Consider the following 461,373-nt stretch of genomic DNA (forward strand, 5'->3'; position numbering starts at 1 on the left):
GTTATTAATAAAAATGTTAGTTATTATTTATCAATTCTTCCTAAAAACATTGTTAAAACTATTACTTTTGATCGTGGCAAAGAATTTTCAAATTGACAACAACTTGAAAAAAATTTAGATATAAAAATTTATTTTGCCAATCCATATTCACCTTGACAAAGAGGTACTAATGAAAATACTAATGGTTTAATTAGAGAAAAATTTCCTAAAAAATTTATTTTTTCAAAAACTAATAAAAATGAAGTTCATAAATTTATATTGTCTTTAAACCAAAGACCAAGAAAAATACTAAATTATCTTTCACCAATCGAATATTTGGATAGAAAAATAATTTAGTTGCACTTACCTTTACAATTTAGCTTTAATTAAAAAATCTTTTAAACATATTTTTTCTCATATATAAAATTCTATTTGTTTAAAATATTTAACATTAGATATTTCATTTGTAAGTCATGTTATTCGTTCTTCTAAATCTTTAATTAATTTTTCTTTATTAATACAATTTTTATGTCTTGATTTATTAATTTCATCAACTTTAATTCTATGTTCTTTACAATATGCTCTTCCATATTCATCAAATTGCTCATCTGTCATATTTTCACATTGTCTTTGTCTTTGTTCATTTTTAATTTCATCATAATATGGTTCATGAATAAATTTTTCAAATGTTATTGTTTCAGTTCATGTACATCTATTCATTATTTATTCTCCTTATTTGATTATTTTTTTTCTAATTTTTTTGCAATTGAATTTAATAATTTTAAAACTTTATATTCATTTTTTAATTCTTTAATAATAAATATTAAAAATATTATTAGTGTTATACTTGTTATTAATATTGGTACTATTAATAAAATTTTTCATAATATCATTTTTTACTCTTTTCATTTTTTAAATCATTTAACATTAATTGAACAAAATGCACGATTTTTAGGAATATTTAAAGTATTAAAAATTTGACCAGTTACTAAAATTTCATCATTTTTGTTTAATAAAATACAGCGTCTATAAAATTTTGGGTTGTTAAAAATTAAAGTAACATAGTTTAAACCATTTCATTGACCACGAACACTATAATATAATTCTTTATTACCTTTTTCGTAATATTTTGCTTCAATAGTGTTACTCAGTTTTACTTTTAATTTGACATAATTTTCTTTATCTTTCATTTTTAGAATTCCTTAAATAGTATTGAATATGTTTATATGCATCTTGTTCATGTTTTGTTAATTTTATATTTCCTTTATAATTTTCTATTTTTGTTTTATTTTTTGGTTCACTTTCTAAATAATCTCAATTCATAACATCTTCTACTAATACCATTAATGCACCAATAATTTTAGGTGTTGCTAATGGATTAGTTAATAATTGTTTTGAACTTAAAAAGAAATTTTCTACAATAATTAATATTTTTTGATTAATAAATTGTTTTTGAATTAATTGAAAATATTCTTTATACATATTTTTACTTTCTAAAACTGTTTTAGTTTTAAATGTTTCATTAAAAATAATATTATTAGTTTCATTTGAATATATAACAATTCCATTATTACCAATACCAGCGGGGTCAATCCCAATAATTAATTCATATTGCATATTAATCAAATTCTCTGCATTGTATTTTATTAATTAAAATTTTAATAATATCAATTGAACCTTTTAATTTATTTAAATAATATATGTCTTTTTCTTTATTATATTGTTCTATATCACTATCTAAAATTAAATTTAATCAACTAATTAATTTTTCTTTATCCATATTTATACCTCCTACTTAACCTAATATTTAAAATACAGTCATAACAAATTGCTTTACCATTTTTATCTCTTAAAAAATATTTTCTTGTTTTTATATCATTAGTATTAAAGAATAAATAATCTAATTTATTTTGTTTACATGTTCAACAAAAATACTTTTTCATTATGAGTTGAAATTTCCTTATAAGAAGTAACTATATAATTAATTGGTAAATCATCATGTTTATATGGATTATTTATTTTAAAACCTTTTCTGTTTTCTTCTCACGTAATGTTATATTTAAAACAAGGATTAGTAATTTTAGTTTTGTTATCTGTTATTTCACCGATAAATCAACTATTATGCTGTTCATAAAATTTTAATGGTTCAAGTTTTATATCATTAAGATAATATTGTTTTGGAGCAGTTGGTTTATTAACAGTTATTTTTTGGTCTTTAATATATGGTTCTAATAATTTTATTAATTCATTACCACTTAATTCTCTTTTAATATTTTCTAAATTAAAAACTCAATATGTATATTTATCATCAGCAATAAAACTATTATTTTTAACCATTCATTTTGGACATTGTAATTTATATTCACCATAATCAATAAGAATAGATTGTGGTCTATCTTTAACAATTTGTTCTTTTTTAAATTATATTTGCATAATAATCCTTTCCTAATATGTTCTGTTGCTTCTAGCATAAAGAACATATATTTTGATTTTTAGATTATTAATAATACTACTATTCGTTTTATTCATTCCATGAAAACTGGGCTCAAAAATAAATTATGAAATTTTAAAAAACATTGAGGCATTCGATTCAATATTTATTTAATTTGTGTTGAACAAATTAATATTTTAATTGAACCGGCACCGCTTAATTTTTTTTACAAGTTTTAAATTTATTTTCTCGCCCAAAAAAATTTTTCAAAAAAAATAAAAAATAAAACCAACACTTGCTCACTGGGGAGTGGCAAGGTTGGTTAAATAAAGAATAGAATTAATACAATAGGTCCCTACAACAGGTCTATATATACTAGTTTCCAATTCGCTCCCACCCCAAGAATTACCATTAATGGTTAGTATATTTTATTAGGTATCACTCCACTTTTTATTTATCCATGCAAGTCCACATACTAGCTACTATTTTTAACAACTGTGTTGTAGTTCACTTTTTTAGTTCCCTAACACGTGTTGATAATAGCGTTAAAGACGGTTATTAATTATTAACTTCTCCTACTTGGTCACTGCGTGTAGTAGATATTTAAAGGATGTTAATAATAAAAATTTTAAAATTTTACAATTACAAAAAAAGACAAGATTATTTCTTGTCTTTTTCCTTGTTAATAATTTTTATTTTATCTTTTAAATGTATATTTTTTAAAATACGTCGAATATAAATTTAAATTTAAGGGTAAAAGAGAATTTAATTTGTCTATCATCATTTTTAAATGGTAATATTGGAAATAAGTTACTAATATGATAATTAATTATTTCGTAAATTTGACAACCGCCCTTTTTTTATGAAAAATACTATATTTTATATTGGTATATATTCTATTTCATTATTAATATTGTCAATATTAATATTTTCAATTGTAGTTTGTGATTCTTCAACAGTTAATTCAATTGGTATAGTTAAAGTTTGAATACGTTCTAATAAGCGTTTAACTTTAATTTCTTCTGATTTACTATTTTTTAAATAATAATGTTGATATAGTTCACTAATGCTATAGTTAGAATTAATAAATGTAGTTTTTAATGGTAAAATTCGTGCATTAAGAATACTAAATAATAATTCATCACGCTCTCAAGCGCTAACGGTTTCACCGCCTAAATCATCAATAAATAATAAGTCACATGATTTTAATTGTTCAATTTGCTGATTAGTATCAGTATCATTTTTAAAACTTTTTTTAATGTCCATAACAAATTCAGGTCATACAATAAAACAAACAGTTTGATTTTTTTGAATTAATTTATTTGCAAATAAGATAAAAATAAAAGTTTTGCCACTACCTGTGTCACCATATAAGTATAAACCTTGATAACTTTTGTGTTTTAAAGATTGATGTAAATACTGGATGATTTCTTTTCTTGCATTAGTTGAGACATTAAAATTTTTACTTCATGAAAGTGATAAAAGTTTATCATCATAGTATTTAATTAAAAAATTATTATGTACTTGTTGTTGGACAGATCTATTAATAGAATGAAGACAATCGGTTAGTACTAAACTTATTTTTTGATTAGGTAACATTACTAGTTTATAACGATATCCTTTAACATTTTGTAGACATTTGCTAAGATTTTCTCGTTTTTTACATAAATTGTAGCTATCAATATAAGTTTTTAATAATTCAACATATGGTTCTAGTTTGCTGTTAGTTAAGTTGTTTTTTTTAATAAAGTCATGAAGTTCAGCATTGTTAATGTTTTCTTTTAAGATAGTTGTCGCTTTAAGTTTCATGATAATCATTTCCTTACTTAATAATAGTGTCTTTTAATAATTAAATTAATGGGCATCAAATTCCTTTAAAATATTCTTTATTTCTTCTTGAGTTAATGTTATATCTTTTTTATTAATATTATCAACCTTATATTTTTTAATTAATTTTTTATTGAAATTATTTGTTGTTGATTGTTCTGTAGTAGATCATAATGATTCTTGTTGAAATTGTTGCTGTGGATTTTTTTTGCTACGAGCATAAGCAAGTTTTAAATGAGATAAAGCATCATCAATAGTATTAATTTGATTTTCTTGAAAGGTTTCAGCAATTTTAATAATATAGTTTGGTTCTAAACGTTTATTATTTTTAAATCAAACATATTCAATTAAGCAGTTAATTACAGCATTATTTAATTGAAAGTTATTAGTTAATATTTCTAATGTTGTTTTTAATTTATCAGTTGGTATTTTACCAGTTAAATTTTTTAAATATTCTTCAGGTAATTTTTGTTGCATTAAATTTAATGTGGTATTAATAACATTAGAATTATCTCTAGATATAATTGTATTACCATTAGAATTTAAATTGACTTTCATAGTGTTAATTTGATTTTTATTTTGAAATGAATAAATTGGTCTAGAGATTGATGTTTGTTCTTGTTTAGCATAAATATTATTAAGTGCTGTTTTTAATTTTAAAGATTGAGGGATAGTATTTTCCTGTTGAGTAATATTAACATAATTTTCTGTAATTTCAATATCATTTTTCAAAAAATAAAATTTTTGTCTTTCATAATTTAAAGTTCCTAATTGTTTAAGTAGTTCTGAGTTTAAATGGGTATTAGCAAAAAAATCATCAGCAGATAAGGGAGAACACAATTGATAAATGTAAGTAGATTTTAAAGAATAGTAGTAAGTATTAATAAGGTTAACAGATTCAAGTTGTTGGAAAGCAACAAGTAATTGAGTGGAAGTTATTTTTAATAAAGATTTAATTCGTCCGTGATTGAAATCAAGATTAATACGTTTTGTTAATAACTTTTCTTGAACTAAAGTTAAATATAAATTTATTGCTTCAATACCAATTATTGGTTGATATAACATAAATAAAATTTGGTAATCTTCGTTACTAATATATTCTGATTGGTTCAACTTAAAAATATCAATATCATTTATTGTTCTGTTCATATTCATTTCCTAACTTTCTTTTTACTATCCATTTCTTTCATGGTATGATAATTATATGCACATAAAGAATATAAATAAAGTGAAATGATTAAAACACATACTTATCCACATTTATTCCACTTTTTTTTATTAAAAATATTCTTTATTAATATATACTTTTGAGTTTTCCACAGTTAATATTTAATTTGACAGTGATTACAAAAGTAAGTTCCGCGAAGGTTTATTTTTATTTTTTTGATAATAGTATGGCATTTAAAACAAGGCATTTTTGCTCTAGTATGAACTTGTAATTCTTGTTGATAGTAACCTGTTACACCAAGGCTTGAAGTATAACTACTAATTGTTGATCCACCAAGTTTTATTGATTTATTAAGCACAAATTTTGCTTTATTAATGATTTCTTGTAATTGTTTAAGTGTTAAGTTTTTAGTAATACTTTGCGGATGGATACTAGCATAAAATAATACTTCATCTGCATAAATATTTCCTAAACCACTCATAACATTTTGTTCTAATAATGTTGCTTTAATACTTTGACTTTTATTTTTTCATTTATTTTTTAAATATTCAGCAGTAACATTTTTATTAAAAGGTTCTGGACCAATATTAATATAAGGTTTTATTTTTTGATATTCATTTTTAGTTTGTAAATGAAAGGTTCCAAACTGTCTTGTGTCATGATATCTTAATTCGTATTTATTGTCTAATTCTAATATTAATAAGACATGTTTTCAATTTATTGATTGATTATTTTGTTGAAAATAATATTTTCCTTCCATTCGTAAATGACTTAATAATACATAATCATCTAATATAAATATTAATAATTTACCAACTCTTTGAACATCATTTATTGTTTGTCCAATAATTTGTTTTGTGAATTGTTCAATACTTGGTGTTTTGATAATTTTATTTAAAAGAATTCTAACACCAATAATTTTATGATTAGTTAAAAGTGGTTGTAAAGTTTTGCGAACAGTTTCAACTTCGGGTAATTCTGGCATTTTTATTTTCCTTCCAATAAAATATAATAAACTAATTTATTTTAAATATTAATAAATTTTTAAAAATTTATTTTAATTCAAATCAGTTATCACCAATACTAGTATTAATTAATAAGGGAACTTTTAATTTAGTAACATTAGACATAATTTTAGTAATTTTAGTAATAACATCATTAACTTTATTATCTTCAACTTCAAAAATTAATTCATCATGAATTTGTGCAATTAATATTGCATCAATATTTTGTTTTTTTATTTCTTCATAAATTTTATTCATTGCTAATTTTAAAATATCAGCAGCACTACCTTGAATTGGCATGTTCATTGCTATTCGTTTACCAAAATTTTGAATCACCTTATTTTTATTTGTAATTTCCATTACTTCTCTTCTACGATTAAAAATTGTTTGAACGTATCGATTTTTTTCACAAAAATCAATTATATTATTAATATAACTTTTAATTTTTGGAAAAACCGAAAAATATTTATTAATAAATATTTTAGCATCTTCAACTTTAATTCCTATTTGTTGTGATAAACCAAAACTAGAAATGCCATAAACAATGCCAAAATTAATAGCTTTTGCATTTTGTCTTTGTTCGTTAGTAACTTCTGCTAAAGGTATATTTAATATTTTACTTGCAGTTTCGCGATGAATATCATGCTTTTGCTGAAAAGCTTTAATTAAATTTTCATCTTCACTAATATGAGCTAATATTCTTAATTCAATTTGCGAATAATCACAGGATAGTATTTTAGTATGTGGTTTGCTTGGAATAAAGATTTTGCGAACTTCTCTTTGCTTTTTATCGCGAATACTAATATTTTGCATATTAGGATCTAATGAAGATAACCTGCCAGTACTGGTTTGCACTTGATTATAAATGCTATGAATTTTACCATCATCAAAAATATATTTTTGTAAACCAAGTAAGTAAGTGGAATATAATTTTTGTAATTTACGATATTCTAAAAGAATATCGATGATTGGATGTTGATTTTTTAAACTAATTAAAACTTCAAAAGCAGTACTACCTTTTTTATAATTAGGTAATTTTAATTCTTTAAATAAGTATTCACTAATTTGTTTTGGTGAATTTGGATTTAAATTACTATTACTTTCTTTTTTAATTTGTAATTCTAAATCTTGGATTTTTAGTAAAGTTTTATCAGTTAGTAGTTTTAATTTTTTTTGATCAATGTTAACACCATTACACTCCATATTTACTAATACAAAAGCAGCAGGTAGTTCAATCTCTTGATATAAATTTCAGTTATTAGTATCTTTTAATTTTTTTATAAGAATGAGATGAGAATCTGTTAAAAAATTTAATTTTTTTTCTAAAAAAATAGCTATTTCTTTTTCATCATTGGGAATATTTTTTTTAATACCTTTGCCATAGAAATCATCAGCGCTTAAATTATCTTTAACATTGACATTAAGCATAACAGCAATGTTTTCTGGTAATATTTTTTCATTAGCATAAAGAAGGTAAGCAGCTAACATATGGTCAAAAATAATATTATTTATTATTAATTTTAAACGTAGTCCTGCGATAATAACCTTTTTTAAATCTCAAGTTATTTTTTGTAGTTTTTTATTTTGTAAGAAATGTTGAAAATTAGAACAATTAATTGCATTGATTTTATTAATATAAAATGTTCCTTTTTTATTTTTAATACCAAAACCAATAATATTATCACAATTATAATTATCACCAAAAATTTCTAATCATAAGTAATTTGAATCACAATTTCATTCTTGACTTCACTTATTTATAATTTGAACGTGAGATGTACTATTTTTATTAGTTTTAGGATTAGTGTCTTGTGTTAATAAAGAGTTCATATTATATTGTTTGTAAAAGTCTTGTAACTTTTCATTATTTAAATTTTCAACATTATAATTAAACGTTTCTAAATTACCAGTAATTGGTGTATTTAAATTAAGTTGTGCTAGTTGTTTACAAATAATACCATTATTAAAGTTAAGTTTAATTAGTTTACTAACATTTGGTTTTAATTGTTCTACATTTTCAATAATGTTTTCTAATGTGTCATATTCTTTTAATAAACTAATAGCAGTTTTTTGACCAATTCCTTTAATGCCAGGTAAATTATCAGAACTATCACCCATTAATCCCTTTAAATCGGTAACTTGATAAGGTAATAATTCATATTCTGATTGAAATGTAGAAATAGTAATAACCTTTAAATCACTCATCCCTTTTTGTGGATTAAGAATTTTAATATTGTTATCTAATAGTTGTAATAAATCTTTATCACTACTCATAATATCAATTTGATAATTACTAGCAACTTTATTTTTAACAATGCTGCCAATAATATCATCAGCTTCATAATTATTTATTTGTCCCCAAGGAATTTGTGCTAAGTCTAAAAATATTTTAACTAAATTAAATTGTTCAATTAACTCAACCGGAGTTTCACTTCTTTTTCCTTTATATGTTGCTAAAGTTTCATGACGAAATGTTTTACGACCAGCATCAAATGCAACAAAAACACTAGCATAGTTGTTAGATTTTAAGTACTTAGTCAGCATTCTAATAAAAGCATAGACGGCATTAGTTGGAATACCCTGTAGCGAATGTAGATTAACTCCTTGGTATGCAGTAGCATAATATGCTTTAAATAATAAATTATTACCATCAATAATTAATGCTTTTTTCATTTATTCACCTAATTTCATAAAATTATTATAACAATAAGTAAGTATAACTTCATATAAAATTAAAAAATTAGCATATAAAAAAAACAAGATTTTTTTCTTGCTATCGAACAATAATTAAGTTACAGATTTAATTGTGTAGAAAACATTATAAATATAAGGTTTTAGGGTTAATTTTAAGAGAATTATTATATTTATAGTGATTAGAGTTCTGTAACTTAATTATTTAAATATTAAGGATATTTATAAATAGATCCTTAAGTTTTATTATAACATTCAATTTTTAATTTTTAAATTCATTTTTTCTTTTTTATATATAAAAAACAAGAGCTTTTCAGCTCTTGTCTACACAAGAATTATTGCTAAGATAATATGTCATTTATAAAAAAAAAGGGGGGGTTATTTATAAATAAAATTTAAGGTTATTGGGGTTATAGAGTTTAAATTAGGGGTTTTAGATTAATTTTAAATTTTTATATTTAAAAATATTATAATTGAATAATGTTTTGACATATTACCTTAATTTTAAAGGACCTAGGCTATCTAAATCCTTATAAGAATAATAACAAATAATATTTAAATTGCAAGGAAATTTGTTATTATTTTTAGAAATAATTTATATTTTCAGTTTTTTTTCAAAAATATATTCATACTCTATATAAGTTTTTGATTTTTTTGATAAATATTTTTGGAAAAATTGCAATAATTTTACCTTACTTATCTTAATTTTATAAAAAATCTTAGTACATTAATGGAGTGTTTATTTTTAGTAAAAATTTTTACATATTATGAAATTTTTAAACACTAATAAAAGTAATAAAATAAAAAAGATATATAATGATGTCGGATATTTAATATTTAAAATGGAGAAAAAATATTCAAGTTTAAAGTAAGGAGAAAATTAAAAAATGTCAAACCCATGAAAAACAGAACCTAATGGCCCAACAGATTTAAGCAAAGTTGCTAAATGGGAAATTAATGATGTGAATGAAACTAGAGAAAGATGAAAAAGAGAAAAAGAAGAAGAAAAAAAACAACAAAAACAAAACAAAGCGGGATCTAGTTTGAAAAAATAAATTTGTTTTAAAAATTATATAAAATATAACAAGATGTTTGGTGTGTATATGAGTTTTTATTTAAACCTATTACTTTATTATTTTAAAGTAAATGGGTTTTTTATTTTTTAATCAAATAAGGAGAAAAAAATGAAACAGATATTAGCAAAAGCCATAAGTGATATTGTAAAAAAAGTCGATGAATTACTAGAGATGAACCTTTACATCAAAATAAAGAGAAAATACAGAGAGAATTAATAACATATAAAATAAAATCAGAAAATGATTTTGTATATAAAACAGAAATTAATAAGGATATTATAATTTATGAATATTTTTTTGAGAAAATAAAAGATAAAGATAATGGTCCTTGCATTGTGACGAGAATTTATTTTAGTAATGATGAGATATGAGAAAAGATAGTATATATTAATAATAAAGAAACTGATGTTGAATAAAAAATAATAGAACAATATAGAGTTTATTTTTGTAAAAAAGAACTTTTAGAAGAAAGTCAATTCATAAAAAATGAAAATGATAATCAAGTAGTTATTAGAAAAAAATCTATTTTGGATTTTAAAAATAAAGAAAATATTAATGGTGTCATTAATAATGATGAAAAGATTAAAGAAAGTAAAAATATTTTAGGTAAATTAGGTAGGTGAGTTGGAAAATTTTCTATTTTTACCCTTGAAACTTATCTTTTTGGGTTTGTTTCGGGAATTATTTCTGTTCTTGCTCTTAAAATTCCCTTTGCAATGGCTCTTTGTTGATGAACTCCTGCAGCTTTGGGAATAGCAACATTTACTGCTCTGCCTATAGGTTGATGTATAGTTTTAGCAATTGTAGCAGTATTAGGCGTTCAGTTACTAAAAGAATATGGAATTAAACCTTTATTAAAAAAAATGTGAAACTTGGTAGAATTAAAAAAAGCAAAAAAACTAGAAATGGAAGACTTAAAAGAAATAGATTTTCATAATATCAATTCTAGAGTTTTAAAAAACTATTTAAGTTCTCAAAAAAACATACCTTTTGATGAAATTAGACCAAGTTTTGAACAAAATATTAATATAATTAAAAATAGAAAATTGTCTCATCAAACTCAAGAAAAATTTGATGCAAAGAGTATTAATAATATTCCAATTTCAACTAATACTTGAAATAAAGTAAAATGTTTATTTCAATATAATTAATAAGTTAACAATTTTGTTGAAAATAATAAAATTTTAATCTATAAAATTAATACTATTTTCTCTTTTCTCTTATTTTATGGTTAATATTCATGTTATTATTACTAAGTAATTAAAAAATATTAATGAGGTATAAGATGAGTATTGTCACAATTGAGAATTTAACACATGCTAATGGTGGAAAAGTTTTATATAAAAACGCCACTTTACAAATTAATAAAGGTGAACATGTGGCATTAATTGGTATGAATGGTGTTGGTAAAACAACATTATTAAATATTATTAATGGAACAGTATCTGCAGATCATATTAATTTAAATATTCATCCTAAAATTAAAATTGGGTATTTGGATCAACATCAAGAGGTTAATTTAGAATTAACAGTTTTACAATATTTGCGTGAAAGTTATCAAAAACTTTTTGAACGCGAACAACAAATGGAAAACTTATATACAGAAATGGCTAATAATTATAGTGAAGAGTTATTAACGAAAGCAATGAAAATTCAAGATGAATTGACACACCAAGGATTTGATACTATTAGTAAAAAAATTGGTCGTTTAGTTGATGGATTGGGTATTAATTTACAACTTTTAGAACAAACTTTAGGTAGTTTAAGTGGTGGTCAAAGAGCAAAAGTGTTATTAGCAAAATTATTATTAAATGAAGATGATTTTTTATTACTTGATGAACCAACTAATTTTTTGGATATTGAACAAATTAATTGATTAACTAAGTTTTTACAAAATTACCCTAGTGCATTTTTATTGGTGTCACATGATCGTAATTTTATTAATACAACATGTAATATTATTTTTGATATTGATAATTATATGATTACTCGTTATGTTGGTAATTTTGAAAGTTTTTTAGAACAAAAAAGTTTACATCATCGTCAATATGAATCAGCATATTCAAATCAAAAGAAATTAATTGAAAAATTAGAAACTTATATTAGTAAAAATGCAGCACGTGCTTCGACTGCTAAAAGTGCTGAATCAAGAAGAAAACAATTATCCAAAATTAATGTTTTAGAAAAACAGCAAATCCAGTCTCCTCCAAAGTTTTATTTTAAGTATTATAAAACAACAAGTTCAATTGCTGTCCAAGCTAAAAACCTTGAAATAGGTTATCATAAACCATTAATTAAGCCGCTTACTTTTGTTATTAAGACTGGTAGTAAGTGAGTTGTTAAAGGGTATAATGGAATTGGTAAAACTACTTTCTTGCAAACGTTAGCTGGTAATATTCCAGCACTTGCTGGAAATATTAATTTAGATGATCGAATGCAAGTAGCGTATTTTCATCAAACTGAAGTAATGACTAGTACTACTCCATTTAATTATTTAAAAGAGTTAGATATTAAATTAAATGATGTTGAGATTAGAAGAATTTTAGCAAGTTTTGGTTTGCGTAGTAATTTAGTAATGAAACCAATGAACTTACTTTCTGGTGGTGAACAAACTAAGGTTAGATTAGCAGCATTGGCATTAAAACCTTATAACTTATTAATTTTAGATGAGCCAACTAATCATATTGATGTTTTAGCTAAAGAGTCTTTATTAAAAGCATTGCAAGAATTTGAAGGCACTGTATTATTGACAACTCATGATACTAATTTTAATAATAGTTGAGTTGATGGGGTTTTAGATTTTGAAAAATTAACAAATTAGTGAAATTAAAATAGTTATTTTTAATATTTAATTTATACATTTAAACAAATAAAAAAAACTTATAACTAAATCTTAGTTATAAGTTTTTTTTATTTGTTTAAATTATCCTTTACGATTACGGTCGTCACGGTCTCGTCTGCTAAATCCACCACTGTTTCCTCAACTAGAATCACCACGGTCAGAACGTGGTCTAAAGTTTCCACGATCAGAAGAATTTCTATCCCCTTGTGTTCTTGCTCCACGTTCAACAAAACGTTTTTCACGTTCTTCTGTGATTTTTACAAGTGTTGTTAAACTTGCATTAATAGTAATTACTGTTTCTTTTAAAACTTTAATTTCTTCTAATAATGCTTCTATTGTTTGATTGTTTTCCATTAACAATGCCTCTTCTTTCTGGCGCCTAATTGATAAATCTGATAATAATATCTGATATAATGAGATTAATAAGCACTTAATTAAGTATAGCATTAAAATTAAAATTGTATAGTATATAGTCATATATTTTATAGTTAAAAATAATTATTATTATGATAACTATTATTTTTTTATTAAATATCTAGTAAATAATACATTAAAATTAGTTTTTTATTTTACTAAAGTAATACTTTTAAATTTAAAAGTACGTATACCTTGAAAATCAATTAAATTTTCAATATCAATAGCAGTGATAATAAAATGATATGTAGTGTTTTTAATTTTATATGTAAAATCATATTTTAAATTAATTGTTTCGATATTATTGATGGTAGTTTTAGTCATAGTAATATTAGAAGTATTACCTATTTTTTTATTAATGCCGGTTGTGTTATCAGCATCAAAATAAACTTCATAGTTATCTTTAATTCATTGATTATTATTAGCAGTAATAATATTTTTAATTCCTAATTTATGACTTTCATCAGTAGTACCAAGTAATAAATTTAAGATATTATTTAGTTGACTGTTTGGTTCAAGCATAGTTTTTTGTAAAATATCAAGTATTGAACCCTGAGTAAAAGTTGGATATTCTGGATCATCTTTATTAATGTGTCCACCTAATGATTTATATAATTCTTCGACATCGGTTGCTGTTACATCACTTTTATTAATTATGTTTTTTAGAGTAACAATAGTATCATTTTTAAGAATTATTAAGAGACCAGTAGTATTATTAAATAAAAAATTCTCTAAATCTTGTAGATCAATATTAATACCTTCATTACCTGGGTATTGTTCTGAAATTTTGGTAATTAGATCAGTAATACTAGTAATAATGTTTTTAACACTATCTGTATTAATTGCTTTGATAATGGTATCAATTAATGGACTAGGATCATATGCACTATCACCAATAAGCCCGCCTAAGGTTAAATTTGCTGATATAGGTAAAGGACCAATTTTAACTTTTAAATTAAGTTTAACATCATAAAGAAATGTATCGAAACCACGAGTTTCTGCTGTAGTTTTACCAAATACGGTTAGAAGTATTTGTTTTAATTTTTCTGGTTGGTTAATTAAAGATTTTATAGTATTGATAATGTCAAGTAAATTATAGCTACCAGCACTTGGCTTTGATGGATAATCATTACCAATTGTTAAGTTTTTAACACCTTCAGTAATATCGGGCATATCTAATATTCATTTTTTAATAACCGGAATAATTGCTTCAATAATTGTTAAGATATAAAGTGGGTTAGTTAAAAGATAGGGAAAGTATTTTTCAATATCAGCAAAAAATCCTTTATCATCAGATTGAACATCCGGTGGATTTATACCATTAACAGTTATATATTCTGAAAGAATATTACCTAAATACCTTGGAGTTTTACCATCTTTACCAAAAATTTTATTGTCTTCACTCATTTTTCAAAACAAGTAATTAATTAAAGTGCCACCATGATATAAATCATAATCTTGTTTTGATTTTCAATTTTCAACTTTATGACCAGGAAATTGACCAAAACTTGGACTTATTTTTCATTTTCCATCATCATTTCAAGCGCTATAAGGTTGACCACTATCATCTTTTCAATTATTCATAAACTTAGTTAATGTTTCTTCATCAGTGGGTGTAGAAGTTTGTTGATCAGATCAACTGCCATTGACTAAATTACCAAATATTCTAGTTAGCGGATTTAAAAAATTAGAACCATAGTTATTAATTAAATTAGCAACTAATTGTAATCCAGCTGGTAAACTGCTTAAGTCACCTTGTAATGATTTTAAAAAACTAGAAATGGGGTTCATACCAGCACCTACAACTATATTTTCTAATTGCGGGTTAGCCATAATTGATATAGTTCTAATATAATCAAGTGATGAAAAAACATCATTAACTTGCTTTTTACTATTGATGGTTTTAGTTAATTCACCTGTTCCAGAAGCTTTAAAAAAATTATCAGGATCAAAGTTATTTACATCAATTTTTCCATTTTTCCCTCAACGTGTTTGTAAATCACCTCAATTATTTAAACTAGTATTTTTAGTTAAATTATTAATACTATTAATTTTAATTTTTCCCATAATATCATCATTAGTACTACTAGTATCAGCACCTAACTCTTTTGACATAACCATACTTTTAATTAAAGCAGAAGTTTGGTCAGCAAAACTTTTAGCGATACTATTAGTTACACGGTTAACATAAAAATTAAAGGTACAAGCCGATAGAGGTAAAATAGTGGCACTTGCTATTAAGATAATTCCTAACTTGGTAAATACTTTTTTCATAGCAGTTCTCCTTAAATAAAGTGTTATTTTTGTCAATTTTATTTTACTAAAATTTAATATATTTAACTCTGAAAATAATTAAATTCATTTCTTACAAATTGTATCATTAGTTATTTTAATTTTAAAATTTATTTAAATAAACAATTTAAATATGGTAATATATCAAACAGAGAAAAATTAAACATTATAAAAACTATCTATTATTTATTTTAAAATTATCCTATATATTAATTTTGTATAAGTGTGATATTATTAATCCATATGTGAACTTAATAATTAAAATTAAATGCAAAATTTTAATTTCAGGAATTAGGGAGAACTGTAATGGCAAGGTTAAATAAACGCGAAAAAGCGAATAATAAAAAAATGGTATCTACTAATAAGAAATCAAAAAAAAGTTTATTTAAGAATGCGTTACTATTAAAGCAGACTTTAGTTGCTACATGAAAAAGTAAATTACAATTAGTTATTTTACTATTACTTACTGCTTTTGCAACTTCGTTGGTTACTGGAAGTTGAATATCATACGTTAGAATGATTGAAGGAAGTAATCAATTAGGATTAAATGATCTTAAGTTTGATGCTGTTTTACCTTATTCACCAGTGTCACAAGGTATTAAACAAATTGCTAATCAAGCTTTTAGTTTAAAGTTAGGTCGATTTTATGTTCAAGATGGAACTAATAGTAAAAGTACTAAAGCGCTTTATTTTGATGATACAAAAATAGGTACAGATCAAGAAATACTACCAATCACTAAAGATAACTTAACTATTGATTATACTCGTGATAATACAGGCAATATTACTGGGTTTAATGATATAAGATGAACAAATCCGGATAATCCTTTAGTTTTTAATTTGAATAATAATAATGTTAAAGCAAGCATCTATGGTCAATTATTATTAAAATCAAAAAATGCTGCTAATGAAAATTTAAAAAACCATTTTAAAACAGCAACAGATGATTTATATCGTGATGTTTTTTTAAAAAAAACAGCACCCAATATTCTTCAATCTATTAATACTTTTATTAAGGAATGGATTACAAAACATTCAACAGATCCGATATTAAAGGAAACTGATAATGATAAAGTTACCACTTGAATTTTAGAAAATAAAATAAATTTTAGATCTTCTTCTAATGATGCTACTATTCCTGATAGTGTTAATTTGCAAGATCCAACAGAAAGAAATGAACTTTTTATTAAAGTAGTTAAGGAAACTGAACCTGATCCAAGATTAGATAATGATTATGGTATGAATGGTCAATGAATGAGAATTTATCGTAATTTTTCTGTAACAGAATCAGATAGTAATATTTATACTAATTTTACTAATACTTCTATTGGTTATCATTCACCTTTTAACTATAATGTGATTAGTGATGGCACTGAAAGAGATGCATTTTCTACATATTTAATTCGTGCGGTTGCAGCATTACAAATGCGTGATTTATATGTTCGTAATCAATTTACTGCCAGTGCTGGAGTAATTAATAATACTCAAATTAATACTAAAATTATTGATATTGGTTTACCTAATGCTTTAAATCATACTAATCTAAAAGTATTTGAAGGTGTTGCACCAACAAGTAAAAATGAAATAGTTATTACGCCACAATATGCAAGAAAAAATAAAAGTAATAAAGCGTATAAACCAGGCGATCATATTAATATTAATGGTACTGACTTTATTGTTAGTGGTATTGGTGGTGATGCTTATGATATTTATCCAACGATTAGTGACTTAGATCCAATTCCTAATACAAGAACTGAATTTATTGCTTATGTTACACCTTCAGCATGAAATGATGGAAATTGATATAAGACAGCAGATAAAACCGATAATACTTTAATGTATTTTACAAAATGAAATAATATTCCTAAAAATAGTATTCATGAATTTGATGTTGATTTATTTAATGATTTTTTTCAAAAAACAATATTTAGTGATAATGGTGTTAGTGATTTAAATCAATATGATTATAATAAGTATTTAGTTGAGAAATATGGTAATACAGATTCAACACCACAATCATCTTCTACATACCTTATTAATCCAAATCCTGTAGTTACAAGTAGTAATAGTCAGTTTTCGCTTTATAATAGTAAAGAAAAGATATTTAATTCAGCAATAATTGGATTTTTATTTGCAGCAATAGCAGGAGTATTATTTTTACTAGCGGTTGTTATTTTTATCACCACTTTAATTGTTAAAAAGGCAATCCAACATGGACAAGTTTCAATGGGTATTTTAAAATCAATAGGTTATAAAACATGACAAATTACGATTTCTTATTTGGCATATCCATTATTAACGCTATTAATTGCAATTCCAATTGGCTGAATTGTTGGTCTTGTAATTCAGGTATATTTAACTGAGATTTTTAATACTTTATTTGTTTTACCATATAATGTTTTTAACTTTGATGTTGTTCCATTATTTATTTCAATTGTTTTAATTATTGGTTTTATTACAATTGTTACTTTATTAACTGCCTTTCGTCTTTTAAAACGTGATCCTTTATTTTTAATTAAAAAAGATAGTGATTTAGCTTTAGGTGTTCCTAAAAATAGAACTAGCAAGTTTTTACAAAATAATTTTCGTCTTCGTTTTTTATTATCATTGTCAAAAACTAGTTGAAAAAAGATTTTAGTTACTTCGGGAGTTATTACTTTAGCTTCACTTTCAATTGTAGCAACAACACTAGTTCCTGCCACTATTAATAGCTTAAAAGTTAATTATTTCAAAACTCAAAAATATAAAAATTATTATGAGTATCAAACACCAATGCCGAATATGCCGATGAGTAAATATGGATTATATTCATGAGATTTTTTTAATCGACCAAGTGGTGAGAAGTATTATCCAACTTATGGTGCTATGCCTTGACCTGAAGATAAAATTGTTTATGATGAGAAAAAGGCACGTGTTGGATGATATAATCCATTATTGTTTAAAAAAGAAAAATTAACTAATAATTTTGCTGATATTTTTACTTTTGATTCATCTTTTCCTGAATCTGAAAGAGCAGAGTTTATAAAAAAAATGTCCTCTTATTATCAAGAACAATCAACAGGGACATTAGATCTTAATGATTTAGTTTGATCATATAGTTGATTAGGTGGCAAAGCTTTTAGTAATCAGTTAATAACTGATTTAAGTAAAGAAGATAATACACCATCAAAAATATTTTCATATAATATTGTTAATTTTGCAAGTGGTCAATTACCTAATATTTTGCAAGTTTCCAATCCTGGAGTGCCACCTGGTCCAGAGGCAATTAAAGAAATTTTAAAGCAAGTATTACCGGGCTTTGTTCGTCAGAGTATTGATAGTTTGCCAAGACCTAATATTAAAGAAGATCCTTATGATTATTTTAGTATTGGTCATAATTCTATTGCTTTTAATCCAAAAACTACTAATAATGGCGATATTAATGGACCAGATGAAGAATTAGTAACACAGTTTAAAGTTGGTGTTGATGAAAGTACAAAAATTGCTAAAAAAGAACTAATGGATGTTATTGGGATTAATCCCAATACTGCAATGTTAGTATTAAAAAATGATGAAGTTAAAGCTTTAAAATATAATGCTAATGCTAATGCTATTCCAATGGTTATCAATCGTGCTTTTCAATCTAAATTTGGATTAGATGTTGGTTCACAATTTAGTGGTGTACCACAAGTTAATACTTTATGTTATAAAAATATTGATGGTAAAAGTATTCCTTTACCAAAAGAAAATTGATATTACGGTGAAACACCACCAACAGATTCTTATACTACAAATGGTGGCATCTGATCAAAAAGTGGAACAAAATGAAATTATCGTGGTGATCAAAAAATAAAATTATCTGATAATAGTAAAGAATATAGGGATATCCATGGTACTAGGTATAATGGTATGTATAATGAAAAAGGACAACCAATTATAAATAATGAACCTAGTACTTGAAATAATGTTAATGATATTTGATTAAAATTGCCTTCTGATATTAGTGGTAGTGCTAAAACTGGTAAAATTCCAATAGCTGATAATGCTAAAACTATTGATTTTGATTTATCACGTATTTCCGATTCAACAGGTAAATGAATTAGACCTTTTTCATATGATTTGGTAAAGCCATATAATGGATTTGATCCTAAAGATCCATTAAGTATTTTATTAAACCGCCCAGCAGAATGATTTATGGGAATGGTTAATAATAATATTTTAACTAAAGAAAATAATATTAATGCTGATAGTTTACAAGCAGATATTAAAAATAACATGCCAACATGATGAAAAAATATTACGGGTAATGATAATCCACTTCATACATATCAAGTTGTGGGAATTCAAGATTCTTATGATACTCCTAAAGCCTATGTTGATCAAAAATGAGCTAATGAAATTATGGGTTATAGTTATATTGATGATAATCCTTATTATTCAGGAACGGATGTATTTCAATGATTTAATGGTAAGTTAAGTGCTAATGCTAATGTTTTTGATTTAATTGGAAGAATGAGTTTTAAATCAAATTTAGATGATTATACTATTTATGCAACCACTAGTTTAAGTGGTAATCAAAATATACCAATGGTTAAAAAAAATTATTTATTATCAAGACAACAAGCAATGCTTACTAAAATATCAGATATTGCTTTCAGTGCTAGTGCTTTATTTATTGTGACAACGATTATTTGTTCAATATTAATTGTTATTATGATTACTGATTTATTTACCGATCAATTTCGTCGTTTTATGGCTCATATGAAAGCAGAAGGATATACTAATTTAGAAATTAATTCTTTTACTTTAGGTATTTTTACACCTTGAGCATTACTTGGTTATATTGTAGGGTTTGCCCTAGGTTACCTTGCTATTTATGGTTTAATTAATATTCTTATTAGTTTTGTTGGTGTGGCTTTACCATTTACAATAACATGATGAATATTACCAGTAAGTTTTATCATAATTGGTGGTATATATATATCAACATTTATTATTAATAATCATGAATTAAATAAAATGAATTTAATTGAATTATTAAAATCTGATGAATAAAATAAAGTTCACTAAAGAATGTTTGGTAAATTTAAATATTTAAATTTACCAAATTAATAGTCAAATATGTATACTTTATTTGAAAACTAAATATTGTTTTTAACTCATTACTTTATTTTTAAAGTAAATGGGTTTTTTAATTTGAAAGGAGAAAAAAAGAATTTTGAAAGATGAATCATTAATTTTTAATTATTATGATATATTAAATGTATTACCAACAGCATCAGTAGCAGAAATTAAAAAAAATTCAAACAGACTGCTCTAAAAACTCATCCAGATAAAAATAATAATCCTCAATCAAAACTTAAAATGCAAGAATTGAATGAAGCAAAAAGAATATTAACAGATGAAAACTTAAGAAAAGTTTTTGATCAAAAACTTTTTATTTACTTGCTAAATTGTAAAGGTAAGTGCAACTAAATTATTTTTCTATCCAAATATTCGATTGGTGAAAGATAATTTAGTATTTTTCTTGGTCTTTGGTTTAAAGACAATATAAATTTATGAACTTCATTTTTATTAGTTTTTGAAAAAATAAATTTTTTAGGAAATTTTTCTCTAATTAAACCATTAGTATTTTCATTAGTACCTCTTTGTCAAGGTGAATATGGATTGGCAAAATAAATTTTTATATCTAAATTTTTTTCAAGTTGTTGTCAATTTGAAAATTCTTTGCCACGATCAAAAGTAATAGTTTTAACAATGTTTTTAGGAAGAATTGATAAATAATAACTAACATTTTTATTAATAACTTTAGTAGTTCTGTTTTTAACTAATATTGCTAAAGTAAATCGTGATACTCTTTCAACTAAAGTTATTAAACATGATTTGCTTTTACCTCGTGATGATACTATAGTATCTCCTTCTCAATGACCAAGTGTTATACGATCATTAACATTTATATCTCGTTCTTTAATTGATTTACCATTAAACTTGCCACGATTTTCTTTAGATTTTCGTTTTTTACCTTTTCTTCTTAAATTTTTACTAGTAACTTTATCAAGCATTCCAAAATAAATTCAAGTATAAATTGTTTTAAAACTAATAACTCACTCTTTATGAAAATTTTTAATTCTGCCATAAATTTGTTCAGGTGATCAACCTAATAGTAATTTTTGTTGTACATATTTTACTAAATTCTTATTTTTAAACTTATGAAAACTAATATGTGATTGTTTTCGATTTTCAGCTTTATTTTGTGCAATTAATGAAAAATAATGATTATTATCTTTATTTCTATTAATTTCTCGAATAATAGTACTAATACTTCGATTAAGATTTTTAGCTATTTCACTAATTTTAAATTTAAATTTCAATTGATTCTCAATATAAATCCTTTCATCTATGCCAAGATGTTTATAACTCATATAAAAACTCCTTACTTTTTTCTAAACTAAATTTAGCATTATGAAATTTTTATATGAGAATTTTTTGCAATTTTATTTACTTGCACTTACAAGTATAACTCAGCACTTTTTAAAAAATGGTAATAATAAGGTAGTTATTTATTTTCTTACTAATAAAGTAAATAATTTAAATATAAATGAAAAAGATAATTCTGGTAATACTCCTTTACATTATGCATGTTTTCATAATTTTTTAGAAACTGCAGATCTATTAATTAAATATGGTGCTAATATAAATGCCAAAAATAATAGAGATAATACTCCTTTACATTATGCTATAATGGGTAATGCTGATTTAAAATTTATTAATTTATTAGTTGAAAAAGGTGCTAATTTTATTGAGAAAGATAAAATGGGTAATGATAGTTTATCTTTTGCCAAAGATTTTTCAAAAGATAAGAAAGTTTCTGAATTTTTTTTAAAAAAATGAAAAAATTAAAAATAAAACAAAATCAAAAAAATTTATTAAATATAACTAAAAAAATTACCAATATTGAAAGAGATATTGCACGTTTTGAACAGAAAAAAATAAATTCAGTGTTAAATTATATTATTATTATTTTTACTTTTGGTTGTGTTAATAAGAACAAAGATATAAATAAGGATATTTTAATTAAAACTGATCAACTTTAAAATTTATTATTAGAAAAAGAAATTGCTAATAATGAGAAACATGTATTTGAAGAAAAAATCAACCGATTAAGTTTTAATAAAACTAAAAAAATAAATGCAATGGATTTACAAAATCAACCTTCAACAAGTGGATATAAACCATCAAATTCATCATGTATTTAATAAAACAAGTTAAAAAGATTGCAAAAGCAATCTTTTATTTTTAGTTAAAATCAAGAAAAATTGATTGATATTTTTTGGATTTATTATTAAATTAAAATATAATAAATTACTTATTAAATAAAACTTTTAAATCGTACTATTAATATTTTAATAAAATTAAAGTATTAATGTCATAAATAACTAGTTATTTATTGGTATAATAAACAATGTAGGTGAAAATATGGCATTTTTTAAAAATTTAAAGACAAAATTATTTGGTCAAAAGACAACTAAATATGATCAGGGCCTTAAAAAGTCAAGAACATTATTTGCATCTAAAATTAAAGCATTAGCAGCGCGTTATCATCAACTTGATGAACAATATTTTGAAGAATTAACTGAAGTATTAATTTTAGCAGATGTTGGATACAAAATGGCAGAAACTATTACTGATGAAATTCGTCATGAAGCCAAAATCCAAAAATTAACAAAACCAAAAGATATTAATGATATTATTATTGATAAAATGTTTGTTATTTATACTGATGGTCAGTTGGTTTCTACAAGATTAAATTTTAGTAGTAATAATATTTCGTTATTTTTAGTTGTTGGTGTTAATGGTAATGGTAAGACAACATCAGCAGCTAAATTAGCAGCTAAATTAAAGACACAAGGTAAAAAACCAATTCTAGTTGCTGCTGATACTTTTCGTGCTGGTGCAGTTGAACAATTACAAATTTGAGCAGAAAGAATTGGCATTCCTTGTTATTTAGGAACACCAAAGCAAGATCCAGCTAGTGTTGTTTATGCTGGAGTTGAAGCAGCTAAATCTGAAGGTTGTGATGTTATTATTGTTGATACGGCAGGAAGATTAGAAAATAAAGTTAATTTGATGCAGGAGTTAAAAAAGATTAATAAAATTATTACTCAGAAATTAGGACATGAAGCTAATGAAACATTGTTAGTAATTGATGGTACAACTGGACAAAACGGTATTAATCAAGCGCAAGAATTTATGAAAATTGTTTCTTTGACTGGCATTATTTTAACAAAAATGGATGGCACTGCTAAAGGTGGTATTATTCTTGCTATTAAGGAAGAATTAGATATTCCTGTTAAATTAATGGGTTTTGGTGAAGGTATTAATGACTTGGAAGAGTTTGATTTAGATAAGTATATTTTTAGTTTAACAAGTGATTTGTTTGTGGAGTATGAAAATGAATAGTTTAGAAAAACAAGTTTTATATTATAGTTTATTTGCTTTTTATAATACATTATTAACAGCAAAACAAAAACAATATTTTACAAATTACTTTATTGAGAATTTATCTTTACAAGAAATCGCTGATTTACAAAAAGTATCACGAACGGCTGTTCATGATAGTCTACAAAAAGTTATTATTTTATTAAATAAATATGAAAGTAAGTTGCATCTTTATGAAAAATATAAACAACGACAAGTAATATATGAAAAATATACGGAAAAGTATAATTTTATTAAAGTTTTACAAGAAATTGATAAAATAGAATAAAGCAGGTGGAAATTAATGAAAATTTTAATAATTGGTGATATTTACAGTATTGTTGGTAGACAAATGGTTAAATATTGAATTCCTAAAATAAAAAAGGAATATGAAAATCAATTTAAGATTGATTTAGTAGTTGCGAATGGTGAAAATACTACGCATGGTAAATCATTATGTAAAAAACACTATGATGAATTAAAAAATGCTGGTATTGATATTATTACTACCGGTAATCATATTTTTGGTCATCCTGATGTTGCTAAGTATATTAATACAACTCCCGATTTATTGCGTCCTTTAAATTATAATCCTTATCATCCAGGTAATGGTACAATTTTAGTTAAAGTTGGTAATAAAAAAGTGCGTGTAACAAACTTAATTGGTCGTACTTTCATGGATAAATCTGATAATCCTTATTTTGCTCTTGAACAACTTATTACGATTGATAAACAAAATAGTGAAGAAAAAAGTGACATTCATATTATTGATTTTCATGCTGAAGCAACAGCGGAAAAGTTATCTTTTGCTTGAAATTTTGATGGTCAAGTTACTTGTGTGGTAGGAACTCATACTCATGTTCAAACAGCAGATAATCGTTTATTACCAAAAGGTACCGCTTTTATTAGTGATGTTGGAATGACAGGTCCGTTTTATTCTATTATTGGTGCTAAAGCTGAAGAAGTTATTATTCGTGATAAAAAAAGTATGCCGGCAAAATTTAGTCCAGCAGATGGTGAAGGTCAATTTTCAGCTGTTTTATTAACTATTAATGATGAAACAAATAAAGCACAAAAAATTGAACGTATTTTTATTCATCCACAAGCACCTAATTTTAAAATTTACGAATAATTACAAATATAGGAAGGGACTAACTTTAACATGATATGAAACAATGCTAATTTTTTTACTGAACAAAATGGTTTATATTCGATTTTAATTGGGATTAGTATATTAGTAATTTTAAGAATTTTATTAATGGCAAAAATTAAAGACAATGTTCATGTACAACAAGCTGCTGAAATACGAGAAAAGGTAATTATTTTACGTGATGGTTATGAAGTAAAATTATTTAAGCAAATGGTTGATAAAAGTACAGTCATTATTATTGGTGCTCATGGCTTGCAAGGTCAAAAAGATGATTTTAAATTACTAAGTTCTTTTTGTAAAAAATCACAACTATCTTTGATTACTTATGATCGAAGAGGTAATGGTAAAAATGGACAAGATTGAAAATTTAAATCATTAGGTACTGATATTAATGATTTAAAAGATATAATAAGTGCAGTAAAATCTAAATATCCCAATCAAAAAATTATTGTTTTTGGTGAATCATTAGGCGCAGCTATTGCTAGTCATGCTGTTAAAAATAATTCACAAGTATCAGCATTAATTACTAGTAATTTAGTGACTAAAAAAAATCTTTATCAATTTTCATTAAGTTTTATTATTTGTTTTTGTTTTGCTTTTATTTTTAATTCTAATATTCAAATGCCAATCTATGTTGAAAATCAAGATATTTCTAGTAATAATGCTCATATTACTAATATAAATCAAAGATATAGTAATCGTCAAAATTGATCATTACGTTTTTTACTACAATTTAAAAAAATTAATAAAAAAAGTATAATGGAAATTAGTAATTCAAAACTTCCAACGTTAATCTTGCAAAGCGCTGATGATGTATTTAGTGATTTTCATCAACTTAAAATTAATAAAAAATATTGGAAGAAACATCATAGTTATGTTTTTATTTTTGATGGTAAACATGCTTTAATTAATGAACCTAATATTAAAGATATATTTGATAATGAAATTATGCCATGAATTACAAAAAATATTTTACTTGAGAAAGGTTAAAAAATATGAAATTAATACCTAATATTACCCATCCTCTTTTTACTAGTGAGTCTGTTGCTCCTGGTCATCCTGATAAGATTTGCGATCAAATTGCTGATGCAATTTTGGATGCTTTTTTAAAACAAGATCCACATGCCAAAGTAGCATGTGAGGTTTTTATTACTACAAATTTTGTTTTAATTGGCGGTGAAGTTCATAGTCACGCTCAAGTTGATTATCAAGCAATTGCGCGAAAAGTTATTACTGAAATTGGTTATATAAATGATGAAATTGGATTCAATGGTTTTACTTGTGAAATTAAAGTGTTAATTCATGAACAATCACCTGATATTTTACAAGGTGTTGAATTAAAAAATCATCAAATTGGTGCTGGTGATCAAGGAATAATGTTTGGTTATGCATGTCAGCAAACATCAGAATATATGCCATTAGCAATTGTTTTAGCACATGAATTAATTAAACGAGCTACAAAATTACGAAAGGAAAAAAAATTTAAGTATGCACTTCTTGATATGAAAGCGCAAGTTACTATTGATCAAGAAGACCCTAAAAATTTAAAAATACATACTATTTTAATGAGCATTCAACATCAAGCAAATTATGATGAAAAACAATTTAAAACGTTTATTCATACAGAAATTATGCAATATATTGCTAATAAATATCATTTAAATCTTGATTTTAAATATTTAATTAATCCAACCGGTAAATTTGTAATTGGTGGACCTGCCGGTGATACTGGTTTAACAGGAAGAAAATTAATGGTTGATACTTATGGTGGAGCTGCTTGTCATGGTGGGGGAGCTTTTTCAGGAAAAGATCCCACTAAAGTTGATAGAACGGGTGCTTATTATGCTAGGTATATTGCTAAAAATATTGTTGCTGCTAACTTAGCAAAGATTTGTGAAGTACAATTAGCTTATGCAATTGGAACTCCTGAACCAATTGCAATATTTGTTAATACTCATCAAACTATTATTTCCGGTTTAACAGAGGCAAAATTAACAGAAATAATTTATCAAGTCTTTGATTGTTCTGCTAGTGCTATGATTGATAAATTAGAGTTATTGAAACAAAATTATCAACAATTATCAACTTATGGTCATTTTGGTAGAAATGATTTACAATTACCTTGAGAGAAATTAGATAAAGTTAGTTTATTGAAAACTTATTTACCAAAAAAATAAGATGGGGAGAAATATTTTATGTTTTTAGAAGTAATAGCTACATCTTTAAAAGATATAGAAAAAATTAATAATTCTTTAGCTGATCAAGTTGAACTTTGTACTGCTATGGAATTTGGTGGTTATACTCCAAGTTATGAATTGATTGCTGAAGCATGTAAAATTTCATTGAAACCAGTAATGGTTATGGTTAGAAATAATAATAATAATGGTTTTAATGTTACTGATAATGATTTTAAAATCTTTAAAAGAGATATTGAATTTATTAAAACAACTCATGCATCAGGTATTGTTTGTGGTATTTTAACTAAAGATAATAATATTGATGTTGAAAGAATGAGTGAAATTATTAAATTAGCAAAGCCTTTAAAAATAACTTTTCATCGTGCTTTTGATGAAATTTTTAATAAAAAACAAGCTTTAGAACAATTAGTAAAATTAGGTGTTACTACAGTTTTAACGTCTGGTGGTCAAGATAATATTGTGAATAATATTAATAAATTTAAAGAATTAAAGAAATTAAATTTACCAATAAAAATTCTTGCTGGTGGTGGAGTTAATTTAGAAAATGTTAATGTTTTATTAAAAAACAGTATTAATGATATTCATGTTGGAAAATGTGTGCACGAAGATAATAATTTTAATAATCCTATTAATTATAAATTAATTAATAATATTAAAAATATTGCATAAATAATAAAAAGTTTTATAATAGATAAGCTTAAACATTTAATAAAGGTTACTGTTCTTTTAGTACAAAAAAACAGTAACCTTTATTGATGGTTTATTATTATAATTAGTTGCATTGATTTCATTTTTATTAGATTCTAAAGAACATTGTTTTGTTAAAATTTTTTCTACTTTTGTATGTTTTTGTTTTTGTGCTCTTATTAAAGCAGTTTCACCACGTAAATTTATTTGATTAATGTCAGCATCATTGGCTATTAATAAATCAACTACATTTAAATGGCCATTTTTGGCGGCCTTTGTTAAAGCAGTATTGCCAAATTTTGTTTTATGATTAACGTTAGCGCCGTTTGTTATTAAAAGATTAACTATTTCTGTGTGACCTTGTTCAGCAGCTAGTGTTAAAGCAGTATCTTTTGTACTATTTATATGATTAACGTTAGCGCCGTTTGTTATTAAAAGATTAACTATTTCTGTGTGACCTTGTTCAGCAGCTAGTGTTAAAGCAGTATCTTTTGTACTATTTATATGATTGATATCAGTATTATTTTGGATTAAAAATCTAACTATTTCAATGTGACCATAATCAGCAGCTGTTATTAAGTCACCCTCCATATCGAACTTATTGTTATCAGAATCAAATAGTAAAGTTTTAACTGTTTGTAAGTCACCTTCTTCAATAGCTGTTAAAAATTTATTTTTAGGAATTTCTTTATCTTCCTTTTCTAAATTAAAACAAAAAACCTATTTATTTTGAAATAAAGTAAATAGGTTAAAAACTTATATTAAATTTTAATAATATAATATCATATTTTCTTTACTAGTAATAGAAAATTATCATTTTTAATTAAAAAATAATTTTAAAATATATAAAAAAAGAAAAGAAATTTTTTAAAAAATTTCTTAATTTACAAGTATTTTTGCATATTAAAGTTATATTGTAAAATATTTGGTTTTCATATATTATTAATTCAAAATCTTTATTGGTTTTTAAATTAACTTATTATTTTTAAGCGAGGTAAAAAATGAAAAACTTAGTAAAATTATTATCGATCTTAACAATGTCAACACCAATATCATTATCAGTTGTTGCTTGTAATAATAACACAACACAAAAAACAGAATTAAAAGATAAAATTACTAAATTAACAACAAATATTACTATAGATGTTAATAAAAGTAATAAAAAATTAGATACATTAATAAATAATACAACAGAAGTTAAAAACTTAAATCCAAAGTTAGTTAACCCTGTAATTAAATATTTTAGTGATAAAGAAGCTAAAAATGATATAACTACTAAATTAGAAAAAGTTGGTGATTTATATATAGTTATTACTAGCAATAGTAATGATTTGAATTATCAAGGTTCAACAGCACCAATTAAAATAAATATAAAAGAACAATCTGATAAAACTGATTTAAGTACTATTACTCAATTAACTGGTTTAGACATTATTGCTAATCCAAGTAAAAGTTATAAAGAATTAATTAGTAATATAAATAGTTTTGATGAATTTAAGTCAACACCATTAGCTGCTGGTTATCAACTTCAATTTTATAACGAAAATAATCAAGAAATAACAAACAATAAACAAGAACTTGAAAAAGTATCTAAAATAGTTGTCAAAATAAGTAGTAATTCAAATGATCCAAATTATCAAGGTTCAACAATGATTGATATAACTAAACAAACAATTATTTCAGATATTGATATGCAAAATTATTTTGCAGAGAAAACTAAACCAGTAGCCAAATTTGCACCAGAAAATCCTTCAACTCCTGCTACATCAGATAAACAGCAGGCAATTGCAAATGTTACAGATAGTTTAAAAAAAATCCAAAAAAAATTTGAATATCTTACTAAGTCAATATTAGAAGGTATGTATAAGGAAAAAATTGATTTTAATAAACTTACAAATAAAAATGAAATTTATGATCTAAATGAAAAGCCGGTTTCTAATAATTGATTTGAAAATAAAGAAACAAAGAAACCAGCATTAATAATAATTTTTTATGGTAGTGTAAAAGAAGAAGATGGTTATTTCTTTCCTATTTGAATAAATATAACTTAATTTTATTCAATGGAAACTTAACTAAAATTAATTGAAAAATTACTTTAAAATACAAATTCCCTTTTAAATTAAAAAGGGAATTTGTATTTTAAATCTGAAAAAAATTCAAGTAACATTTTTATTTTTTTTCTTTTAAATTTTGATGTTTATAAAACATTCTATTTTCAATACTTGCAATACGAGCAGTTGATTCACCAACATTAATATTAACCAATGCTTCATCAATTGCATAGATTTTTGCATCTAAGTTATCTAAATGATGTAAAATTTCAGCTTCTATTGTTTTTGGTAAGACAGGTGAGCCATATTCATATTTACCATGACTAGATAATATTAGATGCTGTAATAAAACTACGATTTCTTCCTCTAAGTTAATATTTAATTCCTTACAAGCAAGTGTAACTTGCATTGCACCTAATGAAATATGACCAATCATTTTACCTGATAGTGTATATGAACTAATAGGATTATTATTTAATTCAACCATTTTTCCATAATCATGCATAATGATTCCTGCATATAATAGTTCACTATTAATATTACGATCATTATAAAGTGCTACTACTTGTTTTGCCATTCTTAGCATTGTTACTGAGTGTCATAATAAACCGCTTTGAACAGCATGATGCATTTTAACTGCTGCTGGTCATTTTTTATAATCATCAATATTTTTTTTATTAAAACATTGGATTAATACTTTTTTTAAAATTGGATTTTTAAATTCCTTTATTGTTTGACTAATTTCAGTTCATGCTTCAATAATATTAATTGGTGCTTGTGTAAGTAATAAATCATAATATTCACTAGGATTAGTAATAATAGTTCAATTATTAATTTTTAGTTGTATTTCATTATTATAATTAATGCTATTTGCTTCAATTTTAATTACTTGTCCTATTGTTAATTGTTCAATAGTTTCTTTGCTTACGTCTCAAATTCTTGCTGAAATTGTCCCAGTTTTATCTTGTAATTGTAAGTTTAAATAATTAGTATTGTTAGAAGCAACACCTTGAATTACTCGATTAATAATTACTACTAAACTTAAAACATTATTAGGTTTAATATCTTTAATTACAGTCATTTTTTAGTTCCTTTCTATCATTTTATATCTTTGATATTTAGATGTTTGATAGCTAATTCTTCATACATTTTTCTCATTTTTAATTGTGCATCATTAATGGTTTTATCAACACAAACAAAATAGAATTTAATTTTTGGCTCAGTTCCACTAGGTCTAACAGCAAATCATGAACCATCACTGAAGTAAAATTTTAGTAAATTTTGCGATGGCATTCCATGTAAACCAGTTTGATAATCTTCAACTTTAATTGTTTTAATATTATTAAGCGTTGGTATTTTACTAGTTCTTAATGTTTCTAACATATTATTAATAGTATTTTGTCCTGTTTTTCCTTTTAAAATAAGATTAACAGTATAACAGTAATAATATCCAAATTTTTGATAAATATTTTCTAAAACATCAACTAATGTTTTTTGTGAATTTTGATAATATCAAGCCGCTTCTGCTGCTACTATTGCTGATTGAATACCATCTTTGTCACGATTAATATCTTTAATAACATAACCATATGCTTCTTCAAAACCAAAAACAAAGTTAATGTTACGTGCTTTTTCTTTTAGCATTTCTGCACCAATTCATTTAAAGCCAGTTAACGTTTTAATGACTTGACATCCGTATGATTTAGCAATCATGTCAGATAAATTGGAAGTAACAAATGTATTGTACATAACGGGATTTTTTGGCATTGTTTTATTAAGTTGATAATGGCTTAATAAATATTCTAATAAAATTGGTGCTGTTTCATTACCTGTTAATAATACATAATCATTATTATGTTTTACAGCAATACCAATGCGATCAGCATCAGGATCATTTAAAATAATTAATGGTGCATCATGTTTTTTAGCGTGTTTAATTGCTAAATCAAATGTTGGTTTTACTTCGGGATTGGGTGACACCACACCTTTAAAATCAGGATCATAGTTAGCTTGCTCTGTTACTAAAATAATTTCATAACCGCATTGTTCTAAAATTGGTTTAACTCATTCACGACTAGTACCGTGTAGATTAGAAAATACAATTTTAAAGTTACGATTTTTAACTTGTGGATAAAACTGTAAATTTTTAATATCATCACGATAATTATCTTCTACTGTTGAAGGCACTTCTTTAATTAGGTTAGTATCATAATCGAATGTTAATTGAAAATCATCAGGCAATTGTTCCATTTTATTGCTAATTATATTGGTAACATTAGGAAGAAATTGACAGCCATATTGATCATAAATTTTATAACCATTATATTCAGGAGGATTATGACTGGCCGTAATAACAATTCCAGCAAGAGCATTAACTTTTCTAATACTATATGAAAGTACTGGTGTTGGTCTTAAATCATTATTTTTAAATAAAAAAACAGGAATTTTATGTTTGGCTAAAGTTTTTGCTGTTAACATTGTAAATTCTGCTGAAAAGTGACGATTATCATGAGCAATAATAACACCACGAAGTAAGTCTTTTTCAGAAAAAGCAGATTTTAAATATTGAATAAATGCGACAGTTGCTTTCATAATAATAATTTCATTAATTCTGCCGGTACCAACTCCAGTAATACCACGCATGCCAGCTGTACCAAATTCTAAAGTTGTAGTAAAAGCATCTTCAATTTCACTTTTAGACATTGTAGTTAATTGTTTTTTTAAGTGTTGTGGTAAGTTTTGCTTTTTTCAAATCTCATATGTTTTTAGTACATTCATTATTATTTCTCCTTTATAATAAAAAATTAAGTTTATAGGTAAATCATACTATAAAATAAGAAGAAAATAAATTTTAGTAGTTAATCTAAACATAAACTTTTAATTAAATAATAAAAAATAAAATTATTAAAAATTTCAATTTTAATCTTTAATAATTTTATTTTATTTTTATATTGATTGTGAATTGGTTTTATTTAGAATTGTTATTGGTTGTTTGTCGTTTTTAATAGAATTTATTGCTTTAATGTTTATTTTTTTATTTGGTTCTGAAGTTTTAATTACTTTATATAATGGTACTTGTTTGTTATCTTTATTAAGATACTGATCACTAGTAATAGTACCAACAAGCTTTTCATTATTATTTAGTAATATTTCAGCAAGAGATGTTGTTATTGGTAATTGTGGTTTAATTTTTCTTGAATTTGTTGTTGTTTTTTCTTTAAAAACTTGTTTTTCTTTTTCTGTTATAAGATTTTCTGTTTTTTTACTATATAGCACTTTTAAATATCTCCTTTTTTAAATGCTAAATTGTAAAGGTAAGTGCAACTAAATTATTTTTCTATCCAAATATTCGATTGGTGAAAGATAATTTAGTATTTTTCTTGGTCTTTGGTTTAAAGACAATATAAATTTATGAACTTCATTTTTATTAGTTTTTGAAAAAATAAATTTTTTAGGAAATTTTTCTCTAATTAAACCATTAGTATTTTCATTAGTACCTCTTTGTCAAGGTGAATATGGATTGGCAAAATAAATTTTTATATCTAAATTTTTTTCAAGTTGTTGTCAATTTGAAAATTCTTTGCCACGATCAAAAGTAATAGTTTTAACAATGTTTTTAGGAAGAATTGATAAATAATAACTAACATTTTTATTAATAACTTTAGTAGTTCTGTTTTTAACTAATATTGCTAAAGTAAATCGTGATACTCTTTCAACTAAAGTTATTAAACATGATTTGCTTTTACCTCGTGATGATACTATAGTATCTCCTTCTCAATGACCAAGTGTTATACGATCATTAACATTTATATCTCGTTCTTTAATTGATTTACCATTAAACTTGCCACGATTTTCTTTAGATTTTCGTTTTTTACCTTTTCTTCTTAAATTTTTACTAGTAACTTTATCAAGCATTCCAAAATAAATTCAAGTATAAATTGTTTTAAAACTAATAACTCACTCTTTATGAAAATTTTTAATTCTGCCATAAATTTGTTCAGGTGATCAACCTAATAGTAATTTTTGTTGTACATATTTTACTAAATTCTTATTTTTAAACTTATGAAAACTAATATGTGATTGTTTTCGATTTTCAGCTTTATTTTGTGCAATTAATGAAAAATAATGATTATTATCTTTATTTCTATTAATTTCTCGAATAATAGTACTAATACTTCGATTAAGATTTTTAGCTATTTCACTAATTTTAAATTTAAATTTCAATTGATTCTCAATATAAATCCTTTCATCTATGCCAAGATGTTTATAACTCATATAAAAACTCCTTACTTTTTTCTAAACTAAATTTAGCATTATGAAATTTTTATATGAGAATTTTTTGCAATTTTATTTACTTGCACTTACAAGTATAACTCAGCAAATTAAAAACCTATTTACTTTAAAATAAAAGTAAATAGGTAAAAACTTATATTAATTTTAGAAAAATTATATCATAGTATCTATATTTAATATAGATATTTTTTATTTATTCTTGTATTAGATAACTATTGTTTAATTAGAAATAGTTATTTCCTTAGAAGTTTTATAATTTAATTATTTATAAAAAATACATGTATAGGAAATTAAATATTAATACTTATATAAGTGTTAATTATAATTTTCATCAAAAGTATTATTTTTTATGTTATTATATATTCATAATTTAATAATTGTTCAGTCCTAATATAGATATATTTCTATGTTAGGATTTTTATTAAATTAAAGTTTTAAAGAAAAGGAAAAAAAGATTAAAAGAAATTCCTAAAGATAAAACTAAAACAAATTAATTAAAGTAGCAGTAAGCAATAGAACAGTTCTTGCTTATGCTTGAGACGCCAGATTAGTCAATAAGAAACATTGTGAGGCTGAGTTACAAATTATGAAACAAATAATTATTTTTGTTTCTATTGTTACACCTGACTATGTAGAGATGAAAAACTTAGTTAAAAAATGACAAAAACAAGTGAGTGATTTAATAAATAAAACTGAAGTTTCAATCAGTGAATATAAAAAATTTTGTTTTAAAAACAATTTCAGGACAATTATAAATAAAGATTGCAAATGCAATCTTTATTTATCTCTTTATATTAATTTTAAGTTATTAATTTTTTTATTGATTTTACTTGGAATTTCTTGTAAATGAGTTACAATTGTATTAAAGTTTTAAAGGAACTTTGGAACAAAATATTTTGGTTTTTTTATAGACCTCGTTTAAATTTTTGTATTTAAATTAGGTTTTTTGTTTTATTATATCGTTTAAAGGAGTGAGAAATATGAAATCACAATTTTATAGAGATGGAATAATTTATTATGCAATGAATTTGGAAAAGTGAGCAAATGTTGAAAATAAAACTTATTTTATAAAATATCATGATGTGATTTTAAAATTAACTGATATCATTAATTGTTATGATTTAAAAAATATTTCTGAAGTAAAAGTTTATAAGTTCTTAGCAGATGCTTTTAATAGTCGAATTTTAAAAGAAGTAGGGGATAACTAATGAAAATTAATTTAGAAGAATGCACAAATAATAAAATAAAATATTTAGAATCATTACCAGAAAGAACTAATGGAATGTATTTAGTTATGTATCCAGTAAATTCATGAGCAGAAATAGTTAATAAATGTGCTTGCAGTAATTCTAGTGATGAAGAAACAGCAGTAGTACTACAAACTAAAAAAGGTCCTAAAATATAAACCATTATAAAATAAAAAAAGGCGTATTAATTACGGCTTTTATTTTTTTATAATGGAGCGGGTGATGGGAATCGAACCCACGTCTTCAGCTTGGAAGGCTGTAATAATACCATTATACGACACCCGCAGTTATGTTAACCACCATGTATTTATATCATATTACTAAAATTAAAGTCAACTACTTTTGATAAACAAGTTAAAAAAAATTATTTTTTAATCTTTTTTTCAATATGTTTATTTTTTTTCTTTTTAAATAAAAGAAGTTTTTCTTTAAAGAAAAAAATACAAAAATAATTGAAGCTATAGCAAAAAAATGAGCAATTAATCATATAATTCAGAATTTATTAATATTTAAACTGAAAAGAAAAGTTGAACACAATATTGTGATAATTAGTGACAATATTAAAAATACTAATAAAATTTGTTTTTTATTAGTAACTCATATTGGCATAATAAAAATAAATAGAATTATACTAGTAATTGGTCAAATCATAATTTGAATTGAAGTATTCATAATTTTGGCAACAAATGAGTTTTGAGATTTAGGAAAAAAATTATTAGTCATAAACATTAGTCAAACTAAAAATAAAAATAAAGAAGCAATTGTTAAAGTTATTTTGCTAATTAATAAAATTTGTTTTAATTTATTTTTTTCCATTTCACTCACCATTTAATAATAAGTTTTGTAATCTGGCATTTTGATGCCAGATTACAAAAAAACCTAATTATAATACTTTATCATAAGTATACTAAAATATTTTAAAAAATATTATTCTTTGTTATTTTCTTTTCTTTTTTGTTTTTTATGACTTTTAAAATCCATTATGACAAAGAAAATAAAAAGACCAATAATACTTACTAAAGAAATTACCATTAAAATAATTGCTCCAACATCCATGTTTTTTAACCTCTTTCAGTTTTTGTTTTTATTTTAAATAATTTATTAAAACCATTATGAATATTTTTATGATAAGTTAAGATAAAAGTTAAAAGTAAAACTAATCCAACACCAAGTGTTAGACCAACTGTACCATAGACAAAATTAGCATTGAGAATATTAATAATAAAATCATAGATACCAGTAGCAATATTAATTAAAATTAAAATTGGTGCGATAATTAAAATTACTATTTTATATCCTTTTGTTCATTTCATTCATGAATTTTCATTATTATATAATTTTAATGTATCATATAGTTTTCAGCCATATGGACTAATACCAATTAATAAAATAAACCCAATTATTAGTAATCAAATTTGTGCTACTCAGATTGCTAGCCCATTAAACAGCGCTGGTGAATTACTAAAGGTAAATAATACTGATACTGCCATTGCTCCTAATAATGATATTGCTAATGCTTGTTTGCGCTTTAAATGAATTTCATATTCTAGACCATTTACCATTGATTCAACTTGACCAATTAGTGAGGACATACCCGCAAAGAAAAGTGTAACAAAAAATAATATTGCTAAAATATTTCCTAAAATAGGAACTTGATTATTAATAATAGCAAATAATTGTGGTATTACTTGGAAAATCAAAGCAGGACCTGCTTGAAATACATCTTTAATATCAGTTTTACCTTGATTTTGAGCAATTGCACCTATTGAATTAAAAACAATAATTGTTGTTAATATACCAATAACGCTAGTACCAAAGGCTACTACAAAAGCTTGATTAGTACTATCTTGTTTTTTGGGAGCATGAGCTGCATAAATATAAATGGTTCCTGTACATGTTGATAACATAAAGAATGATTGACCAAAAGCATCTTTTCATAATCCAGGATTTAATAATTCTTTAGCATCTAAATCAAACATTACATTTAATCCAAGTTTAGCACCCGATAATGTACTAGTATAAATTGCTAAAATAATAATCATTAAAAATAAAAATGGAATCATAATTTTATTGGCTTTTTCAATTCCTTTTTCAACACCACCTAATAGAATAATACCCAAAATAATTCATACACCAATTGTTGCAAGTAAAATCATTCAATTTAAGTTACCTAGGCTATTTAAATTGCTAATATCTTGATCATTTGTTTGTTGTAAAATATTATGATAAAAATAAGAACCTTTATTTAAATTAGAAGTAAAACTAATAATAATATTAATTAAAGTTCATCCTATTAAAACACTATAATAAGTACTTAGTAAAATAACGGTTGTTGAATGCAATCAAGAAAAAAAAGCACCCTTTTTACCTCCAACCTCACTAAAAAATTCAATATGATTTTTGCGATATTTATTACCAATTGTCATTTCAATAAATAAAACTGGTATTGCACAAATTACCATACATATTAAAAAAGGTATTAGAAAAGCACCATGATGGTTATAGATTTGAGTTGGAAATCCTCAAATACCACCTAATCCTACTGCCGAACCCATTACTGAAAGTAAGAATCCTAATTTTGAGATATTTAAGCGTTGTTTTTTCATATTAATAAATGACCTCCTTTATAATAGTTAATTATACAAAAAAAATATTTTATTAAAACCAATTTCAGTAAATAAAATTTTGCGATGTTATTTATTAATAATGTGTATTGAAAAATATATAGAAAATCAAAATTTTATTTTATTAAATAAAATGATATTATTAAAAATAAATAATAAGAAAAAAATAAGGGTTTTGAGTAAATTTTAAAAAAGATTAATAAAAAATAAAACTTTTCCTTATATAAGGAAATAATAAAAATTTATTTTTTAGTGTTATTAATTTAATTATTTAAGTTTTTAAAATTATTTTTCATAATTTTAATATTAATGATTATATTACTTTCATTTATTTAATATAGGGTTATAATACAAGAAGTAATAAATAAAGACTAGAGTTTAGCTCATATTTAAGGATTGTAATTCTTAATATGGGTGTTTTTATATTAATTTTATTACTTTAAATTATTTTTTAGAAAGGATGAAAAATATGGATTCATCACCAGCAAGAAGTTATTCTTCTACAGAACAATTATTACCAAATGATTTAATATCAACTAATAACTACTATAAGAGATGTATTACTTACTATTGGTAATTCAATGGTAACGGGGGTAACTATTTATTATATCAAGATGGAGTATTATCACTAGTACCAGCATTATGTTTTATGGTGGAAGGCACAGTTAATTCAAAAATTTCGTTAACTAATTTAATATTAAGATATCGAAATATTAATAATGTAAGGATTAATAATTTATTAACAGGAGTAAATTTTGCAACAGCACCATTATTACCACTAGTAGTAGCTTGACTTAACTGACCAACACCCAATCCAGATATATTACCTGTTACATATGCTTTTATTACAGCAGCAGCAGCTTCAAGTTTAAATCACATAGTGACAATCGCTAAAAAAATATCAGAATGTTGTGCACCTAATAATGAAGAAAATGTAATAAATCAACAACGTAATATATGACAAAAAATAGGTAATACAGCAGCAAGTTTATTAGCACCAATAACTATTGCTAGTGCAATTACTGGTGTTAGTCTTTTTGCATATCATGAATTAAGTAATCCAAATAATAATGATGATGATCAACCATTTTATAAAAAAAGATCAATTGCTTTTTGAGAAACAATAGCTGGTCTTGCAACAGTTGGTACTGGTTTATTAATAAATACTGGAATGGAATTATATGAAAATTGATGTGCGGATGTTAATAATTTTGATGAAGAAGATACTTATGAAAATGTTTCTAGCAGTACATCTTCGCCATCATCATCAAGTTCTGAAGATAGTGATGATAATACTTCATTATTAAATAAATCTTTTAATCCAGAAAAAATTAATAATGGAGAAGAAACACAATCAGTCATGTCAACTTCTCATGTTGTTGAAATACCTGATCCTAAACCACTTAATATAGCAACATTAAATTCTGAAGAACGTTTGCCAATTAAACAACCATCTTCAGAACGTCGATTATCAGTTTAATAATATTTAATGTTATAAAAATAAAAAGGTATTCTTTTAAGAATACCTTTTTATACTAATAATTTAATATTGGTGGTGCCCAGAGCGGGACTCGAACCCGCATGATTTCTCGGTAGATTTTGAGTCTACTGCGTCTGCCATTTCGCCATCTGGGCAAAATATAGTTTACTTATTTATAAAAAATGAGGAATACTTCCTCGTCATTAATAAATATATAAAATGGTGCCCAGAGCGAGACTCGAACTCGCACAACCTGTAAAAGTCATCGGATCTTAAGCCCGACGTGTCTGCCATTTCACCACCTGGGCATCAAATGGTGTCCCCGGCAAGGATCGAACTTGCGACACCTCGGTTAAAAGCCGAGTGCTCTACCGCTGAGCTACGAGGACAAATTAATAAAATATATGGCTGAGGTGGTTGGATTTGAACCAACGCATGACGGCGTCAAAGGCCGTTGCCTTACCGCTTGGCTACACCCCAATAAGTAATATGGTGGAGGGGGAGGGAGTCGAACCCCCGAACTCGAAGAGATCTGGTTTACAGCCAGGTGCAGTTGGCCACTTTGCTACCCCTCCATAAATAATAATGGTGCTGATGACAGGAATCGAACCTGCAACCTACGGTTTACAAAACCGTTGCTCTGCCGGATTGAGCCACATCAGCAGGTAAATGGTGGAGTATGACGGACTTGAACCGCCGACCTATTGCTTGTAAGGCAATTGCTCTCCCAGCTGAGCTAATACTCCTTATTTTTTGTTTTATTAGAATTATTTATTCTTAAAAAACCTTAATCATTATAATAGATATTTTTCACATTTACAATTATTTTTTAAAGATAATGTAAAATTATTTTATTTTTAATTATTTTTTAAAACAAAACTTAAGAGAAAAAACCAAAAAAAGTAATTTTATGTTAAATATTACTATTTTATACCTATTTTCAGTTTTTATATATTTTAAATATAATATTTTTTTAGAGTTTGCTATAATTTTTTTGAGCCATATTTATATTAAAAAAAAGGGAAAATTTATGCAAAAAATTTGAAAAAAATTATCAAAGTTAGATAAAATTAGTTTTTACGTATTTATAACTATGTTAATAGTAATGATTTTAGGATTAATTTTAATTGGAACAGTATCTTGAACAGTTAAACCTCTAGGAGCTAAAGTGGCCGAAAGTCATGATGGGTTTTGAATTTTAAGAAATTCTCATCCTTGAACTATTGGAGATTTTATTAAGGGTAGTATAACTAATTTTGGTGTTACTATGTCATTAACTGATTATTTTGATAAATTAAAAATTGTAGTTGCTGCATTAGGTGGAACTGCAACTTTAACAGGTACAGCAGCACAGTTACAAATAGGATTAATCTTATCGGTTATTGCTACTCCAATCTTATTGTTTACAAGTATTATTATTTTTGGATACAGTTGTTATTTAAAAGTAGTAAAAAAGTAAAAATAGCAATTTATTAATTTTAAAAAATTCTTATTTTTCACATTAAAGTAAGAATTTTTTTATTTATTTTATAGCATTAATATAACAATGATATAATTAAAAAAAATAGGTGATAATAATGATAACTAAAAATTGATGAAAAAAATTACCTCTTGATGAAAAAATAATTACTATTTTATTTTTTTCTGGTTTTATATTTTTATTATTAGGGTTAATTATGTTATTAAGTATTAAAATAGATATTTTTAATGGATTTAATTTTATTTATATAAATGGTGTAATTGATAGTTTAACCTATCAAAGTAGTCAAGGAATAACAGTAGATATTTTCTTTTTAAAAGTAGGAATTATTTTTACTATTTTCTTAATGCCAATTTGTTCTGGCTGTAGTATAATTTGATTTATTATTAAACGATTAATTTTTAAAAAATAGAGGTGAATAATGAAAAATAATGATTCATTTATTGAAATGATAAATAAAACTTTGGATAAAACAGTTAATTTAGATTTTAAAACTTTAAAAGGTCATAATATTATATTTATTGTTGATATGGTTAATGGCTTTGCTAAAAAAGGAAATTTATTTTCACCTAATATTAATTCAATTATTAAACCAATTAAAAATTTATTAGCAAAAGTAAATACTAATGAAACCAAAGTTATTGCTTTTAATGATGCTCATAATGAACATAGTCCCGAATTCCATACTTTTCCTAGTCATTGTTTGGAAAATACTATTGAATCAGAGTTAGTAGAAGAATTAAAATTTGACAATATTAAGATTATTAAAAAAAATAGTACTAATGGTTTTTTTGCTTTTGATTTTAAGCCAAATTTACAATGGGATAACATTATTATTGTTGGTTGTTGTACTGATATTTGTATTTATCAATTTGCTATTAGTTGTAAAACTTGATTTAATCAGCACAATAAAGAAGTAAATGTTATTGTTCCAATGACAATGACAAATACTTATGATCAACCAGAGCATCCAGCTCATATTTTAAATCAATATGCATGATATTCAATGCTTAAAAATGGCATTACTATTGTTAAGGATGTTATTTAATTAAAGTAGAGTTTTAAATAAAATAAATTTATATAAATAATAAATTTTATCCATATTATTTAATAATTTTTATATTTAGAATAGAAATTATTCTATATTAGGTTTTATTAAATTAAAATATTAGAAAAGGAAGATTAAAAGATGGCTAGTAAAGTAATCCAATCAGAAAGTGAGTATCAAGAACTTGAAAATCAACAATTAATAATAAATATTTTTGAAAAATTTGAATTTAATTTAAATTTTATAAATATGAGTTATGAAGATTTATCAATATTAAATATAAAATTATTAAATAATGAATTTAATGATGTTATCAAGAGATTATTAAGAATAATGAAATAAATGAAAAATTATCTTTCATTTTTATTGAATGTATTAATCAAGGTTTTTCTGAAGAAAAAGCACAATATTCTATTCAAGAACAAATAACTAAGCATATAGTAGAAAGTTTTTTAATTAAAGAACAAGAACAAAAAATGGTAAATGAAATAAATCAATTTGATTTTATAAATGCACCATCAACTAGTACTGGTATATATCATTTACCATCATTTAAAATACAACTTAACTTATAATTACATTTATTTAGATTATTATTTGCAAAAAAATGTCATAATATAATATTGTAAATTAATAAGTGAAAAACAACTAAGTAAATTATATAAAAACCATTCTTTTCAGAATGGTTTTTATATAACTATATTTTAATGTTTTATTAAATTTATTATTAGGAAATTATTTTTTACCTAATAATGTAAACATTTTCTTTTTGTATACTTCAACACCAGGTTGGTTAAATGGGTCAACACCTAATAATTTTGCACTAACAGCACAAGCCTTCATAAAGAAATAACTAGCATAACCAAACATTTTGCTATCCATTGTATCCCATTCTAATAAAATATTTGGAGTTTTTCCTACTATTTCATCACTATGAGCTTCAATAGTTCCTTGTAAGGCAATATTATTAATTTTATGTAAAGAATGTTTTGTTAAATAGTTTAATTGATCATTGTTTTCTTTATCAAGTGGAATTTTGATATCTTCATTAGGTTTTTTGATTTTTATTACTGTTTCAAAAAACATTTTTGAACCTTCTTGAATAAATTGGCCCATTGAATGTAAATCAGTTGAAAAAATAACACTAGCTGGTAATAATCCTTTGCCATCCTTACCTTCTGATTCACCAAATAATTGTTTTCATCATTCACATAACATTTGCATTTGTAATTCATAGCTTACTAAAATTTCAACTGCTTTATTATTAGTTTTATGTAAATGATAGCGAGAAACTGCATATAAATAAGCATTATTAACATCAATTTTATCACTTTTACATTCTTTTGCTGCTAATTGTGCACCAGCAATAATTTCTTCACAGTTAATTCCTGCTACCATCATCGGAAAAATACCAACAGGAGTTAAAACAGAGTATCTACCACCGATATTATCGGGGATAACAAAGCTTTCATATCCTTCTTCTTTTGCCAAATCATGGAGTACTCCTCTTGTTTTATCAGTAGTAGCGATAATTCTGTTATTAACAATATTCTTATTTTTCTTTTGTTTAATTAATAGTTCTTTTAACAAACGAAAGGCAATTGCTGGTTCAGTAGTAGTTCCTGATTTAGAAATAACATTAATGGCAAATTCTTTATCTTTTAAATATAATAAAACTTGGTGAACATAAGTTGAACTCATAGTATTACCCATATAAATTACTTTAACAGGAGCAGTATTATTAAATAAACCTTGCACCATATCAATTCCTGCTCTAGCACCTAAATATGATCCACCAATACCAATTACTACTAAAACTTGTATTTCTTTTTGTAGTTTCAATGCTAGAGTTTTCATTCGCTTTCAAGACTCTTGAAAAGTAATATCTTTTTGGTATGCAAATGGAAAATCAATTCATCCTAATCACCCATCTTCATTTTTAGCATTACTTTCCAGTTCGGCGTTAATCGCCGTTACTTTTTCTTGATATAAAGTTGATAATTCTTTCATATCTAAATTAGTAAACTTTAAATTAGTTTTTATCACTATTCTATAATCTCCTTATAGTATTTAAAATTAAAATATTAATTCGTAATAATACTATTTAATATTTATAATAAAAATATAGTTGTAAAAATTTTAGATTGCAAGAAAAAAATAAAAAATATTGCTATTTAATGGCAATATTTTTTATTATTTGGAAGAAAAATAGTATTTTAATTATTTTCTTCTTTTTTAAATCAATTATCAACAGTTTCTCTTATTGGTGCAAATCCTTTACCATTTTCTTCAATTGAAGAATTATTCTTTGCCACTAATCCTTGTTCTTTTGTACTTAAACTTAATTGTTGTTTAGTATGATCAATACCTGTTATTTCTGCTTTAACTGATGTACCAATTGTAAAATAATCACTAACATTTTTAACAAATTTAGGGGTAATACGACTAATGTGAATTAAACCAGAAAATCCATTTGGACACTTACAAAAAACTCCAAATTCCTTTATTCCAGTTGGAGTTACGGTAATAATATCACCAACTTGAAATTGTTGAACATTTGATTCATTTTCTTCATTTTTAATAATTGTACTCATAATAAGTTAATTCCTCTTTCTTTTGTATAATTTAATAATACATAAAAATATTATAACATTATATTTAATCTTGAAGTTAAAATTAATAATATTAATTTTATGAATTTCTAAACATTAGAATGAGAAATTATTAATTGATTTTAAATTTAAAGATTATTAGAATATTAAATTTGTTAGCAACTTGTTTGTTTTTAAAGAAATGAATGTTATTTGTAATAATATCACTAATTTTTTTTAATATTTTTCTTTATTTTATACTTAAAACGGTAATTTAAAATAAATATTTTTATTTTATAAATATTATTAAAAATATTGGAATTTATTATAGTAATCCAGATTTTTCAAGTAATTCTTCTAGAAAAGTTCCCTTGATTTTTTTTAATGCACCTCTACGGAAAATTTTTAAGATGAGAGGAACTTGTATATCATTAATTTTTTTATCTCATAAAATATAAGTTGAATTCAATAGTACTCTAATATCATATGCTGAAGCAAAAACTTCTGGTATTCCTCTATCAACGTTTAATAATTTATAGACGGCTTCCATAGCAGTTCTCACTGAATATTCGGTTGTAAAAACTGTATCATCTTCAGTTTCACTAAAATTACCAATAAATGCTAAATTTTTTGAACCTTCTGGAACTACTAAAGGACGATCACCAATTTCTCTTGGCATAAAATATGAGGTAATAAATGGCATATAAACTGGTACCACATTACATGAGTTTTTAGCAAGTTCAAAGATTTCTTCTTCAGGAACACCAATATGATATAATCACTCTTGAGCTATTTCCATGCCAGAACATTCAGTAATACTTTTTTTAATATAATCTCCTTCCTTATTTGAAAGTAATCCATAGATTCAAACAACTAATTGATCATCTGATTGGCTTTTAAAGTGTGGTTGACGATTTAAGGTATAACTTAAAATTCAACTGGAATCTATAGCTGTAACAATTCCACCAGTTACAACTTTTTTAGCATATGGATCTCTTTTACTAATTTTTTCAATATAAGGTGCCATTTTTTTATCTAGAGTTGTTAATGTTGCTGAGATAAATCAACTTTCTTTTGGTAAATTTGCATAAAATTTTTCTGGTTTTCCAAAATCTTCACTTTGCTTTGCCAAATTTTCTCATAATTCTCAACTTCCACTTAATTGGAGTTGTTCACTAATTGGTGCTGGAGTATTATGATCGCCGTATGTTGTACTTTCAGTAATACTGCCATTAGTTACAAAAACGAAATCATTTTCTTTTAATATTATTTGTTGTTTTTTATTCTTTTTTTGAAAAATGATTTTTTTTGCAATTTTTTCATTATGTTCATTTTCTAAAATTATAATATTTTTTACTGTTGTTTCATAGTGAAAAACAACACCTTGTTCTTCTAAGTGAGAAATTAATGGTAAAACAAGTGATTCGTATTGATTGTATTTGGTAAATTTAAGTGCTGATAAATCTGGTAATCCACCAAGATGATGAATGAATCTCATAATATATCTTCTCATTTCCATAGCACTATGTCATTTTTCAAAAGCAAATTTTTGATGATCAATATCATCAAAAATTTGATTTAAAAAAATCTTCTGGAAATATTTCTTCGATTGTTTTATTACTTAGATTTACTTCTTTTGTTAAAAATAATTCAATTATTTTTTTACAAGCCTCTTCATTTAAAGTAAACTTACCATCATCTTCTGTTCTTTTCCCTTGTTGATGAATAAGTCGACACTTAGAATAATTTGGATCTTCTTTATTTAATCAGTAAAATTCATCTAAAACTGAAGCCCCTTCAATTTCTAAAGATGGAATAGAACGAAATAAATCTCATAGACATTCAAAATGGTTTTCCATTTCTCGTCCACCACGAATAATGAAACCCTTATCTGGATTTAAAATCCCATCTAAACTACCACCAGCAATACTTAATTCTTCAAAAATATGGATATTTTCTGAATTCATTTTTGCATCTCTGATTAAAAATGTAGCAGCGGCTAAAGAAGCTAATCCTGCTCCTACTAAAAATGCTTTTTTATCTTCTATTTCTTGTGCTGGTTTAGTTTGTGCAAATGCTTCATAATTTCCATTGCTTTTATAAATATAATTTGTACCTCCTATTTGTTATTTTTTATTTTTTTGTTAATCATTTAAATTTTGTTTAATTTTATTAGTAATAAAATGAGCTAACTGCATACCAATTACTTTTGATGGTATTTCAGTTGGATGAACAGTATCGACAAAAAAGTAGTTATTAACTGTTTCTAAAGTTACACCCGGATTTAATTTGGGTTGTAAAATCCCATCTTTTAAAAATGATTCATAAAAACTAATATCACTAGCTCCTTCTTTAATATTCATTCCCCTTTTACCTAAATCATTTAATGTTTGTTTAACAACTGATGAAAGTTCAAAATCATTAATTTGTTTTGGGTAATCTTCTTTTAAAGTTTTTATCATTGCTTTTCATTGTGAATGAAAATATTTAAAAGCTGCTGTTGCTTTTGTTTCTAGGATAGGATCATTATTATAAGCAGGAGTTTCACTAATATCTGGAACATCAGTAACAACAATATTCGCTACATGATGTTTAAGTAGTCGCATTAGTGATATTTTTTCATTAAGGATTGCAGAATCTAAATAAAGTTTTCATGTTAAGAAAGGAGAAGTTGTATCTTGCATTACTGCTAAAAGATCATTAGCGCCCATTACATATAGTACTCAATCATGATCATTAATATTTTTATGTTGTGAAAGTAGAGAAGTAACTTGTGCTTGTGCTGAAAATTTACTAACAAAAAATCCACCTGGATAAATACTATATCCTAATCTAGCAGCACCAATAGCATAATTTTCGCCAATTTGTTGATAAGTTTTGCCAACAAATGGTATTTTTTGAAATTTCCATGCTGGTGTTAAAGGTTTATGAAAATAATTTGCTACAATACTAACTGCATTTGGACCATTACAAAACTGATTATTATGATAAGGTTCCTCAATTTTAATTTCTTGAATTTTTGGAAGGATTTTATTACCTTTAAAAAATTGTGTTCCAGCTCCAACAAGTGCACCATTATCTGATAAACTATCACCAATAACGTATAAATTATCAACTTGTTCTATAGCTCGTTCTTCTTTATTTAAATAACAATGCTTTGAATTAATAGTTAATAAAGATAATGAGCTTAAAAGTGTAGCACACGTTAAGTTATATAAACGCATGTTTATTTGCCTCCTATGTATTTTTTCATTATTTTTTTAGAAATATTTATTTTTTAGTATTAAGATTTACTAAAAATATTATTTGTTGTTTTTTAAATTTTGAATTCATTTTGATAAAAAATATAAAATAATTTTAATTAATTCAGTTTTTATAAAATTCAAGTGTGTATAAACTAAACTAATGAGTAGTTTTAGTCTTTTTAAAATAATTATTATAAGTAAATCTTAATTTAAGTCTATAATTGAAAAAATGAATATACAATAAAAATAAAAAAAGATAATTTGATTAATTAAACTATCTTTTATTTATTGATTAGTGTATTTAATTTTAGATTAAAATATTAATTAGTAAAAATATAATCTAATGGTATATCTCAATTATCGTGATTAATTATATAAGGAATTTTTTGAATAGCAAAACCAAGTCCTATTTTACTAAAGTTAAATTTATTTTTAGATAAATAACGGTCGTAAAAACCTTTACCATAACCAATACGGTAATAATCTTTATCAAAGGCAATCAATGGTACTAATATACAATCAATTTGACTTCCTATAACTTTTTGGCAATTTAAACTTGGTTGTCCAATTTTAAAATCATTATCAAATACGATATCGTTTCAACTATTAATAAAGTAAAATTTCAAATGTTCACCATTCATTCTTGGTAAACAAACTTGTTTTAGATTTTTTCATAATAATTCAATAATTTCTTTAGTTTCTACTTCATATGGTAAGGAATTATAAAGAGCAAATACATTATTTTGTTTAAAATAATGTGATTCATTAAATTTATTGAAAATAATTTTATTTCACTTTTGATAATTATTTTTAGAAACATTTTTTAATTTTTTTAAATAAATGGTTCTTAAACTAATTTTATCCTTAATTTCCATTTCCATTTTTTTCACATTCTTTCTCAATTATTTTATTAATACCATTAATACCAATAAGGGCACATTTAATTCGATTACGCTGTCTTGGTACATTTTTAAAAGCAATCATATTTTCAATTATTTTATCATTAAATTGCTTTTCTGATAACATTGCTTGATAATTAATAATAATTTCTTTTATTTGTGATATTCTTTTACCTTCAATTAAAATACAAAAAAGATCGGTTGCTGCAGTTGAAATAGCACACCCAATTCCAGTAAAGCGTGCGCTATTAATAACTTTATTTTTAATAGAAATTTCAACATGAAAATTATCAACACATGATTCATTGTTTTGATGATATGTCAAACTATTTGGTAAATTTTTAAAACCTTTATTTTTTGGATTACTATAGTGTTCAACAATTAGTTTGCGATAATAGTCTTGATTGTTATTAAAAGAATTCATTTAAAAAATCTCCTCCTTCATTAATCCCTTTTTTTAAAGCTATTACTAATAAGTCAATATCTTTTTTACAATTATATATGTAAAAACTAAGACGAATTGTTACTTCGGTGTTAATTATATTAGGTAATAATTTAGCACAATAAGTTCCACTGCGTATGCATATATTTTGTGTTCCTAAAAAATTAGCAACATCTTGTGCAAATACTTTTTTAATATTAAATATTATGTTACTACTATTGCCATCAATATTATAAATTTCAATATTATTTCCTAAATGTGCTGTTAATTGTTCAATTGCGTATTTTTTTAGTAAAATTTCATGATTTCTAATATTTTCAATACCAATGTTTAATAAATACTTAATAGCTGCACCCAGTCCAAATACACCTGCAATATTTTGTGTTCCACCTTCAAAACGATAAGGACTATCTAATAAGTTAAATTTACCATTTTCATAAATATCACCATTCATGCCCCCGCCCAATATTAGTGGATCTAGTATATTTAATCATTTGTTTTTTCCTCAAAAGACACCGATTCCAGTTGGACCAAAAACTTTATGACCAGAAAATCCAAAAAAATCAATATTTCAATTTTTAACATCAGTTTTTATATGTCCTATTGATTGTGCACCATCTATTATTACTAAAATATTTTTAAAAATTCAATTATCACTTTTAACATTTTTTTTACCATATTCTTTAATAAAATTAGTTAATGTTTCAGTATCATTTTCTATTGCTAAAGAATTATTAATATTTGCAAAAGCAACTATTCTGGTTTTAGGTGTTAAAACTTTTTTTAAACTTTCAACAGTAATGACTCCTTGTTTATTTGTTTCAATAAATTTTATTTTAATTTTTTTAGTTTGTATCAAACGATAAAATGGTAAGAGTAATGAGCTATGTTCTAAAGTGGTTAATAAAATTTCATCATTTTCTTGTAAATATTTTTCTAAGCCAAAAGCAATTTGATTATAAGCAAAAGTTGCTGAAGGACAAAAAACTATTTCGTTTTCGTTACTATTAATAAATTTACTAATTGTTTTTCTAGTATCTTCAAATATATCATTTCCCTTAACAGCAAGTTGATAATCTTGACTATGTGGATTAATACAATATTTTTCATAATAATCGCTAACAGCATCAATAACTATTTGTGGTTTTAGTGAAGAAGCGGCTGTATCTAAATAAACTAAATCAGGATTATTTTTAAAAAAGGGAAAATCAGTTTTAAAGGTATTATCATTAATGTTTATTTTTTTATTCATATTTACTCCTATATCATTACACCAAATATAATATACTTATACTAATGATTATACACTTAATTTTGTGCTAATTTTCTTAAAATTAAAAAATGAATAAAATATTATTTGTGCACTATAAAGTAATAATATTTAAAAAAAATAATATTTTAAATTTTTTAAAATAAATAATTGGTAATTAATTATTTCATTTTAAAATTAATTAGAAAAAACTATCCCTTAAATATAAATTTTATGTTAAAATATCTTAGTAAAATAAATTAAAAAATCTTTTTTTGCTATAGATTTAATTAAAAGGAGTGAATAAAGTGCGCAATATTCTTGCCTTAGTTGCAGCTTTCACGTTATCATCAACATCAACTATGTCTATTATAGCTTGTAATAATTCAAATGAAAGAGGCACAACTAATGTTTTCGACTGAAATAGTGCTTTTATAGATACAAGTACTACGACTGACACCTTTTTTAATTACTTATTAAATAATCCCAATAGTGGATGAGGTAAAACATTATATACTGATATTAATCAATATATTAATCTTTCAATTTTAAAAAATACTCCAGAATATAAAGATGATTATCTTGCTGCTTTGACAGCAGCTCAATCTGAAATGGAAAATAAAATAAAATCATTACAAGCAAAATATGGTCGTTCATGAGAAAAACAATGAAAGAAAGTATTGGGCGATGATGATGTTAATACTTACATTGATAATATTTTAAAAAAGAGTGCTTTAGGTATTATTCAACGTAGTTATGTTACTAGTAATTATAAGGATTATAAATACTACAATCAAAATGAAATTAATATTTGATTAAAGGATTTATGAGAACAAGTAAACAATCCAAATGGTACTTATGATAGTGTACAAGAATACATTAATGGTAAAGCAGGTAGTATCGCTCCTGGTAAATATTCTAGCAAAGTTTGAATTGTTGCTAATGCTAATAATTCAGAATCAGATGTTATTACAAAATTAAACGATAATGTCAAAATTGCTAAAACATGAACTGGTGTTAATATTAGTCTTCCTGTCGTAAAAACTAGTGATGATAAGAATGATAGTAATTATGAAACAGATTCATACAATACTATTGATGACTTATTAAGTGATAATCAATCTAAAATAGCTAAAGTAATGTTAAGAAATCAAGAATTAATTTGAACTCGTCAAATTGTTATTCCTTTTGATTCTACTGCTAAACCTTTACAAGAAAAGATTAGTGCCTCTCAGTTTTCTCAAAATAAAACTAAAATTAATGAAATTTTAAACAATATTAGAACCAATGGTTTCGATCAAACATTCACCGAAGAAAAAGGGGCCGCTACTACTGATGTTAGTAAAACTGGTGATTTAGGATTAATGGATATTACTAAATCTTCACAAGAGAATAGTCCTTTTTATTATTACTTATATCGTTATGTAACTAGTGCTGAAGGTGTTGGTAAAAATGTTGATGGTATTCAACCATATAAATTAACACAATTTATTTCACCAACTGACAAGGAAAAGGGTTTAGATGACTTAATTCCTTATATAGACCGCGATAGTATTAAAGATAAAGGTAAAGATGGTACTAGTCAATATAATGATTTAGTTTATATGAAAGATATAAAAGGACCACAACTTCCTGATGCTGCAGTTAATAATGGACCTGGAGTTGGTATTTTTATTGATACTGGTGGTATTCATTTTATTCAAACGCCAGGTATCACATATCAACAGCAAGACAAACCTAAAAGCGATGAATCAACTTATAATATAATTAAAACATTTAAAAATCATAGAAAAGATACTTATCAGTGAAAAGACTTAGCACCGTTATCTGAGCGTCCAGGTGGATTATCTGATTCTCCTTATCTTGATTATTTACAAACTGGTTTTTTACTACAAAAATATACTCCAAATACAACTCCTACTTTTAATTTAAATGATGCATTAACAGCCTTTACTGGAGGTACTGGTAGCCTTGGTGATGCAACTTGATGAGATTATAATTTATACTTTAATAATAACTCAAGTTTAATTCATTGAAATTTACAGGATATATTTGGTTCAAGTCCTCTTGATCCAACTGATAAGAAAATTAATGACTTTGTTGAAAAAATGAAAAGTTGATTTGATAAAACTAAAGAAAATCGTTGAAACAATAGACAAGGTATTAATATTAATGCAACATTTAAGGATAATATTATAAAAACTAATAATACATGAGATGGCTTTACACAAGATGCACCAGTTGCTCGTATGGATACTAATATTGCTAATTATCTAGATGTTGTTGGGAAACGAACATTATGATGATATGATCCAAGTATCATTAGTTCTTAGATGGGAGGTATAAAAAATGAAAAAGATAAAAAAGATTTTACCATTATTAACTTCAGTTACTCTTTTATCTGGCCCTGTATTATTATTAGTTGCTTGTGATAATGAACGTGATATGAGTAATTTACCTAGTGGTAAAATTCCTGATGATTATAAAAATCGTGTATTATTTAATTTTTTAGGAGTAAACTTTAATGAAACGATTTCTGCTCAGTTTAAGAATACTTATTCACAAGGTCTTGATTTTATTTTAAAAGATGTTGAAGGAACAATTGCTCAGCAAAAATTTTATGAATTTTTTCATAAGAAACTTCATTATAGTGAAGACACAAAAAATGCAGATGGTACTACTACAATGGGAGAAGCCAATAAAGCTTTTATAAAACTTAAAGATGATTTAGGATTAAATTTATTAACTCAAAAGTACTTAAGTGGTATTAATACAGCTAATTCATTAGATAAAGTATCAGCAGCAGATAATAATGAGTTATTATTTCAAAATCAAAGTTGACATCAGGATGGTACAAGTAAATTTAATTATCAAAATGTAGAATTTTATAAAGAAAAAAATAAAGATACTGATAAAGTTAATGATCCTGATCAAATATTTACTCCTGATAGTTTATATAAAGATTATGGTGATAAAGATGCTGCTTTTGATGAACAATTAGCTGCCATTGCTAAACATCCAGATGACAATTATAGTAATGAAATTGGTAAATTATTACCAAATGATGCTAAAAAATGAAATAGTAGTGCTGGTATTAATAAAACACAAAAAGGTCTTTCTGGTACTGATATTCCAACTTATTCAAAATATTTAAAACGTTTCCAATGATGATTACGTTTTCGTTATCAACAATATTATCAATATCAAATTTTACCAGAATTAAATCAAACTTTATTTACAATGTCTTATATTTTAGACAATATTGTTGATATTAAAGATAATGAAGCAGGTAAACCTATAATTTCAACCCAAACAAATAACCTTTACATAAGTCAATTACAAGATACTACTGGTTGACATAAAAGTAATTATAATGCAACTTGAAATTTTACTACTGATTTAGCAAATGCGCAAAAAATTGATAGAGATTGAAATAATACTCCTTCTAAACTTCCGACATGAGAATCAATTGTTAAAGATAATGGTTCAGGAAAAGAAACTTTAAATTCTGCTTTTTTTAATCAATTAACAAGTGGTAATGCATCAACCATTAGTGAAATTGATCCTAACTTTGGTGTTAATGGTTTCTTAAGTACTGCTACTACTACCCAAGAAGCTGCAAGTTGAGTAACTAATGGTGGATTACACTATACTACAAATAATAATATTGCTACATTTACTTACTCTGCTCCTATTTATTTCCTAAATCTTTTACAAAATTTAGATTTTAGTTTTTTAAATAATAAAAATCAAGGCTGAATTCCAGAAATTAGTAATTTAATTCATTCATGAAATATGAGTCCTAATGCTAGTCTTAAGACAGGTTTTTCTAAGTATATAAGGGGTGATAGTAACGAAAGCACTATTACCCAAGAAACAAAATGAAATATATTTTGACAAATGTTATATTCTATATCTGCTAGTGACTCTGCAAGTAAAGATTCACCAGCAACTGAAAACTTTAAAATCGCTGCTCAAAATTTATTTCCAACATATATTCCAAAAAATAATATATATGAAGAAGGATTTTGAAATAAGGTAAAAGAGTTTTATCCATAATAATACTTAATATTTTAAGTTATACTTATAAAGTAAGTTGAGGTGAAATATATGACAAATAAAGTATGCATTTTTTGTACAATTATTAAAGATACAAATAACTTAATTTTTGAAGATACAAATACAGCAGCATTCATGGATATCAATCCCGTAACTAAAGGACACATTCTAGTAATTCCAAAGCAACATTTTGAAACTTTTATTGATACTACACCCAAAATAGTGAGTGATGTTAGTATCACAACTCATAAAATTGTTAATTTGCTAATAAAAACTATTCCCGAAATTAAAGGATTTAATATTTTAACTAATAATGGTAGCGAAGCATTTCAAGAAGTGTTTCATTATCATGTTCATATTATTCCAAAATATATTCGTGAAAAAGGGTTTTTAATTAATAGGACAAAAGAAAATGTTACAATTGATGATATTAATAATATTAAAAAAATACTAAAATCACAATTAATGTAAAAAATATTTAAGGAGGAAAAAAATGAAAAGTCTTAAGTTATTAACTTTACCTAAAATATTAATGCTAATTGGTGCTGTATGAATTATTGTTTTTAGTTTATTGTATGCAGCGGGAGTTATAACTTATAGTTTCTATGGTTGAAATGAAAATGGAGCTACATTAGTTATAATAGGTATTATTTATATTCTAATACCATTTTCAGTTAAACCTGGATTATGATCAAGACTATGAGCACTATTTATATCATTTCTTTCAGTTATAATAGTTATTGGTTTATTTGTTGGCAAAGATGTAGATTATAAGTCAACATGAACTTATATTAATGCTTTACCACATATTATCATGGCGTTTGGCTCTATTTTATGAATATTTAATAGTAAATAAGTCATAAAATAATTATTAATAACTTAAAATATTGGTTGAAAATAGTATTAAACCAATTTTTAATAAATAATTAATAATATTTTTAGAGTTTATTTTCAACATAAATAATAAGAAAAAAATATTATAATAGTTATTAATTATCAAATTTTATAAAAATTATTAATTGATGAGTGGCATAACTACCTTTTTGTTTTCATCAAAAAAGCATTTTTTATTAATGATGCTATAATTTTAAGCATTAATAAAAAAAGATAAAGGAGATTGAGATATGAAAAAAAGAAAAGTATTACATTGTTCAAGTTGTAATAAAGAAATTAATGGTAATGATTTAGCTTCAAACTCAAAAACAGCAAGAAAAATTATGAAATGCCCAGAGTGTGCTAATCAATAATTTTTTGATTATTAATAAAATTTATATTATTATCAATAGCCCTTATCAACTAATTTTAAAAATTTTTACTGATTGTTTTAGATTTCTAAAACAATTTTCATCTTAATTGTTAATAAAACAAATTATAAATAAAAACAATACTAGTCTATATCTATTGATATCAAAGGCAAGAATATAAAGAACTTATTTCTGAAATCAAAATATGGAGGAGTATTATATGTCTAAAAAAAATAAAAATTCAAAAATTATTGCCGGAATAATTAGTTCTGCGGTTTTAATTAGTGGTGCAACTACTGGTATTTTATATAATTCTGAAATGGAAGAAAATATTGAAGAAGAAATTGAAATTGAAAAGAAAAAAAACTTAGAAATAATTTTTCCTAAAGGAAAAAGAAATTTAGGTAAAATTTATATTGGATAAAACATAACTGCTATAAATGATGATGAAAAAGTAAAAAAAGAAATTATAGATATTTTTAGTAATAAATATAATATAGATGTAATTAGTTTGGAAATTAAAATTGTTAATAACCAAAATCAAGCAATAATTACTTCAATAAATGAAGATATTTATATTGGAACAGTAAAGCTTAAGTATAGTCCTAATAGATTTTTTGTAACGTTAGATTATATTGTTCCTGATTTGAATATAAGAGATAAACAAGTTCCTACTTATTCTTATCAACATCATCAAGAAATTTTATTTGGAAAAAATGATATTTTAAATGATAATGAATTTAAAAATTTACCTGCTGTAAATGATTTTATTAATATTTTAAATGAACAAGTTAAATTTAAAGCAAATGAAGAATCAAATAATGCTTTTAAAAAGTTGGAAAATAATAATGATAATTTAGAAGATTTTGAAGATTTAAAAAAACAATTTAATGATCATCATCTTTTATTTGATGGCAAAATTGATTTTGAATCATTTATTAAAACAATTAGTAATTATCATATAAATGCAAACATTGATGAATTAAAAACAGCAATATGTCGTTTTTATAATATTTTAGCTCAATTATATGGAAAAAATAATATTTTTAAAATGTTAGAAAAAATTGAATTAGATCAAAAATTGTGAGAACAGTCTAAAAATAAATATGTCAGGAGAAGCATATTTTGGTTCTTGTAATAATAATATGTGTAATACTAAAATAATACTTGATACAGATATTTTTAGAGATATAAAGTATGGAATGGAAGTTATGGTACATGAATATGGTCATATTTTGGATTCTTTAATTCGTAATAAACAAAATAATAATTTTGATGCAAGAAAATATATGATTTCATCATTAGCAAAAGGAACTAAGATTAATAATAAATCTTATCAAAAACTTTTAAGTTATGGTATTGTTAGAAGTTGATATGGAAGAACATCATATATTGACTTATTTCCAGAAGCTTTTGGTCGTTGAATAATGACTCCTGAACAAAATCGTGATCTTGGATGAGAAAAATTAGATAAATTTTTTCGAATAGATTTACTTAAATTATTATAATGCTAAATTGTAAAGGTAAGTGCAACTAAATTATTTTTCTATCCAAATATTCGATTGGTGAAAGATAATTTAGTATTTTTCTTGGTCTTTGGTTTAAAGACAATATAAATTTATGAACTTCATTTTTATTAGTTTTTGAAAAAATAAATTTTTTAGGAAATTTTTCTCTAATTAAACCATTAGTATTTTCATTAGTACCTCTTTGTCAAGGTGAATATGGATTGGCAAAATAAATTTTTATATCTAAATTTTTTTCAAGTTGTTGTCAATTTGAAAATTCTTTGCCACGATCAAAAGTAATAGTTTTAACAATGTTTTTAGGAAGAATTGATAAATAATAACTAACATTTTTATTAATAACTTTAGTAGTTCTGTTTTTAACTAATATTGCTAAAGTAAATCGTGATACTCTTTCAACTAAAGTTATTAAACATGATTTGCTTTTACCTCGTGATGATACTATAGTATCTCCTTCTCAATGACCAAGTGTTATACGATCATTAACATTTATATCTCGTTCTTTAATTGATTTACCATTAAACTTGCCACGATTTTCTTTAGATTTTCGTTTTTTACCTTTTCTTCTTAAATTTTTACTAGTAACTTTATCAAGCATTCCAAAATAAATTCAAGTATAAATTGTTTTAAAACTAATAACTCACTCTTTATGAAAATTTTTAATTCTGCCATAAATTTGTTCAGGTGATCAACCTAATAGTAATTTTTGTTGTACATATTTTACTAAATTCTTATTTTTAAACTTATGAAAACTAATATGTGATTGTTTTCGATTTTCAGCTTTATTTTGTGCAATTAATGAAAAATAATGATTATTATCTTTATTTCTATTAATTTCTCGAATAATAGTACTAATACTTCGATTAAGATTTTTAGCTATTTCACTAATTTTAAATTTAAATTTCAATTGATTCTCAATATAAATCCTTTCATCTATGCCAAGATGTTTATAACTCATATAAAAACTCCTTACTTTTTTCTAAACTAAATTTAGCATTATGAAATTTTTATATGAGAATTTTTTGCAATTTTATTTACTTGCACTTACAAGTATAACTCAGCTAATAATAAAAAATATATCTTTATAATCATAATAAGGACAAAATAAACTTTGTCCTTATTATTAATTTTGTTTATTAATTAAAAATTGTAAATAAAGGTCATTAATTGTTCATTATGTTATCAAAATTTATGTTGTTTAATGCAATGTTAACATATGTCATACGACCAAATGAAGAAGTTAAAAAACAATACCATTGAAAGTAAATATTATCATTATCATGTCAAAGATCTAAGTTAAGAGCAATTTCTGTTCCTCATCCTCCACCATCTTTAGTATTAATATAAGCAATAAAAAGAACATTAGCATTACCAGGGTTTTTATATTGTTCAATTTTTGCAGTATTAGTTGATAGTGTTGGACTACTTTCAATTCCTGTTGAAGTTGATACTTTGAAATATGAATTAATAAAACAAAAAGTTGGATACATATTACTGAAGGTATTTCAGTCTCTCGCATAATTGCTTCACTTAAGAATATTATAAACATTAGAATTATCAGTAGCGATTGATGTTCCATTATGTCAATCTGAAAAAGAATAATTTATTTTATCATTAATAATATTATTAGTGTTTTTTCAATTATTATAATAAATAGCAACTAGATTATTACTTTTATCAAAAATTCAATTTAATGAATAGTTTTTAGTAGTTAATGTTAGTGGTGATTTATTCAAAAAATTATAAACATTTTGATTATCAATAATTAAATTAACAATGTTACTAGTTAATTGATTATTAATTTGCCCTTTTAAACTAGTTTGATTAATAAAATACATTGCTAAGTTATTAGCTATTGTCTTACTAATTTTATTATCATGTGTTGCTTTAGCAATATAATATAAACCTAGTGTTTCATTTAGATTATTGCTATGTTCAACTTTATCAGCACCTGCTTGATTAGAAATATCAATATGTTTTTCAATATCACCTTGTTGAATATATTTTCAATTATTATAACCAGTAAAGTATGAATCAGAATATTCACTTTTACTATATGGATTATAATTATCTTTAATAATAGTTACTTTTTTGTGGCTGTTCATTTCTTGTTTTGTATTTTCAATATTTACTTTATCTTTATCTGGAATATTTATATTAGGGTTATAAACTAGGTTACCATAGTTATCTACTAAAAAAGTATTCCTTGCTTTAGGAAAAGTGTATTTTGCTAAAGATAATGTATCATAACTATAAAATTTATGATCTGTTATTGATTGATTAGTAATTCACTCACTATTGCTTAAATAGTTAAATTGGTTATTGAATGAAGCATTATTTTCTTCTAATTGATTTATTAGTACAGTATTTTCAATATTTATATTATTAATATTGTTTCCTAAAAAAGTTAAAGGTGGTATCATACTTAAAAAAATTAAATATTTATTCATAATGTTATACCTCTATTTTTTAAATAATTATTTAAAAAATTAATAAATATATATTTTATAACACTTTAGTCATTAAAAAGTGTTGATTTAATTATAAACATTTTATTTGAAATTAGCAAAAACTAAAAAACTTAAATAAATAATGTGTATTAAACGTACTTTACAATATGTTTCAATATTAATAATTTGCATATTAAATAAGTCCTTTTTTAAGTTATAATATTTATTTATAACTCAATGAAAAAAATAATACGAATTTATTGGAAAAATATTATTATTATGATAATATTCTACAAAAGAATATAAAGTTTTTTAATCCGCTTATTTTAATTTTAAAATAAATGGGTTTTTTTATTTTTAGAAAGGAAGAAAAAATAATGGCAGCTGAAACTTATATTAGAAAATTAAAATTATCGCCAACATTTGCATTCACAACACAACAAATTCGTTCATTGACAAAAGAGCAAAGAGAAGCGATTGATAAAAAATAAACACCAGTATTTACAATGGAACAAATGAGAACATTCACACTTGAACAAATGGAACAACTTGCAATTGAACCAGGTCTTATTGATGAAATCATGAGATTATCAGAAGAAGAAGAACAAGTGGAACTGGCAAAAAAATTATCGTTAGAAAAAGAAAAACAATCTGACATAATAATAAAAGAATTTAAAGAAACATCAATGCCCTCATCACAAACATTTAAAGTAGAGACAGAAGTAAAATTAGTTACTGAAGAGGAAATACTAAAACAAGGAGTAAGACCCAAAGGAAGTAAGATTGTTCAACGTCAAATTCAACATACAAATAATAATCATCAAGAAAAGGCAATAATTTCCGAACCAACCATTTCACCATCTCTTTATGAAAGTAGTTTAGATTTACAAGTAACCAATGAAGATGATGAATTTGGTTTTGTAGTTGTTGATGAACCTTATAAAACATTACAATCAGAAGAAGTATCTGAGAAAGAAAGAGAAAATATTGATAGAGCGATTGCATTAGAGGCTTTATCATTAAAAAGACAATCAAATTTAATGCAAGTAATCAAAAAATCTGAAATAGAAGAAATTAAAGTTTTAGAACAACAAAAAATAAATAAATTTTTAAATTTATTTATTAAATTAGTAACTTTTGGAAAAATTAATAAAAATAAGAAAATTGAATTAGAAATTAGTAAAAAATGAAAAAAATATCAGAATCATGTAGTAAAAAGCCAAAAACAAATCCGACATTATTTTCAAAATCATCTGGAAAAGCTTTTAATAAACAACAAGTAAACAATGACTCAACAAACGCACCATTAACAAATTTAAATAAACCAAGAACATCACAAATGTAAAATATTAAGAAAAGAGTTATCTTATTTAAGATGAAATATTATTTTTTTATCTTGGGGTGATCTTTTCTTTTTTAATTTGTTCAAAGATTCAAATTAGTTAAAATAAAATTATATTTTTGTCATTATTATTTATACTTTTTTAATTATTTTTAAAAAATTACCTATTTTATTAAGAATATTGTTAATATTATATTAAATAATAACTATTAAAAATTTAAGGAGAAATTATGGAAAATAAAATTAATTTAGATAAATTAACTATTAATTCAATTCGTATGTTAGGAGTACAAGCAGTTAATGCTGCTAAAAGTGGCCATCCTGGTATTGTTTTAGGTGCTTCACCAATGACTTTTTCTTTATTCAAAAATCATTTATCTTTTAATCCAAAAAATCCAAAATGATTTAATCGTGATCGATTTGTTTTATCAGCAGGTCATGGTAGTGCTTTATTATATTCAATATTACATCATGCTGGTTATAAATATACAATCAATGATATAAAACAATTCCGTCAATTAAATAGTAATACACCTGGTCATCCCGAATATCATTTAGACTATGGAGTAGAGACGGCTACTGGACCATTAGGTCAGGGTATCGCTAATGCTGTTGGAATGGCGCTTACTGAGAGTTTTCTTGGTGCTAAATATAATCAAAAAGATCTTAATATTATTGATCATTATACATATGCAATTTGTGGTGATGGTGATTTACAAGAAGGTATTGCGCAAGAAGCACTTAGTTTTGCTGGACATTTTAAATTAAATAAACTAATTATTTTATATGATTCAAATGATGTTCAATTAAATTCATCTGTTAAATTAGTATATTCAGAAAATTTAAAAATGCGTCTTCAAGCATTAGAGTGAAATTATTTAAAAGTTGAAGATGGTGAAGATGATAAACTTATTTCTGAAGCTATTAAAAAAGCAAAACTTAGTGATAAACCAACTTTAATTGAAATTAAAACTATAATTGGTTATGGGGCTAGTAAACAAGGAACACCCAGTGTTCATGGCTCTCCTTTAATGGAAGATATTAAAACAGTTGCTAAAAATTTAAACTGAGAATATCCTGAATTTACTGTTCCAAAAGAAGTAAGTACTTACTTCACACAAACAGCACTTAATCATGGTTCTAAAATAGAATTAGTTTGAAATCAAAAAGTTGAAAAATATGCAAAATTATATCCAAAATTGTATAATGAAATTAAATCAGCATTGAAAAATGAAATTTTTAATGAAGATTATCAATTAAATAAAATTGATTGAACTTCAATTATTGGAATAAATCCACAAGCAACAAGAGTAGACTCTGGTAATATTTTAAAACTTTTATCAGCTCATTGTCCAACATTAATTGGTGGTAGTGCTGATTTAGCTGGCTCAACTAAAGCATTAGTAACAGATAAAGACTTTTTACCTCTTGATCATTCAGGAAGACATATTCATTATGGAGTAAGAGAATTTGCAATGGGCGCTATTGTTAACGGTATGACGTTACATCAAGGCACAATTCCTTTTGGTTCTACTTTTCTTGTGTTTAGTGATTATCTAAAGCCTGCATTACGATTAGCAGCTTTAATGTCAATTCCATCTTTGTTTATTTTTAGTCATGATAGTATCGCAGTTGGCGAAGATGGTCCTACCCATGAACCAGTTGAACAACTAACAATGTTAAGAACTATTCCTAATTTTAATGTAATTCGCCCCGCTGATACAAAAGAAACAATTGGTGCATATTTAATGGTATTATCTAGCAAAACTAACCCTAGTGCTATTATTATTACTAGACAAAATTTACCACAACTTGCAAATAGTAATATTGAGGCAGTTCAAAAAGGTGCTTATATTATTAGTAAAGAGAAGAGTAGTAAAGCTTTAGATTTAATTATTATTGCTACCGGTAGTGAAGTTTCGTTGGCTATTGCTAGTCAAGAACAACTATGAAACGATCAAAAACTTAATGTTCGTGTAGTTTCAATGCCTTCTACTTTTATTTTTGATAAACAAGATAAAACATATCAAAATAAAATTTTACCTAATGATATTATAAAAGTTGCTATTGAAATGGGTTCTAAAGATAGTTGATATAAATATGTTGCAGGTAATGGCTTTGTTATTGGCGTAAGTACTTTTGGTATTTCTGCTCCTGATAAGGTAGTACTAGAAAAATATGGCTTTACATCAAATCAAGTGTGTGATAAAATTAATAAGTTTTTAAACAGTAAGTAAGGAGAAATTAATAATGATGGTTTGGTGAGCAGTATTAATCATTGGCATTGCTAGTGCGTTAATTGGTGGATTAGTTGGTTTTATTGTTACTAAGAAGATTTTCGAAAAACAATTACAGAAAAATCCTCCTATTAATGAAAATATGATTCGTGCAATGTATTTACAAATGGGACGTAAACCTACTGAATCTCAAATTAAATCAGTAATGCAAGCAATGAAACGTCAACAAAGTACTACTAAAAAACGATAATTTTATTAAATATAAATTGTAAAATAGTTACCATAATGGTAACTATTTTTATTCATTATATTTGTGATAAATTTAATGTTTTATATATCCGCTTGTTGATGGCTTATTTTGTGGATAATTTTCTTCTTTTAATTCTTGTTTAATTTTTTTCTGTCATTTTTTTCTTTTTCTTGATTAGTATTTAATTTATTAATGTTACATTTAAATATTTTCTTTATTCTTTGTTCAATTTTTAAAAAATTTTTTTCTTATCGATTTTTAATCCAATTAATATTAAATTTTCTTTTATATTTTTTACTGAATTATTTGTATTTAAATGTATTAATATATTATCTTTAATATCATGAAATAACTCATTATTTGAAAATTCTGGCCTGTATTTAATAATTTCTACTTTCGCCTTATTTGTAATATATTCTTCATATTCTTGATAAAATATGTTTTCTAATATATTTTTTATGTTTTTATCATAAAATAAACTATCATTAATAATGATTGTCAAAGCCGTATCACCATTTTGATTTATGAAATGAATATTTGCATTATTTATTAGTAAAGTATTAACTATTTGTGCTAGTCCATTTTTAGCAGCTAAATGCAAGGCTTGGTTTGCGTGGTTGATATTAGCGCCATTTTCTATTAAAATTTTAATGGAATCTATAAGTTGATAATAGTGACTTGCTACTATTAAAGGACTATCACCATTTTCGTTTGTATAATTTAGATTAGCATTTTTTCTATTAAATTATTGATCTCTTTTTTTATTTCAGAACTAATTTTTTCTTTTTTAATTATATAATCCCAATAATTAAAATATGTAATATTTTGATATGAAGTGACAGAATTTAAAATAACTGATATTATTTTTTCACCATTAATATCTTTATCATTCATTATTTTGTTCCTCCTTTTTGAAATCAAAAACCCATTTATTTTAGTGAAAAATAAATGGGTTAGAAACATATATTAAATTATAATTATATTATAACACTTTTAGTATTAATTTTATTATCGTTTAAATCATTTGTAAATCTATTTCTATGTTTAATATTATTTAGATGTATATAAAAAAGTCAGTATTAATAAGTAAATACTGATTTAATATTAGTTATCTTTTAGTGATAGTGCTGTTAATAATTTATTGTATGTAGCAACATCTTGTTTTTTAAAGTATTTTAAGAAGCGTTTTCTGCTTGCTACCATTTTTAACAAACTTCGTTTTGCAGTAATATCTTTTTTTTGTACTTGTAGATGGGCTGTTAATTCTAAAATTCTTTTTGTTAAATTAATAATTTGAACTGCAGAAGAACCAGTATCTTTGGCATTTAAGCGAAATTTTTTAATCAATTCATCTTGTTTAATTTGTTCCATATTTGACAACTCTCCTTTAAATATAATTCGGCTTAAGCAAAGCTAATATCGGAGAGAATATTAACAATGTTAAGTCAACACGATTATAATAATACATTAATTTTAAACATAAAACAAGCATTTTTTAAAAAAATATTTTTATTAATTTTGTATAAAGAGATGATTTTTTATTTTTTTTCTTCATTTGCTTTTTTATTTTTTTTATCAAAAATAGTCACTTTACGTTCAGTATGATTAAGAATTCTTTTACAATTATCTCAATGACGAATAATAATTAATATTCAAATTAGAGCCATAATTATATTAACAATATAGTATTGAGTGTCTTGTTGGGAAAGAAAAGCATGCAGTCGCATATTCGGTATTCATGATAAGATAAAAGCAAGTATCATCATTAACATTGAAGATAAAGATGACATTCTACTTAAATATAAAATAAATCATCAACTAGCAATTGTGATAACGCAATAAATAGGATTAATCATTAATAGTACTCCTAATGAAGATGCAGCTCCTTTACCACCACGAAAACCATAAAATAGTGGTCAACAGTGACCAATAATTGCAGCAAGACCAGTTGGATAAATATATGCTTGTTTAAACATTGTTTCATAATTAGGATTAGTAATATTGATAAAGGTTAAACCGTATGCAATTAAAATAGGAATAGCGGGCTTAAAACCATCAATAATTAAAATAATAGCTCCTCATTTACCACCCATAACTCGTGTTGAATTAGTAGCACCAGCATTTTTAGAGTAATAATCTCTAACATCGGTTTTAAATTTTATTTTACTAATAATAATTGAAGGTGAGATTGAGCCAATTAAATAACCAATGATAATAAAAATAAAAGTTCCTAATAGATTAATATGTTCCATTTTTTTCTCCATTCTTGTGCAAGTATTATGTTAATAAAAATTTTATTTTTTGGAAGTTAAATTGTTCTTTTTATCTTTATTATTATAGTATAAATTATAAATTATTAATGTTAATAATATGATATTAATAACTGTGCCAAAGGCATTTGCTGCTAGTAAGGGAATGTTTTTAATTAAACTAGCATAAATTATGAATGAAGTTAATCCTATTTGATATATGCTATAAGAAATTAACGATAAACCTTTTGTGTTTTTAGTTTTAATTAGTTTAATAGTTTGTGGTAAAAAGGCAACCGAAATAAAAAAGGCACCTATATATCCAATAATATCAATTGAATATTAGACATTTTTTTCCTCCTTATTTTTTTGTTTAATTAAATTGTTAACAATAATCCCAATTATTATGAAATTTAGTATAGCAGTAATAGTTTGACAAGTAATCATGGGAATATCATTACGAAGTATGCCAAATATTAAAAAAATAAGACCTCCCAGTTGATAGATATTATATGAAAAAATAGAAAGACCTGAAGTATTTCTTGTTTTAATTAGTTTAATAGTTTGTGGTAAGAATGGCAAAGGAATACAAATGGCTACAAGATACCCCAATATTTCTATAAAAATGTTCATTTTTTCTCCTTTTAATTAATTTAATTTATCATAGTAATTATAATAAAATATTGTGAAAATAGTTATTTATTTTATTTTAAATAATAAAAAATGTGTTTTGCTAAACACATCATTAATTTATTTTTCTTCTTCTTTAATGAAACATTTTTTACATAAAGATTTCCCTTCTTTTGTATCAAGAATGTCAAAAGGTTCAAACATCATTTCGCAATTAAAACATTTTACGGTTTTTGTTAAAGGTTCATCATCAGTTTTTTTGTTTTTTTTATTGAATCATTTCATTATATCCTTCCTTTCTAAATATATTAAATAAGTGTGTTAATGACACACTTATTTAATATATTTATTTAGCACAATCTTTACACAAACATTTACCATCTGCTGCTTTAGTACATTCAGATGAACTTTTCATTTTCCCACAACCATCACATTTTTTTTGATCTTTTGCTTCTCCGGTTTTATCCCTTTTTTTAAATGGTCACATGTATATAACTTCCTTTCCTCATATCATAATTACTCTACTCAATTATAACAAATTTTATTATTTTCTATGGTATTAACTATTTTTAAAACTTTTTTGTTAAATTTTGATAAATTATTTTTTTCTATTTTAAGAATATTATTTTTGATTTCTTCAATTTCTTCAATATCAGTTATTCTATTAAATAAGTGAAAAAGCATATAGTTTAATTCTTTTGGTTTATGAAAGTGTTTTTTAAAAAATATTATTGTTTCATCAATAGTTGCCATTAGCATTACTGCTTGTTTGGTGTTAATGCTATTATTTTGTAATGGTATACGAACAAGTGTTGGCAACTGACTAACAAACATGTAGTCTTCTAAAGATTTTTCTTTTTGTGTATAATAGAAAATTTGAAAAGCACTAATTTTAGCACCAATTGTTTTAATAGCATTTTTTACTGCTGTAACTTGTGAATTAAGCATATTTTTGATTAATAAGGTAATAAAGATGGTAATTGTTCCAATTGGTAAAATAATTGATAAAATTAAGTCTAAGTTAACATTAAACTTTTGAGCAAATATTGATTTTAATAAAGTATAACCATTTTGGAATAAAATAACAGATAAAAATAAAGCAAAGTTTGGTGTTTTTCATCATTTATGCATAATTAATATTTTTGTTTTAATTTTTAAAATATATCAAAAGAAATAAGAAGTTAATACCATAAATTAATACAATGATAGTTGTTAGAAAATTGAAAAAACTAAAAACAATAGCTAAATTAACTGTAAAACCTAGATACATTTTAATATCATAAATTGGATAATCATTTGCAAATTGAGTTGTTAAACCATATTTTCTTTGAAATGCTCGACGACGATAAAGTTTAATGATTATAATAATGCTAAATTGTAAAGGTAAGTGCAACTAAATTATTTTTCTATCCAAATATTCGATTGGTGAAAGATAATTTAGTATTTTTCTTGGTCTTTGGTTTAAAGACAATATAAATTTATGAACTTCATTTTTATTAGTTTTTGAAAAAATAAATTTTTTAGGAAATTTTTCTCTAATTAAACCATTAGTATTTTCATTAGTACCTCTTTGTCAAGGTGAATATGGATTGGCAAAATAAATTTTTATATCTAAATTTTTTTCAAGTTGTTGTCAATTTGAAAATTCTTTGCCACGATCAAAAGTAATAGTTTTAACAATGTTTTTAGGAAGAATTGATAAATAATAACTAACATTTTTATTAATAACTTTAGTAGTTCTGTTTTTAACTAATATTGCTAAAGTAAATCGTGATACTCTTTCAACTAAAGTTATTAAACATGATTTGCTTTTACCTCGTGATGATACTATAGTATCTCCTTCTCAATGACCAAGTGTTATACGATCATTAACATTTATATCTCGTTCTTTAATTGATTTACCATTAAACTTGCCACGATTTTCTTTAGATTTTCGTTTTTTACCTTTTCTTCTTAAATTTTTACTAGTAACTTTATCAAGCATTCCAAAATAAATTCAAGTATAAATTGTTTTAAAACTAATAACTCACTCTTTATGAAAATTTTTAATTCTGCCATAAATTTGTTCAGGTGATCAACCTAATAGTAATTTTTGTTGTACATATTTTACTAAATTCTTATTTTTAAACTTATGAAAACTAATATGTGATTGTTTTCGATTTTCAGCTTTATTTTGTGCAATTAATGAAAAATAATGATTATTATCTTTATTTCTATTAATTTCTCGAATAATAGTACTAATACTTCGATTAAGATTTTTAGCTATTTCACTAATTTTAAATTTAAATTTCAATTGATTCTCAATATAAATCCTTTCATCTATGCCAAGATGTTTATAACTCATATAAAAACTCCTTACTTTTTTCTAAACTAAATTTAGCATTATGAAATTTTTATATGAGAATTTTTTGCAATTTTATTTACTTGCACTTACAAGTATAACTCAGCTAATATAAAAAAGTAAAGCAATTAAAGCGATTAAAATTGTAATAAAGATATATGAATAAGCAGTATTAATACTATTTAAACGTTGTGTTCATGCACTTCCTCAGTCACTTATTGGTGCATCATCATGTTGAGTAAAAATAAATGACATTAATGAAAAATCAATTAATGGATAATAAATAGTCATTAATTTTTATAGAAAGGAGTTTTGTCACTTTCTTGTTTTGCGTTAGCAATTTGTTCTAGTAGTTCTTTAACATTATTTTCTTTATCAATTCTTGTTCTTTCATTTAAAAATAAGACTAATGCAGTAATTAGTAATGTAATAAATATTATTCAAAAAAATAATAAAACAAAATATTGCCCTCCCAAAAAATTATGCGGTCGTAATTTTTTAAATTGAATTTTTTGTACTTCCAAAATTTATTCCCTCCCCCAAAAAAAATATTTTTTAAAATCGCTTACTTAAATTATAGCACTAATTAAAAATTCACTTATTAATTGGTAAAATTTACTAATTGTTAAATTAAATTTAAAAATTAATTATATAATTAATTTAAAATATTATTTATATTTAAGGAGAAAACATGAAAATTGAAATAGTTAATAATATTGAAATATTAGAACAAGCATTTTTGATTAGAAAAAAAGTTTTTGTTAATGAGCAAAAGGTTCCTTTTGAAGAAGAAATTGATCAATTTGAAGATGTATCGATTCACTTTTTAGTTTTTGATGATAATGATAAACCAATAGCTACTAGTAGAATGCGAAAAGTTGAAGATATTGTAAAGATTGAAAGAATGTGTATATTGCAAGAATATCGTAGATTGGGTATTGGTAAAAAATTAATGGAATTTATGGAAAAAGTTGCAATTAAAAATCAATTTAAAGTTATATCTCTTTATGCCCAAATTCAAGCACTAAATTTTTATAAAAATTTGGGTTATAAAGTTTGGTCTGAAATATTTTTGGACGCTGGTATTAAACATTGTAAAATGGAGAAAAAAATATATAATGAAGGTAAATTTTAAAGAATAATATTTTAAATACATTGTTTTTAAAAAAACAATGAAAGGAAAAGAATATGTTTGAGTGAGTTAGAGAAATATTTGGAATAAATATAAATATTAATAACAAAGAAGCAAAAATGATAGAAGCTATTAAAAATAAAAAGTTAGATGTAGTTAATAAAATATTAAAATATGATATTAATATTGATTATATTGATAGAACTGGTTATACGTCTTTAATGTGGGCCGCTGAAAAAGGTTATCTAGAAATAGTTAATGTTTTATTAGAACATAATGCTAATATTAATTACATATCTGTAAATGGTAATACTGCTTTAATCTTAGCTGCTAAAAAAAATTATACAAAAATAGTTAATCTGTTATTAGAACATAATGCTAATGTTAGTTGTGAGGATCAATTTGGTAATACTGCTTTAATTTTAAGTACTGAAAATGGAAATTTGGAAATAGTTAAAACTTTATTAACACTTAATGTTAATGTTAATCATGAAAATCGATATGGCGAAACTGCTTTGTTAGTGGCTGCTAAAAATGGATATACAGAAATAGTTAATGATTTACTAGTAAATGGCGCTAATATTAATCATGTCTCTATAAATGGTAATACTGCTTTAATATTAGCAATTAAATCTAATTATTTAGAAATAGCTAATGCCTTATTAACAAATTATCCTAATGTTAATAGAAAAAATATGTTTGGTTATACGCCTTTAATGTGAGCTGCTGAAAAAGGTCATTTAGAAGTAGTTAATACTTTAATCAAAAATGGCGCTAATGTTAATCATGTAACTATTGATGGTTTGAGTGCTTTAATGTGAGCTGCTGAAAAAGGTCATTTAGAAGTAGTTAATACTTTAATCAAAAATGGCGCTAATGTTAATCATGAAAATATAATTGAAGAAACCGCTTTAATTGTTGCTACTAAAAATGGATATTTGGATATAGTTAAAACTTTATTAGCACATAATGCTAATATTGATGATGTAGATGTAAATGGCAATACTGCTTTATTATTTGCAACCAAATATAATCATTGACAGATAAAAAAATATATCAAAAAAATAAAAAATAGTTTTTAAAACTATTTTTTATTTAATATAACAGGAATAATTAAAGGGTTTCTTCTTTTCTTTTTAAATATATAAGGTGCTAATGTTGATTTGATAGCATTTTTTATTGTGGCAAAAGTAGGTCTTTCGCTTTTTAATACTTCATTAATAGATTTTGTTAATAATGATATTGCTTCAGATACTAAAGGTGCTGCATCGCGAACATAGAAAGAACCGCGAGAAATAAACGTTGGTGGTGCTAATAATTTATTATTTTGTGAATCAATAGAAACAACAATTGCAATTAAACCATCTTTAGAAAGAATTTGTCTATCACGGATTACTGCAGCAGTTGTTACTCCTGACATATCTTTACCACCATCAACATAAATAGGATCAGCAGCAATGCGTTTATCACTTAAAGAACATTTACCATTATCCATAATAATTGGATCACCGTTAGCACAAATAAATATATTTTCTTCAGGGATTCCAATTGATACAGCTGTTTCTTTATGAACTTTTAACATTCTATAATCACCATGCATTGGCATAAAGTATGATGGTTTAATTAAATTTAACATTAGTTTTTGTTCTTCTTGTGAAGCATGACCAGAAGTATGTAATCAATTTAATGGTGAATTTTCTTCAACAATCGCACTAAGTCGTGTTAGTTTATTAACTACTCTTTCAACGTCAGCACGGTTACCGGGAATTGCCGATGAAGAGAATATTACTGTATCACCGGGTATAATTTTTATTTGACGATGTTCGCGATTAGCAATTCTTGATAATGCTGCCATTGGTTCACCTTGGGAACCCGTACAAATAATAACAATTTGATTATTATCATATTTTTTAGCTTCTTCTGCTTTAATAAATGAACTATCGCGAACTTTTAAATGTCCCATTTGACGAATAACATTAACTATTCTTTCTAAACTTCTTCCAACAACAATAACTTTTCTATTATGTTTTGTTGCAACTTCAATAATTTGTTGTAAACGGTGTACATTAGAAGCAAAAGTAGAAATTAAAATTCTGCCCTTCGCTTTAGCAAATATTTCACTAATTCTTTTAACAACAAGCATTTCTGTCATTGTATAACCGGGTACTTCAGCATTGGTTGAATCTGCTAAAAATAATGTTACTCCTTTTTGACCCATTTGTGCCATTTTATCAATGTCTGCTTTATGACCTAAAGGTGTTCAATCGAATTTATAATCACCTGTTGTTACAACAGTTCCATTTGAATTTTCTACACAAATTCCATATGCATCAGGAATTGAATGATTAACAGCAAAGAAACTAATAATAAATCTGTTAGTTTTAATTTTACTATTACCATCAACAATATTTATTTTTATTTTTGATTTTATCCCTTTGTCTTTAATTTTATGACGAATTAAAGCTACTGCTAAATTAGGAGCGTAGATAGCCGGAATATCACTAATGTCTTTTAATAAGTATGGTATACCACCAATATGATCTTCATGACCATGAGTAATAAATATTCCTTTAATTTTATGTTTATTTTCTTTTAGATAGCTATAATCAGGAATTACTGCTTCAATTCCTGGCATAGAAGCATCAGCAAATTTTACTCCAGCATCAATAATAATAATTTCATTATCTTGTTCAATTACATAAGTATTTTTTCCAACTTCTTCTAGCCCACCAAGCGCAAAGATTTTCGTGACGAACTTTTTAACTGGTATAGTATTTTTTGTCGATGTATCACTCATATTTTTTCTCCTTCATTCATTTTAAAATTATAAGAAAATAACATAAAACATAACATAAAAAAATGTAATGAATTTAATCATGTTTTTACTTATTACTTATTTGGTATATTATATTTAACTATAATAAAACAATTTAAAAACTTAAGTTTATCATTCTACTTTATATCATAATCCATTTATCATCATTAAGTCAAGGATTATCCTTATTAATGTGATGATAAAAGAGTTTTCCTTCTAAATGGTCTTGCTCATGTTGAAAAACAATTGCTTCATAACCTCTAACAGTTAAAGTTACTTTCTTCTTTTTTAAATAGTCATAACCTGTAACATTGATTTTATAATTACGTGGAACTAAACCTTCATGAGGGTGATTAGTTACACTTAAACAACCTTCACCTTTTTTTAAATAAGCTATTTGTTCGCTTTTACCAATGATTTTTGGATTTATTAATGCATGTTCATAGTAAATAATCTTTTCATTTTTATCAGGAATTGGTAATAAAATATAATACATTTTTATATTTTCTCCAATTTGTGGTGCAGCAATACCAATAGCTTCGGTTAAAATGTTGTTAGCATTAAATTCTTTATCTTGTGATGCTTTTACTCAATCAATCATACGTTTCATAATATTTTCATCTTTAGGTGTTAAGGGTAAAATAACATCAGCACAAGGTTTTAATAAACTAGGTTTTGTATCTTCAGTAATTCAAGATGCTGATGGTACTTCGTTTTGTAATTTGTTTAACATTGCAGATCCTTTCATCAGTTTGTAATAAATAATAAATTAAACTAATTTGCTTTTATCAAATTTAATGATAAAATTATTATAAACTAAATTTTGGAGAAAACATGAAAATTATTGCTGGAAAATTAAAAGGAAAAAAAATAATTACTTTAGATGGTTTATCAACACGGCCAACATTAAATCGAATTAAAGAAAATATTTTTAATATTATGTTAAATTATTGTAGTTTTGAAGATAAAATTGTTGTTGATTTATTTGCTGGAAGTGGTAATTTAATTCTTGAAAGTTTATCACGAGGGGCAAAATTTGCTTTTGCAAATGATATTAACAAAGCTGCTTGTAATATTATTAATCAAAATTGTTTTGCTTGTAATTTACAAGAACAAGTTAAATTAAGTAATTTGGATTATCAAGTTTTTAGTAAAACACTAGTACAACAGTGTGATATTGTTTTTATTGATCCACCGTTTGTAAATATTACTTGTCAACAGTGAATTATTGATTTCTTTTATAAAAATAATTTACTTGCTAATAATGCTTTAATTGTTTTAGAAACAAATGTACCACTTGAAAATTTACAATTAAATTTCCATTTTAAAGTAGTATCTAATAAAAAATACGGTAAAATATATATTAAAATAATTCAATTTTATGAAAAGTAGAAAGTAGAATCTAAATGGCACAAAAAAAAGGAAAATTAATTATTCTTTCTGGACCAAGTGGTGTTGGTAAGGGTGCAATTATTGCTAAATTATTTGCTGATAAATCATTAAATTTAGCATATTCAGTTTCGATGACAACAAGAAAACCACGTAATAAAGAACAAGATGGCATTAATTATTTTTTTGTTGATGTATCAACTTTTTTAAATCATGTTAAAGGTAATGATTTTTTAGAATATACAAATTTTATTGGTAATTACTATGGTACTAGTAAGAGTTATGTTTTAAATTTGCAAAATCAAGGTTATAATGTTATTTTAGAAATTGAGGTTGATGGTGCTAGTCAAGTTTTAAAAAATTATGAACATCGCAATGATATTATGAGTATTTTTATTATGCCTCCTTCTTATCAAGAATTAGAACAAAGAATTCGTATGCGTGCTAGTGAGTCAGAAGCAATTATTGAGAAAAGGTTAAATAAAGCAAAAGAAGAATTTAAAGTTCAACATGAATATGATTATATTGTTATTAATGATGACTTAGATATTGCTGTTAAAGAAATAACAGATATTATTAAAAATAATATTAATTAGTTTTTGATTTGATAGTTTAGAATTAAATATTAAAAACATTTAACGATGTTAATTTGTATAAAAATATAATATTATAAAAAACTATATTACAATAATTTTATAAACTTAATATAAGTTTTTAAACCTATTATTTTAATTTTAAAGTAGTAGATTTTTTATTTAATTAGAAAAAGGTGAATAAAATATGGACGCTAAATCAATTGCAATCTTACTGAAAACACTAGTTAGGTTAGGGAAAGTAATATATGAAGGAATAGAATCAATCAAAACCAGTAAAACAAAAAATAAAGCAAAAGAAAAATTAAAAGATGAGACAGAAAATATTAAACTACAAGATATAAAAACATTAGAAACAAAAGTATTAACAGCATTAAAAGTATTACAAACATTAAAAGAAAAACTATGAGAAGATGAAATATTAAAAGAATTAGTAGAATCTTTAAAAAAATTAGAAGAACAATTATCAAATGCATCAGAAAAATTAGAAAAATTAAAAACAGAATCCGCAACAGTAACAATCACAGATATATCAGTAGCATCAGTATGATTACAGGAAAAACTATCAAATTCACTAAAATTAATTGAAAAATTACAAAATAAATTATCTTCAAGAGAAAATAGTAAAGATAGTGATAACGATTTTTCAATAAAAGCAGAAGTAAATGAGAATTTACCAATATTATCGGTAGTAAATAAAAATAATGTTCATAAAACTGTACCAAATTTATAGTAAATAAAGATAATTAACAAATAATAATTTTATAAACTTATATAAGGTAAAATCTAAAATTATTAGTAATATTAATACTCCTTTTAAAAATAAATTTAAAAGGAGTATTTTGTAAATTATGATAAGTTGTTATACTAATAATATCAAAAATAATTTTTTTACTTTATAATTAAAGTAGTGGAATCAAAAAATAAAGGAATGGTGGTATTTAATATGAGTGTATTACCGTTAAATATTATTTCGACTGTAATTTCAGCAGATATTGGAACAGTTATTGCTGAAATAGCGGTTTTATTTGGAATAACCATTTCTTTATTAATGACAATTCTTATTTTAATAGTTATGAATACTTTTATTCGTGGTAAAAAAGTTTGATGAACAACAAGAAATAAATCTCATATGAAACTACTAGCAACTTCAGAAAAAAGAATGTTAGCAAGTGTTTTAGCAGAAGCAGTGATTAAATTAGCAGAAGAAAAAATTGGAGCACTAATTACTATTGAAAGGAATGTTTCATTAAATGAATATACTGATTTGGGAGTAAAAATTGATGGTGAAGTTACTTCACAACTATTACAGTCTATTTTTATTAAAGGTTCACCATTGCATGATGGTGCAGTTATTATTCGTTTAGGTCGTATTGAATGTGCCTCTACTTATTTTCCACTAACTAATAAAAAAATATCTAGTCAATTTGGTTCACGTCATCGTGCTGCTATTGGAATATCAGAGCAAACCGATGCAGTATCAGTTATTGTCAGTGAAACTAATGGTTCTGTTTCAATAGCTCGTAGTGGTAAGTTTTTACAAGTTGAAAACTTAAATAATCTTGTTCGTACACTATATGATGAATTAGCTTCAACTAAAGAAATGGTTCAACAAGTATAATAATGAAAAGTTTGTTATTAGTAGATATTGGTAATACATTAATTAAGATTGCTATGATTAATGATAGTGAAATTATTGAACAATGAGCAGTAATAGAAACCAAAAGTAAAACTGCAATTGATCAATTGAAAAAAGCATTTAAATTAAATAAACAATTACATTTTGAAGAAGCTGTTATTAGTTGTGTTGTTCCAAATTTTTTAATAATAATAGAAAAATTAATTGTTTTTACATATAATTTAAAACCGTTAATTGTTGATTTTAATTTGCTAAGTTTTTTACCTTTAAAACTTAATTTAGAAAATCGCCAATTAGGTAGTGATTTGATAGCATTATCATATGCTGCTTATACTAAGTATCACAATGCGATAGTTGTTAGTTTGGGAACTGCTACTACCTATAGTATTGTTGTTAATGATGTTTTGGTTGGCGTTATTATTGGACCTGGATTTAGTACAAGTAAAGATGCATTGATTGATAATGCTGCTTTACTTGTCGATTTTGAAATGCAACATTATCAATCAATGTTAGGTAAAAATACTAATCATGCTTTATCAATTGGTTATGGTTATGGTTTTAGTGCAATGATTAATAGTATTGTTGTTAGGATTCAAAATGAAACAAATATTAGTTTACCTGTAATTTTAACAGGAGGTAGTGTACCAATTTTAAAATCTTATTTTGATTTTTCTTATATTTATGAACCACAAATGTTATTTTTAGGTTTAGTTGATATTATTAAATATTTTAGAAGTAATAATAAAATAAAAGATTAATATCTTTTAATATATTTAAAATATAAGGAAAGGAGAAAAAACTATGTTAATGTTAATAAAAATTTATAAATTAACTAGTGCACAAATTATTATAATAACTATTATTAGTTTATTAATTTTTACTGTTATTGTTTTAACAAGTTTATTAGTAATTTTTAGTTCGTATAAAAATAAACAATTTATGGTTTATAAAAATTTGCAATATATTCAAAATATTAATATTAAAGAAAGATTAAATCGTATTAATCAAATGGTACAAGCAAATGAACAATATAGTTCTATTTTAGGAATTTGAATTAGTCGTTATAATCTTTTTTTAAAAAAAGATTTAAATAAGGTTTTTAAAAATTATATTCAAATTTTAAAATTACAAAATAATAAAGAATTATGAAAAAGATATAAATTAATGTATAGAATGCATAATAAGAGTAATAATTTAAAAAATCAGTTGCAGTTATTAACAATTGAAATAGATTATTTTATTAGTATTGATCAATTATTACGAGAATATCAATTATTTTTTAAACAAAATTTTAATTATTTACAAGATCAAATGATCAAGATTAATTTACAAAACGATCTTAATCGAGAACAATTAGATGAAGTTATTAAGATAATTAATGATATGTTTAAAGAATTAGAAACAAATATTAATGCTATTAATGTTAGTCAAATTATTACTATTTTAAGTGAGATTGCGATTGCTGTTGTAACATTGGCAGAAATTTTAGATAATTTACCAACACTTCGTTATATTATAACATATGAAATTAAACAGAAAATGGCTGCCTTAAAAAATAAATATCAAATGATAAAAATAAATAATACTTTACTTTTACAATATGAACAATTAGTAGCAAACGTTGATGAAAAGTTAAGTTTTATTAATAAACAAATTAATAATTTACAATACAAAAAAGTTAAGGTTAACACTCAAGAAATATTAAAATTAATTGCCACTTTTAGTAATAAAATTGATAAAGAACAAATATTTTATAATATTTTTAAACAAAATTATGAAAAATTTTTAGTTATGAGTTTTAATTTTAATGAAATATTTGAAGCTATTAAAAATGAAATTGCTCTTTCAAATAAAATTAATTCTAAAATGATAGAAAATAGCAAAATAACTAACTTAGAAACTATTATTAATAAACAACTTGCTACTGTTAATCATTTTGATAATTTATTAATCATAGAACATCAAAAATCAATAAAAAATACTAGTTATCAAACATTAGTGATGTTATTAGCGGCGTTATTTGAAAATAGTATTGTTGTTTTTAATAGTTTAAAAGAGTATAATAAATTGTTGAATGAACAAAATAAAGCAAAAATTAAATTTAAAACTTATGTTGATAAAATCAATTCAATGATGTTACAAATTGATAATATTTTAAATAATATTAATTTTTATTATTTAAATGAAATTTATAAAGAAAAGTTTAGTGATTTACAATATTTAATAAATGATACTATTTTAAATTTTAAAAATGGAAATTATGATAATTCTTCTTTTAGTAAATTTAATGATTTACAAAATAAAATTTTTCATCTTTATACTGAATTAAAAATGGAAATTACTATTCATAAATTATCACATTTAACTCTTGTTTATGCTAATCGTCATCGTTCAATTAATCAGCAACTTAATAGTAAATTTAATGAAATTGAAAATAATATCACTAATAATCATAATCAAAAAGCATTAACATTATTATTGGAATTAATGGAATAAATTTTAAAAAAGAGGAAAATTAAATGGTACCAATTATTATTATTATTATTCGTTATGGTGAATTAACAACTAAAAGTAAAAATCGGATTGATTTTATTAAACAATTAAAAATAAATATTAAGTATGCTCTTAGTGATTATAAACAAATAAATATTATTCATTTTCATGATCGGATGGAACTAACCAATTTATCTCTTGATGTAATGAATGATGTTATTAATATTTTGGTGATAATATTTGGTATTAGTTCATTATCACCTGCTTTTAGAATTGCTAAAAATATGGAAATATTATCAGAAAAAGTAATATCATTAATTTTAAGTCAAGATCTAACAAATTTTAAAACATTTAAACTTTTTGTTAGTCGTAGTGATAAGAGTTTTTGATTAAATTCAGAACAAATAGTTAAAATTATAGCTTCTATAATTTTAAAGAAAACAGATTTAAAAGTTAATGTTACTAATCCTGATTTAAAAATAAATATCAAAGTTAATAACGATGATATTTATTTATTTGCAAATAAAATTATTGGTGCTGGTGGATTTCCAGTAGGTAGTTCAGGGAAAGTGTTATTATTATTGAGCGGTGGTATTGATTCCCCTGTAGCAGCATATAAATTAATGAAACGAGGATTACAAGTTCAATATTTACATTTTGCTACTCCACCTTTTACTTTACCAACAGCATTAAAAAAAGTAGAAACTTTAGTTCAAATTTTAGCACCTTATAATGCTGGTAGTAAAAATTTATATATTTGCAATTTTACTAACTTGCAAAATGAATTAAGTCATATTAAGAAAGAAAGTTATCGTATTACTTTAATGCGTAGAATGTTTATTAGAATTGCTAGTTTATTTGCAGAAAAATATAAAATTCAAGCATTAGCAACTGGTGAAGCAATTGGTCAGGTTGCTTCACAAACATTAGCAAGTATTAATGTTATTAATATTGTTAGCAATTTACCAATTTTGCGTAGTTTAATTGCCGAAGATAAAGTTGATATTATTAATCTTGCTAAAAAAATTGGTACTTATGAAACATCAATTTTACCATTCGCTGATTGTTGTTCATTATTTGTTCCCAAAAACCCTGTTACACAACCAAAGATTAAAGAATGTGAACTTTTAGAAAATGATTTAAAGCAAATAATTGATTGAGAACAAATTTTAATAAATAGTTTTAAAGATATTGAAAAAATATAAATAAAATTATTAATAATTTAATAGTTTTAATAAATTGCAGTTTATTTACTTTAAATATAAAAAAAGAGTGAAGTTTCACTCTTTTTGTTATTTTTTAATAGTAAACTATAAAATATTACAATAAGTATTTTGATTACTTGTTGAAGGTTGATTTTGTAAATCGATTGCATTTATTTCATTTACTAATAATTTTGTTTTTTCAATTCTTTTATTGATTTCATTTATTTTTTTCTTATCAATTTCTAATTGAGCAAGTTTTAAATTTATTTGTAATTTTTGATATGGATTTGGTTCTCTAAAATCAATATTGGTTGTTATTTTTTGTACTTCATTTGCTAATTCTTGAAGAGATTTAACTTCAAAATTATTTTTATTGGTTGTAACATTAAGAATAGTAGGTAATCCAAATTTATATCGTTGTTTTATTTCTTGTTCATAAATTTCATAGGCTAATCTTTCAACTATTTTTGGGTGTTTGTTTTTAGCAGCTATTGTTAAAGCTGTATCACCATTTTCAATAGTATCTAGTAAAAGATTAGCATAGTTATAATAACCATTTGTTTTTAAATATTTGGCTATAATTATTTGTCCATTAATATTATTTAATATTCAAGGATCAGGTCTATTTTTAACTACATGATAAATATTAACATCATTATCTATTAAGATATTAACTACATCTAAATGACCATTTTGCGCTGCTCATATTAAAGCGGTTATATCATCGCATATATAATTAACATTGCCACCCTTTTTAATTTTTTTTTAATTACTTGTAGATCACCATTTTTAGCAGCTTTTATTAAATTAATATTTTGAATGTCCATTTTTTTCTCCTTATTTGATTAAAAATAACAAACTCACTTACTTTAAAATGAAGTAATAAGTTGAAAACTTATATTAAGTTTATGCAGATTTTATCATATTATTGGTTTTAATATGCAAAAAATATATTATAATTTTTCCAAGTTATTTATTATTAATTATTGAAAAAAATAATGTTTATTTTTTCTTTTTTAATATAAATTTTATTTCTAAAAAAGTTTATTTTAAGTGTTTTAAATAGTTTTGTATTGAAAACAATAACTTAAGAATAACCTAGCAAGATAAAATGATGTTAAAATTAACTTGTAATATAAGTCATTCAAGAATTGTAGGGGATAGTATGAAATATATAGTTAATTTAAATGTTCGTTCTAATTATTCATTTCTTTCATCAACTATTAAAATAAGTGATTATATTGAATTTGCTAAAAAAAATAATTTAAAAGTTCTATCTTTAGTAGATAAAAATATAATGTATGGTGCTTATGAATTTTGTAATTTATGTATAGAGAATGAAATTAAACCATTAATTGGTTTAAATTGCGTTTGAGAAAGTACTACTGATAAAGTTGAATTAACTATTATGGCAACTTCATATGCTGGTTATCAAAGATTAATAGAGCTTTCTACTATTATTAGTACTAATAATAATATTGTTACTACTAATGATGTAAAAAAATATCTTAATCAAACACGTGAAGTTTTAGTTATTATTCATGCTAATAACAAAAATATTAGATATATTAAAAATAATTATGATATTTTAAATTCAACAGGTCATGAACTAGTTTATTTTGGTTTAGTACCTAGTGATATGGATAATATTACTTTATTAAAATCGATTACATCTAATATTATTCCAATTGATTTGGTTTTATATTTAGATGAAAAACAACATCGTATTTATCAAATTTTACAAGCTATTAAAGAACAAAAAACATTAAAATCAGAAGATTTATCAAAAAGTAATGAGTTTTTATATAAAACTAAACAAGATTTAATGCAACATTATCCAAATGAAATTATTGAAAACATTGAAAAGGTTATTTGATTATGTAATTTAAAATTTCCTAAAAATAAGCCAAATAGTGCAGAATTAAGTTTACCAAAATTTACTTGCCCTAATAATCTTACTAGTAATTTATATTTGCAAGAATTATGTAAGCAGGGATTAGAAGCGCATTTTCAAAGTCGTGAAATTCCTGAAACATACGTTAAAAGAGTTTTATATGAATTACAAGTAATTAATGAAATGGGTTTTGCTGATTATTTTTTAATTGTTAATGATTATGTTAAATTTGCAAAAAGCAAGAATATAATGGTTGGACCAGGTAGAGGAAGTGTTGCTGGTAGTTTAGTGGCATATGTTTTAGGAATTACTGGTGTTGATCCTATTGCTTATAATTTAATTTTTGAAAGATTTTTAAATCCAGAACGAATATCATTACCAGACATTGATATCGATTTTGAAGATACAAGAAGAGATGAAGTTATTAAATATATTCATCAAAAATATGGCAAAGAACATGTTGCATATATTGTTACTTTTCAAACAATTGCTAGTAAAATGGCAATTCGTGATTTGGGAAGAGTTTTTCAAGTTAATATTGAAGATATTAATGAAATGACAAAATTAATACCAATTCAATATAATTTTGAAATAGATATGGCTATTAAACAATCACCAAAATTAGCATGATATGCAAATAAGTATCCTTTATTGTTTACTTTAACCAAAGAAATTCTTGGTTTTCCACGACAAACTAGTACTCATGCAGCAGGAATCGTTATTACAAGTGCACCATTAGTTACTGCTATTCCATTACAATTAGGATTTCAAGGTATTTATCAAACGCAATTTCCAATGCAAACCCTAGAAGCTCTTGGTTTGATAAAAATGGATATTTTAGGATTACGTAATTTAACTATTTTGCAAAATATTTTACAACAAGTAAGTAAACATTATTTTTTAAATTTAAAATTATCTCAAATTCCTTTAAATGATGAAAAAAGTTTTAGCATTATTAAAAATGGTGATACAACCGGTATTTTTCAATTGGAATCTTCAGGAATGCGTCAAATTTTAATTAAAATGAAAGTTGATAGCTTAGAAGATATTATTGCTAGTTCTTCTTTATTTCGTCCTGGACCACAAGAGTACATTCAAGATTATATTAATCGTAAATTAGGAAAACAAAAAGTTACGTATATTCATGAAGATTTAAAACCTTATTTAGCATCAACTTATGGCATTATTATTTATCAAGAACAAATATTATTAATTTTACAGAAAGTTGCTGGTTATTCATTAGGAAAAGCTGATTTAATTCGTCGTGCAATTAGTAAAAAAGATACTACAGTTATGAAAGAACAAGCAAACTTATTTATTAAAAGTGCTGTTAATAGAGGTTATTCATCAAGAGTTGTTAAGAAAATATGAGAAGATATTGAAAAATTTGCTAGTTATGGATTTAATCGATCTCATGCTGTTGCTTATTCATTAATTAGTTATTATTTAGTTTATTTAAAAGCAAATTATCCATTGGCATTTATGGTATCGTTATTAAGTAGTGTTATTGGTAATGATCAAAAAATGTTACAATATTTGAATGAATGTCAAAAATATCAAATTAAAGTTTTACCACCATCAATTCAATTTTCTGGCATTGATTTTTTAATTGATGATGCTAAAAAAGCTATTCGTTATAGTTTACAAGCAATTAAGCAAATGAGTCAAGGTAGTTGTAGTAATCTTATTAAAGAACGTACTAGTAATGGATTTTTTCAAGATTTTTTTAATTTTTGTGCTCGAGCAATATTTATTGGTTTGAATCGTAAAAACATTGAACATTTAATTGCCGCTGGTGCTTTAGATGATATTCAATCAAATCGAACAATGTTATTATTAAACTTGGATGCTGCATTAGAATATGCCAATATGGTGCAGGTAAAAGATGAAACTAGTGACGAATTATCATTAAATTTTAATTTAATTGCTAAACCAATTATGTTACAAAGAGAAGATGATTGAAATAATAATAGTATTAATGAACATCGTGCATTAGGACTTTATTTAAAATATAATCCTAAATTACTATGAAAAGAACAATTAGATCCTCATAATAAAGCTATTGATTTAGCATATATTAATAATTATGTTGATCAACATGTTAGAGTATATGGAGTTATCAATAATATTAGAGTAATTAAAACTAAAACTAAAAAATTAATGGCTTTCTTTGAAATGCAAAATGATAGTAATGTTATTGAAGTAACGGTTTTTGAAAAGTTATATCAAATATACCAAGAATATTTACAAGTTAATAAAGTAATTTTAATGGAAGGAAAGGTAGAAATTTATAATGATAATATTCAGTTAATTTTATCAAGAGTAATTAAAAATTTATAGTAAGCATATAATTTTATCTATGCTTACTATATTAAATAATAAATATAATCAATAGTTTTTAAATTTCTTACTTTAATTTCTAATAATAAATAAAAAATTAATGAACATAATAATTATTAATAATTTCACAATTTTCAATAGCATCTCAAAAGTTATTATCTACTTTTTTTATTTTTAAATAAATATTTAAAAAGATTAGTAATATAGTTATAAATAATAAAATTGGACTTAAAATTATAGCAAAAACAATTCCAATTTTTAGTTGTACTAATGATTTAAGATTATAGTTTTCAACAATATTTTGGAAGAGCTAATGTTTACAAAAATATAATTTATTATTAGTTAACATATAAATTAAACCATGTTCTTTTATTAAATTAAAACTATTTTCTTTTGTTATTATTTCTTGCTTTCGACAATAATTATAGAAAGAAGGAATATATTTTATATCATTTTTTATGTTAAAAAAATCTATTAAGGTTAAAGATGTAAATATAACCAAAATAGTTAAAATCAATAGTGATAGTATTATTAAATTTATTTTTTTAAGTTTCTGAATTTTCATTTCTAAAAATCTCCTTATATTTTATTTATAGGTTAATTTTATTTGTTAGGAAAGTATTATAATATATTTTTTATTAAATAAAATTAAATTATAAAATATTTATATATAATATTTTAATAATGATTTGCTATTATTTTTTTGTTTTTTTGTTATATTATAAGTAGTAATATTTATTACCAATTTTGCGATGAATTGCAAAGCAACGAGCACTAAAATCCCAATATATTTATTTAAAATTTTAGTTTATTATTTTATTTTAAAGTAACTATTTTTCTTTTAAAGGAGCACACATTACCATGGCAATTAAAGATGTACAAAGAGATGGCAATTGTTTATTATGAGCAGTAATTGTTTCATATTTAGAACAAGTTAAAACTAATAAAAACCAATTTAAAAAAAGATATAAATCACTTTTTGGTATAGAAATCGGTTGAGAACGAATTTTTAATTTTGTTGATTTTAATTTTACTGATAAAGAAAATGAAAAATTAGTTAAAGTCTTTCGTAATCGTATTTGTGATTATATTGAAATAAATTTAGATACAAAACGGCCAGATAATAAAGCTAACTTTAGATCAATGTTATTAGATAGTGAAATCAATAAAAAAAATAAAGAATTGTATCCTAATAATAGTGAAGATACACAAATAAGAAAAACTTTAGAACAAATGAGAAAAAATGGTGAAATAACAGGTTCTGTTGAAATTGAAGCGATTTGTAATATTTTAAATTGTGATATTATTAGAATTAATGAAGATTTTGATGTTGCAAGTAGGGAAAGATTTGAACCAGATAATGTAATTGCTAATAATGAGGTGAAGTTATACTATCAAGCTCGACATTATCAATATTTTTCAAATGTTACTAATCAAACACCAGCAAAAAGGAATGAGGAAGAAACTACAAAAGTAGTGACGCCTTCATTTGAAGTTAATTCAAGTAATAATAGTTCTCAAGAAAGTATTTTATTTCCAAGAGAGGAAAGTGCTGATTTTTTAATTAATGCTAGATTGAAACTTAAAAATCAGTTGTCTGATAAAGAAATTAATGAAGAAACACAAAATGCTATAATTGATATTTTTATTGAAGATATAATTAAACTACCAGCACATCAAAAAAATGAAATATTAGAAAAATCTATTTTTGAATTAAATAATCAAGATCAATTATTTACAAATCCTAATCTTGTTTTTGAATCATTTATTAAACCAATAATTAATAGTTCAAAAACAGGAGATCAACAATTATTAAAAGAAAGTACTAATGCAAATACTAATTAATTAGTATTATCAATTTTATATTTATTGATTTGTTATATTAATAAAAAATAACCAAATATTTGGTTACTTTTAGTATATTTTAAATTTATTTTACTTGGTATTTAATAGTTGTATTTATATTAAAAAAAGAATTTGGTAAATGTTTGTTTTCATCATAATTATGTAAAAATACTCACAAATTATGAAGTTTTAATTCTTGATTATCAGTAATTATCATTTGTTCTGGTTTAAAATGAAAATAAATTCCTTGTTCCATTAATCCAATTTTATAATGTGATATTCTAATTTGTCTAATATAATTTTCCAATTTTGTAAAAATTTCTTTTTTATTTGTTTCTGTAGGTTTTACATCTATAATTCAAGGATCTATTTTAAATTTTGCTTCGATAGATTTTTGAAGAAATGCAAAATATTCCTTATATGCCTCAACATATTCCTTGCCATATCTTTCTTTATCAGCAGCTACTTTTATTTTTTTAATAATTTTTTCTAATTTTTCTTCTTCAGTATCAATTTTTGTAATTGTAATGTTAACTTTTCCTGTATATTTACTGTCGGCTTTAGCATGTAGTTCTGCTGAACCAGCAGTTCCTTCTGATGCTGCTTTGAAGTTTTTAATTTCAACATCATTAGCAGTTACATCTTTGTTTTGTTTAATGATTTTATCAAGAACTGTTTTTTCGGTATTAAATTTGTTACCGTCAACTTCTTTGTTAGTAATTTTACTGTCTAAAGCGATTTTGTCTTTTGCAGTAATTGTAATGTTAACTTTTCCTGTATATTTACTGTCGGCTTTAACATGTAGTTCTGCTGAACCAGCAGTTCCTTCTGATGCTGCTTTGAAGTTTTTAATTTCAACATCATTAGCAGTTACATCTTTGTTTTGTTTAATGATTTCATCAAGAACTGTTTTTTCGGTATTAAATTTGTTACCGTCAACTTCTAACTTAGTAATGATAGAACTTAATTCTTTTTTTGGTTCTGATTTTGTGCTTTTTGTAGCAACGACAGCTAATACACCAGTTGTAATTAATATTTTTTTATAATTTAGTTTTCTTTTCATATTTCACCACTCCAACGTGTTATTTTATCATTTTTGCTACATTAATATCAAATTGCAACAATTGATTGAAGAAATATTGATGACTATTATTGATTATTTATATTTGTATTTTTATTAAAATTTGACTTATAGAAAATAAATAAATATAATTATTTTTATAAAATTTATAGAATTTTTTGACCGATACTTTAATTTTTAAAGTAAACAAGGTTTAACCTAGATAATGTGAAATATAAAAATATAATGGATAATAAAAAATACTACTAATTATTTTTCTTTTATAGTAAGTTCTAGTAAGCATATGATATCGTTTGTTCATTTTAGTTACTAGAATTATTGATATGTACTTAAAAGAAGAAATAATAAAAATAACTATTTTAAAAAAAGAATGAAGGGGATAATATAATGAAAAAAATATATGATAATTATCAAGATACTAACTTCAATTATAAAAATATAATATCAACAAAAAATGTAAAACAAACACAGGATGACAATGGTAATTTGTATTATACAACTTTTGATAGTTCTGATCTTCATACACCTGGACAAAAAATTTGAAAATATAATATCAGTACCAGAGATAATGAAATTTATTGAGAAAATAAAGAATTCAAAGTAGGTTCTTTTCACATGATAATTGATATTAAAGGTAATATTTATTTAACTTCTGCTGGTGGAGCACTAATTCTTAATAATAAAAATCAATCTAAAACTATGCCATTAGTTTCAGGTATGGTAACTGATATTATTTATTTGAAAAATAATATTTATGTATCAACTTTTGATGGCTTTTATAAATATAATATTAATACTGAAATTACTGAAAAAATAAATTTACCAAACAATCTAATAGTTAATTCTATATTTATTGATAAAAATGAAAATATTTATCTTGCTATTTATAGATTTATAAATAAACCTATAAGTTATAGTGTGTTAATTATAAAAAAAGGTCAATCTGAAGCCAAACCAATAATTGGAGATGATTTTTTTAACATTAACGATACAATGTGAATAACAGAAATAAATAGTAAAATATATTTTTATAGTTTAAATTTAGCAAGTAAAAAAGCAAAATTATATTATAGTGATTTAGATAGTAATAAAGTAAATTATGTATTAGATTTATCAATTAATGTTCAAACATTATTTAAATTAAATAATGAACTTGGTTTAGTAACACATGAAAATGGAAATACAGTAATTGAAGTTTTAAATATTGATAGTATAGAAAAAAATATGAAATAAAAAATAGTGTTTATGAGCAAGTAATGCAAATACAAAAATTTAATATTTTATCTCTTCTAAATGAAGACAAAATTGATTATTTAAGTTGATAATCTTCTTTGTTATTCTAAAAATTAAAGCTTAAAGCAATTATTTAATAATTGCTTTAATTTTAGTAGCAATAATATCAATAGCTACAGTATTATGAAAATCAAAAGGAATAATAATATCAGCATAACGTTTAGTTGGCTCAACAAAAGCATCATGCATAGGTTTAACAGTTAATGCATATTGTTGTAAAACACTGTCAAGAGTACGATTTCTAAAACTAACATCTCGTTTAATTCTTCTTAGTAGTCTAGTATCACTATCAGTATCAACAAAAATTTTGATAGTAGATAATTCACGAATAATAGGATTTTCTAAAGCAAAAATACCATCCAGAATGATAACATCACCCGGACCAATAATCTCAGTGTTTTTACTGCGACTATTGATTTTAAAATCATAAATAGGCTCTTCAATAGCATTGCCGAGTAATAATTGTTCTAAATCATGAATTAATAATTTCATATCAATAGCATTAGGGTGATCAAAATTAGTTTTTTTTCTTTCTTCAACTTTTAAATTACTAAGGTCATGATAATAATTATCCATTTGTACAAAAATGACATTTTTTTTATTACAAGCTTCAGCAATTTTTTCTGCTACTGTTGTTTTTCCTGAAGCACTGCCGCCAGCGATAGCGATTAAATTAATTTTTTTATATTTCACATTTATCTCCTAAAATTTAAGATTGAGTTATTTTATCAAAGTATGATTGTAAAATAATAGCAGCAGCCAATTGATCTTTAACTTGTTTTCTTTTATTTGAAGAAACATTAGATTTAATTAATATTTGCTGCGAAGAATAGGTAGTTCTTCTTTCATCTTGTAAAACAATATTTAGTTTATCATTATTTTGTGTTAATTTAAATTTATCAATAAAATTTAAAACAATTTTTGCGCTGGGGCCGACTGTGCTATCCATGTTTAAAGGATAACCAAAAACAAGAATATCAGCATCATATTCTTTAATAACATTTTGGAGTTGGATAATAGCATTATTAAAATCATGCTCTGGGAAACGAATAGTTTTTCAAGAAAAAGCAATTTTTCCTTCACCACGAGCAAGTCCTAATGTTTTACTACCTAAATCAATGCCTAAATATTTCATAAATTTATTATACTTAATATTTTTTTTAATTTTAATAATGCTGAGTTATACTTGTAAGTGCAAGTAAATAAAATTGCAAAAAATTCTCATATAAAAATTTCATAATGCTAAATTTAGTTTAGAAAAAAGTAAGGAGTTTTTATATGAGTTATAAACATCTTGGCATAGATGAAAGGATTTATATTGAGAATCAATTGAAATTTAAATTTAAAATTAGTGAAATAGCTAAAAATCTTAATCGAAGTATTAGTACTATTATTCGAGAAATTAATAGAAATAAAGATAATAATCATTATTTTTCATTAATTGCACAAAATAAAGCTGAAAATCGAAAACAATCACATATTAGTTTTCATAAGTTTAAAAATAAGAATTTAGTAAAATATGTACAACAAAAATTACTATTAGGTTGATCACCTGAACAAATTTATGGCAGAATTAAAAATTTTCATAAAGAGTGAGTTATTAGTTTTAAAACAATTTATACTTGAATTTATTTTGGAATGCTTGATAAAGTTACTAGTAAAAATTTAAGAAGAAAAGGTAAAAAACGAAAATCTAAAGAAAATCGTGGCAAGTTTAATGGTAAATCAATTAAAGAACGAGATATAAATGTTAATGATCGTATAACACTTGGTCATTGAGAAGGAGATACTATAGTATCATCACGAGGTAAAAGCAAATCATGTTTAATAACTTTAGTTGAAAGAGTATCACGATTTACTTTAGCAATATTAGTTAAAAACAGAACTACTAAAGTTATTAATAAAAATGTTAGTTATTATTTATCAATTCTTCCTAAAAACATTGTTAAAACTATTACTTTTGATCGTGGCAAAGAATTTTCAAATTGACAACAACTTGAAAAAAATTTAGATATAAAAATTTATTTTGCCAATCCATATTCACCTTGACAAAGAGGTACTAATGAAAATACTAATGGTTTAATTAGAGAAAAATTTCCTAAAAAATTTATTTTTTCAAAAACTAATAAAAATGAAGTTCATAAATTTATATTGTCTTTAAACCAAAGACCAAGAAAAATACTAAATTATCTTTCACCAATCGAATATTTGGATAGAAAAATAATTTAGTTGCACTTACCTTTACAATTTAGCTAATATATTAATTTTATAAAAAAATATTTTTTATATTGTAAGTATAATAAAAATGTATTATGTCTATAAATTTTTATCTTTTTTATATTGTTTTTTTCTTCTGCAATTCTTTTTCTTTCTTTTTCAGCTTCTTCAATTCTTTTTTTAATCTTTCTTCTTCAAATTGTTTTTTATTTTCTGAATCTTGTTTTCTTAACTTTTCAATTTCCTTATCTTTATCCATAATAAAAAGATCCTCTTTTCTAATGTTAAATTTTGGATTATTTTTTTCTTTTTTTTAAAAATATCCATAAATTAGTATAAATATTTTTTAAAAAAAAATATATTTTTAAGTTATATTATGAATTAAACAAATAAAGTCATTTTTTTGTTTGATAATGGAAATTGATCTGAATCATAATCAGTGCTATTTATTATCTTTTGTCTTGAATTTTTTTATATTTGAATATATTACTTTATAAGCCTTATTTACTTCATTTATACTATCTTGCATTTTTATTACTTCTGATTTATTAAAAATTGGAATATTACTATTATTTTCTAATTCTATTAATTTTTCTTCTAGTAAACTTATGTTTGTTTTATGAAAATATCTAATTTTTTTTATTAAAGTTTCAAAACTAAAGATTTTATAAAAATTTGAAATAGAAAGAGAAATCATTTGAGAACCTGTTGCTAAGAAAAAAAATAATCATGTTTCTCATTTTTTTAATTTTAATTCAAGTAGATCATGAGATTTTGTAACTTCATATTTAGTAAGTAGTGTTGTTGTTTTAGTAATATTAGTAAAAACAGCATTGAAAAAAAATAACAAAATTGCCATTGAAAATTTTCCACAATTTGATTGTTTTGTAATTCAGTTTGAAATTATTTGAGGACAAATATTAGTTTTAATTTTTAATGTTTCTAATCCTCATTTAAATATATAATTAACTGGTCGTATAGAAAAATAAGTGATTGTATTTGCTAATATAATATTTGGTTTAGTAAAATATTTAATTCAATCACTTATTTTAAAGTTTTCTTGTATAGCATTTGCTATTGCACCTGTCATTATAGAATGTGCCATTAGTCATGTTACTGATTCTAAAAATAAATCAAATAATGAATAATTTATTCTTTCTTTTCATTCTAAAGTATCTAAATTTGTTTTTTTTAATTTATTTAAATTATCAATCACTTTGTTTGCCGAAGATGTTAATTCTTTTATTATACTATTATCAATAGGCTTCTTTAAACAATTAAAGTCACTAATTTTTTCAATTTCTTTTTTAAAATTTGGATGATATTCAAAATCTGTAGATTTTGGAATATTATTAAATTTTTTGGGAGCGTACCGATGTTGTCAATAATATTCAAATTTGTCTTAAAATTATAAAGTTAGACGAGAATAATTTTGACTTCAATATGCAATTGTATGTTAATCTTAACACTTGAAAAATATTAGTCAATAATAATACTTAATTTTATAACTCAAAAATTCTTATTAAAATTAATTTTAATAAGTTTTTAATATGTTATAATGTAATAAAGTCCTTTAAGATAAACCGTATACCGTTATGATTACTAAGCGTATGTAAAGTACGTGGTCTCTTAGGCAAATCCCTAATTTAGGAATTTTTAATTATAATAATTGTATTACTGTATTTATTTGATAGCATTTAAAATTAACCATTTTTGTATACATATCAATGTTATAGGTTCTATCACCAATCATATGCTTTAAAATTTGTTTAATATTTGTTTCAGTAAAGCAACCAATATTTTCAACTAGTGCTTGGTTTAATACACCATCTTTTGCATTAATAAAATAACCAACTTTTAATTTTTTATATTGCAAAGTTAATGATTGTAAAAAATCAATTAATTCATAATATTGACCTTTTTCAAATAAATTTATTGCATTTTGATAGTGTAATTTAGCAATTTTATTTTTTCTTCTTCCAGCCATTATACCAAGAAATAAAACATGAAAAGCATGGAATTTATCTAAAATAAATTTAGCATTTAAAATTGTAGCAGTTTTTCTAATTCATTTTGCGCTATCTCCACAAACTACTAAATTTGCTTGTTCAAAATTTTCAAAAAATAAATTACCATATTTTTCAATTAATTTTGCAGTTTTTTCAGCACCAATTTCTGTTTTTGATACTCTTATTTTACATGCCGCTCTTTTATTAATTAATTTTCCATTTTTCTTTTTACCAGTACAAAATACTATTAATCTCATAGAACATTTTTTACAATTTTTAGTATTGTGTTTTTCATTAAACTTAAATTTTCTATGACCATCATCAATATTTATATATAAAGTTTGATTTGGTTGTAATACTATTTTAGGAATATTAACTTTTGGTAATTCAAATTTTTGATATGTTCTGCAAACTGTACTATTACTTATTAAATCTTCAATAAAAGTATCACAAACATCACGATACTTTTTATCATCAGCAAAATATTTTAAAATTTGTTTAATAACATCTGGTGCTAATTTACTATACTTTTTAACACCAAGATAGTTATCTAGCAATGAAACAAATTCCTTTTTTTGTGTTTTTGGGTTATAATGTATACAAATACGTCGTTTATAATTTAATAAACCTTTTTTTGTTTTTAATTTTCTTTTTCTAAATCTATATGATTTATATTCAGATTTATTACATGTACTTCATAAATAATCATCTATTTCTTTAAATAATTCTTCTGTTTGTTGTAAATTTAATTCATCTTGATTAAAATAGTGTTTGTCTCAATCAAAATGATTTACGAATGGTAGTTTTAACATTTTTAATGTTCCTTTCAAAATTTTGTTTGTTAATAATTTAATTGTATTGTTTATAAAAATTAGGGAGTAAAATATGGCTTTTATTAGTAGTTATGCACAACTGAATAAAAAATATAATCTTAATTTTAGTGATAATAATTATGGTTTTAGTTGAGATATTTTTAAAGCATTTGTTGGTGATGAATGAGCAGAATATTTTACTACTAATTGTTTTTATCGTTTTATACCAACAGCACGTGGAACAAGAAAAACATGAAACTGCTTAGCATTTGATTTATTTATATGTTGTAATTTTAGTGATAGTAGTGTTCAAGAAGTAAGACGCTATGAAAATACTCATAGTGAAACTACAATTGGCGCTTTAATGAATGTTTGTCAAGTTTTATTAGATGAATATAATATTAATTTATTACCTAATAATCCACATGGTATTAAATGAAAAATAACTAAGGATGGTGGTTGTATTATTTTTCCTAATAATCAACAAATTGACTTTATTGGTTATACTAATGGTAATAAGATTTTTGGAAAAGAAGCAGGTGGTTCAAGTTTTTTAGGTTCAAGAACAGATGAAATTATTATGGCAGAAGAAAAAGAAACATTAACTGAAAAGCAATTAACATATCGATATGAACGTTTACAAAACTCTATGTTTAGAAGTAATCGTATTAAAGTATCAAAAGAACCTATTAAAGAATGAAGTTGAACGTTTATTGATAAAAATATATATAGTCCTAATTTTGGAAAAAAGATTACTCGCTTTTTTTATAAAAGTTTCTTTATTACTTTTACATGTAATCCTTATGATAAATATCATCCATTTTATTTAAAATACTGTACGCCATTTTTACCATTAAATGATAAAGTGATGGAAAATCTTAAAAAAAATGGCAAAATTTATTATGAAAATCAAGATATGTTTAGTGGTTTAGGTTTATTTGTTTTAAGATTTACTATTCAACCATTTTGAAATAAATTACCAGATATTCAAAAAAGAACATTATTAGAAATGAAAAAAAGTAATCCTGATGAATTTAATACTGTTTTTTATGGTTTTGAATTTTTAGATAGTGATGCAACAATTTTCCCATTTCAAAAAACTGTAAAGTGCTGACAACCATATGATTTAAAAGAATTTTATAATTCAAAAAAAGATATGTATAAATTTGATTTTTATTCAGTTGGTGTGGATTGAGCAACTGGTCATAAAGACCATACTGTATTTATAGTAGTGGGTTTTAAAGAATATAATAATACTGGTTATTATGATGCTTATATTATTTGTGAATTAGTAGTTACTCCAAATCATTTTATAAATGAAAATGAAAAAATTAATGCTTATGTTAATGAAATTTTAGGATTAATTGATAATTTTGAAAATTTTGAACAAGCAATTTATTTTTATGATGATAAAGCACGAACTGCCATTGATTGATTAAATCAAAAATTAATAGATGAACATAATACTATTTTAATCACACAAACTGCTATTAAACATGCTTCAAATTTAAATCAAGAAGCAGGATTAACTAATAGAGTAGTTTGAATGAGAAACATTATGAGTTATGGAAACTTTTATGCAAATAAAAATGATTTACCAAAGACTACTCAATGTTTAGAAGAATTACGTTATGACCAAACCAAAACTAACATTCCAGACAAAAATATGTACCAAGACCCATATGATGCTTTATTTTATGCACTGTATCCATATAAAAATGTAATTAGGGGTAAAAATAATGCTACTGTGAAAAAAAGCATCTTCACATTTGCCATATAATAAACAATTTAAATATAGTTAATAGTATAGGTATCACAAAATAAACGACTTTAATTTAGGCGTTATTTTGCATTTAAAAGCATACTTGTAAAAATAATCAAAAATAGTACAATTTATAAATAAAATCAAGGAAAAAAGGAGTAATTTAATATGAAAACATGAATAAAAACAAATTTAAGTAAAATAACATTAGCATTAGCACTAACTGGTGCAGTAAGTGGAGTAACTGGTTTAATAATTGGTTCAATATCACATCATAAAACTAATGATTTACAATATTATTTAGGACATCAGTATAATGTTTACTGGGGGGGCTGGAACAACTATATGGTCACATAAAACAAATGATAAACATAAAATAGAATTACATTTTGACATTAGACCAGAAAATAGTGATGACATAAAATGGGATGGTGTTTATCCTGAAGGATATTTTGATAATTAAATTTCTAAATTTATATAAGAAATATTTTCATTATATTTATCAAATAAATTAATATTTTGTAAGTTTATTTCTTGTTTATCAGTAATTAAAATAAAATCATAATTACCAGCACCAAATATACCGCTAATTTCAATCCGATTTAAATTATTAATCGGATTTTCTATTTGTAATTCAAATTCACTAGTATTATCAATTTGTGCAATTTCTTTATAAAATTCTAATTTAGAAAATAATTGAGATTTATTTGAACCGTATAAATTTAAAGCATTTTTAATTTTACTTTTATCAATAATTGCTCTTGTAAAGTATTTTCCATATTCACCATTACCTAATGTTCAGTCAGCAGGAATTAATGAAGGTATATTATTACTTTCTAATTCGTTTGTAATAGATAATCAATTAAATTGATTATCATCAAGTTTAAATAATTCATTTTGACTAATATCATTATTTTTTAATTTAATATTATTTATATCTATAAAATCAAAATATGCAGATTTTAATATAACTTTTACGTCTTTAAATTGTCAAGTATCATTTTCACTAGGATGTATTGGACTTGATTTTAATTCAAAATAGTATGGTAACAAAATTTTATTATCATCATTTAAACCTTTATTAATAGACATACTAGAATAAATATTATTTGATAACATAATAAATATTTGTTTAAAAATGTTAACTTGTTCTAAATTAATATAATCTGGATAATCTAATTTTCATTGTTTAAATAAATTAGTAATAACATCATCAGGTTTTTGTCCTTCAAATTTTTCTTTTAACTTTGCAATTTTATTATCCGGTTTACCATTATCTTTATAGGTAGCACCATCAAAATTTCTATTGTAGTTATATGTGTAACTTAGCATATCTAATAATAATTGTTGTAAACTATCATTAGTTGGTGCATCTTTAATTTCAATTTCAATGTCATCAAATCTATTATTAGTTGCAACATATTGATAAAATTGACTTTCACCCACAAAATCTCAAACTTCTTTATCCTTTAATTCTTTTTGACTTTTTAATGGTCATTTACCACCTAAAACATTACTAAACTCATATCCTAATCAAGCATGAGTTACTCTTGCATTTTTAATAACTTCTCTTCTTGTTACAGAACCACTACTAATTTTAATTAAATCTAAAACTGATTTTTCTTGTCCAATAAATTGTTTTGCTAAATTTCAAGGTAAGATTTGTTCACTAAATCATTGTTGTAATATTCTAACTTTTGGTTGAGTTTCAATAGGCATTGATAATAGCGGAAATGCTATCTTATCTTTAACAAATAACTTTGGGTATACTTCCATATTATCAACTTCACCAAGTACCTTTATATTGCCAAAAATCATGCTTCTAGGGGCTTTAATTTTTAAACCAATAACTTTTGTATCTTTATCTAATGGTTTTTGTAATTTAATAATGATTGGATAACCATCTCTTGTTTTAAAATCTTTAATTTTAATAATAGTAATACTTTTAGTACTTCTTGTTTTTGGGTTTTGATAAGGTTGTGAATAATTATTAATAATATATAAATTATCAATATTATTTTCAGTTAATGGTTCATTAATAGACACAGCATACAATTTAAATTGATTTAATAAATTTATTTCTTGAAATATTAAATTTTTAATATCAGTCATACTATATTCAATAGTATTATCATTAATATTAGTACTTGCTCTTTGATTTAATTGCATAGTAAAGTCTGATGTTTCAACAGCAGTAGTTTTTAATACTTTTTCAATATCAATAAAACCTATTTTAATAGTATTTGCTGAAAATCTTAAACTATTATTTTCATTATTTTTAAATAAACGTTCAATTTCATAAATATATAAAGTTCTTAGTTTAAATTCATCATATGCTCTATTAATATCTGGGTCACTAGTAGCGCGCATCATATTAGTAAAGTCATAAGGAATATTATCAATTAAATAATCATTTTCTACTTCTGCTTGATTAAGTTTAGTTTGTTTCTGTGGAAACTTCGTTTGTGGTTTGTTGTTGTTTTCCATTGTTCTCTCCTATTAATTGGTTATTTTCTGGATTAAATAATTTTAACTTAACTGTTAAATTATTAATTTCTTGTTCATCATTAATATTAAATGTTTTACTATTTAATAAGTCTTTATCTAAACGTACTAATATTTGAATAAATTTAAGAATATCAATATTAAATTGTCATAATTTTTGTTCAATATAATTAATAGTTGAAATATTTACTGCTGTACTTTCGGGAACTGATTGTTGTGCTGATTTCTTTTGACTTGGTATATGAATACCACAACGTTTAAATATTTCATTAACATTTCAATCATATATATCAGTTAAATTTTTACCTTTAAAATTACTATTTGTCATATTGATATTTTCGTTTTGTTCATTATTATCTCCACCACTTTTAAATATGTAGTTTTTAGTAACTAATGTTCTTACTGCTTCTTCTAATCTTGATTGAACATTACCATAAGTTTGACTAAAAATAAACTTTGGTGAGTTTAAAATAGTATCTAAAACAATTTGTTCATAAATAACATCTAATGCTTTAATTTTATCCATTACTTTATCACAATCTGCTAATTCATTTGCTTTATTTCGCATAATTGCTATTGGTATATACTTAATATTTAGTGTTTGTTCTTGTGCTAAATTAGGGTTATTAATGAATGATTTAAAATCTAATGGAAATTGTTTTTTATTATCATTAATACTATAAATTGCACGATTAATTGTTACTTGTTCATTGTTTAACGTATAAACTTCAAATAATCTTACAGTTTGCGCATTTTGTTGATAACTATCATAAAAAATAGTACATTGAATTAATTTACCAGTAATATCATAAACTCTTTGTTGAATATCTACTACTTGAAAATATAAGTCATCATTAGCAATATAAATTAAATAACCACTAATTCCTAATTTACTTAATTTAAAAATAGAATTTCAATTTTTTCTGTAAAATTCTTGTTGAATTAAGTATTGTTTAATAGTTTCATTATTTATTTCTAATGGAGCATTATATAAATTAGCATTATTTTCTGCCACAAAATCAGTAAAATATGTCTCATGATTAAAATCATTAAAACCAAAATAATTTAAAATTGAAGCATGCGTACTTTTGTGTTTATTAGTTAAAAATTTTACTTTTTCATTTTGATTATCACTAGTATTTGTTTTATCTCTTCTAAAAAATCTACCTAACATAATATTTACCACCTTTCTTTAAAATATTTGATTAATTTTTAATATAATTTTGACAATAATAAATATAATTAAGCCAGCAGTTGCAGATGATAGAATTACTCCAATTAAACCTAAAATAATTTTTATAATTTTAAAAAACATAATATTATTCCTGTAATTCTTCTAATTTTTTAAAAATATAATCTCTACCCATACCCCACATTATTCTATTATTATAAATATTAATTTCAGTATCCGCATTAACATTATTATTTGATATTCATAAACTACTTTTTAAAACATTTGTATCTAATTGATAATAAAAATTAATTATTTGTCAGCTAAATTGTAAAGGTAAGTGCAACTAAATTATTTTTCTATCCAAATATTCGATTGGTGAAAGATAATTTAGTATTTTTCTTGGTCTTTGGTTTAAAGACAATATAAATTTATGAACTTCATTTTTATTAGTTTTTGAAAAAATAAATTTTTTAGGAAATTTTTCTCTAATTAAACCATTAGTATTTTCATTAGTACCTCTTTGTCAAGGTGAATATGGATTGGCAAAATAAATTTTTATATCTAAATTTTTTTCAAGTTGTTGTCAATTTGAAAATTCTTTGCCACGATCAAAAGTAATAGTTTTAACAATGTTTTTAGGAAGAATTGATAAATAATAACTAACATTTTTATTAATAACTTTAGTAGTTCTGTTTTTAACTAATATTGCTAAAGTAAATCGTGATACTCTTTCAACTAAAGTTATTAAACATGATTTGCTTTTACCTCGTGATGATACTATAGTATCTCCTTCTCAATGACCAAGTGTTATACGATCATTAACATTTATATCTCGTTCTTTAATTGATTTACCATTAAACTTGCCACGATTTTCTTTAGATTTTCGTTTTTTACCTTTTCTTCTTAAATTTTTACTAGTAACTTTATCAAGCATTCCAAAATAAATTCAAGTATAAATTGTTTTAAAACTAATAACTCACTCTTTATGAAAATTTTTAATTCTGCCATAAATTTGTTCAGGTGATCAACCTAATAGTAATTTTTGTTGTACATATTTTACTAAATTCTTATTTTTAAACTTATGAAAACTAATATGTGATTGTTTTCGATTTTCAGCTTTATTTTGTGCAATTAATGAAAAATAATGATTATTATCTTTATTTCTATTAATTTCTCGAATAATAGTACTAATACTTCGATTAAGATTTTTAGCTATTTCACTAATTTTAAATTTAAATTTCAATTGATTCTCAATATAAATCCTTTCATCTATGCCAAGATGTTTATAACTCATATAAAAACTCCTTACTTTTTTCTAAACTAAATTTAGCATTATGAAATTTTTATATGAGAATTTTTTGCAATTTTATTTACTTGCACTTACAAGTATAACTCAGCGTCAACTATAATTTTTATTATTTTCTTTACTAGTATAATCACCAAAACTATAATATATTCTATAATGTGTTTTATCTTTAAATATATATTCTATATGTGTAATATTATTTTTATCTACTACGACTTTACCTACTTCTTTTCAATTTGAACCACTTGGACTGGGTTGTGGTTGTTTTTCTAATATTTCATTAATGGCTTGTAATAATTTTTTATTTTGAGTTTTTAATAATTTATATTCATTATTTTCTAATAAATCTTTACAAAGTAATGAATTTTCTTCATCATTTAATGCAATTTCATTTGTTTCAGTATTATATTTAAAATAATCATTTGAAAATTTTTTATCTTTTATTTTTTCTTTTAATTTATTAATAGCACCAGCAACAGTTTTATCAGTAGTTTCTAAATTAGGAATTTCAGTACCAATAGTATTTATAGAAAAAGCATATTTGAATTGGTCTTTATCCATTTTATTGTCTAATTTTTTATCTACTTCTTCTTTTTTATAATAATCAGATAAATTAGGAATTTTATTATTGATTTCATTAATTGCAGGAACGATTTGTTTAGAAACTGTTTGTAAAGCATCATCATTGATATTTTGCTTTTTATCTAATAAATTATTAGTTTCTAGTTTTGTGTAATAATCATGTTCAGTACTTTCTTCTGTTATAAATTCAGTTGGTGTATCTATTCCTTGATATTGATATATTTCTTCTATATCACCAATTAAATTAATTTTTCCATGTTCAGGATAGGAATTACCACCACCCCTAAATTTTTTATTTCTATTGTCATAGTAAATCGTTCCGGTATTTAAAATTCTTTTATTTTGGATTTGTTCACTATACGTCATGGAATCAACATTTAGCAATTCAAATTCATTAAAAACATTATTTGCTGAGTTATACTTGTAAGTGCAAGTAAATAAAATTGCAAAAAATTCTCATATAAAAATTTCATAATGCTAAATTTAGTTTAGAAAAAAGTAAGGAGTTTTTATATGAGTTATAAACATCTTGGCATAGATGAAAGGATTTATATTGAGAATCAATTGAAATTTAAATTTAAAATTAGTGAAATAGCTAAAAATCTTAATCGAAGTATTAGTACTATTATTCGAGAAATTAATAGAAATAAAGATAATAATCATTATTTTTCATTAATTGCACAAAATAAAGCTGAAAATCGAAAACAATCACATATTAGTTTTCATAAGTTTAAAAATAAGAATTTAGTAAAATATGTACAACAAAAATTACTATTAGGTTGATCACCTGAACAAATTTATGGCAGAATTAAAAATTTTCATAAAGAGTGAGTTATTAGTTTTAAAACAATTTATACTTGAATTTATTTTGGAATGCTTGATAAAGTTACTAGTAAAAATTTAAGAAGAAAAGGTAAAAAACGAAAATCTAAAGAAAATCGTGGCAAGTTTAATGGTAAATCAATTAAAGAACGAGATATAAATGTTAATGATCGTATAACACTTGGTCATTGAGAAGGAGATACTATAGTATCATCACGAGGTAAAAGCAAATCATGTTTAATAACTTTAGTTGAAAGAGTATCACGATTTACTTTAGCAATATTAGTTAAAAACAGAACTACTAAAGTTATTAATAAAAATGTTAGTTATTATTTATCAATTCTTCCTAAAAACATTGTTAAAACTATTACTTTTGATCGTGGCAAAGAATTTTCAAATTGACAACAACTTGAAAAAAATTTAGATATAAAAATTTATTTTGCCAATCCATATTCACCTTGACAAAGAGGTACTAATGAAAATACTAATGGTTTAATTAGAGAAAAATTTCCTAAAAAATTTATTTTTTCAAAAACTAATAAAAATGAAGTTCATAAATTTATATTGTCTTTAAACCAAAGACCAAGAAAAATACTAAATTATCTTTCACCAATCGAATATTTGGATAGAAAAATAATTTAGTTGCACTTACCTTTACAATTTAGCAAAATAAAATACAATAAAAATTATTTTTATGTCAATATCGAGTGAAAATTTCCCAAAAATATTTATAAAAAAATAAATTATTTTGGAAAGTTACAGTGTTAAATAAATATAAACACGAATTCCAAATAAACGTTAAAAATTTAGCTTTAAATTTTGATTTGCGAACTTTTTTTTGTATAATTTAATTAAGTTTAATATAAGTTTTTAACTCATTGCTTTAATTTCAAAGTAAATGAGTTTTTATTTTGAAAGGATGAAAAAATGAATAAAAATTTACAAGAAGAATATGAATGAATTAATAGAGAATTGAAAAAAATAATTATTGATAAAAATCAATTTACTCCAGAAATTATTAGTAATAGAGTTAATTTAGCTCAAACTACTATTGTTGATATTAATGAAAATTTAAAAAAACAAAAGATTAGCAAATTTAAAAAAATTAGTTATTCAATATTGAAAATATTTACTTTTGGAAAAATTGATAAAAATAAAATAATTAAAGAAAAAAATGATTTTTTTATAAAAATATCAAAAGAACTTTTTGGAAATATTAAAAAAGTAAAAGAATTATATATAAGAAAATCAAATAGTGAAATAAATATAGATGTTAATAAAATTAATAATGTAACTTTAAATAATTTATTAATAAATCCGACTAAATCAAACTTACCACAAATGTAAAAACGAGAGATTGCAATTACAATTTCTTTTATATTTAAAATCAATTTTAGAACACCAAATTTGCTCATACGCAAACGTTTTAAAATTTTATATGGTTTAGTATTTATAAAATTAAATATCTTATAAAATAGATTTTTAATTTTAATTCAGAATTATTGATATCCATATCTTCAAGGATGATTTTTATTGGGTATATAAACTTTTTTAGTTTTTATTAAATTTTCTTTTATAATTGGTTTTTGTGCTATTTCTTTTAGTTCATACATTTGATTATTGTAACTAAGATATAATTCATTAATAAATGATTTAAGTACAATTACATCAGTTCTAGGTTGTATGTATTGAACTTTGTTATTTTTATAAGGAAAATACTTTTTACCATAATATGTTATGGTTGAACCACTATCTGTTTTTCTTTTAGAAAATCTTGAAAGATAAATATTGATTTCTTCCTGTGTAGGAGCTTTAACCATAGCAGATTTAGTATCATCAATAGGAAAGGCAAATTGTTTATTAAAAGTACTTATGTATGTTTTAAGAAATTTGTTAGCTTCTTCTAAATTTCTAATTTTATTAAGTCGTAATTCACTAATTAAACGACTTTGAAGTGTTCCAAATAAGCGTTCAACGCGACCTTTAGCTTGCGGAATTGAAGTTCTGATTATTTCAACACCTAAATCATTATAGGACTTTTGAAATTGAGTATAAGTGTCATTTTCTGTATTTATTTTTCCTGCATCAACTTTTTTCTTATATCCAAAAACTGTTCTATTATCGGTATAAAATGTTTTTGGTATTCCATAATTAGTTAAAATTTGATAAAAAATATTATAATAACCATCTAATGTTTCTTGATGATCAAATCATAGTCCAACAATATTTCCTGTAGCATCATCAATTGCAGCATGTAAAAATGATTTTGGTTTATCGTTACCAAATCAATGATGATTACTGGCGTCCATTTGAATTAATTCACCAAAATTTGTTCTTCGATTTCTTGTTGGATGTAAGTTATTTTTTTTATTTTTATGTCTTTTTGGTGAAGTAATTTTTTCTTTAATTAATATAGTATAAAGTGTGCTATATGAAATCTTAATTTTTTCTTCATTAATTAATTTCTCATGAAAATGTTGAAAATTAAAATTATAATATTTTGTTTTATACAAGTTTATAATCTTAATTTTGATTTCAAAATTTGTTGCCTTATTAGAAATTTTATTACGAGATTTATGAATAAAATCAACTTTACCTTCTCTATTAAAAATTTGAATTAATTGGTTAATTCTTCTAATAGTTAGATTAAGTTTATTCTTGGCTTGATGTTTAGATAATTTATTAATAATAATATCATTTATAATTTTGTATTTATATTTTTCTTTCATAGTCATACTTCTTTCCATATTTATCACCAAGTATATTTAACTTCACTTTTGGAAAATTTTTACTCGATAACTAATAGGAAATTATCACTAAATAATGACATAAATTATTTTTAATTAACTTTATTTTTATTTTTTATGAATAATAATCAATTTAATAGTGTTTATTTTATAAATAAAAATAAACACTATTAAATGTTTTAATATTTTTTTAATTCTTTGATTATTTTTGATTTTAGTAAAATTATGATAAGATATTTTTATATTTATATTAGTTTTTTGCTTTTAAAGTTTTTTTTATTAATAAAATAAATAAAAGGGTTTTGGTCTTTAAAAAAAACTGGTGTAAATAAAAACAATTATTTAGAAAATTAATATCAAAATAATTAGAGATAAATTGTTTTTTAACTTTTTACTAGCAAATAATGAAATATTCATATTTAAAATAAATAAATGCAGTATTAGTTGGATTGTTAATCTTAAGGAATTAAAAAAATTAACGTATAATTAAATTATCAATAATATAATATAATATTATTTAAGGTTTCTTAAATTATTTTTTGTTTTTAGGAGGAACTATGAAAATTGCTTTTGATGTAATGGGTTCAGACCATGGTAGTTTGCCCGCTATTGCTGCAGCGTTAGAAGTTATTAAAGAATTCAAAAACGTTGAAATTTGTTTAGTTGGTGATGAAAAACAAATTAATGGAAACTTGCAGATTTTATTAAAAAATAAGCCATTATCATCAAGAATAACAATACTAGCAACAACCCAAGTAATAACTATGAATGATGGTCCACTCGCTGGTATTAGAATGACTGATTCTTCTATGAATCAAGCCATTCAGTTAGTTAAAAATAAAAAAGCAGATGGGATTCTAACTTCGGGTTCAACTGCTGCCTATCTTGGTGCTTGTCATTTTTTATTAGGCGAAATCAAAGGCATTAAACGTCCGGCATTCATGCCAATTATGCCTACTTTAATAAAAGATCGACAAGTAGTATTATTGGATGTTGGAGCAAATATTGAAAACACTGTTGATGAATTAATTAATTTTGCATTAATGGCTCATATTTATTGTCAAACTATTCAAAATATTTCACGTCCTAAAATTGGTTTATTAAATATTGGCATTGAAGAAAGCAAAGGTCCAGAAGTAACTAAAGCAACATATGCTAAACTAAAACAATTAACACAAAAAAATGAAAAGTTAAGTTTTTTAAATTTTCACGGTAATATTGAACCACGAAATGTTTTAAGTGGTGATGTTGATATTATTATTTGTGATGGTTATTCAGGTAATATTGTTTTAAAATCAGTTGAAGGCATGGCATCATTATTATTTACATTAATTAAAAATGGTTATAAAAAAAATTTATGAACTAAATTTTTAGGTTTAATGTCAATTGGTATTTTTAAAAATATTAAAAAGACTTTTGATTATAAGAATACAGGTGGTGCTCAATTAATAGGTATTAATGGCATTGCTTTTAAAGCACATGGATCTAGTGATAAAAAATCTTATTATAGTACTTTAAAACTTTTAATTCGTGCTATTGAGCAAGATGTTACTAATAAAATAGCTAAACAAATTCAAGAATTATAATTTATAAATAAGTATTAAGGAGAAAAATATGATTAATATTGAACATATTTTAAAATCGAGTATTTTAGAAAAAATTAAATCTAATCGTAATTATCGTGAAGCGTTTACTCATCGTTCTTTTTCAAACGAACATAATTTAGATTATTCATATGAGCGATTAGAATTTTTGGGTGATTCGATTTTAGGGGAAAATATTTCAACTTACATTTGGCACTTATTTCCAAATAAAGATGAGGGACAATTAACAAGTTTACGTAGTAAAGCAGTTAGACAAGAAACATTGGCAGGAGTGGCAATTGCTCTAGGATTACAAGATTATTTATTTTTGGGAAATGGTGAAAAAAATACAGGTGGGCAACAACGCGAAAGTATTTTATCAGATGTTTTTGAATCATTTCTTGCTGCAGTATATCTTGATTTAGGAAATAGTGCCGTTAAAAAAATCTTAGATTTAACTTTATTTGAATTAATTAAAACTAATCAGTTAGAAACAATTATTGATTATAAAACTAAATTACAAGAATTAGTACAGGCAGAAAAAAGAGATCCTATTAATTATAAAACTATGGAACAAATTAAAAAAGATAATATTACTTATTTTATTGTTCATGTGTATTTAGATAATAAAATACTAATGGGGAAAGGAGTAGGAACAAATAAAAAGAAAGCTGAGCAAGAAGCAGCAAAGTCAGCTTTAGCAAAACTGTCAAAATCTAATTTATTAATAAGTGATCATAAGAAGGGATAATCATGTTTAAATTATTACGTAATTATATTCGTGAACAAAAAAACAATTTATTACAAATGTTTGGTTTAGGTTTTTTAGTAATGATTATGATTATTGCCTTTTTATCATTAAATTTTTCTAATAATTATTTATTTGAACAATATGTTAACGATATTGCTCATAATGAATTTAACCAATATACATTTTTTTCACCAGTGGAATATGTTAATTTTGATGGAAAATATAATGAAAAAGATAAAAATGGTTCTTATTTAAATAATATTAATTATTATCAAAAAGATAATACTATTGATAAAGAAAAGATGGCAAAAGCTACTTTTCAGTTAACAATACCAGATGCTACTAGACCTGATATATATCGTTTTACTTTTTATGGAGGACTCGCTAATAGTAAAGAATATTTTGCTATTGGTGATAGTTTTTTTAATGATACTAGCCATAAATATATTGATTTTAAAATTAATATTCCTATTAATTATCCATCTTATGATACTCATAAAGCAACGATAGAACAATATGCTAATATTCTAAATCAATATCTATATGATCCATTACATCCAGAAAATGCAACAAATTTTATGATTACTAGTGAAGCTGCTTTACAGTTTTATAATGATAATTTTAAAGGAAAAACTGAGTATCCATATGCTAATCGAAACTATAGTGAAATAGATATTAAAAATGAAGCTAAGTTATATGAAATAATGTCAATGGGAATGTTATATAAAGATATTGAATGACAACATGCTGTTATGGTCCGTGATTTATTAATTACTAGTAAAAATTTTGCTTTTATTGAAACAGGACCTGAATATATTGTTAATAAAGCAATTATTGTCAAAGATGGTGGCCCAAGTTTAACAGAAAAACCATTACAAGATAATGAAATTTTAATTTACAAACATTTTGCTGAACTAAATAATTTACATATTGGTCAAAATTATGTAATTGCTGGACAAACGTTTATTATTCGTGGTTATGCTACAAGCTCATTAGCAGCATTTGTTGGTCGTTATTTTGGTAATTCACTTGATTTAAAAAATAATACTGTTGCTTTTACTAATGGTAATACGATGCACAAAGTTGAATCTGATTTAAAGGCATTTAGCAGTAATATTGATGATTTTTTTTTAGGTATTAATCCTGACTTGGCTAAAAATATTGATTCACAAATAAATAATGAATGAATTTATAATTATCTTCATGCAACTTATAAAACACCTACTGATATAGCAAGTACAAAATATTATAATAATGGTATTGAATATAATAAAATAGTTTCACCTTTAAATATCAATAATCCTAGATTTTATACTAGTATGCAAGAATGATCTTTTAGTTCCATTAATAATAGAATTAATGTTATTGAAGAGATTTCTAGTTTATTTTTAATTTTAATTTTTATTGTGACTACTATTATTATTTTTATTATTACTTTTAAAATGATTGATCGTAATAAAAAATTAATTGGAATTTTAAAAGCAACAGGATATAAAAGTTGACAATTAAGTATATCATTAGTAATTTCAATTATTGCTCCTTTATTTATTTTTGCTATTATTGGTGTTTTAATTTCGATTCCAGTTGCGCATTATTTAATTTATATTACTAATATTAGTACTGTTGCCTTAATTAGTTATGGTTGGTATTTTAATATTGTTACTGCTATTTTATTACTTGTTATTCCAATCATTAGTTTAACTTTCATTAGTTTTTTAATGGTATTATTCTTATTAAGAAATAAACCCTTAGATTTAATTACTAATAATATTTCAAAACAAAAATATAAAATAAATATTAGTTCAACTTTTACTTTTATTGCAAGATATGTGATTGGTAGATTTAGTTATCGTAATAAGTTGGCCGTTACTACTTCACTACGTAGTTTTGGTAAAACATTAATTATGTGTTTTACTAGTATTTTTGCTGCAACATTAGTATTCTTTGCGCTTGCTGCTAGTGGTTTAGTTAATAATATGTTAGGTTCACAATTTGCGGGAACTAATTTTAATTATCAAAATGGTTATCAATTTGATGATAATATTAAAACTAACTTTATTAATAACGAAAATAAATTAATGTATCAATTTAATAGTGTTGATAATATTAAAAGTAAAATTTCATTATATCCAGAATTATTAGCGGCAATTAAACAATTTGATCCTCTTAATCCTAATAAATCAATTGTAATTAATGTTCAAAATCGTTATATTATGGGTAGTGAATTATTAAAAATAAAACAATGAATTGATGCTAATCCATCAAAGATTCCATCAATAATTAAGAATTTTTTAGAAAAAAATAAAATATTATTTAATTATTTAACCAATAATAATGGTAAAAACAATACTGATTTATTGATAAGTTTTGGTTTAATTCCTTATGATGAACAGTATGAAGTACCATACACACAATTAGAACTTGATAAGGCTAATCTGTTACTTCCTAATCAGCGTGGTGCTGTTTTTGATAATGATACACAAACCTTATCAAAAGAATCTTTTAAAAATTGAAGTGCACCAAGAACTGCTTATGGTATTGATGATAGTTTAAGTGATTTTTTATCTCTAAATTTTAGTATAAGTGATTTCTCTACTTTTAGTAAATTAAATTTAACTGATATGGAAGTTTCTAATAATTGGCAAGATAAACAATTTATTAATATTCGTAATCATTTAATTCAAAAATTAGGAATTAAAAATCCAGATAGTAGTGCTGTTCAATTTATTCCAATGGCTACTTCTGCTTTACCTTCGGTTGTTAATGTTTATAATGGTGGAGAACAACTTAATAATAGTGTTATTTATAGGTATAAAGGATTAGATAATCAAACAAAATATATAATTGGTGTTGCTTATGATTATATTAATAAATTAGATCCAAAAATAATAGTAATGCCCAAACTTTGACTTAATGAGATTTTATTTGGTAGTAAAAGTGATTTATTAGAAAATAATTTTGCTAATAGTAAATTAAGCAAATTTACTGATAATGAGTTTAAACATTACTTACCAATTATTAGTAATAAAAATGATTATAATATTGATTTAGCACAAATTTCACACTCAGGATATTTGGAAAGTAAAGGTATTAGTACTTCATTATCATTGGTGTATGATATTAGTAATTTACGTAGTATTATGAAGAATAATCAATATAGTTTACAAATAATAATTTCATTTTTTGGTATTTTTAGTGTTACATTATCACTAATGATTATTGTTATTGTTACTAATATTAGTGTTCGTGATAATTTAATATTAATTAATATTTTACGAAGTTTAGGTTATACTGCATTAGAAGTTTCTTATAATTTCTTTCTGGTAATAATACCTGCATTGGTAATGAGTAGTTTGGTTGCTGTTTTTATTGTTCCTTCTTTAGTAATGGTACTTTCTAATTTATTAGCAACTTTTGCAAAAATCGCATTTCCTATTGTTTTTCGTTGATGATATTTTGCATTGATGATTAGTATAAATATTTTAATTTATTTAGTCTCATACATTATTACTTGAAAGTTAAACGTTAATAATAAACAATTAATGACATTAACTAAATAATATATAATCTGGTTTACTGCTTAAAATAAAAAATTACACATTAAAATGTTTTAATTTTAAAAATATTTTTAAATTGATAAAATTAACTTGAAGTATCAACTGGGGTTAGTGGAATATGGTAAAAATATTTTTCAATTATTTGCGTGAACAAAGAAAAAATATTATTCAAGTTTTAGGGTTAGGCTTTTTAGTTATGATTATGATTATAACTTTTTTAAGCATTCAATTTTCTGATCAATATGTAAAAAATCAATATTTAAATGATATTAGTCAAAATACTAATTTTCAAGAATTAAATGAATTACCAATTGAAAAAAATAGTTTTGAAAAAGAATATAATTATTATAAAACACATTTAGGATTATGATTGGAAAATATGTCATATTATAAACAAGATGATAGTATTGATACTTTTAAATTAAATCATGCAACTTTTCAAATTGTTTTAGTTAATGCTAATAGCGATACTTATCGTTTTATTTTTAATGGTAGTAGTGATTTAAGTGATTCTCATGCTAATAATTATTTACAAATCGGAAATAACATATCTACTAAATATCATCATCATTATGTTGATTTTAAACTATTAGTTCCTAATGATTATCATCAAGGTTATAATTCTTCTGAAGAATATAAAAATGCAATGCGTAATTTAATTAATAGTTATGTTTATGATGGAAAGACAAATATTAATCAAGTAAACTATTTTATTTTAAATGATAAAGCATTAAAAATTTATCAAGATGAAATTTATCATAAAATATCATACGCTAATCATGAATATAATACAATTGATATTTCTTTGCAATCACAACTATATTTTTTAATTATTAATGGCATGTTATTTCAAAATATTGAATGAAATCAATATACTTTAGTTAATGATTTATTAATGACCGGTAAATCTTTTCTATTTACACAAACAGTTCCTAAAAATATTATTGATCCACCAATTTTAGTAGGTAATTATAAACAAAGTTTAGAAGAGTTACCATTACAAGATAATGAAATTTTAATTTATGAACAATTTGCTAATAATAATAATTTAAAAATTGGTGATAAGTATAATATTGTTAATCGTACTTTTACTGTTAGAGGATTTGTTACTAGTCGTAATAGTGCTTTTATTGCTAATAATATTAGTGGATTGATGGATCCAAAAAATAAAACAGTTGCTTTTGTTAATAGTAATACAATGACTAATATCAATAATGATTTTAAGGGTTTTATTGATAAAAATAAACAAAAAAATAGTTTTAATCCAGTTTATCCTGAACGTAGTTTAAATCCATGATTATATAATATATTACATAATCAATTAGCATATGGTCACCATTATCAAAATCTTACTAATGGTATAAATTTTGCTAATGTTGCTAGTATTTTAACAAATGATGATTATTTATGAAGACCTTATAATGAAAATGCTATTTTTTTCTTAAATGAGCGAATTAATTTGACACAAAATGTCGGTATAATATTTTTAACATTAATTTTTACTGTCACTAGTGTTATTATTTTAATGGTAGTATGAAAGATGATTCATCATAATCATAAATTAATTGGAATTTTAAAAACATTGGGTTATAAAAATTGACAATTAACAATTTCTTTGGTTTTAGCTATTATTTGACTTTTATTTATTTTTGCTATTATTGGTGTTTTTATATCAGTATTTATTAGTCATATTCTTATTAATAGTCATAACTTGTATTTAGCGTTAATTAACTATGGATGATATATAAATGTGCATATGACAATTATTGTGGTAACTGTTCCTTTATTGTTATTAGTAATTATTAGTTTTTTTATAGTTTATTTATTTTTACAAAAAAACCACTTGACTTAATTAGTAGTAAAAATTTTAAAAAATATCATCATTTAAATATTAGCAAAATTTTTAATTTTATTAGTGTTAAAGTTATTGGTGATATTAGTTATCATAATAAATTGGCAATAACTATTAGCATGCGTAGTTTTGGTAAATTAGTTATCATTAGTATAGTTAGTATTTTTGCTGCCACATTAATGCTATTTTCAATTGCAGCTAGTCGTTTAGTTAATGATATGTTATCATTACAATTTGAAGGAATTAATTTTAATTATTTAAATAGTTATCATTATGAAGATATTGAAAATAATTGGGAGATTGTCAAAAATCCGGAATAAATTAAATCTATATAGTCTTATTATATTTTAGACAAGAAATAATTTGGATTTTTATGAAATTGTACATTTATCTTACTATTTTTTAAAACATATTTCAACTAAAATACTTAATTTTAAACATTATTAAAAAATTAAAAAATAAATTTAATATTTATACACAACAAAAATTCTTATTAAGGTATCCTTAATAAGTTTTATTCTATTTTGATTTTTTAAAAAAAAGTTAAATTTTAATTTATAATAATTGTATCTCTGTATTTATTTTATTACATTTAGAAATAACCATTTTAATGTAAATACTAATATTATATGTTCTATTACCAAGCATTTCTTTTAAAACATGTCAAATATTAGTTTCTGTAAAGCAACCAATATTTCATTTTTTACCTTGATTTTCAATACCTTGTTTATTATTTTTAAAATATTTTTTCTTTAATTTTTTATGATTATCTAATTGGTTATATAAATAATCAATTAATTTTTCATATTGACCATTATTAATTAAATTTTTACAATTATTATATTCTTTTACATACTTTCCTTTATTTCCGGCCATTATTCCAAGATATAATGTTCTAATTAAATGAAATTTATCTAAAACAAACTGTGCACCTAAATAATCAGCAACTTCTTTAATTCATCCTGCACTATCACCACAAATAATAATTTTAGCTTGCTCAATATTTTCATAAAATTTTTGACAATGCTCTTTAACAAATTCAGCAGTCTTTTTAACTCCAATTGCTGTTTTTGTTGGTCTAATAATTGCTTTTACTCTTTTATTTTGTACTTTATGATTAATATTATCTGTATATGTTACTATTAATCGTATAGAGTGTTTTATACCTTTACGTTTAAAATTTCAAAACTTTTGATGTCCATCATCAATCGCTACAAAAATAGGTTGATTTTTTTCTAATTTTACTTTTACTGGATTTGCTTCAATTACTTCTAAATTTTTAAAAACTCTATGAACAGTACTAACACTAATACCTGCTTTTTTACAAATTGCACAAATATCATGATATCTTTTTCCATCAGCAAAATATTCAATAATAGTTTGTTCAATATCTTCACCAATTCTTTTATATTTAGGTAATTCTAGTCATTCATCAACTAAACAAACTCTTACTCATTTTTTTAATTGTTCATCAAAATATTCATAAATTCTTCTTTTATAAGTTACTAATCCATACATTATTTTTCTTGTTCGATATTGATAATCAACAATTTTATATTTCTTTTTGTCTCTTGTATTTTTTATTCTTCAATCTCATTTTTCTCATTTCTTTGTTATATGTTCTAAAACTAATTTATCAATTTTTTCACTTTGTTCTCTAAAATTTCATTTATAATTAAAACTCATATTTTTTACTCTCCTAATCTGTTTCTGCATCAATTATTAATTTTAATTTACATAAATTTAAAGTGTTAAAATATGGTAAATTAAAATAATAATCTATTTTTCTTTATTTTATTCACAATAATCCACATAAGAACGTAATTATTACTAAAATAATGCTACTGTGAAAAAAAGTACTTTCATATTTACAATATAATAAACAAGTTACATATAATTAATAGTATATGTATCACAAAATAAACACCTTTAATTTAGGCGTTATTTTGCGTTTAAAAGCATACTTGTAAAAATAATCAAAAATAGTACAATTTATAAGTAAAATCAAGGAAAAAAGGAGTAAAAAAATGAAAGATACGGAAGATATAAACATTTGTATAACAAATGAAAACGAAAATGAAATTGAAGATAAAGATTTAGTAATTTTAAATTGTGAGTTTTGTACTAAAAATGTAAAAATTAATAAAAATAATTTTAAAACAGAAAAAAATCGTTGAGCAATGTGTTCAAAAATTTGCTTTGATAAATTTTTTAAACTTTCAAATGCTTTGGAATATTGTCAAAAAAATGAACATAAAGTTTTTACAAGAGAATTTACTAAAAATTATAATTTAGTACAAAAATTACAAAAAGAATTTAAAAGTTATAGAAAAAATAAAAAACTAACAAATTAAAAAAAGGAGTTATTTAACATGAAAACATGAATCAAAACAAATTTAAGTAAAATAACATTAGCATTAGCACTAACTGGTGCTACAACTGGAACAATAGGATTAATCATGGGGGGAGTGCTTACCCATAATGTAGGTACTAATGTTAAGCATTATTTAGACCACAATAAACAAATTATTTTTGGTACTTCAACAATATGAGAAAGAAAAAATCATAGTAAAGATATAATGGATTTATATTTTGCAATTAATAAATTTACAGATGATGCCATAGAATGAGATGGTACATATCCTGATGGATATTTTAATAAATAATCTAAATTTCTAAATTAATATAGGAAATATTTTCATTATATTTTTCAAATAAACTAATATTGTTTAAAGTGATATCAATACTTTTATCAGTTATTAAAATTAAATCATAATTTCCGGCACCAAATATTCCACTGATTTCAATCCGATTTAAGTTATTAATCGGATTTTTAATTTGCAATTCAAATTCATTATCATTGTCAATTTGTGAAATTTCTTCATAAAAGTCTAATTTAGAAAATAATTGAGATTTATTTGAACCATATAAATTCAAAGCATTTTTAATTTTATTTTTATTAATAAGTGCCCTTGTAAAGTATTTTCCATATTCACCATTACCTAATGTTCAATCTGCTGGAATTAATGAAGGTATGTTATTACTTTCTAATTCGTTTGTAATAGATAATCAGTTGAATTGATTATCATCAAGTTTAAATAATTCATTTTGACTAATGTCATTATTTTTTAATTTAATGTTATTAATATCTGTAAATTCAAAATATTCAGATTTTAATATCACTTTTACATCTTTAAATTCTCAAACTTTATCAGATGTAGAATGAATAGGATTTGACTTTAATTCAAAATAATAAGGCAATAATAATTTATAATCATCGTTTAGGCCATTATTAATTGACATTGTTGAATAAATATTTTTTGGGTAGCGATTTATTAAAGATGCGTAAAAATTTTGAAAAATCGACAACATGAAATTTATTACCACAAACATTTAAAAAACAGTGAACAAAACAAATAAATATTATTAATTATTTAACAAATGAAAGTGGTAATAATAATGATTTATTAATTAGCTTTGGTATTATTCCTTATCAAGAACAAAATGAGTTACCTTTTATTAAATTGAATATTGAAGATTCTTATGATTTGGATTTTAGTCATAATAATGCTATTGGTAATACTTATGATAGTGTAACTCAAACTTTTAATGATTCATGCTTTAGTAATGAAGTTACAATAAGACAAACTATCTATGGTATTAATGCAAATAGTAATAATTTTATTAAACCTAATTTAATTAATAGTAAATTTAAAAATTTTATTAATATGAACAGTGATACAATGAACACTTCTGATTTTTGATTAGATAAAGAATTTACTAAAAATGTTAACAATATAAAAAAACAATTGCATATTACTAGTATTAATGCCCCAAATGTTACCTTTTTACCGATTGTAGCATCTAATGCCCAGCATCCAATACTAGTACTGGTAATGGTAACAATATTGGTAAAGCTATTTTATATCCATATTTTGATTTTAATGGTAATAAAAAATATTTAATTGGTATTATTTATGATGGCTTTAGGAATTTAGGAATATCAACATTATTAGTATCACAATCACTTTTAAATAGTGCTATTAATGAAAATACAGGATTATTAATTAATAATGCCAAAATGAGTAAATTTAATGATAATGAGTTACGACATTACTTAACTTTTATTAATACTGAAAATAATTATAATCTTGATTTAACTAAAATTTTGAATACTAACTACATTAATTCTAGTGGTTTTGTTAGTTCTTTGAGTGGTATTGTTCCAATTGGTAATGAAAAAGCAGCATTAGAAAATAATGAAATAAGTATTCAATTACTTATTGGTTTTTTTGCAATTTGTAGTATTATATTATCAATTAAGTAACGTTTTTCTTTTATTTTGTTTATAGTTATATTTTATATAATTATGTGCTATTATATTTTTGTATTAATTAATAATTAACTATTTAAGCATTTATGCTTCATCTGAAAGGTAGTTTTTTTTGTTATGCAACAAGATTTTTATATTAAAAAGGTTTTTTATGCTTGTTATGTGAAAAATATAGTGTTACCAATTTCATTTTTGAGTAATATTGGAAATAAAAAAGGTAAATCTTATGTTGGTAGTAAACAAAAATTGAGAAATAGTACTGTTCGTGCAAAAAATAATTTAATTCAAAAAGCATTGCATAATTTTTATGATAGTAAAATAATGAGTTTTGTTACTTTAACCTATAAAGATAATATGCAAGATATTAAAAAGGCTAAAAAAGATATTGGCTTATTTTTTATTAAATGCTGAGTTATACTTGTAAGTGCAAGTAAATAAAATTGCAAAAAATTCTCATATAAAAATTTCATAATGCTAAATTTAGTTTAGAAAAAAGTAAGGAGTTTTTATATGAGTTATAAACATCTTGGCATAGATGAAAGGATTTATATTGAGAATCAATTGAAATTTAAATTTAAAATTAGTGAAATAGCTAAAAATCTTAATCGAAGTATTAGTACTATTATTCGAGAAATTAATAGAAATAAAGATAATAATCATTATTTTTCATTAATTGCACAAAATAAAGCTGAAAATCGAAAACAATCACATATTAGTTTTCATAAGTTTAAAAATAAGAATTTAGTAAAATATGTACAACAAAAATTACTATTAGGTTGATCACCTGAACAAATTTATGGCAGAATTAAAAATTTTCATAAAGAGTGAGTTATTAGTTTTAAAACAATTTATACTTGAATTTATTTTGGAATGCTTGATAAAGTTACTAGTAAAAATTTAAGAAGAAAAGGTAAAAAACGAAAATCTAAAGAAAATCGTGGCAAGTTTAATGGTAAATCAATTAAAGAACGAGATATAAATGTTAATGATCGTATAACACTTGGTCATTGAGAAGGAGATACTATAGTATCATCACGAGGTAAAAGCAAATCATGTTTAATAACTTTAGTTGAAAGAGTATCACGATTTACTTTAGCAATATTAGTTAAAAACAGAACTACTAAAGTTATTAATAAAAATGTTAGTTATTATTTATCAATTCTTCCTAAAAACATTGTTAAAACTATTACTTTTGATCGTGGCAAAGAATTTTCAAATTGACAACAACTTGAAAAAAATTTAGATATAAAAATTTATTTTGCCAATCCATATTCACCTTGACAAAGAGGTACTAATGAAAATACTAATGGTTTAATTAGAGAAAAATTTCCTAAAAAATTTATTTTTTCAAAAACTAATAAAAATGAAGTTCATAAATTTATATTGTCTTTAAACCAAAGACCAAGAAAAATACTAAATTATCTTTCACCAATCGAATATTTGGATAGAAAAATAATTTAGTTGCACTTACCTTTACAATTTAGCAAATTAAAAAAATGATGAAATGATCCTAAACGTTTAAAATATTTAGGTGAATTAAAGTATTTTTATGTTTATGAATATCAATCTCGTGGAGCAGTTCATTTTCATATAGTTTTTAATAGAAAAGTACATAAAAGTATGTTATTAGAATGATGAACTCATGGTTTTAGTGATTTAAAAGTAGTTAAAAAAGGAACTAATGAATTTGTTATTAAATATTTAGGAAAATATGTTACAAAAGCATTTGATGATGTTAAGTCTTTAAATCAAGCGGATGTAGGTGTAAAGGCTTATGCTTTTAGTCGTAATTGTAAAAATCCTATTGTAATTCGTGGTATTAAGAAAATAACAATTCAAGATATAATTAAAGCAAGTTTTAATGCTACAAATGTGTTTTATTTTAAAACTCCAAAAGATAGTGATGGTAATACTATTTTAACTGGTGGTATTATTGAAAGTACTGTTGTAAATGATTATTTTAAAGAATATGAAGATTATGAACGGTATGTATATTTAAGTGCTTTATCACATAAGCATTATTTACGGACTAGTGAAATTGGCTATTTAATTCATAAAGATAAAGATGTTTCAACTTGGTTAGATAAAGTATTTGGTGATAAGGTTGAAAAAATAATTTTTGGTAATAAAAAGTTAAATTAAATTTTAATTATAATACTTGTATATATATATATATATATATATAATGTTATTTGTAATTATGTTTTTTTTCAGATGAAAGCATAGTTACATTTTTTTCTTTTTTATGTTATTATGTATGTAGGTATTTATTTGCTTAATAATTGCGTTAATGTAACGAGTTAATAGTAGTAAAGGGTTATTAAGAGTAAATATTTAACTATTACAATTGTTTAAACAATTTCATCTGAAGGATAATTAAATATTTACTTTTTTGTTTTTTTAATTATTACAATTGTTTAAACATAATAGTTTTATTAAAGACAATTTAATATTTTTACGTAATGTATTTATATATTTATATGATTTTATTAAAAGAAAGAGAGGCATACCTCTGTTCGATTAAATTAAAATTCAGGTTAAGTATGTAGGGTAATTTATTCTTTTCCTATTCAGATGGGAATTTTTTTATTTTTAAATAAATATGAATATAAAATGTAGTAAAGCAATATTAATGGTTGGTTCCAACCAGAACCTTGGTTGGTGGAACCGTGGGGTTTATCCCACTGGGGTAGGTTGCGAAGCAACTAGGGGCAACGCCCCTAGGAACTTGATGATTATGACTTTGATGATTATGACTTTGGTTACTAATATTTTAGTTCGTGATAATTGAATATTGATTAATATTTTAAAAGTATTGGGATATAATACTATGGAAGTATCTTACAATTTTATTATAATCGTTGTCCCTTTAATTTTAATTTTTTCAGTTTTTAGTATTTTTATTACCCCAATATTGATTAATATTTTAGCACAGCAGTTAATTACTTTTAGTCATGTTATTTATCCAATTATTTTTCGTTGATGATATTTTTTATTAGCTTTTGGTATTAATATTATTGTTTATATTAGTGCTTATATTATTACTTGATTATTAAATTTTAGAAAATATAAGTTATGAGCATTTATGGAGTAAAGATATTAGTTAATAAAAATTTTATTCTAGTAAAAATTTAAAAAAGGAAGTTTATTATGTTTTTAATTGATTTTCACTTAGAAAGGCATATAATGATTTATAATGTTTTTAAACCCATTGTTTTAATTTTAAAGCAAATGGGTTTTTATGTTAAAAAGGAGATCAACTTATGGAACAGCAAGAAAGTAAAACACAAACATCTAGTAATGAGTTAAAATCAAAAATAGAAATTGGACAAGAAAAATTACAAAAAGAAAAAGATAAATTAATAAAATTACAAAATGAAGCAGAAACAGTTTCTGTTTCTAAGGAAACTAAAAAAGGAATTGCAGAACAAATAGAAGCAATTAATCAATTAGAAAAAATGATTAATGAAGTTAAAATACAACTTAACAAAAATGTTTATTAAATAAGGAGTAAAATATGCCATTAGATAAGGATAAGGATAAACAAGATTTACAAATTAAAATATTTACAGATGAGCAAATTCAATTACTTACCGAAGATGATATTAAATCATTATCAATTGAACAAATTCAAGTATTTAATGAAAAAATTAAAGTATTAGATAAAGAAGTTGAAAAAAGAACCATAATATTATCAAATTATATTGATGTAATTACTGATGCTACTTTTAAAATAACTAGTTTATTAGAAGAAAATGTTTCTTTGGAAAAGCAAAAAATCGGCAATTTTAAAAATTTTATTTTTTGAATGCTTAGTTGTGGTTCTGTTAATACAAATAAAAGAATAGAAAAAAAACTAAATAAAAATAAAAAGGAAATACAAGAAAAAACTAATGAACGAACAGATTTAAAAATAATATTTGAAAATATTAGTTTAGAAAGAAAAAAAATAAATGATGAGTTAAATAATTTAATTAAATTAACTGAATTATGAAAAAATATTAATGATAAAAAAAATAGTATAAAAAACACTTCACCAGATAAAGAATTTTCTTGTTCTAAATTTGTTCAAGAAATTAATGCTTTAGAATTAACTAGTCAAACAGCAGTAAATGATCGTGTACAAACTTACCATAAATATAATCATTATTTATGAATATAGTAATGCTTATTAAAAAGGAAAAAAAACTAAAAATGGAACAATATTATGAATTATTAGGTTTATCTATTGGTGCAACAATTCCCGAAATTAATGCATCTTTTAGACGTTTATCTTTAAAATTACATCCAGATAAAAATACTAATAATCCAGAAGCAACTATTAATTTTCAAAAATTAAGTGAAGCGCGTAATGTTTTAGTTAAACATAAAAAATATGATTAAAAATTACTCTAGAGAAATTGAGTGTCACGCAATAATTAAAAATAATTTAGAAAATAATCAGTCAAAAACTCAAGAAAATTTAAAAAAACAACAACCAGAACAAGAAACATTTCAAAGTAAACAAAAAGAGAAATTTTAGCTAAGCAAAAATTTAAGATATTTGAAAAAGAAATTGATCAAAAAATAAAAAAATATTATATTGAGTTATTACCAAAAATACTTGATTTTAAAATAGAATTAAAGAAATTAGAAAAAGAACTTTTAACTTTACAGTCAAAAAGTTTTAAATTAAGAAAATCTATTATTAATTTAAATACAAAGAAAATAAATCCAAGAATTAATTTTTATATTAAATGTATTACTTTAGATTTTTATGATTGAAATAAAATAACAGAAAAAGAACTATGTGAAAATAAAAATGAATTTATAAAAACCAATAGGGAAAAAGAAAATTTAAAAGAAAAATATGATATAGTAAAAACTAATATGCAAATATTAATTAATGAGCAAAACTTATTACAAGAAGATCTTAAAGAATTATTTGCAAAAGAAGATGATTTGAAAAAATATATAAATTCATTTAATTTAGAAGAAAAAGATTCAATAAGAGATTGAAATAAACACTTTTCATTATCAGTTTAATGATATAAATAATATTATATGAATAGTTAATGATTTAAATATAAATTTAGTTTTATGGTTCAACTAATATTTCATTATTTGATGTTTGTTCATCATTGCGTTCTTCAATAATATTATTATCAATAATAATATAATATTGTAAATATTTATTTCAAATACTGATAATTGGTTTATACAGAAAACTACTAAACATAAAGTTACCAATGCCATGAATAGCATCAAAACTTAATCCAGATAATCAGTAAAGATAAAAACTGGATTTACCAAATAATATTAAATGAATTAGAGCATCAAATGTACCAAAAGTAAAACCTCATAAACTTGTAATAATTACAAAAATTCATCAATGCTTTTTAATTAAATGATGAAATATTCAAATTATTATTACCAATATTGGTCATATACTAAAATATAAAAATATTCAACTATTACCACCGTAAAGTAGAATTTCTAATGAAGCAAAAATTAAAGGAATAGTAATTGACATATATAATGGAAAAACTAATGCTGAAAATGCTAATAGGAAAGTTACAACTTCAATATTTGGTAATATTGCTAGTACTTCTTTTAAAGCAAAGACCAGTGCTGCATATGAAGGAATAATCAAGATACGAATTAATTTTTGGACATGGTTACTCATATTTGTTCTCGGCTTTCTTTATTTTTTAAATTTAAAACCACCTCATAAAGGTGGTTTAGTTATACTAATCGGAGATAAAACATCAATTAAAATTATATAACTGTTATCTGCACCCAGAGATTAGTTTAGTAGTATTAAATAGATAGGTCTACTGGCTTAACTTCATTTTACTTGTTACCCTTCTCAAAATCTTTGATTTCAATGGATTATGTAACTTTTATCAGTATCACAGTTGCTGGGGCAGCTTAAGATTACTTAATTCCCTTTTATGAACAGTTGTTCATCTATTTAATTTTATTTAGTTGTATTTAATGATAAATGATTTAATATATTTTTAATATATTAAATTTTTTCTTTATTTTTTGTTTAATAATGACACTAATTGTGCTTTTGGTAAATTATTCATTTCATTTTGATATTGTTTAAACATATTTTTACATGTTGTAAGTTCAGTTAATGTTTCTTTTAAGTTACCTCAACCTTCAATTATGACTTTCTTTTTTTGTAATTCTTTATATTGTAGAAAGAAATTAACAATTTCATCACGTAAATGTTGTGGTACATCTTTTAGATCTTGATACTCATTAAAGCGTGGATCAGAATTAACAACACCAAATAATTTAGTATCAACTTCACCACCGTCAATCATTTTAATCATTCCTAAAATTCTAACTTCTACTAAGCAACCAGGGAAAGTTGGATAAGTAATTAAACTAATAATATCTAAAGGATCACCATCGTAATCTAAAGTTTCAGGAATATATCCATATTCACCGGGATAAAAATTAGCACCATAAAGAACACGATCTAATATCATAGTTTTAGATTTTCAATCATATTCATATTTATTACTTGATCCTTTGGGAATTTCAACTACCATTTGCACAATGTTATTTTCGCTTTTATTCATTAATACTTCATCTCCTTTTAAAAATTAATTTTATTATATAATAAATAAACGTTTTTTTATATATAATTAAAATAATAAATGTATTTTAAGGAGTAAAAGATGAGTTTAAAATATGAGAAAAAGTGACAACAATTTAAAAGTAATATGAATAATTCTTTAAAACTAACTACTCATAGAATAGCATTAGTTAGTAGTTTATTAGCAGTTACGACATTAATGACCTTATTAGAAACACCACCTATTTTTTTACCTTTTTTAAAAATTGATTTTGGTAATACTATTAATTTAATTGCATTGTTAATTATTAAACTTCCTTATAGTTTGTTAATTGCCATTATTGTTCCTTGACTAAGTTTAATCTTACCTCATTTTCCTTCTGGTAATGCTGAACCAATTGGTGAATTTGCTTATATGTTAAATACTATTACTTTATTGTTATTATATAGTAGTTTTAAATTATTATTTAAGCAATTACCATTTTGAAAAACGCAATCTAATAATTCTTGAAAACGATTAATGATTATTGAAATACCAACAATTGTTATTACTTGTATTTTAGTATCATTAATTAGTGCTTTTTATAATTGAGCTTTTATTTTAGACATGTATGGTGCTGGTGATCTTAAAGATAAGATTTGAATTGTATTTGTACCATTTAATTTAATTAAATTTACTTCAGTTTTGTTTTTATATTTATTATTAGTTAGGCCAGTACAAATTTTAGTACAACATTTTAATATTTAAATAATATATTTTAATTGATCTTTTTTTATTTCTATTACTAAAGATTCTTCATTATTTTGTTTTATTTCTGATTCTTCTCAAGGTCTTCAAATATTTACTTCTTCTTTATAATCTTCATCAATTACTAATCGTTCTGAATCACTATCTTCTTCTGAATTATCAAAATAGTTGTTTTCTATTTGTTTGTTAATATTTACTGATAATAAATTTATTGCTTGTTGTTGATTTAAAAATTCTTCTTTATAATTTTGATTCTCATTATTATCACAATTTATTTCCGCAATATTGATAGCTTCTTCTAATATATCTTTTGGAGTTGAGTTGACTGAATGTTTTGTTTTAAGTTCATTCTTTCTTGCTTTTTGTTTTCAAATTCTAATTGTTGTTTTTGAAATGCCAGTTTCTTTTTTGATTTCATCATAACTTTTACCATCTTGTAAATATTGTAATACTTTTTCTTTTATTTCGAGTGTATATTTTTTTGCCATCTTTTAATCTTCCTTTTCTTTTTCAATATTAATTTAATAAAAATCCTAATACAGAAAAAATATCTATATAAGGATTTAACACTATTTAAATTAATGATTAATATTATAATTTATTTTTTTAGTTTTTGTTATTTTTATTGTAATAAAAATTATTTATCAAATTATTATTATGATATTTTCATTGTTAATTAATTTTCTAAATTAGAGTAGTATTAATAGTTTTTATAAAAATTTAATAAATGTCTTGTTTTTTAATTAAAAGTAATTTATAATTTTTATAAATAAGTATTTATTTAATTAAATACCTATTTTAAAAAGGAGAAGTTATAATGAGAGTTAAAAGTGTTGACCAAGAAAAAGAAAAAGTAGATATAAAAACAAAGAAAAAAATAAAGATTAATTCAAAACAACAAATTTTTAATATTACTTTGACAGGAATTTTATTGGGATTAGCTGTTGCTTCTTCATTAATTGAAATACCTATTCAGTTTATGGGAGTAATTTTACCATTAAGAATTTTTGATTCATTAATTATTGCTTTTGCTTTACCAATTATTGGTTTATATTATACATTAGCAATTGGTATTATCGAACCTTGATTACATTTATTAGCAGATAGTGATCATCCACCAATTCAAATTTTCTTTGATAATATTGCTAATATTTTATTTATTGTTTCTTTTTATTTTATTTACTACTATCTTTTTAAATTGTGCAATAAAAGTAAAAATTTAAAAGTAGATACTATCAAAAAAATAAGTGCTGGTCTAGTAATAGTACCCTTAAATGCGATTATTGCTACTTTATCTTTTGCTTTAACTTTAGTAGTACTTTATTTTAGTCCTAACCTACCAAGACCTGATGAATATGATAATAATATTCTTAATTTTAATAATCATTCAGTAATTATATTATTTATTTTACTTGGTATTGAAATTTTAAGATTTATTTTTATCTTTATCTTATTTAGTTTAGTTGAAAGAAAGATAGGTTCTGCTAAACGTTATTATTTTTAATAAAAAGTATTTTATTTTATAAAATAAAATGTTAAATTAATACTTATTAATTAAAAATAAAATTAGGGAGCAATATATGAAGTTAATAGTTATTTTAATTATTATCATGAGTATTATTTTTTTAATTGGTTTTATAATAATATTTTTTCTGAAATTAAGAAAAAAGAAAATAAAATCATCAAGGAAAATAAAATATTGTTTATGTGTTCCAAATTCTTATCATAGCATTATCAAGAATAGAAAGTTTAAAAGTAATAATGATTTAGTAAATAATAAAAAAGTTTTGGAAATGTTAACATATTTACAGGAAAGAGATATCGCTAATTATAATAATATTATTCCTACCTTTTATAGCATTTTAGAAAAACCTATCCAATATAATTTGGAAGCTAATAAAAATGTTAATTATTTATTAACTAATATTGTTGATATTTTATGTCATCATCATCACTGTATAGTAAATCCCTTACATTTGATTAAACATTTGTTTAATAAATGTAATAATAAATTACATCAACACAAAAAACATTCTCATTTTACTCAAGAGAATAATCATTCAGTTAAACCAACACATGTTTTTAATAAAACACAAACTAATGCTTCTACACCAAAAACTAATGTTTCTATACCAAAAAAACATAATAAACATACTTTCTCATAAATTTATAAATATTCCTTTACTAGTTATTAGTCCTAACTTAACAAAAACGGAATATCTAATTAAATTCATAATTAAAATGTATTAAGTATCTACTAATTTAACTTATTAGTAGATATTTTTTTAAAAATAAAATTTACTGTACATTATTTTGTAATAGTTTATAATAATAAGAAAATCATTATAAATGGAGTGTAAAATATGAGACGAAAATTAAATTTATTTTTTACTACCAGCCTTTTATTAAGTTCTAGTATGTCGCTTTTAGCATTCACAATTGATACAAACAATATTAGTATTAATAATTTTGCTAACAACAATGTTGATACTAAAACAGCAACTAAGTATGCTAATGAAACCTCTATTGTTGGTAAATCGTTATTAATTGGTAAAAATAAAGGTTTTAATACTAATAATTTATTAAATAATATGTATAATCAAGCCCCTTCTATTCAAATTGATAATCTTACAGGTAAGAATAATGGAAATGATTTTATTAATGATTGAACTAGCAACTTAGATGGTAATAGTATTAATACTATTCAGTCTTTATTTCAACGTAATGGTATTAATCAATCTAAAGTTGACACTATCGCCAATAATATTAATAGCTATAGTAGTTATCGTGACATATTGCAAATGGTTAAAAATTATTTAAATAATTCTATTTTATCTAATGATGATACTGTTAATATGATTGATGGAATGTTAAAAAATATTAAAAATTTAATACCAAATATTAATGATTACTTATCTTATACTAATTATATTCTAATTATAACTAATACTATTGATGAATTATTAGCAGATTGAGATCAAGAAGATAATTTTAGTGGTAATACTACTTTTGAAAAAATGCAAGATTATATGTCAAAGAAAGCGACATTTGCTCAAGCTTGAAATATTCCAAGTCATGAAAAGTGATACTATGTTAAAGATGAAGCAAAAAATTGAAATTGAAATCAATTTTATGAATATATAGCTGGTGTTAATTTTAATTATATGTTTAAGTCAATATCAGGAAAATATATTGGTGAAATGATTAGCGATAATATTAAATATGCTTTATGAGGTGCTGGACCTATTGGTTTTAATTCTGATAATTTTAATGCTACATTTAGTGAAACTCTTAATAAGATTTTAACAAATCCAGTGGCATGACCTTATTTAATAAAAACAATAATACCAATGGTTAAAAGCGAAGTATTAAAATTAACTAATCCAACTTTTGGCATTGATAGTATTACTTGAGATGATAAAACACTACTTAAAAATAATACAGTTCAACTAAAAAAAGTATTAACTATTTTTCAAGAATTAATATCTTCAAAAGATAATATGCTTAAATTAGTTACCAATTTAATGACCGGACCTTTTGGTGAAGATATTATTGCGAAAGCTACCTTTGCATGAACTGATTCATATTGAACATTACCTGAGATTCAAAAGAAATTTTCTTTTATTTCAGCTATTAATGATATTCCTCAACAAGTTGTTAATAGTTTAGAATCAGCAATTAAAAATGTTCTAATTAGTGACACAATTAATAAAATATTTGAGTTTACTAATAAATATTTAACAACAAATCCATTAATTGATTTAAAAGATTTAGTAAAATATTTAGATTTAACTTTCGATAGTAAAGATTTTATTAATGCTTTAAATAATCTTAAATATATTATTAATCATCCAACAACAGATAATATTAGTAAAACTAAAGAAATATTACAATTATTAGGTGTTCAATTTGGTGGTGAAACTAATTTTAAACAAGATAGTGTTTTTGCAAACTTTTCTAATTGATTAAATACTTCTACTAGTAGTTTAAATTCCTTACTAAATATAATAGTTGATAAAACACATCATAATGGTATTCTTGATAATATGTTAAAGGACCAAGAAAATTTATATAAAGATATGTATAGTAAATATTTTGATATTAACAATAATAGTTATTTTACTTTAAGTGATATTGCAATGAATACATTTAAACATGATGATGGTAGTGTTAGTGCAGTTTTAAGTTATAAAATTAAAAATAATTTAGATAATAAAAGTTATGATATTACATTTAAAAATGCTAATTTTCTTACAAGTAAAATCTTTAAAATAAAGTTATTTCATATTAGTCAATAATTTTTAATAATTTTCTTCAATAATTAGATATTTTAATTTAAAAAGTATCTTAATATACAAGACGGTTATTGCATTTTTTCTTTAAACAATTTAAAATATAGATAACTTATAGATTTAAGAAAAAGTTATTGGGGAAAATAAAGGGGACTAATTATGAAATCATTATTAACAAGATTAAGTGTTTTAACACTTGCAACAACCGCAGGAATTTAATCAATATTTTAAATACCATTGAAGAAAAAAAGTAATGTAAAGATTGTTGTTTACATTACTTAATATTTTTCTATTTTCTTTATTTTGAATATTGTTTTTTAAATGTTTTGATTTTATAATGTATATGAACAGACAAGAAATATGTGCTTAAATCATTAAGCCTGTTTAGTATTATTACCTAAATAGGTTTTTTTGTTGTTTAATTAGAGAAATTTTAACTTAGAAAGAAGAGTAATTAAAAGATAAATAATCAAGAACAGTATAAAAAAATTATTACTATTGCTTTAAATGCTATTGGTGCTGGTAGTCCTGGTGCAACTACTAAATTATTACATAATGCTCGTCAAGTTTCACAATGATTAAATTTAGCAAATGCTTTAAATAGGGGTGTTTTTGGGACAGTATTTACATTTTTACCAGATAGTAAAAAAGTAGCAACATTAATAGAAGTTTGAAAAATATTAACAAATACCTCATATATAGTTACAACATTAGATGTTAATTTTATTAAAACAATATTTACTAAAGCAAGTAATTGAGATTTAACAATTCCTAATTTACTACCATTTATTAGTTTTGAAATATCTGCTATTTCTGGTGTTTTGGCTGGAACAACAACACTTACACGTATTTATTTTACTAATAAAGATTCAACAACTAATAAAATATTAAAGTCAATTGAAGATGGTTTTAATTTATTATGTCCTTTTGCTGCAGTTATTGGAGGAGGATCATTATTTTGAACACCTGGTCTTGATTCAAAAATTATTGATCCAATTTTTGTTACACTTGATGGAGTTTCTGGAACTACTAATTGATTAATAAATAAATTTTGAAATGCTATTGATTTTGAAATTAATAATGAAAATCAGAGCATATTGGATAATGAAGAAAATGGTACTTTATTAATTAATGATGAAGAGTTTAAGACAAGATGTAATGAAACAAATATTGATAATGATTCATCTTCATTAAACTCTGTTAATTCAGTTTTTGTTGCTAATTAGTAATAGTTTTTTGTTAAATTTATTTGAATAGATTTTTAAAATTTAATAATAAAAAATCACTAGCATCTTTATTGTTGCTAGTGATTTTTATTGCTTGATTTGTTAACGTTATGCTAAAAGTAGTGTTTTGTGGGAGTATAAATATTTGTTATTGCATTATCTTAAAAAGCATTCTAAGATATAAATAACTTATAGATTTAATAAAAAGTTATTGAATAAAATAAAAAGGGAGGTTTTCAATATGAAAACATTGATTACTGCACTAAGTGTTTTAGCATTTGGAACATCTATTGGAACTTTAAATACTGTTTTAAATAAAACTCCACAAAAAATTGAACTTTTAGATAAAAAAACACAACAAGATACAATTTACATTGATAAAGATGGAAAAGAACAAACAACTAATAAAAGAGATTTATCAAATATAAAAACTACTAAAATTACTCAAATTGGTTTTTATAAAAACCAACAAGGTGAAATTCAAGTTGTTAGAATGCCAAAAACAATTAAAGAAGTACCTGACAAATTACCACCAGAAATAACTTCTTTAAATTTTATGTTTTTGGGTGCTTCACAATTTAATCAAGATTTATCAACTTGAGATGTATCTAGAGTAACAAGTATGTTGAGTGTATTTGCTGGTGCTACTTCATTTAATGGTAATATTTCAAATTGAGATGTATCTAATGTCACAGATATGCTTGTTATGTTTAATGGTAGTTTAAAATTTAATCAAGATCTTTCAAAGTGAAATGTATCTAATGTAAGAAGTATGAGTGGTATGTTTACTGGTTGTTTTTTATTTAATCAAGATTTATCAGCTTGAGATGTATCTAGTGTAGAAGATATGGTTGGTACATTTGCCAATACTTTAGCATTTAATCAAGATTTATCAACTTGAGATGTATCCAATGTAAGAATTATGACTGGTATGTTTGCTGGCTCAGTATTATTTGATCAAGATCTTTCAAAGTGAGATGTATCCAATGTACTAGATCACACTCATTTTGCTGTTGGTTCAGCAATTTCTGATTCTAATAAATTACCTAAATTTAAAAACTTTTTTATTAATAACACTATTTAATTTGATCAAAAGTATTTAATTTCTAAGTAATTAACTATAATAAAATTTAGAATAGTATAATAAAATATTATATTTGTTTTTTATAAAAGCATATAATATTGACAAACGGTAAGTTTAAAAAGTTTTAACTCATTTCTTTATTTTTTTAAAGTAAATGAGTTTTTATTTTTATTATTGTATGCTCTTTTATTTTACTGATTAGTCATACATTTAAAGTAATCAATTGCAATTATATGCCAAAGGTTATATAATATGGGTAATAGTGGGAAAGTGTGGGTGATATTATGCTACTAGGACAATCATTGTCAACATTAGATGAAAAGAAACGAATGATAATTCCTTCTAAGTTTAGAAGTTATTTTCATAACAATGAGATTGTTATTGTTTCTAAAGGTTTTGAAGGCTGTTTAGTTATTCGTAACGAAATTGAATTTATTAAATGACAAGATAAAATCTTATCACAATCTGAAGGTCAGAAAGAAGCCAGAATTTTGGCAAGACAAGTATTTGCTAATTCAGAAGAATTAACTATTGATAGTAAAGGTCGCATTAATATTCCACATTCATTATTGACACTAGCTGATATTAAACAAAAAGTAATTATGATTGGACTATCCAATAAAATTGAGATTTGATCAGAAACTAATTGAAATAGTTTTAATCAAGATACCAAGGATAAATTTGAGTCAGCGGCAGCAGCTCTAGATGAGATATAAAAATTATGAATAATATCAATGCAAGACACATTTCTGTAATGTTAACAGAAGCAATTGATTTCTTAAATATTAAACCTGATGGTATTTATGTCGATTGTACATTAGGACGAGCAGGTCATAGTAAAGTTATACTATCAAAACTTACCTCTGGCAAACTATATGCTTTTGATCAAGATCAAATGGCCATTGATAATAGTAAAATTATTTTAAAAGATTTTAAAGATAAATATGAAATAATTAAAAGTAATTTTGCTAATATTCAATCTGAGCTTTTAAAAAGAAATATTACTAAAGTTGATGGTATATTATATGATTTAGGTATATCATCACCACAAGTTGATGAAGATATTAGAGGATTTAGTTATATGAAAGATGCTAAGTTAGATATGCGTATGGATCAAAGTCAAAAATTAAATGCGTGAGATATTGTTAATAATTATAATTATGAGCAATTAAAAACAATCATTAAAAATTATGGTGAAGAAGTATTTGCTAGTAGTATTGCTAAAAATATTATTAAAACAAGAACTTTTCAACCAATTGATACCACTTTACAATTGGTTACGATTATTAAAAAATCATTACCAGTAAGAGTATTAAATAAGCATCATCATCCTGCCAAAAAGACTTTTCAAGCATTAAGAATTGCTGTTAATAACGAGTTAGAAACATTAAAATCTTCTTTAAAACAATCTTTGAAATTATTAAATTCTAATGGTAGAATTGTTGTTATTAGTTTTCATTCTTTAGAAGATCGTATTGTTAAACAAACTTTTAATGAAGTTTTAATTGATCCACAAGCGCAATTATATGCTAAATTACCAGTTCATAATAATTGAAAAACAAAATATCAATTAATAATTAAAAAACCAATTACACCAAAGCCTGATGAAATAAATAAAAATCCAAGAGCACGAAGTGCAAAGTTAAGAGTTATTACTTATATTGATTCATAAAAATGTTTGGAGGTGAACAATATGAATTTTCAAGAATTATATGTTGTATGTCAAATTGAAGACTTTAGTTTAAAAGTTATGGTTAATAATTATGTTAATAATCAAATTCAGGTTTTATATAAAGAAACTGTTGATACTGAACAGTTTTCTGAAAATGGTGTAATTATTAATTCAATTGCTACAGGTAAGTTATTAAGGCAAATTATTAATAAAATTAATAATACTTTAAATATAAAAGTACAACGTATTGCCTTAACTTTACCTTCAAATAATTTAAAAATTTATCAATCACAAGCATCACTTGATTTTAAAGATGCTAACCACATTATTACTGATGAAGATTGTAGTAAAGTGATTGAAATGGCTAAAAACATTACTATTGATAATAGTGAAATTATTTGTTTAACTAAACCATACAATTTTAAAGTTGATCATGCAATTGGTAATGAACAATTACCAATTGCTAAAAAAGGACAAGTTATGCATGTTGATGCTTTAGTTTATTCATTACCTAAAAGTTTATATAATTCTCACCTCGAAGTATTAACTAATGCCGAAACAGAATTGTTAACGGTTACTTTAGATCAATTTGCATTAGTATGTAATATTAAAAATACTGATTTTAATCGTAATACAGTTTTAGTTGATTGAAATATTAATAGTACTAAGATTAGTGTTTTTAGTAATTCAGTATTATTTGCAACAACAAATATTAAAATTGGTTGAAATCAAATAATTCAATCATTAATGAAGCAAATGCATTGTGGTTATGATAAAACTGAAAGATATTTACAAAAAATTATTAATATAAGTAGTAATTATTTATGCGATGTTGTTGTTGATAAGTATGTTGATGAGCAGACAAAATCTATTGTTCGTTTAACAAAAACTGATTTACAAGCAACAGTTAAAAAACAAATTAATGAAATTATTGCTTGTATTGAATATTTTCTTGATGAAGTTAGTGATAATAATAGTTCAGATATGGAAATTATTTTTACGGGAATTACTATTGGTTTATGTGGTTTTGCCAACTATTTTAAAAATAATAGCAAACTAAAAGAAGTAAAATATATGCTTAGCCAAACTCCTGGTGCATATAGTTATCAGTGAACTACTTTAATCGGTAATACTCACTACCAACATTTAGTAAATGTTTTTAGTAATAATTATATTTCATCAATACATAAACCAGAAATTGTATCAAAATTAAATCATTATACGCATTCTAATAATCATGATAATAAGCATTATAATTCCCCCTTTCAACCAAATTATCAGTATAATGATGGTAGTAAATAGAAGAAGACAATTTGATTAATCAGGAGGAAAATAAAATGGAACATAATAATTCACAATTTAAACCAATAGCATCAATTCGGGTAATTGGTATTGGTGGTGCTGGTAATAATGCTATTAATAGAATGATTGAAGCAGAGGTACAAGGTGTTGATTTTTATGTTGCTAATACTGATGCACAAGTAGTTAATGCATCTCCAGCTGAAAATAAAATTATTTTGGGCAAAGAATTATCAAAGGGACTTGGAGCGGGAGCTAATCCCGAAATTGGTAAACAAGCCGCAATTGAAAGTGAAGCAGAGATTAAACGTGCTTTAGATGGTGCAGATATGGTTTTTATTGCTGCTGGTATGGGTGGTGGTACTGGTACTGGTGCCGCATCAATTGTTGCAAGAATTGCTAAAGAATGTGGTGCTTTAACAATTGCTATTGTTACTAAACCATTTAAATTTGAAGGACGTAATCGTAATGCTCATGCCGTAGTTGGAATTGAAAATTTAAAGAAACAAGTTGATGCAATTATTATTATTTCTAATGATAAATTATTACAAGTAATTGGTAATATTCCTCTTAAAGATTCGTTTAAAGAAGCAGATAATATTTTACGTCAAGGTGTACAGACTATTACTGACTTAATTGCTGTTCCTGCTTTAATAAATTTAGATTTTGCTGATGTTCGTACTATTATTGAAAATAAAGGTAATGCCTTATTTGGTATTGGAATGTCAAAGGGTGAACATAAAGCTAAACAAGCCGCAACAAAAGCTATTTCTTCTCCTTTACTTGATGATGTGACAATTAAGGGTGCTAAAAATGCTATTGTTAATGTTACTGGTGGAACAACAATGACATTAACTGATGCTAATATTGCTGTTGATTTAGTTCGTGATGCTGCGGGTAATGATGTTAATATCATTTTTGGTGTCGCTGTTAATGAAAATTTAAATGATGAAATGATTGTAACAGTTATTGCCACTGGTTTTGATGAAGAAAGTGCTAATGCTAATAATTTTGTTTATAGTTCAAAAGTTGATAATCATGAATTTATTACTAATAAGACTCAATATTTAAGCGAAGAAATTAAAGAACAAACAAAGAAAAAAGAAGAAGAACAACAAAATTTAGTCCAAGAAGCAGCAATGGAAGCAGATGATGATTTACCATCATTTTTACGAAGACGAAAGAGAGTTTAATTAATTATGGGATGAAGAAGTAAAAAATATAAAGACAATGATGAAAATAGTAATTATAAAACCAGTTTTCAAGAACAAATACAAGAATTTGCTCCTAAAAATTATCAAGAAATTGAATCAATTGCTAATGCTATGATTTTACAAAAACCAATTAAAGTTAATTTAACAACAACTGTTGAAAATGATCGAAGAAGAATTATAGATTTTCTTTGTGGTATTTCGTATGTTATTGGTTTTGTTGTTGATAAAACTGATATTCATATTTATGAATTTAAAAATGAATTAAGTTAATCTTGAACAAATAGGTTTTTATTTCTTTCTAATAATAAAGAAATAAAATTATTTATTTTTTAAATTATTCTTACATTAATTTTAGAATAAAAATCCCTTCTAAATTAGAAGGGATTTATTGTTTTAATTTGCTTATTTGTTATTTTTATAATTCTTGTTGTGTTATACAGTGAATATTGCCACCACCTAATAGTACTTCACGTGTATAGAATGAATTAATTTTATGATTAGGAAAACAATTTTGTAAAACATTAATTGCGTTTTTATCCCATATTGGGTCATTAAAAGCAGGAATAATGATTGTTTTATTTGTAATATAGAAATTAACATAACTAGCTGGCATGTGAAATCCTTCGGTACGATTAGCAAAACGAGGACTTTTTTCACGATTTTCTGCCTCTGACTTAGTTATAAATAATGGTGCTGGTTGATGTAATTTAGTTACTTTTATTTTTCGTCCTTTAGCATCTGTACTATTTGTAAGAAACGTTAAAGTTTCTAAACTACGCTCATATTGAGGATCATTTTTATCATCAGTTCATGTTAAAACAACATGACCAGGTGTAATGATATGTAGTAGATTATCAACATGAGCACTTGTTTCATCATTATAAACACCACGAGGAATTCATATTATTTTTTGTGCATTTAAATATTGTTTTAAATGTTCTTCAATCTCTTCTTTTGTTAAATCAGGATTTCGATTAGGGTTTAATAAACATTCTTTTGTAGTATAAATTGTTCCTTCATCATCTTGATGAATGCTTCCGCCTTCTAATACAATTGGTTCTTGATAATAATCAATGTTACTATTTTTAGTCATTTCAATTCCAACTTTATTATCAATTTCATAATTTCAATTTCAACCTGGTGGATTAACACTTGGTTCATTTTTCATGCCTCATGCAGTGAAGTGAAAGTGAACAGCTCTTCGTTGTCCTTTTTTATTTATTAAATAAATTGGTCCCATATCACGCGCTCAACTATCTTGATATTTGATATCGATTAATTTGATAGTTGGATCTAATAGTTTGCGAGTTTCATTTCAATTACTTTTATTAATAATAATTTTTACTGGTTCATGTTTATTGATTGAGTTGGCTATTTTTGCAAAAACAGTTCGTGCTGGTTGACATTCTTTTTGTCAATCATCTTTCATAAGCGGTCAAATCATTCATGTGCCTTTATTTTCTATTGATTCAATTGGGGCAAAAAAACCATCTTTTTTTGGTGTTGATGTTAATAATTTGCTCATAATTTCCTCCCCCTTTAAGTAGTACTATTTATAATAGTGGATTTATGTAACCCCTATTCTATATATAAATAGTATTTTTATTATAAAATATTTTATTTACAAAATAAAATTTATTTCATAATAAAAATGTTAAAGTTAATTGAATCTGGTTTTATTTATCATTTTAATTAGTAAAATTAATGTAATATAAAGTATGATTTTTGTATATTATTTGCAATACGTTTTATACATGCTATTATTTAGCAATAGTTATCTCAAATATTAGAGATAAACTATATGCATTATTATAGGTAATTAACAAGAGATTTTAGAAATTGTTAATTAACTTTTTCAAATAAATTATAACTAATTTATTTTAGAATTGTTCCTTTGCTTATTTTAATGAAAATTTAAAATAAAAAAATTAAAAAAATATGTTTTTCAAGCCCATTGTTTTATTTTTAATAAAATAAATGGGTTTTTTATTTGAAAGGATGTAAAGAAGTGCCTACAGAAAGTCAAGAAATAGGTTCTGATAATAAAAAGCAAAAAAATATTAAGCATTTTAGAAAAGAAATAATTTCTAAGATTACAAGTGCAAAAATAGAAAGAAAGTATTGTAAACAATTAATAAAAACAGTTAATAGTGATGACGTTACTATATTTTTAATAGTTTAATTAAAGCAGATTCATTATTTTGCTTTTTAAATATTGTTCATCATCTTTATCAAGAGTTATTTTCTCTTTATAATAATAAAAAGTTTTTAGTATTTGATGAACTTTTATTAGAAAATTTAAAAAATTCATGACAATGAATTGAAAAAGAACGGCAAATTTTTAATGAAGAACATAATTTAATTACTGAATTAAAAAATATAACTAAAGAAGCATTTCCAGAACAATATTTTGAAATTATAAAATTTAAACAAGAACAAGCGCGAATTAATTTTGATTACTTTTTTCCTGAATTAAAACTTCCCAATAATGCGATTAATTTTTGAAAACAAATTATACAAGAAGAAAATCTAGAACAGTTTTTATTGGTAGAGTGAAAAGAAAAAATTGCTGAGTTGTGTAACGTTTTTATTAATTTTGAAAAAAATATTAAAAAATTTAAAATTATTGGTGAAAATTATCAAGAATTTATTTTAAATCATAAAAGAAATCTAGAAAAAGTTAAAGAATGTAGTGAACAAGTGGCATTAGTTAGTAATGTGATGAAAAGAAAACAATTTTTAATTGATTTAGAAGATTATAATAATGAAAGTTATTATAATAGTTTTCAAAAAAAGATAGCAAAAAGTATAAATGAATTAAAAAATTTTATTAATAATATTGAAGATTCTAGGATAATGGATTATTATTATCAATTTCTTATTCTTAATAGTACTGAACAATTTGCAGCAGATAGTTTAGAATGAAATATTAATAGAATATGTGGTGCTATCAATAATGAATTTACTATATTAAAAAAAATAAGTGATTCATATAAAAGTGACTTAGCAAAAAATTTCATAATGAAATACATAACAGAAGCAGTAAAATTAACAAAAAGTACTTCTGAAAGAATAAAAGAAATTACATTACAGTTTGATAGACATTGTGAACAATTAGTTGAAGAAGAAAGTAAATCGATTGAAGTTATTAATAAAAAAATAGCAGCATTAGAAAATATTAATAAAACAGAAAGAACAACATATGAAAATTTGTCAAGAACTTTAGAAAATGTAAGTTTAGATAATGATAAAAAAGTGCTAGCAGAGTTAAAACAGCAAATTGAAAACATTAGAACTATTACAAAAGAAAAAATAACAGAAAGTAAAAAAAGCAAAAAGAAGCTATTGAAGAAGAAGAAAAACAAAAAACGCTTCAATTAGAAGAAACTAAACAGGGAATTATTAATAATACAAATTTAATGAAAGATAATATTAAAAATTATCATCAAAAAATTATTGAATTTATTAAGTTTTTTACAATTTCACTTTATGAATTTATTTTATGATTTAAAAATAATGAATGAGATCGCGAAAAATATAAATTAAACAATATGATCAATAATATTTTACAACCAGGATTAATTATTAAAATTGAATATAAAAATGATAATTTACAATATAAGTTACCATGATCAAATTTTATTTATTTAAAAACAGAAAATGATAATCATTTGGTATTAGCAATTCCTGATAGTGAAGAAGCTAATTTTCAAATATTAAATAAAGAAGGTAGAAAAATTTTGCTTAAAAAATTAATTGAAGAGGAAAAATATTATTTTTTATCTAGAAAATTTTGTAATTTATACACTAAATTTACATTAGTTGAAGATAATTTCTTAAGTGAAAAGGAAGTAAGCAAAATTTTTAAAAAAATAGAAGTATTAAAGAATATTAAAACTATTGAAAATGAAACTCCTCAATTAACAAATATGTCATTATTTAGTGATAATTTCCTATTAGTTATCGAGTAAAAATTTCCCAAAAGTGAAGTTAAATATACTTGGTGATAAATATGGAAAGAAGTATGACTATGAAAGAAAAATATAAATACAAAATTATAAATGATATTATTATTAATAAATTATCTAAACATCAAGCCAAGAATAAACTTAATCTAACTATTAGAAGAATTAACCAATTAATTCAAATTTTTAATAGAGAAGGTAAAGTTGATTTTATTCATAAATCTCGTAATAAAATTTCTAATAAGGCAACAAATTTTGAAATCAAAATTAAGATTATAAACTTGTATAAAACAAAATATTATAATTTTAATTTTCAACATTTTCATGAGAAATTAATTAATGAAGAAAAAATTAAGATTTCATATAGCACACTTTATACTATATTAATTAAAGAAAAAATTACTTCACCAAAAAGACATAAAAATAAAAAAAATAACTTACATCCAACAAGAAATCGAAGAACAAATTTTGGTGAATTAATTCAAATGGACGCCAGTAATCATCATTGATTTGGTAACGATAAACCAAAATCATTTTTACATGCTGCAATTGATGATGCTACAGGAAATATTGTTGGACTATGATTTGATCATCAAGAAACATTAGATGGTTATTATAATATTTTTTATCAAATTTTAACTAATTATGGCATACCAAAAACATTTTATACCGATAATAGAACAGTTTTTGGATATAAGAAAAAAGTTGATGCAGGAAAAATAAATACAGAAAATGACACTTATACTCAATTTCAAAAGTCCTGTAATGATTTAGGTGTTGAAATAATCAGAACTTCAATTCCGCAAGCTAAAGGTCGCGTTGAACGCTTATTTGGAACACTTCAAAGTCGTTTAATTAGTGAATTACGACTTAATAAAATTAGAAATTTAGAAGAAGCTAACAAATTTCTTAAAACATACATAAGTACTTTTAATAAACAATTTGTCTTTCCTATTGATGATACTAAATCTGCTATGGTTAAAGCTCCTACACAGGAAGAAATCAATATTTATCTTTCAAGATTTTCTAAAAGAAAAACAGATAGTGGTTCAACCATAACATATTATGGTAAAAAGTATTTTCCTTATAAAAATAACAAAGTTCAATACATACAACCTAGAACTGATGTAATTGTACTTAAATCATTTATTAATGAATTATATCTTAGTTACAATAATCAAATGTATGAACTAAAAGAAATAGCACAAAAACCAATTATAAAAGAAAATTTAATAAAAACTAAAAAAGTTTATATACCCAATAAAAATCATCCTTGAAGATATGGATATCAATAATTCTTAATTAAAATTAAAAATCTATTTTATAAGATATTTAATTTTATAAATACTAAACCATATAAAATTTTAAAACGTTTGCGTATGAGCAAATTTGGTGTTCTAAAATTGATTTTAAATATAAAAGAAATTGTAATTGCAATCTCTCGTTTTTACATTTGTGGTAAGTTTGATTTAGTCGGATTTATTAATAAATTATTTAAAGTTACATTATTAATTTTATTAACATCTATATTTATTTCACTATTTGATTTTCTTATATATAATTCTTTTACTTTTTTAATATTTCCAAAAAGTTCTTTTGATATTTTTATAAAAAAATCATTTTTTTCTTTAATTATTTTATTTTTATCAATTTTTCCAAAAGTAAATATTTTCAATATTGAATAACTAATTTTTTTAAATTTGCTAATCTTTTGTTTTTTTAAATTTTCATTAATATCAACAATAGTAGTTTGAGCTAAATTAACTCTATTACTAATAATTTCTGGAGTAAATTGATTTTTATTAATAATTATTTTTTTCAATTCTCTATTAATTCATTCATATTCTTCTTGTAAATTTTTATTCATTTTTTCATCCTTTCAAAATAAAAACTCATTTACTTTGAAATTAAAGCAATGAGTTAAAAACTTATATTAAACTTAATTAAATTATACAAAAAAAAGTTCGCAAATCAAAATTTAAAGCTAAATTTTTAACGTTTATTTGGAATTCGTGTTTATATTTATTTAACACTGTAACTTTCCAAAATAATTTATTTTTTTATAAATATTTTTGGGAAATTTTCACTCGATATTGACATCCTCAATTAACAAATAATAAACAAAAAGAATTTTTTCAAGCAAAACTTAATGAAATATTTCAAAAAATTGAAGAACAATATCAGTCACTTGTAACATCATTAAAAGAATTTTTTCCTATTGAAAGATTAAAAGTTATTGATAGTTGAAAGACAATTGATAATAATGAAAATGTAGGAACTAAAGATGAAAGTTCTTTATTATTTGAAATGATTATTAAATATATTGATACATATATAGAAGATTCAATTCCAAAAATTAAAGCAGAAATTGAAAAAGAATGAGAAGAAAGCAAAGATGAAGATTGAGATGCAGTTGAAGCAATAACTACTGCTTTTAAATCTGATTTTGAAAAAAAAGATACTGAAATAGAACATTTAAAAAAAATTCTTGAAGAAAAAGAAGAAAAAATTGCACAACTAGAGACACAATTAAAAAATGTGCTACCTAAAAAAATAGTCCAATTATGAGTTTTAATGGTATAAAGGAGCAATGTGATTTAGAATTTTTACCAATTTTAGAAAACAATTTTGTTGAATTCGAACAAAGTAAAGAAAGTGATTCTAGTAGAAATTTATCTTCAACTTCGCTTGCTTCTTATTAAAATATTCATGTCAAAATTTAATTAATACTTATTTTTTGTTAAATTAGCAAAAAAATTGTTATTATTATATTTATTAAATATGATTTTGTTTTTCGAAGAGGAATAATTTGTGTTTTTATTATATAAGCAAAAAATTAAAGATTGAAGATTTTTATATAAATTATTAAGTTGTATATTCATTTTTATTTTATCAATATTGACTATCATCTTTTCTGTATTTACTGAATTTTGATATGTTAATAGTACTAATAAAGATAATTTTTATAATTCTATAGTATTACAAAACTTTGATATAATGTTATCATTTTGGTCTTCTCAAACAATATTTATTGTTAATATTTGATTTTTATTTTCTTTAATTTATCATCAAAAAGAGCAGACAAATAGATTCACTAATATTTATAGTCAAATTAATTTAACAATATACATAACTATTACTGTCCTTATTTTTTGAGTGGGGATATTTATTGATAGTGTTTCAAAGTTAGATTTAGAACTTAATTGATTTTGAAAATTGAATAATTTATCTTTATTTTGTTCCTTTTTAGATCATTTAGTATCACCAATATTGATGATTACTTTTTTAATTTTAACTTTTAAAAAAAATAAATTTAATATCAATATTAAAAAACAATTTATATTAGTAGTTATTTATCCAATTATTTATCTAACTTATATTTATATTAGAGCCAGCATTTTACAAACAAATGATGTTAAAAATTTTATTTATCCTTATAATATTCTCAACTTTAATTATTCAATTATTGGAATTCCATTATGAATTAATAGTATCTTAGTTATAATATTAATTATTAGTACTATTATTAGTACTACATTATTTTATTTGTGAATTAATAAATTTTATTATAAAACAATTAAAGAACAAATAATAATGCGAATAAAGTAATATTTCTGCTAAATCTTAACAATAAATATTAAACTGATTCATGGTAAAATATAAGTATATATTTTAAAATAGGTGAGGTAAGATGGCATTCTTAAAAAGAATTGAAGCATATGGTTTTAAGTCATTTGCAGAGCCTTTAACAATAGAATTTGATACTAATATTGTAGGTATTGTTGGTCCTAATGGTTCTGGAAAGTCTAATATTAATGATGCTATTCGTTGAGTTTTAGGTGAACAATCAGTTAAATCATTACGTGGTGAAAATAGTGAAGATATAATTTTTAATGGTGCTAAAGGTAAACAACCATTAAATAGTGCTCAAGTTACTTTAGTTTTTGATAATACTAATAAAATATTTAAAGTTGATTTTAATGAAGTACAAATTACTAGAAAAACTTTTCGTAATAGTTCAGAAAATGAATATTACATTAATAAAGCTCGTGTTCGTTTAAAAGATGTACAAGAAATTATTATGGGTACAGGTTTAGCTAAAGGTTCACTTGCAATTATTAGTCAAGGTAATGTTTCAAAATTTGCTGATTCTAAACCAGAAGAAAGAAGAACTTTATTTGAAGAGGCTGCGGGTGTTTCAAAATACAAAAAGAGGAAAGAAGAGTCATTACGTAAATTAGAGCGTACTAATGAAAATTTAGTTCGAGTTAATGATATTATTAGTGAAATAAGTAGAAAAATTGAACCATTAGCAAAACAAGCACAGAAAGCTAAAACTTATGTTGAATTACGTGATAATTTAAAAAAATATGAAATTACTATTATTGTTAAAGATTTGGAGACATATCATAATCAATTAAAACTTACAACAGTCAGTATAAATGATAATGAAATTTTACAACAACAACTTAATTTAAATATTAGTAAGAATGAACAACAATTAAAATTTTTAAAAAATAAAAGTTATGATTTAGATAAAAACATTAATAGTTTAGAAATGAATTTATCTAATGTTAATAGTTTATTGCAAGTTTTAGAACAACAAAAATCATTAATGAAAACAAAACAAAATGAAATAAAAGATCAAACAGAAGTTGAAAAATTAAAAAATGAAATTGAAACTTTGCTTACTATTATTGAACAAAAAACTTTTTTACAAAAAAAAGAACAAGAAAACTTTGATAAAATTAATAATTTATTTGAAGAACTAAATGTTCAACATCAAGATTTAATTTTAGGACAAAATAATATTCATCGTGGTTTAGGCGAAAAAAAAGCACAATTAGAATCGGTAATTAATTATCAACAACGACAAAATCAAAAATATTTGGGTGTTCAAACAATTTTAAATAATAAAGATAAACTATATGGCATCATTGGAGTAGTGAGTGATTTAATTTCGGTGCCCGATCTTTATAGTGAAGCGATTGTTAAAGTATTGGGTAATACTTTAAAAAACATTGTTACGGCGACTAACAAAGATGCAACCAAGGCTGTTGAATTTTTAAAACAAAATAAAGCGGGAATTGCCACTTTTTTACCTTTAAATTCAATTCAAGTTCGAACAGCGACTAAAGAAGATGAAATTATTGTTAATAGCAAATCGGGTTATTTAAGTTTTGCTCATCATTTAGTTACAGCAGTTGATAATAGAATTCAGCCAATTATTAATTTTCTTTTAGGTCGTACTATTATTTGTGAAGACTTAGAAAGCGCAAGAGTTATTTCACAATTAATTGCTGCTAAATATCAATGTGTAACTTTAGATGGTCAATTAATTAAAGCTGGAGGTGCTATTGTTGGAGGTTATCAACATCAAAATAGTATTAATGTTTTTAAAGAAAAGTTAATAGTTTCTGAATTAAAAGAAGAAATTAAATCATTAGAACAACAATTAGTTAATATAAATGTCCAAAGAACAAGTATTGAAAGCGAATTAAATAATTATCAAGGTCAAAAGTTGACAATTACTTTAACAATAAATAAATTGATTAGTGAAATTAGTGATATCACTAATCAATCACAATTATTAACTACTCAATATCAAACATTGACTGGTAAAAAATTAGATATTGATACTACAAATCAATTAAATGATATTTTTATTCAATATGAAAATTCTAAATATGATCAAGCGACAATAAAAAGTCAATTACAATTAATTCGTAAACAGAAACATCAATTATTAGAACAAATGCAAACTTTAGAAAATGAATTATATAGTTTAAATCAAGAACATTTTATGACTAGTGATAAATTAAATAATCAAAAACTTGAGCAAGTAAAAATGGAGTCAAAAGTAGAACAACATTTAAGACGTTTAGTTGAAACTTATAATTTAACTTATGAATATGCTAGAGAACATTATAGTGAACCATTAGCAGATGAACAACAAGCACGTAATTTGGTACAACAATTACGTAGTGAGATTGAAGATTTAGGATTTGTAAATATTAATGCTATTGAAGAATTTGAAAATGAAAATGAACGTTATTTACGTTTAAAAACTAAACATGATGAATTGCAATTAGCATCACAATCGTTGTTAACAGCCATTGATGAAATGGATAATGTTATGGTAACGCAATTTGATGAAACAATCAAAGCTATTAATATGGTATTGCCCGAAACATTTCAAACTTTATTTGGTGGAGGAGCTTGTAGTTTACGATATACATCACCTGATGATATTTTAAATACAGGTGTGGAAGTGCTTGCTAATCCTCCTGGTAAAAGAATTAGTAATTTAAACTTATTATCAGGTGGTGAAAAATCATTAGTTGCATTAGCGGTATTATTTGCTATTTTAAAAGTCAAGCCATTGCCATTGACAATATTAGATGAGGTTGAAGCGCCATTGGATCCAGCTAATTTAGAACGTTTTGCTAGATATGTTCGTAGTTTTTCACAATATACGCAATTTATTATTGTTACTCATCGTCCAGGTACAATGGAAAATTGTGATGTATTATATGGTACAACTATGCAAAATCAAGGAATTACGAAAATGGTAGCCATTAAATTAGCAGATGCTAAAAAAATTATTGAAAGCGATAAATCAGCGAAAAATGTTAATTATGTTGTTTAATTAAAAAGGTAGTAATAACTACTTTTTTATGTTAAATTTAAATTAATCTATAATAGAAAGATGCAAAATTAAATGGCAGATTCAAAAGATTATTTAGACAAAAATGTAGAAGAAAACATTAAGTTTATTAGTTCAAAAATAATTGAAAAGAAAACAATATTATTTTTAGGAGCAGGTTTTTCTGCAAATTTTGGTTTTCCTTTATGAAAAGAATTATTAATTTCTATTATTGAAAAAAAAGAGAATGAATTTCAAGATTTAGATGGTTATTATAAAAAAGAACTTAAGAATTTGAAGAGTATGGTTTAAAATAACTTTGATCTTTCAAAAGTTTTGGATAATTTAAAAAGTTTATTAGATACAAAAGAGAAAAAAGACAGTGCAAGTGCTTTTTTTTATAGAAGAATATAGTAGTAAACTTGATATAGAAAAAAAGGAAATTGATAGTGAAAAAAAAGAAATTTTAGAATTAATAAATAATAATTTTGATAAAATAATTACTACAAATTATGATAATATTTTTGCTTGAAATAAATTAGAAAATCCTAAACAATATATAAAAAATTGAATTAATAGTATTGAAGAATTAAATGATAAAGTATATCCAATTCATTGTTCAATAACTGGAATTAATGAAAAATCAAATGAAACAAGTGAACATAAAGTTAATAATTTGAATAAAAAAGGTAAAAAAATAGAATTTATAGATACTTATAAAAGTTTTATTGAGAATTGAATTATTGAAAATTTTACAGAATCATTTAAAAAAATAATAGAAGATGCAGTAAATCAAAATTATACATTTATTTTTTTAGGTTATAGTTTTGAAGATCAGTTTGTAGCCAATAGTTTGGCGACTTTTATTTTAGAAAAAGCAAAAGTTAAAACATGAGAGAATGAAAATTTTGTTGTATTATTTAATGACTATGAAAAACAAAAAAATAAATGTGATTGTTGTGATAAGTGTAAAGTTAATGTTCCAGTGGTATTGTCCACTAAATACGTTAAATGTGACAAGAAGCCACCATTAGATTCTAAACTTTATGGAATAAAGTATATTGAATTTAGTAAGATTTTTAATAGTGAAGAATGTATAAATTTATTTGAAGTTATTAAAAAATTTTTAAATTATATTAAAGAATATGCAAACATATATGATTTATTAAATGAAATAGATTTAGTTTTTAATCATGAAGTTATTAATGAATCAAAAAACTTTAATTTTGAAGAGTATTTTAAATCAGACAAAATTAATACTAAATTTGAAAATAAACAAGAATTATTATTCATTATAGATTTTTTTGGAAAAAAATATGATCTTTTAAATTCTAAGATTACTTATAAAGAAAAGTATATTGATGGCATTTTAAATAATTTATTTGACTGATTATATAAAAATAAAGAAATTTCTCTTTCACAAGATATAGTACAGTTTTTAGGGAAATCTAAGTTATATATAAAATTACTTAAATGAAGGATTAATGATAAAGAAATTAGAAAATGGTTAGGAGAATTTGTTTAAAATGTTTGATGTTATAAGTGATGATAAAAATACTAATTTTATGTTATATATAAATGAATTATATTATCTTAGGGAATTTAATGAAATTGAATTAAAAATTAAAAATGTAATTTCTAAAATAAAACTTGCTGAAAATATTTTTTCTTCTACAGTTAAAGCTAAATTGTAAAGGTAAGTGCAACTAAATTATTTTTCTATCCAAATATTCGATTGGTGAAAGATAATTTAGTATTTTTCTTGGTCTTTGGTTTAAAGACAATATAAATTTATGAACTTCATTTTTATTAGTTTTTGAAAAAATAAATTTTTTAGGAAATTTTTCTCTAATTAAACCATTAGTATTTTCATTAGTACCTCTTTGTCAAGGTGAATATGGATTGGCAAAATAAATTTTTATATCTAAATTTTTTTCAAGTTGTTGTCAATTTGAAAATTCTTTGCCACGATCAAAAGTAATAGTTTTAACAATGTTTTTAGGAAGAATTGATAAATAATAACTAACATTTTTATTAATAACTTTAGTAGTTCTGTTTTTAACTAATATTGCTAAAGTAAATCGTGATACTCTTTCAACTAAAGTTATTAAACATGATTTGCTTTTACCTCGTGATGATACTATAGTATCTCCTTCTCAATGACCAAGTGTTATACGATCATTAACATTTATATCTCGTTCTTTAATTGATTTACCATTAAACTTGCCACGATTTTCTTTAGATTTTCGTTTTTTACCTTTTCTTCTTAAATTTTTACTAGTAACTTTATCAAGCATTCCAAAATAAATTCAAGTATAAATTGTTTTAAAACTAATAACTCACTCTTTATGAAAATTTTTAATTCTGCCATAAATTTGTTCAGGTGATCAACCTAATAGTAATTTTTGTTGTACATATTTTACTAAATTCTTATTTTTAAACTTATGAAAACTAATATGTGATTGTTTTCGATTTTCAGCTTTATTTTGTGCAATTAATGAAAAATAATGATTATTATCTTTATTTCTATTAATTTCTCGAATAATAGTACTAATACTTCGATTAAGATTTTTAGCTATTTCACTAATTTTAAATTTAAATTTCAATTGATTCTCAATATAAATCCTTTCATCTATGCCAAGATGTTTATAACTCATATAAAAACTCCTTACTTTTTTCTAAACTAAATTTAGCATTATGAAATTTTTATATGAGAATTTTTTGCAATTTTATTTACTTGCACTTACAAGTATAACTCAGCAAAGAATATTCAAATACTTCTTTACTATATTGTTGTTATATTTCTTATTGTATTTTCAAAGAAAACAAAAGTAATACTTCTTTAAACAATTTTTATAAAATATATACTTATTTATTACTTTGTGAACTAAGAACAGATGTGATATATGATGATAGAAATGCTATTATTTTATTAAGTATTAAAGAAAATTTAGAATTTAAAAGAAGTAATGATTTTATATATTTTGAAATTAAAAATAAAAATATTGATATTAAAAATTTGAAAGAATATATTTTATCTGGTGATTTTTTAAAAATTAATAATTATTTAAATTATTGAATTAAAGAAGAAGAAAATAACTTATTTGTAAAAAAATGAAATAAAAATTTTAGAAAATGACCATTAAAAAATAACTTTATAATAATTAATTTATATTATATATATTTAAGTTGAAAAGATAATGAAATTAATTTAATAAAAAATAATTTATTAAATTTAGATTGAAATGACTATTTGCCATATAGTCCTCTTATGTATAAATTATTTTTAATAGCATTTGCAATAGAATTAAAAAATAATCCAAATTCAGATACTTTTTTTAAGCTGTTAAATAATAAAAACTTTTTGTTAAATGTTGAAAGTGATTATGCAATATTTAGATTAGGTGATGATTTTGTATTTTTAGGAGCATCTTTTTTAGATACAATAGAATTTGAAAAAATTATTTTAATTGATTATGAGTATATTAAATTAAATTTTCCAATTGAAAAGCAAGAAGAATATTTAAAATACAGAATACCATATTTTAAAAAAATATATGAACATATTTGAAAAGAAGTTATTTTTAATTATACTTTTAAAGAGTTTGATGATGCAATAAACAAAAAAAATAAAGAAGATGAAGAAAAATTAAAATTAGTTCCTAGTAAACATTATTGAGATGATGATGTTAATGAAAATGTTGGAGCAATAGTTAGAACTTGAACAGATTATAATCAGATTGGTACAAAAGAAAGTAATTTTATCTCATTTTCAATAAAACAAAAAAGTGAATATATTAAAAATTATTTATTAGATGAAATGTCAAATGAAAATGGTTCCTTAAAAAGTTTAATTTCAGTAATAGAAATAGATAATAATAAAACTGAATTAATTAATAACTTTAAAAAAATAAGAAATTCAAAAAAACAAGATAATATTTTAAAAATTAAGACAGATTATATTTTAAATTATTTTAAGTATTTAGATAAAAGAAAAGAATTAAATCAACATTTAATTTATTTTGAAAATATTAATTTTTCTAAAGAAAATTATGAAAAAGAATTGGAAAAGATAAAAAGTTTAATTTTAAAATGTTTTGATTCTAATATGAAAAAATTTTATTTTTTATTTATTGATGATCCTTTAAATAGTTTTCAAACTAAAATCTGTAATTTTTATATTCACTGTTTGAATAATAGAAAAATAGATATATTTGATAAGTTTTATTTAGAAATCAAAGATAAAATGATAATTAGTTATAACCAGTTATATAAAATAATTAAATATTATTCAAAAGGAACATGAAATAGGGAATATATATTTTTTCGTTTAGTTTCTTTATTCATTGATCCAAATGTTTTAAAAAAAGAATCATATTTTAATATTAAATTTATTGCAAATTATATTGAAAATTATCTTTTTCTTAAAAAAAATAAATGAGATATTACCAAAATTATTTTATTAGATGATTATACACATGTTATTTGAATCATATATATGTTATATAATCATAATAATTTTTATTCGGCATATAAAGATTTTGAAGAGATATTTTTTTCAAAAATAAAAATAGATAATATTGATAATTATTTCAATGATTTAGTTATAAAATCATTAAATATTGAAAGTCCATCAATTGGTACAGGAGTTACATATATGTATCAATTTAATACTAAAATTACTTGCACTTTTAATTTATTAATTCATTATATACTTAATTCACAAAATGAAAATAATCTTTTTGAGTTAATAAAAAGTAAAGTAGATAGTATTGTATTTGAAAAAAATATATTAGTAGATATTTTATATAATTTATTTGATTTGTATTATTGTATAAATTTTGAAGAAAAAAGTAAAAAAAGAATCATTAATCTTTTAAAATATATTCAAAATGAAATCAAAGTTAATAAAATAACAAATTCTTCATTAAAATCAACAATATCTTTTTCTAATGAAGAAATTAAAATAATGAAAAATAAAAATGCTGTTGATTATTATTTAAAAATTGGTGAAAGTAGAATGTATTATAAAAGATTATATTGAGTAATACAGTGTCATTTAAGTCAATACGATGATAATTTAATAGTAAAAAGTCAGTATATAAACCTAATTGCATCAGATAAATCGGCTATTGGTAATTTAATAACACGTTATAGAAAAGATTTAAAGAAATTTTAAAAACAGACCTATTTCACGGGTCTGTTTTTAATAAATTTAAGTATTATTATTTTTTATTGTGATGAAACATTAACGATTCATGTTGGTGTTAAACCAATCATATCAATAACAACTCCATTACCATTATATAGTCAGTAATTTGTCATATGTATCATTGTGCAATTAATATTGCTGCAACTGCACCAATTATTGGAGCTAATGCTGGTAAGGCAACACCTAGGACAGCAGAGACTGCTCCTATTCCCGAACCAATCGCATTATTTAATTTATGTAATGTATCATGATTTAATCCAATAACATGGTAAGCAAAATAATATTGATAATAGTTTTCGCCACCTGCATATGTTGCTACGTTATTTTTTGTTAGATATTTTCAAACGTTATTTTCAGCAGTAATATTAGATAAATCAACATTACTTACTTTTTTTATATCTTGGTTTAAAATAGTATTAACAGCTTCTGTTTTTTGATTAGTCTTTAAGTTACTACTTAAATTTCCTACAGTTGTACCAAGTGTTAAAACACTTAGGGCAGTAATTAAATTTTTCATTTTAAACATCTTCTTTATATATGTGATAAATTAAAAGGATATTTTGGATTAATAATAGTTTCTATAAATTTTAGGAATGATAATATTAATCCAAAACTAGGAAATATTTTCTATCCATCTTAATTTTAACACTTTAAGTATTAATATAAAAGGAAAGAAAAATTAGTAATATATTAATTAATATATTGTTATAATATTATTTTTAAATTTTGGTAATTTATTAGGATTAGTAATTCCTGAATAATTTGCAAAGTTACTATGTTCTCTTACTTTTTTTACATTTCATGTTGAAAGGTCTTGATCGAATAATTTAGCACCATAAAACATAAAATTCATATATACTGCATTAGAAGTATTTCAGTTTGAAAGGTTTTGATTGAATGAGGTTGCACCATAAAACATAAGACTAAAACGGTTTATATTAGATACATTTCATGTTGAAAGGTCTTGATTGAATGAGGTTGCATTTGCAAACATAACAAAAGTACTTTTTACATTAGAAACATTTCAATTAGTAATATTGCTATTAAATGAAGTGGCTCCATTAAATGTAAAATTCATATTTGTTATATTGGAAGTATCTCATGTTGAAAGGTCTTGATTGAATAAGGTTGTACCTGTAAACATATTTTTTAAAGATGTTATTTCTGGTGGCAATTTGTCAGGTACTTTTTCAATTGTTCTTGGCATTCTAACAACTTGAATTTCTCCTAATATATTTTTAAAAAATCCAATTTGAATAATTTCTTTACTATTTATCTTTGATAAGTCTCTTTCACTAGTTGTTATTTGTTTGCCATCTTTGTCAATATAAATTGTATCTTGTTGAGTTTTACTTTGAATATAGTTAGTTGTAATATTATTTTTTTGTATAGTTGAGTTTAAGAAACCCGTTAAATTTCCTGTGGTTGTTGCAAGTGTTAAAATACTTAATGTTTTTATTAATGTTTTCATAATGAAAACCCCCTTTTTGTTTTTCCAATAACTTCTTAAATTTAAGAAGTTAACTACATTTTAGTGTTTTTAAAAATAAATGCAATTAACTATTTTTGTATATTTGTATTAATAACAAATTATGAAATACTGCAATAATTATTATCTTTGTTTGTTAATGTTTGTTTATTTTGTGTATCATTAGAATTTATTTTATTAACATCTAATTTGTCAGGTACTTTTTCTTTTTTAATATTTTTATTTTTTTCTCTTTCTTTTAACAAATCTTGTGTGTAATATATATTAACTATTTCAGTTATTGATGGCATAATTTTAATTCTCCTTTATTTTAAAATTAAAAATTCAATTACTTTAAAACTAAAGTTAATTATAAACTTATATTATGTAAGTTTATAATTAAATTATATATTTAAAATATATAATTTAATTATATTTTTGTACAAAATTAAAATTTAAATCTAAGTTATTAAACTTATTTCATTAGTTGTTATAATTGAAATATATTTAATATAATTTAAGGGGTATTTATTATGGATTTTTATATTATACTTTGAATATTTTTAATATCATTAACTATTAATTTTATTTTCTTTATGATAGCTTTTATTTTTAAAACTGCTATTTTAACTGAAATTATTTATTGTTTAAGTTTTATTTGTTTAAGTGTGATCATCGTTGCTTGAAAGCAAAATTTTAGTCCTGTCCAAATTTCGTTGTTTGTTCTTTATAATATTTGAGTTCTAAGATTAAGTAGTTTTTTATTATTAAAAATTATTAAACATAAGGTTGAATATCGGTTTGATAAAATTATTATTAATTTTTGAAAATTTAGTATTTTTTCAATTTTACAAGGAATTTCAGTTTTTATGATTAGTATTCCTACGGTTTTTGCATTAAGTCTTGATATTGTTTATTTTAATAGTAACATTTAATAATTACTTACTTATTTTTATTATGCTTGCTATTTTATTTTTAGTTATTGAGACAATTGCAGATTGACAAAAGTTTAGATTTTCCTTAAAGAAAAAACATGATTTATTTTTTATTAATTATGGTTTATGAAAAGATTGTCGTCACCCTAATTATTTAGCAGAAATTGGGTTTTGATATATGATGACAGCATTGTTTATTTGTGATTTATTATTTAAAAATATTAATAGTGATATAAATTATTTATATCATTTATTATGATTATTAAGTCCGTTGTATTTTAATGTTGTAGTAATTAATATTACCGACATACCAATATGAGAAGTAAAACAATGACAAAGGTTCCACTCTAATGAAGATTATTCAAATATTTAAATGAAACTAGTTGTGTAATGTGTTATATTGGTAAAAAAGGTCCAATTAATTTATTAAATTCTTTTTATTGCACTATTAACAAAATCTTCATTTGGATCAAATTTAGTTTCGTTATTAATATTTCATAATTTTTCTTGCTCTGTTTTAGTAACTTTATTAGGCATTTGTATATCAAGAATAACATGTAAATCACCACGTTTACTACTATTAGGGTAATAGAATCCTTGATTTTTTAAAGTAATTTTGTCACCGTATTGTAGTCCTAATGGTAATTTATGTTTAATTATTCCTTCAAAGGTAGGAATCATAATAATATTTCCCAAAATAATATCTAAGTAAGATACTGGTAATTTAATATACATATCACTACCTTGACGATCTAAGAAAGCGTGTCGCTTAATATTAATACCAACAAATAAATCGCCTTGAGTGCCACCATTATGACCAATTTTACCTTTACCTTTAATTCTAATTTGTTGACCATCAAAAATACTGCGAGGAATATCAAATTCTAATTTTTGATTTTCAATATAATAGCGATGTCCTTTGCATTTTAAACATTTTTGACGAATAATTTTACCAAGTCCTTGACATTGGTTGCAAACACCTTGATGTCTAAACATACCTAATGGTGATTGTTGAACATATTCAAGAACTCCTTTACCTTTACATTTATCACATGTACTAATATCATTAGGAGTTCTAGCACCAGTTTCTTTACAATCCTTACAAGCAACATCAATGTTAATACTAATGGTCATTTTTTTGCCAAAGAATACATCACGATAACTAATTTCAACTTTTGTTAGGATATTATCACCTGGTGTTTTACCATTATAGCGTTGTTGTTGTTGTCTTCTATTACCACCAAATAAGTCACCAAATAAGTCACCAAATGCTGAACTAAAGTCACCGAAACCACCGAAACCAGAAGAACTGCCAACTCCAGGCATATCATGACCAAATTGATCATATTTTGCTCTTTCATTAGTATCAGATAAAACTTGATAAGCTTCGCTTATTTCTTTAAATCGAGCTTCATCACCACCACTTGGTGAATCAGGATGATATTTTTTTGCAAGCGTACGAAACGCTTTCTTAATTTCATCTGGAGTAGCATTACGTGAAACTCCTAGAATTTCATAATAATCACGTTTTTTACTTGCCATTTTGTCCACCTCTAATTATTTTATTTAGTTGTTGCGTCAACATCAATAACATCATCACTTTTATTATCATCTTTTTTAATATGATCTGTTGGTTCTTGTTTTTGTTGGTTCATAAATTGTTGTGCAGCAGCAAACGCTTGTTTTAATTGTTCTAGTTTTTCTTTTAAATCATCATATTTTTTTTCATCTAGTGATTTTTGTAAGTCATCACGTAGTTTTTTCATTTCAGCAATTTGTGGATTTTCTGCTTCACCTTCTTTTGCTGATTTAGTAACTTCAGCAGTCATTTTATCAATATCATAAATATAGGCTTGTGCTTGATTAGATAATTCAATTTCTTCTTTATGTTTTTCATCGTTTTCACGATTCTTTTCAGCATCTTGTACCATTTTTTCAATTTCGTCTTTACTTAAAGTACCACTATTGCTGATAGTAATTTTTTGTTCTTTATTAGTTTTTAGATCTTTAGCACTAACAGATACAATACCATTAACATCTATATCAAAAGTAACTTCAATTTGTGGAATACCTCTTGGTGCTGGTTCGATACCACTTAATTGGAAACGACCTAGTGAATGATTATCTTTAGCTAGTGGACGTTCTCCTTGTAAAACACTAATATCAACAGCGGGTTGATTGTCTTCGGCAGTTGAAAATACTTGTGACTTTTTAGTAGGAACAGTAGTATTACGAGAAATTAATGGTGTCATTACTCCTCCTAAAGTTTCAATACCTAATGATAAAGGAGTTACATCTAATAGTAAAACGTCAGTAACATCACCCGATAATACTCCTCCTTGAATAGCAGCACCTAAAGCTACTACTTCATCAGGGTTAACACCACGATGTGGTTCTTTACCAATTTCGTTTTTAATAACTTCTTGCACAGCTGGGATTCTTGTTGAACCACCAACTAAAATAACTTCATCAATTTCATTTTTGCTTAATTTAGCTTCTTTTAAGGCATCACGAACAGGAGCAATAGTTCTTTCAACTAGTGATTTTGTTAGTTCATTAAATTTGGCACGTGTTAATTTTTCATTTAAATGTAATGGACCTGAGGCATTCATTGAAATAAACGGTAATGAAATATCAGCTTGTACTACTCCTGATAAGTCTTTTTTCGCTTTTTCAGCAGCATCTTTTAAACGTTGCATTGCCATTTTATCTTTTGATAAGTCAACACCATTACTTTTTTTGAATTCACTAACTAAATGTTGAACAATTAAGTCATCAAAGTCATCACCACCAAGTTTGTTATCACCACTAGTTGATAATACTTCAAATGTTCCACCCGCTAATTCTAGAACTGAAACGTCAAATGTTCCACCACCTAAGTCAAATACTAAAATTTTGTGATCTTTATCTTGTTTATCTAAACCATAAGCAATGGCAGCAGCAGTTGGTTCGTTAATAATTCTTTCTACTTTTAATCCCGCAATAATTCCTGCATTTTTAGTAGCTTCACGTTGTTCATTGTTAAAGTAAGCAGGAACAGTAATAACTGCTTTTGATATTTTTTTACCTAGTTTTGATTCAGCAAAGGTTTTAATAGTACGTAAAATTTCTGCAGACACTTCTTCTGGTTTACGTGTTTTAGTAGCGGCTTTAACTGTTTCTTTAGTTCCCATAATTCTTTTAATTGAACTAACAGTATTATCTGGATCAGTAATAGCTTGACGTTTAGCAACTTCACCAACTATAATTTGACCATCTTTGTAAGCAACAACTGATGGTGTTGTTCTTCCACCTTCGGTATTTTCAATAACTTTTGGCTTATCACCTTCCATTACGGCAACACATGAATTAGTTGTTCCTAGATCGATTCCTAAAATGATTTCTTTATTTGTTGTTTTATTTGTAGACATAATATTTTCACTCCTTAATTTTTCTTTGTTTCTGTTTTTTCTTCTTTAGTTTGAAAAACTTTAACTTTAGTAGTGCTAATGACACGATTATACAATTCATAACCATTAGCTATAACTTCAACAATAGTATTATTTTTTACATTTTGATAAGCATTGTTTGTATTATCATTAATAATTTCTACTGCCTCATGTTGGTGAGAATTAAATTGATCTCCAACTTTAGCAGTAATTTCTTTTAAACCTTCTTTACCAAGTGCTTTAATTAATTCTTCATAGATAAATTTAAAACCAACTAGGAAATTTTGAACTGCTGCATTATCAGTTTTAAAGTTTAGTGCTCGTTGGAAATTTAATAAAGTATGAACTAAATCTTTAATAATTTTTTGGTTAGCATATTTAATGTGTTCTTTATTTTGAATTTCTAATTCTTTAATCGTATTTAATCTAGTAGCTAGCATTAATTGCTTTTGCTGTGAATTAATTTTATTAAGTTCTGTTGTTAATTCTTTAATTTTTGTTTCTAATTCGATTTCTTTATTTAATGATATTTTTTCTTCTTCGACACTTACTGGTGTTTCAGTAACAGGAGTTGAAATAGTTGTATCTTTAGTTTCTGTTGCTGATACGTTATCAATGTTATCTTTTTTAGCTTTTGTCATTTTATCATCTCATTTCTATTTAAAGTTTTTAATCAATGTTTGATTAATCCAATTTAGAATTTTGGTTAGTTTTTCATATTCTAAACGTTTTGGTCCAACAATTGCAATTTGTCCTTGTTCACCATCATGAACTTTAAAAGTAGTAGTAATCATTGCCATATCGTTATTTTCATTGCCCAGTTCTTCACCAATTTTAATTTCTAGTTGATTATTATTTAATTCATCAAAATACATTCATGGTGATTGTGATTCAATGAATTTAATAATTGTTTTAACCTTATTAATATCATTAAATTCAGGATTTTCTAACATATATTGAACACCATGTGTTGTTGATAGTGGTCGTGAGAAATTAATTAAAGTGTTAACAAATCCTTGAATAATATATTCTGATTTTTGTACTTGTTGTTCAAGAATTGGTTTTAATAAATTTACTTTCTCACTAATTTCACTAATTTTAGTACCAATTAATCTGGTATTAAAAATATCAATAGCAATTGATAAATCGGTTAATGATGTTTCTTGAATATTAAACATTTTGTTTTGAACATGACCATTACTAGTAATACAAATTGTTAAAGCATTATCATTACTAATCGGTATTAATTCAATTTTCTTTAAAGTATCTTCATTAAGATTAGGACCAGTAACAATACTAATCAAATTAGTCATTTCACTTAAAATACTACTAGTTTTATTTAATACTTCGGTAATTACTAAGTTACGGTTATTAAATACTTCTGCTATTTTTTTCTTCAAGATTTCTAGTTCTTGGTGTTCACCCATATTCATTAAATTATCAACATAATAGCGATAACCTTTTGTTGAAGGAATACGACCACTAGAACTATGTGCTTTTTCTAATAATCCTAATGTTTCTAATTCAACACATTCATTACGAATAGTAGCACTAGAAAAATTAATATTGTTATTATTTTCTAAAATAGTTTTGCTACCAATTGGTAATCCTGTTTTAATATATTTTTCAACAATGATTTTTAAAATTTGTGATTGTCTGTTACTTAACATTGTTCACCACCTTTTTTAGCATTCATTAACATTGAATGCCAATACTTATATAATTATAACTGAGAGTGTAATAATATCAAGACTTAATTGAATTTTATTTTTTTACTGAGAATAAACATATTATCTTTATTGATAGTAATTACCATTCGTTTGTGGGGTATTAGTTCTTCTTTAATAATAGCTTGTGCGATAATAGTTTCAATATAGTGTTGAATATAGCGTTTAATCGGTCGTGCGCCATATTCTTCATCATAAGCATCTTTTAGTATTTTATTAACTACTTCTGATTCATAAGATAATTGTAAATTTTTTTCTTGTCTTAATCGTAATAATAAAGTATCTAATTCTTTAATAATAATTTCTGTTATTACTTTTTTACTTAATGGATTGAAGATAATAATTTCATCAATTCGATTAATAAATTCTGGTCGAAATGATTTTTTTAAGATATTTAATGCTTGTTCTTTGCTGTTATCTTTACCACTTAATAGTTCTTGTGAACCAAGATTTGAAGTCATAATAATTATTGTGTTTTTAAAGTCAATTAAGAGACCGTGACTGTCTGTAATTCTACCTTCATCAAGAATTTGTAATAAAATATTTAATACTTCAGGATGGGCTTTTTCGATTTCATCAAAAAGAATGATACTGTAAGGATTTCTTCTTACTTTTTCGGTTAATTGTCCACCATTTTCATAACCAACATAGCCAGGAGGTGAACCTAGTAATTTGCTAACTGCGTGTTTTTCCATAAATTCTGACATATCAATACGAACCATATTTTTTTCGCTATCAAATAAAATATCAGCTAAGGTTCTGGCAACTTCAGTTTTTCCAACACCGGTTGGACCCAAGAAAATAAATGAACCAATTGGACGATTGGGACCTTTAATACCAGCACGAGCTCTAATTAAAGCATCACTTACCAACTGTAGGGCATTACTTTGACCTTTAATTCTTGTATTTAAAGTTAAGGGTAATTTTATTAATTTTTCTTTTTCGGTTGCTAATAAACGAGTAACAGGAATGCCGGTTCATTTTGCAACAACTTTTGCAATATCTTCACTAGTAACATCTTCGCGTAGTAAAGGATTATCTTTTTTTATATTTTCACTATCTTTAAGTTCTTTTTCTAAGTTGGGAATAATACTATATTGTAGTTCACCAGCTTTTGTAAAATTACCTGATAATTGATACAATTCTAGTTCTGATTTAGCATTTTCTAATTTATTTTTTAAACTAGTAATATGGTCTAATGCTGACTTTTCTTTGATTCATTTATCTTCTAATTGTTGTAAAGTATTTTTTTTAGTTTTTAATTGTTTATCGACTTCAATTAGTCTTGTTTGCGAGTTTTCATCTTTTTCTTTGCTTAAGGCTGCTTGTTCAATTTTTAATTGTAAGACTTTTCTTCTTATATCATCTAAATCACTAGGAACCGAAGCAATTTCAGTTTTAATACTAGCACAAGCTTCATCAATTAAGTCAATTGCTTTATCAGGTAAGTAACGATCATTAATATATTTATTAGATAGATAAACAGCTTCTCGTAATGCACTATCATGAATTTTTACACCATGATAAGCTTCAAAACGTTCTTTTAAACCACGTAAGATAGCAGTTGTATCTTCTGTTGTTGGTTCTTTAATAATCATCTTACGAAATCTTCGTTCAAGGGCTGCATCTTTTTCAATGTATTGACGATATTCGTCAAGCGTTGTGGCACCAATACAACGTAGCTCACCACGCGCTAACATTGGTTTTAGTAAATTAGAAGCATCCATTGAACCTTGTGTTCTACCAGCACCAACAATTAAATGTAGTTCATCAATAAATAAAATAATTTTTCCATTAGAATTTTTAATTTGGTTAATAATCGCTTTTAATCGTTCTTCAAACTCACCTTGGAATTTAGCGCCAGCAATTAGTGCTCCCATATCTAGTTCATAAATAATTTTATCTTTTAAGTTACTAGGAACATCACCACGAACAATACGTTGGGCTAAACCTTCAATAATAGCAGTTTTACCAATACCAGGTAAACCGATTAAGACGGGGTTGTTTTTAGTTTTTCGTGAGAGTATTTCTTCTACTTTACGAATATCTTCATCACGTCCAATAATAGGATCCATTTTTCCTGTTTTAGCTTGTACAATTAGATTACGAGCGAATTTATCAAGAATTTTAGGATCATTACTATAGTTAGGGATTTCATTTAATTGCATAATGTCACTCCTCTTTTTAGCAGTATAATTACTTGATTGCTAATCATATTAATATACTAACAAATAAAATTAGCAGTTTCAAGTAGTAACTGCTAATTTTATATTTAATTGACTTAGGGATAAGTATTTTCAATTAAAGAAACTTAATATAATATTAATATTTGTGATAGATCTTGTAGGTATTTTAGATCTTAAATATATATTTCTCATGTAAATAATATATATCATATTTTTAAAAGAATTGATATACTAATTACATAATTGCTAGATAAAAATAAATAATAGTAATTTAATAACTTTTAAATATTAAATTTATAAGGAAATATTATGAAACAATTTAAACAAAAATTAATTTTATTACTTAGTGCTAGCAGTTTATTAGTAACCTCAGTATTAAGTATTAGTTTTAATAATAAAAATCATCAAACTAGTAATAGTAAAGTTAGCGGCTTTCATATTACTGTTAAGTCATCAAATCGTAACTTAGTTAATAGTATTTAAATCTTGAAATAATGATTCACAATATTTATATAATAATGTTAAAAATACACCATTAAATGTTAATTTTGATAGTTATGATCAAATTATTAATAATGATTGAACACATAGTAATATTGAAACCAATGATATTATTAATGATCAAGGTTATAGTCAATTAAAAAATATTATTAATGATAATAGTAGTTATTTTAAAAATGCAGAAGGTTTTCTTACTGCAGGTGTTTTTGGTCATACTTTTAATGAAAAAAGTAATAATTTAATTTTACAATATCATCAAACAATTAAAGAAAGTATTGATGCAGGACTTTTTGCAACAATATATGAAGCAAGTGACATTAATACTTTAATGGAAGTTCCATATAATTTACAACCAACTACTAATTTTCAAAAATCTAATTTTGAAACGCGTGCTAAAATATTTCCAATTGGACCATTTGCAAATACTAAGGATAGTTTTAGTAATGAAATGTTTGTTTTTTATGTGCATCCTCCTTTTAAAAAATCAGGATTAGAAATTTCTATTAATAATGAAAACAGAGAAATAAAAAAAATGTTAAAACTAATAGTAATAAAACTTTTGACTATGCTATTTTAAACCAAGATTATAGTAAAAATAAGCCCACTATTATAATGTTAAATGAAATGATAGTGATGGTAGTACTGTTTTAAGACAAGAAACACTTACTATTAATAGTTCTATGCCAGACATTCAAGTTATTAATGAAAAAGAAGATAAATCTTCATTAATTCATCAATATTTTATTAATGATGAAAAAAATAGTAATTTACAAATGATTGCTTTTAGTCAAATTAAATCAGAAGTTGTTATTACTGCTAATGTTAGTGAAGATAAATGAACATATCAGCGTGTTGATGATAATCTTGTTCCGCAAGAAGAAAAGGTAACACCTATTTCAAATCAACCATTAAAAACATATCAATCTGAAGATCATACTATTTATTTATTACAAAGAATAGTAAATGATAAAGTTGATAATTCTTCAAGACAATATTTAAATATTTATAATATTAATCCTTTATCAACTAAGTTTTCTGGTTTTACTAATTTTGCTAATAGTCAATCTGGTATTGAATTTAATCAGTATTTACAAGAAGCTACTAATATAAAAATAACCCTTTTGCTTTAGCAGAAATAAAACCAAAGACAACAACTTTAATTAATAATTGAAATATTATAATTATTGGTAGTACTTTTTTATTAGTTATTATTGCTATTCCAGTAGTTATAGCAATATTAAGAAGAATAAAAATTAAAAAGTAAGTGGTTAATTGAAGTAAGCCTAGTCATTATAGATATAGTTTATTAAATTTTAATCATATAGATAGTATAAAAATTTATGTAATATTGATAAAAATAATTAAATTTTCGATACTAAATATAGAAAATATGATATTATTTTTTTAAAACTTAATATAAGTTTTAAATTCATTACTTATTCAAAAGTAAATGAGTTTTTTTATTTTTTTAAAAAAGGAGAAGTTAATAATGACTTGATTAGAAGTAGAAAAGGCAATTGCAGATTTAGATGAAAGACAAAAAGATGAAACTAATTTTATATTAGTTGATAGTAATTATCATCCAGAAATGACTAAGAAAAAATACAAATACTGAAAAAAATTTAAAACAAAACATTCAACAGCAGCAAAAACATTAAAAATTATTTCTGCATCTACTAAAGAACTTGTTAAGGGGGTTATGAAGGTATTCCTGAAGGTGCTGTTAGAGGTACTATTATTGGTGCTGGTGCTGTTTTGGTTACATCTTTTTTTGTATCTCCACCTGCTGGTATTATTGTTGCAGGAACTGCTGTTGCTGGTGGTGTTACTTATGCAGTTGTTAAAGGTAGTCATGTAGCTATTATAAAAGGAAAAGCAGCAGCAAAAAAATTTGATGAAAAGAAAAAAGTACAAAAACAAGATTTAGAAGAAGCACAAAAACACGCAATAAATTTTAATACGATTTACAAAATAAAACAAAAATTAAATCAAAAAAATCAATTAATTTATAGGATAGGTAATTTTTAATTTCATTAAATTGTGGAAAACTATTTTTATTTTAAATTTTTGTATTAAAATAAGTGTTATTTAATAAATATAAATGTTATTTAATTATTGATAAAAGCATGTTAAAATTGTAAAGAATTATATTATAGAAGAGGATAAGTATGGAAAATAAAAACCAAGAAGTTAATTTTGAAAATAATAGTGAAAATACATTTCCAAGAACTAAGTTTTTTCTAAGTGTTGGTTATTTAATAATACAAGTATTAATTCCAGGAATTTTTCTTTTTTTTACTACTAGTACTGATTTTACTTTTACTTTTAAATTGCCTTTTTGAATAATGGTACTTTCTAGTTTAAGTTTAATTATATTTACTTTTATTATAACCTTTATTACATATAAGTTAAAATTACATCAATTAGATCAATTTACATATAGTATTCCATTTGCTTTTGTTTTATCATTATTTTATTTGTCAGGATACTTTTTAACTCCTCAACAAATTTTAATACGTTTTATTATTTCAATCGCTGGTGCTGTTATTGGTATTTTTTTAACGAGTATTATTTTATTATTAGTATTAAGAAAAAAAACAAAAAAATCATATATTAAGATATAATAAGTGATATAAATCTAAAAAAATAAAACGAAAAGAAGGTGCGTAATATATGTTACGCACCTTCTTAAGTATGTGTTTTTTATTTACTATATAAAAATTATTCAATATCTAATTCTCATACATTTGTAATCGTTCCAGCAAATAGTTTTTTGTCAACTATTAATGATGAATATACTGAAGCATTTAATTCATATTTGTTTTTTACTTGACTAAAACTTGAATCAAGTTCATAAACATTATTATTATCAGTTGTAGCATATATTTTGTTATTTAAATCTTCTATTGATAAAGAAAAAATTTTACCATCTTTCAAATTAATTTTTTCTGTTATTTCATTTTTGATTAAATCATACTGATAAATTTTGTCTTCTGTTGCTAATATTAATTCGGTATCAGATAGTGCTTTAATATCAAAAATAATATTATTTTTATTTTTAAAATCATATTTTAATTTATGGGTTTTAGTTTCTAAATCAATTTCTCAAATATTTCCGTTTTCTGTTGCAGCAAATATTATACTATCTGAGATTTGAAGAAATTTATTTATTTTTCCATCATTTAATTCATATTTATTAGAAATTTGACCTTCACCTATGATAATTGTTAGATTAGTAGTTAAATTTTTAAATGAATCATAATTATAATTAATTTTTGCATTAATAGAACCACTAACTGTGAAGTCTTCATCTTTTAAATCAATTTCTTTATTATTAGTAATTTTGTTTAATGAAAATAAATTATTTTTAAAAGAATTTTTAATTTCAGAAATTAATGAATTTTTAATAAATTCAGCATTAATTGAATCATTTAATTCCATTACTGAACTTTGAAAATTAACTTTTTTTGTATATTTTGTTTCATTAATAGCATCAACAATTTGTTTATCTGAATATTTTACACTGATTTTTAAATCAACAAATTGATTTTTAATTTTTCCATAATTATAATTAATTTTTGCATTAATAAGTCCTATTTTTTTAAAGTCATTATTATTAATTTCTTCATTTTTTTCATTTATAATTTTATTTAATGAAAATAAATTATTATTAAAATTTTTTTGATTAATTTCATCTAATGAATTTTTAATAAAGTCTGAACTAATGTTTGTTTTTAATTCATCTATAGTACTATTAATTATAATATTATCAAGTGAATAATTAGTTTGATTAATTGCATTTACTATTTTTTGATCATTATTTTTTTTGTTTTTCTTTTATTGCACATGATGCAATACTTAAAGACATTGGTAATACAACAGTTAATACACCAACTGTTGCTAGCATTTTTTTGTAACTTAATTTTCTTTTCATATTTCACCACTCCAAAGTGTTATTATATTGTTTTTTTGTTTGAATTTCAATACTTAAAAAGGAATGAGTTAAATTGAATATCAATTTTATTTTCATTCCTAAATAATTTTTTAATATTTTAATTTACTATTGATCAGTTTACATTAGTTTTAATTTATATTGATTTGTTGAAGATTTTTTTGTGAATTTAGTGAATTTGCTTCTTTTTTTATTGAAGAAAAATCTTGAATCTTATTTACTTTTTTATTAATTTTATATCCTTGTTTCAATATTTGATATTCTGGTCTAGATTTTACATAACTACTGCCTTTATCAACAATATATTTACCACCTTTAGCAATTACAATACCACCAGCAGTTGCTTCTAATGTATTCATTAATGATGCTTCTGGATTTAATACTGCATTTAATACACCAGCACCAGCACCACAAATTAATGATGTTCCAACTTTAGTTTTATTTTTATCTTTATTTTTTACAGCTTTTTTAATTTGATAACCTGCTATTCCTCCGGCTGCAGCACCAATCGCAATGTTGGTAACAGGCACTGGATTGTTCATGAAAGACCGTCAATTGCTCCTAATCCAGCACCAAACAACGGTAAATAATCAATTGTTTCATTAATGATATTTTTATCTTTAGTCATCTCTTTTTATCTTCCTTTCTAAAAATAAAAAAACTCATTTACTTTTTAACAAGTAATGAATTAAAAACTTATATTAAGTTGCTGAGTTATACTTGTAAGTGCAAGTAAATAAAATTGCAAAAAATTCTCATATAAAAATTTCATAATGCTAAATTTAGTTTAGAAAAAAGTAAGGAGTTTTTATATGAGTTATAAACATCTTGGCATAGATGAAAGGATTTATATTGAGAATCAATTGAAATTTAAATTTAAAATTAGTGAAATAGCTAAAAATCTTAATCGAAGTATTAGTACTATTATTCGAGAAATTAATAGAAATAAAGATAATAATCATTATTTTTCATTAATTGCACAAAATAAAGCTGAAAATCGAAAACAATCACATATTAGTTTTCATAAGTTTAAAAATAAGAATTTAGTAAAATATGTACAACAAAAATTACTATTAGGTTGATCACCTGAACAAATTTATGGCAGAATTAAAAATTTTCATAAAGAGTGAGTTATTAGTTTTAAAACAATTTATACTTGAATTTATTTTGGAATGCTTGATAAAGTTACTAGTAAAAATTTAAGAAGAAAAGGTAAAAAACGAAAATCTAAAGAAAATCGTGGCAAGTTTAATGGTAAATCAATTAAAGAACGAGATATAAATGTTAATGATCGTATAACACTTGGTCATTGAGAAGGAGATACTATAGTATCATCACGAGGTAAAAGCAAATCATGTTTAATAACTTTAGTTGAAAGAGTATCACGATTTACTTTAGCAATATTAGTTAAAAACAGAACTACTAAAGTTATTAATAAAAATGTTAGTTATTATTTATCAATTCTTCCTAAAAACATTGTTAAAACTATTACTTTTGATCGTGGCAAAGAATTTTCAAATTGACAACAACTTGAAAAAAATTTAGATATAAAAATTTATTTTGCCAATCCATATTCACCTTGACAAAGAGGTACTAATGAAAATACTAATGGTTTAATTAGAGAAAAATTTCCTAAAAAATTTATTTTTTCAAAAACTAATAAAAATGAAGTTCATAAATTTATATTGTCTTTAAACCAAAGACCAAGAAAAATACTAAATTATCTTTCACCAATCGAATATTTGGATAGAAAAATAATTTAGTTGCACTTACCTTTACAATTTAGCAGTTTAGAAAAATAATATCATAATTCTAATAATAATTATAAAAAAATATTAATTACATAATTTAGTGTAGATATAATTATAGTTACATTAAATATTAAATATTAAAGATATATTTTTTTATTTTTCTTTTTTAGTAATTTTTATATTTAAATTATGTGTATAATTACTAAATTTTGTATTGCTTTTAATAAAAAATACTTTATAATATTTAAGACTGTTTATGCAGTTTCAACCGCTCTACTTTAGGTTAACAAGTGATTTATTCCACCTATAAGGCGAGTCTAAACTGGAGGTAATAAGAAAAATGTTTGTAGTTATTCAAACAGGAGGAAAACAAATTAACGTTTCCTATGGTCAAGAGATTTTTGTTGAAAAACTTGTTGGCAAAGCTAAAGATAAGATTATTTTTGACAAAATATTGATGATTGATCAACAATTCGGTAAACCTTTCCTAAAAGGTGCTGAAGTTCATGGTGAGATTATTAAACAAGATAAATCAAAAAAGATTCGAGTGTTTAAATATAAACCTAAGAAAAATTCAAAAACAATGTATGGACACCGTCAGCCATATACAAAGGTATTAATTACTGATATCTTACTTGGTGGTAAAAGTCTTGTTGATAAGAAGACTGAACAATCAAAACCAGTAATTAAAGATGAAGTAAAAAAAGAAGTAATTTCTGAAGTAGTAACTCCTATTATTAAAGAGCCAAAATCAGTAGTTAGTAAAGTAAAAAAAGAACTTACAAAAGAAAAACTTGTTAAAACTAAATCAGTTGTTAAGGATAATATTACAGAACCAGATAACACTAAAACTGTTGTTAGTGAAGGTAATTTAAAAACTATTTTTGATCATAAAAATATGACTGTTAAAGTTGTTAAAGAAGATGATGAAAATAATAAAAAATAATTTAAGGTAATATTAAATTATGGTTAAAGTTACTTATAATTACCAAAATAGTAACATTGTAGAAGTTATAATTATTGGTCATGCTAATTTTTCAAAAATTGGAAATGATATTGTTTGTGCAGGGATTTCAGCCATTGTTATTGGTACATTAAATGCACTTCATGAACTTGATAATAATCAAGTTCAAGTAATTAATAATACTGCTGGATTAGTTAAACTTAAAGTTGCTAGTTTCACTAATAATAGTCAAATCATTTTAAAAACAATGCTTTGACAATTAAAAACTATTAAAGAACAATATCCAAAATATATTAACATAAAGGAGGTGTAATTATGTTTTATAAATTAAATTTACAATTATTTGCTTCAAAAAAAGGAGTGGGTTCAACTCGTAATGGTCGTGATTCACATTCTAAACGTTTAGGTGCTAAAATTGGTGATGGACAAAGTTTAAAAGAGGGAACAATTATTTATCGTCAACGTGGAACTAAAATTCACCCTGGTGAAAATGTAGGACGTGGTGGTGATGATACCTTATTTGCTTTAAAATCAGGAATTGTTAAGTATACTATTTTTAAAAAAAATAAAACACGAGTTTCAGTTATACTTGATAAAAAGTAAAAATAAATTTTTAATAATAAAAACCTATTTTCAATGCTATCATATTTTGAAGATAGGTTTTGTTTGTTTATTTTATGTTTAATGATATGATAGGAGAAAATAATGAAACATATTACTTTAATAATTACTGGTAGTATTGCAGCAAACAAAGCCTTAATTTTATTAAAACAATTAAAAAAAGAATTTTTAGTTGATATTATTTGTACTAAAAGTTCTTTACATTTTCTAGAAGATAAAACATTTTCTTATTATTCTGAAATGTTTGAACAAGAATCATATGTTAAAGGAGATTTAATTACTCATACTAATTTAGCGATTAAAACAAATTTAATTGTTGTTTATCCTGCTACTATGAGTTTTATTAGTAAAGCAAATTTAGCAATTGCTGATAGTTTAGCATTATCAGTATTTTTAGCTTCTAAAGCAGAAAAGATATTATTTCCAGCAATGAATCATAATATGTATCACAATCAAAGTTTTCAAAAAAATTTATTAGAATTATCTAATTTTGAAAATATTACTATTATTCCTCCAGATTCAGGAATATTAGCCTGTAAGATGATTGGTGATGGACGGGTTAAAAGTCCAGATAATGCATTAGCAAAAATTAAAGATTTTTTTAAAAAAAATATTGATTTATCTGATAAAAAAATTTTAATTAATATTGGTCGCACTAGAACTTATATTGATCCAATTCGTTATATTACTAATAATTCTTCAGGAAAAATGGGTAAAGCATTAGTAGATGCTTTTCTTAAAACTAACGCTAAAGTAGTATTAGTTGCAGGTGATTGTGATTTTGAAATTAAATCGCAAAAAAACCTAACTATTATTAAAGCGAATACTAATGAAAAAATGTTCTTAGCAATGAAAGAAAACTTTGATAATGCTGATATTGTAATATGTGCTGCTGCTTTAAATGATTATAAAGTAAGTAAATATATTCCTAATAAAATAATTAAAAATAAAAATGAAAATTTATCTTTATCACTGATTGCTAATATTGATGTATTGGCATTTTTAGGTAAGCAGAAAGCACAACAAGTTTTAATTGGTTTTGCTGCTCAAGAAGTTAATGATAAAAATCTTGGTATCGAAAAAATGAAAATTAAAAATTGCGATGGTATTTGTATTAATAATATTAGTGTTATGGGTAAAAATGAAACAGAAATTAATTTTTATTTTAAAAATAATAATTATAATTTGATTGGTTCAAAAGTGGAAGTTGCTAAACAGATAGTTGATATTATAAGTAAAAATATTTTAAATTATTAATATAATAAAAATAGAATTTATTGCTTTAATATTTTTCCCTAACAATAGATTATTTTAAAAAAATTTTATTTATATAGTGAACTCTATTATAAAAAATAAGCAATATATATTTAAAATTAAAATATCATATTGCTTATTTTTTATAATAGAATTTGAGTATGTAATTAATTTGTATCAATAAATATATAAGAAAACGTTATATATTTAAGTATATTTTTAATTTAAAGGTATACATTCAAGTACAAAGTTTCTAATTTTTTTATTAATATCATTAGTGTTTTTTAATTCTTTTTCTAGTTTTTCTACAGTGTTTTTACAATCTTGTATTATTTTTTTTAGTTCTTCAATGTTTTCTTTTGAATATTTTAATTGTTTTTTTAATTTTTCTTTATGATATTGAGATTGTTTTAGTTCTTTTTCTAATTTTTGGTTATTATTTATATAATCTTTTAATTCTTTTTCTAATTGTGTTTTATTTTCTGTATTTTCTTGTATTATTTTTTTGTAAATATCTAATATTTTTTTCTGCTTCTTTTAATTGTTGTTCTAATTTTTCTTTAATACCTTTAGTTTCTTTTAATTCTTCTTCTAGTTTTTCTTTATTATCCATGTAATCTTGGATTATTTCTTGTAAATGTTCAATACTTTCTGTTGCTTCTTTTAAGTTTGTTTCTAATTTTGTATTTTTATCTTGAGTTGCTTTTAGTTCTTCTTCTAAATTTTGATTATTATCCTTATAATCTTTAAGTTCTGTTTCTAGTTTTTCTTTACTGTCTTGAAATTGTTTTAATTGTGTTTCTAATTCTTTTTTATTGTTTTTTGAATCATTTAATTCTATTTCTAATTTTGTATTTTTATCTTGAATTTTTTTTAATTCTTCTTTTAGTTCTTTAACTTTATATTCAAAATTTTTGTTTTCTTTTACTGATTTTGTATAAAGATTGCTTATTTCGTCTAATTTATTACATGTTTCTTGTAATTTTTTATTTAATTTCTCAATTTTTTTATCACATTTATTGCTAGTGGTAATACCTCATCAACTATCAACATCAGATTTTTTTACTATATTTTTATATTTATCATTTATCTTTTTTAAAGTACCCCTTTTTAAATATAAATATTTATTTTTAATTAAATTTTCATTTATTTTTTTAAATTACTTTAAATAAATCTCAAATAAAGTTTATATGTGAAAAAAACAATATACAATATATTTTTTCAAAGATAAAACTAAATAAAAAAACTATTTATTTGATTTTAAGCAAATTAATAAAAACACCTATAAGTTTTATTTTTCATATAATTTTTCATAAAGCAAAAATGGTTTACAAAAAATATTAACTAGATATAGTAAATTATTATTTTTTTAACAATAATATCTGTATACTAAAATTATATGAAAAATAAAATAGTATTTTACACAAAAATGTTAAAACTATATAATAAGAGTTTTTATTAATATAAAAAAGGAGTAAGAAATGCGTTTTATAGATGTAACAAAATTAAAAGTTACTGCCGGCAAAGGCGGTGATGGTGTTGTTGCTTTTCGTCGTGAACTTTATGTAGCCAAAGGTGGTCCATCTGGTGGAGATGGAGGAAGAGGCGGTAATATTATCTTTATTGGTGATTCAGGCATGAATACTCTATTAGACTTACGTAAAAATAAAGAGATAACTGCTGAAGATGGTAAAAATGGTGCACCCAAAAATATGCATGGACGTAAAGGAACCAATACTTATGTAAAAGTTCCATTGGGTACTATTATTAGAGATAACAAAACTCAAAATATTCTTGGTGATATTATTAAAGATAAACAAGAAATAATAATTGCTGCCGGTGGTCTTGGTGGACGAGGAAATGCTCGTTTTGCTTCGGCAATAAATCGAGTACCTAAAATATGTGAAAAAGGAATGCCTGGACAACATTTTGAAATAATTTGTGAGTTGAAATTATTGGCTAATGCCGGATTAGTTGGGTTGCCTAACGCCGGTAAATCAACATTATTAGGAGCTATTTCTGCTTCAACTCCAGCAGTTGCTGATTATCCTTTTACTACTCTTAATCCGCATTTAGGTGTTGTTAGAGTTGATAAAAATAATAATTTTGTTATGGCGGATTTGCCTGGATTAATAGCGGGAGCTAGTTTAGGAAAAGGATTAGGTTTACAATTTTTGCGTCATATTGAACGTTGTCAAGTTTTAGTACATATGATTGATATTAGTGATAAGACTCAAGATCATTTTTTAAATTATCAATTAATTATGAGTGAATTAGAAAGTTATAATAAAGATTTGACAAAAAAACCTCATTTAATTGTTGCAAATAAAATTGATTTACCAGATGCACAAACTAATTTAGAGAAATTAAAAGAACAAATTAAATTACCAATAATTGCAATTTCTGCTATGAAACATATTAGTTTGGATATATTAATTAAAGATATTGCTAAAGCTGTTGAAAAAGAACAACTGCATCAAGTTAATAATGATGAAAATAATGAAGAACATATTCTTTATGAATATATTAATAAAGAAGAAGTTCCACAAGTTTTTATTACTAAAATTGCAAGTAATCAATGAACTATTTCTGGTAAAACCGTTGAAGTAATATATCAAAAAAATCCTTTAAATAATTATCATAATATTTTATTATTTAAAATTAAATTACAAGATTTAGGAATTTATGATGAATTAAGAAAGCAAGGAATAAAAAAAGGTGATCATGTTAAGATTTTTAATTATGATATGATTTGAGAAGAAGAATAAAAAAGGGCAAAGGAAAATAGGAAATGGAAATAGTAATTAATTTATTGGTAGTTATTTTAATTATTAGTAGTATTGGTGGCTTAATAATTTATATGCAAATTAAAAAAAGTCAGAATGTTACTAGTGACCCAATTGCACAAGACTTTTTAAAAATGCAAGTAGAAACTTTAAAAGAACAATTAAATGATTTTAAAACATCATGAAATGGTTCAGATCGTGATAAAACCGAAAAATTAATTAATTTAATGAGTAATATTGATAATTTTCAAAAAAATTTAGATAAAAAAGAAGATGATTATAAACGCAATGCTGATGTCATTCAAAGACAAGTAGTAGATGTTATTAAAGATTTAGCAAAGTTACAAGAATCATCAACTGTTTTAGGAAAAATTAATGATAATATTCAAAGTTTACAAGAAGTTTTTATTAATACTAAAAAACGTGGTAATGTTGGTGAATTTGTTTTAGAAAAAATTTTGACTAATATGTTGGGTTCAAATCAAAAATTATGAGAACGACAATATAAAACAATTGATGGCAAAGTTGTTGATGCCTATGTAAAAACAGATTCTGAAAAAGAAGGAATTGCTATTGATTCAAAGTTTTCAATTGATAACTATCAAAGGTATTTAGTAAGTGAAGATATTAAAGTTAAAGAAAATTATTTAAAAGATTTTCGTAATGATATTCGTAAACGAATTGATGAAGTTGGAAAATATATTAATATTAAAAATAAGATTTCTAGCGCAGTAATGTTTATTCCTTCTGAAGAAATATTTGCTTTTATTTACGCACAATTTGCTGATGATATTGTTGAATATGCTTTTAAGAAACGTGTTTGAATTACCTCTCCTACTACTTTATCTGCTGTTTTATTTACAGTTGATAAAAATCGTAAAGACATTGATTTCAATAAAAATTTAGAAAAAATGGCAAAAAAATTACGTTTATTCAAAGATGATTTTGATCGTTGGGTTGATAGATGAGAAAAAGTTAAGTCTGGTTTTGATACAACTAATAAAGCCATTGAAACTTTAGATAAAACCCATAATAAAATTGCTGGACATTATAACAATATTTTTGAAATGTCTGAAGAAATAAAAGAGAGTGAATAATTATGAATTTAGAACAATATTTAGATGAAATTATTAAATTTTTACAAAGTGAAGTAAAAAAAGCAAATGCCAAAGGTTTAATTGTTGGTTTAAGTGGTGGTGTTGACTCAGCAGTAGTAGCATTATTGATTAAAAAAGCTTTTCCTAATGATCATTTAGCATTAATTATGCCTTGTTTTTCACCAGATATTGATTTAGAATATGCAAATAATTTAGTTAATATTCATAAATTAAATGCCAAAGTAGTTAATTTAAATAATGTTTTTTTAAGTTTTAAAAAAACATTAGAAACTGAAATTAATATAGAAAAATCAAAATTAATTTTAGGAAATTTAAAAGCTAGATTAAGAATGAATACTCTTTATGCATATGCACAAAATCATAATTATTTAGTTGTAGGAACAGATAATAGTGACGAATGACACATTGGTTATTTTACTAAATATGGTGATGGTGGTGTTGATTTATTACCAATTATTCATTTGTTAAAAAAAGATGTTTTTGCTGCAGCAAAGATATTAAAAGTTAATGAAGAGATCATTATTCGTAAGCCAACTGCTGGTTTATGAGATGGACAAACCGATGAAATGGAAATGCAATTTAAGTATGAACAATTAGATCAATATTTACTAGGAAATAAATCATTAATACCATCATCAGTAATTAATAAAATTGAATTTATGCATCAGAATAGTGCACACAAAAGAATACCTGTATCGCAAGCTCCAAAATGAACAAGAAAAAAATAAAGGAATGAGAATATGGCTGGACATTCACAATATGAAAATATTAAACATCGTAAAGATGCCCAAGATAACAAACGTGGTAAAATTTTTCAAAAATTATCAAGAGAAATTTATGTTGCTGTTAAATTAGGTGGTGCAAATGTTGAAAATAATCCACGATTAAAATTAATGTTAGAAAAAGCACGACGTATAAATATGCCAAAGGATAATATTAATCGTGCTATTAATAAAGCTAGTAATAAAAATGAAATAACTAATTATGAAGCAGTCACTTATGAAGGATATGGACCAAGTAATATTGCCATAATTATTCATTGTTTAACTGATAATAAAAATCGAACTGCAAGTAATATTCGAAGTTATTTTAATAAATTGGGTGGTCATTTAGCTGCTACTAATTCTGTTCAATATTTATTTCAAACAACGGGGGTAATTCAATTTTCAAGTTTATTATCAGTTGAAGAAATATTGGAGTTAATAATTGATTTTGAAATTTTTAATATTGAAAAAAATGAAGATATTATTGATATTGAAGTTAATCCTAAACAGTTAAATGCTGTAACTAATTTATTAGAAAAAAATAATATTAATGATTTTATTAGTAATGAAATTGTTAATATTCCCCATGAATTGATTACCATTACTGATCAACAACAAATTAAATTAATTGATATATTGTTAGAAACAATTGAAAATGATGATGATGTGCTTTCAATTGAACATAATTTTAAAAAATAAAAAGGTTTATTTTTCTTTTTCATCTAATTAATAGTAAGAATAGAAAAGGAGGAATAAGTTATGGATGAATATTTTTAGGTATTATTAAAGAATTTTATGAAAATAAAATTATTTTTGAATGTAATGATCATGGATATATTATTGAAGGTGTTAATTTACAAACATTACCATTAAATATTAAAATGAAAATTTATGTTTATTTTCATCAAAAACCAACTTATGAACAATTTTTTGGGTTTGTATCAAAACCAATAAAAACCTTTTTTATTCACTTACTTAATATTAGTAATATTGGACCAAAAACTGCTTTAAGATTATTAAATCAACTATCACTTGATAGTATTAAGTTGGCTATAAGCAAACAAGATTATAAGATATTGCAACAGTGTAAAGGTATAACTCATAAAATTGCTAATAATATTATTAATTATTTTAGTAATCATATTAAAGTAGTAAGTAATTTAACAACTAGTCAAAATGAAAAATCAGATTTAGTATTTGATACATTATTAAAATTAGGTTTTAGTTCAATAGTAATTAATAATTTTTTATTAAGAAATATTAATTGAGATTTGGAAGTTGAAGAAATTATTGCATTAGCTATTAAGGAAATAAAATATGGGTATTAGTAGTTTTAATAATTTTGTTGGACAAAATAATGTTATTGAACGTATTCTAATTTTAATCAAAGGTAGTAAAATTCAAAATATTGCTTTAAGTCATATTTTATTGATTGGTCCTCCTGGTATTGGAAAAACAACTATTGCACGATTAATAGCAGAAGAATTGCAAGTAAATTTTCATAGTTTAGAAGGAACAAGCATTAATAAAACTAGTGATATTATTAGTATTTTAGCAAATATCAAACAATCTGATATAGTTTTTATTGATGAAATTCATGTTGTTAACTATGAAATATTAGAAGTATTATATTCTGCATTAGAAGGTAATTTTATTAATATTATGATTGGTAAAGATTATAATAATAAAATTGTTAAAATTAATTTATCCTCTTTTACATTTATTGGTGCTACTAATAAAGTAGGAATCTTAACTAAAGCGTTGATAAGTCGTATTCCTAATATTTTACAATTATCTGATTATAATTATCAGGATATTAAAAGTATTATTTCACAAGTTTTTTTAAGTTTAAATTGAAAATTAGAAAATAATATAATAAATATTATTGCTAATCATTGTCGTAATATTCCGCGACTCATTATTAACATCATTAAACAATTGTATAATTATTGTGTTGTTATGAATGTAGATTTAAATGAAACTAATATTTTGCAAATTTTATTTTTTTTGCAAATTTATCCTTTAGGTTTAAATAGTTTACAATTGGCATATTTAGCATTGTTTAATAATGTAAATTTAGATAAAAGTTTGAGTATTGAAATTATTTGTCAACTTTTGAATGAAGAAAGAAAAAATCTTGAAATTCATTATGAACCTTGACTTATTCATTGTGGTTTAATTACTAAGACAACTAAGGGTCGTAAAATAACAATTATTGGTAAAGAGTATATTAATAATAATATAATTTTATTTAGAAAATAATTATTTTTGATATTATTGTAAAACAATTGTTATTTATAACGAATGTTGGTATTCTTATATAGTGCTTAAATAATATACAATCTATGTTTATACAAATAAAATGATTTAGGAGTGAAGAAATATGAACACTTCTTCTAGGACAAGAAAAACTAAAAATCTTGGATTTTTTTTAAGGATTTTTAGTTTAATAATTATTGTTTCTGCAATAATAATTTCAGTAGTGTTTAGTGCTAAATATGTTGAAAATAATAGTAAATTAAGTATTGAGTTTGCTGGTGGTTATCAAACACAAGTTCAATATGAGGCTAAAGGTAAACAAAAAGATGTTATTAATTTATTAAAAGACAGAGTTGACCCTTTAGGTACTAGTAACGTTTATATTGAAAGCATTACTAGCAATAATAATAATAAGTATAATTTAGCGTTGAGTAAAGATGCGGGAGTTGATATTTCTACTTTTGTTCACAGTGTATCACGACGTGGTTATTCTTATATTGTTGATAAAGATGGTAATGACTTATTAGCAACTGAAAAGAAAGATGACAAAGCTACTACTTGAACAAAAAGAGATAAAAGATTATTAACTAGTGATGTTTTTTCTGCTATTAAAGCTGTTAATAATTCTGTTACTCATCGCCCAGAACTTGTTTTTGATGTTAAAAATGATTCAGTTTTAAAAGAACTTACTTCTGCCAAAGAAAATACATTTTATATTTATTCAGATATTGGTCAGTTATTAGATTATATTCGAAGTAGTATGGAGGGTATTCGCTCCCTTGCTTTTATAATTGATAATCTTAAAAATGATACTGATGGTAAGATTAAAGCATCATTAACATCATTATTAGATAATAATACACCAGGTCTTGGTAAAGGTACTGATATTTTAGCTAGAGCTAAAGCACAAGACCCTACTTTAGCACGACTATTAAATCCTAATCAAAATGGTCAATTTGGTATTAATTGAATTTATTCTGATAATTTAGGTTCAGTTCATAGTCTTTCTGTTGATACTAATGATGAAAAAAATACATATGATCCTGCTAATCGCTTTGATCCTTTTGCTTCCCCTATTGTTGGTTCACCTATGAATGCATGATTGCCTTATATTAAAGATTTATTACGTTTACCAGATGTTTCAGATATTTTACATGAAGATGTTATTGATTATCGTTATATTCCATATTGAGTTGGTGAAGTTAAAGTAACTAACAATAGTATTTCAATTAATTCAGATACTTTTAATCTTGAAACAGTTGAACAAATGAAAAGTGTTTTAACATCAGGATTGTCAAAAAATAATTTTACTATGTTATCTTATGCTAATGTTAGTCCAACGCTAGGTGCAACATCTTTAAAAATTGCAGTTGTTATTATTATATTAGTTACCTTTGTTCTTATGACTATTGTTCTGTTTTATTATCGTATGTTAGGAGTTATTGTTCTAATTATAATATCATTATTTTTATTATTTACTATTGTTAGTTTTGTTTTCATTAATGGCATAATTGCTCCTGAAAGCGTAATTGCTTTAATTATTGGTTTTGCACTATTATTAGATACGATTATTAATTTGTTGGAACGTTTTAAAAATGAATATATGCAAGGTAAAACTTTGATTAGTGCTTTTAAATCAGCAAATAAGAAAACATTATCTTCTTCATTAGATTGTAGTGCTATTATTTTAATTGTTAATTTAACTATTTTCTGATTTGGAACTCGTGCTATCAAAGGTTTTATTATTATGACTTCTATTGCTACTTTTGGTGTAATTATTTTTGGAATTATCTTATTAAGATTAATGTTATGAACATTATTACGAAATAACTGGTTAGAAAATAAACCTCAACTTTTAGGAACTAATAATATTAGTAGAAAAAGCACTATAGTTTTAAATAATTCAATAGATACAAATAATATTAAAAGTAGTGATAAAAAAATAAAAAAACAATTAATTTCAGAAAAATGTCAGCTTAAAATTAGTTATAAAAATAAAGTTAAAGAATTAATTAAAAAATTTAAAGTTGATAAGCAGCAATTAAAAAAAGAACATAGTAAATCAAGATCAGTTTATAAGTCAAAAGTAAAAGATTTAAAATTAAATCTTTCACAAGAAATTAATAAATTGAAACAAGAATTAATTAATGCATTAAAACCGTTAAAAATTCAAATAGTTAAAGCAAAAGACAAAAAAATATTAGTTAATTTTAAAAATGTTTTTTCAAAACTTAAAATAAGTAACTGAAATTATTTTCATAAATTAACAAAATGAATTCTTTCAGGTTCTGCTGTTATTGTTCTTGCTTCAGGTATTACTTATGGTGTAATTGGTTCTAATTTTGGTTCTGGTTTTGATCAACGAACTGATTTTGTTGGAATGGGTACAATTACTCAAGATCCAAGTGATCCTAGTTACAATATTATTAAAGAAGCAGAATTAGCAAAAGATTTTATTAATAAAGAAATTCAAAATAATAGTCAATTTAGTAAATATTTTAAAAATATTAATTTTTCCTTAATTGCTGGTGGTGAAGGAAAACCATATCAGTTTAAGATTATTGTTCAAACAACAGTAAATTCTCAAAGTATGCAGCAAAGGTTTAAGAATTTTTTAGGAAAGATTACTAGAAATTGAAAACAAGAATCTATTTTACAATGAGGAGAAATTGATCTAGTTGTTGCTAAGTCAGGTGTAGATTTATTAGTTAATATGATTATTTCAATTGCTTTATCTTTTATTGTTATTTTAATTTATATTATTATTAGATTTCAATTGACTTATGTTATTCCTTTAATTTTAGCTATTATTTTTAGTTTACTAATGACACTTGCTATTATTAGTATTTTCCAAATTGTAATTTCTACTTCAATTGTTGGAATATTATTGGGAGTAATGATTTTAACAATAATTAGTATTATGTCAATTTTTGATAATATTCGTGAAATTAAGATTAATAATAATCAAACACAAGTTATTAGCACAGAAGAAATAATTCAAATTTCAAATAAAAGTGTTCAAAAGGCTTTACCAAGAACATTAGTTATTAATGCTGTAGTATTAATAACATCAGTAATTGTTATGTTTATTATTCCTAGTTTCTGAATAGTTAGTTTATCATTATTAATAGGTTGTATAGTAAGTTTAGTATCATCTTACTTTATTGCTCCTTTTATTTGAACTTATTTTGAGAAATGAAGAGTTTATAGATATAAAAAACGTATTAATAAAATTAAAAAACATTTCATTGGTGCAGATGAATATGTTATTAAAGGTATTAATGAATAGGTGGTTGCAATGACAAAAGAATCATTAAAAAAGATTATTATTAATATTCCTGATTTTCCAATTAAAGGTATCCAATTTAAAGATATTAACCCAATATTAAGTAATCCAGAAGCATTTCAAAGTGTTGTTAATATTTTTGTAGATTTTATTAAAAAATGTGGAGCAACAGCAATTTTAGTACCTGAAGCAAGAGGATTTATTTTTGGTGCTGCTATAGCATATAAGTTGGGTATTAAATTAGTTCTTGCACGTAAAAAAGGTAAATTACCAGGTAAAACCTATAAAGTAACTTATGATTTAGAGTACGGTACTGCTATATTAGAAATGCAGCAAAATGTACTTTCAACAAAAGATAAAGTAGTAATAATTGATGATTTGATTGCAACTTCAGGGACAATTAATGCTTGTCTTAATTTAATAAAGCAAAGTAACGCTCAATCAGTTGGTATTGCTACTTTAATTTCGCTTTCTGAATTTGCTAATAAACATCATTTTGATAATATTCCGCTGTTAGAAATAATTAAGTTTTAATAAGTAGTAAATAATGAATAATTTAACTTGTAAAGATTTTAATCAATTATTAGCGGAAGCAAAAATATTTATCAAAGATCCTAAGCAAATTACAAAAATTAAAGTAGCTTATGAATATGCATTATTAAAACATAAAGATCAATATCGAAAGAATGGTGATCCTTATGTTTATCATGTTTTATCAACAGCATACAATTTAGTATTATGGCATTTAGATGTCTCTTCAATACAAGCAGGATTTTTACATGATATTTTAGAAGATACACCAACAACTTTTGATGAGTTAGTAGTAGAATTTGGTTTGGAAGTTGCTAATTTAGTTTTAGCTGTAACTAAAGTTAGCCATTTTGCAAAAGAAAAAAGAAATGAAATTAAAGCTAATTATTTACGTAAATTATATTTAAGTTTAGCTCATGATATTCGTGTCATTATTATTAAAATGGCAGATCGTTTACATAATATTAGAACTATTAATTTTTTAAATCCTGAAAAACAAATAATTATTGCTAAAGAAACTTTAGAAGTTTATGCTTCTATTGCTCATCGTCTAGGTATGCGTAAATTACAATCAGAACTAGAAGATCGTTCTTTTGCAGTATTACATCCTAAAGAGTATAAAAAAATTGATAACCTTATTAATTTAGATCGTGAAAAACGTGAAAAATTAGTTAATGAAATTATTAAAGAATTAAGTAAAACATTATCACAACATAAAAATTTAATTTTTAAAATTTATGGTCGTAGTAAACACTTATATTCTATTTATCGTAAAATGTATTATTTTGGAAAAGATTTTGATGATATACATGATATTTTAGCAATTAGAGTTGTTACTAATTCTATTGATAGTTGTTATGCCATTTTGGGTTATATTCATCAAAGTTTTACTCCTGTTCCGGGTAGATTTAAAGATTATATTGCAACACCAAAAAATAATATGTATCAATCATTACATACATCTGTTGTTTTTGATAATGAAATTTATGAATTACAAATTAGAACTGAAGAAATGGAAGATTTTGCTGAAGCAGGTGCAGCTTCGCATTGAAGATATAAAGAAGGGGAAAATAAAAATCCTAAGAAACGTCAAGCAGAAATTGATGAAAAATTAAATATTTTTCAAGAAATATTAAATTTAAATGACTTAAATCCAAATGTTGATGAAAACATATTAGCAGATAATATTGCCAAAGATAATAATTTAGAAAAAGAAATTCGACAAGATATTTTTAGTGATTTAATTTATGTATTAACTCCAAATGGTAATGTTATAACATTACCATTTGGTTCAACTGTTTTAGATTTTGCTTTTAAAGTTCATACTGAAATTGGTGAAACAACAGTGGGTGCAAGAATAAATGGTATTTATTCTCCTATTAATACTGTTTTAAAATCAGGGGATATTGTTGAAATTAAAACCGCAAAAACCGCACGTCCTTCTCATGATTGATTAAATATTGTTAAGACCAATTTTGCTCAACATAAAATAAAAAAATATTTAAATAATCAGCAAGAAAAATTTAATCAAGAAAATAAAATTAAAGATACAGAAAACAAAGAGAAAATAAAAAAAACAAAGGAAAAAATAGAAGAATATATTATTGAAAATCACATTCGTTGAAAAATTGCAAAACGTAATGTTATTATGTCAAGAATTAGATCATTAAAATATAAAACGTATGAAGATTTTTGCTTAGATGTTGCTAATGGAACTTATACAATTGAACAGGCGGTTACTACTATTTTATATAGTGATTCAGCAACATTTCAAGAATTAAAAACTAAACAACAAACAACAATGAATTTAAGTAGTAATAATGAAATTATTATTGAAAATGCCCCCAATACTAAAACATCATTGGCTCATTGTTGCTTACCTATTCCTGATGAACCAATTGCGGGTTATATTACTAAAGGGCAAGGTATTAAAGTTCATCGTTTAATTTGTCCTAATGTTAGTTTGCCAGAGCGGAAAGAACGTATTATTGATACTAAGTGAAATTTATTAGCAACCAGTGATCATCTTTATAATTCAAAAATTCAAATTCGATATTTAGATCGACCAGCATTGATGACTGATGTTTTAAATATTTTGGGCTATTTAAAGGCACAAATTCAAAGTATTGATGCTAATAATAAACTTAAGGAAAATCATGGAAGTTTAAAAATTTTAATTAAAGTTTCTAATATTGAACGTTTACATCAAATTATTTCATCAATTAAAAAAATTCCTGATATTATTGCAATAAACAGAATAATTATGTAATATTTTAGTATAATATTTTCAGCATTTAAAAGTAAATTTAGGGTAAACATTAAGAGACGGTGTGGTTGGTGCAAACACTGGTTAACTAATTTTATGACATTAAATAGCTTGTATTATTAATTAATTAAATATGATAAATTATAATTAAGTGCATTTATTTTGTAAATGAATTAGGATGGTACCGCGTTAAGAAACGTTCCTAAAATAAAGGAACGTTTTTTTAGAAGATTTATTTTTTATTAAAAGGAGTAAAAAAAAGTATGCAATTTCAAAAGCCAAGAGGAACACGTGATATGTATAATGAAGAGGTTATTATATATCGTAATATTATTAAATCTTTAACACAGTGTGCAATTAAATATAATTATCAAGAATTTATTACTCCTATTTTTGAAAATGCTCAACTATTTTTACGAGCTGTGGGAGATACAACTGATATTATTCAGAAAGAAATTTATCAATTTAATGATAAAAATGATAGATTATTAGCTCTTCGTCCTGAAGGAACAGCAGGTATTGTTCGTGCTATAATTGAAAATAAATTATATAAATCTAAGCAAACGTTAAAGTATTTTTATTATGGTTCGATGTTTCGATATGAAAGACCTCAAAAAGGGCGTCAACGTCAATTTAATCAATTTGGTATCGAAACTGTTGGTGTTAAACATCCTTTAGTTGATGTTGAAGTAATGATGATGGCCTTAGAAATGATAAAAAGTTTTTCAATACCAAATTTAACTTTAAATATTAATTATTTTGGATCTAATGAAACAAAAAATAAATATCAAATAGCACTTAAAGAACAATTATTAAATCAAAGTAAGCAATTGTGTGAAAATTGTCAAATTAGAGTTAATGTATCACCACTAAGAGTTCTTGAATGTAAAATTTGTACTAAATTAAATTTAGAAATACCATATTTAAATGATTTTTTAACTAATGAAGAAAAAACATATTTTACAACTATTATTAATAGTTTAAAAAATAATAAAGTTAATTTTATTATTGATGAGCATTTAGTTCGTGGTTTAGATTATTATAATGGTATTATTTTTGAAATAACTACTATTGATTCACGAATTGGTGAAAGTCAAAATACTTTACTTGGTGGTGGTAGATATGATAATTTATTTAATGAATTGGGCTCACCATTAAAAATTCCTGCTATTGGTTTTGCAATTGGTATTGAAAGATTAATGTTATTATTGGTAGAAAATAAAAATATTAATAAACCACCAATTATTGATTTACAAATTATTGCTTTAAGCGAATTAGGATTAATAATGGCTTCCGATTTATTATTACAATTACGTAAAGAAAATTATCATATTGATATGGAATATAATTTATATCAAGATAAAAATAAGTCACAGATTATTGATCGTAGTTTAGCCAAAAATATACTATTTTTAAAAGAAAAAAATCAGGTTAGTTTTTATTCTTTTGTTAAAAAAGAAATGATAAAATTAATTTTTGATACTGAACAGCAATTGCTTAGTAAGGTTAAAAATCTATTATTAGAGGAGAATGAAGAATATGGAAAAACTCTTTAGAACTCATACATGTGGTAATTTAACGCAGGGTGATATTACAAAAGAAATTATTATTAGTGGTTGAGTTAAAGATATTCGTATTAATAAATTTGGTATTTTTATTGATTTACGTGATATGTACGGAACAACACAAGTCATTGTTAAACCAGATAACGGATATTATAAAGAAATAAAAAATGTTAAAGTTGAATCTGTTTTAAAAGTAATTGGAACAGTTGTCTTACGAAAAAATAAAGATGCAAAAACTGCTAATGATATGATTGAAGTAGTAGCAAAAGATATTGAAATATTAAGCAATTCTATTAATTTACCATTTGTTATTAAAAATGATAATACGCTTGCTAGTGAAGAATTACGTTTACAATATCGCTATTTAGATTTAAGAAGACCAGCAATGAATTATAATATTAAATTTAAACACCAAGTTCTTAGTTGTTTACGAACATTTTTGAATCAAAATAATTTTTTAGAAATTGATACTCCTTGCTTAACAAAATCAACACCAGAAGGTGCTCGTGATTTTTTAGTTCCTGCTCGTATTCAAAAAAAACATTTTTATGCTTTACCACAATCACCACAAATTTATAAGCAATTATTAATGATATCAGGTATTGACAAATATTATCAAATCGCTAAATGTTTTCGTGATGAAGATTTTCGTGCTGATAGACAACCCGAATTTCAACAATTAGACTTAGAAATGGCATTTACTACTAGTAAAGAAATTAAATTAATAGTAGAAAATATGCTAATAAGTCTTTTTAATACTTTAAAAATTGGTAATATTCCTTCAACATTTTCATCAATTACCTATGATCAAGCAATGGATTTATATGGTAGTGATAAACCCGATTTACGTTGTACATGTAAGTTAATAAATATTAATATTAACAATAATAGTGATGGATTTATTTATAAGGGTTTTATAGTTAATGATAAAATGAACGAAACAACTATAAAAAAATTAACAGAAATTAGCAATCAGCATGGAGGAAAAACATTAATAATTTATGACTTAATTAAGAAAAAAATTATTCATAATAATTCTAAAGTAAAGGGTGATGATTTAGTTTTATCAGAAGAAATATCAAAAATAAAATATAATAATAATTTTTTAATTTTCGTATATGAACAACAAGATATTGCTAATAAAGTTATGGGTGCTATTAGAAGTTTTTATATTAATGATTTGTCAAAACGAATTAATCATAAAGATTTTATGAATAATATTGAAAACTTTGAATTTATTTGAATTATTGATTGACCAATGTTTGAACAGGAAGAAAATAAATGACAAGCTTGTCATCATCCTTTTACAAGTCCAAAAAATCCTGAAAAATTATTAGATATAAAAAATAAAGATTTAGGAACTTTAACTGCAGATGCTTATGATTTGGTTTTAAATGGTTTTGAAATTGCTGGTGGGAGCATTAGAATTCATGATTATAAATTACAGAAAAAGATTTTTGAATTATTAGATTTAAGTAAAACAGAAATTGAAAATAAATTTGGTTTTTTCTTATCAGCTTTTAATTACGGAGTTCCTCCACATGGTGGTATTGCTTTTGGTATTGATCGTTTATTAATGCTTTTAATTAAGAATGAATCAATTCGTGATACTATTGCTTTTCCTAAAAATAATCGTGGTATTTGTTTATTAACAAATAGTCCTAGTGAAATTTCATCTGATCAGTTATCAATATTAAATTTGGAATTTAAGAAGTAAAATTTTAATTTTAAAGTGATTAGAAGTTTAATAAAATTAGAAAATATAAATATTAAAAATCTCTAATGAAAAATAATTAAATTATTTTTCATTAGAGATTAATTATGTAATTTAATTGAAATCAATTTTTCAATAATGTTAAATTAATAATTATTAATTTCAATTATATTTTTTTGATATTTGTTAATATTCAAGTTCAATAAATGGTTCACTATCTTTGGTTTTTAGATGTCATATAGCTGGTAAATTTTTTTGAACTAAAGTAAAGACATTATTTGTTGCTAAACATTTATAAAGTGAACCATCATTAGTTTTAGTTTTTCCATCTCCGTTTCATGTAGTAACATATAAAAAATTTGTATTTTTATTAAAAACTAATGATAGTACTCCCCCCCTTTTATTCCAGACATTGGTTTAAAGTTTGTTTCTCCTGCTAAACATTTGTAAACTTCACCATTACTAGGAGATTGATATGAACCGGTTCAAACTCCTGCATAAATATTATCATCATTGTCAAAAGTTAAAGAAGAAACAGATTTATTTATACCATCCATTTTTTTAAAAATATTTTGATTTTTTTGATATTTATAAACGTTACCTTTAAAACTACTTTCTCTAGTACCTATATAAACATTTTCATTTTTATCAATAGCTATTGTTCATATTTCACCATATATTCCTAATATTGGTTTAAAGTTTGTTTCTCCTGCTAAACATTTATAAAAAGCACCATGTCAAGAACTATTTCTAGTTCCAAGATAAAGATTACCTTTTGTATCAGTTGCTAAAGAACATATTTCACCAGGTATTATTAAATTTATTTTTGGAATTATAATTTTTTTATTATTATTTTTTATTTCTGCTTGTTGTTGAGTTTCTGTTAACTGTGTTTCTAATTCTGTAATTTTATTTGCAAGATTTGTAATTATTTTTCTTTTATCTAATGCATCTCTTTCTGATTTTGCATAGAGATCACTTATTTCTTTTAAATCATCAAGAGTTTCTTGTAGTTTTTTATTTAATTTTTCAATTTTGGTTTTATATTTATTATTAGTTAGACTTTCTTTTTCTAATATTTTCTTTTTATTATTTATCATTTTTTAATAAGTACCTCTTTCTTTAAATTAATATAAATATTAATTTTTAATATTAAGATTTACCAAAAATTTGATTTTTTATTATTTAATATCGTAGGTTTAGAAAAAAATGTAAAATATTGTTAATTAATTTAATTCATATAAAAATTAGTCTTTTTATATTATTTATAAAGTTAAAATAGTAATAATAACATCATATATATATATATAATTTAATCAATAATATATTACTAGTTTTGTTATAGATTTAAAAAAGTAGATTAATACTTAATTTTGTTGAAACAGTTTTGTATAAATATAAATTAGTAATGATAAATTCTAATATTTTTAATAGTTATTTTAGGTAAATCTTAATTAAAGTTTATATGTGAAAAAAATAATATACAATAAAAAAAGTTGTTATTATTATTAAATAATAAAGAAATAAAAAAATAAAGATAGATGAAAAATAAATTTTATTTTTTTATTGATTACTAATAAGTATATCAGTAATCTACTGTTAAGAATCATGTACAATATTTTTACACAAGATTTATATAGAGAGGTGTTTGGATTTATGAAAAAATTTAAAAAAATATTAGCAACGACAGCTACTGTGGGAATATCAACAACAGCAACCCTTAGTACAGTTGCATGTGATAATTATTCATTACCACAATTAGACAGTAAATATGCACAATTATTAGGTTGATATGATACTGATGGTAAAAGTTTAATTTTACAAAAATTAAACTATGATAATACATCTGATAGTGAAAAATATTCGGTTATTGCAGATGATCACTTAATGAAAATTAATGATCTTTTTAAAAATAAATTGTTAAGAACAGGTGCACCACCTCATAAATATAGGGCAGAAAATGCTAATGCAGCACATTTTAAAAGATTTAGGTTTCAAAATTGGTGATGAAATTGGTGTTTATTCAGATGAAGAATATGCTGAAATTGTTAGTTTAACTGTTAGTATTAAAAATACTTTTCCAGGAGAAATTAAAGAAAAATACACCGAAGATGGTTTTGAATTAGAAGCAGGTAAATGTCAAATTGATATTATCAAAAATAATGAAATTTTAAAATCTTATATTATTAATACAGCCGACAATAAGGATTTAGATGTTAGTGAAGAATTTTGAAAAATTTTACCTGATTTGAAACTTTATAATAATGTGGGAGTTAAAAAAGGAAGTTTAGCCTCTGGTTTTAAATTAGAATTTTCACCATATAAACAAAAGCAATGAGAAGCTTTAATTGGTTTATTAAATACAAAAGTTTATACATTTTTTTATGATGCCGCTAAAAATGGTAATAAAATTACTAGATTTATTAATGTTCAGAGAGTGTGATTACAAGTAGATTTTGGGAAAGTAAATGCACTAAAAGATTCAAGAATTGGATCATTACCAGTTTTAGATTAAAACTATATTAATACAATTATATTTTACAAAAAGAGCAGTTGACAATGCTCTTTTTGTGTTAATTAATAAATTATTTTATCTAATCTTATTTTAATATTTGAGTTTGTTGAATTAATTTATTTTTTCTTTTATTCATGCTGAGTTATACTTGTAAGTGCAAGTAAATAAAATTGCAAAAAATTCTCATATAAAAATTTCATAATGCTAAATTTAGTTTAGAAAAAAGTAAGGAGTTTTTATATGAGTTATAAACATCTTGGCATAGATGAAAGGATTTATATTGAGAATCAATTGAAATTTAAATTTAAAATTAGTGAAATAGCTAAAAATCTTAATCGAAGTATTAGTACTATTATTCGAGAAATTAATAGAAATAAAGATAATAATCATTATTTTTCATTAATTGCACAAAATAAAGCTGAAAATCGAAAACAATCACATATTAGTTTTCATAAGTTTAAAAATAAGAATTTAGTAAAATATGTACAACAAAAATTACTATTAGGTTGATCACCTGAACAAATTTATGGCAGAATTAAAAATTTTCATAAAGAGTGAGTTATTAGTTTTAAAACAATTTATACTTGAATTTATTTTGGAATGCTTGATAAAGTTACTAGTAAAAATTTAAGAAGAAAAGGTAAAAAACGAAAATCTAAAGAAAATCGTGGCAAGTTTAATGGTAAATCAATTAAAGAACGAGATATAAATGTTAATGATCGTATAACACTTGGTCATTGAGAAGGAGATACTATAGTATCATCACGAGGTAAAAGCAAATCATGTTTAATAACTTTAGTTGAAAGAGTATCACGATTTACTTTAGCAATATTAGTTAAAAACAGAACTACTAAAGTTATTAATAAAAATGTTAGTTATTATTTATCAATTCTTCCTAAAAACATTGTTAAAACTATTACTTTTGATCGTGGCAAAGAATTTTCAAATTGACAACAACTTGAAAAAAATTTAGATATAAAAATTTATTTTGCCAATCCATATTCACCTTGACAAAGAGGTACTAATGAAAATACTAATGGTTTAATTAGAGAAAAATTTCCTAAAAAATTTATTTTTTCAAAAACTAATAAAAATGAAGTTCATAAATTTATATTGTCTTTAAACCAAAGACCAAGAAAAATACTAAATTATCTTTCACCAATCGAATATTTGGATAGAAAAATAATTTAGTTGCACTTACCTTTACAATTTAGCTCATAAATAAAATAATTTGATATTTTATTTATGAACTAAATTTATAATTATCAAATAAGAGGGGGTGTTAAAATGATAAATAATGTTGTATTAGTAGGTAAATTAATGAATGAACCAGAAATAATACCAACCAGAGAACAAATTCCAACAAAATGAACCAAGTTTATAATGGCAGTTGAAAGACCTTTTAAAAATCGTCAAAATCAATTTGAAATTGATTTTATCACTATTAAAACTTGAATAGCTAATACAGAGGAATTAAAAACACTATTAAAAAAGAATGCAATTATTGGTATTAAAGGTAGAATTCAAACATTTGCTAATAAATCTAATGATTTTTACTATACAGAAATTATTGCTGATCGTATTATTTATTTAACTTAAAACTAATTAAAAAATAGTCTTAATTACTCAATAATTAAGACTATTTTTATTTTTACTACTAATAAGTTTATAGTCACTTTATATTTTTTCAAATTAAAACGATATATAGTAAAATAAATTTGTTATAATTTTACTATAATTTATTAGTATAAAAGGTTAGGAGCAAACAAAATGAAAATTGGAATTGTAAGTGATTCAGCTACTGGTTTTACCCTTGAAGATATGAAAAAATATCCTGAAATAATAATTATTCCTTTAAATATTATTGAAGGAGAAAATGCTTATGATGATAATAATATTGATATTGATAGTGAAACAATTCGTAAAAAGATGATTGATGAACACTATATTTTAAAAACTAGTCAAACTAGTCGTGGTAAACTTGAACAATATTGAGATAATGCTTTGAGTAAATATGATCAAATTTTATTTTTACCAATTGCTAATAATGCTTCAGGACAATATGCAAGTTCGCAAGTTTTACAAAAAGAAGAAAAATATAAAAATAAAGTCCATATTTTAGAAACAGGTGCTGCTTCAATACCTTTAAAATTTATGGTTTTAATTGCTTTTACTCTTGTTAAAAATGGAAAAAAAATTCCTGAAATTTTAGAAATTTTAAATAAATTCCGCAAAACTTATGAATCTTATATTGCTCCTAATGATTTAAAATTTTTAGCTCGTGGTGGTAGATTACCAATGAGTAAAGCAAGAATTGGTAATTTTTTACGTTTTAAACCAATTTTAAGATGTAAAGAAACAATTGATAATATTGGTAGAGTTAGAACTTTAAGTAAAGCTATGGAAGAAATGTTAGATATTATTACTAAAATTAAAGATGTTACTAAAGAAACAATATATATTATTGATGGTTGATGTAGAAAAGATATTATTGATGAAGCAATTAAAAAAGTAAAAAATAGAGGATTTACCAAATATAAAGTTGAACCATTATGTAATATTTTAAAAACACATACTGGTAATAATACTATTGGTTTTTCAGTAGTACCTAATCAATGAGTAAAAGAAGTCTAATAAAAAAGTAGTTTTATAAAAGATTGATTAAGTATGCTGTTTTTTTAGAAAAATATATAAAAAAATTTAAATCTAAAAAAGAATGTTAGTAAAGGTTAATTTAGTTTACTAACATTCAGATTTTTTTCAACTTATAAATTATAAATAATAAAATATTAAATATTATGATTTAAATTCTTATTAATAGTTAAAGTTTTAAACTAAAGAAATAATTGAAAAAATTTAATAAAATAAATATCTATAAATCAAAGTAATGGTTTTTTAATTTATTGAGCTTTAACTATAAAATTAAAAAATATTTTTATTAAGTATCCTTAACCATTTCATAGTATAACTATTTTATTTTTTTAATTTTAATAGCCATTTTCATTTAGTGGTATTTTAAATCAAAAACCTTCATAACAAACAACATTTCCAAAATTATTTTTATATTTTTGATAAGAACGACAAATATTATTATAGACTTGATAATAGCGTTTTTTATTAGTTTTATCAATGTGGTAAACTTTTAATATTGCTTCTTCTATAGTGTCATAAACACCTAAACAGTTATCTTCTTTATCATATCTCGCATAAATAAAATTATTTTTTTTCATTTTTAACTCCAATACTTTTTTATATATTCCCATAATTTAAGATTTACTTAGAACATAGATTATATTTATAATATTTAGGATTTTAAAAAAATACGAAATGGTGTAAGAACATTAAATTAGTTTGTAAATTTATAAAAAATAAAATGATAAGTTAAATTTATGACAATATTAAAAATATTGTTAATAACATAAATTGATAACAAATTATTTTTTATAGAATATAGTTTTAATTGAAAAATTATTATTTATTGTTTATTTTTGAATTCTAAGTAAATCTTAATTTAAGTCTATAATTGAAAAAATGAATATACAATAAAAAAATCACTTTTTTATAAAAAGACGAATTTATTTCATAATTTTATATTGGGAGATTGTTAAAAATCCGGAATAAATTAAATCTTATATAGTCTTATTATATTTTAGACAAGAAATAATTTGGATTTTTATGAAATTGTACATTCATCTTACTATTTTTTAAAAGATATTTCAACTAAAATACTTAATTTTAAAAATTACTAAAATAAATTAAATATTTATACACAACAAAAATTCTTACTAAAGTGCATTTAATAAGTTTTAATTTATTTTTAGTTTTTTTTTAAAAAAACTAAATTTTTAATTTATAATAATTGTATCTCCGTATTTATTTTATTATATTTAGAAATAACCATTTTAATATAAATTAAAATATTATATGTTCTATTACCAAGCATTTCTTTTAAAACATGTCAAATATTAGTTTCAGTATAACAACCAATATTTCACTTTGCACTTTGATTTTCAATACCTTGTTTATTATTTTTAAAATATTTTTTCTTTAATTTTTTATGATTATCTAATTCTTTATATAAATAATCAATTAATTGTTCATATTGACCATTATTAATTAAATTTTTACAATTATTATATTCTTTTACATACTTTCCTTTATTTCCAGACATTATAGCAAGATATAATGTTCTAATTAAATGGAATTTATCTAAAACAAACTCAGCACCTAAATAATCTGCTACATCTTTAATTCATCCAGCACTATCACCACAAATAATAATTTTTGCTTGCTCAATATTTTCATAAAATTTTTGACAATGTTTTTTAACAAATTCAGCAGTTTTTTTAACTCCAATTGCTGTTTTTGTTGGTCTTATAATTGCTTTTACTCTTTTATTTTGTACCTTGTGATTAATATTATCTGTATATGTTACTATTAAACGCATAGAGTGTTTTATACCTTTACGTTTAAAATCTCAAAACTTTCGATGTCCATCATCAATTGCTACAAAAATAGGTTGATTTTTTTCTAATTTTACTTTTACTGGATTTGCTTCAATTACTTCTAAATTTTTAAAAACTCTATGAATAGTACTAACACTAATACCTGCTTTTTTACAAATAGCACAAATATCATGATATCTTTTTCCATCAGCAAAATATTCAATAATAGTTTGTTCAACATCTTCACCAATTCTTTTATATTTAGGTAATTCTAGTCATTCATCAACTAAACAAATACGAACTCATTTTTGTAATTTTTCATCAAAATATTCATAAATTCTTCTTTTATAAGTTACTAATCCATATAATGTTTTTCTTGTTCGATATTGATAATCAACTATTTTATATTTCTTTTTATCTCTTGTTTTAAATATTCTTCAATCTCGTTTTTCTCATTTCTTTGTTATATGTTCTAAAACTAATTTATCAATTTTGGCATATTGTTCTCTAAAATTTCATTTATAATTAAAACTCATATTTTTTTACTCTCCTAATCTGTTTCTGCATCAATTATTAATTTTAATTTACATAAATTTAAAGTGTTAAAATATGGTAAATTAAAATAATAATCTATTTTTCTTTATTTTATTCACAATAATCCACATAAGAACGTAATTATTACTAAAATAATGGTATTGTGAAAAAAAGTACTTTCATATTTTCAATATAATCAACAAGTTACATATAATTAATAGTATAGGTCTCACAAAATAAACGCTTTTAATTTAGGCGATATTTTGCATTTAAAAGGATACTTGTAAAAATAATCAAAAATAGTACAATTTATAAGTAAAATCAAGGAAAAAAGGAGTAATTAAAGATGAAAACATGAATAAAAACAAATTTAAGTAAAATAACATTAGCATTAGCACTAACTGGTGCTACAACCGGAACAATAGGATTAATCATGGGGGGAATGCTTACCCACGAAAATAGTAAAGATTTATCATTTTATAATTATGACCGTATAAAAACTGTTGGTGGTAAAGGAGCAATTATATGGTCACAACCTATGAATAATCAACACAAAATATTTTTGTATTTTGATATTAAATCAAGACATCAAGGAGATATAAAATGAGATGGCAAATATCCCGATGGATATTTTAACAAATAATATTGATATTTATATATAAACATATATAATTTCAATAAGAACTAAATAAAGTTTTTTTAACTCATTGCTTTATTTTTAAAGTAAATGAGTTTTTTATTTTTAAGGAGATTTAAAAAATATGATTACAAAAAAAGAACAAGATTTTATTAATGGTCAAATATTAGAAAATCAAAAAAATATTGAAGAAATTGAAAAACAAATTCAAAATTTAGAAAAAGAAAGAAATTATTTTCAAAACGAAATTTCAATAAATGAAATTACAATAAAAAATTTTAAAACTAATATTATTTTTTGAAGTGAACAAAAGGAAAAAATAGAAACAAAAATAATTAATTATAAAAATCAAATTTTAAAGTTAAAAAAACAAAAAATTAATATATTTAAAAATTTTTTTATTAAAATTTTTTCATTTGGAAAAATCAATATAAATCAAAATATTAATAATTTAATTCAACAAGAAGAGAAAAATTGTGAATTATTAAAAGAAACAAATTTAAATAATCAGAAAAAAATTGAAACTTTAAATTTAACTTATAATGAAAAAAAAGAAAATCATAAAAATTTAATAACTAATATTAATAAAATAACTGAAAATATAAATAAATTATTGAACCATAATAATAAATTATTACAAAATAATAGTAATTTATTATTTAACTTATTAAATCAAAAACAACAAAAAGTAATTATCAAAGTTGATGAACAAACGATTGAAAAATATGAATCAGAAATATTTAAACTTAATGAGAAAATTTGTGATTTAGAAAATAAATTATTATCTAGCAGTAGTGATGAAGGATTTCATTCGAAATCTACATCAACAAATTCTTTACCTTCAAGTAATTCATTGTCTTTAAATAAACAACAAAAACCACAAATACCAAAAGTGATTAATAATCTAAAAGAAAAAATTAAACCATGAGAAGAAACTTTAAGAGAATATCCAACAGAAAAAGGTATTCAAAAAAATAAGTTAAATTTCTAAATTAATGTATGAAATATTCTCGTTATATTTATCAAATAAATTAATACTATTTAAATTTATTTCTTGTTTATCTGTTATTAAAATTAAATCATAGTTACCAGCGCCAAATATACCACTAATTGAAAATCCGATTTAAGTTATTAATCGGATTTTCAATTAGTAATTCAAATTTGTTATCATTATCAATCTTTAAAATTTCTTTATAAAATTCTAGTTTTGAAAATAATTGATATTTATTTGAACCATATAAATTTAAAGCATTTTCAATTTTATTTTTATCAATCATTGCTCTTGTAAAATATTTTCCATATTCACCATTACCTAATGTTCAATCTGCTGGAATTAATGATGGTATATTATTACTTTCTAATTCATTTGTAATAGATAATCAGTTAAATTGATTGTCATCTAGTTTGAATAGTTCATTTTGATTGATATCATTATTTTTTAATTTAATATTATTCATATTCGTAAAATCAAAATAATCGGATTTTAATACTACTTTTACATCTTTAAATTCTCAAATTTCGTTAGAACCTGTGTGTATAGGATTTGATTTTAATTCAAAACAATAAGGTAATAATAATTTATAATCATCATTTAAACCTTTATTTATTGATATATTAGAATAAATATTGTTTGATAACATAATAACTATTTGTTTAAATATTTGTACTTGTGGTAAATTGATATAATTTGGATAATCTAATTTTCATTGTTTAAATAAATTAGTAATTACATCTTCTGGTTTTTGTCCTTCAAATTTTGAACGTAATTCTGCTATTTTAGAAGTTAAATCATTAGGTTGAAATCCATCAAAGTTTCTATTATAAGTATATGTATAAGTTAACATATCTAATAATACTTTTTGTAAACTATCAATAGTTGGTGCATCTTTAATTTCTATTTCAATATCATCAAATTTATTATTAGTTGCAACATATTGATAAAATTGACTTTCACCTACAAAATTTCAAACTTCTTTATCCTTTAATTCTTTTTGACTTTTTAATGGTCATTTACCACCTAAAACATTACTAAACTCATATCCTAATCAAGCATGGGTTATTCTTGCATTATTAATAACTTCTCTTCTTGTTACAGAACCACTACTAATTTTAATTAAGTTTAAAACTGATTTTTCTTGTCCAATAAATTGTTTTGCTAAATTTCATGGTAATATTTGTTCACTAAATCATTGTTGTAATATTCTAACTTTTGGTTGAGTTTCAATAGACATTGATAACAGCGGAAATGCTATTTTATCTTTAACAAATAATTTAGGGTATACTTCCATATTGTCAACTTCACCAAGTACTTTTATATTACCAAAAATCATGCTTCTAGGGGCTTTAATTTTTAAACCAGTTACTTTTGTATCTTTATCTAATGGTTTTTGTAATTTAATAATAATGGGATAACCATCTCTTGTTTTAAAATCTTTAATTTTAATAATAGTAATACTTTTAGTACTTCTTGATTTTGGATTTTGATAAGGTTGTGAATAATTATTTATGATATATAAATTATCAATATTATTTTCAGTTAATGGTTCATTAATAGATACTGCATATAACTTAAATTGATTTAATAAATTTATTTCTTGAAAAATTAAATTTTTAATATCAGTCATACTATATTCAATTGTATTATCATTAATATTAGTACTTGCTCTTTGATTTAATTGCATAGTAAAGTCTGATGTTTCAACAGCAGTAGTTTTTAATACTTTTTCAATATCAATAAAACCTATTTTAATAGTATTTGCTGAAAATTTTAAACTATTATTTTCATTATTTTTAAATAAACGCTCAATTTCATAAATATATAAAGTTCTTTTTTTAAATTCATCGTATGCTCTATTAATATCTGGGTCACTACTAGCACTCATCATATTAGTAAAATCATAAGGAATATTATCAATTAAATAATCATTTTCTACTTCTGCTTGATTAAGTTTAGTTTGTTTCTGTGGAAACTTCGTTTGTGGTTTGTTTTTGTTTTCCATTGTTCTCTCCTATTAATTGGTTATTTTTGGGATTAAATAGTTTTAATTTAACTGTTAAATTATTAAGTTCTTGTTCATCATTAATATTAAATGTTTTACTATTTAATAAATCTTTATCAATTTTCACTAATATTTGAATAAATTTAAGAATATCAATATTAAATTGTCATAATTTTTGTTCAATATAATTAATAGTTGAAATATTTACTGCTGTACTTTCGGGAACTGATTGTTGTGTTGATTTCTTTTGACTTGGAGTATGAATACCACAACGTTTAAATATTTCATTAACATTTCAATCATATATATCAGTTAAATTTTTACCTTTAAAGTTACTATTTGTCATATTGATATTTTCGTTTTGTTCGTTATTATCTCCGCCACTTTTAAAAATATAATTTTTAGTAACCAAAGTTCTTACTGCTTCTTCTAATGTTGATTGAACATTACCATAAGTTTGACTAAAAATAAACTTTGGTGAGTTTAAAATAGTATCTAAAACAATTTGTTCATAAATAACATCTAATGCTTTAATTTTATCCATTACTTTATTACAATCTGCTAACTCATTTGCTTTATTACGCATAATTGCTATTGGAATATAATTAATATTTAATGTTTGTTCTTGTTCTAAATTGGGATTATTAATATATTCTTTAAAAGATAATGGAAATTGTTTTTTACTATCATTAACACTATAAATTGCACGGTTAATTGTGACTTGTTCATTATTTAATGTATAAATTTCAAATAATCTTACCATTTGTGCATTTTGTTCATAACTATCATAAAAAATAGTGCATTGAATTAATTTACCAGTAATATCATAAACTCTTTGTTGTATATCTACTACTTGAAAATATAAGTCATCATTAGCAATATAAATTAAATAACCACTAATTCCTAATTTGCTTAATTTAAAAATAGAGTTTCAATTTTTTCTATAAAATTCTTGTTTAATTAAATATTGTTTAATAGTTTTATTATTAATATCTAATGGAGCATTATATAAATTAGCATTATTTTCTGCTACAAAATCAGTAAAATAAGTTTCATGATTAAAATCATTAAAACCAAAATAATTTAAAATTGAAGCATGTGTACTTTTATTTTTATTAGTTAAAAATTTTACTTTTTCATTTTGATTATCACTAATATTACTTTTTTCTTTTCTTTTAAATAGACTTAACATAATATTCACCACCTTTTTTTAAAATATTTGATTAATTTTTAATATGATTTTTACAATGATAAATATAATTAAACCTGCTGTTGCTGATGATAAAATTACTCCTATTAAACCTAAAATAATTTTTATATTTTTAAAAAACATAATATTATTCCTGTAATTCTTCTAATTTTTTAAAAATATAATCTCTACCCATACCCCACATTATTCTATTATTATAAATATTAATTTCAGTATCCGCATTAACATTATTATTTGATATTCATAAACTACTTTTTAAAACATTTGTATCTAATTGATAATAAAAATTAATTATTTGTCAACTATAATTTTTATTATTTTCTTTACTAGTATAATCACCAAAACTATAATATATTCTATAATGTGTTTTATCTTTAAATATATATTCTATATGTGTAATATTATTTTTATCTACTACGACTTTACCTACTTCTTTTCAATTTGAACCACTTGGACTTGGTGTTGGAGGACTATCTTTTAATTCAATATCTCAATTATTTTCTTCTATTTCATTAGTTTCTAAACTTTTTGAATTAATTTTTATAGGTTTATCTATATTAATTACACTTGGTGAAGTAATATCTAATGTATTACTTTTAATGCTATAAATTTTATTACTTGTTTTAGGCTTATATATTTTAGTTCCTAGTTTATTTCCATCTAGATTAGTTACTATTCAAGAATTACCATCAAAATATGATAGTATTAATTCATCATTTTCGGGTTGGACACTTAAATGAGCTTTAATTTCATTAGTAGAATTTGAGTAATAACCTGCTGAATCAATAGCTACATTATGGGCTGTTGGTACTGCACCATAAAAGAAAAATACTCCTTTAAGTCCTTGACTGCTTGACATATTAGGTGACCAAAAAATTTGATAATATGTATTTCTTGTTAAAATCATTGATTTTTGCTCTTCTCATTGTAGATTATTTAAAAAATCTTGTGGTGTTATTAAATAAGAACTTACAGATATTACATTATCTTCTGTAATATTAATGCCATGGCCAGTAATTAATTTATTTTGTTTAGTATTAGTTAAGGCTGTAATATTTTTTTGTTGTTTAGCAGAAAAATCACAGGTTGGTGCATGTGTAAAATCACCAATTTGTGGATTATTTTGTAATGCTTCAGGTGGTAATGTTCCAATTTCATCTGGTCAATCTAAAATCATTGTTTCAGTTTCTTTATCATAACCAGTTGCAACATAACCTTTATTAACAAATTTACTAACAGGACCTCTATATATTTCATTTTCATTATCATCAACTAAATCATCATATAATTTAATTTGTTTTAATAATGTAAATTCTTTTTGTTCTTTAATTAATTCATCAACTTGATTTCTAGTATAAAATGCTTTTAAGTCAATTTTTTCAACATCTATTTCATCATCATTATAACTTGAAAATATTTGTTTTAATTCTGTTAATCTTGCTCATATTTTCATTCTACTAGGTGCTAAATCTCAAACATTAATTGTAGGAGTACTATTTGCACTAAATTGAGTACCATTATTAAATTGAATAGTAGCATCAACATTAAATTCAATTGGTGTACGATTAAATACTCAATGTTCAACCATTACATAAACCATATCTCTTAATGTTTCTTTAATTAATTCATCTTTAAAACTATCAAAAGGAAATTTAGATAAAATAAAATCAAGATAAGCATTAATATCATTTTGAGCACGAATAGCAAAAGTTTTAAATCAATCATTAACATTAGGTCATGTTTGTATGTATTGCTGTGGTGTTTCTGTAATTTTTCCAGTTAATGGATATCAGTTATTATAATTTTCAAGACTGACATCAGTTCAAAGTTTATTAATCATAATTTATCATTCCTTAAAAAATGCTTGTTTATAATGATGAGTATGTTTTTTTGTTTTTTTATGTGTTATATGTTCAATTTCTTTTTGTATTTTATTTTTACCTTTTTTTATTTTTTTCTTACTTTTTGTTACAACTTGACTATATGCAAACTTTTCTAAATGATGTAATAATCCAGTACCAAATAAAGTATTAACACTAAATTTTAAACCAACATTTTTAAATGATTTGTTAATATTTTCAATAGGATTATTAATAACATTTACTACTTTATGATAAGTTCTAATAGTTCTAAATATTTCTCTATATACTTTAAAACTATCTCTAATTACTTGTTGCACCACTGGTGGAGCAAATGCTATTGCTTTTAATCATTTATTTTGATTAACTCCATAACCAATGTATCAACCACTATATCAACGATATCAATGGAATGGATGTATTTGAGTAACAAAAGTTTTTGCTTTAAGAATACTATCAACAACTGTAATTGGTTTATATTTAGGATTGCGATGATAAATAGTAATTGCACATTTATCTAATGACAAAGGTTGAATTTTACAACCCATAAATACTGGTGAATTTAATGGAATTAATTGTGCGTGTTTAATTGCTCTTTTTTCTGCACTAGTAAATAAATCAGTTGCTTTTTCTTTTAATTTCTGAATTTTTTCAAATACTTGTTTTTCTAACTTTTCAAATTTTTTTTGTAATTTATATATACTTTCTCGTATTTTTTCAAAATATGGTGTATCTTTTCAAAATTTATTTAAACCTTTTTTTAAATAAAATCTAATATCAAAATATTTAAAAGTTTGATTTGCTTTTAAAACAAGTTGATGAATAACATTATTTTTAAAATTAAATTTAATAGCATTAGCACGAATTTTTTGTAAATCTAAAATTAAAGTTTTTCCATATCTATTTTCTGTATGTATTGTATGAACTAAATTTAATCAATCATGTTGATTCATTTTTAATACTTCTTTTAAATCAGTATTAAATTTTTTTAAAAAGTTATTTGCTTTTTCAATATCTTTAATTTTAAATTTAGGAGTTAATTGTGGACTTAATTTTATTAATGTATTTTGTAATAATAAGTGTTCCATTAATTTTTCTGTTTCTAGTTTTTGAAAATTATTCTTATATTGTCTTTCAGCAACATATCCTAAATCTCGTAATACTGTTTCACGATTAGGAGTAAAACTATACTTCATTAAATAACGTTTATTACCAATAATTTTATCTGTTAAAATTTCTTTTCCACTTACTTGACTAATAATTTCTTGTAAGTTTTTTGCTTCTTTAATACCAACTTGTTCTAATGTTTTAGTTTTTTGTGCTAACTTAATAAATTTAGTTGTACGATAACCACGACTAATTTTATTAAGTCCAGCAAATGCTGGTAATATATTAAAAAAAGTATTTAATGGTGTTACATTTCCTTTTAAATAATCATAAACTTGATTAATAGTAAAATCAGTTAAAAATTCTACACCAACAGCACTAATACTAGCAATTAAATCACTTGCACCTAATCCAAGGGCTACACTTTCACTTAATCCACGGGCGCATCACTTTAACCCTTAGATTCATAATTGGATAACAAAGAACGATATAACTATCGTTCTTTTTTTGTTAAAGATTAAAACTTAATACCCTGTTGGAAGAAAAATAAATTACTGTTGGTTATAGACCTATTCTTCTATCAGTATAAAAGGATTCTAATGTTAAGCAAATTAGAAAATAACAGTATATCGCTTAATGTAATTATAGATTAATTTGAATAGCCTTATTATGGTTCAGTAAAGAACCCATTAGTCTAATTAATAATTACATTTGTATTATTTAAGAAAATAGGGGATTTATATATAAATACATACCTCATTAACAATATCATAACACAATAAATAAAATAAAGGAGAAAAATAAATATGACATACGTTTATTTAATAAAATATAAAGTTAATTATACATTTGAAACAAAATATAAAGTTTTTTATACATTTAAGGAAGCAAATAATTTTCATAAAAATTATAAACATCATTTATTAGAAGATGCATATATTATCCATTATGAAATATTAGCATTTGAATTAGATATGCAATATCCAAATCAAGAAAAACTTAATTAATGAAAGGAAAAAATATGAAATGTTGTCATTGTAAAGAAATTATTGAAACAGATATGGTTATTTCATATTCTTCTGGTAATGATTCATATGTTGCTTTCAATTTTCAAGATATTAAATATACATATCACTATCACTGTTTTAGAGATTTACATGATTAATGAAAGGAATTAAAAATGGAAGAATAAAAAGAAGAATTACAAAATAAATTATTAAAAGAACAAATTGAATTAATTGAAGAGCAAAAAGAATTTTATAAAAAATCATGAAAAAGTAGAATTATATTTTTAACAATTGGAATTATTATTATGATTTTAACATTAATAATTATTGCTTCTAAACATTAATGAAAGGAAAAATATTTATGGAATGTAGAGAATATAGAATGGTTGGTTCTTGTGATAAATGTAGAAAACAATCTTCTTTTGGTAATAGATTATGTAATAAATGTTTTTGAATATTAATAGGTAGAAAAAAATATGAGTAAATTAATTTTTAAAAAAGAAACTCATCAATATTTTTTAGAAGATAAAGAATTAATATCAGTTTCTAGAATTATTGATAATTATTTAGGATTTAGTTATAGTCATATAGCACCAGAAGTATTAAAAAATGCTTCAAATCGTGGTAAATGAGTTCATAAACTTAATGAATTATATTTACAAAATATTAATGAAGAAAATATTATTAATAATTTATTAAAAAAATTAAAACCAGTAACTAATTCAATAAATTATTCTTATTGTAAAAAATCACTAATATTTTTAGCTGAGTTATACTTGTAAGTGCAAGTAAATAAAATTGCAAAAAATTCTCATATAAAAATTTCATAATGCTAAATTTAGTTTAGAAAAAAGTAAGGAGTTTTTATATGAGTTATAAACATCTTGGCATAGATGAAAGGATTTATATTGAGAATCAATTGAAATTTAAATTTAAAATTAGTGAAATAGCTAAAAATCTTAATCGAAGTATTAGTACTATTATTCGAGAAATTAATAGAAATAAAGATAATAATCATTATTTTTCATTAATTGCACAAAATAAAGCTGAAAATCGAAAACAATCACATATTAGTTTTCATAAGTTTAAAAATAAGAATTTAGTAAAATATGTACAACAAAAATTACTATTAGGTTGATCACCTGAACAAATTTATGGCAGAATTAAAAATTTTCATAAAGAGTGAGTTATTAGTTTTAAAACAATTTATACTTGAATTTATTTTGGAATGCTTGATAAAGTTACTAGTAAAAATTTAAGAAGAAAAGGTAAAAAACGAAAATCTAAAGAAAATCGTGGCAAGTTTAATGGTAAATCAATTAAAGAACGAGATATAAATGTTAATGATCGTATAACACTTGGTCATTGAGAAGGAGATACTATAGTATCATCACGAGGTAAAAGCAAATCATGTTTAATAACTTTAGTTGAAAGAGTATCACGATTTACTTTAGCAATATTAGTTAAAAACAGAACTACTAAAGTTATTAATAAAAATGTTAGTTATTATTTATCAATTCTTCCTAAAAACATTGTTAAAACTATTACTTTTGATCGTGGCAAAGAATTTTCAAATTGACAACAACTTGAAAAAAATTTAGATATAAAAATTTATTTTGCCAATCCATATTCACCTTGACAAAGAGGTACTAATGAAAATACTAATGGTTTAATTAGAGAAAAATTTCCTAAAAAATTTATTTTTTCAAAAACTAATAAAAATGAAGTTCATAAATTTATATTGTCTTTAAACCAAAGACCAAGAAAAATACTAAATTATCTTTCACCAATCGAATATTTGGATAGAAAAATAATTTAGTTGCACTTACCTTTACAATTTAGCTTTAAAAGAAAAATTTAAAGATAAAAATAATTATGAATTTATTATTGAAAAACCTATTGCTGATAATTTAATTGCTGGAACACCAGATTTAGTTTATTTAGATAAAAAAGAAAATAAATATTATTTAGTAGATTATAAAACTTATGCTTGTATTGATGAAGATAAATTAAAAAGAATTAAATTACAATTAACTGCTTATTATTGTATGTTACTTGAGAATGGTATAACTCCATCTTATAAAACTTATGTTTATTTAACTAATAAAAATAGTCAACAAGAAATAAAAATAGAAATAACAAATGAATTAATAATTGAATGAATGAATGCAAAAACAAAATATTTTAAAGGAGAAGATAAAAATGAAAACATTTAATGAAATAAAAAACGAATTAACAATCAAACAAATTAAAGAAAATATTAAATATTTAAATGAATTATTAGAATATTCGCATGATGAAGTAATTGAATTTGAAATTAGAAAACAAATTAAATATGAATTAAGTTTATTAAAAACAAGGATAAATAAGTATGAATAAATGTAAATATTGTAATAAAAGAATTTGATTAAGTAAAAATTGATGTATGAAATGTTTAGAAAAAATAGTTGATGAAATAACAAGTAATAAGAAGGATGACAATCATGGATAAATCAATTTTAATTTTATTAAAACATATAGGCAAAATTAATAAAAAATTAGATGAAATTTTAGAAATATTAAATAAAAAAGGAGAATCAACTAATGAGTAATAATAAAAATGAATTAAAAATTCCTAATTTTATTAAAAGTAATAAAGAAGAATATGTAAAATTTAGAAATTATTATGAAATGATTATAAATTCTAGTAAAGATTTAAAAACTATGAATACACAAAGTTTAATTAATGCATTAATTAATTTATATAAGTTAAATCTTTCTATTAATCCAATTAAAAAAGAATTAGCATTAATACCTTATGGTGATGAATTACAAGTACAAATTCAAGAAGATGGTTGATTAACATTATTACAAAGAACTGGATTAGTAATTGATTTTCAAAGAGAAAAAATAACAACTGCACATAAATTTAATAAAGAAAATAATAAATGAGAAATTAATCCAGCATTAATTTTTGAAAGAAAAACTATTAATACAGCTGAGTTATACTTGTAAGTGCAAGTAAATAAAATTGCAAAAAATTCTCATATAAAAATTTCATAATGCTAAATTTAGTTTAGAAAAAAGTAAGGAGTTTTTATATGAGTTATAAACATCTTGGCATAGATGAAAGGATTTATATTGAGAATCAATTGAAATTTAAATTTAAAATTAGTGAAATAGCTAAAAATCTTAATCGAAGTATTAGTACTATTATTCGAGAAATTAATAGAAATAAAGATAATAATCATTATTTTTCATTAATTGCACAAAATAAAGCTGAAAATCGAAAACAATCACATATTAGTTTTCATAAGTTTAAAAATAAGAATTTAGTAAAATATGTACAACAAAAATTACTATTAGGTTGATCACCTGAACAAATTTATGGCAGAATTAAAAATTTTCATAAAGAGTGAGTTATTAGTTTTAAAACAATTTATACTTGAATTTATTTTGGAATGCTTGATAAAGTTACTAGTAAAAATTTAAGAAGAAAAGGTAAAAAACGAAAATCTAAAGAAAATCGTGGCAAGTTTAATGGTAAATCAATTAAAGAACGAGATATAAATGTTAATGATCGTATAACACTTGGTCATTGAGAAGGAGATACTATAGTATCATCACGAGGTAAAAGCAAATCATGTTTAATAACTTTAGTTGAAAGAGTATCACGATTTACTTTAGCAATATTAGTTAAAAACAGAACTACTAAAGTTATTAATAAAAATGTTAGTTATTATTTATCAATTCTTCCTAAAAACATTGTTAAAACTATTACTTTTGATCGTGGCAAAGAATTTTCAAATTGACAACAACTTGAAAAAAATTTAGATATAAAAATTTATTTTGCCAATCCATATTCACCTTGACAAAGAGGTACTAATGAAAATACTAATGGTTTAATTAGAGAAAAATTTCCTAAAAAATTTATTTTTTCAAAAACTAATAAAAATGAAGTTCATAAATTTATATTGTCTTTAAACCAAAGACCAAGAAAAATACTAAATTATCTTTCACCAATCGAATATTTGGATAGAAAAATAATTTAGTTGCACTTACCTTTACAATTTAGCACAATTGGTTATTATTGTTATATTTCTCTTTTAGATAAAAATGGTAAAATTAATAATTTTTATAAAGGAATGACTGTTGAAGAAATTAATCAACATAAAGATAAATATGGCAAAACTTATAATAAAAAAAGTCAAGAATGAAAATTAAATCATATATGAACTTCTGCTTTTGACCAAATGGCTTTAAAAACTGTTGTAAAAGCACTTATTCGAGAAATTAATAAAACACCAATTATTGTATTAAATAATCAAGATGATATTAATTTAGCACTTCAATTAGACCAAGGTGTAGTAATTGATGAAGAAACTATTGCTTATAAAGATAATAATGGTGATGAAGTTAAAATTATTAATTCAAATAATAATATTGATAATACTGATTTAAATTCTACCTTATCTAAATTAAAAGAATTAGAAAAAGAAGAAGAAATTATAGAAAATTTTGAAGTTTAATGAAAGGTAAATTTATCATGACATGTATGTGAACTGAATCATTAGGAACTTTAATAGAAAATAAAGTAGATAATATACAAATACAATGTGAAAATAAATCAGAAGAAAAACCAGATAAATATGGCAGAGTATACTGTTCTATTCATAGAAAAATAGTTGATGAAATTAATAAATCAAGACATAAAAATTGTATTAATAAAGAAAAATTAATTGAATATTTAATTGAACATGACACATTAGATATGGAATTAATAATTGAATATTTAGAAAGAGGTGTATTTGATAATGAATAAAGAAAAATTAATTATTTGATTAAATAAACAAATTAGTATTTGTTTATGTGATTCTTTAAAAGAAGCAGGTAAACTTACTGCTTATTATAAAGTACTTGAATTTATAGAAAATGGAGAATTTGATAATGATAATTTATAAATGTAATTATTGTAAAAAATTCATAATGGATGGTAATTGAATAAGAAATTATAGAAAAATTTTTTGATTCAAAAAAATAAAATGATATATGCATGAAATCTGCTTTATAGAATACGAAAATAAAGAACTAAATAAAGATAAGGAAAGTAAACAATAATTAATATTTAGGCATTTGACATATATCCTTTCTAACTCCTATTCCCTATTTTTTATTCTTGCTTAAAATATGTCAATGTAAGTCCTAACTATAACAGAGATTTTATCTCTATACAGAACGAAACTATAGAATTATTAAAATTTGGATAACATTATAATTCTATAGTCCACCGTTTATTTACGGTGCTGATGAGTTCATAAAAGGATGTGAAATAATGAGAAATATTAGAACTGAATGATTTTATAATGAAAAAAGTCCAAAAGAAATAAAATGTCCAACAGTTGGATTATTAAAAAATAAAGAAGATGCTTTATGTTATTTATTAGCATTAAATTTATATCCAAAATTATATCCACAATATATTTATTATTCATGAATATTAGAAAATAATACTGGATATTTAATTATTTGTGGTAATAATCGAGATACAGTAGGAAATATGCAATTTAAATTTATAAAAGGAGAATAAAAAATGCCAAATACAGAAAATTCACAATCAAATTATACTTTATTAAAATTAATAAGAACTGGAATAAGTCCAATTTGTGCAATGATTGGTACAAGTGCTTATTATGGTCAACTTATAGGTAATCCAATATTAGGTAGTATTAATTCATTATTATTTAGCAAAAAATTAGGTATTGATATATGAAATTTAAATCAAATGCCAAGTTTAAAAAGTAAACTATTAAATTCAAGTAAAAAAATAGCATTAGGATTAGGAACAATTGGAATAGTTAATTATGCTAAATTTACTAACTCTTCAATTAATCCTAATCCAACAGAAAGTCCAATAACTACTACTGTTGACCCTTTTCCACCAGATTTATTATTAAGTACTACTAATAATAATGATAATCATTTAATGGATTGAGATACATTTATTAGTCTTAACTCATATGGTATTGCAAATTTAGTTGCTGGAATTACTGAATTAATACCAAGTAAATTTGAAACTATACGTAAAATAGCAAATATGGCTACTGGTGGTTGTTTGATTAGTAGTGGTGTTGCTATGGGTATTAATAATGATTTTAATAATGCTTATGCAGTTCCTACAATAGTTGCTGGTGCAAGTGAAATTATTCATAATTTATTACCAATTGATACAAATCATAATAATACAGAAATGCAAGAAACACCATTTAATAATGAAACTACAAGATTAATTAATGATAATAGATTTACTATTAATAGTGAAACAACTAGTCAATACGGTAGTGATAATATGAGCGAAGTACCATTAAATTATGATAATGCTTCATTAAATTGAGATTATAATCATATGAGTTTATAAATAAATAAAAATGCCTATTAAAGGCATTTTTTACTATTAATAAATACTTTTTATTTCTGGTTGTTTATTAATAGAATTTAATTTACTTTGTAATTTATTAATTTTATTTTGTTTTTTAAGTGCTTTTTTATTAGGGTCTGTTAAAGATTTACCAAATGCAACTAATGCTTTTCCTAATTTAATTAAAACATAACCTCCATTAATACATAAATTAGCAACTATAATAATTGTTGTAGTATCCATATTAATCACCACCTTTCTAAAATATTTGATTAATTTTTAATACAATTTTTACTATAATAAATATAATTAAACCAGCAACAGCCGAAGATAATAACACTCGAATTAAACCTAAAATAATTTTTATAATTTTAAAAATCATAATCTTATTCCTGTAATTCTTCTAATTTTTTAAAAATATAATCTCTACCCATACCCCACATTATTCTATTGTTATAAACATTAATTTCAATTTGTTGGTTATTATTATTATTATTATTTGCTATTCATAAACTACTTTTTACAACGCTTGTATCTAATTGATAATAAAAATTAATTATTTGTCAACTATAATTTTTATTATTTTCTTGACGTGTATAATCCCCATAACTTATATATTCTATAATGTGTTTTATCTTTAAATATATATTTTATATAATTTTGATTATTATTATTTTTATCTGTTATAATTTCTCCTACTTCTTTTCAATTTGAACCACTTGGAGTTGGTTGTGGTTGTTTTTCTAATATTTCATTAATTGCTTGTAATAATTTTTTATTTTGAGTTTTTAATATTTGATATTCATTATTTTCTAATAAATCCTTACAAAGTAATGAATTTTCTTCATCATTTAATGAAACTTCATTTGTTTCAGTATTATATTTAAAATAATCATTTGAAAATTTTTTATCTTTTATTTTTTCTTTTAACTCATTAATACCACCAACAATAGTTTTATTAGTAGTTTCTAAATTAGGATTTTCAGTACTAAGAGCATTAATAGTAAAAGCATATGAAAATTTATCTATATCCACTTTATCTTCTAATTTTTTATCAATTTCTGATTTATTATAATAATTAGTTAAATTTGCACTAATGGTATTAGTTTCATCAATATTAATATTTGAACCAACAGTTAATTTATCTTGTTTTTTATCTAATAATTGATTAGTTTCTTGTTTATTATAATAGTTAGTTAAATCTGGAATTTTACTATCAACATATTCTTTAGTTGTAGCATCACTTAAAAATGTAGGGGTACCAACATCAATAATTCTTTTTCCATTAACATCAATACCTTTATAATCTTTTGACTTTATAAAATTAGGATTATCTTTATCAACTTCTCATAATGAATCAATATTACTATCAACATTAAATTTTAATTTAGGTATAGTATCACTAACATCTTGAATAGTAATACCAGTACCTTCAATTAATCCCATTTTTTGTAAAAATGTTTTATTACCAGAATCTCAAGTAATAACTCTTGTATCACTTTCATCAAATATACTAGGTGTATTAAAATTATCTGTATTACATGAAATAGGATTATTAATTGCTTTTCTTGGAGTATGTAAATTTGCTTGTTGTAATAAATTATATACTTCCATTAATACATAATCTGGTTCACTTGGTGGACTAATACTACTTGATAAACCATTACCACTAATAGATACTGAACTTCTTATAAATGCCATTCCATCAGTTAAATAATATATAGTCATTCTTGCTGTTGCTCTTTTAACTAATTGTTGTTGAGTTTCATTAAGATTTTTAAATCCTATTACTTCAATTTGATTACCAGTAATAGTATTAATTCTTTCACTTGAAATAGCAATTGCCATAATAGTAAAATCAGTTTTAGTATTATCAGTAGTAGTTTGGTCTGCATCTGGTATAAAACCATATATAGTTTTTAAATCATCTTTTGTAATATAATTTAAATTTACATTTCAATCAATATTATTTTTGTTTTCCATAATCTTTATACCTTCCATATCCTTGTACTGCTTGTGATTTATTAACCGTACTAATAACTGATTTATTAGGTTTAGTTACTGCTCTATTTAATTGACTAACATTTTTTCTAACAGTAGAATTCATTTCTTTTCTAGTTTTATTAACTCCACCTAAATACTCTCTAATAAAAATACTATTAGCACCCGTACCATAAGCACCCATAGATTTACACATATCAATTCAAGTTTCTCTTCAAACATTAAAATAATCATATGATTTACTTAAATTTGTTCTATATGTTAATGTAGCAATACCATACGTACCAGATTGTGCTTGTACTACGGGAGTTCATATACCACCTGTTAATGCACTACTAGAAAGATTTACATAAACTCCAATCATACTGTCATAATCTTCTTGTGTTAAAGAATTCATTATTATTTCTTTACCTTTATCCATTAATGACTTACCATTTAAATATTGTTTTTGAATATGTTGTAATTTAGCAATATTATTATTAGTAATATGTGTCATTATTTTTTTATGAATTACTGGTAAATTTGTTAATTTTTGTAAAACTTGTTGAAATTCAGCTAATTCTTTTTGAGATTTACCTTGTCCTAATACTTTTAACATTAATTGATTTTTTAATATTCCTGCTGGATTTTTTAAAAAACTATTAAATAATGAATTACTTTTTTTAAATTTTTCTATTAATTCAGCAGTTTGTATATCACTAACAGCAGTTTCTAATATCATTCTTAATAATAATATAATAGGCATTTAAATTACTTCTTTATTACTTCTTTGTAAAAGTTACTTGTAAAGAACCATCATATAAAGTTTTACCTTCAACATTTGCACTTGTTGCTGTTAAATTTGAAAAATTAGCATTACCTTTTTGATAATTAGGATTTTTAGCAATAACTGCTTTTTCTACTTCATCTGCAGTTGGAGTATCACCAGCCATAGTTATTTTTCCTAAATTAGTAAATTCAATTGCTGTGGCAATATCTATACTTGAAGTAACTGTAAATCCTTTAACTAAATCTGGACGTAATGCTTTACCTTCTGAAACTAAAAACTTATGAAAATTCTTAACATTACCATTTGTTTGTAAAACAAAAGTATTATCTTGACCACGATTAAATGGAAATGCTATTGATTCTTTATGAACTAATACAGCATCACATCCTAAAAAATTAAATGATTCTTGTTTATCAATAACTCCAGCAGGATAATTTCTTCCTAATCAAGGACATTCTATAATTTTAATACCACCAATTTCTACAATTTTACCATCTTTTAATGCTTGTGAAGCACTATCACTACCTAATGTAGTTATTGATAATAATACTAATGGTTTAAAAAAACTAGATACTCATAATACATAATCTTCTTCATCTGTACCAATATATTCATCAGTAATTCTTGCTTTTAATGTTGCTAATGTATTTGATATTTTTAATCATAAAAGCATTCTATAATCATCTATTTTTGGATTACTTGGTAATGCAATATTAATAATTCCATTATCTTTGGCTGTTTTAACTGCTAATGCTAATAATTTTGCTACTAAATATATTTCTACTGATTTTGCTTTTGCATCAATTCAACTTGATGCTAAACTATCTGATACAAGAACATTACCATCCTCATATCTTGCACCTAATAACTTTAAATCTAATGTTTCTTCTTCAAAATTAATTTCTTTCTTTTTATTTAAAAGAATTTGAACTGTATTCACTGCTGTTAGATTATTGGCACCAGCACCTGCTGTATAATCTTCAGTAGGATTTCTTTTCGTAATATTATAAATAGCAGTACCAGCATCTAATTGTTCTCTATTTTCTACTGTTGCATTAATTAATGCTACTCTTTTTGATAGCTAAATTGTAAAGGTAAGTGCAACTAAATTATTTTTCTATCCAAATATTCGATTGGTGAAAGATAATTTAGTATTTTTCTTGGTCTTTGGTTTAAAGACAATATAAATTTATGAACTTCATTTTTATTAGTTTTTGAAAAAATAAATTTTTTAGGAAATTTTTCTCTAATTAAACCATTAGTATTTTCATTAGTACCTCTTTGTCAAGGTGAATATGGATTGGCAAAATAAATTTTTATATCTAAATTTTTTTCAAGTTGTTGTCAATTTGAAAATTCTTTGCCACGATCAAAAGTAATAGTTTTAACAATGTTTTTAGGAAGAATTGATAAATAATAACTAACATTTTTATTAATAACTTTAGTAGTTCTGTTTTTAACTAATATTGCTAAAGTAAATCGTGATACTCTTTCAACTAAAGTTATTAAACATGATTTGCTTTTACCTCGTGATGATACTATAGTATCTCCTTCTCAATGACCAAGTGTTATACGATCATTAACATTTATATCTCGTTCTTTAATTGATTTACCATTAAACTTGCCACGATTTTCTTTAGATTTTCGTTTTTTACCTTTTCTTCTTAAATTTTTACTAGTAACTTTATCAAGCATTCCAAAATAAATTCAAGTATAAATTGTTTTAAAACTAATAACTCACTCTTTATGAAAATTTTTAATTCTGCCATAAATTTGTTCAGGTGATCAACCTAATAGTAATTTTTGTTGTACATATTTTACTAAATTCTTATTTTTAAACTTATGAAAACTAATATGTGATTGTTTTCGATTTTCAGCTTTATTTTGTGCAATTAATGAAAAATAATGATTATTATCTTTATTTCTATTAATTTCTCGAATAATAGTACTAATACTTCGATTAAGATTTTTAGCTATTTCACTAATTTTAAATTTAAATTTCAATTGATTCTCAATATAAATCCTTTCATCTATGCCAAGATGTTTATAACTCATATAAAAACTCCTTACTTTTTTCTAAACTAAATTTAGCATTATGAAATTTTTATATGAGAATTTTTTGCAATTTTATTTACTTGCACTTACAAGTATAACTCAGCGATAATAAAACTTTTAAATTTTTAATATATTTTACTGATAAATCTAATTTCCCAGTTGGATTACTTGGGTCATTAATTGTTGTTGATTGTGTTGTAATAATTGCCATATTTTTAACCTACCATTCCTATTTTTCTAGTATCTACTTCATCTTCTTTTTCTTCTTTAAATTTATCTTTTACATCTAAAGAATTACTAATATTTGTATCTTTATTTTTATTAAATAAATGTGGAAAATCTTTATTTAATAATGATAATTCTTCATCAATATCATCTTTATCTCCAAGATATCTTTTTAATAAATTAATATTTTCTTGTGATAAATTATATTTTTTATAACTTTCTGAATGTCTAATTTCTCTATCTTTATCAGTTTTTTCTTTATATAAAGCATTATATTTTTCTTCTAATTCTTTATATTTATTTTCTAAAGTTGGTTCTTTAACTTCTTCAGTTTCTGGTTCTTTTGTATCTTCAGATTCAGATTCTTTTTCAGTATTTTCTTCTGATTTTACTTCTTCTTCTTTAGTTTCTTCTTGTTCATCTTTTTCTTTTTCTTCCATAGTATTACCTTCTTTCATTAATATTTTAATTTCATTACTAGGGTAATTAATAAATTTTCTACTTCTAATTTTTTTAGGTTATTATCATTAATTACTTTTAAACTTTCTATAACAGCATAAATTTCATTAATTGTTTCATTTACCATAATTACCACCACCTTTCTAAGTTGAACTTTTGGGATTAATTACCAATGACGTAGTTTAAAGATTTCAATTAGCATTAGCAAATCCAGATTTTAGAATTTTTGTAGGTGCATCAAATGTAGTTATAAATTGATATTCAATGATAATTAAATTATCATCTTGACTTTGATATGCTTTTGTTTTAAAAGCCATTATTTTAAATCATGTTGATGAAGGTATTGTGTGACCACTACTTGGAGTATCATTTGTTCATAATAAATCATTAATATATATATTATTTAATCTTTCTGCATTTGTTAAAGAAGCAGTTTGACTAATTGGTAAACTAGTACGATTATTTATATTAAATATCCAATTATTATTAGTATCATTATGATTTCCAGAATTATTATTATAAATAATATCCTTATCTTGAAAAAGGGCAGTATCATTTTGGTTATCTGGTAAATTACCAATATCATTTAAATTTATTTTAATAGGTGTAAATCAACTTTTTGAATTAGTATAACTCGGATTATCTGGAGAAAAATTTCAATTATCTTTCATATTTAATGTAAAATTAAATGTTATACTTTCATAATCTTCTTTAAATTTATCAACATTATCATAACCATATTGATTTATATAAATACCAATACTATTATGAAATTTACCTTTAACATCTTCTAAAATATGTGGTCTCATTTGAAAAATATCATTTAGTGATGCTTCTAATGTTCTATTAATATCATTATTAATCCCATATTGACTTTGATTACTTAAATCAATAAATATAGGATGTGCTCTTTCTATTAATGGTGGTGGTTGTATTGCTTGTGGATAATTAAATGGTTGGTCAAATTTAAAAGTATTATTTGCTAAAATAAATGTATTTTGAATTAATCTACTATTATTACTTGCTTTACCAACTGTTTGATAAGTACCACTTCAAATACTAAAATTATCATTAATAGCACCACTTCTATTATCTGGCATTGAATAAAATGTGATTTTAAAATTACTTTTACCTACAACTTTAATATCAATCATATCAATTGCTCATTTTAATATATTTTTATTAGTAAAATCTGATTCCTTTAATAAAGGATTAATATCATTATCTGGTGGTAATAAATATATTTGTGTTTTATCAGTTTTATCTAATTGAACTAAATTATCAGTTGTAAGATTATAACTATTAATACTAGTATTATCATTAATATTAAATTTTGACATTGCTAAACTATCAGTTAAATTAAATGTAAATGATGTCATATGACTTGCTGTTCCAGCAACAGATTGAATAGCATCTGGAGTATCATTTCTAAATACATCGAATGGAATTAATGCTGGATTAGTACTTTGTGAACTATATAATAATGTTGTATAAAAATTATATAATTCAGTAGATATTAAACCATTGATATAAGGAAATTGAGGTATTAATAAATTACTACTTAATTTTGCTCCAATATCTAAACCACCAACAAAAGCATTCATAAATGAGCCAAATATAGGTATAGTATTAAGATTAATTTTAATAGTTTCTCTGATTGTTAACGGTATTTCACTAATAGGATTATAAATAAAATAATGTAATGCATTAATAGTATTTAATTGTTTAAATTTATTATTATTCATATTATAATGAGTATTACCAATAAATTTTTTATTATTTTTATTATAATATTGAAAATATGGATTACCAGCCGTTGCATAATTATAATTTTCAATTTCTGCACCATTTAAAAAATTATTATCTCAATAATTTACTAATCTATTTGATACATCAACTTTATTAGTATTTTTAGTTTTTTCAACATTAGTTCTTAAATGACCTTCATAATGTTTAGTTGCACCATCATCATAATTTGGTGCAATTACTTTTTGTCAATCTGAATAACTATCCATAACACTCTGTCCTTGAACAGTTAATACATAATTAGTTTCTGGTAATGCTTGAAAACTTACTGGGTCATATGTACTACATTGATATTCTCATGGAAATAATAATTTACTTGGATATTGTCTATATTTATGTTGTTTAGTATTTTCAGGATTATTATCAATCTCTCTACCTCATAATGCTATTGAAATAGGTTCTACTGAACCATAAAAAGATATTTGACAATGAGTAACTGGTAAAGGTGTTAAATAATTTGAATCTAAAATAATATTATTATTTTCATCTAATGCTGGTAATGCTACTGGGTCAGCAGGTGCACCTAATTGTACATATTGATTAATTGCTAATCCACTATGCGCTAATTTATCATTTAAACTACTAAAAGTACATTGAATATAAGCCAATTCTTTATTTTCATTATTATATGTTTTACTAGCAACTTCAAGAATATATCATTGTCTATCAACTTTAATACTTTTATCAGTATTTATAACTTTATTAATTTCTGGAATCATATATAACTTATATAAATTTGAAACAATATTATTAATAAAATTAAAATTCTTTTTTTCATTTGGAATATTAATAACTACATTTTTAATTGCTTGTTCTTGAATAAAAGCATTATTTGCTGGTGTTGCTGAATAAGTAATACCTAATTGGTCTGATAATATATTCCCATAAAACACATCACCAATTTGTAATTGTTTATATGCTTCATCTGGATTATCTTTATTTTGAATAGGATAATAAGAATGGTCTCAAACTGCTTGTATTGCTTCTCTACCAGTAAATATTTTACTAAATGAAGTATAATCATTAGGAATGCTAGTTGGTGGTTTATAACCAGTTTCTGTTGAATTTATAGCACCTAAAATAATAGTAAAAGGACATACACGAAATTGTAAATCTTTATTTTGTGTAAAATCTTTTTCAATTTCACCAGTTGATTTTCAAACTGTTTTAATTAATTGATGATTTATTTTCGGTATCATTTTTAGTTTCTTCTAAAAAAGTATTATTAAATTCAATTTCTTCTTTTTGATATTTTCTATTTTCTTCAATAATTTGTTGTGCTTCTTCTTCACTAACACCATATCTTTTTACAATAATTCTTTTAATATTAGTAATACCTAATCTTAATTCTGCTTCATCAATTTCAAGTGATTTTAATCTATCTGTAATAGTATTTTCTTTAATTTCAAATGTTCATTTAGATTTATCACCATCTAATTCCATAAGAATAAAACATCTTTGCAATATTTCATTTCAATCATTTTGATTTAAAGTTCTTTTAATTCTTGTAGTTTCCATATCTCTTGAATTAGTAATTAATACTTCTGCTTCAGTTTTTTGACTTGTAGTATCATTTACTGGACTATAGCCACTACCCTCAAATGCTTTATCAATAATAAATTGTATAAATTCACCATATTTATCTAAAATGGGATTACCTTATAATATTGCAATTGGTGGTGTTCCACTAGTACTTCCCATACTTCTTAAATTTGCTTGTAAAATAAATTTACCTATTAATTTTTTTAAATCAAAAGCAGTTTTAGATTGATTTATTTCTTGTTCAGTAATATCTAAAAATACACGAGTTATATTACATTCAAGTTCATGTTCAATTGATTCAAATGTTTTATTTAATAATTTTTGTAAATTTTTAATTGGAGTCATATCTGGATAATAATCACCAATAACTCCACCAAAGAAATTCTTTTTAGGTAAATTTTGCATAAATTTAACTGGAATAATACCTAAATTATGATTTTAAATTAATGGTAATTGTAAATCTTTACTTATTTTTTCTTGTAAACCATCTAATGTAACTGTATCACTAGTAAAATATCTAATAATTTGATTTGGAGTATATGTTGTTTTAACATAAATATTTTGGTCATCATATTGTACTCTTGACCATGTTGATGCACTATATTCAGTTTCTAATACTCTAGCTACTCTTGATTGAGCATATGGTTGAGCAAAATTTAATGCTATTCTTCCAGTTTTACTTCTATCAATTTGAACAATACTATAACCATAACCAGATTTAATATGACAATCTTGATAAAATAAACTATCAAAATTATTTCATTCTTTTAATTTTTCAATAGCATTTTTATATTCTGGATGTTCACTTGTTAAAGTATAACCATTACCTCATAATAATTTACTTGCATGATTTGCTATTATTTCTTGAAGATTTATCATACATCACTTAGGAGTTAATATTTCAGTATTATGATTATTCATATGTTACTTCCTTTCAAAATAAGGATTTATATTTGCACTTAAATTTCTAATATATGGTTCTATAGCATAATCAAATGCATCTCGTAAATGGTCATTACCCGCTAATGGTATTTGTTTAATACTCTTAGGGTCTCATACAGCCAATCTAAATTCATCTAATAATGCTTGTGCATTCATACTAATATTTAAGCGTTCTGATGCCATTAAAGCCACATTCTTACCTATTCTAAATTCAAGTCTTAATTTCACACAATCTTTAAAATATAGCCATGAATTAACTTGATATTTAATTGCTGTATCATTTAACATTTCAATAAATGTATAATTACTAAAATCACAATATACAGTTAAACCATATTCATATAACAAATTATTTTCTTTTGCTAATTTAATATAAAACTCAACTACTAATCTTGCTAATTGTTTATTATCATAACGAATTAATTTATTTTCTATTTTTAATGAATCAATAACATTAACAAATTTAAAATTATAATCAAATCCTATTAATAAACATGCTAAAGCATCATCTTTAAATCCATAATCTAATCCAGCACTAAAGCGATAACTTGGTTGTAATAATCTACTAATTTTATGAATTAAATGTGAATATATTCCACCAGATTCATAACCTACTAAACCATGACTTCTGACTCTTGCAGATATTGGGTCTAGAGCTTCTAATTCTAATAAACTTTCATCTTCATGTTTTGGTAATAAATAATTAAGTTTTCAATTTTGATAATGAACAATTCTTTTATCTTTTTCATTAAAATAAAATTGTTCATATTCATTAATTATTTGTTTTTCATTTTGTGGACAATAAGTAACTACATTTTTAATATAATAATTTAAAATACTTCAAGGATTACAACTATTAATTTCTAATAATTGACTATAACCACGAATAGCATCTGCCATATCTTGTCAATCTTTTTCAGCAATTTGATGTGCTTCATCAACATGTCTAATTACATAATCATATTTTGAATTATCTGGTAAACCAGTTAATTTAATTTCACTATTATTTTGTTTATATAAAGCACGACATTCAATTTCACTATCTTTATATTTAATAGTTTTACGTGTTTCAGAAAGTGTATAATCTAACCCAATTGCAAATAATACTCATCTATTTTTTAATTGATTTCAAGTATCATATAATTGTTCACTCATATTTCTAAAAACATAAGTTTTAACTTTTGTATTAGGTAATACAGTTGCTTTACATTCAAAATCAAAATCTTGAATAGTTTTACCAGATTTACGACTACCTAATTGGTCAATTCTTTTTACAGTTAAAGATTTTTTATAATACATTTGTTTTAAAATATCATTAAGATATCCAAAATGTTCTAACATTTATTTTTACTCTTATTTTCTAAACTAATTGCTATAGGGGTGGTATTATCATTATTTTTTATATCAATTTTTGTAGATAAATGATATTTATTAACATATGCTCTTTCTAAATATCATGAAGAATTAGAAGAATGTGACTTTAAATATCTTTGTAAATTTAAGTGTTCAATTTGAGAATGCGCTCAATTAATTTGTTGTAAAAAAGTATTTCTCTTTTTTTCTTTTCATTTTTTTAAAGTATTTTCAGTTATATCTAAATAAATTAACATTCCTAATTTAGTAGGTATTTCATCAAAATCTTTACAATGAATAAAATAATTTTCTAATGCTTCTCTTAATTTTGTAGCATTATTAAAAATTGTTCTTATTTTTATTTTTTCTTCTTGCACATAAAAATCTCCTTTCATATGCTTTAAAAACATAAAAATTTATGCTATAATTAATATAATCTTTAAGTTAGAACTGGGTCGTAATAACTTATTAACTTTATTAATTACTTCATATACTTTTTTATTTAATTTTTATAATATAATTATAACAAAAAATAGCATTATACTGCTATTTTTTTATTTACTTTTTTTAATTTGATTTTAAATTTAAACATTTTTTTAATTTTATTTCCTAAATTTTTTCAAAATTTATATTCGGGATGTTGTGATTTATACATAATCATACAACCAATAAAAGTACCTACTATAGGCAATGAAATTGTTATCAAAAAAATACCAAAAATTTTATCATTATTACAATATTTAATTCCATAATGTATTAATAAAATTCATGTCATTTCTACTACTATTATTAATAATATCCATAATGTTCTTTCTAACATTTTTATTTTCCTTTTCTATTTATATTTTTCTTTATTGTACATTATTTTATTAAAAAAGAAAAGATAACTAATAAAAGTTATCTTTTAAACGTAAATAGAATTTGCAGTTTATTTTATCGTTTTTTAATATTATACTCTAAAATCTGAAATCACTAATATTTTAGCAAAATATTTTCAAAAAATCCATGATTATGATGAATATTTTTTTCTAAATAGAAATAAAAATCAATATAAAGTTGCTTGAACATGTAATAGAACAGTAAATACTCCAATTGGAATAGGAACTTTTAGACAAAGAGTTTATTGAGATGAAATAAATAAAAAACATTATTATCCAATTTATGAAGAATTTGGGATTAAAAAAAGAGCAAGAATTACTAATGATTTATATTTTGAAATATTAGATAATTTAATTGAAAATTTAATAAGTAAAAAAGGTTATTTTAATATTCAATCAGAATTTAAATATACTTCTTTTTCTAAAAATCTTATTTCAAGAATTTTTAAAAATGCAAAAATTGAAAAATTAATACCAGAACAAAAATTTAAAGTATTAGATAATGAAAAATTAAATATATGTGCAGATGATGCTTATATAACTTGTTGAGATGAAAATGGTTTAAAACAGCAATATTGTTGTAGACTTTTAACTTTTAATTTAGGTAGAAAAGAAATTTATTCATATAGAAATAAATTAGATAAGAAAATAACTTCATTTATGTTATTTAAAACTAATAATGCTCCAAAACAAGAAGAATTACATAATTTTACAATGCAAACTATTAATAATCATTATGATATTAAATTAAATATATTTGCTATTAATTGAGAATATAATAATTATAATGTAGTAGTTGCTGGGGATGGTGCATTATGAATTAGAGCAATGGCTAGTTGATTGGGTTGTTATTATATTTTAGATAAATATCATGCTTATAGTTATTTATGAAAATCTTTTGTTAATGTTCGTGGTAAACATCAAAAGAAAGCACTTGATTGAACAAAGTATTTAGATGTAACAACTACTTTTTCAAATGGTAAGTATAATGAATTAATTACTATTTTAGAAAATAATCATAATAAAGTTACTAAAAAAACTTATAATTATTTTAAAAATAATGAACAAGGAATTATTAATCAAAATGCTGATTGAAATATTGGTTGTAGTGCTGAAAGTGATGTATATCATTTTTTAAAATCTTTAACTAATGGAGCAAAAATATATCATCATCAAACATTGAATAATATGTTAATAGCAAAAGCAAATTATTTAAATGCTAGAAGTTATCTTAATAGTACTTAATAAGTTAAAATTTCATATTTTTTATTCTAATTTTAAAATTAGAATTTTTGTGTTGTTTAAATGTAATTTTATAATTATATTTTTTAATCTTTTTAAAATTTATGGTATAATTTAATTAACAAATCATAGAATTTGCAGTTATATTGTTAATGTTACTTCATAGTTCTAAGGGTTAATCTCATACGTCCTTTGACAACCGCCCTTTTATATTTATTGTAAAATTAAAATTTTATTTAATTTTTAATTAATATTTTTTAAATTTATTATTTTATTTTAAATAAATTTTTACTATTTTAGTGGTTTTTTATTTTTTTATTATAAATTATTTTTAATTTTTTTAGATTTATTTGAAAAAATATTAATTAAACACTTTCTATTTTAAATGATTAAAAGTAAAATAATGTTTTTTTAATAAAACAAGAAATAAATATATTAATAGTTTTAAAAAAACTACTAAAATATTTTTAAAATTTAATGGAGGATGAAAATGCAAACTTTTATTGGAATTATAGGTTATTTAGCCGGAATATTATCTATTATAACATTTATTCCACAAGCAATAAAAACAATAAAAACTAAGGAAACTAAACATATAATCTTATCAACTTATATAATTTATAATATTGCTAATCTTTTTTTCTTGATATTTGGAATACTTTCAGTAACATTACCAGTAATGTGACCAGAAGGTGCTGATACTCTTGAAATTGCAATTTGAGGTTCTACCTTAATAATACCGTATACAGTAACAATGACTGCAACTAATTGTATTATTTATGTTAAAGTAAAAAATATGAAAACGTTGGGCGAAAATGCTAGAACTTTGGAGGAATAAAAATAATGGCAAATACTGAATGATGAATTATTACTATAATAGGGATTATTGGAGCACTTATTGCTGTTATAGCATTTTGTCCACAATCTTTAAAAACAATAAAAACTAAAAAAACAGATGGTATTTCTTTACTTACATTTATTCTTTATACAACAGCTAACAGTTTATGAGTATTATGGGGCATTATTCATTTATCATATCATGGCGGATCTGAATCAACAATTTTAATGAAAGATTTAGTTATAATTTGTGCTAATACACCTTGTGCAATATGATCAGGAATTATTCTTGGTATTAAAATTAATAATATGTATAAATATGGTGAAGATTGTAAAAAATGAAAAGGTAAAGTAAATATAAAGAGCAACTTTTAATAGTTTAGTTTTTATTAAAAATAATAATTTATTACTAAAAATGCATTGTAATGATGCATTTTTTAATAGTTATAATAGTAAAATACTTATCAAAATTAAAAATAATAATTTAAGTTATAATATATGTATAATTAAAAATTTTGTGGGGTTAAATAATGATAATTCAAAATGATGTTTATAAAATTCTAGTACAAGTAATCCTAGAAAAAGGTCATTGTAATGTTTTATTAGCACAAATGATGCGAGATAAAAATCTAACATTATCAGAAAAAGAAGCAATTGAAAAGATAGTACTAGGAACTTTAAAAAATCAAATTTATTTAGATTATATATTAAATCAAATATGAAATGTTTTGAAATCAGTAATTACTATTCCTTTTCACATAACTATTTTATTATGAATAGTTTTATATGAAATCTATTTTTTAGAAATTACTAATAAAGAAATTTTCATTGAAAATACTTTAAAAAAAGTAAGCACCATTGATAATAAACTAACATTTATTATTTCTAAAGTATTAGATTTATGTTTTACTGAATTTAGATCAGAATTTAACTTACAAAAAGAAAGTAAACAAAATATTAAATTAATTAAATATAGTTATCCTAGTTGATTATATTCTTTAATAAAATCACAATTTAGTATTAATATTGCAAATCAATTGATAAAAGATAACTTAAAAATGCCATTAATTAGTTTTAGAGTTAATACATTAAAAACTACTGTTAATAAAGTGTTAAACAATGAAAATTATAAATCTTTTAACTTTTGTTTAAGCGAGATAGTATCTGATGGTATTATTAGTTCAAAGTCAATTTTTAACACAAAATTATATGAAAATGGTGAAATTATTAAACAAGACCAAGCAAGTATGCTAGTTAGTCATTTTTTAGATCCACAACCATATGATGAAGTATTAGATATGTGTGCAGGAATTGCTAGTAAAACAGCTCATATGGCAGCTTTAATGTCTAATCACGGTAAGATAGTTGCTTGTGATATCAATGAAGAACGATTAAAAATTGGTGCTACTTATTTAAAAAAATTAGGCGTAACAAATACTGAACTTAAATATGGTGATTCTACAATATTGGATTTTAATAATAAGTTTGACAAAATTTTAATTGATGCTCCTAGTACTGCTTGAGGTTTAATTAAAAGAAAACCAGAAGTTAAACTTATCAATTGAAGTAAAGAAGAAATTAATCACTTAATTACTGTTCAAGCAAAATTATTAAATAAGGCTTATCAACTTTTAAAACCCGAAGCGATAATTGTGTATGTTACTTGTACTTTCAATATTAAAGAAAATCAAAATCAAATTGAGAAGTTTGTTAAAAATCACGCAGATATGACAATCATTGCAGAAAAACAATTTTTTGGTTTTAATAACAATACTGATGGATTTTATATTTGTAAATTAAAAAAAGGAATATAGGGGGTCAGTTTATGAAAATAAATGCTAGTTATAAAACAGATGTTGGTAATTATCGTACAAATAATCAAGATGCCGTTTTATATTTAACAAATAATACGGGACAAGTTATTGGTGTTGTTTGTGATGGTTTGGGTGGTCATAAATGTGGTGAAGTGGCAAGTAATATGGCTGTTAGTATGTTAAAAAAATTTTTTGAAACAACAGATTTTACTAAATTAAAATACGATAAACAAATTCATGCATGATTACAAGAAAAGATAGATATTATTCAAATTGAAATGAATAATTTTAGTTTAAGTAATGAACAAGCGCTTGATATGGGAACAACTATGGTAATAATTTTAATTACTAATAACAAAGCTTATTTAGTAAATATTGGTGATTCACGTATTTATCAATATAGTGAACAAGGATTAAAACAGTTAACAGTTGATCATAATATTTTAAATCTATATTTACAAAAAAACACAACTAAAGAATCAAGTGTTGATTTAAATCACACTTATTGAAAGGCATTAACTAGTGCTCTTGGTCCACGTAAGCCATTAAAAACCGATATTTTTCATTTACCCTTAATAATTCCATCATATTTTCTTTTAACTAGTGATGGTGTTCATGATTTTTTAGAAGAATATGAAATAGTTAATATATTAGAAAAAAATGGAAATATTAATAACAAAGTTAAGTTATTAATTAAGCAAGCATTACTTAATGTTTCAACTGATAATGTTACTGTATTATTAATGGAAATAAAATTTTAGTCTTTTGACATTTTTGTGTAAAATATAAATTATAAATAAGTTAGTAATTTTTAAAAAATAAATTTAAAAGTAATGGTGAAACTAATGGAAATAAATAAATTATTGAATAATCGTTATTATATTTTAAAAATTATTGGTTCGGGTGGTATGGCTAAAGTTTATGAAGCACAAGATAAATATTTAAATCGGCAAGTTGCTTTAAAAGTAATTAATCCAATTTCATCACTAGATGACTTAATAAAAGAACGATTTTTGCAAGAAATTAGAGCAGTATCTAGAGTTAGACATCCCAATGTTATTTTGGTATATGATGTTTTTATTGATAAGAAAGATTGATGCTTAGTTTTTGAATTATTAGAAGGTAAAACATTAAAAGAATATTTAAGTAATTATTCAGTTTTATCAGTTAATGAAGTTATAGTTATTATGAAAGAAATTTTAAAAGGGGTTAATGCGTGTCATGCAGTCAATATTATTCATCGTGATTTAAAACCCGAAAATATTATTTTAACTAGTAGTGGAGCAATTAAAGTTTTAGACTTTGGTATTGCTGTTATTGATGATTATGAAGTTAAAAAATACGCTAATCAAGTTGTAGGAACAATGAAATATATTGCTCCAGAAGTAGTAAAATTTCAAAAACCAACAATTCAAAGTGATATTTATGCTTTAGGTATTATATTATATGAATTATTAGTTGGTAAACCACCTTTTTTTCATAAAAATCCACAAATATTAGCGGCCAAACATATTAAAGAACCAATGCCATTAATTCATGAAATTAATAAAAATATTCCACAAAGTTTAGAAAATATTATTTTGAAGGCAACTGCTAAGGATATTAATGATCGCTATCGGACAATTAGTGAATTGAGTAATGATTTAGATTGTTGTTTAAAAACGGAAAATAAAAATAATATGTTATTTAAGAAAAATTACTTAAATTCACAAAAATTAAAAAAACCATTTTATTTAAAAAAAGAATTTTTATCATCTTTAATTTTAATTATATTATTACTTATTGGTGTTATTATAAGCATATTAATTTTATATTAATTGGAGGACACTATGAACTTTAAACAAGGAATAGTTATTGGAGTTGCAAATAACTTTGTTGAAGTAAGAATTGAAAATCAAATTTATTCTTGTTTAATCAAAGGAAATTTAAAATTTCAAACAACAAAAATTTTAGTTGGTGATTATGTTAAAGTTAATTTTAAAGATGATAAAAATCCTTTGGTTGAATCAATTTTACCTCGATTTAATGAACTATATCGACCAAGCATTGCTAATGTTGATCAAGTATTAATTGTTAGTTCTCTTGTTAATCCTTTTCTTAGTAGTTTTCTATTAAATAAATTATTAACTATTTTTAATTATTATCATTTAAAAATAATTTTAATATTTACAAAAATTGATTTGGTAACTAAAGATAATGAAGTTTGAACAAAAGTTAAAGCATATCAGAATTTAAATTTACCAGTAATTTTTATTTCAAATGTTAAAAAAAATGGTATTGAAGATTTAAAAAAAGTTTTTACAAACAAGTTATCAATATTAACAGGTACTTCAGGAGTGGGAAAGAGTTCAACTTTAAATAGTTTGGATAATAATTTAAAACTATGAACACAGGATATTTCTACAAGTTTAAATCGTGGTAAACATACCACAACTAAAACTCGCCTTTATTTTTTACATGATGGTATTATTGCAGATACACCTGGTTTTTCGGTCTTTCAATTGCAAGGTTTAAGTAGTATTGATATTGCTACTAATTTTCCTAGTTTTACTAATATTTGACAAAATTGTAAGTTTCGTACTTGCTTACATCAGCAAGAACCAGAATGTGCAATTAAAAAAGCAGTTGCAAATAAAATAATTTCTGGTTTTTTTTATGAAGATTATTGTAAAATTTTAATAGAATTCAATAAAGTTAATAATTTAAAATAAAGGATGGTAATATATGAAAAAAGAAGTAACAATTGCCGCTAGCATTTTAACTGCTAACTTTCTATCTTTAAAAGATGATTTATTAAATTTACAAAATGCAGGAATTAATTGAATTCATTTTGATGTTATGGATCATCATTTTGTTGAAAATTTAAGTTTTGGTGCAAAAATATTAAGTGATGTATGTAAATTTAGTTCTAATATCAATATTGATTGTCATATGATGGTAAAGATAACAACATTAAAAGTATGTGATTATTTAAAACCATTTATAATTTTACCGCAAGTTAAAAATATTACTTTGCATTATGAAGCATTAACAGAAGAACAATTAAAAGAATTCCTGCAATGAAAAAACCCTGGTTTTAAAAAAGGAATTGCCATTAATCCTGATACACCAATTTCAAAAATTTATGATTATTTGAAAGATCTTGATACAATTTTAATTATGAGTGTGCAACCAGGTGCGGGTGGACAACGTTTTTTAGATTTAACTATTAATAAAATTAAAATGTTAGTAAAACATATCGATAATAATTTTCCAAATATTACAATTGCTGTTGATGGTGGCATTAATAATTTAACAGCAAATGATTGTATTACTGCTGGTGCTAATTACCTAGTAGCGGGTAGTTATTTATTAAATAGTGATAATTCAGTAAAAAAACAAGTTGCGATGTTAACAAATTATGAAAAATAGTGATATTAAACAATTAGTAATTGTTTGTCGTGATTATAATTTAAATTGAGAACAATTTATTAATCCAATTTTTATTGGTGTTGAAACTGGTATTTTATCATTATTAAAATATAAAAAACCAATTAAGTTTATTTGTGGTGATAATGATACCGTTAATAAACAACAGTTAAAGATTTTAAATGATCAAAGTAAAATACATAATTTTGAAATTATTACTTTTAATAAAGAAAAAGATTTTATTGATAGTGAACTTGCGATAGTTACTGCAATTTCCAAAAAAATTAATTTTCAACAAATAGTGATAGTAAGTGATGGAATACGTTGGGATATGTTACTTGCTAGTATTAATATAATAAAAAAATATGAATGTTTTAATCCAATTTTATTAGGTGAAAATAATTATTGTTTTTTATTAAAAGCAAAATCAGAATATATTTTTTACAATTGACAATTAACATATAAATATATTTCTTTTTTTAGTTTAGACAATGAAGAAGTAATTTATAATTTTAGTGGTTGTAAGTTTTATCCAAATCAGGATATTACTGTTACTAATAATAGTACACAAACTATTAGTAATGAATTTAACAAAAAAGAAAGACCAAAACTAATTATTAAAAAAGGAAAATGTTTAGTTTTTTTACATAAATAATTTTTTAAAATTTAGAAAAACTAATTATTATTTTATGCCAAAAGTATATTAATAAAATCTTAAAAAAAGATAGTATAATAAAAATCATAAACTTAATATAAGTTTTATAACCCTTATTTTTATTAAAAATAAATGGGTTTTTTTTATTTTTTAAAAGAGGAGAAATTAAAAAATGGTAAAAGAAAAAATGTTATCTGCAACAAAGTTAATAAAAAAACTTGAAAGTATAAAGTTAAAATATCAAAAACAACATAATACTCAAATTCCTTATTTTAAAAGAATTATTGAAGAATTAAAAGGAATATTTTTGGTTGCAGATATTCCTAATGTTATTAAAAATCTTAAATATCTTCAATATAATTGTGGAAAAAGTACAAAAAAATATTCTGATAAAGCAATAATGCCAATTTTATCTTTGTTTACTGTAACTATTAGTTTTTTAGAAGCACAAGCAAATAAGGGAACATTGTCAATAGATTTTAAAAATATATATAAATATGATTTAAGTAATGTTTTAACTACTTCAGAAGATAAGTTATTTGTATTAGGTTTACAAACTGATTTAGAAGTTGAAATAAAGCATAGAGATAGTTCTAAAAGTTTAGATGATTTAACACTATATGATAGTTCAGACATTAGTGAAATTTTTAAAGAAATGCAAGAAAAAATACATGATTTAAAAATACTAAAAGAAGCTAAAAATAAAATATGTGGACAAATTAATAATTTTAATTTGAATTTCAAAAATGAAAAACAATTATCAAGAAGATGGTGACATTGACCACTTAAATTTTTGACTTGTGGAATGTGAGAAAGTAATAAAATTAAAGCAATTAATAATAAATATAGTAAGGATAGTTTTGATAAATTAATTTGCGAACATAATGGATTAAATACTAAAATTAATAAGTTAGAAAGTGATATTGAAATTTTAAAAACTAAAGTTAATAAATTAGAAAAGAAAACTAAAATATTAGGAAGTAGTAGTTTAAATTATGGTAAAAAATGAAAATCAATAAATGATTTAGATGAACATAATATTGTAGAAAAGAGTTTTTCATATCAAAATTTATTATAAGACGTTATTATTTGGTGATAATTTATTTTTTTAATTTAAAATAAAAATTAATCTCTTTAAAATTTTATTTTTAAAGAGATTAATAATATTTTTTGTTAAAAGGATATAATTTAAGCAATAAGAAATAATAATTATAAAATTATTTTAAATTTTAGTAGTTTTAGATATTTTACTTGGAAGTAATGTTGTGGTTGTAATTCCCATTAGTAGTAATAAAGGTCATTCAAATTCTAATAATGTATCTAAGTCTAATTTATTTGTTAATAAAAAACCTAAATATAAAACTACTGTCAATAAAAATGCAAATATTATTGTTAATAATTTAATTATAAAATAAAATTTAAGTTTTTTTAATTCGTATTTATCATTTTCAGTTTGTTCATCATTTTCTTTTGAATTCAAATTATTTTTAGTTTGAATATCAATCGTTTCGATAGTTTTTTTTAATTTTTGATCATTTTTATTATTTGTTTTTTGAATCTGCTTTTGTTTCATTTTATCCTCTTTTTTTAATTTGCTGAGTTATACTTGTAAGTGCAAGTAAATAAAATTGCAAAAAATTCTCATATAAAAATTTCATAATGCTAAATTTAGTTTAGAAAAAAGTAAGGAGTTTTTATATGAGTTATAAACATCTTGGCATAGATGAAAGGATTTATATTGAGAATCAATTGAAATTTAAATTTAGTGAAATAGCTAAAAATCTTAATCGAAGTATTAGTACTATTATTCGAGAAATTAATAGAAATAAAGATAATAATCATTATTTTTCATTAATTGCACAAAATAAAGCTGAAAATCGAAAACAATCACATATTAGTTTTCATAAGTTTAAAAATAAGAATTTAGTAAAATATGTACAACAAAAATTACTATTAGGTTGATCACCTGAACAAATTTATGGCAGAATTAAAAATTTTCATAAAGAGTGAGTTATTAGTTTTAAAACAATTTATACTTGAATTTATTTTGGAATGCTTGATAAAGTTACTAGTAAAAATTTAAGAAGAAAAGGTAAAAAACGAAAATCTAAAGAAAATCGTGGCAAGTTTAATGGTAAATCAATTAAAGAACGAGATATAAATGTTAATGATCGTATAACACTTGGTCATTGAGAAGGAGATACTATAGTATCATCACGAGGTAAAAGCAAATCATGTTTAATAACTTTAGTTGAAAGAGTATCACGATTTACTTTAGCAATATTAGTTAAAAACAGAACTACTAAAGTTATTAATAAAAATGTTAGTTATTATTTATCAATTCTTCCTAAAAACATTGTTAAAACTATTACTTTTGATCGTGGCAAAGAATTTTCAAATTGACAACAACTTGAAAAAAATTTAGATATAAAAATTTATTTTGCCAATCCATATTCACCTTGACAAAGAGGTACTAATGAAAATACTAATGGTTTAATTAGAGAAAAATTTCCTAAAAAATTTATTTTTTCAAAAACTAATAAAAATGAAGTTCATAAATTTATATTGTCTTTAAACCAAAGACCAAGAAAAATACTAAATTATCTTTCACCAATCGAATATTTGGATAGAAAAATAATTTAGTTGCACTTACCTTTACAATTTAGCATTTATATAGTAATAAACACTTATAGTATATCAAAAATAATAATTAAATAAGATAAAAAAGTATAAATGTTTGTTTTTGTTTAATAAACACTAAAAATTTACCTTTTATTAAGTAATTACACAAATTATTTATAATGTAATTGATTTATTTAATTCATCATCATATTCTTTTAAAAGTTGTTTTGAATCGTTTATAATTTGTTTTATTTCTGGTGAATATTGTTCCATTTGTGCTTGTGATACTTCGAACCTCCCTATTCTTATTAGTTCAAGTTCAATTTTTTACTAATTTTTTCTTCTTTTAATTCAGAAGAACAAGATCATAATGATAATGGTTCATCTGAAAATAGCTTGCTTTCTAATTCTTTGATTTCTTTTCAAATATTTTTAATTTTTTCTTCAATTTCTTTAATGTTCATTTTTTCTTTTTTACGTTCTTCATTTAAATTTATTATATATTCTGTAATTCCAAGTTGGTCATCATTAATTTCAAAAAATGTAATTAAAGATGTTAATATTTTGATGCCAGTATTTTTGCTATTTTTTATTATTTGTGCAATATTTGGAAAATCTGTTTTAAATTGTGTTCAGTTTTTTGATTCTTGTTTATTTTCATTATCTTGTAATGGTTTTTCTTCAAATGTTTCGAATTCTTGAGATTGTTGAAGATTTTCCTCATTAACTTTTGTATCATTATCTAAGATTATAGTTTCAAATATTTTTAATAAATATTCACCTGGTATTTTTTTGTTAATATTTTTTATTGCTTCTTTTTTTCTTTTTTCTCATTCATTTTGTAATAGTTTTTCTTTTTCTATATAAATTAAAGGCATATCTTTTAATCTTTTTCCTTTCTTTAATTTTAATTTAATAAAAAACCTAATATAAATAAATTTCTATATTAGGAATCAACTTTTATTAAATTATAAATAAATATTAGCATAAAAAATAATTATATTTATAAAGTTAATACTTAACATGAATAAATGTAAATTATAGATTTATTAATGTATAAGGTGTATTAAAATTAAGATTAGCGTAGTCAATTTTCTTATTTTTATGTAGAAGTAGTTATTTTATCAAACTAGGAATCCTTTACATTATTTATTGTAAAAATTAAAAATTATTAAGTTACAAAATGATAAAATTAATATATAAAAAGTAAAGGAGGAAGTAAATGGAAAAAATTGGTGCTGCAGTTTATTTATATTTAGCAAATTTAGAAGAAATTAAAAATTATACCGAATTATTAGCCAAGAATAATATTAGAACTATTTTTACAACTTTAATTAGTTTTAAAAAAACAGATTATGAAAATTTAAAAAAATTAGTAGTATTAACACAAATTGCTAAAAAGTATAATATGCATGTTTTTGCAGATATTAATATTGAATTTATTAATGAATTTAATCTGAATCTTAATAAACGACTTGATTTCATAAAGTTTTTTAAAATGTATGGTTTATCGGGTATTCGTTGCAATGAAGGAATTGATATTAAACATTAAGCAAAATTAAGTCAAAATCGTTTAAATTTTAAAATATTTATTAATGGTTCATATGTTGTTAATGATATCAACTACTTAATATTATTTTATAAAGCTAATGTTAATAACCTTATTAGTTGTTATAATTTTTATCCACAAAGATATACCGGTGCTGATATTGACTTTTTTTGTTTAAATCAATCTGAAAGCGTTGTTAATAAAATTTCATTTGCCAGCTTTGTTACATTATTAGGAAAAGATAAAATTGGACCTTGAAAATATAATGATAATTTACCAACATTAGAACTGCATCGTGATTGACCATTGGTAACACAAATTCGTCATTATATTGCTTTATGCATTGATATGATAATTATTGCTAACCAGTTTTTAACAGAATATGATTTGAAAATGATAAATGAAATTGATTATAAAAATTTATCGTTAAAAATTGAGTTAAATTCTAATATTACTGATACTGAACAACAGATTCTTTTTGACAAAAATATTCATAAAGTTAGATCTGATTTAGCACGAGATATAATTCGTAGTGTTATTTCTCGAGTTATATATCAAGAATTGGATATCCCCGCTAACAATACTAATCAATGATTAGAAAAAGGTGATGTTGTTATTCTTAATAATAAAGCATAAAATTATCGCGGTGAATTACATATTATTACAAATAAAATTAAAAATGATGGTATTCGTAACGTTGTTGGTAAACTTTCTAAAGAAGATTTAAATTTTATTCTATTTTTAGTGTCAAATCGTTCATTTAGATTTATTTTATAAATAAATTTTTATTTTATTTATTAAAAACATAAACATTTAAAATATGATAAAATCATTAAGTATTATTAAATAATAGTTAGTAAGTGTGAAATTTTAAAAGATAATCTTACTTTTAATTTTTTTTAAAATAAAAAGTTTAATATTGTATAAAAATATTGATAATTTTTTAATTTACTAATATAATTGTTAAAGTAAAATAAAAAATAGGAGCTGACATGAATGCATTCAGTGAAAAAATCACCATCATCAGACAACAAAGAAAACGAAGAACGAACAAGTAGTGAACAAGAGTTTCAACGTCTTTTAAAAGGATTTAGTAAAAAGGCCCAAGAAACTAAAAGAGCAGAAAAAAGACATAAACATTTTCTTTCTGCGCGTGATGAAAAACGCGAAAAACAAAGCGTTGCTGCTAAAAAGAAAAAACATCGTAAGTAATAAAAAGGAAAAAATGGTAATCACTGTTAATTATTATTGGCGGTGATTTTTTATATGAAATATCCTTTTGTTCAACAAGAAACAGAAAATGATTGTGGTTTGGCATGTCTTGCTATGATATATAGGTTTTATTTTAAGAAGAAGTTATTAATTAATGACATAAAAAAAGATATATTTTTAACAAAATTGGGAATTAATCTTTTAGAATTAAAACAATTGGCTAGTAATTATAATTTATTATTAAAATCTTATAATATTAATTTTGATAAATTAAAATCACTAATAATTGTTAAACCATTAATTATTCAAATATATAATGCTAATGTTGGATTTCATTTTGTAGTTATTTACAAAAAGAAAAAAAATAAATGACTGGTGGCAAATCCAGAAGATATTGAACTTAGTTGAAAAAATATTGAAGATTTTGCAAAAATTTTTTACAAATGTTGTTATTTCAACTAATATAATAAATAAATTCTTTATTACTAATAAAAAAAAGATGAATAAAATTAAAAATTTTTCACCATTTTTGATTCCAAATTATTTATATTATTCATTAATTATTATAATTAATAATTTATTTTTGGTTACTACCTTTTTTATAGCACAAGTATTTTATAAGCATTTTATTAATCAAATTATTTTAAATAATAGTTTACAGTTAGCAATGATTTTATTATTAAGTTTCTTTTTTATTAATTTAATGAAAATTTTAATTGAATATATTTTAAATAAAATATGTCAAAAATTTTATTTTTATTTCAATAACTTTTTAGTAGATTTATTTCATAATAAATGATTTAAAAGTAAACCAATAGAAATACAAAAATATAATGGTAGTGATTTTTTACAAATATATCAAGATATTAATAATATATCAACTATGTTTTGTTATAATAGTTTAGAGATAATTATTAATTTTATTACTAGTGTTATTGTTAGCATAGTTTTGATTAAGATTCATTTTATGATTTGATTAGTAAATTTATTAAATGGTTTTATAACAGTATTAATTATTTTTATAATAATGTTATGAAAAAAACCATTAGTAAAAAAAGAACTAGTTACCAAATTAGATTTGCAGCAACAAATAATTTTAAGTCAAAAAAATTTTGAAGATGCCTATTTTCGTAATTTGCAACTGCATATTAAAAGTATATTAGTTAAAAAGTATAATACACATATTAATAATTATTGACAATTAAATAATTTAGTTATTAATAATAGTTCGTTAACAAGTTTTATTAAAAATATTATTAGTTTTATTACTATATATTTATCATTAATATTAATTTTTGATGGTAAAATTAATCTATCTCAATTAATATTTATTACTAGTATTAGTATTTATATTAATTCTTTTTTTCAAAATATTGGTAATAGTCTTATTTTCTTTCCGGTTTTTATTAATTGTAGATTACAATATAAGAATAACAAAAATTTTTTTTCAATATCAATTAATAAAATAGTATTAAAAGATTGTTATTTTAATTTAAGAAATAAAGTAGTTTTTAGTAATTTAAATTTAATATTAAAACAAAGTAATATTATTATTGGTCCTTCTGGCATTGGTAAAACAACCTTACTATCATTATTAATTCAGAAATATGTGCCTTTTCAAGGTAAAATTTTAATTAATAATGAAATTGGATTAGATAATATTTCATATGAATTTTGACAAAAAAAATGTATTTATTTACATTCAAATTCTATTATTCATAACGGTACAGTTTTAGAAAATATCTTATCATTTAATATTACAAAAGAAAAATTAATAAATTTTCAAAAATTAGGATTTAATGATCTCTTGGGCAGTTTAGGTTTAACAACATTTTATTATTATCAAGAATATGGGGTTAATCTTAGTCAAGGTCAAAAACAAATAATTATTTTCTTAAGTTTATTTTTTTATGATTGAAAAGTAATTTTATTAGATGAAATTTTGAGTAACATCAATAATGATTTAAAAATAAAGTTAATAACTTTATTATTGAATCATTATAAAAAAAAATTATTATTTATGCAGGTCATGATTTAACACTAGTAAAATTATTTAAAAATGTAATTGATTTAAATAATTATAAAAGTATAGATGGTAATGAATAATGATTTTTTTTAGAAAAAGTACTTATTTATTAGGGAGTAGTTCAATTTTTCTTTTTTTAGGACTCTTATTAGGTTTAAAAATTATTAATATTCCTCATGTTTATGCTGGTAATGGTCAAACTATTTTTATAAGTGAGACAAGATATGAAAATAAGGGACACTTTGCTTATTTATTAGATTTTAAAAGAGAAGAATGTTTAAAGTTTAATAGTTTTAATCAAATTACTATTTTTTTCTCTATTAATAAATGTTATTTAACAATTTTTTTCCAAAATGAAATGATAATAATCAACTTTTAATTGAAGAAAATATTAATTCTAATACATATTTAAATCAAATGGTATTAATAATTATTGGTGAAGAAAGTTTGTTAACATTTATTTGAAATAATATTACAACATAAATGTAAATATTGATATAATTTAATCAAAAAGAAGTTAGGTAGATAAATGCCAGCAAAAATTAATATTGTAAATATTTACAATGATCATAACTATGACATTAAAAATTTTAATATTTTATCAGAAAAAATTTTAAATGCAGTAGCTATTAAGTTAAAACAGAAAATTACATGGTGTATTGCTGTTATTTTTAATGACGAACAGACTAGTATTGAATTAAATAAAATGTATCGTCATAAAGATTATGTTCCTGATGTTTTATCATTTGGAAATAATGATGATGATTTTCCAAATATTAATATTGATATTAGAGATTTAGGTGATGTTTATATTTGTTATTCAAAGGCAGTAGCGCAAGCACAAGAATATGGCCATAGTTTAATTAGAGAATTATCATTTCTTTTTATTCATGGATTACTTCATACATTAGGATATGATCATCAAAATAGCGTAGAAGAAAAGGTTATGTTTGATTTACAAGATGAAATTTTAAATATTCTTGGTATTACTAGAAAATAAGGAGTGGTATAATGGAACAAGTTATAGATTTATTAGTATTATTGAAAAAAGCAAAAGCAATACAAAAAAATGCTTATGCTCCTTATTCTTTATTTAGAGTTGCTGCAATAGTAATTTTGAAAAATAGTAAAGAAGTGTTAGGAGTAAATGTTGAAAATGTTGCATACTCAGTAGGCATTTGTGCTGAAAGAGCGGCTTTGTCACAAGTTATTGCTCAAGGTTATAAAAAAGAAGATATTATTAGTTTATTTTTAATTACTGATAGTGAAACTGTTGGTTCTCCTTGTGGTATGTGTCGTCAATTTATGATTGAAATTATGCCAGAAACATGTCCTATTTATATTAGTAATAAAAATGAAAATAATGATACTAAAACAATTTGTAAAATATTAGTAAAAGACTTATTACCTTTAGCGTTTAAACCAAGTTCATTGAAAGGGAATTAATTTATGAATAATAATTTTAAATCAGGTTTTGTTAGTTTTATTGGTAGAAGTAATGTTGGAAAATCAACTTTATTAAATACCATTCTTCAAGAAAAAAAGGCAATTGTGTCTAATAAACCACAAACAACCAGAAATCAAATTCAAGGTATTTATAATAGTGATGATATGCAAATCATATTTTTTGATACTCCCGGCATTCATAAACATAATAACCAACTTGGACGAATGATGAATCGCGATGCTAACCGCGCCACTAAAGAAACTAACATTATTTGTTTATTAGCGCCATGTAATGAATACATTGGAAATAGCGATAAACATATTATTAAATTATTATCAGAAAGGGTAAATACAACTATTCTACTTTTATTAACTAAGGTTGATTTAGTAACAAAAGAAAAATTAATGGATAAAATTAATGAGTGAAAAGATTTATTACCATTTAAAGAAATAATTCCAATTTCTGCTATAAAAGAAATGAATTTAGATATATTATTGAAAAAACTATATGAGTATTTACCAATTGGTGAAAAGAATCATTTAATCGAAAATAACGATGATGTTTCAGATAATACTTTAATTAAGGAAATTATTCGTGAAAAAATTTTAAATTTAACAGAAGAAGAAATTCCTTATAGTGTAGCAGTATTAATTGAAAGTATTAATTATAATCCAAATACTAATATTACTGATATTAATGCTGTTATTGTTGTTGAACGAGACTCACAAAAAGGAATTATTATTGGTAAAGGAGGTAGTATGATTAAAGAAATTGGAATAAGAGCTAGAACAGATTTAGAAAGTATTTTTGATTCTCATATTATATTAAAAACTTTTGTAAAAGTAATACCTGATTGAAGAAATAATCCTAGAAAATTAAAAGAGTTAGGTTATAGTTAAAATATGTTTAATATTGATACTGGTTTGATTTTAAACATTAACTACATTAAATCAATAAATAATGTTACTATTTTAACATCAAATTATGGTGTTAAAATAGTTTCTTTACCAGAAATAAAAATCAATTTAAATAAATATAGTCTTTTAGATTGTTGAATTTTTATTTTTAATCAAAATTATGATTGTTCAAACTTATGTATAACATATAAAAAAATAAAAAGTTTTAATAGTTTTATAAATGAAAAAAGTTATCAATTGATTAAGAGTTTTAACAAGATAGTTATTAATTATTTAGAAAAAATTAGTATTAATAATAAAAATATCTTTTCTTTTTTATTTAATTTATATGAACAGTTAATGATAAATAGTAATTTTAAGAAAGTTTATGTTTTTTTCTTATTTCATAGTTTAATATTTCAAGGAATTCAGTTTAACTTTACTAATTGTATTAATTGTAATCAAATAACTAATTTGTATTTAATTAATTATGATTTGGGTGGTGTTTTTTGTAAAAATTGTTCTTTAAAATTAGCTATAATTAATTTTGACATTGTTTTGTTTAAAAAAATATATCAACTTTATTTATTAAATTATCAAGATATTAATAAATGAAAAGTTGAAAAAGAAGAACTTAATAAAATTCTTAATATTTTAGAAAACCACTGTCAAAAATATAATAATAAATTAATAATTACATAAATATTTTAATAATTAGTTGTTATATTGTTTTTAATAATATATAACACTTATAATAGGTTGACAAAACCTATCTATGAACATATTATTAACAAGATTATTCTTTTTAGAGATTTTATGTATTATTTAAGATATTTAAGAAAATTTTTATGATTAATGGAGGGGCAATGATTAATAAAATTATCAATGATAAGTCAATGAAGGAAATAATTACTCATTTAAAAGAAAATGGTTTTATTTTTCAAGGATCAGAAATTTATTCAGGTCTTGCTAATAGTTGAGATTATGGTCCGCTTGGTGTAGCACTTAAAAATAATATTAAGAAAAGTTGATGAGTTTTTTTTGTCGAAAAAAATCCATACAATGTTGGGCTAGATAGTTCAATTATTATGAAATCTAAAGTTTGAGAAGCTTCAGGGCATTTGAGTAATTTTAGTGATCCATTAATTGATTGTAAAAAATGTAAGTCTCGCTTTCGAGTTGATAATTTAATTAATCATTATTTTCCTAGTATTAATTGTGATAATTGAAGTAATGAAAAATTAGAAACATATATTAATCAAAATCATATTAAATGTATTAAATGCAATAATGAAGATTGAACTAAAGTTAGACAATTTCAATTAATGTTTGAAACATATCAAGGTGTTTTAAAAGAAGATAAAAATAAAATTTATTTAAGACCTGAGACCGCACAAGGAATATTTATAAATTTTAATAATGTAAGAAATAGTTGTAATAAAAAAGTACCATTTGGTATTGGTCAAATTGGTAAAAGCTTTAGAAATGAGATAACTCCTGGTAATTTTATTTTTCGTACTAGAGAATTTGAACAAATGGAATTAGAATTTTTCTTTATTCCAAAGGATAAAAATGATAATACTTGATTTAATTATTGAGTTGATCAATGTAAAGAATTTCTCTCTCTAGTAGGTTTATTGAACTCAAAAAATATAAAATTTAAAAATCATGAACAAAATCAACTAGCACATTATGCATTAGCAACTACTGATATTGAATATAATTTTCCTTTTGGTATGAGTGAATTATGTGGTATAGCTAATCGTGGGAATTATGATTTAACAAAACATAGTGAGAATTCTGGTGTAAATTTTGAGATTCAAGATCCTAATGTTACAGTAAAAAGAATGGTTATTCCTTCAGTTATTGAACCTTCAATTGGTGTTGAAAGGCTTTTATTAGCTTTAGTTTGTGAAGCATTTACAAAAGAAGTTTTAAAAGACGATAAAGAACGGTTAGTGTTAAAATTAAATAAGAGTATTTGCCCTTATCAAGTAGCTGTTATGTCTTTAAATAAAACAAAATTAGGTAAAGAGGCATATGAAATTTTTGAAATGTTAAATAAAACACAATTAAGAGTAATTTATGAAGCATCATCAAGTGTTGGTAAATCTTATCGTTATCAAGATGGTATTGGTACTATGTATTGTGTAACAATTGATTATGACACAAAAACTAAAGGTACTGTTACAATTAGAGATCGTGATACTACAAATCAAGTTATAGTTAAAGTTGATCAACTTAAAGAATATTTATATGACAAATTAGACATTATTTGTTAGAATTGTGTGAAAAAATATGGATATCGAGTTTAATAAAAAAATTAATGAAGTTAAAGCAAAAATTAATATTGTCGAAGTTATGGGTAAATATTTAAATTTGATCCGTAAAGGCAATAATTTTTGAGCTATCTGTCCTTTTCATGAAGACTCTACTCCTTCATTATCAATTTCACAAGAAAAACAAATTTATAAATGTTTTTCTTGTGGTGAACAAGGAAATGTTTTTATTTTTTTACAAAAATATAAAAATATTAATTTTATTAATGCTCTTAAAGAAGCAGCAGATAATGTTAATTTAAATTTAAAAGAGTTTGATATTAATTTATCTGAATTTAATGTTGAAACTAAAAAAAATCCACTAAAAATTTTAAATAATATTGCAATGAATTTTTTTAGTTATCAGTTACTAACTGATATTGGTCAAGAAGCAATGAAATATTTACAAAATCGTAATATTACTACTGAAAATATTAAATATTTTAATATTGGTTATGCACCTATTAATAATGAATTAATAGATTATCTTAATGCACAAGGTTATAAAGATAATATTGAATTTGTAAAATTAGGACTTATGAAAATTAATAATAAGGATCAACTTCTTCCTACCTTTTCAAATCGAATTATGTTTGCTATTAAAGATGAAGATGGAGACTGTGTTGGTTTTTCTGCAAGAAATTATAATAGAGAAGATAAAAGTTATAAATATATTAATAGTCCAGAAACAGATTTTTTTAAGAAAAGTAAAATTTTATATAACTTTAATAATGTTAGAAATTATATTAAAAAAAATGAAGTTATTTATTTGACTGAAGGTTTTATGGATGTTATTGCTCTAAATAATCAAAATATTAAAAATGTTGTTGCTTTAATGGGAACAAATTTAACAAAAGAACATATTTTACTTTTAAAAAAAATTACTACTAATATTATTATTTTTTTAGATGGTGATTTACCAGGAAAAATAGCATCTTTAAAAATAGCTAGTGTTTTATTATCAAATAATTTTAAAGTACAAATTATCAATAATGATACTAAATTTGATCCTGATGAATTAATAAATAAATTTCCTCAAAAATTTTATGAAATAATAAAAAAAACTATTCATCCTTTTGAATTTGCAATTAATTTATCATTAACTAAATATAACATTAAAAAAGATAGTTATGAACTTAATGAATTTTTAAAATCATTAGTTCCAATTTGAACAAAAATCAATGATGTTATTACTCAAAAGTTTTATTTAAATATGTTAGCAAAAATAACTAATTTATCCACTGAAGACTTAATACAAATTTTAAATATTGATAATAATTTAGTAACTACAACTTTTAGTATCAAAAATAAATCTAAAATAGAAGTAAAAAATATTTTTTTTGAAGCACAAGAACAACTTATTTTTTTAGTAATGTTATCAAGAAATGTTTATTTAATTTTAGAAAAAGAAAAAATTATTTTTCCAAATCAAGATTTTATGAATTTATACTTTTTAATTAGTCAAAAATATCAAAATAATCAAATAGAAGCAATTAATTTTGATTTAATTTTAGAAGAACTTAAAGGTAATTCACTTTTAAATATTTTAGAAAAACTTCTTGATAAGTATAAAAATAAAAAGTTTGATTTAAAACCTCAAATTATTAATGATTACTTAAAAATTATTAATAATCAACTAATTGATTATGAAATAAAAATGATCAATGATAAATTGAAATCTGAAAAAAATATTGAAAAACAAATATTGTTATTAAAAGAAATATCAGTATTAAAAAATAAAATAAAGAAAAAATAAGTATGATGATAAATTAAGGATAAGGTGAAAATATGGCTGCTATACAACAAAAAACGAAATTGAAAAAACTTTTAACTTTAGAGGAAGTAGAAAGTAATTTAATTAAAAAATTAGAAAAGAGTCAAACAAAAGAATTAAAACAAGAAGATGTCATTAAAGAGTTTGCACATTTAAAATTAGATGATGATACGATTGAGGAAATTTTTGATCGGTTAGAAAAAGAAGGAGTAGTCTTTACTGATATTTTGATGGATGAAGTTGAAGATGATGCTAATTTTCCCGATATTGATGATGAACAATTACCTGATGATTTAGATATTGATATTTTAGTTAGTGATTTGAGTTTTAAAAATACAATGGGGATCTCTAATGATACAAGAAGAAAAGATGGAATTAAGTCTTATTTTAATATTTTGGGAACAAGTCAAATATTGAGTCAAGGTGAGGAAATTAAATATGCTAAAATGTTAGAATCAAAAGATGTTGAGGAAAGAACATATGGTCGTGAGCAATTAATTAAATCAAATTTAAAATTAGTAGTTTCTGTTGCTAGAAAACATTTAAATCGTGGTTTAGATTTTGCTGATTTAATTGAAGAAGGTAATATTGGTCTTATTAAAGCAGTTGATAAATTTGATTATCGCCGTGGTTTTAAATTTTCAACTTATGCTACTTGATGAATTAGACAATCAATTACACGAAGTTTAGCTGATCAAGGTAAAATGGTTCGTGTACCTGTTCATATGGTTGAAAGAATTAATAAGTTAACAAGAATTGAAAGAAACTTAACACAAGAATTAGGTCGTGATCCTACTCATGAGGAAATTGCCAATAAAATGGGACAAAACATGACAGCCGATCGTGTTCGTGAAATTAAAAAACTTGCTATTGAACCAGTATCTTTAGAAAAACCAATTGGTGAAGAAGATGATACACATTTTGGTGATTTTATTAAAGATAAAAATATGCTATCTCCCGATGAATATGCTGAAAGACATTGATTAAGAGAACAATTGGATCGTGTTTTTGCTGAAGTATTAACAAAACGAGAAGAAAAAGTTATTAGAATGCGTTTTGGAATTTTACCAACAAAATTAAGAAGATTATTAGAACTTTGTGAAGATGAAAAAGAAATTACTGAATTAAAAACAGTAGTTAATAATTTACAGTTACACTATGATACTAGTTTAGATAAAACAGAATTGTTAAGTGATAAGGTTGTTCATCGTCATATTACTAAGTACGATTCTCCAAAAACTCTAGAAGAAGTTGGTAAAGAATTTATTGTTACAAGAGAAAGAATTAGACAAATAGAAGCAAAGGCAATTAGAAAATTAAAACATCCGTCTAAATCTAAACATATTAAAGAATTTTATAAAGGATAATAGTTAACATGTTAACTATCAATAATATAATTAATGTTTTAGAAACATATTTTCCTTTAAAAGATGTTTGTGAATGAGATTTTTCAGGAATACAAATTAAATCAAAAACAAAAACCAATATTAATAAAATTTTAGTTTGTTTAGATGTTACTAATGAAGTTTTAACTGAGGCCATTAATAATAATATTGATTTAATAATTTCTCATCATCCATTAGTTTTTGCTAAAGATATTAATCAATCTAATATTTCAAATTGAAAAAAAGAATTATATAGTAAAATACTAATAGCAGATATTAATGTATATTCATTACATACTAATTTTGATATATCATTAGTAGGTATGAATATGTTGATGGCTAAAGAATTAAGAATTAAAAATATTCATTTTATTAATGAAGAAAAGTTGGCAATAGTTGGTAAATTTGATAGACAAATGCCATTAAAAGAATTGATTAATAACTTAAAAAAATATTTTAATGTTGCAAACATACAATTGGTTAATAATAAATTGAGTGATAACAATATAGTGACTGTTGCTTTATCTGCTGGTGCTGGTGGTGATATTATTAGTAATTTATCTAGCAATATTGATTTATTAATTACTGGAGAAATGAAATGAAACTATATTATGGAAGCTAAAGATAGAAAAATTAATGTTATTTTGGTTGGTCATTATATGGAACAAAAATTTGTTGATTTTCTTTTTCAATTACTTATTGAAAAATTATCAACAAAAGTTAAAGTTTTTAAATATAATTTAGAAAATCCTATTACTTTTTTTTAAACTTATAAAATTTAAAAAGGAAAAAACTATTTTTTAAATAAAAATAAGTTTTAGGGGGTTGATAAATATGATTTTAGAAGATTTAGAACCAATGACTGATCAAGAGTGTCAGGCAGTTAGTGGTGGTTTTGCTCAATTTTAATGGGTGCCGTGTTAGCGGGGATAGCAATTCCTGTTATTAAAAATTTATGAAATAGTGTTTCAGGAAGTATTAAGTTACCAGGTGGTATTGAAAGTCAAAAAAAATATTTTAAAATTATTATTCCCGAAGATGTTTTTAATTTAGTTAATGCATATTATCAAAATTTAACGCAAGAACATTTTTATTTATTATTATTAAATAATCAAAATAAATTAATTCATCAAAATTTATTATATAAGGGTACTAATGATACTATGAAAATTGATGTTAAAGATATGTTGCATCTGACACTTATTCATAAATCAAGTAAAGTAATTTGTATTCATAATCATCCTAGTGGTAATAGTGAACCCTCACTATCTGATTTATATATCATCGAAGAAATTAAAAAAAATTTTCAGATTTTTAATATTACCTTAGTTGATCATATTATTATTGGCAAAGGTAATTATTTTAGTATAAATTTAAATAAAAAATATTATAAGCTTAAATAAAAACTTAAAAAAATACATTACTTAAATTTAAAAATATAGTAAAATTATTATGGTTTAGTGTGTAAATAATATTTAACTTATCAAGAATGGACTAGTTATTAAACATAGTTTGTTATTAGATATTGATAAGAAAGGAGAAAATTATGTCAACAATTAAACCTAGCAATGAATCATTTACTGCCCAACCGTCACTATTTGGAAAAATTATGGTTTATTTATCTTTTGTTTTAATATTTCCAATAATTTTATTTATTGTTTCTCGTAATAATTTTCTAAGATTACAACAATCAATTGAAGAAACTGCTTCTGATATTGATGTACAATTAAAGCGTCGTTTTGATTTATTAACAAAATTAGTAGATGCTACTAAAGATTATATGAAATTTGAAAAAAGTACATTAACAGATGTTGTATCTTTACGAAGTGGAAAAATGGAAACAATGAGTGATCTTTCAAAAGCAGATAGTGCACTTAATGCAGCTTTTGGAAAATTTAATGCTTTATTAGAAAATTATCCTGATTTAAAAGCAAATACTACTGTTTTACAATTACAATCAGGTGCCAAAGATTGTGAAGATAATATTGCTGCTGCTAGAAGATTTTATAATGCTAATGTTAAAGTGTTCAATAGTAAAATTAAAACCTTTCCAAGTAATGTTGTAGCATCAACATTAAATTTAGTTTCAAAAGATTACTTTCTTGCATCAGATAGCGATCGTCAAGATATTAAAATTGACTTATAAAATTAAATTTATTTTTGAAAATATATTTAAATTAGTTTTTTATCCCTTTCTTTAGACAAATAAATTGTTTTGAATAAACATTTATGATTTGTTTGAAGAAAGGGTATTTTATTTAAAATTAAAATTTATATTAATTAGAGTTAATTATTTTATTCTTTATTTCATTTTTTATTTAAGAAAAATTATATTTTGGTATAATCTAACTTATTAAGTAAGTTCTTAATAAATCTTAAAGAAAGTAGTAAAGTAATATGAATATTTTTTTTCAATTTTTTTCAAATTTTTCTTTTTTAATGTTTTTATTATGAATTTTTTTGTTTGCATATTTATTTTTTAAAATTATTAAAAATAAATTAGTTATTAATTATAAAATATTAAATTTTCAAAGAAAACATGTTTTTGGTAATATTAGTTATCAAAAGATTTTTTATTTATTGTTATTAATGTTTTTATTAACGCAAATTTTACCATACAATATTGTTTTTAATAATAGTTTACAAGTTACTCAAGTTTATTGTTTTCAAATTTTATGATGTTAAATTATTTTATTTCTATTTTTACACTTTTAACTTTTTATTTTTTTATTTTTAGTTTCTTTTTAGGAATTAATAATAATATGGAAAGAAAATATACTTTACAATTTATTAGTTTTTTGCTTCTTTTTGTAAATTTATTTTTCAATTTAGTTGCTATTCCTAATCAAACATTGAATTTATTAAATGCTATTAATATTTTTTCTGTTATTCCTTTTATTTTTATATATATTTTAGTTTTTCGTTTATTTTTAAATCTTTTTAAATGTTTTTTTACTTTTAGTATTACGCAAATAATTAAGTTAACTTTATTTATTTTTAATTATCAAGGTATTAAAGCTATCTTCATTAATAATGAAAATAAAATTAATATTTTAGTTTTTTTAAAACAATTATGAAGTATATTTTTATTACTTGCCGAAAATGAAGAAAACTATACTTTGTTGTTAAATACTACTACTAATAGTAGTAATTCAAAATTATTAGTTTCTGATATTTCTATAATCAATACTAAAGTTATTAAAAGAAACATAAGTTTTATTAGTAAAAATAAAAAGGTTTTTTTAAAAGATAAAATTTTAAAAGACTATATATTTGTTAATGATTGAAAAATGAGTTTAATTCAATAAATTTAAAACATAATACATATAATAAAAATTAATTTCATTTTACAATTAGTAAAAAAAATATAGTGATGAAAATAAGTACGTTCTTATTAAAATATTTAGTAAGTAAACAATTGATTTGTATTTTTACAAAAACGTAAAATACCATTTTAAAATACTAAAAATATTATTTGTTAAAAAATAAATATTTTTAGAATAGTCTTAATTTTAAAAATCACAAAATGCCATTATATCCTTACAAATAATTATCAATAATTATATTTTAAAAGTGCATTAAATAAAAAAATAATTAAATATTTTATTAAAAAGCAAAGGAGAAAATAAATATGTTTGTATGAAATTTTTTAGAAATTGTTGCTAAGTATACAAAAGATGATGCTACTACTACTGGTGGTACTCCAATGTTAAGTATGTTAATAGTATTTATTTTGGTAGTTGGTGCTTTAAGTTTATTAATATTTATTATATATAAAGTCATAAAAAAAATTAGATCAAAGTCAAAAAAATAATAAAAAAGAATTTTAAATTCAAAAAAGAAAGGATTTTTTAAATATGTTAAAAAATTTTAAAAATGTCGTTAAAGAAAAAGTTTTTCATATTTTTAATACTGATTATGTTGTTAATAATAATCATGAGTATTCTGAATATGCTATTGGAATTGGAAATTTAACAAAAAGCTTTAAAAAATTTGTTGCAGTAGATAATGCCACAATTAGTGTTCCAAAAGGAACTATTCATGGTTTTATTGGACCAAATGGTTCGGATAAAACAACTACTATCAAGTGTTTAGTGAGTGCAATGTTAGTAACTAAAGGTGATTTACTTATTTATGGAAAAAATGCTTGAAGTGTTGCTGCCAAGAAACATATTGGTTACATTCCTGAAGCAGCAAAATTTCCACGAAGAGTTAGTACTTATGAATATTTAGTTTCAATGGATGAAATTAGTGGTTTAACTCATAAAGAAGCAAAAGTTAAAACTGAAGAAGTTTTAAAAAACTTGGATTTATGAAAATTTAAAAAACGTAGTCCTAATGAATATTCTTCAGGCATGAAAAAAAAGGTGTTATTAGCACAATCATTATTAAATAATCCAGATGTTTTAATTTTAGATGAACCAGCTGCTAATTTAGATCCAACAGCTAGAACCGAATTATTTAATGATTTAAGAAAATTACGTAAACAAGGTAAAACCATATTTATTTCATCACATATCTTGTCAGAATTACAAAATTTAGCTGATGAAATAACAATATTGAATTATAGTAAAGTAGTTTATCGTGGTCAAATTAATCATAGTGAAACTAAATATGAAATTAGTTGCAATGATAAATTACAAATTGCTTTAGAAGAAGATCAATTTTCTGTAGAAAAAACAGGTAAAACTTTATTAATAACTATTAATTGTCAAGAAGACATTAATAAAATTTTAAAAATTGCTTTAGATAACAATGTTAATATCAATTTATTAAAGCCATATATTGTTGATTTGCAAACAATGTATGAACGTATTGTTATGGAAGCAAATCAAAAGAAGAAAGGAGAATAAAAAATGCCAATATTTCGTTATACTTTTAAAAAAATTTTAGTTTCTCCATCAACATGAATAGTTTTTATTTTAACAGTAATCATTTTAGGACTTAATTGAGGTCTTAATGCTTCAGGTATTATTAATAATGATTCAAATACTAGTTGAACTAGTGAGTTAGTAAAATTATTTTATTTATCATCTTGAAAAGGAATAGCTTTTTCTGGTTTTATAGGTTTGATGTTACTTATTTTTATTGGTATTAAATCTGTTCAAATCTTTCGTGATGAAATTGAAGATGGAACATTATTAATATTAGTATCGAAACCAATTAGTCGTAATCGAATTTGATTTGAAAAATGATTATCCTTTCAAACAATTGTAATTTCATATATATTTTTATCAATATTTCTTGCAAGTATTATATTAATGTTGCCTGGTATTGGTGATACAACATTGTTTGTGACATTATTGCCATATTTATTTATTTTATTTGGTATTGCTTTAATTTTTGATTTAATTTTTACTTCAACAGCATTATTAATTTCTTTAGTTTTAAATGCAAAAGCAACAATTGCTATTACAATAATGTTTGCTGCTTTAAGTAGTATTTTTGCTTCAGGAATTGATGGTATGATTAGAATTTCAAAAGATTATTTTGCTCTTTCACAAGCAGTTGCTGTTTATCATCAAATAGAAAATAAAGTTAGTTCTAATGATTTAAATTGATTTAAAAGTGAACAAACAAATAATTCTTATATAAATGAAATAGAAAAGATAATGAAGAAAGTTTATCAAAATAGTATTAGTGATATTGATTATCCTAATAACTATAGTCCAGAAAGAGAACAGTTAGTTATGAATGAGATAGTTAATGGTTTAATTAAAAAACCTTATACTAATGATGATATTAGTTTAATTAAACATATCATTAATATTTCTAATGTTTTTCGTCAATGAAAAGAACAGAGTTATCAAGAAATAATGACCGGAGTTGGTGTTGGTAAAAATCATATTAATCCAAATTCACTAATTAAACCAGGGGATAACGGTGTTAATTATACAGTTGAAAATGTTTTTACCTCATTAAATAAAAAATTTACTAAACAAGAAATTAATGATTTTAATAGTAAAATAAGTCAAAAGAGAATTAGTCGTTATTTTAATATTTGCTAAATTGTAAAGGTAAGTGCAACTAAATTATTTTTCTATCCAAATATTCGATTGGTGAAAGATAATTTAGTATTTTTCTTGGTCTTTGGTTTAAAGACAATATAAATTTATGAACTTCATTTTTATTAGTTTTTGAAAAAATAAATTTTTTAGGAAATTTTTCTCTAATTAAACCATTAGTATTTTCATTAGTACCTCTTTGTCAAGGTGAATATGGATTGGCAAAATAAATTTTTATATCTAAATTTTTTTCAAGTTGTTGTCAATTTGAAAATTCTTTGCCACGATCAAAAGTAATAGTTTTAACAATGTTTTTAGGAAGAATTGATAAATAATAACTAACATTTTTATTAATAACTTTAGTAGTTCTGTTTTTAACTAATATTGCTAAAGTAAATCGTGATACTCTTTCAACTAAAGTTATTAAACATGATTTGCTTTTACCTCGTGATGATACTATAGTATCTCCTTCTCAATGACCAAGTGTTATACGATCATTAACATTTATATCTCGTTCTTTAATTGATTTACCATTAAACTTGCCACGATTTTCTTTAGATTTTCGTTTTTTACCTTTTCTTCTTAAATTTTTACTAGTAACTTTATCAAGCATTCCAAAATAAATTCAAGTATAAATTGTTTTAAAACTAATAACTCACTCTTTATGAAAATTTTTAATTCTGCCATAAATTTGTTCAGGTGATCAACCTAATAGTAATTTTTGTTGTACATATTTTACTAAATTCTTATTTTTAAACTTATGAAAACTAATATGTGATTGTTTTCGATTTTCAGCTTTATTTTGTGCAATTAATGAAAAATAATGATTATTATCTTTATTTCTATTAATTTCTCGAATAATAGTACTAATACTTCGATTAAGATTTTTAGCTATTTCACTAATTTTAAATTTAAATTTCAATTGATTCTCAATATAAATCCTTTCATCTATGCCAAGATGTTTATAACTCATATAAAAACTCCTTACTTTTTTCTAAACTAAATTTAGCATTATGAAATTTTTATATGAGAATTTTTTGCAATTTTATTTACTTGCACTTACAAGTATAACTCAGCATTTTTTATCAATGATCTTATTTATTTAATGGTATTATTAATGAACAAACATCATTATATGTTAATCCATCTATATTTCAATCAATTGATGATCCATATCTTATTTCCTTTAATGAAGTTAATGGTCAAGTTGATAGTAATTCAGGAAATCATAAAATTATTAATTTTCCGGTTTTAATATCAATATATGTTATATTGGGTTTAGGATTATTAGCAGGTAGTTGATACTTATTCAATCGTAGAGATTTTACTTAAAAAGTATAATATAAAATATTTTAATATTTATATTAGTTAGTTTTATTTTTAGATAGCATGAACTAACTTCATGCTATCTATTTTTAAAATAAATGAATTTGTAACTATTTAATTATATTAAAACACTTAAAATATAAAAAAATAATTATCAAAATGATAATATGTAAATCATGTAAAATTAATCTAGATTATTAAGTAACGTTTTTCTTTTATTTTGTTTATAGTTATATTTTATATAATTATGTGTTATTATATTGTTGTATTAATCAATAATTAACGATTACAACTTTTATAGTCTTTTAAGATTATTTTGGTTTCACGCAAAGGATTGTTTTTTATTATGCAACAAGATTTTTATATTAAAAAGGTTTTTTATGCTTGTTATGTAAAAAATATAGTGTTACCTATTTCATTTTTGAGTAATATTGGAAATAAAAAAGGTAAATGTTATGTTGGTAATAAGCAAAAATTGAGAAATAGTACTGTTCGTGCAAAAAATAACTTAATTCAAAAAGCATTGCATAATTTTTATGATAGTAAAATAATGAGTTTTGTTACTTTAACCTATAAAGATAATATGCAAGATATTAAAAAAGCTAAGAAAGATATTGGCTTATTTTTTATTAAATTAAAAAAATGATGAAATGACCCTAAACGTTTAAAATATTTAGGTGAATTAAAGTATTTTTATGTTTATGAATATCAATCTCGTGGAGCAGTTCATTTTCATATAGTTTTTAATAGAAAAGTACATAAAAGTATGTTATTAGAATGATGAACTCATGGTTTTAGTGATTTAAAAGTAGTTAAAAAAGGTACAAATGAATTTGTTATTAAATATTTAGGTAAATATGTTACAAAAGCATTTGATGATATTAAGTCTTTAAATCAAGTGGATGTAGGCATTAAAGCATATGCTTTTAGTCGTAATTGTAAAAATCCTATTATAATTCGTGGTATTAAAAAAATAACAATTCAAGATATAATTAAAGCAAGTTTTAATGCAACAAATGTATTTTATTTTAAAACTCCAAAAGATAGTGATGGTAATACTATTTTAACTGGTGGTATTATTGAAAGTACTGTTGTAAATGATTACTTTAAGGATTATGAAGATTATGAACGATATATATATTTAAGTGCTTTATCGCATAAACACTATTTACGGACTAGTGAAATTGGTTATTTAATTCATAAAGATAAAGATGTTTCAACTTGGTTAGATAAAATTTTTGGTGATAAAGTTGAAAAAATAATTTTTGGTAATAAAAAGTTAAATTAAATTTTAATTACAATACTTGTATATATATATATATATATATATAATGTTATTTGTAATTATACTTTTATTTGCGTGGAAGTATAATTACGTTTTTATTTGTTTTTTTGTTTTTTGTGTTATTATGTATGTAGATATTTATTTGCTTAATAATTGCATTAATGTAACGAGTTAATAGTAGTAAAGGGTTATTGAGAGTAAATATTTAACTATTACAATTGTTTATACAATTTCACGCAAAGAATAATTAGATATTTACTTTTTTTTGGATTTGATTAATTTTTAATTATTCAAATTGTATTAAACATAATAGTTTTATTAAAGACAATTTAATATTTTTACGTAATGTATTTATATATATTTATTATGATTTTTTTTAAAAGAAAGAGAGGCATACCTCGGTTCGGTTAAATTAAAATTCAGGTTAAGTATGTAGGGTAATTTATTCTTTTTCCTATTTGCGTGGGAATTTTTTTATATTTATTAAAAATAAAAAAAAATAAAAAGGTTAATAAAGCAATATTAAAGGTTGGTTCCAACCAGAACCTTGGTTGGTGGAACCATGGGCTTTAAAGCCCATTGGGGTAGGTTGCGAAGCAACTAGGGGCAACGTCCCTAAGAACTTGAAAAACTTAAGAGTATTAAGGAGATGTTTTAATATATGGCAAAAGAGGTTAAAAAAGGAAAAATTATTACTGCTATTGTTGGTGGTACTACTTTAGTTGGTGGAGCCACTGCTGGTAGTATTGCAGCAACTGTTGAAACAGAAGAAGTAGAAAACGAAGAAAAAAAATATAATAATATAAAAGGTTTTAAAAATATATCTGGTAAAAATAATTTTATTAGTAGTATTTCTAGTTTAACAGTAGATGATAAAGGTGTGGTATGAGCAACAACGACTACAAATGGATTGTATAAATTAGAAAATGGTGAACAATTTACCAAAATTAACGTCTCTGGTATTGATGAATGCGGTAATTTTTATAGTTTATTAAGTTTAAATGGAACATTTTATTTAGGAATATTAGAATATATGGGAACCGGCTTTTTATATAAGAGTAATGCCATCAAAGATAATGTAATAGAATTTAATAAAGTTCCTGGTCGTGGGTGAAAAAGGAATTATGGATTTATTACAAATTTTATAAACATTAGCAATGGTAATATAATTTATGCTGCAGCTAATACAAGTAAGACTACGAGTTATTTATACTATACTACTGATAATTGAGCAACATGTTCTTGATTTAGTAACATTGAAACTTTAATTACAAGTTTAGCAGTATCTAGTAATCAAACAGTTTTTGTTGGTACAAAAACTGTTGAAAACAAAGGTAAATTATATAAATCAACAAGTGGAACAACATTTATTGAGGTACCTGGTTGAAAAGAAAATAATGGTGAAGTTCATAGTTTATTAACTGTTAATGATATAGTTTATATAGGAACAAAAACTGGTATTGGTCAAGGTAAATTATTTAAAATTACTAATGATGGTATTGTTCATGAGATTACAGAATGAGGCAAAGATGCTGGTGATATTGGTGAGATTCATAGTTTATTAAATATTAAGGGAATTATTTATGTAGGAACAAAAACTGGTGTTGGTCAAGGTAAAATATTTAAAAGTAAAAATGATAATAATTTTGAATTAATACCTAACTGGGATATAAGTAATGGTGAAGTTTTAAATCTGTTTAATATTAATAATGATTTATATGTAAGGACAAAAGTTTCAAAACAAATTAGTTAGTTATTTAGATGAATATAAAATTATTTTTTTATATCTAGTTGAATTTAGACTTTGATTAGATATTTTTAAAGTTATATTAAATAATTTTACTAAACAAAATAATTAATATTTATTAAATTATCTATACTGTAATTGACAAATATATACTATGATATATAATTTTGTATATCATAAAAATGATATTATTAATTTAAATTAAGAAACAAATTATTAAAATTTTAACAATATTATAAAATTATAAATGAAGATTAAAGGAGATATATAATTATGAATTTTAAAAAAATATTATCTGTAATTACACCATTAAGTATTTCAACTTCAACAATTGGAGCGGGGATTATATATTATGATAATTTTGGTCAAGAAAAATTAATTACTAATATAAGCGAAATTAATTTGCAAAATATCATCGTTGAACCTAATTTAGGACAAGTTAATAGTGGAAAAAATGAAATTCCAACAAAAGCGGCCTTATTAATAAACATTAAAGAAGCAAATCCAGAAGCTAGTTTATTAACTATTAATGATTTTGATATTGTAAAAGAAGATAAAAATAACGTTACAATTAAAGGCAAAGGTAATTATATAGGAGAAGTTAATTTATATTACACCGTTACTAACTTTATTAATGCTAAATTGTAAAGGTAAGTGCAACTAAATTATTTTTCTATCCAAATATTCGATTGGTGAAAGATAATTTAGTATTTTTCTTGGTCTTTGGTTTAAAGACAATATAAATTTATGAACTTCATTTTTATTAGTTTTTGAAAAAATAAATTTTTTAGGAAATTTTTCTCTAATTAAACCATTAGTATTTTCATTAGTACCTCTTTGTCAAGGTGAATATGGATTGGCAAAATAAATTTTTATATCTAAATTTTTTTCAAGTTGTTGTCAATTTGAAAATTCTTTGCCACGATCAAAAGTAATAGTTTTAACAATGTTTTTAGGAAGAATTGATAAATAATAACTAACATTTTTATTAATAACTTTAGTAGTTCTGTTTTTAACTAATATTGCTAAAGTAAATCGTGATACTCTTTCAACTAAAGTTATTAAACATGATTTGCTTTTACCTCGTGATGATACTATAGTATCTCCTTCTCAATGACCAAGTGTTATACGATCATTAACATTTATATCTCGTTCTTTAATTGATTTACCATTAAACTTGCCACGATTTTCTTTAGATTTTCGTTTTTTACCTTTTCTTCTTAAATTTTTACTAGTAACTTTATCAAGCATTCCAAAATAAATTCAAGTATAAATTGTTTTAAAACTAATAACTCACTCTTTATGAAAATTTTTAATTCTGCCATAAATTTGTTCAGGTGATCAACCTAATAGTAATTTTTGTTGTACATATTTTACTAAATTCTTATTTTTAAACTTATGAAAACTAATATGTGATTGTTTTCGATTTTCAGCTTTATTTTGTGCAATTAATGAAAAATAATGATTATTATCTTTATTTCTATTAATTTCTCGAATAATAGTACTAATACTTCGATTAAGATTTTTAGCTATTTCACTAATTTTAAATTTAAATTTCAATTGATTCTCAATATAAATCCTTTCATCTATGCCAAGATGTTTATAACTCATATAAAAACTCCTTACTTTTTTCTAAACTAAATTTAGCATTATGAAATTTTTATATGAGAATTTTTTGCAATTTTATTTACTTGCACTTACAAGTATAACTCAGCTAATAAAAAACTAACAAATGAGAAAATTTATGCTTTAGCAATTGATTCACGAAATAATATTTTTAGAACGCAAGAAGATAAAGTTTATAAGCTTACTGTTACAGGAATAGAAACTTTAATGGATGGATTGGATTCAGGTAAAACTGCTAGAAATATAATAGTTGATGCAGAAGATAATGTTTATGTTGGAACTGATAGTGGTGTTGTTTACAAAAGTGATGGTAAAAATAGATTTGTAAAAATTTCATTGCCAGATTCAACAAATTGAATATGAGCTTTAACAGTTAATAAAAAAACCGGCATTGTTTATGCTGGTAACGATGATGGTGTATATAGCATTGATAAAAATGGTAATGTTAATCATATGTTAGGAACACATGATTATATTAATAGTTTAGCAGTAGGTGAAGATGGTTCTGTTTATGCGGGTGCTGATAATCGTGGTAAAATTTATAAAAGTTATGATGGTATAAGTGAATTTAAATTAATTAAACAACGAGATGATGCTGGATCAATGAAAAGTTTAGTAATAGATAGTACAAATAATATTTTTGCTGGCTCTGATAATGGTAGTATGTATGCTAAAATGTTAGAAACAGGCCATGAAATTAAACGTTTAGTAATAGATAAAGAAGGTAGTTTATTTATTGGTGTTGATTCAAATGAAGTTTATAAAAAAGTAAAAGACTCATCTATATTTTATAAAATGATAGGAATAGAAAATGGTTGAGAACATATTCTTGCTTTAACAACTGATCAAGGTGATAATTTATATGCAGCAGGAACTGAAGGGTACTTATATATAAGCAAAAATTTTAATTAATATTTTAGAAATTATAAAAATAGTTTAAATTGAATTTATTGTAATTATTAACAATTAAAATTTTTAGTTAAAGGAATATTTTATTTGAGTATCAAATAAAATATTCTTTTTTTTAATTTTTTTAAACTTATAAAATTTAAAAAGGAAAAAACTATTTTTTAAATAAAAATAAGTTTTAGGAGGTTGATAAATATGATTTTAGAAGATTTAGAACCAATGACTGATCAAGAGTGTCAGGCAGTTAGTGGTAATTTTCCTCAATTTTTGATGGGTGCCATGTTAGCAGGAATATCAATTCCTGTTATTAAAAATTTATGAAATAGTGTTTCAGGAAGTATTAAGTTACCAGATAGTTTTTATTGTAAATCGTTATATAAAAATAAAAAATATTTATTAATGCTGAGTTATACTTGTAAGTGCAAGTAAATAAAATTGCAAAAAATTCTCATATAAAAATTTCATAATGCTAAATTTAGTTTAGAAAAAAGTAAGGAGTTTTTATATGAGTTATAAACATCTTGGCATAGATGAAAGGATTTATATTGAGAATCAATTGAAATTTAAATTTAAAATTAGTGAAATAGCTAAAAATCTTAATCGAAGTATTAGTACTATTATTCGAGAAATTAATAGAAATAAAGATAATAATCATTATTTTTCATTAATTGCACAAAATAAAGCTGAAAATCGAAAACAATCACATATTAGTTTTCATAAGTTTAAAAATAAGAATTTAGTAAAATATGTACAACAAAAATTACTATTAGGTTGATCACCTGAACAAATTTATGGCAGAATTAAAAATTTTCATAAAGAGTGAGTTATTAGTTTTAAAACAATTTATACTTGAATTTATTTTGGAATGCTTGATAAAGTTACTAGTAAAAATTTAAGAAGAAAAGGTAAAAAACGAAAATCTAAAGAAAATCGTGGCAAGTTTAATGGTAAATCAATTAAAGAACGAGATATAAATGTTAATGATCGTATAACACTTGGTCATTGAGAAGGAGATACTATAGTATCATCACGAGGTAAAAGCAAATCATGTTTAATAACTTTAGTTGAAAGAGTATCACGATTTACTTTAGCAATATTAGTTAAAAACAGAACTACTAAAGTTATTAATAAAAATGTTAGTTATTATTTATCAATTCTTCCTAAAAACATTGTTAAAACTATTACTTTTGATCGTGGCAAAGAATTTTCAAATTGACAACAACTTGAAAAAAATTTAGATATAAAAATTTATTTTGCCAATCCATATTCACCTTGACAAAGAGGTACTAATGAAAATACTAATGGTTTAATTAGAGAAAAATTTCCTAAAAAATTTATTTTTTCAAAAACTAATAAAAATGAAGTTCATAAATTTATATTGTCTTTAAACCAAAGACCAAGAAAAATACTAAATTATCTTTCACCAATCGAATATTTGGATAGAAAAATAATTTAGTTGCACTTACCTTTACAATTTAGCTAATTAATATAAAATTACATATTTTTTTCTTAAAAGAATAAATAACACTAAAAAATGACTTTTACTATAAACATTATGTATACTGAAAAAAGAATGTATAATAATAACAGAAAATAATTTTTATTTTTGGAAAAAAATTTTTGAGTACGAACGATTATGAGAAATATAAAAACGTTGTTAAAATTATTAGGAGCAGTTAGTTTAAGTACTGTTGCAGCAAGTTCAGTTGTGGCTTGTGGAGGAGGAGCAAATCCAAATCCTACACCAACTAAAGAAATGGATGTTCAAGTTAAAAAAGATTTTGGTTTTTTAGATGCTAATTCACTAGTTAAATTGAGTATTGATATTAATGCAACTAGTAAATTAGCATCATGAAAATCTGAACAATTAGCAATTACTGCGACAGCTTTATTAAAAGGTGATACTGGTGAGCAAAAAGCTAAGTCAAATGATGCTGCGAATTTTTTAGTTAATGTTTTAAAAATTGAAGCAAAAACTGGTGAAGGTGAAAACAGAATATTTGAGGTTAAAAAAACAAATGAAATTAGTATCAATGTTTAATCATATTCACCTGCAATTTCTAAGAAGGCAGATAATGCTGATTATGTAGTTACTGGTGGAACACTAATTTTTAATTTTCAAAAAAATAATAAGTCATTAGGTGATAATTTCTCATTAGATATTTTGGGTCAATCAGTTCAAGGATTAGTTACATCAATTTTACCAACTACAATATCAAATGCTAATTTTGAATCTATTCCTGGATTTGCAGTTGGGGAACCAAAAGCAAAATTTCCAGTTGGTACAGATTTAACACAATATTTTAAAACTACTGAACTTGAAGGTAAAACAGTAAAAAGTATTGCTGACCTTATTAAACAAGGTGCTTTAAAAATTAAAGTTAGTGAAGCTGCAGAAGGTACAGGAAATTTTGTTAAAGGAAATACCATAAAAGTAAAAATATCAATTGGTGATATTCAATTTGCTACTGAAGAGACTTTATTTATATCTTAATTATTAAAATTAATAAATATAACAAAGAAGAGTGAAATTTCACTCTTCTTTTTATATAGTTATATTTAATTTTATTTAAATGGAGAACTAAAAGGATTACTATTTTGTTTTCTATCTCAATGAGAACTTCCAGCATTTTGATTACTTTTATTTTTCATTTCTTCATTTCATTGTTTACCTTGTTTTTTAGGGATTCACATTGAATGGGTAGAAGGTGGAGCATAATAAACAGTTTTTATGTTTTGTGCTATTTTATTTTACTTGCTTTTATTTCTTTATCATATAAAACATCACCAGAACAAATGCCACAATTTGTTGTTCCTTTAGTCTTTGTTTCTATGGCAAATCTATTTCTTAATCTTTGATCTATTTTTAAATTAGTTACTTCATTTCTATTAGCATAGTTGTGCTTTTTTAATTGTTGTTCAGTAAGTTTCACAAATGATTCTGTAACTCCACATATTGTTTGTTCTTCTAGTACAGTTTCTTTTAATCTATTTTGTTGATTTTGCAAATGATATTTAAGTTGTTGTCTTTCTTGTGTTTTAGATTTAAACATTTTTCTTCCATCTTCCTTTTTAAATATGCTGAGTTATACTTGTAAGTGCAAGTAAATAAAATTGCAAAAAATTCTCATATAAAAATTTCATAATGCTAAATTTAGTTTAGAAAAAAGTAAGGAGTTTTTATATGAGTTATAAACATCTTGGCATAGATGAAAGGATTTATATTGAGAATCAATTGAAATTTAAATTTAAAATTAGTGAAATAGCTAAAAATCTTAATCGAAGTATTAGTACTATTATTCGAGAAATTAATAGAAATAAAGATAATAATCATTATTTTTCATTAATTGCACAAAATAAAGCTGAAAATCGAAAACAATCACATATTAGTTTTCATAAGTTTAAAAATAAGAATTTAGTAAAATATGTACAACAAAAATTACTATTAGGTTGATCACCTGAACAAATTTATGGCAGAATTAAAAATTTTCATAAAGAGTGAGTTATTAGTTTTAAAACAATTTATACTTGAATTTATTTTGGAATGCTTGATAAAGTTACTAGTAAAAATTTAAGAAGAAAAGGTAAAAAACGAAAATCTAAAGAAAATCGTGGCAAGTTTAATGGTAAATCAATTAAAGAACGAGATATAAATGTTAATGATCGTATAACACTTGGTCATTGAGAAGGAGATACTATAGTATCATCACGAGGTAAAAGCAAATCATGTTTAATAACTTTAGTTGAAAGAGTATCACGATTTACTTTAGCAATATTAGTTAAAAACAGAACTACTAAAGTTATTAATAAAAATGTTAGTTATTATTTATCAATTCTTCCTAAAAACATTGTTAAAACTATTACTTTTGATCGTGGCAAAGAATTTTCAAATTGACAACAACTTGAAAAAAATTTAGATATAAAAATTTATTTTGCCAATCCATATTCACCTTGACAAAGAGGTACTAATGAAAATACTAATGGTTTAATTAGAGAAAAATTTCCTAAAAAATTTATTTTTTCAAAAACTAATAAAAATGAAGTTCATAAATTTATATTGTCTTTAAACCAAAGACCAAGAAAAATACTAAATTATCTTTCACCAATCGAATATTTGGATAGAAAAATAATTTAGTTGCACTTACCTTTACAATTTAGCATATAAAAAAATTATTTACTTTTAAAATTAAAGTAATTAGTTTAAAAAACTTAATATTAAGTTTTTGTTATTTTATATCATAAATAAATATTTTATATGTGTAATTTACTTTTTACTTTTATAATATATTGTGTGTTTTTATTGGTATTATTTTTTAAGAAAAGTAAAAAATATTTTTATAATATAATTTATTAAAATACAATTCTATTTTTATGTTTAAAAATAATTTGTTTAAAATATAAAAAATATGCTACAATATACAGGCTTAATTTAATGAAAATAAGCAACACATTTGTGAATTCATTGCCTAGTGCTTTTTAATTAAAAAGTGGCCAATGTTAGAAATAAATGGAAGAAAAACAAATTAGAAGGAGACAATATGTCAGTTGTAACACGTGAACAACTCCTTGAAGCGGGAGTTCAGTTTGGTCACCAAACTAAAAGATGAGATCCAAAGATGCGTAAATATATTTTTGGTCAAAGAAATGGTATTCATATTATTGATTTACAAAAATCAATGCGTAAATTAGATGAAGCTTGTCACTTTGTTAAAGAAACTAGTGAAAATGGTGGTAAAGTTTTATTTGTAGGTACAAAAAAACAAGCCAAAGAAGCTGTGCAAGAACTTGCAATTAGTTGTAATTCACCTTATGTAACAGAACGTTGATTAGGTGGTAATTTAACTAATTTTAAAACTATTAAATCAAGTATTAAAAAGTTAATTGATATTGAAAATAAAGAAAAAAGTGGAGAAATTAAACTTTTAACAAAAAAAGAGCAAATGTTAGTAATTAAAGAAAAAGCACGTTTAGAACGTAACCTTGGTGGTATTAGAAATATGTATAAATTACCAGAAGCTATTTTTGTTACTGATACTATTACTAATAAAATTGCTGTCGAAGAAGCAGTTAAACTTGGTATCAAAATTATTGCGATTTGTGATAGTAATTCAAATCCAGATAATATTGATTATATTATTCCTGGTAATGATGATGCTACAAAATCAATTACTTTAATTACAAAGAAAATTGCTGAAGCTATTAATGAAGGACAAAGTGTAAAACCAGTTATTGATAAAAAAGAAATAGTAGTAGAAGAAACTACTAGTCTTGATGAAAATAAAACTGAAAATGGAATTGAAAAAAATAAAGAATAAAGGAGAATAGTTTATATGTCAGAAGTTAAAGTAGATGTTAAATTATTGAAAAAATTAAGAGATACAACCGATTTACCAATTACTGATTGTAAAGAAGCTTTGATAGAAAAAAATAATATTTTTGAAGCAGCACTTTCCCTATTAAAAATTAAAGGTTTAGCAAAAGCAGAGAAAAAAAGTATTAATAAAGCCACTGAAGGGGTTACTAAAGTTGTTATTAGTGGTAATAATGCAATTATTGCTGAATTAAATTGTCAAACTGAACAAGTTGCTGATTTAGAAGATTTTAATGATTTATTTACTAAGATTTTAGAAACAATTTTAAAACATCAACCTAAAACTATTGAAGAAGCTTTAATGTTAAAAGCTGATGGAAGTAGTGAAAGTTTAAATGATGAGATAAGATTTGCTATCGCTAAATTAGGTGAAAATATTGTTTTAAATCGTTTTCAATATTTAAGTAAAAATAGTGATGAAGTTTTTGGTTCATATATCCATGGTGGTGGTAAATATAGTGGTTTAGTTATTATCAAAGGTGTTGATAAGGAAAGTGATATTCCAAATAATGTTGCTATGCAATTAGTATCAGCAGATGCTAAATACATTGATATTGCTCACATACCCGCAACAGTTCGTGATAAAGAATTATCAATTATTAGTGAAAAAACAAAAGAAGAAGAAAAATTGAAAGCAAAAAAACGTCCTGATAATATTCTTGAAAATATTATAAGAGGTCGTTTTGAAAAAGTATTATCTGAATTAACTATTGTTGATCAACTTTATATTAAAGATAATACAATTAAGGTTAAAGAATATTTAACTAAAAATCATGCTACAATTATAGCTATGATACGTTATCAATTAGGTGAAAAAATTGATAGTTCTGCCAAATAAACATTTAGGAGGTAAATAAAGTGAATTTTCAAATTATATATTATATTGCATTAGTAATGTTTATATTATTATTAGTTATTCTTGTTTGAGGATGATATAGTTTTAATAAACCAAAAACAACTATTAAATTTTTGAATTTAAAATTATTAGTAGCAACATTAATAGTTGGGGTAATTGGTTTAGTTATCTCGATTGTTCCAATTGGAATGCAAGTTTGAACATTTGAACCAGAATATATTAAATCTGATCCTGCTTTTTTAAGTTTATTAATAGTAGAGTATATATTTTTAGTTATCATGTTAGGATTAGCATATATTTTTAGTTTTGATTTTGGTATCGCAGTTGATGAACATAATATTTATTTCTTTGGACAAAGCGTTAATACTAGTAAAATTGTTGCATTGGAACAAAAGAAAAATGTTTTAAAAATTGTTTATGAACAGGGTATTAAAAAAATTAAAAAACGTTTAATAATTATTACTCCACAAGCACAACTTTTTGTTAAAGATCATTTAGCACAAAAAGTTATTGCTAACGTTGAATTAGAAACTGTCGCTGAAAGCGCAAATAATGATTCATTATCTAGTGATAATAGTAAATAAATAAGAAGCCACAAAGCAATCTGTGGCTTCTTATAATATTAAATTTAAGGAGGATGATCAAAAATGGAACAATTTAAATATAAACGAATATTATTAAAAATTAGTGGTGAAGCTTTAGGTGATGGTAGTAATGAATTATATAATAATGAAAGTATTGATAATGTTTGTCAACAAATTCAAACCCTAGTTAAGGCAAAAGTAGAAGTTGGTTTAGTAATTGGTGGTGGTAATATTTGACGTGGTGCTAAACAAGGAGAAAAGATTGGTTTAAAAAGAATTAATGCTGATTATATGGGAATGTTAGCAACTATTATGAATGCTTTGGTAATTGAATCAAAGTTAAAAGCGCTTAACGTAAAAGTTATTGTGCAAACATCATTAGAGATTAATCAAGTTGCTGAACCTTTTTATTACAAAAAAGCTATTAGTAGTTTTGAAAAAGGCTATGTTTGTATTTTTGCTGGTGGTATTGGTTCACCATACTTTACAACGGATACTGCAGCAGCACTTCGTGCTACTGAAATTAATGCGGATATATTATTAATGGCAAAAAATGGCGTTGATGGTGTTTATGATAAAGATCCAAATATTAACAAAAATGCTATTCGTTATTCACATTTATCATATCAAGATATTACTAATAAACAATTAAAAGTAATGGATTTAACTGCTTCAACAATGTGCATGGAAGCTAACTTGAAAATTATGGTATTTGATATTAAGGTTGAAAATAATATCATTAAAGCAGTACAAAATAAAGCAATTGCAACTATTATTAGCAATCAAAATTAACAAATTAAAGGAGAGAAGATAATATGAAACTATTAGATTTTATTTTATCTATTTTACAAAAAAGCAAAACATCAATCAGAATTTTATTTCCAGAAGGTGATAATGAAAAAGTACAGGCAGTAGCTTTAAAAATTATTAATGATAATTCACCTGTTAAAAATTTTATTACACCAGTTTTATTATTTAATAATGATAAAGAAATTCCTAGTAATATTAAAAATTCTAATATTAAAACATTATCTATTGAAGAAAATCAAGTAACAAATTTTACTAATCAATTATATGAATTAAGAAAAGCAAAGGGTTTAACTTTAGAAGCAGCTAATAAATTGGTATTAAGTCGTAATTACTATGGAATGATGTTATTAAATAATAAAGAAGTTAATGGTTTTGTTGGTGGTATTACTTTTACTACTGCTGATATTTTATGTCCGGCTTTACAAATTATTGGACCAAAAGCAGGTACTAAAACTGTTTCAAGTACATTTATTATGAATAAAAATGAAGAAATATTTTTATTTAGTGATGGTTCAATTAATTTAAATCCAACAGCTGAACAATTAGCAGATATTGCAAAATCTACAATTCACTTTGGCGAACTTTTAGAATTTAATCCAATTAAATTAGCAATGTTATCTTATTCTACTAATACTAGTGGTAGTGGTGAAAGTGTTGATAAAGTACGTAATGCTACTAACTTTGTTCAGCATTTAAAATTAAAGAATGTGCAAGTAGCAGGACCAATTCAATTTGATGCTGCTTGAGATCAAGAAGTGCGAAATAAAAAATTCCCAGAATTAACAATTAAAAATCATTGTAATGCATTTATTTTCCCAACTTTAGATGCTGCTAATATTGGTTATAAAATTGCCCAAAGATTAGGTGATTATAAAGCTATTGGTCCTATTGTTTTGGGTTTAAATCAGCCAGTTAATGATCTTTCTCGTGGTGCTACTATTGATGACATTTATTACACAGCATTGATCACTGCTATTCAAACATTAATTAAGAATTAATAAGGAGATAAAACAAATATGTCAGAACAAAATAAAATTTTAGTTATTAATGCTGGAAGTAGTTCTATTAAATTTCAACTTTTTAATGCTATTAATAATGATAAACAACCTCATTTTACTATTTTTTGTAAAGGTTTAGTTGAAAGGATAGCTATTAAAAATAGTAATTTTATTATTGAAATTGCTAATGGTGATAACTTTATTAAACATGAAGTAACGAAAGATATTCCCGATCATGTTATAGGAGCACAAACAGTTATTGATGCATTAATTGAGTATAAGGTCATTAATAATTTTGATGATATTAAACGAATTGGTCATCGTATGGTTCACGGTGGTCAAAAATTTAATAACTCAATTGTTATTGATGAGAAAGTCATTGCTGGTATCAAAGCATGTATTCCATTAGCACCATTACATAATCCACCAGCTTTAAAAGGATTATCATCTTTTCAAAAATTAGTTCCACATGCTAAACATGTGGCAGTATTTGATACTTCATTTCATAGTACTATTCCTGAAGAAAAATATCTTTACTCAGTTCCATATGATTGATATAAAACATATGAGGTAAGAAGATATGGTTTTCATGGTACTAGTTATCGTTATATTTTAGATAAATTAACTAATATTTTAAATAAACCAAAAGATAAGATTAATGCTATTATTTGTCATTTAGGTAATGGTGCTAGTATTTGTGCTATTAAAAATGGTAAAAGTTTTAATACTAGCATGGGATTAACACCATTAGATGGTTTAATTATGGGTTCTAGAAGTGGTATCATTGACCCTTCTATTCATGGTTATATGTGTAATGTTAAAGCAGAAGCAACTATTGAAACTATTACTAATGATTTAAATAAAAGTTCAGGTTTATTAGGAATTAGTGGACATTCTTCTGATTTACGTGATGTTCTTGCAAGTAGTAATGATAAAAACCATAAATATCATTTACAATCACAATTAGCAATAAAAATGTTTGTTCAAAGAATTGCTAATTATATTGTTCAATATGGTAATGATTTAGATAGTAATATTGATGCATTAGTATTTACAGCAGGTATTGGTGAAAATTCTGTAATTATTCGTCAATTAGTTATTGAGGAAATTAAAGTGTTTACTTTAAAATTAGTAACTAATAAAAATAATGATAAGTATAATGATTACTTAGAAATTAGTGATAAACAATCAGAAGTTCCTATTTTTAAAATTAGAACAAATGAAGAATTAATGATTTGTCAAGATACATATAATTTATTAAAAAATATTTAAAAAATAAAAAAAATATATTAAGGTTTTTTGTTTTGATATATAATGTTTAAATTAAGTGAAAATACTTAATAATTATCAAATTTTAATTAAAAATAAATACTTTAAAGATTCAAGGAGAAAAAAGTATGACATATAAAGACATTAAAGAAAAGAAAATTTTTAAAATTTTTGAAAAAGATGAAATTGAAAATTTTGATAAAAGCATGATAAATAAAATAAATAATTATGACAAAAAAAATAAACAAACTAATAAGCCGTTCTTAAATAATAATTGAGATACTTGTCGTGGCTTATTAGAAATTAATAAATATCATCATGATCATGATGGAAGTAGTTCATCAGTAATGGCAATTTCAGCTTCTTAAAATTATTGTTATATTCATTTACTGAACAAAGAAAGAGTTGTAACTATTAAATAAAAAGTGATAAAATAATGTATATATTTGTATTTGTGATTACACAATAAAAGAAATTGAAAAAAAGTAATAAGTAAGAGAGGATTTTAGTATGGAAAGAAAACAAAAGATAGTTGTTATAGGTGTTAATCATGCCGGAACAACAGCATTAAAGGCAATTATGAGGTCTAATTCAAATAGTGAAGTAGTAGCATATGATCGTAATGATAATATTTCATTTTTAGGATGTGGAATTGCGCTTTGAGTTGGTAAAGAATTTACTGATCCAAAAGGATTATTTTATGCCACAATTGAAAAGTTAAGAGCATTAGGTGTTAAAATTAAAGAAAAACATGAAATGATTAAATATGATAGTAAAGCAAAAACTGTTACTATTAAAAATTTAGATACTAATGAAGTATTTATTGAAAGTTATGATAAGTTAGTATTAGGAATTGGTTCATGACCAATCTTAAATCCAGGTGGTAAAGAAATTCCTGGTTTAATTGCTCATAAAGATGGTGCGATTGTTAAAGATACTTTAAATGGTGTTAAATTAACAAATGGCATTCATTTATCAAAACTATACCAACATGCTCAAGAAATTATTTCTGATTTGAGTAAACCGGAAGTAAAAAAAGTAGTAGTAATTGGTGCAGGTTATATTGGTATTGAATTAGTAGAAGCTTTTTATAAAGATAAAAAAGAAGTTACTTTAATTGATTTTGAAAATCGTATTATGCCTCGTTATTATGATGAAGAATTTACAAATGATGTTGAAGCAGATATGAAAAAAGTAGGAGTAAAATTACAATTAGGAGAAACTTTACAAGAATTTATTATTAAAGATGATAAAGTGAGTGAAGTAAAAACTAATAAAGGAACATATAAAGCTGATTTAGTAATTATGGCTGTTGGTTTCTTACCAAATACTGCTATCTTGAAAGATGAGAATGGTAAAGTTCAACTTAACTTAGATCCTCGTGGTGCAATTGAAGTTAATGAATATTTTCAAACTTCAGATCCTAATGTTTATGCAATTGGTGATTGTATTAATATTCGTTCAAATGCTTGAAATAAAAATGTTAATATTGCCTTAGCAACTAATGCTGTACGTAGTGGTTTAATTGCTGGATTAAATGTTGCAAAAACAGATCCTAAAACAAGAATCGCCTTTCCTGGTGTTCAAGGAACAAATGCAATTGCTGTTTTTGGTTGAAAGTTATGTGCTACTGGTTTATCAGAAGTTTCTGTAAAAGCAATTTTAGGTTCTAATAATGTAGAAGCATATTTTTATCAAGATACAGTGTTTCCACCTTTTATGAGTGAAAATCATGAAGTAAAAATTAAAATTATATGAGAAAAGAGTTCTCGTCGTATTGTTGGAGCTGAAATTGGTTCAACTCATGATCATACAGAAACAATTGCAATGTTTTCATTAGCAATATTGAAAAAGGTTACTATTGATGAAATTCCATTAATTGATATGTATTTTTTACCACACTTTAATAAGCCTTATAACTTTGTTACTGCGGCAGCACTTTTAGCAACAGGAATTTTAACAAAAGAAGATGTTACATATCCAGATCCATATTTAAAAGGTAAGAAAAAATAGATTGTCTTGTCAAATTAATTTTGAGAGGAATAAAATATAATGGTTAGTAATGAAAAATATTTAAAACTTAGAGCAAGAATGACTTCACCAGTTAAAGAAAGTAAATATAAAATTGCTTGATGATTAAAAATTATTTTGATATTTACTTTTCCATTATGGATTATTTTTTTTAATTACTAATTTTTTTATTGGTTTAATGATGCGAAATGTTATGGAAAATTTTCAACGAATTGGACGAAGTACTAATCCAAATTTTGATAAAATTGATCTTAATACTTTGAGTTTTTATAATCGAGATATGGAATTACAAAATTCTCTACAACTAATGATTGATGATAGTAATTGGGATATGATGGAAGCACAAGATATGACGATAACTACTTATGATAATCGCTTGTTATCAGCTTTTTTCATTAATAATCATCAATCTAATAAAAATCATAAATGAATAATTGCAACTCATGGTTGACAACAAAATTACTATAGCATTTTATATTTAGTTAAACATTTTTATGAGCAGGGATATAGTATTGTTACTTATGATACAAGAGGTCATGGTAGTAATAATATTCATGATGCAATTACTTTTGGCAATAAAGAAGCAGATGATTTATATGCTGTTATTTTAAGTCTTAATAATTATTTAACAGAAACAGATTTTAAACAACCCCCCAATATTACTTTAATTGGTAATAGTATGGGTGCTAGTACTGTTTTGGAAACAATATCTCGATTTGATACTGGTAAATTTGGTGTTAAATGTGCAATTTCTGATTGTGGATTTGATAGTTTTAGTCATATTATTAAAATTATGGGTAAACAATACTTTAACCTTCATTGATTTTGATTTTATTATGGTGTTAAATTTTTCTTTAGGTTAAAAGATAAATTTAATATTAATAGTATTAATCCTATTAATAAATTAAAATATTGTTCTTCAATTCCTGTATTATTTATTCATGGTAATGATGATGAAACTGTACCAGCAACAATGGCACAAAAAATGTATGAAGAGAAAATAAATTATGAAGAAGAAACAATAAGTGAATTATTAATTATGCCATTTGCTAAACATATAAGAGCCGTCACTACCGATTATGATACATATTGCAAAACTACTTTAAAATTTGTTAATAAATGAACAAATTTTAAAACTGAAGATAAAGGAGATTAAATTAATAATGATTTATTATATTAATAATAGCAAAGACCCATATTTTAATTTAGCAGCCGAAGAATATTTGATTACTAATCCTTATATAACTGATGAAATCTTATTATTATGACAAAATAATAATACTATTGTTGTTGGTAGAAACCAAAATACAATTGAAGAAATTAATAATGAATATGTAAGAACAAAAAAAGTTAATGTTGTACGAAGATTATCTGGTGGTGGAGCTGTTTATCAAGATTTAGGAAATTTAAATTTTACTTTTATTTTTGATAAAAATAAAGATAATGCTCGTAATTATGCTCTTTTTACAAAACCAATAGTTAATGTTTTACAAAGTCTAGGTTTAAATGCTCAATTTAGTGGTAAAAATGATATTTTAGTTGATGATAAAAAAATATCGGGTAATGCCCAATATACATATAAAAATCGAATTTTACATCATGGTACTATTCTTTTTAATGTTGATATGCAAATGTTACCAAAAGTATTAAAACCTGATTTGGATAAATTAAAATCAAAAGGTATTAAATCAGTACAAGCACGAGTAACAAATATTTTACCATTATTAAATCCACCAATAACAATTGAAGAATTTCAAAATTTAATTATTGAACAATTAAAAAGTACAAAAAATACAAAGATTATGGAATTTTCTGAAAAAATGATTGCTGATATTGAATTATTAGCAAATACTAAATATCGAACTTGAGATTGAGTTTATGGTAAATCTCCAGATTTTGATTTAAAGCATAAAACACTTTTTCCTAGTAAAGGAACTATTCACGTTTGAATGAATGTTAAGGCAGGAATTATTGAAAATATTAAAATATATGGTGATTTCCTAGGCTCAGCAGGTACTACTAGTTTAGAAGAAAAACTAGAAAAACAAAAATATAATTTAGCAACTATTACTAATATCATTGAAAATGCTAATATTAATGAAATTTTTGGTGAAAATTTTCTTGTTGAAGAAATCATAAAAAGTATAATAAAATAATAAAAGTTAAGTAAGCGTATGTGTTTAAGCATATATTAAAATCCCTATTTACTTTTATAAAAATAGGGATTTTAATTTTGAAAGTGAACAAAAAAATGTTGAAATTCTAAAAAAGATAATTTACTAAATGGAAGTATTATTAAAAATATGATTTTTGCTTTGTAAACAAAAAAATATTATTTAACAATAATGTTTTTTTATATTTTTATTAATCAATAAAAATGTTAAAGTCTTTAAAAGAAAATAAGAATAAAAAAAGAATAATTCTAAATCATGTATGATTCAAATTATTCTTTAATAAATTCAATGTTGTATTTTAGCACTCTATAATATAATTAATTTTATTTAAAAAGTATTTTTAATAAGGTTCAGCAGGAGGAAATCGTTTAATAAGAGTAGCAGTAATAATATCATTTTTGACATCGCCATAATCAAATCTAATGTCTATATTGATATATTTATCATTTTTATCTTTTCGTTCAAGATCATCATCAGTTAGGTTTCTACCATCAACTGTAGCTTCATGAAGTTTTAATTTATTAGGATCATATCAATCTTTTCATCCTCAATCTCGTAGAACGCCATACGCAATTGATTCAGCAATTGGTTTGATTTGTTTTAATCATTGTTCAGCAGTATCATCATCACTTATTTTGCGGGATCATTCTGGTAAATGATTAAATGTTTTTTTAAAAGCATTAATTAAATCTTCCTCTTTTGGATTTATTAATTTTGTAATTGTGATTTTAACATCACCTGTGAAGTTGCTTTCTGGTTTAGCGGTTAAAATTGCATGACCAGGATTATTTATTGAGGCACTATTAAACTCTTTTATTTCAAGATCTTCTTTTACTACACCAGAATTATTATTTAAACTAAGTACTTCAGGAATAATAACTATGTTATTATTGGCATTTCTTCCTTCAACTTCAGTATTTGTAATTACATCTACTAATTTTAATTTATCATTAACGGTAATTTGTAAATTAGTTTCGGCATTGGTGATTGTATCATAGTTATAATTGATTTTAGCTTTGAGTGTGGTTGCTTTTTTTAAATCATCAGCATTTAATTTGTGATCAGCAATAGTAATTTGATTGAATTTAAATGATGATTTGTTAAATAGTTCTTTAATTTCGCCAGTTAGTTGTGCTTGAATGAAATCAGCAGTAATTTTGTTAGTTATAGTTTCTGGTTGACTTTTTTTATTAGTTTCCAATGTATAATTTATTTTATTAATGGCATCACTAATGTCTTGATTAGTAAGACATTTATTGGAAGTATTATTAATTTTATAATAAATTCCTAAACCAGTAGCGGTGCCAATGGTAATAAGTCCTAATGCAATAGCATAAGTTTTTCAATTTTTGTAAAATTGTTTTTTTCTTTTTTTTCATTAGTTAAAGTAAGATCTTTGTTAATTATTTCAGTCATTATTCCTCTTTTTCTTTCAATCTTTTTCATAAAAAAATAATTATATTATTTAATATTTGCAAGTATTATAAAATTGCATAATAAATATTATAACAATTATTCAGTTTTAATGTAAACTATTCGTTTAAAATAGAAATAGAAAGCATAAATCTTTCTTATGTTTTTTTTATTTAAAGTAATATGTAAGTATTTTAATAAAACCATAGATAAATTAATATTTATTCAGTTTATGGTAAATCTCCAGATTTTGATTTAAAGCATAAAACACTTTTTCCTAGTAAAGGAACTATTCACGTTTGAATGAATGTTAAGGCAGGAATTATTGAAAATATTAAAATATATGGTGATTTCCTAGGCTCAACAGGTACTACTAGTTTAGAAAAAAAACTAGAAAAACAAAAATATAATTTAGCAACTATTACTAATATCATTGAAAATGCTAATATTAATGAAATTTTTGGTGAAAATTTTCTTGTTGAAGAAATCATAAAAAGTATAATAAAATAATGAATAAAATTCTTATTTATGATATCCTTACTCTTATAACTAATATTAAAGAGGAAATATGAAGAAATATTTATGGATTTTATTTATAATGTTTATTTTTATAACACCAATTAGCAATGTTATTACATTTTTAGTAAATAATAGTTTTGATCAAACAAATAGTATAAATGATATTCTTTATCCAACACGCGGTTGACCAAAAAAAGATAGAAATCAATTAAATGTTTGACAATTTTTATATCAAGATGCTATTGATAAAGTAGGTAAAACTAATGATGATATTGTTAATGGTTTTAATAATTTTTATCTTGCTGAATTTGATAAATACCGTGATTCAGCAAGTAAAAATGCTGGTAAACCTGGCTATGATGAAATTGGTATACCAACAGCAGATATTAATGATTATATTAATAATAAAATTATTCATTCACAATCAATGCAAATATACATGGCCTTAACATTGCGAACATATTTTATTGAGTTTACTATTAATAAAATTAATGATCCAAGTAGTAATTATATTAATGCAAATGAATATTTAAACTTATGAGTTATGAAGTATTTTGAAGCTGGTTTTTATTTTCAATGAGTAAAAATTTGAATTCAAGATTTAGGTAGAACAATTGAAAAATCAATTGTTATTGATTTTTATACTTTTGATAAATATGTGGAACGAAATAACAAAGGTGAATATATGTAAAATAAACCACCCATTGCCAATACAGTAAAGCTACTATTAATTTTGGATTCTGATATGAAAAAAATGTTTAATCAATTATATGAAGAAATTTTAAATAATAATTTACAAGGAAAATAAAAATGATTATTCTAGAAAATATAAGTAAAAATTATGGTAAAAATCAGGTTTTAAAAAATATTAATTTAGAGATACCTGCTTCACAATCACTTGCTATTTTAGGTGCTAATGGTTCTGGTAAAACTACTTTGGTTGAAATTATTTCACAAGTTTTAAAACCAACATCAGGTAAAGTATTATTTCTTGATGATGTTGGTAAAAAGGTTAGTCGGAAAATTGGTGTTCAATTTCAAGAAGGTTATTGACCGGTTGGTACACGAATTATTGATTTAAAACAATTTTATAAAAATAAAAAATATATTAAAAGTGAAGAAGGCAAAGGATTAATTGATGTTTTTGAGTTAAATGATATTTTGAAAAAAGAAATTTCTTTACTTTCGGGTGGTCAAAGACAAAGATTTAATTGTTTTTTATCAATTTTAAATGATCCTGAAATTTTAATTTTAGATGAGTTAGTTACTGGTTTAGATTTAAAAATGCAAATTAAACTTGTTAATTTTATTAAGTCATGAAAAGAAATTAAAAAAATTAATTTATTAATTGTTTCACACACACCAGAAGAAGTTGAATTACTTTGTGATCGGGTAGTAATTTTAAAAAATGGTGAAATTTATCAAGACCAAAGTATTGATGCAATTATAAAAAAATATGGTAGTTTACGTAAAATGATGGTGGAGTATTATCAAAATGAAGTTAATGGTAACTAAAGAATTATTCAAACAAAGTACTGTTTCTAAATTTTCAAGACTTTTTTCTTTAATTTCAAAAGTAATTTTTGTAAATCCTAGAACTTACATTTTTGTATTTTTATTAGGTTTTTTAATTTCTGCATTATCATCATGATTATGAAATAATTATAGTTACTATCAAATTTTACCTTCCATTTTGTTAAATTTTTTATCAATATCAGTTTTTATTTCATCTTTTTATTTAGGAATATTTATGATTGAGTGGCGAAAGAAAAACTTTTTAAAAAGAATAAAAATAATTGGTATTAATGAATATTATATTATTTTAACAATTTTTTTATCAAATTTAATAATGGTATCATTATCAGTAATTATTAATATTATTTGTTATAATATTTATTCTTTAATTTCAATATTTAATTTTCATCTAAATTTGCTTTCTAATATTAGATGATTTATTTGAATTTTCTATATATTTGCTATAATATTATTAACATTTTTTTTAACAGTTGCTAACATATTTATTACAACATTTTTCCCTAAGTTTAATTTATCATTTGTAATGCTTGCTGTTTTTACCATATTTTTCATTATTTTTTCGGATGTTTTAATTCAACCAACAGTAACTAACAATAATTTAATATTTATTATTATTGGTTATTTGTGTCCAACTAAATATTTTATTTGGTTTAATATGTTGATTACTTCATATCAATTTTTAGATCCACTAGGAATAAGTCAAATTATTCAAAATTATAATGAAATATCATTTGTTGTTTTTACTAGTATTTGGCAAACATTAATTGGAATCTTGATATTTACTATGTTGTTTTCTTATTTATCAAAAAGATTTTTTAATTGAGGAATGAAAGGATAAAAAATAATGAAAAAAATATTATTACTTTTTGGTGTTTTTAGTTTAATTTCTGCTCCTGCTAGTTTAGTAGTTGCTTGTAATATTGGTAGTTTAGATGGTAGTGATTATTTAAATGGTTTACCAAATTTTGACTGAACAAATTCAGATTATGGAGATGGTATTAATTTTGATAATACTAACTCGCAAAATATTATTAATAATATTGGTAATATTAATGATTTGGGAAATGTTAAACCAAGCAATACTGGTCATTATTTAAATTATTCAAAATTTAATACTGGTTTTCAATGAACACAAAACATTAAAAAACAAGCAGTGACTGGCGTTCCTTTGAATAAAGGTTTTATGCCTAATGGTAATTATGCTTCTGATTTTGGTATAACTTCTTCAGCTCGAAAATATTTAAGAATGAATTCAATTTTAGATTGGAATCCACAAAAAGACTATGATGCAAAGTATAATCGAGCAACAGTACCTTTACAGAAACGTCAATTTGTAGCAACATACAACTCAAGTAACCAAGATGAGAATATTAATTATAATCAACTAGGATTTTCAACACGAAAACATCGTACTTTTGATAATACAATAGTGGGGACAAAAAATCCATTTGAAAATACACCATTAAATTGACAATATACTAATTATTTTATTAATTGATCAGGTTCTTGATTTGAAGGGCCAATTGTTCCACCACCAGCTGATGTTATTGATAGTGCACACATTAATGGAACACCAATATTTGGTAATCTTTTTCTTGATGGATATCATGGTTTAACAAAAGAAATGTTAAAAGATTTTCTTAGCAAAAATAGTGATGGTACTTATAAAATAGTTGATATTTTAATTAATATTGCTAATTATAATGGCTTTGATGGTTGATTTATTAATAATGAACCAAACGGCGCTGCTCCCAATGGTACAGTTTTAGATTATAATGTTATGGCCGAAATTATTAAAGAATTTAATTATAAAGTAGCTACTGCTAGTGATCCAAATATTCAAGCATTAAAAATAATTTTTTATCGTAATGGTGCTACAGTTTCAAAAGGTGTTAGTGGATATAATGATATAGAAACATTAAAAATGGCAGATAGTGGTTATCGTAAAACTAATGGTGAAGTTACACCAACTGATATTTAATTAACTTTTGGTGAAACACCAGATAAAACAACATCATTTTTAACAGATTATCCAAATTATAGTGGTAAAAATTTAAATACTATTCTTGATGCTGGAGCTAATGCCCAATTTTTTGGAAGTTATGATTTTCGACAATTAGGGTATGCAAAAACAATGATTGCTGGTAAACCTCAATATAATAAAAATGTGTATACTGGAATTTCTGATTTTTTAGATAATGGTGCTGGAACATTTGGATCGTATGCTTATAATTGAGCTAAAAATCATAATGTTAATGGTACTAGAGTTTATTTATTTGCGACACAAACAACAAATTTATTTAATAATATTCAATTTTCAGGAACAAATACTTTTATTAGAAATAATAATATTGGTATGCAAGCAAATAATAATGCAAATGATTATCAAGGTTGAAATGCAAGTGATAATTATCAAGAGGCAGCATTTATATCGGATCCTAGAATAAAAACTGCAGTTACTAAAGGAAAACCAAATCTATTTGTTAAAGATACTATTTATAATTATTTAACTAATAATGGTTATAACTCATCAAGTTATGGCATTGGTGATTTAGTTAAAGAACGAACTACTTTATTTGATGATAATCAAATTTTAAATAAGAAAACTAATTTTTCAATGGGTAGTGGTATTAAATTTGTTAATCATGATCAAAATGGTAATAGTATTGTTGCTAATGATTATCCATGAACAAATCGTAGATTAACTGATATTTTACCAACTTATCAATGAAAAATTTATGATGATGCTCATCCAGAACAACCATTAGATATCTCTAAAATTTCTGGTTTTTATGATTATGATCAAGTGTATGAAAAAGGAAATTCAATTGCTATTGGTTCGGGTTTTAATGAAGAAGGTGGTATAATTAATGGCGATTGAAATACAAGTAAAGTTTATGATTGAGATATTATGGGAACTAATTTAATTAAAAATGACCATCAGATCAGTTTTATTTATAATACTAATGGTGATAATAATGCTAAAGTTAATTTTTTAGTTACTATTACTGATCAAAAATCGTTAATAGCAAACCGTCAAACTTTTTCACCAAATAATGAAGAAGAGTTACAAGGTGGTTGAGTTAAAATTACTTTGGATTTAAAGAAAATTGGTGGTATTAATACTTTTAATCGTATTTTTAAATTAGGATTATAAATTAAAGCAACTAATAATAATTTTAAGTTTAATGTTGGTGAATTTGAAATAAATAGGCCAACAACTAATAATCAAATCAAAGAAAATACAGTAATTTTAAATCCAAAATCAGAATACGTAATTAATCGAACAGTTAATAATCAAATATTATACAATGCTCGTTTTCAATGAGATGCTGTTAATATTGAAAATTTAAGTTATTATGCTATTTATTATTTTGATGAAAAAAAATGATATCGTGTTGGCGAAACTAATTAAAACTATTATTTTTAAAAAATTTAAAATCTATTCATAATCAGTTAAAATTAATGATTAAACCAGTTTATAACAATAATGTTATTGCTCAACAATCATTTGTGTTTAATATAGAAATTTAAAGGTGAAATATGAAAAATAAAAATAGTATAGTAATTTTTAGTCATTGTATAAGTTATATGTTTAAAACAATTTTAAAAACATTTAGAACTTATATTTACTTTTTAATAATGCCCGTTATTTTACTTAGTTTAGTTTATTTTTTAACATCACAGTCAATTATTAAATATAATCGTTATATTATAGTTTCTAGTTATATTTTATTACCAATATTATTTAATATTTTTTTAATTGGTCATCTTATTTGTCAATGACGCGAATCAGTTTTTTTAAAACAATTACACAATTTTGGTATCAATAAGATTGCATTTATTTTAAGTTTATTAATTGTTATTTTTGTTATTTCTTTTTGTACAGTATTTATATTGCTTGGATATTTATTTTTTCTTGATCAGTTACAAGGAACTAATATCATGACAGTATGAATATTAGCAATGAAAACTTTTTCACAATGATTTGGTCTTATATTTAGTATTAGTCTAAATATTATTGTTATTTTTTTCTTGGCTTTATTAATTTCTGGTTCTATAAAAAATCTTTATATAATGCTGAGTTATACTTGTAAGTGCAAGTAAATAAAATTGCAAAAAATTCTCATATAAAAATTTCATAATGCTAAATTTAGTTTAGAAAAAAGTAAGGAGTTTTTATATGAGTTATAAACATCTTGGCATAGATGAAAGGATTTATATTGAGAATCAATTGAAATTTAAATTTAAAATTAGTGAAATAGCTAAAAATCTTAATCGAAGTATTAGTACTATTATTCGAGAAATTAATAGAAATAAAGATAATAATCATTATTTTTCATTAATTGCACAAAATAAAGCTGAAAATCGAAAACAATCACATATTAGTTTTCATAAGTTTAAAAATAAGAATTTAGTAAAATATGTACAACAAAAATTACTATTAGGTTGATCACCTGAACAAATTTATGGCAGAATTAAAAATTTTCATAAAGAGTGAGTTATTAGTTTTAAAACAATTTATACTTGAATTTATTTTGGAATGCTTGATAAAGTTACTAGTAAAAATTTAAGAAGAAAAGGTAAAAAACGAAAATCTAAAGAAAATCGTGGCAAGTTTAATGGTAAATCAATTAAAGAACGAGATATAAATGTTAATGATCGTATAACACTTGGTCATTGAGAAGGAGATACTATAGTATCATCACGAGGTAAAAGCAAATCATGTTTAATAACTTTAGTTGAAAGAGTATCACGATTTACTTTAGCAATATTAGTTAAAAACAGAACTACTAAAGTTATTAATAAAAATGTTAGTTATTATTTATCAATTCTTCCTAAAAACATTGTTAAAACTATTACTTTTGATCGTGGCAAAGAATTTTCAAATTGACAACAACTTGAAAAAAATTTAGATATAAAAATTTATTTTGCCAATCCATATTCACCTTGACAAAGAGGTACTAATGAAAATACTAATGGTTTAATTAGAGAAAAATTTCCTAAAAAATTTATTTTTTCAAAAACTAATAAAAATGAAGTTCATAAATTTATATTGTCTTTAAACCAAAGACCAAGAAAAATACTAAATTATCTTTCACCAATCGAATATTTGGATAGAAAAATAATTTAGTTGCACTTACCTTTACAATTTAGCTAATTCAAACAATTAATATAATTATTTTTTTAACTTCTATTTTATTTGGTGACTTTTTTATTGATATGACATATACAATTTCAACACCAACCATTATTATTGGATATTTTGTACCACAAAAATATATAACTTGAATTAATTTTATTTTTTATAGTCAAAGTGATAAGAATTATTATAATTTTTTTCAGATTGTTCTTTCAGTTGATTATAAACTATCATTCACCAATATTTATCAACCAGTATTTTCTTGCCTAACATTTATTAGTTTGTTTGCTGTTGGATCATATTTTTCTTTTTTACATGGTACTAGAAAATAAGCAATTAAACAAAATATATTCTTATTTTTTAATTTTTAAAAATATAATAAGTTTATTTAAATATTGAATAATATATTATTTTTATAATTAAAAAAAGAAAAATTATAAAATTTAAAAATAGATCTTGAAAAAAAATATTTTTTAAGGAAAATTAGATTGTAATAAAAAAAGGATATGGTACATAAGAAATAAAACTAGTTATTTTTTAATCAAATATGGATTTGATACAAATTTGTTAGATAGGAGAGACTGGGAAATGAAGGTAATAAATGATTCTGTTAGTGACGAAATTTTAATGAATGGTTATCAAAAATTTTGTTATTCTTTTAGCAAAATTTTATTAGTTATTTTATTATTTCCTTTTGTTTATTTTTATTCAAAAAAATATCAAAAACAATTTTTTAAATTTTGTTTTACTTATCAAAAAGAAGGAAATGTTAAAATTAATGATGATCAATTAGTTGATATTAATAGTTTTGATTATCATTATTATGATTGTAAGATTAAAGAACTTAATAAATATGGTTATCCAATTGATTGAAAAAAAGAAAATTATCAAGAATTTGTTATTAAAAATAATAATAATGAAGATATTAGTTGTTTAACTGTTATTCAAAAAAATAAAAGCAAGAAATGAGTTATTGGTTTTCATGGTTGAACTGAAAATAAATATTTAGCTTTAAGGTTAGTGTCTTGATTTTATCAAGAAGGATATAATATTTTAACATTTGATAGTGTTGCTCATGGTAAAACTTATGGTCAATATAGTGATACTGGTCTTACTTGTGCGCAAGATGTTAATTGTTTAATTAATTGATTAAAGACTAATTATCAAGTTGAAACAATTGGTTTAATTGGTAATAGTATGGGTGCATCAACAATTAATTATTATTTGTTGAATTATGCACCAATCAGTTCAATTAATTGAGCAATTACTGATTGTGGATTCTCTAATTTACTTGTTCAATTTCGTTACGTTATGCAATATCGTTATAAAAAACCTTGATGATTAATTAGTAATGGTATATCTAAAAGATATCAAAAATTTACAAATACAAATATTTTAGAATATGATTTATTAAAAAAACTAAAAACAGGATTTAAAGTTCCTACCTTATTAATTCATGGTAAAAAAGATGATTTTGTCCCATTTTTCATGTCAAATGTTATTCATAATTTTCAAATTAAAGGTAATAATAAAAATTATAATTATTTATTTTTAGAAAATATTGGTCATGTTGAAACTTTGCCAAATGCTCATCAAACTTATATTAATGAGATAAAAAATTTTATTAATAAATATGAAATGAATAATAATTAGATAGAGTTAAGAAAAGTTATTATAGTCTTAATTTATTCATTGAACATTTCTTATTTTATTTTAGGGGGTAAAAAATGAAAAAAAATGCAAATTGTTTAATAATAGAAAAAAAAGATAATATATACATAATTAGTCCTACACCCAAATTACAAGATGATATGGGTATGGCGTGTTATGTTAAATATAATACAGAAAATGATGTAGTTAATAAAAATGATTTAGTATTAGCAGTAGAGGCTTCAAAAGCTATTTTGCATGCGTGCAGTCCACTAACAGGAAAGGTTTTGGAATATAATCAAAGAGCAATTGAAAATCCAACTCTTTTCAATTCAAAAAAGTCTAAAGATAATTGAATTTTGAAATTAACAGATGTAGTTGAAAAAGAATTTTTAGAACTTGAAGATAATTAAAATTGATTTACAAACTTAATAAAATTGGAGGAATATTATGATTTTAATTGAACCTATAAGAAATGGTAAATATATCAAAGATGGAGCTTATGCTTTAGCGATTCAAGTATGAGCACTACATAATTTAAAAGTAAAAAACAAAACGATAATATTTCCTTTTATTTGTGATCCTCATATTCAATTGGGATATTTTCAAAATCCAGAGGTTGAAGTTAATAAAGAATATTTGGATAAAAATAATATTCCAGTTGTTCGTCGTGATACTGGAGGAGGAGCTATTTTTATTGATTCAAATTCAGTAAATTTTTGTTTTTTAATTCCATTAAATTCTAATACTAATTCGATTTATGCTAATTACCAAGAGTTCTATAAGCCAATTATAAAAGTGCTTAAAGATATGGGGATTAAAAATATCATGCAAAGTGGAAAAAATGATTTGACAATTAATAGTAAAAAAGTTTCTGGAGCAGCTATGTTAAAAGAAGAAAATATTATTTATGGTGGTTATTCATTACTTTATGATATTGATTTGGATGCTATGATCTTGGCACTTAAACCAAGTCGTAAAAAAATTGAATCAAAAGGAATTAAATCAATTAATCAAAGAGTAGATAAATTAAAAAATCACCTTAATGAACAATTCAAAAAATTAACTATTTTTGAGTTTAAAGATGAAATTATTAAACGATTGATGAATGTAGAAAAAATAGCAGATGTTGAACGATACGTTTTATCAAATGAGCAATGACTAGAAATTGACAAGTTAGTTGATCAAAAGTATAAGAATTGAGAATGGGTTTATGGTTTAAGTCCCCGCTATCAATATAATCGTGAAGCACGTTTAGAAATTGGAACAATGAATATTTCATTAATAATTGATAATGGTAAAATTAAAAGTTGCAAAATTAGTGGTGATTTTTTTGTTACAAAAGATTTAACTATTTTTGAGAAAGGTCTTGAAGGTACTAAAATGATTAAACAAGATTTAAAAATAAAATTACAAGAATTGGATATTTCTTCATATTTTTTTAAGAAAATAGATAATGACCAATTGTTAGAATTAATTTTGAGTTAACATGCTGAGTTATACTTGTAAGTGCAAGTAAATAAAATTGCAAAAAATTCTCATATAAAAATTTCATAATGCTAAATTTAGTTTAGAAAAAAGTAAGGAGTTTTTATATGAGTTATAAACATCTTGGCATAGATGAAAGGATTTATATTGAGAATCAATTGAAATTTAAATTTAAAATTAGTGAAATAGCTAAAAATCTTAATCGAAGTATTAGTACTATTATTCGAGAAATTAATAGAAATAAAGATAATAATCATTATTTTTCATTAATTGCACAAAATAAAGCTGAAAATCGAAAACAATCACATATTAGTTTTCATAAGTTTAAAAATAAGAATTTAGTAAAATATGTACAACAAAAATTACTATTAGGTTGATCACCTGAACAAATTTATGGCAGAATTAAAAATTTTCATAAAGAGTGAGTTATTAGTTTTAAAACAATTTATACTTGAATTTATTTTGGAATGCTTGATAAAGTTACTAGTAAAAATTTAAGAAGAAAAGGTAAAAAACGAAAATCTAAAGAAAATCGTGGCAAGTTTAATGGTAAATCAATTAAAGAACGAGATATAAATGTTAATGATCGTATAACACTTGGTCATTGAGAAGGAGATACTATAGTATCATCACGAGGTAAAAGCAAATCATGTTTAATAACTTTAGTTGAAAGAGTATCACGATTTACTTTAGCAATATTAGTTAAAAACAGAACTACTAAAGTTATTAATAAAAATGTTAGTTATTATTTATCAATTCTTCCTAAAAACATTGTTAAAACTATTACTTTTGATCGTGGCAAAGAATTTTCAAATTGACAACAACTTGAAAAAAATTTAGATATAAAAATTTATTTTGCCAATCCATATTCACCTTGACAAAGAGGTACTAATGAAAATACTAATGGTTTAATTAGAGAAAAATTTCCTAAAAAATTTATTTTTTCAAAAACTAATAAAAATGAAGTTCATAAATTTATATTGTCTTTAAACCAAAGACCAAGAAAAATACTAAATTATCTTTCACCAATCGAATATTTGGATAGAAAAATAATTTAGTTGCACTTACCTTTACAATTTAGCACATGAATAAAAAATATTCTAAATTATTTTCACCAATCAAAATTTAAAATTTTGTTTTTGATAATCGGTTTGTGCTTTCACCAATTACCTTAAATGTTTCTAGTTATGATGGTTTTGCTAGTAAAGAAGATATTGATTATGCTCTTAAAAGAGCTCATAGTGCATACTTAGCGATATCTAGTGCTGCTTATATTAATTTAGAGGGACAAATTTTTGAATTTGGTTTTTCTGTTGCTAATGACGAACATATTGATTCATTAAAACAAGTTGCTAATGCTATGAAATCAAAAGGTGCAAAAGCTATTTTACAGTTAGCACATTCAGGTCGTTTTTCTATAATTAGTTTAAATCGTTTAGGTTATGTAGTTGGACCTTCTAAACAATCTTTTATGTATCCTTTTCCACATGAAGTTCAAGAACTGAGTATTAAGCAAATCAAAGAATTAATTAAAGATTATCAAAAAGCTACCTTAAGGGCTATTGAAGCTGGTTTTGATGGTGTCGAAATTTCTTCAGCACAAAAACTTTTAATTCAAGCTTTTTTTTCAGTAATTAGTAATCAAAGAAATGACATTTATGGTAATCAAAATTTAGAAAATCGTTCACGTTTGGGATTAGAAATTTTACAAGCAGTAAGAGAAACAATTGATAAGCACGCTAGTGAAAATTTTATTTTAGGATATCGAGCTACAGCTGAAGAAACTAGAGGTCAAGAAATAGGTTATCCAATTGAAGATTTTTTACAATTCATGGATCAAGTATTAATAAACATTAAAATTGATTATTTAGCACTAGCCAGTTGGGGAAGAAATATATATAAATATAAAGTTCAATCTCAGGGGAAATATTTTAATCAATTAGTGAATAAAGTTGTTTATCAACACATTAATTAACGTATTCCTGTTATTGTGAGTGGTGGTATAAATAGTTCTGATAAATGTTTAGAAGCCTTAGAATATGGGGATATGATAGGATTATCTTCTGTTTTTGTAGCCGAACCTGATTTTGTTAGAAAAATAAAAACTATGCAAATTGATAAAATTAATTTACATATTACTGAAAAAGATATTGAAAAATTAGCTATTCCTAAAGCTGCTTTTAAGGAAATGGTTAAACTTATGGATTATGGTGAAAGTTTACCTAAAGATACTAGGGATGAGTTAAGAAAGTTAGAAAATAATTATTCAACTAAAAATTAATATTTTATTTAGAAAAAGGTAATAAAAATATGAAACAAAAATGAAAAATTAAAACTATTAATGAGTTAACTACTTTACAATATGAGGTCATTATAAAATCAGTAACGGAACTTCCTTTTAAAAATAAATATTGAGATAATAAGGAAAAGGGAATTTATGTCGATATTTTATCAGGTGAACCATTATTTGCATCATCAGATAAATGTAATTTTGGTCATGGCTGACCAAGTTTTACAAGACCAATCAGTGAAATAGTTATCCTTAAAAAGGAAGATAACACTAATCTAATGTTGCAGCGTACTGAAGTACGTTCTAAAAAAACTGATATTCATTTAGGGCATGTTTTTAAGGATGGTCCACAAAAAGAAGGCGGTTTACGCTATTGTATTAATTCAGCAGCTTTACGTTTTATTCCATTATCAGAAATGATTACAGAAGGATATGAAGAATATTTATCTTACATTAAATAAAAATATTTTTATTGTATATTTATTATCTTGATAATGTTTTATGATTATAAATTTTATTATAAAGTCCTAATTTTATTAGGACTTTATGTTGTAAAAAAATAAATAAACAACGATATTATTATTTGAATTATTTTTTTATTTTGTTTATTGTTAGAATATATTTTTCATTTTTACATGATAATAGGAAATAAAAAAATATGATATTAATAAAACGGGAGATAAATTAATATTTTAGTACAAATTATCTTGAACCAACAATTATTAGTAGTATAATGAAAAGGTATGTTCATTCATTATTTTAAAAATTAGTATAATTAAAAGTGTAACTGCAATTAGCTAAAATATTTAGGAGGAAAATTTAAATGTGAGTTGAGAAATTTGATAATCCCCAAAAAGAAATTTTTCAAATATTAAATGAAAAAGGAGTAATTAATCCTAATTTTGTTGATTATTTAAAAAAATTTGATAGTAAGGTTTTATTAAAAGCATATGAAAACATGTGTTTTTCACGAATACAAGAACAAATGCAAATGGAATTAAACTATGAAAAAGATGAAAAAGGACAAGTTAAATTAGTAAATGGAATTCCAAAAGTAATCGGAAAAGTTATTAACTTTTTATCTTCAAAAGGTCAAGAAGGTGTTGAAGTTGCTTATGCTAGTTGTTTACGACCAGGTATTGATTGATTAGTACCAGCCTATCGTAATAATGCAGCATGAATTACTGCTGGATATCCAGTTGAAAAAGTAATTCAATATTGATTAGGAAATGAAATGGGAAGTCAAATGCCGAAAGGTGTTAATATTTTACCAGTTAATATTCCAATTGCTACTCAATATTCACATGCAACAGGTATTGCTTTTGCTGAAAAATATAAAAAAGATAAAGGAATTGTTATTACTACGATTGGTGATGGTGGTACTTCTGAAGGTGAGTTTTCTGAAGCAATTAATTTTGCTGCTATCCATAAATTAGCTGTTGTTTTCTTTGTTGAAAATAATCAGTGGTCATTAGATACACCAACTGCTAAAGCAACAATGAGTTTAACTTTTGCACAAAAAGGAACAGCATTTGGCGTACCTAATATTCGTGTTGATGGTAATGATTTTTTTGCTGTTTATTATGCTACACAAGAAGCAATTGAAAGAGCAAAAAAAGGTAATGGTCCTTCATTAATTGAAGCTGTTACTTATCGTCAAAATGCGCATTCTGCTTTTGATATTAAAAAAGATTATTTTTCTGCTGAAGATTATAAAATTGAACAAGAATGATTAAAAAAAGATCCAATTGATCGTATTAGAGAATATTTAAAATCAATTAAACTTTGAGATGATAACAAACAAGCAGAATTAGATAAACAAATTACTAAAAAGGTTAATGATGCAATTACTTGAGCATTAAAAAATGAAAATGTTTCAATTGATGAAATATTTGATTATACATATGAAAAATTAACACCACAATTAATAGAACAAAAAGCAGAAGCAAAAGCTTTCTTCAATGAAGGAGAGAAAAAATAATTATGAAAAGAAATAATGTGCAAGCTATTACTTTAGCCTTAGAATTAGCAATGAAAAAAAATCCTAATGTTGTTGTTTATGGTGAAGATGCCGGTAATGTTGGTGGTGTTTTTCGAGCAACTAAAGGTTTACAAGCAAAATTTGGCGTTAATCGTTGTTTTGATGCACCAATTGCTGAAGCAGTTATTGCTGGTAGTGCAGTTGGAATGGCAATTAATGGTTTAAATCCAATTATTGAAATGCAATTTTCAGGATTTGCTTTCCCTGCTTTTCAACAATTGTTATGTCATGCTGCACGAATGAGAAATCGTTCTCGTGGTAGATTCACTTGTTCAATGGTAGTACGTATGCCTTCATATGATTGAAATAATGGTAATAATGGTGCTTTGGAGCATCATTCAGAAGCAATTGAAGCTTTATTTTGTCATATTCCAGGTTTAAAAGTAGTTATGACTTCAAAACCTAATGATACTAAAAAATTATTATTGGCAGCAATTGAAAGTCCAGATCCTGTTATTGTTTTAGAATGTTTAGGAACTTATTTCAATAGTTATACTAGCAATAATTATACATATGATGTTAGAGAAGAAGTTAGTGATGCTTATGAAGTGGCTGTTCTTGGTAAAGCTAAAGTTCTTAAAGAGTATAAGTCTGAAGAAAAACCTGATTTAACGATTGTAACTTATGGTTCAAAAGTTTATGATTGTGAAGCTGCTGTTAAAATTTTAGAAGAAAAAGAAAATTTTAAAATTGAATTAATTGATTTACAAACATTACAACCATGAGATGAAGAAACAGTTGTTAATTCTGTTAAAAAAACAGGAAGATTATTAGTTGTTTCAGAAGCGGTTCGTTCATTTTCAGTTGCTTCAGAAATTATTACCGTTGTTAATGAAAAGTGTTTTGAATATTTAGAATGTCCTCCAACAAGATTAACAGGTTATGATATTACTGTTCCACTGTCTAAAGGTGAAAAATGATTTATAATTAGTCCAGATAAAATTATGGAAAAAGTTAAACTAATGATGAATTATCCAGTTTAGTTAGTTGTTTAAAGAAAGGAAAGTGAAAAGATGGAATTGAAGTTTAAAGATATGGATGGAATCGATGAAGTTACTGTAACTCAAATTCATGTTAAAGTTGGAGATAATGTAAAAAAAGGTGATAATGTTGTTGATATTGAAGCAGATAAAGTTTCAGATAGTATTAAAGCCGAAGCGGATGGTAAAGTTTCTAAGATTCTTGTTAAAGAAGGAGATAGTATTAAATCAGGTGCTGTTATTGTTGAGTTTGGTGGAACGATTAGTGATAATAAAAGTCCTTCATCAACAAATTCTTGACCAAAATCTGAATCAGTTGCTAGTACATCTACAGTATCACCAGTTGAATTACCAAAACAAAATGTGCAACCTATTCAACAAACGGGTAAAGTATTAGCAACACCATTAGCACGTAGAATGGCTCGTGACTTAGGTGTTGATATGGGAACAATTAAAGGAACTGGTCCTCGTGGTAGAATTTTAAAAGATGATTTATTAAATGCCAAGAATGGTGGTACAATAACTAGTACTACTGCATCAACAACACCTATTAATTCAATATCTTCAGTTTCTGCTACAACTATTAGTTCACAAGGTATTAATGTTACTAAAATCGAAAGTTTTGGTAATGTTGAACATTTACCATTATCAGGAATTCGTAAGGCTGTTGCTAATCAAATGTCATTATCAGTTTATACAGCACCACATGTTAGTTTAATGATTAATGTTGATGCTGAAAACTTAGTACAATTACGTGCAACTTTAAAAGAACCAGCGGAAAAAGATCCAGATGGTAGTGCTAAATTAACATTTATGCCATTCTTTGTAAAGGCTGTTGCTAAAGCGTTAAAAGAAGAACGATTTAAATTACTTAATTCAACTTTGAACATGGCTAATAATGAAATTCTTGTTAAAAAATATTATAACATTGGTATGGCAGCTGATACTGAAAAGGGTTTAGTAGTTCCTGTTATTAAAAATGCTGATCAACTTTCATTATTTGAAATAGCAAGACAAGTTAATTCATTAGGTGATAAAGCTCGTAAGGGGCTATTAAAAGGTGATGAAATGCAAGGTGGATCATTTACTATTACTAATTTTGGTTCAGCAGGAATTGAAATGGGAACACCAGTTATTAATTATCCAGAGGTAGCAATTTTGGGTCTAGGGATGATGCAAAAAAAACTAATTATTGCTGATGGTAAAATTGTTGAACATAAGTTCTTTCCATTATCACTTTCAATTGATCATCGTGTTATTGATGGTGCACCTGCTGCTTATTTCCTTTCTCGACTTAAAGAGTTATTAGAAAATCCAACATTAATTTTAGCTTAAGGAGAAAATGTAAAAGATGTCTAACTATGATTTTGATTTAATAATTATCGGGGCAGGCCCTGGTGGTTATGTAACAGCGGCTCGAGCAGCAAAGATGGGTTTAAAAACTGCAATTGTTGAAAAAGATAACTGAGGTGGAGTCTGTTTAAATGTTGGATGTATTCCTACTAAGACGTTACTAAAGGGCGCAAAAGTTTTTCATTATATTGAAAATGCTGATAAATATGGTGTTGCTATTAAAGATAAAAAAAATATTGAAATTAATTGAAAAGTAATGCAAGATCGTAAAACTGGTGTTGTTAAAGGTTTAACTGGTGGAGTTGGCTTTTTAATGAAATCTAATAAAGTAGAACAATTATTAGGGATTGGAAGTGCTATTGATAAAAATACGATTTTAGTGAAAGCTAAAGATGGTAAAGAAAAGAAATATACTACTAAATATATGATAATTGCTACTGGTTCAAAAGTAAAAATGTTTGATAATCCTAATGGTCCACAAGGTTTAAGTGAAAAAGATTTAAAAACAAACCAAACATTATTAACTTCGATTGAAATTCTTTCTTTAAAAGAAGTTCCAAAAACACTAACTATTATTGGTGGTGGTGTTATTGGAATTGAGTTTGCTTGTTTATTTAGTACACTTGGTACTAAAGTTACTATTATTGAATATTTAGATCGTATTTTAGCATTACTAGATGAAGATATTAGCACAACTTTAACTAAAATTCTTGAAAAAAATGGTGTTAATATTATTACTGGTCATAGTGTTAATGAATTAAAGGATAAAACTTTAACTTATTATGTTGCAACCGATAAAGAACATAAAAAACCATTAACAGTAACTAGTGATTATTGTTTATTAAGTACTGGAAGAACGCCGATTACTGAAGGTTTTACTAATTTGGGAATTCAAATTAAGCCTAATCAAGCATTTGCCGTAAATAATAAATTGGAAGCTTTAGATGCTAACAATAATGTTATTGATAATATATATGTAATTGGAGATGCTAATGGTCAAAGAATGCTTGCTCATGTTGCATCAACACAAGGATTAGCAGCGCTTAATAATATTTTAGTTAAAGAAGGTAGAACGGATGCTGATAATCATCCATTGAAAGAGCAAGAAGTAGATTATAATAAAATGCCTAGTTGTATTTATTCATTCCCAGAAGTGGCAAGTGTTGGTTTAACTGAAACTGAATGTAAATCTTTAGGTAAAGAATATTTGATGAAGAAAATACCATTTACTATTAATGGTAAGGCATTGGCTGATGGTGAGACTGATGGTTTTGTTAAAATAATTATTGATAAAAAATATGGAGAAATCCTAGGTGCTCATATTTTATGTTCAACGGCTACTGATATAATTGCTGAAATTGTTAATATTATGCAAACGGAAGGTACTATTGTTGAATTAGCCTCTTCTTGTCATCCACATCCAACAATGTCAGAAGTAGTTATGGATGTTGCACAAGATTTAGAATTAGAATGATACAAAGTTAATAAAAAATAGAAAATAATAAAAATGTACCTAAAAATTTAAAGGTACATTTTTATTGTAAAATTAATATAATATTGATTAAAAAGTATTGCTTCTTCTTTTTTTATCAAAAAAATAATTAGTGGTATTACTGTTAATTTCTTTTTGTAAATATTTATTTCATGTAGTTATTTGTTCAAATTGTATATTTTCTAAATTTTCATTACATAAATTTTTATTTTCTGACGTTCTTTTTTTAAATAGTGTTTGAAATGTTTTTACTTCATTTTGTTGCATTTCTGTTTTATCTTTATCTTCTAATAATTTGCATATAATGCTATTTTTTTCTGTTCGGCATTTAATAAAAATATTTTCTTTACATTTCACTGCTTGTTCTCAATTTTTATCTTTTTCAATATCAAAATCATATTTATTTGTTGACATTTTATTATTGTTCCTTTCAATATAAAAAAATGTTAATTATGTCACTTTGGAGAAAAAACCAATAGTAGTGACAAGTTAATTTTATAATGATATTTAAAAATATTTATATTTTTGCTGAGTTATACTTGTAAGTGCAAGTAAATAAAATTGCAAAAAATTCTCATATAAAAATTTCATAATGCTAAATTTAGTTTAGAAAAAAGTAAGGAGTTTTTATATGAGTTATAAACATCTTGGCATAGATGAAAGGATTTATATTGAGAATCAATTGAAATTTAAATTTAAAATTAGTGAAATAGCTAAAAATCTTAATCGAAGTATTAGTACTATTATTCGAGAAATTAATAGAAATAAAGATAATAATCATTATTTTTCATTAATTGCACAAAATAAAGCTGAAAATCGAAAACAATCACATATTAGTTTTCATAAGTTTAAAAATAAGAATTTAGTAAAATATGTACAACAAAAATTACTATTAGGTTGATCACCTGAACAAATTTATGGCAGAATTAAAAATTTTCATAAAGAGTGAGTTATTAGTTTTAAAACAATTTATACTTGAATTTATTTTGGAATGCTTGATAAAGTTACTAGTAAAAATTTAAGAAGAAAAGGTAAAAAACGAAAATCTAAAGAAAATCGTGGCAAGTTTAATGGTAAATCAATTAAAGAACGAGATATAAATGTTAATGATCGTATAACACTTGGTCATTGAGAAGGAGATACTATAGTATCATCACGAGGTAAAAGCAAATCATGTTTAATAACTTTAGTTGAAAGAGTATCACGATTTACTTTAGCAATATTAGTTAAAAACAGAACTACTAAAGTTATTAATAAAAATGTTAGTTATTATTTATCAATTCTTCCTAAAAACATTGTTAAAACTATTACTTTTGATCGTGGCAAAGAATTTTCAAATTGACAACAACTTGAAAAAAATTTAGATATAAAAATTTATTTTGCCAATCCATATTCACCTTGACAAAGAGGTACTAATGAAAATACTAATGGTTTAATTAGAGAAAAATTTCCTAAAAAATTTATTTTTTCAAAAACTAATAAAAATGAAGTTCATAAATTTATATTGTCTTTAAACCAAAGACCAAGAAAAATACTAAATTATCTTTCACCAATCGAATATTTGGATAGAAAAATAATTTAGTTGCACTTACCTTTACAATTTAGCTTTTAAATATTAAGATTAGATATAAAAAAAATAATATATATTTTGATTTATGTTTTTTAATTTGTATAAAAAAGTGTAAAAAAATTACTTTAATTTTTTACTTAGAAAATTAAAGTAATTATTATTTTTAAATAACCTTATTAATTTGATTTTTTGTTTTATATTCAACAAATATTTTTTGAAAAAGAGGATCTGTTAAAACATTATTTAATACTAGTTGTTCATATGTTTCATAGTTGTGATTTCTTTGCACATAATATGTTTCATAAGCAAATAAGTGCATAATCATATTACCAATAGTAGGATTACTTTCTTTGTTATTTTTTCAAAGTATTTCTTGTAGTTTAATATCGTGTTTTTTAAATAACATATTCATTGAATGTTTTATTTTATGTGGTCTAGTTAATATTAATTTTTCAATGGCACTACTAATATTAAGACCATTAGCAAATATATCATCTAAACTATGAATAAAATTTCTCAATTGAATTAATTCAAGATCTTCAAATAATTGTTCATTATCTTGCAAAATTTTTTTCATTAATAACATTTTAACATGACTATCATTTTGTTCAATATAAATAGGAATTTTAATCATATTAGTGAAACTTCTAATGATTGGAATTAATTCTTGTTTAAATTGATAGCCTAAATGGTAGTGAATTATAAAAAATAATAATAAAAGATTTTCATATATTTTATTTAAATTCAAAAAGGTAAGTGATTTTTTATGTTCATCTATTGTTTTAATAAATGACTGATGGAATTCAGTGATAATATTAACAATATCTTGTGAAGTATTTTCCAAACATACGTTTTTAAAATTGGTAAGTATAGTTTTTTTATATATAAGATTTGCATTATTAAATTCTTTTAAAGCATTTTTATAATAATCTGTTGTGAATGTTTCTGAAAGTTCTTTTTGTAAACTATTAATTTTTTCTTCATCATAAAGAATAACTGCATCTTGATAGTTTAAAAATAAAACAATTCAATTTATACACATTTTTTTTTGATCAACAGTTAAATTTGTATCAACGAAACATTGGAATAAAGCACCGCCAGTTTCAATGATACACTCATCAGCTGTTTTGTTAATTAACATTATTTGGCACCTAACTTTCTTTTTTTGTAGTTTTAATAATTTAATTAAAAAGTGTTTTAAGGTCAACTATTTTCTTTAATATTCTATCATTATAAATGACTTTTTTTAAATTTTAGTAAAAATTACCAATTTTAATATTTTTTTAAACAAGTTAAAAAATGACTATTAACTTTAGTTTTTTAAATAACTTGAAAAAATATTTAAAAATTTTTTAAATCATTAGATAATCAGATGTATTTTTTTTGTTCAATAGTTAAGTTTGTATCAATGAAACATTGAAATAAAAAACTCTATTTTAATGATGCAATTATTAGTTGTTATATTAATTAACATTATTTGGCACCTAACTTTCTTTTATAATTTGATAACTTTTAATTAAAATATATTTTAAAAGTCAGTTATCTCTTTTAATCTTCTATCATTATAAATGACTTTTTTAAATTTTAATAAAAATTACCAATTTTAATATTTTTTAAACAAGTTAAAAAATATTATTAACTTTAAATTCTAAAATGTTATTTTTAAAATTATTTAATGATTTTAAAGTAGGTTATTATTATATTTATATAACATCAACATATACTTTAAAATTGAAGTAATGCTCATATTTTATCTCAAATTCTTTATACAAGGGAGTCTAATAATTTTTAAATAAGTATAATTTGTTATGCAAGTTTTTTATAAACTTTTATATTTTTTCTAATTTTTTAAATATTAATTTTATAATCAAAAACTTAGTTAAACACTTATGGGACAAGATGTGATAGTGTGAATCTTGTATTCTTATTCTAACACATAATATTTGAAACTTCTTCTTTTTGGAAATTATTATTAATTGTAAAAAAAACTTTAGTATTAGCGATAATTATTGGTTAAAAGCATTTTTTACTATAAATTAATTATAAAATAGATTATTAAAATCGTAGTATTTTGGCTTTAATAAGAGTAAAAAACTAATTTTATGAAAAATAAATAAATTTTGTAAAACAAAAAATAATATGTACAATATAATTATTAAGTTTAATATAAGTTTTTTACCCATTGCTTTTTTTAAGTAAATGGGTTTATTAATAAAAAAAATAAGAGGTAAAGAAGAATGATAAATGATTTAGTTAATATAAATAAGTTTATAAAAAGTTTAAATACAAATAATATTAATAGTATAGATTTGATGCAACAATATTATTATCATGAAATAAGAGAAAATATAGAAATATATAATGAATTAATTGAAAAATTAAACAATATTTTTTCATTATTTAATATAACTATAGAAGAAGAACAAAAATATAATATTTTTTTTATTTTTTTAAAAGAAGAAATAAAAAAAACTAAGAAAAAATATCAGGAAAATTATAAATATGAAATAGAACAAATTGCCAAAATTTTAGATCAAAATCAACAAACTATTGATAATTGTTTAGTAGTCAATAATAAATATAGTAATATTATTACAAGTTTAAATAATAAAAAAATTAGTAAATGAAAAACTAATTTTTTAAAAATTATTACTTTTGGTTTTTGAGATTGAAATAAAAAAATAACAGTTCAACAAGAAGAATTAGAAAATTATAAAATTAATAATGAAGAATTGATAAAAGCGAAAGAATTAGAAAATGAAAAACTAAAAGAAGAAAAAACTACTATTTTGATTGAAAAACTAAAGAAAAATATGTTTGAAATAACTAGTGTTCTTGCAGAAGTTGACATTTTAGAAGAAGAATTTAAAAAAATGCTCAGTGAAAAAACTAATAATGAACCTGAATGTGAAATTGCAGAGGAAGCAATTGAAGTACTAAGTAAAAAAAGAAGGTCATTTTGTTCACAAGATAGTGGTTTTGACTCAAATGCAAGTAGCGATAGTGAAGAATCTTCTTATCCAGAAAAATTAAATCCATTTATTAATGATGATGATGTAAGTTCTCAATCAACCAGTATTTTTAGTAAACCAATTTTGCCAAAAATATAAATAGATAAATGTAGTTATTAAAATTAACAATTATTTTAATAATTAAATATTAATAAATAAATTATTTAAATACTTATATCAGTAAGTGTTTTTAATAAAAAAACTTATTTATTTAGAAAAAATATGTAACTTAGTAAAAATAAAGAAATTATTATTTTAAAATCTTTTTATCTGTTAAGTATTTTAACTTGACATCATTATGTGAATAAGATATTATTAAAAAGGTTTATTTGCCACAAATTAATAGAAGGAGGTAATTTATGGTTAAATTACGCTTAATACCAACAGGAAAAAGTAAATCAGTGCAACCTAGTTACAGAATTGTTGCGATTGATGCAAGAACAAAACTTAATGGTAGATATATTGATAAATTAGGTACTTATAATCCAACAAGCAAAGAAAAACAAGTAACTATCGATGAAGTAAAAGCATTAAAATTTTTATCAAATGGTGCTCAACCAACAGAAACTGTTCGTAGTTTATTATCAACAGAAGGAATTATGACTAAATTTCATAATTTAAGACAAGAGAGAAAAAGTAGCAAACCTAAAAAAATAAAAAAAAAACTTACTGTAAAAAATAAAAAAACTGCTACTACTAATTCTATTAAAAAAGAAGAAGCACCTGCTACTTAATATTAAAATATGCTACAAGTGATTAATTAATATGTATGTAACATTGTTAGAACATTTAATTGAACCAATTTTACTTGATAAAATTTGTGAAGTTGAGATTCGCGAATTAGTAGAAAAAAATCACTATGATTTAATATTAATGGTACCAAAATCATTAATATCAGTATTGATTGGTAAAAAAGGAAATACTATTCGTGCATTATCAACAATTATTGAAAGTAAAGCATATTTAGAAAATAATACTATTAAATTAGTAATTAATGAGTTTTAAGATGAAATATTTAGAATTAGGTACTATTGTTAATACTCATGGTCTTATTGGTGAAGTTAAGGTTTTATGTAATTATTATGGTAATAAATTTTCATGAAAAGAAAAAACAACAGTTTATTTAGAAGAAACTAAACAACTAACACCTTTAATTATTTCAAGAGTAAGAAATCATAAGCAGTTTTTATTATTAACATTTGAAAATTATAATACTATTGAGTTAGTAGAAGGTATGAAAAATAAAAATTTAGTTATTAATACTGAAGAAATAATTAATGACAACTTACCTTGATTTTATGAAGATATTCTAAATTATGAAGCATTTGATGCTAAGAATAATGCTTTTTTAGGAAAAGTTATTGCTTTCTTAGATAATAATCATCAAGGTTTATGAGAAATAAAAATGACTAATAAAAAAACCTTTTTTATTCCTAATAATAAAGTATTTATTAATAAAATTAATAAAGAAGAACAAAAAGTTTATTTTAATATTATTGAAGGATTAATTAATAATGACTAAAAACCAATTCACAATTATAACTTTATTTCCCAATGCTTTTAATGATTTTATGCAAACATCAATTATCAAACGAGCTATTACTAAAAAACAAATTAGCATTGATATTATTGATATTAGAAATTTTGCTAATAATAAACACCAACAAGTTGATGATGCTCCTTATGGTGGTGGCAATGGTATGGTTTTACAAGCAATGCCAGTAATTAATGCTATTAATAGCGTAAAACTTAAATATCCTGAGGCTAAAACAATTTTACTTAGTCCACAAGGTCAACAATGAAATCAACAATTAGCTTATAAATATAGTCAAAAAAATATTAATTATATTTTAGTTTGTGGTCATTACGAAGGTATTGATGAACGCATTATGTCTTATATTGATGAAGAGATTTCAATTGGTGATTATGTATTAACTGGTGGTGAATTACCAGCAATGGTTATTATTGATTGTATTACTAGGTTAATTCCTAACGTTATTCAACATCAATCTCATCTTAATGATTCTTTTAATAATTCATTATTGGATTATCCAACATATACAAGACCAGAAGAAGTATTAGGTATGAAAGTTCCAGAGGTTCTAATTGGTGGTCACCATGAAAAGATAGCAGAATATCGTCATCAACAAGCATTAATTAATACTTATAAAAAAAGAATTGATTTATTTAAAAAATATCAATTATCTGCAAAAGATAAAATAATAATTGAAGAATATAAATCTTTACTTAAAAAAAATAAACGAAAGGAGAAATAAAACATGCAAAATGCAATTATTAAATTAGTTAGTGAAAGTCAACTAAATCATAATCTTCCTAATTTTAAATCTGGAGATACAATCCAAGTATTTTCTAAAATTAAAGAAGAAAAAAAAGAACGTATTCAAATGTTTGAAGGGGTAGTTATTGCTCGCAAAGGTTCAGAAATTACGCAAAATGTTATTGTTCGTAAAACTGTTGGTGGTAAAGGTGTCGAAAAAACATTTGCTTTACATTCACCATTAATTGATAAAATTAATGTTATTCGTAAGGGTAAAGTAAGAAGAGCACGTATTTTCTACTTACGTAAATTAAGCGGTAAAGCTGCTAGAATTAAAGAAATTAAAACAGTAAAACCTGTTAAATAATAATTAAACCACCGTTATTAAAATCAATGGTGGTTTTCTAAATTGATATAAAATAATAATAAAATGTATTAAAGGAGTTAAAAAAATGCCTAATGAAAGTACCCATAATCAAATTCATTGATTCCCTGGTCATATGATGAAAGCCATTAAAGCAATTGAAACTAAGTTACCAATTATTGATGTTGCAATTGAAGTTTTAGATGCACGAGCACCATTAGCAACAAAAAGTACTTTATTAGATCGTTTATTAGAGAAAAAAATAAGAATTATTGTTCTTAACAAAGTTGATTTAGCAGATGATAATTTTACTAAAGAATGAGTTAATTTTTTTGAAAGTCAAGGTTTTTCTGTTTTATTGGCAAAATCATTAACTACAAAAATGAAACCGCAGTTATTAAATTTAATTACTAAATTAATGGAGCCACAAATGGAAAAACAATTGGCAAAAGGTATTGTTAATCCAAAAATTAAGGTATTAATTATGGGATTACCAAATACGGGGAAATCAACATTTATCAATAATTTATTACAACGTAAAGTAACACAAACTGCTAATATACCTGGTGTTACTAGAGGTCAACAATGAATTAAATTAAATCCAACGATTGATTTGTTAGATAGTCCTGGTATTTTACCACCAAAAATGAATGATCAAAAAGTAGTAATGATTTTAGCTTTAATTAAAGCAATTCCTGTTAAACATTTATTTTTAGAAGAAATGGCTAATTTTGCTTTAACCTTTTTACTTGAGAATTATTATGAAAGATTAGTAAAATATTATAATATTAATTTTGAAATTAAAAATATTAATGATGAAACATTATTTCTTTATTTTAAGAAATTAGCACAAAAATATCATTTAAAATTGGCTAATGATGAAGATAATACTCATCGTGCCATGAATTTATTTATTAATGATTTACAAGTAGGGAAATTAGGATTAATTTCATTTGAAATACCACCTAAGATTTTAAAACATGAAAAGTAGTTTACGATACGAAATTGATAATTATTCATCAGGAACATTAATTGCTGGTTTTGATGAAGTGGGAAGGGGAGCTATTGCAGGACCAATTGTTGTTGCAAGCGTTATTCTTAAACCAAACTTTAATCATCCTTTAATTAAAGATTCAAAACAATTATCAACAAAACAACGAATAGCAATGTATCAAATTATAATTGATAATGCACTAACAGTTGCTGTTAGTATTAAAAGTCATCAATTTGTTAATATTCATAATCCTAAGCAGACTAGTATTTTAGCAATGATAGAAGCATTTAATAAATTAAAAATAGTACCTGATGTGTGTTTAGTTGATTTTGAAAAACCACAATTTCCTAATTTTCTAGGAAAAGTTGAAGCAATAGTTAAAGGTGATCAAAAATCACTTAATATTGCTAGCGCTTCGATTATTGCTAAAGTAGTAAGAGATAAAATTATGATTGATTATGATACTAAATATCCTAATTATGGGTTTAAAAATCATAAAGGGTATTATACAAAAAATCATCAGATAGCATTACAAAATTATGGTATTTGTGATATTCATCGTATTAGTTGTGCGCCCCTTAAAAAATATAGTGGGATTATATAATAGAGAAACTTTTATTATTACAATTATTTATTGGTAATAAGTTATTATCTAATTTATTTATATCTGTTGCTAATAATTTATTATTTTGAATATTAAAAATTTCTTTAATTGGTTTAGTTCCTTGATTTATTAAAATATTTTTAAATGATTGAAGGCCATGTTTTTGTAAATTCTTTTCTAATTGGCTTGTAGGTGTTTTAATATTATAGGCAACTTCTAAATAAAAGAATCTTTTTTGAAAGTCATGGTCAAAATCTTGATATTTTTTATAGATTTTTTCTATTTTATTTATTATATTTTTATTTAATATTTTTTGAAAGGCATTATTGTTAATAATGTCTTTGCTAATATTTTCTAATAAATAGTGTAGTGGAAATAATTCAGTAGAATAACTAGTAACATTTTTATATGGTAATAATAAGTCATTGATTATTTCTTTTTTAATATTGTATTTTTGTCTAATTTTATTAGAAGTTTTAATTATATTTATTTTAAAACAAAATTTATTATCTTTATTATCAATTACTAACATAGTTGAAAATATTTCTTTATATATTTTTTTTAACATTTTATTTTTCCTTTTTTATTTGGATATTTAATTTAATAAAAATCCTAATATAGAAAAATAGCTATATTAGATATATACATTTATTAAATTAAAATAATTATATCTAAAAATATGAAATAATACTATTTATTTTTTATTATTGCTTTTCTTCATAATTATGGACAAATCTTATTGAGATTTTTAATTTAATTTTTTTGAAATAAACTTATATGTTTATTAAATTTTCTAGTTCTGTTATAATTAAACTATATTAATTTAAAGTAAAATAGTTTTTAATTTATAATTTAAGATAGTCAGGGGAATTATAATGACAAAGAAATTCGGTTATAATTTACTAACATTTATATATTTTTCAAATCAACGTCGCGGTACTGCTAAATTAGTTTTGAAAAAAAGTACATGTAAACATATTATTAAAATTTACAAGAAAAATAAAAATTTACAAATAAGTGATAAGGTAAGATTATTATCTAATTTTTTAAGTAGTAATATTGTTTCTAAAATTTCAGCTTTAGCAGAAGAATCTTCAATGCCATATACTTTGATTGATGAAATAGTTTTTGTTATTCTTGAACGATGAGAACTATTTTTACAATGAAGTAAAAAAATAACAAATGCTCTTATTATTACTGTTAATAAAAATCTAGAATTTAGCGCTGATTGAGTAGGTAATGAGAATATTTTTGCAGAGTTAATAACCGAATATACTATTAATTATAAAGAATTAGGAATGAATACCATTATTTTTAATAATGGTTTTTCTTACGAAAGAGATGGTATTAAGTATAGTGATAATGGTATTGCTAAAATTATTTTAACACCATGTTTATGAAAACAATTAGATAAATTAAATAATAGTTTTGAGATATCGCAATATTTAAGGAATGAACAAATATTTTGTTATCTTTCTTTAGAACCAAATTCTGATAAAATTTTAAATTATGCTTTTGAACAATTGGCAGTTTTAATTTTTAATAATAAAAAATATGTTAATGATGCTTTTCTTAAGTTTAAAGTAGGTGTTGTTTTAGAATTTGAAGCAGTAGTGCATGAACAATTTCAATTAAAACAAATCTCAGCAATGAAAATTAATAGCGAAGAATTAAAATAATATATATTATTTTGAAGTAAAAAATAAGGTAATACTAGACTAGTATTACCTTAATTAATATATTTTAGAAAAGTTGAATAATAATTTTATGCTAATCATATCATTATTATTTTACTATTAATTGTTTATTCTTATTATTATTGTTGACTTTAAAGAAATAGTTTCTTGGTTTTTTACTAAAGCAATAGAAAGTGTTAGTTCATCTCCGTCTGTTAAATCATTTGGACGAGGTATTCCTGTTCTTTCAAAATTTATAACATTAAATTTTGCTTTTCAACCAACCAATTGTTCAAAGTTATTAAATTTAATAGCTTTTTCAGTTCTGCTTTTGCTTATTAATGGTACTTCTGTTTTATCTTTTAATCATTTATTAACAGTTTCTTCTAATTTATAACCCGCTTGGAAATACTCAATAGAACTTCCTTCATAAACAAATTCATTATAACTTAACTTAGCAGGACTATCACTTGCAAAAATATTAAATAAAGCATCAGTTCCAGTCATTACTTTTACTGTATATTTATCCCCTAAATTTGTTTTACCATCTTCTTTAAAGAATTGTAAATTATATGTCCCATCACCAACTACAAGTTTTTCATCATCATTTGGTTCTACAAATTTACTAGTAGAAACTTTTATATTAGATATTTTATTTTTAATTTTAGCAACTTCCGTTGCATCAAAATTACCATCTTCAGGTGTTGTTCCTGATGTTAATTTCTGTTGTAAAACAGATTTTAAAAAATAGAAACTGTCTTTATGTTTAGCTTTGGCTTGACCAGTAGTTGCCTCTTTTTCTAATAATTTAGTAACCAAAATATCGGAATTATCAATTCAGAAAAAGGATGTATCTTTTTTTCAATTAAGTCTAATAGTTTTTAAACCGTTTCCTTCATTATTTGTTAAACCTAAATTTATTGATACTTGATCTAGTAATATTTTTACCTGATCTTCTTTGTTGTTACCACAAGCTATAACAGTAGTTACTGGTACTGTTGTTATGACACTAGCACCTAATAACTTTAATAATGTTCTCATATTCCTCATTTTTCTCTTAACCTCCTCAGTTAAATCTAGAATAGATGTGAGAAATTATCTTCAATAATCTTATGTAAAACATATTATTTTAAATAACTCACTAACACTATTATAATGCATAAAAAAATTTTATGGTTTTTTTACACCTTTAAGAGTGTATTTGTAAATTATTAATAGTAAAATTATATTAGTATTTATTGTTATAAAGTAATATCTGAAAAAAAATAAAAATAATAAAGTATAATATTTCTATGCTAAATTGTAAAGGTAAGTGCAACTAAATTATTTTTCTATCCAAATATTCGATTGGTGAAAGATAATTTAGTATTTTTCTTGGTCTTTGGTTTAAAGACAATATAAATTTATGAACTTCATTTTTATTAGTTTTTGAAAAAATAAATTTTTTAGGAAATTTTTCTCTAATTAAACCATTAGTATTTTCATTAGTACCTCTTTGTCAAGGTGAATATGGATTGGCAAAATAAATTTTTATATCTAAATTTTTTTCAAGTTGTTGTCAATTTGAAAATTCTTTGCCACGATCAAAAGTAATAGTTTTAACAATGTTTTTAGGAAGAATTGATAAATAATAACTAACATTTTTATTAATAACTTTAGTAGTTCTGTTTTTAACTAATATTGCTAAAGTAAATCGTGATACTCTTTCAACTAAAGTTATTAAACATGATTTGCTTTTACCTCGTGATGATACTATAGTATCTCCTTCTCAATGACCAAGTGTTATACGATCATTAACATTTATATCTCGTTCTTTAATTGATTTACCATTAAACTTGCCACGATTTTCTTTAGATTTTCGTTTTTTACCTTTTCTTCTTAAATTTTTACTAGTAACTTTATCAAGCATTCCAAAATAAATTCAAGTATAAATTGTTTTAAAACTAATAACTCACTCTTTATGAAAATTTTTAATTCTGCCATAAATTTGTTCAGGTGATCAACCTAATAGTAATTTTTGTTGTACATATTTTACTAAATTCTTATTTTTAAACTTATGAAAACTAATATGTGATTGTTTTCGATTTTCAGCTTTATTTTGTGCAATTAATGAAAAATAATGATTATTATCTTTATTTCTATTAATTTCTCGAATAATAGTACTAATACTTCGATTAAGATTTTTAGCTATTTCACTAATTTTAAATTTAAATTTCAATTGATTCTCAATATAAATCCTTTCATCTATGCCAAGATGTTTATAACTCATATAAAAACTCCTTACTTTTTTCTAAACTAAATTTAGCATTATGAAATTTTTATATGAGAATTTTTTGCAATTTTATTTACTTGCACTTACAAGTATAACTCAGCCTATAAATAAAAAAATATAACTTTTTGACCTATTGTTTAAGTTTTAAGCAAGTAGGTTTTTTATTTTGAAAGGGGAAAAATATGAATTTAAAATCTTTACTATCTGAAATAAAATTTGATTATAAAGAAATTATAGAAATTTTTAGAAAAATAGCAGCAAAAAAGGAAAATATTAAATCATTATGAGATGAATTAAGTAAGTATAAACAGCAATTACAGAAAGAAAAAAGTGATGATAATATTAATCAAAAATTATTAATTATTTATAAAGTTTCTGCTTTTGTTGAAGAAATGTTGTTAAATTCTTGTCAATCAACAGAATATGATCCTGCTACTGGAAAAATAATTAGAGACAATAAAATGAGTGAAAATTTTGTAAATGATTGAAATAATATTAATAAAATATTAGAACAAATTTTTTTACCAGAAGATGAAGTTGTAGAAATTGTAGAAATTTCAGAATTAGCAGATGATCAATTAAGTCTACTAAATAATGAACAAACGCAAACAAATCGTGAAAGTGAATGTTTTCCCAAATGCTGTTTAATTTTATAAAAATGAAATAAAAAATAAAAAAACTTTTCTCTAATTAGAGAAAAGTTTTAATTAACATAGTGCTTTAAATTCTACTAAAATATTGATTGAGGTAATAAAGTTCCAATACTTAACATTATTAAGGCAAAGACAGTAATACCAATAGTATATGGTCAAATTGCTCGATAAAAACTTGTTAGGGGAACTTTAGCAATGGCAAGTCCTGCCATCATTACACCTGCACTTGGTGCAAATAAATTAATTCAACCACTAGCCATAACAAAAGTAGTAATCATTCCTGAACCTAATCCTAAAGGAATTACTATTTTTGAAATAATAGGGAAAACGGCTTTTGCAAATCCTGATGTTGAAGGAATAACAAAGGCAATCAAAAGAAAAGCAAAAAAACCAATAATAACAATAGCAAATCTTGGTAATTTATCAATACTTTGCAATTGTCCAACAACAACATGTTGCATTCCTGAATGTTGTAATGATCAGCCAATTCCACCAGCAACAGCAATTATTAAAGCAACACCTAATAATTCTGAAGAACCACTAATAAAATTACGAACATATTGTTCTTCGCCTTTTCAATCAATTGCTGCAATGATAATTGAAACAAAGAAAAATAAGAAAGCTAACAGTTCAATGTTTCAGTCACCAAATGCATTAATTTGACTTGTGAAATATGGAAAATATTTAATTAATGTATTGTGAAAATCATCAAAAATAGTTGTTCCTGTAATTTTACCTCATGGAATAATACAAAGCACCATAATTAAAAATGTTAATCCAAATAGTGCTAAAATAATTTTACGACGTTTAGTAAATTCAGGTATTTCTTCTTTATTAATAAATTCTTCATGATGCTCACTATGTAAGTGAAAAACAACTGATTTTTCAGGATTACGTTTAACACGGATTGCATATCACATAACAAAAGCAATAGTACCGATAGTTGCTAAAAATCAACAAATTAAACGTCAGATGATTCCATCACCAGGATTTAAACCACTAGCTTGTGAAGCTGTAGCAATAGCAAAGGGATTAAGTGTTGAAAACATAACACCAACACCAGCACCCAATAAAATCATTAATACAGCTGTAACAACATCAAAACCAGCAGCTAACATTGCTGGAATAATAATTAAATAGTAAGGAATAGTTTCTTCACACATTCCTTCAACTGTTCCACCAATCGATAGGATAGTCATAATTGAAGGAATAATTCAAATTTCTTTTCCGTTTAGACGTTTAACTAAACGACCAATTCCTGCATCTAGTGCACCTGATTTCATAACTATGCCAATATATCCACCAATTACTAAAACAAAAACAATAATATCACTGCTACCAATGAAACCTTTAATTGGAGCCAAAAATAAGTCCATGATACCTAATGGCCCACCGTCTTGTCAAGGGTTATCGGTGTTTACAGGCTTTGATTCATCTTCTAATCATTTACCTGTTGTTCCTGGAATCCAAGAAATAATGATAATTAGAGCAATAATAAAGAATAAGACTGTAATTGCTGTTGGCATTTTAAATGGAAATAAACGAAATTTTTTCTTTTTAGTAATTCCCATATATGATTAATACCTCCTTCTTTATTTTTTTAAAAGTATTATTATATAATACACTATTTATCATGTAGAATAAAAGATGTTTAAGCTTATTTTTTAAAATAACTTATTAAAAAAGTAGTATTTTTATTTAAGTAACATTATTATAATAATAGTTTTTAAAAAAATGTTATTTTTTTATTAGTATTATTTGAAAATTTAATTAAATATTAGTAGTATTTTAAAATAAAATTAGTTATTATAAATTACATATATTTTTTTATTTTTTTGATTTTATTGACTATTTCATTAATTAATGAAATCACTTTAAAGGTATATAATTATTATAATTGAAAGGAGAATATTATGTTAAAACTTTTTAAGAAAAAAGAAAGGACAAATCATAAATTAACTTTATCAGAATTAGTCTGGTTTGGTTTTAATTATACTGTTGGAATTACTTTTACTGCTAACTTTGCAATTTTAATTAATAAAGATAGTTTAAATTTAGGTTCTCATATGATTTGAATTTTTTTAGTAGAAGGTTTAATTGCAGGAACTTGTGCTTGAGCTTTCTCAAGACTTTCAAGAGTACATTCAGGTAATAATGGTGCTGCTTATATTTATGTTAGAAGTAGTTATGGTCGCTTTTGAGGTTGATTAATTTCTTTTTTACAGTATGCTACTTTACCTGTTATAGTTAGTTCACAAATTGTATCAATGATTAGAATTAACTTTACTGATCCATCTTCTTTTTTATATGCTAATTGAGGAGTATGACAACATTTAGGATTAGATTTGATTGGAATTCTAATTTATGGTTTAGCTTCTTGTGTATTGTTTTTAGGAATGGCTGCATTTAAAAAATTTGTGAATATTTCTAGTTATTTAAAATGAGGAACAACTTTTTTATTAATCATAGCAACTATTATATTATTTGTGATGGCAGGAACTTCAAATTGAGATATGACTACTTCTCATCAACAATTAACTGCTAATAACTTTTCACAAGCTTTTGCCATGTGTTTCTTTTTCTTTTTAGGATTTGAAACCTATTCAACAATTGGTAAAAATATTAGAAATCCTGAAAAAAATATTAGTCGTTCATTAGTTATTGTTATGATTTTATCTACTATTTTTTATATGGCAGTAACAATTCTTATGATTGGTGTTGTTGCTGGCAATTTTTCAGATAATCCCAACTTAAGTATTTTTAAAATTTTAGGTGATAAAGCTCATGCACAATGATTAGGAATAATTGGTATCCTTGTAATGTTAATTTGTACTATTTCATTAAAGTCTAATGCTGGAATGCAAAATGCTTTATATAGTGGTGCTATTTTAGAACCATTATCTGTTGAGGGGTATATTTCACCTAAATATAAAGAATTATCAAAAGATAACATTCCGTTTAAAGCTTCTAGATTAAATTTAATTATTACTTTTTCTTCAGCTTTTGTATGATTAATTTTACCTGATATTATTGGAGTAATAGTTGATACGTTACATCCTGTTTATAAGGATGGACAATTAGTTTTAAGTTCGATTGTTAATTATGGAACATTAACTGCTGAAGCCGGTATTATTATGGTTATTATTTATGTTTTTGTACTTTCCATTGCAATTAAGTTGTCTATAGAAAAGAAATTGAAAAAGAATATTTTTGAAATTATTATTTGACTTGCAGCAATACTTTTCTTAGTTTGACAATTTGAAGAATGATTAAGATCTTTAATCAATGGTTTAATTTCAGGAGCAAATCTTATTGGTAAAGGTGGAACTGATACTACAAAAGGAATATCTGATATAACTTCTAATGTTTTACAATTAGTTTATTTAATTGCTAGCATTGCGTTTGCTCTAATTTGATACTTTGCTTATTATAAACCAATGCAAAGAAAAAGAATGCTTACAAATCCTAAATTACAAGAAGAATTGGATAGCGAATTTAGAGCGAAAGATGATTGACCTTTTGTTGCAAAAAATCTACAAAATGAAATTGAAAATTATTTAGTACGTAATGTTTTAATTAATGGTGATGATAAAAACCCTAATTATATAATTGCTAAAAATGTACGTAAAGAATTATTGATGTCAGAAGGCGAATGGCGTGAAGATGAAGAATAAAAAAAGTTTAAAAATGTATTAGTTATTATAACTAATACATTTTTAGTATTTATTATTTTTGACAAATTTTTATAGTAATATTAAAGGTGTTAATAATGAATATTTTTTTATATTATTATAAAGTATATTGATGGTAGAAAGTAAAATATGATGTATAATGTTAATTGGATTCATTTCAATATTATGTTTAGAAGTAATTCTAAATTGTGGTTATTGTATTTGTAGTTCAAAAGTCATATTATTGGAGGTACTATATATGAATATGAAAAATATATTAAGATTAATGGGTGCATTAACATTAACAACAGCAGCTACTACTTCAGTTGTTGCTTGTGGTGATAAAGCTGGTGTAGCCATGAACGTAGAAGTATCAAAACAATTAGGGTTAACAGATGATAAAGGAGAAGGTGTACAAGCAGCTTCACTTGATACAACTGTCAAGGATAATGTTACTTGAACTGTTGATGCTTTAAAAACACCAATTAAAGCTAGTGCATTATTAGGAGAAGATAATAAAGCTGCTAATCAAGCATGTGTTGATTTTCTTACTGGTAAATTAAAACAAACAGCTACAGATAGAAAATTTAATAAAGAAGAATTAGATAAAATTACTGGTGCAGTTACTGATTTTAAACCAGAATTAGCTAAAATGGATGATGGTAAAGATTATGCTATTACTGGTGGTACTTTTAATTTCCAATTTAAAAAAGGTGAAGAGGCACTTGGTGATGTTTATGGTATTAAGTTAAAAGCTGATAAAACAAAAGGTGTTATTGCTGCTGCTCTTACTACAATAGCTGCTGAAATTAAAATAGTAGATACTGATGTTACTACAAATCAAAAAATTATGTTTGTAGATGGTACTACAATTCCAGAAACTGCAAAAAAACCAGGAGAACCAATACAAATTAAAGGAGAATCAGATCAAGTAAAACAGTTTACTGCTTTAAATACTCTAACTGCTTTAAAAATTGGGGCAAATTTAGGAACAATTACTGCTGCTGGTGATGCTTGAGCTGCTGGTGATAAATTAGAAATAACTTATAAAACTGGTGATGTTACTTTTGAAGCAAAAACTGAATTAACACTTGCATAATTTTATAAAATAAAAATAATATTAATACTCCTTTTAATTTAAAAGGAGTATTTTATTTTACAAAATGTTTATTTTTTCATATTTTTAAACATTATAAACATATAGTATATAATAAATATTGGATAACTTATTATATGATATTATATTTGGAAAAAAGTAACTAAGTTGTTAATTTATAGTTATTATAATAAGTTTAAAGAATATTATTGGAGGTATATGTGAATATGAAAAATATATTAAGATTAATGGGTGCCCTTGCATTAACAGCAGGAGCAACTCCTTCAGTTGTTGCATGCGGTAATAATGGTTCAAATATTTCTAATAATCCGCAATTAAATGGCAAATATGCAGAATTATTAGGATGATATAGTGATGAAAATACAAGTATAATTGATGAAGTAATAAATTTTGATAATCTTGGAACGTATTGGGAGCGTACCGATGTTATCAATAAGATTCAAATTTGTCTTAAAATTATAAAGTTAGACAAGAATAATTTTGACTTCAATATGCAATTGTATGTTAATCTTAATACTTGTAAAATATTAGTCAACAATAATATTTACTTTTGTCATTATTTAGTGATAATTTCCTATTAGTTATCGAGTAAAAATTTCCCAAAAGTGAAGTTAAATATACTTGGTGATAAATATGGAAAGAAGTATGACTATGAAATAAAAATATAAATACAAAATTATAAATGATATTATTATTAATAAATTATCTAAACATCAAGCCAAGAATAAACTTAATCTAACTATTAGAAGAATTAACCAATTAATTCAAATTTTTAATAGAGAAGGTAAAGTTGATTTTATTCATAAATCTCGTAATAAAATTTCTAATAAGGCAACAAATTTTGAAATCAAAATTAAGATTATAAACTTGTATAAAACAAAATATTATAATTTTAATTTTCAATATTTTCATGAGAAATTAATTAATGAAGAAAAAATTAAGATTTCATATAGCACACTTTATACTATATTAATTAAAGAAAAAATTACTTCACCAAAAAGACATAAAAATAAAAAAAATAACTTACATCCAACAAGAAATCGAAGAACAAATTTTGGTGAATTAATTCAAATGGACGCCAGTAATCATCATTGATTTGATAACGATAAACCAAAATCATTTTTACATGCTGCAATTGATGATGCTACAGGAAATATTGTTGGACTATGATTTGATCATCAAGAAACATTAGATGGTTATTATAATATTTTTTATCAAATTTTAACTAATTATGGAATACCAAAAACATTTTATACCGATAATAGAACAGTTTTTGGATATAAGAAAAAAGTTGATGCAGGAAAAATAAATACAGAAAATGATACTTATACTCAATTTCAAAAGTCCTGTAATGATTTAGGTGTTGAAATAATCAGAACTTCAATTCCGCAAGCTAAAGGTCGCGTTGAACGCTTATTTGGAACACTTCAAAGTCGTTTAATTAGTGAATTACGACTTAATAAAATTAGAAATTTAGAAGAAGCTAACAAATTTCTTAAAACATACATAAGTACTTTTAATAAACAATTTGCCTTTCCTATTGATGATACTAAATCTGCTATGGTTAAAGCTCCTACACAGGAAGAAATCAATATTTATCTTTCAAGATTTTCTAAAAGAAAAACAGATAGTGGTTCAACCATAACATATTATGGTAAAAAGTATTTTCCTTATAAAAATAACAAAGTTCAATACATACAACCTAGAACTGATGTAATTGTACTTAAATCATTTATTAATGAATTATATCTTAGTTACAATAATCAAATGTATGAACTAAAAGAAATAGCACAAAAACCAATTATAAAAGAAAATTTAATAAAAACTAAAAAAGTTTATATACCCAATAAAAATCATCCTTGAAGATATGGATATCAATAATTCTTAATTAAAATTAAAAATCTATTTTATAAGATATTTAATTTTATAAATACTAAACCATATAAAATTTTAAAACGTTTGCGTATGAGCAAATTTGGTGTTCTAAAATTGATTTTAAATATAAAAGAAATTGTAATTGCAATCTCTCGTTTTTACATTTGTGGTAAGTTTGATTTAGTCGGATTTATTAATAAATTATTTAAAGTTACATTATTAATTTTATTAACATCTATATTTATTTCACTATTTGATTTTCTTATATATAATTCTTTTACTTTTTTAATATTTCCAAAAAGTTCTTTTGATATTTTTATAAAAAAATCATTTTTTTCTTTAATTATTTTATTTTTATCAATTTTTCCAAAAGTAAATATTTTCAATATTGAATAACTAATTTTTTTAAATTTGCTAATCTTTTGTTTTTTTAAATTTTCATTAATATCAACAATAGTAGTTTGAGCTAAATTAACTCTATTACTAATAATTTCTGGAGTAAATTGATTTTTATTAATAATTATTTTTTTCAATTCTCTATTAATTCATTCATATTCTTCTTGTAAATTTTTATTCATTTTTTCATCCTTTCAAAATAAAAACTCATTTACTTTGAAATTAAAACAATGAGTTAAAAACTTATATTAAACTTAATTAAATTATACAAAAAAAAGTTCGCAAATCAAAATTTAAAGCTAAATTTTTAACGTTTATTTGGAATTCGTGTTTATATTTATTTAACACTGTAACTTTCCAAAATAATTTATTTTTTTATAAATATTTTTGGGAAATTTTTACTCGATAACTAATAGGAAATTATCACTAAATAATGACAATTTTTGTTTTGTGTTTGCTTTTATATTTTTTTATGTTAAAATTTGTTTGTTATTAAAATATAAAATTTGCTATTTTTATAATAGTGTTGCTAAGGATTTTTTATATGGATACTCAACAAGATTTTTATATTAAAAAGGTTTTTATGTTTCTTATGTTAAAAACGTTGTTTTATCTATTTCTTTTTTAAATAATGTTGGAAATATTAGGGGTAAATCTTATGTTGGTAATAAACAGAAATTAAGAAATAATACTTCTCGTACTAAAACTAATTTGATACAAAAAGCATTACATAATTTTTATGATAGTCAAATGTTAAGTTTTCTTACTTTAACTTATAAAGATAATATGCAAGATATTAGAAAAGCAAAAAAAGATATTCGTTTATTTTTTCTTAAATTAAAGAAATGATGAAATGACCCTAAACGTGCTAAATATTTAGGTGAATTAAAACATTTTTATGTTTATGAATATCAAGAACGTGGAGCAGTACATTTTCATATATTGTTTAATCGTAAAATACCTTATAGTATGATAATTGATTGATGACCACATGCTGAGAAACAAGGTATTAAGTTAATTGTTGTTAAAAAAGGTACAAATGAGTTTGTTATTAAATATTTAGGTAAATATGTTACAAAAGCATTAGATGATGTTAAGTCTTTAAATCAAGCAGACATAGGTATAAAGGCTTATGCTTTTAGTCGTAATTGTAAAAATCCTATTGTAGTTCGTGGAATTAAAAAAATGAGAATTCAAGATATAATTAAAGCAAGTTTTAATGCAACAAATGTATTTTATTTTAAATCTCAAAGAGATAGTAGTGGTGATACTGTTATGATTGGTGGTATTATTGAAAGTACTGTTGTTAATGATTATTTTAAAGAGTATGAAGATTATGAAAAATATGTATATTTAAGTGCTTTATCGCATAAACATTATTTACGAACTAGTGAAATAGGTTATTTAATTCAAAGAGATAAAGATGTTTTGACTTGGGTAGATAAAGTTTTTGGTAATAAAGTTGAAATAATAGATTTTAAGAAAAAAGTTTTACACTAGAAAAAAACTATTTTTTCTATATTTTTACTTGTATATATATATATATATATATATAATTGTTATTGTCAAAATAATTTAAAGTTACCTTAGCAGGCCTTACTTTATTTTGGCATTTTTTTTGTTTTTACTTGAAATATATATAAATATCTGTATATTTATAACTAAGATGGTTTTACCCACATCTTAACTTGGTTTTAATTAACCGTTTGCTAAGGAGGTTAAGTTTTTTTTATGTTCAAAGTACAGTTAGTTAATATTGAAAAAGGGCGTATTATTCCCGATAAAAATAATAAAGGTCAAACATTAAAGTTTGATGTTTTGAAGTTTGTAGAAATAAATAAACAAACAAGCGTGCCAACTGGTCAAACACGTGATAAATGATATAATCCGGAATTTGCTAGTGATTTTAATAATTGTTTATCTACTGTTGATTTAAAAGTTGGTAATTTTTATTCACTTGAACTTGATTTAAGCGGTAATATTAAAAAACTTTCTAATTGAAAATAGTTATTTATTAAAAGGGTAATTTTAAATAATTATTTTATGTTAGGAGTTAATTTTAAATTATGGTTAAAAATGATAATTGTTCATGTGAGCAAGCATTTCATTTAGCGATTTATATGTGTAAACTTTGTGACCAAGTTATTTGTCCTAAAAGAGTTTTGCAAAATTTATATACTAGAAAATATTATTGTCCAAATTGTATATTAGATATTGCTTTAAATAAATCAATGAGACAGCAAGAAAGTAAGTTAAATTATGAAACATAAGTGTAGTGATTGAACTTATGAAAGAGTATTTGGTTGTGAAATGTGTTATAGAGTTGCTAATGAAATGGAACGAATAAGAAAAGAGAATAAAAGAAATAAGTAAAAATTAAATAAGGGCTTATATATGGATTATATATTTTTCATTAAGCCCCAATGGATTAGATTATAATTCATAAATAAGCTCCTTATTAGTATATAAAGTAAGGAGTTTTATTTATGCCTATTAATGAATTAGAACAAACTAGTAATTATACTTTAACTAAAATTTTAAGAACTGGATTAAGTCCATTAAGTGCTATGGTAGGAGTTAGTGCTTATTATGGTCAATATTTAAAAAATCCAATTTTGGGAAGTATTAATTCTTTGTTATTTAGTAAAAAGTTAGGAATTGATATATGGAATATTAATCAAAGACCTACTACTAGAAATAAAGTTATTAATAGTTATAAAAAGATATTTTTAGGTTTAGGGACTATTGGTTTAATTAACTATGCCAAGTTTGTTCAGTATGTAGATAAGTCAGTTTCTTTATTAAGAGATGAACCTTGTTTTTGGCCACCTTGTCCTACTGAACCACCAATTCCTACTCCAACACCTAAACCAATAGTTGATATGCCTTTTGTAGATTGAGATACATATTTATCTTTAAGCAGTTTTGGTATAGCAAATGTTGTTAGTGGATTAAGTGAATTAATACCTAATAGATTTCAATTTGTAAGAAAAATTTGTGATATGGCTACTGGTGGATGTTTGATTAGTAGTGGTGTAGCATTGGGTATAAATAATGATTTTAATAATTATTTTGCTATTCCTACAATAGTTGCTGGTGCAAGTGAAATTATCAATACTTTATTGTTACCTTTTGAAAATACTAATAATGTTATGCAAATGCAAGAAGTATTTACTGATGAAAGAGCAAGATTAATTAATGGCAGTGTTAGTGATTATCAAAGTACAGATGACAGTATGGTTGATGTTGATTTAAATGATGATAGTATGTCTGAGATTAATTTAGATAGAGCAAGTTTAAATTGAGATTATTCTTATGCTTATACATTAGGTGGTGTTTAATAATGGAAAATAAAGAAATTAAAAAAAAGTGGTATGACACTCCTAAATTTCATGTTTTTTGTTTTATTGTTGGTTTTTTTTCTATGGTTTGAACTGTTGCTGAAATACATAATATTATAAATGGTAATTTTGATTTTTTTATTGGTTTAGATTTAGGCATTAATATTTTACTTTTTGTTTTAGTAATTTTTTATGAGTTATTTAGTTTAATTGATTTTTTAAAAAAAAGAAAAAAAGGAAGTGATAAATAATGGATATGAAAGAAATTATAAAATATGTGTTATATATTGGTGGTTTTTGTTTAATTCTTTGGTTTTGCAGAAATTGAATACGTGAAGGTATAGAAAAATATAAACATAGAAAACATATAAAGGAGAATGATAGTGAGCCTGATTGTATTTTTTGTCGTAAAGATTTTGAAAAGAAGAAACGTAAATTAGAAATGGAAAAACAACAAAGAGAATTAGAGAAAGGAGGTGATTAATATGCCTGCTGGATTATCAGCATTATTAAATATGATTGGTGGTGTTGGCCAACAATTATTAAATGCTTTTACTTATATTTTTGGTTGAGTATTTACTACTGGCGATGGTGGAACACTTACAAATTGACCAGTGTTAATTTCAATTGTATTTATGGTATTAGTGTTTATCAAACAATTTGTGGGACATATTATTCATGGAACACATTAGTAATTAGAAAGGAAGTAAGCAAATGGTAAAGTTATTTTTTAGTTTGGTTTTTGGTTTACCTTTATTAGGTAGACTTTTACCGGTTGTTAATACATTGGTACAAACTATTTATATGCAGTATTTAAGTTCTTTTGCTGGGTTACATACTGTGACACTTTTTATTAAGTCGTTTTTTTATGATAGTTTATACACTTTACCTTTGCCTATTCTTGCTTTAATAAATGTTAGTTTTGTATTTTATTTAATTTTGGGATTATTTAGATTTACAAGACATTAGGATGTGAAATTATGTTTATACCTTTTATTACAACAGTTATGCAATTATTTGCTTCAATTTTTATGAAGTTTTTTAGTTTTCCACTTGGTGATTTAGGCTTTAATTTGGGTACGTTAATGATATTTTTAATTTTGCTTAGATTTGCATTTAGGGTTATTTTACCCGAATTAATATTACCAACATTAGGTTTAGGATATGTTGTTAAGTTCATTGGTAAAAGTTCTGTTTCTTTGGGTGTTGGTACTGGTCAACAAATTGCTAAGAGTTATCAAAGACGCGTTGAAAAAGTAAAAACAAGAAATAAACAACAAGGTAAGTTTAAAGGTGGTGCTGGTGGTAATAAGTTTACTGGTAGTTCAACTCGTGACTTTGGTATTGGTGATTAATTATGTCTAATTTTGTTCTTAGTATATTGCATTTTATTTTTATATTTTCTAGTAATGATATTAGTATATTTTTAAATCAAACTAATATTACTGATGAAGTTTATATTTTGTTTAATTTGACTTTTTGGTTAGTATTAGGTGTATTTTTTAATTTTATTTATCGTAGTATTAAATTTATTTTTAGGTCATTATTTGGATAGGTGTTAGTTATGAGTGTTTTAGAAATTTACAATAAAATACATCAATGTATTGTTGATTATTGAACTATGTTTATAGGTAATCCAGTTGACAATTTTACTAATATTTTATGAAATTTAGTAGTTTATGGAACACAGTTTTTTATTGGATTTGTTTTATTTTATGGTTGATGGTGAATTTTAAAATGTTTATTTGGTAAATAATTATGTGATTTAAGTTTGCTAAATTATTTTTTGTTGTAAATACTTCTTTTCAAGCGCCGACTAGTTTAATTGCTTCAAATGACCCTAATGTTGTTAATTATGATATTACAAAAGAAATGGTTAAACATGTTAAATATCATGATTTTGATGATTGAGCAACTATTCCTTGAAATTCTGCTTATTTTGATGTTGACCAACCGAATTTAAAATTAGTTAGTGGTGAATTTATTGGAAATGGTGAGGGTATTTATACATGTTATTATTATAGTGATACAGTTGGTGTTCCGTCACAAATGATAGATATGGGAACTGGTGTTTATACTTTTAATAGAAAACAATTAGATGAATTTTCATGTATCATGTTTAATCATAATTATGTTGCAAAGAATAATACTAATAATTTAAATTTTGTTAATACTGGTAAAAGAATTATAAATTTTCAAACACAGTTAAATTTTGAAATTGATAAACCTTTAAGTTTTTATATTCAAGGTTTTATGTTTTATTTTGAATATGAATATTTTAAAACTTTTACTGCTAATTTTGTTTTTAGTTTTTTAGATAATGTTGGTGATACAAAATATGTTTTTAAAGGTAAAGTTGATAATGATATTTATCAGCAAGATTTATATAATTTTGTTACTATGCCTATTCGTGTTCCAAATTTAAGACATTTAACAGTTTTTTTTGATGTTCATGGTGAATCAACTAGACCAACTTTTTCACCACAATTAAATTTTGGTCAAATTAATATTTTTTCAAGTGAGAAAGTTACGCCAGTACCACCAAATAGTCCTTTTAACCCTGAGTATGAACGTGTTAGTTGATATGATGTTTTTGGTCATTTGCGTAATGCTTTTAGGTGAGTACTATATGGTGTTGTTGGTAAAGTTTTACCAGTTGAACCATTAAGAGAATTTTTTACTAAACTTGACGGATTATTGAGACGTATTTTTGATGATACTATTAGTTCTGTTTTAAATGTTGATTTTACTAGTGGTTTAGAACAAGTTTTAACATTATGAGTATTTTTAAAAGCTGTTGGATTTTTAATTGGTTAGGAGTTGAAATAATGCCTTGATATGGTTATTTACTTTTAGGAGTTATATTATTAATAATGCTTTATCCATTTTTAATAACTAGAAAAAATATAAAGATATTACAACGTGTAGGTAGTTATATTATTTCAGCACCACCACGTACTGGTAAATCTGCCCTTGCTTGTTGTTTAGCACAAAAACATAAAGGTAGGGTAGTAAGTCCTATTCCTATTAAAGTACGTAATGAATATAGTTATCGTTGTTCTTATGATGATGTTTTTAAATTTAATCAATTAAATAGTAATTATGCTTTTAAAGAGAATGATATGCTTGTTTTTGATGAACTAGGTTTAAAAATTAATAGTAATGATTTATCACCCGAATTTAAAGAAACACAAGAAAGTTTAGGAATGTTTTGTAAATTAATAGGTCATAATTTTAATGGAATTATGTATATGATTGAACAACACCCCGATAGAATACTAAAACAAGCACGTGAAAAAGTGGAATATATTGTGCAAGTTAAAAGAATGCGTATTTTGTTATTTTTAGTTAAGTTTAAACTAAATATTTATACTAATGTTGATGATTATAATAAAGTTGTATTATCTAAAAGACAAACAAAGCGAATAATTAAACATGGTGGATTACCACCTAGTTATAGTGGTGAAACTATGACTTTTAGTTTATGATTTCCTAGGTCTTATTTACAAAGATATAATAGTCGTGCTTTAAATTATATTCATTCTTTAAAGAGTGAATTAAGTATTGTTAAAAACTATGAACAATCACAAGCATTAGATTTTACTGTTGATGATATTAGAGCAGTAGGATTAGATAAGTTGGATAATATATTACAAACTGAAAAGAAAGAAATTGAAAATACTGTATGCCGTGCTTGTTATTATAGAAATAAATATTCTAAGAAAAATAAGAAAGATGTTAAAATAGAGTAAACCTATATTATTGGTCGTAGCCAACCAGAACCTTGGTTGGTTGGCCGTGGCGTTTACGCCACTGGGGTGAGTTGCGAAGCAACTAGGGGCAAAGCCCCTATATACTTGAATAGTATAAACTGGATTATATATACTTCAAGAATAATAAACTCTATAATGTTTATTGTCTTGAAAATCATAAGTAATTTGTCAATTATCTCATTTATTTTTCTCTCTTGTTCCTACTTCTTTTCAATTATTTATACTTGGAGTTGGAGTTGGTTGTTTTTCTAATATTTCATTAATGGCTTGTAATAATTTTTTATTTTGAGTTTTTAATAATTTATATTCATTATTTTCTAATAAATCTTTACAAAGTAATGAATTTTCTTCATCATTTAATGCAATTTCATTTGTTTCAGTATTATATTTAAAATAATCATTTGAAAATTTTTTATCTTTTATTTTTTCTTTTAATTCATTAATAGCGCCAACAATAGTTTTATTAGTAGTTTCTAAATTAGGAATTTCTTGACCAATAGCATTTATTTGAAATGCAATAGGAAATTGTGATTTTGTATCTTCTAATTTTTTATCTATTTCTTCTTTTTTATAATAATCAGATAAATCTACTTTACCACCAGTAGCACTAATAGTATTAGTTTTTTCATCAATCTTAATATTTTCACCAGCAATTAATTTATTTTGTTTTTTTTCTAATAAATTATTAACATATACTTTAGTTGTAGCATCACTTAAAAATGTAGGTGTACCAACATCAATTATTCTTTTACCATTAACATCAATACCTTTATAATCTTTTGGTTTAATAAAATTAGGATTTTCATTATTTACTTCTCATAATGAATCAATATTACTATCAACATGAATTTTTAATTTAGGTATAGTATCACTTACATCATCTATTTTTATACCAGTTCCTTCAATTATTCCCATTTTTTGTAAAAATGTTTTATTACCAGAATCTCAAGTAATAACTCTTCTATTACTTTCATCAAATATACTAGGTGTATTAAAATTATCTGTATTACATGAAATACTATTATTAATTGCTTTTCTTGGTGTATGTAAATTTGCTTGTTGTAATAAATTATATACTTCCATTAATACATAATCTGGTTCACTTGGTGGACTAATACTACTTGATAAACCATTACCATTAATAGATACTGAACTTCTTATAAATGCCATTCCATCAGTTAAATAATATATAGTCATTCTTGCTGTTGCTCTTTTAACTAATTGTTGTTGAGTTTCATTAAGATTTTTAAATCCTATTACTTCAATTTGATTACCAGTAATAGTATTAATTCTTTCACTTGAAATAGCAATTGCCATAATAGTAAAATCAGTTTTAGTATTATCAGTAGTAGTTTGGTCTGCATCTGGTATAAAACCATATATAGTTTTTAAATCATCTTTTGTAATATAATTTAAATTTACATTTCAATCAATATTATTTTTGTTTTCCATAATCTTTATACCTTCCATATCCTTGTACTGCTTGTGATTTATTAACTGTACTAATAACTGATTTATTAGGTTTAGTTACTGCTCTATTTAATTGACTAACATTTTTTCTAACCGTAGCATTCATTTCTTCTCTTGTTTTACGAACTCCACCTAAATATTGATTAATAAATATTTTATTAGCACCATGACCATAAGCACCAGTTGCTTTACACATATCAATTCAAGTTTCTCTTGAAACATTAAAATAATCATATGATTTACTTAAATTTGTTCTATATGTTAATGTAGCAATACCATAAGTACCTTATTGTGCTTGTACTACTGGAGTTCATATACCGCCAGCAAGAGCAGAACTTGAAAGATTTACATAAACTCCAATCATACTGTCATAATCTTGTTCAGTTAAAGAATTCATTATTATTTCTTTACCTTTATCCATTAATGACTTACCATTTAAATATTGTTTTTGAATATGTTGTAATTTAGCAATATTATTATTAGTAATATGTGTCATTATTTTTTTATGAATTACTGGTAAATTAGTTAATTTTTGTAAAACTTGTTGAAATTCAGATAATTCTTTTTGAGATTTACCTTGTCCTAATACTTTTGACATTAATTGATTTTTTAATATTCCCGCTGGATTTTTTAAAAAACTATTAAATAATGAATTACTTTTTTTAAATTTTTCTATTAATTCAGCAGTTTGTATATCACTAACAGCAGTTTCTAATATCATTCTTAACAATAATATAATAGGCATTTAAATTACTTCTTTGTAAAAGTTACTTGTAAAGAACCATCATATAAAGTTTTACCTTCAACATTAGCACTTGTTGCTGTTAAATCTGAAAAATTAGCATTACCTTTTTGATAATTAGGATTTTTAGCAATAACTGCTTTTTCTACTTCATCTGCTGTTGGAGTATCACCAGCCATAGTTATTTTTCCTAAATTAGTAAATTCAATTGCTGTTGCAATATCAATACTTGAAGTAACTGTAAATCCTTTAACTAAATCTGGTCTTAATGCTTTACCTTCTGAAACTAAAAACTTATGAAAATTCTTAACATTACCATTAGTTTGTAAAACAAAAATATTATCTTGACCACGATTAAATGGAAATGCTAATGCTTCTTTATGCACTAATACAGCATCACATCCTAAAAAGTTAAATCCTTCTTTTTATCAATAGTTGCAATCGGATAATTTCTACCTAATCAAGGACACTCTACAATTTTAATACCACCAATTTCTACAATTTTACCATCTTTTAATGCTTGTGAAGCACTATCACTACCTAAAGTTGTAGTTGATAATAATACTAATGGTTTAAAGAAACTAGATACTCATAAAGTATAATTTTCTTCATCTGTACCGATATATTCATCAGTAATTCTTGCTTTTAAGGTTGCTAATGTATTTGATATTTTTAATCATAATAACATTCTATAATCATCTATTTTTGGTGTACTTGGTAATGCAATATTAATAATTCCATTATCTTTGGCTGTTTTAACTGCTAATGCTAATAATTTTGCTACTAAATATGTTTCAACTGATTTTGCTTTTGCATCAATTCAACTTGATGCTAAACTATCTGATACAAGAACATTACCATCTTCATATCTTGCACCTAATCTTTTTAAATCAAGTGTTTCTTCTTCAAAAGTTATTTGTTTCTTTTTATCTAATAAAATTTGTTCAACTCTTGTTGCTGTTAAATCATTAGCACCAGCACCAGCATCATAATCATCTGTAAGATTTCTTTTAGTAATATTATAAATAGCAGTACCAGCATCTAATTGTTCTCTATTTTTAACTGTTGCATTAATTAATGCAACTCTTTTTGATAATAAAACTTTTAAATTTTTAATATATTTAACTGATAAATCTAATTTACCAGTTGGATTACTTGGGTCATTAATCGTTGTTGATTGTGTTGTAATAATTGCCATATTTTTAACCTACCATTCCTATTTTTCTAGTATCTACTTCATCATCTTTTTCTTCTTTAAATTTATCTTTTACATCTAAAGAATTACTAATATTTGTATCTTTATTTTTATTAAATAAATGTGGAAAATCTTTATTTAATAATGATAATTCTTTATCAATATCTTCTTTATCTCCAAGATATCTTTTTAATAAATTAATATTTTCTTGTGATAAATCATATTTTTTATAACTTTCTGAATGTCTAATTTCTCTATCTTTATCAGTTTTTTCTTTATATAAAGCATTATATTTTTCTTCTAATTCTTTATATTTATCTTCTAAAGTTGGTTCTTTAGATTCTTCAGTTTCTGGTTCTTTTTTATATTCAGCTTCAGATTCTTTTTCAGTATTTTCTTCTGATTTTACTTCTTCTTCCTTAGTTTCTTCTTGTTCATCTTTTTCTTTTTCTTCCATATTATTACCTTCTTTCATTTCATTTTCATTTAACATAATTACCACCACCTTTCTAAGTTGAACTTTTTGGATTAATTACCAATGATGTAGTTTGAAGATTTCAATTGGCATTTTCTTTATTATTTGGTAATTTAGGGTCACGAATAGTAAATGTGGTTATAAATTGATATTCAATAACAATTAAATTATCTTTTTGACTTTGATATGCTTTTGTTTTAAAAGCCATTATTTTAAATTAAGTAGAACTTGGAATGGTTTGACCACTACTTGGATTATCATTTGTTCATAATAAATCATTAATATATATTTTATTTAATCTTTCTGCACTTGTTAAAGAAGCAGTTTGATTGGGTATATTTCCATGATTATTTACATTAAATGTTCAATTATTATTACTATCATTATGATTTCCAGAATCATTGTTATAGGTATTATCATTGTCTTGAAAAAGAGCGGTATCATTTTGGTTATCTGGTAAATTACCAATATCACTTAAATTTATTTTAATAGGTGTAAATCAATTTTTAGAATTAGTATAAGTATCGAAAGAAACACTATTATAAAATAAATTACTCATATTAATAGTAAAATTAAATGTTATACTTTCATAATCTTCTTTAAATTTATCAATATTATCATAACCATATTGATTTACATAAATACCAATACTATTATGAAATTTACCTTTAACATCTTCTAAAATAATTGGTTTCATTTGATATTGATTAGATTGACCAAAATTTTTAGGATTAATATTATTATTAATTCCATATTGACTTTGATTACTTAAATCAATAAATATAGGATGCGCTCTTTCTATTAATGGTGGTGGGTGTATTGCTTGTGGATAATTAAATGGTTTGTCAAATTTAAAAGTATTATTTGCTAAAATAAAAGTATTTTGAATTAATTTACTATTATTACTTGCTTTACCAACTGTTTGATAAGTACCACTTCAAATACTAAAATTATCATTAACAGCACCATTTCTATTATCTGGCATTGAATAAAATGTTATTTTAAAATTACTTTTACCTACAACTTTAATATCAATCATATCAATTGCTCATTTAACTATATTATTATTAGTAAAATTTGGAGCATTTAATAATGGAATTGAACTATCTTCTTTTGCTAATAATGAAATTGTATCTTTACCACCAGCACCATTTTGAACTAAATTTACAGTATCATAAATTCCTTGTGAAGAAATACTTCCATCATTAATATCAAAATTTTGTAAATTAATCATATCAGTTAAATTAAATGTAAATGATGTCATATGACTTGCTGTTCCAGCAACTGCTTGTATAGCATCTGGAGTATCATTTCTAAACATATCAAGGGGAATAGGACTACCAGTTGGGGGTGTTGAATATAATAATGTTGTATAAAAATTATATAATTCAGCAGATATTAAACCATTTATGTAATTAAATTGTGGAATTAACAAGTTACTACTTAACTTTGCACCAATATCTAAACCATCAACAAAGAAATTCATAAATGAACCAAATACTGGAATAGTATTAAGATTAATTTTAATAGTTTCTCGTACTGTTAATGGTATTTCACTAATAGGATTATAAATAAAATAATGTAAAGCATTTATAGTATTTAATTGTTTAAATTTATTATTATTCATATTATAATGAGTATTACCAATAAATTTTTTATTATTTTTATTATAATATTGAAAATATGGATTACCCGCAGTTGCATAATTATAATCTTCAATTTCTGCACCATTTAAAAAATTATTATCTCAATAATTTACTAATCTATTTGAAACATCAACTTTATTAGTATTTTTAGTTTTTTCTAAATTAGTAAGTAAATGACCTTCATAATGTCGGGTTGCACCATCATCATATAATGGTGATATTTCTTTTCTTCATTCATTATAACCATCCATAGTTGATTGTCCTTGAACAGTTAATACATAATTTGTTTCTGGTAATGCTTGAAAACTTACTGGGTCATATGTACTACACTGATATTGTCATGGAAATAATAATTTACTTGGATATTGGCGATATTTATGTTGTTTAGTATTAATAGGATTATTATCAATATCTCTTCCTCATAATGCTATACTAATAGGTTTTACTGAACCATAAAAAGATATTTGACAATGTGTTACTGGTAATGGCGTTAAATAATTATCATCTAAAATAATATTATTATTTTCATCTAATGCTGGTAATGCTACGGGGTCGCCAGGCGCACCTAATTGTACATATTGATTAATTGCTAATCCACTATGTGCTAATTTATCATTTAAACTACTAAAAGTACATTGAATATACGCTAATTCTTTATTTTCATTATTATAAGTTTTACTAGCAACTTCAAGAATATATCATTGTCTATCAACTTTAATTGATTTATCAGTATTTATAGCTTTATTAATTTCTGGAATCATATATAACTTATATAAATTTGAAACAATATTATTAATAGCTGAGTTATACTTGTAAGTGCAAGTAAATAAAATTGCAAAAAATTCTCATATAAAAATTTCATAATGCTAAATTTAGTTTAGAAAAAAGTAAGGAGTTTTTATATGAGTTATAAACATCTTGGCATAGATGAAAGGATTTATATTGAGAATCAATTGAAATTTAAATTTAAAATTAGTGAAATAGCTAAAAATCTTAATCGAAGTATTAGTACTATTATTCGAGAAATTAATAGAAATAAAGATAATAATCATTATTTTTCATTAATTGCACAAAATAAAGCTGAAAATCGAAAACAATCACATATTAGTTTTCATAAGTTTAAAAATAAGAATTTAGTAAAATATGTACAACAAAAATTACTATTAGGTTGATCACCTGAACAAATTTATGGCAGAATTAAAAATTTTCATAAAGAGTGAGTTATTAGTTTTAAAACAATTTATACTTGAATTTATTTTGGAATGCTTGATAAAGTTACTAGTAAAAATTTAAGAAGAAAAGGTAAAAAACGAAAATCTAAAGAAAATCGTGGCAAGTTTAATGGTAAATCAATTAAAGAACGAGATATAAATGTTAATGATCGTATAACACTTGGTCATTGAGAAGGAGATACTATAGTATCATCACGAGGTAAAAGCAAATCATGTTTAATAACTTTAGTTGAAAGAGTATCACGATTTACTTTAGCAATATTAGTTAAAAACAGAACTACTAAAGTTATTAATAAAAATGTTAGTTATTATTTATCAATTCTTCCTAAAAACATTGTTAAAACTATTACTTTTGATCGTGGCAAAGAATTTTCAAATTGACAACAACTTGAAAAAAATTTAGATATAAAAATTTATTTTGCCAATCCATATTCACCTTGACAAAGAGGTACTAATGAAAATACTAATGGTTTAATTAGAGAAAAATTTCCTAAAAAATTTATTTTTTCAAAAACTAATAAAAATGAAGTTCATAAATTTATATTGTCTTTAAACCAAAGACCAAGAAAAATACTAAATTATCTTTCACCAATCGAATATTTGGATAGAAAAATAATTTAGTTGCACTTACCTTTACAATTTAGCAATAAAATTAAAATTCTTTTTTTCATTTGGAATATTAATTACTACATTTTTAATTGCTTGTTCTTGAATAAAAGCATTATTTGCTGGAGTTGCTGAATAAGTAATACCTAATTGGTCACTTAAAATATTTCCATAAAATACATCACCATTTTGTAATTGTTTATATGCTTCATCTGGATTATCTTTATTTTGAATAGGATAATAAGAATGGTCTCATACTGCTTGTATTGCTTCTCTTCCAGTAAAGATTTTACTAAAACTAGTATAATCATTAGGAATACTAGTTGGTGGTTTATATCCCGTTTCTGTTGAATTTATAGCACCTAAAATAACGGTAAAAGGACATACACGAAATTGTAAATCTTTATTTTGTGTAAAATCTTTCTCAATTTCCCCTGTACTTTTTCATACAGTTTTAATTAATTGATGATTTATTTTCGGTATCATTCCCATTTTTAGTTTCTCCTAAAAAGTATTATTAAATTCAATTTCTTCTTTTTGATATTTTCTATTTTGTTCAATAATTTGTTGTGCTTCTTCTTCACTAACACCATATCTTTTAACAATAATTCTTTTAATATTAGTAATTTCTAATCTTAATTCTGCTTCATCAATTTCAAGTGATTTTAATCTATCTGTAATAGTATTTTCTTTAATTTCAAATGTTCATTTAGATTTATCACCATCTAATCCCATTAATATAAAACATCTTTGAAATATTTCATTTCAATCACTTTGATTTAAAGTTCTTTTAATTCTTGTAGTTTCCATATCACGAGAATTAGTAATTAATACTTCTGCTTCAGTTTTTTGACTTGTAGTATCATTTACTGGACTATATCCAGAGCCTTCAAATGCTTTATCAATAATAAATTGAATAAATTCTGCATATTTATCTAATATTGGACTACCTTGTAAAATAGCAATTGGTGGTGTTCCACTAGTACTTCCTAAACTTCTTAAATTTGCTTGTAAAATAAATTTACCTATTAATTTTTTTAAATCAAAAGCAGTTTTAGATTGATTTATTTCTTGTTCAGTAATATCTAAAAATACACGAGTAACATTATATTCAAGTTCATGTTCAATTGATTCAAATGTTTTATTTAATAATTTTTGTAATTTTTTAATTGGAGTCATATCTGGATAATAATCACCAATAACTCCACCAAAGAAATTCTTTTTAGGTAAATTTTGCATAAATTTAACTGGAATAATACCTAAATTATGATTATCTATTAAAGGTAATTTTAAATCATCACTTATTTGTTTTTGTAAACCATCTAAAGTAACATAATCACTAGTAAAATATCTAATTATTTGATTTCGAGTATATGTTGTTTTAACATAAATACTTTGGTCATCATATTGTAATCTTGACCATGTTGATGCACTATATTCATTTTCTAATACTCTTGCAACTCTTGATTGAGCATACGGTTGAGCAAAATTTAATGATATTCTACCACTTTTACTTTTATCAATTTGAACAATACTATAACCATATCCACTCTTTATATGACAATCTTGATAAAATAATGAATCTAAATTATTTCATTCTTTTAATTTTTCAATTGCTCTTTTATATTCTTCATGTTCACTTGTTAAAGTATAACCATTACCTCATAATAATTTACTTGCATGATTTGCTATAATTTCTTGAAGATTTATCATACATCAATTAGGAGTTAATATTTCAGTATTATGATTATTCATATGTTACTTCCTTTCAAAATAAGGATTTATATTTGCACTTAAATTTCTAATATATGGTTCTATAGCATAATCAAATGCGTCACGTAAATGGTCATTACCCGCTAATGGTATTTGTTTAATACTTTTAGGGTCTCATACAGCCAATCTAAACTCATCTAATAATGCTTGTGCATTCATACTAATATTTAATCGTTCTGAAGCCATTAAAGCCACATTCTTACCTATTCTAAACTCAAGTCTTAATTTCACACAGTCTTTAAAATATAGTCATGAATTAACTTGATATTTAATTGCTGTATCATTTAACATTTCAATAAATGTATAATTACTAAAATCACAATATACAGTTAAACCATATTCATAAAGTAAATTATTTTCTTTTGCTAATTTAATATAAAACTCAACTACTAATCTTGCTAATTGTTTATTATCATAACGAATTAATTTATTTTCTATTTTTAAACAATCAATAACATTAACAAATTTAAAATTATAATCAAAACCTATTAATAAACATGCTAAAGCATCATCTTTAAACCCATAATCTAATCCAGCACTAAATCTATAACTTGGTTGTAATAATCTACTAATCTTATGAATTAAATGTGAATATATGCTAAATTGTAAAGGTAAGTGCAACTAAATTATTTTTCTATCCAAATATTCGATTGGTGAAAGATAATTTAGTATTTTTCTTGGTCTTTGGTTTAAAGACAATATAAATTTATGAACTTCATTTTTATTAGTTTTTGAAAAAATAAATTTTTTAGGAAATTTTTCTCTAATTAAACCATTAGTATTTTCATTAGTACCTCTTTGTCAAGGTGAATATGGATTGGCAAAATAAATTTTTATATCTAAATTTTTTTCAAGTTGTTGTCAATTTGAAAATTCTTTGCCACGATCAAAAGTAATAGTTTTAACAATGTTTTTAGGAAGAATTGATAAATAATAACTAACATTTTTATTAATAACTTTAGTAGTTCTGTTTTTAACTAATATTGCTAAAGTAAATCGTGATACTCTTTCAACTAAAGTTATTAAACATGATTTGCTTTTACCTCGTGATGATACTATAGTATCTCCTTCTCAATGACCAAGTGTTATACGATCATTAACATTTATATCTCGTTCTTTAATTGATTTACCATTAAACTTGCCACGATTTTCTTTAGATTTTCGTTTTTTACCTTTTCTTCTTAAATTTTTACTAGTAACTTTATCAAGCATTCCAAAATAAATTCAAGTATAAATTGTTTTAAAACTAATAACTCACTCTTTATGAAAATTTTTAATTCTGCCATAAATTTGTTCAGGTGATCAACCTAATAGTAATTTTTGTTGTACATATTTTACTAAATTCTTATTTTTAAACTTATGAAAACTAATATGTGATTGTTTTCGATTTTCAGCTTTATTTTGTGCAATTAATGAAAAATAATGATTATTATCTTTATTTCTATTAATTTCTCGAATAATAGTACTAATACTTCGATTAAGATTTTTAGCTATTTCACTAATTTTAAATTTAAATTTCAATTGATTCTCAATATAAATCCTTTCATCTATGCCAAGATGTTTATAACTCATATAAAAACTCCTTACTTTTTTCTAAACTAAATTTAGCATTATGAAATTTTTATATGAGAATTTTTTGCAATTTTATTTACTTGCACTTACAAGTATAACTCAGCATATTCCACCAGATTCATAACCTACTAAACCATGACTTCTTACTCTTGCAGATATTGGGTCTAATTTTTCTATTTCTAATAATTGTTGTTTATCACTATCTTTTAAATGAGTATTTAATTTTCAATTTTGATAATGATAAATAGTATTATCAATAATAGTAAATTGTTCATATTCATTAATAATTTGTTTTTCATTTTGTGGACAAGCATTTATAGTTTTTTTAATAAATTCATTTAAAATACTTCAAGGATTACAACTTTCAATTTCTAATAATTGATTTGCACCACGAATAGCATCTTTTAAATCTTGATAATCATTTTCAGTAATTTCATATCTTTCATCACTTCATATAATTACATAATCATATAAATAATTACTTGCTAATCCAGTTAATTTAACATTACTATTATCTTGTGAATGTAAATATTTACAAGTTATTTTACTACCATTAAATTCAATAGTTTTTTTAGTTTCACTAATAATAAAATTAATACTAGGATATGTTGCTCTAATAATTTGTTTTAATTCTTGTCAACTATCATTTAATTGTTTTGACATATTACGAATTAAATAAGCATGAATATTAATATTATCTAACATTAATAAAATACCTAAGAATTCAATATTACTAAATGTTTTACCAGATTTACGACTACCTAATTGTTTAATTTTAGTAATATTTAAAGGTTGTTTTAAATACATTCTTTTAGCAATATCTAATAAATAACCAAAATTACTTAACATTTATTCTTACCTTTATTTTCTAAACTAATTGCTATAGGGGCTGTATTATCACTACTTTTTATATCAATTTTTGTAGATAAATGATATTCTTTCACAAATGCTCTTTCTAAATATCATGCAGTATTATTTGCATTTGCTTTTAAATATCTTTGTGTATTAATATGACGTATTTGTAAATATGCTCAATTAATTTGTTGTAAAAAAGTATTTCTCTTTTTTTGTTTTCAACTATAAAGAGTATTTTCTGTAATATCTAAATAAACTAACATACCAATTTTAGTTGGTATTTCTTCAGTTTGTTTACAATGATTAAAATATTCTTCTAATTTTTCTCTTAATGCTTTTGCATCATTAAAAATTGTTCTTATTTTTATTTTTTCTTCTTGCACATAAAAATCTCCTTTCATATGCCTTAAAAACACAAAAATTTATGATATAATTAATATAATCTTTAAGTTAGACACTGGTAGTAATAACTTATTAACTTTATTAATTACTTCATATATATTTTTATTTAATTGCTGAGTTATACTTGTAAGTGCAAGTAAATAAAATTGCAAAAAATTCTCATATAAAAATTTCATAATGCTAAATTTAGTTTAGAAAAAAGTAAGGAGTTTTTATATGAGTTATAAACATCTTGGCATAGATGAAAGGATTTATATTGAGAATCAATTGAAATTTAAATTTAAAATTAGTGAAATAGCTAAAAATCTTAATCGAAGTATTAGTACTATTATTCGAGAAATTAATAGAAATAAAGATAATAATCATTATTTTTCATTAATTGCACAAAATAAAGCTGAAAATCGAAAACAATCACATATTAGTTTTCATAAGTTTAAAAATAAGAATTTAGTAAAATATGTACAACAAAAATTACTATTAGGTTGATCACCTGAACAAATTTATGGCAGAATTAAAAATTTTCATAAAGAGTGAGTTATTAGTTTTAAAACAATTTATACTTGAATTTATTTTGGAATGCTTGATAAAGTTACTAGTAAAAATTTAAGAAGAAAAGGTAAAAAACGAAAATCTAAAGAAAATCGTGGCAAGTTTAATGGTAAATCAATTAAAGAACGAGATATAAATGTTAATGATCGTATAACACTTGGTCATTGAGAAGGAGATACTATAGTATCATCACGAGGTAAAAGCAAATCATGTTTAATAACTTTAGTTGAAAGAGTATCACGATTTACTTTAGCAATATTAGTTAAAAACAGAACTACTAAAGTTATTAATAAAAATGTTAGTTATTATTTATCAATTCTTCCTAAAAACATTGTTAAAACTATTACTTTTGATCGTGGCAAAGAATTTTCAAATTGACAACAACTTGAAAAAAATTTAGATATAAAAATTTATTTTGCCAATCCATATTCACCTTGACAAAGAGGTACTAATGAAAATACTAATGGTTTAATTAGAGAAAAATTTCCTAAAAAATTTATTTTTTCAAAAACTAATAAAAATGAAGTTCATAAATTTATATTGTCTTTAAACCAAAGACCAAGAAAAATACTAAATTATCTTTCACCAATCGAATATTTGGATAGAAAAATAATTTAGTTGCACTTACCTTTACAATTTAGCAATTTTTATAATATAATTATAACAAAAAATAGCATTATACTGCTATTTTTTTATTTCTTTTTTTAAATTTAAACATTTTCTTAACTTTATTTCCTAAACTTTTTCAAAACTTAAATTCTGGATGTTGTGATTTATACATAATCATAGCGCCAATAACAGTACCAATAATATTTAAAGAAATGGTAAACAATACGATTCCAAAAGGATTATTTTTTTCACATAACTCTCACCCTAAATTAATTAAATGAAGGGAAAATGCTATTCATGCTAATGATAAGGGAACTAACATAATATAAAATACAGTCATAGGTGGGTCTACTTCTTTTATTTCAGTTAACAATAAATAATCCATTTTACTTTCCTTTTCTATTTATATTTTTCTTTTATTGTACATTATTTTATTAAAAAAGAAAAGATAACTAATAAAAGTTATCTTTAAACGTTGCAATAGATTTGCTAATTATTTCAATCGTTCTTTAATATTATACTCTAAAACCAAACATTTTTCAACTAATATTTTAACAAATTTGTTAGAATAGTTAGGATAAAAAAATAAATAGAAAGGTGTTAAAAAATGTTTAATTATAAAAATAATCTTGAATATGAAATTAATAGAATTAGAACAAATCATGTTAATAAAATCCATGCTTTTGATGAATATTTTTTTCAAAATAGAGATAAAGATAGATATAAAGTTGCTAAAAAATGTAATCTTAGTATTATTTTTGAATTTGGTAAAATGATTTTTAATCAAAGAGTTTATTGAGATAAATTAAAGAAAAAATATTATTATCCAGTTTATGAAGAGTTTAATATTGAAAAAAGAGCAAAAATTATTAGTTGATTAAAAGAAGAAATAATATTATATATTGTAAGAAAGAAACATTATCAATATATACCAGATATTTTAAAATTTACTTATGTTTCAAAAGTAACAATTAGTAAAATTCATAAAAATGCAAAAGTTCAAGAAAAATTACCAGAACAAAAATTTAAAGTTAAAAATAGTGAATTTATTTATATTAATGCTGATGATTGTTATGTTCCAGTTTGAAATAAAAATCATAAAAGAGAAATGCAAAAAATTCGTAGTATTTCATATAATACTGGTAAAAAACAAATAGGTAAAAATAGAAATAAATTATCAAATAAAATTTATACTTTTATGGGTGATTATAAATATAGTCCTAAAGAAGATTATTTACAAGCAAATCCTACAGTTGATTTTACTTGAAATGGATTAAAAAAATATTATGAATTTGAAAATGCAAAATTAGTAGTTTCTGGTGATGGTGCTGGATGAATATATAATTTAGCAAAATATTTGGGTGCTTATTATGTACTAGATAAATATCATGCTTTTTATTATTTATGAACAGCATATAAACCTGATAAAAGAAAAAATAAAGTTAATCCAGAAAATTTAAAAAACTTTTTAAAGGCTTGAAAATATTTTTGTAATGGTCAATATGATGAATTAATAGCATTTTTAATTGAAACAAAAGTAAATAAAGAAACTTTAAGAATTTTTGAAAATAATAAAGAAGGTATTATTAATCAACCTGCTGATTGAAATATTGGCTGTAGTGCTGAAAGTGATATTCAACATTTAGTTAAATCTCAAACTAAAGGTGCAAAAATATATGCTTATCCAACGTTAATTAATATGTTAATGGCTAGAGCCAATTATTTAAATAGTAGAAATTATATTAATAGTGCTTAAAGTAATACAATTTAATATTTTTTGTTTCTAATTTTAAGATTAGGATTTTTGTGTTGTTTAAATGTAATTTTATAATTATATTTTTTAACATTTTTAAAATTTATGATATAATTTAATTAACAAATATTTAGATTTGCTAGTTTTATTGTTTGAAGTTAGAAAATCTATCCGTTATATTTATTCGTCCGTCAATTAAAGTAAATTCATTTTCATTAGCTAAAAGTTTATAAATTATTTTATTATGATAATCATTATATTCAGTTGTTAAAGCATAAACATTATTTTTTGAAAAAAGTAAATATATTCTAAAATTATCTGCTTGACTTAAATAGATACCTCCTATTTTTTTAAATTCATTTTTATTGACTAGACATTTATAAACACCATCTTTCTTTGATCATACATATACATTGTTTGATGAATCTATTTTAATATTTGTAAAAGAATAATTATTAGTATTAGTTGTTACTTTCATTTTTTTAAATTCATTTTTATTGACTAGACATTTATAAATGCCATTAGTTTTTAAAGCATAAATATTATCTTTTGCGTCAAATTTTAAGCTTATTATTAATCCATTTATGCCTTTTATTTTTATGAATGTATTTTTATCATTAGTATATTTATAAATACCATCATTAGTTATTGAATATATTTCGCCTTTATTATTTTTATATAAATCAGAAAAAATAAAATCATTATTGCTTTGATGAACATTATTTTTTTTAAAACAATCATTTTGTAATGTGATTGTCCTTAAGTTAAAATTACTAATACAATTTTCAATAGTTATTGTAGATGCTAAGGTAGTTAATATTGTTAATATTTTTTTCATTAAAACTCTCCTTTTTGTTTTTTTCTATAACTTTTATAATAATAGGTTATTTTATATTTTAAGAACGTAAAAAAGAAAATGTAATAAAAGTATCTAAAAACTAAAAAAATAGTTTAATAGTAATTTTTGAATCTTGAAAATTATAAAAAAATATGTAATTAAAATTTTATTATTTATATTAGTTTTTTAATAATTGATTAGCGAAATATTTGGTCAATAACTCCACCACCAAGACAAATATCACCATCATAAAAAACAGCGGTTTGACCAGGCGTAATAGCGCGTATCTTTTCTGAAAATTCAACCTTAATTTCATCATTATTAATATTATTAATAATAACAGCAACATCAGATTGACGATAGCGAAATTTTGCATTACATTTTAAAGAGTTTTTTAATGTACTATTATTAATTCAATTCAATGATTTAACAGTACAACCGCTATTCATTAGTCATTTATTTTCATTATCATTAGCAACATAAAGGATATTATTAGTAACATCTTTTTCAACAACAAAATACGGAACTTTCATTCCTGAAAGATTAATACCTTTTCTTTGGCCAAGTGTATAGTAGTAAACACCATTGTGATTACCAATAGTAGTTTTGGTATTAATATCAACAATTTTGCCCGAATTAGTTGGTAAATAATTTGTTAAAAATGTTTGAAAATTACGATTACCAATAAAACATATGCCAGTAGAATCTTTTTTTGTTGCTGTTGGTAAATTATATATTTTTGCTAATTCCCTAACTTCAGTTTTAGTTTTATTACCTAAAGGAAATAAACTATATTTTAATTGTTTTTGTGTTAATTGACATAAAAAATAACTTTGATCCTTATTATCATCAATTCCTTTTAATAACTGATATTGTTTAGTAATTGGGTTGTAGTTAATTCGTGCATAGTGCCCCATTGCAATATAATCTGCTTGTAAATTTTTTTGTGCATATTTTAAAAAAGCATCGAATTTAATATATTTGTTACATAAAATATCGGGATTGGGAGTACGACTTTTTTTAAATTCTTCAAGAAAATAAGTAAAAACATTATCTCAATATTCCTTAACAAAATCAATTCTTTCTAATTTAATATTTAATTTTTGGCAAACAGTTAAAGCATCAAGATAATCTTGTTCTTGTGGACAAATATCTTGATTATTGTTACCTTGTAAATCATTATTTAAAAGTGAATCTCAATTACGCATAAAAAGACCAATAACTTCATGGCCTTCTGCTTGTAAAAGTGCTGCTGTTACTGATGAATCAACTCCACCACTCATACCAACAACAATGCGTTTTTTTTTTGTCATTTTATTACTCCTTAGTACTTTTCATAAATGCTTAATAATTGTAACAAATATATAATAAATACCCAAATAAATATTTTTAAATTATTGAATTTACATATTGATTATTAAGTGATAATCCTTTATACTAATGTTAAAACACATAAAAGCAATTTAACAAAATATGGTTTATAACCACTTTTGTAAAGTTTGTTATTAATGTGTTTTTTATGTTTTAATAAAGAAATAGAGAGAAGAGAAAAAATGCCACAAGAAGAAGAGTTATTAATAAATAATGATATAGATAGTAATATAGAAGCAAATACTATTAATAATAGTTGAAGTAGTTTAATATGATCAGATACTAAAAAAATAATTGGAACAGCTGGTTTATTAACAGCAGCAGTTGGTTTGAAAACTGTACAACGAGTATTTCAGGTAGCAGTTATTAGTATTGGATCATTTGATTGAAATAAAGTAAATCCTTTAAATAATTTAGTTGATTTTGGAGTAACTCCAGTACAATTGGTAATTAGTACACAAGCAATGAATTTATGAAAATGGGGAGCAGAAAAAATTTGACAAGAAGGAAGAACAGTATTTAATAGAACTGCTGATCAAGAAATGAGTCCACTTTTATCTTTATATTCCGAAATTGGTGTTGAGGAAGGTTATTCATGTCTTTCAAAAACATCTATTTTTGGAAAAATGCTAATAGCAAAAGTTGGATATTGAATTTCGAATCATTTTATGATTACTGCTTCTAGTATGTATTCAGTTGGTTCTTTAACTAGTTTAGCTGAATATTGAAGTAAAATTATTTATGGACCAAATATTTTATCAACAATTATACGAGCAGAAGTTTTATGTTATACTTCTATCTTAATAGATAAGGGTATAGAATATTTAACAAAAACACATATGTGGTTTGCTTTCAAAAGATATTTTAATTGTTTAAATAATAATATTAATGAAAATGATGAGTTAGAATCATTATTTTCTCAACAATCAAAATGTATGAGTCTTTTAAAAAGTGGTGGTTATTTAACAGCAATGGTAATAGCAACTATAATAGATAATGCAATTAAAACTGCAGCTGTTATGTATACTGCTGATAGATTACTAGAATTGAATCTACATTTTTTCAATTTGCTATTATGTTAGCTATATTATCAATGATACTATTGGTAATAAAGTATTAAATAAATATGCTAAAAAACAATGACAGAAATTTTTTAAGTCTACTCCAAATAATGAATTAGAGGAAATAGTAACTAATAGTAATTATATGAGTATTAATAGTAGTGATGAACGACAATTAACTAATAACTTTAATGATGAATTGGTGAGTGTTATTAATAGTATTAATGGTCCTGCATTTGGTGGTTGTCCTAGAAATCCTTCAATTGCATAAAATTTATTTGAATGCTGAGTTATACTTGTAAGTGCAAGTAAATAAAATTGCAAAAAATTCTCATATAAAAATTTCATAATGCTAAATTTAGTTTAGAAAAAAGTAAGGAGTTTTTATATGAGTTATAAACATCTTGGCATAGATGAAAGGATTTATATTGAGAATCAATTGAAATTTAAATTTAAAATTAGTGAAATAGCTAAAAATCTTAATCGAAGTATTAGTACTATTATTCGAGAAATTAATAGAAATAAAGATAATAATCATTATTTTTCATTAATTGCACAAAATAAAGCTGAAAATCGAAAACAATCATATATTAGTTTTCATAAGTTTAAAAATAAGAATTTAGTAAAATATGTACAACAAAAATTACTATTAGGTTGATCACCTGAACAAATTTATGGCAGAATTAAAAATTTTCATAAAGAGTGAGTTATTAGTTTTAAAACAATTTATACTTGAATTTATTTTGGAATGCTTGATAAAGTTACTAGTAAAAATTTAAGAAGAAAAGGTAAAAAACGAAAATCTAAAGAAAATCGTGGCAAGTTTAATGGTAAATCAATTAAAGAACGAGATATAAATGTTAATGATCGTATAACACTTGGTCATTGAGAAGGAGATACTATAGTATCATCACGAGGTAAAAGCAAATCATGTTTAATAACTTTAGTTGAAAGAGTATCACGATTTACTTTAGCAATATTAGTTAAAAACAGAACTACTAAAGTTATTAATAAAAATGTTAGTTATTATTTATCAATTCTTCCTAAAAACATTGTTAAAACTATTACTTTTGATCGTGGCAAAGAATTTTCAAATTGACAACAACTTGAAAAAAATTTAGATATAAAAATTTATTTTGCCAATCCATATTCACCTTGACAAAGAGGTACTAATGAAAATACTAATGGTTTAATTAGAGAAAAATTTCCTAAAAAATTTATTTTTTCAAAAACTAATAAAAATGAAGTTCATAAATTTATATTGTCTTTAAACCAAAGACCAAGAAAAATACTAAATTATCTTTCACCAATCGAATATTTGGATAGAAAAATAATTTAGTTGCACTTACCTTTACAATTTAGCGAATGAAAATAAAAAAAGTTAGAATAAACTATTCTAACTTTTTTTATAATTTACCAATTTCTAAACTTCCCAGTGTACTAATAGCACGTACATAAATTAACATTGATTTTCATAATTTGTCAACTTTAATACATTCATTATATTGATGTTCAGTTGAGTTAGTATGATCAAATATTGCACCAAATGCTACACAATTTGGCATTGCTCTAGCATAAGTTCCACCACCAATTGCAATTGGTTTTGCTTTTTTATCACCAGTAACTTCTTGATAAATTTCCATTAATTTAATAACAATTGTTGATTCTTGTGGCATATATAATGGTTTATCATAATGTTGTTGTTTTATTGTTAAATTATAAGGTTTTAATATTTTTGTTAATCTATTTAAAATTTCTTGTAAATCAGTTTTAACTGGAATACGGATATTACATCCTAATTTTGAATTTTTGCTATTAATTTCAACGATGCCAACATTAATAGTAAAACTTCCAGATTCATCATCTAAATCACCAAAATATTTTGTTAAAGCAGTATCTTCTTGTAAAATATCACCAACAAATTTAATTAGATTGTGTTCAATTTTAAGTTTATTTAAAATTAATAAACTTCTTAATCCTGCATTAATTCCTTCATCTGGTCGTGACCCATGTGCTGGTTTACCATGAATGGTAATTTGTTGATTATTATTTTCAATTCGATAGTTCTTATTTTTCCCAATTTTAACAAATGATTTAATATCAACACCATTAATATTACTAGTAGAACAAGTGACATTGTAAGCATCACCTGCATTAATAACAATGGATTTATGACCTGTACCAATAATATCTAAGTTAATAATTCCTTTTTCAGCATATACTAGCGGAAACATACCATCAGGAGTAAAACCAAAAGTTGGAGTACCTTCTTGCTTCATATATGTGTTAATTGAATCTCATGTTGTTTCTTCAGTTAAACCAAAGATAACTCTAATTCGACGATTTGGTTGATAACCATGATCTTTTAAATATTTTAAACAGTATAGAATAATAATTGTTGGACCTTTATCATCTAATACACCTCGTCCATATAAAATATCATTAATAATTTCTGGCGAAAAAGGTGAAATTTTTCATTCTTCTAAATTACCTGGTGGTACAACATCAAGATGACCTAATATGGCAAATATTTCTTTACCCTCACCATATTCTAAATATCCATATTTATTGTTTTTGTCACGATAAGTTTTAAAACCTAATTCTTGCCCTAAATTAATAGCATAATCTAATACTTCTTTAACACCAGGCCCATAAGGTGCTGTTGTTGTGGGTGGTTGAGCATATGATTGAATTTTAACAATTTCTTTTATTTTTGTTAGTGCTTGCGGAAAATATTTTTCTTTTAACAATTTTTCATTGAATTTCATATTTATTCACTCCTTGATATATAAATTTAAATAGTAGTATTAGTTATAATATCAACTATTAAATCATTTAACAATAATCAGGAACTATTTGTGCAAGATAAATGATTATTTTTTATTTTTATTTGTTTATTTTTGATTAATTTACTAATCAGTGGCTGCTCTAGAATGTTATTACTTTTGTTAAATTTTATTCCCTTTTTTAGTAATAAACCTTGTATTAATTTTTGGATTAAAATTTCATTTGTTGATAAGATACTATTTTTTTGATTGTTATTATTAATGTTATTGCTATTAGTAATTATTATTGCTTTATCTTCTGTTTTAATATATGAAACAGCATTTGGACCAATTCCATAATAGTTTTCTAATAAACAATATGCAATAATATATTTTGATTGATTATTAGTATTTTTACTATAACTATAGTATTCATAGTTATCATATTTGTGTTTTTTTAAGAAATTATTAATGTATCTTTTAATAGTAAGATTTTGTTTGTGATTATAACTATCATAGCTAATATGAGGTGTTTTTAATTGCATACATATTTGTAAATCATTATTGACATCAATTACTGTTTGATGAGGAAGATTATATTTTAAATCAATTGAGAAATTATTAATTTTTAAGTTAATAGCATCATTAATAATTTTTATACTTTGTTGATAATTAAATTTGTTATTTAATTGATTTTGAAAACTAATTATTTTTCAAATTAAACGATTAATTTGAAATTTGGAAAATAATTGTAGAGTTGTGAAATTAGTATTATTAATAGTACATTCAAAGTTGTATTCTTTGATAGTGGTTGTCAATGGTTTAAGTAGTATTAATAATTGTTCTAAAAAAATAATTGGTAAAACTGACTTATTTTTGTTAGCAAGATAAATTGTTTTTAAGTTTAATTGGTATTTATTTATTATATTTGTTAATTCTTTTTTAATACTTTCTATAAAATAAGAATAGTTAGTATTTACTTCATGTTTAAAATTAGGTATTTCTATATATAAATGTTCAATAGTAGTTTGTGTATTCATAAATAAATGATACTATATTTATTATGTTCTTGCTTTTCAATGTTGTTCTTTCGCAATATTTTTATTTCCTTTTGAAGAAATTTTAGTTTTTCAAGAAGGGTAATTTTCACCTTTACTTTTTGCATTAACAATATTCATTGGATCTAGATTATATAATTCAGTTGTTCCTTGTTGACTAGTAGGACGATGTAGAACAATAGTTCAAGAGTAAGTTTCTAAGTTATCTGCTGTGCTATAATCAGTGGTAAATGAATCACGAAACATTCAAGCACCACTATAATCTTTACGATATAATTTATCACTAACACCATCAATTATTTCCGCTTTTTCTCAAACAGCTTCAATTTGTTCTAATGTTCAATGGTGAGTAGTAACTTTTTGCACTTCGATTGTTTCTTTTTTTGTTTTTGTGTTTGTTTTTTCTATTATTGGTTGTGTTTCTTCAACAGTTATTGTTGTTGTTTGTTCATTAAAATTAGATGTTTCAGATTCAGAATAACTACTGTCTTTAACATCAAAACCACCTTGATTTTTTGGTTGGTAATTAGTTTCGGTATTAATATTACTTTCTGTTGTTGGTGATTTTGAATATATTGTTGTATCTTCTACACTTGTTTTTTCAACTGTTGGTTCTGAATATATTGTTGTATTTTCAATATTATCATTTATTTCTTCTTCATTTGTAATAGATTCGGATTTACTCTTAGTAAGAGTACCTGGTGTTGGTGAAACAGTTTCGGCATGATAGGCACCTTGCGTTGGTGTTTGTGATAGTTCATGATTAGTATAATGGACAGTTGCTGTTGAAGGGTTAGTGATTATTTTTTCTTGTGTTAGATCTTGCTTAAGAACAGTATTGTTAGTTTCTTGGTTTGCTATTTGTTGTTCTTCATTATTTTGAGTTACTGGTATTGGTACGACGTTAGGAAGCGTTATCATATCATCAACTTCTTGTTTTGCTATTACTGTTTCTTGTTTTGCTTTTGGTTTAGCAATAGGCATTAATAGTGTATTTGATTTGTATTTAGAGGTAATATTAATAATTAATCAAAGACTGTGGATTAATAAAAGTATTGCAAATAGCTCAGGCAACATTCATGGTAAAAAAGTTATTAGAAAGTTACCAGTTGTATTTATTATTTCGCCGTCTTTTTTATTAGCTAAGAAAGTAAAAGTTTTAAATCTAAAAATAAAAAATACAATAAGAAAGATAACAAATATTGCTGAAAAAATAAAACTTATTAAACAAAAAAGTGCTGATACACTATTTTTAGTTTTTAAAAAAATAAAAGGTACGACTACTAATGCTAAAGATAAACCAGAAACTATGAAAACAATAATACTTATTATATTGAAACTAATTTGTAAATTAGAATTAGGCTGTTGTGGATTATTGAATCATTTAATATAGTTATCAACTGCATCTCGACCAATAGTTGCTCATAAAGCCCAACCTATCATTAAACTTGTAGTAATTAGAAGACCATTAATAAGAATTGTTAATTTGCTATATAGACCAATACGATAAATTTTTGGTTCTTTCATTGAACTAGAATTTATTTCCTCTATCATAAAAATACCCCAATCTATTTTTAATATACTTACTCTTTTTATAATTATATCAAATTAAAAATTAAGATAGTGTCGTATAATTAATTGGACTGGAAAAATGAATAATATTAATATATTATTCTAATTAATATTGGTTTTTTAAATAAAATGAAAGTCTTTTTATTAAATTAAAGTTTTAGAGAAAAGGAAAATAAAAAGATATGTTAAATAAAACAGTAAAATGCTAAATTGTAAAGGTAAGTGCAACTAAATTATTTTTCTATCCAAATATTCGATTGGTGAAAGATAATTTAGTATTTTTCTTGGTCTTTGGTTTAAAGACAATATAAATTTATGAACTTCATTTTTATTAGTTTTTGAAAAAATAAATTTTTTAGGAAATTTTTCTCTAATTAAACCATTAGTATTTTCATTAGTACCTCTTTGTCAAGGTGAATATGGATTGGCAAAATAAATTTTTCACCTAAATTTTTTTCAAGTTGTTGTCAATTTGAAAATTCTTTGCCACGATCAAAAGTAATAGTTTTAACAATGTTTTTAGGAAGAATTGATAAATAATAACTGACATTTTTATTAATAACTTTAGTAGTTCTGTTTTTAACTAATATTGCTAAAGAAAATCGTGATACTCTTTCAACTAAAGTTATTAAACATGATTTGCTTTTACCTCGTGATGATACTATAGTATCTCCTTCTCAATGACCAAGTGTTATACGATCATTAACATTTATATCTCGTTCTTTAATTGATTTACCATTAAACTTGCCACGATTTTCTTTAGATTTTCGTTTTTTACCTTTTCTTCTTAAATTTTTACTAGTAACTTTATCAAGCATTCCAAAATAAATTCAAGTATAAATTGTTTTAAAACTAATAACTCACTCTTTATGAAAATTTTTAATTCTGCCATAAATTTGTTCAGGTGATCAACCTAATAGTAATTTTTGTTGTACATATTTTACTAAATTCTTATTTTTAAACTTATGAAAACTAATATGTGATTGTTTTCGATTTTCAGCTTTATTTTGTGCAATTAATGAAAAATAATGATTATTATCTTTATTTCTATTAATTTCTCGAATAATAGTACTAATACTTCGATTAAGATTTTTAGCTATTTCACTAATTTTAAATTTAAATTTCAATTGATTCTCAATATAAATCCTTTCATCTATGCCAAGATGTTTATAACTCATATAAAAACTCCTTACTTTTTTCTAAACTAAATTTAGCATTATGAAATTTTTATATGAGAATTTTTTGCAATTTTATTTACTTGCACTTACAAGTATAACTCAGCAAATAAATAAAAATAATAATTTTCGAATAACTATGTTATTTAAATAATGAATTTATTAATAGTTAAAATATTAATTATTAATGGAGAACTTGGTCATATAATAAAATTAAAAAAGATTATTAATTTGAATGGAGAAAATTTATGAAAAAAGAAAAAAGTAAAACAAAAATTAGTCATTTAGATAGATTAAAGTTAAAAACGCCACCTAATAAAGAATCAGCTGCGTTAAAAATACTTTGAGTAGCAGTAACACAAGTATTTCGTAAAAAATTAACAACAAAAATAACTATTTCAAAGCAATTATTAGGATTAGAAAAAGAATATTTACAATCAATAGTATTGAACTGTATTAATAAAGATTCTAAGCAAATAATTTGAACTAAAAATATTTCTTTACCCCTTGATGAACTATGTTTATCATTTGGCATGTATAAATTAAGTGTTACTTTGAAAAATCCAAATAAAGAGGAATCTAATTATTCTGGTTTATTAAATACAAATGATAAATCTGAAGAAACAATAGTATATGAATTATTATTTGATGGAAAATGATTTAAAATAAATGATATTGAAAGTTTCAATATGAATTTGGCAGAAAGATTAAAATACAAAATTAATGAATTAGAAAGTAATTTAGAATGTGATAGTGATTTTGATGACATTGAAAAAAAAGATATCAACGCAATTGATTTACAAACTCAATCATCAACAGTTAAATCTAAATTAAATTTACCAAACTTGTAAAAAATATTAAAAAGTTTATTGCATAATTTTAAAACTTTAGCAAAAATAAGTGTAAACTAAATAAACCTATTGTTTTTTATTTTTAAAATAATGGGTTTTTATTTAAATAAGGGGGAATCAAAATGAGTTTACAAACAAAAACTATTATTGAAGAAGAATTAAGAAATGTAGCAGATTTAACATGATTTACTAAAAATTTTATTAGGTGTCATCAAAATTGACATCATGGTGAAACATGTAAATTTGAAAATCATTTTGATGAAAAAGATAAAAAATGTTTTCAATTTAGAACAATTATTAAGAAACAAAATGAAGATTATTTTATTTATGATGAAATAATAAAAAGAGAAGATAAAACCTTTTTTTTATTAAGATTATATGATGATAAAAGAAAAAAAGTTTGAGAATTATTAATTTATTTTGAAAAAAATGAAATTGTTCAACAAATTAGACATTTACGTTATAAGCAATTTTTAAATGAAATTAAAAATAATGCAAAGCTTATAAAAAAAGAATCTAAACATACAACTATCATTAGAACACCATTTTTAGAATTTGTAAGAACTATTACAAATCAAAAACAAGATAATATTACAGAAGAAGTACAAGATAAATATTGAATTTTTAAAAGGTTTATATGAAAGATTTTTCATGGTTTAATATTTTTTATTGCGTGGGGTGCCACATCTCCTATTGCTAAAATAATTATCACACCAATAATTAGTACATTTGTTGTGTCAAGTGCTATTATGGGTTGATTACCTTTTACTATTGCTGGTATTGTTGCTGGTATTTGTTACAAAATTTTATGTGAATGTGCTAAAAAATTAAGACCAGTAATGTCTTCAATTGTAAAAGACAAGTATCAAATTGAATTAGAACAAAAAATAGAAGAACTAGAAAATAGATCAAATAATTTAGAAGAAGAAGTTCAATATTTAAAAGACATATCTTTAAATTCAAAAGAAGTAATAGAAGAAAGAATTTTAAACTGTTTGCTACAAACTAGAAAAAAAAATGAATCAAAAACTTTTGAAACTTGCAAAAAAGAATTGGGAGATTGTCAAAAATCCGGAATAAATTAAATCGTTGTAGTCTTATTATATTTTAGACAAGAAATAATTTGGATTTTTATGAAATTGTAAATTTATTTTACTACTAATTTAAAAATATTACAATTAAAATACTCAATTTTATAAATTATAAAAACATTTTAATAATTTAATTAACATAAATATATAACAAAAATTCTTATTAACTTTTAATTTAATAAGTTTTTTTAATTTTTTATTTTAAAATAAGTAAAATTATGTTTTTAAATTTATTTGATTACATTTAAAAATAACCATTTTTATATAAATAAAAATACTATATGTTCTATTAACAATCATTTCTTTTAAAACATGTCAAATATTTGTTTCAGTAAAACAACCAATATTTCATTTTGCACCTTGATTTTTAATACCTTTTTTATTATTTTTAAAATATTGTTTTTTTAACTTTTTATGATTATCTAATTCTTTATATAAATAATCAATTAATTGTTCATATTGACCATTATTAATGAAATCTTTACAATTATTATATTCACTTCAATATTTTCCTTTATTTCCCGCCATTATACCAAGATATAATGTTCTAATTAAATGGAATTTATCTAAAACAACCTCAGCACCAAGATAATCAGCAACTTCTTTAATTCATCCAGCACTATCTCCACAAATAATTATTTTTGCTTGTTCAACATTTTCATAAAATTTTTGACAATGTTCTTTAACAAATTCAGCAGTTTTTTTAACTCCAATTGCTGTTCTTGTTGGTCTAATAATTGCTTTTACTCTTTTATTTTGTACTTTATGATTAATATTATCTGTATATGTTGTTATTAATCTCATAGAGTATTTTATACCTTTACGTTTAAAATCTCAAAACTTTCGATGTCCATCATCAATTGCTACAAAAATAGGTTGATTTTTTTCTAATTTTACTTTTACTGGATTTGCTTCAATTACTTCTAAATTTTTAAAAACTCTATGAACAGTACTAACACTAATACCTGCTTTTTTACAAATAGCATAAATATCATGATATCTTTTTCCATCAGCAAAATATTCAATAATAGTTTGTTCAACATCTTCACCAATTCTTTTATATTTAGGTAATTCTAGTCATTCATCAACTAAACAAATACGAACTCATTTTTGTAATTTTTCATCAAAATATTCATAAATTCTTCTTTTATAAGTTACTAATCCATACATTATTTTTCTTGTTCGATATTGATAATCAACAATTTTATATTTCTTTTTATCTCTTGTATTTTTTATTCTTCAATCTCGTTTTTCTCACTTATTTGTTATATATTCTAAAACTAATTTATCAATTTTTGCACTTTGTTCTCTAAAATTTCATTTATAATTAAAATTCACATTTACTTCTCCTAACTATTTTAAAAAAATCTAAATTTATTGTAAATATATTTAAAAAATTAATTTACTTAATTATTATATAAATATATAAGTGTAATTTTAAATAAAATAAAAATTATTTAAAAAAACACTTTCATATTTGCTATATAATAAACAATTTCAATATAATTAATAGTATAGGTCTCATAAAATAAACGCCTTTAATTTAGGAGTTATTTTGAATTTAAAAGCATACTTGTAAAAATAATCAAAAATAGTACAATTTAAAAGTAAAATTAAGGAAAAAAGGAGTAATTTAATATGAAAACATGAATAAAAACAAATTTTTATAAAATAACATCAATTTTAGCATTATTTTTAGCAACAACTGGATTAATAGTTGGAGCAGTATCACATCATAAAACAAATGATTTAACTTATTATTTAGATTATGAGGGTAATGCGCACTGGGGGGGCAACTATATGAGAATATAAAGTAAGTGATAAACATAAAATATCACTTTATTTTGGATTTAAACCTACATCTGAAAATGATATAAAATGAAACGGAATTTATCCCGATGGATATTTTAGTAACTAACAAATAAATTAAGGAGATATTAATAATATGCTTAGTAAAGAATTAGTAATTAAAAAATTAAAAGATAAAATTAAAATATGTGAAAAAATAAAAAAAGAAAATCAACTAAAATTAAAAAATAAAAAATTGAAAAATACTGATGAAATAACAGAATTAAAAAATATGGAAATGATAGTCTTTAATGACTTTGAAATTCAACTTTGAAAAAAATTCATTAAAGAAATAGAAAATGGTGACTTTGATAATAAATTACAAAATTAAATATATTATATTAAATTTCAATATTTATATAAGAAATATTTTCATTATATTTGTCAAATAAATTAATATTGGTTAAGTTTATTTCTTTTTTATCTGTTATTAAAATTAAATCATAATTACCAGCACCAAATATCCCACTAATTTCTAACCGATTTAAGTTATTAATCGGATTTTCAATTTGTAATTCAAATTCATTACTATTATCAATTTTAAAAATTTCTTTATAAAATTCTAATTTAGAAAATAATTGTGATTTATTTGAACCATATAAATTTAAAGAATCTTCAATTTTTATTTTATCAATAATTGCTCTTGTAAAATATTTTCCATACTCACCGTTACCAAGTGTTCAATCAGCAGGAATCAATGATGGAATATTATTGCTTTCTAATTCATTTGTTATAGATAATCAGTTAAATTGATTATCATCTAGTTTGAATAATTCATTTTGACTAATATCATTATTTTTTAATTTAATATTATTTATATCAATAAAATCAAAATATGCAGATTTTAATATTACTTTTGCATCTTTAAATTCTCAAACTTTATCAGGTGTAGAATGTATAGGATTTGATTTTAATTCAAAGTAATAAGGCAATAATAATTTATAGTCATCATTTAAACCATTATTAATAGAGATAGTTGAATAAATATTTTTTGATATCATAATAACTATTTGTTTAAATATTTGAACTTGTGGTAAATTTATATAATTTGGGTAATCTAACTCTCATTGTTTAAATAAATTAGTAATAACATCGCTTGGTTTTTGATTTTCAAATTTATTACGTAATTTTGCAATGTCTTCATTAAGTTTTGATTTGTCAAAACCATCAAAATTCCTATTATAAGTATATGTATAAGTTAGCATATCTAATAATACTTTTTGTAAACTATCAATTGTTGGTCTATCTTTTATTTCTAATTCAACATCATGAAATTTATTTGTTGTAGAAATAAATAAATTATAGTTACCTGCTAAAAATCATGACTCTAATTTTGTATCTTTTAATTCTAGTTCATCAGATAATGGTCATACTTTTGAATTTTTAGTAACATCATAACCAATTTTAGCATTAGTAACTCTTGCATTATTAATAATTTCTTTTCTTGTTTCACTTCCACCACCAATAGCAATTAAATCTAAAACTGATTTTTCTTGTTCTATAAATTGTTTTGCTAATTTTCAAGGTAAAATTTGTTCACTAAATCATTGTTGTAATATTCTAACTTTTGGTTGAGTTTCAATAGGCATTGATAACAGCGGAAATGCTATTTTATCTTTAACAAATAATTTAGGGTATACTTCCATATTGTCAACTTCACCAAGTACTTTTATATTACCAAAAATCATGCTTCTAGGGGCTTTAATTTTTAAACCAGTTACTTTTGTATCTTTATCTAATGGTTTTTGTAATTTAATAATAATGGGATAACCATCTCTTGTTTTAAAATCTTTAATTTTAATAATAGTAATACTTTTAGTACTTCTTGATTTTGGATTTTGATAAGGTTGTGAATAATTATTTATGATATATAAATTATCAATATTATTTTCAGTTAATGGTTCATTAATAGATACTGCATATAACTTAAATTGATTTAATAAATTTATTTCTTGAAAAATTAAATTTTTAATATCAGTCATACTATATTCAATTGTATTATCATTAATATTAGGACTTGCTCTTTGATTTAATTGCATAGTAAAGTCTGATGTTTCAACAGCAGTAGTTTTTAATACTTTTTCAATATCAATAAAACCTATTTTAATAGTATTTGCTGAAAATTTTAAACTATTATTTTCATTATTTTTAAATAAACGCTCAATTTCATAAATATATAAAGTTCTTTTTTTAAATTCATCGTATGCTCTATTAATATCTGGGTCACTACTAGCACTCATCATATTAGTAAAATCATAAGGAATATTATCAATTAAATAATCATTTTCTACTTCTGCTTGATTAAGTTTAGTTTGTTTCTGTGGAAACTTCGTTTGTGGTTTGTTTTTGTTTTCCATTGTTCTCTCCTATTAATTGGTTATTTTCGGGATTAAATAGTTTTAATTTAACTGTTAAATTATTAAGTTTTTGTTCATCATTAATATTAAATGTTTTACTATTTAATAAATCTTTATCAATTTTCACTAATATTTGAATAAATTTAAGAATATCAATATTAAATTGTCATAATTTTTGTTCAATATAATTAATAGTTGAAATATTTACTGCTGTACTTTCGGGAACTGATTGTTGTGCTGATTTCTTTTGACTTGGAATATGAATACCACAACGTTTAAATATTTCATTAACATTTCAATCATATATATCAGTTAAATTTTTACCTTTAAAGTTACTATTTGTCATATTGATATTTTCGTTTTGTTCGTTATTATCTCCGCCACTTTTAAAAATATAATTTTTAGTAACCAAAGTTCTTACTGCTTCTTCTAATGTTGATTGAACATTACCATAAGTTTGATTAAAAATAAACTTTGGTGAGTTTAAAATAGTATCTAAAACAATTTGTTCATAAATAACATCTAATGCTTTAATTTTATCCATTACTTTATTACAATCTGCTAACTCATTTGCTTTATTACGCATAATTGCTATTGGAATATAATTAATATTTAATGTTTGTTCTTGTTCTAAATTGGGATTATTAATATATTCTTTAAAAGATAATGGAAATTGTTTTTTACTATCATTAACACTATAAATTGCACGGTTAATTGTGACTTGTTCATTATTTAATGTATAAATTTCAAATAATCTTACCATTTGTGCATTTTGTTCATAACTATCATAAAAAATAGTGCATTGAATTAATTTACCAGTAATATCATAAACTCTTTGTTGTATATCTACTACTTGAAAATATAAGTCATCATTAGCAATATAAATTAAATAACCACTAATTCCTAATTTGCTTAATTTAAAAATAGAGTTTCAATTTTTTCTATAAAATTCTTGTTTAATTAAATATTGTTTAATAGTTTCATTATTAATATCTAATGGAGCATTATATAAATTAGCGTTATTTTCTGCTACAAAATCAGTAAAATAAGTTTCATGATTAAAATCATTAAAACCAAAATAATTTAAAATTGAAGCATGTGTACTTTTATTTTTATTAGTTAAAAATTTTATTTTTTCATTTTGATTATCACTAATATTACTTTTTTCTTTTCTTTTAAATAGACTTAACATAATATTCATCACCTTTTTTTAAAATATTTGATTAATTTTTAATATGATTTTTACAATGATAAATATAATTAAACCTGCTGTTGCTGATGATAAAATTACTCCTATTAAACCTAAAATAATTTTTATAATTTTAAAAAACATAATATTATTCCTGTAATTCTTCTAATTTTTTAAAAATATAATCTCTACCCATACCCCACATTATTCTATTATTATAAATATTAATTTCAGTATCCGCATTAACATTATTATTTGATATTCATAAACTACTTTTTAAAACATTTGTATCTAATTGATAATAAAAATTAATTATTTGTCAACTATAATTTTTATTATTTTCTTTACTAGTATAATCACCAAAACTATAATATATTCTATAATGTGTTTTATCTTTAAATATATATTCTATATGTGTAATATTATTTTTATCTACTACGACTTTACCTACTTCTTTTCAATTTGAACCACTTGGACTTGGTGTTGGAGGAATATCTTTTAATTCAATATCTCAATTATTTTCTTCTATTTCATTAGTTTCTAAATTTTTTGAATTAATTTTTATAGGTTTATCTATATTAATTACACTTGGTGAAGTAATATCTAATGTATTACTTTTAATGCTATAAATTTTATTACTTGTTTTAGGCTTATATATTTTAGTTCCTAGTTTATTTCCATCTAGATTAGTTACTATTCAAGAATTACCATCAAAATATGATAGTATTAATTCATCATTTTCGGGTTGGACACTTAAATGAGCTTTAATTTCATTAGTAGAATTTGAGTAATAACCTGCTGAATCAATAGCTACATTATGGGCTGTTGGTACTGCACCATAAAAGAAAAATACTCCTTTAAGTCCTTGACTGCTTGACATATTAGGTGACCAAAAAATTTGATAATATGTATTTCTTGTTAAAATCATTGATTTTTGCTCTTCTCATTGTGGATTATTTAAAAAATCTTGTGGTGTTATTAAATAAGAACTTACAGATATTACATTATCTTCTGTAATATTAATGCCATGGCCAGTAATTAATTTATTTTGTTTAGTATTAGTTAAGGCTGTAATATTTTTTTGTTGTTTAGCAGAAAAATCACAGGTTGGTGCATGTGTAAAATCACCAATTTGTGGATTATTTTGTAATGCTTCAGGTGGTAATGTTCCAATTTCATCTGGTCAATCTAAAATCATTGTTTCAGTTTCTTTATCATAACCAGTTGCAACATAACCTTTATTAACAAATTTACTAATAGGACCTCTATATATTTCATTTTCATTATCATCAACTAAATCATCATATAATTTAATTTGTTTTAATAATGTAAATTCTTTTTGTTCTTTAATTAATTCATCAACTTGATTTCTAGTATAAAATGCTTTTAAGTCAATTTTTTCAACATCTATTTCATCATCATTATAACTTGAAAATATTTGTTTTAATTCTGTTAATCTTGCTCATATTTTCATTCTACTAGGTGCTAAATCTCAAACATTAATTGTAGGAGTACTATTTGCACTAAATTGAGTACCATTATTAAATTGAATAGTAGCATCAACATTAAATTCAATTGGTGTACGATTAAATACTCAATGTTCAACCATTACATAAACCATATCTCTTAATGTTTCTTTAATTAATTCATCTTTAAAACTATCAAAAGGAAATTTAGATAAAATAAAATCAAGATAAGCATTAATATCATTTTGAGCACGAATAGCAAAAGTTTTAAATCAATCATTAACATTAGGTCATGTTTGTATGTATTGCTGTGGTGTTTCTGTAATTTTTCCAGTTAATGGATATCAGTTATTATAATTTTCAAGACTGACATCAGTTCAAAGTTTATTAATCATAATTTATCATTCCTTAAAAAATGCTTGTTTATAATGATGAGTATGTTTTTTTGTTTTTTTATGTGTTATATGTTCAATTTCTTTTTGTATTTTATTTTTACCTTTTTTTATTTTTTTCTTACTTTTTGTTACAACTTGACTATATGCAAACTTTTCTAAATGATGTAATAATCCAGTACCAAATAAAGTATTAACACTAAATTTTAAACCAACATTTTTAAATGATTTGTTAATATTTTCAATAGGATTATTAATAACATTTACTACTTTATGATAAGTTCTAATAGTTCTAAATATTTATCTATATACTTTAAAACTATCTCTAATTACTTGTTGCACCACTGGTGGAGCAAATGCTATTGCTTTTAATCATTTATTTTGATTAACTCCATAACCAATGTATCAACCACTATATCAACGATATCAATGGAATGGATGTATTTGAGTAACAAAAGTTTTTGATTTAAGAATACTATCAACAACTGTAATTGGTTTATATTTAGGATTGCGATGATAAATAGTAATTGCACATTTATCTAATGACAAAGGTTGAATTTTACAACCCATAAATACTGGTGAATTTAATGGAATTAATTGTGCGTGTTTAATTGCTCTTTTTTCTGCACTAGTAAATAAATCAGTTGCTTTTTCTTTTAATTTCTGAATTTTTTCAAATACTTGTTTTTCTAACTTTTCAAATTTTTCTTGTAATTTATATATACTTTCTCGTATTTTTTCAAAATATGGTGTATCTTTTCAAAATTTATTTAAACCTTTTTTTAAATAAAATCTAATATCAAAATATTTAAAAGTTTGATTTGCTTTTAAAACAAGTTGATGAATAACATTATTTTTAAAATTAAATTTAATAGCATTAGCACGAATTTTTTGTAAATCTAAAATTAAAGTTTTTCCATATCTATTTTCTGTATGTATTGTATGAACTAAATTTAATCAATCATGTTGATTCATTTTTAATACTTCTTTTAAATCAGTATTAATTTTTTTTAAAAAGTTATTTGCTTTTTCAATATCTTTAATTTTAAATTTAGGAGTTAATTGTGGACTTAATTTTATTAATGTGCTAAATTGTAAAGGTAAGTGCAACTAAATTATTTTTCTATCCAAATATTCGATTGGTGAAAGATAATTTAGTATTTTTCTTGGTCTTTGGTTTAAAGACAATATAAATTTATGAACTTCATTTTTATTAGTTTTTGAAAAAATAAATTTTTTAGGAAATTTTTCTCTAATTAAACCATTAGTATTTTCATTAGTACCTCTTTGTCAAGGTGAATATGGATTGGCAAAATAAATTTTTATATCTAAATTTTTTTCAAGTTGTTGTCAATTTGAAAATTCTTTGCCACGATCAAAAGTAATAGTTTTAACAATGTTTTTAGGAAGAATTGATAAATAATAACTAACATTTTTATTAATAACTTTAGTAGTTCTGTTTTTAACTAATATTGCTAAAGTAAATCGTGATACTCTTTCAACTAAAGTTATTAAACATGATTTGCTTTTACCTCGTGATGATACTATAGTATCTCCTTCTCAATGACCAAGTGTTATACGATCATTAACATTTATATCTCGTTCTTTAATTGATTTACCATTAAACTTGCCACGATTTTCTTTAGATTTTCGTTTTTTACCTTTTCTTCTTAAATTTTTACTAGTAACTTTATCAAGCATTCCAAAATAAATTCAAGTATAAATTGTTTTAAAACTAATAACTCACTCTTTATGAAAATTTTTAATTCTGCCATAAATTTGTTCAGGTGATCAACCTAATAGTAATTTTTGTTGTACATATTTTACTAAATTCTTATTTTTAAACTTATGAAAACTAATATGTGATTGTTTTCGATTTTCAGCTTTATTTTGTGCAATTAATGAAAAATAATGATTATTATCTTTATTTCTATTAATTTCTCGAATAATAGTACTAATACTTCGATTAAGATTTTTAGCTATTTCACTAATTTTAAATTTAAATTTCAATTGATTCTCAATATAAATCCTTTCATCTATGCCAAGATGTTTATAACTCATATAAAAACTCCTTACTTTTTTCTAAACTAAATTTAGCATTATGAAATTTTTATATGAGAATTTTTTGCAATTTTATTTACTTGCACTTACAAGTATAACTCAGCATGTATTTTGTAATAATAAGTGTTCCATTAATTTTTCTGTTTCTAGTTTTTGAAAATTATTCTTATATTGTCTTTCAGCAACATATCCTAAATCTCGTAATACTGTTTCACGATTAGGAGTAAAACTATACTTCATTAAATAACGTTTATTACCAATAATTTTATCTGTTAAAATTTCTTTTCCACTTACTTGACTAATAATTTCTTGTAAGTTTTTTGCTTCTTTAATACCAACTTGTTCTAATGTTTTAGTTTTTTGTGCTAACTTAATAAATTTAGTTGTACGATAACCACGACTAATTTTATTAAGTCCAGCAAATGCTGGTAATATATTAAAAAAAGTATTTAATGGTGTTACATTTCCTTTTAAATAATCATAAACTTGATTAATAGTAAAATCAGTTAAAAATTCTACACCAACAGCACTAATACTAGCAATTAAATCACTTGCACCTAATCCAAGGGCTACACTTTCACTTAATCCACCAGTAAAAGGAGCAAGTGCTACTGCTATAACTTGTACACCAATCATTTCTAAAATTTCTCATCAAAAACTTTTGTTTTCTTGTTGGTTACTTGTTCTAGTATGTTTTGGTTTATTTATGTTTAAAAGTATTGCTGTACTAGTTGTACCGATTGGCATAATATTAATTTCCTTTATTTAAGAGTTATTTTAATTGGATTTGTTGTTCCTTTATAATTTAAGTCATTAACATTAGCAGTAATGGTTATATATAAGTCACCTGCTTTTTGTTTTTGATTACTTACATTAGTTTTTCCTTGTGCATCACTAAAATATTTAATAGTTGGATTTGTTAAATTAGGATTTAATGATTTAAGTTCATTAGTACTTTTTATTTGTGTATTTAATTCACTATTATTGTTATTAACATTTGCAGCAATATCAGTTGTTAAACTTGTAATTTTAGTTTTTAAATCATTTTTATCATTATTAACAATTGCACATAACATTCAGCGTGAAGTTGTTTCTTCATCTGTTATATAGGGTATTGATTCACCAGTTACTTCTCTACCAACTAAATATCTTCTTCCAACTTTACCATCAGCAATATCTTGAACATATACAACTGTATTTTGTAACATATATCTTTTCATTGCTCTTGGTGTTGCTAAAACAAAAGACATAATTTTAGTTTCATTATTATCAGTAAATGTCATATAATCATCCATTACAATTTGACATAGTACACCTTTGATGTATAAATCATTTCCATTTAATCTTAATTGTTGAGCAATTTGATTATCAGTAATTAGACCTTTATTATTGGCTAAATAAACAATAGTATCATAAAGATTATTAGTAATAAAAAAACGACAATTATTACTATTTCTTAGTTGAAATAAAGTATTTCAAGCATCTAACATTGATTTTAAATATCCTAATGGTGTTTTATCAGTAATGTCTATTTTAGTTGCATATTTTGCAATTACATTTGTATCATTATTTGCTAAATAATCTGCTAAGTCATTAGCAACTTCATATTGCATTGTATTTAATAAATTTTGTCCATTTTCAGCATTTAAATCAACATTAGCAATTATTTCACCCGCAACCGCTTCTTCTTTAATTTCTTTTAAAATTTTAACAGTTTCAGCATAACTAACATCTAATCCTTTGCTTTTATCATTTCATTTTAATACTTTAATTTCTGAATTTTTTGGTTTTTTAACTATAAATTCAATTTTTGTTGAATTAACCATTTCGATAGGAAAAAAACTTGCTCATGGTGAATTTGATTGTTTATAAAATTCTATAAACTCTGGTGCTTCTACTAATTTTTCGGTATTATCTAAATTTTTATTGAATTGTATTGCCATTTTTTGATTTCCTTTCTGTTATAAATTATTATTTTTTTTATAATCCAATAATGTACTTTTTATTGAATTTTGTTGATTTGTTATTATTGTTTGTTGTTTACCACCTGTATTAATTATTTCTTTAAATACTGGTTGTTCTTTAATAATTTTTTTAATAGTTTCTTCAATTTTTGAATTTTCTAAATTATTAGTTTTAAATTTTAAAAAATCATAAAATTCAGTTTTAACTTGATATTTTTTAAATATATTAATTATTTCTTTTTCTTTAATTTCTTGATTAAGTTTATTTAACTTATTTTCTGCTTCATTAACTTTATTTTCTATTTCTTGTTGAGCATTATTTTCAGTTAAAGGTTCAGTTGTTTGTTGAACATTATCTTCATTTTCTAACATTTACATCACTCTTTATTATTTATTTTCTTTATTAATTTTTTCATTTAATTTTGCTAATTTTTTTTGATGTTTTATAATTTTGTTATTTGCTCTAACATGTTTTGGAGTTGTGATAAATCTTTTTAATAAAACAATAATTTCTCTGCAAATTAATGTTCCAACACTTGTTCCAATAATTATTAATTCATGTAAAAATTCTTTCATCTGAATATTTTCCTTTCAATTGTTTATTTTTAATTATTCATCAAATTGACCACCATTAATTCTTTCAATCATTGATTGTGAATTACTTATAATTTCTACTAATACAGATATTTCTTTATTGAATTCTTCTATTCTTTCTTTATATGTTTTTATTTCCTGATTATAATATTCAATTATTTTTTCTTTATTCATAAATTATTCACCTCCTTTATAAACTCATGTGATTATAATCTCAATTTAATGAAGCATTATCATAATTTAATGGTACTTCGCTCATATTATCACTACCATATTGACTAGTTGTTTCACTATTAATAGTAAGTCTATTGTCATTAATTAATCTTGTAGTTTCATCATTAAATGATGTTTCTTGCATTTCTTGATTATGATGTGTTGTTTCCATAGGTAGTAAATTATTGATTATTTCACTTGCACCAGCAATAATAGTAGGTACTGCATAAGCATTATTAAAATCATTATTAATTCCCATTGCAACACCACTTGATATTAAACATCCACCAGTAGCCATATTACAAATCTTTCTTATCGCTTCAAATTTATTAGGTATTAACTCAGTTAATCCACTAATAAGATTTGAAATACCATAAGCATTTAATGAAATATAAGTATCTCAATCCATTAATGACTGATGTTCTTGTTTATTTAATAATAATCATGGAGGACCCTCAGTTGTAGTTGTAGTAGTTATTGGCATTGGTGTTGTTGGAATAATAGGATTAATATTATTTTCTGTTCATTTACTATAATTTGCTAAACCAATTGTTCCTAAACCTAGTAATATTTTTTTACAACTATTAATTAATTTAGTTTTAGTATTTGGTCTTTGATTTAAATTTCAAATATCTAAACCTAATTTTTTACCAAATAATAAACTATTAATTGAACCTAATACTGGATTTGCAATTACTTGACCATAATAAGCACTTGTACCAATCATTGCACAAATTGGACTTATACCAGTTCTTATTAATTTAGTTAAAGTATAATTTGATTGATTTTCTATATTTGGCATTTTTTTCTCCTTTAATTTTCTAATTTTTTAATTGTTACTTTAATTCAACCTTGATATACATCATTATCACCAACTATTAATGCAACATTACTTTCGGGGTCAGAAACAATTATGTGTTTGGATTTAACATTTGGGTATTGTCTTAAAATAATTGCTCTAATATCATTACTTGTATGAATTGCTTTTGGAAATGGTAACAATATTTCAATTTCATCTTTATTTTCAAACAAAGTAGGTAATATTATCATTAATGTTCATCTCCTTGATTACAATATTTTTCACAACAGTTATCACAATATCCTTTATCACATTTTATTGCTTCATCTTCATAACAAAAACACATTAGTCAAATTCTCCATTTTCAATTCTTTCTTTTAAAGAAAAGACATATTCTGTATAAGTTCTATGTGGATTTTTATCATTTATAATTTCATTGATATCTAAAATTAATTTTTCTTTATTCATAATTTAACCTTTCTTTCCTAACTTTTTTATTTTGTTTTTGTTTACATAAGTTATTACATTTATGAGCAAAAACTCTACCATAACCACATTTATTATTCTTTTTAATTTTTATTATCATTATAAAATTCATTACTTTCTAAATATTCTAATATATTTGCATAAGTATCTGCTTTTGATTGAAATCATTTGTCTTCAACTTGATTAAAATTATTATAAAATTCAGATAAAAAAGATACTAATTTTTCTTTATTAATACAATTTTTATGTCTTGATTTATTAATTTCATCAACTTTAATTCTATGTTCTTTACAATATGCTCTACAATATTCATCAAATTGCTCTTCTGTCATATTTTCACATTGTCTTTGTCTTTGTTCATTTTTAATTTCATCATAATGTGGTTCATGAATAAATTTTTCAAATGTTATTGTTTCAGTTCATGTACATCTATTCATTATTTATTCTCCTTATTTTTAATTTGATTAGCAATTTCACTTAATATTTTCAATACTTTATATTCATTTTTTAATTTTTTAATAATAAATATTAAAAATATTATTAGTGTTATACTTGTTATTAATATTGGTACTATTAATAAAATTTTTCATAATATCATTTTTTACTCTTTTCATTTTTTAAATCATTTAACATTAATTGAACAAAATGCACGATTTTTAAGAATATTTAAAGTGTTAAAGATTTGACCAGTTACAATAATTTCATCATTTTTGTTTAATAAAATACAGCGTCTATAAAGTTTTGGGTTATTAAAAATTAAAGTAACATAATTTAATCCATTTCATTGACCACGAACACTATAATATAATTCCTTATTACCTTTTTCGTAATATTTTGCTTCAATAGTGTTACTTAGTTTTACTTTTAATTTGACATAATTTTCTTTATCTTTCATTTTTAGAATTCCTTAAATAATTATCAAAAATCAATATTTTCTTATGATTTTTTAAATAATATTGAATATGCTTATAAGCATCTTGTTCATGTTTTGTTAATTTTATATTTCCTTTATAATTTGTTATTTTATTTTTATTTTTTGGGTGGTTTTCTAGATAATCTCAGTTAAAAACATCTTGAACTAATACCATTAATGCACCAATAATTTTAGGTGTTGCTAATGGATTAGTTAATAATTGTTTTGAACTTAAAAAGAAATTTTCTGCAATAACTAATATTTTTTTATCAATAAATTTTTCTTTAATTAATTGCAATTTTTCTTTATACATATTTTTAGTTCATAAAACAGTTAATGTATTAAATGTTTCATTAAAAACAATATTATTAGTTTCACTTGAATATATAACCATTCCATTATTACCAATTCCAGCAGGGTCAATTCCAATAATTAAGTCATATTGCATTAATTAAGTTAACCTCTAATAACCGTTTTAATAATTTCTAAATCACAATTACATCAACAATATTTACATTCTTCAATAAATTCTTTATGACCACAAACTAAATTATCTTTTTTTAAATCATCAATCAGTTTAATTAGCCCTATTTTAAATTCAATATCATCACTGTCTGGTATGCAAATCGTTCCTCTTTTAGTTAAATATTCTTTATCCATATTTATACCTCCTACTTAACTTAATATTTAAAATACAGTCATAACAAATTGCTTTACTATTTTTATCTCTTAAAAAATATTTTCTTGTTTTTATATCATTAGTATTAAAGAATAAATAATCTAATTTATTTTGTTTATATGTTCAACAAAAATACTTTTTCATTATGATTTGAAATTCCTTTCCTAATATGTTCTGTTGCTTCTAGCATAAAGAACATATATTTTGATTTTTAGATTATTAATACTACTACTATTCGTTTTATTCATTCCAGTAATTCTGGGCTCAAAAATTTTTTCAAAAAAATAAAAAATAAAACCAACACTTGCTCACTGGGGAGTGGCAAGGTTGGTTAAATAAAGAATAGAATTAATACAATAGGTCCCTACAACAGGTCTATATATACTAGTTTCCAATTCGCTCCCACCCCAAGAATTACCATTAATGGTTAGTATATTTTATTAGGTATCACTCCACTTTTTATTTATCCATGCAAGTCCACATACTAGCTACTATTTTTAACAACTGTGTTGTAGTTCACTTTTTTAGTTCCCTAACACGTGTTGATAATAGCGTTAAAGACGGTTATTAATTATTAACTTCTCCTACTTGGTCACTGCGTGTAGTAGATATTTAAAGGATGTTAATAATAAAAATTTTAAAATTTTACAATTACAAAAAAAGACAAGATTATTTCTTGTCTTTTTCCTTGTTAATAATTTTTATTTTATCTTTTAAATGTATATTTTTTAAAATACGTCGAATATAAATTTAAATTTAAGGGTAAAAGAGAATTTAATTTGTCTATCATCATTTTTAAATGGTAATTTTGGAAATAAGTTACTAATATGATAATTAATTATTTCGTAAATTTGACAACCGCCCAAAGAATTAAATCGAAAATTTAAAAGAAATAAATTTTCAAAAAAATATTACCAATCAATCAATAAATGAAACGAAAAATGACAAGAAAATATTGCATTTTCAAAATATTTAGAACCTAAACATATAAAAAAAATAAAAGATGTTTTTACTGAAAATAAAAAAGAAAAGTATCAAATTGAATCCGAAGAAAAAACAAAAGAAATATGATCAGAATTTCAAGAATGAAAAAATAAACTAAAAGAGTTAGAAAAAGAAACTAGTGAAACTAGAGTAAATGGATTTATTCCAGAAGAAGATAATAGACAAAAATCACCAGCTAGAACTATGAAAAGAATGGGTCTGTAACTTTAAAAAAATATTACAACTTTAATTTACCAAATTTATTACTCTATACACAATATTGAAAATTTGGTAAATTAGTTTTATTTTTTATTTGAAAGTTATATAATAACACATAAGTAGTTACAAAATACTTAGATTTTAGAGAAAGGAGAAAGTATTAAAGAAGGGAGAAATAGAAAGAAATATGCAATTTTATTTACAAGCTGATGTTGGTCAAGCTGTTATAAATACATTAAAAGCTTGAGGATTTTGAAGTACAATTTTAGCAACGATATTTGTAATTTTTTTAGGTTGATTTTTAACGAAGAGAGGGACATTTAAAAAAGACTGAGAAGCGGTTTTAATTAAAATTGTTATGGTTGTTGGTTTACCATCTTTAGCTTTTGATGGTTTTATGACAAATACAACAACAGAGCAAGTTAAAACGCAAGTTGCAATTTTACTAGTTGGTTTTTTATTCTATATGATACTGGGAATAGTTGCTAAATATTTTTATATTAAATATGATAAGGATATTCAAGATACATTAGCAATGTGTACTGTATTTGCTTCAACAACATTTTTTGGAATTCCTGTAGTAACAGTACTATTTGATAATGGAGCTGCCACCTTACCGGCTAATATTTTTAATATTCCATATCGAATATTTTTATATTCATTAGGGTTTATTGTAATGAGCAAACCTATTAAAGCAGCAGTAGTAACAAAAGGACAAACTGGTGCTGATTTTATTGTTGATACAAAACTAAATATTGATGCATATGCACAAATTAAATCAGAAATGAAAGTAATAAAAAGAGAAAATTTAATAAAGAATGTAAAGCAGATTTTTTTAAATCCAATTTTAATTGCAACTATGGTTGGATTTATTTTTTGAGTTACACAATTAATTCCTGGAATTGCTATTGTTCCTGATCAAAATGATATTACTAGTGGTCAATATTTTTCACCATTACGATTAGATAATACATTTCCACCATTGTTTAAAGTAACAAAAACTTTAGAGGCATTATGTACGCCATTAGCATGATTGGCAATTGGAATTACTTTAGCAAAAGGTAATTTTAAAGATGCTGCACAAGATAAAAAAGTATGATTTGGAATGGTAATGAAAATTATTTTTGCACCATTATTTGGATTAGCATTAGTTTGTGCAGTTGCGGCAATTGGAAAAGAAACTGGAGCATGAAAATTAGATACTGTTGGATTAGGCGTTATTGTAATTATGTTAGCAGCCCCCCAGCATCAGTTATTGTTGCCTATTCAATTGCTTATAAAAAACAGCCATTGTTAACAAGTAATTTAACATTAATTGCTACATTATTTTCAATTATTTCATTACCATTTTGAGTAATTATTACTACAGCGATTGGCGCAACACCGTTATTTAGTTAAAATATAAACAAAAGAAAGGGAATAAAAATATGGCAAAAAAAATTAAAATGGTTTGTTATGGTGTTCGTAAAACAGAAAAGCTTTTTTTGAACCATTAAATAAAAATTATGGATATGATTTAACGTTAATTGAAGAGTATTTAACAAAGGATAATATTGAAACGGCAAAGGGACATGAAGCAGTAATGGTTCGTGCTAATTGTGACTGTTATGAGCAAAATTTATTAAAAATGAAAGAATATGGCGTTAAATATTTATTAACTAGAACTGTTGGTTATAATCATATTGATTTAAAAAAAGCTCATGAATTAGGTTTTGAAATGGCATATGTACCTGGTTATTCGCCCAATGCTGTTAGTGAATTAGCAGTAAGTATGGGAAACGGCTTACTTCGAAATTTATTTTATAGTGCTAATCATCAACAAAATCATAATTTTAAAATTGATGATTTTATGTTTGCCAAAGAAATTCGTAATTCAACAATAGGTATTATTGGAACTGGCCGTATTGGTTATCAAGCAGCTAAGACATGACATGGAATGGGAGCAAAGGTATTGGGATATGATATTTATGAAAGTGATCAAGCAAAAAGTATTCTAACTTATTGTGATTTAAAAACTTTACTTAAAGAATCGGATTTAATTTCATTACATTGTCCATATATTAAAGAAGAAAATTATCATTTAGTTGACAAGAATTTTTTAGCAAAAATGAAGCCTGGATCAGTTTTAATTAATGTAGCTCGTGGTGAATTAATGGATTTAGACGCAGTTTATGATGCAGTTAAAAGTGGTCATTTAAAAGGTGTTGGTTTGGATGTTTTAGAAAATGAAAGCAAAGTTTTTTTCAAAGATTTTGCTGGAAAACCAACTCCCGATAATATTACAAATAAATTATTATCATTATATCCGCGTATTATTGTGACACCACATATTGGATCATATACTGATGAAGCTGTTAAAAATATGATTGAAATTACTTATGAAAATTTAAAAGTAATTTTATCTGGTCAAGAATGTAAAAATAAAATTTAATTTAATAATTGATTATAGTTATTTTACATACTGTATATGAAAAAGGTAATATAAATTTTAAAATATACTGATCTATTATGTTATAATAACATCAAACTTAATATAAGTTTTTTACCTATTTACTTTAAAATAAAGTAAATAGGTTTTTTATTCTAAATTTCAAATAAGAAAGATTAAAAGATATGTCCATTATAGAAAAAAGAGAAAAATTAAATAATAAAGTAAAAAATAATGTTACTCCCATTGAACTTATTGCAGTGGGTGCTGCAGCGGGTAGCACTATTGGAATTATTACTGGTGCTGCAAAAGTTGTTGGTATTGGTGTTGCGGCTGTTAATTTAGTTGCTTCTACGGTTGCTAATGTTGCTACTAATGTGGCCTCTATTACTTGTGCAGCCGGAGGAGTTGCTATTCTTGGTGCTCCTACTATTATTGGTTTAGTTGCTGGGGGAGTTGCTGTTGGTGCCATTAGTGGTGCTATCGGTGGTGGTGTTGAAATAACTCAAATGTTAGCAAAAAAAGATGATGAAAAACAAGAAGAGCAAAAATTAGATTTTGAAGATTCAAAAAAATTATAAATTCAAATTTAGAAAATTTATATTCTTCAACAAGTGTATACAATTCTAATACATCAACAATGTAAAAGGTAATTTATTAAAACATATCAATTTCTTCTTTACTAAAAAATAAAATATATTTTTTAAATTTATTACTTTAAAATAAAGTAATAAATTTTATTTTAATTTTATAGTAGAAAAATGAAAAAATTATTCTTTTTATTACACATTTTTACACTAATAATTTTATATTTGCTAAATTGTAAAGGTAAGTGCAACTAAATTATTTTTCTATCCAAATATTCGATTGGTGAAAGATAATTTAGTATTTTTCTTGGTCTTTGGTTTAAAGACAATATAAATTTATGAACTTCATTTTTATTAGTTTTTGAAAAAATAAATTTTTTAGGAAATTTTTCTCTAATTAAACCATTAGTATTTTCATTAGTACCTCTTTGTCAAGGTGAATATGGATTGGCAAAATAAATTTTTATATCTAAATTTTTTTCAAGTTGTTGTCAATTTGAAAATTCTTTGCCACGATCAAAAGTAATAGTTTTAACAATGTTTTTAGGAAGAATTGATAAATAATAACTAACATTTTTATTAATAACTTTAGTAGTTCTGTTTTTAACTAATATTGCTAAAGTAAATCGTGATACTCTTTCAACTAAAGTTATTAAACATGATTTGCTTTTACCTCGTGATGATACTATAGTATCTCCTTCTCAATGACCAAGTGTTATACGATCATTAACATTTATATCTCGTTCTTTAATTGATTTACCATTAAACTTGCCACGATTTTCTTTAGATTTTCGTTTTTTACCTTTTCTTCTTAAATTTTTACTAGTAACTTTATCAAGCATTCCAAAATAAATTCAAGTATAAATTGTTTTAAAACTAATAACTCACTCTTTATGAAAATTTTTAATTCTGCCATAAATTTGTTCAGGTGATCAACCTAATAGTAATTTTTGTTGTACATATTTTACTAAATTCTTATTTTTAAACTTATGAAAACTAATATGTGATTGTTTTCGATTTTCAGCTTTATTTTGTGCAATTAATGAAAAATAATGATTATTATCTTTATTTCTATTAATTTCTCGAATAATAGTACTAATACTTCGATTAAGATTTTTAGCTATTTCACTAATTTTAAATTTAAATTTCAATTGATTCTCAATATAAATCCTTTCATCTATGCCAAGATGTTTATAACTCATATAAAAACTCCTTACTTTTTTCTAAACTAAATTTAGCATTATGAAATTTTTATATGAGAATTTTTTGCAATTTTATTTACTTGCACTTACAAGTATAACTCAGCATTTATTTTATTTTTAATAAATAAAATAAATAATTGTTTTTTTTAAAAAATATTATATAATTTTATTTGTATTATTTAACTTAAAGTTTAGTATAAATAAACAAAAGGAGAAAATAATCAATATGAAAATTGGAAGAAAGTTAAAAACTTTAAGATTGAAACACAATTTAACTATGGAAGAGTTAGGGAAACGTTGTGATTTATCAAAGGGATTTATTAGTCAGTTAGAGCATGATGTTTCTTCACCCAGTATTGAAACACTAAAAAGTATTTTAGACATTTTTGATTGTCCATTATCAACCTTTTTTGCTGGTGAAGTAAAAGAAAAAATAGTTTTTAAATCACAAGATGTTACTGTTAGTGACGAAGAAGATTATCAAATAAAATGAATTATTCCTAATGCTCAAAAATTAACATTAGAACCAGTAATTTTAACTTTAAAACCATTTGGTAATTCAAATAAAATTCCGCCATTTCAAGGTCAGATCTTTGGATATGTATTAAGTGGAACAGTATTTGTTCATTATGGTGCAACGAGAGTAAAAGCAGTAGCTAATGAAGCATTTTATATTAAAGGTAATGAAAAACATTATTTAGAAAATCCCAATAATTCAATTGCAACTATTTTATGAGTTTCAAATCCACCAATTTTTTAAACCATTTAAAGGAGGAAATTATGAGTGTAAATATTTTAGAATTACGTAATATTACCAAAGAATATGATGGTAAAGTTGTTTTAAAAGGAATTAGTTTAAATATTCATGAAGGTGAATTTCTTACCATTCTTGGTCCTAGTGGTTGTGGAAAAACAACATTATTAAGGATTATTGCTGGTTTTGAACAACCAAACAATGGTCAATTATTGTTTAAAGGTAAGGATTTAACTAAAATTCCAATTCATAAAAGAGAAATAAATACTATTTTTCAAAATTATGCTTTATTTCCACATTTAAATGTTTTTGATAATATTGCTTATGGTTTAAAGTTAAGAAAAATTGATCGTGAAAAAATCAAAAAAGAAGTTAAAAAAGCTTTAGATTTGGTTAAATTAAATGGTATGGAAGATAAAGATGTTAATGATTTATCTGGTGGTCAAAAACAAAGAGTAGCAGTAGCTAGAGCATTAGTTCTTAATCCTAAAATTTTATTATTAGATGAACCTTTTGCTGCTTTGGATTTGAAATTACGTCAACAAATGCAAGTAGAATTAAAAAAAATTCAAGAAGAAATTAATATTACTTTTATCTTTATTACTCATGATCAAGAAGAAGCATTTATTATGTCAGATCGGGTAGTTGTTTTAAATCAAGGTCAAATTCAACAAATTGGGACACCACAAGATATTTACAATGAGCCTGAAAATAAATGAACATCACAGTTTGTTGGTAGCTCGAATGTTATTGAAAATGGTGTATTTGTTAATGATTATTGTGTTCGTTTTGACGGTAAAAAATTTGCATGCTCTGATACTGGTTTTGGTGAACAAGAACGTAATATTGATATTGTTATTCGACCAGAAGATATTGATTTAGTTAATGCAGGTAGTGGTTTTTTTGATGGAACTATTAAAACTATTGCTTTTAAAGGATTATTATGAGAAATTGAAATTATTGCTAATAAACGCAAATGGATAGTTCATACTACTGATAATTTTGAAGTAGGTAACCGTGTTGGTTTAAAATGAAATGTTGAAGATATTCATGTTATGTGAAAGGAAATTGAAGAGTAAAATGAAAAATTTGTTTAAACGTAATATTAAAACACAAATTTTAAAATCACAAGATATGTTAGTTAATAATTCAAATCCAGAAAAAATTATTGATAATCAAAATAAAAAAAAGTATAGATTTAAAAAATGGTTTAAACTTAAAAAAAATAATGTTTCTTTACAAGAGGTAGCAAAAAATAAATCGAAAATGAAACGAGTAAAAAAGAAAAAAGCATTGTTATGTTGAAAAAAAACAAACCAAAAAATAAGTTTTATTAAAAATAAAATCAAAGATAAATCAGTAAATTTTGGTTTTAAATCATGAGTTACGCTTGCTTATCCATATTTATTGGTGATGGTAATTTTAATTGTATTGCCATTATTAATTGTAATTTTATATTCAATTATTAAAGCAACTAATAATGCTTGAATATTTCGTTTTACATTTAGTAATTTTAATGATTTTTTTAAAGAAAATAGTTATGTTATGGTTTTATTACGTTCAATTGGTTATTCATTTGTTGCCACTTTAATTGCTGTTATTTTTGGTTATCCCATTGCTTATATTATGGCTTTTATGTCCACAAAAATTGCTTCAAAAAATATTTGAGTTTTAGTTACTTTACCAATTTGAATTAACATTTTATTACGTACAATTGGATTACAAATTATTTTTAGTATTTTAGGTCCTAATGTTTTATTAGGAACTCCAATTGGTATTATTTTAGCAATGGTTTATATGTTTATGCCTTTTGTTATTTTACCAATTTATAATTCTTTAGAAAAAACAGATCGCAATTTATTAGAAGCAAGTCAAGATTTAGGAGCTTCTAAGATGAAAACATTTTGAAAAGTTACCTTTCGTTTTTCAGTGCCTGGTATTGTTTCTGGTTTTACTTTAATGATGTTAAGTGCTATGACTTCACTAGTAGTAGTTAAATATATTGGTGAAGGAAAAACTATTTTAATTGCAAATATTATTGAATCATATTTTTATCGTGGTGCTAATTTTGCTTATGGTGCTGCTATTTCTGTTATTTTAGGTATTATTGTTTTAATTATTATTTTTACTTTAAAAGCGATTGGTAGTTGAGCTACTGGTAAAAAAATAGGAGGTATTAATTAATGAGATCTTTTTTTAAAAATAGTTATTTAGCTATTATCTTTTTATTATTTTATACTCCAATTTTAGTTTTAATGATATTCTCTTTTAATGGTGGCGATTCAGTTCGCAGTTGAAATTCTTGATCATTGCAACCTTATTACGATTTATTTCAACAAAGTGAACTTTGAGAATCGGTTAGTGTAACATTAATTGTTGCTTTTATTTCTACTTTTGTTGCTGTTATTATTGGTACGTTTGCTGCTTTGGGTTTAAGTAAAACAAAAAAAATAACACGTAATATTACTTTAGGGATTACTAATATTCCTTTAGTTAATGCTGATATTGTTACTGCTGTTTCTTTAATGTTATTATTTATGGCATTTGGTTTTAGTTTTGGTCTTGGAACATTAATTTTCGCTCATATTTCTTTTAATATTCCTTATGTTATTATTACTGTTTTACCAAAAATTAGATCAATAAATATGTCACAATTAGAAGCAAGTCAAGATTTAGGAGCGACCCCTTGATATACGCTACGTAAAATTGTATTACCAACAATTAAACCGGCAATAATTGCCGGTGCAGCTATTGCGTTTGCTATGAGTTTTGATGAATTTTTAATTTCTTATTTTACTGGCGGTAATACTTCTAACGTTTCAACTTTTATTTATTCTTTAAAACGAATTAAGCCTTATATTAATGCTTTTTCAACAATAATTATTTTATTAATTGCAGTACTTATTATTTCTTGAAATACTTATATTCTTTGCAAAAAACAAATTAAACAACGTAATGAAAAAATTGATAAAGGTATTTATCATGATAAAAAAATTATTAAAACTGAGAAGTTGTTAACTAAATATTATTTACAATTAAATGGTTTTAACTATAAAAAGGTTAAGAGTAAAGGTAGAAAACGTAAATCATTATATAGTGATGGTAATTTTGAAATTGTAACTGAGCAAGATATTATTAAAATTCAGGATTATATTAAAAATCACCCGAAACTTATTAATCAAATTTCTAAACTTGAAGCAAAACTTGAGATGGAATCAATTTGAATTGAACATATAAAGAATAAGATTAAAAAAAAGAAAGAGTTAAAAGAAGAACGCTCAAAATCAAGAAGAGAGAAATATCGTTTTTTACTATGACCGTGAAAATTAATTATGATTAGTATCATCTTATTATCAAGTTTTATTAGTTTGGGTGCTTTCTACATTTATACTAATGTTTATGATTTATCAATTGCTAATTGAGGCGAATATATGAATCCCAATATTTTAAAAGAATTTGAAAATAAATATCAAGTTAAAATAAAATATTCAACTTTTGATGATAATGAATCATTGTATGCTAAATTGTATACTACTAGTTATGATGTAATGGTTCCTAGTGATTATATGGTGGCTAAATTAGCAAGTGAAGATAGACTTTTTCCAATTGCATCAAAAAATTCTGCAGGTGATATTGAATATGATAGTAGAATTGATTTTAATCCCAAAGAAGATATAAATCATGATTTATATGAATTAATGAATAATTATCGAGTTGAAAATAGTGATGGAATTTTAAATAAATTTGGTTTAAATAGTTATAGTATTCCTTATTTTTGAGGTGATGTTGTATTAGTAATTAATACTACTAATACAAATAATCTTAGTGATCTTGGTATTAAAGCTGATGGTTCAAATGTTCAATGAAGTGTTTTAACAGATGCTGCAAAATTGGGTAAACGTATCGTTTTAAATGATGATATGCATAACTTATTTATGACTGCGCTTACTGATTTACACTATAAAAATAAATGAGGAGAAAATACTGGTTCAGGTCAATATAATCAAGTAGGAAATGAATTTTCTGATAATATTAATGCTCATAGTCCAATTGAAATTAAAGATGCAAGTGATTGGTTAGAACCAGTTATCAAAAATAAAAATACAAAATTATTAAATGATGATATTGTTGATGAAATTAGTAATGAAAATAAGTGGGATGTAGCAATGATGTATAACGGTGATTTATTATCTGCAATTGCTGATGATCCTGCTTCTTATAATGGTAAGTACCTTGTTGTTAGACCATATATGGGGACTAATGTTTGAAATGATGATATGGTAATTAGTAAAGATTCTCCTCATAAAGATTTAGCTTTTAAATTTATTAATTATATAATGCAAAAACAAACACAAGTTGATTTAAGTAGTGAATTTGGTTATACCTCACCTTTACAAGCAGCTATGGATGAAGTTAGTACTAATTTTTCAGCAGAAATTTGAAAGCATGTATATATTCCAAAACATGGTCAATTACCTGATCCATTAGATCCAAGTAAGCATCATGAAGGATATTTTAACGGTTTATATACTCGTAGTTTTGACCCACAAATGCAAACTGCTTATAATAGATTATTAGCACGTTAATAAAATAAATTGTAATATTAAGTTTAAAAAAATATAAAAAAATATTGTAACTTATAGTATAATTTAATACGAAAGGGGTTAATTCATTGTGGCACGTCGTAAAAAGTGAGAAAAAGAAGACAAAGAAAAAATATGAAACTATTCTATTCAAAAAATGGAGAAATATTTTAAAGGATTATCTGAATTTTGAACATTGAATGTGCAAGCTCCTTGTCCATGATGTTGTTTGCCAATGATAAAAGGTGCTTATCAAGGTGAACAACCAACTTCAGCATTTGCTTGAAATATTGATCACATTGATGGTGATCCAAATAATAATAGTTTAGAAAATTTACAACCAATGCATGTTGAATGTAATATTAAAAAAAATTAATCATAAATTAAAAATTCAATGACTATTTAATTCAATCATTGAATTTTTAATTTAATTTTTATCTTAATTAAGAAAAATTATTTTGAAAATTATTTTACTATTAGTGTTCTTTTTAATTAAAAATATTCAATCTTTTTTTAAAAAGAATATTGTCTTTTTTTATAATAAGTGTAATATTATTTTTAAGGACAGAGTATTTCTTTCCTTATAATTTTAATAGGTGTATAGCAAAATTTATATGATTATTAAAATTATTAATATTAAAATATAAAAACTAAATTTAATTGGTTTAGTTTAAACCTTAGTTTTATTTTATTAAAACTAAGGTTTAAACTATTTTAATATTTTTTCCTATTTTAATATTTTAGTTAAAAATAGCAAGTTAAAGCGTTAAGCTATATTTTTCACTTTAGATTATTTAAAAAATAATGCTAGGAAAGGATTGTTAAAATGAAATATAAAATAAATAGTAATAGCCCGAGTAAAGATATGGTTAATCAGGATAAACATAAAAAAATAAAAACAGGATCTAATTCAATATATACAATTAATGTTAAAAAAAATAAGAAGAAAAGAATCTTATTATTTTCGTTGTATTTATTAGCATTTGGTTCTACAACAGTTACTACAATATTACTCTTACATACTACTGCTGCTTTCAATAATTCTGAATTTAATCCTAATTCTAATAATAAATTATGAGATGATTATTATCAAAAACATCATCGTAACTCTGAACCTATTAGTTTAGATTCTACTATTGCTTATTTTAGTAAATCAACAAATATTATTAATTTTAATGTTATTGAAAATGCTGCTGATAATGGTAATATTGATTTTACAAATGTTTTAAGTAGTATTGATAATAATTTACAAAAAACTGATCCTAAAATTGAAAGTGATATTGATAATGATAATTCAAATTTATTACCAATTAATTTTTTCTTAAATGCTAATTATAATCCAGCAGTTAAGTTTACTGTTGGTAAGGATAAAAAACCGATAACTAATACTTCTTTTATTTTGCCAAAGAACTTTAATGAGTCTAAAAGTTATGTTTTAAATTTAACAACTAATGATCAAGCATCAATTTTTGGTATTGAAAATACTAACATTAATATCGAAATTAATATTAATATTATAAATCAAGTTGCAATTAATATTGCTAGTTTACAAGTTAACTTTCCTGATAAAATTATTAATATTACTAATCCTGAAAATGCTACTATTGATTCAATAAAAGATAAATGATTAATTCCAACAATTCAAGATCAATTTGCAACAACTTTAAGTAAAGCATTAAATGTACCCAAAAAAGAAATTAAACCTAGTTATTACAAAATTGAATTTCAAAATGGTTCAGAATCACAAAACTTTACTAAAAGTGTTCCTGTTCAATTTTCAATTACATCTTTAGATAATAATCCTTGAAACTTTACAGGAAAAAAAGATGATTGCACTATAAATGTTAAAAATGATATTGCTGATTTAAGTAGTATGAAAGAATTAACTAATGAAATTGAAGCACAATATAATAATGATAAAGATAATAAAAACTTTCAAATTACTTTAGATAATCAAAAAGATAAAAATGGTAACTATATTAATGCTGATGTTAGTTTATCAGAAGATAATCTTAAATTTATTAATGATCAAATTATTAAAGGTGTTCAAACAATTTGTCAAAATTATTTCCAAAAAAATTATTCAGATCTTAATATTGAAGATAGTGATTATACAATATCAACAAATTTAAAAGTTGGTGATAATATCTTTAATAATAAATTAGGTAAAAATATTGAAATAAAAATAACTGCTAGTCCTAATGATCATAAATTAACAAAAAGTTTAGATAGCATTAAGGCAATTGTTCATGGTCATAATAAAAATAATATTACTGGTAATTATTCTTCACCAAAAGATTTTGCATTAAAAGGTATTTGATTAAAAGATGGTCAAGATGCAGATATTTTACAAGAAGGTCAACATTTTTATGAACAAGATAATTTATTAGGTAATTGAATTACTAATAAAGATAGTTTATTAAATACAATTAATAACAATTCTTATCGTCCAGTTGAGAATGCATTTACTGGACAGTTCACTATGAATTATTTATTAGATGGTGACACAAAACCAAGTGGTATGTCAGTTGATATTAGTAAAGATATTAAAGGTGGTAAGGTAAATAATTTCTGAGATTTAATTATTCAAACAAAAAGTATTTTTCTAGAAACCGATGTTGCAGTAACAACAAAATCGGGTTGAGAGTTAAATAATGTAAAACTAGTATTTACTGACAGCGAAACACAACCAACTAAAGATAATACACTTTATACTCTTGATTTATCAGAAAGATTTGCTGGCAAAACTATTAGTGATCGTGCTACTTTAACATTCCCTGATTTTAATTTTAATTTTAATTACCAGTTAGTAAGTTAAAAAAAAGGAAAAACTAATATGAAACAATTACTAATCATTTTAAGTACATTAACAACATTAACTTTAACAAGTAGTAGTATTATTAATACTATTGATGATACTAATACTACTATTAATAAATTATTAGCAAATAAATCATCAATAAGTGATTCTGTAACTTCATTATTTAATAATCAATATGGTTATTTAAATGATAGTGATATAATAACTAATCAATCAATAACTGATCATAAGTTTTATAGTTATGACACATCAGCTTTAAAAAGTTATACTTTTGCTAATGCAAGAGATGTTTTTTTAGTAAATAATGAAGGAACTTTAATTTATAATCCTGATGTTATTATTCCTGCTGATCAAAAATTAAATATTGAAAATACGATGCAAGAAATGATTAGTCATAAAAAAATAACTACAGTTAAAGCAAATTACAATTCTTATAGTAATAGTCAGTATTCATCTACCGATTTTAGTGGTGATAATACTGATTGACAATATATTCAATTTGGTGGTATTAATAAACATATTGATATTTCCCAACAAGCAGGTGCTGATAAAGTTGAACATAGCAATAGTTTAAGTGAAACATCAGGTTTATATTATATTGCAAAAGCAGTAATTGAAAATAAGATTAGTCAGTCAGTTGCTATTAATTTGGGAATATATTTTATAGCACAAAGTAGTTTAAAAGGAAAAATTAATAATGACTTAATTACTAAAATTATTGATTTAATTATTAATAATAAATATGTTTATAATTTTATGTTAAATATGCCATTTTCAAATGATGATACGAGTTATGCCATTAGTTATATTTTTGATCATAATAATAATATTATTGAGTTAAATTATAATCATTATAGTTACGAAAAAAGTAATACAAGTAATTTTGAAACTCATGTTAGTCCTGGTCCTTTTGCTTCAGTTGATTATACAGGTGATATTTATATTAATTATCAAGATTTATATTATTTAATTAATAATCAAAATAATTGAGATGTAATTTATAAGTGTTTTACTAATGGAAACTTATTTGATTATAGTAATATGGAGCATGAAATTGGTGATAATTGAACTTTTAAAAATTTTTGAAATTCTATATTTAAAGATAATTTAACAAAATTTTTAAATAATGTGGGTGTTAATGGAATAATAATTCATATTGACTGTTATGGTACAGATATATGACATCCTTCATTAGTTGATAAATTTTATATTAAAAGTATTTCTCAATGAAATTAAATACTTACATACTAAATTTACTTTTTAAAATGAGCATTTTATTAATCTTCTTAAATAAAATTAATAAAGTGTTATATTTAGTATAGATTAGACAGATATTTTTTATAAAATAATTTTTAGTAAACTTAAAACGAAAGGAGAATGTAACATGAAACAATTACTAATGACATTAAGTACATTAACAACATTAACTTTAACAAGTAATAGTATTATTAATACTATTGATGTTGCTAACACTACTGTTAATAAACTATTAACAAATAAATTATCAATAAGTGATTCTGTAACTTCATTATTTAATAATCAATATGGTTATTTAAGTAATAGTGATTGAATTACTAATCAAATAGATAATAACTATTATAGTTATGATACTAGTCATGCTAATTATTTATTAAGTGATGGTAAGACATCAGCACGAACATTATTTACTGTTGATAATAAAGGTGAATTAGTTTATAAAAAGGATGCTGTAATACCACCAAAAGATAAAGTCGAAGTTGATGCTACTAAACAAGAAATGATTACTCATAAAAAAATTACCACAGTTAAAGATAAATATAATCTATATAGTAAAAGTGAATATTCTCATACATATTTTAGTGGTGATAATACTGATTGACAATATATTCAATTTGGTGGAGTTGAAAAACATATTGATATTTCACAACAAGCAGGTGCTGATAAAGTTGAACATAGCAATAGTTTAAGTGAAGCATTAGGTTTATATTATATTGCAAAAGCAGCAAAAAATAATTTAATTGATAATGCTATTGCTAATAAAATAGGTCAATATTTTATGACGCAAAGTAGTTTAAAAGGACAAATTAATGATAATTTAATTAGTAACAATAATAATATTTTTAATTTTATATATAGTGCACCAATGAATGTAAATGATAAAAATTATTCAATTAATTATATTTTTGATAAAGATAATAATTTAATTGAAGTTTATTATACTGAATTGGGCGGTTGTCAAAGTTACGAAATAATTAATTATTATATTAGTAACTTATTTCCAAAAATGAATTATTTGAAAAATAATGAAAAATTAGACAAAATTACTCTCTTTAACCCTTAAATTTATATTCGACGTATTTTAAAAAATATACATTTAAAAAAAATAAAAATTATTCTCAAAGTTATTAAGGAAAAGACAAGAAATAATCTTGTCTTTTTTTGTAATTGTAAAATTTTAAAATTTTTAATAAACCTCTTTAACGCTATTATCAACACGTGTTAGGGAATTAAAAAAGTGAACTACAACACAGTTGTTAAAAATAGTAGCTAGCATGTGGACTTGCATGAATAAATAAAAAGTGGAGTGATACCTAATAAAATATACTAACCATTTAATGGTAATCCTTGGGGTGGGAGCGGATTGGAAACTAGTATATATAGACCTGTTGTAGGGACCTATTGTATTAATTCTATTCTTTATTTAACCAGCCTTGCCACTCCCCAGTGAGCAAGTGTTGGTTTTATTTTTTATTTTTTTTGAAAAATTTTTGAGCCCAGAATTTCTGGAATGAATAAAACGAATAGTAGTATTAATAATCTAAACATCAAAATATATGTTCTTTATGCTAGAAGCAACAGAACATATTAGGAAAGGAATTTCAACTCATAATGAAAAAGTATTTTTGTTGAACATGTAAACAAAATAAATTAGATTATTTATTCTTTAATACTAATGATATAAAAACAAGAAAATATTTTTTAAGAGATAAAAATGGTAAAGCAATTTGTTATGACTGTATTTTAAATGTTAGGTTAAGTAGGAGGTATAAATATGGATAAAGAATATTTAACTAAAATAGGAACGATTTGCATACCAAACAGTGATGATATTGAATTTAAAATAGGACTAATTAAACTGATTGATGATTTAAAAAAAGATAATTTAGTTTGTGGTCATAAAGAATTTATTGAAGAATGCAAATATTGCTGAAGTAATTGTGATTTAGAAATTATCAAAACAGTTGTTAGAGGTTAATTTGATTAATGCAATATGACTTAATTATTGGAATTGACCCCGCTGGAATTGGTAATAATGGAATTGTTATATATTCACATGAAACTAATAATATTGTTTTTAATGAAACATTTAATACATTAACTGTTTTATGAACTAAAAATATGTATAAAGAAAAATTTCAATTAATTAAAGAAAAATTTATTGATAAAAAAATATTAGTTATTGTAGAAAATTTCTTTTTAAGTTCAAAGCAATTATTAACTAATCCATTAGCAACTCCTAAAATTATTGGTGCATTAATGGTATTAGTACAAGATGTTTTTAACTGAGATTATTTCGAAAATCATCCAAAAAATAAAAGTAAAATAGAAGATTATAAAGGAAATATAAAATTTACAAAACATGAACAAGATGCTTATAAACATATTCAATATTATTTGGGCGCATCACTTTAACCCTTAGATTCATAATTGGATAACAAAGAACAAAGATTAAATTTATAAAAACTTTAGGAGGAAATAAAAAATGTCTAGATTATATATTATTGAAGAATTAATGGAAAGAACACAAGCTGATAGAATGGCACCTGGTTTTTATTGTGTATTTGATGGTAAGAATGCATTATATAATATTTCACATTTACACGATAAATTTGGTGGAGATGTAGATTTATGTGGTTCTTGCTTAAGAAAATATGATAAAGGTCAAATAAAAATTTAATTCTAAAGTTAAAACTTAATAAAACTCTCGTAGATTATTTTAGTACCATTATCATTGTTACTTAATTGATGATATGATCATAAAGATGCAAAAAATCAAGTTGGAAATAAAAAAATTAAATTAGTTGTTAATAATTCTTCATCATTAAATAAAAAAACTACTACTGATGAAAATTAAACATTATATTTTAGGTGTCCTTTTTTATTAATATTTTCTAATAAAAATAGAGTACTTTAAAGAATATTATATATTATTTTTTCAAAAAAACTTAATTTATAAAATAAAAAACATAAAAAAGTAAAAGAAGAAAATGACTTATGTATTAAAAAAATTATTAATAATGTTACTATAACATATTTTGCTAGTTAAGGGGCTATGCTTTCAATTAATACTCATGTTTCTAATAATAAATTAATTAAAATTTCTTTTGTAATAACCATGAAACATTTTCAAAATTGGAAGGAGTAAGTGGTGTAATTTAAGTAATAACTAGCGAACAAAAAGGCAATGTTTATTATGTGTAGAAATATATGATATATTCATATAGTTTAAAGATAATTTTATGATGTATTGTTAGCTGTTTAATAGTAAAAATAAAAGTACTTTAATTATTAATCAAAGTGGAAAATTTTCTTAGCCCACACTTTATATATAATTTGATAAAATAGACTTAGAAAATATTAGAGTTAGGAGTAGAAAATGAAGAAAATTATTTTAAATCCAAATATTTGTGCTGATGAGATTGAACTTACTATTAAAAAACAAGGATGAGAAATTATTGATAAAAAATATGATTTTTATCAACCATACGTTAGTATTTTTGATAATTTAAATTATGAAGCAAAAGTAGATTTGTATATTGCTTTTAAAACTGCAGGTAACTTTGTTCATAAGGTATATTGCTATTTTTTAGAATTTGATACAAATAATATTTTTAAAATATCAGAAATTAAATCACCAGAACATCCTAAGGGACAAATGACAACACGAGTTGCTGATTTTAAGTATTATAAAACTACTGGTAATCTAGGTTTTACTCCTTATAAAAGCCCAATATCTGGTCAACCATATAACTTAAGTCATAATTATCACAGTTTTTTTAATTCATTAATTGAATCAGAAGCAAGAAATGAATTAAACTATGTTTGTATTTTATTAAAATATGATAATCATGCTCGAAGCAAGAAAAGACTTCGATATTTTGTTAATTCGTATAAAAAGTTTATTAAATCATTTCTTTTTAAATTTGAAAAATTTGAAATTAGAAAAACACGTGCTTTATTAAGAGCAGAAATATTAAAAGGACAAAAAAAGAAAAAAGTTACCAAGCCCGCAAAGCGAAACGTTATTAAACCTAATAATACTGAAACCGTTATTATTGAAGGTAATTTAAAAACTATTTTTGATCATAAAAATATGACTGTTAAAGTTATTAAAGAAACAGATAATATAGAAAAATCTACTTTAGAATCTAAAAATAAACTTAAAAATAGTAATCAAAAAAATAAAAAATAAATGTTGATAAACCTTCACTTAAAATTGTTAAAGAAGTGTTATAATTATTTATAAAAGGGAGGAAATATTTATTATGCTACTAAGTTTTATTTTATATACAACTTCATTTGAATCCGAACACTTAGATTCTTTTTTAGCAAAGATTTTTGTAAATAAAAAAACTAATTTTGAAGTTGTTGTTGTTGATGATGGCATTAACAATGAAAATTTGGAGATATTTAGTAAATATTTTAAATTATATCCACAAAATTTAAAAATGATTACTAATTATCAAGTATCAGGTATTGCCATTAGTCGTAATCTTGGTCTTAAATATATTTCCGGACAATATGTAGTTATTTTAAATCCAACTGAAATTCTTAGCGTTAATTTTGTTGAAACAGTTAATAAAATTTTAGATAATAATAAAGATTTAGATTGTATTGAATATTGTGTTCGTTATGAATTTGATATAAATAATGTTTTTCATTCAACAATTAGAACTGAAGTTAATAAATTATATAATTTAAATACAACACAAGGAAAAATAGTCTTTGCTTTAACAACACCAGTTTTAACAACAAAAATCATGAAAGTTAATATTATTAATGAATATAATTTACAATTTCGTAAAGAAATCCAATTTGATAGTTTATTTTTATACTCATTTTTAGCACATTGTAAAACATATTATGCAATTAATGAAACATTATTAACGTCTAAAAATAACACATTGGAAAATGATAATATTTTTGAACTAATGCATCAATGAATACATATTTTAAACTATTATAATAATTATAAAATTAAAAAAGTTTTATATGAAGAGTTGGAATATGCTTTTGTTAGATACTATCTATATACTCTTTTAAGATTTATTAGTATTTCTAAAAAACCTGCATTAATTGAAAAAACATATAATCGTGTCAAAGAAATTATTGAATTTAAATTTAAAAATTTTAAAAAAAATTCTTATTTTAATACTATTAATCCAAATGATAAATTTACCACTTATGCTCCTGATCTAAGTACTTATTTTAAGAAATATTTTAAAGATAATAATATTAGAGATGATTCAAAATATTGAGAGTAAAAAAATGAATATTAAAAAATTAGATACAACCGAAACATATATAATAGCTAAAACATGAAAACGTATTATTGCACGTATTTTTGATATGATTTTTGTTAGTTTAATCCCATTAATAATTGGATTAGCAATCCATTATTTAGATAATAAAGGTAATCAAGAATCATGACAATTAATAATTATTTTTATTATTAATATAATTATTGTTATTATATATTTTGTTATTATCCCATGAAAATGTAAGGGTCAAACTTTAGGAAAATTAATTTTTCAAATAAGATTAGTAAATGAAAAAAATCAAGATTTAAAGTTAAAACATTTTTTTTATCGTGAACTATTTTTAGTTTTTATTCCTTTATTATTAACCACTTCAATAATTCTTTTTATGAAATTGACTTTTAATGAAAACATTGCTACTATTAATAGTAATAGTACTTTAAATTCTTGATTAAATATTCTTATTCGTTCTGTAGTTAGTTTTGATTTTGCTTGGTATTGTGGGATTATGATCGTCACTAAAATTGATAAATATCATCAGCTATTCTTTGATCGTAATCATAAAACTTTTGTCATTAACAAGAAACCGCTTGCAACTAATAAACGGAAGATATTAACTAACGTTAATGATCCACATATTCATTTAGTTTATTCTCAACCAGGAAATATTAATGATGACGAATTAGAAAATATAAATAGTCTTTAATAGTATATACTCTTACTAACTTAAGGATAAATAACATGGATAAAACAAAACTTTTAGAAAATCTAAATGAACAACAACTACAAGCAATTATTAATGTTGATGGCCCATATCGTATTATTGCGGGGGTTGGAGTTGGAAAGACGCGGGTTATAACATATAAAATTGCTTACTTAATTAATGTAATTAAAATTGCTAGTGAAAAAATATTGGCATTAACTTTTACTAATAAAGCAGCACGCGAAATGAAAGAACGAATAATGCAACTTTTAAATGATATTAACATTAATGTTAATATTGTTACTTATCATGCATTATGTGCCAAAATATTAAGAAGAGATATTCATCATTTAAATATTAATAATAATTTTAATATTATTGATCAAGAAGATCAACGAAAAATATTAAAAGATATTTTTCAAAAAGAATTTTCACATAAAGTTGAATTGCAGGAGTTAAGATTATTAAGTTCTAATATTTCTAACTGAAAAAATAATTATCTTTCTCAAGATGAATTATTAGCTGATTATCAAAATCAAGATGAGTGAATTTTACGTATCAAAGTTTTTGAATCGTATAAAAAATATCAATTTATTAATTCATGTTTAGATTTTGATGATTTATTATTATTAGTTGAACGTCTATTTAAAGAATTTCCACATATTTTAACAAAATGAGAAAAGAAATTTGATTTTATTTTAGTTGATGAATTTCAAGACACTAATGATATTCAATATAATATTTTATTATCACTTGCTAAAAATCATAAAAATATTACTGTAGTTGGTGATCCCGATCAAACTATTTATAGTTGAAGAGGAGCAAATATTAATTTAATATTGAATTTTACTAAACAATTTCCTAATACACAAACATTTATTTTAAATCAAAATTATCGTTCAACAACTAAGATTTTAAATACAGCTAATAGTTTAATTAAAAATAATGTTCAACGTATTGAAAAAGAACTGTTTACTAAAAATGATCTTGGTAATGATATTGTTATGTATCATGCTAGTAGTAGTGATCAAGAAGCACATTGAGTTGCAACAACTGTTAAAAAAATTCATTTAAAATATCATTTAGATTTGAATAAAATTGCTATTCTTTATCGTAATAATTATTTATCAAAAGATTTAGAACAAGCTTTGATTAATAATAATATAAATTATAAAATTTTTGGTGGTTATAAATTTTTTGAACGTAAAGAAATTAAAGATATTTTGGCATATTTAAAAATTATTGTTTGAAATGATAATATATCAATGATTAGAATTTTAAATGCAACACCTAAAATTGGACCAAAAGCTATTGATAACTTATTATTACTTGCTAATGAACAATCACTAACTTTAAATGAATACTTATTTAAATTTCAGTATGGATTACCAAAAAATTATCGTCAACATTTACAACCTTTAATTAATTTAATTAATGAGATGCAAACTAATATCAAAGATGTTACTTCTTTACATAACATGGTTGAAAATTTATTAAATAAAACTAATTATTTAAAAAAACTAGAAGATAATCTTGAAAAAGAAAGAATTGAAAATGTTCAACAATTATTAGAACAATTGCTTGAATATGATAGTAGTAATAATGAATTACAAGGCGAAGAATTATTAACGTCATTTTTACAAGAAGTAAGTTTATATACTGATTTAGATGAAAATAGTACTAATAAAGCCGTTAATTTAATGACAATTCACAGTGCTAAAGGTTTAGAATTTGATGTTGTTTTTATAGTTGGCATTAATGAAGGTATTTTGCCTGGAATAGGTAAATCTAGTATAGAAAACTTAGATAAAATTGAAGAAGAACGACGACTTTTTTATGTTTCAATTACTAGGGCAAAAAAATGATTATTTTTATCTAGTGCCAGTGGATATTCATATATCTTGGATCGTATGAAACAACCATCTCGTTTCTTAAAAGATTTAGATCTTAAATATTTAAAAATCATTAATAACGAACATCAAGAAATGGCAGCAACTTATCAAAATCGTAATCATTCTAAATTTAATTACTATAAAGCTGATAATAAAGATAAGGTTGAAATAACTAATAATTGAAATGTTGGAGATATAATTATTCATGAAATTTTTGGCAAAGGTATTATTACTAAATTAATTGGTGATAAAATTCAAGTTGCTTTTCATAAAAATCATGGTGGTATTAGAATTATTAGTTCTAATCATAGTGCTATTAAAAAATTTGTATAAATTTATTTTTATTAAAAATGTCTATTTTTTGGACATTTTTAAGTATTTTTAATTAATTTCTTATAAAAAAGTACTTTTTTATAAGAAATTTTTTATTACATATTAATTTTTTCAAGTATAAAATTAGAATTAAGATTTATTTTAATTTAATTTTCCTAATAATATTTTAAAATTGGTGCTAAATTGCCAATTATTTTTTATTTTGAAATAACTTTAGAAAAATTAATATTTTAATAAATCTTATTATTTTAATGAAAGGAAAAAAAAGTAATTATGATAAAAATAAATTTAGAAACGTGAAAAGGTTTAATTCGTAATTGAATTGAAGTTAACCCTAATCGTGATGGTCAATCAGTTACTAATAAAGTTAAACAACATGCTAACTATTTATTCCAACCTTATTATGATGGAGGATTATGAATAGGAACAACTCCTAGAGACTTAATTAATGGTAAAGAAATTATATTACATGATGGTAAAAAAGTTTTTAATAAAATAAAAGATTTAAAATCTATTACTTTGGCTTTTGTTCAGCAAGCAATTGCAATTAAAGATAAGTTAGAATTAACTATTGCTGGACAGTCTTTGGGCGCCGGATATGATTATTGAGTAGAAAATAAATTGAAACCAGAAGTACTTAAACCTTTAGTAAAGAATGATGGTTTTAATAATATTGTTGTTGCTTATGGCGGTGCTGCTTCAGCTGTTGGTTATAATCCATGAGATGTTGCATATACGCTATCTAATAAAGATATTAATAAAGCAGTAGCAATGCTACAACCAGCTTTGATTGAGTATCAAGAACGCATTACTAAATTTGCAGGTTTTGAAACTAAAGATATGCCATTAAATTTAGACTTAGATATTGAAGGGATAAACTTTGATAGTGATCATATTAATGGAATGAAGGTTTTATTTACTACATTAACAAAAATGAAAAGAAATAATCAAAATTGAAACTTTAGTGTTACATTACCAGTAATGCCAACAGGGCTAGTTGGTAGAGATATTGAGAATGTTATTAAAATAGCTTTAGAAATATATCAAAAAGCAGATTTAAAAGTTGAAGATTTATTTACAATTAACATTATGGCTATGGATTATGGTGAAATTGTTGGACAAGAAGTAATTGATAAAGGTTTAACTTTTTTTGATATTGCTAAACAAGCAATTAAAAGTACTGCTAACCAATATTTTGAATTAATAAAACAATATTTTCCAAAATCTAATTTATTACTTACTGATGTTTATCAAAAACTAGGTATTACACCAATGATTGGTATTAATGATGTAAATAATAACTATTTTACTTTAGAAGATGCTAAAGATTTATATAATTGAGCACAAACAAATAAATTAGCAAACATTAGAATATGATCATTAAATCGTGATAGTAATGGTAAGATAGATGAAGTTTGAGGAACAAATAATCACGGATTAAAATATTTAAATGAAGGTGATTTTTCAAATGTTTTTACTGGTAATTGAACTTATTGAGTAAAAAGTCCAGTTCGTAAAGTTTAATGTTTTTTTTGATAATTATTATAAAAAATATCAAAATTTAAATAAGAAGAAATTAAGATTTTTTTACTCATTATTTAAGGAAAATTAAAAGTAAAATAATTAGTAATTCTTTATATAACAAATTATATTATTATAATTTGTTATATTTTATTGTTTAATTTGCTAATCACTTTAAAACTACTTTTGTTCTAATATCATAAAATTTGATAATTAAAAAATAAAAATATTTTTTTAAGTTATAATTAAAAATAATTTATTTTTTGAAAGGAATTACTAATTGAATGTTTAATTTAAAAAAATTAAAATTTTGATCAAAATCATCTCGTGTTAATAATGAAAAAATTAGTCTTAATGAATTAATATGAATTGGTTTTAACTATACTTGTGGTATTGCATTTCCAATGGCATTAATTGGCATTTATTATTGAAATAATGGTGGCGTTGGTTTACATATGCTATGAGTTATTTTATTATGTGCTTTAATTGCTGCGGGAACTGCACTTGCTTTTACTAAATGTAGTCGTGTTTATCATGACACTAATGGTGGCGCTTATGTTTATGTTCGTGGTGTTTTTGGTCGTTTTTGAGGTTGAATAATTGGTTTTATTCAATATATTACTTTACCTTCAACAATTATTGTAACTATTATTTCTATGTTTCGAGTGAATTTAGATCAATTATCAATTTTTGATTGAGCTCCTGAACGATGATCAAGTTTAATTATTAATAGTATTGGTATTTTTATTTATGCTGCTGCTAGTTGCATGTATTTTGGAATGAAGGGATTTCGTTGATTTGTTAATATTTCTGGTATTATTAAATGAGGTTCTGCTTTGTTTTTAATTGTTTGTGCTATTATTTTGGTAGTAACTAATAAAGGTTTAGCATTTTCAGAAGCGGCTGAAGGAACAAAAAACATTAATTTAACTTTACCAAAAATTAATAATGCATTTAGTGGATTCTTCTATTTTTTTATTGGTTTTGAAACTTTTATTGTTGTTGGAAAAAATGTTAAAAATCCAACTAAAAACTTTGGTAAAGGTATTTTAATAGTTTTATTATTATCAACTATTTTTTATTTAGCTGTATCAGTATTAATATTTGGTGCCATTACTATTGACGGTACAAATGGCCAAAATGGTTGATCTGGAGCTACTAATGAATATAATCCAAATAATGTTATATCAGGAATTGCTGGTATTACTGGTATGATTGTACTAGTTGTTTTTACTTTATCATTGAAATTAAATGGTGCTATGCAAAATTCTTTATATTCTGGTGGTATGATTCAACCATTAGCCAAAGAAGGATATATTACTGAAAAATTAGCCAAATTAAATAAAGAAAATATTGCAATGCGTGCTAATACAGCTAATTTAATTATTACTATTATTGCTTGTATTATTATGTTAATAATCCCAGATTTAATTGGTGCACCTTTTGATTTTAATACAGTACTAGGATTTTCTACTAACATTACTATTGCTGTATATATTTTTGTATTAGCTGCCACATGTGTTATGGGTTATCGTAAACAAATTAAAATTAAAATTTGAGAATGAATTATTTTTGTTGCTTGTGGTTTATTTTTGCTTAGTCAGTTTGTTGTTTTTAATTATGGTATGGTTAATGACATGATTAATAAAAGAGGCGAAGTATTAATAGCTGTTATTATTGAGTTCTTAATGTTTTGAATGTTTATTGCAATTGCTGTTATTTGATATTTTATTTATTATCAACCAAAATTAAAAATACGCTTAGCATCAAATTTAGATTATCAAAATCAATTAGATCAAGAATTCATACCAATGACTGAAGAAGAAGCAATAAAATATTTACTTAATGAACCCGAAACAGAATTAGAACGAATTAAAATTCATGAAAATGAAGCCAGATCAGTTACAACTTAATTTCTTTAAATTATATTTTAACTTTTAAGAGTAATCATTAATAAATGATTACTCTTTTTCATATGCTCTTATCATTAATATCAATATTTTTAATTATATTTTAAAGAAATTAAAATCTATCATAAAATAATTATTACTGTAATCTATTTTATTTTTTGTTAAAAAATGATTTAATTACTATTATATTTGGAGGAAAAAAATGATAAATACACAAGTATTGATTTTAGATTGTGGAAGTCAATATACACAATTATTAGCAAGAAGAGTAAGAGAAGCAAATGTTTATACTGAAGTTTTATCTTTTAATATTAGTTATCAAAAAATAAAAACATATCCCAACTTAGCTGAGTTATACTTGTAAGTGCAAGTAAATAAAATTGCAAAAAATTCTCATATAAAAATTTCATAATGCTAAATTTAGTTTAGAAAAAAGTAAGGAGTTTTTATATGAGTTATAAACATCTTGGCATAGATGAAAGGATTTATATTGAGAATCAATTGAAATTTAAATTTAAAATTAGTGAAATAGCTAAAAATCTTAATCGAAGTATTAGTACTATTATTCGAGAAATTAATAGAAATAAAGATAATAATCATTATTTTTCATTAATTGCACAAAATAAAGCTGAAAATCGAAAACAATCACATATTAGTTTTCATAAGTTTAAAAATAAGAATTTAGTAAAATATGTACAACAAAAATTACTATTAGGTTGATCACCTGAACAAATTTATGGCAGAATTAAAAATTTTCATAAAGAGTGAGTTATTAGTTTTAAAACAATTTATACTTGAATTTATTTTGGAATGCTTGATAAAGTTACTAGTAAAAATTTAAGAAGAAAAGGTAAAAAACGAAAATCTAAAGAAAATCGTGGCAAGTTTAATGGTAAATCAATTAAAGAACGAGATATAAATGTTAATGATCGTATAACACTTGGTCATTGAGAAGGAGATACTATAGTATCATCACGAGGTAAAAGCAAATCATGTTTAATAACTTTAGTTGAAAGAGTATCACGATTTACTTTAGCAATATTAGTTAAAAACAGAACTACTAAAGTTATTAATAAAAATGTTAGTTATTATTTATCAATTCTTCCTAAAAACATTGTTAAAACTATTACTTTTGATCGTGGCAAAGAATTTTCAAATTGACAACAACTTGAAAAAAATTTAGATATAAAAATTTATTTTGCCAATCCATATTCACCTTGACAAAGAGGTACTAATGAAAATACTAATGGTTTAATTAGAGAAAAATTTCCTAAAAAATTTATTTTTTCAAAAACTAATAAAAATGAAGTTCATAAATTTATATTGTCTTTAAACCAAAGACCAAGAAAAATACTAAATTATCTTTCACCAATCGAATATTTGGATAGAAAAATAATTTAGTTGCACTTACCTTTACAATTTAGCTTAAAAGCAATTATTTTATCTGGTGGACCATCAAGTGTTTATTTACAAAATGCTTATAAAATTGATCAAGCGATTTTTAATTTACCAGTTGCCATTTTAGGCGTTTGTTATGGCATGCAATTATTAACAAATCATTTTAAAGGGAAAGTAGAATTGGCAGATGAACAAGAATTTGGAAAATCAATTTTATATCTTGAACAACCAAATAATAAATTATTTAAAAAAGTTGCTAATCAATCAAAAGTATGAATGAGTCATGCTGATCATGTAACAAAAATTCCAAAAGATTTTATACAAATAGCTCATTCTGATTCTTCAATTTCAGCAATTGCACATTTGACTAAACCAATTTATGGTATCCAATTTCATGCTGAAGTTACCCATTCAGAATTTGGTAAGCAAATAATTGAAAATTTTTTATTTACAATAGCAAGTTGCACGAAAGATTGAAGTTTAGATGATTTTATTAGTAATCAAATTTCAGAAATTAAAGATAAAATCCAAGATAAACAAGTTATTTTAGGTTTAAGTGGTGGAGTTGATTCTTCAGTTGCCGCTGCCATTATTTCTAAGGCAATTGGTAAACAGTTAACTTGCATTTTTGTTGATACAGGTTTATTGAGAAAAAATGAAGCAATTGATGTGATGGAAATTTATAAACAAAATTTTAAACTTAATCTTGAAATGATTGATGCAAGTAAACATTTTTTTACTGCCTTAAAAGGTGTTAAAAATGCTGAAGAAAAAAGAAAAATTATTGGTAAACAATTTATTGATGTATTTACAACAGCAGCAAGAAAATTTAAAACGGCTGATTTTTTAGCACAAGGAACAATTTATCCAGATATTATTGAATCTTCAAGTAAACATGCAAGTTCAAAAACAATTAAAACTCATCATAATGTTGGTGGTTTACTTGATGATTTACAATTTAAATTGTTAGAACCATTAAAAGCCTTATTTAAAGATGAAGTAAGAGAAATTGGTTTAAAACTTGGGTTACCTGAAACATTAATTAATCGTCATCCTTTCCCTGGTCCTGGATTAGGAGTTAGAGTTATAGAAGAAGTAACAAAAGAAAAATGTTTAATTTTACAAGAAGTTGATCATATTTTTATTACCAAATTGAAAGAAAAAAATATATATAATCAAGTATCACAAGCATTTGCCACTTTGCTACCAGTTAAAACTGTGGGCGTAATGGGTGATAATCGTACTTATGATTATGTTATTAGTTTAAGAAGCGTTAATACAATTGACTTTATGACAGCAACAAGTTCACATTTACCATGAGAATTTCTAGATGAAGTTGCAAATGAGATTATTAATAAAGTAGATGGTGTTAATAGAGTAGTTTATGATATTACATCAAAGCCACCAGGTACTATAGAATGGGAGTAAACTATGAATAAAGATTTAAATCAAAAAATAATATGTGAAGGAATTACTTTTGATGATGTATTATTAGTTCCAGGATATTCAGAAGTTTTACCAAATCAAGTTTCTTTAAAAACTAAATTAACAAATAAAATTGAATTAAATATTCCAATTTTATCTGCTGCTATGGATACAGTTACTGAATCTGATCTAGCAATTGCCATGGCAAGAGTTGGTGGTATTGGCATTATTCATAAAAATTTATCAATTGCTGAACAAGCTTTAGAAGTACAAAAAGTGAAAAGAAATGAGTCAGGTTTTATTACTGATCCAATTACTATTGGTGTTCAAACTTTAATTAGTGAAGCAAAATCAATTATGAGTACTTATCGAATTTCTGGATTGCCTGTTGTAAATGAAGAAAATCAACTAATTGGAATTGTTACTAATCGTGATTTGAAATATCTTGATAATGATAATGCATTAGTTAAAAATATTATGACTACCAAAAATTTAATTGTTGGTGATAAAACAACAACAATCGAACAAGCAAAACAAGTTATGTTAAAAAATAAAATTGAAAAACTACCAATTGTTGGTTCAAATAATAAATTGATTGGTTTAATTACAACAAAAGATATTGATAAAGCTATTGATTATCCAAATGCTTGTAAAGATGATCAAGGACGATTAAGAGTTGGTGCTGCTGTTGGTGTTGGTGAAGACACTTTAGCAAGAGTTGAGGCATTAGTTAAAGCAAAAGTTGATGTATTAGTTGTTGATTCAGCACATGGTCATAGTTTAGGGATTTTAAAAACAGTTAAAATAATTCGTAAAACTTATCCAAAATTAGATATTATTGTTGGAAATATTTGTACTGCAGTTGGAGCACAAGCACTTTATGAAGTTGGCGCAAATTGTATTAAAGTTGGTGTTGGTCCTGGTAGCATTTGTACTACTAGAATAATAGCAGGAGTTGGTGTGCCACAAATTACTGTTATTAATGATGTTTATAATTGAGCAAAAAATAAAAACGTAACTGTCATTGCTGATGGTGGTATTAAATATTCTGGTGATATTGTAAAAGCAATTGCTGCTGGTAGCAATTGTGTAATGTTAGGTAGCATTTTAGCCGGAACAGAAGAATCACCAGGTGAGGAAATTATTGTCAATGGTAAAAAATATAAAAATTATGTTGGTATGGGTTCATTAGTTGCCATGAAACGTGGTAGTAGTGATCGTTATTTTCAAAAAGGAATTAAAAAATTAGTGCCAGAAGGAATTGAAGCACGCGTTCCTTTTAAAGGAAAAGTACAAGATGTTGTTTTTCAATTAGTTGGTGGTATTAGAAGTGGTATGGGTTATGTTGGTGCTAAAAATATTTTATCTTTAATCCAAGATTCTAAATTTGTAAAAATTTCAAGTGCTGGTTTAAGAGAATCACATCCTCATGATGTTGAACTAACAAAAGAAGCACCAAATTATAATAAATAAAAAATTTGTATATTTAAAAAAACTAAGTTTTAATAAAACTTAGTTTTTAATTTTAATTAATATTTAATTTTTTTATTAATAACAATTTCATCGTTTTGTTGTACGTTATGACGTTTAATTGTAATTTCTTTGTTAGTTTTATTTATAGAAATTTCAGAATAACCACCAAAAAGTGCAGTACCACTTAAAACATCATAAATTGTTTTTTTACCAACATTAACTGTAATTATTTTTTCATCATATTTGGTTGGCACAAAATGTTGATGTCCAGTTAACATTAAAATAACATTATATTTTGCTAAAATTGCATTTTCAAATTCAGTTCTTTGTTCTTTACTTCATCATTCTTGATCAATTGAAAAATCATCATATCCATAATGAAAAGCTAAAACAATTGGCATATTACTCAAACCAACATTTATTTCTAAATCTTTTTGTAATTCAGTTAATGCTGGCCCAGGATCACTTCTTCCAAAATTTCAACCTGAAGTATCTTTATTAATTGGCGCTAAACTGCATTGAACAAAATGTATACCCAATCAATTTCAAGAATATACAGGAACTTCATTTTTTGAAGTATAATAGAGTAAATGAGCTGCTGTCATAGCATTTTGTTTAACAATATTTTGGTTAAGTAAAGTTTGGTTAACTTTACAAGTAGTATCAGAATCATGGTTACCAAAACCTGTTAAAAGATGATTAGAGATTGATGCTAACATTAATTTATAAGAAAATAAATTCCCTGTATATTTAACATAACCTGTTAAATCACCAGAAATAATAACACCTCTATTATTATTTTCTGGTAAATGTTTAGCAAGGACACTAATTGTTTTGTTACTAACTGATTGAGGATATCCAGCATGAATATCTGCTGTAGCTAAAAAATTAATTTCATCATTACTTTTTATTGTGTTTGTTAAACTTGAATTAATATTATAAGAAAAATTACTATTGGTCATTGATAAAGTATTACTTATTGCAAGTAGTAATAATATTTTTTTCATATCTTTTTCCGCTCCATATTAATTATAAACTTACACTTATTGCTGGATTTAATACTAATGGTGGTTCTACTTCATTATTATTTATTGAATTTATTTGTGTTTGTGATAGTAAAGGTGTTGTTTCATCAATTTCTCTACTATTTGTTTGTCTTCTATTTTCCTAAAGTACTTTTACATATTCAACAGTTTTTAAACTAACAGTTGAAGTTATTGCCATTGTTACTGCTGAAATTAAACCTCATATTAAAACACCTTTAACTGTAGAACGATATGGATTAAAATCATTGTTTATATAATTATCAATAAAATCATATTCCATAATATCTAATCATTCAGCAATAATTGTTGGGATTGAATATCATCCAGCAATATTTCCTATAACTTCACCGAAAATGGTTGAACTTAGTATAATTTTATTTTGTATTTTCATTTTTCTTTTTATCTCCTTTTTAAAAATATAAAAAACCATTTACTTTTAAACTAAAGTAATGGTTAAAAATTTAAAACTTATATTCAGTTTACAATTAAGTACTATATCAGAAAAAATTAAAGATATAAGAAATTAGATATATATATATAATAAATTAATAAAATTGGTAAATTTGGTTTATATTCTTTTACTGTATGTTGTATATTTTGTAAATTATCTATTTTTTGATCATTTGCCTTATTTTTTATATGATTAAAATTATCATTAAGAATGGTAGGTATTTTATCTAATTTTTGGTTAAGTATTATTTCTAATTCATTAATTTCTTTTTCCAAAATTTGGCATTCTTCTTTTAATTTTAGTGCTCTTTTTTCTTGCTCCATTACTTTTTTTCATTTCATTGTATGTCTTTGTCCACTAATTTTCATTTCTTGTCCTCATTTTTTACTTAATTCTGGATTATCTTCAATTAAATATTTATTACGTATTATTTTATATTTAGAATATAATTTTTCTTGTTCTTTTTTAGTATTTGATATTTTTATTTTTTGCTGTTTATAAAGATTATTTAATTCATTAAATTTGTCGATAAGAATTCATATTGATTCATGATATTTTTTTATTTCTAAATTTAGTTGATTAATTTCTATTTTCTGTTTTTCAGTCATTTTAACTATCCTTTATAAATTAATTATTTAAAAAATAATTAATTTATATTTCCTTTCATTTTTCTAAATAAAAAACTATTATTTTTATTTAAAAATAATAGGTTAAAAACTCATATCAAGTTTAACTAAATACTATCATATTTGATTAATAAATATAGAAAATTGATTAGAAGATTTAAAATTATATTTCAACTCCTTTTAAATCATTGATGTTTACTCCTATTTTTGATATAAATAATTTGTATTTAAAATAATACAAATTTTTATTGAAAATAGAAGAATATTATTCTTAAATATTTGGTAGTTTTAAGAACTTTATTCACTAAAATAAAGTTCTTTTGATTTTAGTATACAATTAAATTATACGTTTGAAGAAAGGTTGGTTGATAATGCAATTTTTTAAAAAGAAGCATATAGAACAAAAAACAACAACCATGTTTAAACAATTTTCGCAACTATCGAAAGAAGAAGTTATCCAACAATTAGATGGTAGTATGTACGGATTAAAAAAGGAAGAAGTAGAAGACAGACTTAAAAAATATGGTAAAAATGTTTTTTCTCATAAACGATTTGTTTGATACAAAAAATTAATGCACAATATTTTTAATCCTTTTATTATTGTTTTAATGATAATAGTTATCTATAATTTTATTAGTTACAGTGTTATTAATACTAATACTGATAAAAATGTTGATTTGTACAGTGCTATTATTGTTTTAGTAATGATTATTTTGAGTGTTTTTATATCTTACTTTCAAGATTATCGTTCCTATAAATCTTCAGAAAAATTACGACAATTAATTGAAACAACAGCCAGTGTTTTTCGGTTTAGTAATAAAAATAAAAAAATTGATTTTAATGCTTTAAATAGTGTTGCCAATTTTACAAAAGAAGTATTAATTGAAAATTTAGTACCAGGTGATATTATTTTCTTATCTTCTGGTGATATGATTCCTGCTGACGTTCGAATTTTAGTTTCAACCGATCTATTTATTAATCAATCGGCACTAACTGGTGAAACATTTCCTGTTGAAAAACACGCTATTAATACTAAAGATGATAATAAAAAAAGTAGTATCCTAGAATTAGAAAACATATGTTTTATGGGTACTAGTATTGTTTCAGGTGGTGCTATTGCTATTGTTATTGCATCAGGTGTTAATACTTATTTTGGATCAATTGCTAGTGCAGTAACTAGTAAACGTCCTGTTACTAGTTTTAGTAAAGGTATTAAAAAAGTTACTTACATTCTTATTGGTTTTATGTGTGTAATGGTACCATTAATATTTATTGTTAATGTAATTACTAAAAATAATATTTTAACAGCGTTAATATTTTCAATATCAGTTGCTGTTGGTATTACCCCCGAAATGCTACCAATGATTGTTAGTGCTAACTTAGCAAAAGGTGCAATTAGATTATCACATAAAAAAGTAATTGTTAAAAATTTAACTAGTATTCAAAGTTTTGGTGCAATGGATGTTTTATGCACTGATAAAACTGGTACTTTAACTGAGGATAGAATTGAGTTGGTTAAACACTTAGATCCAGAAGGTGTTGAATCAAACAAAGTTTTAGAAATGGCATATTTAAATAGTTCTTTACAAACTGGATTAAAAAATAATATTGATAAAACAATTGTCCAACACATTAAAGCTCATCATAATAAAATAGTTGAAATGCCCTATCGTAAAATTGATGAAATACCTTTTGATTTTATAAGAAGACGAATGTCAATAGTAGTTTCAAAAGATAAAATTAATAATACTTTAATTTGCAAAGGAGCAGTAGAAGAAATATTAAAAATTTGTACTAAAGTTGAAATTGGAGGGAAAGTAATTGCCTTAACTGATAAAATTAAAGAAAATGTTTTAAAATTAAGTACGGAATTAAATAATGATGGTTTACGAGTAATTGCAATTGGTTATCAAGACTTTGCTAGTGACAAAACAATTTTTAAAATAGAAGATGAATCTAATTTAGTTTTATTAGGATATATAGGTTTTTTAGATGTACCTAAACCTAGCGCTATTAAAGCAATAACAACTCTTAATCAACACGGAATTGATGTTAAAATTTTGACTGGTGATAATGAAATTGTTACTAAAGCAATTTGTAAAAAGGTGGGGTTAGAACCAGGAATTCCTTTATTAGGTAGTGACATTGAAGATATGGATGATCAACATTTACAAGCATTAGTAAATAAAACTACTATTTTTGCGAAAATGGACCCATTACAAAAATCAAGAATTATTGATATTTTAAAGTTAAATGGTCACACTGTTGGCTTTTTAGGTGATGGTATTAATGATGCTGTTGCTTTGCATCACGCTGATGTTGGAATATCTGTTAATAGTGCTACTGATATTGCCAAAGAAGCATCTGATATTATTTTATTAGAAAAAGATTTAGATGTTTTAGAGCAAGGAGTGATCAGTGGTAGAAATACTTTTGGTAATATTTTAAAATATATTAAAATTACTATTTCCTCTAATTTTGGTAATTCATTAAGTATTTTAATTGCTTCAATTTGATTACCTTTTTTACCAATGATGGCAATTCAAATTTTACTACAAAATTTATTATATGATATTTCTCAATTAGCAATTCCTTGAGATAGGGTTGATGAAGACTTTATTAAAAAACCACAAAAATGAAATGCAAAAAGCATTTTACCTTTTGCATTCTGGAATGGACCGCTAAGTTCAATATTTGATATAACCACCTTTTTATTTTTAGGATACGGTTTACATATATTTGCCAATTTTGTTAATGTAGATCCTAATAGTGCTGCTGGCATATATCAACAATCATTATTTCATACTGGATGATTTATTTTAGGAGTTACTTCACAAACATTAATTGTACAATTATTACGAACTTCTAAGGTACCTTTTATTCAAAGCATGCCATCTCATCAGCTATTTTTAACAACAATTATAATTACTATTATTGGCATTAGTATTCCATATACACAATTAGGAGCTACTATTGGTTTAACACCAATTCCTTTAATTTTTTATGCTTATTTAGCTGGCGTTGTCATTGTTTATTTCATTGCTAGTCAATTATTAAAAATGATATATATAAAGGTTAATAAACGCTGATTGTAAACTAAATTTTAATTTTAAGATAAATGTATTCGATTTTTTTAAAAATTATGATATAAATAAGTGTAAAACTAAAGAAAGTTTTTGTATTCCTGTTACTTTATTAAAAGTAACAGGAATTTCATATTATAGATAGGAACAGATAAAAGTATGCTAACATTAAATTACCTTATTGATCAATTTCAAAATAAAAAAATTCAATTTTCTATTATTGAAGATTTTATGAATAATCCAAACATTAGTGATGAGGAAGTTATTGGTTTAGATAATAACAATAGAAATGCCCTTCATAATAGTTTTTTATTAGATTTAGATGAAGGAGCAGAAATAGAAGATGAATATAACTATGATCCACACGAGGAAGGTTGAGAAACTTCAAGTGAATTAATAGAATTTACAACTAATAAAATAAAACTTATTAATTGATTAATAAATTTTAAAAAAAATGATAAAAATTTTTTAAATCAACAAGATATTGAAGGAAATTCACCTTTACATTTAGCAATTATGAAACAATATATTGTAGACTGAAAACTTGGAGGAGAGTTTAAAAATATAGCAAAGCAACTAATTAATAATTCACAAGTTAATCCCAATTTAGTAAATTTGCAAAATGAAACTCCATTTTGCAAATTATTAATACAAGAAATTAATAAAGCTGATGCATATCCGACAAATAAAGAAATTCGTGAATTAGTTAATGATTTTCAAAATAATTCTCATTTTAATATTAATAGTGTTAATATTAAAAATCAAAATCTTTTACATATTATTGCTAAAGAAGGTAATAAAACTGATTTTAGAATTAATTTTGCCATCACTAAAAAAACTAATTTTTATCAAATAGATGATAATGGTAATATACCTTATGAAATAGCAATCCTAAACAACAATTTTGATATGTTAGAAATAATAGAAAATTGCAAATATTTTGATATTAATACACCTATTGATGAGTTTAATAACACTATATTACATAGAGCAATTAGAAGTAATAATAAAAAAATTATAAGAACACTATTATTAAAAAATGAAAATGGTGATTTAGAAATTAATTTTGATATTAAAAATAAAAATAATGAAAAACCTTTTAAATTTGAAGATATGATAATTGATTGATTACATCACTTACCAAGAAATCAAAATCAAATTGAAATGATGATTATTGATTTTTTAATAACAAATGAATGTAATTATAATAATTATATAACTAGAGAAGGATTAACTTGATGAACTTTAGCTATTAAATATAACTTAAAAGAAGTTACTAATTATTTGGTTAATAGTGTATTAACTGATATTAAAAAAATAGATAGTAATCCTTTTAAAAATAAAAATTATCTTCTTGATAATGAGATAAAAGAAGAAGTAGATAGTATGTTAGATGATTTATCATATGTTGATTCAAAAATTATAACATTTATTAAAAAACTTCCAAATTGTTCTAATTTTAATGAATTACAAAAAGATGTTTTAGAACAACGAGTAACTGCTTTTCATAATTTCAAAAAATATCAAACTGATCAAAATTTATCTGATAATGAAAAAGCAATTTTTAAGATATACCTAGATGCAATATTAGATGAAGATGATACAAATTGATCAGAAGAAAAGAAAACAGATTTTAATAAAGTAAAAGAATGATTAACAAAAGAAGAAGTTAACAAAGAAAAGCGTAAATTAGAAAATACAGAAAAAAATGATAGCGAAAAAAGAAGAAAGTTATCAATTGGATAACTACTACTAAAACTTTTCTTAAAAATTAATATTTTAATAAAAATAACTGTAAAATAATAATAAATAGTTTCCATATTATTTATAAAAATAGATAAACATTATTGTAAAGTTAATTAAATTTGTTAATATTGTTACGTTGTATAAATAAAAATATTTTTATTTTTCAAAATATATATTAATTTTCTTTATTATATTAGATTTAAGGGAGCAAAAATAAATGAAAAAAATACAAATAATAACAATATTATTATTTATTTTAACTATTTTATTTATAATTTCTGGTTTAATTCTCATAGATTTTTGTGATTATCATTCTCATATTCGTAATCAAACAACGTTAAAGTTTGAAAATATAGAAAGAAATGGATTTCAAATATTAGCTATAACTAGCACATATCATATTTTAGAATATTCACCAAAATACGTATGTTATATAAGTCAAAATATTGGAAATTATTATAATTGAATAGAATTACAAATTGGATTTATTTTTTGTATAATTTTAACTCCAATTTTTGGATTTTTTACTATTGCATTAACTTTTTTAATTATTGGTTTAAAAGTAAAAATAAAAAATAATAATTTTTGAGATGCAATCGAAAATTGTGAAATAATTAACAATTACTATATTCATTAAAATTTAATAATTTATATTTATTATTAATATTTCAATACTAACAATAATATATTATTTTTTACTATTATTATTTTTCTACATTTCAATAATGTTAAATGTTATTATATTTATATAGTTTAAAATGATATATAGGTGATATAAATGAAATTAAAAATAAAAAATATTGGTCCTTTTAATGATACTTCTTTAATTATTGGTGATATTACTATTATTGCTGGTGTTAATGATACTGGTAAAAGTTACTTAAGTAGGTTAGTTTTTGCAATGGTGAAAATTGCTACTAGTGATATTAAGTCAGAAATAATTAAGAATTTTTTTAACTTTGCTGAAGATACTTTTACATAAATTGAAAATACTGGTAGTAATTTTCTTGAAACAAATTTTAATAGTAGTGAAAAAGAAAGTACTTTATTTAAAGAAATTGAATCTATTTATAATAATATTAATCTAAATAATAAAACATTTATGCAAAAATGAATAACAAATTTCAACTATAAAATTGAAAAATTTAATAATTTTTGAATTAATTTATTAACAGACTATCATCAATTGCTAAAAATAAATGATGATTTAATTACCAAAACATTACAAAGAATTGAATTAGATACTAATAAAGATAGTTACAAAATTAAAATTATTAAATATACAATTAATATTATTAATAATGATATTTTACAAACCTTAGAATTATTTAATAATAAAGATACTGATATCATTTCATATTTAATGGCTAATATTCTTCGTGAAAACTTTCATGGTGAAAACTTAAGAAATAAAAAATATAATAATAAAGATAGTTATTTAAAACTTAGTTTAGACAATAACAAAACTTTAACGATCAATATTAATGAAAATAATAAATTTTCTTTAGAACATGAGTTTAATTATTTAGAAAATATTATTGAAAATTCAATAATTGATGCTACTTATATTAGTGATACTGACCAAATTTTAAATTTAATGATTGAAGAAAGTCTTAGTAAAAAACAATCATCATATATGTTAGAGAGTGAAAAATTAAAATTATCATTAAATAACATTTTCAAATTTAAAAAGTGTCACTACTTAGATGATTTTAAAAATAAAATTAATATTCAAAAAAATATTGAACAGTATAGTAATTTGAAATTAGTATTAATTAAACAAAAAATTAATCAAGAACTTGAAAACTATTTTGGTAATGAAAATAAAATTAACTTTGAAAATGGTAGTTTAACTAAAAATGGTATTACCATTAAACTTGCTAACTCCTCACGTGGATTAAAAATTATTCAATCATTTAAAGAAATGGTTAAAAGTGACTTTTTTAAAGAAGGTAACTTAGTAATTATTGATGAACCCGAAGCCTATATTCATCCAGAATGATAATATTTATTTACTAAACTATTATTAAATATTTCTAAAATAATTAATTTTAAATTAATTATTTCAACACATAGTCCATATATTCTTGAAACAATAACTTCACTAGCAAGTCGTGACTTTAAAAACTTAAATTTTAAATATAATTTTATTAGCTAAATTGTAAAGGTAAGTGCAACTAAATTATTTTTCTATCCAAATATTCGATTGGTGAAAGATAATTTAGTATTTTTCTTGGTCTTTGGTTTAAAGACAATATAAATTTATGAACTTCATTTTTATTAGTTTTTGAAAAAATAAATTTTTTAGGAAATTTTTCTCTAATTAAACCATTAGTATTTTCATTAGTACCTCTTTGTCAAGGTGAATATGGATTGGCAAAATAAATTTTTATATCTAAATTTTTTTCAAGTTGTTGTCAATTTGAAAATTCTTTGCCACGATCAAAAGTAATAGTTTTAACAATGTTTTTAGGAAGAATTGATAAATAATAACTAACATTTTTATTAATAACTTTAGTAGTTCTGTTTTTAACTAATATTGCTAAAGTAAATCGTGATACTCTTTCAACTAAAGTTATTAAACATGATTTGCTTTTACCTCGTGATGATACTATAGTATCTCCTTCTCAATGACCAAGTGTTATACGATCATTAACATTTATATCTCGTTCTTTAATTGATTTACCATTAAACTTGCCACGATTTTCTTTAGATTTTCGTTTTTTACCTTTTCTTCTTAAATTTTTACTAGTAACTTTATCAAGCATTCCAAAATAAATTCAAGTATAAATTGTTTTAAAACTAATAACTCACTCTTTATGAAAATTTTTAATTCTGCCATAAATTTGTTCAGGTGATCAACCTAATAGTAATTTTTGTTGTACATATTTTACTAAATTCTTATTTTTAAACTTATGAAAACTAATATGTGATTGTTTTCGATTTTCAGCTTTATTTTGTGCAATTAATGAAAAATAATGATTATTATCTTTATTTCTATTAATTTCTCGAATAATAGTACTAATACTTCGATTAAGATTTTTAGCTATTTCACTAATTTTAAATTTAAATTTCAATTGATTCTCAATATAAATCCTTTCATCTATGCCAAGATGTTTATAACTCATATAAAAACTCCTTACTTTTTTCTAAACTAAATTTAGCATTATGAAATTTTTATATGAGAATTTTTTGCAATTTTATTTACTTGCACTTACAAGTATAACTCAGCATTAATAAAGATAAAAATTTTGATTCTTGTATAATTGAAGAGAATAGTTTAGATCACATTAATGAAGCTTTAAGTTATCCATATAGGGAGTTAGACGAATATGAATTTAAATGAGACATTAAAAAATAATTTAATATTTATTTATAAAAAAAATAAAAAAAACATTTCGTTTGTTATCTTATAGTACTGCTTCTAAAACATATTCTTCAGATTCTGAAGAATATGCAATTGATGGTGATAATCTTAAACTTTTATGTTGTAGTCATTCACGTGGTATTAAGTCAATTGATGCTATCACTTATAATAAAAGAAATGAATTTTTATTCATTGAATTTAAAATTCAAAAACATTTTCATGAAGATATTATTAATGATTTATCAAAAAAATTTACTGATAGCTTTATTTGTTTTCAACATAATATTGATAAAAAACATGAAATTTCTTTTGACAAAATTAAATGTTTTTTTGTATTTAATATTAGAAGAGAAACTGATCGTAATATTAGAAATATCAAAAGAATTAAAAAGAAATTAAATAATAAAGTTGATGAATTAAATAAAGAACATCGCATTTCTTTAAATTTTAAAATCATTTATTCGTCAACTTTTGATCATAGTATTGATTATTTTAAAATGGATGACTACTTTAGTGAAGTTAAGTAAAATTTATATTTTAAAATGAAAAATGCACCGTAATTAGATTATAAAATCATTATGGCGCATTTTATTTTTATTTTACTAAAATTTTTTTAGTAAACTTTTTTGATTTACTTGTTGTAAGTTTTGTATTATTTACTACTGGTTTTAATTTGTCAAAATTAACATTTTTAATATCATTATTTAGTTCTTGATTTTTACAAATTTTATATATTTTTTTATTCTTTCATTTTTTAACATTGACTTTCTTGCTTTATAAATCTTAAATGCTATAACTGATCCAATTACTCCACCAATTGCATATGGCATAATTTTAATTAAAGTTTCAATTCCTGAAAAAAATGAAGTAATACCATTATAAAATGATTCAATATTATTACCAATATTATTAAAGAAAGTTTTTACATTATTACCAAAATCTTTAAAGGCAGTTTCAAAATTATGAACAAATGTTTGAAAACCTTCACTAATTTCATTACTCAGAGATTGAAACTCCTTACCTAAATCATTAAAAAAAATTCTACATCATTACTAACAATTTGAAAACCTTCACTAATTTCATTACCAAGAGATTGAAACTCCTTACCTAAATCATTAAAGACATTACTTGCATCATTGTTAAAATATTGAAAATTAGTATTTAAATCTTTTGTAAATACTTCAAATTCTGAACTTATATTATCACCAAAATTATTAAAGAAAGTTTCAGTATCATTTCCAAAAGACTGAAACTGTGAACCTAGATCATTAAACAAGTCTTCGATAGGATCAAAATGCATAAGTAATCCTCCTTTAAACTATATCTGATTTTATTATTTGTTTCATTAACATATATGATATTACATAGAAATAAGAGGTTTTTGGTTTTCTTGTTTATCAGTAACAGGTTTTGAAGATGAACTTATAGACATTAAATTAGCAGCATTTATTACATCTTGAGAAATAGGATTACCCTTATTTAAAGTAGCAAAAGTCATAGGAGCAGTAGATAATGTGTTTGCTAATTCTTTTGTAAGAATATCATCGACTGAATTATTTTGAATACTCAATTCTTTTAATTGTTGTTCTTGCTTTTGAAATTTTGCATCTAATTTCATGTTTCGTAATAAAAGTTCTCTCTTTTTTATTGCTTCTTCTTTTAATGCTAATTTTTTTTCAAAATCAGTATACAAACTATTTTCTTTGTTTTGTTCAAATTCTTCTTCGGATTCTGAATCTGATGAATTATTTATATTTTCTAATAGCATGTTTTGTAATTTTTCTTGTCGTTTTGCTTTTTTTTCAGCAATATTAGCTTTGTAATTTTGTTTTACAACAGATCCTATTATTGCTCCACCAACAGCTGATGAAATTCCAACAGGCACATCAAAAATAGTATTAGGATTATTATCAGTAAGTCCTGCACCAAATCCACCTGCTAAAAACCCTATCGCACCACCTAATGTTGGTGCATGATTAGTAGCAATTTTTCCCGCTTTTTTTGCTGTACTTTTTGTTTTGGATATCATTTCTTCTTGTATTGCTTTTTGTTTTTTATAATTTTGAAAATTTTTATATTCTTTTTCTGTCATTTGTATATTTTGTATATTTTGTATATTTTGTATATTTTTAGGCATATCTTTTTATCTTCCTTTCAAATATTTTAATTTAATAAAAAACCTAATATAAAGAAATATCTATATTAGGATTGGACATTTATTAAATTATAATTTATTTTTTTTAATATGTCAATTAAAATGCTTTTTTTGTCATTATTTAGTGATAATTTCCTATTAGTTATCGAGTAAAAATTTCCCAAAAGTGAAGTTAAATATACTTGGTGATAAATATGGAAAGAAGTATGACTATGAAAGAAAAATATAAATACAAAATTATAAATGATATTATTATTAATAAATTATCTAAACATCAAGCCAAGAATAAACTTAATCTAACTATTAGAAGAATTAACCAATTAATTCAAATTTTTAATAGAGAAGGTAAAGTTGATTTTATTCATAAATCTCGTAATAAAATTTCTAATAAGGCAACAAATTTTGAAATCAAAATTAAGATTATAAACTTGTATAAAACAAAATATTATAATTTTAATTTTCAACATTTTCATGAGAAATTAATTAATGAAGAAAAAATTAAGATTTCATATAGCACACTTTATATTATATTAATTAAAGAAAAAATTACTTCACCAAAAAGACATAAAAATAAAAAAAAATAACTTACATCCAACAAGAAATCGAAGAACAAATTTTGGTGAATTAATTCAAATGGACGCCAGTAATCATCATTGATTTGGTAACGATAAACCAAAATCATTTTTACATGCTGCAATTGATGATGCTACAGGAAATATTGTTGGACTATGATTTGATCATCAAGAAACATTAGATGGTTATTATAATATTTTTTATCAAATTTTAACTAATTATGGAATACCAAAAACATTTTATACCGATAATAGAACAGTTTTTGGATATAAGAAAAAAGTTGATGCAGGAAAAATAAATACAGAAAATGACACTTATACTCAATTTCAAAAGTCCTGTAATGATTTAGGTGTTGAAATAATCAGAACTTCAATTCCGCAAGCTAAAGGTCGCGTTGAACGCTTATTTGGAACACTTCAAAGTCGTTTAATTAGTGAATTACGACTTAATAAAATTAGAAATTTAGAAGAAGCTAACAAATTTCTTAAAACATACATAAGTACTTTTAATAAACAATTTGCCTTTCCTATTGATGATACTAAATCTGCTATGGTTAAAGCTCCTACACAGGAAGAAATCAATATTTATCTTTCAAGATTTTCTAAAAGAAAAACAGATAGTGGTTCAACCATAACATATTATGGTAAAAAGTATTTTCCTTATAAAAATAACAAAGTTCAATACATACAACCTAGAACTGATGTAATTGTACTTAAATCATTTATTAATGAATTATATCTTAGTTACAATAATCAAATGTATGAACTAAAAGAAATAGCACAAAAACCAATTATAAAAGAAAATTTAATAAAAACTAAAAAAGTTTATATACCCAATAAAAATTATCCTTGAAGATATGGATATCAATAATTTTTAATTAAAATTAAAAATCTATTTTATAAGATATTTAATTTTATAAATACTAAACCATATAAAATTTTAAAACGTTTGCGTATGAGCAAATTTGGTGTTCTAAAATTGATTTTAAATATAAAAGAAATTGTAATTGCAATCTCTCGTTTTTACATTTGTGGTAAGTTTGATTTAGTCGGATTTATTAATAAATTATTTAAAGTTACATTATTAATTTTATTAACATCTATATTTATTTCACTATTTGATTTTCTTATATATAATTCTTTTACTTTTTTAATATTTCCAAAAAGTTCTTTTGATATTTTTATAAAAAAATCATTTTTTTCTTTAATTATTTTATTTTTATCAATTTTTCCAAAAGTAAATATTTTCAATATTGAATAACTAATTTTTTTAAATTTGCTAATCTTTTGTTTTTTTAAATTTTCATTAATATCAACAATAGTAGTTTGAGCTAAATTAACTCTATTACTAATAATTTCTGGAGTAAATTGATTTTTATTAATAATTATTTTTTTCAATTCTCTATTAATTCATTCATATTCTTCTTGTAAATTTTTATTCATTTTTTCATCCTTTCAAAATAAAAACTCATTTACTTTGAAATTAAAGCAATGAGTTAAAAACTTATATTAAACTTAATTAAATTATACAAAAAAAAGTTCGCAAATCAAAATTTAAAGCTAAATTTTTAACGTTTATTTGGAATTCGTGTTTATATTTATTTAACACTGTAACTTTCCAAAATAATTTATTTTTTTATAAATATTTTTGGGAAATTTTCACTCGATATTGACATTAAAATGCTTTTTTAGTTTAAATAATTAAATTATCAATAATACTCTTAATTTCTTCTGCTTCTTTAAATTCATTTTTTCGTTTGAAGGCTATACATAAATTAGATAATAAAATTTCTTGATTATTAGTTTTTTCAATTTCATTTTTTAAAACAAAATAAAGGTATCCACACTGTCAAAAAGTTGGCTTTCTAAGAACTAAATAATTAATATTATTAATCATAATAGTATTTTTAGTTTGTTTTTTTAAACTAAAAGTTGTTAATCCTTTATGATAAATAGTTATTTTTTTATCATCAATAGTTATTGTACTTCGACTATATTGATTTTCAAATCATCAATTTTTTTTATTATTCATATATTAATATTGCTAAATTGTAAAGGTAAGTGCAACTAAATTATTTTTCTATCCAAATATTCGATTGGTGAAAGATAATTTAGTATTTTTCTTGGTCTTTGGTTTAAAGACAATATAAATTTATGAACTTCATTTTTATTAGTTTTTGAAAAAATAAATTTTTTAGGAAATTTTTCTCTAATTAAACCATTAGTATTTTCATTAGTACCTCTTTGTCAAGGTGAATATGGATTGGCAAAATAAATTTTTATATCTAAATTTTTTTCAAGTTGTTGTCAATTTGAAAATTCTTTGCCACGATCAAAAGTAATAGTTTTAACAATGTTTTTAGGAAGAATTGATAAATAATAACTAACATTTTTATTAATAACTTTAGTAGTTCTGTTTTTAACTAATATTGCTAAAGTAAATCGTGATACTCTTTCAACTAAAGTTATTAAACATGATTTGCTTTTACCTCGTGATGATACTATAGTATCTCCTTCTCAATGACCAAGTGTTATACGATCATTAACATTTATATCTCGTTCTTTAATTGATTTACCATTAAACTTGCCACGATTTTCTTTAGATTTTCGTTTTTTACCTTTTCTTCTTAAATTTTTACTAGTAACTTTATCAAGCATTCCAAAATAAATTCAAGTATAAATTGTTTTAAAACTAATAACTCACTCTTTATGAAAATTTTTAATTCTGCCATAAATTTGTTCAGGTGATCAACCTAATAGTAATTTTTGTTGTACATATTTTACTAAATTCTTATTTTTAAACTTATGAAAACTAATATGTGATTGTTTTCGATTTTCAGCTTTATTTTGTGCAATTAATGAAAAATAATGATTATTATCTTTATTTCTATTAATTTCTCGAATAATAGTACTAATACTTCGATTAAGATTTTTAGCTATTTCACTAATTTTAAATTTAAATTTCAATTGATTCTCAATATAAATCCTTTCATCTATGCCAAGATGTTTATAACTCATATAAAAACTCCTTACTTTTTTCTAAACTAAATTTAGCATTATGAAATTTTTATATGAGAATTTTTTGCAATTTTATTTACTTGCACTTACAAGTATAACTCAGCGTTTCCTTATTTTTCATTGTTTTTATTTCTTTTTTAGTACAGTTTTTAACTGTTTCATCATTAATAAGTGATATTATTTCTTGTGAATTTGTTGCATTTTTTAATTTTTTACGAAAATCTTCATTTACAAGTTTGATTGCAAGTGTACTTAAAATATCTAAATGTAAATTTTCTGCTTGTGTTTCAGGAATTATTAAAGCAATAATAAAAGTTGTTAATTGTCCATCTATTGCTTTTCAGTCAATACCATTATTATTACATAATATTAGAATTGCAGGTTTTTTAATTGATTTAATTCTAGCGTGTGGAATTGCAATTCCACCTTCAAAACCCGTTGATGATTCTTGCTCACGAGCAAGAAATGCTTTTAGTAATTCATCACGATTAGTAATATAACCTAATGAAAATGCCAAATCAGTAATTTTAGTTAGTGCTTCTATTTGAATTTTAATATTAGATTCAAAAATAATATGTGAGTTGTTTAATAAATCATTAGTTATTTTCAATTTTACCTTCTTTTCCAATGATTATTTTATCTCCTTTTTTTAATAAAAACCAGAGATTTTTTCAGATAATTAAAATATATTTTTAACTATTTATTCAATTAAATTTAATATTTATAAAATTAGATATATTACATACTTCAAAGTTTTTGCTGTTTTTTAAACAAAATATAATAAATAAAAATTATCAACATTAATCCCATATTTCCTTATAAATTAATATAAATAACTTATTTATAAAATCATGTAAAATTAATTTAGATAAAATTTAAGTATTTAAAGAAAGGGAAAATTAGAGAAATGTTTAAAACAAGAAAAGAAAATTTAAATCAGAAAAATAACAAAATTAAATCAATAACTGATTATCAATGATTAGCTTTAGATATCGGAACCGAAAACTTTAAAGCTAGACATATTAATATAGGTCTTAGATATGATGCTCCAACCTATTTAGCTGAAGACTATGAAAAAAATAGAATTCTTTACGGTGAAGAGGCTAAGGCTTTAACTGACAAAACAAATGAAAACGTTATTATTAAACGTCCAGTTCGTGATGGTAATATTGCTGATCCAGATGCTTTACAACGTATTCTTACTAAGATTTTTCAAGATTTTAGACTTGAAATTAAAGATTTAAAACAAAGTAAAAACAACTCTATAAAAAAAGATGAAAAATTAGATAAAAATCGTAACTTGATTGTGTTGATGGCAACACCAAGTGAAATTAATTCAGTACAAAAAGAAGCTTTAGAAAATATTGTATATCGTTTAGGAGCACTCCGTGGATTTGTACAAGAAGAAGTAAAAATGGCAGCCTTAGGTTCAGGGCAAGATATTTTTGGAAGTGCAATTATGTGCATTGATATTGGTGGTGGCAGTACTGATGTTGCTATTATTAGTAATAATTCAATATTATATTCATATACAACACATTGTGCTGGTGACTATTTAATACAAAAAGTTCAAGAATATATTATAAAAAAACATGCCTTAAAAGTTGGAATAAAAGAAGCTGAAGATGTTATTAAAAATATTGGTTCACTTATGAAATATCAAGATGAAAAACCATACACAATTTCGGGTTTTTCATTACCTAGATTAAATTCTCAGCCAGGAGAAACAATGTCAATTTCTAAAACTATTGAAATTACACCAGAAGAAATTCGTGAAAATGTTATGCAAGTTCAATTCAAAGAACATATTATTCCAGCCATTCGTAGAGTACTAAGAACTGCTGGTGACAAGGCTGCTGGAAGTATTAGTGATTTAAAGAAAAAAGGTAAGGGAATCACAATTTGTGGTGGTGGAGCTTATATTAAAAAAGTTGATAAATTTATTGAAGAAGAATTAGCTAAAGAATATTATATTGAAGTTAAAACTGAAAAAGGTACAAAACCAATGCGTCAAAAATATGAAGGAGATCTTTTTGAAGTGCGGACTGCTCCAAATCCTTTAGATAATGTTATTGATGGTTGTGTAAAATATCGTGATACAATTTACAAACAATTAATAATTGAACAAAATCCTAGTCGTGAAATTCTAATAAAGGACGAAGATTTAGGATAAAAAACTATAAAAATTTTAAACTAACTAGTATTTTAAATTATTAAAAATTTTTTAAACTTTGGTAATTTTTTTGAGTTATCAATTCCTGATTCAAAAGAAAAACATTCGTATTTCATAACATTAGATACATCTCAATTTGATATATTTTGATTAAAAGATATTGCATTTAAAAACATACCATTCATACTTTTTACTTTTGAAGTATCTCAAGTTGAAATATTTCCATTAAATAATAAAGCACTATCAAACATATAGCTCATACTTGTCACTTTTGAAGTATCTCAAGATGATAAATCTTGATTAAATAATGAAGTAAAAGTAAACATATAGCTCATATCTATTACGTTTGATGTATTTCACTTTGAAAGATTTTGATTAAAAACTTTTGCATTATCAAACATACAATTCATATCTGTTACATTTGAAACATTTCAGTTTGATATATTTTGATTAAAAGATGCTGCATTTCAAAACATACCACCCATATCTGTTACATTAGATACATCTCAATTTGATATATTTTGATTAAAAGATATAGCACCATGAAACATTCAATTCATATTCGTAACATTTGAAGTATCTCAAGATGATAAATCTTGATTAAATGTTTCACAAAATATAAACATAAATTGTAAAGATGTAATTTCTGATGGTAATTGATTAGGTACTTTTTCAATTGTTCTTGGCATATTAACAACTTGAATTTCTCCCTGATCATTTTTATAAAAACCAATTTGAACAATTTCTTTACTATTTATATTTGATAAATCTCTTTCATTAGTTGTTATTTGTTTGCCATTTTTATCAATGTAAATTGTATCTTGTTGAGTTTTATTATTTGCTAAATTGTAAAGGTAAGTGCAACTAAATTATTTTTCTATCCAAATATTCGATTGGTGAAAGATAATTTAGTATTTTTCTTGGTCTTTGGTTTAAAGACAATATAAATTTATGAACTTCATTTTTATTAGTTTTTGAAAAAATAAATTTTTTAGGAAATTTTTCTCTAATTAAACCATTAGTATTTTCATTAGTACCTCTTTGTCAAGGTGAATATGGATTGGCAAAATAAATTTTTATATCTAAATTTTTTTCAAGTTGTTGTCAATTTGAAAATTCTTTGCCACGATCAAAAGTAATAGTTTTAACAATGTTTTTAGGAAGAATTGATAAATAATAACTAACATTTTTATTAATAACTTTAGTAGTTCTGTTTTTAACTAATATTGCTAAAGTAAATCGTGATACTCTTTCAACTAAAGTTATTAAACATGATTTGCTTTTACCTCGTGATGATACTATAGTATCTCCTTCTCAATGACCAAGTGTTATACGATCATTAACATTTATATCTCGTTCTTTAATTGATTTACCATTAAACTTGCCACGATTTTCTTTAGATTTTCGTTTTTTACCTTTTCTTCTTAAATTTTTACTAGTAACTTTATCAAGCATTCCAAAATAAATTCAAGTATAAATTGTTTTAAAACTAATAACTCACTCTTTATGAAAATTTTTAATTCTGCCATAAATTTGTTCAGGTGATCAACCTAATAGTAATTTTTGTTGTACATATTTTACTAAATTCTTATTTTTAAACTTATGAAAACTAATATGTGATTGTTTTCGATTTTCAGCTTTATTTTGTGCAATTAATGAAAAATAATGATTATTATCTTTATTTCTATTAATTTCTCGAATAATAGTACTAATACTTCGATTAAGATTTTTAGCTATTTCACTAATTTTAAATTTAAATTTCAATTGATTCTCAATATAAATCCTTTCATCTATGTCAAGATGTTTATAACTCATATAAAAACTCCTTACTTTTTTCTAAACTAAATTTAGCATTATGAAATTTTTATATGAGAATTTTTTGCAATTTTATTTACTTGCACTTACAAGTATAACTCAGCATTTAAAACATCATTTTTTTGTGAATTTGTGTTTAAAACAGTTACAGTTAAACTTCCTGCAACCGATGCAAGTGTTAAAACACTTAATGCTGTCAATATTTTTTTCATTTTTTTCATCCTTCTATTTTATTTTAACTTTATTTAAGAAGTCAATTTTACTTTACTACTTTTTGAAGGTAAATTCACAAAAATTATATTTTTTGACTAAAAATTTTTATTTTTTAAAGTTAAAACTTTTTTGCTGCTTCTTTAATATACTGTTCAAATTTATCCATCGTTTTTTCTGGTCCTAATGCTGGTAAACCTCCACCTTTTGCTAATATTTTAGAACCAATAAGTAAATTAGCATCATTTTGATGAAGTTCTTGAACCTTAGTACCACAAATAAGAATTGGTTCTACTACTTTAGCACCTACAAATTCTCATGTTCCTTTTAAATAAGTTGCATGATTACCTCATAAATATCAGCCATATGGTGCTCCTTGTGTCGCCAAAATTTGAACTTTTAAATGTGGTAATAATCCTCTAGCTTCACCTTGTTTGGTATATTTATAATCAAAAGTTTTACCAGCAACTAAGATGTGATCTAAATAATTTTTTGTCATGCTAGTAACATTAAAATTTGTCATTGGTGTTGTATATATAACTTTATTAACATTTTTTAGTTGATTAATATAATAATCAGAATCTTTTTCATTAAAATATGAAGTAAAGTTTTTTTGCGTAATAGTAATACTTGCCATTGGTATTTGATTTAAATCTAATTCAATTATTGAATCTTCTGGATGAAATTCACGATAATATTTAACAAAACGAGATACTAAACTTTCAGAATAAGATAGTTCTTTTTTAATCATAGAAGAACGAATTACTAATACTTTATTTGCCATTATTTTTGCCTCCGAAATATCTAAAATAACTTTGTAATTTGATTTTATCAGTTTTTATTTATTATTTTTTAAAAAATATTAAAAAATAATAAATAAAAATATAGTTTTATAAAAAAATGAAATATTTATTATAATTTTATCAATTTCTATAAAGTGTTATTATTAAAGTGTGTAAAACTTTTAAAAAAGTTTATAGAAAAATTTTAAATTAAATAGATATTAAATCTAAAAAATAGATATAAGTTAGTTATTATAGAGATTTTAGTACTTGTACACAAATTATAATTATTAAGAAATTTGAGATCAGACTATCAAAAAAATGGAAAGAGGTAAAAATATGAATGAAAGAAAACAAAAATTACTTGAATTGATGAATAGAAATTTAAAAATTAGTACTTTAATTAATTACAGATTTAAAATTTCTGAAATAACTAATGCAATTGCAAGTATCAATAATGATTTATATAAACAACAAAAATATTTTTTAGAATTAGAAAATAATAGAAAATATAGAAATAAAATTCAAAGAAAATTCAATAAAAACAAAAAGATAAAAAAGAAATTAAATAAAATTTTAAACAAATATTTAGCACAAATAAAAAAATTTAGTTTTTTTATTAATAAATATAAAAAAGAACCTCAACAATTATTTGAAATATTAAGTGAATTAAATTTATTTGTAGGTGAATTAATAAATCAAGAAAACATAACAGATGAAGAATTACAATATTTATTTACAATATCTCATCAATTTTCAGAACAATTAAAAAATGAAAAACGATTAGATTTATCATTACCAAATAAAAATCAAATATGAAAATTAACAACAAAAATTAACACATCTTTAATTAATAAAAAACATTATACTAATACATTAGAAACACACACTAAAGACAGTTTATTTATTGAAATAAAAATATCAAAACCTAGTAGCAGTTTTATATATACAAATAATTTTAATGATATACAAACATATTTATTAACCCAACAAATACAACAAAATAATTTTTTAAATAATAATGATAAAAGTAAATATAGAAACAAAACTGATGAAAATGAAAAAAAATCACAAATCATAAGATTTAGATAATTATTATATGTCAAAAAATCATTTTAAATAAATTATTTTTTTAATTATTTTACTAAATTTAAAAATATTGCGTATAATTTATATAATGTCAAAATTTAAGAATAACGGAGAATGAATAATGTCTGAACAAGAAAAAGTTTCTGCTGAACAAAAAATTATTAATATTGCAGTGATAGCACACGTCGATGTTGGAAAGTCAACATTAGTTGATGCTTTATTAAAGCAATCAAATATTTTTCATCAAAACCAAGTTATTGTTGAACAAATAATGGATAGTAATGATCAAGAACGTCAACGAGGAATTACTATTTATTCTAAAAATTGTTCAATCATGCATGGTAATACAAAAATTAATATTATTGATACACCTGGTCATGCTGACTTTTCCTCTGAAGTTGAAAGAATTATGAAAACAGTAGACTGTGTTATTTTACTAGTTGATAGTGTTGAAGGACCAATGCCACAAACTCGTTTTGTATTGCAAAAAGCACTAGAACATAATTTAAATCCAATTTTAATGATTAACAAAATTGATAAAAAGGACCAAAGAATTGAAGAAGTAAAAGATGAAGTATTAGAACTTTTTATGGAATTAAATGCTAATGATGAACAGTTAGACTTTCCAACACTTTATGGAATTACTAAACAAGGTATTGCCCAATATGAATTGAATCAACCAAGCGAAAATTTAGAACCATTATTTGAAACAATTATTAAACATGCTAAAATTTCTAAATTAGTAAAATATAATGAGCCTTTACAAATGCAAATTAGTTCATTAGATTATGATAGTTTTATTGGCAGAATTGGAATTGGTAGATTATTTCAAGGTACTATTTCTGAAGGACAAGAAATAATTGTTGTTGATGATTATGATTTAAAAAGAAAAGCAAAATTAAAATATTTATTTGTTTATCAAGGATTAAAACGAGTAGCTGTTAAAAACGCTGTTGCTGGTGATATTGTTTGCATAGCGGGTATTGAAAATATAACAATTGGTAATACTATTTGTGATAAAGATAATGTTGTGCCAATGGAACCAATTACAATACAGGCTCCAACAATGTCAATGAATTTCCTTGTCAATAATTCACCATTTTCTGGAACTGAAGGTAAACTAGTAACTAGTAATAAAATTAAAGAACGTTTAACAAGAGAATTAGAAACTAATGTTGGTTTAAAAATAGAACAATTATCCGGAAGTAATGCTGATGGTTTTAAAGTTTTTGGTCGTGGTGAATTACATTTATCTGTTTTAATTGAAAATATGCGTCGCGAAGGCTTTGAATTAGGTATTTCTAAACCGGAAGTAGTATTTAAAAAAGATGAAAAAGGACACACCACTGAACCAGTCGAAGAAATTATTTTAAATCATCCTACTGAATATAGTAGTACTGTTATTAATAATTTAAATCTAAGAAAAGGTATTATGACTAATATGGATTCTGATAATGTTCGTGATAAAATTATTTTTCATATTCCAACAAGAGGATTAATTGGATTTGGTCGTCAATACGTTAATATTACTCGTGGAACGGGTGTTATGGTTCGTAGTTTCCTTACATATGAACCATTAAAAGGCGAAATTAATAATAATAGAAATGGCGTTCTAGTAAGTATGATTACAGGGACAACATTACCTTATGCTTTAAATTCTTTAGAAGAACGTGGTACTTTATTTGTTAAACCGCAAACTAAAGTGTATGAAGGAATGATTATTGGTTTAAGTAATCGTGATAAAGATTTAGATGTTAATCCTTGCAAAGCAAAACAATTAACAAATACTAGAAGTTCAGGTAATGATGAAGCTGTTAGATTAACACCACCAACTATTTTTAGTTTAGAAGAATCTTTAGAATTTATTGCTAGCGATGAATTAGTTGAAGTAACACCACAAAATATTCGTATGCGTAAAAAATTCTTGACTGAAAATGAACGTAAACAAAATAGAAATTGTAAGTAATACTTACGATTTTTTGTTTAAAGATTAAAAGGATTATAATTTACACAGTTAACTGTAGATACTCAATATTCTGATTCAATATCAATAATATCATTTAAAGACAGAATTTTTTGATTTTCTTGCAATATATCTTCTATCTGTATTGTTTCATAATTAGCAAAGTTATTAACTTCATTAATCATTAATTGAATTTGCTTATCAAGCAGTTCTTTATTTTTTTTCTTTTCAATATATTTTTTTCTGCGTCTTTTTTCTCCTTCTCTTTTTTTTCTAATAAATTCAGGATTTGATTTATTTTTTACTAAATATTGTTTTTGTCTTTCTGCATGTTTTTGTTTTTTAGTTTTAATGTTTTCAAATGAAATTTCTACAAAAATAGCGGGAGAAGGCACAAAAATAGATTCATCTTTTGTTTTTTCGTTATTGTTATTCTCTAACATTATATCCATATTTTATATTTCCTTTTTAAAATAAATAGTGTATTAAACTTATATTAAGTTTATGTTTTTGATTTTAGCATCTTTTTTAATTTAGAAAAATAGTTACCATTTTGGTAACTATTTTTATTTTGCTATAAATTTATTATTAATTTTAGTTTTATGTTGGATTGATAAACTTATTTTATTTATTTCATCAATAAAATTATTATCTTTTTCTATATCTCAACCATTTTTTTGATCAATTTCTTTTGTTATTTTTTCCAATTCTATTTTGATTTCTTTTAAACTAGTTTTATTAATATTATTATTTAATCTTTTTTCAATATTTTGAATTTTTATATGAATTTCATAATATCAAGTGGTATCTACAACATTGCAAAGTGGCTCTTGTATTCAAGCATGGTACATTTTTCTTTCTTCAAATCCTTCTGGAAGTTTTATTTCTTCTTTAATTTCAGCAATAAATTTATATATACTTTTTATTTTTTTAACTTTACTATACATATCTTTTTATCTTCCTTTCAAAAAAATAAAAAACCCATATACTTTAAAAATTAAAATAATGAGTTGAAAACTTAAATTAAGTTTAAAAAATTATATCATAATATCTAGAATATTTGGTGTTAAATTTTTATACATATTTTTAAAATATAAAAAAATAGTTATAGATAAATAAAACTACTCAATTGAGTAGTTTTATTTATCTTCTTCAATTTTTACTGTCATTTCTTGATCATCAAAAACAAATTTAACTTTTTTATCATCTTTTTTATTAACAGCATCACTGGGTTTATCATTTTTTTTATTTTCAAATAAAGGTTTTGGTTTTTTCTTTAATTCTTTTTCATTTTTTAAATAATATTTTTGAACTATATCAAAAAGTTCATTATTTAAACTACCATCTTTATATCTCTTTTTAAATTTATAAAAATACTTATAACGCTTATCTAAAATTATTGATTTAATTTCATTAAAGAGTATAAAAGCATTTCTACTTGAAAATTTATAATTATTTTTACCTATTTTTACTAAATTATCACTTATAATATTATTTATTTTAAACTTAAATCTTTTTCTTTTAAAAAGAAAAATAACTAAAATAAAAATAAAAGTTAGCATTAATAATAATATTGATAATCCTATGATTATTCAGTCCTTTATTGAAAAATCTGATCAATTAACTAAAAACATTATATTTAAATTATTTTGCATATAAATAACCCCCTAAATTTTCTTAATATATAAATTTGCGTCATTTTATAAACAAGTTCTTCTTATTTTTTATTTTGGATAAATTACATTTAAAATTACACTTCCAATAACTAAAGGGTCATCATAAGTCATTTCAACTGTTAAAGTAGTTGGTTTAATGTTCATATTATTATATTTTAAATTACCTAAAATAATTTTTTCTTTTATTAAATTTGATTGTGGATTACTTTCAATTAGTCTCTCTTTAATAACCTCCTTTATAGTTTCTGGACTTGTCATTTTCAATTTGTCTTCAGGTTTTAATTGCAGATTTGTTTTGTTTTTGAAAATTACTGCTAAAGTTTGTTTATTATCACTAATTGATGATTGTTTAGAGATCGAACCATTTGATTTTTTTTATTTTTTTCTTCCTCTTCTTTTTCTTTTTCTCCTTCTGTTTCAGCAATAGCTGTCATACCACCAGCAATGGTGGCTCCAATTAAAGCTGCAGAGCCGATAAGACCAGCAATAATTTTTGTTGATTTCTTCTTCTTTTTCTTTTCTTCTTCATCTTCTTCTGACATAAATTACAAACCTCTTTTCTAAGCCCTTAATTTTTTTCTAAGTTAATTTTACATGATTAAAAATAATCTATTGACATTTTACTTTTATTAGAGTAGAAATTTAAATAAACAATTAGTTGTATAAATTACTGATGTATTTTTTTATTTTTTGAAAATTAATAATCTTAAACATTAAAATAGTAATTATTATTACTTTTAATAAAGTTTTTTATCTTATTTTTTAAAGAACTTAGTAAAAATAAGATAAAATATTAATATTGCATTAAAGAAAAAGGTGAACGCATGTCATTTCAACAATTTAATTTACAACCATGACTAATTGAAAATTTAAAAAAAGAAAAACTAATTAATCCAACACCAGTCCAAACCGAAATTATTCCTTTAGCATTAACTAATAAAAACTTAATTATTAAAAGTGCTACTGGTAGTGGTAAAACTCATACTTATTTAATTCCAATTTTAAATAATTGTAATGTTACTTTAAAAGTAACACAAGCAGTTATTATTACACCTACTCGTGAACTTGCTCAACAAACGTTCAATTTTTTAAAAGCTTTAATTAAAGATCAAAATATTAGCATTGCTTGTTTAGTGGGTGGCAAAGATATTATTCGTCAAAGTAATAATTTAAGTAATAATCAACCACAAATTGTAATTGGAACTCCAACTAGATTAAAACGTTTATATGAACTTAATATGTTAGCAATTACTACTACTAACACTTTAGTTATTGATGAATGTGATATGTTATTTGATATGGGATTCATGGAAGATTTAGATTTTTTAATTACTAAAATGAATAAAAATACTCAAATTATGACTTTTTCAGCAACAATATTACCCCAACTAGTTACTTGATTAAAAAAATATATTACTAACGCTACTACAATTAGTATTGATAATAAATCTCAAAAAATTCAACATATTTTTATTAATCGTCATCATCAAGATAGTAAAAAACAACTACAATCATTATTAACAATGTTTGATCCTTATTTATGCTTAATTTTTGTTAATAACAAAGAAAATATTGAAGAAATTGCAAACGTCTTAATTGAAGAAAATAAAAAAGTAGCAATCTTACATGGTGGATTACCAGCACGAGAACGTTCTCAAACTTTTAAACGTATTAAAAATTTTGAATATCAATATGTTGTTTGTTCAGATATCGCAGCACGTGGTATTGATATTGAAGGGGTATCTCATGTTATTTCTTTACAATTACCGACAAATAATCTAGAATATTATTTTCATCGAGCAGGGCGAACAGGACGAGCTAACTATTCAGGTATTTCTTATGTATTTTATGATAAGAGTGATAATTCTACTATTCATAAGTTAAAAAATTTAAATGTTCCAATAGAATACTATAAAATTAAAGATAATAAGTTACTACCAGAAATTACTAATGACAACATCCTTATTCATAAACGAAAAATAGAAAGAAATAAAGAAGAGCAATATGTTATTAATCGCTTTAAAAAAAATAAAAATGTAACTCCTGGTTATAAGAAAAAATTTAATAAAGATTTAGAAGCAATAAAAAAAGAAACAAGAAAACAACACATTAAAGCATCAATTAAGAAAATTAAAAAAACACAAGCAATTGCAAGAAGAAAAAAACTTTTTGATGAAAATTAATAATGAAAGAGGAAGCAAGATGGAAAATGACAAATTAATTATTGGATCTCATGTTTCAATGAAAGCACCAAAATATTTATTGGGTGCTCTTGAAGAGGCTCTAAGTTATAATGCCAATACGTTTATGTTTTATACAGGTGCTCCACAAAATACAATTCGTAAATCAACCAAAGCATTATTTATTAAAGAATTTACAGAAAAACTAATTGAAAAAAATATTGATATTAATAATCTTATTGTTCATGCTCCTTACATTATTAATCTGGCTAATAGTATTAACAAAAGTACTTACCAATTAGCAGTAGATTTCTTACGACAAGAAATAATTCGCTGTCAAGATATTGGCATTAAAACTTTGGTTTTACATCCAGGTAGCGCTGTTGGTGCTTTACCACAAACTGCTTTAGATCAAATTGTTAAAGGACTAAATGCAGCATGTTTAGAAAAACAAACTGTAAAAATTGCTTTGGAAACAATGTCAGGAAAAGGTAGTGAAGTAGGAACTACTTTTGAACAACTTCAATATATTATTAATAATGTAAAAAGACCCGAACTAATTGGTGTTTGTTGAGATACTTGTCACTTATCTGATGCTGGTTATGATCTTAATAATAATTTAGAACAAATAATACAACAATTTGATCAACTTATTGGATTAGATAAATTATTAGTTATTCATGTTAATGATTCTAAAAACCCAATCAATGCTCATAAAGATCGTCATGCTAACTTAGGAATGGGTTACCTTGGTTTTCAAACTTTAATTAACATTATTTATCATCCATTGTTGCTTACTAAAATAAAAATTTTAGAAACGCCATGAATTAATGGTTATCCACCTTATTTACATGAAATTAAAATGATAAGAACAAAAAAATATAATAAAGAAATTTTAGAATCATTAGGAACTAACAAATAATGAAAAGAATTGGCATTTTTGGTGGAACTTTTGATCCATTTCATAATCAACATTTAAACATTGCAAATACAGCTTATCATAAACTTTCACTTGACGAAGTTTGAATTTTACCAACAAAACAAAATCCGTTAAAAGATAGTGTCAGTGCTAGCGATCAACAAAGAGTCGATATGATTAATTTAGTTATTAAAAACTATTCTTGAATAAAATTAAATGATTATGAACTAACAAGTAAGCAACCTAGTTATACTATTAATACTATTAACTACTTTATTGAAAACTATCCAAATCACAAATTCTTTTTTATTATTGGTTCTGATAATTTATATACTTTAAATAAATGACAAGGAATTGAACAGTTAATTAATTTAGTTAAAATTATTGTTGTTAATCGCCCTCATTATCGTAAAACATTAGAACTAATGTCAAAATACAAGTGTCAAAATTTAGTAGTTCGACCAAGTAGTGATATTAGCTCTGCCAAAATTAGAAATGGTGAAATTATTAATCAAATTGATATAAAAATTAATGATTATATTAACAATAATTTAATATATAGTTATGAGCGTTTAAAAGCAAATTTGGATAACAATAGAACTGAACATTGTATTAATGTTGGTAAAATGGCTGTTAAATTAGCAATCCATTATAACGAAGATGCTAATAAAGCCCTAATTGCAGGAACTTATCATGACCTTTGCAAACAATGAAGTAAAAGTAAAATGACTAAATTTTTAACAAAATATAATAAAGAAATTTTACAAGAACCATTTCCAATTTGACATGGTTATGTAGCAGCATTGTATTTAAAACATCATTATCAGTATCATGATGATTTAGTTCTTCATGCAATTGCTAAACACACTACTGGTGCAAACGAAATGAAACCTTTAGAATTAATAGTATTATTAGCAGATAAAATATCAATTGAACGTAACCATTATTATGTTGAAGAATTAAGAAAACTTGCCTTTCAAGATTTAACTGTTGCTTTTAAATACTATCTAGAAATTTTAAAAAAGCATTTACTAGAAAAAAACCATTAAATAATAAGTTTTTAACAATATATGAAACGTGAAGTAATAAAAATTAACAAATAGTATCTACAGTAAAATACTTATTTATTAATTATTTAATATATAATATTAAAGAAAAGGGAAATTTAATAAACTAAATAGTATTGTAATAATATAAACAAATAATTGTAACTAAGGAGTACTAATAATGAGTTTAGTGAGTAAAGAATTAGAAACCAAAAATGGAAAAACAGTTAAACTTAAAATAGATAATTCAAATTCAAATCAAGTTAAAAAAATAAATCTTATTTTTGGAGATAGTTTTGTTGAAATGAAAAAAATGAAAAATGAATTAGTTGATTTTATTTTTATCGATCCACCTTATTTTTTATCAAATAATGGTTATAGTGTTAACGCTGGCAAAAGAACATCTGTTAATAAAGGTGAATGAGATAAAAGTAAAGGTTTTCTTGAAAATTATAAATTTCATCAAAAATGAATTAAAGAATGCAAAAGAATTTTAAAACCAAATGGAACTTTAATAATTACTGGAACTTATCATTCTATTTATATTTGTGGTTTTATTTTACAAGAGCTAAATTTTCACATTCTTAATGATATAGCTTGATACAAACCTAATTGTACACCTAATATTGGTTGTAGAAATTTTACTGCTAGTCATGAAACATTAATATGAGCAAAAAAAGATAGCAATTCTAAACATGTTTTTAATTACAAAGATATGAAATATTCTAAATGAGAAGAAGATAATTTTAAGAATGAAGATAAGCAAATGCGAAGTGTTTGAGCAATAACTACTCCTAAACCATTTGAAAAAATTTATGGTAAACATCCTTCACAAAAACCATTAGATCTTTTAAAAAGAATTATAATTGCTTGTACTAATGAAAATGATATTGTCTTAGATCCGTTTATGGGTAGTGGCACAACTGGTCTTGCATGTAAAATGCACAATAGAAATTTCATAGGAATTGAAAATAATATTGAATATTTTAATCTAGCAAAAAAAAGATTGGATGATAATAATGGTTAAAAATGGAATCGGTGGTGCAAATACAAAAACTGGTCTCGCTTTTGAAGGAGAAAAAGAGTTATATTCATTTTTTAAAAAACAGGAAAATTATGAAATTAAAAATATGATTGGAATTCACAATTTAAAACAAAATGATGCATTTGAATTGTTTTATATGGGAGAACATGTTGCAAATATTTTCAAAAAACATGCAATCTATGTTTATTTAGAAAAACACCACAATTTAAACTGAAATTACTTTTTATCAAAAAAATTACTACCAGATGACAGTATTTTTGTATATAAGAATAATACTTTTTTTATTATTGAAATTAAAAAACAAAATGTTGCTGGAAGTGTTGATGAAAAACTACAAACTTGTGATTTTAAAAGAAAACAATGACAAAAACTTTTATCAATATTAAATTGCAAAATTGAATACTGATATTTATTAAGTGATTGATTTAAAAAACCAGAATATAAAGATACTTTAAATTATATAATAGATAGTAATTGTCGTTATTTTTTTAATTATATTCCATTAAAAGAATTGGGTTTACCACTATAACAAATAAAAAATAAATTATTAATAAGGAGATCAAATATTATGTCCAAAAAAAATAAAACAAAAATTACTGCTTTGCCGACAAAAGAAAAAACAACAGCAAAAATAAAAAAAAGTGGTTTCTTAAGCGCAGTTATTAAATACTTTAAAAAATATCCACTACTTTATCTAATTGCAATACTAACCACTATTGCTTCTTCAATAATTTCAGTAATTATTCCTAAAATTACTAATAATTTTTTAGCTACCCCCGATGGTTTTCAATGAGAAAAAATTACTATTTTAGCTTATATTTTAATTAGTTTACAAATTGCATCAGGATTATTTATGTACTTTCGTAATTTAACAGGAAGCATCATTGGTGTTAAAGTTGAAATTAAATATCGAAATAAAGTTTTAAAACATTTACTAGATTTAGATATGTCATATTATGAAGATCGCAAAATTGGTGACACTTTAACAAAACTAATTAGTGATACTAGTGTTATTGGTGAAAATATGCAATCTATTCCTTTAACTATGCTTAGTTCAATTGTGACTTTTTTTGGTTCAATTTACGTTATTTTTTCTTTAAATTGACAATTATCATTAATTGTTTTAGGTATTGTTTTATCAATTTTAATAATATCAGTATTAAATGTTCAAATTATTCGTTATTTAAACTATAAATGAAGAAAAGTTTACACTGAAGTTAATGCTGATATTACTGATCGACTAAATACTATTACTTTAATTAAAAGTAATGTTACAGAAAAAAGTGAAAATAAAAGATTTTCTAATGAACATCTTAAATATTATCAAGCAGCAAAAAAACTATTACTTTTGAAAGTTTTACTAGAGCATTACTAATTACATTACTAACAGGAATTAACATTGTTGGTTTAGTTGCTGGTTTCATGTTTGTAAGTAAACACATCATTAGTGTTCCAACACTAATTGCTTTTTTATTAGCAGTCAACACTTTAATTTTCCCAGTTATTCAAAGTATTCAATTCTTAGGTAATTGAGCTAAAACATCAACTTCAATTTTAAGAGTTAATGAAATTCTTAATATTAAACCAAAAATAGTTAATAAAGAAAAAGCCTTACCAGTAAAACAAATTACTAGTGATATTATTTTTGAAAATCTTAATTTCCGCTATGATGAAAAAGAAGACTGAATTTTAAATAACTTCTCTTTCACTTTTGAAAAAGGTAAAAGTTATGCTATTGTTGGTGCAACTGGTGTCGGAAAAACTACTATTTCTAAGTTATTACTACGTTACTATGACCCTGCTGAAGGAAGAATTTTAATTAATAATAATACTGATTTACGTGATATTGACTTAGCACAATACTTACATCATATTGGCTATATTGAACAAGATCCACAAATTTTATTTGGCACATTTGCCGAAAACATTAGTTATACTAAGCAAGGAGCAACTTTAGAAGAAATCAAAATTGCTGCAAGTAAAGCTAACTTACATGATTACATTGAACAATTACCTAATGGTTATAATACAATTTTAGGTGAACGTGGGATTAACTTATCTGGTGGTCAAAAACAAAGAGTAGCTATTGCTCGTATCTTTTTAAAAAATCCAGAACTATTAATTTTAGATGAAGCTACTAGTGCTTTAGATAATATTGTCGAAAAGGAAATACAAGCACAATTTAATAAATTAATGATTGGTCGTACTAGTATTATTATTGCCCATCGTTTATCAACAATTAAAACTGTTGATAAGATTTTAGTTTTAGAAAAAAAAGGTTTAGTTCAAGTTGGTACTTTTGATGAATTAAAAGTTAAAGAAGGTCACTTTAAACATTTATATGAAGCTGGAATTATGGGGTAAAAACTAACATTAATATCAATTCTTAGTTCTACAAGTTCAATATGAAAAAGCAAAATTAACAAAAAAATATCATTTATTAATGATTTTTTTATCTAAATGGAGTTATTATTAAATGAAATTATTAGAATCTAAATTTATATTAAATACAATAGAAAATAAAAATATTGCTTCTTATTTTACCAATGAAATAACTTACAATAATTATATATATGAAGACGGCAGTATAGTTTCTGAAACAAAAAACATTAGATTTAAAAATAAATGATTTTATCTCATGTTTAATTCTTTATTCAAAGGATTTTAAAAATATTTTTTTATCATATGAATCATTGGATAAAAACGATAATAAAGGAGAAATAGATTATAAAATACATTTAAGAAATAAAAAAGAAATATATTGTGAGCTTACAGACAGTCATTTATTGTCTAATAGAGAAACAAAAAAGTTTAGAAAACTCTTATCTACAGAACCTTTAATTGGAGCTCTTGAATTTGTTAATAAACAAAATTATTCATTTTTAATAACAAATATTATTGACTGCATTAAAAATAAAAAAAACAGAATAATTAATAAAAATATGCATCTAAGTGATGAAAAATGATTGTTAGTGAATATACTAACTTCACCATTAAATTATCAATATATCAAAAATGAACAATTCCTAATTTTGAAAAATAATTTAAAAAAATATCATTTTAATGAAGAAACTTTAAGCTTAATAAATAAAGAAAATAATAATTTTTTTAAAAGAATTATTATAAATTTAAAATATGGAACAATAAAAAATAATATTTATTTTATACAAGAAATATATTTAATTTTAGACTTCAATAAACAATTTTGTAAATTAAACCCAAGTTGTTCTAGATAGATACTTTCAATTAACTTATAATTAAATTATAAATATTTATTGGGTATTCATTTGAAATAATAATGAACTAAGTACATTAGTGTTACATTAATAAATATTTTTTATATTAAAAAAGTTACCTAAAATAAAAAATTAAAATCATTAAATTAATATATTATTATTTATATATAATTATTAAAAACTAATATTAGTTTTTTCCTTATTACTTTATTCTTAAAGTAAATAGGTTTTTTATATTAAAAACGGAGGTTTTTCTTATGAAAAAACTTTGAGATGATTTTAAAGAATTTAAAGAAGTTGCTGAAAAACATATCAAAGAAGCTGAAATAAATAGAAAAGCAACAGATGAAATAAGAAATGAGAAAAAAAGTTCAAGTTCAAAAAAACAAATGTAAATTCATAAATAAAGTTACCTAAGTAACTTTATTTTTTTATGTAATAATTTAATTTCTTCTCCTTTTCATAATTATAAATTAGTTTTATTCTTTTACTGTAAATAATCATTTATATTTATTTTTAAATTCATGATATTTAATAATTAGAAGACATTTTTACAACATAATCTATCAAAATAAAAACTTTACCATACTTTAAAATTCATTGTAGAATTTCGTTAAAAGTACTATAATATAAATAACGATAGTTTAATATCGTTATAATTTTAATGATGATATAAACTTTATATCTTTATTAAAATTATATATTAACTTTAAAGGTATAAAATATGAGAAAAACAATAAATATTTTAACAGTTGGTATTTTTTCACTAGCAACAAGTACCACTATTTTAACTAGTGTAAATCACTTTAATAGTAGCAAAAATGATTTACAAAAAGCAAACGTCACTACTAATCAAACATCATTATTTAATAATCAATATCAATATTTAAATAATAGTGACTGAATTACTAACCAATCAACAACCGATCATAAATTTTATAGTTATGATACTTCAGCATTAAAAAGTTATACTTTTACCAATGCTAGAAACGTCTTCTTAGTAGATACAACAGGTAACCTAGTTTATAATACCAAAGTTACTATTCCTAATAAAGATAAATCAGATATTGAAAATACAAAACAAGAAATGATTACCAAGAAGAAAGTAACATCACTTAAAAGCAATCCTAATTATTCTGATGCTTACAATTTTAGCGAATATCAACAAAATAATTTTATTGGTGACAATAATTGAACATATTTACAATTTGGTGGTCTTGAACAAAATATTGATATTTCTAACATTGCTGGTGCTTCTAAAATTGAAAATAATAACAATCTTAGTGAGAACTTAGGATTATATTACATTGCTGATGCTGCTATTAATAATAAAATTTCTTTAGCAATAGCTTATAATATTAGTCAACAATTCATTAATAAAAGCAGTTTAAACAAACTAATTAGTAACCAATTAACAAATAATATTATTAACTTAATTGTTGAAAATACTAACATATTTAACTTTATTAAAAATTCACCCCTTTTCCTAAATATAAAAGATTATTCATTAAATTTTATTTTTGATAATGATAATAACTTAGTAGCAATTTACTATACAAAATGAAATGTCCAAAATATAAAACAAAGTATTAACTATCATTATAAAGAAGACTTTAGCAATATTAATAAAAATGATTGATCAAAAAATAGTGATCAACAAATCATTTTAAATTGAACTAAATATGCAAAAAATTGAGAACAATTTTCACAACTTTATCCTAAATTTAATTTTAATAATTCTAAACTATCAATTAATAATATGGGTACATATAAAGAAAATAATAATCTTACTGGTGATACTAATAATATTACTACTAATAAAAATATTAAATATGAACTACAAAATCCTTATAAAGTTGTAGCAATTTCTGATCTTATTATTCAACTTCCAATTATTGAACTTTATGTATACCATGATGATAATAATATTTATTATCAATGAAATGCACGTGTTACTTCATCACCAAATTTAATTGCTGGTTGTAGTTTAGCAATTGATTTAGATAATATTAGTTTTCAATTTAAAAAATAATTAAATTTAATATATAAAAAATGATGCATTAATTAAGGCATTATTTTTACAATGAATGTTGTCTTACACTACTTTGATTAGATGCTGATGGTTGGTTTTCTGTCATTTGATTAGAATTATTAATTAAATATTCTTTGTGAATTTCTAAACACTCAACTTTAAGGTTTTCAATTCTTTTTAAAAATTCAGGATTATTAGATGTTTTATATTTTCTAGCATTACGTCAATTATAATCTTGACCTGTGACATCTATTTTTTCTTTTACTTCATTAAGTTCTGACATAATTGACATTAATTGTTTAATATTAGAATTTGTTTTTGACTTCTCCTCGTTTAATTGTTGTTTAATATATTGTACTAGTCCAGCTGTTTGCATATAGGCAGGAGTACCTACAGAATCTGAAATATCACCTAATATTTCTTTTTAGTTTCATCAATTCTTCTTTCTACTTCAATTTTATTTTCAATTTCTTCTAATAAACCTTCAATTTCATTCATTAATTCTTTTTGATTGTAATAATATTCATAATTTTTATCTTCCTTTTCACATATAATTTTAATTTAATAAAACCTAGTATAGTAATTTAACTATACTAGGTATGAACAATTATTAAATTATAAATACTATTATAACTATAAAATAAAAATTACGCAATCAACTATTATTTACTATTTTTAAATTTTCTAATTATTTTTTTGATCTAATATCATAAATAATCATTATAGATGTTCTTTTTCTATTCAAGTTAAAATATCTTCTAAAATAATATTAATATTGGGTTCATTTAAAATTGCATGATTACCTTCTTCATAAAAACTATAAGTTATCCCTTGTCTTCAACGTTTATTATTTTTTGCAATTTTATCAAAATCAGCAAATATATCTTTTGCAGATTGAACAATCAAAACCGGACATTTAGCACTATTAAGATTTTTTGGTACTTGTTTACTTAATTTTTGTGCTTGTAAGGAAAATAATAATGTAAATTTCATATTAGTCATTGCTCTAATTTTCCCTTTTTTAATATAATTAGAATTAATAGAAATTGTTTCCATATCAAAAGTAATAGGTAATGGATGATGTTTATAAAATAGAAATCCTCAAATTGCATGACAAACTAATGAAGGTTTTATTTTAAATATTTGTTTCTTAGTAACAAAATTAGTTAAAATTGCACCATCAATCATTTTTGGTAATCTTTTAATTGCTAATGCTGTTAATGCAGAACCTAATGATTCACCCATTAATAAAATTTTTTTATTAGGATAACGTTCATTCAAAACCGTTATAATATCTTTAATATCATTAATAGTTGTTCCAAAAGTATGATATTTTCATTTTTCATTTTCTCCTCAACCTCGTTGATCAAAACTTAAAAATGAAATACCATGTTTAGTAAAAAACTTAGCAGCTGTTTTAAAGTCTGTTAAAGAGGCACCCATACCATGAATACCAATAATAATATATTTACTATTATCAACAAATTTAAATTCAGTATGTAAAAAATAGTTATCCCTAGTAATGATTCCCTCGTTACTTCATTGTGGAAAATGATGATTCAGTTCTCAGTGATAATCAATATGGAAAATTTGATAAATTCTATATAAAATATAAAGTATTATTAACATAGCTAAAACTACGATAAGTATTGCTCATCAATAATGTTGCCAAAAATTATCCATAATAAATGATACCCTCCAATAATATATAAATACTTACTAATATTTTATCAAATTAATTTTATTTTTATTAAAACAAAACCTTAAATGGTTTTGTTTTAATAAAAATATTGGGAGCGTACCGATGTTGTCAATAATATTCAAATTTGTCTTAAAATTATAAAGTTAGACGAGAATAATTTTGACTTCAATATGCAATTGTATGTTAATCTTAACACTTGAAAAATATTAGTCAACAATAATACTTACTTTTATAACACAAAAATTCTTATTAAAGCATCTTTAATAAGTTTTATTTTATTTTTGGTTTTTTAAAATCTTTAATTTTAATTTATAATAACTGGATGGCAGTATTTATTTGATAGCATTTAAAATTAACCATTTTTGTATACATATCAATGTTATAAGTTCTATCACCAATCATATGCTTTAAAATTTGTTTAATATTAGTTTCAGTAAAGCAACCAATATTTTCAACTAGTGCTTGGTTTAATACACCATCTTTTGCATTAATAAAATAACCAACTTTTAATTTTTTATATTGCAAAGTTAATGATTGTAAAAAATCAATTAATTCATAATATTGACCTTTTTCAAATAAAGTTATTGCATTTTGATAGTGTAATTTAGCAATTTTATTTTTTCTTCTTCCAGCCATTATACCAAGAAATAAAACATGAAAAGCATGGAATTTATCTAAAATAAATTTAGTATTTAAAATTGTAGCAGTTTTTCTAATTCATTTTGCACTATCACCACAAACTATTAAATTTGCTTGGTCAAAGTTTTCAAAATATAAATTACCATATTTTTGAATAAATTTAGCTGTTTTTTCTGCACCAATTTCTGTTTTTGATACTCTTATTTTACATACAGCTCTTTTATTAATTAATTTTCCATTTTTCTTTTTACCAGTACAAAATACTAATAATCTCATAGAACATTTTTTACAATTTTTAGTATTGTGTTTTTCATTAAACTTAAATTTTCTATGCCCATCATCAATATTTATATATAAAGTTTGATTTGGTTGCAATAGTATTTTAGGGATATTTGCTTTTGGTAATTCAAATTTTTGATATGTTCTACAAACTGTACTATTACTTATTAAATCTTCAATAAAAGTATCACAAACATCACGATATTTTTTATCATCAGCAAAATATTTTAAAATTTGTTTAATAACATCTGGTGCTAATTTACTATACTTTTTAACACCAAGATAGTTATCTAGCAATGAAACAAATTCCTTTTTTTGTGTTTTTGGGTTATAATGTATACAAATACGTCGTTTATAATTTAATAAACCTTTTTTTGTTTTTAATTTTCTTTTTCTAAATCTATATGATTTATATTCAGATTTATCACATATACTTCATAAATAATCATCTATTTTTGCAAATAATTCTTCTGTTTGTTGTAAATTTAATTCATCTTGATTAAAATAGTGTTTGTCTCAATCAAAATGATTAGGAAATGGTAATTTTATCATTTTTAATTTTCCTTTCTTTTAAATAATTTAATTTTAACTTATATATGTTAATAAGGAGTAAATATGGCTTTTATCACTAGTTATGCACAATTAAATAAAAAATATAATCTTAATTTTAGTGATAATAATTATGGTTTTAGTTGAGATATTTTTAAACAATTTGTTGGTGATGAATGAGCAGAATATTTTACTACTAATTGTTTTTATCGTTTTATTCCAACTGCACGGGGAACAAGAAAAACTTGAAATTGTTTAGCATTTGATTTATTTATATGTTGTAATTTTAGTGATAGTAGTGTTCAAGAAGTAAGAAGATATGAAAATACTCATAGTGAAACTACAATTGGTGCTTTAATGAATGTTTGTCAAGTTTTATTAGATAAATATAATATTAATTTATTACCTAATAATCCACATGGTATTAAATGAAAAATAACTAAGGATGGTGGATGTATTATTTTTCCTAATAATCAACAAATTGACTTTATTGGTTATGCTAATGGTAATAAAATTTTTGGAAAAGAAGCAGGTGGGTCAAGTTTTTTAGGTTCAAGAACAGATGAAATTATTATGGCAGAAGAAAAAGAAACACTAACAGAAAAACAATTAACATATCGATATGAACGTTTACAAAACTCTATGTTTAGAAGTAATCGTATTAAAGTATCAAAAGAACCTATTAAAGAATGAAGTTGAACGTTTATTGATAAAAATATATATAGTCCTAATTTTGGAAAAAAGATTACTCGCTATTTTTATAAAAGTTTTTTTATTACTTTTACATGTAATCCTTATGATAAATACCATCCATTTTATTTAAAATACTGTACGCCATTTTTACCATTAAATGATAAAGTGATGGAAAATCTTAAAAAAGTTGGCAAAATTTATTATGAAAATCAAGATATGTTTAGTGGTTTAGGTTTATTTGTTTTAAGATTTACTATTCAACCGTTTTGAAATAAATTACCAGATATTCAAAAAAGAACATTATTAGAAATGAAAAAAAGTAATCCTGATGAATTTAATACTGTTTTTTATGGTTTTGAATTTTTAGATAGTGATGCAACAATTTTTCCATTTCAAAAAACTGTAAAATATTGACAATCATATGACTTAAAACAATTTTATAATCAAGAAAAAGAAATGTATAAATTTGATTTTTATAGTGTTGGTATTGATTGAGCTACGGGACCAAAAGACCATACTGTATTTATGGTAGTTGGTTTTAAAGAATATAATAATACTGGTTATTATGATGCTTATATTATTTGTGAATTAGTAGTTACTCCAAATGATTTTATTAATGAAAATGAAAAAATTAATGCTTATGTTAATGAAATTTTAGGATTAATGGATAATTTTGAAAATTTTGAACAAGCAATTTATTTTTATGATGATAAAGCACGAACTGCCATGGATTGATTAAATCAAAAATTAATAGATGAACAAAATACAATTTTAATAACACAAACTGCTATTAAACATGCTTCAAATTTAAATCAAGAAGCCGGATTAACTAATAGAGTAGTTTGAATGAGAAATATTATGAGTTATGGAAACTTTTATGCAAATAAAAATGATTTACCAAAAACTACTCAATGTTTAGAAGAATTACGTTATGATGAAACAAAAACTAACATTCCTGACAGAAATATGTATCAAGACCCATATGATGCATTATTTTATGTACTATATCCATATAAAAATGTAATTAGGGGTAAAAATAATGCTACTGTGAAAAAAAGTATCTTCACATTTGCTATATAATAAATAATTTCAATATTATTAATAGTATAGGTCTCACAAAATAAACGCTTTTAATTTAGGCGTTATTTTGTATTTAAAAGCATACTTGTAAAAATAATCAAAAATAGTACAATTTATAAGTAAAATCAAGGAAAAAAGGAGTAATTTAATATGAAAACATGAATAAAAACAAATTTAAGTAAAATAACATTAGTATTAGCATTAACTGGTGCTACAACTGGAACAATTGGATTAATCATGGGGGGGGTGCTTACCCATAATATGGAAAATTCATTTTTAAAACCAAATGGTGAAAGAGTATATGGTGATACTACAATTTGATGAAATAAATGATATAGCCCTGATAAAACTAGATTGTATTTTTCAAAAATTAAGCATCATGATGAAGATATAAAATGAGATGGTACTTACACAAATAATTATTTTGAATAATTAAATTTCTAAGTTAATATAAGAAATATTTTCATTATATTTATCGAATAAATTAATATTTTTTAAATCAATTTCTTGTTTATCTGTTATTAAAATAAAATCATAATTTTCAGCACCAAATATTCCACTAATTTCAATCCGATTTAGATTATTAATCGGATTTTCGATTTGTAATTCAAATTCACTATTATTATCAATTTGTGATATTTCTTTATAAAATTCCAATTTAGAAAATAATTGAGATTTATTTGAACCATATAAATTTAAAGCATTTTCAATTTTATTATTACTAATGATTAATTTTGTAAAATATTTTCCATATTCACCATTTGCTAATGTTAAATCTGATGGAATTAATGAAGGTATATTATTAGTTTCTAGTTCATTGGTTATAGATAATCAATTAAATTGATTATCGTCTAATTTAAATAATTCATTTTGACTAATATCATTATTTCTTAGTTTAATGTTATTCATATCTGTAAAATCAAAATACTCAGATTTTAATATAACTTTGGTATCTTTAAATCTTCAAATATCTTTACCAGTAGGTTTTATTGGACTCGATTTTAATTCAAAATAATAGGGTAACAAAATTTTATTATCATCATTTAAACCTTTATTAATTGACATAATTGAATAAATATTATTTGATAACATAATTACTAGTTTCTTAAAAATATGAACTTGTGGTAAATTTATATAATTTGGATAATCCAATTTTCATTGTTTAAATAAATTAGTTATTACTTCTTCTGGTTTTTGTCCTTCAAATTTTGCTCTTAACTTTGCAATTTCATTGTCTGGAACACCTTTATCATCATATGTTGCACCATCAAAATTCCTATTATAATTATATGTATAACTTAGCATATCTAATAATAATTGTTGTAAACTATCATTAGTTGGTGCATCTTTTATTTCAATTTCAATATCATCAAATCTATTATTGGTTGCAACATATTGATAAAATTGACTTTCACCAGCAAAATTTCAAACTTCTTTATCTTTTAATTCTTTTTGTTTTTTTAATGGTCACTTACCATCTCAAACAGTACCCATTTCATATCCTAATCAAGCATGTGTCACTCTTGCGTTTTTAATAACTTCTCTTCTTGTTTCAGTTCCACTACTAATTTTAATCAAATCTAAAACTGATTTTTCTTGGCCTATAAATTCTTTTGCTAAATTTCAAGGTAATATTTGTTCACTAAATCATTGTTGTAATATTCTAACTTTTGGCTGAGTTTCAATAGGCATTGATAATAGCGGAAATGCTATCTTATCTTTAACAAATAACTTTGGGTATACTTCCATATTGTCAATTTCACCAAGTACCTTTATATTACCAAAAATCATGCTTCTAGGGGCTTTAATTTTTAAACCAATAACTTTTGTATCTTTATCTAATGGTTTTTGTAATTTAATAATGATTGGATAACCATCTCTTGTTTTAAAATCTTTAATTTTAATAATAGTTATACTTTTAGTACTTCTTGTTTTTGGATTTTGATAAGGTTGTGAATAATTATTAATGATATATAAATTATCAATATTATTTTCAGTTAATGGTTCATTAATAGATACAGCATATAACTTAAATTGATTTAATAAATTTATTTCTTGAAATATTAAATTTTTAATATCAGTCATACTATATTCAATTGTATTGTCATTAATATTAGTACTTGCTCTTTGATTTAATTGCATAGTAAAGTCTGATGTTTCAACAGCAATAGTTTTTAATACTTTATCAATATCAATAAAACCAATTTTAATAGTATTTGCTGAAAATCTTAAACTATTATTTTCATTATTTTTAAATAAACGCTCAATTTCATAAATATATATGGTTCTTTTTTTAAATTCATCATATGCTCTATTAATATCTGGGTCACTAGTAGCGCGCATCATATTAGTAAAGTCATAAGGAATATTATCAATTAAATAATCATTTTCTACTTCTGCTTGATTAAGTTTAGTTTGTTTCTGTGGAAACTTCGTTTGTGGTTTGTTGTTGTTTTCCATTGTTCTCTCCTATTAATTGGTTATTTTCTGGATTAAATAATTTTAACTTAACTGTTAAATTATTAATTTCTTGTTCATCATTAATATTAAATGTTTTACTATTTAATAAGTCTTTATCTAAACGTACTAATATTTGAATAAATTTAAGAATATCAATATTAAATTGTCATAATTTTTGTTCAATATAATTAATAGTTGAAATATTTACAGCTGTACTTTCTGGAACTGATTGTTGTGCTGATTTCTTTTGACTTGGTATATGAATACCACAACGTTTAAATATTTCATTAACATTTCAATCGTATATATCAGTTAAATTTTTACCTTTAAAATTACTATTTGTCATATTAATATTTTCATTTTGTTCATTATTATCTCCACCACTTTTAAATATGTAATTTTTAGTAACCAAAGTTCTTACTGCGTCTTCTATTAAAGATTGAACATTGCCATAAGTTTGACTAAATATAAATTTAGGTGAATTTAAAATGGTATCTAAAACAATTTGTTCATAAATAACATCTAATGCTTTAATTTTATCCATTACTTTATTACAATCTGCTAGCTCATTTGCTTTATTTCTCATAATTGCTATTGGTATATAGTTAATATTTAGTGTTTGTTCTTGTGCTAAATTAGGATTATTAATGAATGATTTAAAATCTAATGGAAATTGTTTTTTATTATCACTAATACTATAAATTGCACGATTAATTGTTACTTGTTCATTATTTAATGTATAAATTTCAAATAATCTTACCATTTGTGCATTTTGTTCATAACTATCATAAAAAATAGTACATTGAATTAATTTACCAGTAATATCATAAACTCTTTGTTGTATATCAACGACTTGAAAATATAAATCATCATTAGCAATAAAAATTAAATAACCACTAATTCCTAATTTACTTAATTTAAAAATAGAATTTCAATTTTTTCTATAAAATTCTTGTTGAATTAAATATTGTTTAATAGTTTCATTATTTATTTCTAATGGAGCATTATATAAATTAGCATTATTTTCTGCTACAAAATCAGTAAAATAAGTTTCATGGTTAAAATCATTAAAACCAAAATAACTTAAAATAGAAGCATGTGTACTTTTACCTTTTAAAAAAGTTAATTTAGTTTTTTCTTCATTATTAGTACTTTTATCTTTTCTTAAAAATCTACCTAACATAATATTCACCACCTTTCTTTAAAATATTTGATTAATTTTTAATACAATTTTTACTATAATAAATATAATTAAACCAGCAACTGCAGAAGATAATAAAACTCCAATTAAACCTAAAATAATTTTTATTATTTTAAAAAACATAATATTATTCCTGCAATTCTTCTAATTTTCATACATTACCATTTCTTGAACCTTTTACAGTAAAAATAGTAATCAATTTAGATTGATTAAGAGATAAAATTATTATATTAGTACTATCATTATAAGTGTGCATTGGTACACTAATCGTTTTTTTATCAGTTATAAAAAATTCTAAAATATTATAAACTGGATTATATATACTTCAAGAATAATAAACTCTATAATGTTTATTCTCTTGAAAATCATAAGTAATTTGTCAATTACCTATTTTACTTTTTTCTCTTGTTCCTACTTCTTTTCAATTTGAACGACTTGGACTTGGTTTTGGAGGAATATCTTTTAATTCAATATCTCAATTATTTTCTTCTATTTCATTAGTTTCTAAACTTTTTGAATTAATTTTTATAGGTTTATCTATATTAATTACACTTGGTGAATTAATATCTAATGTATTACTTTTAATTTTATAAATTTTATTATTTGTCTTAGGCTTATATATTTTAGTTCCTAGTTTATTTCCATCTAGATTAGTTACTATTCAAGAATTACCATCAAAATATGATAGTATTAATTCATCATTTTCAGGTTGGACACTTAAATGAGCTTTAATTTCATTAGTAGAATTTGAGTAATAACCTGCTGAATCAATAGCTACATTATGGGCTGTTGGTACTGCACCATAAAAGAAAAATACTCCTTTAAGTCCTTGACTGTTTGACATATTAGGTGACCAAAAAATTTGATAATATGTATTTCTTGTTAAAATCATTGATTTTTGTTCTTCTCATTGTGGATTATTTAAAAAATCTTGTGGTGTTACCAAATAAGAACTTACAGATATTACATTATCTTCTGTAAGATTAATACCATGGCCAGTAATTAATTTATTTTGTTTATTATTAGTTAAGGCTGTAATATTTTTCTGTTGTTTAGCAGAAAAATCACAAGTTGGTGCATGTGTATAATCACCAATTTGTGGATTATTTTGTAGTGCTTCGGGTGGTAATGTACCAATTTCATCAGGTCAATCTAAAATCATTGTTTCAGTTTCTTTATCATAATCTGTTGCAACATAACCTTTATTAATAAATTTACTAACAGGACCTCTATATATTTCATTTTCATTATCATCAACTAAATCATCATATAATTTAATTTGTTTTGATAATGTAAATTCTTTTTGTTGTTCAATTAATTCATCAACTTGATTTCTAGTATAAAATGCTTTTAAATCAATTTTTTCAACATCTATTTCATCATCATTATAATTTGATAATATTTGTTTTAATTCTGTTAGTCTTGCCCATATTTTCATTCTACTTGGTGCTAAATCTCATACATTAATTGTTGGAATACTACTTGCACTAAATTGACTACCATTATTAAACTGAATAGTAGCATCAACATTAAATTCAATCGGTGTACGATTGAAAACTCAATGTTCAGTGGTTACATATACCATATCTCTTAATGTTTCTTTAATTAATTCATCTTTGAAACTATCAAAAGGAAATTTCGATAAAATAAAACCAAGATAAGCATTAATATCATTTTGAGCACGAATAGCAAAAGTTTTAAATCAATCATTAACATTAGGTCATGTTTGTATGTATTGCTGTGGTGTTTCTGTAATTTTTCCAGTTAATGGATATCAGTTATTATAATTTTCAAGACTGACACCAGTTCAAAGTTTATTAATCATATTTTATCATTCCTTAAAAAATGCTTGTTTATAATGATGAGTATGTTTTTTTGTTTTTTTATGTGTTATATGTTCAATTTCTTTTTGTATTTTATTTTTACCTTTTTTTATTTTTTTCTTACTTTTTGTTACAACTTGACTATATGCAAACTTTTCTAAATGATGTAATAATCCAGTACCAAATAAAGTATTAACACTAAATTTTAAACCAACATTTTTAAATGATTTGTTAATATTTTCAATAGGATTATTAATAACATTTACTACTTTATGATAAGTTCTAATAGTTCTAAATATTTCTCTATATACTTTAAAACTATCTCTAATTACTTGTTGCACCACTGGTGGAGCAAATGCTATTGCTTTTAATCATTTATTTTGATTAACTCCATAACCAATGTATCAACCACTATATCAACGATATCAATGGAATGGATGTATTTGAGTAACAAAAGTTTTTGCTTTAAGAATACTATCAACAACTGTAATTGGTTTATATTTAGGATTGCGATGATAAATAGTAATTGCACATTTATCTAATGACAAAGGTTGAATTTTACAACCCATAAATACTGGTGAATTTAATGGAATTAATTGTGCGTGTTTAATTGCTCTTTTTTCTGCACTAGTAAATAAATCAGTTGCTTTTTCTTTTAATTTCTGAATTTTTTCAAATACTTGTTTTTCTAACTTTTCAAATTTTTCTTGTAATTTATATATACTTTCTCGTATTTTTTCAAAATATGGTGTATCTTTTCAAAATTTATTTAAACCTTTTTTTAAATAAAATCTAATATCAAAATATTTAAAAGTTTGATTTGCTTTTAAAACAAGTTGATGAATAACATTATTTTTAAAATTAAATTTAATAGCATTAGCACGAATTTTTTGTAAATCTAAAATTAAAGTTTTTCCATATCTATTTTCTGTATGTATTGTATGAACTAAATTTAATCAATCATGTTGATTCATTTTTAATACTTCTTTTAAATCAGTATTAAATTTTTTTAAAAAGTTATTTGCTTTTTCAATATCTTTAATTTTAAATTTAGGAGTTAATTGTGGACTTAATTTTATTAATGTATTTTGTAATAATAAGTGTTCCATTAATTTTTCTGTTTCTAGTTTTTGAAAATTATTCTTATATTGTCTTTCAGCAACATATCCTAAATCTCGTAATACTGTTTCACGATTAGGAGTAAAACTATAATTCATTAAATAACGTTTATTACCAATAATTTTATCTGTTAAAATTTCTTTTCCACTTACTTGACTAATAATTTCTTGTAAGTTTTTTGCTTCTTTAATACCAACTTGTTCTAATGTTTTAGTTTTTTGTGCTAACTTAATAAATTTAGTTGTACGATAACCACGACTAATTTTATTAAGTCCAGCAAATGCTGGTAATATATTAAAAAAAGTATTTAATGGTGTTAGATTTCCTTTTAAATAATCATAAACTTGATTAATAGTAAAATCAGTTAAAAATTCTACACCAACAGCACTAATACTAGCAATTAAATCACTTGCACCTAATCCAAGGGCTACACTTTCACTTAATCCACCAGTAAAAGGAGCAAGTGCTACTGCTATAACTTGTACACCAATCATTTCTAAAATTTCTCATCAAAAACTTTTATTTTCTTGTTGGTTACTTGTTCTAGTATGTTTTGGTTTATTTATGTTTAAAAGTATTGCTGTACTAGTTGTACCGATTGGCATAATATTAATTTCCTTTATTTAAGAGTTATTTTAATTGGATTTGTTGTTCCTTTATAATTTAAGTCATTAACATTAGCAGTAATGGTTATATATAAGTCACCTGCTTTTTGTTTTTGATTACTTACATTAGTTTTTCCTTGTGCATCACTAAAATATTTAATAGTTGGATTTGTTAAATTAGGATTTAATGATTTAAGTTCATTAGTACTTTTTATTTGTGTATTTAATTCACTATTATTGTTATTAACATTTGCAGTAATATTAGTTGTTAAACTTGTAATTTTAGTTTTTAAATCATTTTTATCATTATTAACAATTGCACATAACATTCAGCGTGAAGTTGTTTCTTCATCTGTTATATAGGGTATTGATTCACCAGTTACTTCTCCACCAACTAAATATCTTCTTCCAACTTTACCATCAGCAATATCTTGAACATATACAACTGTATTTTGTAACATATATCTTTTCATTGCTCTTGGTGTTGCTAAAACAAAAGACATAATTTTAGTTTCATTATTATCAGTAAATGTCATATAATCATCCATTACAATTTGACATAGTACACCTTTGATGTATAAATCATTTCCATTTAATCTTAATTGTTGAGCAATTTGATTATCAGTAATTAGACCTTTGTTATTGGCTAAATAAACAATAGTATCATAAAGATTATTAGTAATAAAAAAACGACAATTATTACTATTTCTTAGTTGAAATAAAGTATTTCAAGCATCTAACATTGATTTTAAATATCCTAATGGTGTTTTATCAGTAATGTCTATTTTAGTTGCATATTTTGCAATTACATTTGTATCATTATTTGCTAAATAATCTGCTAAGTCATTAGCAACTTCATATTGCATTGTATTTAATAAATTTTGTCCATTTTCAGCATTTAAATCAACATTAGCAATTATTTCACCCGCAACCGCTTCTTCTTTAATTTCTTTTAAAATTTTAACAGTTTCAGCATAACTAACATCTAATCCTTTGCTTTTATCATTTCATTTTAATACTTTAATTTCTGAATTTTTTGGTTTTTTAACTATAAATTCAATTTTTGTTGAATTAACCATTTCGATAGGAAAAAAACTTGCTCATGGTGAATTTGATTGTTTATAAAATTCTATAAACTCTGGTGCTTCTACTAATTTTTCGGTATTATCTAAATTTTTATTGAATTGTATTGCCATTTTTTGATTTCCTTTCTGTTATAAATTATTATTTTTTTTATAATCCAATAATGTACTTTTTATTGAATTTTGTTGATTTGTTATTATTGTTTGTTGTTTACCACCTGTATTAATTATTTCTTTAAATACTGGTTGTTCTTTAATCATTTTTTTAATAGTTTCTTCAATTTTTGAATTTTCTATATTACTTGTTGTAAATTTTAAATAATCATAAAATTCAGTTTTAACTTGATATTTTTTAAATATATTAATTATTTCTTTTTCTTTAATTTCTTGATTAAGTTTATTTAACTTATTTTCTGCTTCATTAACTTTATTTTCTATTTCTTGTTGAGCATTATTTTCAGTTAAAGGTTCAGTTGTTTGTTGAACATTATTTTCATTTTCTAACATTTACATCACCACTTTTTTATTTATTTTCTTTATTAATCTTTTCATTTAATTTTGCTAATTTTTTTTGATGTTTGATAATTTTGTTATTTGCTCTAACATGTTTTGGAGTTGTGATAAATCTTTTTAATAAAACAATAATTTCTCTGCAAATTAATGTTCCAACACTTGTTCCAATAATTATTAATTCATGTAAAAATTCTTTCATCTCAATATTTTCCTTTCGATTATTTATTGTTTATTTTTGATTATTCATCAAATTCACCTTTAATAATTCTTTCAATCATACATTTTGCATCTATTAAAAGATTTGCAATTAAACGTTCATTCAGTCGTATGTCTTCTAAATCTTTTTCATGTTGTTTTAATTTTTCATTGTAATATTCAAGTAATTTTTCTTTATTCATAAATTATTCACCTCCTTTATAAATTCATGTGATTATAATCTCAATTTAGTGAAGCATTATCATGATTTAATGGTACTTCGCTCATATTATCACTACCATATTGACTGGTTGTTTCACTATTAATTGAAAATCTATTATCATTAATTAATCTTGAAGTTTCATTATTAAATGATGTTTCTTGCATTTCTTGAATATGATTAGTTGTTTCCATAGGTAGTAAATTATGGATTATTTCACTTGCACCAGCAATTATGGTAGGTACTGCATAAGCATTATTAAAATCATTATTAATACCCATAGCAACACCACTTGATATTAAACATCCACCAGTTGCCATATTACAAATCTTTCTTATTGTTTCAAATTTATTAGGTATTAACTCAGTTAATCCACTAATAAGATTTGATATACCATAAGCATTTAAACTAATATATGTATCTCAATCCATTAATGACTGATTTTCTTGTTTATTTAATAGTAATCATGGAGGACCCTCAGTTGTAGTTGTAGTAGTTATTGGCATTGGTGTTGTTGGAATAATTGGAGTAATATTATTCTTTGTTCATTTACTATAATTTGCTAATCCAATTGTTCCTAATCCTAATGCTATTTTTTTAGAACTATTAATTAATTTAGTTTTAGTATTTGGTCTTTGATTTAAATTTCAAATATCTAAACCTAATTTTTTACCAAATAATAAACTATTAATTGAACCTAATACTGGATTTGCAATTACTTGACCATAATAAGCACTTGTACCAATCATTGCACAAATTGGACTTATTCCAGTTCTAATTAATTTAGTTAAAGTATAATTTGATTGTGTATTTTCATTTGGCATTATTTAACTTCTCCGTTCATATTCAATAATTTTTCTAAAACATAATGATTTTTATCAAATTCTTTAATAAGTCATTTTTTTGTTTCTGATGGATTTTTAGTAACAAGAATTAATCTTTCTATCATATAAATTAATTCTTGTTTATCTGTTCTATCAAAAATTACTTTTAAAATTTCATCTAACATAATTTATTCTCCTTTAATTTGTTTTAAATCATTTAATAGTTCTATAAATTTTTTCATCTCTTTTGAATGATAATCAATCATTAAATAATTATCATTTCAATTAAACATTACACATGTTTCACTTGTACAAAATTCAACATTATCAATAAAAAATAATTTTTCGTCTACATTTCATTTAATTAAAAATTCGCGCTTAGTCATGGTTATTATCCTTTAATTTCTAATTTTTTAACTGTTACTTTAATTCAACCTTGATAAACATCATTATCACCAACTATTAATGCAACATTACTTTCTGGGTCAGAAACAATTATGTGTTTTGATTTAACATTTGGATATTGTCTTAAAATAATTGCTCTAATATCATTACTTGTATGAATTGCTTTGGGAAATGGTGATAATATTTCAATTTCATCTTTATTTTCAAACAAAGTAGGTAATATTATCATTAATTATTCTCCTTATTTTCAATTTGATTAGCAATTTCACTTAATATTTTTAATACTTTATATTCATTTTTTAATTCTTTAATAATAAATAATAAAAATATTATTAGTGTTATGCTGGTTATTAATATTGGTACTATTAATAAAATTTCTCATAATATCATTTTTTACTCTTTTCATTTTTTAAATCATTTAACATTAATTGAACAAAATGCACGATTTTTTTGAATATTTAAAGTATTAAAGATTTCACCAGTTACTATAATTTCATCGTTTTTGTTTAATAAAATACAGCGTCTATAAAGTTTTGGTTTATTAAAAATTAAAGTAACATAGTTTAATCCATTTCATTGACCACGAACACTATAATATAATTCTTTATTACCTTTTTCGTAATATTTTGCTTCAATAGTGTTACTAAGTTTTACTGTTAATTTGACATAATTTGTTTTATCTTTCATTTTTATAATTTCCTTAAATAATTATCAAAAATTAATATTTTTTTATGATTTTTTAAATAATATTGAATATGTTTATAAGCATCTTGTTCATGTTTTGTTAATTTTATATTTCCTTTATAATTTTCTATTTTAGTTTTATTTTTTGGTTCACTTTCTAGATAATCTCAATTTATAACATCTTGTACTAATACCATTAATGCACCAATAATTTTAGGGGTTGCTAATGGATTAGTTAATAATTGTTTTGAACTTAAAAAGAAATTTTCTACAATAACTAATATTTTTTTATCAATAAATTTTTCTTTAATTAATTGAAATTTTTCTTTATAAATATTTTTAGTTCATAAAACAGTTAATGTATTGAATGTTTCATTAAAAATAATATTATTAGTTTCATTTGAATATATAACAATTCCATTATTACCAATACCAGCAGGGTCAATTCCAATAATTAAGTCATATTGCATTATTAATCAAATTCTTTGGATTTTATTTTATTAATTAATAATTCAATAATATCAACTGAACCTTTTAATTGATTTTGATAAAATGTTTCTTTTTCTTTTTTGTATTGTTCTATATAATGACCTAAAAATATATTTAATGAACAAATTAAATTTTTCTTATATTCATTAATAACTTCTTTTTTAAAATCTTTTTTTAATTTTTCTTTATATTTATTAATAATTTCTTTTTTAAAATCTTCTCTTAATTTTTCTATATTATTTAAATGTTCTTCTGTTATTTCTTTACTACGTTTTTTCTTATATTCATTAATAATTTCTTGGTCTTTAACAGCAAATGGTTTTTCTTTATTCATTATTTATACCCCCTACTTAACTTAACATTTAAGATACAGTCATAACAAATTGCTTTACCGTTTTTGTCTCTTAAAAAGTTTTTTCTTGTTTTTATATCATTAGTATTAAAGAATAAATAATCTAATTTATGTTGTTTACATGTTCAACAAAAATACTTTTTCATTATGAGTTGAAATTTGCTTATAAGAAGTAACTAAATAATTAATTGGTAAATCATCATGTTTATATGGATTATTTATTTTAAAATCTTTTCTGTTTTCTTCTCACGTAATGTTATATTTAAAACAAGGATTAGTAATTTTAGTTTTGTTATCTGTTATTTCACCGATAAATTAACTATTATGCTGTTCATAAAATTTTAATGGTTCAAGTTTTATATCATTAAGATAATATTCTTTTGGAGCGGTTGGTTTATTAACAGTTATTTTTTGGTCTTTAATATATGGTTCTAATAATTTTATTAATTCATTACCACTTAATTCTCTTTTAATATTTTCTAAATTAAAAACTCAATATGTATATTTATCATCAGCAATAAAACTATTATTTTTAACCATTCATTTTGGACATTGTAATTTATATTCACCATAATCAATAAGAATAGATTGTGGTCTATCTTTAACAATTTGTTCTTTTTTAAATTCTATTTGCATAATAATCCTTTCCTAATATGTTCTGTTGCTTCTAGCATAAAGAACATATATTTTGATTTTTAGATTATTAATAATACTACTATTCGTTTTATTCATTCCAGCAATTCTGGGCTCAAAAATAAATTGTGAAATTTTAAAAAGAAATCGAGGCATTCGATTCAATATTTATTTAATTTATGTTTAATAAATTAATATTTTAATTGAACCGGCACCGCTCAATTTTTTTTACAAGTTTGAAATTTATTTTCTCGCCCAAAAAAATTTTTCAAAAAAAATAAAAAATAAAACCAACACTTGCTCACTGGGGAGTGGCAAGGTTGGTTAAATAAAGAATAGAATTAATACAATAGGTCCCTACAACAGGTCTATATATACTAGTTTCCAATTCGCTCCCACCCCAAGAATTACCATTAATGGTTAGTATATTTTATTAGGTATCACTCCACTTTTTATTTATCCATGCAAGTCCACATGTTCTAGCTACTATTTTTAACAACTGTGTTGTAGTTCACTTTTTTAGTTCCCTAACACGTGTTGATAATAGCGTTAAAGAGGGTTATTAATTATTAACTTTCTCCTACTTGGTCACTGCGTGTAGTAGATATTTAAAGGATGTTAATAATAAAAATTTTAAAATTTTACAATTACACAAAAAAAGACAAGATTTTTATTCTCGTCTTTTGTCATTTATTTTTAATTCAAGGGTAAAAAAAGAAAGGAGCTATTTTTAAAACTTTTTAGTTACCGACATCTTCGACACGCTCCCAAAATATTTACTTCTTAGTGACTTCAGCAATTAATTGACCAACCGTTACTTGTTCATCATCTTTTACTACTTGCTTTACAACATAACCTTCCATTGTTTCATTAATGAAAACAATTGGTGTTGTTACTTTTTTACCTTTATTCTTAACTTCTTGTAAATTAGCAACTACAATTACTTCTGATTTTTTAATTGGTTTACCTTGTTCAGCTTTAATATCAAAGCCCTTACCAGCTAATTCAACAGTATCAATACCAATATGAACTAAACATTCAATACCTGTATTTACATCTTTAATACCATAAGCATGTCCTGTATTAAATACTGTTGCTAATTTTCCATCAAATAGTGATACAAATTCAACTCCATCTTTACCTTTATATTCAGGGATAATAGCAAAACCAGTCCCTAACATTTCCTGAGCAAATACTGGATCTTCAACTTTACTAAGGTTAATAACTTTACCAGTAACTGGTGCATAAATTAATAAAGGTAATTGTTTTTTTTTCTTGAAAAACATATGTCGATTCTCCTCAAAATTATGTAAATTAGATGTTTATAATTTTAACATTAAATAATGTAACTTTAAAAATAAATAATATTTTTATTTTTTTGATAAAAATTTTTCTACTAATGATTTAACTTCTTCATTGGTTTCACATTGTAATGCTTTTGATGCTAATATTTCTGTATCCTTTTTATTTAAAGTACTAATAATTTTTCTAGTTTCTAAAACACTAGATGCAGACATTGAAAATTCATCTAGCCCTAGACCAACTAGTAGTGGAACAGCAATTTTATCACCAGCCATTTCACCACACATGGCAACAGGACGATTATATTTATGTCCACCATCAATTGTCATCTTAATCAAACGTAAAATTGATGGATGATATGGTTGATATAAATAAGACACTTTTTCTGACATACGATCAGCGGCTAAACTATATTGAATTAAATCATTAGTTCCAATTGAAAAGAAATCCGCATATTTAGCAAATATTTCTGCATTAACTGCTGCTGCTGGAATTTCAATCATCATTCCAACTTGAATATCATCACTAACTTTAACTTTTTCTTTAATTAATTCTTTTTTGCAAGTTTCATATAATGATTTAGCTGCTTTAAATTCTTCAACAGTAGCAATCATTGGAAACATAATAGCTAATTTACCAAAAGCTGAAGCACGAATTAAAGCACGTAACTGAGTTTTAAAAATATCTTTACGATCTAAACACAAACGAATGGCACGATAACCAAGGAAAGGATTCATTTCTTTTGGTAAATCTAAATATGATAATTCTTTATCACCACCAATATCTAAAGTTCTAATAACAACTTTATGTTTAGTAGCAGACAATACTTTTTTATATTCTTCAAATTGAATATCTTCACTTGGAAAATCACTACTTTCCATATAAAGAAATTCACTTCTAAAAAGTCCTACTCCTTGTGCATCATATTCAATTGCTTTAATCATATCTTTAGGTGAACCAATATTTGCTTCTAACTTTACTTCATGATTATCACTGGTTTTAGTTAATTTACCTTTAAATACTAATAATTCTTTTTGTTCTTCAATTCATGCGTTTTGTTTAGCAACTCATTTATTTTTTTCACTACTATTTAAATCAATTTCAATTTCACCAGTATTACCATCTAATACACAAAATTGATTATTTTTTACTTTTGTAATAACATTTTTTAACCCAAGAACTGCTGGAATACCAAGACTACGAGCCATAATTGCTGCATGAGAAGTTCTACCACCAATATCACATAAAAATCCTTTAACAAACTTAGGATTCAATTGACTTGTTTCTGAAGGTGTTAGATCATGACTAACAATAATTGTTTCTTCTTTAATTGCACTTAAATCAATAGTTTTAATATTTAAAATTTTACGTAAAATTCGATCACGAACATCAATAACATCAGCAGCACGTTCATGAAAATAATCATCATCCATTGCTTGCAATGTTGCAATTGCTTTATTAGCAGTACTTTCTAAAGCATTAGCAGCATTATATTTTTCTTCTTTAATTAACTTTTCAGTATCTTCAATTAATACTGGATCAGTTGTTACTAAAAAATGAGCTTCAAAAACAGCGGCTTTTTCTTCACCCAAAGTTTTTGTTGTATTTTGGATGAGTTGTTTAATTTCATTACCTGCTATTTTTAAAGCATCATGTAACTTTTTAACTTCTCCTTCTATTTCTTTTTCATTAATTTTTTTAGGATTAGTTTTGATAGTTTCATGTTTTAAGATTAATGCTTTGGCTAGAGCAATGCCATTACTAGCACCAATACCTTTCATTTTTAACATTATATATATTTCACTCCTTATAAAATATGTTTATTAATAGTCTACTAAATTATAATAAAAAAATGAAATATTGTATAAAATATTTATTATAATTTAAACTTTTTATAAATAAAAATGATTTTAATATTTTTAAATATTTTTCATATATTAATTCCTACTTTTAATGAAATTAAAAGTAGGAATCTTTTCACTATATTAATATAATTAGATAGTTACGCATTGGATAAGAGAACGATCATGATTATGATTATTATTAGGAATAAGAGATTCTCTATCTGAGTTATTTATATCTTGCACATCATTTTCATCTCATTCATTAATATTATTAATATGACCATTTATTCTTCTAGTAAGAAAATCTCTTCCATCACTAGCAGCATTCCCATTTGCTTGATTTATTATATTTGGTAATTCAGATAATACTTCATCAATAATCTTTTGTTGCTCTTCTTGCTTATATATTAATTTAAAAGCTGGTTTCATTTTATTTGTTAAATTATATAAATCAGAACTAGTTACACCAAGTGCTGATAATACCATTCCTAATTTTGGAAATGTTTCTTTAAATTGAATTCAAGCTTTTTTTCAATCTCCTTTATTTTGTGTAACATCTGCTGCATAAGTTTTAATAGCATTAGTAATAGCGCTAATAAAAAGAAAACTAACGATAAAGACTCCTAATTGACTTAATTTATTTTGATTTTTAACTCAATTTTTAAATGATTGTAGCAATGTATGATCATTATTTTGAGGGCAAAAATAATTTTTTACTGGTTCAAAAATTGTATTTAATGCATTTTTAATAAAATATTCATTAACAAATCTCATTACTGTAGCACGAACAATAGTTGAAATAATATTATTAATTGATACTATATCTTCTGTATAAGATTCTCATGTTAATGTTTCAGCAGTATAAGCAGAAGAAACAGTAATAACTAAATGATTTATTAATAATGTTGTTAAAAAAAAGTTAGTATTGGATAAACTATTTTTTATAATTTCTTTAATAGAATAGTCTTCATTTTTTAAATCAGTTTTTGATAATTCACTTAATTCATTTAAAAGTTCTTTTAAAAAATCATTACTGATTTCTGCACTAATTAAAGAATTAAATTTTTCAAAAGTAAATTCATCATTAAAATCAATATTTTTTAATTCATCTTTAATATGATTTATTACATGATGTTTTTTGATAATTGTTAACAAATTAGTACACAAATTATCTAAGTTCGAATTAATTTTATTTAATTTTTCATATTCTTTAAATTCTAAATGTTTTTCTAATTTATTAATAATAATTTCGAGTGGTAAATATTCATCTAATTCTTTTTTTGTGTTAATTGATTTGAAGGTAATAAATCAATAATACTTTTTAATCCAAATGGATAGTAAGATAAAAAATAAGATGTAAGTGTATCAACACCAGCCATAGCATAATTTTCAGGAATTTTTAATGATTCTCACATTCCTTTGCCTAATATTTCTAATTGTTCTATAAAAGTTTTACCTATTATAGACTTTTCTGATACTACAGCTATTGAAAAATATCTTTGTGCTACTCTAATTGAAATACCTGTTAATAATACAATTGGAGAAGATAAATATTCAATAGTTTTTCAACAACAATTATTTGAACTTATTTCACTTTTTTTTTAATAAATTTTGGTAAATTTTCATAAATTTCTCCTAAATCATCAAAATATATTCTTGCTTTATTTTTATATTTTTGTTCATCACTATTTCAATATTGATTAATGTAATTGGTATAATAATGAATTCTTAAATTAATATTTGCAAGTTCTGCAATAATTTTTTTAGTTTTAGTAATAACTATTTCATTATTATTTTCTACTCCCACCACTAAAGATTCCATATTTTGATTTCTTATACTGGCACTATTACCATTTATTGGACACATTTGTCTTTGCTTCTTTCCTTTTTAAACTTATATTAATAACACGTTTTCTCTATTATGTATAATTAAAATTTTATTGCATAAAGATTGAGAAAAGTTTCCAAAGATTTTTTAAACATATTTTAAAATTAACATAATATTTTCATTTTCTTTTTAAAGAAATATAGGTTTTATTTTGAAATTTTAATATTTATGTTAAATGTTCTATTTATATGTTTCTATATTAATTCAATTTGCTTATATTTCTTGATTTTATTCCAATATCTCTTTTTAAGAGAACTATTTAAATTAAAACTAAAAGTTCATAATATATATTTTTTATATATAAGAAATTATTGTTTTACTTACAAAGAATAATTGAATCAACTAAATTTCATTTTTTCTATCAATATGTAAAAGAAAAACCCCATAAATAATATATTGTAATTTCATTAAATAAAAAATAAGAATATATAACTAGATTTATTTTAAAATAACAATATATTTTTCCTTTAAGACATTACAAAAAAACATAAAAAAACTACTTAGTAAAAATAAAAAATAATACTAGTAGGCTAATAACCAATAATTTTGTGTGTCTCAAGTTCTTAGGGGCGTTGCCCCTAGTTGCTTCGCAACCTACCCCAATGGGCTAAAGCCCATGGTTCCACCAACCAAGGTTCTGGTTGGAACCAACCTTTAATATTGCTTTATTAACCTTTTTATTTTTTTTGATTTTTAATAAATATAAAATTAATAAATATAAAAAAAATCCCACTCGAATAGGAAAAAGAATAAATTACCCTACATACTTAACCTGAATTTTAATTTAATAGAACCGAGGTATGCCTCTCCTTCTTTTAAAAAAATCATATAAATATATAAATACATTACGTAAAAATATTAAATTGTCTTTAATAAAACTATTATGTTTAAACAATCGAAATAACTAAAAAAAATAAATATTTAATTATCCTTCGAGTGAAATTGCTTAAACAATTGTAATAGTTAAATATTTACTCTTAACAACCCTTTACTACTATTAACTCGTTACATTAACGCAATCATTAAGCAAATAAATATTTGTATAAATAATAACATAAAAAATAAAAAAAGTATAAAAAAACGTAATTATACTTTCACTCGAATAAAAGCATAATTACAAATAACATTATATATATATATATATATATATACAAGTATTATAATTAAAATTTAATTTAACTTTTTATTACCAAAAATTATTTTTTCAACCTTATCACCAAATACTTTATCTAACCAAGTTAAAACATCTTTATCTTTATGAATTAAATAGCCAATTTCACTAGTTCGTAAATAGTATTTATGTGATAAAGCACTTAAATATAAATAACGTTCATAATCTTCATAATCCTTAAAATAATCATTTACAACAGTACTTTCAATAATACCACCAGTTAAAATAGTATTACCATCACTATCTTTTGGAGTTTTAAAATAAAACACATTTGTAGCATTAAAACTTGCTTTAATTATATCTTGAATTGTTATTTTCTTAATACCACTAATTACAATAGGATTTTTACAATTACGACTAAAAGCATATGCTTTAATGCCTACATCCACTTGATTTAAAGACTTAACATCATCAAATGCTTTTGTAACATATTTTCCTAAATATTTAATAACAAATTCATTAGTTCCTTTTTTAACTACTTTTAAATCACTAAAACCATGAGTTCATCATTCTAATAACATACTTTTATGTACTTTTCTATTAAAAACTATATAAAAATGAACTGCTCCACGAGATTGATATTCATAAACATAAAAATACTTTAATTCACCTAAATATTTTAAACGTTTAGGGTCATTTCATCATTTTTTTAATTTAATAAAAAATAAGCCAATATCTTTTTTAGCCTTTTTAATATCTTGCATATTATCTTTATAGGTTAAAGTAACAAAACTCATTATTTTACTATCATAAAAATTATGTAATGCTTTTTGAATTAAATTATTTTTTGCACGAACAGTACTATTTTTCAATTTTTGTTTATTACCAACATAACATTTACCTTTTTTATTTCCAATATTACTCAAAAATGAAATAGGTAACACTATATTTTTCACATAACAAGCATAAAAAACCTTTTTAATATAAAAATCTTGTTGCATAACAAAAAAAACTACCTTTCGAGTGAAGCATAAATGCTTAAATAGTTAATTATTGATTAATTGATTAATACAAAAATATAATAACACATAATTATATAAAATATAACTATAAACAAAATAAAAGAAAAACGTTACTTAATTAAATTTATTATAACACCGCAACTTTGAAAATCAATAAAATTTTATTAATTTTATTATTAAAATATCATTTTAAATAAAAAAATTAGCACCATAATAAGGGTGCTAATTTAATAATATTTTTATAATATTTTATTATCTTGATTTTTTGTTCATAGTAAAGCTAATGAAATAATAGCAGCAACAATACAACCATAAAAGTAATAAAATACATAATCTCAGTTTTCATTACCAATACCAGCAATTACTACTTTTGAAAAAAGAGCATCACCAAGAAAATAACCAGATAATCCTGTAAATCCTGAAGCAGTAGCAGCTGCTTTCTTATTTGTTAGTTCAATAGCAGTAGCACCAATCATTGCTTGTGGCATATAAACACCAAAACCAGCAATCATTAAAGCAGTAATAAGCATAGGCATATTACCACGAGGAGCAACTTGCAATAAAACCAGTCCACAAAGTGCAATTAATAATCCAAATATCATTAATGGTGCTTTACGATTATTAAAAAATCACTTAGCAAAATATGCTGCAGAAATACCACCAAATAAACCAGATAATTCAAAACAGGCAGCAAATCATTTACTATGTTTTAAATCTAAACCATGAACATCTTTCATTAAAATTAATGTTCATCCTGCCAGTCCTTGTCGTACAACATATACTCAAATATTAGCAAATGCTAATATTCATAAAAATTTATTTTTTAAAATATACTTTACAAAAATTTCTTTTCAATTAAGTTCTGCTTTTTCTTCTTTATGTTCTAGAACACCTTTTCATTTTTCAACAGTAGGTAACCCTTCTGCTTCGGGGCGATCACGTAATCCTCATAAACATAATGGAATCATAGCTAAAGCAAAAATACTAGGAATTCAAAAATATAAACCATAAATTGTTCCACCCGGATCAAGTACTGTTACTAAAGAAATAACAACAACTGGTAATAAAGCAGCACCAATATTTTGTCCTGAGTTTCAAATTCCAATACGTCCTGAACGTTCTTTATCAGTAAATCAATGAGAAAATAGTCTAGCTGTAGCTGGTCAACCCATACCTTGGAAAACAGCCAACATCGCAATCAAACTCAACATCATTACAAATGGGCCAACACTAATTTTAGTTCCAGCAAAAGCAACTACACCACCCATAATAATATTTAAAATAGAAGAAACAAATAATCCAACAATCATGATTACTCTTCCTGAACTACGGTCAGCGACATTTCCAATAATAAATTTAGCACCACCATAAACAACCGCAAAAATTGTTCCCATTAAAGCATACTCCATTTTAGTTATGCTACCATTGCTTTCTAAAGCAGAACCCGCTACTGTATACGCTTGACGAGTAAAGTAGTAAAGAATATATGATAAAATGCTAAAACCAAAAACTTGATTACGTAAAATAATAAATTTTTTATTAACTTGCTTTAAGTCTTCACTAAAAATTTCTTTTTTTGCAGGTGGCTTAAAAACACATGCAAGTCTATTAAAAACAGACATTTTTTACTCTCCTTCTAAAAGGATGCATAAATTATAGTAACCCAAATAACCTGCTCTTAAAAACTTAATATAAACATACTTTAACACATAGGTTTTTACAATTTTTGTTTTTGTGGAAAAATAAATAATATTAAAAATTAAAAAATAACTCTATACCAAACTATTTTTTTGAAATACCATAAATAAATATTAACTCTACACCTTTAAAATTCATTTACATTTATTTATTAAACAGTTTTATAAAATATACTAATAATTTATTTATCCCCTTCTCAAATTGTTTAGTCCTAACCTATATATTTCAGATTATAACAGATATATTCTAAAATTGAAAAGATATTTCTTTAATTTTAAACAAAATAATTTACAATTTTCTTATGAATTTATTCTAAAAAAATTATAAATATTTATATAGTAATAACTAAAATTAAAAAAATTATTTTATCGTTTAATGTTTTAAAAATTAAAACTAATGATAGAATTAAACCATAAAATAAATTAAAAGAAAAGGTAGTGAACACATGCATAATGAAAGCAAAATACAACATATTAATTCTATAAAAGAAGTTGAACAACTTTTACAATCAAAAAAAATAACAGTAATTGATTTTTCAGCAGAATGATGTGGTCCTTGTAAAATGTTAGGGCCGAGATTTGAAAATGTTGCTAATGACGAAAAACACAAAAATATTAATTTTATTAAAGTTGATGTTGACAAAGCTAAAGAACTAGCAAAAGAGTATGAAATTCAATCAATTCCAACATTAATTTATTTTAATAAAGAAGGAAAAGAAGTTAAAAAAACTTTTGGTTTAGTTTCTGAAAAAGATATGACTAATATTATCGAAGAAATGGGAAAATAAGGTATTTATAATGGCTATTAAATTAATTGTTCTTGATCTAGATGGAACTTTACTAAAAAGTAGATGAAAAATTCATCCTAAAAATCTAATTGCAATTCAAAAAGCATATCAAAAAAATATTAAAGTTATTATTGCAACAGGAAGAGCACCAAGTTCAACCATTGATATTGCAAAAGCATGTTTAATGCACGAAAAAACCGGTCATATTATTTGTTATAATGGTGGTAACATCCTTGATATTACTAATGATAATAGATTAGATATATTGTATGAAAAATCATTAACAAAAGAGCAAATACAAACAATAGTTAAATTTGCTAATAAAAATAATTTAGCAATGTGAGGATATAGTACCGATAATAAAACAGGCTTAATTAATCGCAGATCACTAAAAGTTAAAATTATGGAAAATTTTAATAACCTACCAACTAAACAAATTGATGAGAATACCGATGAGGGTATGTATAAAATTTTATTATTTTGTAAAAAGAAAAAACAAGTTAATCCAATTTTAGAACAATTAAATACTATAAAAGATTTAGAACTTGCTACTTCTTCTCATAGTGTTATCGAAATTAATCCAATTGGTGTTAATAAAGCTGCTGCTGTACAATTTTTATGCAAAAAATGAAATATTACTCCTGACCAAGTACTAGCTTGTGGTGATGGTATGAATGATTATAAATTAATAAAGTGGGCTAAATATGGTATTGCAATGCAAAATGCTCATCCTAATTTAAAAGAAATAGCATATGATGTTACTAGTAAAAATACTTGTGGTGGTGTTGCAAAAGCTATCGATAAATATGTATTTCCTAAATCAGAGTTTGAATAAATAATAGTTTAATTTTCTAATATAATTTATTATTAAATAAATATTTTTCAAATTTACATTCTTTTAATATAAACTAACTATTCATTGAATTATTAAAAGTAGTTTTATCTAATACTATAGAAAAAGTAAGACTATCATTATAAAAAAATGAATCTTCACCAATTCAAAATTTAATATAAATACCAGAAAAATCATGTCAAATAAAAACAGATGAATTAATATATGCATGTCACATAAAACCACTTACAGAAAAATTATTTTGAATTTTAGCAGAATTATCAATCGCTTCTGTTATATCTTTTGTGCTAATTTTAATATTATGTTTTTGAGTACTTTGACTTGAATCACCAGCAGAAATAAAAGAATTATTATCAAAGCTTATACTAGGAAATAAAGTAGTAAAGTCATCCCAAGATTTAGCATAGTTAGTTCAATTTGAAAATATATTTTTTTGCTCACTATTATAAACATTTGTAGAATCTGTTCCATTATAATTAGTAGTATAATTAAAATTTACATTTTGTGTAATATTATCATTATCAAAAATATAGTTTAATGAATAGTTTTTGTCGCTAATATTAAATGGTAGATTATAAATAAAATTATAAATATCTTTATTATCAATAATTAAATCAATAATTTTAGTAACTAATTCATTATTAATTTGTTCTTTTAAACTACTTTGACTAATAAAATAATTAGCTAATTATTGAGCAATCGTTCTATCAATTTTATTAGATAATGTTGCTTTAGCAATATAATATAGACCCAATGTTTCACTTAAATTATCACTATGTTCAACTTTATCAGCACCTGCTTGTTGTGAAATATCAATGTGTTTTTCAATTCCACCTTGCTGAATTAACTTTCAATCTTGATTATCACCACTAAAATAAGAAGTACTATATTTACTTTTATTATATGGATTATATGTATCTTTAATAGTAGTTACTTTTTTAGTATTATTCATTTCTTGTTTAGTATTTTCAATATCTGATTTATCTTTATCAGGAACAATGACTTTGGTATTATAAACTAGATTACCTGTTGTATCTACTAAAAAAGTATTTTGAGCATTGGCAAAAGTATAATTTTTTAATGCTGAAGTATCATAACTGTAAAACTTATAATCAGTTATTGATTGGTTAGTAATTCAATCACTAGTATCTAAAACATTTCATTGATTATTAAATAATGAATTTGTAGAATTCTTTATTGATGATTTATTTGTTAAGCTACTGTTATTAACAATATTATCATTAATACTATTAATAATAGTATTACTTGTTAAAATTAATGTTGTTAATGTACTTAATGTCATTAGTAATTGTTTCATTCATATACCTACCTTTTAAATAATACAATTTTAATAATTAGATATCTTTTTATATATACTCATTAAAATTATAACGATATTGAACTTATATAGTTATTTATAATATAACACAAATTTTTCTTATTTTTTTAATAAAATCTCATTTAAAAATGTCTAAAAATTAACCTAATATTTGGAATTAAGTTAATAATAAAAAAATATATTATAATTAAACTATACACAGATAGAACTTTTGTTCTTAATGATGTTTAGAGAGAGGTGAAAGTAATGGAATTTGATTTTGATGTTATTACAATTGGTGCTGGTGTTATTGGTGCTGCTATTAGTGATGAATTATCAAAAAGAAACTTAAAAGTAGTTATTTTAGAAAAAAATTTAAGAATTGCCCAAGAAACATCAGAAGGAAATTCTGGAGTCATTCATGGTGGATTTGATCCAACACCAGGAAAACTAAATGCTAAATTAAATCTAGAGGGCAGAAAATTATATGAAAATGATTGATTTAAAAATTTAGATTTTCCATGAAAAAAAATTGATTCTTTAATACTTGCTTTTAGCAAAGAAGAAAACTCAGAAATACAAACATTATATGCACGCGGTATTACTAATGGTCTTGCTAAAAAAGAATTATCAATATTAACAAGAGAAGAAGTAATTTCATTAGAACCTAATGTTAATCCAAAAGTTACTAGTGCACTACTTTGTTTTGCTTCATATGCTGTTGATCCAGTATTATTAACACAATCTTTAATTAATCGCATGATTAAAAATAAAGGACAACTAAAAGTTGATCATCAAGTAATTAATATTGAAACATTAAATTCAGGTTTTCGAGTTACTTGTTTAAATAAGCAAAAAAAAGTAACTTTTACTTCAAAATATATTATTAATGCTGCTGGTCATTATGCTGATGATATTGCAAAGTTAATAAATTGTCAAGATTTCACTTTAAAAACTAGAAGAGGACAGTATTGTATTCTTGAAAAAACCGAAAATCATATTATAAATAATCACATTCTATTTATGATACCTACTATTCATGGTAAAGGAGTAATAGTTGCCCCAATGCTTGATGGTCATATCTTGGTGGGTCCTACTTCTCATGAAAATGTACCGAAAAGTGATACTAGATTAATTACAATTGAAGATATTGAACTTATTAATAAAATTGGTCTAAAAATTATTCCAACTTTAAATATTAATAAAACTTGTAAAGTAATTAGTGGTTCACGAGCAATTTGTGTTGAAACTGATGATTTTTTCATAAAATTTGCTAGTAATAATCCTAACTTTATTAATGTTGCTGGTATTAAATCACCAGGTCTAAGTTCAGCACCAGCAATTGCTTTACTAGTAGCAAATATGATAAAAAATATTTAATTTAAGGAGGAAAATATTATGTCAGAAGTCTCACAAGTAATTATTGGTGAACTATTTGGCACATTTATCCTAATTTTACTAGGAAATTGTGTTGTTGCTAACGTTTTATTAAAAAAAACAAATGGAGAAAATAGCGGTTGGCTTGTTATTTGTACTGGATGAGGATTTGCTGTTGCTATTGCTGCAATGTTAAGTGGAATTTCAGGAGCACATTTAAATCCAGCTGTTACTATTGGATTATGAGTTGCTAATAAAAAAACAGCTTTTATTGGGGAAAACTTCCTTTATATTCCATTTTATATTTTATTTCAATTTTTAGGTGCAATGTTAGGACAATTAGTTGTTTACTTAGCATATTTTAAACAATATAACATTACTGAAGATAATAATAAAATTTTAGCAACTTTTGCAACAGCCCCAGCCGAACGTAGTTATATTTGAAATACTATAACAGAAATTATTGGAACATTTATGCTAGTTATGATTGTTTGTGCTACTATTGGTATTAAAAATTTAGTTATTAATTATAAAATATTTAATAGTGGTTCTGCGTTTATTACTGGACCTGCGACTGTTGGTATTGGTGTTATGGTTATTGGACTTGCTATTGGTGGACCAACAGGTTTTGCTATTAATCCAGCTCGAGATTTAGGACCAAGAATTATTCATGCTATTTTACCAATAGCAAATAAAGGAAGTTCTGATTGAAAATATGCTCCAGTGCCTGTTATTGGACCAATTTTAGGAGCAATTATTGCTGGTGGTTTAATTCAAGTAATTGAAATACTTTAATAAAAGTACAGAAAGGATAAATAATATGTCAGAAGAAAAAAAATATATTATGGCATTAGATGAAGGTACATCTAGTTGTCGTACTTTAATTATTGATAAAGAAGGAAAAATTACTGGTATCCATCAAATTGATATACCTCAGCACTACCCCCCTCAATCAGGTTGAGTTGAACATGATGCACTTGGAATTTGAAATAATCAATTAACAACAATGCAACAAGCTTTAAATAAAAGTAATATTAAATCTAATCAAATTGAAGCAATTGGTATTACTAATCAACGTGAAACAACAGTAGTATGAAATCGTGATACAGGTTTACCAATTTATAACGCTATTGTTTGACAAGATCGCAGAACAGCAGATTACTGTGAAGAGTTAACAAAAAAAGGATGAAAAGAAAAAATTCATAAAAAAACCGGCTTACTAATTGATTCTTATTTTTCTGCTACTAAAATAAAATGAATTTTAGATAATGTTAAAAATGCACGTGAATTAGCAAAAAAAGGAAAACTAGCTTTTGGTACTATTGATAGTTGATTAATTTATAAAATGACAAATGGTATTGAAAATAATGTTGAAAAAACTAAACATGTTATTGATATTACAAATGCTTCACGAACAATGTTATTCAACATTAATACTAAAAAATGAGATGAAGAATTACTAGAATTATTTGATATTCCTAAAAATATGCTACCAGAAGTAGTTCCCAGTTCAGGTAAAATTGGAACTACTTATAAAGGAATGTTATTCCAAAATGATGAGCAAGAAATTCCTATTACTGCTGCAATTGGTGATCAACAAGCTGCATTATTTGGTCAATTATGTTTAACACCTGGTGAAATCAAAAATACTTATGGTACTGGTTGTTTTATTTTAATGAACATTGGAAATACTCCTCTTTTTTCAAAACAAGGTTTACTAACCACTATTGCTTATCAAATATCAGGCGAAGAACCAGTTTTTGCTTTAGAAGGTTCAGTTTTTATTGCAGGAGCTGCTGTTCAATTTTTACGTGATCAATTACGAATGTTATATCGTTCCGATGAAAGTCTATGATATTCACAAATTGTTGATCCTAAAGAAGAACAACGTATTTATGTAGTACCTGCTTTTGTTGGTTTGGGTGCCCCTTATTGAGATTCAACAGCACGTGGTGCTATATTTGGTTTAGAACGTGGTACGAAACGTGAACATATTGTTAAAGGTACCATTGAATCATTAGTTTATCAGTCACAAGATGTTATTCTGGCAATGCAAGCAGATGTTAAATTAAATAAAGATTTAAAAGATTTAAAAATTAAGATTAAAGTTGATGGTGGAGCAAGTAATAATTCATATATTATGCAATTCCAAAGTGACATTAGTCGTACTAATTTAATTAAACCTAAAAATACTGAGACTACAGCAATGGGTACTGCTTACTTAGCAGGACTTGCAATTGGATTTTGAAATATTAATGATATTAAAAAAATAAATAAAATTGAAAAAGAATATAAACCAATGATGACAGAAAAAAAAGCAGAAACTTTTTATAAGGGTTGACAAGAAGCAGTTAAAAGAACACGTGGTTGAACTACTTCTATTAAATAAAAATAACTGAATTGACAGTATAAAATAATTAAGTAAATTTACTTAATTATTTTATTTTGTTTTTTTAGTTGTTAAGAATATAAATCTAATTCATCAATTAAAGTAAATACTACTCCAGCAAACTCTTGTGAAATATCTGAAGAAGAATCATTATTATCAAAGAATAAAACATCAAAATTAACTTGAATATAATATTGTCGTTTTTTGCCATTATCATAATCGTCATATTGATTATTAAATTGAATATTTCCAACTCCATATAAATATAAACTAGAATATCAATCTTTTACTGCTTTTTTAGAAATACGACATTTAATACCTGAATCATTTAAATATTTTTCAATAACAAAGAATAATTTATTAAAATAAGTATTATTTAATTCAGAAAGAATTTTAACATTTTTTATCTTATTAGTATCATCTGAACTAGGTATAGTAGTATATTGAGGTCAATAACCATTATCAGCATTTACTCATAATCCTCAAAATTGTGTATGATAATTAGTTCAATAACTAGCTGCAAATGTTTCAACTATAATTTTACTTGCAAAATGAGGTTCGCTTAATAATATAGGTAATGGTCTAACATTTTGAATCATTGATGCTACTGCTGCATATCGACCTTCAGCACGTCAAATTGCAAGATATTTATTATTTTTTCTATCATTTCAAAATTCTGTGGGTATTGCTTTTCTTAAAATACCAGTTGCTGCTCTTTTTTGTTCTTCGGCATCATATTTATAATTAATTTTAACTATAAAATTTAATTCTTCTTTTACTTTACTATTTTTTGTTGGTTTAATTTTTATTTTTAATTCTTTTCCTTGTACAATATCATTAGTACTTAAATTTTCAAATTCAATTTTGTAATCTTCATTAATAACAGCGCTAGGATAAAGATTTTTTATTTTATTAGCAATCATTTCTCTAATACTATTAGTACTATTAAATTCTTCAATTGTGGTTACCTTTGTAATAGTAAATTCACCAATAACTTCTTCTTTAGAACAAATATTATTGTTACTATTATTATTTATCTTTTCTTCTAAATCTATTTTTTCTTTTTTTATTTGTTCAAGTTTTGATTGAATTTTAATTATTTTTTCTTGAAGTTCTTTTTTTCAAGTTCTTTTTTATTATTTTCTAAAAGTTCTTTTTCTAAATCTTTTTGTTTTTGTTCTAAATCTTTAATTTCTTTATCAATTTTAGCTGCTTTATCATAATCAGCATCTTTTACAAATTGTTCTTTTTCTTTAATTAAATTATTTTTATTATTTTCTAATTCACTTAAC

General features: G+C 23.3%; 506 protein-coding genes, 8 tRNA genes, 9 pseudogenes, 1 riboswitch and 1 other annotated feature (2 of these 525 cut by a window edge). Of the genes and pseudogenes, 299 read left to right on the plus strand and 224 right to left on the minus strand.

Annotation, left to right across the window (positions count from 1 at the left end; all coding sequences use genetic code 4):
* On the plus strand, nt 1-336 hold the 3' end of the coding sequence (locus AACL05_RS01655) for an IS30 family transposase (RefSeq protein WP_338960236.1). The gene continues 615 nt to the left of window position 1, outside the view; the window shows 336 of its 951 coding nt (coding positions 616-951); its start codon lies off the left edge, out of view; it ends in the stop codon at nt 334-336.
* A 12-nt stretch (nt 337-348) separates the two neighbouring features.
* Here AACL05_RS01655 and AACL05_RS01660 read toward each other — a convergent pair whose 3' ends face one another.
* The 11 genes from AACL05_RS01660 to polA form a co-directional block, all read right to left on the minus strand.
* Nucleotides 349-699 (minus strand): hypothetical protein, encoded by a 351-nt coding sequence (locus tag AACL05_RS01660; RefSeq protein ID WP_338986146.1) that lies wholly within the window; start codon nt 697-699, stop codon nt 349-351.
* 20 nt (nt 700-719) lie between these two features.
* A complete protein-coding gene (locus AACL05_RS01665; protein WP_338986148.1) occupies nt 720-872 on the minus strand; it encodes a hypothetical protein in 153 nt (50 codons plus the stop codon).
* Nucleotides 873-875: 3 nt separating this feature from the next.
* On the minus strand, nt 876-1,169 hold the full coding sequence (locus tag AACL05_RS01670; protein WP_338961988.1) for a hypothetical protein: 294 nt from the start codon (nt 1,167-1,169) through the stop codon (nt 876-878).
* Nucleotides 1,159-1,596, minus strand: a complete 438-nt coding sequence (locus AACL05_RS01675) for a hypothetical protein (protein WP_338961991.1) — start codon at nt 1,594-1,596, stop codon at nt 1,159-1,161. Before AACL05_RS01675 ends, AACL05_RS01670 begins: the two co-directional genes overlap by 11 nt.
* Nucleotide 1,597: 1 nt before the next feature.
* Nucleotides 1,598-1,759 carry a hypothetical protein gene (locus tag AACL05_RS01680; RefSeq protein WP_338960339.1) on the minus strand — a complete coding sequence of 54 codons (162 nt, stop codon included), beginning with the start codon at nt 1,757-1,759 and terminating at the stop codon, nt 1,598-1,600.
* Nucleotides 1,752-1,922, minus strand: a complete 171-nt coding sequence (locus AACL05_RS01685) for a hypothetical protein (RefSeq protein ID WP_338960340.1) — start codon at nt 1,920-1,922, stop codon at nt 1,752-1,754. Before AACL05_RS01685 ends, AACL05_RS01680 begins: the two co-directional genes overlap by 8 nt.
* Nucleotides 1,894-2,316: a hypothetical protein gene (locus AACL05_RS01690; RefSeq protein WP_338961997.1), complete on the minus strand. Its 423-nt coding sequence runs from the start codon at nt 2,314-2,316 to the stop codon at nt 1,894-1,896. Before AACL05_RS01690 ends, AACL05_RS01685 begins: the two co-directional genes overlap by 29 nt.
* A 973-nt stretch (nt 2,317-3,289) precedes the next feature.
* Nucleotides 3,290-4,219 (minus strand): ATP-binding protein, encoded by a 930-nt coding sequence (locus AACL05_RS01695; protein WP_338961999.1) that lies wholly within the window; start codon nt 4,217-4,219, stop codon nt 3,290-3,292.
* Nucleotides 4,220-4,264: 45 nt separating this feature from the next.
* Nucleotides 4,265-5,386 carry a DnaD domain protein gene (locus AACL05_RS01700; protein WP_338962002.1) on the minus strand — a complete coding sequence of 374 codons (1,122 nt, stop codon included), beginning with the start codon at nt 5,384-5,386 and terminating at the stop codon, nt 4,265-4,267.
* Nucleotides 5,387-5,559: 173 nt separating this feature from the next.
* Nucleotides 5,560-6,390, minus strand: a complete 831-nt coding sequence (gene mutM, locus AACL05_RS01705) for a DNA-formamidopyrimidine glycosylase (RefSeq protein ID WP_338962004.1) — start codon at nt 6,388-6,390, stop codon at nt 5,560-5,562.
* Nucleotides 6,391-6,457: 67 nt separating this feature from the next.
* Nucleotides 6,458-9,082: a DNA polymerase I gene (gene polA, locus AACL05_RS01710; protein WP_338962006.1), complete on the minus strand. Its 2,625-nt coding sequence runs from the start codon at nt 9,080-9,082 to the stop codon at nt 6,458-6,460.
* Nucleotides 9,083-9,987: 905 nt separating this feature from the next.
* Here polA and AACL05_RS01715 point away from each other — a divergent pair.
* The 3 genes from AACL05_RS01715 to AACL05_RS01725 all read left to right on the plus strand — a co-directional run bounded on the left by AACL05_RS01715 (nt 9,988) and on the right by AACL05_RS01725 (nt 12,997).
* Entirely contained in the window at nt 9,988-10,155 is a 168-nt protein-coding gene (locus AACL05_RS01715) for a hypothetical protein (protein ID WP_338962009.1), read from the plus strand.
* A gap of 548 nt (nt 10,156-10,703) precedes the next feature.
* On the plus strand, nt 10,704-11,327 hold the full coding sequence (locus AACL05_RS01720; protein WP_338962012.1) for a hypothetical protein: 624 nt from the start codon (nt 10,704-10,706) through the stop codon (nt 11,325-11,327).
* Nucleotides 11,328-11,461: 134 nt separating this feature from the next.
* Nucleotides 11,462-12,997, plus strand: a complete 1,536-nt coding sequence (locus AACL05_RS01725; RefSeq protein ID WP_338962015.1) for an ABC-F family ATP-binding cassette domain-containing protein — start codon at nt 11,462-11,464, stop codon at nt 12,995-12,997.
* 102 nt (nt 12,998-13,099) lie between these two features.
* Here AACL05_RS01725 and AACL05_RS01730 read toward each other — a convergent pair whose 3' ends face one another.
* Both AACL05_RS01730 and AACL05_RS01735 read right to left on the minus strand, forming a co-directional pair.
* Complete coding sequence (locus tag AACL05_RS01730) at nt 13,100-13,372, minus strand: hypothetical protein (protein ID WP_338962018.1); 273 nt, start codon at nt 13,370-13,372, stop codon at nt 13,100-13,102.
* 210 nt (nt 13,373-13,582) lie between these two features.
* On the minus strand, nt 13,583-15,706 hold the full coding sequence (locus AACL05_RS01735) for a hypothetical protein (RefSeq protein ID WP_338986149.1): 2,124 nt from the start codon (nt 15,704-15,706) through the stop codon (nt 13,583-13,585).
* Between the two features lie 324 nt (nt 15,707-16,030).
* On the opposite strand from AACL05_RS01735, the gene AACL05_RS01740 reads away from it, so the two are divergent.
* Nucleotides 16,031-20,758: an ABC transporter permease gene (locus tag AACL05_RS01740; protein ID WP_338986151.1), complete on the plus strand. Its 4,728-nt coding sequence runs from the start codon at nt 16,031-16,033 to the stop codon at nt 20,756-20,758.
* Nucleotides 20,759-21,010: 252 nt separating this feature from the next.
* Nucleotides 21,011-21,178 (plus strand): annotated as a pseudogene (locus AACL05_RS08720) (DnaJ domain-containing protein); the annotation flags it as partial.
* Here the strand turns inward: AACL05_RS08720 and AACL05_RS01745 are convergent.
* Nucleotides 21,175-22,125 carry an IS30 family transposase gene (locus AACL05_RS01745; protein WP_338960236.1) on the minus strand — a complete coding sequence of 317 codons (951 nt, stop codon included), beginning with the start codon at nt 22,123-22,125 and terminating at the stop codon, nt 21,175-21,177. The pseudogene AACL05_RS08720 and the gene AACL05_RS01745 overlap by 4 nt on opposite strands.
* A gap of 40 nt (nt 22,126-22,165) precedes the next feature.
* Here AACL05_RS01745 and AACL05_RS01750 point away from each other — a divergent pair, with 40 nt between their 5' ends.
* The 8 genes from AACL05_RS01750 to AACL05_RS01785 all read left to right on the plus strand — a co-directional run bounded on the left by AACL05_RS01750 (nt 22,166) and on the right by AACL05_RS01785 (nt 28,198).
* Nucleotides 22,166-22,603 (plus strand): ankyrin repeat domain-containing protein, encoded by a 438-nt coding sequence (locus AACL05_RS01750; RefSeq protein WP_338986152.1) that lies wholly within the window; start codon nt 22,166-22,168, stop codon nt 22,601-22,603.
* Complete coding sequence (locus AACL05_RS01755; RefSeq protein ID WP_338962026.1) at nt 22,591-22,797, plus strand: hypothetical protein; 207 nt, start codon at nt 22,591-22,593, stop codon at nt 22,795-22,797. Before AACL05_RS01750 ends, AACL05_RS01755 begins: the two co-directional genes overlap by 13 nt.
* A 382-nt stretch (nt 22,798-23,179) precedes the next feature.
* Nucleotides 23,180-24,163, plus strand: a complete 984-nt coding sequence (ftsY, locus tag AACL05_RS01760; RefSeq protein ID WP_281749505.1) for a signal recognition particle-docking protein FtsY — start codon at nt 23,180-23,182, stop codon at nt 24,161-24,163.
* Nucleotides 24,156-24,470, plus strand: a complete 315-nt coding sequence (gene ylxM / locus AACL05_RS01765; protein WP_174481096.1) for a YlxM family DNA-binding protein — start codon at nt 24,156-24,158, stop codon at nt 24,468-24,470. Before ftsY ends, ylxM begins: the two co-directional genes overlap by 8 nt.
* A gap of 15 nt (nt 24,471-24,485) precedes the next feature.
* The gene (locus AACL05_RS01770) at nt 24,486-25,313 is read left to right on the plus strand and encodes a TIGR00282 family metallophosphoesterase (protein ID WP_174480992.1); all 828 of its coding nucleotides are present in this window, start codon (nt 24,486-24,488) and stop codon (nt 25,311-25,313) included.
* A gap of 30 nt (nt 25,314-25,343) precedes the next feature.
* Complete coding sequence (locus AACL05_RS01775) at nt 25,344-26,321, plus strand: alpha/beta fold hydrolase (RefSeq protein WP_338962030.1); 978 nt, start codon at nt 25,344-25,346, stop codon at nt 26,319-26,321.
* An 11-nt stretch (nt 26,322-26,332) separates the two neighbouring features.
* Complete coding sequence (gene metK / locus AACL05_RS01780) at nt 26,333-27,508, plus strand: methionine adenosyltransferase (protein WP_422397364.1); 1,176 nt, start codon at nt 26,333-26,335, stop codon at nt 27,506-27,508.
* 18 nt (nt 27,509-27,526) lie between these two features.
* The gene (locus AACL05_RS01785) at nt 27,527-28,198 is read left to right on the plus strand and encodes a copper homeostasis protein CutC (protein WP_338962034.1); all 672 of its coding nucleotides are present in this window, start codon (nt 27,527-27,529) and stop codon (nt 28,196-28,198) included.
* A 57-nt stretch (nt 28,199-28,255) separates the two neighbouring features.
* On the opposite strand, the gene AACL05_RS01790 is transcribed toward AACL05_RS01785, so the two are convergent.
* On the minus strand, nt 28,256-28,921 hold the full coding sequence (locus AACL05_RS01790) for an ankyrin repeat domain-containing protein (RefSeq protein ID WP_338986370.1): 666 nt from the start codon (nt 28,919-28,921) through the stop codon (nt 28,256-28,258).
* 296 nt (nt 28,922-29,217) lie between these two features.
* Here AACL05_RS01790 and AACL05_RS01795 point away from each other — a divergent pair, with 296 nt between their 5' ends.
* Nucleotides 29,218-30,267 carry a hypothetical protein gene (locus tag AACL05_RS01795; RefSeq protein ID WP_338962036.1) on the plus strand — a complete coding sequence of 350 codons (1,050 nt, stop codon included), beginning with the start codon at nt 29,218-29,220 and terminating at the stop codon, nt 30,265-30,267.
* A gap of 118 nt (nt 30,268-30,385) precedes the next feature.
* Here AACL05_RS01795 and AACL05_RS01800 read toward each other — a convergent pair whose 3' ends face one another.
* The 4 genes from AACL05_RS01800 to AACL05_RS01815 form a co-directional block, all read right to left on the minus strand.
* Complete coding sequence (locus AACL05_RS01800; protein WP_338962038.1) at nt 30,386-31,348, minus strand: 3'-5' exoribonuclease YhaM family protein; 963 nt, start codon at nt 31,346-31,348, stop codon at nt 30,386-30,388.
* 14 nt (nt 31,349-31,362) lie between these two features.
* Nucleotides 31,363-33,045 carry a phospho-sugar mutase gene (locus AACL05_RS01805; RefSeq protein ID WP_338962040.1) on the minus strand — a complete coding sequence of 561 codons (1,683 nt, stop codon included), beginning with the start codon at nt 33,043-33,045 and terminating at the stop codon, nt 31,363-31,365.
* 168 nt (nt 33,046-33,213) lie between these two features.
* On the minus strand, nt 33,214-33,543 hold the full coding sequence (locus tag AACL05_RS01810; protein WP_338962042.1) for a hypothetical protein: 330 nt from the start codon (nt 33,541-33,543) through the stop codon (nt 33,214-33,216).
* Nucleotides 33,544-33,591: 48 nt separating this feature from the next.
* Nucleotides 33,592-34,542, minus strand: a complete 951-nt coding sequence (locus AACL05_RS01815; RefSeq protein ID WP_338960236.1) for an IS30 family transposase — start codon at nt 34,540-34,542, stop codon at nt 33,592-33,594.
* A 998-nt stretch (nt 34,543-35,540) separates the two neighbouring features.
* Between AACL05_RS01815 and AACL05_RS01820 the strand changes: the two genes are divergently transcribed.
* Nucleotides 35,541-35,768: a hypothetical protein gene (locus AACL05_RS01820; RefSeq protein WP_174481002.1), complete on the plus strand. Its 228-nt coding sequence runs from the start codon at nt 35,541-35,543 to the stop codon at nt 35,766-35,768.
* Nucleotides 35,768-35,965, plus strand: a complete 198-nt coding sequence (locus AACL05_RS01825; RefSeq protein WP_338962045.1) for a hypothetical protein — start codon at nt 35,768-35,770, stop codon at nt 35,963-35,965. Before AACL05_RS01820 ends, AACL05_RS01825 begins: the two co-directional genes overlap by 1 nt.
* 53 nt (nt 35,966-36,018) lie before the next feature.
* On the opposite strand, the gene AACL05_RS01830 is transcribed toward AACL05_RS01825, so the two are convergent.
* The 4 genes from AACL05_RS01830 to AACL05_RS01845 all read right to left on the minus strand — a co-directional run bounded on the left by AACL05_RS01830 (nt 36,019) and on the right by AACL05_RS01845 (nt 39,310).
* Nucleotides 36,019-36,092, minus strand: a tRNA-Gly gene (locus AACL05_RS01830).
* Between the two features lie 642 nt (nt 36,093-36,734).
* Nucleotides 36,735-36,863 (minus strand): hypothetical protein, encoded by a 129-nt coding sequence (locus AACL05_RS01835; protein ID WP_281749467.1) that lies wholly within the window; start codon nt 36,861-36,863, stop codon nt 36,735-36,737.
* A gap of 5 nt (nt 36,864-36,868) precedes the next feature.
* Nucleotides 36,869-38,413 carry a sodium-dependent transporter gene (locus AACL05_RS01840; RefSeq protein WP_338962049.1) on the minus strand — a complete coding sequence of 515 codons (1,545 nt, stop codon included), beginning with the start codon at nt 38,411-38,413 and terminating at the stop codon, nt 36,869-36,871.
* A 615-nt stretch (nt 38,414-39,028) separates the two neighbouring features.
* The gene (locus AACL05_RS01845; protein WP_338962052.1) at nt 39,029-39,310 is read right to left on the minus strand and encodes a hypothetical protein; all 282 of its coding nucleotides are present in this window, start codon (nt 39,308-39,310) and stop codon (nt 39,029-39,031) included.
* Nucleotide 39,311: 1 nt separating this feature from the next.
* Between AACL05_RS01845 and AACL05_RS01850 the strand changes: the two genes are divergently transcribed.
* Entirely contained in the window at nt 39,312-39,911 is a 600-nt protein-coding gene (locus AACL05_RS01850) for a hypothetical protein (protein ID WP_338986153.1), read from the plus strand.
* Between the two features lie 73 nt (nt 39,912-39,984).
* Here the strand turns inward: AACL05_RS01850 and AACL05_RS01855 are convergent.
* The 7 genes from AACL05_RS01855 to AACL05_RS01885 all read right to left on the minus strand — a co-directional run bounded on the left by AACL05_RS01855 (nt 39,985) and on the right by AACL05_RS01885 (nt 40,657).
* Nucleotides 39,985-40,066 (minus strand) — tRNA-Leu (locus tag AACL05_RS01855).
* 65 nt (nt 40,067-40,131) lie between these two features.
* Nucleotides 40,132-40,219, minus strand: a tRNA-Leu gene (locus AACL05_RS01860).
* Between the two features lie 6 nt (nt 40,220-40,225).
* A tRNA-Lys gene (locus tag AACL05_RS01865) sits at nt 40,226-40,300 on the minus strand.
* Between the two features lie 16 nt (nt 40,301-40,316).
* Nucleotides 40,317-40,391: transfer RNA gene (locus AACL05_RS01870), tRNA-Gln, on the minus strand.
* 10 nt (nt 40,392-40,401) lie between these two features.
* Nucleotides 40,402-40,486, minus strand: a tRNA-Tyr gene (locus AACL05_RS01875).
* An 11-nt stretch (nt 40,487-40,497) separates the two neighbouring features.
* Nucleotides 40,498-40,574, minus strand: a tRNA-Thr gene (locus AACL05_RS01880).
* A gap of 7 nt (nt 40,575-40,581) precedes the next feature.
* A tRNA-Val gene (locus AACL05_RS01885) sits at nt 40,582-40,657 on the minus strand.
* A 284-nt stretch (nt 40,658-40,941) separates the two neighbouring features.
* Here AACL05_RS01885 and AACL05_RS01890 point away from each other — a divergent pair.
* The 4 genes from AACL05_RS01890 to AACL05_RS01905 all read left to right on the plus strand — a co-directional run bounded on the left by AACL05_RS01890 (nt 40,942) and on the right by AACL05_RS01905 (nt 42,781).
* On the plus strand, nt 40,942-41,370 hold the full coding sequence (locus AACL05_RS01890; protein ID WP_338962057.1) for a hypothetical protein: 429 nt from the start codon (nt 40,942-40,944) through the stop codon (nt 41,368-41,370).
* Nucleotides 41,371-41,488: 118 nt separating this feature from the next.
* Nucleotides 41,489-41,803 (plus strand): hypothetical protein, encoded by a 315-nt coding sequence (locus AACL05_RS01895; RefSeq protein WP_281748332.1) that lies wholly within the window; start codon nt 41,489-41,491, stop codon nt 41,801-41,803.
* Nucleotides 41,804-41,812: 9 nt separating this feature from the next.
* Complete coding sequence (locus AACL05_RS01900; RefSeq protein WP_338962067.1) at nt 41,813-42,439, plus strand: isochorismatase family cysteine hydrolase; 627 nt, start codon at nt 41,813-41,815, stop codon at nt 42,437-42,439.
* Nucleotides 42,440-42,580: 141 nt separating this feature from the next.
* Nucleotides 42,581-42,781: a hypothetical protein gene (locus tag AACL05_RS01905; RefSeq protein WP_338962070.1), complete on the plus strand. Its 201-nt coding sequence runs from the start codon at nt 42,581-42,583 to the stop codon at nt 42,779-42,781.
* Nucleotides 42,782-43,174: 393 nt separating this feature from the next.
* On the opposite strand, the gene AACL05_RS01910 is transcribed toward AACL05_RS01905, so the two are convergent.
* The 7 genes and pseudogenes from AACL05_RS01910 to AACL05_RS01945 all read right to left on the minus strand — a co-directional run bounded on the left by AACL05_RS01910 (nt 43,175) and on the right by AACL05_RS01945 (nt 50,868).
* Nucleotides 43,175-44,485: a glucose-6-phosphate isomerase gene (locus tag AACL05_RS01910; protein WP_338962073.1), complete on the minus strand. Its 1,311-nt coding sequence runs from the start codon at nt 44,483-44,485 to the stop codon at nt 43,175-43,177.
* Nucleotides 44,486-44,655: 170 nt separating this feature from the next.
* Nucleotides 44,656-45,033, minus strand: coding sequence for a S1 RNA-binding domain-containing protein (locus AACL05_RS01915; protein WP_252318945.1), 378 nt, complete (start codon nt 45,031-45,033; stop codon nt 44,656-44,658).
* A gap of 322 nt (nt 45,034-45,355) precedes the next feature.
* Nucleotides 45,356-47,135, minus strand: a pseudogene (locus tag AACL05_RS01920) (oleate hydratase).
* Nucleotides 47,136-47,174: 39 nt separating this feature from the next.
* Entirely contained in the window at nt 47,175-48,254 is a 1,080-nt protein-coding gene (locus AACL05_RS01930; RefSeq protein WP_338962075.1) for an SGNH/GDSL hydrolase family protein, read from the minus strand.
* Nucleotides 48,255-48,595: 341 nt separating this feature from the next.
* A complete protein-coding gene (locus AACL05_RS01935) occupies nt 48,596-49,156 on the minus strand; it encodes a 5-formyltetrahydrofolate cyclo-ligase (RefSeq protein ID WP_338986372.1) in 561 nt (186 codons plus the stop codon).
* Nucleotides 49,140-49,598, minus strand: coding sequence for a Fe-S cluster assembly sulfur transfer protein SufU (gene sufU, locus AACL05_RS01940; RefSeq protein ID WP_338962081.1), 459 nt, complete (start codon nt 49,596-49,598; stop codon nt 49,140-49,142). The genes AACL05_RS01935 and sufU overlap by 17 nt, the downstream gene beginning before the upstream one ends.
* Entirely contained in the window at nt 49,585-50,868 is a 1,284-nt protein-coding gene (locus AACL05_RS01945; protein ID WP_338986154.1) for an aminotransferase class V-fold PLP-dependent enzyme, read from the minus strand. Before AACL05_RS01945 ends, sufU begins: the two co-directional genes overlap by 14 nt.
* A gap of 305 nt (nt 50,869-51,173) precedes the next feature.
* On the opposite strand from AACL05_RS01945, the gene AACL05_RS01950 reads away from it, so the two are divergent.
* The 8 genes from AACL05_RS01950 to AACL05_RS01985 all read left to right on the plus strand — a co-directional run bounded on the left by AACL05_RS01950 (nt 51,174) and on the right by AACL05_RS01985 (nt 57,676).
* Nucleotides 51,174-53,198, plus strand: a complete 2,025-nt coding sequence (locus tag AACL05_RS01950) for a hypothetical protein (protein WP_338962086.1) — start codon at nt 51,174-51,176, stop codon at nt 53,196-53,198.
* 16 nt (nt 53,199-53,214) lie between these two features.
* Nucleotides 53,215-54,924, plus strand: a complete 1,710-nt coding sequence (locus AACL05_RS01955; protein ID WP_338986155.1) for a hypothetical protein — start codon at nt 53,215-53,217, stop codon at nt 54,922-54,924.
* Between the two features lie 51 nt (nt 54,925-54,975).
* Entirely contained in the window at nt 54,976-55,395 is a 420-nt protein-coding gene (locus tag AACL05_RS01960) for an HIT family protein (protein WP_338962091.1), read from the plus strand.
* A 22-nt stretch (nt 55,396-55,417) separates the two neighbouring features.
* Nucleotides 55,418-55,780: a hypothetical protein gene (locus tag AACL05_RS01965; protein ID WP_252318892.1), complete on the plus strand. Its 363-nt coding sequence runs from the start codon at nt 55,418-55,420 to the stop codon at nt 55,778-55,780.
* A gap of 268 nt (nt 55,781-56,048) precedes the next feature.
* A complete protein-coding gene (locus AACL05_RS01970; protein ID WP_256468302.1) occupies nt 56,049-56,171 on the plus strand; it encodes a hypothetical protein in 123 nt (40 codons plus the stop codon).
* A 217-nt stretch (nt 56,172-56,388) separates the two neighbouring features.
* Entirely contained in the window at nt 56,389-56,592 is a 204-nt protein-coding gene (locus AACL05_RS01975; protein ID WP_338962094.1) for a hypothetical protein, read from the plus strand.
* Nucleotides 56,593-56,679: 87 nt separating this feature from the next.
* On the plus strand, nt 56,680-57,306 hold the full coding sequence (locus AACL05_RS01980; protein WP_338962096.1) for a hypothetical protein: 627 nt from the start codon (nt 56,680-56,682) through the stop codon (nt 57,304-57,306).
* Complete coding sequence (locus AACL05_RS01985; protein WP_338962099.1) at nt 57,275-57,676, plus strand: hypothetical protein; 402 nt, start codon at nt 57,275-57,277, stop codon at nt 57,674-57,676. The genes AACL05_RS01980 and AACL05_RS01985 overlap by 32 nt, the downstream gene beginning before the upstream one ends.
* Before the next feature lie 25 nt (nt 57,677-57,701).
* On the opposite strand, the gene AACL05_RS01990 is transcribed toward AACL05_RS01985, so the two are convergent.
* Both AACL05_RS01990 and AACL05_RS01995 read right to left on the minus strand, forming a co-directional pair.
* Nucleotides 57,702-58,652 carry an IS30 family transposase gene (locus AACL05_RS01990; RefSeq protein WP_338960236.1) on the minus strand — a complete coding sequence of 317 codons (951 nt, stop codon included), beginning with the start codon at nt 58,650-58,652 and terminating at the stop codon, nt 57,702-57,704.
* A 205-nt stretch (nt 58,653-58,857) separates the two neighbouring features.
* Nucleotides 58,858-60,144, minus strand: coding sequence for a hypothetical protein (locus AACL05_RS01995; RefSeq protein ID WP_338962101.1), 1,287 nt, complete (start codon nt 60,142-60,144; stop codon nt 58,858-58,860).
* Nucleotides 60,145-60,650: 506 nt separating this feature from the next.
* On the opposite strand from AACL05_RS01995, the gene AACL05_RS02000 reads away from it, so the two are divergent.
* From AACL05_RS02000 to AACL05_RS02010, 3 genes are all read left to right on the plus strand, one after another.
* Nucleotides 60,651-61,427 (plus strand): hypothetical protein, encoded by a 777-nt coding sequence (locus AACL05_RS02000; RefSeq protein ID WP_338962103.1) that lies wholly within the window; start codon nt 60,651-60,653, stop codon nt 61,425-61,427.
* Between the two features lie 289 nt (nt 61,428-61,716).
* Nucleotides 61,717-63,723, plus strand: coding sequence for a transketolase (gene tkt, locus AACL05_RS02005; RefSeq protein WP_338986156.1), 2,007 nt, complete (start codon nt 61,717-61,719; stop codon nt 63,721-63,723).
* A gap of 13 nt (nt 63,724-63,736) precedes the next feature.
* Nucleotides 63,737-63,973, plus strand: a complete 237-nt coding sequence (locus AACL05_RS02010) for a YneF family protein (RefSeq protein ID WP_252319938.1) — start codon at nt 63,737-63,739, stop codon at nt 63,971-63,973.
* 232 nt (nt 63,974-64,205) lie between these two features.
* On the opposite strand, the gene AACL05_RS02015 is transcribed toward AACL05_RS02010, so the two are convergent.
* The 14 genes and pseudogenes from AACL05_RS02015 to AACL05_RS02070 all read right to left on the minus strand — a co-directional run bounded on the left by AACL05_RS02015 (nt 64,206) and on the right by AACL05_RS02070 (nt 69,717).
* Nucleotides 64,206-64,574: a hypothetical protein gene (locus AACL05_RS02015; protein WP_338962108.1), complete on the minus strand. Its 369-nt coding sequence runs from the start codon at nt 64,572-64,574 to the stop codon at nt 64,206-64,208.
* An 18-nt stretch (nt 64,575-64,592) separates the two neighbouring features.
* Nucleotides 64,593-64,667: pseudogene (locus tag AACL05_RS08725) on the minus strand (hypothetical protein); the annotation flags it as partial.
* A gap of 26 nt (nt 64,668-64,693) precedes the next feature.
* Nucleotides 64,694-64,867, minus strand: a complete 174-nt coding sequence (locus AACL05_RS02020; protein ID WP_338962111.1) for a hypothetical protein — start codon at nt 64,865-64,867, stop codon at nt 64,694-64,696.
* A gap of 210 nt (nt 64,868-65,077) precedes the next feature.
* Nucleotides 65,078-65,344, minus strand: a complete 267-nt coding sequence (rpsO, locus tag AACL05_RS02025; RefSeq protein WP_252319942.1) for a 30S ribosomal protein S15 — start codon at nt 65,342-65,344, stop codon at nt 65,078-65,080.
* A gap of 167 nt (nt 65,345-65,511) precedes the next feature.
* Nucleotides 65,512-66,225 carry a glycerol-3-phosphate 1-O-acyltransferase PlsY gene (plsY, locus tag AACL05_RS02030; protein WP_338962113.1) on the minus strand — a complete coding sequence of 238 codons (714 nt, stop codon included), beginning with the start codon at nt 66,223-66,225 and terminating at the stop codon, nt 65,512-65,514.
* A 42-nt stretch (nt 66,226-66,267) separates the two neighbouring features.
* On the minus strand, nt 66,268-66,558 hold the full coding sequence (locus AACL05_RS08730; protein ID WP_422397365.1) for a SemiSWEET family sugar transporter: 291 nt from the start codon (nt 66,556-66,558) through the stop codon (nt 66,268-66,270).
* 6 nt (nt 66,559-66,564) lie between these two features.
* Nucleotides 66,565-66,855 carry a SemiSWEET family sugar transporter gene (locus AACL05_RS02035; RefSeq protein ID WP_338986158.1) on the minus strand — a complete coding sequence of 97 codons (291 nt, stop codon included), beginning with the start codon at nt 66,853-66,855 and terminating at the stop codon, nt 66,565-66,567.
* A gap of 117 nt (nt 66,856-66,972) precedes the next feature.
* Nucleotides 66,973-67,137: a hypothetical protein gene (locus tag AACL05_RS02040; protein ID WP_338986160.1), complete on the minus strand. Its 165-nt coding sequence runs from the start codon at nt 67,135-67,137 to the stop codon at nt 66,973-66,975.
* A 61-nt stretch (nt 67,138-67,198) separates the two neighbouring features.
* On the minus strand, nt 67,199-67,366 hold the full coding sequence (locus AACL05_RS02045; protein ID WP_338962118.1) for a hypothetical protein: 168 nt from the start codon (nt 67,364-67,366) through the stop codon (nt 67,199-67,201).
* 2 nt (nt 67,367-67,368) lie between these two features.
* The gene (locus AACL05_RS02050; RefSeq protein WP_338962121.1) at nt 67,369-67,983 is read right to left on the minus strand and encodes a hypothetical protein; all 615 of its coding nucleotides are present in this window, start codon (nt 67,981-67,983) and stop codon (nt 67,369-67,371) included.
* A 16-nt stretch (nt 67,984-67,999) separates the two neighbouring features.
* Entirely contained in the window at nt 68,000-68,245 is a 246-nt protein-coding gene (locus AACL05_RS02055; RefSeq protein ID WP_338986162.1) for a hypothetical protein, read from the minus strand.
* Nucleotides 68,246-69,196 (minus strand): IS30 family transposase, encoded by a 951-nt coding sequence (locus AACL05_RS02060; protein ID WP_338960236.1) that lies wholly within the window; start codon nt 69,194-69,196, stop codon nt 68,246-68,248.
* A 72-nt stretch (nt 69,197-69,268) separates the two neighbouring features.
* Entirely contained in the window at nt 69,269-69,484 is a 216-nt protein-coding gene (locus AACL05_RS02065) for a hypothetical protein (protein WP_338986164.1), read from the minus strand.
* Nucleotides 69,484-69,717, minus strand: a complete 234-nt coding sequence (locus AACL05_RS02070) for a hypothetical protein (protein WP_338962127.1) — start codon at nt 69,715-69,717, stop codon at nt 69,484-69,486. The genes AACL05_RS02065 and AACL05_RS02070 overlap by 1 nt, the downstream gene beginning before the upstream one ends.
* Nucleotides 69,718-69,884: 167 nt before the next feature.
* Here AACL05_RS02070 and AACL05_RS02075 point away from each other — a divergent pair, with 167 nt between their 5' ends.
* Entirely contained in the window at nt 69,885-70,328 is a 444-nt protein-coding gene (locus AACL05_RS02075) for a GNAT family N-acetyltransferase (protein WP_338962129.1), read from the plus strand.
* A 53-nt stretch (nt 70,329-70,381) separates the two neighbouring features.
* A complete protein-coding gene (locus AACL05_RS02080; protein WP_338986166.1) occupies nt 70,382-71,407 on the plus strand; it encodes an ankyrin repeat domain-containing protein in 1,026 nt (341 codons plus the stop codon).
* Between the two features lie 2 nt (nt 71,408-71,409).
* Here the strand turns inward: AACL05_RS02080 and AACL05_RS02085 are convergent, their stop codons facing one another.
* Nucleotides 71,410-73,122 (minus strand): ribonuclease J, encoded by a 1,713-nt coding sequence (locus AACL05_RS02085; RefSeq protein WP_338962134.1) that lies wholly within the window; start codon nt 73,120-73,122, stop codon nt 71,410-71,412.
* A 160-nt stretch (nt 73,123-73,282) separates the two neighbouring features.
* Nucleotides 73,283-73,873: a peptide deformylase gene (gene def / locus AACL05_RS02090; protein ID WP_338962137.1), complete on the minus strand. Its 591-nt coding sequence runs from the start codon at nt 73,871-73,873 to the stop codon at nt 73,283-73,285.
* A gap of 101 nt (nt 73,874-73,974) precedes the next feature.
* Here def and AACL05_RS02095 point away from each other — a divergent pair, with 101 nt between their 5' ends.
* The 8 genes from AACL05_RS02095 to AACL05_RS02130 all read left to right on the plus strand — a co-directional run bounded on the left by AACL05_RS02095 (nt 73,975) and on the right by AACL05_RS02130 (nt 80,898).
* Nucleotides 73,975-74,532, plus strand: coding sequence for an RsmD family RNA methyltransferase (locus tag AACL05_RS02095; protein WP_338962139.1), 558 nt, complete (start codon nt 73,975-73,977; stop codon nt 74,530-74,532).
* A 14-nt stretch (nt 74,533-74,546) separates the two neighbouring features.
* Nucleotides 74,547-75,125 (plus strand): guanylate kinase, encoded by a 579-nt coding sequence (gene gmk / locus AACL05_RS02100; protein ID WP_338957663.1) that lies wholly within the window; start codon nt 74,547-74,549, stop codon nt 75,123-75,125.
* Between the two features lie 184 nt (nt 75,126-75,309).
* On the plus strand, nt 75,310-75,855 hold the full coding sequence (locus AACL05_RS02105) for a hypothetical protein (protein ID WP_338962142.1): 546 nt from the start codon (nt 75,310-75,312) through the stop codon (nt 75,853-75,855).
* 213 nt (nt 75,856-76,068) lie between these two features.
* Nucleotides 76,069-76,743 carry a diadenylate cyclase gene (locus tag AACL05_RS02110; protein ID WP_252320291.1) on the plus strand — a complete coding sequence of 225 codons (675 nt, stop codon included), beginning with the start codon at nt 76,069-76,071 and terminating at the stop codon, nt 76,741-76,743.
* Between the two features lie 2 nt (nt 76,744-76,745).
* Nucleotides 76,746-77,519: a type III pantothenate kinase gene (locus AACL05_RS02115; protein WP_338962144.1), complete on the plus strand. Its 774-nt coding sequence runs from the start codon at nt 76,746-76,748 to the stop codon at nt 77,517-77,519.
* Between the two features lie 43 nt (nt 77,520-77,562).
* A complete protein-coding gene (locus AACL05_RS02120; RefSeq protein WP_338986168.1) occupies nt 77,563-79,257 on the plus strand; it encodes a hypothetical protein in 1,695 nt (564 codons plus the stop codon).
* 23 nt (nt 79,258-79,280) lie between these two features.
* On the plus strand, nt 79,281-80,459 hold the full coding sequence (gene thiI / locus AACL05_RS02125; protein ID WP_338986169.1) for a tRNA uracil 4-sulfurtransferase ThiI: 1,179 nt from the start codon (nt 79,281-79,283) through the stop codon (nt 80,457-80,459).
* A 211-nt stretch (nt 80,460-80,670) separates the two neighbouring features.
* Nucleotides 80,671-80,898, plus strand: coding sequence for a hypothetical protein (locus tag AACL05_RS02130; RefSeq protein WP_338978711.1), 228 nt, complete (start codon nt 80,671-80,673; stop codon nt 80,896-80,898).
* A 14-nt stretch (nt 80,899-80,912) separates the two neighbouring features.
* On the opposite strand, the pseudogene AACL05_RS08735 reads toward AACL05_RS02130, so the two are convergent.
* Nucleotides 80,913-81,218 (minus strand): annotated as a pseudogene (locus AACL05_RS08735) (ankyrin repeat domain-containing protein); the annotation flags it as partial.
* Between the two features lie 406 nt (nt 81,219-81,624).
* On the opposite strand from AACL05_RS08735, the gene AACL05_RS02135 reads away from it, so the two are divergent.
* The gene (locus tag AACL05_RS02135; RefSeq protein ID WP_338962153.1) at nt 81,625-84,693 is read left to right on the plus strand and encodes a DNA polymerase III subunit alpha; all 3,069 of its coding nucleotides are present in this window, start codon (nt 81,625-81,627) and stop codon (nt 84,691-84,693) included.
* Nucleotides 84,694-85,003: 310 nt separating this feature from the next.
* Here the strand turns inward: AACL05_RS02135 and AACL05_RS02140 are convergent, their stop codons facing one another.
* Nucleotides 85,004-85,258 (minus strand): hypothetical protein, encoded by a 255-nt coding sequence (locus AACL05_RS02140; RefSeq protein WP_338962156.1) that lies wholly within the window; start codon nt 85,256-85,258, stop codon nt 85,004-85,006.
* Nucleotides 85,259-85,554: 296 nt separating this feature from the next.
* On the opposite strand from AACL05_RS02140, the gene AACL05_RS02145 reads away from it, so the two are divergent.
* Complete coding sequence (locus tag AACL05_RS02145) at nt 85,555-86,538, plus strand: OTU domain-containing protein (protein ID WP_338962181.1); 984 nt, start codon at nt 85,555-85,557, stop codon at nt 86,536-86,538.
* Nucleotides 86,539-86,623: 85 nt separating this feature from the next.
* Here AACL05_RS02145 and AACL05_RS02150 read toward each other — a convergent pair whose 3' ends face one another.
* Nucleotides 86,624-87,601: a hypothetical protein gene (locus AACL05_RS02150; RefSeq protein ID WP_338986171.1), complete on the minus strand. Its 978-nt coding sequence runs from the start codon at nt 87,599-87,601 to the stop codon at nt 86,624-86,626.
* Nucleotides 87,602-88,006: 405 nt separating this feature from the next.
* On the opposite strand from AACL05_RS02150, the gene AACL05_RS02155 reads away from it, so the two are divergent.
* Complete coding sequence (locus AACL05_RS02155) at nt 88,007-88,852, plus strand: hypothetical protein (RefSeq protein ID WP_338986173.1); 846 nt, start codon at nt 88,007-88,009, stop codon at nt 88,850-88,852.
* A 129-nt stretch (nt 88,853-88,981) separates the two neighbouring features.
* Here the strand turns inward: AACL05_RS02155 and udk are convergent, their stop codons facing one another.
* Both udk and ruvX read right to left on the minus strand, forming a co-directional pair.
* On the minus strand, nt 88,982-89,605 hold the full coding sequence (udk, locus tag AACL05_RS02160; protein WP_174481256.1) for a uridine kinase: 624 nt from the start codon (nt 89,603-89,605) through the stop codon (nt 88,982-88,984).
* 16 nt (nt 89,606-89,621) lie between these two features.
* Nucleotides 89,622-90,047, minus strand: a complete 426-nt coding sequence (gene ruvX, locus AACL05_RS02165; protein WP_281749598.1) for a Holliday junction resolvase RuvX — start codon at nt 90,045-90,047, stop codon at nt 89,622-89,624.
* A 143-nt stretch (nt 90,048-90,190) separates the two neighbouring features.
* On the opposite strand from ruvX, the gene AACL05_RS02170 reads away from it, so the two are divergent.
* Nucleotides 90,191-91,141, plus strand: a complete 951-nt coding sequence (locus AACL05_RS02170) for an IS30 family transposase (RefSeq protein ID WP_338960236.1) — start codon at nt 90,191-90,193, stop codon at nt 91,139-91,141.
* A 106-nt stretch (nt 91,142-91,247) separates the two neighbouring features.
* Here AACL05_RS02170 and AACL05_RS02175 read toward each other — a convergent pair whose 3' ends face one another.
* The 3 genes from AACL05_RS02175 to AACL05_RS02185 all read right to left on the minus strand — a co-directional run bounded on the left by AACL05_RS02175 (nt 91,248) and on the right by AACL05_RS02185 (nt 93,950).
* On the minus strand, nt 91,248-91,388 hold the full coding sequence (locus AACL05_RS02175) for a hypothetical protein (protein ID WP_338962192.1): 141 nt from the start codon (nt 91,386-91,388) through the stop codon (nt 91,248-91,250).
* A gap of 183 nt (nt 91,389-91,571) precedes the next feature.
* Nucleotides 91,572-92,345, minus strand: coding sequence for a hypothetical protein (locus AACL05_RS02180; protein ID WP_338986174.1), 774 nt, complete (start codon nt 92,343-92,345; stop codon nt 91,572-91,574).
* A gap of 444 nt (nt 92,346-92,789) precedes the next feature.
* Nucleotides 92,790-93,950: an Mbov_0401 family ICE element transposase-like protein gene (locus tag AACL05_RS02185; protein ID WP_338961082.1), complete on the minus strand. Its 1,161-nt coding sequence runs from the start codon at nt 93,948-93,950 to the stop codon at nt 92,790-92,792.
* Between the two features lie 73 nt (nt 93,951-94,023).
* On the opposite strand from AACL05_RS02185, the gene AACL05_RS02190 reads away from it, so the two are divergent.
* The 3 genes from AACL05_RS02190 (at nt 94,024) to AACL05_RS02200 (ending at nt 96,175) form a co-directional block, all read left to right on the plus strand.
* On the plus strand, nt 94,024-95,730 hold the full coding sequence (locus AACL05_RS02190) for a hypothetical protein (RefSeq protein WP_338986175.1): 1,707 nt from the start codon (nt 94,024-94,026) through the stop codon (nt 95,728-95,730).
* 150 nt (nt 95,731-95,880) lie between these two features.
* On the plus strand, nt 95,881-96,069 hold the full coding sequence (locus tag AACL05_RS02195) for a hypothetical protein (protein ID WP_338961085.1): 189 nt from the start codon (nt 95,881-95,883) through the stop codon (nt 96,067-96,069).
* Nucleotides 96,029-96,175, plus strand: coding sequence for a hypothetical protein (locus AACL05_RS02200; RefSeq protein ID WP_338961086.1), 147 nt, complete (start codon nt 96,029-96,031; stop codon nt 96,173-96,175). The genes AACL05_RS02195 and AACL05_RS02200 overlap by 41 nt, the downstream gene beginning before the upstream one ends.
* On the opposite strand, the gene AACL05_RS02205 is transcribed toward AACL05_RS02200, so the two are convergent.
* The 6 genes from AACL05_RS02205 to AACL05_RS02230 all read right to left on the minus strand — a co-directional run bounded on the left by AACL05_RS02205 (nt 96,172) and on the right by AACL05_RS02230 (nt 101,645).
* A complete protein-coding gene (locus AACL05_RS02205) occupies nt 96,172-98,199 on the minus strand; it encodes a hypothetical protein (protein ID WP_338985936.1) in 2,028 nt (675 codons plus the stop codon). The genes AACL05_RS02200 and AACL05_RS02205 overlap by 4 nt on opposite strands.
* Entirely contained in the window at nt 98,150-99,391 is a 1,242-nt protein-coding gene (locus AACL05_RS02210) for a hypothetical protein (protein ID WP_338985938.1), read from the minus strand. The genes AACL05_RS02205 and AACL05_RS02210 overlap by 50 nt, the downstream gene beginning before the upstream one ends.
* Before the next feature lie 18 nt (nt 99,392-99,409).
* The gene (locus AACL05_RS02215) at nt 99,410-99,532 is read right to left on the minus strand and encodes a hypothetical protein (RefSeq protein WP_255495924.1); all 123 of its coding nucleotides are present in this window, start codon (nt 99,530-99,532) and stop codon (nt 99,410-99,412) included.
* A gap of 4 nt (nt 99,533-99,536) precedes the next feature.
* Nucleotides 99,537-99,734, minus strand: a complete 198-nt coding sequence (locus AACL05_RS02220) for a hypothetical protein (RefSeq protein ID WP_338986177.1) — start codon at nt 99,732-99,734, stop codon at nt 99,537-99,539.
* Complete coding sequence (locus AACL05_RS02225; RefSeq protein WP_338960236.1) at nt 99,735-100,685, minus strand: IS30 family transposase; 951 nt, start codon at nt 100,683-100,685, stop codon at nt 99,735-99,737.
* Between the two features lie 72 nt (nt 100,686-100,757).
* A complete protein-coding gene (locus AACL05_RS02230; RefSeq protein WP_338986179.1) occupies nt 100,758-101,645 on the minus strand; it encodes a hypothetical protein in 888 nt (295 codons plus the stop codon).
* A gap of 147 nt (nt 101,646-101,792) precedes the next feature.
* On the opposite strand from AACL05_RS02230, the gene AACL05_RS02235 reads away from it, so the two are divergent.
* Entirely contained in the window at nt 101,793-102,743 is a 951-nt protein-coding gene (locus tag AACL05_RS02235) for an IS30 family transposase (RefSeq protein ID WP_338960236.1), read from the plus strand.
* A gap of 285 nt (nt 102,744-103,028) precedes the next feature.
* Nucleotides 103,029-103,448 (plus strand): hypothetical protein, encoded by a 420-nt coding sequence (locus AACL05_RS02240; RefSeq protein WP_338961431.1) that lies wholly within the window; start codon nt 103,029-103,031, stop codon nt 103,446-103,448.
* Nucleotides 103,449-103,600: 152 nt separating this feature from the next.
* On the opposite strand, the gene AACL05_RS02245 is transcribed toward AACL05_RS02240, so the two are convergent.
* Complete coding sequence (locus AACL05_RS02245; protein ID WP_338962198.1) at nt 103,601-104,848, minus strand: ISNCY family transposase; 1,248 nt, start codon at nt 104,846-104,848, stop codon at nt 103,601-103,603.
* 557 nt (nt 104,849-105,405) lie between these two features.
* Here AACL05_RS02245 and plsX point away from each other — a divergent pair.
* From plsX to AACL05_RS02270, 5 genes are all read left to right on the plus strand, one after another.
* Nucleotides 105,406-106,434 carry a phosphate acyltransferase PlsX gene (gene plsX, locus AACL05_RS02250; RefSeq protein WP_338962200.1) on the plus strand — a complete coding sequence of 343 codons (1,029 nt, stop codon included), beginning with the start codon at nt 105,406-105,408 and terminating at the stop codon, nt 106,432-106,434.
* A gap of 28 nt (nt 106,435-106,462) precedes the next feature.
* Complete coding sequence (rnc, locus tag AACL05_RS02255; RefSeq protein WP_338986181.1) at nt 106,463-107,182, plus strand: ribonuclease III; 720 nt, start codon at nt 106,463-106,465, stop codon at nt 107,180-107,182.
* A gap of 2 nt (nt 107,183-107,184) precedes the next feature.
* Nucleotides 107,185-110,742, plus strand: coding sequence for an ABC transporter permease (locus tag AACL05_RS02260; RefSeq protein WP_338986183.1), 3,558 nt, complete (start codon nt 107,185-107,187; stop codon nt 110,740-110,742).
* Nucleotides 110,743-110,857: 115 nt separating this feature from the next.
* The gene (locus tag AACL05_RS02265) at nt 110,858-112,591 is read left to right on the plus strand and encodes an FtsX-like permease family protein (protein WP_338962204.1); all 1,734 of its coding nucleotides are present in this window, start codon (nt 110,858-110,860) and stop codon (nt 112,589-112,591) included.
* Between the two features lie 101 nt (nt 112,592-112,692).
* Complete coding sequence (locus AACL05_RS02270) at nt 112,693-112,911, plus strand: hypothetical protein (protein ID WP_338962206.1); 219 nt, start codon at nt 112,693-112,695, stop codon at nt 112,909-112,911.
* Between the two features lie 235 nt (nt 112,912-113,146).
* Here the strand turns inward: AACL05_RS02270 and AACL05_RS02275 are convergent, their stop codons facing one another.
* Nucleotides 113,147-114,277: an Mbov_0401 family ICE element transposase-like protein gene (locus AACL05_RS02275; protein ID WP_338986184.1), complete on the minus strand. Its 1,131-nt coding sequence runs from the start codon at nt 114,275-114,277 to the stop codon at nt 113,147-113,149.
* Nucleotides 114,278-114,618: 341 nt separating this feature from the next.
* On the opposite strand from AACL05_RS02275, the gene AACL05_RS02280 reads away from it, so the two are divergent.
* Together AACL05_RS02280 and AACL05_RS02285 are read left to right on the plus strand one after the other, a co-directional pair.
* On the plus strand, nt 114,619-114,945 hold the full coding sequence (locus AACL05_RS02280) for a hypothetical protein (protein WP_338962211.1): 327 nt from the start codon (nt 114,619-114,621) through the stop codon (nt 114,943-114,945).
* Nucleotides 114,946-114,963: 18 nt separating this feature from the next.
* Nucleotides 114,964-115,257: a hypothetical protein gene (locus AACL05_RS02285; RefSeq protein WP_338962213.1), complete on the plus strand. Its 294-nt coding sequence runs from the start codon at nt 114,964-114,966 to the stop codon at nt 115,255-115,257.
* Nucleotide 115,258: 1 nt separating this feature from the next.
* Here AACL05_RS02285 and AACL05_RS02290 read toward each other — a convergent pair whose 3' ends face one another.
* Complete coding sequence (locus AACL05_RS02290) at nt 115,259-115,894, minus strand: hypothetical protein (protein WP_338962216.1); 636 nt, start codon at nt 115,892-115,894, stop codon at nt 115,259-115,261.
* Between the two features lie 2 nt (nt 115,895-115,896).
* Here AACL05_RS02290 and AACL05_RS02295 point away from each other — a divergent pair, with 2 nt between their 5' ends.
* From AACL05_RS02295 to AACL05_RS02345, 11 genes are all read left to right on the plus strand, one after another.
* Complete coding sequence (locus tag AACL05_RS02295; protein WP_338986185.1) at nt 115,897-116,556, plus strand: hypothetical protein; 660 nt, start codon at nt 115,897-115,899, stop codon at nt 116,554-116,556.
* Nucleotides 116,557-116,672: 116 nt separating this feature from the next.
* Nucleotides 116,673-116,918, plus strand: coding sequence for a hypothetical protein (locus tag AACL05_RS02300; RefSeq protein WP_338986186.1), 246 nt, complete (start codon nt 116,673-116,675; stop codon nt 116,916-116,918).
* A gap of 123 nt (nt 116,919-117,041) precedes the next feature.
* Nucleotides 117,042-117,362: a hypothetical protein gene (locus AACL05_RS02305; RefSeq protein WP_338986187.1), complete on the plus strand. Its 321-nt coding sequence runs from the start codon at nt 117,042-117,044 to the stop codon at nt 117,360-117,362.
* A gap of 72 nt (nt 117,363-117,434) precedes the next feature.
* Nucleotides 117,435-118,385, plus strand: a complete 951-nt coding sequence (locus AACL05_RS02310) for an IS30 family transposase (protein ID WP_338960236.1) — start codon at nt 117,435-117,437, stop codon at nt 118,383-118,385.
* Nucleotides 118,386-119,066 (plus strand): rolling circle replication-associated protein, encoded by a 681-nt coding sequence (locus AACL05_RS02315; protein ID WP_338986188.1) that lies wholly within the window; start codon nt 118,386-118,388, stop codon nt 119,064-119,066.
* A 460-nt stretch (nt 119,067-119,526) separates the two neighbouring features.
* Entirely contained in the window at nt 119,527-120,018 is a 492-nt protein-coding gene (locus tag AACL05_RS02320; protein ID WP_338986189.1) for a hypothetical protein, read from the plus strand.
* A gap of 169 nt (nt 120,019-120,187) precedes the next feature.
* Nucleotides 120,188-120,427, plus strand: coding sequence for a hypothetical protein (locus AACL05_RS02325; protein ID WP_338962231.1), 240 nt, complete (start codon nt 120,188-120,190; stop codon nt 120,425-120,427).
* A 14-nt stretch (nt 120,428-120,441) separates the two neighbouring features.
* The gene (locus AACL05_RS02330; RefSeq protein ID WP_338962232.1) at nt 120,442-121,086 is read left to right on the plus strand and encodes a hypothetical protein; all 645 of its coding nucleotides are present in this window, start codon (nt 120,442-120,444) and stop codon (nt 121,084-121,086) included.
* 32 nt (nt 121,087-121,118) lie between these two features.
* The gene (locus AACL05_RS02335; RefSeq protein ID WP_338962234.1) at nt 121,119-121,307 is read left to right on the plus strand and encodes a J domain-containing protein; all 189 of its coding nucleotides are present in this window, start codon (nt 121,119-121,121) and stop codon (nt 121,305-121,307) included.
* Complete coding sequence (locus tag AACL05_RS02340; protein WP_338962237.1) at nt 121,300-121,446, plus strand: hypothetical protein; 147 nt, start codon at nt 121,300-121,302, stop codon at nt 121,444-121,446. Before AACL05_RS02335 ends, AACL05_RS02340 begins: the two co-directional genes overlap by 8 nt.
* Before the next feature lie 347 nt (nt 121,447-121,793).
* The gene (locus AACL05_RS02345; RefSeq protein WP_338962239.1) at nt 121,794-121,949 is read left to right on the plus strand and encodes a hypothetical protein; all 156 of its coding nucleotides are present in this window, start codon (nt 121,794-121,796) and stop codon (nt 121,947-121,949) included.
* Nucleotides 121,950-122,001: 52 nt separating this feature from the next.
* On the opposite strand, the gene AACL05_RS02350 is transcribed toward AACL05_RS02345, so the two are convergent.
* Both AACL05_RS02350 and AACL05_RS02355 read right to left on the minus strand, forming a co-directional pair.
* Nucleotides 122,002-122,589, minus strand: coding sequence for a hypothetical protein (locus AACL05_RS02350; RefSeq protein ID WP_338962242.1), 588 nt, complete (start codon nt 122,587-122,589; stop codon nt 122,002-122,004).
* Between the two features lie 124 nt (nt 122,590-122,713).
* A riboswitch (cobalamin riboswitch) is annotated at nt 122,714-122,892 on the minus strand.
* Between the two features lie 52 nt (nt 122,893-122,944).
* Nucleotides 122,945-123,499 carry an inorganic diphosphatase gene (locus tag AACL05_RS02355; RefSeq protein ID WP_338962245.1) on the minus strand — a complete coding sequence of 185 codons (555 nt, stop codon included), beginning with the start codon at nt 123,497-123,499 and terminating at the stop codon, nt 122,945-122,947.
* A 99-nt stretch (nt 123,500-123,598) separates the two neighbouring features.
* Here AACL05_RS02355 and AACL05_RS02360 point away from each other — a divergent pair, with 99 nt between their 5' ends.
* Nucleotides 123,599-124,243, plus strand: a complete 645-nt coding sequence (locus tag AACL05_RS02360) for a hypothetical protein (protein WP_338962248.1) — start codon at nt 123,599-123,601, stop codon at nt 124,241-124,243.
* Here AACL05_RS02360 and AACL05_RS02365 read toward each other — a convergent pair.
* Nucleotides 124,240-124,731 (minus strand): helix-turn-helix domain-containing protein, encoded by a 492-nt coding sequence (locus tag AACL05_RS02365; protein ID WP_338962251.1) that lies wholly within the window; start codon nt 124,729-124,731, stop codon nt 124,240-124,242. The two genes, AACL05_RS02360 and AACL05_RS02365, sit on opposite strands and share 4 nt — an antisense overlap.
* Before the next feature lie 329 nt (nt 124,732-125,060).
* On the opposite strand from AACL05_RS02365, the gene AACL05_RS02370 reads away from it, so the two are divergent.
* From AACL05_RS02370 to sepF, 10 genes are all read left to right on the plus strand, one after another.
* Complete coding sequence (locus AACL05_RS02370) at nt 125,061-125,747, plus strand: hypothetical protein (protein WP_338962254.1); 687 nt, start codon at nt 125,061-125,063, stop codon at nt 125,745-125,747.
* A gap of 289 nt (nt 125,748-126,036) precedes the next feature.
* On the plus strand, nt 126,037-126,408 hold the full coding sequence (locus AACL05_RS02375; protein WP_338962256.1) for a hypothetical protein: 372 nt from the start codon (nt 126,037-126,039) through the stop codon (nt 126,406-126,408).
* Nucleotides 126,409-126,606: 198 nt separating this feature from the next.
* Complete coding sequence (locus AACL05_RS02380; protein WP_338962259.1) at nt 126,607-128,541, plus strand: hypothetical protein; 1,935 nt, start codon at nt 126,607-126,609, stop codon at nt 128,539-128,541.
* An 815-nt stretch (nt 128,542-129,356) separates the two neighbouring features.
* On the plus strand, nt 129,357-129,761 hold the full coding sequence (locus tag AACL05_RS02385) for a hypothetical protein (protein WP_338962261.1): 405 nt from the start codon (nt 129,357-129,359) through the stop codon (nt 129,759-129,761).
* Between the two features lie 241 nt (nt 129,762-130,002).
* A complete protein-coding gene (locus tag AACL05_RS02390) occupies nt 130,003-130,845 on the plus strand; it encodes a BspA family leucine-rich repeat surface protein (protein ID WP_338962264.1) in 843 nt (280 codons plus the stop codon).
* Nucleotides 130,846-131,117: 272 nt separating this feature from the next.
* Nucleotides 131,118-131,561, plus strand: coding sequence for a division/cell wall cluster transcriptional repressor MraZ (mraZ, locus tag AACL05_RS02395; protein WP_281748124.1), 444 nt, complete (start codon nt 131,118-131,120; stop codon nt 131,559-131,561).
* Nucleotides 131,562-131,566: 5 nt separating this feature from the next.
* The gene (rsmH, locus tag AACL05_RS02400; RefSeq protein ID WP_338962268.1) at nt 131,567-132,517 is read left to right on the plus strand and encodes a 16S rRNA (cytosine(1402)-N(4))-methyltransferase RsmH; all 951 of its coding nucleotides are present in this window, start codon (nt 131,567-131,569) and stop codon (nt 132,515-132,517) included.
* Between the two features lie 21 nt (nt 132,518-132,538).
* Nucleotides 132,539-133,819: a hypothetical protein gene (locus AACL05_RS02405; protein ID WP_338962271.1), complete on the plus strand. Its 1,281-nt coding sequence runs from the start codon at nt 132,539-132,541 to the stop codon at nt 133,817-133,819.
* Nucleotides 133,820-133,854: 35 nt separating this feature from the next.
* Nucleotides 133,855-135,009: a cell division protein FtsZ gene (ftsZ, locus tag AACL05_RS02410; RefSeq protein ID WP_338962274.1), complete on the plus strand. Its 1,155-nt coding sequence runs from the start codon at nt 133,855-133,857 to the stop codon at nt 135,007-135,009.
* 6 nt (nt 135,010-135,015) lie between these two features.
* Nucleotides 135,016-135,300 carry a cell division protein SepF gene (sepF, locus tag AACL05_RS02415; RefSeq protein WP_286642494.1) on the plus strand — a complete coding sequence of 95 codons (285 nt, stop codon included), beginning with the start codon at nt 135,016-135,018 and terminating at the stop codon, nt 135,298-135,300.
* Between the two features lie 145 nt (nt 135,301-135,445).
* Here sepF and aguA read toward each other — a convergent pair whose 3' ends face one another.
* Nucleotides 135,446-136,555 (minus strand): agmatine deiminase, encoded by a 1,110-nt coding sequence (gene aguA / locus AACL05_RS02420; protein ID WP_338986191.1) that lies wholly within the window; start codon nt 136,553-136,555, stop codon nt 135,446-135,448.
* Between the two features lie 483 nt (nt 136,556-137,038).
* On the opposite strand from aguA, the gene AACL05_RS02425 reads away from it, so the two are divergent.
* From AACL05_RS02425 to AACL05_RS02440, 4 genes are all read left to right on the plus strand, one after another.
* Nucleotides 137,039-137,212 (plus strand): hypothetical protein, encoded by a 174-nt coding sequence (locus AACL05_RS02425; protein WP_338962283.1) that lies wholly within the window; start codon nt 137,039-137,041, stop codon nt 137,210-137,212.
* A gap of 362 nt (nt 137,213-137,574) precedes the next feature.
* Nucleotides 137,575-138,411 carry a hypothetical protein gene (locus AACL05_RS02430; RefSeq protein WP_338962286.1) on the plus strand — a complete coding sequence of 279 codons (837 nt, stop codon included), beginning with the start codon at nt 137,575-137,577 and terminating at the stop codon, nt 138,409-138,411.
* 38 nt (nt 138,412-138,449) lie between these two features.
* Complete coding sequence (locus tag AACL05_RS02435) at nt 138,450-139,001, plus strand: hypothetical protein (protein WP_338962290.1); 552 nt, start codon at nt 138,450-138,452, stop codon at nt 138,999-139,001.
* 41 nt (nt 139,002-139,042) lie between these two features.
* Nucleotides 139,043-140,290, plus strand: a complete 1,248-nt coding sequence (locus tag AACL05_RS02440; protein WP_338962293.1) for an ISNCY family transposase — start codon at nt 139,043-139,045, stop codon at nt 140,288-140,290.
* Nucleotides 140,291-140,442: 152 nt separating this feature from the next.
* On the opposite strand, the gene AACL05_RS02445 is transcribed toward AACL05_RS02440, so the two are convergent.
* Nucleotides 140,443-140,862 carry a hypothetical protein gene (locus AACL05_RS02445; RefSeq protein ID WP_338960498.1) on the minus strand — a complete coding sequence of 140 codons (420 nt, stop codon included), beginning with the start codon at nt 140,860-140,862 and terminating at the stop codon, nt 140,443-140,445.
* Between the two features lie 440 nt (nt 140,863-141,302).
* Between AACL05_RS02445 and AACL05_RS02450 the strand changes: the two genes are divergently transcribed.
* From AACL05_RS02450 to AACL05_RS02480, 7 genes are all read left to right on the plus strand, one after another.
* Nucleotides 141,303-141,578: a hypothetical protein gene (locus AACL05_RS02450; RefSeq protein ID WP_338962298.1), complete on the plus strand. Its 276-nt coding sequence runs from the start codon at nt 141,303-141,305 to the stop codon at nt 141,576-141,578.
* Entirely contained in the window at nt 141,560-141,697 is a 138-nt protein-coding gene (locus AACL05_RS02455; RefSeq protein ID WP_338962300.1) for a hypothetical protein, read from the plus strand. The genes AACL05_RS02450 and AACL05_RS02455 overlap by 19 nt, the downstream gene beginning before the upstream one ends.
* Before the next feature lie 109 nt (nt 141,698-141,806).
* Entirely contained in the window at nt 141,807-142,604 is a 798-nt protein-coding gene (locus AACL05_RS02460; RefSeq protein WP_338962303.1) for a hypothetical protein, read from the plus strand.
* Between the two features lie 82 nt (nt 142,605-142,686).
* The gene (locus tag AACL05_RS02465) at nt 142,687-145,644 is read left to right on the plus strand and encodes an AAA family ATPase (protein ID WP_338962306.1); all 2,958 of its coding nucleotides are present in this window, start codon (nt 142,687-142,689) and stop codon (nt 145,642-145,644) included.
* Nucleotides 145,645-145,716: 72 nt separating this feature from the next.
* Nucleotides 145,717-145,953, plus strand: coding sequence for a hypothetical protein (locus tag AACL05_RS02470; RefSeq protein WP_338962308.1), 237 nt, complete (start codon nt 145,717-145,719; stop codon nt 145,951-145,953).
* A gap of 70 nt (nt 145,954-146,023) precedes the next feature.
* Entirely contained in the window at nt 146,024-147,166 is a 1,143-nt protein-coding gene (locus tag AACL05_RS02475; RefSeq protein WP_338962311.1) for an SIR2 family protein, read from the plus strand.
* 1 nt (nt 147,167) lies between these two features.
* Complete coding sequence (locus AACL05_RS02480) at nt 147,168-147,335, plus strand: hypothetical protein (RefSeq protein ID WP_338986193.1); 168 nt, start codon at nt 147,168-147,170, stop codon at nt 147,333-147,335.
* 12 nt (nt 147,336-147,347) lie between these two features.
* Here AACL05_RS02480 and AACL05_RS02485 read toward each other — a convergent pair whose 3' ends face one another.
* Nucleotides 147,348-148,298 (minus strand): IS30 family transposase, encoded by a 951-nt coding sequence (locus AACL05_RS02485; protein ID WP_338960236.1) that lies wholly within the window; start codon nt 148,296-148,298, stop codon nt 147,348-147,350.
* A gap of 242 nt (nt 148,299-148,540) precedes the next feature.
* Between AACL05_RS02485 and AACL05_RS02490 the strand changes: the two genes are divergently transcribed.
* Nucleotides 148,541-150,820 carry a hypothetical protein gene (locus tag AACL05_RS02490; RefSeq protein ID WP_338986195.1) on the plus strand — a complete coding sequence of 760 codons (2,280 nt, stop codon included), beginning with the start codon at nt 148,541-148,543 and terminating at the stop codon, nt 150,818-150,820.
* Nucleotides 150,821-150,908: 88 nt separating this feature from the next.
* Here AACL05_RS02490 and AACL05_RS02495 read toward each other — a convergent pair whose 3' ends face one another.
* The 3 genes from AACL05_RS02495 to AACL05_RS02505 all read right to left on the minus strand — a co-directional run bounded on the left by AACL05_RS02495 (nt 150,909) and on the right by AACL05_RS02505 (nt 152,632).
* A complete protein-coding gene (locus AACL05_RS02495; RefSeq protein WP_338962316.1) occupies nt 150,909-151,370 on the minus strand; it encodes a hypothetical protein in 462 nt (153 codons plus the stop codon).
* Between the two features lie 177 nt (nt 151,371-151,547).
* Nucleotides 151,548-152,324 carry a BspA family leucine-rich repeat surface protein gene (locus tag AACL05_RS02500; protein WP_338962319.1) on the minus strand — a complete coding sequence of 259 codons (777 nt, stop codon included), beginning with the start codon at nt 152,322-152,324 and terminating at the stop codon, nt 151,548-151,550.
* A gap of 119 nt (nt 152,325-152,443) precedes the next feature.
* On the minus strand, nt 152,444-152,632 hold the full coding sequence (locus tag AACL05_RS02505) for a hypothetical protein (RefSeq protein ID WP_338962322.1): 189 nt from the start codon (nt 152,630-152,632) through the stop codon (nt 152,444-152,446).
* A gap of 222 nt (nt 152,633-152,854) precedes the next feature.
* On the opposite strand from AACL05_RS02505, the gene AACL05_RS02510 reads away from it, so the two are divergent.
* Nucleotides 152,855-153,256: a DUF1295 domain-containing protein gene (locus AACL05_RS02510; RefSeq protein WP_338962325.1), complete on the plus strand. Its 402-nt coding sequence runs from the start codon at nt 152,855-152,857 to the stop codon at nt 153,254-153,256.
* Between the two features lie 22 nt (nt 153,257-153,278).
* The gene (locus AACL05_RS02515) at nt 153,279-153,629 is read left to right on the plus strand and encodes a DUF1295 domain-containing protein (protein ID WP_338962328.1); all 351 of its coding nucleotides are present in this window, start codon (nt 153,279-153,281) and stop codon (nt 153,627-153,629) included.
* Nucleotides 153,630-153,682: 53 nt separating this feature from the next.
* Here the strand turns inward: AACL05_RS02515 and AACL05_RS02520 are convergent, their stop codons facing one another.
* From AACL05_RS02520 to AACL05_RS02540, 5 genes are all read right to left on the minus strand, one after another.
* Complete coding sequence (locus tag AACL05_RS02520; RefSeq protein ID WP_338962331.1) at nt 153,683-154,798, minus strand: DnaJ C-terminal domain-containing protein; 1,116 nt, start codon at nt 154,796-154,798, stop codon at nt 153,683-153,685.
* A 20-nt stretch (nt 154,799-154,818) separates the two neighbouring features.
* Nucleotides 154,819-156,666, minus strand: coding sequence for a molecular chaperone DnaK (dnaK, locus tag AACL05_RS02525; RefSeq protein WP_338962333.1), 1,848 nt, complete (start codon nt 156,664-156,666; stop codon nt 154,819-154,821).
* Nucleotides 156,667-156,680: 14 nt separating this feature from the next.
* Entirely contained in the window at nt 156,681-157,325 is a 645-nt protein-coding gene (locus AACL05_RS02530; RefSeq protein WP_338962336.1) for a nucleotide exchange factor GrpE, read from the minus strand.
* Between the two features lie 15 nt (nt 157,326-157,340).
* A complete protein-coding gene (gene hrcA, locus AACL05_RS02535) occupies nt 157,341-158,354 on the minus strand; it encodes a heat-inducible transcriptional repressor HrcA (protein ID WP_338962338.1) in 1,014 nt (337 codons plus the stop codon).
* 83 nt (nt 158,355-158,437) lie between these two features.
* Complete coding sequence (locus AACL05_RS02540) at nt 158,438-160,579, minus strand: ATP-dependent Clp protease ATP-binding subunit (protein ID WP_338962339.1); 2,142 nt, start codon at nt 160,577-160,579, stop codon at nt 158,438-158,440.
* Nucleotides 160,580-160,906: 327 nt separating this feature from the next.
* On the opposite strand from AACL05_RS02540, the gene AACL05_RS02545 reads away from it, so the two are divergent.
* Nucleotides 160,907-161,080, plus strand: coding sequence for a hypothetical protein (locus AACL05_RS02545; protein ID WP_338962341.1), 174 nt, complete (start codon nt 160,907-160,909; stop codon nt 161,078-161,080).
* 183 nt (nt 161,081-161,263) lie between these two features.
* Here the strand turns inward: AACL05_RS02545 and AACL05_RS02550 are convergent, their stop codons facing one another.
* Nucleotides 161,264-161,416: a hypothetical protein gene (locus AACL05_RS02550; RefSeq protein ID WP_338962343.1), complete on the minus strand. Its 153-nt coding sequence runs from the start codon at nt 161,414-161,416 to the stop codon at nt 161,264-161,266.
* Between the two features lie 10 nt (nt 161,417-161,426).
* On the opposite strand from AACL05_RS02550, the gene AACL05_RS02555 reads away from it, so the two are divergent.
* From AACL05_RS02555 to AACL05_RS02570, 4 genes are all read left to right on the plus strand, one after another.
* The gene (locus tag AACL05_RS02555; protein WP_338962346.1) at nt 161,427-161,675 is read left to right on the plus strand and encodes a hypothetical protein; all 249 of its coding nucleotides are present in this window, start codon (nt 161,427-161,429) and stop codon (nt 161,673-161,675) included.
* Nucleotides 161,676-161,778: 103 nt separating this feature from the next.
* The gene (locus AACL05_RS02560; RefSeq protein ID WP_338962348.1) at nt 161,779-162,228 is read left to right on the plus strand and encodes a hypothetical protein; all 450 of its coding nucleotides are present in this window, start codon (nt 161,779-161,781) and stop codon (nt 162,226-162,228) included.
* Between the two features lie 625 nt (nt 162,229-162,853).
* Nucleotides 162,854-163,126, plus strand: a complete 273-nt coding sequence (locus AACL05_RS02565; RefSeq protein ID WP_338986197.1) for a hypothetical protein — start codon at nt 162,854-162,856, stop codon at nt 163,124-163,126.
* Between the two features lie 140 nt (nt 163,127-163,266).
* On the plus strand, nt 163,267-163,722 hold the full coding sequence (locus tag AACL05_RS02570) for a DxFTY motif-containing membrane protein (RefSeq protein ID WP_338962354.1): 456 nt from the start codon (nt 163,267-163,269) through the stop codon (nt 163,720-163,722).
* A gap of 97 nt (nt 163,723-163,819) precedes the next feature.
* Here AACL05_RS02570 and AACL05_RS02575 read toward each other — a convergent pair whose 3' ends face one another.
* Together AACL05_RS02575 and AACL05_RS02580 are read right to left on the minus strand one after the other, a co-directional pair.
* Nucleotides 163,820-164,539, minus strand: a complete 720-nt coding sequence (locus AACL05_RS02575) for a hypothetical protein (RefSeq protein ID WP_338962355.1) — start codon at nt 164,537-164,539, stop codon at nt 163,820-163,822.
* 642 nt (nt 164,540-165,181) lie between these two features.
* Nucleotides 165,182-165,580, minus strand: a complete 399-nt coding sequence (locus tag AACL05_RS02580; RefSeq protein ID WP_338986198.1) for a hypothetical protein — start codon at nt 165,578-165,580, stop codon at nt 165,182-165,184.
* 282 nt (nt 165,581-165,862) lie between these two features.
* On the opposite strand from AACL05_RS02580, the gene AACL05_RS02585 reads away from it, so the two are divergent.
* The 5 genes and pseudogenes from AACL05_RS02585 (at nt 165,863) to coaBC (ending at nt 169,643) form a co-directional block, all read left to right on the plus strand.
* On the plus strand, nt 165,863-166,813 hold the full coding sequence (locus AACL05_RS02585) for an IS30 family transposase (RefSeq protein ID WP_338960236.1): 951 nt from the start codon (nt 165,863-165,865) through the stop codon (nt 166,811-166,813).
* Between the two features lie 244 nt (nt 166,814-167,057).
* Nucleotides 167,058-167,130, plus strand: a sequence feature (ribosomal protein L21 leader region).
* 11 nt (nt 167,131-167,141) lie between these two features.
* Nucleotides 167,142-167,432: pseudogene (rplU, locus tag AACL05_RS08740) on the plus strand (50S ribosomal protein L21); the annotation flags it as partial.
* A 334-nt stretch (nt 167,433-167,766) separates the two neighbouring features.
* On the plus strand, nt 167,767-168,078 hold the full coding sequence (locus AACL05_RS02595) for a ribosomal-processing cysteine protease Prp (protein WP_338962363.1): 312 nt from the start codon (nt 167,767-167,769) through the stop codon (nt 168,076-168,078).
* A 2-nt stretch (nt 168,079-168,080) separates the two neighbouring features.
* Nucleotides 168,081-168,368 carry a 50S ribosomal protein L27 gene (gene rpmA, locus AACL05_RS02600; protein ID WP_174481212.1) on the plus strand — a complete coding sequence of 96 codons (288 nt, stop codon included), beginning with the start codon at nt 168,081-168,083 and terminating at the stop codon, nt 168,366-168,368.
* A 102-nt stretch (nt 168,369-168,470) separates the two neighbouring features.
* Nucleotides 168,471-169,643 (plus strand): bifunctional phosphopantothenoylcysteine decarboxylase/phosphopantothenate--cysteine ligase CoaBC, encoded by a 1,173-nt coding sequence (coaBC, locus tag AACL05_RS02605; RefSeq protein ID WP_338962365.1) that lies wholly within the window; start codon nt 168,471-168,473, stop codon nt 169,641-169,643.
* Between the two features lie 472 nt (nt 169,644-170,115).
* On the opposite strand, the gene AACL05_RS02610 is transcribed toward coaBC, so the two are convergent.
* Complete coding sequence (locus AACL05_RS02610; protein WP_338962367.1) at nt 170,116-170,253, minus strand: hypothetical protein; 138 nt, start codon at nt 170,251-170,253, stop codon at nt 170,116-170,118.
* 868 nt (nt 170,254-171,121) lie between these two features.
* Here AACL05_RS02610 and obgE point away from each other — a divergent pair.
* The 11 genes from obgE to aspS all read left to right on the plus strand — a co-directional run bounded on the left by obgE (nt 171,122) and on the right by aspS (nt 185,932).
* Complete coding sequence (gene obgE, locus AACL05_RS02615; RefSeq protein WP_338986199.1) at nt 171,122-172,408, plus strand: GTPase ObgE; 1,287 nt, start codon at nt 171,122-171,124, stop codon at nt 172,406-172,408.
* A gap of 23 nt (nt 172,409-172,431) precedes the next feature.
* Nucleotides 172,432-173,523, plus strand: a complete 1,092-nt coding sequence (locus AACL05_RS02620; RefSeq protein ID WP_338962371.1) for a DNA recombination protein RmuC — start codon at nt 172,432-172,434, stop codon at nt 173,521-173,523.
* Between the two features lie 2 nt (nt 173,524-173,525).
* Nucleotides 173,526-174,272: an NAD(+) synthase gene (gene nadE / locus AACL05_RS02625; protein WP_338962373.1), complete on the plus strand. Its 747-nt coding sequence runs from the start codon at nt 173,526-173,528 to the stop codon at nt 174,270-174,272.
* Nucleotides 174,273-174,284: 12 nt separating this feature from the next.
* Nucleotides 174,285-175,007 carry a YebC/PmpR family DNA-binding transcriptional regulator gene (locus AACL05_RS02630; protein WP_338962375.1) on the plus strand — a complete coding sequence of 241 codons (723 nt, stop codon included), beginning with the start codon at nt 174,285-174,287 and terminating at the stop codon, nt 175,005-175,007.
* Nucleotides 175,008-175,090: 83 nt separating this feature from the next.
* Nucleotides 175,091-175,636 carry a Holliday junction branch migration protein RuvA gene (gene ruvA / locus AACL05_RS02635; protein ID WP_338986374.1) on the plus strand — a complete coding sequence of 182 codons (546 nt, stop codon included), beginning with the start codon at nt 175,091-175,093 and terminating at the stop codon, nt 175,634-175,636.
* The gene (locus AACL05_RS02640) at nt 175,626-176,570 is read left to right on the plus strand and encodes an AAA family ATPase (protein ID WP_338962378.1); all 945 of its coding nucleotides are present in this window, start codon (nt 175,626-175,628) and stop codon (nt 176,568-176,570) included. Before ruvA ends, AACL05_RS02640 begins: the two co-directional genes overlap by 11 nt.
* A gap of 121 nt (nt 176,571-176,691) precedes the next feature.
* Entirely contained in the window at nt 176,692-179,856 is a 3,165-nt protein-coding gene (gene secDF / locus AACL05_RS02645) for a protein translocase subunit SecDF (RefSeq protein ID WP_338962380.1), read from the plus strand.
* A 9-nt stretch (nt 179,857-179,865) separates the two neighbouring features.
* Nucleotides 179,866-180,387: an adenine phosphoribosyltransferase gene (locus AACL05_RS02650; protein WP_338962383.1), complete on the plus strand. Its 522-nt coding sequence runs from the start codon at nt 179,866-179,868 to the stop codon at nt 180,385-180,387.
* A 13-nt stretch (nt 180,388-180,400) separates the two neighbouring features.
* Nucleotides 180,401-182,653 (plus strand): RelA/SpoT family protein, encoded by a 2,253-nt coding sequence (locus AACL05_RS02655; protein WP_338962385.1) that lies wholly within the window; start codon nt 180,401-180,403, stop codon nt 182,651-182,653.
* Between the two features lie 260 nt (nt 182,654-182,913).
* A complete protein-coding gene (hisS, locus tag AACL05_RS02660) occupies nt 182,914-184,206 on the plus strand; it encodes a histidine--tRNA ligase (RefSeq protein WP_338962387.1) in 1,293 nt (430 codons plus the stop codon).
* Complete coding sequence (gene aspS / locus AACL05_RS02665; RefSeq protein ID WP_338962390.1) at nt 184,190-185,932, plus strand: aspartate--tRNA ligase; 1,743 nt, start codon at nt 184,190-184,192, stop codon at nt 185,930-185,932. Before hisS ends, aspS begins: the two co-directional genes overlap by 17 nt.
* Nucleotides 185,933-186,306: 374 nt before the next feature.
* Here aspS and AACL05_RS02670 read toward each other — a convergent pair whose 3' ends face one another.
* Nucleotides 186,307-187,029 carry a hypothetical protein gene (locus tag AACL05_RS02670; RefSeq protein WP_338986201.1) on the minus strand — a complete coding sequence of 241 codons (723 nt, stop codon included), beginning with the start codon at nt 187,027-187,029 and terminating at the stop codon, nt 186,307-186,309.
* 556 nt (nt 187,030-187,585) lie between these two features.
* Here AACL05_RS02670 and AACL05_RS02675 point away from each other — a divergent pair.
* From AACL05_RS02675 to AACL05_RS02695, 5 genes are all read left to right on the plus strand, one after another.
* Nucleotides 187,586-187,981, plus strand: coding sequence for a hypothetical protein (locus tag AACL05_RS02675; protein WP_338962395.1), 396 nt, complete (start codon nt 187,586-187,588; stop codon nt 187,979-187,981).
* Nucleotides 187,896-188,444 carry a hypothetical protein gene (locus tag AACL05_RS02680; RefSeq protein ID WP_338986203.1) on the plus strand — a complete coding sequence of 183 codons (549 nt, stop codon included), beginning with the start codon at nt 187,896-187,898 and terminating at the stop codon, nt 188,442-188,444. Before AACL05_RS02675 ends, AACL05_RS02680 begins: the two co-directional genes overlap by 86 nt.
* Nucleotides 188,445-188,684: 240 nt before the next feature.
* Entirely contained in the window at nt 188,685-189,635 is a 951-nt protein-coding gene (locus tag AACL05_RS02685; RefSeq protein ID WP_338960236.1) for an IS30 family transposase, read from the plus strand.
* Nucleotides 189,636-189,731: 96 nt separating this feature from the next.
* Nucleotides 189,732-190,043, plus strand: coding sequence for a single-stranded DNA-binding protein (locus AACL05_RS02690; protein ID WP_338962401.1), 312 nt, complete (start codon nt 189,732-189,734; stop codon nt 190,041-190,043).
* 171 nt (nt 190,044-190,214) lie between these two features.
* A complete protein-coding gene (locus AACL05_RS02695; RefSeq protein WP_281748924.1) occupies nt 190,215-191,078 on the plus strand; it encodes a DegV family protein in 864 nt (287 codons plus the stop codon).
* Between the two features lie 353 nt (nt 191,079-191,431).
* Here the strand turns inward: AACL05_RS02695 and AACL05_RS02700 are convergent, their stop codons facing one another.
* On the minus strand, nt 191,432-191,674 hold the full coding sequence (locus AACL05_RS02700) for a hypothetical protein (protein ID WP_338962405.1): 243 nt from the start codon (nt 191,672-191,674) through the stop codon (nt 191,432-191,434).
* Between the two features lie 620 nt (nt 191,675-192,294).
* The gene (locus AACL05_RS02705) at nt 192,295-193,425 is read right to left on the minus strand and encodes an Mbov_0401 family ICE element transposase-like protein (RefSeq protein ID WP_338962407.1); all 1,131 of its coding nucleotides are present in this window, start codon (nt 193,423-193,425) and stop codon (nt 192,295-192,297) included.
* Between the two features lie 344 nt (nt 193,426-193,769).
* Between AACL05_RS02705 and AACL05_RS02710 the strand changes: the two genes are divergently transcribed.
* Both AACL05_RS02710 and AACL05_RS02715 read left to right on the plus strand, forming a co-directional pair.
* Complete coding sequence (locus AACL05_RS02710; protein WP_338962410.1) at nt 193,770-194,066, plus strand: hypothetical protein; 297 nt, start codon at nt 193,770-193,772, stop codon at nt 194,064-194,066.
* A gap of 118 nt (nt 194,067-194,184) precedes the next feature.
* The gene (locus tag AACL05_RS02715; RefSeq protein WP_281748376.1) at nt 194,185-195,051 is read left to right on the plus strand and encodes a hypothetical protein; all 867 of its coding nucleotides are present in this window, start codon (nt 194,185-194,187) and stop codon (nt 195,049-195,051) included.
* 115 nt (nt 195,052-195,166) lie between these two features.
* On the opposite strand, the gene AACL05_RS02720 is transcribed toward AACL05_RS02715, so the two are convergent.
* From AACL05_RS02720 to AACL05_RS02740, 5 genes are read right to left on the minus strand one after another with little or no spacing between them, the layout of a single operon-like run.
* The gene (locus tag AACL05_RS02720) at nt 195,167-197,059 is read right to left on the minus strand and encodes a hypothetical protein (RefSeq protein WP_338986204.1); all 1,893 of its coding nucleotides are present in this window, start codon (nt 197,057-197,059) and stop codon (nt 195,167-195,169) included.
* Nucleotides 197,010-198,251, minus strand: coding sequence for a hypothetical protein (locus AACL05_RS02725; RefSeq protein WP_338962415.1), 1,242 nt, complete (start codon nt 198,249-198,251; stop codon nt 197,010-197,012). Before AACL05_RS02725 ends, AACL05_RS02720 begins: the two co-directional genes overlap by 50 nt.
* 18 nt (nt 198,252-198,269) lie before the next feature.
* Nucleotides 198,270-198,392 carry a hypothetical protein gene (locus AACL05_RS02730; RefSeq protein WP_338962418.1) on the minus strand — a complete coding sequence of 41 codons (123 nt, stop codon included), beginning with the start codon at nt 198,390-198,392 and terminating at the stop codon, nt 198,270-198,272.
* A 4-nt stretch (nt 198,393-198,396) separates the two neighbouring features.
* A complete protein-coding gene (locus AACL05_RS02735; RefSeq protein WP_338986205.1) occupies nt 198,397-200,109 on the minus strand; it encodes a hypothetical protein in 1,713 nt (570 codons plus the stop codon).
* Nucleotides 200,110-200,112: 3 nt separating this feature from the next.
* Entirely contained in the window at nt 200,113-201,324 is a 1,212-nt protein-coding gene (locus tag AACL05_RS02740; RefSeq protein ID WP_338962423.1) for a hypothetical protein, read from the minus strand.
* Between the two features lie 717 nt (nt 201,325-202,041).
* Here AACL05_RS02740 and AACL05_RS02745 point away from each other — a divergent pair.
* The 14 genes from AACL05_RS02745 (at nt 202,042) to AACL05_RS02810 (ending at nt 208,636) form a co-directional block, all read left to right on the plus strand.
* Nucleotides 202,042-202,242 (plus strand): hypothetical protein, encoded by a 201-nt coding sequence (locus AACL05_RS02745; protein ID WP_338962426.1) that lies wholly within the window; start codon nt 202,042-202,044, stop codon nt 202,240-202,242.
* On the plus strand, nt 202,242-202,400 hold the full coding sequence (locus tag AACL05_RS02750; RefSeq protein ID WP_338962428.1) for a hypothetical protein: 159 nt from the start codon (nt 202,242-202,244) through the stop codon (nt 202,398-202,400). The genes AACL05_RS02745 and AACL05_RS02750 overlap by 1 nt, the downstream gene beginning before the upstream one ends.
* A gap of 203 nt (nt 202,401-202,603) precedes the next feature.
* Nucleotides 202,604-202,726 carry a hypothetical protein gene (locus AACL05_RS02755; protein ID WP_338962430.1) on the plus strand — a complete coding sequence of 41 codons (123 nt, stop codon included), beginning with the start codon at nt 202,604-202,606 and terminating at the stop codon, nt 202,724-202,726.
* Nucleotides 202,719-203,024: a hypothetical protein gene (locus AACL05_RS02760; RefSeq protein WP_338986207.1), complete on the plus strand. Its 306-nt coding sequence runs from the start codon at nt 202,719-202,721 to the stop codon at nt 203,022-203,024. The genes AACL05_RS02755 and AACL05_RS02760 overlap by 8 nt, the downstream gene beginning before the upstream one ends.
* Nucleotides 203,025-203,110: 86 nt before the next feature.
* On the plus strand, nt 203,111-204,061 hold the full coding sequence (locus AACL05_RS02765) for an IS30 family transposase (protein ID WP_338960236.1): 951 nt from the start codon (nt 203,111-203,113) through the stop codon (nt 204,059-204,061).
* Between the two features lie 94 nt (nt 204,062-204,155).
* Nucleotides 204,156-204,458 carry a PD-(D/E)XK nuclease family protein gene (locus AACL05_RS02770; protein WP_338986377.1) on the plus strand — a complete coding sequence of 101 codons (303 nt, stop codon included), beginning with the start codon at nt 204,156-204,158 and terminating at the stop codon, nt 204,456-204,458.
* Nucleotides 204,445-204,621, plus strand: a complete 177-nt coding sequence (locus tag AACL05_RS02775) for a hypothetical protein (protein ID WP_338961762.1) — start codon at nt 204,445-204,447, stop codon at nt 204,619-204,621. Before AACL05_RS02770 ends, AACL05_RS02775 begins: the two co-directional genes overlap by 14 nt.
* Nucleotides 204,622-204,825: 204 nt before the next feature.
* Complete coding sequence (locus tag AACL05_RS02780) at nt 204,826-205,236, plus strand: recombinase RecT (protein WP_338986208.1); 411 nt, start codon at nt 204,826-204,828, stop codon at nt 205,234-205,236.
* A gap of 86 nt (nt 205,237-205,322) precedes the next feature.
* Nucleotides 205,323-206,273: an IS30 family transposase gene (locus tag AACL05_RS02785; protein WP_338960236.1), complete on the plus strand. Its 951-nt coding sequence runs from the start codon at nt 205,323-205,325 to the stop codon at nt 206,271-206,273.
* Nucleotides 206,274-206,750 (plus strand): recombinase RecT, encoded by a 477-nt coding sequence (locus AACL05_RS02790; protein WP_338986209.1) that lies wholly within the window; start codon nt 206,274-206,276, stop codon nt 206,748-206,750. It abuts the gene before it with no gap.
* A gap of 17 nt (nt 206,751-206,767) precedes the next feature.
* On the plus strand, nt 206,768-207,043 hold the full coding sequence (locus tag AACL05_RS02795) for a hypothetical protein (RefSeq protein ID WP_338962437.1): 276 nt from the start codon (nt 206,768-206,770) through the stop codon (nt 207,041-207,043).
* Nucleotides 207,036-207,182 (plus strand): hypothetical protein, encoded by a 147-nt coding sequence (locus AACL05_RS02800; RefSeq protein ID WP_338961757.1) that lies wholly within the window; start codon nt 207,036-207,038, stop codon nt 207,180-207,182. The genes AACL05_RS02795 and AACL05_RS02800 overlap by 8 nt, the downstream gene beginning before the upstream one ends.
* A 371-nt stretch (nt 207,183-207,553) precedes the next feature.
* A complete protein-coding gene (locus tag AACL05_RS02805) occupies nt 207,554-207,808 on the plus strand; it encodes a hypothetical protein (RefSeq protein WP_338961756.1) in 255 nt (84 codons plus the stop codon).
* 3 nt (nt 207,809-207,811) lie between these two features.
* A complete protein-coding gene (locus AACL05_RS02810) occupies nt 207,812-208,636 on the plus strand; it encodes a hypothetical protein (RefSeq protein WP_338962440.1) in 825 nt (274 codons plus the stop codon).
* A 36-nt stretch (nt 208,637-208,672) separates the two neighbouring features.
* Here AACL05_RS02810 and AACL05_RS02815 read toward each other — a convergent pair whose 3' ends face one another.
* The 16 genes from AACL05_RS02815 to AACL05_RS02890 form a co-directional block, all read right to left on the minus strand.
* On the minus strand, nt 208,673-208,879 hold the full coding sequence (locus AACL05_RS02815; RefSeq protein ID WP_338957961.1) for a hypothetical protein: 207 nt from the start codon (nt 208,877-208,879) through the stop codon (nt 208,673-208,675).
* A gap of 16 nt (nt 208,880-208,895) precedes the next feature.
* The gene (locus AACL05_RS02820) at nt 208,896-209,018 is read right to left on the minus strand and encodes a hypothetical protein (protein WP_338962443.1); all 123 of its coding nucleotides are present in this window, start codon (nt 209,016-209,018) and stop codon (nt 208,896-208,898) included.
* A 197-nt stretch (nt 209,019-209,215) separates the two neighbouring features.
* Nucleotides 209,216-210,619, minus strand: coding sequence for a hypothetical protein (locus AACL05_RS02825; RefSeq protein ID WP_338986210.1), 1,404 nt, complete (start codon nt 210,617-210,619; stop codon nt 209,216-209,218).
* Nucleotides 210,603-211,382, minus strand: a complete 780-nt coding sequence (locus AACL05_RS02830; protein ID WP_338962448.1) for a hypothetical protein — start codon at nt 211,380-211,382, stop codon at nt 210,603-210,605. Before AACL05_RS02830 ends, AACL05_RS02825 begins: the two co-directional genes overlap by 17 nt.
* A 16-nt stretch (nt 211,383-211,398) precedes the next feature.
* Nucleotides 211,399-212,346 (minus strand): hypothetical protein, encoded by a 948-nt coding sequence (locus tag AACL05_RS02835; RefSeq protein WP_338986211.1) that lies wholly within the window; start codon nt 212,344-212,346, stop codon nt 211,399-211,401.
* Nucleotides 212,347-212,510: 164 nt separating this feature from the next.
* Nucleotides 212,511-213,461, minus strand: coding sequence for an IS30 family transposase (locus AACL05_RS02840; protein WP_338960236.1), 951 nt, complete (start codon nt 213,459-213,461; stop codon nt 212,511-212,513).
* Between the two features lie 76 nt (nt 213,462-213,537).
* The gene (locus AACL05_RS02845) at nt 213,538-213,672 is read right to left on the minus strand and encodes a hypothetical protein (protein ID WP_338986212.1); all 135 of its coding nucleotides are present in this window, start codon (nt 213,670-213,672) and stop codon (nt 213,538-213,540) included.
* Between the two features lie 4 nt (nt 213,673-213,676).
* Nucleotides 213,677-214,144 carry a hypothetical protein gene (locus AACL05_RS02850; protein ID WP_338986214.1) on the minus strand — a complete coding sequence of 156 codons (468 nt, stop codon included), beginning with the start codon at nt 214,142-214,144 and terminating at the stop codon, nt 213,677-213,679.
* Complete coding sequence (locus tag AACL05_RS02855) at nt 214,144-214,272, minus strand: hypothetical protein (RefSeq protein ID WP_338962454.1); 129 nt, start codon at nt 214,270-214,272, stop codon at nt 214,144-214,146. The genes AACL05_RS02850 and AACL05_RS02855 overlap by 1 nt, the downstream gene beginning before the upstream one ends.
* A gap of 55 nt (nt 214,273-214,327) precedes the next feature.
* Nucleotides 214,328-217,150: a hypothetical protein gene (locus AACL05_RS02860; protein ID WP_338962457.1), complete on the minus strand. Its 2,823-nt coding sequence runs from the start codon at nt 217,148-217,150 to the stop codon at nt 214,328-214,330.
* Nucleotides 217,119-217,469, minus strand: a complete 351-nt coding sequence (locus AACL05_RS02865) for a hypothetical protein (RefSeq protein ID WP_338986216.1) — start codon at nt 217,467-217,469, stop codon at nt 217,119-217,121. The genes AACL05_RS02860 and AACL05_RS02865 overlap by 32 nt, the downstream gene beginning before the upstream one ends.
* A gap of 141 nt (nt 217,470-217,610) precedes the next feature.
* Nucleotides 217,611-217,898 carry a hypothetical protein gene (locus tag AACL05_RS02870; protein ID WP_338986217.1) on the minus strand — a complete coding sequence of 96 codons (288 nt, stop codon included), beginning with the start codon at nt 217,896-217,898 and terminating at the stop codon, nt 217,611-217,613.
* A 33-nt stretch (nt 217,899-217,931) separates the two neighbouring features.
* Nucleotides 217,932-218,414 (minus strand): hypothetical protein, encoded by a 483-nt coding sequence (locus AACL05_RS02875; RefSeq protein ID WP_338962462.1) that lies wholly within the window; start codon nt 218,412-218,414, stop codon nt 217,932-217,934.
* 3 nt (nt 218,415-218,417) lie between these two features.
* The gene (locus AACL05_RS02880; RefSeq protein WP_338962464.1) at nt 218,418-219,776 is read right to left on the minus strand and encodes a hypothetical protein; all 1,359 of its coding nucleotides are present in this window, start codon (nt 219,774-219,776) and stop codon (nt 218,418-218,420) included.
* Complete coding sequence (locus AACL05_RS02885) at nt 219,770-220,165, minus strand: terminase small subunit (RefSeq protein ID WP_338986218.1); 396 nt, start codon at nt 220,163-220,165, stop codon at nt 219,770-219,772. Before AACL05_RS02885 ends, AACL05_RS02880 begins: the two co-directional genes overlap by 7 nt.
* A gap of 161 nt (nt 220,166-220,326) precedes the next feature.
* Nucleotides 220,327-220,608, minus strand: coding sequence for a hypothetical protein (locus tag AACL05_RS02890; RefSeq protein ID WP_338962469.1), 282 nt, complete (start codon nt 220,606-220,608; stop codon nt 220,327-220,329).
* Between the two features lie 718 nt (nt 220,609-221,326).
* Between AACL05_RS02890 and AACL05_RS02895 the strand changes: the two genes are divergently transcribed.
* The 10 genes from AACL05_RS02895 to AACL05_RS02940 all read left to right on the plus strand — a co-directional run bounded on the left by AACL05_RS02895 (nt 221,327) and on the right by AACL05_RS02940 (nt 229,700).
* Nucleotides 221,327-221,911, plus strand: a complete 585-nt coding sequence (locus AACL05_RS02895; RefSeq protein ID WP_338962472.1) for a UPF0236 family transposase-like protein — start codon at nt 221,327-221,329, stop codon at nt 221,909-221,911.
* A 487-nt stretch (nt 221,912-222,398) separates the two neighbouring features.
* Complete coding sequence (locus tag AACL05_RS02900; protein ID WP_286642184.1) at nt 222,399-222,746, plus strand: SemiSWEET family sugar transporter; 348 nt, start codon at nt 222,399-222,401, stop codon at nt 222,744-222,746.
* 5 nt (nt 222,747-222,751) lie between these two features.
* Nucleotides 222,752-223,120, plus strand: a complete 369-nt coding sequence (locus tag AACL05_RS02905) for a SemiSWEET family sugar transporter (RefSeq protein WP_174481526.1) — start codon at nt 222,752-222,754, stop codon at nt 223,118-223,120.
* A 155-nt stretch (nt 223,121-223,275) separates the two neighbouring features.
* Nucleotides 223,276-224,559 carry a methyltransferase domain-containing protein gene (locus tag AACL05_RS02910; protein WP_338962481.1) on the plus strand — a complete coding sequence of 428 codons (1,284 nt, stop codon included), beginning with the start codon at nt 223,276-223,278 and terminating at the stop codon, nt 224,557-224,559.
* 11 nt (nt 224,560-224,570) lie between these two features.
* Nucleotides 224,571-225,320: a protein phosphatase 2C domain-containing protein gene (locus AACL05_RS02915; RefSeq protein WP_338962483.1), complete on the plus strand. Its 750-nt coding sequence runs from the start codon at nt 224,571-224,573 to the stop codon at nt 225,318-225,320.
* A gap of 84 nt (nt 225,321-225,404) precedes the next feature.
* Nucleotides 225,405-226,376 carry a serine/threonine-protein kinase gene (locus AACL05_RS02920; RefSeq protein ID WP_338962486.1) on the plus strand — a complete coding sequence of 324 codons (972 nt, stop codon included), beginning with the start codon at nt 225,405-225,407 and terminating at the stop codon, nt 226,374-226,376.
* A gap of 12 nt (nt 226,377-226,388) precedes the next feature.
* A complete protein-coding gene (rsgA, locus tag AACL05_RS02925; RefSeq protein WP_338962489.1) occupies nt 226,389-227,270 on the plus strand; it encodes a ribosome small subunit-dependent GTPase A in 882 nt (293 codons plus the stop codon).
* Between the two features lie 13 nt (nt 227,271-227,283).
* Nucleotides 227,284-227,970: a ribulose-phosphate 3-epimerase gene (locus AACL05_RS02930; protein WP_281749492.1), complete on the plus strand. Its 687-nt coding sequence runs from the start codon at nt 227,284-227,286 to the stop codon at nt 227,968-227,970.
* Entirely contained in the window at nt 227,960-228,622 is a 663-nt protein-coding gene (locus tag AACL05_RS02935; protein WP_338962493.1) for a hypothetical protein, read from the plus strand. The genes AACL05_RS02930 and AACL05_RS02935 overlap by 11 nt, the downstream gene beginning before the upstream one ends.
* Before the next feature lie 172 nt (nt 228,623-228,794).
* Nucleotides 228,795-229,700 (plus strand): hypothetical protein, encoded by a 906-nt coding sequence (locus AACL05_RS02940; protein WP_338962496.1) that lies wholly within the window; start codon nt 228,795-228,797, stop codon nt 229,698-229,700.
* A gap of 144 nt (nt 229,701-229,844) precedes the next feature.
* On the opposite strand, the gene AACL05_RS02945 is transcribed toward AACL05_RS02940, so the two are convergent.
* Nucleotides 229,845-230,195: a hypothetical protein gene (locus AACL05_RS02945; RefSeq protein ID WP_338986219.1), complete on the minus strand. Its 351-nt coding sequence runs from the start codon at nt 230,193-230,195 to the stop codon at nt 229,845-229,847.
* 125 nt (nt 230,196-230,320) lie between these two features.
* Between AACL05_RS02945 and AACL05_RS02950 the strand changes: the two genes are divergently transcribed.
* Entirely contained in the window at nt 230,321-231,265 is a 945-nt protein-coding gene (locus AACL05_RS02950; protein WP_338986221.1) for an IS30 family transposase, read from the plus strand.
* 287 nt (nt 231,266-231,552) lie between these two features.
* Here AACL05_RS02950 and AACL05_RS02955 read toward each other — a convergent pair whose 3' ends face one another.
* Complete coding sequence (locus AACL05_RS02955) at nt 231,553-232,122, minus strand: hypothetical protein (RefSeq protein ID WP_338986222.1); 570 nt, start codon at nt 232,120-232,122, stop codon at nt 231,553-231,555.
* Between the two features lie 344 nt (nt 232,123-232,466).
* On the opposite strand from AACL05_RS02955, the pseudogene AACL05_RS02960 reads away from it, so the two are divergent.
* The 20 genes and pseudogenes from AACL05_RS02960 (at nt 232,467) to AACL05_RS03055 (ending at nt 249,859) form a co-directional block, all read left to right on the plus strand.
* A pseudogene (locus AACL05_RS02960) lies at nt 232,467-233,570 on the plus strand (MupG family TIM beta-alpha barrel fold protein).
* A gap of 219 nt (nt 233,571-233,789) precedes the next feature.
* The gene (locus AACL05_RS02965) at nt 233,790-234,005 is read left to right on the plus strand and encodes a hypothetical protein (RefSeq protein ID WP_338962504.1); all 216 of its coding nucleotides are present in this window, start codon (nt 233,790-233,792) and stop codon (nt 234,003-234,005) included.
* Between the two features lie 54 nt (nt 234,006-234,059).
* The gene (locus AACL05_RS02970) at nt 234,060-234,467 is read left to right on the plus strand and encodes a cysteine peptidase family C39 domain-containing protein (protein WP_338962507.1); all 408 of its coding nucleotides are present in this window, start codon (nt 234,060-234,062) and stop codon (nt 234,465-234,467) included.
* A 37-nt stretch (nt 234,468-234,504) separates the two neighbouring features.
* The gene (locus AACL05_RS02975; RefSeq protein ID WP_338986224.1) at nt 234,505-236,043 is read left to right on the plus strand and encodes an ATP-binding cassette domain-containing protein; all 1,539 of its coding nucleotides are present in this window, start codon (nt 234,505-234,507) and stop codon (nt 236,041-236,043) included.
* Nucleotides 236,044-236,358: 315 nt separating this feature from the next.
* Complete coding sequence (locus AACL05_RS02980; protein WP_338962511.1) at nt 236,359-236,514, plus strand: hypothetical protein; 156 nt, start codon at nt 236,359-236,361, stop codon at nt 236,512-236,514.
* A gap of 46 nt (nt 236,515-236,560) precedes the next feature.
* Complete coding sequence (gene ybeY / locus AACL05_RS02985; RefSeq protein WP_338962514.1) at nt 236,561-237,031, plus strand: rRNA maturation RNase YbeY; 471 nt, start codon at nt 236,561-236,563, stop codon at nt 237,029-237,031.
* 11 nt (nt 237,032-237,042) lie between these two features.
* Nucleotides 237,043-237,477: a cytidine deaminase gene (gene cdd, locus AACL05_RS02990; RefSeq protein ID WP_338986225.1), complete on the plus strand. Its 435-nt coding sequence runs from the start codon at nt 237,043-237,045 to the stop codon at nt 237,475-237,477.
* 3 nt (nt 237,478-237,480) lie between these two features.
* The gene (gene era / locus AACL05_RS02995; protein WP_338962520.1) at nt 237,481-238,377 is read left to right on the plus strand and encodes a GTPase Era; all 897 of its coding nucleotides are present in this window, start codon (nt 237,481-237,483) and stop codon (nt 238,375-238,377) included.
* A gap of 3 nt (nt 238,378-238,380) precedes the next feature.
* Nucleotides 238,381-239,076: a DNA repair protein RecO gene (gene recO / locus AACL05_RS03000; protein ID WP_338962523.1), complete on the plus strand. Its 696-nt coding sequence runs from the start codon at nt 238,381-238,383 to the stop codon at nt 239,074-239,076.
* A gap of 164 nt (nt 239,077-239,240) precedes the next feature.
* Nucleotides 239,241-240,656 carry a glycine--tRNA ligase gene (locus tag AACL05_RS03005; RefSeq protein ID WP_338974931.1) on the plus strand — a complete coding sequence of 472 codons (1,416 nt, stop codon included), beginning with the start codon at nt 239,241-239,243 and terminating at the stop codon, nt 240,654-240,656.
* Nucleotides 240,657-240,672: 16 nt separating this feature from the next.
* Nucleotides 240,673-242,448, plus strand: a complete 1,776-nt coding sequence (gene dnaG, locus AACL05_RS03010; protein ID WP_338962527.1) for a DNA primase — start codon at nt 240,673-240,675, stop codon at nt 242,446-242,448.
* A gap of 32 nt (nt 242,449-242,480) precedes the next feature.
* Complete coding sequence (locus AACL05_RS03015; protein ID WP_338986226.1) at nt 242,481-243,833, plus strand: sigma-70 family RNA polymerase sigma factor; 1,353 nt, start codon at nt 242,481-242,483, stop codon at nt 243,831-243,833.
* Nucleotides 243,834-243,841: 8 nt separating this feature from the next.
* Nucleotides 243,842-244,618, plus strand: coding sequence for a Nif3-like dinuclear metal center hexameric protein (locus AACL05_RS03020; RefSeq protein WP_338962532.1), 777 nt, complete (start codon nt 243,842-243,844; stop codon nt 244,616-244,618).
* A 141-nt stretch (nt 244,619-244,759) separates the two neighbouring features.
* Nucleotides 244,760-245,254, plus strand: coding sequence for a JAB domain-containing protein (locus tag AACL05_RS03025; RefSeq protein ID WP_338986228.1), 495 nt, complete (start codon nt 244,760-244,762; stop codon nt 245,252-245,254).
* Between the two features lie 143 nt (nt 245,255-245,397).
* Nucleotides 245,398-245,997 carry a LemA family protein gene (locus tag AACL05_RS03030; RefSeq protein ID WP_338962536.1) on the plus strand — a complete coding sequence of 200 codons (600 nt, stop codon included), beginning with the start codon at nt 245,398-245,400 and terminating at the stop codon, nt 245,995-245,997.
* 293 nt (nt 245,998-246,290) lie between these two features.
* Complete coding sequence (locus AACL05_RS03035; protein ID WP_338962539.1) at nt 246,291-246,536, plus strand: hypothetical protein; 246 nt, start codon at nt 246,291-246,293, stop codon at nt 246,534-246,536.
* Nucleotides 246,537-246,613: 77 nt separating this feature from the next.
* Entirely contained in the window at nt 246,614-247,159 is a 546-nt protein-coding gene (locus AACL05_RS03040) for a hypothetical protein (RefSeq protein ID WP_338962541.1), read from the plus strand.
* A gap of 323 nt (nt 247,160-247,482) precedes the next feature.
* Entirely contained in the window at nt 247,483-247,665 is a 183-nt protein-coding gene (locus tag AACL05_RS03045) for a hypothetical protein (RefSeq protein ID WP_338962543.1), read from the plus strand.
* A gap of 43 nt (nt 247,666-247,708) precedes the next feature.
* A complete protein-coding gene (locus AACL05_RS03050; protein WP_338986229.1) occupies nt 247,709-248,704 on the plus strand; it encodes an ABC transporter ATP-binding protein in 996 nt (331 codons plus the stop codon).
* Nucleotides 248,705-248,707: 3 nt separating this feature from the next.
* Nucleotides 248,708-249,859, plus strand: a complete 1,152-nt coding sequence (locus AACL05_RS03055) for an ABC transporter permease subunit (protein WP_338986231.1) — start codon at nt 248,708-248,710, stop codon at nt 249,857-249,859.
* Between the two features lie 19 nt (nt 249,860-249,878).
* Here AACL05_RS03055 and AACL05_RS03060 read toward each other — a convergent pair whose 3' ends face one another.
* The gene (locus AACL05_RS03060; protein WP_338960236.1) at nt 249,879-250,829 is read right to left on the minus strand and encodes an IS30 family transposase; all 951 of its coding nucleotides are present in this window, start codon (nt 250,827-250,829) and stop codon (nt 249,879-249,881) included.
* A 121-nt stretch (nt 250,830-250,950) separates the two neighbouring features.
* Nucleotides 250,951-251,169, minus strand: coding sequence for a hypothetical protein (locus AACL05_RS03065; protein WP_338986233.1), 219 nt, complete (start codon nt 251,167-251,169; stop codon nt 250,951-250,953).
* 359 nt (nt 251,170-251,528) lie between these two features.
* Here AACL05_RS03065 and AACL05_RS03070 point away from each other — a divergent pair, with 359 nt between their 5' ends.
* The 3 genes from AACL05_RS03070 to AACL05_RS03080 all read left to right on the plus strand — a co-directional run bounded on the left by AACL05_RS03070 (nt 251,529) and on the right by AACL05_RS03080 (nt 254,862).
* A complete protein-coding gene (locus AACL05_RS03070; protein WP_338962549.1) occupies nt 251,529-252,470 on the plus strand; it encodes a rolling circle replication-associated protein in 942 nt (313 codons plus the stop codon).
* Nucleotides 252,471-253,128: 658 nt separating this feature from the next.
* Nucleotides 253,129-254,220 (plus strand): hypothetical protein, encoded by a 1,092-nt coding sequence (locus AACL05_RS03075; protein WP_338986235.1) that lies wholly within the window; start codon nt 253,129-253,131, stop codon nt 254,218-254,220.
* A gap of 267 nt (nt 254,221-254,487) precedes the next feature.
* Complete coding sequence (locus tag AACL05_RS03080) at nt 254,488-254,862, plus strand: hypothetical protein (RefSeq protein ID WP_338986236.1); 375 nt, start codon at nt 254,488-254,490, stop codon at nt 254,860-254,862.
* A gap of 12 nt (nt 254,863-254,874) precedes the next feature.
* Here AACL05_RS03080 and AACL05_RS03085 read toward each other — a convergent pair whose 3' ends face one another.
* Nucleotides 254,875-255,825: an IS30 family transposase gene (locus tag AACL05_RS03085; protein WP_338960236.1), complete on the minus strand. Its 951-nt coding sequence runs from the start codon at nt 255,823-255,825 to the stop codon at nt 254,875-254,877.
* A gap of 222 nt (nt 255,826-256,047) precedes the next feature.
* On the opposite strand from AACL05_RS03085, the gene AACL05_RS03090 reads away from it, so the two are divergent.
* The 5 genes from AACL05_RS03090 to AACL05_RS03110 all read left to right on the plus strand — a co-directional run bounded on the left by AACL05_RS03090 (nt 256,048) and on the right by AACL05_RS03110 (nt 259,243).
* Nucleotides 256,048-256,752, plus strand: a complete 705-nt coding sequence (locus tag AACL05_RS03090; RefSeq protein ID WP_338986237.1) for a hypothetical protein — start codon at nt 256,048-256,050, stop codon at nt 256,750-256,752.
* A 192-nt stretch (nt 256,753-256,944) separates the two neighbouring features.
* Nucleotides 256,945-257,178, plus strand: coding sequence for a hypothetical protein (locus AACL05_RS03095; RefSeq protein ID WP_338986238.1), 234 nt, complete (start codon nt 256,945-256,947; stop codon nt 257,176-257,178).
* 76 nt (nt 257,179-257,254) lie between these two features.
* A complete protein-coding gene (locus AACL05_RS03100) occupies nt 257,255-258,205 on the plus strand; it encodes an IS30 family transposase (protein WP_338960236.1) in 951 nt (316 codons plus the stop codon).
* A gap of 180 nt (nt 258,206-258,385) precedes the next feature.
* Nucleotides 258,386-258,790, plus strand: coding sequence for a hypothetical protein (locus AACL05_RS03105; protein ID WP_338986240.1), 405 nt, complete (start codon nt 258,386-258,388; stop codon nt 258,788-258,790).
* Nucleotides 258,791-258,913: 123 nt separating this feature from the next.
* Nucleotides 258,914-259,243, plus strand: a complete 330-nt coding sequence (locus AACL05_RS03110) for a hypothetical protein (RefSeq protein ID WP_338962560.1) — start codon at nt 258,914-258,916, stop codon at nt 259,241-259,243.
* A gap of 71 nt (nt 259,244-259,314) precedes the next feature.
* Here AACL05_RS03110 and AACL05_RS03115 read toward each other — a convergent pair whose 3' ends face one another.
* Both AACL05_RS03115 and AACL05_RS03120 read right to left on the minus strand, forming a co-directional pair.
* Nucleotides 259,315-259,443 carry a hypothetical protein gene (locus AACL05_RS03115; protein WP_338962563.1) on the minus strand — a complete coding sequence of 43 codons (129 nt, stop codon included), beginning with the start codon at nt 259,441-259,443 and terminating at the stop codon, nt 259,315-259,317.
* Nucleotides 259,444-259,490: 47 nt separating this feature from the next.
* Nucleotides 259,491-259,802: a hypothetical protein gene (locus AACL05_RS03120; protein ID WP_338986241.1), complete on the minus strand. Its 312-nt coding sequence runs from the start codon at nt 259,800-259,802 to the stop codon at nt 259,491-259,493.
* Nucleotides 259,803-259,933: 131 nt separating this feature from the next.
* Here AACL05_RS03120 and AACL05_RS03125 point away from each other — a divergent pair, with 131 nt between their 5' ends.
* The 12 genes from AACL05_RS03125 (at nt 259,934) to AACL05_RS03180 (ending at nt 270,824) form a co-directional block, all read left to right on the plus strand.
* A complete protein-coding gene (locus AACL05_RS03125; RefSeq protein WP_338960236.1) occupies nt 259,934-260,884 on the plus strand; it encodes an IS30 family transposase in 951 nt (316 codons plus the stop codon).
* Nucleotides 260,885-261,287: 403 nt separating this feature from the next.
* The gene (gene rpsB / locus AACL05_RS03130; protein WP_338962568.1) at nt 261,288-262,064 is read left to right on the plus strand and encodes a 30S ribosomal protein S2; all 777 of its coding nucleotides are present in this window, start codon (nt 261,288-261,290) and stop codon (nt 262,062-262,064) included.
* A gap of 15 nt (nt 262,065-262,079) precedes the next feature.
* Nucleotides 262,080-262,958, plus strand: coding sequence for a translation elongation factor Ts (tsf, locus tag AACL05_RS03135; protein WP_338962570.1), 879 nt, complete (start codon nt 262,080-262,082; stop codon nt 262,956-262,958).
* A 20-nt stretch (nt 262,959-262,978) separates the two neighbouring features.
* Complete coding sequence (locus AACL05_RS03140) at nt 262,979-263,560, plus strand: hypothetical protein (RefSeq protein WP_338962572.1); 582 nt, start codon at nt 262,979-262,981, stop codon at nt 263,558-263,560.
* Between the two features lie 63 nt (nt 263,561-263,623).
* Nucleotides 263,624-264,352, plus strand: a complete 729-nt coding sequence (gene pyrH / locus AACL05_RS03145; RefSeq protein ID WP_338962574.1) for a UMP kinase — start codon at nt 263,624-263,626, stop codon at nt 264,350-264,352.
* Between the two features lie 23 nt (nt 264,353-264,375).
* The gene (gene pta / locus AACL05_RS03150; RefSeq protein WP_338962576.1) at nt 264,376-265,368 is read left to right on the plus strand and encodes a phosphate acetyltransferase; all 993 of its coding nucleotides are present in this window, start codon (nt 264,376-264,378) and stop codon (nt 265,366-265,368) included.
* Between the two features lie 18 nt (nt 265,369-265,386).
* Nucleotides 265,387-266,640, plus strand: a complete 1,254-nt coding sequence (locus AACL05_RS03155; RefSeq protein WP_338962578.1) for an acetate kinase — start codon at nt 265,387-265,389, stop codon at nt 266,638-266,640.
* Between the two features lie 125 nt (nt 266,641-266,765).
* A complete protein-coding gene (locus AACL05_RS03160; RefSeq protein WP_338962580.1) occupies nt 266,766-267,005 on the plus strand; it encodes a hypothetical protein in 240 nt (79 codons plus the stop codon).
* 142 nt (nt 267,006-267,147) lie between these two features.
* Nucleotides 267,148-268,650 (plus strand): FAD-dependent oxidoreductase, encoded by a 1,503-nt coding sequence (locus tag AACL05_RS03165; protein ID WP_338986242.1) that lies wholly within the window; start codon nt 267,148-267,150, stop codon nt 268,648-268,650.
* A gap of 39 nt (nt 268,651-268,689) precedes the next feature.
* Complete coding sequence (locus AACL05_RS03170; protein WP_338962584.1) at nt 268,690-268,830, plus strand: hypothetical protein; 141 nt, start codon at nt 268,690-268,692, stop codon at nt 268,828-268,830.
* Nucleotides 268,831-268,846: 16 nt separating this feature from the next.
* Nucleotides 268,847-269,824, plus strand: coding sequence for an alpha/beta hydrolase (locus AACL05_RS03175; protein ID WP_338962586.1), 978 nt, complete (start codon nt 268,847-268,849; stop codon nt 269,822-269,824).
* Nucleotides 269,825-269,831: 7 nt separating this feature from the next.
* A complete protein-coding gene (locus AACL05_RS03180) occupies nt 269,832-270,824 on the plus strand; it encodes a lipoate--protein ligase (RefSeq protein WP_338962589.1) in 993 nt (330 codons plus the stop codon).
* Nucleotides 270,825-271,182: 358 nt separating this feature from the next.
* Here AACL05_RS03180 and AACL05_RS03185 read toward each other — a convergent pair whose 3' ends face one another.
* The gene (locus AACL05_RS03185) at nt 271,183-272,043 is read right to left on the minus strand and encodes a hypothetical protein (RefSeq protein WP_338986243.1); all 861 of its coding nucleotides are present in this window, start codon (nt 272,041-272,043) and stop codon (nt 271,183-271,185) included.
* A 431-nt stretch (nt 272,044-272,474) separates the two neighbouring features.
* Between AACL05_RS03185 and AACL05_RS03190 the strand changes: the two genes are divergently transcribed.
* From AACL05_RS03190 to lpdA, 19 genes and pseudogenes are all read left to right on the plus strand, one after another.
* A complete protein-coding gene (locus AACL05_RS03190) occupies nt 272,475-272,765 on the plus strand; it encodes a lipoate protein ligase C-terminal domain-containing protein (RefSeq protein ID WP_338963030.1) in 291 nt (96 codons plus the stop codon).
* Nucleotides 272,766-272,853: 88 nt separating this feature from the next.
* Nucleotides 272,854-273,465 carry a hypothetical protein gene (locus AACL05_RS03195; protein ID WP_338986245.1) on the plus strand — a complete coding sequence of 204 codons (612 nt, stop codon included), beginning with the start codon at nt 272,854-272,856 and terminating at the stop codon, nt 273,463-273,465.
* 119 nt (nt 273,466-273,584) lie between these two features.
* Nucleotides 273,585-274,289 (plus strand): ABC transporter ATP-binding protein, encoded by a 705-nt coding sequence (locus AACL05_RS03200; RefSeq protein WP_338986246.1) that lies wholly within the window; start codon nt 273,585-273,587, stop codon nt 274,287-274,289.
* Nucleotides 274,270-275,148: a hypothetical protein gene (locus AACL05_RS03205; RefSeq protein ID WP_338986247.1), complete on the plus strand. Its 879-nt coding sequence runs from the start codon at nt 274,270-274,272 to the stop codon at nt 275,146-275,148. The genes AACL05_RS03200 and AACL05_RS03205 overlap by 20 nt, the downstream gene beginning before the upstream one ends.
* Before the next feature lie 6 nt (nt 275,149-275,154).
* Complete coding sequence (locus tag AACL05_RS03210; protein WP_338986249.1) at nt 275,155-276,291, plus strand: endo-beta-N-acetylglucosaminidase; 1,137 nt, start codon at nt 275,155-275,157, stop codon at nt 276,289-276,291.
* Nucleotides 276,292-276,444: 153 nt separating this feature from the next.
* Nucleotides 276,445-277,467 (plus strand): hypothetical protein, encoded by a 1,023-nt coding sequence (locus AACL05_RS03215; RefSeq protein WP_338986251.1) that lies wholly within the window; start codon nt 276,445-276,447, stop codon nt 277,465-277,467.
* Between the two features lie 485 nt (nt 277,468-277,952).
* Nucleotides 277,953-278,417, plus strand: coding sequence for a hypothetical protein (locus AACL05_RS03220; protein ID WP_338986253.1), 465 nt, complete (start codon nt 277,953-277,955; stop codon nt 278,415-278,417).
* 76 nt (nt 278,418-278,493) lie between these two features.
* On the plus strand, nt 278,494-279,444 hold the full coding sequence (locus AACL05_RS03225; protein WP_338960236.1) for an IS30 family transposase: 951 nt from the start codon (nt 278,494-278,496) through the stop codon (nt 279,442-279,444).
* An 89-nt stretch (nt 279,445-279,533) separates the two neighbouring features.
* Nucleotides 279,534-279,785 (plus strand): hypothetical protein, encoded by a 252-nt coding sequence (locus AACL05_RS03230; protein ID WP_338986254.1) that lies wholly within the window; start codon nt 279,534-279,536, stop codon nt 279,783-279,785.
* 256 nt (nt 279,786-280,041) lie between these two features.
* A complete protein-coding gene (locus AACL05_RS03235) occupies nt 280,042-281,106 on the plus strand; it encodes an alpha/beta hydrolase (RefSeq protein WP_338962608.1) in 1,065 nt (354 codons plus the stop codon).
* 74 nt (nt 281,107-281,180) lie between these two features.
* Nucleotides 281,181-281,516: a hypothetical protein gene (locus AACL05_RS03240; RefSeq protein ID WP_338986255.1), complete on the plus strand. Its 336-nt coding sequence runs from the start codon at nt 281,181-281,183 to the stop codon at nt 281,514-281,516.
* 37 nt (nt 281,517-281,553) lie between these two features.
* Nucleotides 281,554-282,591: a lipoate--protein ligase gene (locus AACL05_RS03245; protein ID WP_338962612.1), complete on the plus strand. Its 1,038-nt coding sequence runs from the start codon at nt 281,554-281,556 to the stop codon at nt 282,589-282,591.
* A gap of 107 nt (nt 282,592-282,698) precedes the next feature.
* A complete protein-coding gene (locus AACL05_RS03250; RefSeq protein ID WP_338960236.1) occupies nt 282,699-283,649 on the plus strand; it encodes an IS30 family transposase in 951 nt (316 codons plus the stop codon).
* A 26-nt stretch (nt 283,650-283,675) separates the two neighbouring features.
* Nucleotides 283,676-284,872: pseudogene (locus tag AACL05_RS03255) on the plus strand (NADH-dependent flavin oxidoreductase).
* Nucleotides 284,873-284,901: 29 nt separating this feature from the next.
* Nucleotides 284,902-285,342 carry a peptide-methionine (R)-S-oxide reductase MsrB gene (gene msrB, locus AACL05_RS03265; RefSeq protein WP_338962616.1) on the plus strand — a complete coding sequence of 147 codons (441 nt, stop codon included), beginning with the start codon at nt 284,902-284,904 and terminating at the stop codon, nt 285,340-285,342.
* Nucleotides 285,343-285,704: 362 nt separating this feature from the next.
* Nucleotides 285,705-286,862, plus strand: coding sequence for a thiamine pyrophosphate-dependent enzyme (locus AACL05_RS03270; protein ID WP_338986256.1), 1,158 nt, complete (start codon nt 285,705-285,707; stop codon nt 286,860-286,862).
* A 2-nt stretch (nt 286,863-286,864) separates the two neighbouring features.
* The gene (locus AACL05_RS03275) at nt 286,865-287,905 is read left to right on the plus strand and encodes an alpha-ketoacid dehydrogenase subunit beta (protein ID WP_338962620.1); all 1,041 of its coding nucleotides are present in this window, start codon (nt 286,865-286,867) and stop codon (nt 287,903-287,905) included.
* A gap of 30 nt (nt 287,906-287,935) precedes the next feature.
* Nucleotides 287,936-289,237, plus strand: a complete 1,302-nt coding sequence (locus AACL05_RS03280; RefSeq protein WP_338962622.1) for a dihydrolipoamide acetyltransferase family protein — start codon at nt 287,936-287,938, stop codon at nt 289,235-289,237.
* A gap of 16 nt (nt 289,238-289,253) precedes the next feature.
* On the plus strand, nt 289,254-290,750 hold the full coding sequence (gene lpdA / locus AACL05_RS03285; RefSeq protein WP_338962624.1) for a dihydrolipoyl dehydrogenase: 1,497 nt from the start codon (nt 289,254-289,256) through the stop codon (nt 290,748-290,750).
* A gap of 66 nt (nt 290,751-290,816) precedes the next feature.
* Here lpdA and AACL05_RS03290 read toward each other — a convergent pair whose 3' ends face one another.
* Nucleotides 290,817-291,161, minus strand: coding sequence for a hypothetical protein (locus AACL05_RS03290; protein ID WP_338962626.1), 345 nt, complete (start codon nt 291,159-291,161; stop codon nt 290,817-290,819).
* Nucleotides 291,162-291,378: 217 nt separating this feature from the next.
* Here AACL05_RS03290 and AACL05_RS03295 point away from each other — a divergent pair, with 217 nt between their 5' ends.
* Entirely contained in the window at nt 291,379-292,329 is a 951-nt protein-coding gene (locus AACL05_RS03295; RefSeq protein WP_338960236.1) for an IS30 family transposase, read from the plus strand.
* A gap of 151 nt (nt 292,330-292,480) precedes the next feature.
* Here AACL05_RS03295 and AACL05_RS03300 read toward each other — a convergent pair whose 3' ends face one another.
* Nucleotides 292,481-293,458, minus strand: a complete 978-nt coding sequence (locus AACL05_RS03300; RefSeq protein WP_338962628.1) for a hypothetical protein — start codon at nt 293,456-293,458, stop codon at nt 292,481-292,483.
* Nucleotides 293,459-294,554: 1,096 nt separating this feature from the next.
* Between AACL05_RS03300 and AACL05_RS03305 the strand changes: the two genes are divergently transcribed.
* The 8 genes from AACL05_RS03305 to AACL05_RS03340 all read left to right on the plus strand — a co-directional run bounded on the left by AACL05_RS03305 (nt 294,555) and on the right by AACL05_RS03340 (nt 299,568).
* Nucleotides 294,555-295,427: a hypothetical protein gene (locus AACL05_RS03305; protein ID WP_338962631.1), complete on the plus strand. Its 873-nt coding sequence runs from the start codon at nt 294,555-294,557 to the stop codon at nt 295,425-295,427.
* 260 nt (nt 295,428-295,687) lie between these two features.
* A complete protein-coding gene (gene rpsP / locus AACL05_RS03310) occupies nt 295,688-296,062 on the plus strand; it encodes a 30S ribosomal protein S16 (RefSeq protein ID WP_338986258.1) in 375 nt (124 codons plus the stop codon).
* A gap of 31 nt (nt 296,063-296,093) precedes the next feature.
* Nucleotides 296,094-296,333 (plus strand): KH domain-containing protein, encoded by a 240-nt coding sequence (locus AACL05_RS03315; RefSeq protein WP_338962636.1) that lies wholly within the window; start codon nt 296,094-296,096, stop codon nt 296,331-296,333.
* A gap of 1 nt (nt 296,334) precedes the next feature.
* On the plus strand, nt 296,335-296,850 hold the full coding sequence (rimM, locus tag AACL05_RS03320; protein WP_338962638.1) for a ribosome maturation factor RimM: 516 nt from the start codon (nt 296,335-296,337) through the stop codon (nt 296,848-296,850).
* Nucleotides 296,843-297,604: a tRNA (guanosine(37)-N1)-methyltransferase TrmD gene (trmD, locus tag AACL05_RS03325; RefSeq protein WP_338962640.1), complete on the plus strand. Its 762-nt coding sequence runs from the start codon at nt 296,843-296,845 to the stop codon at nt 297,602-297,604. The genes rimM and trmD overlap by 8 nt, the downstream gene beginning before the upstream one ends.
* A 3-nt stretch (nt 297,605-297,607) precedes the next feature.
* On the plus strand, nt 297,608-297,973 hold the full coding sequence (gene rplS, locus AACL05_RS03330) for a 50S ribosomal protein L19 (protein WP_338962642.1): 366 nt from the start codon (nt 297,608-297,610) through the stop codon (nt 297,971-297,973).
* Nucleotides 297,974-298,058: 85 nt separating this feature from the next.
* The gene (ylqF, locus tag AACL05_RS03335; protein ID WP_281747933.1) at nt 298,059-298,961 is read left to right on the plus strand and encodes a ribosome biogenesis GTPase YlqF; all 903 of its coding nucleotides are present in this window, start codon (nt 298,059-298,061) and stop codon (nt 298,959-298,961) included.
* The gene (locus AACL05_RS03340) at nt 298,951-299,568 is read left to right on the plus strand and encodes a ribonuclease HII (RefSeq protein WP_338962645.1); all 618 of its coding nucleotides are present in this window, start codon (nt 298,951-298,953) and stop codon (nt 299,566-299,568) included. Before ylqF ends, AACL05_RS03340 begins: the two co-directional genes overlap by 11 nt.
* Here the strand turns inward: AACL05_RS03340 and AACL05_RS03345 are convergent.
* On the minus strand, nt 299,561-300,136 hold the full coding sequence (locus AACL05_RS03345) for a hypothetical protein (protein WP_338974998.1): 576 nt from the start codon (nt 300,134-300,136) through the stop codon (nt 299,561-299,563). The genes AACL05_RS03340 and AACL05_RS03345 overlap by 8 nt on opposite strands.
* 307 nt (nt 300,137-300,443) lie before the next feature.
* Between AACL05_RS03345 and AACL05_RS03350 the strand changes: the two genes are divergently transcribed.
* Nucleotides 300,444-301,247, plus strand: a complete 804-nt coding sequence (locus AACL05_RS03350) for a hypothetical protein (RefSeq protein ID WP_338962649.1) — start codon at nt 300,444-300,446, stop codon at nt 301,245-301,247.
* Nucleotides 301,248-301,364: 117 nt separating this feature from the next.
* Here the strand turns inward: AACL05_RS03350 and AACL05_RS03355 are convergent, their stop codons facing one another.
* Both AACL05_RS03355 and AACL05_RS03360 read right to left on the minus strand, forming a co-directional pair.
* A complete protein-coding gene (locus AACL05_RS03355; protein WP_338962651.1) occupies nt 301,365-302,285 on the minus strand; it encodes a hypothetical protein in 921 nt (306 codons plus the stop codon).
* Nucleotides 302,286-302,562: 277 nt separating this feature from the next.
* On the minus strand, nt 302,563-303,513 hold the full coding sequence (locus AACL05_RS03360) for an IS30 family transposase (protein ID WP_338960236.1): 951 nt from the start codon (nt 303,511-303,513) through the stop codon (nt 302,563-302,565).
* 185 nt (nt 303,514-303,698) lie between these two features.
* On the opposite strand from AACL05_RS03360, the gene AACL05_RS03365 reads away from it, so the two are divergent.
* Nucleotides 303,699-304,172: a hypothetical protein gene (locus AACL05_RS03365; RefSeq protein WP_338986260.1), complete on the plus strand. Its 474-nt coding sequence runs from the start codon at nt 303,699-303,701 to the stop codon at nt 304,170-304,172.
* A 74-nt stretch (nt 304,173-304,246) separates the two neighbouring features.
* Here AACL05_RS03365 and AACL05_RS03370 read toward each other — a convergent pair whose 3' ends face one another.
* Nucleotides 304,247-305,740: a YfcC family protein gene (locus AACL05_RS03370; RefSeq protein WP_338986261.1), complete on the minus strand. Its 1,494-nt coding sequence runs from the start codon at nt 305,738-305,740 to the stop codon at nt 304,247-304,249.
* A 342-nt stretch (nt 305,741-306,082) separates the two neighbouring features.
* On the opposite strand from AACL05_RS03370, the gene AACL05_RS03375 reads away from it, so the two are divergent.
* The 4 genes from AACL05_RS03375 (at nt 306,083) to AACL05_RS03390 (ending at nt 310,838) form a co-directional block, all read left to right on the plus strand.
* Complete coding sequence (locus AACL05_RS03375; RefSeq protein WP_338962657.1) at nt 306,083-307,843, plus strand: APC family permease; 1,761 nt, start codon at nt 306,083-306,085, stop codon at nt 307,841-307,843.
* A gap of 256 nt (nt 307,844-308,099) precedes the next feature.
* Complete coding sequence (locus tag AACL05_RS03380; RefSeq protein ID WP_338962660.1) at nt 308,100-308,939, plus strand: hypothetical protein; 840 nt, start codon at nt 308,100-308,102, stop codon at nt 308,937-308,939.
* 224 nt (nt 308,940-309,163) lie between these two features.
* Entirely contained in the window at nt 309,164-309,538 is a 375-nt protein-coding gene (locus AACL05_RS03385) for a hypothetical protein (RefSeq protein WP_338986262.1), read from the plus strand.
* A 94-nt stretch (nt 309,539-309,632) separates the two neighbouring features.
* Nucleotides 309,633-310,838, plus strand: coding sequence for an ISNCY family transposase (locus AACL05_RS03390; RefSeq protein WP_422397366.1), 1,206 nt, complete (start codon nt 309,633-309,635; stop codon nt 310,836-310,838).
* Nucleotides 310,839-310,990: 152 nt separating this feature from the next.
* Here AACL05_RS03390 and AACL05_RS03395 read toward each other — a convergent pair whose 3' ends face one another.
* A complete protein-coding gene (locus AACL05_RS03395; RefSeq protein WP_338960498.1) occupies nt 310,991-311,410 on the minus strand; it encodes a hypothetical protein in 420 nt (139 codons plus the stop codon).
* A 529-nt stretch (nt 311,411-311,939) separates the two neighbouring features.
* Here AACL05_RS03395 and AACL05_RS03400 point away from each other — a divergent pair.
* The 13 genes from AACL05_RS03400 to AACL05_RS03460 all read left to right on the plus strand — a co-directional run bounded on the left by AACL05_RS03400 (nt 311,940) and on the right by AACL05_RS03460 (nt 318,321).
* The gene (locus AACL05_RS03400; RefSeq protein ID WP_338986263.1) at nt 311,940-312,728 is read left to right on the plus strand and encodes a rolling circle replication-associated protein; all 789 of its coding nucleotides are present in this window, start codon (nt 311,940-311,942) and stop codon (nt 312,726-312,728) included.
* A gap of 231 nt (nt 312,729-312,959) precedes the next feature.
* Nucleotides 312,960-313,235: a hypothetical protein gene (locus AACL05_RS03405; protein WP_281748222.1), complete on the plus strand. Its 276-nt coding sequence runs from the start codon at nt 312,960-312,962 to the stop codon at nt 313,233-313,235.
* A 59-nt stretch (nt 313,236-313,294) separates the two neighbouring features.
* A complete protein-coding gene (locus AACL05_RS03410) occupies nt 313,295-313,498 on the plus strand; it encodes a hypothetical protein (protein WP_338962667.1) in 204 nt (67 codons plus the stop codon).
* 216 nt (nt 313,499-313,714) lie between these two features.
* Nucleotides 313,715-314,569 (plus strand): hypothetical protein, encoded by an 855-nt coding sequence (locus AACL05_RS03415; RefSeq protein WP_338962669.1) that lies wholly within the window; start codon nt 313,715-313,717, stop codon nt 314,567-314,569.
* A gap of 2 nt (nt 314,570-314,571) precedes the next feature.
* Nucleotides 314,572-314,820, plus strand: coding sequence for a hypothetical protein (locus AACL05_RS03420; protein ID WP_338962672.1), 249 nt, complete (start codon nt 314,572-314,574; stop codon nt 314,818-314,820).
* Nucleotides 314,820-315,053: a hypothetical protein gene (locus AACL05_RS03425; protein ID WP_338962675.1), complete on the plus strand. Its 234-nt coding sequence runs from the start codon at nt 314,820-314,822 to the stop codon at nt 315,051-315,053. Before AACL05_RS03420 ends, AACL05_RS03425 begins: the two co-directional genes overlap by 1 nt.
* 1 nt (nt 315,054) lies before the next feature.
* Nucleotides 315,055-315,261 (plus strand): hypothetical protein, encoded by a 207-nt coding sequence (locus tag AACL05_RS03430; protein ID WP_174480363.1) that lies wholly within the window; start codon nt 315,055-315,057, stop codon nt 315,259-315,261.
* 22 nt (nt 315,262-315,283) lie between these two features.
* A complete protein-coding gene (locus AACL05_RS03435; protein ID WP_338962677.1) occupies nt 315,284-315,538 on the plus strand; it encodes a hypothetical protein in 255 nt (84 codons plus the stop codon).
* 11 nt (nt 315,539-315,549) lie between these two features.
* Nucleotides 315,550-315,924: a hypothetical protein gene (locus AACL05_RS03440; RefSeq protein ID WP_338962680.1), complete on the plus strand. Its 375-nt coding sequence runs from the start codon at nt 315,550-315,552 to the stop codon at nt 315,922-315,924.
* 2 nt (nt 315,925-315,926) lie between these two features.
* Nucleotides 315,927-316,124: a hypothetical protein gene (locus tag AACL05_RS03445; RefSeq protein WP_338960392.1), complete on the plus strand. Its 198-nt coding sequence runs from the start codon at nt 315,927-315,929 to the stop codon at nt 316,122-316,124.
* Between the two features lie 9 nt (nt 316,125-316,133).
* Entirely contained in the window at nt 316,134-316,325 is a 192-nt protein-coding gene (locus AACL05_RS03450) for a hypothetical protein (RefSeq protein ID WP_338962681.1), read from the plus strand.
* A gap of 2 nt (nt 316,326-316,327) precedes the next feature.
* Nucleotides 316,328-317,386, plus strand: coding sequence for a hypothetical protein (locus AACL05_RS03455; RefSeq protein ID WP_338986264.1), 1,059 nt, complete (start codon nt 316,328-316,330; stop codon nt 317,384-317,386).
* Between the two features lie 11 nt (nt 317,387-317,397).
* Nucleotides 317,398-318,321: a hypothetical protein gene (locus AACL05_RS03460; protein ID WP_338962684.1), complete on the plus strand. Its 924-nt coding sequence runs from the start codon at nt 317,398-317,400 to the stop codon at nt 318,319-318,321.
* Here the strand turns inward: AACL05_RS03460 and AACL05_RS03465 are convergent.
* The 8 genes from AACL05_RS03465 to AACL05_RS03500 all read right to left on the minus strand — a co-directional run bounded on the left by AACL05_RS03465 (nt 318,220) and on the right by AACL05_RS03500 (nt 324,631).
* The gene (locus AACL05_RS03465) at nt 318,220-319,794 is read right to left on the minus strand and encodes a hypothetical protein (protein WP_338986265.1); all 1,575 of its coding nucleotides are present in this window, start codon (nt 319,792-319,794) and stop codon (nt 318,220-318,222) included. The two genes, AACL05_RS03460 and AACL05_RS03465, sit on opposite strands and share 102 nt — an antisense overlap.
* Entirely contained in the window at nt 319,778-320,008 is a 231-nt protein-coding gene (locus AACL05_RS03470; RefSeq protein ID WP_338986266.1) for a hypothetical protein, read from the minus strand. The genes AACL05_RS03465 and AACL05_RS03470 overlap by 17 nt, the downstream gene beginning before the upstream one ends.
* A 90-nt stretch (nt 320,009-320,098) precedes the next feature.
* Nucleotides 320,099-320,557 carry a hypothetical protein gene (locus AACL05_RS03475; protein ID WP_338986267.1) on the minus strand — a complete coding sequence of 153 codons (459 nt, stop codon included), beginning with the start codon at nt 320,555-320,557 and terminating at the stop codon, nt 320,099-320,101.
* 5 nt (nt 320,558-320,562) lie between these two features.
* Nucleotides 320,563-320,940, minus strand: a complete 378-nt coding sequence (locus tag AACL05_RS03480) for a hypothetical protein (protein WP_338962688.1) — start codon at nt 320,938-320,940, stop codon at nt 320,563-320,565.
* A gap of 17 nt (nt 320,941-320,957) precedes the next feature.
* Nucleotides 320,958-321,752 (minus strand): hypothetical protein, encoded by a 795-nt coding sequence (locus tag AACL05_RS03485; RefSeq protein WP_338962689.1) that lies wholly within the window; start codon nt 321,750-321,752, stop codon nt 320,958-320,960.
* 4 nt (nt 321,753-321,756) lie between these two features.
* Nucleotides 321,757-322,242, minus strand: a complete 486-nt coding sequence (locus AACL05_RS03490; protein ID WP_338960942.1) for a hypothetical protein — start codon at nt 322,240-322,242, stop codon at nt 321,757-321,759.
* Between the two features lie 16 nt (nt 322,243-322,258).
* Nucleotides 322,259-322,432 carry a hypothetical protein gene (locus AACL05_RS03495; protein WP_338962692.1) on the minus strand — a complete coding sequence of 58 codons (174 nt, stop codon included), beginning with the start codon at nt 322,430-322,432 and terminating at the stop codon, nt 322,259-322,261.
* A gap of 9 nt (nt 322,433-322,441) precedes the next feature.
* On the minus strand, nt 322,442-324,631 hold the full coding sequence (locus AACL05_RS03500; protein WP_338986268.1) for a hypothetical protein: 2,190 nt from the start codon (nt 324,629-324,631) through the stop codon (nt 322,442-322,444).
* Between the two features lie 141 nt (nt 324,632-324,772).
* Here AACL05_RS03500 and AACL05_RS03505 point away from each other — a divergent pair, with 141 nt between their 5' ends.
* Nucleotides 324,773-325,723: an IS30 family transposase gene (locus AACL05_RS03505; protein ID WP_338960236.1), complete on the plus strand. Its 951-nt coding sequence runs from the start codon at nt 324,773-324,775 to the stop codon at nt 325,721-325,723.
* A 12-nt stretch (nt 325,724-325,735) separates the two neighbouring features.
* Here the strand turns inward: AACL05_RS03505 and AACL05_RS03510 are convergent, their stop codons facing one another.
* The 6 genes from AACL05_RS03510 to AACL05_RS03535 form a co-directional block, all read right to left on the minus strand.
* Nucleotides 325,736-326,194 carry a hypothetical protein gene (locus AACL05_RS03510; protein WP_338986270.1) on the minus strand — a complete coding sequence of 153 codons (459 nt, stop codon included), beginning with the start codon at nt 326,192-326,194 and terminating at the stop codon, nt 325,736-325,738.
* An 18-nt stretch (nt 326,195-326,212) separates the two neighbouring features.
* Nucleotides 326,213-327,463, minus strand: coding sequence for a hypothetical protein (locus tag AACL05_RS03515; RefSeq protein ID WP_338962696.1), 1,251 nt, complete (start codon nt 327,461-327,463; stop codon nt 326,213-326,215).
* Nucleotides 327,464-327,466: 3 nt separating this feature from the next.
* The gene (locus tag AACL05_RS03520) at nt 327,467-328,102 is read right to left on the minus strand and encodes a hypothetical protein (protein WP_338986272.1); all 636 of its coding nucleotides are present in this window, start codon (nt 328,100-328,102) and stop codon (nt 327,467-327,469) included.
* Entirely contained in the window at nt 328,103-329,053 is a 951-nt protein-coding gene (locus tag AACL05_RS03525) for an IS30 family transposase (RefSeq protein WP_338960236.1), read from the minus strand.
* A 72-nt stretch (nt 329,054-329,125) separates the two neighbouring features.
* The gene (locus AACL05_RS03530; protein ID WP_338986274.1) at nt 329,126-329,902 is read right to left on the minus strand and encodes a phage terminase large subunit; all 777 of its coding nucleotides are present in this window, start codon (nt 329,900-329,902) and stop codon (nt 329,126-329,128) included.
* Nucleotides 329,896-330,291: a terminase small subunit gene (locus AACL05_RS03535; protein ID WP_338962700.1), complete on the minus strand. Its 396-nt coding sequence runs from the start codon at nt 330,289-330,291 to the stop codon at nt 329,896-329,898. The genes AACL05_RS03530 and AACL05_RS03535 overlap by 7 nt, the downstream gene beginning before the upstream one ends.
* A gap of 235 nt (nt 330,292-330,526) precedes the next feature.
* On the opposite strand from AACL05_RS03535, the gene AACL05_RS03540 reads away from it, so the two are divergent.
* Complete coding sequence (locus AACL05_RS03540; protein WP_338960236.1) at nt 330,527-331,477, plus strand: IS30 family transposase; 951 nt, start codon at nt 330,527-330,529, stop codon at nt 331,475-331,477.
* Between the two features lie 58 nt (nt 331,478-331,535).
* Here AACL05_RS03540 and AACL05_RS03545 read toward each other — a convergent pair whose 3' ends face one another.
* Complete coding sequence (locus tag AACL05_RS03545) at nt 331,536-331,853, minus strand: hypothetical protein (RefSeq protein WP_338962703.1); 318 nt, start codon at nt 331,851-331,853, stop codon at nt 331,536-331,538.
* Between the two features lie 222 nt (nt 331,854-332,075).
* On the opposite strand from AACL05_RS03545, the gene AACL05_RS03550 reads away from it, so the two are divergent.
* Nucleotides 332,076-333,224: an Mbov_0401 family ICE element transposase-like protein gene (locus tag AACL05_RS03550; protein WP_338986275.1), complete on the plus strand. Its 1,149-nt coding sequence runs from the start codon at nt 332,076-332,078 to the stop codon at nt 333,222-333,224.
* Between the two features lie 142 nt (nt 333,225-333,366).
* On the opposite strand, the gene AACL05_RS03555 is transcribed toward AACL05_RS03550, so the two are convergent.
* Nucleotides 333,367-334,059 (minus strand): hypothetical protein, encoded by a 693-nt coding sequence (locus AACL05_RS03555; RefSeq protein ID WP_338986277.1) that lies wholly within the window; start codon nt 334,057-334,059, stop codon nt 333,367-333,369.
* A 197-nt stretch (nt 334,060-334,256) separates the two neighbouring features.
* Nucleotides 334,257-335,372 carry a tRNA 2-thiouridine(34) synthase MnmA gene (gene mnmA / locus AACL05_RS03560; RefSeq protein ID WP_338986280.1) on the minus strand — a complete coding sequence of 372 codons (1,116 nt, stop codon included), beginning with the start codon at nt 335,370-335,372 and terminating at the stop codon, nt 334,257-334,259.
* A 240-nt stretch (nt 335,373-335,612) separates the two neighbouring features.
* Between mnmA and AACL05_RS03565 the strand changes: the two genes are divergently transcribed.
* From AACL05_RS03565 to AACL05_RS03575, 3 genes are all read left to right on the plus strand, one after another.
* On the plus strand, nt 335,613-336,512 hold the full coding sequence (locus AACL05_RS03565) for a hypothetical protein (RefSeq protein WP_338962713.1): 900 nt from the start codon (nt 335,613-335,615) through the stop codon (nt 336,510-336,512).
* A gap of 124 nt (nt 336,513-336,636) precedes the next feature.
* The gene (locus tag AACL05_RS03570; RefSeq protein ID WP_338962716.1) at nt 336,637-336,762 is read left to right on the plus strand and encodes a hypothetical protein; all 126 of its coding nucleotides are present in this window, start codon (nt 336,637-336,639) and stop codon (nt 336,760-336,762) included.
* A 117-nt stretch (nt 336,763-336,879) separates the two neighbouring features.
* Nucleotides 336,880-337,830: an IS30 family transposase gene (locus AACL05_RS03575; RefSeq protein ID WP_338986282.1), complete on the plus strand. Its 951-nt coding sequence runs from the start codon at nt 336,880-336,882 to the stop codon at nt 337,828-337,830.
* A gap of 67 nt (nt 337,831-337,897) precedes the next feature.
* On the opposite strand, the gene AACL05_RS03580 is transcribed toward AACL05_RS03575, so the two are convergent.
* From AACL05_RS03580 to AACL05_RS03600, 5 genes are all read right to left on the minus strand, one after another.
* Entirely contained in the window at nt 337,898-339,259 is a 1,362-nt protein-coding gene (locus AACL05_RS03580; RefSeq protein WP_338962718.1) for a Sapep family Mn(2+)-dependent dipeptidase, read from the minus strand.
* 26 nt (nt 339,260-339,285) lie between these two features.
* Nucleotides 339,286-340,296: a hypothetical protein gene (locus tag AACL05_RS03585; RefSeq protein WP_338962720.1), complete on the minus strand. Its 1,011-nt coding sequence runs from the start codon at nt 340,294-340,296 to the stop codon at nt 339,286-339,288.
* 21 nt (nt 340,297-340,317) lie between these two features.
* Entirely contained in the window at nt 340,318-341,868 is a 1,551-nt protein-coding gene (locus AACL05_RS03590; protein WP_338986285.1) for a hypothetical protein, read from the minus strand.
* 246 nt (nt 341,869-342,114) lie between these two features.
* A complete protein-coding gene (locus AACL05_RS03595) occupies nt 342,115-342,357 on the minus strand; it encodes a hypothetical protein (RefSeq protein ID WP_338986288.1) in 243 nt (80 codons plus the stop codon).
* On the minus strand, nt 342,261-343,064 hold the full coding sequence (locus tag AACL05_RS03600; RefSeq protein ID WP_338986291.1) for an IS30 family transposase: 804 nt from the start codon (nt 343,062-343,064) through the stop codon (nt 342,261-342,263). Before AACL05_RS03600 ends, AACL05_RS03595 begins: the two co-directional genes overlap by 97 nt.
* Nucleotides 343,065-343,309: 245 nt before the next feature.
* On the opposite strand from AACL05_RS03600, the gene AACL05_RS03605 reads away from it, so the two are divergent.
* A complete protein-coding gene (locus tag AACL05_RS03605; RefSeq protein WP_338986294.1) occupies nt 343,310-343,912 on the plus strand; it encodes a hypothetical protein in 603 nt (200 codons plus the stop codon).
* A gap of 122 nt (nt 343,913-344,034) precedes the next feature.
* Nucleotides 344,035-344,997: a hypothetical protein gene (locus tag AACL05_RS03610; protein ID WP_338986296.1), complete on the plus strand. Its 963-nt coding sequence runs from the start codon at nt 344,035-344,037 to the stop codon at nt 344,995-344,997.
* Nucleotides 344,998-345,219: 222 nt separating this feature from the next.
* On the opposite strand, the gene AACL05_RS03615 is transcribed toward AACL05_RS03610, so the two are convergent.
* Nucleotides 345,220-346,341 carry an Mbov_0401 family ICE element transposase-like protein gene (locus AACL05_RS03615; RefSeq protein ID WP_338962732.1) on the minus strand — a complete coding sequence of 374 codons (1,122 nt, stop codon included), beginning with the start codon at nt 346,339-346,341 and terminating at the stop codon, nt 345,220-345,222.
* A 300-nt stretch (nt 346,342-346,641) separates the two neighbouring features.
* On the opposite strand from AACL05_RS03615, the gene AACL05_RS03620 reads away from it, so the two are divergent.
* Both AACL05_RS03620 and AACL05_RS03625 read left to right on the plus strand, forming a co-directional pair.
* Nucleotides 346,642-346,815 (plus strand): hypothetical protein, encoded by a 174-nt coding sequence (locus AACL05_RS03620; protein WP_338962734.1) that lies wholly within the window; start codon nt 346,642-346,644, stop codon nt 346,813-346,815.
* Between the two features lie 133 nt (nt 346,816-346,948).
* The gene (locus AACL05_RS03625; protein ID WP_338962736.1) at nt 346,949-347,182 is read left to right on the plus strand and encodes a hypothetical protein; all 234 of its coding nucleotides are present in this window, start codon (nt 346,949-346,951) and stop codon (nt 347,180-347,182) included.
* 10 nt (nt 347,183-347,192) lie between these two features.
* On the opposite strand, the gene AACL05_RS03630 is transcribed toward AACL05_RS03625, so the two are convergent.
* The 20 genes from AACL05_RS03630 to AACL05_RS03725 all read right to left on the minus strand — a co-directional run bounded on the left by AACL05_RS03630 (nt 347,193) and on the right by AACL05_RS03725 (nt 360,108).
* On the minus strand, nt 347,193-349,208 hold the full coding sequence (locus AACL05_RS03630; RefSeq protein WP_338962737.1) for a hypothetical protein: 2,016 nt from the start codon (nt 349,206-349,208) through the stop codon (nt 347,193-347,195).
* On the minus strand, nt 349,159-350,400 hold the full coding sequence (locus tag AACL05_RS03635) for a hypothetical protein (protein WP_338986298.1): 1,242 nt from the start codon (nt 350,398-350,400) through the stop codon (nt 349,159-349,161). Before AACL05_RS03635 ends, AACL05_RS03630 begins: the two co-directional genes overlap by 50 nt.
* Nucleotides 350,401-350,418: 18 nt before the next feature.
* Nucleotides 350,419-350,541 carry a hypothetical protein gene (locus AACL05_RS03640; protein WP_255495924.1) on the minus strand — a complete coding sequence of 41 codons (123 nt, stop codon included), beginning with the start codon at nt 350,539-350,541 and terminating at the stop codon, nt 350,419-350,421.
* Nucleotides 350,542-350,545: 4 nt separating this feature from the next.
* Nucleotides 350,546-352,258 (minus strand): hypothetical protein, encoded by a 1,713-nt coding sequence (locus AACL05_RS03645; RefSeq protein WP_338962742.1) that lies wholly within the window; start codon nt 352,256-352,258, stop codon nt 350,546-350,548.
* 297 nt (nt 352,259-352,555) lie between these two features.
* Nucleotides 352,556-353,365 (minus strand): hypothetical protein, encoded by an 810-nt coding sequence (locus AACL05_RS03650; RefSeq protein WP_338986300.1) that lies wholly within the window; start codon nt 353,363-353,365, stop codon nt 352,556-352,558.
* Nucleotides 353,366-354,316 (minus strand): IS30 family transposase, encoded by a 951-nt coding sequence (locus AACL05_RS03655; protein WP_338960236.1) that lies wholly within the window; start codon nt 354,314-354,316, stop codon nt 353,366-353,368.
* A gap of 72 nt (nt 354,317-354,388) precedes the next feature.
* Nucleotides 354,389-355,063, minus strand: coding sequence for a hypothetical protein (locus AACL05_RS03660; protein WP_338986302.1), 675 nt, complete (start codon nt 355,061-355,063; stop codon nt 354,389-354,391).
* A 14-nt stretch (nt 355,064-355,077) separates the two neighbouring features.
* Complete coding sequence (locus AACL05_RS03665; RefSeq protein WP_338986304.1) at nt 355,078-356,259, minus strand: hypothetical protein; 1,182 nt, start codon at nt 356,257-356,259, stop codon at nt 355,078-355,080.
* An 18-nt stretch (nt 356,260-356,277) separates the two neighbouring features.
* On the minus strand, nt 356,278-356,652 hold the full coding sequence (locus tag AACL05_RS03670) for a hypothetical protein (RefSeq protein WP_338961095.1): 375 nt from the start codon (nt 356,650-356,652) through the stop codon (nt 356,278-356,280).
* Between the two features lie 15 nt (nt 356,653-356,667).
* Nucleotides 356,668-356,856 carry a hypothetical protein gene (locus AACL05_RS03675; protein WP_174480113.1) on the minus strand — a complete coding sequence of 63 codons (189 nt, stop codon included), beginning with the start codon at nt 356,854-356,856 and terminating at the stop codon, nt 356,668-356,670.
* Between the two features lie 33 nt (nt 356,857-356,889).
* A complete protein-coding gene (locus AACL05_RS03680; RefSeq protein WP_281749444.1) occupies nt 356,890-357,048 on the minus strand; it encodes a hypothetical protein in 159 nt (52 codons plus the stop codon).
* Nucleotides 357,049-357,064: 16 nt separating this feature from the next.
* Nucleotides 357,065-357,889 (minus strand): hypothetical protein, encoded by an 825-nt coding sequence (locus tag AACL05_RS03685; protein WP_338986307.1) that lies wholly within the window; start codon nt 357,887-357,889, stop codon nt 357,065-357,067.
* Nucleotides 357,890-357,900: 11 nt separating this feature from the next.
* Nucleotides 357,901-358,137, minus strand: coding sequence for a hypothetical protein (locus AACL05_RS03690; RefSeq protein WP_338959408.1), 237 nt, complete (start codon nt 358,135-358,137; stop codon nt 357,901-357,903).
* A gap of 94 nt (nt 358,138-358,231) precedes the next feature.
* Nucleotides 358,232-358,354: a hypothetical protein gene (locus tag AACL05_RS03695; protein WP_338962757.1), complete on the minus strand. Its 123-nt coding sequence runs from the start codon at nt 358,352-358,354 to the stop codon at nt 358,232-358,234.
* A 101-nt stretch (nt 358,355-358,455) separates the two neighbouring features.
* A complete protein-coding gene (locus AACL05_RS03700) occupies nt 358,456-358,809 on the minus strand; it encodes a hypothetical protein (protein ID WP_338960716.1) in 354 nt (117 codons plus the stop codon).
* Nucleotides 358,809-358,970 carry a hypothetical protein gene (locus AACL05_RS03705; protein WP_338960714.1) on the minus strand — a complete coding sequence of 54 codons (162 nt, stop codon included), beginning with the start codon at nt 358,968-358,970 and terminating at the stop codon, nt 358,809-358,811. The genes AACL05_RS03700 and AACL05_RS03705 overlap by 1 nt, the downstream gene beginning before the upstream one ends.
* 3 nt (nt 358,971-358,973) lie before the next feature.
* The gene (locus AACL05_RS03710) at nt 358,974-359,267 is read right to left on the minus strand and encodes a hypothetical protein (RefSeq protein WP_338962762.1); all 294 of its coding nucleotides are present in this window, start codon (nt 359,265-359,267) and stop codon (nt 358,974-358,976) included.
* The gene (locus AACL05_RS03715; protein WP_338962765.1) at nt 359,257-359,733 is read right to left on the minus strand and encodes a hypothetical protein; all 477 of its coding nucleotides are present in this window, start codon (nt 359,731-359,733) and stop codon (nt 359,257-359,259) included. The genes AACL05_RS03710 and AACL05_RS03715 overlap by 11 nt, the downstream gene beginning before the upstream one ends.
* Nucleotides 359,734-359,741: 8 nt before the next feature.
* Nucleotides 359,742-359,945, minus strand: a complete 204-nt coding sequence (locus tag AACL05_RS03720; protein ID WP_281748672.1) for a hypothetical protein — start codon at nt 359,943-359,945, stop codon at nt 359,742-359,744.
* Nucleotides 359,938-360,108: a hypothetical protein gene (locus AACL05_RS03725; protein ID WP_338962769.1), complete on the minus strand. Its 171-nt coding sequence runs from the start codon at nt 360,106-360,108 to the stop codon at nt 359,938-359,940. Before AACL05_RS03725 ends, AACL05_RS03720 begins: the two co-directional genes overlap by 8 nt.
* Before the next feature lie 1,246 nt (nt 360,109-361,354).
* Here AACL05_RS03725 and AACL05_RS03730 point away from each other — a divergent pair.
* The 3 genes and pseudogenes from AACL05_RS03730 (at nt 361,355) to AACL05_RS03740 (ending at nt 364,176) form a co-directional block, all read left to right on the plus strand.
* Nucleotides 361,355-362,464: an AEC family transporter gene (locus tag AACL05_RS03730; protein ID WP_338962771.1), complete on the plus strand. Its 1,110-nt coding sequence runs from the start codon at nt 361,355-361,357 to the stop codon at nt 362,462-362,464.
* Between the two features lie 130 nt (nt 362,465-362,594).
* Nucleotides 362,595-363,598 (plus strand): annotated as a pseudogene (locus AACL05_RS03735) (NAD(P)-dependent oxidoreductase).
* 182 nt (nt 363,599-363,780) lie between these two features.
* A complete protein-coding gene (locus AACL05_RS03740; RefSeq protein ID WP_338962774.1) occupies nt 363,781-364,176 on the plus strand; it encodes a hypothetical protein in 396 nt (131 codons plus the stop codon).
* 257 nt (nt 364,177-364,433) lie between these two features.
* On the opposite strand, the gene AACL05_RS03745 is transcribed toward AACL05_RS03740, so the two are convergent.
* Complete coding sequence (locus AACL05_RS03745) at nt 364,434-365,384, minus strand: IS30 family transposase (RefSeq protein ID WP_338960236.1); 951 nt, start codon at nt 365,382-365,384, stop codon at nt 364,434-364,436.
* A 226-nt stretch (nt 365,385-365,610) separates the two neighbouring features.
* On the opposite strand from AACL05_RS03745, the gene AACL05_RS03750 reads away from it, so the two are divergent.
* The 23 genes from AACL05_RS03750 to guaB all read left to right on the plus strand — a co-directional run bounded on the left by AACL05_RS03750 (nt 365,611) and on the right by guaB (nt 390,715).
* The gene (locus AACL05_RS03750) at nt 365,611-366,144 is read left to right on the plus strand and encodes a helix-turn-helix domain-containing protein (protein WP_174481534.1); all 534 of its coding nucleotides are present in this window, start codon (nt 365,611-365,613) and stop codon (nt 366,142-366,144) included.
* Between the two features lie 20 nt (nt 366,145-366,164).
* Nucleotides 366,165-367,217 carry a spermidine/putrescine ABC transporter ATP-binding protein gene (potA, locus tag AACL05_RS03755; protein ID WP_286640486.1) on the plus strand — a complete coding sequence of 351 codons (1,053 nt, stop codon included), beginning with the start codon at nt 366,165-366,167 and terminating at the stop codon, nt 367,215-367,217.
* A gap of 1 nt (nt 367,218) precedes the next feature.
* A complete protein-coding gene (gene potB, locus AACL05_RS03760; RefSeq protein WP_174481536.1) occupies nt 367,219-368,322 on the plus strand; it encodes a spermidine/putrescine ABC transporter permease in 1,104 nt (367 codons plus the stop codon).
* Entirely contained in the window at nt 368,322-370,724 is a 2,403-nt protein-coding gene (locus tag AACL05_RS03765) for an extracellular solute-binding protein (RefSeq protein ID WP_338986308.1), read from the plus strand. The genes potB and AACL05_RS03765 overlap by 1 nt, the downstream gene beginning before the upstream one ends.
* A gap of 88 nt (nt 370,725-370,812) precedes the next feature.
* Nucleotides 370,813-371,097, plus strand: coding sequence for an HNH endonuclease signature motif containing protein (locus AACL05_RS03770; RefSeq protein WP_252319983.1), 285 nt, complete (start codon nt 370,813-370,815; stop codon nt 371,095-371,097).
* Between the two features lie 450 nt (nt 371,098-371,547).
* On the plus strand, nt 371,548-373,539 hold the full coding sequence (locus tag AACL05_RS03775; protein ID WP_338962782.1) for a hypothetical protein: 1,992 nt from the start codon (nt 371,548-371,550) through the stop codon (nt 373,537-373,539).
* 18 nt (nt 373,540-373,557) lie between these two features.
* The gene (locus AACL05_RS03780; protein ID WP_338986310.1) at nt 373,558-374,778 is read left to right on the plus strand and encodes a hypothetical protein; all 1,221 of its coding nucleotides are present in this window, start codon (nt 373,558-373,560) and stop codon (nt 374,776-374,778) included.
* A 148-nt stretch (nt 374,779-374,926) separates the two neighbouring features.
* Nucleotides 374,927-375,862: a hypothetical protein gene (locus tag AACL05_RS03785; protein ID WP_338986314.1), complete on the plus strand. Its 936-nt coding sequence runs from the start codon at nt 374,927-374,929 to the stop codon at nt 375,860-375,862.
* 548 nt (nt 375,863-376,410) lie between these two features.
* Complete coding sequence (locus tag AACL05_RS03790; RefSeq protein ID WP_338962790.1) at nt 376,411-376,581, plus strand: hypothetical protein; 171 nt, start codon at nt 376,411-376,413, stop codon at nt 376,579-376,581.
* Entirely contained in the window at nt 376,574-376,777 is a 204-nt protein-coding gene (locus AACL05_RS03795) for a hypothetical protein (protein WP_338962793.1), read from the plus strand. Before AACL05_RS03790 ends, AACL05_RS03795 begins: the two co-directional genes overlap by 8 nt.
* An 8-nt stretch (nt 376,778-376,785) precedes the next feature.
* Nucleotides 376,786-377,214, plus strand: a complete 429-nt coding sequence (locus AACL05_RS03800; RefSeq protein ID WP_338962796.1) for a hypothetical protein — start codon at nt 376,786-376,788, stop codon at nt 377,212-377,214.
* A 70-nt stretch (nt 377,215-377,284) separates the two neighbouring features.
* Nucleotides 377,285-377,479, plus strand: a complete 195-nt coding sequence (locus AACL05_RS03805) for a hypothetical protein (RefSeq protein ID WP_338961352.1) — start codon at nt 377,285-377,287, stop codon at nt 377,477-377,479.
* A gap of 54 nt (nt 377,480-377,533) precedes the next feature.
* Complete coding sequence (locus tag AACL05_RS03810; RefSeq protein WP_338962798.1) at nt 377,534-377,656, plus strand: hypothetical protein; 123 nt, start codon at nt 377,534-377,536, stop codon at nt 377,654-377,656.
* Between the two features lie 522 nt (nt 377,657-378,178).
* Nucleotides 378,179-378,994 (plus strand): hypothetical protein, encoded by an 816-nt coding sequence (locus AACL05_RS03815; protein WP_338962800.1) that lies wholly within the window; start codon nt 378,179-378,181, stop codon nt 378,992-378,994.
* Nucleotides 378,995-379,067: 73 nt separating this feature from the next.
* The gene (locus tag AACL05_RS03820; RefSeq protein WP_338962803.1) at nt 379,068-380,066 is read left to right on the plus strand and encodes a glycosyltransferase family 2 protein; all 999 of its coding nucleotides are present in this window, start codon (nt 379,068-379,070) and stop codon (nt 380,064-380,066) included.
* A 4-nt stretch (nt 380,067-380,070) separates the two neighbouring features.
* Nucleotides 380,071-380,766 carry an RDD family protein gene (locus AACL05_RS03825; protein ID WP_338962805.1) on the plus strand — a complete coding sequence of 232 codons (696 nt, stop codon included), beginning with the start codon at nt 380,071-380,073 and terminating at the stop codon, nt 380,764-380,766.
* Between the two features lie 35 nt (nt 380,767-380,801).
* Nucleotides 380,802-382,988, plus strand: coding sequence for an ATP-dependent helicase (locus AACL05_RS03830; protein ID WP_338962808.1), 2,187 nt, complete (start codon nt 380,802-380,804; stop codon nt 382,986-382,988).
* A 273-nt stretch (nt 382,989-383,261) separates the two neighbouring features.
* Complete coding sequence (locus tag AACL05_RS03835) at nt 383,262-384,512, plus strand: hypothetical protein (protein WP_338962810.1); 1,251 nt, start codon at nt 383,262-383,264, stop codon at nt 384,510-384,512.
* A gap of 281 nt (nt 384,513-384,793) precedes the next feature.
* Nucleotides 384,794-386,422, plus strand: coding sequence for an APC family permease (locus AACL05_RS03840; RefSeq protein WP_338986315.1), 1,629 nt, complete (start codon nt 384,794-384,796; stop codon nt 386,420-386,422).
* A 199-nt stretch (nt 386,423-386,621) separates the two neighbouring features.
* Nucleotides 386,622-386,783 (plus strand): hypothetical protein, encoded by a 162-nt coding sequence (locus tag AACL05_RS03845; RefSeq protein ID WP_338986317.1) that lies wholly within the window; start codon nt 386,622-386,624, stop codon nt 386,781-386,783.
* Nucleotides 386,784-386,869: 86 nt separating this feature from the next.
* The gene (locus tag AACL05_RS03850) at nt 386,870-387,820 is read left to right on the plus strand and encodes an IS30 family transposase (protein WP_338960236.1); all 951 of its coding nucleotides are present in this window, start codon (nt 386,870-386,872) and stop codon (nt 387,818-387,820) included.
* Nucleotides 387,821-389,245 (plus strand): glutamine-hydrolyzing GMP synthase, encoded by a 1,425-nt coding sequence (gene guaA / locus AACL05_RS03855; RefSeq protein ID WP_338986319.1) that lies wholly within the window; start codon nt 387,821-387,823, stop codon nt 389,243-389,245. It abuts the gene before it with no gap.
* 3 nt (nt 389,246-389,248) lie between these two features.
* Complete coding sequence (gene guaB, locus AACL05_RS03860) at nt 389,249-390,715, plus strand: IMP dehydrogenase (protein WP_338962817.1); 1,467 nt, start codon at nt 389,249-389,251, stop codon at nt 390,713-390,715.
* Between the two features lie 56 nt (nt 390,716-390,771).
* Here guaB and AACL05_RS03865 read toward each other — a convergent pair whose 3' ends face one another.
* The 3 genes from AACL05_RS03865 to AACL05_RS03875 all read right to left on the minus strand — a co-directional run bounded on the left by AACL05_RS03865 (nt 390,772) and on the right by AACL05_RS03875 (nt 392,820).
* Entirely contained in the window at nt 390,772-391,722 is a 951-nt protein-coding gene (locus AACL05_RS03865; protein WP_338986321.1) for a metallophosphoesterase, read from the minus strand.
* Nucleotides 391,723-391,882: 160 nt separating this feature from the next.
* Complete coding sequence (locus AACL05_RS03870; protein WP_338962823.1) at nt 391,883-392,152, minus strand: hypothetical protein; 270 nt, start codon at nt 392,150-392,152, stop codon at nt 391,883-391,885.
* A gap of 116 nt (nt 392,153-392,268) precedes the next feature.
* Entirely contained in the window at nt 392,269-392,820 is a 552-nt protein-coding gene (locus tag AACL05_RS03875; protein ID WP_338986323.1) for a hypothetical protein, read from the minus strand.
* A 389-nt stretch (nt 392,821-393,209) separates the two neighbouring features.
* Here AACL05_RS03875 and mgtA point away from each other — a divergent pair, with 389 nt between their 5' ends.
* From mgtA to AACL05_RS03900, 5 genes are all read left to right on the plus strand, one after another.
* The gene (gene mgtA, locus AACL05_RS03880; RefSeq protein ID WP_338962828.1) at nt 393,210-395,933 is read left to right on the plus strand and encodes a magnesium-translocating P-type ATPase; all 2,724 of its coding nucleotides are present in this window, start codon (nt 393,210-393,212) and stop codon (nt 395,931-395,933) included.
* 147 nt (nt 395,934-396,080) lie between these two features.
* Nucleotides 396,081-397,667 carry an ankyrin repeat domain-containing protein gene (locus tag AACL05_RS03885; protein ID WP_338986325.1) on the plus strand — a complete coding sequence of 529 codons (1,587 nt, stop codon included), beginning with the start codon at nt 396,081-396,083 and terminating at the stop codon, nt 397,665-397,667.
* Between the two features lie 217 nt (nt 397,668-397,884).
* Entirely contained in the window at nt 397,885-398,304 is a 420-nt protein-coding gene (locus tag AACL05_RS03890; protein ID WP_338962833.1) for a hypothetical protein, read from the plus strand.
* A gap of 141 nt (nt 398,305-398,445) precedes the next feature.
* Nucleotides 398,446-398,649, plus strand: a complete 204-nt coding sequence (locus tag AACL05_RS03895) for a hypothetical protein (protein ID WP_338962835.1) — start codon at nt 398,446-398,448, stop codon at nt 398,647-398,649.
* A 120-nt stretch (nt 398,650-398,769) separates the two neighbouring features.
* The gene (locus AACL05_RS03900) at nt 398,770-399,672 is read left to right on the plus strand and encodes a hypothetical protein (RefSeq protein WP_338962837.1); all 903 of its coding nucleotides are present in this window, start codon (nt 398,770-398,772) and stop codon (nt 399,670-399,672) included.
* A 172-nt stretch (nt 399,673-399,844) separates the two neighbouring features.
* Here AACL05_RS03900 and AACL05_RS03905 read toward each other — a convergent pair whose 3' ends face one another.
* Nucleotides 399,845-400,795, minus strand: a complete 951-nt coding sequence (locus AACL05_RS03905; RefSeq protein WP_338960236.1) for an IS30 family transposase — start codon at nt 400,793-400,795, stop codon at nt 399,845-399,847.
* 274 nt (nt 400,796-401,069) lie between these two features.
* On the opposite strand from AACL05_RS03905, the gene AACL05_RS03910 reads away from it, so the two are divergent.
* Complete coding sequence (locus AACL05_RS03910; RefSeq protein WP_338962841.1) at nt 401,070-401,561, plus strand: hypothetical protein; 492 nt, start codon at nt 401,070-401,072, stop codon at nt 401,559-401,561.
* Nucleotides 401,562-402,055: 494 nt separating this feature from the next.
* Here the strand turns inward: AACL05_RS03910 and AACL05_RS03915 are convergent, their stop codons facing one another.
* Nucleotides 402,056-402,334 carry a hypothetical protein gene (locus AACL05_RS03915; protein ID WP_338962844.1) on the minus strand — a complete coding sequence of 93 codons (279 nt, stop codon included), beginning with the start codon at nt 402,332-402,334 and terminating at the stop codon, nt 402,056-402,058.
* 60 nt (nt 402,335-402,394) lie between these two features.
* Nucleotides 402,395-403,171, minus strand: coding sequence for a hypothetical protein (locus AACL05_RS03920; RefSeq protein ID WP_338986327.1), 777 nt, complete (start codon nt 403,169-403,171; stop codon nt 402,395-402,397).
* A 212-nt stretch (nt 403,172-403,383) separates the two neighbouring features.
* On the opposite strand from AACL05_RS03920, the pseudogene AACL05_RS03930 reads away from it, so the two are divergent.
* Nucleotides 403,384-404,632 (plus strand): annotated as a pseudogene (locus AACL05_RS03930) (ISNCY family transposase).
* Nucleotides 404,633-404,784: 152 nt separating this feature from the next.
* Here the strand turns inward: AACL05_RS03930 and AACL05_RS03935 are convergent.
* The 4 genes from AACL05_RS03935 to AACL05_RS03950 all read right to left on the minus strand — a co-directional run bounded on the left by AACL05_RS03935 (nt 404,785) and on the right by AACL05_RS03950 (nt 407,407).
* Nucleotides 404,785-405,204, minus strand: a complete 420-nt coding sequence (locus AACL05_RS03935; protein ID WP_338960498.1) for a hypothetical protein — start codon at nt 405,202-405,204, stop codon at nt 404,785-404,787.
* Nucleotides 405,205-405,454: 250 nt separating this feature from the next.
* Entirely contained in the window at nt 405,455-405,793 is a 339-nt protein-coding gene (locus tag AACL05_RS03940; protein WP_338962903.1) for a hypothetical protein, read from the minus strand.
* Between the two features lie 35 nt (nt 405,794-405,828).
* Nucleotides 405,829-406,779 carry an IS30 family transposase gene (locus AACL05_RS03945; RefSeq protein WP_338960236.1) on the minus strand — a complete coding sequence of 317 codons (951 nt, stop codon included), beginning with the start codon at nt 406,777-406,779 and terminating at the stop codon, nt 405,829-405,831.
* 76 nt (nt 406,780-406,855) lie between these two features.
* Nucleotides 406,856-407,407: a fructose PTS transporter subunit IIA gene (locus tag AACL05_RS03950; RefSeq protein ID WP_338986329.1), complete on the minus strand. Its 552-nt coding sequence runs from the start codon at nt 407,405-407,407 to the stop codon at nt 406,856-406,858.
* A gap of 279 nt (nt 407,408-407,686) precedes the next feature.
* On the opposite strand from AACL05_RS03950, the gene AACL05_RS03955 reads away from it, so the two are divergent.
* Nucleotides 407,687-408,952 carry a rod shape-determining protein gene (locus AACL05_RS03955; protein WP_338962909.1) on the plus strand — a complete coding sequence of 422 codons (1,266 nt, stop codon included), beginning with the start codon at nt 407,687-407,689 and terminating at the stop codon, nt 408,950-408,952.
* Nucleotides 408,953-408,984: 32 nt separating this feature from the next.
* Here the strand turns inward: AACL05_RS03955 and AACL05_RS03960 are convergent, their stop codons facing one another.
* The 4 genes from AACL05_RS03960 to AACL05_RS03975 form a co-directional block, all read right to left on the minus strand.
* Nucleotides 408,985-409,641 (minus strand): BspA family leucine-rich repeat surface protein, encoded by a 657-nt coding sequence (locus tag AACL05_RS03960; protein WP_338986332.1) that lies wholly within the window; start codon nt 409,639-409,641, stop codon nt 408,985-408,987.
* 175 nt (nt 409,642-409,816) lie between these two features.
* Nucleotides 409,817-410,767, minus strand: coding sequence for an IS30 family transposase (locus tag AACL05_RS03965; RefSeq protein WP_338986335.1), 951 nt, complete (start codon nt 410,765-410,767; stop codon nt 409,817-409,819).
* Nucleotides 410,768-410,853: 86 nt separating this feature from the next.
* Nucleotides 410,854-410,979 (minus strand): hypothetical protein, encoded by a 126-nt coding sequence (locus AACL05_RS03970; RefSeq protein WP_338986338.1) that lies wholly within the window; start codon nt 410,977-410,979, stop codon nt 410,854-410,856.
* 119 nt (nt 410,980-411,098) lie between these two features.
* Entirely contained in the window at nt 411,099-411,761 is a 663-nt protein-coding gene (locus AACL05_RS03975) for an FMN-dependent NADH-azoreductase (protein ID WP_338962913.1), read from the minus strand.
* A gap of 319 nt (nt 411,762-412,080) precedes the next feature.
* Here AACL05_RS03975 and AACL05_RS03980 point away from each other — a divergent pair, with 319 nt between their 5' ends.
* Together AACL05_RS03980 and typA are read left to right on the plus strand one after the other, a co-directional pair.
* Entirely contained in the window at nt 412,081-412,851 is a 771-nt protein-coding gene (locus tag AACL05_RS03980; protein WP_338986341.1) for a hypothetical protein, read from the plus strand.
* A 118-nt stretch (nt 412,852-412,969) separates the two neighbouring features.
* Nucleotides 412,970-414,814 (plus strand): translational GTPase TypA, encoded by a 1,845-nt coding sequence (gene typA, locus AACL05_RS03985; RefSeq protein WP_338962917.1) that lies wholly within the window; start codon nt 412,970-412,972, stop codon nt 414,812-414,814.
* A gap of 17 nt (nt 414,815-414,831) precedes the next feature.
* Here the strand turns inward: typA and AACL05_RS03990 are convergent, their stop codons facing one another.
* The 5 genes from AACL05_RS03990 to AACL05_RS04010 all read right to left on the minus strand — a co-directional run bounded on the left by AACL05_RS03990 (nt 414,832) and on the right by AACL05_RS04010 (nt 417,029).
* A complete protein-coding gene (locus tag AACL05_RS03990; protein WP_338962920.1) occupies nt 414,832-415,263 on the minus strand; it encodes a hypothetical protein in 432 nt (143 codons plus the stop codon).
* A 114-nt stretch (nt 415,264-415,377) separates the two neighbouring features.
* Nucleotides 415,378-415,758 carry a hypothetical protein gene (locus AACL05_RS03995; RefSeq protein ID WP_338962923.1) on the minus strand — a complete coding sequence of 127 codons (381 nt, stop codon included), beginning with the start codon at nt 415,756-415,758 and terminating at the stop codon, nt 415,378-415,380.
* A gap of 192 nt (nt 415,759-415,950) precedes the next feature.
* Nucleotides 415,951-416,466 (minus strand): hypothetical protein, encoded by a 516-nt coding sequence (locus AACL05_RS04000; protein ID WP_252320024.1) that lies wholly within the window; start codon nt 416,464-416,466, stop codon nt 415,951-415,953.
* Nucleotides 416,467-416,535: 69 nt separating this feature from the next.
* A complete protein-coding gene (locus tag AACL05_RS04005; protein WP_338962928.1) occupies nt 416,536-416,745 on the minus strand; it encodes a hypothetical protein in 210 nt (69 codons plus the stop codon).
* 56 nt (nt 416,746-416,801) lie between these two features.
* On the minus strand, nt 416,802-417,029 hold the full coding sequence (locus AACL05_RS04010; protein WP_338986342.1) for a hypothetical protein: 228 nt from the start codon (nt 417,027-417,029) through the stop codon (nt 416,802-416,804).
* Between the two features lie 282 nt (nt 417,030-417,311).
* Here AACL05_RS04010 and AACL05_RS04015 point away from each other — a divergent pair, with 282 nt between their 5' ends.
* From AACL05_RS04015 to AACL05_RS04065, 11 genes are all read left to right on the plus strand, one after another.
* Nucleotides 417,312-418,670 (plus strand): DEAD/DEAH box helicase, encoded by a 1,359-nt coding sequence (locus AACL05_RS04015; protein WP_338962933.1) that lies wholly within the window; start codon nt 417,312-417,314, stop codon nt 418,668-418,670.
* Between the two features lie 19 nt (nt 418,671-418,689).
* Nucleotides 418,690-419,589 (plus strand): deoxyribonuclease IV, encoded by a 900-nt coding sequence (locus AACL05_RS04020; protein WP_338962935.1) that lies wholly within the window; start codon nt 418,690-418,692, stop codon nt 419,587-419,589.
* On the plus strand, nt 419,589-420,635 hold the full coding sequence (locus AACL05_RS04025) for a nicotinate-nucleotide adenylyltransferase (protein WP_338962938.1): 1,047 nt from the start codon (nt 419,589-419,591) through the stop codon (nt 420,633-420,635). The genes AACL05_RS04020 and AACL05_RS04025 overlap by 1 nt, the downstream gene beginning before the upstream one ends.
* A gap of 178 nt (nt 420,636-420,813) precedes the next feature.
* Nucleotides 420,814-421,659, plus strand: a complete 846-nt coding sequence (locus tag AACL05_RS04030) for a site-specific DNA-methyltransferase (protein ID WP_338962941.1) — start codon at nt 420,814-420,816, stop codon at nt 421,657-421,659.
* Complete coding sequence (locus AACL05_RS04035) at nt 421,652-422,206, plus strand: hypothetical protein (protein WP_338986344.1); 555 nt, start codon at nt 421,652-421,654, stop codon at nt 422,204-422,206. Before AACL05_RS04030 ends, AACL05_RS04035 begins: the two co-directional genes overlap by 8 nt.
* A 39-nt stretch (nt 422,207-422,245) precedes the next feature.
* A complete protein-coding gene (locus AACL05_RS04040; protein WP_338986347.1) occupies nt 422,246-423,052 on the plus strand; it encodes an ABC transporter ATP-binding protein in 807 nt (268 codons plus the stop codon).
* A gap of 47 nt (nt 423,053-423,099) precedes the next feature.
* Nucleotides 423,100-424,041, plus strand: coding sequence for an ABC transporter ATP-binding protein (locus AACL05_RS04045; protein ID WP_338962949.1), 942 nt, complete (start codon nt 423,100-423,102; stop codon nt 424,039-424,041).
* A 112-nt stretch (nt 424,042-424,153) separates the two neighbouring features.
* On the plus strand, nt 424,154-424,345 hold the full coding sequence (locus AACL05_RS04050; protein ID WP_338962950.1) for a hypothetical protein: 192 nt from the start codon (nt 424,154-424,156) through the stop codon (nt 424,343-424,345).
* Nucleotides 424,346-424,370: 25 nt separating this feature from the next.
* The gene (locus AACL05_RS04055) at nt 424,371-424,913 is read left to right on the plus strand and encodes a hypothetical protein (protein WP_338962953.1); all 543 of its coding nucleotides are present in this window, start codon (nt 424,371-424,373) and stop codon (nt 424,911-424,913) included.
* A gap of 257 nt (nt 424,914-425,170) precedes the next feature.
* Nucleotides 425,171-425,308 carry a hypothetical protein gene (locus AACL05_RS04060; protein WP_338962954.1) on the plus strand — a complete coding sequence of 46 codons (138 nt, stop codon included), beginning with the start codon at nt 425,171-425,173 and terminating at the stop codon, nt 425,306-425,308.
* 329 nt (nt 425,309-425,637) lie between these two features.
* A complete protein-coding gene (locus tag AACL05_RS04065) occupies nt 425,638-426,945 on the plus strand; it encodes a hypothetical protein (protein ID WP_338962957.1) in 1,308 nt (435 codons plus the stop codon).
* Nucleotides 426,946-426,991: 46 nt separating this feature from the next.
* Here the strand turns inward: AACL05_RS04065 and AACL05_RS04070 are convergent, their stop codons facing one another.
* The 3 genes from AACL05_RS04070 to AACL05_RS04080 form a co-directional block, all read right to left on the minus strand.
* Complete coding sequence (locus AACL05_RS04070) at nt 426,992-427,321, minus strand: hypothetical protein (RefSeq protein WP_338962959.1); 330 nt, start codon at nt 427,319-427,321, stop codon at nt 426,992-426,994.
* Nucleotides 427,322-427,665: 344 nt separating this feature from the next.
* On the minus strand, nt 427,666-428,628 hold the full coding sequence (locus AACL05_RS04075) for an alpha/beta hydrolase (protein ID WP_338962962.1): 963 nt from the start codon (nt 428,626-428,628) through the stop codon (nt 427,666-427,668).
* 328 nt (nt 428,629-428,956) lie between these two features.
* Nucleotides 428,957-430,117 carry an Mbov_0401 family ICE element transposase-like protein gene (locus tag AACL05_RS04080; RefSeq protein ID WP_338986007.1) on the minus strand — a complete coding sequence of 387 codons (1,161 nt, stop codon included), beginning with the start codon at nt 430,115-430,117 and terminating at the stop codon, nt 428,957-428,959.
* 63 nt (nt 430,118-430,180) lie between these two features.
* On the opposite strand from AACL05_RS04080, the gene AACL05_RS04085 reads away from it, so the two are divergent.
* Together AACL05_RS04085 and AACL05_RS04090 are read left to right on the plus strand one after the other, a co-directional pair.
* Entirely contained in the window at nt 430,181-431,887 is a 1,707-nt protein-coding gene (locus AACL05_RS04085; protein WP_338986006.1) for a hypothetical protein, read from the plus strand.
* A gap of 150 nt (nt 431,888-432,037) precedes the next feature.
* Nucleotides 432,038-432,319 carry a hypothetical protein gene (locus AACL05_RS04090; protein WP_338962856.1) on the plus strand — a complete coding sequence of 94 codons (282 nt, stop codon included), beginning with the start codon at nt 432,038-432,040 and terminating at the stop codon, nt 432,317-432,319.
* Here the strand turns inward: AACL05_RS04090 and AACL05_RS04095 are convergent, their stop codons facing one another.
* The 25 genes from AACL05_RS04095 to AACL05_RS04215 all read right to left on the minus strand — a co-directional run bounded on the left by AACL05_RS04095 (nt 432,320) and on the right by AACL05_RS04215 (nt 453,281).
* Complete coding sequence (locus tag AACL05_RS04095; protein ID WP_338962857.1) at nt 432,320-434,347, minus strand: hypothetical protein; 2,028 nt, start codon at nt 434,345-434,347, stop codon at nt 432,320-432,322.
* Nucleotides 434,298-435,530 carry a hypothetical protein gene (locus AACL05_RS04100; RefSeq protein ID WP_338962860.1) on the minus strand — a complete coding sequence of 411 codons (1,233 nt, stop codon included), beginning with the start codon at nt 435,528-435,530 and terminating at the stop codon, nt 434,298-434,300. The genes AACL05_RS04095 and AACL05_RS04100 overlap by 50 nt, the downstream gene beginning before the upstream one ends.
* A gap of 18 nt (nt 435,531-435,548) precedes the next feature.
* Nucleotides 435,549-435,671 (minus strand): hypothetical protein, encoded by a 123-nt coding sequence (locus AACL05_RS04105; RefSeq protein WP_255495889.1) that lies wholly within the window; start codon nt 435,669-435,671, stop codon nt 435,549-435,551.
* Between the two features lie 4 nt (nt 435,672-435,675).
* On the minus strand, nt 435,676-437,373 hold the full coding sequence (locus AACL05_RS04110; RefSeq protein WP_338962863.1) for a hypothetical protein: 1,698 nt from the start codon (nt 437,371-437,373) through the stop codon (nt 435,676-435,678).
* Between the two features lie 3 nt (nt 437,374-437,376).
* Nucleotides 437,377-439,095, minus strand: a complete 1,719-nt coding sequence (locus tag AACL05_RS04115; protein ID WP_338962866.1) for a hypothetical protein — start codon at nt 439,093-439,095, stop codon at nt 437,377-437,379.
* A 14-nt stretch (nt 439,096-439,109) separates the two neighbouring features.
* Entirely contained in the window at nt 439,110-440,291 is a 1,182-nt protein-coding gene (locus tag AACL05_RS04120; protein ID WP_338986003.1) for a hypothetical protein, read from the minus strand.
* Between the two features lie 18 nt (nt 440,292-440,309).
* Nucleotides 440,310-440,684 carry a hypothetical protein gene (locus AACL05_RS04125; protein ID WP_338962871.1) on the minus strand — a complete coding sequence of 125 codons (375 nt, stop codon included), beginning with the start codon at nt 440,682-440,684 and terminating at the stop codon, nt 440,310-440,312.
* Nucleotides 440,685-440,700: 16 nt separating this feature from the next.
* Entirely contained in the window at nt 440,701-440,889 is a 189-nt protein-coding gene (locus AACL05_RS04130; protein WP_174480113.1) for a hypothetical protein, read from the minus strand.
* A 40-nt stretch (nt 440,890-440,929) separates the two neighbouring features.
* Complete coding sequence (locus AACL05_RS04135) at nt 440,930-441,088, minus strand: hypothetical protein (protein WP_338962874.1); 159 nt, start codon at nt 441,086-441,088, stop codon at nt 440,930-440,932.
* Nucleotides 441,089-441,104: 16 nt separating this feature from the next.
* A complete protein-coding gene (locus tag AACL05_RS04140; RefSeq protein WP_338962877.1) occupies nt 441,105-441,929 on the minus strand; it encodes a hypothetical protein in 825 nt (274 codons plus the stop codon).
* Complete coding sequence (locus AACL05_RS04145; protein WP_338961813.1) at nt 441,929-442,114, minus strand: hypothetical protein; 186 nt, start codon at nt 442,112-442,114, stop codon at nt 441,929-441,931. Before AACL05_RS04145 ends, AACL05_RS04140 begins: the two co-directional genes overlap by 1 nt.
* A 3-nt stretch (nt 442,115-442,117) precedes the next feature.
* Nucleotides 442,118-442,315: a hypothetical protein gene (locus tag AACL05_RS04150; protein WP_338962880.1), complete on the minus strand. Its 198-nt coding sequence runs from the start codon at nt 442,313-442,315 to the stop codon at nt 442,118-442,120.
* Nucleotides 442,316-442,320: 5 nt separating this feature from the next.
* The gene (locus AACL05_RS04155; protein WP_338962882.1) at nt 442,321-442,563 is read right to left on the minus strand and encodes a hypothetical protein; all 243 of its coding nucleotides are present in this window, start codon (nt 442,561-442,563) and stop codon (nt 442,321-442,323) included.
* The gene (locus AACL05_RS04160; protein ID WP_338962885.1) at nt 442,563-442,724 is read right to left on the minus strand and encodes a hypothetical protein; all 162 of its coding nucleotides are present in this window, start codon (nt 442,722-442,724) and stop codon (nt 442,563-442,565) included. The genes AACL05_RS04155 and AACL05_RS04160 overlap by 1 nt, the downstream gene beginning before the upstream one ends.
* 3 nt (nt 442,725-442,727) lie before the next feature.
* Complete coding sequence (locus tag AACL05_RS04165) at nt 442,728-443,021, minus strand: hypothetical protein (RefSeq protein ID WP_338962887.1); 294 nt, start codon at nt 443,019-443,021, stop codon at nt 442,728-442,730.
* A 2-nt stretch (nt 443,022-443,023) separates the two neighbouring features.
* On the minus strand, nt 443,024-443,488 hold the full coding sequence (locus AACL05_RS04170; RefSeq protein WP_338962889.1) for a hypothetical protein: 465 nt from the start codon (nt 443,486-443,488) through the stop codon (nt 443,024-443,026).
* A 2-nt stretch (nt 443,489-443,490) separates the two neighbouring features.
* Complete coding sequence (locus AACL05_RS04175) at nt 443,491-443,841, minus strand: hypothetical protein (RefSeq protein ID WP_338962892.1); 351 nt, start codon at nt 443,839-443,841, stop codon at nt 443,491-443,493.
* Nucleotides 443,842-444,174: 333 nt separating this feature from the next.
* The gene (locus AACL05_RS04180) at nt 444,175-444,495 is read right to left on the minus strand and encodes a hypothetical protein (RefSeq protein ID WP_338962897.1); all 321 of its coding nucleotides are present in this window, start codon (nt 444,493-444,495) and stop codon (nt 444,175-444,177) included.
* A gap of 773 nt (nt 444,496-445,268) precedes the next feature.
* Nucleotides 445,269-445,778 carry a PTS glucose transporter subunit IIA gene (locus AACL05_RS04185; RefSeq protein WP_338962965.1) on the minus strand — a complete coding sequence of 170 codons (510 nt, stop codon included), beginning with the start codon at nt 445,776-445,778 and terminating at the stop codon, nt 445,269-445,271.
* Between the two features lie 84 nt (nt 445,779-445,862).
* Nucleotides 445,863-447,587, minus strand: a complete 1,725-nt coding sequence (gene ptsP / locus AACL05_RS04190) for a phosphoenolpyruvate--protein phosphotransferase (protein ID WP_422397367.1) — start codon at nt 447,585-447,587, stop codon at nt 445,863-445,865.
* Between the two features lie 201 nt (nt 447,588-447,788).
* Entirely contained in the window at nt 447,789-448,793 is a 1,005-nt protein-coding gene (locus AACL05_RS04195) for a hypothetical protein (RefSeq protein WP_338962969.1), read from the minus strand.
* Between the two features lie 113 nt (nt 448,794-448,906).
* Nucleotides 448,907-449,053, minus strand: coding sequence for a hypothetical protein (locus AACL05_RS04200; RefSeq protein WP_338975423.1), 147 nt, complete (start codon nt 449,051-449,053; stop codon nt 448,907-448,909).
* 170 nt (nt 449,054-449,223) lie between these two features.
* Nucleotides 449,224-449,505, minus strand: coding sequence for a hypothetical protein (locus AACL05_RS04205; RefSeq protein WP_338986350.1), 282 nt, complete (start codon nt 449,503-449,505; stop codon nt 449,224-449,226).
* 1,191 nt (nt 449,506-450,696) lie between these two features.
* A complete protein-coding gene (locus AACL05_RS04210) occupies nt 450,697-451,638 on the minus strand; it encodes a rolling circle replication-associated protein (RefSeq protein WP_338986352.1) in 942 nt (313 codons plus the stop codon).
* A 260-nt stretch (nt 451,639-451,898) separates the two neighbouring features.
* Nucleotides 451,899-453,281, minus strand: a complete 1,383-nt coding sequence (locus tag AACL05_RS04215; protein ID WP_338962976.1) for an MFS transporter — start codon at nt 453,279-453,281, stop codon at nt 451,899-451,901.
* A 521-nt stretch (nt 453,282-453,802) separates the two neighbouring features.
* Between AACL05_RS04215 and trxA the strand changes: the two genes are divergently transcribed.
* Nucleotides 453,803-454,144 carry a thioredoxin gene (gene trxA / locus AACL05_RS04220; RefSeq protein WP_338962978.1) on the plus strand — a complete coding sequence of 114 codons (342 nt, stop codon included), beginning with the start codon at nt 453,803-453,805 and terminating at the stop codon, nt 454,142-454,144.
* 10 nt (nt 454,145-454,154) lie between these two features.
* Nucleotides 454,155-454,979 (plus strand): HAD family hydrolase, encoded by an 825-nt coding sequence (locus tag AACL05_RS04225; RefSeq protein ID WP_338962981.1) that lies wholly within the window; start codon nt 454,155-454,157, stop codon nt 454,977-454,979.
* 73 nt (nt 454,980-455,052) lie between these two features.
* Here AACL05_RS04225 and AACL05_RS04230 read toward each other — a convergent pair whose 3' ends face one another.
* Nucleotides 455,053-455,214, minus strand: coding sequence for a hypothetical protein (locus AACL05_RS04230; protein WP_338962984.1), 162 nt, complete (start codon nt 455,212-455,214; stop codon nt 455,053-455,055).
* 471 nt (nt 455,215-455,685) lie between these two features.
* Nucleotides 455,686-456,315, minus strand: coding sequence for a hypothetical protein (locus AACL05_RS04235; RefSeq protein ID WP_338962986.1), 630 nt, complete (start codon nt 456,313-456,315; stop codon nt 455,686-455,688).
* A gap of 267 nt (nt 456,316-456,582) precedes the next feature.
* Here AACL05_RS04235 and glpO point away from each other — a divergent pair, with 267 nt between their 5' ends.
* The 3 genes from glpO to glpK are packed head-to-tail and all read left to right on the plus strand — an operon-like array spanning nt 456,583 to nt 460,081.
* Nucleotides 456,583-457,695: a type 2 glycerol-3-phosphate oxidase gene (gene glpO, locus AACL05_RS04240; RefSeq protein ID WP_338962989.1), complete on the plus strand. Its 1,113-nt coding sequence runs from the start codon at nt 456,583-456,585 to the stop codon at nt 457,693-457,695.
* Between the two features lie 18 nt (nt 457,696-457,713).
* Complete coding sequence (locus AACL05_RS04245) at nt 457,714-458,487, plus strand: MIP/aquaporin family protein (RefSeq protein ID WP_338962992.1); 774 nt, start codon at nt 457,714-457,716, stop codon at nt 458,485-458,487.
* A 25-nt stretch (nt 458,488-458,512) separates the two neighbouring features.
* Nucleotides 458,513-460,081: a glycerol kinase GlpK gene (gene glpK, locus AACL05_RS04250; RefSeq protein WP_338962994.1), complete on the plus strand. Its 1,569-nt coding sequence runs from the start codon at nt 458,513-458,515 to the stop codon at nt 460,079-460,081.
* Between the two features lie 71 nt (nt 460,082-460,152).
* Here glpK and AACL05_RS04255 read toward each other — a convergent pair whose 3' ends face one another.
* Together AACL05_RS04255 and AACL05_RS04260 are read right to left on the minus strand one after the other, a co-directional pair.
* Complete coding sequence (locus tag AACL05_RS04255) at nt 460,153-461,004, minus strand: hypothetical protein (protein ID WP_338986353.1); 852 nt, start codon at nt 461,002-461,004, stop codon at nt 460,153-460,155.
* 173 nt (nt 461,005-461,177) lie between these two features.
* On the minus strand, nt 461,178-461,373 hold the 3' portion of the coding sequence (locus AACL05_RS04260) for a hypothetical protein (RefSeq protein ID WP_338986355.1). 104 nt of this gene lie beyond the right edge of the window; 196 of the gene's 300 nt are visible here — the last part of the coding sequence; the start codon falls outside the window, past its right edge; the stop codon is at nt 461,178-461,180.

This window comes from Spiroplasma endosymbiont of Thecophora atra, from assembly GCF_964019735.1.
GTDB lineage: Bacteria > Bacillota_I > Bacilli_A > Mycoplasmatales > VBWQ01 > Spiroplasma_E > Spiroplasma_E ixodetis_A.